The organism is Pedococcus sp. P2_D9 (assembly GCF_056404275.1).
The window spans coordinates 1-450,258 of sequence record NZ_JBFUEI010000003.1 but is presented as its reverse complement, the minus strand read 5'-3'; the positions used below and the strand labels follow the sequence as shown (position 1 = coordinate 450,258).

414 protein-coding genes, 10 tRNA genes, 1 other RNA gene and 1 riboswitch (1 of these 426 only partly in view) are annotated in these 450,258 nt (G+C 70.7%); of the genes, 193 read left to right on the top strand and 232 right to left on the bottom strand.

Annotation, left to right across the window (positions count from 1 at the left end; translation table 11 throughout):
• Both AC1DXJ_RS07115 and AC1DXJ_RS07110 read right to left on the bottom strand, forming a co-directional pair.
• A protein-coding gene (locus AC1DXJ_RS07115) for an aspartate-semialdehyde dehydrogenase (RefSeq protein WP_477614530.1) crosses the window boundary here: on the bottom strand, positions 1 to 154 show its 5' portion. 938 nt of this gene lie to the left of the window's left edge; only the first 154 of its 1,092 coding nucleotides appear in the window; the start codon lies at positions 152 to 154; the stop codon falls past the left edge of the window.
• Positions 151 to 1,422: an aspartate kinase gene (locus tag AC1DXJ_RS07110; protein WP_477636673.1), complete on the bottom strand. Its 1,272-nt coding sequence runs from the start codon at positions 1,420 to 1,422 to the stop codon at positions 151 to 153. Before AC1DXJ_RS07110 ends, AC1DXJ_RS07115 begins: the two co-directional genes overlap by 4 nt.
• Before the next feature lie 154 nt (positions 1,423 to 1,576).
• Between AC1DXJ_RS07110 and AC1DXJ_RS07105 the strand changes: the two genes are divergently transcribed.
• Positions 1,577 to 2,491: an ABC transporter ATP-binding protein gene (locus AC1DXJ_RS07105; protein WP_477636672.1), complete on the top strand. Its 915-nt coding sequence runs from the start codon at positions 1,577 to 1,579 to the stop codon at positions 2,489 to 2,491.
• Positions 2,488 to 3,639 (top strand): ABC transporter permease, encoded by a 1,152-nt coding sequence (locus AC1DXJ_RS07100; protein ID WP_477636671.1) that lies wholly within the window; start codon positions 2,488 to 2,490, stop codon positions 3,637 to 3,639. Before AC1DXJ_RS07105 ends, AC1DXJ_RS07100 begins: the two co-directional genes overlap by 4 nt.
• A 56-nt stretch (positions 3,640 to 3,695) precedes the next feature.
• On the opposite strand, the gene AC1DXJ_RS07095 is transcribed toward AC1DXJ_RS07100, so the two are convergent.
• The 5 genes from AC1DXJ_RS07095 to AC1DXJ_RS07075 all read right to left on the bottom strand — a co-directional run bounded on the left by AC1DXJ_RS07095 (position 3,696) and on the right by AC1DXJ_RS07075 (position 8,223).
• Positions 3,696 to 4,082: a VOC family protein gene (locus AC1DXJ_RS07095; protein ID WP_477614526.1), complete on the bottom strand. Its 387-nt coding sequence runs from the start codon at positions 4,080 to 4,082 to the stop codon at positions 3,696 to 3,698.
• A gap of 114 nt (positions 4,083 to 4,196) precedes the next feature.
• On the bottom strand, positions 4,197 to 4,748 hold the full coding sequence (locus AC1DXJ_RS07090) for a DUF5063 domain-containing protein (RefSeq protein WP_477614525.1): 552 nt from the start codon (positions 4,746 to 4,748) through the stop codon (positions 4,197 to 4,199).
• Positions 4,741 to 5,340, bottom strand: a complete 600-nt coding sequence (gene recR / locus AC1DXJ_RS07085) for a recombination mediator RecR (RefSeq protein WP_477614524.1) — start codon at positions 5,338 to 5,340, stop codon at positions 4,741 to 4,743. Before recR ends, AC1DXJ_RS07090 begins: the two co-directional genes overlap by 8 nt.
• A gap of 10 nt (positions 5,341 to 5,350) precedes the next feature.
• Positions 5,351 to 5,914, bottom strand: coding sequence for a hypothetical protein (locus AC1DXJ_RS07080; RefSeq protein WP_477636670.1), 564 nt, complete (start codon positions 5,912 to 5,914; stop codon positions 5,351 to 5,353).
• Between the two features lie 8 nt (positions 5,915 to 5,922).
• Positions 5,923 to 8,223, bottom strand: a complete 2,301-nt coding sequence (locus tag AC1DXJ_RS07075) for a DNA polymerase III subunit gamma and tau (RefSeq protein ID WP_477636669.1) — start codon at positions 8,221 to 8,223, stop codon at positions 5,923 to 5,925.
• A 96-nt stretch (positions 8,224 to 8,319) separates the two neighbouring features.
• On the opposite strand from AC1DXJ_RS07075, the gene AC1DXJ_RS07070 reads away from it, so the two are divergent.
• The gene (locus AC1DXJ_RS07070) at positions 8,320 to 9,015 is read left to right on the top strand and encodes an ABC transporter ATP-binding protein (RefSeq protein WP_477636668.1); all 696 of its coding nucleotides are present in this window, start codon (positions 8,320 to 8,322) and stop codon (positions 9,013 to 9,015) included.
• Entirely contained in the window at positions 9,012 to 10,415 is a 1,404-nt protein-coding gene (locus tag AC1DXJ_RS07065) for a hypothetical protein (protein WP_477636667.1), read from the top strand. The genes AC1DXJ_RS07070 and AC1DXJ_RS07065 overlap by 4 nt, the downstream gene beginning before the upstream one ends.
• 49 nt (positions 10,416 to 10,464) lie before the next feature.
• On the opposite strand, the gene ffs is transcribed toward AC1DXJ_RS07065, so the two are convergent.
• An RNA gene (gene ffs, locus AC1DXJ_RS07060) (signal recognition particle sRNA small type) lies at positions 10,465 to 10,563 on the bottom strand.
• Positions 10,564 to 10,695: 132 nt separating this feature from the next.
• Here ffs and AC1DXJ_RS07055 point away from each other — a divergent pair.
• The 4 genes from AC1DXJ_RS07055 to AC1DXJ_RS07040 all read left to right on the top strand — a co-directional run bounded on the left by AC1DXJ_RS07055 (position 10,696) and on the right by AC1DXJ_RS07040 (position 14,481).
• Positions 10,696 to 10,783, top strand: a tRNA-Ser gene (locus tag AC1DXJ_RS07055).
• A 166-nt stretch (positions 10,784 to 10,949) separates the two neighbouring features.
• The gene (locus AC1DXJ_RS07050) at positions 10,950 to 11,507 is read left to right on the top strand and encodes a hypothetical protein (protein WP_477636666.1); all 558 of its coding nucleotides are present in this window, start codon (positions 10,950 to 10,952) and stop codon (positions 11,505 to 11,507) included.
• Positions 11,508 to 11,598: 91 nt separating this feature from the next.
• Positions 11,599 to 13,551 (top strand): propionyl-CoA synthetase, encoded by a 1,953-nt coding sequence (locus AC1DXJ_RS07045; RefSeq protein WP_477636732.1) that lies wholly within the window; start codon positions 11,599 to 11,601, stop codon positions 13,549 to 13,551.
• A 9-nt stretch (positions 13,552 to 13,560) separates the two neighbouring features.
• Positions 13,561 to 14,481, top strand: coding sequence for an AEC family transporter (locus AC1DXJ_RS07040; protein WP_477614515.1), 921 nt, complete (start codon positions 13,561 to 13,563; stop codon positions 14,479 to 14,481).
• 5 nt (positions 14,482 to 14,486) lie between these two features.
• Here the strand turns inward: AC1DXJ_RS07040 and AC1DXJ_RS07035 are convergent, their stop codons facing one another.
• A complete protein-coding gene (locus AC1DXJ_RS07035) occupies positions 14,487 to 16,079 on the bottom strand; it encodes a helicase HerA-like domain-containing protein (protein WP_477614514.1) in 1,593 nt (530 codons plus the stop codon).
• A gap of 90 nt (positions 16,080 to 16,169) precedes the next feature.
• Here AC1DXJ_RS07035 and AC1DXJ_RS07030 point away from each other — a divergent pair, with 90 nt between their 5' ends.
• The 6 genes from AC1DXJ_RS07030 (at position 16,170) to AC1DXJ_RS07005 (ending at position 20,916) form a co-directional block, all read left to right on the top strand.
• Positions 16,170 to 16,466 (top strand): type II toxin-antitoxin system VapB family antitoxin, encoded by a 297-nt coding sequence (locus tag AC1DXJ_RS07030; protein ID WP_179421136.1) that lies wholly within the window; start codon positions 16,170 to 16,172, stop codon positions 16,464 to 16,466.
• A 63-nt stretch (positions 16,467 to 16,529) separates the two neighbouring features.
• A complete protein-coding gene (locus tag AC1DXJ_RS07025; protein ID WP_477614513.1) occupies positions 16,530 to 17,057 on the top strand; it encodes a LytR C-terminal domain-containing protein in 528 nt (175 codons plus the stop codon).
• Positions 17,058 to 17,205: 148 nt separating this feature from the next.
• A complete protein-coding gene (locus AC1DXJ_RS07020; protein ID WP_477624864.1) occupies positions 17,206 to 18,405 on the top strand; it encodes a GAF domain-containing protein in 1,200 nt (399 codons plus the stop codon).
• Between the two features lie 125 nt (positions 18,406 to 18,530).
• Complete coding sequence (exaC, locus tag AC1DXJ_RS07015) at positions 18,531 to 20,054, top strand: acetaldehyde dehydrogenase ExaC (protein ID WP_477614512.1); 1,524 nt, start codon at positions 18,531 to 18,533, stop codon at positions 20,052 to 20,054.
• Between the two features lie 6 nt (positions 20,055 to 20,060).
• Complete coding sequence (locus tag AC1DXJ_RS07010) at positions 20,061 to 20,450, top strand: DUF779 domain-containing protein (protein ID WP_477636665.1); 390 nt, start codon at positions 20,061 to 20,063, stop codon at positions 20,448 to 20,450.
• A 73-nt stretch (positions 20,451 to 20,523) separates the two neighbouring features.
• Positions 20,524 to 20,916, top strand: a complete 393-nt coding sequence (locus AC1DXJ_RS07005; protein WP_477614510.1) for a hypothetical protein — start codon at positions 20,524 to 20,526, stop codon at positions 20,914 to 20,916.
• A 7-nt stretch (positions 20,917 to 20,923) separates the two neighbouring features.
• Here AC1DXJ_RS07005 and AC1DXJ_RS07000 read toward each other — a convergent pair whose 3' ends face one another.
• From AC1DXJ_RS07000 to AC1DXJ_RS06985, 4 genes are all read right to left on the bottom strand, one after another.
• On the bottom strand, positions 20,924 to 21,283 hold the full coding sequence (locus AC1DXJ_RS07000; RefSeq protein WP_477636664.1) for an SPW repeat protein: 360 nt from the start codon (positions 21,281 to 21,283) through the stop codon (positions 20,924 to 20,926).
• 106 nt (positions 21,284 to 21,389) lie between these two features.
• Positions 21,390 to 21,686, bottom strand: coding sequence for an SHOCT domain-containing protein (locus AC1DXJ_RS06995; protein WP_477624759.1), 297 nt, complete (start codon positions 21,684 to 21,686; stop codon positions 21,390 to 21,392).
• A 134-nt stretch (positions 21,687 to 21,820) separates the two neighbouring features.
• Positions 21,821 to 22,492, bottom strand: a complete 672-nt coding sequence (locus AC1DXJ_RS06990) for a response regulator (RefSeq protein ID WP_477636663.1) — start codon at positions 22,490 to 22,492, stop codon at positions 21,821 to 21,823.
• On the bottom strand, positions 22,489 to 23,682 hold the full coding sequence (locus AC1DXJ_RS06985; RefSeq protein WP_477636662.1) for a sensor histidine kinase: 1,194 nt from the start codon (positions 23,680 to 23,682) through the stop codon (positions 22,489 to 22,491). The genes AC1DXJ_RS06990 and AC1DXJ_RS06985 overlap by 4 nt, the downstream gene beginning before the upstream one ends.
• 180 nt (positions 23,683 to 23,862) lie before the next feature.
• On the opposite strand from AC1DXJ_RS06985, the gene AC1DXJ_RS06980 reads away from it, so the two are divergent.
• Positions 23,863 to 25,812 carry a glycoside hydrolase family 15 protein gene (locus tag AC1DXJ_RS06980; protein ID WP_477636661.1) on the top strand — a complete coding sequence of 650 codons (1,950 nt, stop codon included), beginning with the start codon at positions 23,863 to 23,865 and terminating at the stop codon, positions 25,810 to 25,812.
• 141 nt (positions 25,813 to 25,953) lie between these two features.
• Here the strand turns inward: AC1DXJ_RS06980 and AC1DXJ_RS06975 are convergent, their stop codons facing one another.
• From AC1DXJ_RS06975 to AC1DXJ_RS06950, 6 genes are all read right to left on the bottom strand, one after another.
• Complete coding sequence (locus AC1DXJ_RS06975) at positions 25,954 to 26,403, bottom strand: Rieske (2Fe-2S) protein (protein WP_477636660.1); 450 nt, start codon at positions 26,401 to 26,403, stop codon at positions 25,954 to 25,956.
• Between the two features lie 12 nt (positions 26,404 to 26,415).
• The gene (locus tag AC1DXJ_RS06970) at positions 26,416 to 26,985 is read right to left on the bottom strand and encodes a DUF6529 family protein (protein ID WP_477636659.1); all 570 of its coding nucleotides are present in this window, start codon (positions 26,983 to 26,985) and stop codon (positions 26,416 to 26,418) included.
• A gap of 96 nt (positions 26,986 to 27,081) precedes the next feature.
• Positions 27,082 to 28,644, bottom strand: coding sequence for a DEAD/DEAH box helicase (locus AC1DXJ_RS06965; RefSeq protein ID WP_477636658.1), 1,563 nt, complete (start codon positions 28,642 to 28,644; stop codon positions 27,082 to 27,084).
• A 216-nt stretch (positions 28,645 to 28,860) separates the two neighbouring features.
• Positions 28,861 to 31,254, bottom strand: a complete 2,394-nt coding sequence (ppsA, locus tag AC1DXJ_RS06960) for a phosphoenolpyruvate synthase (protein WP_477636657.1) — start codon at positions 31,252 to 31,254, stop codon at positions 28,861 to 28,863.
• Between the two features lie 39 nt (positions 31,255 to 31,293).
• Positions 31,294 to 32,133 (bottom strand): pyruvate, water dikinase regulatory protein, encoded by an 840-nt coding sequence (locus tag AC1DXJ_RS06955; RefSeq protein WP_477614500.1) that lies wholly within the window; start codon positions 32,131 to 32,133, stop codon positions 31,294 to 31,296.
• Positions 32,134 to 32,392: 259 nt separating this feature from the next.
• A tRNA-Ser gene (locus AC1DXJ_RS06950) sits at positions 32,393 to 32,482 on the bottom strand.
• A gap of 142 nt (positions 32,483 to 32,624) precedes the next feature.
• Here AC1DXJ_RS06950 and AC1DXJ_RS06945 point away from each other — a divergent pair.
• Positions 32,625 to 34,061, top strand: coding sequence for an MDR family MFS transporter (locus AC1DXJ_RS06945; protein WP_477636656.1), 1,437 nt, complete (start codon positions 32,625 to 32,627; stop codon positions 34,059 to 34,061).
• Between the two features lie 244 nt (positions 34,062 to 34,305).
• On the opposite strand, the gene AC1DXJ_RS06940 is transcribed toward AC1DXJ_RS06945, so the two are convergent.
• Positions 34,306 to 34,935, bottom strand: coding sequence for a DedA family protein (locus AC1DXJ_RS06940; protein ID WP_477633713.1), 630 nt, complete (start codon positions 34,933 to 34,935; stop codon positions 34,306 to 34,308).
• A complete protein-coding gene (locus AC1DXJ_RS06935) occupies positions 34,932 to 35,435 on the bottom strand; it encodes a nucleoside deaminase (RefSeq protein ID WP_477614624.1) in 504 nt (167 codons plus the stop codon). Before AC1DXJ_RS06935 ends, AC1DXJ_RS06940 begins: the two co-directional genes overlap by 4 nt.
• Positions 35,436 to 35,499: 64 nt before the next feature.
• Here AC1DXJ_RS06935 and upp point away from each other — a divergent pair, with 64 nt between their 5' ends.
• The 5 genes from upp (at position 35,500) to AC1DXJ_RS06910 (ending at position 39,729) form a co-directional block, all read left to right on the top strand.
• Complete coding sequence (gene upp / locus AC1DXJ_RS06930) at positions 35,500 to 36,138, top strand: uracil phosphoribosyltransferase (protein WP_477614495.1); 639 nt, start codon at positions 35,500 to 35,502, stop codon at positions 36,136 to 36,138.
• A 149-nt stretch (positions 36,139 to 36,287) separates the two neighbouring features.
• Entirely contained in the window at positions 36,288 to 36,455 is a 168-nt protein-coding gene (locus AC1DXJ_RS06925) for a hypothetical protein (protein WP_477614494.1), read from the top strand.
• Positions 36,456 to 36,461: 6 nt separating this feature from the next.
• Positions 36,462 to 37,250 carry a PH domain-containing protein gene (locus tag AC1DXJ_RS06920; protein WP_477614493.1) on the top strand — a complete coding sequence of 263 codons (789 nt, stop codon included), beginning with the start codon at positions 36,462 to 36,464 and terminating at the stop codon, positions 37,248 to 37,250.
• A gap of 106 nt (positions 37,251 to 37,356) precedes the next feature.
• Positions 37,357 to 38,844 (top strand): amino acid permease, encoded by a 1,488-nt coding sequence (locus AC1DXJ_RS06915; protein ID WP_477614492.1) that lies wholly within the window; start codon positions 37,357 to 37,359, stop codon positions 38,842 to 38,844.
• Between the two features lie 399 nt (positions 38,845 to 39,243).
• A complete protein-coding gene (locus AC1DXJ_RS06910; RefSeq protein ID WP_477636655.1) occupies positions 39,244 to 39,729 on the top strand; it encodes a hypothetical protein in 486 nt (161 codons plus the stop codon).
• Positions 39,730 to 39,791: 62 nt separating this feature from the next.
• Here the strand turns inward: AC1DXJ_RS06910 and AC1DXJ_RS06905 are convergent, their stop codons facing one another.
• Complete coding sequence (locus AC1DXJ_RS06905) at positions 39,792 to 40,148, bottom strand: YciI family protein (RefSeq protein ID WP_477624772.1); 357 nt, start codon at positions 40,146 to 40,148, stop codon at positions 39,792 to 39,794.
• A 274-nt stretch (positions 40,149 to 40,422) separates the two neighbouring features.
• Positions 40,423 to 40,764: a hypothetical protein gene (locus AC1DXJ_RS06900; protein ID WP_477636654.1), complete on the bottom strand. Its 342-nt coding sequence runs from the start codon at positions 40,762 to 40,764 to the stop codon at positions 40,423 to 40,425.
• A gap of 308 nt (positions 40,765 to 41,072) precedes the next feature.
• On the opposite strand from AC1DXJ_RS06900, the gene AC1DXJ_RS06895 reads away from it, so the two are divergent.
• Positions 41,073 to 41,462: a VOC family protein gene (locus AC1DXJ_RS06895; protein WP_477614488.1), complete on the top strand. Its 390-nt coding sequence runs from the start codon at positions 41,073 to 41,075 to the stop codon at positions 41,460 to 41,462.
• A gap of 76 nt (positions 41,463 to 41,538) precedes the next feature.
• On the opposite strand, the gene pntB is transcribed toward AC1DXJ_RS06895, so the two are convergent.
• The 3 genes from pntB to AC1DXJ_RS06880 form a co-directional block, all read right to left on the bottom strand.
• Positions 41,539 to 42,936: a Re/Si-specific NAD(P)(+) transhydrogenase subunit beta gene (pntB, locus tag AC1DXJ_RS06890; protein WP_477636653.1), complete on the bottom strand. Its 1,398-nt coding sequence runs from the start codon at positions 42,934 to 42,936 to the stop codon at positions 41,539 to 41,541.
• Positions 42,937 to 42,942: 6 nt separating this feature from the next.
• A complete protein-coding gene (locus AC1DXJ_RS06885; protein WP_477636652.1) occupies positions 42,943 to 44,520 on the bottom strand; it encodes a Re/Si-specific NAD(P)(+) transhydrogenase subunit alpha in 1,578 nt (525 codons plus the stop codon).
• 179 nt (positions 44,521 to 44,699) lie between these two features.
• Positions 44,700 to 44,906 carry a hypothetical protein gene (locus AC1DXJ_RS06880; RefSeq protein ID WP_477636651.1) on the bottom strand — a complete coding sequence of 69 codons (207 nt, stop codon included), beginning with the start codon at positions 44,904 to 44,906 and terminating at the stop codon, positions 44,700 to 44,702.
• A 121-nt stretch (positions 44,907 to 45,027) separates the two neighbouring features.
• On the opposite strand from AC1DXJ_RS06880, the gene AC1DXJ_RS06875 reads away from it, so the two are divergent.
• Complete coding sequence (locus AC1DXJ_RS06875) at positions 45,028 to 46,422, top strand: MFS transporter (protein ID WP_477636650.1); 1,395 nt, start codon at positions 45,028 to 45,030, stop codon at positions 46,420 to 46,422.
• Positions 46,423 to 46,497: 75 nt separating this feature from the next.
• Here the strand turns inward: AC1DXJ_RS06875 and AC1DXJ_RS06870 are convergent, their stop codons facing one another.
• From AC1DXJ_RS06870 to AC1DXJ_RS06860, 3 genes are all read right to left on the bottom strand, one after another.
• On the bottom strand, positions 46,498 to 47,475 hold the full coding sequence (locus AC1DXJ_RS06870) for a pirin family protein (RefSeq protein ID WP_477614483.1): 978 nt from the start codon (positions 47,473 to 47,475) through the stop codon (positions 46,498 to 46,500).
• Positions 47,476 to 47,605: 130 nt separating this feature from the next.
• The gene (locus tag AC1DXJ_RS06865; RefSeq protein WP_477636649.1) at positions 47,606 to 48,142 is read right to left on the bottom strand and encodes a hypothetical protein; all 537 of its coding nucleotides are present in this window, start codon (positions 48,140 to 48,142) and stop codon (positions 47,606 to 47,608) included.
• Between the two features lie 118 nt (positions 48,143 to 48,260).
• Positions 48,261 to 49,889, bottom strand: a complete 1,629-nt coding sequence (locus AC1DXJ_RS06860; RefSeq protein WP_477636731.1) for an AMP-binding protein — start codon at positions 49,887 to 49,889, stop codon at positions 48,261 to 48,263.
• A 105-nt stretch (positions 49,890 to 49,994) separates the two neighbouring features.
• Here AC1DXJ_RS06860 and AC1DXJ_RS06855 point away from each other — a divergent pair, with 105 nt between their 5' ends.
• Positions 49,995 to 51,632: an ABC-F family ATP-binding cassette domain-containing protein gene (locus AC1DXJ_RS06855; RefSeq protein WP_477636648.1), complete on the top strand. Its 1,638-nt coding sequence runs from the start codon at positions 49,995 to 49,997 to the stop codon at positions 51,630 to 51,632.
• A gap of 60 nt (positions 51,633 to 51,692) precedes the next feature.
• Here AC1DXJ_RS06855 and AC1DXJ_RS06850 read toward each other — a convergent pair whose 3' ends face one another.
• From AC1DXJ_RS06850 to AC1DXJ_RS06835, 4 genes are all read right to left on the bottom strand, one after another.
• Positions 51,693 to 52,520, bottom strand: a complete 828-nt coding sequence (locus AC1DXJ_RS06850; protein ID WP_477614478.1) for an SDR family oxidoreductase — start codon at positions 52,518 to 52,520, stop codon at positions 51,693 to 51,695.
• An 82-nt stretch (positions 52,521 to 52,602) separates the two neighbouring features.
• Entirely contained in the window at positions 52,603 to 53,436 is an 834-nt protein-coding gene (locus AC1DXJ_RS06845; RefSeq protein WP_477636647.1) for an ABC transporter permease, read from the bottom strand.
• A gap of 37 nt (positions 53,437 to 53,473) precedes the next feature.
• Entirely contained in the window at positions 53,474 to 54,508 is a 1,035-nt protein-coding gene (locus AC1DXJ_RS06840; protein WP_477636646.1) for an ABC transporter ATP-binding protein, read from the bottom strand.
• Positions 54,505 to 55,650 (bottom strand): LolA family protein, encoded by a 1,146-nt coding sequence (locus AC1DXJ_RS06835; RefSeq protein ID WP_477636645.1) that lies wholly within the window; start codon positions 55,648 to 55,650, stop codon positions 54,505 to 54,507. The genes AC1DXJ_RS06840 and AC1DXJ_RS06835 overlap by 4 nt, the downstream gene beginning before the upstream one ends.
• A gap of 95 nt (positions 55,651 to 55,745) precedes the next feature.
• Here AC1DXJ_RS06835 and AC1DXJ_RS06830 point away from each other — a divergent pair, with 95 nt between their 5' ends.
• A complete protein-coding gene (locus AC1DXJ_RS06830; protein ID WP_477624784.1) occupies positions 55,746 to 56,402 on the top strand; it encodes a response regulator transcription factor in 657 nt (218 codons plus the stop codon).
• A complete protein-coding gene (locus AC1DXJ_RS06825; protein ID WP_477636644.1) occupies positions 56,399 to 57,781 on the top strand; it encodes a sensor histidine kinase in 1,383 nt (460 codons plus the stop codon). Before AC1DXJ_RS06830 ends, AC1DXJ_RS06825 begins: the two co-directional genes overlap by 4 nt.
• 136 nt (positions 57,782 to 57,917) lie before the next feature.
• On the opposite strand, the gene AC1DXJ_RS06820 is transcribed toward AC1DXJ_RS06825, so the two are convergent.
• Positions 57,918 to 58,364, bottom strand: coding sequence for a MarR family winged helix-turn-helix transcriptional regulator (locus AC1DXJ_RS06820; protein ID WP_477614472.1), 447 nt, complete (start codon positions 58,362 to 58,364; stop codon positions 57,918 to 57,920).
• Between the two features lie 114 nt (positions 58,365 to 58,478).
• Between AC1DXJ_RS06820 and AC1DXJ_RS06815 the strand changes: the two genes are divergently transcribed.
• Genes AC1DXJ_RS06815 through AC1DXJ_RS06790 form a run of 6 tightly spaced genes read left to right on the top strand, consistent with a single transcriptional unit; the run spans position 58,479 to position 63,128 of the window.
• On the top strand, positions 58,479 to 59,045 hold the full coding sequence (locus AC1DXJ_RS06815; protein ID WP_477624786.1) for a PadR family transcriptional regulator: 567 nt from the start codon (positions 58,479 to 58,481) through the stop codon (positions 59,043 to 59,045).
• On the top strand, positions 59,024 to 60,499 hold the full coding sequence (locus tag AC1DXJ_RS06810) for a DHA2 family efflux MFS transporter permease subunit (protein WP_477636643.1): 1,476 nt from the start codon (positions 59,024 to 59,026) through the stop codon (positions 60,497 to 60,499). Before AC1DXJ_RS06815 ends, AC1DXJ_RS06810 begins: the two co-directional genes overlap by 22 nt.
• A gap of 2 nt (positions 60,500 to 60,501) precedes the next feature.
• Complete coding sequence (locus AC1DXJ_RS06805) at positions 60,502 to 61,125, top strand: hypothetical protein (RefSeq protein ID WP_477636642.1); 624 nt, start codon at positions 60,502 to 60,504, stop codon at positions 61,123 to 61,125.
• A gap of 4 nt (positions 61,126 to 61,129) precedes the next feature.
• Complete coding sequence (locus AC1DXJ_RS06800) at positions 61,130 to 62,359, top strand: pyridoxal phosphate-dependent aminotransferase (protein ID WP_477636641.1); 1,230 nt, start codon at positions 61,130 to 61,132, stop codon at positions 62,357 to 62,359.
• 5 nt (positions 62,360 to 62,364) lie between these two features.
• A complete protein-coding gene (locus tag AC1DXJ_RS06795; RefSeq protein ID WP_477636640.1) occupies positions 62,365 to 62,769 on the top strand; it encodes a fluoride efflux transporter FluC in 405 nt (134 codons plus the stop codon).
• Positions 62,766 to 63,128: a fluoride efflux transporter FluC gene (locus AC1DXJ_RS06790; RefSeq protein WP_477636639.1), complete on the top strand. Its 363-nt coding sequence runs from the start codon at positions 62,766 to 62,768 to the stop codon at positions 63,126 to 63,128. Before AC1DXJ_RS06795 ends, AC1DXJ_RS06790 begins: the two co-directional genes overlap by 4 nt.
• Before the next feature lie 121 nt (positions 63,129 to 63,249).
• On the opposite strand, the gene AC1DXJ_RS06785 is transcribed toward AC1DXJ_RS06790, so the two are convergent.
• Positions 63,250 to 64,800: an MFS transporter gene (locus AC1DXJ_RS06785; protein WP_477636638.1), complete on the bottom strand. Its 1,551-nt coding sequence runs from the start codon at positions 64,798 to 64,800 to the stop codon at positions 63,250 to 63,252.
• Between the two features lie 99 nt (positions 64,801 to 64,899).
• Between AC1DXJ_RS06785 and AC1DXJ_RS06780 the strand changes: the two genes are divergently transcribed.
• The 4 genes from AC1DXJ_RS06780 to AC1DXJ_RS06765 all read left to right on the top strand — a co-directional run bounded on the left by AC1DXJ_RS06780 (position 64,900) and on the right by AC1DXJ_RS06765 (position 67,670).
• Positions 64,900 to 65,913: a helix-turn-helix transcriptional regulator gene (locus AC1DXJ_RS06780; protein WP_477636637.1), complete on the top strand. Its 1,014-nt coding sequence runs from the start codon at positions 64,900 to 64,902 to the stop codon at positions 65,911 to 65,913.
• A complete protein-coding gene (locus AC1DXJ_RS06775; protein WP_477624794.1) occupies positions 65,910 to 66,365 on the top strand; it encodes a VOC family protein in 456 nt (151 codons plus the stop codon). Before AC1DXJ_RS06780 ends, AC1DXJ_RS06775 begins: the two co-directional genes overlap by 4 nt.
• 82 nt (positions 66,366 to 66,447) lie before the next feature.
• Positions 66,448 to 67,452 (top strand): hypothetical protein, encoded by a 1,005-nt coding sequence (locus AC1DXJ_RS06770; protein WP_477636636.1) that lies wholly within the window; start codon positions 66,448 to 66,450, stop codon positions 67,450 to 67,452.
• Between the two features lie 32 nt (positions 67,453 to 67,484).
• A complete protein-coding gene (locus AC1DXJ_RS06765; RefSeq protein ID WP_477636635.1) occupies positions 67,485 to 67,670 on the top strand; it encodes a hypothetical protein in 186 nt (61 codons plus the stop codon).
• 127 nt (positions 67,671 to 67,797) lie between these two features.
• Here the strand turns inward: AC1DXJ_RS06765 and AC1DXJ_RS06760 are convergent, their stop codons facing one another.
• Together AC1DXJ_RS06760 and AC1DXJ_RS06755 are read right to left on the bottom strand one after the other, a co-directional pair.
• Positions 67,798 to 68,496, bottom strand: a complete 699-nt coding sequence (locus tag AC1DXJ_RS06760) for a hypothetical protein (RefSeq protein ID WP_477636634.1) — start codon at positions 68,494 to 68,496, stop codon at positions 67,798 to 67,800.
• 1 nt (position 68,497) lies between these two features.
• On the bottom strand, positions 68,498 to 68,908 hold the full coding sequence (locus AC1DXJ_RS06755; RefSeq protein ID WP_477636633.1) for an SgcJ/EcaC family oxidoreductase: 411 nt from the start codon (positions 68,906 to 68,908) through the stop codon (positions 68,498 to 68,500).
• Positions 68,909 to 69,000: 92 nt separating this feature from the next.
• Here AC1DXJ_RS06755 and AC1DXJ_RS06750 point away from each other — a divergent pair, with 92 nt between their 5' ends.
• Positions 69,001 to 69,651: a TetR/AcrR family transcriptional regulator gene (locus AC1DXJ_RS06750; RefSeq protein ID WP_477636632.1), complete on the top strand. Its 651-nt coding sequence runs from the start codon at positions 69,001 to 69,003 to the stop codon at positions 69,649 to 69,651.
• 173 nt (positions 69,652 to 69,824) lie between these two features.
• On the opposite strand, the gene AC1DXJ_RS06745 is transcribed toward AC1DXJ_RS06750, so the two are convergent.
• A tRNA-Arg gene (locus AC1DXJ_RS06745) sits at positions 69,825 to 69,897 on the bottom strand.
• Between the two features lie 480 nt (positions 69,898 to 70,377).
• Between AC1DXJ_RS06745 and AC1DXJ_RS06740 the strand changes: the two genes are divergently transcribed.
• Positions 70,378 to 72,222: a phosphoenolpyruvate carboxykinase (GTP) gene (locus AC1DXJ_RS06740; RefSeq protein WP_477636631.1), complete on the top strand. Its 1,845-nt coding sequence runs from the start codon at positions 70,378 to 70,380 to the stop codon at positions 72,220 to 72,222.
• 116 nt (positions 72,223 to 72,338) lie between these two features.
• On the opposite strand, the gene AC1DXJ_RS06735 is transcribed toward AC1DXJ_RS06740, so the two are convergent.
• Both AC1DXJ_RS06735 and AC1DXJ_RS06730 read right to left on the bottom strand, forming a co-directional pair.
• Positions 72,339 to 73,145, bottom strand: coding sequence for a DinB family protein (locus tag AC1DXJ_RS06735; RefSeq protein WP_477614451.1), 807 nt, complete (start codon positions 73,143 to 73,145; stop codon positions 72,339 to 72,341).
• The gene (locus AC1DXJ_RS06730) at positions 73,142 to 73,741 is read right to left on the bottom strand and encodes a mycothiol transferase (RefSeq protein ID WP_477636630.1); all 600 of its coding nucleotides are present in this window, start codon (positions 73,739 to 73,741) and stop codon (positions 73,142 to 73,144) included. The genes AC1DXJ_RS06735 and AC1DXJ_RS06730 overlap by 4 nt, the downstream gene beginning before the upstream one ends.
• A gap of 61 nt (positions 73,742 to 73,802) precedes the next feature.
• On the opposite strand from AC1DXJ_RS06730, the gene AC1DXJ_RS06725 reads away from it, so the two are divergent.
• Both AC1DXJ_RS06725 and AC1DXJ_RS06720 read left to right on the top strand, forming a co-directional pair.
• A complete protein-coding gene (locus AC1DXJ_RS06725; RefSeq protein WP_477636629.1) occupies positions 73,803 to 74,762 on the top strand; it encodes a helix-turn-helix transcriptional regulator in 960 nt (319 codons plus the stop codon).
• Between the two features lie 53 nt (positions 74,763 to 74,815).
• Positions 74,816 to 76,315, top strand: coding sequence for a hypothetical protein (locus AC1DXJ_RS06720; RefSeq protein ID WP_477614448.1), 1,500 nt, complete (start codon positions 74,816 to 74,818; stop codon positions 76,313 to 76,315).
• 16 nt (positions 76,316 to 76,331) lie between these two features.
• Here AC1DXJ_RS06720 and AC1DXJ_RS06715 read toward each other — a convergent pair whose 3' ends face one another.
• On the bottom strand, positions 76,332 to 76,751 hold the full coding sequence (locus AC1DXJ_RS06715) for a hypothetical protein (protein WP_477636628.1): 420 nt from the start codon (positions 76,749 to 76,751) through the stop codon (positions 76,332 to 76,334).
• 171 nt (positions 76,752 to 76,922) lie between these two features.
• Here AC1DXJ_RS06715 and AC1DXJ_RS06710 point away from each other — a divergent pair, with 171 nt between their 5' ends.
• From AC1DXJ_RS06710 to AC1DXJ_RS06695, 4 genes are all read left to right on the top strand, one after another.
• Positions 76,923 to 77,657 (top strand): response regulator transcription factor, encoded by a 735-nt coding sequence (locus AC1DXJ_RS06710; RefSeq protein ID WP_477636627.1) that lies wholly within the window; start codon positions 76,923 to 76,925, stop codon positions 77,655 to 77,657.
• The gene (locus AC1DXJ_RS06705) at positions 77,654 to 79,120 is read left to right on the top strand and encodes a sensor histidine kinase (protein ID WP_477636626.1); all 1,467 of its coding nucleotides are present in this window, start codon (positions 77,654 to 77,656) and stop codon (positions 79,118 to 79,120) included. The genes AC1DXJ_RS06710 and AC1DXJ_RS06705 overlap by 4 nt, the downstream gene beginning before the upstream one ends.
• Before the next feature lie 249 nt (positions 79,121 to 79,369).
• Entirely contained in the window at positions 79,370 to 81,481 is a 2,112-nt protein-coding gene (locus tag AC1DXJ_RS06700) for an ArnT family glycosyltransferase (protein ID WP_477636625.1), read from the top strand.
• Positions 81,482 to 81,492: 11 nt separating this feature from the next.
• Entirely contained in the window at positions 81,493 to 82,800 is a 1,308-nt protein-coding gene (locus tag AC1DXJ_RS06695; RefSeq protein ID WP_477636624.1) for a bifunctional glycosyltransferase family 2/GtrA family protein, read from the top strand.
• On the opposite strand, the gene AC1DXJ_RS06690 is transcribed toward AC1DXJ_RS06695, so the two are convergent.
• A complete protein-coding gene (locus tag AC1DXJ_RS06690) occupies positions 82,695 to 83,195 on the bottom strand; it encodes a hypothetical protein (RefSeq protein ID WP_477636623.1) in 501 nt (166 codons plus the stop codon). The genes AC1DXJ_RS06695 and AC1DXJ_RS06690 overlap by 106 nt on opposite strands.
• A 223-nt stretch (positions 83,196 to 83,418) precedes the next feature.
• On the opposite strand from AC1DXJ_RS06690, the gene AC1DXJ_RS06685 reads away from it, so the two are divergent.
• Positions 83,419 to 83,511: transfer RNA gene (locus AC1DXJ_RS06685), tRNA-Ser, on the top strand.
• 62 nt (positions 83,512 to 83,573) lie between these two features.
• Here AC1DXJ_RS06685 and AC1DXJ_RS06680 read toward each other — a convergent pair.
• A complete protein-coding gene (locus AC1DXJ_RS06680; RefSeq protein WP_477636622.1) occupies positions 83,574 to 85,163 on the bottom strand; it encodes an LCP family protein in 1,590 nt (529 codons plus the stop codon).
• Positions 85,164 to 85,353: 190 nt separating this feature from the next.
• On the opposite strand from AC1DXJ_RS06680, the gene AC1DXJ_RS06675 reads away from it, so the two are divergent.
• Entirely contained in the window at positions 85,354 to 87,276 is a 1,923-nt protein-coding gene (locus AC1DXJ_RS06675) for a penicillin-binding transpeptidase domain-containing protein (protein WP_477636621.1), read from the top strand.
• 99 nt (positions 87,277 to 87,375) lie between these two features.
• On the opposite strand, the gene AC1DXJ_RS06670 is transcribed toward AC1DXJ_RS06675, so the two are convergent.
• The 3 genes from AC1DXJ_RS06670 to folP form a co-directional block, all read right to left on the bottom strand.
• Entirely contained in the window at positions 87,376 to 87,579 is a 204-nt protein-coding gene (locus AC1DXJ_RS06670; RefSeq protein WP_056915917.1) for a cold-shock protein, read from the bottom strand.
• Between the two features lie 362 nt (positions 87,580 to 87,941).
• Positions 87,942 to 94,826, bottom strand: coding sequence for an OmpL47-type beta-barrel domain-containing protein (locus AC1DXJ_RS06665; protein ID WP_477636620.1), 6,885 nt, complete (start codon positions 94,824 to 94,826; stop codon positions 87,942 to 87,944).
• Between the two features lie 369 nt (positions 94,827 to 95,195).
• The gene (gene folP / locus AC1DXJ_RS06660; protein WP_477636619.1) at positions 95,196 to 96,113 is read right to left on the bottom strand and encodes a dihydropteroate synthase; all 918 of its coding nucleotides are present in this window, start codon (positions 96,111 to 96,113) and stop codon (positions 95,196 to 95,198) included.
• A 119-nt stretch (positions 96,114 to 96,232) separates the two neighbouring features.
• Between folP and AC1DXJ_RS06655 the strand changes: the two genes are divergently transcribed.
• Positions 96,233 to 96,988: a ribbon-helix-helix domain-containing protein gene (locus AC1DXJ_RS06655; protein WP_477636618.1), complete on the top strand. Its 756-nt coding sequence runs from the start codon at positions 96,233 to 96,235 to the stop codon at positions 96,986 to 96,988.
• Here the strand turns inward: AC1DXJ_RS06655 and AC1DXJ_RS06650 are convergent.
• Genes AC1DXJ_RS06650 through AC1DXJ_RS06640 form a run of 3 tightly spaced genes read right to left on the bottom strand, consistent with a single transcriptional unit; the run spans position 96,985 to position 101,218 of the window.
• Positions 96,985 to 98,352: an NAD(P)/FAD-dependent oxidoreductase gene (locus AC1DXJ_RS06650; RefSeq protein ID WP_477636617.1), complete on the bottom strand. Its 1,368-nt coding sequence runs from the start codon at positions 98,350 to 98,352 to the stop codon at positions 96,985 to 96,987. The two genes, AC1DXJ_RS06655 and AC1DXJ_RS06650, sit on opposite strands and share 4 nt — an antisense overlap.
• 5 nt (positions 98,353 to 98,357) lie before the next feature.
• Positions 98,358 to 99,728 (bottom strand): aminotransferase class III-fold pyridoxal phosphate-dependent enzyme, encoded by a 1,371-nt coding sequence (locus AC1DXJ_RS06645; protein ID WP_477636616.1) that lies wholly within the window; start codon positions 99,726 to 99,728, stop codon positions 98,358 to 98,360.
• Positions 99,728 to 101,218 (bottom strand): CoA-acylating methylmalonate-semialdehyde dehydrogenase, encoded by a 1,491-nt coding sequence (locus AC1DXJ_RS06640; RefSeq protein ID WP_477636615.1) that lies wholly within the window; start codon positions 101,216 to 101,218, stop codon positions 99,728 to 99,730. Before AC1DXJ_RS06640 ends, AC1DXJ_RS06645 begins: the two co-directional genes overlap by 1 nt.
• A 59-nt stretch (positions 101,219 to 101,277) precedes the next feature.
• Between AC1DXJ_RS06640 and AC1DXJ_RS06635 the strand changes: the two genes are divergently transcribed.
• Positions 101,278 to 102,651, top strand: a complete 1,374-nt coding sequence (locus AC1DXJ_RS06635; protein WP_477636614.1) for an aminotransferase-like domain-containing protein — start codon at positions 101,278 to 101,280, stop codon at positions 102,649 to 102,651.
• A 268-nt stretch (positions 102,652 to 102,919) separates the two neighbouring features.
• On the opposite strand, the gene AC1DXJ_RS06630 is transcribed toward AC1DXJ_RS06635, so the two are convergent.
• Positions 102,920 to 110,491 carry an Ig-like domain-containing protein gene (locus AC1DXJ_RS06630; protein ID WP_477636613.1) on the bottom strand — a complete coding sequence of 2,524 codons (7,572 nt, stop codon included), beginning with the start codon at positions 110,489 to 110,491 and terminating at the stop codon, positions 102,920 to 102,922.
• A 236-nt stretch (positions 110,492 to 110,727) separates the two neighbouring features.
• A tRNA-Ser gene (locus tag AC1DXJ_RS06625) sits at positions 110,728 to 110,814 on the bottom strand.
• Between the two features lie 120 nt (positions 110,815 to 110,934).
• On the opposite strand from AC1DXJ_RS06625, the gene AC1DXJ_RS06620 reads away from it, so the two are divergent.
• The 6 genes from AC1DXJ_RS06620 to AC1DXJ_RS06595 all read left to right on the top strand — a co-directional run bounded on the left by AC1DXJ_RS06620 (position 110,935) and on the right by AC1DXJ_RS06595 (position 118,262).
• Entirely contained in the window at positions 110,935 to 111,942 is a 1,008-nt protein-coding gene (locus AC1DXJ_RS06620) for a phosphotransferase enzyme family protein (protein WP_477636612.1), read from the top strand.
• Positions 111,943 to 112,001: 59 nt separating this feature from the next.
• A complete protein-coding gene (locus tag AC1DXJ_RS06615; protein WP_477614430.1) occupies positions 112,002 to 112,334 on the top strand; it encodes a hypothetical protein in 333 nt (110 codons plus the stop codon).
• A gap of 522 nt (positions 112,335 to 112,856) precedes the next feature.
• Entirely contained in the window at positions 112,857 to 114,581 is a 1,725-nt protein-coding gene (locus AC1DXJ_RS06610; RefSeq protein ID WP_477636611.1) for a S8 family serine peptidase, read from the top strand.
• The gene (locus tag AC1DXJ_RS06605; protein ID WP_477614428.1) at positions 114,581 to 115,174 is read left to right on the top strand and encodes an RNA polymerase sigma factor; all 594 of its coding nucleotides are present in this window, start codon (positions 114,581 to 114,583) and stop codon (positions 115,172 to 115,174) included. Before AC1DXJ_RS06610 ends, AC1DXJ_RS06605 begins: the two co-directional genes overlap by 1 nt.
• On the top strand, positions 115,171 to 115,695 hold the full coding sequence (locus AC1DXJ_RS06600; RefSeq protein WP_477633543.1) for a hypothetical protein: 525 nt from the start codon (positions 115,171 to 115,173) through the stop codon (positions 115,693 to 115,695). Before AC1DXJ_RS06605 ends, AC1DXJ_RS06600 begins: the two co-directional genes overlap by 4 nt.
• Before the next feature lie 41 nt (positions 115,696 to 115,736).
• On the top strand, positions 115,737 to 118,262 hold the full coding sequence (locus AC1DXJ_RS06595) for a CHAT domain-containing protein (protein ID WP_477636610.1): 2,526 nt from the start codon (positions 115,737 to 115,739) through the stop codon (positions 118,260 to 118,262).
• On the opposite strand, the gene cysE is transcribed toward AC1DXJ_RS06595, so the two are convergent.
• Positions 118,223 to 118,822, bottom strand: a complete 600-nt coding sequence (gene cysE / locus AC1DXJ_RS06590; RefSeq protein ID WP_477614425.1) for a serine O-acetyltransferase — start codon at positions 118,820 to 118,822, stop codon at positions 118,223 to 118,225. The two genes, AC1DXJ_RS06595 and cysE, sit on opposite strands and share 40 nt — an antisense overlap.
• 29 nt (positions 118,823 to 118,851) lie before the next feature.
• The gene (cysK, locus tag AC1DXJ_RS06585) at positions 118,852 to 119,778 is read right to left on the bottom strand and encodes a cysteine synthase A (protein ID WP_477614424.1); all 927 of its coding nucleotides are present in this window, start codon (positions 119,776 to 119,778) and stop codon (positions 118,852 to 118,854) included.
• Between the two features lie 227 nt (positions 119,779 to 120,005).
• Here cysK and AC1DXJ_RS06580 point away from each other — a divergent pair, with 227 nt between their 5' ends.
• Positions 120,006 to 122,351 (top strand): (Fe-S)-binding protein, encoded by a 2,346-nt coding sequence (locus tag AC1DXJ_RS06580; protein ID WP_477636609.1) that lies wholly within the window; start codon positions 120,006 to 120,008, stop codon positions 122,349 to 122,351.
• 41 nt (positions 122,352 to 122,392) lie between these two features.
• Here AC1DXJ_RS06580 and AC1DXJ_RS06575 read toward each other — a convergent pair whose 3' ends face one another.
• From AC1DXJ_RS06575 to AC1DXJ_RS06550, 6 genes are all read right to left on the bottom strand, one after another.
• Positions 122,393 to 123,154 carry a lysophospholipid acyltransferase family protein gene (locus tag AC1DXJ_RS06575; protein ID WP_477636608.1) on the bottom strand — a complete coding sequence of 254 codons (762 nt, stop codon included), beginning with the start codon at positions 123,152 to 123,154 and terminating at the stop codon, positions 122,393 to 122,395.
• A gap of 35 nt (positions 123,155 to 123,189) precedes the next feature.
• Entirely contained in the window at positions 123,190 to 125,622 is a 2,433-nt protein-coding gene (locus AC1DXJ_RS06570; protein WP_477636607.1) for a LuxR C-terminal-related transcriptional regulator, read from the bottom strand.
• 254 nt (positions 125,623 to 125,876) lie between these two features.
• Positions 125,877 to 126,806, bottom strand: a complete 930-nt coding sequence (locus AC1DXJ_RS06565) for an ABC transporter substrate-binding protein (protein WP_477614420.1) — start codon at positions 126,804 to 126,806, stop codon at positions 125,877 to 125,879.
• 20 nt (positions 126,807 to 126,826) lie between these two features.
• Positions 126,827 to 127,642, bottom strand: a complete 816-nt coding sequence (locus tag AC1DXJ_RS06560) for an ABC transporter permease (protein ID WP_477636606.1) — start codon at positions 127,640 to 127,642, stop codon at positions 126,827 to 126,829.
• Positions 127,639 to 128,286, bottom strand: a complete 648-nt coding sequence (locus AC1DXJ_RS06555) for an ABC transporter permease (protein ID WP_477614418.1) — start codon at positions 128,284 to 128,286, stop codon at positions 127,639 to 127,641. Before AC1DXJ_RS06555 ends, AC1DXJ_RS06560 begins: the two co-directional genes overlap by 4 nt.
• The gene (locus tag AC1DXJ_RS06550; protein ID WP_477614417.1) at positions 128,283 to 129,401 is read right to left on the bottom strand and encodes an ABC transporter ATP-binding protein; all 1,119 of its coding nucleotides are present in this window, start codon (positions 129,399 to 129,401) and stop codon (positions 128,283 to 128,285) included. Before AC1DXJ_RS06550 ends, AC1DXJ_RS06555 begins: the two co-directional genes overlap by 4 nt.
• A gap of 58 nt (positions 129,402 to 129,459) precedes the next feature.
• Here AC1DXJ_RS06550 and AC1DXJ_RS06545 point away from each other — a divergent pair, with 58 nt between their 5' ends.
• Positions 129,460 to 130,917, top strand: coding sequence for an aromatic amino acid ammonia-lyase (locus AC1DXJ_RS06545; protein ID WP_477636605.1), 1,458 nt, complete (start codon positions 129,460 to 129,462; stop codon positions 130,915 to 130,917).
• Here the strand turns inward: AC1DXJ_RS06545 and AC1DXJ_RS06540 are convergent.
• The 3 genes from AC1DXJ_RS06540 to dcd all read right to left on the bottom strand — a co-directional run bounded on the left by AC1DXJ_RS06540 (position 130,914) and on the right by dcd (position 133,280).
• A complete protein-coding gene (locus AC1DXJ_RS06540) occupies positions 130,914 to 131,582 on the bottom strand; it encodes an alpha/beta hydrolase (protein WP_477636604.1) in 669 nt (222 codons plus the stop codon). The two genes, AC1DXJ_RS06545 and AC1DXJ_RS06540, sit on opposite strands and share 4 nt — an antisense overlap.
• A gap of 86 nt (positions 131,583 to 131,668) precedes the next feature.
• The gene (locus tag AC1DXJ_RS06535) at positions 131,669 to 132,619 is read right to left on the bottom strand and encodes an aldo/keto reductase (protein WP_477636603.1); all 951 of its coding nucleotides are present in this window, start codon (positions 132,617 to 132,619) and stop codon (positions 131,669 to 131,671) included.
• Between the two features lie 85 nt (positions 132,620 to 132,704).
• Complete coding sequence (gene dcd / locus AC1DXJ_RS06530; RefSeq protein WP_477614412.1) at positions 132,705 to 133,280, bottom strand: dCTP deaminase; 576 nt, start codon at positions 133,278 to 133,280, stop codon at positions 132,705 to 132,707.
• Positions 133,281 to 133,396: 116 nt separating this feature from the next.
• On the opposite strand from dcd, the gene AC1DXJ_RS06525 reads away from it, so the two are divergent.
• Both AC1DXJ_RS06525 and AC1DXJ_RS06520 read left to right on the top strand, forming a co-directional pair.
• A tRNA-Gly gene (locus tag AC1DXJ_RS06525) sits at positions 133,397 to 133,470 on the top strand.
• A 166-nt stretch (positions 133,471 to 133,636) separates the two neighbouring features.
• On the top strand, positions 133,637 to 134,014 hold the full coding sequence (locus AC1DXJ_RS06520; RefSeq protein WP_477624823.1) for a VOC family protein: 378 nt from the start codon (positions 133,637 to 133,639) through the stop codon (positions 134,012 to 134,014).
• An 87-nt stretch (positions 134,015 to 134,101) separates the two neighbouring features.
• On the opposite strand, the gene AC1DXJ_RS06515 is transcribed toward AC1DXJ_RS06520, so the two are convergent.
• The 3 genes from AC1DXJ_RS06515 to AC1DXJ_RS06505 all read right to left on the bottom strand — a co-directional run bounded on the left by AC1DXJ_RS06515 (position 134,102) and on the right by AC1DXJ_RS06505 (position 134,990).
• Positions 134,102 to 134,338 carry a hypothetical protein gene (locus AC1DXJ_RS06515; RefSeq protein WP_477614386.1) on the bottom strand — a complete coding sequence of 79 codons (237 nt, stop codon included), beginning with the start codon at positions 134,336 to 134,338 and terminating at the stop codon, positions 134,102 to 134,104.
• A 110-nt stretch (positions 134,339 to 134,448) separates the two neighbouring features.
• Positions 134,449 to 134,739, bottom strand: coding sequence for an MMPL family transporter (locus AC1DXJ_RS06510; protein WP_477636602.1), 291 nt, complete (start codon positions 134,737 to 134,739; stop codon positions 134,449 to 134,451).
• A complete protein-coding gene (locus tag AC1DXJ_RS06505) occupies positions 134,736 to 134,990 on the bottom strand; it encodes a DUF3303 domain-containing protein (RefSeq protein WP_477614384.1) in 255 nt (84 codons plus the stop codon). The genes AC1DXJ_RS06510 and AC1DXJ_RS06505 overlap by 4 nt, the downstream gene beginning before the upstream one ends.
• 572 nt (positions 134,991 to 135,562) lie before the next feature.
• On the opposite strand from AC1DXJ_RS06505, the gene AC1DXJ_RS06500 reads away from it, so the two are divergent.
• On the top strand, positions 135,563 to 135,898 hold the full coding sequence (locus AC1DXJ_RS06500) for a hypothetical protein (protein WP_477614382.1): 336 nt from the start codon (positions 135,563 to 135,565) through the stop codon (positions 135,896 to 135,898).
• Between the two features lie 20 nt (positions 135,899 to 135,918).
• Positions 135,919 to 138,672 carry an nSTAND1 domain-containing NTPase gene (locus tag AC1DXJ_RS06495; RefSeq protein WP_477636601.1) on the top strand — a complete coding sequence of 918 codons (2,754 nt, stop codon included), beginning with the start codon at positions 135,919 to 135,921 and terminating at the stop codon, positions 138,670 to 138,672.
• On the opposite strand, the gene AC1DXJ_RS06490 is transcribed toward AC1DXJ_RS06495, so the two are convergent.
• The gene (locus AC1DXJ_RS06490; protein ID WP_477636600.1) at positions 138,659 to 139,519 is read right to left on the bottom strand and encodes an SGNH/GDSL hydrolase family protein; all 861 of its coding nucleotides are present in this window, start codon (positions 139,517 to 139,519) and stop codon (positions 138,659 to 138,661) included. The two genes, AC1DXJ_RS06495 and AC1DXJ_RS06490, sit on opposite strands and share 14 nt — an antisense overlap.
• Positions 139,520 to 139,901: 382 nt before the next feature.
• Positions 139,902 to 142,136, bottom strand: coding sequence for an MMPL family transporter (locus AC1DXJ_RS06485; RefSeq protein WP_477636599.1), 2,235 nt, complete (start codon positions 142,134 to 142,136; stop codon positions 139,902 to 139,904).
• A 209-nt stretch (positions 142,137 to 142,345) separates the two neighbouring features.
• Here AC1DXJ_RS06485 and AC1DXJ_RS06480 point away from each other — a divergent pair, with 209 nt between their 5' ends.
• Entirely contained in the window at positions 142,346 to 143,725 is a 1,380-nt protein-coding gene (locus AC1DXJ_RS06480) for a pyridine nucleotide-disulfide oxidoreductase (protein WP_477636598.1), read from the top strand.
• 21 nt (positions 143,726 to 143,746) lie between these two features.
• Here AC1DXJ_RS06480 and AC1DXJ_RS06475 read toward each other — a convergent pair whose 3' ends face one another.
• Both AC1DXJ_RS06475 and AC1DXJ_RS06470 read right to left on the bottom strand, forming a co-directional pair.
• Positions 143,747 to 144,370, bottom strand: a complete 624-nt coding sequence (locus AC1DXJ_RS06475) for an FMN-binding negative transcriptional regulator (protein WP_477636597.1) — start codon at positions 144,368 to 144,370, stop codon at positions 143,747 to 143,749.
• Between the two features lie 5 nt (positions 144,371 to 144,375).
• Positions 144,376 to 145,305: a DMT family transporter gene (locus tag AC1DXJ_RS06470; RefSeq protein ID WP_477636596.1), complete on the bottom strand. Its 930-nt coding sequence runs from the start codon at positions 145,303 to 145,305 to the stop codon at positions 144,376 to 144,378.
• Here AC1DXJ_RS06470 and AC1DXJ_RS06465 point away from each other — a divergent pair.
• Positions 145,304 to 146,716, top strand: a complete 1,413-nt coding sequence (locus AC1DXJ_RS06465) for an aminotransferase-like domain-containing protein (RefSeq protein WP_477636595.1) — start codon at positions 145,304 to 145,306, stop codon at positions 146,714 to 146,716. The two genes, AC1DXJ_RS06470 and AC1DXJ_RS06465, sit on opposite strands and share 2 nt — an antisense overlap.
• Before the next feature lie 119 nt (positions 146,717 to 146,835).
• On the opposite strand, the gene AC1DXJ_RS06460 is transcribed toward AC1DXJ_RS06465, so the two are convergent.
• From AC1DXJ_RS06460 to AC1DXJ_RS06450, 3 genes are read right to left on the bottom strand one after another with little or no spacing between them, the layout of a single operon-like run.
• Entirely contained in the window at positions 146,836 to 147,327 is a 492-nt protein-coding gene (locus AC1DXJ_RS06460; protein ID WP_477614375.1) for an SRPBCC family protein, read from the bottom strand.
• Between the two features lie 55 nt (positions 147,328 to 147,382).
• Positions 147,383 to 147,574: a hypothetical protein gene (locus tag AC1DXJ_RS06455; RefSeq protein ID WP_477617286.1), complete on the bottom strand. Its 192-nt coding sequence runs from the start codon at positions 147,572 to 147,574 to the stop codon at positions 147,383 to 147,385.
• Positions 147,575 to 147,622: 48 nt separating this feature from the next.
• The gene (locus AC1DXJ_RS06450) at positions 147,623 to 148,177 is read right to left on the bottom strand and encodes a DUF6584 family protein (protein ID WP_477636594.1); all 555 of its coding nucleotides are present in this window, start codon (positions 148,175 to 148,177) and stop codon (positions 147,623 to 147,625) included.
• Between the two features lie 184 nt (positions 148,178 to 148,361).
• Here AC1DXJ_RS06450 and AC1DXJ_RS06445 point away from each other — a divergent pair, with 184 nt between their 5' ends.
• Entirely contained in the window at positions 148,362 to 150,239 is a 1,878-nt protein-coding gene (locus tag AC1DXJ_RS06445; protein WP_477636593.1) for an acyl-CoA dehydrogenase, read from the top strand.
• A 112-nt stretch (positions 150,240 to 150,351) separates the two neighbouring features.
• On the opposite strand, the gene AC1DXJ_RS06440 is transcribed toward AC1DXJ_RS06445, so the two are convergent.
• Complete coding sequence (locus tag AC1DXJ_RS06440) at positions 150,352 to 150,609, bottom strand: DUF6458 family protein (RefSeq protein WP_477624833.1); 258 nt, start codon at positions 150,607 to 150,609, stop codon at positions 150,352 to 150,354.
• A 241-nt stretch (positions 150,610 to 150,850) separates the two neighbouring features.
• Between AC1DXJ_RS06440 and AC1DXJ_RS06435 the strand changes: the two genes are divergently transcribed.
• Entirely contained in the window at positions 150,851 to 152,173 is a 1,323-nt protein-coding gene (locus AC1DXJ_RS06435; RefSeq protein ID WP_477636592.1) for an HNH endonuclease signature motif containing protein, read from the top strand.
• An 83-nt stretch (positions 152,174 to 152,256) separates the two neighbouring features.
• Here the strand turns inward: AC1DXJ_RS06435 and AC1DXJ_RS06430 are convergent, their stop codons facing one another.
• Genes AC1DXJ_RS06430 through AC1DXJ_RS06415 form a run of 4 tightly spaced genes read right to left on the bottom strand, consistent with a single transcriptional unit; the run spans position 152,257 to position 157,336 of the window.
• Positions 152,257 to 152,508 (bottom strand): hypothetical protein, encoded by a 252-nt coding sequence (locus tag AC1DXJ_RS06430; protein WP_477636591.1) that lies wholly within the window; start codon positions 152,506 to 152,508, stop codon positions 152,257 to 152,259.
• 36 nt (positions 152,509 to 152,544) lie between these two features.
• Positions 152,545 to 154,425: an NHL domain-containing thioredoxin family protein gene (locus AC1DXJ_RS06425; RefSeq protein ID WP_477636590.1), complete on the bottom strand. Its 1,881-nt coding sequence runs from the start codon at positions 154,423 to 154,425 to the stop codon at positions 152,545 to 152,547.
• Positions 154,426 to 154,436: 11 nt separating this feature from the next.
• Positions 154,437 to 155,285, bottom strand: coding sequence for a carbon-nitrogen family hydrolase (locus AC1DXJ_RS06420; RefSeq protein ID WP_477636730.1), 849 nt, complete (start codon positions 155,283 to 155,285; stop codon positions 154,437 to 154,439).
• 2 nt (positions 155,286 to 155,287) lie between these two features.
• Positions 155,288 to 157,336, bottom strand: coding sequence for a bifunctional copper resistance protein CopD/cytochrome c oxidase assembly protein (locus AC1DXJ_RS06415; RefSeq protein WP_477636589.1), 2,049 nt, complete (start codon positions 157,334 to 157,336; stop codon positions 155,288 to 155,290).
• Between the two features lie 26 nt (positions 157,337 to 157,362).
• Here AC1DXJ_RS06415 and AC1DXJ_RS06410 point away from each other — a divergent pair, with 26 nt between their 5' ends.
• The 7 genes from AC1DXJ_RS06410 (at position 157,363) to AC1DXJ_RS06380 (ending at position 164,250) form a co-directional block, all read left to right on the top strand.
• Positions 157,363 to 158,217 carry a maleylpyruvate isomerase family mycothiol-dependent enzyme gene (locus AC1DXJ_RS06410; RefSeq protein ID WP_477614367.1) on the top strand — a complete coding sequence of 285 codons (855 nt, stop codon included), beginning with the start codon at positions 157,363 to 157,365 and terminating at the stop codon, positions 158,215 to 158,217.
• 109 nt (positions 158,218 to 158,326) lie between these two features.
• Positions 158,327 to 158,890, top strand: a complete 564-nt coding sequence (locus tag AC1DXJ_RS06405; RefSeq protein WP_477636588.1) for a MarR family winged helix-turn-helix transcriptional regulator — start codon at positions 158,327 to 158,329, stop codon at positions 158,888 to 158,890.
• Position 158,891: 1 nt separating this feature from the next.
• Positions 158,892 to 160,637, top strand: a complete 1,746-nt coding sequence (locus AC1DXJ_RS06400; protein ID WP_477636587.1) for an MDR family MFS transporter — start codon at positions 158,892 to 158,894, stop codon at positions 160,635 to 160,637.
• 104 nt (positions 160,638 to 160,741) lie between these two features.
• The gene (locus AC1DXJ_RS06395) at positions 160,742 to 161,728 is read left to right on the top strand and encodes an ABC transporter ATP-binding protein (RefSeq protein WP_477636586.1); all 987 of its coding nucleotides are present in this window, start codon (positions 160,742 to 160,744) and stop codon (positions 161,726 to 161,728) included.
• Positions 161,721 to 162,629, top strand: a complete 909-nt coding sequence (locus AC1DXJ_RS06390; RefSeq protein ID WP_477614363.1) for a hypothetical protein — start codon at positions 161,721 to 161,723, stop codon at positions 162,627 to 162,629. Before AC1DXJ_RS06395 ends, AC1DXJ_RS06390 begins: the two co-directional genes overlap by 8 nt.
• Positions 162,626 to 163,540: an ABC transporter ATP-binding protein gene (locus AC1DXJ_RS06385; protein ID WP_477636585.1), complete on the top strand. Its 915-nt coding sequence runs from the start codon at positions 162,626 to 162,628 to the stop codon at positions 163,538 to 163,540. The genes AC1DXJ_RS06390 and AC1DXJ_RS06385 overlap by 4 nt, the downstream gene beginning before the upstream one ends.
• Before the next feature lie 2 nt (positions 163,541 to 163,542).
• Positions 163,543 to 164,250: an ABC transporter permease gene (locus tag AC1DXJ_RS06380; protein ID WP_477614361.1), complete on the top strand. Its 708-nt coding sequence runs from the start codon at positions 163,543 to 163,545 to the stop codon at positions 164,248 to 164,250.
• Positions 164,251 to 164,315: 65 nt separating this feature from the next.
• Here AC1DXJ_RS06380 and AC1DXJ_RS06375 read toward each other — a convergent pair whose 3' ends face one another.
• From AC1DXJ_RS06375 to paaN, 8 genes are all read right to left on the bottom strand, one after another.
• Positions 164,316 to 165,833, bottom strand: coding sequence for a dihydrolipoamide acetyltransferase family protein (locus AC1DXJ_RS06375; RefSeq protein WP_477636584.1), 1,518 nt, complete (start codon positions 165,831 to 165,833; stop codon positions 164,316 to 164,318).
• 17 nt (positions 165,834 to 165,850) lie between these two features.
• Positions 165,851 to 166,825, bottom strand: coding sequence for an alpha-ketoacid dehydrogenase subunit beta (locus AC1DXJ_RS06370; RefSeq protein ID WP_477636583.1), 975 nt, complete (start codon positions 166,823 to 166,825; stop codon positions 165,851 to 165,853).
• Positions 166,825 to 168,048, bottom strand: coding sequence for a pyruvate dehydrogenase (acetyl-transferring) E1 component subunit alpha (gene pdhA / locus AC1DXJ_RS06365; protein ID WP_477636582.1), 1,224 nt, complete (start codon positions 168,046 to 168,048; stop codon positions 166,825 to 166,827). The genes AC1DXJ_RS06370 and pdhA overlap by 1 nt, the downstream gene beginning before the upstream one ends.
• A 345-nt stretch (positions 168,049 to 168,393) precedes the next feature.
• The gene (gene mgrA / locus AC1DXJ_RS06360) at positions 168,394 to 169,440 is read right to left on the bottom strand and encodes an L-glyceraldehyde 3-phosphate reductase (RefSeq protein WP_477636581.1); all 1,047 of its coding nucleotides are present in this window, start codon (positions 169,438 to 169,440) and stop codon (positions 168,394 to 168,396) included.
• A gap of 70 nt (positions 169,441 to 169,510) precedes the next feature.
• The gene (locus AC1DXJ_RS06355; protein ID WP_477636580.1) at positions 169,511 to 170,896 is read right to left on the bottom strand and encodes an FAD-binding oxidoreductase; all 1,386 of its coding nucleotides are present in this window, start codon (positions 170,894 to 170,896) and stop codon (positions 169,511 to 169,513) included.
• A gap of 111 nt (positions 170,897 to 171,007) precedes the next feature.
• Positions 171,008 to 172,105, bottom strand: a complete 1,098-nt coding sequence (gene hisC / locus AC1DXJ_RS06350; RefSeq protein ID WP_477636579.1) for a histidinol-phosphate transaminase — start codon at positions 172,103 to 172,105, stop codon at positions 171,008 to 171,010.
• Between the two features lies 1 nt (position 172,106).
• Positions 172,107 to 172,490 carry a phage holin family protein gene (locus AC1DXJ_RS06345; protein WP_477636578.1) on the bottom strand — a complete coding sequence of 128 codons (384 nt, stop codon included), beginning with the start codon at positions 172,488 to 172,490 and terminating at the stop codon, positions 172,107 to 172,109.
• A 36-nt stretch (positions 172,491 to 172,526) separates the two neighbouring features.
• Positions 172,527 to 174,251: a phenylacetic acid degradation protein PaaN gene (paaN, locus tag AC1DXJ_RS06340; protein ID WP_477636577.1), complete on the bottom strand. Its 1,725-nt coding sequence runs from the start codon at positions 174,249 to 174,251 to the stop codon at positions 172,527 to 172,529.
• Between the two features lie 62 nt (positions 174,252 to 174,313).
• On the opposite strand from paaN, the gene AC1DXJ_RS06335 reads away from it, so the two are divergent.
• Together AC1DXJ_RS06335 and AC1DXJ_RS06330 are read left to right on the top strand one after the other, a co-directional pair.
• Positions 174,314 to 174,643, top strand: coding sequence for an ArsR/SmtB family transcription factor (locus AC1DXJ_RS06335; RefSeq protein ID WP_477636576.1), 330 nt, complete (start codon positions 174,314 to 174,316; stop codon positions 174,641 to 174,643).
• Positions 174,640 to 175,407 (top strand): SRPBCC domain-containing protein, encoded by a 768-nt coding sequence (locus AC1DXJ_RS06330; RefSeq protein ID WP_477636575.1) that lies wholly within the window; start codon positions 174,640 to 174,642, stop codon positions 175,405 to 175,407. Before AC1DXJ_RS06335 ends, AC1DXJ_RS06330 begins: the two co-directional genes overlap by 4 nt.
• Before the next feature lie 87 nt (positions 175,408 to 175,494).
• On the opposite strand, the gene AC1DXJ_RS06325 is transcribed toward AC1DXJ_RS06330, so the two are convergent.
• A complete protein-coding gene (locus tag AC1DXJ_RS06325) occupies positions 175,495 to 176,262 on the bottom strand; it encodes a hypothetical protein (protein ID WP_477636574.1) in 768 nt (255 codons plus the stop codon).
• 156 nt (positions 176,263 to 176,418) lie between these two features.
• On the opposite strand from AC1DXJ_RS06325, the gene paaI reads away from it, so the two are divergent.
• Entirely contained in the window at positions 176,419 to 176,853 is a 435-nt protein-coding gene (gene paaI, locus AC1DXJ_RS06320) for a hydroxyphenylacetyl-CoA thioesterase PaaI (RefSeq protein WP_477636573.1), read from the top strand.
• 73 nt (positions 176,854 to 176,926) lie between these two features.
• Entirely contained in the window at positions 176,927 to 177,943 is a 1,017-nt protein-coding gene (galE, locus tag AC1DXJ_RS06315) for a UDP-glucose 4-epimerase GalE (RefSeq protein WP_477636572.1), read from the top strand.
• Here galE and AC1DXJ_RS06310 read toward each other — a convergent pair.
• From AC1DXJ_RS06310 to AC1DXJ_RS06290, 5 genes are read right to left on the bottom strand one after another with little or no spacing between them, the layout of a single operon-like run.
• The gene (locus tag AC1DXJ_RS06310) at positions 177,931 to 178,332 is read right to left on the bottom strand and encodes a RidA family protein (protein WP_477636571.1); all 402 of its coding nucleotides are present in this window, start codon (positions 178,330 to 178,332) and stop codon (positions 177,931 to 177,933) included. The two genes, galE and AC1DXJ_RS06310, sit on opposite strands and share 13 nt — an antisense overlap.
• 25 nt (positions 178,333 to 178,357) lie before the next feature.
• Entirely contained in the window at positions 178,358 to 179,122 is a 765-nt protein-coding gene (locus tag AC1DXJ_RS06305; protein ID WP_477636570.1) for an amino acid ABC transporter ATP-binding protein, read from the bottom strand.
• Entirely contained in the window at positions 179,119 to 180,039 is a 921-nt protein-coding gene (locus AC1DXJ_RS06300) for an amino acid ABC transporter permease (protein WP_477614344.1), read from the bottom strand. The genes AC1DXJ_RS06305 and AC1DXJ_RS06300 overlap by 4 nt, the downstream gene beginning before the upstream one ends.
• A gap of 8 nt (positions 180,040 to 180,047) precedes the next feature.
• Positions 180,048 to 181,010, bottom strand: coding sequence for an ABC transporter substrate-binding protein (locus tag AC1DXJ_RS06295; protein WP_477636569.1), 963 nt, complete (start codon positions 181,008 to 181,010; stop codon positions 180,048 to 180,050).
• Positions 181,007 to 182,326 carry an alpha-hydroxy acid oxidase gene (locus AC1DXJ_RS06290; protein ID WP_477614342.1) on the bottom strand — a complete coding sequence of 440 codons (1,320 nt, stop codon included), beginning with the start codon at positions 182,324 to 182,326 and terminating at the stop codon, positions 181,007 to 181,009. Before AC1DXJ_RS06290 ends, AC1DXJ_RS06295 begins: the two co-directional genes overlap by 4 nt.
• Positions 182,327 to 182,440: 114 nt before the next feature.
• Here AC1DXJ_RS06290 and AC1DXJ_RS06285 point away from each other — a divergent pair, with 114 nt between their 5' ends.
• From AC1DXJ_RS06285 to AC1DXJ_RS06265, 5 genes are all read left to right on the top strand, one after another.
• Positions 182,441 to 184,150, top strand: coding sequence for a PucR family transcriptional regulator (locus tag AC1DXJ_RS06285; protein WP_477636568.1), 1,710 nt, complete (start codon positions 182,441 to 182,443; stop codon positions 184,148 to 184,150).
• A gap of 303 nt (positions 184,151 to 184,453) precedes the next feature.
• Positions 184,454 to 185,143: an RNA polymerase sigma factor gene (locus AC1DXJ_RS06280; RefSeq protein ID WP_477636567.1), complete on the top strand. Its 690-nt coding sequence runs from the start codon at positions 184,454 to 184,456 to the stop codon at positions 185,141 to 185,143.
• A gap of 68 nt (positions 185,144 to 185,211) precedes the next feature.
• Positions 185,212 to 185,745, top strand: coding sequence for a low molecular weight protein-tyrosine-phosphatase (locus tag AC1DXJ_RS06275; RefSeq protein WP_477636566.1), 534 nt, complete (start codon positions 185,212 to 185,214; stop codon positions 185,743 to 185,745).
• Between the two features lie 48 nt (positions 185,746 to 185,793).
• Entirely contained in the window at positions 185,794 to 186,177 is a 384-nt protein-coding gene (locus tag AC1DXJ_RS06270; RefSeq protein WP_477632934.1) for a tetratricopeptide repeat protein, read from the top strand.
• An 8-nt stretch (positions 186,178 to 186,185) separates the two neighbouring features.
• Positions 186,186 to 187,616 carry an LLM class flavin-dependent oxidoreductase gene (locus AC1DXJ_RS06265; RefSeq protein WP_477636565.1) on the top strand — a complete coding sequence of 477 codons (1,431 nt, stop codon included), beginning with the start codon at positions 186,186 to 186,188 and terminating at the stop codon, positions 187,614 to 187,616.
• A 36-nt stretch (positions 187,617 to 187,652) separates the two neighbouring features.
• Here the strand turns inward: AC1DXJ_RS06265 and AC1DXJ_RS06260 are convergent, their stop codons facing one another.
• Positions 187,653 to 188,681 carry an aldo/keto reductase gene (locus AC1DXJ_RS06260; RefSeq protein WP_477636564.1) on the bottom strand — a complete coding sequence of 343 codons (1,029 nt, stop codon included), beginning with the start codon at positions 188,679 to 188,681 and terminating at the stop codon, positions 187,653 to 187,655.
• A 123-nt stretch (positions 188,682 to 188,804) separates the two neighbouring features.
• On the opposite strand from AC1DXJ_RS06260, the gene purB reads away from it, so the two are divergent.
• From purB to AC1DXJ_RS06240, 4 genes are all read left to right on the top strand, one after another.
• Positions 188,805 to 190,214: an adenylosuccinate lyase gene (purB, locus tag AC1DXJ_RS06255; protein WP_477636563.1), complete on the top strand. Its 1,410-nt coding sequence runs from the start codon at positions 188,805 to 188,807 to the stop codon at positions 190,212 to 190,214.
• Positions 190,215 to 190,307: 93 nt separating this feature from the next.
• On the top strand, positions 190,308 to 190,673 hold the full coding sequence (locus AC1DXJ_RS06250) for a DUF2568 domain-containing protein (protein ID WP_477636562.1): 366 nt from the start codon (positions 190,308 to 190,310) through the stop codon (positions 190,671 to 190,673).
• 10 nt (positions 190,674 to 190,683) lie between these two features.
• Positions 190,684 to 191,085 (top strand): MmcQ/YjbR family DNA-binding protein, encoded by a 402-nt coding sequence (locus tag AC1DXJ_RS06245; protein ID WP_477636561.1) that lies wholly within the window; start codon positions 190,684 to 190,686, stop codon positions 191,083 to 191,085.
• Between the two features lie 89 nt (positions 191,086 to 191,174).
• Positions 191,175 to 192,653, top strand: a complete 1,479-nt coding sequence (locus AC1DXJ_RS06240; RefSeq protein ID WP_477636560.1) for an HNH endonuclease signature motif containing protein — start codon at positions 191,175 to 191,177, stop codon at positions 192,651 to 192,653.
• Here AC1DXJ_RS06240 and AC1DXJ_RS06235 read toward each other — a convergent pair.
• From AC1DXJ_RS06235 to AC1DXJ_RS06220, 4 genes are all read right to left on the bottom strand, one after another.
• Positions 192,650 to 194,032, bottom strand: a complete 1,383-nt coding sequence (locus tag AC1DXJ_RS06235) for an adenylate/guanylate cyclase domain-containing protein (RefSeq protein WP_477636559.1) — start codon at positions 194,030 to 194,032, stop codon at positions 192,650 to 192,652. The two genes, AC1DXJ_RS06240 and AC1DXJ_RS06235, sit on opposite strands and share 4 nt — an antisense overlap.
• A complete protein-coding gene (locus AC1DXJ_RS06230) occupies positions 194,029 to 195,774 on the bottom strand; it encodes an NAD(P)/FAD-dependent oxidoreductase (RefSeq protein ID WP_477636558.1) in 1,746 nt (581 codons plus the stop codon). Before AC1DXJ_RS06230 ends, AC1DXJ_RS06235 begins: the two co-directional genes overlap by 4 nt.
• 115 nt (positions 195,775 to 195,889) lie before the next feature.
• A complete protein-coding gene (locus tag AC1DXJ_RS06225) occupies positions 195,890 to 196,525 on the bottom strand; it encodes a VOC family protein (protein WP_477614329.1) in 636 nt (211 codons plus the stop codon).
• Between the two features lie 48 nt (positions 196,526 to 196,573).
• Positions 196,574 to 197,401 (bottom strand): TrmH family RNA methyltransferase, encoded by an 828-nt coding sequence (locus AC1DXJ_RS06220; RefSeq protein WP_477636557.1) that lies wholly within the window; start codon positions 197,399 to 197,401, stop codon positions 196,574 to 196,576.
• Between the two features lie 74 nt (positions 197,402 to 197,475).
• Between AC1DXJ_RS06220 and AC1DXJ_RS06215 the strand changes: the two genes are divergently transcribed.
• The gene (locus AC1DXJ_RS06215; RefSeq protein WP_477624857.1) at positions 197,476 to 198,084 is read left to right on the top strand and encodes an LURP-one-related family protein; all 609 of its coding nucleotides are present in this window, start codon (positions 197,476 to 197,478) and stop codon (positions 198,082 to 198,084) included.
• Between the two features lie 22 nt (positions 198,085 to 198,106).
• On the opposite strand, the gene AC1DXJ_RS06210 is transcribed toward AC1DXJ_RS06215, so the two are convergent.
• The 3 genes from AC1DXJ_RS06210 to serS are packed head-to-tail and all read right to left on the bottom strand — an operon-like array spanning position 198,107 to position 201,427.
• Positions 198,107 to 198,919, bottom strand: a complete 813-nt coding sequence (locus AC1DXJ_RS06210; RefSeq protein WP_477636556.1) for an HAD family hydrolase — start codon at positions 198,917 to 198,919, stop codon at positions 198,107 to 198,109.
• Positions 198,920 to 198,928: 9 nt separating this feature from the next.
• Positions 198,929 to 200,140, bottom strand: coding sequence for an alpha-hydroxy acid oxidase (locus tag AC1DXJ_RS06205; RefSeq protein WP_477636555.1), 1,212 nt, complete (start codon positions 200,138 to 200,140; stop codon positions 198,929 to 198,931).
• A 24-nt stretch (positions 200,141 to 200,164) separates the two neighbouring features.
• Positions 200,165 to 201,427: a serine--tRNA ligase gene (gene serS, locus AC1DXJ_RS06200; protein WP_477636554.1), complete on the bottom strand. Its 1,263-nt coding sequence runs from the start codon at positions 201,425 to 201,427 to the stop codon at positions 200,165 to 200,167.
• A 151-nt stretch (positions 201,428 to 201,578) separates the two neighbouring features.
• On the opposite strand from serS, the gene AC1DXJ_RS06195 reads away from it, so the two are divergent.
• Positions 201,579 to 202,538: a serine hydrolase gene (locus AC1DXJ_RS06195; RefSeq protein WP_477636553.1), complete on the top strand. Its 960-nt coding sequence runs from the start codon at positions 201,579 to 201,581 to the stop codon at positions 202,536 to 202,538.
• A gap of 74 nt (positions 202,539 to 202,612) precedes the next feature.
• Positions 202,613 to 203,251 carry a LysE family translocator gene (locus AC1DXJ_RS06190; RefSeq protein ID WP_477636552.1) on the top strand — a complete coding sequence of 213 codons (639 nt, stop codon included), beginning with the start codon at positions 202,613 to 202,615 and terminating at the stop codon, positions 203,249 to 203,251.
• Positions 203,252 to 203,320: 69 nt separating this feature from the next.
• On the opposite strand, the gene AC1DXJ_RS06185 is transcribed toward AC1DXJ_RS06190, so the two are convergent.
• Entirely contained in the window at positions 203,321 to 203,866 is a 546-nt protein-coding gene (locus AC1DXJ_RS06185; RefSeq protein WP_477614321.1) for a DinB family protein, read from the bottom strand.
• Positions 203,867 to 203,969: 103 nt separating this feature from the next.
• On the opposite strand from AC1DXJ_RS06185, the gene AC1DXJ_RS06180 reads away from it, so the two are divergent.
• From AC1DXJ_RS06180 to AC1DXJ_RS06170, 3 genes are read left to right on the top strand one after another with little or no spacing between them, the layout of a single operon-like run.
• On the top strand, positions 203,970 to 205,082 hold the full coding sequence (locus AC1DXJ_RS06180; RefSeq protein WP_477614320.1) for a diacylglycerol/lipid kinase family protein: 1,113 nt from the start codon (positions 203,970 to 203,972) through the stop codon (positions 205,080 to 205,082).
• The gene (locus AC1DXJ_RS06175) at positions 205,082 to 205,780 is read left to right on the top strand and encodes a phosphatase PAP2 family protein (RefSeq protein ID WP_477614319.1); all 699 of its coding nucleotides are present in this window, start codon (positions 205,082 to 205,084) and stop codon (positions 205,778 to 205,780) included. The genes AC1DXJ_RS06180 and AC1DXJ_RS06175 overlap by 1 nt, the downstream gene beginning before the upstream one ends.
• A complete protein-coding gene (locus tag AC1DXJ_RS06170) occupies positions 205,717 to 206,427 on the top strand; it encodes a phosphatase PAP2 family protein (RefSeq protein ID WP_477636551.1) in 711 nt (236 codons plus the stop codon). The genes AC1DXJ_RS06175 and AC1DXJ_RS06170 overlap by 64 nt, the downstream gene beginning before the upstream one ends.
• A 70-nt stretch (positions 206,428 to 206,497) precedes the next feature.
• Here the strand turns inward: AC1DXJ_RS06170 and AC1DXJ_RS06165 are convergent, their stop codons facing one another.
• The 6 genes from AC1DXJ_RS06165 to AC1DXJ_RS06140 all read right to left on the bottom strand — a co-directional run bounded on the left by AC1DXJ_RS06165 (position 206,498) and on the right by AC1DXJ_RS06140 (position 210,975).
• The gene (locus AC1DXJ_RS06165) at positions 206,498 to 206,713 is read right to left on the bottom strand and encodes a hypothetical protein (RefSeq protein WP_477624619.1); all 216 of its coding nucleotides are present in this window, start codon (positions 206,711 to 206,713) and stop codon (positions 206,498 to 206,500) included.
• 10 nt (positions 206,714 to 206,723) lie between these two features.
• Positions 206,724 to 207,524, bottom strand: coding sequence for a hypothetical protein (locus tag AC1DXJ_RS06160; protein WP_477636550.1), 801 nt, complete (start codon positions 207,522 to 207,524; stop codon positions 206,724 to 206,726).
• A 171-nt stretch (positions 207,525 to 207,695) separates the two neighbouring features.
• Positions 207,696 to 208,976, bottom strand: coding sequence for an iron uptake transporter deferrochelatase/peroxidase subunit (gene efeB / locus AC1DXJ_RS06155; RefSeq protein WP_477636549.1), 1,281 nt, complete (start codon positions 208,974 to 208,976; stop codon positions 207,696 to 207,698).
• Positions 208,973 to 210,112, bottom strand: a complete 1,140-nt coding sequence (gene efeO, locus AC1DXJ_RS06150) for an iron uptake system protein EfeO (protein ID WP_477636548.1) — start codon at positions 210,110 to 210,112, stop codon at positions 208,973 to 208,975. Before efeO ends, efeB begins: the two co-directional genes overlap by 4 nt.
• A gap of 7 nt (positions 210,113 to 210,119) precedes the next feature.
• Positions 210,120 to 210,704, bottom strand: a complete 585-nt coding sequence (locus tag AC1DXJ_RS06145) for an FTR1 family iron permease (protein WP_477636547.1) — start codon at positions 210,702 to 210,704, stop codon at positions 210,120 to 210,122.
• Positions 210,592 to 210,975, bottom strand: coding sequence for an FTR1 family protein (locus AC1DXJ_RS06140; protein WP_477636546.1), 384 nt, complete (start codon positions 210,973 to 210,975; stop codon positions 210,592 to 210,594). Before AC1DXJ_RS06140 ends, AC1DXJ_RS06145 begins: the two co-directional genes overlap by 113 nt.
• Positions 210,976 to 211,099: 124 nt before the next feature.
• Here AC1DXJ_RS06140 and zwf point away from each other — a divergent pair, with 124 nt between their 5' ends.
• On the top strand, positions 211,100 to 212,605 hold the full coding sequence (gene zwf, locus AC1DXJ_RS06135) for a glucose-6-phosphate dehydrogenase (protein WP_477636545.1): 1,506 nt from the start codon (positions 211,100 to 211,102) through the stop codon (positions 212,603 to 212,605).
• A gap of 14 nt (positions 212,606 to 212,619) precedes the next feature.
• Here the strand turns inward: zwf and pheA are convergent, their stop codons facing one another.
• Both pheA and AC1DXJ_RS06125 read right to left on the bottom strand, forming a co-directional pair.
• The gene (gene pheA / locus AC1DXJ_RS06130) at positions 212,620 to 213,585 is read right to left on the bottom strand and encodes a prephenate dehydratase (protein WP_477636729.1); all 966 of its coding nucleotides are present in this window, start codon (positions 213,583 to 213,585) and stop codon (positions 212,620 to 212,622) included.
• Positions 213,582 to 213,944, bottom strand: coding sequence for a DUF4446 family protein (locus tag AC1DXJ_RS06125; RefSeq protein WP_477614616.1), 363 nt, complete (start codon positions 213,942 to 213,944; stop codon positions 213,582 to 213,584). Before AC1DXJ_RS06125 ends, pheA begins: the two co-directional genes overlap by 4 nt.
• 96 nt (positions 213,945 to 214,040) lie before the next feature.
• Here AC1DXJ_RS06125 and AC1DXJ_RS06120 point away from each other — a divergent pair, with 96 nt between their 5' ends.
• Positions 214,041 to 214,661 carry a TMEM165/GDT1 family protein gene (locus tag AC1DXJ_RS06120; RefSeq protein WP_477636544.1) on the top strand — a complete coding sequence of 207 codons (621 nt, stop codon included), beginning with the start codon at positions 214,041 to 214,043 and terminating at the stop codon, positions 214,659 to 214,661.
• 34 nt (positions 214,662 to 214,695) lie between these two features.
• On the opposite strand, the gene AC1DXJ_RS06115 is transcribed toward AC1DXJ_RS06120, so the two are convergent.
• The 4 genes from AC1DXJ_RS06115 to AC1DXJ_RS06100 form a co-directional block, all read right to left on the bottom strand.
• On the bottom strand, positions 214,696 to 216,090 hold the full coding sequence (locus tag AC1DXJ_RS06115; protein WP_477636543.1) for an ATP-binding protein: 1,395 nt from the start codon (positions 216,088 to 216,090) through the stop codon (positions 214,696 to 214,698).
• A gap of 36 nt (positions 216,091 to 216,126) precedes the next feature.
• Positions 216,127 to 217,785, bottom strand: coding sequence for an FAD-dependent oxidoreductase (locus tag AC1DXJ_RS06110; RefSeq protein WP_477636542.1), 1,659 nt, complete (start codon positions 217,783 to 217,785; stop codon positions 216,127 to 216,129).
• A 177-nt stretch (positions 217,786 to 217,962) separates the two neighbouring features.
• The gene (locus AC1DXJ_RS06105; protein ID WP_477636541.1) at positions 217,963 to 218,913 is read right to left on the bottom strand and encodes a D-2-hydroxyacid dehydrogenase family protein; all 951 of its coding nucleotides are present in this window, start codon (positions 218,911 to 218,913) and stop codon (positions 217,963 to 217,965) included.
• Positions 218,910 to 220,235 (bottom strand): glycosyltransferase 87 family protein, encoded by a 1,326-nt coding sequence (locus AC1DXJ_RS06100; RefSeq protein ID WP_477636540.1) that lies wholly within the window; start codon positions 220,233 to 220,235, stop codon positions 218,910 to 218,912. The genes AC1DXJ_RS06105 and AC1DXJ_RS06100 overlap by 4 nt, the downstream gene beginning before the upstream one ends.
• A gap of 41 nt (positions 220,236 to 220,276) precedes the next feature.
• Between AC1DXJ_RS06100 and AC1DXJ_RS06095 the strand changes: the two genes are divergently transcribed.
• The gene (locus tag AC1DXJ_RS06095) at positions 220,277 to 222,484 is read left to right on the top strand and encodes a hypothetical protein (protein WP_477636539.1); all 2,208 of its coding nucleotides are present in this window, start codon (positions 220,277 to 220,279) and stop codon (positions 222,482 to 222,484) included.
• Here AC1DXJ_RS06095 and AC1DXJ_RS06090 read toward each other — a convergent pair.
• The 5 genes from AC1DXJ_RS06090 to AC1DXJ_RS06070 form a co-directional block, all read right to left on the bottom strand.
• Positions 222,423 to 223,931 (bottom strand): MptA/MptB family glycosyltransferase, encoded by a 1,509-nt coding sequence (locus AC1DXJ_RS06090; RefSeq protein WP_477636538.1) that lies wholly within the window; start codon positions 223,929 to 223,931, stop codon positions 222,423 to 222,425. The genes AC1DXJ_RS06095 and AC1DXJ_RS06090 overlap by 62 nt on opposite strands.
• 11 nt (positions 223,932 to 223,942) lie before the next feature.
• A complete protein-coding gene (locus AC1DXJ_RS06085) occupies positions 223,943 to 224,695 on the bottom strand; it encodes a glycosyltransferase (protein ID WP_477614307.1) in 753 nt (250 codons plus the stop codon).
• A gap of 57 nt (positions 224,696 to 224,752) precedes the next feature.
• Entirely contained in the window at positions 224,753 to 225,643 is an 891-nt protein-coding gene (locus AC1DXJ_RS06080; protein ID WP_477636537.1) for a DUF5926 family protein, read from the bottom strand.
• Positions 225,644 to 225,708: 65 nt separating this feature from the next.
• A complete protein-coding gene (locus AC1DXJ_RS06075; protein ID WP_477614305.1) occupies positions 225,709 to 226,182 on the bottom strand; it encodes an ATP-binding protein in 474 nt (157 codons plus the stop codon).
• A 41-nt stretch (positions 226,183 to 226,223) separates the two neighbouring features.
• The gene (locus AC1DXJ_RS06070; protein WP_477614304.1) at positions 226,224 to 227,003 is read right to left on the bottom strand and encodes a glycerophosphodiester phosphodiesterase; all 780 of its coding nucleotides are present in this window, start codon (positions 227,001 to 227,003) and stop codon (positions 226,224 to 226,226) included.
• Between the two features lie 241 nt (positions 227,004 to 227,244).
• Between AC1DXJ_RS06070 and AC1DXJ_RS06065 the strand changes: the two genes are divergently transcribed.
• The 3 genes from AC1DXJ_RS06065 (at position 227,245) to AC1DXJ_RS06055 (ending at position 228,878) form a co-directional block, all read left to right on the top strand.
• Positions 227,245 to 227,733 (top strand): RNA polymerase sigma factor, encoded by a 489-nt coding sequence (locus AC1DXJ_RS06065; RefSeq protein ID WP_477636536.1) that lies wholly within the window; start codon positions 227,245 to 227,247, stop codon positions 227,731 to 227,733.
• Positions 227,730 to 228,320 carry a methylated-DNA--[protein]-cysteine S-methyltransferase gene (locus AC1DXJ_RS06060; protein WP_477624604.1) on the top strand — a complete coding sequence of 197 codons (591 nt, stop codon included), beginning with the start codon at positions 227,730 to 227,732 and terminating at the stop codon, positions 228,318 to 228,320. Before AC1DXJ_RS06065 ends, AC1DXJ_RS06060 begins: the two co-directional genes overlap by 4 nt.
• 66 nt (positions 228,321 to 228,386) lie before the next feature.
• Positions 228,387 to 228,878 carry a nucleoside deaminase gene (locus tag AC1DXJ_RS06055; RefSeq protein WP_477624603.1) on the top strand — a complete coding sequence of 164 codons (492 nt, stop codon included), beginning with the start codon at positions 228,387 to 228,389 and terminating at the stop codon, positions 228,876 to 228,878.
• Here the strand turns inward: AC1DXJ_RS06055 and AC1DXJ_RS06050 are convergent, their stop codons facing one another.
• The 5 genes from AC1DXJ_RS06050 to AC1DXJ_RS06030 form a co-directional block, all read right to left on the bottom strand.
• The gene (locus AC1DXJ_RS06050; protein WP_477636535.1) at positions 228,879 to 229,484 is read right to left on the bottom strand and encodes a DUF421 domain-containing protein; all 606 of its coding nucleotides are present in this window, start codon (positions 229,482 to 229,484) and stop codon (positions 228,879 to 228,881) included.
• A 72-nt stretch (positions 229,485 to 229,556) separates the two neighbouring features.
• On the bottom strand, positions 229,557 to 230,621 hold the full coding sequence (locus tag AC1DXJ_RS06045; protein WP_477636534.1) for an aldo/keto reductase: 1,065 nt from the start codon (positions 230,619 to 230,621) through the stop codon (positions 229,557 to 229,559).
• Positions 230,622 to 230,643: 22 nt separating this feature from the next.
• On the bottom strand, positions 230,644 to 231,972 hold the full coding sequence (locus AC1DXJ_RS06040; protein ID WP_477636533.1) for a PP2C family protein-serine/threonine phosphatase: 1,329 nt from the start codon (positions 231,970 to 231,972) through the stop codon (positions 230,644 to 230,646).
• A gap of 40 nt (positions 231,973 to 232,012) precedes the next feature.
• Complete coding sequence (locus tag AC1DXJ_RS06035) at positions 232,013 to 233,053, bottom strand: ANTAR domain-containing protein (protein WP_477614298.1); 1,041 nt, start codon at positions 233,051 to 233,053, stop codon at positions 232,013 to 232,015.
• 83 nt (positions 233,054 to 233,136) lie between these two features.
• Positions 233,137 to 233,898 (bottom strand): MBL fold metallo-hydrolase, encoded by a 762-nt coding sequence (locus AC1DXJ_RS06030; protein ID WP_477614297.1) that lies wholly within the window; start codon positions 233,896 to 233,898, stop codon positions 233,137 to 233,139.
• A gap of 104 nt (positions 233,899 to 234,002) precedes the next feature.
• Between AC1DXJ_RS06030 and AC1DXJ_RS06025 the strand changes: the two genes are divergently transcribed.
• On the top strand, positions 234,003 to 234,443 hold the full coding sequence (locus AC1DXJ_RS06025) for a VOC family protein (RefSeq protein ID WP_477632897.1): 441 nt from the start codon (positions 234,003 to 234,005) through the stop codon (positions 234,441 to 234,443).
• Positions 234,444 to 234,500: 57 nt separating this feature from the next.
• Here the strand turns inward: AC1DXJ_RS06025 and AC1DXJ_RS06020 are convergent, their stop codons facing one another.
• The gene (locus AC1DXJ_RS06020) at positions 234,501 to 237,122 is read right to left on the bottom strand and encodes a glucosidase family protein (protein ID WP_477636532.1); all 2,622 of its coding nucleotides are present in this window, start codon (positions 237,120 to 237,122) and stop codon (positions 234,501 to 234,503) included.
• Between the two features lie 145 nt (positions 237,123 to 237,267).
• The gene (locus AC1DXJ_RS06015) at positions 237,268 to 237,903 is read right to left on the bottom strand and encodes a TetR/AcrR family transcriptional regulator (RefSeq protein WP_477636531.1); all 636 of its coding nucleotides are present in this window, start codon (positions 237,901 to 237,903) and stop codon (positions 237,268 to 237,270) included.
• Positions 237,904 to 238,020: 117 nt separating this feature from the next.
• Between AC1DXJ_RS06015 and AC1DXJ_RS06010 the strand changes: the two genes are divergently transcribed.
• On the top strand, positions 238,021 to 238,521 hold the full coding sequence (locus AC1DXJ_RS06010; protein ID WP_477632894.1) for a cupin domain-containing protein: 501 nt from the start codon (positions 238,021 to 238,023) through the stop codon (positions 238,519 to 238,521).
• 10 nt (positions 238,522 to 238,531) lie between these two features.
• Here the strand turns inward: AC1DXJ_RS06010 and AC1DXJ_RS06005 are convergent, their stop codons facing one another.
• Both AC1DXJ_RS06005 and AC1DXJ_RS06000 read right to left on the bottom strand, forming a co-directional pair.
• Positions 238,532 to 239,500 carry a carbon-nitrogen hydrolase family protein gene (locus AC1DXJ_RS06005; protein ID WP_477632893.1) on the bottom strand — a complete coding sequence of 323 codons (969 nt, stop codon included), beginning with the start codon at positions 239,498 to 239,500 and terminating at the stop codon, positions 238,532 to 238,534.
• 93 nt (positions 239,501 to 239,593) lie between these two features.
• Positions 239,594 to 240,805 carry an ATP-binding protein gene (locus AC1DXJ_RS06000; protein ID WP_477624595.1) on the bottom strand — a complete coding sequence of 404 codons (1,212 nt, stop codon included), beginning with the start codon at positions 240,803 to 240,805 and terminating at the stop codon, positions 239,594 to 239,596.
• 210 nt (positions 240,806 to 241,015) lie between these two features.
• Here AC1DXJ_RS06000 and AC1DXJ_RS05995 point away from each other — a divergent pair, with 210 nt between their 5' ends.
• Complete coding sequence (locus tag AC1DXJ_RS05995) at positions 241,016 to 241,504, top strand: hypothetical protein (protein WP_477624594.1); 489 nt, start codon at positions 241,016 to 241,018, stop codon at positions 241,502 to 241,504.
• 52 nt (positions 241,505 to 241,556) lie between these two features.
• Here the strand turns inward: AC1DXJ_RS05995 and AC1DXJ_RS05990 are convergent, their stop codons facing one another.
• Entirely contained in the window at positions 241,557 to 242,072 is a 516-nt protein-coding gene (locus AC1DXJ_RS05990) for a DUF3806 domain-containing protein (RefSeq protein ID WP_477624593.1), read from the bottom strand.
• Positions 242,073 to 242,081: 9 nt separating this feature from the next.
• Positions 242,082 to 242,408 carry a rhodanese-like domain-containing protein gene (locus tag AC1DXJ_RS05985; protein ID WP_477624592.1) on the bottom strand — a complete coding sequence of 109 codons (327 nt, stop codon included), beginning with the start codon at positions 242,406 to 242,408 and terminating at the stop codon, positions 242,082 to 242,084.
• 78 nt (positions 242,409 to 242,486) lie between these two features.
• On the opposite strand from AC1DXJ_RS05985, the gene AC1DXJ_RS05980 reads away from it, so the two are divergent.
• Positions 242,487 to 243,431, top strand: a complete 945-nt coding sequence (locus tag AC1DXJ_RS05980; RefSeq protein WP_477636530.1) for an aminoglycoside phosphotransferase family protein — start codon at positions 242,487 to 242,489, stop codon at positions 243,429 to 243,431.
• Between the two features lie 37 nt (positions 243,432 to 243,468).
• On the opposite strand, the gene AC1DXJ_RS05975 is transcribed toward AC1DXJ_RS05980, so the two are convergent.
• A complete protein-coding gene (locus AC1DXJ_RS05975; protein ID WP_477614287.1) occupies positions 243,469 to 243,669 on the bottom strand; it encodes a hypothetical protein in 201 nt (66 codons plus the stop codon).
• A 112-nt stretch (positions 243,670 to 243,781) separates the two neighbouring features.
• Here AC1DXJ_RS05975 and AC1DXJ_RS05970 point away from each other — a divergent pair, with 112 nt between their 5' ends.
• Positions 243,782 to 246,727 (top strand): helix-turn-helix transcriptional regulator, encoded by a 2,946-nt coding sequence (locus tag AC1DXJ_RS05970; RefSeq protein WP_477636529.1) that lies wholly within the window; start codon positions 243,782 to 243,784, stop codon positions 246,725 to 246,727.
• On the opposite strand, the gene AC1DXJ_RS05965 is transcribed toward AC1DXJ_RS05970, so the two are convergent.
• Positions 246,720 to 247,580 (bottom strand): Fpg/Nei family DNA glycosylase, encoded by an 861-nt coding sequence (locus AC1DXJ_RS05965; protein ID WP_477614285.1) that lies wholly within the window; start codon positions 247,578 to 247,580, stop codon positions 246,720 to 246,722. The genes AC1DXJ_RS05970 and AC1DXJ_RS05965 overlap by 8 nt on opposite strands.
• 87 nt (positions 247,581 to 247,667) lie before the next feature.
• Between AC1DXJ_RS05965 and AC1DXJ_RS05960 the strand changes: the two genes are divergently transcribed.
• Entirely contained in the window at positions 247,668 to 249,110 is a 1,443-nt protein-coding gene (locus AC1DXJ_RS05960) for an MFS transporter (protein WP_477636528.1), read from the top strand.
• A gap of 16 nt (positions 249,111 to 249,126) precedes the next feature.
• Here the strand turns inward: AC1DXJ_RS05960 and AC1DXJ_RS05955 are convergent, their stop codons facing one another.
• From AC1DXJ_RS05955 to AC1DXJ_RS05945, 3 genes are all read right to left on the bottom strand, one after another.
• On the bottom strand, positions 249,127 to 250,188 hold the full coding sequence (locus AC1DXJ_RS05955) for an App1 family protein (RefSeq protein ID WP_477614282.1): 1,062 nt from the start codon (positions 250,186 to 250,188) through the stop codon (positions 249,127 to 249,129).
• A gap of 9 nt (positions 250,189 to 250,197) precedes the next feature.
• Positions 250,198 to 250,866, bottom strand: coding sequence for a DsbA family protein (locus AC1DXJ_RS05950; protein WP_477614281.1), 669 nt, complete (start codon positions 250,864 to 250,866; stop codon positions 250,198 to 250,200).
• Between the two features lie 118 nt (positions 250,867 to 250,984).
• Positions 250,985 to 251,866 (bottom strand): GAF and ANTAR domain-containing protein, encoded by an 882-nt coding sequence (locus AC1DXJ_RS05945; RefSeq protein ID WP_477636527.1) that lies wholly within the window; start codon positions 251,864 to 251,866, stop codon positions 250,985 to 250,987.
• A gap of 172 nt (positions 251,867 to 252,038) precedes the next feature.
• On the opposite strand from AC1DXJ_RS05945, the gene AC1DXJ_RS05940 reads away from it, so the two are divergent.
• Entirely contained in the window at positions 252,039 to 252,821 is a 783-nt protein-coding gene (locus tag AC1DXJ_RS05940; protein ID WP_477636526.1) for a fructosamine kinase family protein, read from the top strand.
• 9 nt (positions 252,822 to 252,830) lie between these two features.
• Here the strand turns inward: AC1DXJ_RS05940 and AC1DXJ_RS05935 are convergent, their stop codons facing one another.
• Genes AC1DXJ_RS05935 through AC1DXJ_RS05925 form a run of 3 tightly spaced genes read right to left on the bottom strand, consistent with a single transcriptional unit; the run spans position 252,831 to position 255,155 of the window.
• On the bottom strand, positions 252,831 to 253,337 hold the full coding sequence (locus AC1DXJ_RS05935) for a mycothiol transferase (RefSeq protein ID WP_477636525.1): 507 nt from the start codon (positions 253,335 to 253,337) through the stop codon (positions 252,831 to 252,833).
• 22 nt (positions 253,338 to 253,359) lie between these two features.
• The gene (locus AC1DXJ_RS05930) at positions 253,360 to 254,466 is read right to left on the bottom strand and encodes an S-adenosylmethionine:tRNA ribosyltransferase-isomerase (protein ID WP_477636524.1); all 1,107 of its coding nucleotides are present in this window, start codon (positions 254,464 to 254,466) and stop codon (positions 253,360 to 253,362) included.
• The gene (locus tag AC1DXJ_RS05925) at positions 254,463 to 255,155 is read right to left on the bottom strand and encodes an SDR family NAD(P)-dependent oxidoreductase (protein ID WP_477636523.1); all 693 of its coding nucleotides are present in this window, start codon (positions 255,153 to 255,155) and stop codon (positions 254,463 to 254,465) included. The genes AC1DXJ_RS05930 and AC1DXJ_RS05925 overlap by 4 nt, the downstream gene beginning before the upstream one ends.
• Before the next feature lie 93 nt (positions 255,156 to 255,248).
• Between AC1DXJ_RS05925 and soxR the strand changes: the two genes are divergently transcribed.
• The 4 genes from soxR to AC1DXJ_RS05905 all read left to right on the top strand — a co-directional run bounded on the left by soxR (position 255,249) and on the right by AC1DXJ_RS05905 (position 259,618).
• Positions 255,249 to 255,716 (top strand): redox-sensitive transcriptional activator SoxR, encoded by a 468-nt coding sequence (soxR, locus tag AC1DXJ_RS05920; protein ID WP_477636522.1) that lies wholly within the window; start codon positions 255,249 to 255,251, stop codon positions 255,714 to 255,716.
• Positions 255,717 to 255,732: 16 nt separating this feature from the next.
• On the top strand, positions 255,733 to 256,455 hold the full coding sequence (locus AC1DXJ_RS05915) for an endonuclease/exonuclease/phosphatase family protein (protein ID WP_477636521.1): 723 nt from the start codon (positions 255,733 to 255,735) through the stop codon (positions 256,453 to 256,455).
• A 108-nt stretch (positions 256,456 to 256,563) separates the two neighbouring features.
• Positions 256,564 to 258,858 (top strand): MMPL family transporter, encoded by a 2,295-nt coding sequence (locus tag AC1DXJ_RS05910; protein WP_477636520.1) that lies wholly within the window; start codon positions 256,564 to 256,566, stop codon positions 258,856 to 258,858.
• 40 nt (positions 258,859 to 258,898) lie between these two features.
• The gene (locus tag AC1DXJ_RS05905) at positions 258,899 to 259,618 is read left to right on the top strand and encodes a hemerythrin domain-containing protein (protein ID WP_477636519.1); all 720 of its coding nucleotides are present in this window, start codon (positions 258,899 to 258,901) and stop codon (positions 259,616 to 259,618) included.
• 12 nt (positions 259,619 to 259,630) lie between these two features.
• Here AC1DXJ_RS05905 and AC1DXJ_RS05900 read toward each other — a convergent pair whose 3' ends face one another.
• The 3 genes from AC1DXJ_RS05900 to AC1DXJ_RS05890 all read right to left on the bottom strand — a co-directional run bounded on the left by AC1DXJ_RS05900 (position 259,631) and on the right by AC1DXJ_RS05890 (position 265,377).
• Positions 259,631 to 263,011, bottom strand: coding sequence for a BTAD domain-containing putative transcriptional regulator (locus AC1DXJ_RS05900; RefSeq protein WP_477636518.1), 3,381 nt, complete (start codon positions 263,009 to 263,011; stop codon positions 259,631 to 259,633).
• Positions 263,012 to 263,181: 170 nt separating this feature from the next.
• On the bottom strand, positions 263,182 to 264,597 hold the full coding sequence (locus tag AC1DXJ_RS05895) for an FAD-binding oxidoreductase (protein WP_477636517.1): 1,416 nt from the start codon (positions 264,595 to 264,597) through the stop codon (positions 263,182 to 263,184).
• A gap of 105 nt (positions 264,598 to 264,702) precedes the next feature.
• On the bottom strand, positions 264,703 to 265,377 hold the full coding sequence (locus AC1DXJ_RS05890) for a hypothetical protein (RefSeq protein ID WP_477614269.1): 675 nt from the start codon (positions 265,375 to 265,377) through the stop codon (positions 264,703 to 264,705).
• A 318-nt stretch (positions 265,378 to 265,695) separates the two neighbouring features.
• Between AC1DXJ_RS05890 and AC1DXJ_RS05885 the strand changes: the two genes are divergently transcribed.
• Entirely contained in the window at positions 265,696 to 266,202 is a 507-nt protein-coding gene (locus AC1DXJ_RS05885; RefSeq protein ID WP_477636516.1) for a hypothetical protein, read from the top strand.
• Here AC1DXJ_RS05885 and AC1DXJ_RS05880 read toward each other — a convergent pair.
• The 5 genes from AC1DXJ_RS05880 to AC1DXJ_RS05860 all read right to left on the bottom strand — a co-directional run bounded on the left by AC1DXJ_RS05880 (position 266,186) and on the right by AC1DXJ_RS05860 (position 271,417).
• Positions 266,186 to 266,545 carry an MmcQ/YjbR family DNA-binding protein gene (locus AC1DXJ_RS05880; RefSeq protein WP_477624586.1) on the bottom strand — a complete coding sequence of 120 codons (360 nt, stop codon included), beginning with the start codon at positions 266,543 to 266,545 and terminating at the stop codon, positions 266,186 to 266,188. The genes AC1DXJ_RS05885 and AC1DXJ_RS05880 overlap by 17 nt on opposite strands.
• Before the next feature lie 57 nt (positions 266,546 to 266,602).
• Positions 266,603 to 268,708: an NAD(+) synthase gene (locus tag AC1DXJ_RS05875; RefSeq protein ID WP_477632881.1), complete on the bottom strand. Its 2,106-nt coding sequence runs from the start codon at positions 268,706 to 268,708 to the stop codon at positions 266,603 to 266,605.
• Between the two features lie 80 nt (positions 268,709 to 268,788).
• Positions 268,789 to 269,928: an RNA polymerase sigma factor gene (locus AC1DXJ_RS05870; protein WP_477614265.1), complete on the bottom strand. Its 1,140-nt coding sequence runs from the start codon at positions 269,926 to 269,928 to the stop codon at positions 268,789 to 268,791.
• A gap of 7 nt (positions 269,929 to 269,935) precedes the next feature.
• The gene (locus AC1DXJ_RS05865) at positions 269,936 to 270,349 is read right to left on the bottom strand and encodes a YciI family protein (protein WP_477614264.1); all 414 of its coding nucleotides are present in this window, start codon (positions 270,347 to 270,349) and stop codon (positions 269,936 to 269,938) included.
• Between the two features lie 132 nt (positions 270,350 to 270,481).
• The gene (locus tag AC1DXJ_RS05860) at positions 270,482 to 271,417 is read right to left on the bottom strand and encodes a lysophospholipase (protein WP_477632880.1); all 936 of its coding nucleotides are present in this window, start codon (positions 271,415 to 271,417) and stop codon (positions 270,482 to 270,484) included.
• A gap of 165 nt (positions 271,418 to 271,582) precedes the next feature.
• Here AC1DXJ_RS05860 and AC1DXJ_RS05855 point away from each other — a divergent pair, with 165 nt between their 5' ends.
• Positions 271,583 to 272,134 (top strand): dihydrofolate reductase family protein, encoded by a 552-nt coding sequence (locus AC1DXJ_RS05855; protein ID WP_477614262.1) that lies wholly within the window; start codon positions 271,583 to 271,585, stop codon positions 272,132 to 272,134.
• On the opposite strand, the gene AC1DXJ_RS05850 is transcribed toward AC1DXJ_RS05855, so the two are convergent.
• Positions 272,082 to 273,668, bottom strand: a complete 1,587-nt coding sequence (locus tag AC1DXJ_RS05850; protein ID WP_477624581.1) for a LuxR C-terminal-related transcriptional regulator — start codon at positions 273,666 to 273,668, stop codon at positions 272,082 to 272,084. The genes AC1DXJ_RS05855 and AC1DXJ_RS05850 overlap by 53 nt on opposite strands.
• Positions 273,669 to 274,140: 472 nt before the next feature.
• Here AC1DXJ_RS05850 and AC1DXJ_RS05845 point away from each other — a divergent pair, with 472 nt between their 5' ends.
• The gene (locus tag AC1DXJ_RS05845; protein WP_477636515.1) at positions 274,141 to 274,785 is read left to right on the top strand and encodes an RNA polymerase sigma factor; all 645 of its coding nucleotides are present in this window, start codon (positions 274,141 to 274,143) and stop codon (positions 274,783 to 274,785) included.
• A 40-nt stretch (positions 274,786 to 274,825) separates the two neighbouring features.
• Here the strand turns inward: AC1DXJ_RS05845 and AC1DXJ_RS05840 are convergent, their stop codons facing one another.
• Both AC1DXJ_RS05840 and AC1DXJ_RS05835 read right to left on the bottom strand, forming a co-directional pair.
• Positions 274,826 to 275,503, bottom strand: a complete 678-nt coding sequence (locus AC1DXJ_RS05840) for an NADPH-dependent F420 reductase (protein ID WP_477614259.1) — start codon at positions 275,501 to 275,503, stop codon at positions 274,826 to 274,828.
• A 101-nt stretch (positions 275,504 to 275,604) separates the two neighbouring features.
• Positions 275,605 to 275,687: transfer RNA gene (locus AC1DXJ_RS05835), tRNA-Leu, on the bottom strand.
• A gap of 197 nt (positions 275,688 to 275,884) precedes the next feature.
• Here AC1DXJ_RS05835 and AC1DXJ_RS05830 point away from each other — a divergent pair.
• From AC1DXJ_RS05830 to pknB, 7 genes are read left to right on the top strand one after another with little or no spacing between them, the layout of a single operon-like run.
• Positions 275,885 to 276,751, top strand: a complete 867-nt coding sequence (locus tag AC1DXJ_RS05830; RefSeq protein ID WP_477614258.1) for an FhaA domain-containing protein — start codon at positions 275,885 to 275,887, stop codon at positions 276,749 to 276,751.
• Between the two features lie 9 nt (positions 276,752 to 276,760).
• Entirely contained in the window at positions 276,761 to 277,276 is a 516-nt protein-coding gene (locus AC1DXJ_RS05825; RefSeq protein WP_477614257.1) for an FHA domain-containing protein FhaB/FipA, read from the top strand.
• Positions 277,277 to 277,288: 12 nt separating this feature from the next.
• Positions 277,289 to 278,638 carry a PP2C family protein-serine/threonine phosphatase gene (locus AC1DXJ_RS05820; protein WP_477624579.1) on the top strand — a complete coding sequence of 450 codons (1,350 nt, stop codon included), beginning with the start codon at positions 277,289 to 277,291 and terminating at the stop codon, positions 278,636 to 278,638.
• Positions 278,635 to 280,011 (top strand): FtsW/RodA/SpoVE family cell cycle protein, encoded by a 1,377-nt coding sequence (locus AC1DXJ_RS05815; protein WP_477614255.1) that lies wholly within the window; start codon positions 278,635 to 278,637, stop codon positions 280,009 to 280,011. Before AC1DXJ_RS05820 ends, AC1DXJ_RS05815 begins: the two co-directional genes overlap by 4 nt.
• Entirely contained in the window at positions 280,008 to 281,465 is a 1,458-nt protein-coding gene (locus AC1DXJ_RS05810) for a peptidoglycan D,D-transpeptidase FtsI family protein (RefSeq protein ID WP_477614254.1), read from the top strand. Before AC1DXJ_RS05815 ends, AC1DXJ_RS05810 begins: the two co-directional genes overlap by 4 nt.
• Positions 281,462 to 282,730 (top strand): serine/threonine-protein kinase, encoded by a 1,269-nt coding sequence (locus AC1DXJ_RS05805; protein WP_477636514.1) that lies wholly within the window; start codon positions 281,462 to 281,464, stop codon positions 282,728 to 282,730. The genes AC1DXJ_RS05810 and AC1DXJ_RS05805 overlap by 4 nt, the downstream gene beginning before the upstream one ends.
• Positions 282,727 to 284,568 carry a Stk1 family PASTA domain-containing Ser/Thr kinase gene (gene pknB / locus AC1DXJ_RS05800; protein ID WP_477614252.1) on the top strand — a complete coding sequence of 614 codons (1,842 nt, stop codon included), beginning with the start codon at positions 282,727 to 282,729 and terminating at the stop codon, positions 284,566 to 284,568. Before AC1DXJ_RS05805 ends, pknB begins: the two co-directional genes overlap by 4 nt.
• A 51-nt stretch (positions 284,569 to 284,619) precedes the next feature.
• Here the strand turns inward: pknB and AC1DXJ_RS05795 are convergent, their stop codons facing one another.
• From AC1DXJ_RS05795 to AC1DXJ_RS05780, 4 genes are read right to left on the bottom strand one after another with little or no spacing between them, the layout of a single operon-like run.
• On the bottom strand, positions 284,620 to 285,276 hold the full coding sequence (locus AC1DXJ_RS05795) for an aminodeoxychorismate/anthranilate synthase component II (RefSeq protein ID WP_477624578.1): 657 nt from the start codon (positions 285,274 to 285,276) through the stop codon (positions 284,620 to 284,622).
• Positions 285,273 to 285,506, bottom strand: coding sequence for a hypothetical protein (locus tag AC1DXJ_RS05790; protein ID WP_477624577.1), 234 nt, complete (start codon positions 285,504 to 285,506; stop codon positions 285,273 to 285,275). Before AC1DXJ_RS05790 ends, AC1DXJ_RS05795 begins: the two co-directional genes overlap by 4 nt.
• 3 nt (positions 285,507 to 285,509) lie before the next feature.
• Positions 285,510 to 286,193, bottom strand: coding sequence for a class E sortase (locus AC1DXJ_RS05785; RefSeq protein WP_477614249.1), 684 nt, complete (start codon positions 286,191 to 286,193; stop codon positions 285,510 to 285,512).
• Positions 286,190 to 286,942 (bottom strand): DUF881 domain-containing protein, encoded by a 753-nt coding sequence (locus tag AC1DXJ_RS05780; protein ID WP_477614248.1) that lies wholly within the window; start codon positions 286,940 to 286,942, stop codon positions 286,190 to 286,192. Before AC1DXJ_RS05780 ends, AC1DXJ_RS05785 begins: the two co-directional genes overlap by 4 nt.
• A 65-nt stretch (positions 286,943 to 287,007) precedes the next feature.
• Between AC1DXJ_RS05780 and AC1DXJ_RS05775 the strand changes: the two genes are divergently transcribed.
• Positions 287,008 to 287,256 (top strand): cell division protein CrgA, encoded by a 249-nt coding sequence (locus tag AC1DXJ_RS05775; RefSeq protein WP_477614247.1) that lies wholly within the window; start codon positions 287,008 to 287,010, stop codon positions 287,254 to 287,256.
• 100 nt (positions 287,257 to 287,356) lie between these two features.
• On the opposite strand, the gene AC1DXJ_RS05770 is transcribed toward AC1DXJ_RS05775, so the two are convergent.
• The gene (locus AC1DXJ_RS05770) at positions 287,357 to 288,238 is read right to left on the bottom strand and encodes a rhomboid family intramembrane serine protease (RefSeq protein ID WP_477614246.1); all 882 of its coding nucleotides are present in this window, start codon (positions 288,236 to 288,238) and stop codon (positions 287,357 to 287,359) included.
• Between the two features lie 60 nt (positions 288,239 to 288,298).
• Positions 288,299 to 288,817: a peptidylprolyl isomerase gene (locus AC1DXJ_RS05765; protein ID WP_477632879.1), complete on the bottom strand. Its 519-nt coding sequence runs from the start codon at positions 288,815 to 288,817 to the stop codon at positions 288,299 to 288,301.
• 186 nt (positions 288,818 to 289,003) lie between these two features.
• Between AC1DXJ_RS05765 and AC1DXJ_RS05760 the strand changes: the two genes are divergently transcribed.
• The 6 genes from AC1DXJ_RS05760 to AC1DXJ_RS05735 all read left to right on the top strand — a co-directional run bounded on the left by AC1DXJ_RS05760 (position 289,004) and on the right by AC1DXJ_RS05735 (position 294,061).
• Positions 289,004 to 289,846: a hypothetical protein gene (locus AC1DXJ_RS05760; protein WP_477636513.1), complete on the top strand. Its 843-nt coding sequence runs from the start codon at positions 289,004 to 289,006 to the stop codon at positions 289,844 to 289,846.
• A 157-nt stretch (positions 289,847 to 290,003) separates the two neighbouring features.
• Positions 290,004 to 290,534 (top strand): MauE/DoxX family redox-associated membrane protein, encoded by a 531-nt coding sequence (locus AC1DXJ_RS05755; protein WP_477636512.1) that lies wholly within the window; start codon positions 290,004 to 290,006, stop codon positions 290,532 to 290,534.
• 18 nt (positions 290,535 to 290,552) lie between these two features.
• A complete protein-coding gene (locus AC1DXJ_RS05750) occupies positions 290,553 to 291,404 on the top strand; it encodes a hypothetical protein (protein WP_477624573.1) in 852 nt (283 codons plus the stop codon).
• A gap of 91 nt (positions 291,405 to 291,495) precedes the next feature.
• Positions 291,496 to 292,095: a hypothetical protein gene (locus AC1DXJ_RS05745; protein ID WP_477624572.1), complete on the top strand. Its 600-nt coding sequence runs from the start codon at positions 291,496 to 291,498 to the stop codon at positions 292,093 to 292,095.
• A gap of 20 nt (positions 292,096 to 292,115) precedes the next feature.
• On the top strand, positions 292,116 to 292,664 hold the full coding sequence (locus tag AC1DXJ_RS05740) for a hypothetical protein (RefSeq protein WP_477614241.1): 549 nt from the start codon (positions 292,116 to 292,118) through the stop codon (positions 292,662 to 292,664).
• Positions 292,661 to 294,061: a hypothetical protein gene (locus AC1DXJ_RS05735; RefSeq protein WP_477624571.1), complete on the top strand. Its 1,401-nt coding sequence runs from the start codon at positions 292,661 to 292,663 to the stop codon at positions 294,059 to 294,061. The genes AC1DXJ_RS05740 and AC1DXJ_RS05735 overlap by 4 nt, the downstream gene beginning before the upstream one ends.
• Here the strand turns inward: AC1DXJ_RS05735 and AC1DXJ_RS05730 are convergent.
• From AC1DXJ_RS05730 to AC1DXJ_RS05720, 3 genes are all read right to left on the bottom strand, one after another.
• Complete coding sequence (locus tag AC1DXJ_RS05730; RefSeq protein ID WP_477624570.1) at positions 294,051 to 295,463, bottom strand: SelB domain-containing protein; 1,413 nt, start codon at positions 295,461 to 295,463, stop codon at positions 294,051 to 294,053. The two genes, AC1DXJ_RS05735 and AC1DXJ_RS05730, sit on opposite strands and share 11 nt — an antisense overlap.
• 9 nt (positions 295,464 to 295,472) lie before the next feature.
• Positions 295,473 to 296,795 carry an L-seryl-tRNA(Sec) selenium transferase gene (selA, locus tag AC1DXJ_RS05725; protein ID WP_477624569.1) on the bottom strand — a complete coding sequence of 441 codons (1,323 nt, stop codon included), beginning with the start codon at positions 296,793 to 296,795 and terminating at the stop codon, positions 295,473 to 295,475.
• Between the two features lie 16 nt (positions 296,796 to 296,811).
• Positions 296,812 to 296,907 (bottom strand) — tRNA-Sec (locus tag AC1DXJ_RS05720).
• 72 nt (positions 296,908 to 296,979) lie between these two features.
• Here AC1DXJ_RS05720 and selD point away from each other — a divergent pair.
• The 5 genes from selD to AC1DXJ_RS05695 all read left to right on the top strand — a co-directional run bounded on the left by selD (position 296,980) and on the right by AC1DXJ_RS05695 (position 299,766).
• Positions 296,980 to 297,948, top strand: a complete 969-nt coding sequence (gene selD, locus AC1DXJ_RS05715) for a selenide, water dikinase SelD (RefSeq protein WP_477624625.1) — start codon at positions 296,980 to 296,982, stop codon at positions 297,946 to 297,948.
• 40 nt (positions 297,949 to 297,988) lie between these two features.
• On the top strand, positions 297,989 to 298,309 hold the full coding sequence (locus AC1DXJ_RS05710; RefSeq protein ID WP_477624568.1) for a hypothetical protein: 321 nt from the start codon (positions 297,989 to 297,991) through the stop codon (positions 298,307 to 298,309).
• Positions 298,310 to 298,379: 70 nt separating this feature from the next.
• Positions 298,380 to 298,814, top strand: coding sequence for an SRPBCC family protein (locus AC1DXJ_RS05705; RefSeq protein ID WP_477614236.1), 435 nt, complete (start codon positions 298,380 to 298,382; stop codon positions 298,812 to 298,814).
• Positions 298,815 to 298,926: 112 nt separating this feature from the next.
• Positions 298,927 to 299,109 carry a YegP family protein gene (locus AC1DXJ_RS05700; RefSeq protein ID WP_477614235.1) on the top strand — a complete coding sequence of 61 codons (183 nt, stop codon included), beginning with the start codon at positions 298,927 to 298,929 and terminating at the stop codon, positions 299,107 to 299,109.
• 156 nt (positions 299,110 to 299,265) lie between these two features.
• The gene (locus tag AC1DXJ_RS05695) at positions 299,266 to 299,766 is read left to right on the top strand and encodes a hypothetical protein (RefSeq protein WP_477624567.1); all 501 of its coding nucleotides are present in this window, start codon (positions 299,266 to 299,268) and stop codon (positions 299,764 to 299,766) included.
• An 83-nt stretch (positions 299,767 to 299,849) separates the two neighbouring features.
• On the opposite strand, the gene AC1DXJ_RS05690 is transcribed toward AC1DXJ_RS05695, so the two are convergent.
• Entirely contained in the window at positions 299,850 to 300,281 is a 432-nt protein-coding gene (locus tag AC1DXJ_RS05690) for a hypothetical protein (protein ID WP_477614233.1), read from the bottom strand.
• A 66-nt stretch (positions 300,282 to 300,347) separates the two neighbouring features.
• On the opposite strand from AC1DXJ_RS05690, the gene AC1DXJ_RS05685 reads away from it, so the two are divergent.
• Positions 300,348 to 300,959, top strand: a complete 612-nt coding sequence (locus AC1DXJ_RS05685) for a TetR/AcrR family transcriptional regulator (RefSeq protein ID WP_477624566.1) — start codon at positions 300,348 to 300,350, stop codon at positions 300,957 to 300,959.
• A 15-nt stretch (positions 300,960 to 300,974) separates the two neighbouring features.
• Here AC1DXJ_RS05685 and AC1DXJ_RS05680 read toward each other — a convergent pair whose 3' ends face one another.
• Together AC1DXJ_RS05680 and AC1DXJ_RS05675 are read right to left on the bottom strand one after the other, a co-directional pair.
• On the bottom strand, positions 300,975 to 301,190 hold the full coding sequence (locus tag AC1DXJ_RS05680) for a PF20097 family protein (RefSeq protein WP_477614231.1): 216 nt from the start codon (positions 301,188 to 301,190) through the stop codon (positions 300,975 to 300,977).
• Between the two features lie 80 nt (positions 301,191 to 301,270).
• Positions 301,271 to 301,672 carry a hypothetical protein gene (locus tag AC1DXJ_RS05675; RefSeq protein WP_477614230.1) on the bottom strand — a complete coding sequence of 134 codons (402 nt, stop codon included), beginning with the start codon at positions 301,670 to 301,672 and terminating at the stop codon, positions 301,271 to 301,273.
• Positions 301,673 to 301,810: 138 nt separating this feature from the next.
• Here AC1DXJ_RS05675 and AC1DXJ_RS05670 point away from each other — a divergent pair, with 138 nt between their 5' ends.
• Positions 301,811 to 302,734 (top strand): SMP-30/gluconolactonase/LRE family protein, encoded by a 924-nt coding sequence (locus AC1DXJ_RS05670; RefSeq protein WP_477624565.1) that lies wholly within the window; start codon positions 301,811 to 301,813, stop codon positions 302,732 to 302,734.
• A gap of 99 nt (positions 302,735 to 302,833) precedes the next feature.
• On the opposite strand, the gene AC1DXJ_RS05665 is transcribed toward AC1DXJ_RS05670, so the two are convergent.
• From AC1DXJ_RS05665 to dnaA, 13 genes are all read right to left on the bottom strand, one after another.
• A tRNA-Ala gene (locus tag AC1DXJ_RS05665) sits at positions 302,834 to 302,909 on the bottom strand.
• Between the two features lie 62 nt (positions 302,910 to 302,971).
• Complete coding sequence (locus AC1DXJ_RS05660) at positions 302,972 to 303,091, bottom strand: DLW-39 family protein (protein ID WP_477614228.1); 120 nt, start codon at positions 303,089 to 303,091, stop codon at positions 302,972 to 302,974.
• A 43-nt stretch (positions 303,092 to 303,134) separates the two neighbouring features.
• Positions 303,135 to 303,211, bottom strand: a tRNA-Ile gene (locus tag AC1DXJ_RS05655).
• Between the two features lie 152 nt (positions 303,212 to 303,363).
• Entirely contained in the window at positions 303,364 to 303,825 is a 462-nt protein-coding gene (locus AC1DXJ_RS05650) for a DUF3566 domain-containing protein (protein WP_477624564.1), read from the bottom strand.
• Positions 303,826 to 303,881: 56 nt separating this feature from the next.
• A complete protein-coding gene (gyrA, locus tag AC1DXJ_RS05645; RefSeq protein ID WP_477636511.1) occupies positions 303,882 to 306,548 on the bottom strand; it encodes a DNA gyrase subunit A in 2,667 nt (888 codons plus the stop codon).
• 90 nt (positions 306,549 to 306,638) lie between these two features.
• Positions 306,639 to 308,750: a DNA topoisomerase (ATP-hydrolyzing) subunit B gene (gene gyrB, locus AC1DXJ_RS05640; protein WP_477636510.1), complete on the bottom strand. Its 2,112-nt coding sequence runs from the start codon at positions 308,748 to 308,750 to the stop codon at positions 306,639 to 306,641.
• A 345-nt stretch (positions 308,751 to 309,095) separates the two neighbouring features.
• Positions 309,096 to 310,199: an alcohol dehydrogenase catalytic domain-containing protein gene (locus tag AC1DXJ_RS05635; protein ID WP_477636509.1), complete on the bottom strand. Its 1,104-nt coding sequence runs from the start codon at positions 310,197 to 310,199 to the stop codon at positions 309,096 to 309,098.
• Between the two features lie 13 nt (positions 310,200 to 310,212).
• Entirely contained in the window at positions 310,213 to 310,659 is a 447-nt protein-coding gene (locus AC1DXJ_RS05630; protein ID WP_477632868.1) for an acyl-CoA thioesterase, read from the bottom strand.
• Between the two features lie 25 nt (positions 310,660 to 310,684).
• Positions 310,685 to 311,290 (bottom strand): DciA family protein, encoded by a 606-nt coding sequence (locus AC1DXJ_RS05625; RefSeq protein ID WP_477636508.1) that lies wholly within the window; start codon positions 311,288 to 311,290, stop codon positions 310,685 to 310,687.
• Entirely contained in the window at positions 311,283 to 312,485 is a 1,203-nt protein-coding gene (recF, locus tag AC1DXJ_RS05620) for a DNA replication/repair protein RecF (RefSeq protein ID WP_477636507.1), read from the bottom strand. The genes AC1DXJ_RS05625 and recF overlap by 8 nt, the downstream gene beginning before the upstream one ends.
• A 32-nt stretch (positions 312,486 to 312,517) precedes the next feature.
• The gene (gene gnd / locus AC1DXJ_RS05615) at positions 312,518 to 313,621 is read right to left on the bottom strand and encodes a phosphogluconate dehydrogenase (NAD(+)-dependent, decarboxylating) (protein WP_477614219.1); all 1,104 of its coding nucleotides are present in this window, start codon (positions 313,619 to 313,621) and stop codon (positions 312,518 to 312,520) included.
• Between the two features lie 97 nt (positions 313,622 to 313,718).
• Positions 313,719 to 314,852 carry a DNA polymerase III subunit beta gene (dnaN, locus tag AC1DXJ_RS05610; RefSeq protein ID WP_477614218.1) on the bottom strand — a complete coding sequence of 378 codons (1,134 nt, stop codon included), beginning with the start codon at positions 314,850 to 314,852 and terminating at the stop codon, positions 313,719 to 313,721.
• Positions 314,853 to 315,557: 705 nt separating this feature from the next.
• Positions 315,558 to 317,051 carry a chromosomal replication initiator protein DnaA gene (gene dnaA, locus AC1DXJ_RS05605; protein ID WP_477636506.1) on the bottom strand — a complete coding sequence of 498 codons (1,494 nt, stop codon included), beginning with the start codon at positions 317,049 to 317,051 and terminating at the stop codon, positions 315,558 to 315,560.
• Positions 317,052 to 317,547: 496 nt separating this feature from the next.
• Between dnaA and rpmH the strand changes: the two genes are divergently transcribed.
• The 8 genes from rpmH to AC1DXJ_RS05565 all read left to right on the top strand — a co-directional run bounded on the left by rpmH (position 317,548) and on the right by AC1DXJ_RS05565 (position 323,680).
• Positions 317,548 to 317,685: a 50S ribosomal protein L34 gene (gene rpmH, locus AC1DXJ_RS05600; protein WP_140739978.1), complete on the top strand. Its 138-nt coding sequence runs from the start codon at positions 317,548 to 317,550 to the stop codon at positions 317,683 to 317,685.
• Positions 317,624 to 318,064 (top strand): ribonuclease P protein component, encoded by a 441-nt coding sequence (rnpA, locus tag AC1DXJ_RS05595; protein ID WP_477636505.1) that lies wholly within the window; start codon positions 317,624 to 317,626, stop codon positions 318,062 to 318,064. Before rpmH ends, rnpA begins: the two co-directional genes overlap by 62 nt.
• The gene (gene yidD / locus AC1DXJ_RS05590; protein WP_477636504.1) at positions 318,061 to 318,321 is read left to right on the top strand and encodes a membrane protein insertion efficiency factor YidD; all 261 of its coding nucleotides are present in this window, start codon (positions 318,061 to 318,063) and stop codon (positions 318,319 to 318,321) included. Before rnpA ends, yidD begins: the two co-directional genes overlap by 4 nt.
• Before the next feature lie 102 nt (positions 318,322 to 318,423).
• On the top strand, positions 318,424 to 319,443 hold the full coding sequence (gene yidC, locus AC1DXJ_RS05585; RefSeq protein WP_477614214.1) for a membrane protein insertase YidC: 1,020 nt from the start codon (positions 318,424 to 318,426) through the stop codon (positions 319,441 to 319,443).
• A gap of 11 nt (positions 319,444 to 319,454) precedes the next feature.
• Positions 319,455 to 320,159, top strand: a complete 705-nt coding sequence (locus AC1DXJ_RS05580) for a Jag family protein (protein WP_477636503.1) — start codon at positions 319,455 to 319,457, stop codon at positions 320,157 to 320,159.
• Positions 320,160 to 320,376: 217 nt separating this feature from the next.
• Positions 320,377 to 321,018, top strand: a complete 642-nt coding sequence (gene rsmG, locus AC1DXJ_RS05575; RefSeq protein WP_477636502.1) for a 16S rRNA (guanine(527)-N(7))-methyltransferase RsmG — start codon at positions 320,377 to 320,379, stop codon at positions 321,016 to 321,018.
• An 89-nt stretch (positions 321,019 to 321,107) separates the two neighbouring features.
• A complete protein-coding gene (locus tag AC1DXJ_RS05570) occupies positions 321,108 to 322,448 on the top strand; it encodes a ParA family protein (RefSeq protein WP_477636501.1) in 1,341 nt (446 codons plus the stop codon).
• A gap of 11 nt (positions 322,449 to 322,459) precedes the next feature.
• Entirely contained in the window at positions 322,460 to 323,680 is a 1,221-nt protein-coding gene (locus AC1DXJ_RS05565) for a ParB/RepB/Spo0J family partition protein (RefSeq protein WP_477636500.1), read from the top strand.
• Positions 323,681 to 323,767: 87 nt separating this feature from the next.
• On the opposite strand, the gene AC1DXJ_RS05560 is transcribed toward AC1DXJ_RS05565, so the two are convergent.
• The 9 genes from AC1DXJ_RS05560 to AC1DXJ_RS05520 form a co-directional block, all read right to left on the bottom strand.
• The gene (locus AC1DXJ_RS05560) at positions 323,768 to 324,979 is read right to left on the bottom strand and encodes an N-acetylmuramoyl-L-alanine amidase (protein ID WP_477636499.1); all 1,212 of its coding nucleotides are present in this window, start codon (positions 324,977 to 324,979) and stop codon (positions 323,768 to 323,770) included.
• Between the two features lie 308 nt (positions 324,980 to 325,287).
• A complete protein-coding gene (gene trxA / locus AC1DXJ_RS05555) occupies positions 325,288 to 325,614 on the bottom strand; it encodes a thioredoxin (protein WP_477614208.1) in 327 nt (108 codons plus the stop codon).
• Between the two features lie 123 nt (positions 325,615 to 325,737).
• Positions 325,738 to 326,787, bottom strand: coding sequence for a thioredoxin-disulfide reductase (gene trxB, locus AC1DXJ_RS05550; RefSeq protein ID WP_477636498.1), 1,050 nt, complete (start codon positions 326,785 to 326,787; stop codon positions 325,738 to 325,740).
• 91 nt (positions 326,788 to 326,878) lie between these two features.
• Positions 326,879 to 327,655, bottom strand: a complete 777-nt coding sequence (locus AC1DXJ_RS05545; protein ID WP_477636497.1) for a hypothetical protein — start codon at positions 327,653 to 327,655, stop codon at positions 326,879 to 326,881.
• Between the two features lie 85 nt (positions 327,656 to 327,740).
• A complete protein-coding gene (gene sigM, locus AC1DXJ_RS05540) occupies positions 327,741 to 328,289 on the bottom strand; it encodes an RNA polymerase sigma factor SigM (protein ID WP_477636496.1) in 549 nt (182 codons plus the stop codon).
• A 28-nt stretch (positions 328,290 to 328,317) separates the two neighbouring features.
• Complete coding sequence (locus AC1DXJ_RS05535) at positions 328,318 to 330,483, bottom strand: hypothetical protein (protein WP_477636495.1); 2,166 nt, start codon at positions 330,481 to 330,483, stop codon at positions 328,318 to 328,320.
• A gap of 78 nt (positions 330,484 to 330,561) precedes the next feature.
• Entirely contained in the window at positions 330,562 to 332,205 is a 1,644-nt protein-coding gene (murJ, locus tag AC1DXJ_RS05530) for a murein biosynthesis integral membrane protein MurJ (RefSeq protein WP_477632857.1), read from the bottom strand.
• Positions 332,202 to 334,244 (bottom strand): DUF6049 family protein, encoded by a 2,043-nt coding sequence (locus AC1DXJ_RS05525; RefSeq protein WP_477636494.1) that lies wholly within the window; start codon positions 334,242 to 334,244, stop codon positions 332,202 to 332,204. The genes murJ and AC1DXJ_RS05525 overlap by 4 nt, the downstream gene beginning before the upstream one ends.
• Complete coding sequence (locus AC1DXJ_RS05520; protein WP_477614201.1) at positions 334,244 to 334,738, bottom strand: NUDIX hydrolase; 495 nt, start codon at positions 334,736 to 334,738, stop codon at positions 334,244 to 334,246. Before AC1DXJ_RS05520 ends, AC1DXJ_RS05525 begins: the two co-directional genes overlap by 1 nt.
• Before the next feature lie 110 nt (positions 334,739 to 334,848).
• On the opposite strand from AC1DXJ_RS05520, the gene AC1DXJ_RS05515 reads away from it, so the two are divergent.
• Positions 334,849 to 336,312 carry a CCA tRNA nucleotidyltransferase gene (locus AC1DXJ_RS05515; RefSeq protein WP_477636728.1) on the top strand — a complete coding sequence of 488 codons (1,464 nt, stop codon included), beginning with the start codon at positions 334,849 to 334,851 and terminating at the stop codon, positions 336,310 to 336,312.
• 161 nt (positions 336,313 to 336,473) lie between these two features.
• On the opposite strand, the gene AC1DXJ_RS05510 is transcribed toward AC1DXJ_RS05515, so the two are convergent.
• A complete protein-coding gene (locus tag AC1DXJ_RS05510) occupies positions 336,474 to 337,565 on the bottom strand; it encodes an inositol-3-phosphate synthase (RefSeq protein WP_477614200.1) in 1,092 nt (363 codons plus the stop codon).
• 13 nt (positions 337,566 to 337,578) lie between these two features.
• On the bottom strand, positions 337,579 to 338,193 hold the full coding sequence (locus tag AC1DXJ_RS05505) for a PadR family transcriptional regulator (RefSeq protein ID WP_477636493.1): 615 nt from the start codon (positions 338,191 to 338,193) through the stop codon (positions 337,579 to 337,581).
• Positions 338,194 to 338,460: 267 nt separating this feature from the next.
• Between AC1DXJ_RS05505 and AC1DXJ_RS05500 the strand changes: the two genes are divergently transcribed.
• From AC1DXJ_RS05500 to AC1DXJ_RS05470, 7 genes are all read left to right on the top strand, one after another.
• Positions 338,461 to 340,656 carry a transglycosylase domain-containing protein gene (locus AC1DXJ_RS05500; RefSeq protein WP_477636492.1) on the top strand — a complete coding sequence of 732 codons (2,196 nt, stop codon included), beginning with the start codon at positions 338,461 to 338,463 and terminating at the stop codon, positions 340,654 to 340,656.
• The gene (locus AC1DXJ_RS05495) at positions 340,653 to 342,107 is read left to right on the top strand and encodes a glycosyltransferase 87 family protein (protein WP_477636491.1); all 1,455 of its coding nucleotides are present in this window, start codon (positions 340,653 to 340,655) and stop codon (positions 342,105 to 342,107) included. Before AC1DXJ_RS05500 ends, AC1DXJ_RS05495 begins: the two co-directional genes overlap by 4 nt.
• 182 nt (positions 342,108 to 342,289) lie before the next feature.
• The gene (gene rpsF / locus AC1DXJ_RS05490; RefSeq protein WP_056921396.1) at positions 342,290 to 342,577 is read left to right on the top strand and encodes a 30S ribosomal protein S6; all 288 of its coding nucleotides are present in this window, start codon (positions 342,290 to 342,292) and stop codon (positions 342,575 to 342,577) included.
• An 88-nt stretch (positions 342,578 to 342,665) separates the two neighbouring features.
• Positions 342,666 to 343,223 (top strand): single-stranded DNA-binding protein, encoded by a 558-nt coding sequence (locus AC1DXJ_RS05485; RefSeq protein WP_477636490.1) that lies wholly within the window; start codon positions 342,666 to 342,668, stop codon positions 343,221 to 343,223.
• A 169-nt stretch (positions 343,224 to 343,392) separates the two neighbouring features.
• Positions 343,393 to 343,629: a 30S ribosomal protein S18 gene (rpsR, locus tag AC1DXJ_RS05480; protein WP_056884210.1), complete on the top strand. Its 237-nt coding sequence runs from the start codon at positions 343,393 to 343,395 to the stop codon at positions 343,627 to 343,629.
• A 26-nt stretch (positions 343,630 to 343,655) separates the two neighbouring features.
• Positions 343,656 to 344,102, top strand: a complete 447-nt coding sequence (gene rplI, locus AC1DXJ_RS05475) for a 50S ribosomal protein L9 (RefSeq protein ID WP_477614195.1) — start codon at positions 343,656 to 343,658, stop codon at positions 344,100 to 344,102.
• 136 nt (positions 344,103 to 344,238) lie between these two features.
• Entirely contained in the window at positions 344,239 to 345,762 is a 1,524-nt protein-coding gene (locus AC1DXJ_RS05470) for a gamma-glutamyltransferase (RefSeq protein ID WP_477636489.1), read from the top strand.
• A gap of 289 nt (positions 345,763 to 346,051) precedes the next feature.
• On the opposite strand, the gene AC1DXJ_RS05465 is transcribed toward AC1DXJ_RS05470, so the two are convergent.
• From AC1DXJ_RS05465 to AC1DXJ_RS05455, 3 genes are read right to left on the bottom strand one after another with little or no spacing between them, the layout of a single operon-like run.
• The gene (locus AC1DXJ_RS05465) at positions 346,052 to 347,407 is read right to left on the bottom strand and encodes an MATE family efflux transporter (protein ID WP_477636488.1); all 1,356 of its coding nucleotides are present in this window, start codon (positions 347,405 to 347,407) and stop codon (positions 346,052 to 346,054) included.
• Positions 347,408 to 347,416: 9 nt separating this feature from the next.
• Positions 347,417 to 348,082: a TetR/AcrR family transcriptional regulator gene (locus AC1DXJ_RS05460; RefSeq protein ID WP_477636487.1), complete on the bottom strand. Its 666-nt coding sequence runs from the start codon at positions 348,080 to 348,082 to the stop codon at positions 347,417 to 347,419.
• A 40-nt stretch (positions 348,083 to 348,122) separates the two neighbouring features.
• The gene (locus AC1DXJ_RS05455; protein WP_477636486.1) at positions 348,123 to 350,588 is read right to left on the bottom strand and encodes a glycoside hydrolase family 3 protein; all 2,466 of its coding nucleotides are present in this window, start codon (positions 350,586 to 350,588) and stop codon (positions 348,123 to 348,125) included.
• Positions 350,589 to 350,688: 100 nt separating this feature from the next.
• Here AC1DXJ_RS05455 and AC1DXJ_RS05450 point away from each other — a divergent pair, with 100 nt between their 5' ends.
• Both AC1DXJ_RS05450 and AC1DXJ_RS05445 read left to right on the top strand, forming a co-directional pair.
• A complete protein-coding gene (locus AC1DXJ_RS05450; protein WP_477636485.1) occupies positions 350,689 to 351,501 on the top strand; it encodes a PIG-L deacetylase family protein in 813 nt (270 codons plus the stop codon).
• Positions 351,494 to 352,693, top strand: a complete 1,200-nt coding sequence (locus tag AC1DXJ_RS05445) for an MFS transporter (protein ID WP_477636484.1) — start codon at positions 351,494 to 351,496, stop codon at positions 352,691 to 352,693. The genes AC1DXJ_RS05450 and AC1DXJ_RS05445 overlap by 8 nt, the downstream gene beginning before the upstream one ends.
• On the opposite strand, the gene AC1DXJ_RS05440 is transcribed toward AC1DXJ_RS05445, so the two are convergent.
• The 4 genes from AC1DXJ_RS05440 to AC1DXJ_RS05425 form a co-directional block, all read right to left on the bottom strand.
• Positions 352,680 to 353,369 (bottom strand): DNA alkylation repair protein, encoded by a 690-nt coding sequence (locus AC1DXJ_RS05440; protein ID WP_477636483.1) that lies wholly within the window; start codon positions 353,367 to 353,369, stop codon positions 352,680 to 352,682. The genes AC1DXJ_RS05445 and AC1DXJ_RS05440 overlap by 14 nt on opposite strands.
• Positions 353,370 to 353,465: 96 nt before the next feature.
• Complete coding sequence (locus AC1DXJ_RS05435; protein ID WP_477636482.1) at positions 353,466 to 353,828, bottom strand: hypothetical protein; 363 nt, start codon at positions 353,826 to 353,828, stop codon at positions 353,466 to 353,468.
• Complete coding sequence (locus tag AC1DXJ_RS05430) at positions 353,792 to 354,310, bottom strand: hypothetical protein (protein WP_477636481.1); 519 nt, start codon at positions 354,308 to 354,310, stop codon at positions 353,792 to 353,794. Before AC1DXJ_RS05430 ends, AC1DXJ_RS05435 begins: the two co-directional genes overlap by 37 nt.
• Before the next feature lie 91 nt (positions 354,311 to 354,401).
• Positions 354,402 to 354,674 carry a DUF2277 domain-containing protein gene (locus AC1DXJ_RS05425; RefSeq protein WP_477614186.1) on the bottom strand — a complete coding sequence of 91 codons (273 nt, stop codon included), beginning with the start codon at positions 354,672 to 354,674 and terminating at the stop codon, positions 354,402 to 354,404.
• A gap of 457 nt (positions 354,675 to 355,131) precedes the next feature.
• On the opposite strand from AC1DXJ_RS05425, the gene dnaB reads away from it, so the two are divergent.
• The gene (dnaB, locus tag AC1DXJ_RS05420; RefSeq protein WP_477614185.1) at positions 355,132 to 356,499 is read left to right on the top strand and encodes a replicative DNA helicase; all 1,368 of its coding nucleotides are present in this window, start codon (positions 355,132 to 355,134) and stop codon (positions 356,497 to 356,499) included.
• A gap of 22 nt (positions 356,500 to 356,521) precedes the next feature.
• Here dnaB and AC1DXJ_RS05415 read toward each other — a convergent pair whose 3' ends face one another.
• Positions 356,522 to 357,493 (bottom strand): DUF429 domain-containing protein, encoded by a 972-nt coding sequence (locus AC1DXJ_RS05415; protein ID WP_477636480.1) that lies wholly within the window; start codon positions 357,491 to 357,493, stop codon positions 356,522 to 356,524.
• A gap of 124 nt (positions 357,494 to 357,617) precedes the next feature.
• Between AC1DXJ_RS05415 and AC1DXJ_RS05410 the strand changes: the two genes are divergently transcribed.
• Together AC1DXJ_RS05410 and AC1DXJ_RS05405 are read left to right on the top strand one after the other, a co-directional pair.
• Positions 357,618 to 358,865 (top strand): cysteine desulfurase-like protein, encoded by a 1,248-nt coding sequence (locus tag AC1DXJ_RS05410; RefSeq protein WP_477636479.1) that lies wholly within the window; start codon positions 357,618 to 357,620, stop codon positions 358,863 to 358,865.
• A gap of 131 nt (positions 358,866 to 358,996) precedes the next feature.
• Positions 358,997 to 360,034: a fatty acid desaturase family protein gene (locus AC1DXJ_RS05405; RefSeq protein ID WP_477636478.1), complete on the top strand. Its 1,038-nt coding sequence runs from the start codon at positions 358,997 to 358,999 to the stop codon at positions 360,032 to 360,034.
• A 37-nt stretch (positions 360,035 to 360,071) separates the two neighbouring features.
• On the opposite strand, the gene AC1DXJ_RS05400 is transcribed toward AC1DXJ_RS05405, so the two are convergent.
• Together AC1DXJ_RS05400 and AC1DXJ_RS05395 are read right to left on the bottom strand one after the other, a co-directional pair.
• Positions 360,072 to 361,178 (bottom strand): DNA glycosylase AlkZ-like family protein, encoded by a 1,107-nt coding sequence (locus AC1DXJ_RS05400; RefSeq protein ID WP_477636477.1) that lies wholly within the window; start codon positions 361,176 to 361,178, stop codon positions 360,072 to 360,074.
• A complete protein-coding gene (locus AC1DXJ_RS05395) occupies positions 361,178 to 361,921 on the bottom strand; it encodes a serine hydrolase (RefSeq protein WP_477636476.1) in 744 nt (247 codons plus the stop codon). Before AC1DXJ_RS05395 ends, AC1DXJ_RS05400 begins: the two co-directional genes overlap by 1 nt.
• Between AC1DXJ_RS05395 and AC1DXJ_RS05390 the strand changes: the two genes are divergently transcribed.
• Complete coding sequence (locus AC1DXJ_RS05390; RefSeq protein WP_477636475.1) at positions 361,899 to 362,840, top strand: DinB family protein; 942 nt, start codon at positions 361,899 to 361,901, stop codon at positions 362,838 to 362,840. The genes AC1DXJ_RS05395 and AC1DXJ_RS05390 overlap by 23 nt on opposite strands.
• Before the next feature lie 57 nt (positions 362,841 to 362,897).
• Entirely contained in the window at positions 362,898 to 363,914 is a 1,017-nt protein-coding gene (locus tag AC1DXJ_RS05385) for a GTP pyrophosphokinase (RefSeq protein WP_477614177.1), read from the top strand.
• 18 nt (positions 363,915 to 363,932) lie between these two features.
• Here AC1DXJ_RS05385 and AC1DXJ_RS05380 read toward each other — a convergent pair whose 3' ends face one another.
• Complete coding sequence (locus tag AC1DXJ_RS05380; RefSeq protein WP_477636474.1) at positions 363,933 to 365,195, bottom strand: hypothetical protein; 1,263 nt, start codon at positions 365,193 to 365,195, stop codon at positions 363,933 to 363,935.
• 251 nt (positions 365,196 to 365,446) lie between these two features.
• Between AC1DXJ_RS05380 and AC1DXJ_RS05375 the strand changes: the two genes are divergently transcribed.
• Entirely contained in the window at positions 365,447 to 365,866 is a 420-nt protein-coding gene (locus AC1DXJ_RS05375) for a VOC family protein (RefSeq protein ID WP_477614175.1), read from the top strand.
• 63 nt (positions 365,867 to 365,929) lie between these two features.
• Here the strand turns inward: AC1DXJ_RS05375 and AC1DXJ_RS05370 are convergent, their stop codons facing one another.
• The 3 genes from AC1DXJ_RS05370 to AC1DXJ_RS05360 all read right to left on the bottom strand — a co-directional run bounded on the left by AC1DXJ_RS05370 (position 365,930) and on the right by AC1DXJ_RS05360 (position 369,841).
• Complete coding sequence (locus tag AC1DXJ_RS05370) at positions 365,930 to 367,531, bottom strand: glycoside hydrolase family 13 protein (protein WP_477624624.1); 1,602 nt, start codon at positions 367,529 to 367,531, stop codon at positions 365,930 to 365,932.
• A 164-nt stretch (positions 367,532 to 367,695) separates the two neighbouring features.
• On the bottom strand, positions 367,696 to 369,183 hold the full coding sequence (locus AC1DXJ_RS05365; protein WP_477614174.1) for a DHA2 family efflux MFS transporter permease subunit: 1,488 nt from the start codon (positions 369,181 to 369,183) through the stop codon (positions 367,696 to 367,698).
• Positions 369,184 to 369,370: 187 nt separating this feature from the next.
• Positions 369,371 to 369,841, bottom strand: coding sequence for a VOC family protein (locus AC1DXJ_RS05360; RefSeq protein ID WP_477624550.1), 471 nt, complete (start codon positions 369,839 to 369,841; stop codon positions 369,371 to 369,373).
• 102 nt (positions 369,842 to 369,943) lie between these two features.
• Here AC1DXJ_RS05360 and AC1DXJ_RS05355 point away from each other — a divergent pair, with 102 nt between their 5' ends.
• Both AC1DXJ_RS05355 and AC1DXJ_RS05350 read left to right on the top strand, forming a co-directional pair.
• Positions 369,944 to 370,864: an amidohydrolase family protein gene (locus AC1DXJ_RS05355; RefSeq protein ID WP_477624549.1), complete on the top strand. Its 921-nt coding sequence runs from the start codon at positions 369,944 to 369,946 to the stop codon at positions 370,862 to 370,864.
• A gap of 10 nt (positions 370,865 to 370,874) precedes the next feature.
• On the top strand, positions 370,875 to 371,798 hold the full coding sequence (locus tag AC1DXJ_RS05350; protein WP_477624548.1) for a hypothetical protein: 924 nt from the start codon (positions 370,875 to 370,877) through the stop codon (positions 371,796 to 371,798).
• 37 nt (positions 371,799 to 371,835) lie between these two features.
• Here the strand turns inward: AC1DXJ_RS05350 and AC1DXJ_RS05345 are convergent, their stop codons facing one another.
• Positions 371,836 to 372,342 (bottom strand): DUF427 domain-containing protein, encoded by a 507-nt coding sequence (locus AC1DXJ_RS05345; RefSeq protein ID WP_477624547.1) that lies wholly within the window; start codon positions 372,340 to 372,342, stop codon positions 371,836 to 371,838.
• A gap of 88 nt (positions 372,343 to 372,430) precedes the next feature.
• On the opposite strand from AC1DXJ_RS05345, the gene AC1DXJ_RS05340 reads away from it, so the two are divergent.
• Together AC1DXJ_RS05340 and AC1DXJ_RS05335 are read left to right on the top strand one after the other, a co-directional pair.
• Positions 372,431 to 372,781 (top strand): UBP-type zinc finger domain-containing protein, encoded by a 351-nt coding sequence (locus tag AC1DXJ_RS05340; RefSeq protein ID WP_477624546.1) that lies wholly within the window; start codon positions 372,431 to 372,433, stop codon positions 372,779 to 372,781.
• A gap of 139 nt (positions 372,782 to 372,920) precedes the next feature.
• Positions 372,921 to 374,033, top strand: a complete 1,113-nt coding sequence (locus tag AC1DXJ_RS05335; protein WP_477636473.1) for a lysylphosphatidylglycerol synthase transmembrane domain-containing protein — start codon at positions 372,921 to 372,923, stop codon at positions 374,031 to 374,033.
• A 121-nt stretch (positions 374,034 to 374,154) separates the two neighbouring features.
• On the opposite strand, the gene AC1DXJ_RS05330 is transcribed toward AC1DXJ_RS05335, so the two are convergent.
• From AC1DXJ_RS05330 to AC1DXJ_RS05310, 5 genes are all read right to left on the bottom strand, one after another.
• Positions 374,155 to 374,520 (bottom strand): hypothetical protein, encoded by a 366-nt coding sequence (locus tag AC1DXJ_RS05330; RefSeq protein WP_477624545.1) that lies wholly within the window; start codon positions 374,518 to 374,520, stop codon positions 374,155 to 374,157.
• A gap of 124 nt (positions 374,521 to 374,644) precedes the next feature.
• Positions 374,645 to 376,843 carry a heavy metal translocating P-type ATPase gene (locus tag AC1DXJ_RS05325; RefSeq protein WP_477632968.1) on the bottom strand — a complete coding sequence of 733 codons (2,199 nt, stop codon included), beginning with the start codon at positions 376,841 to 376,843 and terminating at the stop codon, positions 374,645 to 374,647.
• Between the two features lie 35 nt (positions 376,844 to 376,878).
• Positions 376,879 to 377,097 carry a heavy-metal-associated domain-containing protein gene (locus AC1DXJ_RS05320; protein WP_477624544.1) on the bottom strand — a complete coding sequence of 73 codons (219 nt, stop codon included), beginning with the start codon at positions 377,095 to 377,097 and terminating at the stop codon, positions 376,879 to 376,881.
• Between the two features lie 88 nt (positions 377,098 to 377,185).
• Positions 377,186 to 377,485 carry a metal-sensitive transcriptional regulator gene (locus tag AC1DXJ_RS05315; RefSeq protein ID WP_477632841.1) on the bottom strand — a complete coding sequence of 100 codons (300 nt, stop codon included), beginning with the start codon at positions 377,483 to 377,485 and terminating at the stop codon, positions 377,186 to 377,188.
• A 158-nt stretch (positions 377,486 to 377,643) separates the two neighbouring features.
• Positions 377,644 to 378,912, bottom strand: a complete 1,269-nt coding sequence (locus tag AC1DXJ_RS05310; protein WP_477624543.1) for an NAD(P)/FAD-dependent oxidoreductase — start codon at positions 378,910 to 378,912, stop codon at positions 377,644 to 377,646.
• 102 nt (positions 378,913 to 379,014) lie between these two features.
• On the opposite strand from AC1DXJ_RS05310, the gene AC1DXJ_RS05305 reads away from it, so the two are divergent.
• Positions 379,015 to 380,604, top strand: coding sequence for a PucR family transcriptional regulator (locus AC1DXJ_RS05305; protein ID WP_477636472.1), 1,590 nt, complete (start codon positions 379,015 to 379,017; stop codon positions 380,602 to 380,604).
• A gap of 3 nt (positions 380,605 to 380,607) precedes the next feature.
• On the opposite strand, the gene AC1DXJ_RS05300 is transcribed toward AC1DXJ_RS05305, so the two are convergent.
• The 7 genes from AC1DXJ_RS05300 to AC1DXJ_RS05270 form a co-directional block, all read right to left on the bottom strand.
• On the bottom strand, positions 380,608 to 381,096 hold the full coding sequence (locus AC1DXJ_RS05300; protein WP_477614162.1) for a cupin domain-containing protein: 489 nt from the start codon (positions 381,094 to 381,096) through the stop codon (positions 380,608 to 380,610).
• Positions 381,097 to 381,173: 77 nt separating this feature from the next.
• A complete protein-coding gene (locus AC1DXJ_RS05295; protein WP_477636471.1) occupies positions 381,174 to 382,586 on the bottom strand; it encodes a xylulokinase in 1,413 nt (470 codons plus the stop codon).
• An 83-nt stretch (positions 382,587 to 382,669) separates the two neighbouring features.
• Positions 382,670 to 383,692 carry an NAD(P)-dependent alcohol dehydrogenase gene (locus AC1DXJ_RS05290; protein ID WP_477624540.1) on the bottom strand — a complete coding sequence of 341 codons (1,023 nt, stop codon included), beginning with the start codon at positions 383,690 to 383,692 and terminating at the stop codon, positions 382,670 to 382,672.
• 4 nt (positions 383,693 to 383,696) lie between these two features.
• Positions 383,697 to 385,232, bottom strand: a complete 1,536-nt coding sequence (locus AC1DXJ_RS05285) for a mannitol dehydrogenase family protein (RefSeq protein ID WP_477624539.1) — start codon at positions 385,230 to 385,232, stop codon at positions 383,697 to 383,699.
• Entirely contained in the window at positions 385,229 to 386,074 is an 846-nt protein-coding gene (locus AC1DXJ_RS05280) for a carbohydrate ABC transporter permease (RefSeq protein ID WP_477614158.1), read from the bottom strand. Before AC1DXJ_RS05280 ends, AC1DXJ_RS05285 begins: the two co-directional genes overlap by 4 nt.
• Entirely contained in the window at positions 386,071 to 387,012 is a 942-nt protein-coding gene (locus tag AC1DXJ_RS05275; protein ID WP_477624538.1) for a carbohydrate ABC transporter permease, read from the bottom strand. Before AC1DXJ_RS05275 ends, AC1DXJ_RS05280 begins: the two co-directional genes overlap by 4 nt.
• Positions 387,012 to 388,376 carry an ABC transporter substrate-binding protein gene (locus AC1DXJ_RS05270; protein ID WP_477614156.1) on the bottom strand — a complete coding sequence of 455 codons (1,365 nt, stop codon included), beginning with the start codon at positions 388,374 to 388,376 and terminating at the stop codon, positions 387,012 to 387,014. The genes AC1DXJ_RS05275 and AC1DXJ_RS05270 overlap by 1 nt, the downstream gene beginning before the upstream one ends.
• Before the next feature lie 125 nt (positions 388,377 to 388,501).
• Here AC1DXJ_RS05270 and AC1DXJ_RS05265 point away from each other — a divergent pair, with 125 nt between their 5' ends.
• The 11 genes from AC1DXJ_RS05265 (at position 388,502) to AC1DXJ_RS05215 (ending at position 402,152) form a co-directional block, all read left to right on the top strand.
• Positions 388,502 to 389,443 (top strand): sugar-binding transcriptional regulator, encoded by a 942-nt coding sequence (locus AC1DXJ_RS05265; RefSeq protein WP_477614155.1) that lies wholly within the window; start codon positions 388,502 to 388,504, stop codon positions 389,441 to 389,443.
• 144 nt (positions 389,444 to 389,587) lie between these two features.
• Complete coding sequence (locus AC1DXJ_RS05260) at positions 389,588 to 390,616, top strand: LacI family DNA-binding transcriptional regulator (protein WP_477614154.1); 1,029 nt, start codon at positions 389,588 to 389,590, stop codon at positions 390,614 to 390,616.
• A gap of 80 nt (positions 390,617 to 390,696) precedes the next feature.
• Positions 390,697 to 391,974 carry a sugar ABC transporter substrate-binding protein gene (locus tag AC1DXJ_RS05255; protein ID WP_477614153.1) on the top strand — a complete coding sequence of 426 codons (1,278 nt, stop codon included), beginning with the start codon at positions 390,697 to 390,699 and terminating at the stop codon, positions 391,972 to 391,974.
• Between the two features lie 2 nt (positions 391,975 to 391,976).
• Positions 391,977 to 392,933 carry a carbohydrate ABC transporter permease gene (locus AC1DXJ_RS05250; RefSeq protein ID WP_477614152.1) on the top strand — a complete coding sequence of 319 codons (957 nt, stop codon included), beginning with the start codon at positions 391,977 to 391,979 and terminating at the stop codon, positions 392,931 to 392,933.
• A 16-nt stretch (positions 392,934 to 392,949) separates the two neighbouring features.
• The gene (locus tag AC1DXJ_RS05245; RefSeq protein ID WP_477614609.1) at positions 392,950 to 393,768 is read left to right on the top strand and encodes a carbohydrate ABC transporter permease; all 819 of its coding nucleotides are present in this window, start codon (positions 392,950 to 392,952) and stop codon (positions 393,766 to 393,768) included.
• 91 nt (positions 393,769 to 393,859) lie between these two features.
• Complete coding sequence (locus AC1DXJ_RS05240; protein ID WP_477624537.1) at positions 393,860 to 395,473, top strand: glucoamylase family protein; 1,614 nt, start codon at positions 393,860 to 393,862, stop codon at positions 395,471 to 395,473.
• A gap of 105 nt (positions 395,474 to 395,578) precedes the next feature.
• Positions 395,579 to 397,429 carry a glycoside hydrolase family 3 protein gene (locus tag AC1DXJ_RS05235; protein WP_477624536.1) on the top strand — a complete coding sequence of 617 codons (1,851 nt, stop codon included), beginning with the start codon at positions 395,579 to 395,581 and terminating at the stop codon, positions 397,427 to 397,429.
• 25 nt (positions 397,430 to 397,454) lie between these two features.
• On the top strand, positions 397,455 to 398,651 hold the full coding sequence (locus AC1DXJ_RS05230) for an ROK family transcriptional regulator (RefSeq protein WP_477624535.1): 1,197 nt from the start codon (positions 397,455 to 397,457) through the stop codon (positions 398,649 to 398,651).
• Positions 398,652 to 398,770: 119 nt separating this feature from the next.
• A complete protein-coding gene (locus AC1DXJ_RS05225) occupies positions 398,771 to 399,862 on the top strand; it encodes an ABC transporter substrate-binding protein (protein ID WP_477624534.1) in 1,092 nt (363 codons plus the stop codon).
• A 143-nt stretch (positions 399,863 to 400,005) separates the two neighbouring features.
• Entirely contained in the window at positions 400,006 to 400,878 is an 873-nt protein-coding gene (locus AC1DXJ_RS05220; protein WP_477614147.1) for an ATP-binding cassette domain-containing protein, read from the top strand.
• Positions 400,875 to 402,152: a sugar ABC transporter permease gene (locus AC1DXJ_RS05215; RefSeq protein ID WP_477624533.1), complete on the top strand. Its 1,278-nt coding sequence runs from the start codon at positions 400,875 to 400,877 to the stop codon at positions 402,150 to 402,152. The genes AC1DXJ_RS05220 and AC1DXJ_RS05215 overlap by 4 nt, the downstream gene beginning before the upstream one ends.
• A gap of 167 nt (positions 402,153 to 402,319) precedes the next feature.
• Here AC1DXJ_RS05215 and AC1DXJ_RS05210 read toward each other — a convergent pair whose 3' ends face one another.
• Both AC1DXJ_RS05210 and AC1DXJ_RS05205 read right to left on the bottom strand, forming a co-directional pair.
• Entirely contained in the window at positions 402,320 to 403,372 is a 1,053-nt protein-coding gene (locus AC1DXJ_RS05210) for an SGNH/GDSL hydrolase family protein (protein ID WP_477636470.1), read from the bottom strand.
• Positions 403,373 to 403,514: 142 nt separating this feature from the next.
• Positions 403,515 to 403,862, bottom strand: coding sequence for a glyoxalase superfamily protein (locus AC1DXJ_RS05205; RefSeq protein ID WP_477624531.1), 348 nt, complete (start codon positions 403,860 to 403,862; stop codon positions 403,515 to 403,517).
• Between the two features lie 221 nt (positions 403,863 to 404,083).
• Here AC1DXJ_RS05205 and AC1DXJ_RS05200 point away from each other — a divergent pair, with 221 nt between their 5' ends.
• The 3 genes from AC1DXJ_RS05200 to AC1DXJ_RS05190 are packed head-to-tail and all read left to right on the top strand — an operon-like array spanning position 404,084 to position 406,599.
• On the top strand, positions 404,084 to 404,431 hold the full coding sequence (locus AC1DXJ_RS05200) for a hypothetical protein (protein ID WP_477624530.1): 348 nt from the start codon (positions 404,084 to 404,086) through the stop codon (positions 404,429 to 404,431).
• Positions 404,432 to 404,458: 27 nt separating this feature from the next.
• Positions 404,459 to 405,700 carry a cupin domain-containing protein gene (locus tag AC1DXJ_RS05195; RefSeq protein ID WP_477624529.1) on the top strand — a complete coding sequence of 414 codons (1,242 nt, stop codon included), beginning with the start codon at positions 404,459 to 404,461 and terminating at the stop codon, positions 405,698 to 405,700.
• Entirely contained in the window at positions 405,697 to 406,599 is a 903-nt protein-coding gene (locus tag AC1DXJ_RS05190; protein ID WP_477636469.1) for a sucrase ferredoxin, read from the top strand. Before AC1DXJ_RS05195 ends, AC1DXJ_RS05190 begins: the two co-directional genes overlap by 4 nt.
• A gap of 80 nt (positions 406,600 to 406,679) precedes the next feature.
• Here the strand turns inward: AC1DXJ_RS05190 and AC1DXJ_RS05185 are convergent, their stop codons facing one another.
• Positions 406,680 to 408,341 (bottom strand): metallophosphoesterase family protein, encoded by a 1,662-nt coding sequence (locus AC1DXJ_RS05185; RefSeq protein ID WP_477614140.1) that lies wholly within the window; start codon positions 408,339 to 408,341, stop codon positions 406,680 to 406,682.
• A gap of 102 nt (positions 408,342 to 408,443) precedes the next feature.
• Between AC1DXJ_RS05185 and AC1DXJ_RS05180 the strand changes: the two genes are divergently transcribed.
• From AC1DXJ_RS05180 to AC1DXJ_RS05170, 3 genes are all read left to right on the top strand, one after another.
• On the top strand, positions 408,444 to 409,145 hold the full coding sequence (locus AC1DXJ_RS05180) for an HAD-IA family hydrolase (protein ID WP_477636468.1): 702 nt from the start codon (positions 408,444 to 408,446) through the stop codon (positions 409,143 to 409,145).
• Positions 409,146 to 409,198: 53 nt separating this feature from the next.
• The gene (locus AC1DXJ_RS05175) at positions 409,199 to 410,854 is read left to right on the top strand and encodes an FAD-binding dehydrogenase (protein ID WP_477624525.1); all 1,656 of its coding nucleotides are present in this window, start codon (positions 409,199 to 409,201) and stop codon (positions 410,852 to 410,854) included.
• Between the two features lie 111 nt (positions 410,855 to 410,965).
• Positions 410,966 to 412,411, top strand: coding sequence for an LVIVD repeat-containing protein (locus AC1DXJ_RS05170; protein ID WP_477624524.1), 1,446 nt, complete (start codon positions 410,966 to 410,968; stop codon positions 412,409 to 412,411).
• A gap of 10 nt (positions 412,412 to 412,421) precedes the next feature.
• On the opposite strand, the gene AC1DXJ_RS05165 is transcribed toward AC1DXJ_RS05170, so the two are convergent.
• The 8 genes from AC1DXJ_RS05165 to mobA form a co-directional block, all read right to left on the bottom strand.
• Entirely contained in the window at positions 412,422 to 414,077 is a 1,656-nt protein-coding gene (locus AC1DXJ_RS05165; RefSeq protein ID WP_477624523.1) for a DUF885 domain-containing protein, read from the bottom strand.
• 28 nt (positions 414,078 to 414,105) lie between these two features.
• Positions 414,106 to 414,699, bottom strand: coding sequence for a bacterial proteasome activator family protein (locus AC1DXJ_RS05160; protein WP_477624522.1), 594 nt, complete (start codon positions 414,697 to 414,699; stop codon positions 414,106 to 414,108).
• A gap of 64 nt (positions 414,700 to 414,763) precedes the next feature.
• On the bottom strand, positions 414,764 to 417,628 hold the full coding sequence (locus tag AC1DXJ_RS05155) for an ABC transporter permease (protein WP_477624521.1): 2,865 nt from the start codon (positions 417,626 to 417,628) through the stop codon (positions 414,764 to 414,766).
• Positions 417,629 to 417,636: 8 nt separating this feature from the next.
• Positions 417,637 to 418,386, bottom strand: coding sequence for an ABC transporter ATP-binding protein (locus AC1DXJ_RS05150; RefSeq protein WP_477614133.1), 750 nt, complete (start codon positions 418,384 to 418,386; stop codon positions 417,637 to 417,639).
• Between the two features lie 69 nt (positions 418,387 to 418,455).
• A complete protein-coding gene (locus AC1DXJ_RS05145) occupies positions 418,456 to 419,100 on the bottom strand; it encodes a PadR family transcriptional regulator (RefSeq protein WP_477636467.1) in 645 nt (214 codons plus the stop codon).
• A 121-nt stretch (positions 419,101 to 419,221) separates the two neighbouring features.
• The gene (locus AC1DXJ_RS05140; protein ID WP_477624519.1) at positions 419,222 to 419,584 is read right to left on the bottom strand and encodes a DUF1304 domain-containing protein; all 363 of its coding nucleotides are present in this window, start codon (positions 419,582 to 419,584) and stop codon (positions 419,222 to 419,224) included.
• Positions 419,585 to 419,654: 70 nt separating this feature from the next.
• Positions 419,655 to 420,632: an NAD(P)H-quinone oxidoreductase gene (locus tag AC1DXJ_RS05135; protein ID WP_477624518.1), complete on the bottom strand. Its 978-nt coding sequence runs from the start codon at positions 420,630 to 420,632 to the stop codon at positions 419,655 to 419,657.
• A complete protein-coding gene (gene mobA, locus AC1DXJ_RS05130; RefSeq protein ID WP_477624517.1) occupies positions 420,629 to 421,225 on the bottom strand; it encodes a molybdenum cofactor guanylyltransferase in 597 nt (198 codons plus the stop codon). Before mobA ends, AC1DXJ_RS05135 begins: the two co-directional genes overlap by 4 nt.
• A 101-nt stretch (positions 421,226 to 421,326) precedes the next feature.
• On the opposite strand from mobA, the gene AC1DXJ_RS05125 reads away from it, so the two are divergent.
• Positions 421,327 to 422,793 (top strand): PhoX family protein, encoded by a 1,467-nt coding sequence (locus AC1DXJ_RS05125; protein WP_477624516.1) that lies wholly within the window; start codon positions 421,327 to 421,329, stop codon positions 422,791 to 422,793.
• Positions 422,794 to 422,804: 11 nt separating this feature from the next.
• Here AC1DXJ_RS05125 and AC1DXJ_RS05120 read toward each other — a convergent pair whose 3' ends face one another.
• The 7 genes from AC1DXJ_RS05120 to AC1DXJ_RS05090 form a co-directional block, all read right to left on the bottom strand.
• Positions 422,805 to 423,485 (bottom strand): D-alanyl-D-alanine carboxypeptidase family protein, encoded by a 681-nt coding sequence (locus AC1DXJ_RS05120; RefSeq protein ID WP_477624515.1) that lies wholly within the window; start codon positions 423,483 to 423,485, stop codon positions 422,805 to 422,807.
• A gap of 54 nt (positions 423,486 to 423,539) precedes the next feature.
• Positions 423,540 to 424,301 carry an IclR family transcriptional regulator gene (locus AC1DXJ_RS05115; RefSeq protein WP_477624514.1) on the bottom strand — a complete coding sequence of 254 codons (762 nt, stop codon included), beginning with the start codon at positions 424,299 to 424,301 and terminating at the stop codon, positions 423,540 to 423,542.
• Between the two features lie 124 nt (positions 424,302 to 424,425).
• Positions 424,426 to 424,899: a ribonuclease E activity regulator RraA gene (rraA, locus tag AC1DXJ_RS05110; protein ID WP_477636466.1), complete on the bottom strand. Its 474-nt coding sequence runs from the start codon at positions 424,897 to 424,899 to the stop codon at positions 424,426 to 424,428.
• Complete coding sequence (locus AC1DXJ_RS05105; RefSeq protein ID WP_477624512.1) at positions 424,899 to 425,297, bottom strand: universal stress protein; 399 nt, start codon at positions 425,295 to 425,297, stop codon at positions 424,899 to 424,901. Before AC1DXJ_RS05105 ends, rraA begins: the two co-directional genes overlap by 1 nt.
• Positions 425,298 to 425,299: 2 nt before the next feature.
• Positions 425,300 to 426,853: a tripartite tricarboxylate transporter permease gene (locus AC1DXJ_RS05100; RefSeq protein WP_477624511.1), complete on the bottom strand. Its 1,554-nt coding sequence runs from the start codon at positions 426,851 to 426,853 to the stop codon at positions 425,300 to 425,302.
• The gene (locus tag AC1DXJ_RS05095) at positions 426,853 to 427,359 is read right to left on the bottom strand and encodes a tripartite tricarboxylate transporter TctB family protein (protein ID WP_477614122.1); all 507 of its coding nucleotides are present in this window, start codon (positions 427,357 to 427,359) and stop codon (positions 426,853 to 426,855) included. Before AC1DXJ_RS05095 ends, AC1DXJ_RS05100 begins: the two co-directional genes overlap by 1 nt.
• Complete coding sequence (locus tag AC1DXJ_RS05090; RefSeq protein ID WP_477624510.1) at positions 427,359 to 428,363, bottom strand: Bug family tripartite tricarboxylate transporter substrate binding protein; 1,005 nt, start codon at positions 428,361 to 428,363, stop codon at positions 427,359 to 427,361. The genes AC1DXJ_RS05095 and AC1DXJ_RS05090 overlap by 1 nt, the downstream gene beginning before the upstream one ends.
• Positions 428,364 to 428,507: 144 nt before the next feature.
• Between AC1DXJ_RS05090 and AC1DXJ_RS05085 the strand changes: the two genes are divergently transcribed.
• Both AC1DXJ_RS05085 and AC1DXJ_RS05080 read left to right on the top strand, forming a co-directional pair.
• Complete coding sequence (locus tag AC1DXJ_RS05085; RefSeq protein ID WP_477624509.1) at positions 428,508 to 430,145, top strand: sensor histidine kinase; 1,638 nt, start codon at positions 428,508 to 428,510, stop codon at positions 430,143 to 430,145.
• The gene (locus tag AC1DXJ_RS05080) at positions 430,142 to 430,816 is read left to right on the top strand and encodes a response regulator (RefSeq protein WP_477624508.1); all 675 of its coding nucleotides are present in this window, start codon (positions 430,142 to 430,144) and stop codon (positions 430,814 to 430,816) included. Before AC1DXJ_RS05085 ends, AC1DXJ_RS05080 begins: the two co-directional genes overlap by 4 nt.
• Positions 430,817 to 430,840: 24 nt before the next feature.
• Here AC1DXJ_RS05080 and AC1DXJ_RS05075 read toward each other — a convergent pair whose 3' ends face one another.
• Positions 430,841 to 431,506, bottom strand: coding sequence for a GntR family transcriptional regulator (locus tag AC1DXJ_RS05075; RefSeq protein WP_477624507.1), 666 nt, complete (start codon positions 431,504 to 431,506; stop codon positions 430,841 to 430,843).
• Between the two features lie 82 nt (positions 431,507 to 431,588).
• Between AC1DXJ_RS05075 and AC1DXJ_RS05070 the strand changes: the two genes are divergently transcribed.
• The 7 genes from AC1DXJ_RS05070 (at position 431,589) to hutU (ending at position 439,273) form a co-directional block, all read left to right on the top strand.
• Positions 431,589 to 432,716: an Ldh family oxidoreductase gene (locus tag AC1DXJ_RS05070; protein WP_477624506.1), complete on the top strand. Its 1,128-nt coding sequence runs from the start codon at positions 431,589 to 431,591 to the stop codon at positions 432,714 to 432,716.
• Positions 432,713 to 433,027 (top strand): putative quinol monooxygenase, encoded by a 315-nt coding sequence (locus AC1DXJ_RS05065; protein WP_477636465.1) that lies wholly within the window; start codon positions 432,713 to 432,715, stop codon positions 433,025 to 433,027. The genes AC1DXJ_RS05070 and AC1DXJ_RS05065 overlap by 4 nt, the downstream gene beginning before the upstream one ends.
• Positions 433,024 to 434,100: an isocitrate/isopropylmalate dehydrogenase family protein gene (locus tag AC1DXJ_RS05060; protein WP_477636464.1), complete on the top strand. Its 1,077-nt coding sequence runs from the start codon at positions 433,024 to 433,026 to the stop codon at positions 434,098 to 434,100. The genes AC1DXJ_RS05065 and AC1DXJ_RS05060 overlap by 4 nt, the downstream gene beginning before the upstream one ends.
• The gene (locus AC1DXJ_RS05055) at positions 434,093 to 434,527 is read left to right on the top strand and encodes a cupin domain-containing protein (RefSeq protein WP_477636463.1); all 435 of its coding nucleotides are present in this window, start codon (positions 434,093 to 434,095) and stop codon (positions 434,525 to 434,527) included. The genes AC1DXJ_RS05060 and AC1DXJ_RS05055 overlap by 8 nt, the downstream gene beginning before the upstream one ends.
• On the top strand, positions 434,524 to 435,915 hold the full coding sequence (locus AC1DXJ_RS05050) for an aldehyde dehydrogenase family protein (RefSeq protein WP_477636462.1): 1,392 nt from the start codon (positions 434,524 to 434,526) through the stop codon (positions 435,913 to 435,915). The genes AC1DXJ_RS05055 and AC1DXJ_RS05050 overlap by 4 nt, the downstream gene beginning before the upstream one ends.
• Positions 435,916 to 435,991: 76 nt before the next feature.
• Complete coding sequence (gene hutH, locus AC1DXJ_RS05045; RefSeq protein WP_477636461.1) at positions 435,992 to 437,557, top strand: histidine ammonia-lyase; 1,566 nt, start codon at positions 435,992 to 435,994, stop codon at positions 437,555 to 437,557.
• Positions 437,558 to 437,617: 60 nt separating this feature from the next.
• Positions 437,618 to 439,273, top strand: a complete 1,656-nt coding sequence (gene hutU / locus AC1DXJ_RS05040) for a urocanate hydratase (protein ID WP_477614111.1) — start codon at positions 437,618 to 437,620, stop codon at positions 439,271 to 439,273.
• Between the two features lie 83 nt (positions 439,274 to 439,356).
• On the opposite strand, the gene AC1DXJ_RS05035 is transcribed toward hutU, so the two are convergent.
• On the bottom strand, positions 439,357 to 439,830 hold the full coding sequence (locus tag AC1DXJ_RS05035) for an aminoacyl-tRNA deacylase (RefSeq protein ID WP_477632810.1): 474 nt from the start codon (positions 439,828 to 439,830) through the stop codon (positions 439,357 to 439,359).
• Positions 439,831 to 440,011: 181 nt separating this feature from the next.
• Between AC1DXJ_RS05035 and AC1DXJ_RS05030 the strand changes: the two genes are divergently transcribed.
• From AC1DXJ_RS05030 to hutI, 3 genes are read left to right on the top strand one after another with little or no spacing between them, the layout of a single operon-like run.
• Entirely contained in the window at positions 440,012 to 441,220 is a 1,209-nt protein-coding gene (locus AC1DXJ_RS05030) for an allantoate amidohydrolase (RefSeq protein ID WP_477632809.1), read from the top strand.
• Positions 441,217 to 442,551 carry a formimidoylglutamate deiminase gene (locus tag AC1DXJ_RS05025; protein ID WP_477632808.1) on the top strand — a complete coding sequence of 445 codons (1,335 nt, stop codon included), beginning with the start codon at positions 441,217 to 441,219 and terminating at the stop codon, positions 442,549 to 442,551. The genes AC1DXJ_RS05030 and AC1DXJ_RS05025 overlap by 4 nt, the downstream gene beginning before the upstream one ends.
• Entirely contained in the window at positions 442,548 to 443,720 is a 1,173-nt protein-coding gene (hutI, locus tag AC1DXJ_RS05020; RefSeq protein WP_477632807.1) for an imidazolonepropionase, read from the top strand. Before AC1DXJ_RS05025 ends, hutI begins: the two co-directional genes overlap by 4 nt.
• Before the next feature lie 28 nt (positions 443,721 to 443,748).
• On the opposite strand, the gene AC1DXJ_RS05015 is transcribed toward hutI, so the two are convergent.
• Entirely contained in the window at positions 443,749 to 444,027 is a 279-nt protein-coding gene (locus AC1DXJ_RS05015; protein WP_477624497.1) for a DUF4235 domain-containing protein, read from the bottom strand.
• Between the two features lie 129 nt (positions 444,028 to 444,156).
• Positions 444,157 to 444,259: riboswitch (TPP riboswitch) on the top strand.
• A gap of 89 nt (positions 444,260 to 444,348) precedes the next feature.
• On the opposite strand from AC1DXJ_RS05015, the gene AC1DXJ_RS05010 reads away from it, so the two are divergent.
• Genes AC1DXJ_RS05010 through AC1DXJ_RS05000 form a run of 3 tightly spaced genes read left to right on the top strand, consistent with a single transcriptional unit; the run spans position 444,349 to position 449,496 of the window.
• Positions 444,349 to 445,089 (top strand): ECF transporter S component, encoded by a 741-nt coding sequence (locus AC1DXJ_RS05010; RefSeq protein ID WP_477632806.1) that lies wholly within the window; start codon positions 444,349 to 444,351, stop codon positions 445,087 to 445,089.
• A complete protein-coding gene (locus tag AC1DXJ_RS05005) occupies positions 445,055 to 447,349 on the top strand; it encodes an ATP-binding cassette domain-containing protein (protein ID WP_477632967.1) in 2,295 nt (764 codons plus the stop codon). The genes AC1DXJ_RS05010 and AC1DXJ_RS05005 overlap by 35 nt, the downstream gene beginning before the upstream one ends.
• Before the next feature lie 53 nt (positions 447,350 to 447,402).
• Positions 447,403 to 449,496, top strand: a complete 2,094-nt coding sequence (locus tag AC1DXJ_RS05000; RefSeq protein ID WP_477636460.1) for an elongation factor G-like protein EF-G2 — start codon at positions 447,403 to 447,405, stop codon at positions 449,494 to 449,496.
• Here the strand turns inward: AC1DXJ_RS05000 and AC1DXJ_RS04995 are convergent.
• Entirely contained in the window at positions 449,483 to 450,175 is a 693-nt protein-coding gene (locus tag AC1DXJ_RS04995; RefSeq protein WP_477632804.1) for a DNA-3-methyladenine glycosylase family protein, read from the bottom strand. The genes AC1DXJ_RS05000 and AC1DXJ_RS04995 overlap by 14 nt on opposite strands.
• Positions 450,176 to 450,258 lie beyond the last annotated feature (83 nt).

Genomic DNA, 450,258 nt, shown 5'->3' with positions numbered 1-450,258 from the left:
CGGTCCCGGCATCCTCGGCGCAGGCGGCGGCCCGGATCTCGCCCCAGATGTCGGCCCGCATCGCGAGCACCTGCTGGGTCACCGCCCCCACGGCTCCGGTGGCTCCGACCAGTGCGAGGGTCGGGCGCGGGGCCCTCGAGGCGAGTGAGGTCACCGGCCGGTGCCCCCGTAGACCACGGCTTCGCCCTCGGTGGAGTCGAGCCCGAAGGCCGAGTGGACCGCTCGCACGGCGTCGTCGAGGACCTCGGCCCGCGTCACCACCGAGATGCGGATCTCGGACGTCGAGATCATCTCGATGTTGACGCCGGTGTCGGCCAGCGCCTTGAAGAACGTCGCGGAGACTCCCGGGTGCGACCGCATCCCGGCGCCCACCAGCGACAGCTTGCCGATCTGGTCGTCGTACTGGATCGAGGCGAAGCCCACCGACTCCTGCACCTTCCTCAGCGCATGCACCCCGGTCTGGCCGTCCGTCTTGGGACAGGTGAACGAGATGTCCGTGAGGCCGGTCTCGGTCGCGGACACGTTCTGCACGATCATGTCGATGTTGATCTCGGCGTCGGCGCAGGTCTGGAAGATCGCCGCCGCCTTGCCGGGATGGTCCGGGACGCCCACGACGGTGATCTTGGCCTCGCTGCGGTCGTGGGCGACACCGGCGATGATGGGGGCTTCCACGGTGTCTCCTTCAACTGGTTTGTCCGTGACGATGGTGCCCTCCTTCGCTGAGAAGGAGCTGCGAACGTGGATGGGGATGTCGAAACGGCGGGCGTACTCGACGCTGCGCAGGTGCAGGACCTTCGACCCCGAGGCCGCCAGCTCGAGCATCTCCTCGTTGGAGATGCGGTGGATCTTCCTGGCAGCCGGGACGATTCGCGGGTCGGCCGTGAAGACACCGTCGACATCCGTGTAGATCTCGCACACCTCTGCGTTGAGGGCGGCCGCCAGCGCGACGGCCGTCGTGTCGGTCCCGCCGCGGCCGAGCGTCGTGATCTCCTTGGTGTCCTGGCTGACGCCCTGGAACCCGGCGACGATGACGATGTGGCCCTTGTCGAGGGCGTCGGTGACCCGACCCGGGGTCACGTCGATGATGCGGGCCCTGCCGTGCGACGAGTCGGTGATGACGCCCGCCTGGCTGCCCGTGAACGAGCGCACGGTGTAGCCCAGGTCGGCGATCGCCATGGCCACGAGCGCCATCGAGATGCGCTCCCCCGCAGTCAGCAGCATGTCCAGCTCGCGGGGCGGGGGCTGCGGGCTCACCTGGTTGGCGAGGTCGAGCAGCTCGTCGGTGCTGTCGCCCATGGCGGACACGGCGACGCACACGTCGTTCCCGGCCTTCTTGGCCTCGGCGATCCGGCGGGCGACACGCTTGATGCTGGCTGCATCGGCCAGCGATGAGCCGCCATATTTCTGGACGACGATCGGCACGGTTGGAACTCCTGTGGACCCGAGACGGCGGTGCGGCGGTGCGGAGTCGCCAGCATAACTGCCGTCCTCATCGTGGGACGTGGGTGCCGCATTCCGGACGCGGGTGAGTAGGAAAGCCCATGGCAGGCGGGTCCTGCACCGCTAGCCTTCGCGCATGAGCATCGAGGTACAGGGGGTGCGGCGGGCGTTCGGGGACGTGCTCGCCGTCGACAGCATCAGCCTCACGGCCCAGCCGGGCGAGGTCACGGCGTTGATCGGTCCCAACGGTTCGGGCAAGACGACGCTGCTGCTGATGATGGCGACGTTGCTCGTGCCGGACCAGGGGCAGATCCGCATCGACGGGCTCGACCCCGTCAGCCAGCCGACCGAGGTCCGGGCCAAGATCGGGTGGATGCCCGACGGCTTCGGCACCTGGGACGCGCTCACGGTGCGCGAGGTGCTGCACACCATCGCCGCGGCATACCGGATGCCGGCGGAGCGGGCACGGGCCCGCACCGACGAGCTGTTGCACACGGTGCACCTCGACGACCTCGCGGACCGTCGCGCGCGGGTGCTCTCGCGAGGGCAGAAGCAGCGGCTCGGCCTGGCCCGCGCCCTCATCAACGACCCCAGCGTGCTCCTACTCGACGAGCCGGCTTCCGGACTCGACCCGCGCAGTCGCATCGAGCTGCGTGATGTGTTGAGATCCCTTGCGGCACAAGGCAAGACCGTGCTCGTTTCCAGTCACATCCTCACCGAGCTCCAGGAGGTCGCCGACCGCGCCGTCATCGTGGCGCGCGGGCGGAGCCTCGAGACCCAGAGCCTCGACGCGGACTTCGTCGCGACGGCGATGGCCTCCTGGCGCATCGACTCGCTCGACCCAGAGGACCTCACCAGCTGGCTCGAGGAACACCACGTCCCCGCGATCCGGGTCGGAGGCGGCCTCACCGAGGTCGAGGTGGCCGGCGAGGAGAACGCCGCGCGGCTGCTCGCCGACCTGGTCCGCGACGGCATCCGGGTCATCGCCTTCGCCCCCAGTCAGGGCGCCCTCGAGTCCGCCTACCTCGCAGCGACGGAGGACCGGCGATGAGCTGGCACGGCATCAGGACGATCGCAGCCCTCGAGCTGCGTCAACGTGTCCGCACCTCGCGCTGGCCGATCGTGCTGGCAGTCTGGGTCATCCTCATCGCGGGGGTCACCTTCCTCGCCTACTGGGCGACGAACGACCCCGACCTCAGATCGGGATCGGCGATGTACGACATCGTCGTCTTCTTCGTGCTGGGCCTGTCCATGCTCATCGTCCCCTCGCTCACCGCGACCTCGGTCAACGGCGACCGCGAGCACGGGGTCCTGGCGACCCTGCAGACGACGCTGCTCTCACCCTGGGACATCGCGCTCGGCAAGCTGCTCTCGGCGTGGGCGATCTCGCTGGCCTTCCTCACCAGCGCGCTGCCGTTCCTGGCCTGGGCGTGGTTCGAGGGAGGCATCTCGGCGGGGGGCATCGTGATGTCCCTGGTGGTGCTCGTCCTCGTGCTGGCGGTGGTCTGCACGATCGGCCTGATGTTCTCCACGCTGACGGCGCGACCTGTCGCCTCGGCCGTGCTGACGTACCTGACGATGGGAGCCCTGGTCTTCGGCACCACCATCGGGTTCGGGCTCAGCGCCTTCCTCGTGACCCAGGAGGAGACCCAGCAGGTCTACGGCATCCCCGAGTCGTGGTACCAGACCCACCAGGCCCCCGCCTTCGACCCCAACGACCCCAACCTCACCCCCGAACAGCTCGAGCAGATCCAGAAGAGCCAGGTCGAGCCGACGCGCGCGGACTGCACCACGTTCACGCGTCGCGCGACCGTGGCGCACACGGAGCGCATCTGGTGGATGCTGCCGCTCAACCCGTTCGTCGTGGTCGCCGACGCCGCACCCTCCCAGCCCCGCAAGACCAACGGGATGTACTCCAGCGGCTTCACTCCCATGCGCTGGATCAGCGCCGGCTCACGGATGGCGCGCAACGGGCCGGACGCCGTCGCGCAGGAGTGCGCCAACTTCGTGGGCCAAGGTCAGGGGGACTTCACGGACGAGAGCTATGTGGACCCGCTGGACGAGGCCCTCGAAACCGCTCCGGTCTGGCCGTTCGGTCTCGGGTTCCTGCTGATCGCCGGCGTCGGCGCCGGGGTGGTGGCGGGTAAGCGACTGCGGACGCCGATCCGCCGACTGCCCAACGGGACCCGCATCGCCTGACCGCTCGCGCCGCCGGAGATGCGTCAGACTTCCGGCGAGACGGGTATGCCGTACCTCTAGTACGTCGAGCCCCTGCGCCAGGCCATCTCCTGCAGCTCGAAGCTGTTGCCGTCAGGATCGGAGAAGTTCGCTCCCTTGACACCGCCGCCGAAGTCGTGGATCTCGCTGACCTCCACCCCTCTGCGGACGAGCTCGGCACGGGCCTCGGTGATGTCCTCCACGACCAGGTGCAGGCCCCTGGCACTCCCCGGCTCACCCGCGTACACCTCCAGCCCCGTCCCGAAACCGATCGAACAACCCGAGCCCTCTGGCGTCAGCTGGACGATGCGGACACCCTCGGCGGGCCGCACGTCAACGTCCTTGGTGAAGCCGAGCTTGTCGCCGTAGAAGGCGATGGCCCGGTCAACGTCCGCCACCGGGAGCGGAATCAGTTCCAGCTTCATCTGCATCGCAGTCGAACCCCCTCGGTCTGCTCTCGTTTCACGTGCTCTTGCAGCACGTCTCAGTGATCTTGCAGCACGTCCGCACGTCCGCGCGCCCGCACCGCCGCGCGGGTGTCAGGGGTGCAGGGCGTCGAACTCGGCCTCGGAGACCCGCTCCTCGTCGGCGTCGAGCCGGATGTGGCCGAGCAGGGACTGCAGGACCCGCAGGGCGGAGGCCGCCCGCTCGCCCCAGTCGGAGAGATAGCTGAACTGCCACCACCAGAGCGCCTCGGACATCCGCCCGGCGTCGTAGTGCCGCAGCCCGTGGGCGAGTGCGGAGGCGACGACCGTCACGTCGTTGGACAGGGATCCCGTGGCGAGCTCGGTGGAGGTGACGGGGTCGACGAGGTCGGCGTACTCGTCGAGTCCCTCGAACAGGTTCGCGACGCCCGTGCGCAGCGGGTCGAGCTCGGCCTCGACCGTGTCGGCCTCGAACCGCTCCGCCGGGAGGATGTCCTCGATGGCGCCGAGCCGGGCACCCATGACGAGCGCCTGGGACAACGCGAGGAGCGTCATCGGGATCGCCGCGTCCGGCGCCGTCCCCGAGGCCACCTCGGTGACCGTCGAGAGATAGGCGCGGGCGTCGGCGGCCGACTCGTCGGCCAGCACCCGCAGGTCGTCAGACATCGAGAAGCCTCCTGCCTTCGAACGCCCGGCCGAGGGTGACCTCGTCGGCATACTCCAGATCGCCACCCACGGGCAGACCCGACGCGAGCCGGGTCACCCGCAACCCCATGGGCCGCAGGAAACGGGCCAGGTAGCTGGCCGTCGCCTCGCCCTCGAGGTTGGGGTCGGTCGCGATGATGATCTCGGTGACCTCGGCCGACGCGAGCCGGGTCATCAGCTCCTTGATGCGCAGGTCGTCCGGCCCGACACCGTCGATCGGGCTGATCGCCCCACCCAGCACGTGGTAGCGCCCGCGGAACTCACGGGTGCGCTCGATGGCGACCACGTCCTTCGGCTCCTCCACGACGCAGATGGCGGTGCCGTCACGGCGCGGGTCGGCGCAGATCCGGCACTGCTCGGACTCCGCCACGTTGCCGCAGGTCTCGCAGAACCGCACCTTGGCCTTGACCTCGGTGAGCACCTCGACGAGGCGCTTCACGTCGACCGCGTCAGCCTGCAGCAGGTGGAAGGCGATCCGCTGGGCGCTCTTGGGACCGACTCCGGGCAGTCGCCCGAGCTCGTCGATCAGGTCCTGGACCACGCCTTCGTACACACCAGTGAGCCTATGCCCTCGCGGTGTCGCTGGTGGGCTGGACCCGCTCGCGAAGCCCGGCCGCCAGGCCCATGACGGTGAGCTGGTCGAACAACCCGCCCAGGTGCTCCGCCACGAACCGGTGCCTGACCGGCGCCAACCGCAACCGCAGCTGCACCCGGGTGCGTCGGCCACCGACCGGTGTCAGCCGCAGGCACCAGGTCAGGTGGGTGCGGCCGCGGGTCGAGCCGTAGAGCAGGTGCCGGGCCGGTGCGAGCTCTACGACGGTGAACGTCGCGTCCGCTCCACCCCAGTCCGGGATGACGTCGCCGACCGAGAGTGCCTGGTGGCGGTCATCGAGCCTCCGCAGCCCTCGACGGGCGGGCGGCACGAACCGCTCGACCGCCGCGGGGAGGTACCACCCGGCTCGCCGCTTCCCCAGCTGGACGATCCACGGCCACACGGCGTCGGGGGGAACCTGCAGGGTGAAGGCACGGTCCATCACGACGTCCGAGGGGGCCACGACGTCGTCGCCGGGCAGCCACGACGCCCGCTCGGCTGCGGTCGGACGCGTGAGGAGCTCGGCGACCTGCATCGCAGCGGTCAGGGCCCTTCGTCGATGACCTTGCCGCCGAGCAGTCGCTCGATGACCGGCCTGCCGACCTCGCCCAGCTCGGCGATGTCCTCGTCGTCGGCACTGGCGGCGCTGTCATCGGCGACATAGGTGTCAGGCGTGCGCGCTGGCTCCTCCGCCGCCACGGCAGCCTTCGCCGCGGCCAGCCTCGAACCGGTGCCCGGCTCGGCGGCGGGCGCGGACGCCGGCTCGGGGGGTGGGGTCGACGCAGCCCCCGCCACGTCGTCGCTGGCCCAGCTCGGGCCGTTCGACGGGCCGGACGAGGCGGTCGCCCAGCCGCCACCTGTCTCCGGGGGCGGGCTCGAGGCAGCGAGGCCCGCGTATGCCGCCGGGCCGCCAGAGCTTCCCGCCGCACCGCCGTCCGTCCCGCCCCGGGCGCGCGACGGCGCGGGGTTGTCGCCCTTGACTGCCGGGTCGTCGGACGGGAACCGGTTGGCGGGAGCGACGGTGGGGTGGGCCTCGCCGCTCGGTGCGGAGACGGCGGCATCGGGGGTGGGGATCCCCTCGACGCGTGCGTCCACGCCGAGCACGTCGATGAGCGCCTGACGGACCAGGTCGGCGTGCGGGCCGTGCCGGAAGGTGTTGGCGATGCCGACGGTCGAGATGCCCAGGACCACCTTGGAGCCGTCGTAGTCGTAGACGGTCGCATGCTCGGAGAGCAGGGTCCACGTCGTGCGCTTGTGCTTGAAGATCCAGCCGAGGATGTCCGGCCACGCCCGGCGGATGGCCGCGACGTCGATGCCGCCGGTGGGGGTGCTGGTGCGCGGCGCCTCTGCGGCAGCGGCCGGCTCGGTCGCCACTGGCTCGGTCGCTGGGGGCTCGGTCGCCACCGGCTCGGTCGCTGCGGGCTCGGTCGCCAGAGTGTCGCGAGCAGGCTCGGCAGCCACAGGCTCGGTGGCCACACGCTCGGGCGACCCTGACTGGGGCGACGCCTCCGTCGACACGTCGTGCGGCTCGATCGCCCGCGCCGGTGCGGGGGTCGGGACGGGCTCGGGCGGGGACTCGGACGCAGGCACGGCTACCGCCTGCGGGGTGGCCGGCGCCGCGGGGGCCGAGGGCGACGTGGGGGGGACGGGTGCTGCCGCTGCACGGGCCACTGACGGGACGCCCTCGACGTCGAGGCGACGTTCGAGGCGGTCCAGGCGCGCGGCATACCCGGACTCACCGGAGGCGGCGGGGAGCAGCACGCGCGCGCAGATGAGCTCGAGCTGGAGTCGCGGCGCGGTGGCGCCGGTCATCTCGGTGAGGCCCGCGTTGACGATGTCGGCGGCGCGCGACAGGGCCCCACCGCCGAAGGCGGCCGACTGCTGACGCATGCGTTCGAGCTGGTCCTCGGGCACGCCGCGCAACACCGAGGACGCGCCATCGGGAACCGCCGCCACGACGATGAGGTCGCGCAACCTCTCCAGCAGGTCCTCGACGAACCGACGCGGGTCGAGGCCGGTCTCGATGACGCGGTCGACCTGGTGAAAGACCCCTGCGGCGTCGGCCGCGGCGAAGGCGTCGATGATCGCGTCGAGGAGCTCGGCGTCGGTGAAGCCCAGCAGGGCGGCCGCACCCTCATAGGTCAGCCCCTCGTCGCTCGACCCGGCGATGAGCTGGTCGAGCACCGACAGCGAGTCACGCACCGAACCGCCGCCCGCGCGCGTGACGAAGGAGAGCACGCCGGGGGCCACCGCGACGCCCTCCTGTTCGCACAGGCTGCCCATGTAGTCGGAGAGCTGGCCGGGCGGGACCAGCCGGAACGGGTAGTGGTGGGTGCGGCTGCGGATCGTGCCGATGACCTTCTCGGGCTCGGTCGTCGCGAAGACGAACTTCACGTGCTCGGGCGGCTCCTCGACGATCTTGAGCAGCGCGTTGAAGCCCTGCGGCGTGACCATGTGGGCCTCGTCGATGATGTAGATCTTGTAGCGGCTCTGCGCCGGACCATAGGACGCGCGTTCGCGCAGGTCACGGGCGTCGTCGACACCACCGTGGCTGGCGGCGTCGATCTCGATGACGTCGACGCTGCCGGCGCCACTGCGGGCGAGCGCGACGCACGAGTCGCACGTGCCGCACGGGGTCGGCGTCGGCCCCTGCTCGCAGTTGAGGCAGCGGGCCAGGATGCGGGCGCTGGTCGTCTTGCCGCACCCGCGAGGCCCCGAGAACAGGTAGGCGTGGTTGACCCGGCCCGTGCGCAGCGCCTGCATCAGGGGCTCGGTGACGTGCTCCTGGCCGATGACGTCGGCGAAGGTCTCGGGCCGGTAGCGGCGGTACAACGCGGTGCTCACCTCGGGAACCCTAGTCGCCCCCGACGACATCCGCGGCGTCCGCGCGCGTCGGGCGTTCAGACCCGGGTGGCACACTGACGGCGACGAAGGAGGCAGATGTTCGCACGGCGCAGACAGCCCACCGCCGAGCCGGATCCGGGCGCGGAAGGGACGACCCAACCGCTCACCCTGACGGCCACCGGAGTCGCCAAGGAGATCGACGGCAACGTGCTCCTGCGGCCCGTCGACCTGGCCGTCACCTCCGGGCAGTGCGTCGTCCTGCGCGGGGAGAACGGCAGCGGCAAGACCACCCTGCTGCGGATCCTCGCCGGCACCCTCGACGCCTCGTCGGGCACTGCCGGCCTCGACGGGCAGCCGCTCGACGAGCGCGACCCGGCCACGCGCGCCCGGGTGGCCGCGCTCATCGGCTCGCCCACGGCATACCGCGACCTGACCCTCATCGACCACCTCGTCCTCATCGACTCGACGTGGGGCGGGGCCATCGGCACCGCGGACGAGCGGGCCGACGCGATGCTGGCCGAGCTGGAGGTGGACCACCTCTCCGAACGGTTCCCCCACGAGCTGTCGTCCGGGCAGCAACACCTCTTCCACCTCGCGATGGTGCTGTTCCGCCCGGCCCGGGTGCTGCTGCTCGACGAACCTGAGCAGCGGCTCGACACCCACAAGCGCGCGCTGCTCACCGACATCCTGCTGGCCCGCAAGGCCACCGGCGCCGCGCTCGTCGTCGCCTGCCACGACCCCGGCATGACGGCCGCCCTGGGTGACGCGGTGGTCGACATCGTCGGCCCATGAGCGACCCCTCCGTCGAGGTCGCCGGACCGGCGACCGACCGCGAACGCCTCGCCCAGGCGCGCGAGGTCATCCGAGGCGGCCTGCCCGACAAGGGCAACGGCAATGCCGTGTATGCCGCCTACGTCGCCGTGATCGCGTCCCTCGTCTACGGGGTGCCGGCGTCGCGGGCCTTCTTCGAGTTCGTCGACCCGGCGTGGCTCTCACGTCACCTGACCGGCGTCCAGGGTGTCTTCGTCGTCGGTGCCGTCGTCGTGGCACTCCTGCTGCTCGCGCACCGGCTGGGCTCGGTCCGGGGCCCGGTGGTGCCCGACCTGCCCTACCTCGACCACGTCGTGGTCAGCGGCCTCGACCGCGCCGTCGTGCTGCGCCGCTCATGGCGACTCAGCCTCCTCGGCTGCCTGGTCGGCGGGCTGCTCACCGGTGCGGTGATCGGCACCGGCATGGTGGTCGCCGCAGTGGCGTCGCCGCTGGCCCTCGTCCCGACCACTCTCGGGGGCCTGGCGGTCGGGCTCGGCTTCGCCGGCGCGTGGCTGTGGGGGCAGGTACGGTCCTGGCCCACCGGCACGAGAGGTCCCGGGACGGTCCTGCGCGAGGTCCGTTCGCTGCGCGCCCTGCACCACGTCGGCCTGCGGACCCAGGCCGCGCGCGCCGTGACGATCGGGGGTGCCGTGCTCGCGGGTGACCTGCGCGCTGCCCGGCTCGACGTCGCCTCCCCCACGACGCGGCTCCGTCGTCGGCGGCTGCGCGCCCGCGGGCCGGTGGCCGTGGTCGCCGCGCGTGACTGGCTGGGGCTGCGACGATCCCCCGGAGCGCTCATCGTCGGCGCGATCCTTGCCGGGGGCGGGTGCTGGGCGCTCGCGCACGCGGCGACCCCCGGGGTCCCGAACATCGTCGCCTTCGTCGGCATCGTCGCCTGTTACCTCGGCTACGGCGCCTGGGCCGAGGGGATGCGACTGCAGGGGGACAACGCCGGGACGACGCCCCTCATCGGGCTGGCGTACGGGCAGGAGGCGCTGGCCCACCTGGTCGCCCCCTCCCTGTTGTATGCCGTCGTGGCGCTGCTCGCGGGCGGCGCGGTCGCGTTGACGTCGACAGGCGGCGTCGCCGTGGCGGTCTGGCCCCTTGCCATGGTCGCCCTCGTGGCGGGCGCGCACCTCATGGCCGCCTTCCGCGGCCTGCCGCCGGTGTCCTTGTTCTCGCCGGGCTCGGCCGTGATGTCGGTTGCCTTCTGGTACGCCCGCCCGCTGCTGCTCACGGTCATCGGCGGGGTCGCCGCCTCCGCGCTGCTCACCCGGTCCGGCGCGTCGAACGCGCTCATGGTCCTGGTGCTCGCGTCCTACGCGGCCGTCACCCTCGGCCGGCGCCGCGTCCGGCTGCTCGACGAGGGCCACCGGACCTGAGCCGGCCGCGCCAGGCATTCGGGCGAGTGGCCGAAAGTACGGGCGGGCACACAAGGGGACACCCCGCGTACCTGGAAGAGCTCTCCTACCCTTGCTGCATTCCTGCCCTGGGGGAGTTCGGAGAGGTACCACCACACGGGGTGCCTGCCGCCAGTGTAGACGTGGGGCCAGCGGGTCGGCGAATCCGCTGGCCCGGCCGGCACGCCGGACCTGGCCGGCCATGGCCGCGCCATCTGAGGCGATTTCAGGGCAGGCCGTTCGCTCAGGTAGCCTCCTCGGCGGAGGATTCGCATAGTGGCCTAGTGCGCACGCTTGGAAAGCGTGTTGAGTGAAAGCTCTCAGGGGTTCGAATCCCCTATCCTCCGCCAACCAGACAAGGCCCCCCACGCAGGTGCAGGGGGCCTTCGTCATGGATGAGGCGACCGGAGGGCTTTAGAAACTCCGGCGCCCACCCGACAACCAGGCGCGAGACTGGCTCAGCGCAGGGTTCCGAGACAGGATGTCAACACATCGCTCGGAGGGAGCACCAACCAGATGGCTCGACAGATCTCGTGGCGCGGAGTGCTCAGCCCGGACGGCCCCGGTGACGGGCGGCCCGAGGCCCAGCGGTTGTGGCGGCCGGGCAGCCCGGTGGTCCCACCGCGCTCGATCGTCGACAGCGTCCGGCTCATGCAGTTCGGCGCCGCGCTCGAGGTCGCGGAGATCGTTCGTGGCTTCATCACTCGGGGCCAGCTGCACGACGCCATCGCCCGCGAGGCCGCCGCCAGCCACCTCGTCGCGACCGAAGCGGACATCGACGGCGTGCTGCGAGTAAGCCTCACCGTCACCACGGTGACCGCGGCGCTGGCCTGCGCCCTCTGGCTCTACCTCGCCCGCGTGACGGCACGCGGGTCCCGATGGGGACGCATCGTCGCCAGCGTGTTGTTCGCGCTCGCGGTCGGGAGCTTCTTCGGCGGACTGCTGCCCACCGCCGGCCTCTTTGCCCAGGCCTTCGCCCTGGCCCTCCTTGCGGTCGGTGCCTGGACCCTGGTCCGCTTGTGGCACCGGGACTCGAGCGCCTACATCAAGTACCAGACCCGCCCTCAGGAATGACCGCCGCCGCCTGAAGGGGCGGCTTCGCACCCGCACCGCTCTGGCGGGTCCCCCCGTGGTGCCGCACGATGGCGGGATGGACGATCGCGGGATGGACGATGGCGGCAACGGCGGTGCCGGCCTCAAGGGTGGCGCACTGGGCAACGGCGCGTACCGCGCGGCATACGAGCGGAGCCTCCGGGACCCGGACGGCTTCTGGGGCGACGCGGCGAAGGCGATCGACTGGATCACTCCCCCGCAGCGGGTGTTGGACGACGACCGGCCGCCGTTCTACCGGTGGTTCACCGGCGGCACCCTCAACACCTGCTTCAACGCCCTCGACCGGCACGTCGCCGCCGGGCGCGGCGACCAGGCTGCGCTGCACTACGACAGCCCCGTCACCGACACCCACGAGACGATCACGTATGCCGCGTTGCTCGACCGTGTCGCGACGTTCGCCGGCGCCCTGGCCTCGCTCGGGGTCGAGAAGGGTGACCGGGTCGTCATCTACATGCCGATGGTGCCGGAGGCCGTCGTCGCGATGCTGGCGTGCGCGCGCCTCGGCGCCGTCCACTCGGTCGTCTTCGGGGGCTTCGCCGCCGCAGAGCTCGCGGCACGCATCGAGGACGCGAAGCCCACTGTCGTCGTCGCGGCGAGCTGTGGCGTGGAGCCGACCCGCGTGGTCGAGTACAAGCCGTTGCTCGACGCGGCCCTCGACCGCAGCTCGCACAAGCCGGAGTCGGTGATCGTCCTGCAGCGCGAACAGGCCCGCGCGGCAGTCGGCGAGCGCGACACCGACTGGGAGGAGCTCGACTGGGACGAGCTGGTCGCCGATGCCGAGCCCGCCGACTGCGTCGAGGTCGCCGCGACCGACCCGCTCTACATCCTCTACACCTCCGGCACGACCGGGCGGCCGAAGGGGATCGTCCGCGACAATGGCGGCCACGCCGTCGCGCTGCGGTGGTCCATGGGCAACGTCTACGGCATCGACCCGGGCGACACCTGGTTCACGGCCAGCGACGTCGGCTGGGTCGTCGGCCACTCCTACATCGTCTACGCCCCACTCCTGACGGGCGCGACTTCCGTTCTCTACGAAGGGAAACCGGTCGGCACACCGGACGCGGGCGCCTTCTGGAGGGTGATCGCCGAGCACGGGGTGAAGGCCATGTTCACGGCCCCCACGGCCTACCGGGCCATCAAGCGCGACGACCCTGACGGCGCCTTGATGAAGGGGCACGACCTCTCCTGCCTCCAGACGGTCTTCCTCGCCGGGGAGCGCCTTGATCCCGACACCTACGAGTGGGCGAGCGAGCGGCTCGGGGTGCCCGTGGTCGACAACTGGTGGCAGACCGAGACTGGCTGGCCGATCGCGGCCAACCTGCGCGGCCTGGAGCCGATGCCGATCAAGCCGGGCTCCCCCACGGTGCCCGCACCGGGTTACGACGTGCGGATCCTCGGCGAGAACGGGCAGCAGCTGCCCGCCGGCGAGGAGGGCGCCATCTGCATCAGGCTCCCGCTCCCCCCAGGCACCTTGCCCACCCTGTGGGGCGACGACGACCGGTACGTCGCCGGCTACCTTTCCGCCTTCGACGGTTACTACCTCACCGGTGACGGCGGCCTGGTCGACGAGGACGGTTACCTCTACGTCATGGGCCGCACGGACGACGTGCTCAACGTCGCTGGGCACCGGTTGTCGACGGGCTCGATCGAGGCTGCTCTCGCCGGCCACCCCGCCGTGGCGGAGTGCGCGGTGATCGGGGTCAACGACCAGCTCAAGGGACAGGTCCCCCGCGCGCTGGTCGTGCTCAAGGCCGGGGTCGACGGTGCGGCCGACGGTGAGCGGATCCGCGCCGAGCTCCACCAGCGGGTCCGCGACGAGGTGGGTGCGATCGCGTCCCTCAAGCAGGTCGACATCGTCACGGCGCTGCCCAAGACCCGCTCCGGCAAGATCCTGCGCAAGACGATGCGCGAGATCGCCGACGGCAAGACCCCCAACGTGCCGGGCACCATCGAGGACGCCTCGGTCCTTGAGACCCTTGCGCCGGTCCTGCGCCCGCCCACCTAGCCTGTCGGTGTGCAGGGCGTACTCAACGGGTTCACGACGATCGCCGTCGTCATCGCCGTCGGCGCCCTGCTCGCCCACCTGAGGATCGTCGACCTCGGTGCACAGCAGGTGCTTTCACGCATCGCCTTCTTCGTCGCCAGCCCTGCCCTGATGGTGATCACGCTGTCCCGGGCCGACGTCCACCAGGTGCTGTCGGCCAACCTCATCGCATCGGTCGCCGGCGTTGCAGCGGCAGCCGGCATCTACATCGCGCTGGCACGGCTGGTCTGGCACCGCTCGCTCGGTGACACCACGATCGGCGCCCTGTCCGCGGCATACGTCAATGCCGGGAACCTCGGCATCCCGGTGGCGAGCTATGTGCTGGGCGACGCGGCATTCGTCGCGCCCACCCTGCTGCTGCAGCTCCTCGTCCTGCAACCACTCGCGCTGGGTTTCCTCGACGCCGATGCGCACGGGCGGTCACGGTGGTGGCAGCTGCTGACCCGTCCGTTCCGCAACCCGCTGACCGTCGGTTCACTGGTCGGGCTCGGCCTGTCGATCACGGGCTGGACGCTGCCCACGATGGTCGCCGCGCCCCTGGGGCTGCTCGGCGACATGGCCGTGCCGTGCATGTTGGTCGCCTACGGGATCGCGCTGCGGCTGGGCCCGGGGCTGGGCCGGGCCGGCTCGGTGGCCGAGCTCGCGTCGACGTCGGCCCTCAAGCTCTTCGTGCAGCCAGCGGTGGCCTGGTTCGTGGCAAGCGTCCTGCTGGGTGTCGACGGGCACGCGCTGCTCGCGATCGTGGTCACCTCGGCGCTGCCGACGGCGCAGAACATCTTCGTGCACGCGACCCGCTACAACCGCGCCACGGTGCTGGCCCGCGACACCATCCTCATCACGACGGTGGGCGCCGTGCCTGTCATCCTGCTGGTCGCCGCCCTCCTCGGCTGAGCCGCTCAGCGGGAGCGGCGGGCGGTGCCGAAGATCGAGCGGGTGATCTCGCGGCCGAGCACCGTGCCGGCCGAACGCAGTGCCGACTTGAAGGCGCTCGACCGCACGACCTGCTCGACGATGCCCGGCTCCTCCTTCGGTGCCCGCGGAGCGCGCTCCGGTGCCGGGGCCTTCGGAGCCGGAGCCTTGGGAGCCGGGGCCTCCTCGGGAGTGGGCGCCTGCTGCAGTCGCGCCTGGAGCTTCTCGTAGGCGGACTCGCGGTCGACCATCTCGGCATACTTCGACGACAGGGGCGACGCCGCGATGATCTGCTTCACGGTGGCCTCGTCGGACGGGGCCATCAGCGACTGCGGCGCGATCATCCGGGTCCACGCGACAGGTGTCGGGGCGCCCCGCTCGGACAGGACGGTGACCACGGCCTCGCCCGTGCCGAGCGAGGTCAGCAGCTCGGCGAGGTCGTAGCCGCTGTGCGGATAGGTCGACACCGCCGCCTTGAGGGCCTTGGCGTCGTCGGGCGTGAAGGCCCGCAGCGCGTGCTGCACCCGGTTGCCCAGCTGGGCCAGGACGTCGCCGGGCACGTCCTTGGGTGACTGCGTCACGAAGAAGACGCCGACGCCCTTGGAGCGGATCAGTCGCACGGTCTGCTCGATCGCGTCCTGGAACGCCTTGCTCGCGTCGCTGAACAGCAGGTGGGCCTCGTCGAAGAAGAACACCAGCTTGGGCTTGTCGACGTCCCCCACCTCGGGCAGGTCGTGGAAGAGGTCGGCCAGCAGCCACATGAGGAACGTGGAGAACAGCGCGGGCCGGTCCTGGACCGCGGGCAGCTCGAGGCACGTGACGAGGCCCTTGCCGTCAGCAGCAGTCCGCAGCAGGTCCTGGGTGTCGAACTCCGGCTCACCGAAGAAGGCATCGGCGCCCTGGTCCGAGAACGAGATCAGCTCACGAAGGATCACCCCGGCCGTCGCCGACGAAAGCCCGCCGAGGGACTTCAGGTCAGCCTTGCCCTCGTCGGAGTTGAGGAAGGCGATGACCTCGCGGAGGTCCTTGATGTCCAGGAGCGCGAGGCCGTTCTTGTCCGCGTAGTGGAAGACCAGGCCGAGGCTGGACTCCTGGGTCTCGTTGAGCCCCAACACCTTTGAGAGCAGCGTGGGTCCGAACGACGTGATCGTGGCGCGAATGGGGATGCCGTTGCCGAGTCCACCGAGGGACAGGAACTCGGTCGGGTATGCCGTGCCGACCCATTGCTGCCCGACGTCCGTCGCGCGGGCGGTGATCCGGTCGTTGGCCGTCCCCGCGGTGGCCATGCCGGACAGGTCACCCTTGATGTCGGCGAGGAAGACCGGCACGCCCTGGCCGGACAGCTGCTCGGCCATGAGCTGAAGGGTCTTGGTCTTGCCGGTGCCTGTCGCGCCGGCCACGAGGCCGTGCCGGTTGAGCGTCGACAGCGGGATGCGCACCGGTGCATCAGGATGGGCCACGCCGTCGACGACAGCGGCCCCGAAGTGGAGCGCGCCACCCGCGAAGGAGTAGCCCGCGCGGATCTCGTCGAGCTGGGGAGTGGACGTGGCCGGCTGCTCCGGCGTCGCGTTCTCGGTCACCTTCGGCACTCTAGTGCGGCCCACACACGCTGGGGCAGGTGGAACGAGCCGTGAAGGGCCGACCACGCGGCATACGCCTATGGTGGCTGGGTGATCTTCAAGAAGGTGGGCGAGGGCAGGCCGTACCCCGACCACGGAAAACAGACGCCCCGCGACTGGGCCGACGTGCCACCGCGCCTCGTGCGCCTCGAACAGCTCGTCACCACCAAGCGCACCCTCGACCTCGGCCACCTGCTCGCCGAGGACTCCACGTTCTACGGGGACCTCTTCGCCCACGTGGTCGAGTGGGAGGGCACGCTCTACCTCGAGGACGGCCTGCACCGCGCCCTGCGTGCCGCCCTTCAACAGCGTCCTACCCTCCACGCGCGCGTCCTCGTGCTTGACTGACCCCACGCAGCGGGGGGCCGCACGGGCCCCACGCACGCAGGACCCGCGGGTGGAGGTGGGCGAATGAGCTACGTCGTGGAGGCCGGTGCCTCGCGCACCCGCCGTGCCCGCCGACGCCGCGCACTCATCACGCTCGGGATCGTCACGCTCATGCTGTTCTTCGCCTTCTGGTACGCGTACTCGTACTTCCAGGACAGCAACAAGCCTCGCGCGGCACCGACCTCGACCTGCACGGCGACCTCCACCGTGAGGGTCCCGTCGCAGGTCACGGTGAACGTCTACAACGCGACGGACCGCACGGGACTGGCCGCCAAGACCGCTTCCGACGTGCGCAAGCGTGGCTTCAAGGTTGCGGCCGTGAGCAACGACCCGCTCCAGAAGAAGGTCGCCGTCGCGGCGGAGGTGCGTTACGGCGCCACGGGGACCACGTCGGCCAAGCTCGTGCTGGCCCTGGTCAAGGGATCCAAGGGCATCAAGGACAGTCGCACGGACTCCTCCGTCGACCTCGTGCTGGGCGCAAAGTTCACCGCCCTGACGGCACCTCCCAAGGCGGCGGCGACCACGACGGCACCCAGCTCGTCCGGCTGCTGAGCCGCGCCGCGTCTCGCCGCGTCTCGCCGGGCCGCGCCGAACACGCTCACGTCGACCGCCTGTCGGGTCGAACCGCCCGCTCGCCTCACCTGTCGGGACGGCCGGTGACAGGCGTGGCGGCGCCCCGCACACTGACGAGGTGGAACCGATGACGGCCGTCCGCGCCCAGGTGGCGGACTCCTGGGTGAGGTCTGCTGCCGCCGGCGTGGAGGCCGACCGGATGGAGGCGCCGATCACGCTGCCCGCGGACGCCCTGCGCGACCACCGCGAGGCCCATCCGCTGGCCCAGGTCTTCCCACTGCTCGACGACGTGCTCGGCCGGGCAGCGCGCGACTGCGACGCGATCATGGCCGTCTCGGACGCCGCCGGTCAGCTGCTCTGGGTGTGCGGCACCCCGAGCGTGCTGCGCCGGGCCGAGAGCATCGGCTTCGTCGAGGGCAGCAACTGGGACGAACGCCTCGCCGGGACCAACGCGCCGGGCATGGCGCTGGCCCTCGACCAGCCCGTCAACATCATCGGGGCTGAGCACTTCCGCCGGTCGGTGCAGCGGTGGAGCTGCGCTGCGACCCCCATCCACGACCCCACCACCGCCACGCTGCTGGGCGTCCTCGACATCACCGGCGGCGAGCAGATCGTCGTGCCGCAGACGATGGCGATGGTGCGGGCCGCCGCGCGGATGGCGGAGGCGGAGCTCGCTCGGGAGCTGATGACCCGCGCCAAGGACTCGTCGCGACCCAGCCATGCGGGAATCGTCCTGTCGCTGCACGGACTCGGCCGCAACGACGCGCTGCTCACGGTCGACGACGGTCGCGGTGCGAGCAGGACGCTGCGGCTCAGCCCTCGGCACAGCGAGATCGTGCTCCTGCTGGCTGCCGCACCACGAGGTCTCTCGGGCGACGAGCTCGCCGTACTCCTCTACGAGGACGACGTGACCACCTCGACGCTGCGGGCCGAGCTCAACCGGCTCCGCACACTGCTGGGCGAGGACGTGCTCCCTTCGCGCCCGTACCGCTTGGCCGCCGAGGTCACCGCCGACTGGCTCGCGGTCGAGGCGCACCTGGCCGCGGGGTCGGTCGACGTCGCCCTGCGGTCCTACCGCGGCCCACTGCTGCCCCACTCGAGCGCACCCGGCGTCAGGCGCCTGCGCAGCAACGTCGAGGGGCAGCTGCGACGGGCTGTGCTCGCCAGCCGCGAACCCGACCTCATGTCCACCTGGACCCGGTCGGCCTGGGGCGCGGACGACTACGAGATGTGGACGGCGCAGATGGCGTGCCTGACCGCGTCGTCGCCCCTGCGCCCCCTCGTCGCCGGACAGCTCGCCCGCCTCGACCGCGAGCACGGCCTCTGACGCCTGCGCGCCGCGCGGCATACCTGCCTGTCGCTCTCAGCGTGCAACGTCGTCGCAACGTTGCGCTGCCTAACGTCAGCCCAACCCCACAGCGGGGCACCACCAAAGACGTTGGGAGAACAGCGATGACGGTCTACGCACCCCCCGGAACCGAGGGCTCGAAGGTCACGGTCGAGCCGCGCTACGGGCACTTCATCGGCGGCAACTGGGTCGAGCCCAAGAAGGGCGAGTACTTCGAGAACATCTCACCCGTCACCGGACGGGCCTTCACCGAGGTGGGCCGCGGGACCGCCGAGGACATCGAGGCGGCCCTGGACGCCGCCCACGCCGCGGCGCCCGCGTGGGGGAAGACCTCGCTGGGCGAGCGGTCGCTGGTCCTCAACCGGATCGCCGACCGGCTCGAGGAGAACCTCGAGATGCTCGCCATCGCCGAGACCTGGGACAACGGCAAGCCCGTCCGCGAGACCCTGGCCGCCGACCTGCCGCTCACCATCGACCACTTCCGCTACTTCGCCGGGGTGCTGCGCGGCCAGGAGGGCTCGAGCAGCGAGATCGACGAGAACACCGTCGCCTACCACTTCCACGAGCCCCTGGGCGTGGTCGCACAGATCATCCCCTGGAACTTCCCGATCCTCATGGCCACCTGGAAGCTCGCCCCCGCTCTGGCCGCTGGCAACGCCGTGGTGCTCAAGCCGGCCGAGCAGACGCCCTGGTCGATCCTCAAGGTGCTGGAGCTGATCGGGGACCTCATCCCGGCCGGGGTCCTCAACGTGGTCAACGGGTTCGGCGTCGAGGCGGGCAAGCCCCTCGCGTCATCCCCCCGGGTCGCCAAGGTCGCCTTCACCGGCGAGACGACGACGGGCCGGCTGATCATGCAGTACGCCTCGCAGAACATCATCCCGGTGACGCTGGAGCTCGGCGGCAAGAGCCCGAACGTCTTCTTCGACGACGTCGCCGAGAGCAGCGACGCGTTCTACGACAAGGCGCTCGAGGGCTTCTCGATGTTCGCCCTCAACCAGGGCGAGGTCTGCACCTGCCCGTCGAGGGCGCTCGTGCAGCAGTCGATCTACAGCGACTTCGTCGGCGATGCCATCGAGCGCGTGGAGAAGATCACCCAGGGCAACCCGCTCGACACGACCACCATGATCGGCGCCCAGGCAAGCAACGACCAGCTCGAGAAGATCCTGTCCTACCTCGACATCGGCCGGCAGGAGGGCGCCAAGGTCCTCACCGGCGGTGAGCGCAACATCCTCGACGGCGACCTGGCCGAGGGCTACTACGTGACCCCGACCGTGTTCGAGGGCAGCAACTCGATGCGGGTCTTCCAGGAGGAGATCTTCGGACCCGTCGTCTCGCTGACCAGCTTCACCGACGAGGCCCAGGCGCTGGAGATCGCCAACGACACCCTCTACGGACTCGGGGCCGGCGTCTGGACCCGCGACGGCTCACGGGCCTACCGGATGGGGCGCGGCATCAAGGCCGGGCGCGTGTGGACCAACTGCTACCACCAGTACCCCGCCCACGCGGCGTTCGGCGGCTACAAGCAGTCCGGCATCGGCCGGGAGAACCACAAGATGATGCTCGACCACTACCAGCAGACCAAGAACCTCCTCGTCTCCTACTCGCCCGACGCGCTCGGGTTCTTCTAGGCCGGCGTGGACACGACCCAGCACAGCCGGGTCGACTTCACGGGTGAGGCGGCGGACCTGCTCCGCCGCCTCACCGCGAAGCACGGCCCCCTGATGTTCCACCAGTCCGGCGGGTGCTGCGACGGCAGCTCCCCGATGTGTTACCCCGCAGGGGAGTTCATGACCGGCGACGCCGACGTGCTGCTCGCCGAGCTCGCCGTGGGCGGAATCTTCGACCCGGTCGAGTTCTGGATGTCCCTGTCGCAGTATGCCTACTGGAAGCACACCCACCTCACGGTCGACGTGGTCAAGGGACGGGGCAGCGGCTTCTCCGTCGAAGCCCCCGAGGGCGTTCGCTTCCTCATCCGCTCGCGGCTGATGTCCGAGGACGAGCTGCGCGCCTTCGACCTCCTGTGAGGTCACCACGGACGGAGGTATGCCGCGTGCGCGCCCGGCCGCGCGGCGTACCTCTGCGTCGTAGGCTCGGCCCATGATCACGGTCGAGCTGTCACGCAGCCTCAGCCAGGGCGGGGTGCTCTGGGAACCCATGCCGGGCGACCGGTTCACGATCGACCAGCCCAACATCGTGGGTGAGGTGTTCTGGATCAGCCACCTGACCATCGACGTGCACACGTTCAAGGGACAGCCGCTGCTCGGCTTCAACGGCACCACCGAGTGGGCCCTGGACTCCGTCACCCTCGACACCGCTCTGTGGATGCCGCGGGAGGACCAGCTGCGGGTCCTGCTCGGCGACCGGTTCGTGGGGCTGCACCGCGACGGCAACGACTGGATCGTGCAGGTGGACAGCGAAGGGGGCCGGGGCACCTTCAGTGACCCCGACCCCGAGTGCGCCTATGCGCTGGCGTTGTTGAGCGTCGTGTGACGGCCCCCTAGTGCGAGGTCGCCATGGTGCCCCTGTGGTGCGATCTGGTGACCTGCAGGTCGGCGGCGCCGACGACGAGGACGATGGCACCGACGATCCACGCGGTCCACGAGATCGGCCGGGTGCCGCTGAACCCCAGCACCCAGGGGGCGGCGATCATGCAGGCGCCCATGAGGGCCGTGAGCCCCTCGACGGACATCATGTCCGGCCTGAACAGCTCGGCGAGGGCGAGGAGGGCGGTGATGGCACCGAGCACGACCATGGTTGTGGTCGCCCGCGTCGTCGTGGTGGTCCACAACGGCGATAGGGCTGCGTAGGCGCCAGCGATCAGAGCAACGAGATCCTGTGGATGGGTCCATCGCTTCATGGTTGTCACAACCAGCTTTCCTTGAAGTTGGTCCGTCGATCCGAGGCGGGCCGAACACTTCGATTGTCTTCCCTCCCAACGGGGTTGGCAATGATTCGTCACCCCGTCAGTCCGTCGCGCCCATTCGCCGTAGCGTGGCGAGCCGGCGCTCGTACTCCTGCTCGTCGATCTCGCCGGCGGCGTAGCGCTCGGCGAGCTTGGCCTCCCCGGCGCGCGTCCCGGCGTGGCCCTGGAACTGCCTCCAGCGACGCATCCCGAAGAAGCGGAACGCGGCGAAGATGCCGACGATGAACAACAGCCACACGAGGGGGAAGAGGGGCCACCAGGGGCCCGGGCCGTTCCAGTGGTCGTCATTCGCGGCGAGGGTGGCCGCGGTCGCGGCGCTGGCGATGAGGGTCGTCATGGTGACTCCTTGGTCGGATTGGGCTGACGACCCAATCCTTCGACGGGACAGCCCTTCTCGAATCCCACGCGGGGCGACACCTGGACTGCTCCCGCTGGTGTAGCCGGTGGTTGCCCTGCTACTCCAGCGCGCAGCTACTCCGACCAGCCCGGGCGGACGAGACCGGACTCGTAGGCCAGCACCACGAGCTGGGCGCGGTCACGGACCTGCAGCTTGACCATCGACCGGCTGACGTGGGTCTTGGCGGTCGCCGGGCTGAGGAACAGCCGTCGGGCGATCTCGTCGTTGGTCAGGCCCTCCCCGACGAGCGCGACGACCTCACGCTCCCGGTCGGTCAGCTCGCCGAGGCGGTCGGCAGCCGGCGACGCGTGGGGTCGGCTGCGGGTGGCGAACTCCCCGATGAGCCGCCGCGTGACGCCAGGGCTCAGCAGGGCGTCACCGGCGGCGACGGCACGGATCCCGCGCAGCAGCTCGGCGGGTTCGGTGTCCTTGACGAGGAAGCCGCTGGCCCCGATCCGGACCGCCTCGAAGACGTACTCGTCGAGGTCGAACGTCGTCAGCATGACCACCCGCGTGCCCGAGAGTCGCTCGTCGGCAGCGATCTGGCGAGTGGCCTCCAGTCCATCGGTGCCGGGCATCCGGATGTCCATGAGCACCACGTCGGGCTCGGTCGCACGGACGACCGCGACCGCCTCGGCGCCGTCGGCCGCCTCGCCCACCACGTCGATGTCGTCCTCGGCGTCGAGCAGCGCGCGGATCCCTGCCCGGAGCAGCGCCTGGTCGTCGGCCAGCACGACCCGGATCACCGCGGGCCACCCGTCGGGAGGTCCGCCTCGACGCGCAGGCCACCACCCGGCGCGGCAGCAACGCGGAGCTCGCCAGCCAGGGCACGAGCGCGTTCCTGCATGCCGCTGATCCCGTTGCCCTGCACCAGGTTCGACAACCCTGCGCCTCCGTGGCCGTCGTCCTCGATCGTGACCGAGAGCATGTCCTCACCGTAGTCGAGGGACACCGTGGCCCGCGTCGCCTGCGCGTGCCGGACGATGTTGGTGATCGCCTCCTGCACGATCCGGTATGCCGCGAGCTCCACTGCGGCGGACAGTGGCCTCGGCTGCCCGGTCACCGTCTTGGTGACCCGGAGCCCCGCATGGCCGCTCCGCTCCACGATGTCGTCGAGGCCGGCGAGGTTGGCCACCGGAAAGCGCGGCGCGGGCGCACCGTCGAGGCGCAGGACGTCGATGAGGGCCCTGAGCTCGCCCAGTGCTTCCTTGCTCGCGTCGCGGATGGCGACGAGGGCGGGCTCGACCTGCTCGGGCCGTCGGTCGGCCAGGTGCAGGGCAACCCCGGCCTGGACGTTGATGAGGGACATGTGGTGCGCCACGACGTCGTGCAGGTCCTGCGCGATCCGCAGTCGCTCTTCACCGGCTTGCCGAAGCCTCGTCTCACGCGCCACCTGCCGGAAGGTCGCCGCTCGCTCACGCCAGCTGTGCACCACCTCGCCGGCCGCGAGCACCACCAGGGTCCAGGCGAGCAGTGCGCCCTGCGCGGGCCACGACCACGTGGCCGTGTCGAACGCGAGGCGGCCCACGGCGTCACCGGCGAGCACGGCGGCAGCGCCCAGCCAGGCGACGATCCGGTGACCGCGGACGACGGTGGCCACGAGCCCGATCGCGAGGCCGAGGAAGACCGGCCCGTAGGCGTAGCCGCGAGCAAGGTAGAGGGCCGATGCCAGGGCAATGGCGGCCATGCTCTGGACGGGGAACCGGCGGAGCACCGTGATCGCCACGGGGGCGACGAGGAGCAGGACGACAGCCAGTGCGTCGAGCGACCTCCGGGCAGGCTGGGCGTGCGAGGCGCCCGCGCTGCCGCCGAGCTGGACGACACCGACCACGAAGGCCAGGACGTACCGCCCCACTCGCGGCGCGCTCCGATGGGCCCACTCTTCCCGCCCACGAATCCACGGGGGATCCCAGGGCAGTTCGGCGGGCTCACGCATACCGCCAGCGTAGGGAACCCCGCGCACGGGAGGCGTCCCCCACAGGGGGCACCGCGGCATACCTCCTCGGGTGTATCCGCCAGCTGGTCACCCTGGGTCACGAACGAGCCATGGCGCGGACCACGAAACTGCGGGATCCTGCGACTGAGGGCGCCCCTTCGCCCACTAGGAGGTGCGGCAATGACTGCGACCGTCTCTCCCGCTGGCTCACCCGCCGACGCCGGAGGCGAGCAGCGCCGACGGGCTGCAGGCGAGCAGCGGATCGTGCGCTCGCCCTTCCCCCGCATAGGTGACTACGCGTTCATCTCCGACTGCCAGGTCACGGCGCTCATCGCCCCCAGCGGCAACGTCGAGTGGATGTGCCTGCCGCGCATGGACTCTCCGAGCGTGTTCGGCTCGATCCTGGACCGGGACGCCGGCGGCTTCCGGCTCGGGCCGGCCGACATGCTGGTCCCGACCGCACGCCGCTACCTCCCCGGGACGATCATCCTGGAGACCTCGTGGGGGACTCCCAGCGGTTGGATCATCGTGCGCGACGCCCTGCTGATGGGGCCGTGGCACCACGAGACCGAGCGCGCGCACCGCTACCGGAGGGCGCCCACCGACTACGACGCCGAGCACGTGCTGCTGCGGACGATCCGGTGCGTCAACGGCGAGGTCCAGCTGGCGCTCAACTGTTCGCCCGTCTTCGACTACGGCCGGCAGCAGGCGATCTGGTCGTTCTACGGCGACGACTACCACTCGGCCGTCGCCGAGGGCGACGGCGGCGAGCTCAAGGTCCGCCTCACCACGGACATGCGCCTGGGCATCGAGGGACCGCAGGCCACGGTGCGGACACTCATGAAGGAGGGTGACACGCACTACGCCGCCCTCTCGTGGACCCAGCACGACCCCCCGCAGACATTCGAGGACGCCTACCGCCGGCAGGTGTGGACGGCCCACCACTGGCAGCACTGGCTGGCCCGCGGCAAGTTCCCCGACCACCCCTGGCGGACCCACCTGGAGCGCAGCGCCCTCACCCTCAAGGGTCTGTCCTACGCGCCCACGGGTGCCTTGATCGCCGCGCCCACGACGTCCCTGCCCGAGACGCCGAAGGGGGAACGCAACTGGGACTACCGCTACACGTGGATCCGCGACTCGACCCTGGCTCTCTGGGCCCTGGACACCCTGGGGTTCGACTGGGAGGCCAGCGACTTCTTCTGGTTCATCGCCGACCTCGCCGAAGCGTCCGACGGACTGCAGATCATGTACGGCATCGACGGTGAGAAGGACCTGTCCGAGAGCACCCTCGACCACCTCACGGGCTACGACGGTGCGCGACCGGTCAGGATCGGCAACGGTGCGTTCGACCAGAAGCAGCACGACGTCTGGGGCGCCATCCTCGACTCGGTGTGGATCCACACGAAGTCGCGCGACACCCTGGACGAGCGGCTGTGGCCCATCCTCTCCGGTTTCGTCGAGGCAGCGATCGAGCACTGGCGTGAGCCGGACCGCGGCATCTGGGAGGTGCGCGGCGACCCCAAGCACTTCACCTCCTCGAAGGTCATGTGCTGGGTGGCGGCCGACCGTGGCGCCAAGCTCGCCCACGTGCGCGAGAACTTCGAGCTCGCGCAGCGCTGGCAGGAGGCCGCGGACGAGATGCACGCCGACATCTGCACCAATGGAGTCGACGAGCGGGGCGTCTTCACCCAGCACTACGACACCGACGCCCTCGATGCCTCGAACCTGCTCATGCCCCTCGTCGGCTTCCTCCCGCCTGACGACCCGCGGCTGCACGACACCGTGGTCGCCATCGCGGACGAGCTCACCGACGACGGGCTGGTGCTGCGCTACCGGGTGGAGGAGACCGACGACGGGCTGTCGGGTGAGGAGGGCACGTTCACCATCTGCTCGTTCTGGCTGGTGTCGTGCCTGGCGATCGTGGGCGAGAAGCCGCGTGCGCGTCGCCTGTGCGAGCGCCTGCTCAACCTCGCGACGCCGCTGGGCCTGTATGCCGAGGAGATCGACGCAGCGAGCGGGCGTCACCTGGGGAACTTCCCCCAGGCGTTCACCCACCTGGGCCTGATCAACGCGGTGCTCAAGGTGATCGCCGCCGAGGAGTGGGAGGACGAGGAGCCGCTCTCGCCCTAGGTGGGAGCGGCGGGCTCAGGAGAGGGCGGATCAGGAGAGGGCGGATCAGGAGAGGGCAATGAGGGCGCCGATCGCGAAGCCGGCGGCGGCGAGCCACAGCAGCGTCGGGAGCACGGACCAGAGACGCGACATGGCCTCTCCTCAGGTGGTCGAGTAGACGACGCCGTCGCGCACGACCACGGCGACGGGCGGCAGGGGACGGGTGGCGGGGCCGGTGAGCACCGCGCCCGTGGTGGCGTCGAAGCGACTGCCGTGGCACGGGCACACGATCGCCCCTGCTGCGACCGATGACACCGGACACCCTTGATGGGTGCAGATCGCCGAGAACCCGTGGACGACGTCGTCCGTCCCCCGGGTGAGCACGACCTTGTCGCCCTCCACGACCACCCCTCCGCTCCTCGGCACCTCATCGAGCCGAGCCAGCTCACGCTCCTCGTCGGGCGCGCCCGGGCCGTAGGCGTTGGCCGCCGTCCCGGGTCCTGGTGCACCGGCACGACCGGCGCGAGCCACCGCGAAGCCGACCACGGCGGCGACGCCCGCCACCGCTGCGCCTCGCAGCGCGGATCGACGCGAGAGCGGCTGGATCGCCACGGAGGACTCCTCTCAGAACAGCGGCAGGCCGGAACGGGTGAAGAACCAGAGGGCCGCACTCAGCCACGTGACCACGAGTGAGCCGAGCACGGTGCCGCCGAGCACGGGCAGTGCCCAGCCGGGCGCTCCCCGGAGGCGCAGACCGAGCATCTTCGCGGCATACGCCCCGTAGAACAGGCACCCGGCGACGCCGTGGAGGACCGCCCGTGGGCTGGCGACCCCGAAGCCCAGGGCCCACAGGCAGTGGAAGGCGACGGGGAGCGTGACCACGAACGCGACGCTCCCGCTCCACCGGTGGGTGGGCGCAACCCAGTCGGGTGCCGCACCGGCTCGCGGCAGGCGACCCCACATCCACAGGGCGGTGAGGAGCTGCACGACCAGGAGGACGACGGCGAGGGTGCCGAGCCAGACCTTCATCTGGAGCATGCCCGAGAAACCCAGGGTGACCAGCGGTCGCGAGCTCGGCGGGTGCACCTTGGCGTAGGCACCCAGTGCGACGCTGACGCCTGCGCCCAGGAGCAGCGCGGCGCTCAGCCCACCCCGAGCCAGGACGCCTGGGTCTCGAACGTCGTGCGACGCCATGGCGACCATCGTCCCACTGGCGGACGGAGCATCGCTCCGCCAAACAGCGGGGACACCTCGCCGCTGCACGTATGCCGCGTGCTCACCCCTTCGGGATCAGCGGCTGCCGCGACCGGCGGAGAAGGCAGCGATGCCGCCGCCCGAGCGCGAGGTGCCCTGCGAGCCGCCGCCCTGCCGCGAGCCCGAGCTGCGCTGCGAGGAGCCGCCCGACGAGCGGGAGCCCTGCGACCTGGGGGTCTCGGTGCGGTAGGACTCGGTGCCCGAGGACTGCGAGCCTCCGCGACGGCCACGAGCCCCGCCTGCCGAGCCGCGACCGGCGCTGCCTGCGGACGCGCGGCCGGAGCCACCGGCGGACGAGCGGCCTGCGGACGAGCGGCCGGAGCCGCCCTGGCGGGGGGCGCCGGAGCCGCCACGGCCACGCTGCGAGCGGCCACCGTTGCCGTTGCCCGACTGCTCACCCACGGGCGCAGGGGTGACGAGCTCGGCCAACGGGCCGGTGAGGTCACCGATGGCGGGGTGGCCGGGCGCGACGTCGACGGCGGTCGGCTTGATGCCGGCCTGACGCATGAGGGTGCGGGTGTCGCCGCGCTCCTCGGGGGTGCTGACGGTGACGACGACGCCCTCGGCACCGGCCCGGGCGGTCCGGCCCGAACGGTGCAGGTAGGCCTTGTGCTCGGCCGGCGGGTCGACGTGCACGACGAGGGTGACGTCGTCGACGTGGATGCCTCTGGCCGCGATGTCGGTGGCCACCAGCACCCGGCTCGAGCCCTCACTGAAGGCGGCGAGGTTGCGCTGACGGGCGCTCTGGGACAGGTTGCCGTGCAGGTCGACCGCCGGGATGCCCGACGCGGTGAGCTGCTTGGCCAGCTTCTTGGCAGCGTGCTTGGTGCGGGTGAAGGCGAGGGTTCGGCCTTGTCCTGCAACGAGTTCCCGCACGACGGCCGGCTTGTTGTCGCGCGACACGTTGAACAGGTGGTGGGTCATCGCCGGCACCGGCGAGGCGGCGCTGTCGACACTGTGCGTGACCGGGTTGTGCAGGTAGCGCTTGACCAGCTGGTCGATCGCGTTGTCGAGCGTCGCGGAGAAGAGCAGACGCTGAGCGTCGCGCGGGGTGGCGTCGAGCAGGCGCTTCACTGCGGGGAGGAAGCCCAGGTCGGCCATGTGGTCCGCTTCGTCGAGGACGGTCACCTCGATCTCGCCCAGGCGCACGTGTCCCTGACCGATGAGGTCCTCGAGCCGTCCGGGGGTCGCGATGACGATGTCGACGCCGCGACGCAGCGCGGAGACCTGCGGGTTCTGGCCCACGCCGCCGAAGATCGTCATGGTGCGCAGCTCCATGGCCGCCGCGAGGGGCGTCATGGTCTCGGCGACCTGGATGGCCAGCTCACGAGTGGGGACCAGGACGAGCGCACGCGGGGTGTGCGGTGCGCGGCGGCGACCGGACTTGGCGAGGGTCGCGATGGTCGGCAGCGCGAACGCGACCGTCTTGCCGCTGCCAGTGCGGCCACGGCCGAGGACGTCGCGGCCGGCGAGGGAGTCGGGCAGCGTCGCGGCCTGGATCGGGAACGGGGTGTCGATGCCGCGCTCACGAAGGGCTGCGACGATGCGAGCCGGGATGCCGAGGTCGGCAAAGGGCACTGGGGCGGGGGCACGGTTCAAGGACACAGTGTGCGTAGACAAAGGAAAGCCTCATCAGAAGTAGGGAGTGGCCGAAGATGCTGAACCACTCACGAACCTGTGAGCTGACGGCGCCAACCAGTAGTTGGGGCGCGGAGCAGACGACCTTGGGTGCACGACGGTGCGCACGCAGTGGTTGCAACCCTATCGGGCCGGGCGTTCATTCCCGAATCGCCCGAACGGACAGGACGCCCGACGTCAGTTCTCCACGAGAGCCTCAGGAGCCTCACGCCTGGCGAGTCGCAACCATGTCTCGACGACGGTGTCGGGGTTGAGGGACATCGACTCGATGCCCTGGTCCATCAGCCAGTCGGCGAGCTCGGGGTGGTCCGAGGGTCCTTGGCCGCAGATCCCGACGTACTTGCCCCGGGCCCGGCAGGCCTCGATCGCCATGGTGAGCATCTTCTTCACGGCGGGGTCGCGCTCGTCGAAGCCGCCAGCCACCAGGGCCGAGTCGCGGTCCAGGCCCAGGGTCAGCTGGGTGAGGTCGTTGGACCCGATGGAGAACCCGTCGAAGTGGTCGAGGAAGGCGTCGGCGTTGACGGCGTTGGAGGGCACCTCGCACATCATCACGACCTGGAGGTCGTTCTCGCCGCGGCGCAGTCCGTTCTGGCCGAGCAGGTCGATGACGCCCTCTGCCTCCTTCAACGTGCGGACGAAGGGGATCATCACCTTGACGTTGGTCAGGCCCATCTCGTCGCGCACGAGTCGCAGCGCCTCGCACTCCATGGCGAAGCAGTCGGCGAACTCCGGTGACAGGTAACGTGCTGCGCCGCGGTAGCCGATCATCGGGTTCTCCTCGTTCGGCTCGTACCGCTCGCCGCCGAGCATGTGGGCGTACTCGTTGGACTTGAAGTCGCTCATCCGCACGATCACCGGCTCGGGCGCGAACGCGGCCGCGAGCATGGAGACGCCCTCGGCGACGCGCTTGACGAAGTAGTCGCGCGGGCCGTCGTAGGCCGCGATGAGCGCCTCGATCTCGGCCCTGATCGCGGGCTCCTGGTCCTCGAGCTCGAGCAACGCCTTGGGGTGGATGCCGATCTGGCGGTTGATGATGAACTCGAGCCGGGCGAGCCCAATTCCCTTGTGCGGCAGGCGAGAGAACTCGAACGCCTGGTCCGGCGTGCCCACGTTCATCATGATCTTGACCGCCACGTCCGGCATGTCGTCCAAGGCCGTCTCGGTGACCGAGAACGCGCGGAGGCCGTCGTAGACGAAGCCGGTGTCCCCCTCCGCTGCGGACACCGTCACCTCCTGGCCGTCCTTGAGCGCGGTCGTGGCCGAACCGGTGCCGACCACCGCGGGGATGCCGAGCTCGCGGGCGATGATCGCCGCGTGGCAGGTGCGGCCGCCACGGTTGGTGACAATGGCGCTGGCGCGCTTCATGACCGGCTCCCAGTCGGGGTCGGTCATGTCGGCGACGAGCACCTCGCCGGGCTGGAACTCGTGCATCGACTCGGCACTGGTCAGCACCCGCACCGCGCCCGCGCCGACCTTCTGCCCGATCGCCCGACCCTCGGCGATGACCGGACCCCGCTCGTCCATGCGGAACCGTTGCAGGGTCGACCCGGACTGCCGCGACTTCACTGTCTCGGGTCGGGCCTGCAGGATGTACAGCTGCCCGTCGACGCCGTCCTTGCCCCACTCGATGTCCATCGGGCGGCCGTAGTGCTCCTCGATCTTGAGGGCGTGAACGGCGAGCTCGGTGACCTCGTCGTCGGTCAGGCTCAGCCGGCCCCGGTCGGCCTCGTCGACCGGCACGAAGTCGATCGAGCGACCCACCTCGGAGTCCTGCGTGTAGACCATCTTGGTGGCCTTGCTGCCCACACCACGCTTGAGGATCGCCGGTCGCCCGGCCCTCAGCGCCGGCTTGTAGACATAGAACTCGTCCGGGTTCACCGCACCCTGCACGACCGCCTCACCCAGGCCGTAGCTGCTGGTGATGAACACCGCATCCGGGAAGCCGGACTCGGTGTCGATGGTGAACATCACACCGGAGGACCCGATGTCGGACCGCACCATCCGCTGCACACCCGCCGACAGCGCGACGACGTCGTGGTCATAGCTGCTGTGCACGCGGTAGGCGATCGCGCGGTCGTTGTAGAGCGAGGCGAAGACCTTCTTGATCGCCAGCAGGATGTTGTCGATCCCCAGCACGTTGAGGAACGTCTCCTGCTGTCCCGCGAACGACGCGTCCGGCATGTCCTCGGCCGTGGCGCTGGAGCGCACGGCCCAGCTCACCTCGCCGGGAGCGCCGGCCACGAGCTGCTCGTAGGCCGCGCGGATGTCGCTCTCGAGGTCCTCCGGGAACGGCTGCTCCTCGACGAGGTCACGGATCTGCGCGCCGGCCTCGGCCAGCGATCGGGTGTCCTCGACATCGAGGTCGGCCAGCGTCGCGCTGATCCGATCGGCGAGCCCCTCGTGGGCCAGGAAGCGGCGGTAGGCGTCGGCCGTGGTGGCGAAGCCGTCAGGGACCCGCACTCCTGCCTTCGACAGGTGCTGGACCATCTCGCCGAGCGAGGCGTTCTTGCCGCCCACGGACTCGACGTCCCCCAACCCGAGGTCTTTGAACCAGGAGATGTTGCCGGTCACGGCGATCCTTTCGACGGGCGGCGGGGGCCGCGAGGGTTCCTAGGCAAGATTGTCGAGGCGACTGTTCTGCATGATGACGGCTGCCATCTCCTCGACCGACATCGAGGCCGAGTTGATGGCGGGGATCCGGTGCGCACGATAGAGCGCCTCGGCCCGGCGCAGCTCGAAGCTGCACTGGGCGAGACTGGCATACGTCGAGCCCGGCCGCCGCTCGCCCCTCACCTGGCTGAGCCGCGCCGGGGTGGAGAGCAGCCCGAAGCACCGGTCCACGAGCCCGCGGATCGGACGGGGTATGCCGCCCGCATCGAAGTCCTCGTCGACCAACGGGTAGTTCGCGACCTTGAGGCCGTGCTGGAGGGCGAGGTACATCGAGGTGGGCGTCTTGCCGCACCGCGAGGGCGCCACGAGGATCAGGTCCGCCTGCTCGAGGTTGCGCAGGCTCGCCCCGTCGTCGTGTTCCATGGCGAACTCGATGGCCTTCATCCGGGCGTCGTAGCGACCCTTGTCCCCGACGCCGTGCAGGGCACCGACTCCGTGCGTTGCGTTGACGTGCAGCACCCGCTCGACGGTGTCGAGATGGGAGCCGAAGAGGTCGATGAAGGCGCACTGCGTCGTCTGCAGCTCGGCCCGGATGTCCTCGTCCGAGACCGTCGAGAACACCAGGGGCACCACCGAGTCCGTGACCGCGGCGTCCAGCTCGAGGACGACCTGCTGCGCCTGCTCCACCGTGGTGATGAACGGGATCTTGCGCCGGGTGAAGGTGACCGAGGGAAACTGCTGCAACATCATGTTTCCCAGCGTCTCGGCCGAGATCCCGGTGCCGCCGGCGAGGAAGAACACCGGAGTGGGGGCTGCTGGCTCGACTGACTCCGGGATCACGCCCCCACCGTTCCACGTGGCGCACCATTTGCACCAGTCACAGTGCCGGGCCACCCGTTCCTGCACTAGTCCGGTTGCGGTATGCAACCAGACCGGCCCTGCGGGTAGCGTTCGCGCAACGCCACACGCACGGCGCCAGCTGCCCACGTCGGAACCCCTGTCCGACGTGGGCAGCGACCCCTAAGGGATCAACCCCAGACAGCAAGAAACCCCGAACCCTGAGGGTTCGGGGTCTTGCCGATGTCCTGAGACATCACCATGGCGGTGGCGGTGGGATTTGAACCCACGGTGGAGTTTCCCCCACACACGCTTTCGAGGCGTGCTCCTTAGGCCGCTCGGACACGCCACCGCGGAGCAGGTTACTAGAGCGGCCGACGGCGACGAAATCGCCCCGAGACCGCCTGCCAGGCGCCCTCGGAAGGCGCGCAGCCGGCATACCGGAGGATTGTCGGGGGAATGCGCGGCGCCCCCGGGCACTTGTCACCGGAGAGATGACCTCCACGACCACGAGCACCGCTGGAGTGGGCCTGCGCTCGGACCGCGGGCCCATCCTGCTGGCCCTGATGGTCTCGACCGGGCTCATCGCCATGGACGCGACCATCCTCGCCACGGCCGTGCCGTCAGTCGTGCGCGACCTCGGCGGCTTCTCGCAGTTCCCCTGGCTGTTCTCGGTCTACCTGCTGGCGCAGGCCGTGTCGGTCCCCATCTATGCCAAGCTCGCCGACATCGTCGGGCGCAAGCCGCTGATGTTGTTCGGGATCGGCCTGTTCCTCGCCGGGTCGGTGCTGTGCGGCTTCGCCTGGAGCATGACCTCGCTCATCGTCTTCCGCGCGGTCCAGGGACTCGGCGCCGGCGCCGTGCAGCCGATGGCCATCACGATCGCGGGCGACATCTACACGGTCGCGGAGCGCGCGAAGGCCCAGGGCTACATCGCCAGCGTCTGGGCGGTGTCGTCAGTCGTCGGCCCCACCCTCGGCGGGATCTTCTCCCAGCTCGGCATCTGGCGCTGGATCTTCTTCGTCAACGTGCCGCTGTGCCTGCTGGCAGGCACCCTCATCGTCCGCGACTTCCACGAGCGCGTCGAGCGCAAGGCGCACCGCATCGACTTTGCGGGCGCCGCACTGCTCACCGTCGCCATGTCGCTGCTCATCCTCGGCATCCTGGAGGGTGGCCAAGCCTGGTCGTGGTCGTCGCCCACCAGCTTCGGCGTCCTGGGCGGCGGGTCGTTGTTCTTGCTCGCGTTCCTCCTCGCCGAACGCCGGGCGGCGGAGCCCGTCCTGCCCCTGTGGGTGCTGAGCCGTCGCCTGCTCGCCACGACGACGATGCTGGCGCTGGGCGTCGGCGTCATCCTGATCGGCCTGACGTCGTTCGTCCCGACCTACCTCGAGAACTCCCTGGGCATCGATCCCCTCGTCGGCGGCCTCGCCCTCGCGGCCCTGACCATCGGCTGGCCGATCGCCGCCACGTTCTCAGGACGCCTGCTCTACCTGCGGTTCGGGTTCCGGCCGGCGATCCTGGTCGGCATGGCGCTCGTCGTCGTGGGCACCGGCACGCTCGCCCTCTTGTCGCAGCACCCTTCGGTGGCCGTGGTCGCGGCGACCTGTTTCGTCACCGGACTCGGCCTGGGACTGGTCGCGAGCCCGTCGCTCATCGCGGCGCAGGCCAGCGTGGAGTGGCACGAACGCGGGGTCGCGACGGGCACCAACCTGTTCGCTCGCTCCATCGGCAGCGCCCTGGGCGCGGCGGTCCTGGGCGCCGTCGCGAACGGCGTCATCGCCCGCTCCGGACGTCCTGAGACCGACCCCGGCACCGCTGCCGACGCCGGCACCGCGGTGTTCGTCGGCGTCCTCGTGGCGGCGCTGATCACGATCGTGGCCGCGCTCCTGATGCCGAAGGTGACGGCGGACACCTCGCCCTCCTCTGCCTGACCCCACTTGTTGCCGACCAGCCGTCACGAGACCCCCGATCCGGGCCCTCCGTGACGCACAGGTGGCAACAAGTCCCGCGGGCCCGCCACTTGTTGCCGACCAGCCGTCACCGGACCCCTGATTTGGGCAGTCCCTGACGCACAGGTGGCAACAAGTCCCGCGGGCCGCCACTTGGTGCCGACCAGCCGTCACGAGACCCCCGATCCGGGTCATCCGTGACGCACAGGTGGGAACAAGTGGGAGATCAAGCGGAGGTGGACTCCTGCGACCGGTGGCGGCGGATCGCCCACACGGCGATCGCCACCACCACGATGAGCCCGACGACGCCGGCAGCGCCGCGACCGAGCCACTTCTCGACCCGGTGGTAGGACTCACCCGCGAGGTACCCCGCCGTGACTGCCGTGGCGCCCCAGGCGATCCCGCCGATCGCGTTCCACGGCAGGAAGACGCGGTACTTCATGCCGGAGAGTCCCGCGAGCGCCGGCATGACGGCCCGGAAGAACGCGGTCCACCGGCCCAGGAACACGGCCGACCCACCCCGGCGACGCAGGAAGTCCTGCGCCGACTCCAGCCGCTCCTGCCGCCTCTCCAGGATCTTCAGACCCATGACGCGGGGCCCGAACAGCCGGCCGATCTCATAACCCACCGAGTCGCCGATGACCGCCGCGAGGATGACCACCACCAACACCCAGGCCAGCGACGTGTGCCCCAGGCTGGCGGTGACGCCGCCGATGATGGCCAGCGTCTCCCCGGGCAGCACGAACCCCACGAACAGCGCGTCCTCGGCGAACACCACCAGCGCCACGATGAGGTAGACCAGCCACGGGGGCGCCCCGAGCACCTGGTTGACGAGGTCGTTGATGAGCCCGCTCACGCCCCTGCTTCCTGTTCGCCCTCATGTGCCGACCTGATGGTCGCCGGCGCGACCGCGATCCGGCCGGCCGCCCGCTGTTCCTCAAAGAATGACAACAGCACCTGAGAGCACTCTGACTCCCGCACTCCGCCGATCACCTCGACGCGATGGGTCGCCCGGCGGTCGCGGACCAGGTCCCAGACCGATCCGGTGGCCCCGAGCTTGGGATCCCAGGCGCCGAGCACCAGTCGCGAGATGCGCGACAGCATCAGCGCCCCCGCACACATCGGGCACGGCTCGAGCGTGACCACGAGCGTGCAGTCCTCCAGCCGCCACTCCCCCAGCGAGCGCGCCGCTGCGCGCAGCGCGACCACCTCGGCGTGCGCCGTCGGGTCGCCCTCGACCTCGCGCAGGTTCCGGCCCTCACCGACCACCTCGCCCGCAGGCGAGACCACGACGGCCCCCACGGGCACGTCCCCGTCCCGAGCCGCAGCGGCGGCGAGGTCGAGCGCCAGACCCATCCACGCGGCATACCGCTCGTCGACTGCTGGTCCACCGCTCGGAGTCACGCGCTAAGTTTCGCGTATGCGCGTCCACGTTGCCGACCACCCGCTCATCACGCACAAGCTGACGTACCTGCGCGACAAGCGCACGGACAGCCCGACGTTCCGGCGGCTGGCCGAGGAGCTGGTGACGCTGCTGGCCTACGAGGCGACCCGCGACGTGCGCGTGGAACCGTTCGAGATCGAGACGCCGGTCGCCCCGACCACGGGCATCAAGCTGTCCAACCCCAAGCCGCTCATCGTGCCGATCCTGCGCGCCGGCCTGGGCATGCTCGAGGGCATGGTGCGCCTGCTGCCGAGCGCCGAGGTGGGCTTCCTGGGCATGCAGCGCAACGAGGAGACGCTCGAGGCGATCACCTACGCCAACCGGCTGCCCGACGACCTCAGTGGTCGGCAGTGCTACGTAATCGACCCGATGTTGGCCACCGGCGGCACCCTCGTCGACGCCATCCGCTACCTCGCCGACCGCGGCGCCGACGACATCACTGCGGTCACGCTGCTGGCCGCGCCCGAGGGCGTCAAGCACGTGGAAGAGGCTCTGGCCGACCTCACCATCCCGATCACCATCGTCACGGGTGCGATGGACGAGCGGCTCAACGACAAGGGCTACATCGTGCCCGGCCTCGGCGACGCGGGCGACCGCCTCTACGGCGTCGTCTGACCTCTCCGACCGGGTATGCCGCGTGGCCGGCTCACGCGGCGCGCCTCACCCGTTCGGCTGATGCCATCGGTCAGGATGGTCCCAGCGGCGCGCTTGACAGGCGTGCCCATCCACCGATCCGGACCGACCGACCTCCCGAGGAGCTGAGCATGCAGCGCGTGAAGAAGATCCTGCTGTGGGTCCTCGTCGCGTTCGCTGCCTACGCCATCTTCACGTCACCCGACCAAGCCGCCGACATCGTCAAGACGTCGGGCAGCATCCTCGCCGACGGGGTGCGCAACATCGGCAGCTTCTTCGACGCCCTGCTCGGCAGGTAGTTCCTCATGGGCCGGTCGCCCAGCCGCGGCGAGATCGACCGCTACCTGGTCGACGGCGAGCGCATCGTCTTCGCGGTGCACCAGCACTGGGGCAGGGTCGCCGAGCCGGTCGGCTCAGCCGTGGCCGGACTGATCTTCGCGTTCTGGGTGGACGCCCGCATCGACCCGAATCTGAGCACCCTCGGCACCCTCGTCTGGTGGGGCTGGTTCGCCCTATTGGCGCGGGCGGGCTGGAAGGTCGTCAACTGGCGGCACGACTGGTTCATCGCCACCGACAAGCGGCTGCTGTTGTTCCACGGCTTCATCACCCGGCGGGTGCCGATGATGCCGCTGACCAAGGTGACCGACATGGCATACGAGCGGTCGGTGCCGGGGCGGATCTTCGGCTACGGCCGGTTCGTGCTCGAGTCGGCCGGCCAGGACCAGGCGCTTCACAAGGTCTCCTTCGTCCCCGACCCCGACCACCACTACCGAGTCATGTGCGCCGAGATCTTCGGGGTCGGCGACCGAAGCAACGTGTTCGACGACCCCTACGACCAGCCGTTGGACGGACAGGACGACCGCTGGGACGATCCGACGTCCGGCGGCGGTTCGTCGCGAGGAGGGCGCAGGGGTGGCGGCCTTCCCGATCCGTATGCCGGATGGGACGACCCGCGGCACTCGCCCCGGCAACCCTCCCCGGCCTCTGAGGATCCGACGGACTCGCTGTATCGCAGCCCCGACCTGAGGGCTCGGGACCGCTCCGCGGAGACCGGTCCGATCCCGATCCGACCGCGGCGCGACTGGGACGACTGACGTCTCACCCTCGCCTCCTCCAAGGAGCGAGGTCGGGAAGGCGCCGCTAGCGTGTCCCGGACCGGGCCGCGAGAGCGGCGAACCGTCCGAGCCGGGAGGCGATGCGATGTCCGTCATGAGGACCAAGTCGATCGAGCAGTCGATCCGCGAGACCGACGAGCCGGAGTACCAGCTCAAGAAGAAGCTGACTGCCCTCGACCTCACCGTCTTCGGGATCGGCGTCATCATCGGCGCCGGCATCTTCACGCTGACGGGTCGGGCGGCAGCTGACTACGCCGGACCGTCCATCGCGATCTCGTTCGTCATCGCCGCGATCTGCTGCGCCCTGGCGGCGCTCTGCTATGCCGAGTTCGCCTCCACGGTGCCCGTGTCCGGATCGGCCTACACGTTCTCCTACGCCTCCCTCGGCGAGCTGGTCGCGTGGATCATCGGCTGGGACCTGCTCCTGGAGCTCATGCTCGGCGCCAGCGTCGTGGCCCAGGGCTGGTCGCAGTACGCCACCCTGCTCCTCGACAAGCTCGGCCTCACCGTGCCGGCGGGCCTGGCACCGGGGTCGCACTTCGACCTGCTGGCCTTCATCCTCGTCGTCGCGCTCACGGCGCTGATCTCCATCGGCATCAAGGAGTCGCTGCGCGTCAACCTCGTCCTGGTGGGCGTCAAGCTGTTCATCGTCCTTTTCGTGATCATCGCCGGGATCGGCTACATCAAGTCGGCCAACTACTCGCCGTTCATCCCGCCGTCGGTGTCCGGCAAGACCTCTGAGGGCATCCACGCGCCGCTCATCCAAGTGCTCTTCGGGGTCACTCCGTCGACCTACGGCATCGCGGGCATCGTCGCCGGCGCCTCGATCGTGTTCTTCGCCTACATCGGCTTCGACGTCGTGGCGACCACCGCGGAGGAAGCCAAGAACCCCCAGCGTGACCTCCCGATCGGCATCATCGCCTCGCTGGTCATCTGCACGGTCCTCTACGTCGCCACGACCCTCGTCATCACAGGCATGGTCAAGTACACCGAGATCGATCCCAAAGCGGCGCTCGCCTCGGCGTTCGAGTCGGTCGGCAAGCCCGGGTTCGCCACGATGATCGCGGCCGGAGCGGTGGCCGGCCTGATGACCGTCGTCATGACGCTGATCATCGGTGCCACCAGGGTCACTTTTGCGATGTCGCGCGACTGGCTGCTGCCGCCGGTATTGGGTCGCACGAACCGCAAGACGGGTACCCCTGTCCGGTTGACCGTGATGATCGGCGCGGCGATCGCCCTCATCGCGAGCCTGACCCCCATCGGCAAGCTCGAGGAGATGGTCAACATCGGGACGCTCTCGGCGTTCGCCCTGGTGTCGGTCGCGGTGCCTGTCCTGCGCAACAGGCGACCCGACCTCAAGAGGTCCTTCACGGTGCCCTTCTCACCGGTGCTCCCGATCGTGGCCGCGTTGATCAGCGTCTACCTGATGCTCAACCTGTCCGTCGAGACGTGGCTTCGTTTCATCGTCTGGATGGCCCTGGGCTTCCTCATCTACTTCACCTACGGCGTGCGCAACAGCCGGCTGTCGGGCAAGGCCAAGGAGGGGCAGCTCCCGAGCATGACGAGCACCTGAGTCGCGTCCGGAACCTGCAGTGGACCCCTGCCCGCCAGGGGCCAGGCCCCTCGCCAAAACTTGATGCTCACGCCGCGTCACTATCGCGGATGACCGACGTCTTCTTGGTTGACCGACCATTGTGACGATGCCGGTCAGGAACGGCGGGCGGCACCCGCAAACCCGCCCGCCGTTCCCCTTACGCTCCCCGAACATCTCGCACCACGTCACTTTTCCGTGCCCTGCGGCGTCTCCATGGATGACAAACCATTGGGGGGAATGGTCGGTCACCAGAAACGGCGGGCGGCACCGCACCCCCGCAACCCCGCCGCCCGCCGTTTCGCCGGACCACCGCGCAACCAGGGACGCGCTCCCACGACACGGGCTTGGAGACGGAGCGTGGTGCAGGGAGGAGCATGGTTGGCGACGGCCGCTGGCAACCGCGACTGGGTGCATGCCAGGAGGTATGCCGCCGCCCTGCAGTCATCCAAGCCCCTCCCGGTCCTCGACGGGTTGCCCGTGCGCCTGGCCCCCCACGAGACGGCCACCCTGCGCACGATCGCGACGTACGAACGCCTGTACCCGGCCCTGCCCACCTCACAGTGGGGAGACCGGCACAGCGCCTCGATCGTGGCCACGACCGACCGGCTGCTGGCCAACCACCGCCTCCGCGGCTGGATCTCCTTCTGGTTCACCGATCTGGCCCTCTACGAGCTCACGCTGGACGACAGCCCTTGGCGGATCGACATCATCTGGCGCAACGCTGACGAACCTCTCCGGCTGAGCGGGACAACGGGACCGCTGCTCGCCGTCCACGTCGCGGCGCACACCGGCGGGGCGCGGTGGCCGCAGCTCCCAGAGCTCCGACCGCTCCTGGACCCCAAGCAGCAGTGGGGCCAGCGGTAACAGCAGCCTCTCGTCGCTGAACGCGGCAGCTGAGTGCTCTTCCGTGGGCCCCGAAGCCGGTGTCACTCGGGCTGAGGCTGGGCCCCGAACCGGCGCACCTCCTGGGGCCATCCACATCCCTCCGCGAGCCGTCCGGCCCACAACGTGGCAGCCTCGTCGTCGGCAACGTCCACCACGGCGAAACCACCCAGGAACTCCTTGCTCTCGACGTAGGGACCGTCGGTGATCATCGCCGTGCCACTGGAGGGGTCGGCGCTGTACACCGGGCCGTCTTCCTCCAGCCCGCCGGCGAAGACGTACACGCCTGCAGCCTTCATCTCATCCACGACCGCCATGGCGAGCGGTCCCCGCCCGCGGAACCACTCCTCCGTGTGGTCGCCCACCCACTGCTGGTTGAAGTAGATGAGGTACTCGGCCATCACTGCTCCTTCTGCTCTTGCGGACCCCGTGGACCGCGTTCACCTGTGCCACGAACGGCGACAACCAAATACGACACCGTTGTACCGGAAGATCGACGCCGACCTGGGCGTCGCAACGAAGAGCACTCGCCCGCACATCGGGACGACCCCGCGGACCGCGGCATGTGCGGACATTGACTCCTAGCAGGACTCCTCGACAACCAGCAGGTGACGACGCTCCTCGTCGCGAAACTCCGCCACGCAGAAGTCCGCTGGCACTCGGGTCGAGAAGTCTCTATCCACCCCCGCCACCGATCGCCAACAAGCCGAGTGCGCTGAGGATGACGGCCGGAACGCTCAGGATGCACGCCAGCACGGCGAAAGTGCGCTCACGGAGGCCGGCCGCACTGTAATCACTGAGCGTTCGAGTCGATCTGACGAGGGCCCAGGCTCCAAAGCCCAACGTGAAGGGGAGGCTCAGGAAATAGATTGAGCTGAACTCGTTGGTGACCTCCTCGTGCCCGATCCAGCCCGCCACGTTGGCCAAGGCAAGCGCGTTGGGCACCAACGCGAGCAGGGCGAGCGCAACGGTCCACTCCTGCTCGGTGCGATACGTCCTGTGACGCGTTGTCGACACATGAGGAGCGTAGCCCCGGCGTCTGGCGGAAATTCGGCGTAGCGGTCGTGCCAAGCGAACTCAGTCAGTTCCAGCACATCGAGAGCCGCGTCAGCGGCTGGACCCAACTCTGCCCGCGACCGAGCCTCCAGTCCCCACCCCTGCCTGCCCTCCCTATCGCCATGGCCGACCCCTGCCACCAGCGCTGCGCGAACATCCGCACATTGGCAGATCTGGTCAACCACCATTCCTGCCGAGCCCCGCTCCAAGCACACACGATGCGAGGGTGAGCATGCGGCTCCGCGGTGGCCACGCGGCATACTCGCGCTATGAGGCTTTCGGTCGTCCTCGACGGACGTGACCTGTCCCTGTTGGTGCCGTTCTGGACGGCGGCGCTCGGCTACGACGCGGTGTTCTCGCTGCCGGAGTTCGAGGTGCTGCGGCCGCGCGAGGGTGAGCCGCCGGGGCCGGTGTTCATCCTGCAGCGCGTGCCGGAGGAAAAGGCCGGCAAGAACCGCATGCACGTCGACGTCCACCCGCCACTCGAGCTCGGGGTGCCCGCGCTGGTCGAGCGGCTGGAGGCGTTGGGGGGCAGGCGGATCGGCGATCCCGTCACCGACCTGCTCGAGGCGATCGACTCCTGGTGGCAGGTGATGGCCGACCCCGAGGGCAACGAGTTCTGCGTCGTCGCCGACCAGGGCCACCCACCGCCCGCTTGATCGTGGAGCCCGCGAGTCTGAAGGATCTGCCGGGTCTGGACCCGCCAGATCCTTCAAACTCGCCGGGGCACCGACCTCACAAGGCCTTGATGATGTCCTCGACGCGTTCCTTGGCGTCCCCGAAGAGCATCTGGCTGTTCTCCTTGAAGAACAGCGGGTTCTGCACTCCTGCATAGCCGGTCGCCATCGAGCGCTTGAACACGACGACGTTGCGCGCCTTCCAGACCTCGAGCACCGGCATGCCCGCGATCGGGCTGGTGGGGTCCTCGGCGGCGGACGGGTTCACCGTGTCGTTGGCCCCGATGACGAGGACGACGTCGGTGTCGGACAGGTCGCCGTTGATCTCGTCCATCTCCAGGACGATGTCGTAGGGCACCTTGGCCTCGGCGAGCAGCACGTTCATGTGCCCGGGCAGGCGACCCGCAACGGGGTGGATGCCGAACCGGACGTTGACGCCCTTCTTGCGCAGCTGTGAGGTCAGCTCCGCGACCGGGTACTGCGCCTGGGCGACGGCCATGCCGTAGCCGGGCGTGATGACGACGGTCGAGGCGTCGCGCAGCAGCTCCGCGACGTCGGCCGCGATCGTCTCGTGGTGCTCGCCGTAGTCCTTGTCGTCGCCGACGGACACCTCCTGGCCGAATCCGCCTGCGATCACTGAGAAGAAGGAGCGGTTCATGGCCCTGCACATGATGTAGGAGAGGATCGCACCGGAGGAGCCGACGAGGGCGCCCGTCACGATGAGCAGGTCGTTGCCGAGCATGAAGCCCGCCGCGGCCGCGGCCCACCCGGAGTAGCTGTTGAGCATCGACACGACGACGGGCATGTCCCCGCCGCCGATCGAGGCGACGAGGTGCCAGCCGAACGCCAGCGAGATGACCGTCATGAGCAGCAGTGGGACGACCGAGTGGGACTGGACGAACCAGAAGAGCAGGGCGGCCGACACGACGAGGGCCGCAAGGTTGAGCCAGTGCCGCGCCGGCAGCATCAGCGGTGAGGACTTGATCCGTGCGCTGAGCTTGAGGAACGCCACGATCGACCCGGTGAAGGTCACCGCACCGATGAACACGCCGAGGAAGACCTCGACGAGGTGCAGCCTGTCGTCGGTGCCCGCGTCGCGGGACTCGAGGAAGGAGCTGTAGCCCACGAGCACCGCCGCCAGACCGACGAAGCTGTGCAACATCGCGACCAGCTCGGGCATCTGGGTCATCTCGACGACCCGCGCACGCCACAGCCCGATCGCCGCGCCCACGGCCATCGCGCCCACGATGAGGCCGAGGGTGAGCACGGGGTGGGCCGCACGGTCGACCGAGAGCCAGATGGTCGCGACGAGCGCGAGGACCATGCCCGCCACGCCGAAAGCGTTGCCCTCCTTGGCCTTCTCGTGCTTCGAGAGCCCCGCGAGGGAGAGCACGAAGAGGACAGCCGCGACGATGTATGCCGCCTGCACCAGGTTGCTGGTGACGTTGCCGCTCATACCGGTTCAGTCCTTCCTGAACATCTGGAGCATCCGGCCGGTCACGGCGAACCCTCCGAAGATGTTGATGCTGGCCACGAGCGTGGCGAGGAACGCGAGGACCTGGATCAGGGCGTTGGAGCTGCCCAGCTGGAGCACGCCGCCGACGAGGATGATGCCGCTGATCGCGTTGGTCTCGGCCATCAACGGGGTGTGCAGGGCGTGGGCGACGTTCGAGATGACGTAGAAGCCGRCGATGACCGCGAGCGCGAATACGGTGAAGTGGCCGAGGAAGACTGCCGGGGAGTTCGCTGCGACGAGGCCGAAGAGCACCGCGCCGAGGGCCATCACCGCGTACTTGCGCCGCGGGTCCGGCGGGGGTTTCGGGGCCTTGGGCTCGGGTGCGGCCTTGGCCGCGGCGGCCGGTGCCGCACTGACCTGCACGGGCGGGGGCGGCCAGAGCGTCTGGCCGTCACGACACACGGTCATGCCGCGCTGGACCACGTCGTCGAGGTCGAGGACGACGCGCCCGTCCTTGCCCGGCGTGAGCAGCTTGAGCAGGTTGACGAGGTTGGTGCCGAACAGCTGGCTCGCCTGCGTGGGCAGCCGCCCGGGCAGGTCGGTGTAGCCGATCAGCTTGACGCCGTTGGCGCTCGTGACGACCTGGTCGGCCACGGTGCCGGCGACGTTGCCGCCGTTGGAGGCCGCCATGTCGACGACGACCGACCCGGGCTTCATCGACGCCACCATCTCCTCGGTGATGAGGCGCGGGGCCGGCTTGCCGGGGATGAGGGCGGTGGTGATGACGATGTCGACGTCCTTGGCCTGCTCGGCRTAGAGCTCGGCSGCCTTGCGGTTGAAGTCCTCGCCCATCTCCTTGGCGTAGCCGGTGGCCGAGGGGCCCTCGTCGTCGACCGCGATCCGCAGGAACTCGGCACCCATCGACTCGACCTGCTCGCCGACCTCGGACCTCGCGTCGAAGGCCCGGACGATCGCACCCAGGCTGCTGGCCGTGCCGATCGCGGCGAGACCGGCCACCCCGGCACCGACGACCAGCACCTTGGCGGGCGGGACCTTGCCGGCCGCGGTCACCTGGCCGGTGAACAGCGACCCGAACTCGTGCGCGGCCTCGATGACCGCGCGGTACCCGCCGATGTTGGCCATCGACGACAGCACGTCGAGGGACTGCGCACGCGAGATGCGGGGCACCGCGTCCATCGCGAGCGCCGTCACGCCCGAAGCGGTCAGCTTGTCGACCAACTCAGGGTTGAGGGCAGGCGAGATGAGCGAGGCGAACAGCGAGCCGGGACGCAACCGCCCGATCTCCTCGTCGGTGGGCCCGTTGACCTTCAGCACGACATCGCTCGTCCACGCGTCTGAGTCATAGCCCGCCGAGCCAATGCCCGCCGAGCCATTGACCACCGAGCCGTCGACCACGGAAGCTCCCGCCGCGGCATACGCGTCGTCGGAGAAGGACGACCGCGCGCCGGCGCCCGCCTCGACCACCACGTCGTACCCGAGGCCGACCAGCTGGCCCACGGTCTTGGGCGTGGCGGCGACCCGGGTCTCGCCCGGCTTGGACTCTGCTGGAACACCGATCCGCACTACTGCTCCCGTCGCTGGAAGGCCGTGGAACGCCGCATGACGCAGCTGACGCCGCGCAAACGTCGCGCGACGCCGCCAAACCTATTGGCTGCACCGCAGCAATGGCGCCGCAACGTGACGACAGTCGCGCCCGCCGTCCATTGGCTGGACGACGGGCGCGAGGCGGTGCGGGGGACGGCTCAGACGAGGCCGATCACGATCAGGGTCATCAGGGCGATGAGCGTGATCGCACCGAGGAAGAGGCCGCCGCCAATGTCGGACTGGGTCTCGGCGTAGGTGCGGTCGCTGTGCAGGTAGTCGTGGGGGTACTTGCCGGCGTGGCCGCGCGAGTGGCGGCCTGCGCGCTCGGTGGCGCGAGTACGGGTTCGGGTGGTGGAACGGGTCATGTCACTCACTCCTTTCAATACGATACGTACCGTATCGTATCCCGTCCGACGAGGCAAACCACACCACGCGATGAGTTCGCCGACCGGTCCGGGTCGATACTGGTGACCCCGAGGAGGACCTGTGACGGACCGAACGCACCCCGAAGCGAACCACGCCCGGCTGCGGTGGAGCGATCCCTTCATGCCGACGTTCGTGCAGCTGCTCGCGAACGTGCTGCTGGTCTCGGTCATCAACTTCACGGTCTGGTTCGCCATCACGTTCTTCGTCTACCTCGAGACGCGCTCGGTCTTCGCGACGGGCATGATCGCCGGCATCTTCCTCGTGGCCACGATGCTCACCGGGATCTGGTTCGGCAGCCTCGTCGACCACCACTCCAAGAAGGCCGTCATGCAGGGGTCGGCCCTCGCCTCACTGGTCCTCTATGCCGCCTCGTTCGGGCTCTATCTCGTCACGCCGCGCGAAGAGTTCACCGAGCCGACGAGTCTGCGCCTGTGGGTCTTCGTGGTCCTCCTCATGACCGGCATGATCGCGGGCAACCTGCGCACCATCGCGCTGCCGACCGTGGTGACCGCGCTCGTCCCAGAGCACCAGCGCGACCGCGCCAACGGGCTCGTCGGCACCACGTCGGGGGTGTCGTTCCTCGTCACGTCGGTGATCAGCGGCCTGCTCGTCGGCGCCAACGGCATGATGGGCGTGCTGGTCCTGGCCCTCGTGGTCGTCGGGCTCGCACTGGTGCACCTCCCCTTCGTGAAGCTCCCCTCCGACGTCGACTCGGCGGCCGACGGCGGCGGCGACCGCAAGGTCGACCTGGCGGGCACGGTGAAGGTCGTGCGCGGCATACCGGGCATGCCTGCGCTCATCGTGTTCTCGACGATCAACAACTTCCTCGGCGGCGTGTTCATGGCTCTGATGGACGCCTACGGCCTGTCGATGGTGTCGGTCCAGACGTGGGGGTTCCTGTGGGGCGCCCTGTCCGGCGTCCTGATCATCGCGGGGCTGCTCATCACCCGCACCGGCCTGTCCTCCAACCCGGTGCGGCTGATCCTGCTCATCAACCTGGCACTGTGGACGACGACCGTGGTCTTCCCGATGCGCAACTCGATCATCTGGCTGGCGGTCGGGATGGTCGTCTACATGGCGCTCATCCCGTACGTCGAGGCCTCCGAGCAGACGGTGCTGCAGAAGGTCGTGCCCTACGAGCGGCAGGGGCGGGTCTTCGGGTTCGCCCAGAGCGTGGAGCAGTCGGCCTCGCCACTGACCGCGTTCCTGATCAGCCCGCTGGCCCAGTTCGCCTTCATCCCGTTCATGACCGACGGACTCGGCGCGAAGTGGATCGGCTCGTGGTTCGGCACGGGGCCGACGCGAGGGATCGCCCTGGTGTTCGTCCTGGCCGGGCTGCTTGGACTGGCCCTGACGGCCTACGCGCTCACCAGCCGCTTCTACCGCCAGCTGCGCGACCGGTATGCCGCGGCGCCGGCAGCCGTGCCGCAGCAGGCTCCGGCGCCCCGAGTCTGAAGGATCTGCCGGGCCAGGGTCCCCACGATCCTTCAGACTCGCGCGGACGGGCGGCGCCGCCGCCCAGGTGCGCGGTCAGGCGCTGGCGCCGCCGACGTCGCCGTGGGGGACGGGCTGGCCGAGCCGGCCGGCCTGGTAGTCCTCGAAGGCCTTGCGGACCTCTGCCTCGGTGTTCATCACGAACGGGCCGGCCCAGGCGACTGGTTCGCGGATGGGTAGGCCGCCGAGCACGACGACGTCGAGCCCCGCGGCATACCGCTCCTGCTGGGTGCGGGCCGAGGAGAGCTGGATGGCGTCGCCGGGTCCGAAGACGGCGAGCTGGCCGGGGCCGACCGGCGTCTGGTCGGGGCCGACGAAGCCGTCGCCGCTCATGACGTAGACGAGGGCGTTGAAGTCGCGACGCCACGGGAGGGACAGCTCGCCACCGGGAGCCACGGTCGCGTGCACCATCGCCATGGGGGTGTGGGTCGAGCCCGGACCCTGCACTCCCCCGACCTCGCCGGCGATGACGCGCAGCAAGGAGCCGCCGTCGGCGGAGGTCAGCAGCCCGACCTCGCTCGACCTCAGGTCCTGGTATGCCGGTGCCTTCAGCTTGTCGACCTTCGGCAGGTTCACCCAGAGCTGGAAACCGTGGAACAGCCCACCGCTGACGACGAGGTGCTCCGGCGGGGCCTCGATGTGCAGGATCCCCGAACCGGCCGTCATCCACTGGGTGTCGCCGTCGGTGATCGTGCCGCCGCCACCGAAGGAGTCCTGGTGGTCGAAGATGCCGTCGATGATGTAGGTGACCGTCTCGAAGCCGCGGTGCGGGTGCCAGGGCGTGCCCTTGGGCTCGCCCGGCGCATACTCGACGGCGCCCATCTCGTCCATGTGGATGAACGGGTCGAGGTCGCGCAGGTCGACACCGGCGAAGGCGCGCTTGACCGGGAACCCCTCCCCCTCGAGGCCACTCGGGGCGCTGGTCACGGAGCGGACGCGGCGCTGCTCGGCGATGGCGCCCGGCGCGGGGACGCGCGGCAGAACCGTGAGGTCGGCGACGGAGACAGCAGGCATGGGCACTCCCGATCTAGTTCGAATTTCAACTATCCCGTAGAACCAGCGCGCCCGTCAACCCATTCCCCCACCGCTCGCCGACGACGAAGCCCGGCCGCAGGCATGCCTGCTGACCGGGCCTCGGGTGCCGTCAGACCTGCGGGCGACGGTCCCCGCGGTCGGCGGCCTCGCGGTCGGCGGCCTCGCGGTCAGCGTCCACGGTCTCGGCCTCGCGGTCGCCGGCTCGGTCAGCGTCCACGGTCCCGGCCTCGCGGTCGCCGGCTCGGTCAGCGTCCACGGTCTCGGCCTGGTTCTCGGCCTCGGTCGCGGACACGTTCTCGGACACGTCGACGTCGGGGTCGCGCTCGTCAGCCGCACGCAGGTGCTCGTCGCGGTTCTCGCGCGCCCTCTCGGCGTCCTCGGCCCGTCGCTGGGCCTCCGACTCGAGCTGGACAGCCCGGGCCTGCTGCTCCTGCGCCTCGGCCCTGGCCTTCTCGGCCTGCGCCTGGGCCTCGGCTGCTGCAGCGTCCCGCTCGCGGTGGTCGCGGTCGTGCTGCTCAGCCTCGGACCGCAGGTCGGCGGCCTCCTCGCGACGGGTTTCCAGCTGGCGGCTCCTGTTCATCATGACGAGCCAGGCGACGACAGCCACGGCGACGATGATGACGATGATCCAGACGATGGGTTTCATGAGCCCTCCTGGGTTGGGCCGGAACGGGGTCCCCGGCACTGGCAACCTAGGGCAGCCCAGCGCAAACGTCCACCGCCCAGGTCGCCGTTTGCGCAGGTCAGAGGGGGTGGCGGGTGAGTCAGGTGGCCAGGCCCAGCTCAGCCACTGACTTCTCACGCATCTCGACCTTGCGGACCTTGCCGGTGACGGTCATCGGGAACTCGTCGACGATCGTGACGTAGCGCGGGATCTTGTAGTGCGCGAGCTTGCCCGTCGCGAACGCCCGCACGGCCTCGGCATCGAGCGGCTTTGCGCCCTCCCGCATGCGGATCCAGGCGCACAGCTCCTCGCCGTACTTCTGGTCGGGCACCCCGATCACCTGGGCGTCGAGGATGTCGGGGTGGGTGTAGAGGAACTCCTCGATCTCGCGCGGGTAGACGTTCTCCCCACCTCGGATGACCATGTCCTTGATCCGGCCGGTGATCTGGACGTAGCCGTCATCGTCCATGACCGCGATGTCGCCGGTGTGCATCCAGCCGTCGACCAGCACCTCGTCGGTCTTGTCCTGCTGCTCCCAGTAGCCCAGCATCACCGAGTAACCCTTGGTGCAGAACTCGCCGGCCTCACCGCGCGGCAGCGTCTCTCCCGTCACCGGGTCGACGACCTTGATCTCGAGGTGGGGGCCCACCCGGCCGACCGTGCCGACCTTCTGCTCGAAGGTGTCGTCGGTGCGGTTCTGCGTGGAGACCGGTGACGTCTCGGTCATCCCGTAGCAGATCGTCATCTCGGTGATCCCGGCGTCGATGAGCTTGGTCATCATCGTTGCAGGACAAGGCGATCCGGCCATGATCCCGGTCCTCACCGAGGACAAGTCGTATGCCGCGAAGTCCGGGAGCGACCACTCCGCGATGAACATCGTGGGGACGCCGTAGAGCGAGGTGCATTTCTCGTCGGCCGTCGCCCTGAGCGTCGCAGCCGGATCGAAACCGGGCGCGGGTATCACCATCGCGGCGCCGTGGGTGGTGCAGGCGAGGTTGCCCATGACCATCCCGAAGCAGTGGTAGAAGGGCACCGGGATGCACACCCGGTCGGCCTCGGTGTAGCGGCACAGCTCGCCCACGAAGAACCCGTTGTTGAGGATGTTGCGGTGCGACAGGGTGGCGCCCTTGGGGAAGCCGGTGGTGCCCGACGTGTACTGGATGTTGATCGCGTCGTGGGGATCGAGGGTCGCCTGGACCTTCGCGACCTGCTCCGACGTGACCTCGTCGGACCGCGACAGCAGGGCATCCCACGAGGCTTGCCCGAGGACGTAGGAGTCGCGGACACCGGGGCAGCTCGCCCGCACCTCCTCGAGCATCGCCACGTAGTCGCTGGTCTTGAAGGACTCGGCGAGGAAGACGGCGCAGATGCCGGCCTGCTTCAGCACGAACTCCAGCTCGTGCGTCCGGTAGCTCGGGTTGATGTTGACCAGGATCGCGCCGATCTTGGCGGTGGCGTACTGAACCACGGTCCACTGCGCGCAGTTCGGCGCCCAGATGCCGACCCTCTCGCCCTTGGTCACCCCGCTGGCGAGCAGCGCACGGGCTAGCCGGTCCACCTCGGCCGCGAACTCGGCATACGTCCAGCGGATCCCCTGGGTCACGTCCACCAGCGCGTCGCGGTCCGCGAACCGGGCCACGGTCGCATCCAGGTTGTCGGGGATCGTCTGCTCCAGGAGCGGGACGTCGGTCTCACCCGCGGTGTGCGACAGCGTTGTCATGCCTGTCATCCCACCGCTCACGCGGGCATCCCACAACCCCGGTGCTCCCGACCGTCGGCGCACACCAAACCCGGTGTCGGCGGGCGGTGGGCTACGGGTACCGTCCGTCGGGACATGAGCACCACACTTCAGGCCACCAACCTCGCCGCCGGGCACGGCGCGCGAGCACTCTTCGCCGGACTCGACCTGATCGTCGGTCCCGGCGACGTCGTCGGGCTCGTCGGAGCGAACGGCGCGGGCAAGTCGACGCTGCTGAGGCTCCTCGCCGGCGAGCTCGAGCCGGAGGAGGGCGCGGTCACGCTGACCCCGGCGAGCGCGACCGTTGGGCACCTGCCCCAGGAACCGGAGCGCCGACCCGGCGAGACCGTGGCCGGGTTCATCGCGCGCCGCACCGGCGTGAGCCACGCCGAGGACGCGATGAACGCCGCCGCCGACGCCCTCGCCGATCCGACGCCGGGGGCCGATGACCGGTATGCCGCGGCGCTGGAGACGTGGCTCGCGCTCGGTGGCGCGGACCTCGAGCAGCGCGCGGCCACCACGGTCGCCTCGCTCGGGCTCGGGGTCGATCTGGACATGCCGATGACCGCCCTCTCCGGTGGACAGGCGGCCCGGGCAGGCCTGGCTGCCCTGCTGCTCTCGCGGTACGACGTGCTCCTCCTCGACGAGCCGACCAACGACCTCGACCTCGACGGCCTCGAACGGCTGGAGCAGTTCGTCGCAGGGCTGCGCAGCCCGGCGGTCATCATCAGCCACGACCGGGAGTTCCTGGCCCGCACGGTCACCCGCGTCGTCGAGCTGGACCTGGCGCAGCAGCAGGTGGGGGTCTACGAGGGCGGGTACGACAGCTACCTCGCCGAGCGCGAGGTCGCGCGGCGGCACGCGCGCGAGGAGTACGAGGAGTACGCCGACACCCGGGGCCGGCTCCAGCAGCGTGCGGTGACCCAGCGCAACTGGATGGCGGTGGGCGTCCGCAACGCGCGTCGCAAGGCCACGGACAACGACAAGTTCATCCCGGCCTTCCGCGCGGAGTCGGCCGAGAAGCAGGCCGCCAAGGCCCGACAGACCGAGCGCATGATCGAACGCCTCGAGGTGGTCGAGGAGCCGCGCAAGGAATGGGACCTGCGCATGACCATCGCGGCTGCTCCGCGCTCCGGCTCGGTCGTGGCCTCGGCTGCGGGAGCGGTCGTGCGGAGGGGGGACTTCTCCCTCGGGCCGATCGACGTGCAGGTGGACTGGGCCGACCGGATCGTCGTCACCGGCGCCAACGGCTCGGGCAAGACGACCCTGCTCGGCGTCCTGCTCGGCACGATCCCCGTCGACGCAGGGACAGCCGGCCTCGGGTCGTCGGTCCGGGTCGGCGAGGTGGACCAGGCTCGTGGGCTCTTCGTCGGGCACCAGCCGTTGGCCCGGGCGTTCGGGGATGCCCTCCCGACGTGGCCGGACGCCGACGTGCGCACCCTGCTCGCCAAGTTCGGGCTCGGCGCCGAGCACGTGCACCGGCCGGCCGACTCACTGTCACCCGGCGAGCGCACCCGCGCGGCCCTGGCGCTGCTGCAGGCGCGCGAGGTCAACCTGTTGGTCCTCGACGAACCCACCAACCACCTCGACCTGCCCGCCATCGAGCAGCTGGAACAGGCGCTCGACTCGTTCGGCGGGACCGTCCTGCTCGTCACCCACGACCGTCGGATGTTGGCCGACCTCAACGCAACCCGTCGCTGGCACGTCGAGGACGGCCACCTCCGCGAGCTCTAGTCGAGCGACGCGCAGGGCGAGCGCCGCGCCGCGCCAGCGCCGCGGCATAAGGTCGATCGGTCAGCTGAGGAAGAGGTCGGGCGCCAGGCCCTCGTCCCTGCCCGTCATGGAGTAGGCCGCGAAGTCGGCGACGCCGCGTGCGCGCAGCAGGTCCTCGTCGATCACGGTCTGGCCGTTGAGGCCCTGGCCCTCGGTGGTGAGGATCTCCCAGGCGGCGTCCGCCACGATGTCGGGCTTGCGGCTCACCTTGACCATCTGGTCGCCGCCGGGCAGGTTGCCGATCGCGTCCGTCGCGACGAGGGTCGCCGGCCACAGACAGGTGGACGAGACGCCCTTCTGGCCCAGCTCGTGGGCGAAACCCAGCGCCGCGAGGGTCATCCCATACTTCGCCATCGTGTATGCCGGGTGGCCGGCGAACCAGCGCGGGTCCAGGTTGATGGGCGGCGACAGGGTCAGGACCTTGGGGTCCGGCGAGGCCAGCAGGTGCGGGAGGGCCGCCTTGGTCAGCATGAAGGTGCCGCGGACGTTGACGTCCTGCATGAGGTCGTAGCGCTTGGGGTCGAGCGTCGCAGTGGGGCTGAGGTTGAGCACGCTCGCGTTGTTGACGACGATGTCGATCCCGCCGAAGGCGTCCGCCGTCTGCTGGACCGCATCTGCGAGGGTCTGGTCGTCGCGCACGTCGCCAACCACCGCGAGCGCCTTGCCGCCGGCCGCCTCGATCGCCTCGGCCGCGGTGTGGATCGTGCCGACGAGTCGCGGGTCTGCCTTGTCGGTCTTGGCGATGAGGGTGATGTTCGCGCCGTCGCGGGCGGCCCGCACGGCAATCGCCAGGCCGATGCCACGGCTGCCGCCGGACATGATGATGGTCTTGCCGGAGAGCGTCGTCATGGCCGAGAGCCTAGTTACCGATCGGTAGCCCCGGTACCGCCAAGCCCCGTGGCCCTCGTCACGCCAACCCGACTCGGCTGCGTCAGCTGGTGATGTCCTTGCCCGCGAACCGCGCCCACGCGGCCAGCCAGAACACCACGGCATACCCGGCTGCAGTGAACAGGCCACGTCCGATCTCGCCACCGGCCATCGGGTCGCGCAGCAGGTCGCCGAACGCCAGCCAGTGGTCGACGAGCAGCCACGGGTGCAGCCAGCCCAGCTGGGGCACCGCGTCGAGGATCCACGACACGATCGTGAACACCATCAGGGCGATCGCGGCGGCGATCGGCACCTCGGTGAGGGTCGAGATGAACAGGCCCACGGCGGCGAGGCCGGCGAGCCCGGCCGCGAGGTAGAGCATGACCAGCACCACGCGCCACACCGCTGCGCCGAAACCGAGCTGGGTGCCCGACAGCGTGGTCAGCGGACCCGTGCCGAACAGCGCGATGCCGATCACGGCACCCGGGACGGCCACCGCTGCAATGCCCCACACCGCCCCGATGCACAGCGACGCGTACTTCACCAGGAGCAAGCGGGTGCGGTTCACGGGGACGGTGAGGAGGTAGCGCAGGGTGCCGAGGTTGGCCTCGCAGGCGATGGCGTCGCCCGACAGCATCGACATCGCCAGGGGCAGGAACATCCCCATCTCGACACCGAGGGCGGCCAGCGGGACGAACAGGCCGTTGGAGGTGATCGACGAGAGGAAGTCAGGTCCTTCTCCTGTCTGCGGCGCCGACACCTTGACGGCGATCGCCATGATGATCGGCACCGCGGCGAGGACGAGGAGGCCGGCCTGGTTGCGTCGACGCCCGGCGATGATGCGCAGCTCGGAGCGCAGCAGCCGGGTCGAGAGTCGGCGGCCCCTCGGACGGGTCACCACGCCTGGGGAGCCCCCGGAGCCCGTTACGTGCACCTCAGCCGCTGACATCGAAACCCTCCCCCGTGAGCGAGACGAACAGGTCCTCGAGGCTCGGCGAGCTCGCGGTGAACGACCGCACCCCGACCCCCGCGCGGACCAGCGCCGCGACGATGGCCTCCGGCTCGAGCTCGCCCGGTATGCCGCGCACCTCACCTGCGTGCGCGGTGACCGACTGCACGCCGAGCCCGGACAGCACCGCAGCAGCCTCCGCCGGCTGGGCGGTCACGAGGTGCAGCGTCACGATGCCGCCGCCGCGCACCTCCGACGTGGTGCCCTGTGCCACTAGGCGCCCATCCCGCATCACGCCCAGGTGGCTGCAGATCTGCTCCACCTCGGCGAGCAGGTGGCTGGAGACGAAGACCGTCGTGCCGTCGGAGGCGAGCGACCCGATGAGGGAGCGCACCTCGCGCGTGCCCTGCGGGTCGAGCCCGTTGGTCGGTTCGTCGAGCACGAGGAGGTCGCGAGGCGCGAGGAGGGCGGCGGCGATGGCCAGCCGTTGGCGCATGCCGAGCGAGTAGGCGCGGTAGCGCTTGCCGGCTGCGGCGGTCAGGCCGACCCGGTCTAGGGCGGTGCCGATGCGGGCTCGGGTGGTCCCGGGATCGGCGAGGACGTCCGCGGAGTCGAGCCGCACGAGGTTCGCCCACCCCGACAGGTACGGGTGGAACGCCGGACCCTCGACGAGCGAGCCGACCCGGTGCAGGGCGATCGTGGCTTGCTGCGGGATGGCCATCCCGAGCAGGCTCCGGCTGCCCGCGGTGGGTTCGACCAGCCCGAGCAGCATCCGGATGGTCGTGGTCTTGCCGGAGCCGTTCGGCCCGAGGAAGCCGTAGACCGCGCCGTGGGGAACACGCAGGTCCACGTCGTCGACGGCGACCTGGGAGCCGAACCGCTTGGTCAGGCCCCTGGTCGAGATCGCGAGGCCCGTCTCGGGTGATGCTCCCGGACCTGGGTCGGACCTCGCGGACTGGCGCGCGGGGGTCGCCCGCCCGCTCGGCGCAGCCTGCTCACCCGCCGTGGTGAGCTGGGTCATTTCGCCGCCAGCGCGGCATACACCCGCTCTGGGGCGACGGCGCCCACGGCGACCCGGCCGTCATCGGTGACGACCACGGTGAACAGGGTGCCCTGGAGCACGTGACCGGTGCCCCAGGAGCCGGACGCCTTGGGCAACAGGCTCAGGACGCGCTGCAGCTGGCCCGCGAGGTCCCCCTGGCTCGCCTGGGACCCGGCAGTCGAGGCGTCGGGCAGCCGGGAGACCACGACGGTGGTCCAGCCGGTGCCCACTAACTTGGGCTTGGCGCCTGCGGGAGCGGAGCCCGGTGCGGAGGGCTTGGTCGCCGCCGCCTTGCCGGCATCGCTGCCCAGGGTCGACGGGGTGACCTTGGTGCCGGGCGGCGGGTTGAAGGCGAACTGGCGAGCGGCCGGCTTGGCGAAGTCGACGTGGGTGAACCCGACCTCGAACGCCGGGTTGGCCGTCTTGGTGGAGAACACCTGCACCCGCAGAGGCACGTGGTGGACGGCGTCCAGCGAGATCCGCACGGACGCGACCAGGCTGGCGGTGTCCTTGGGCTTGAGGACCAGGTCGTAGGCCTGCTGCCCCGCGACCACGGACGCACCCGAGGTGGCGACGCTCGTGGTGGGTTCGATCGCGGACAGGGCCAGCTGGGCTGCCTCCTGCGGTGTCTTGGGCAGGTGGTCGGGCGTCGGGGCCGGCTTGGCGCCAGCCGGCGACTTGGCGCCCTCGGCCGGCAGGGTCGTGTGGGTTGCCGTCTTGTCCTTGCTGGACCACACCCACAGGTCGCGTCCGTTGCGGATCACGTCGGACTCGCCGAGGCTGCCGACCAGGGCGAGCCGCTGCTGCTGCGGCCCCGCGAGCCAGACCCTCCAGGTGTGGGTGCCCGAGACCAGCGAGGTCAGTGACGACGACCCGCCCTGGGTCGACCCCCCGAGGTTGATGTCGGGCAGGCCGAGGTTGGAGGTCTGCACGACGGTGCCGGACAGGCCCTTGAGGTTGGCCTGCTGCACGTCGACGAGCAGCTGCGCGGCGGAACGCGGCGGCAGGCTCGGGTCGGCGCTGGCGACGTGGTTGGCCGTGAGGGCGACGGCACCGATCACGGCGAGTGCGCCGGCGGGTGCTGCCCAGCGGGCGGCAGGGTGCTCCGTGAACAGGCTCATGGGTCCATCCTGCCGCGCGGGACCTGTGAACTTTCTAAGGGTTTCAGACCGGGAATGTGGGCTGAGGGCTGGGACTCTCGTGCCACAGTGGCGGGGTGCGGGTGCTGGTGGTCGAGGACGAGCCCCGGATGGCCGCTGCCCTTGCGAAGGGCCTTGTGGCAGAAGGGTTCGTGGTCGACACGGCGGTCGACGGACCGAGTGGGCTGGAGGCTGCGCGGTTCGGCGGGTACGACGCGGTCCTGCTCGACGTCATGCTGCCGAGGATGTCCGGCTACACGGTGGTCCGGACGCTCCGGGCAGAGGAGAACTGGGTGCCGGTCATGCTCCTGTCGGCCAAGGACGGCGAGTACGACCAGGCCGACGGGCTCGACTACGGCGCCGACGACTACCTCACCAAGCCGTTCTCCTTCGTCGTCCTGCTCGCCAGGCTGCGGGCCCTGGTCCGTCGCGACCCGGCGCCCCGCGCCACGACGCTGGCAGCCGGAGGCATCCGGCTCGACCCCGCCTCGCGCCGGGTCGAGGTGGCCGGCGCGGTGGTGGCCCTGTCCCGCACCGAGTACCTCGTCCTCGAGCACCTGCTGCGCGCGCACCCGGCGGTCTCGACCAAGGAGTCGCTCCTGGACAACGTGTGGGGCTCCGCCGAGACGGTCGACCCCAACGTGGTCGAGGTCTACATCGGCTACCTGCGGCGCAAGCTGGGTCGCGACCGCATCGAGACGGTGCGTGGCGTCGGGTACCGGTTGCGGGCATGACCGGGTGGTTCGGTCGGCGCAGCCTCCGATCGCGGCTCATGGTCGTCGGACTGGCTGGCGTCGCGGGAGCGCTGCTCGTGGGCGGCATCGTCCTGTATGCCGCGATGGGCGCGGCACTGGACCGGGCCACCACCGCGGAGGCCAGGGCCAGTGCGCACGACGTCGCGATCCTCGTGGACGACGGGCGCCTGCCCGAGCCGGTGCCCGCAAGCGGTGCCCAACTGGTCCAGGTGCTCGACCCGCAGAACCGCGTCGTCGGCGCCTCCGTGACCGCCGACCGGTTGACCCCGCTCGTCGACCCGGCCGAGCGTCGACTCGTCGCCCGCGGCTCGGGACTTCGGGTGCCCGGCGCTCGCGCCGGGCTGTCGGGTGAGCTCCAGGTGGCGGGACTCGAGGCCGGACCGGAGACGGCACGGGTGCTCGTCGTGGCGGCAGTGCCGACGGCTGACCTCGACAACAGCCGTCGGGTGCTGCGGACGCTCATGCTGGTGCTCCTCCCCCTCTTCCTCGCGCTGCTCGGTGTCGTCGCCTGGCGCGTCATCGGATCGGCCCTTCGTCCGGTGGAGTCGCTGCGACAAGGTGCCCAGCGGATCGGTGCGGCCGCCGACCCGACGGAACGGCTCCCGGTGCCCGACACCCGGGACGAGGTCAGCGCCCTGGCGACCACGCTCAACGACATGCTCGCCCGCCTCGCGTCCGCTGGTGCACAGCAGCGCAGCTTCGTCGCCGACGCGGCGCACGAGCTCCGAAGTCCGCTGGCGAGCATGCGCACCCAGCTGGAAGTCGCCGCCCGCGTCGGCGAGGGGGGCGCCCTGCCGGGCGAGCTGCTGCCGGAGGTGGATCGCCTGTCCGCCCTCGTCGAAGACCTCTTGGTGCTGGCGCGCTCGGGCGCCGAGGGCTCGCTCTCCGAGGCGACGGAGTTGTCGGTCGCCCAGGTGGTGGCTGACACCGAGCGGCGCTACACCTCGGCTCGCGTGCCGGTGAGGGCCCAGACCTCCGGTGGTCTCGGGGAGGCGACCGTCGTGGCGCGACCTGACGACCTGACCCGGGCCGTCGGCAACCTGGTCGACAACGCCGTTCGCCACGCGGCCACCCGCGTGACCCTGTCCTGGGAGCGTCACGGCAACTCCGTGTGGCTCGTCGTGACCGACGACGGACACGGCATACCCGAACCCGACCGCGAGCGGGTCTTCGACCGCTTCGCCCGGCTCGACGAGGCTCGCGACCGCGACAGCGGCGGCAGTGGCCTCGGCCTGCCCATCACGCGAGAGCTGTTGCGGCGCAATGGCGCTCGGGTGTGGCTCGAGGACGCCGCACCCGGCGTGCGGGCTGTCGTGGCGTTCGACCGGGCCAAACCGAGCGATTCCACCCGCGGTTGAGGGGAGGCATCAGCGTCTGACCGGAGTCGAGTGGCCGCAGCGGTGGCTCAACCCCGAAAGGGTGCGCTTCACCCCGGAACCGTTTCGGGGTGAAGGCCACCTTTGTCCCTACAACCGATAAAGGTGAGGCGGGGGGCTAGGGGGCGGTGTCGTTGAGCAGTCGCAGGAGGCGGGCGAGGTCGGCGACGTCCTGCGCCTCCCAGCTCGCCAAGCGCGCACGCAGCCGCTCACGCCGACCCGACACCGAGCGCTCCAGGGCCTCAGCACCGGCCGAGGTGAGCCGCACCTGACGGGCTCTGGCGTCGTCCGGGTCGGGGATGCGCTCGATCAGGCCGAGGTCCTCGAGCGTGGTGAGGTTCCGGCTGGTCGTCGACTTGTGCAGCCCGAGCAGGTCGGAGATGTCGCCGCCCCGCGCGCCGCCGCCGGTGGCGGCCAGGTCACGGATGGCGACCAGCACGGCATACCCCGCGGAGTCCAGGTCGGGGTGCACGTCCAGGGCGGTGCGCTGCTGCGCACTGCGGGCACGGCGCAGCAGCCTGCTGAGCTCGATCTCGAGTGCCCCGAGGTCCGACGTGGGAGCCATGCAGGGGAGCCTAGGGCAGCGCGCGCACTGCACGGGGAGTTGACCATCTCGGGAGGCCACGTCTATATTCCGCGTGGAATATTTCGCACGGAACGATCGGACGCCTGGACACCGATGCCCCTCTCCCCGCTGGCCATCTCGGCGCTGGCACTGCTCAACGAGCGCGCCATGCACCCCTACGAGATGTACCAACTGCTGCTCGAGCGCCACGAGGACCGCATCGTCCGCGTCACCCCGGGCTCGCTCTACCGCACGGTCGAACGCCTCACCCAGGACGGCCTGGCCGAGGCAACCGGCACCGCCCGCGCCGGCAACCGGCCGGAGCGCACCACCTATGCCATCACCGAGCTCGGCCGCACGTCGCTGGTGGAGCGGATCCGGCAGATCCTGCGCGAGCCCGTCAACGAGTTCCCCAGCTTTGCCCTGGCCCTCGCCGAGGCACACAACGCCCCGGCCAGTGCCGTCTGCGCCGACCTGCGCGACCACCTCAAGGTCATCGAGGGCGAGCTGTCCGACATCGACTGCCTCGTCGACAAGGCCAGGGCGCGTGAGATCGCCGAGGCCTACTGGGTCACCGCCGACTACATCCGTCACATGACCGTGGCCCAGCAGGACTGGATCAACGGTTTCCTCACCCGACTCGAGAAAGGCGACCTGTCATGGCCGCACCCGCAACCCTGAGCACCGACCTGCCCGCCGACTACCGCCCGTGGCCGGCCCTGTGGGCCATGGTGATCGGGTTCTTCATGATCCTGGTCGACTCGACCATCGTGTCCGTCGCGACGCCGGCGATCATGAAGGGCCTGGGCGCCGACGTGAACTCGGTCATCTGGGTCACCTCCGCCTACCTGCTCGCGTATGCCGTGCCGCTGCTCATCACCGGCCGCCTCGGCGACCGCATCGGGCCGAAGTACGTCTACCTGAGCGGGCTGGCGCTGTTCACCCTCGCCTCCCTCTGGTGCGGCCTCACCGGTTCCATCGAGATGCTGATCATCGCCCGCATCGTCCAGGGCGTCGGGGCCTCGCTCATGACGCCGCAGACCATGGCCGTCATCACCCGCACCTTCCCCGCGGCCTCCCGCGGCCAGGCGATGTCCCTGTGGGGCGCCACCGCCGGCGTCGCCATCCTCGTCGGACCGCTGGTCGGCGGCCTGCTCGTCGACGGCCCCGGCTGGGAGTGGATCTTCTTCATCAACGTCCCCGTCGGCATCGCCGCCTTCGTGCTCGCGGCCCGCCTGGTGCCCACGCTGCAGACGCACAGCCACTCGTTCGACTGGATCGGTGTGGCGCTCTCCGCGGTCGGCATGTTCCTCATCGTCTTCGGCATCCAGGAGGGCGAGACCTACGACTGGGGCACGATCACCGGGATCATCTCCGTGCCTCTGCTCATCGCCGCGGGCATCGTGGTTTTCGGCCTGTTCGTCTACTGGCAGAGCCGGATCCGGACCGAACCCCTCGTGCCGCTCGGGCTGTTCCGCGACCGCAACTTCTCGCTGTCCAACATCGCCATCGCCGCAGTCGGGTTCGCCATCACGGCGATGGCCTTCCCGTTCATGCTCTATGCCCAGGTCGTCCGCGGCCTGACCCCGACCCAGTCGGCCCTGCTGCTCGTGCCCATGGCGGTGCTGGCCGGCGCGCTGTCCCCGGTCGCGGGCCGGCTCATCGACCGCATGCACCCGCGGGCCATCACGGCGTTCGGGTTGGCCCTGTGCTCGGTCGCGCTGTTCTTGCTCAGTCTGGTGACGACCACGGACAGCCCGACGTGGCTGCTGCTCGTGCCCATGGCGCTGATGGGTGTCGCGAACGCCTTCATGTGGGCCCCGCTCGCCGCCACCGCCACGCGCAACCTGCCGATGTCCTCGGCAGGCGCCGGATCCGGCATCTACAACACGACCCGGCAGATCGGCGCAGTCCTCGGCAGCGCGGCCATCGCGGCCCTCATCGAGGCGCGGCTGACGGCCAACCTGCCCGGGGTGCCCCAGGACATGTCGCAGCGCACCTCAGGCGTGAAGCTGCCTCCGCAGATCGCCGACGGCTTCGCCAGCGCGATGTCGCAGGCGCTGCTGCTGCCGGCAGCTGTGCTGCTCCTCGGGGTGGTTGCCGCCCTCGCCTTCACCAAGCCGACCCACTCCTGACCGTGGTGGCGTCCGTGCAGCGGCTGCGCTTCACGGGCGCCATCGCCGGGGTCGGCTCCACCAGCGGCGTGCGGTTCGTCGTGGGACGGTGGGTCGAGTCTCCCCTCGGGCCGTTCGCCGACGTGATGGTCGAGGACGCCGCGGGCCACCGGACCCTTCTGGCGCCGAGCGACGGGGTGGCCGAGTTCGTCCAGCAGACCTACGAGTTCGACGAGGTCTGCCAGACGCCGGTGTCCGTGGCGGTTACCGAAGCGGGTTGGGACGTTCGCGCGGGCGACCACCTCGCGGCATACCTCTCCGTGGGGAGGCGGATGCCGCTCGGCTGGCTGCTGCGCGCGGTGCCGCCGCGGATCGGGACCAGTCCCGCGTGGGCCACCGTCGTCGACCCCGTGGCCCGGGTCGCGCTGCGTGGGGTACGGACGCGCGGAGTTGCGATGGAGGGTCGACGTGAGTGGTACGGCGCCACCGACCTGCACGAAGTGACGGCGCTGTCCGGGACCTGGCGCGGCATGGCCCTGGGCGGCCTGGCCGACGTCGACCCGCCCTGCCGGTTCGGGTTCAGCTCCACGCCGACGCGCCCGGGGGTGACCACCGTCGTGTCCACGGTCGAAGTGCTGGGACACTGAGCGCGTGCGCCGAATCACGCAGTCCCGCAAGCTCCACCAGGTCCGCTACGACGTGCGTGGGCCGATCCTCGAGGAGGCCCAGAAGCTCGAGGCCGAGGGGCACAAGATCCTCAAGCTCAACATCGGCAACCCCGCGCCGTTCGGCTTCGAGGCGCCCGAGGCGATCCTGCAGGACATGGTCCACCACCTGCCGAACTCCCAGGGCTACAGCGACTCGCGCGGCATCTACTCCGCCCGCACCGCCGTCGCGCACTACTACCAGTCCCGTGGCCTGACGGACACGCACGTCGACGACGTCTACATCGGCAACGGCGTCTCGGAGCTCATCTCGATGGTGCTCACGGCCTTCGTCGACGAGGGCAACGAGATCCTCGTGCCGGCGCCGGACTACCCGCTCTGGACCGGCGCCGTGACGCTGGCCGGCGGCACCCCGGTCCACTATCGGTGCGACGAGCCCAACGGCTGGAACCCGGATCTCGCCGACATCGAGTCCAAGATCACCGAGAACACCCACGCCCTGGTCGTCATCAACCCCAACAACCCGACCGGCGCCGTCTACAGCGACGAGATCGTGCGCGGCATGGCCGACATCGCCCGCCGCCACAACCTGGTCCTGATGTCCGACGAGATCTACGAGAAGATCCTCTTCGCCGACGAGGTGAACCAGCCGGTCCACCACCACACCGCGACCTTCGCCGGCGACGACGTGCTGTGCCTGACCTTCAGCGGGCTGTCCAAGGCCTACCGCGTCTGCGGCTACCGCGCGGGCTGGGTGATGGTGTCGGGGCCCAAGGAGCTCGCGGCCGACTTCCTCGAGGGCCTGACCCTGTTGGCCAACATGCGCATGTGCGCCAACGTCCCGGGCCAGCACGCGATCCAGACGGCACTCGGCGGCTACCAGTCGATCGAGGAGTACATCCACCCCGGCGGCCGGTTCTACGAGCAGAGCAAGACGGCCTGGCGACTGCTCAACGAGATCCCGGGCGTCAGCTGTGTCGAACCGCACGGCGCGCTCTACTGCTTCCCGCGGCTGGATCCCGACGTCTACCCCATCAAGGACGACCAGGCGTTCGTCATCGACCTGTTGCGCAGCAAGAAGATCCTGGTCACGCACGGCACCGGCTTCAACTGGTTCGAGCCCGACCACTTCCGCCTGGTGACGCTGCCCGATGTCGAGGTCCTCACCGAGGCCATCGGGCGGATCGCGGACTTCCTGGAGACCCAGCGCGCCTGATGCGCATGGTCCGGGCGGGTGACGCTGGGCTGCTCGGGGCTGTCGCCGCGGGCGGTGTGCTGGGTTCCCTCAGCCGGTATGCCGTCGGGCTGGCGCTGCCGCACGTGTCCGGCGCCTTCGCGTGGTCGACGTTCCTAGTCAACGTCACGGGGTCGCTCGCGATGGGCGTGCTGGTCGTCTGGGTGCTCTCGATGACCCAGCCGCACCCGTGGCTGCGGCCCTTCCTCGGGGTGGGCGTGCTCGGGGGCTGGACCACCTTCTCGTCCTACGCCCTGGACATCCACGCAATGGTGCAGGCGGGGCGCGGACTGGTCGCCGCGGCATACCTCGTGGGGTCGTTGGTCGCGGGCCTGGTGGCGGTGGGCTTCGGGATCACGCTCGGCGAGCGGGTTTTCGGGCGGCGACCGTGACCGGGTCGGGCGCGCTGCTGGTGCTGGTGGGCGCCGCCATCGGTGCGCCGCTGCGGTTCGTCGTCGACCGGTGGGCGCGGGAGCACACCAGGGCCGGGACCATCCTCGGGACGCTCGTCGTGAACGTGGTGGGGTCTTTCGTCCTCGGGCTCGTGGCAGGGGTGCCGCATCCAGCCGTGTGGCTCATGCCGTTGGTGGGCATAGGTTTCTGCGGGGCGCTGACGACGTTCTCCACGTTGGCGTTCGAGACGTGGGTGTTCTTCGAGGAGCGCGCCTGGCGGCCGTTCGTCGCCAACCTCGCCCTCACCCTCGGCCTCGGCCTGCCTGCGGTCTCGCTCGGCTACCTGATCACGTCCTGACCCGAGGGCGACCGACCGCACGGCGACCGACCCGCAGGCGGACGCCGAGTGAGCGCCAACCCACTCTCGAACCTGGTCGATGAGTGGGTTGGCGCTCACTGAGAGAGTCGCCGCCGGGCGTTCAGTCCTGCGCGGGCAGGCTCGGCATCGCGGGCAGCTGCCGCGCGACCACTGCCGCCACGAGCATGAGCCCGACGAGCACCGCGAGCGCCACCTCCATCGCGGGTCGGAACGTCTCCACCGGAGACGCAGACCCGTGGGCGTCGACGACGGAGAAGAAGAGCGAGCCCAGCACTGCCACGCCGGCCGCGCCCGAGAGCTGACCCGTCGTGCTGAACAGCCCCGATGCCGACCCAGCCTTGTCGACCGGCACGTCCGCGAGCGTGAAGACGCCGATCGGCGAGACCATCAACCCGAACCCGGCACCGCCCACCACGAACCCCGGAAGGAACGTCCAGACCGAGGTCGAGGCGTCGGCGCCGTGGACCGTGACGGCGAGGACCACGGCACCGGCCGCCCAAGTCAGGGCACCGATCTGCAGCACCCGTCGACCGATCTTGGGTGCGAGCACGGCCACCCCGACGCCGGCGAACACGGTCGTCGTCAGCGCGAACGGCACCCCCGCGAGCCCTGCCTTGAGCACCGACCAGCCGAGACCCGCCTGGAGATAGATCGTCTGGCACAGGAAGTAGGAGGCCATCGCCATGAACAGCAATGAGTTCATCGCCGAACCGGCGGCGAAACCCCGGCCCCGGTAGAGGCTGAGCGCCACCAGCGGCTCGCGAGCGGCGCGCTCGGCCCGGACCTGTGACCGCGCGAAGAACCCGAGCACGACCGCGCCGGCGGCCATCGCGGCATACACCCAAGCCGGCCAGCCCAGCTCGCGACCCATGGTGAGGGGGTAGAGCACGGCGAGCAGACCCACAGCGAGCACCGTGACTCCACGCAGGTCGATGCGCGGGCGTTGCGTGGCAACGGATTCCGGCACCCACCGCAAGGCGGCCACGATGGCCAGAACGCCGAACGGAACGTTGACGAGGAAGATTGAGCGCCACCCCAGACCGCCGAGGTCCGCCTCGGTCAGGAGGGCGCCGATGACCGGCCCGAGCACTGCCGACAGTCCGGCCAGCCCGGTGAAGAGCCCCATCGCCTTGGCCCGCTCGTGCGGCGCGTACATCACCTGCAGGCTCGACAGCACTTGCGGAATCATCGCCGCGGCTGCGAGTCCCTGCAGCGCGCGGAAGCCGACCAGCGCCTCGGCGTTCGGGGCGAAGCCGCACGCCGCCGACATGAGGGTGAAGCCGACGAGCCCGCCGAGGAAGACCCGCTTGCGCCCCCACAGGTCGCCGAGCCGGGATCCGGTGATCAGGCCGACGGCGAACGCCAGCGGGTAGGCCGCCACCATCCACTGCAGCTGGGCGGCGCTGGCCTGGAGCCCGGCCTCGATGGTCGGCAGGGCGACGTTGACGATCGTGGTGTCGAGGAGCTCCATCGTCGAGGCGAGGAACAGGCTGAGCAGCGCGATGGTCCGTGCCCGTCCCAGCGGCAGCGCGCCCCGCGCCACCGCCGGGGTCCCGGGCTGCGTGGCGTCGCCACTCGTGGCCTCGTGGCTGTCGACCGGCGGGTATGCCGTGTGCTCACCCTCGCGAGGCACCTCCAGCGTGGTGGTCATGTCCTTCTCCTGACGTGGTGGTCTGCGGATTTCTGTCATCACCGACGCTAGGGAGAGATCCGGCCACTTTCTGACCGCTATCTCAGGCATCCTGAAGTCATGGCCAACACCAGCTCCCGCACCCTGCGACTGCTCTCCCTGCTCCAGACCCACCGGTTCTGGGCCGGGCCCGAGCTGGCCGAACGGCTGGAGGTGTCCGAGCGCACCCTGCGTCGCGACGTCGAGCGGCTGCGCGAGCTCGGCTATCCCGTCGACTCGGTGCGCGGCGTCGAGGGCGGCTACCAGCTCGGAGCCGGCGCCACGATGCCGCCCCTGACCGTCGACGAGGACGAGGCGATCGCCATGGTGGTGGCGCTCAACGGAGCAGCGCAGCTGACGTCGGGTGCGCTGTCGGAGGCGTCGGTCAGCGCCCTGTCCAAGGTCGTGCAGGTGCTGCCGCCCAAGCTTCGTCGGCGAGCAGAGGCGCTGCGGGCGGTGACCGACGACGCGCCCTTCTCCGAGGCACCGGCAGTGCAGGCCGAGGTCCTCGCAGCCGTCGCCCAGGCCACGCGTGACACCGAGCGCATCCGGTTCACCTACCGCGCGCGGGGCGGCCAGGTGGCGGGTGAGGACGTCCGGCGCCACGTCGAGCCGCACCGCCTGGTCACGGTGGGTCGGCGCTGGTACCTGCTCGGCTACGACCTCGACCGGCAGGACTGGCGTTCGTTCCGGCTCGATCGCCTGACCGAACCATTCGGGACCCGCTCACGATTCCGGGCCCGCGAGATCCCGGGAGGCGACGCCGCGGCCTACGTGCGAAAGGGACTGTCCCGCAACGAAACCCGTGTTGTCGTGCGCGCCACGGTGAGGGCATCGGCAGAGCAGGTGGAGAAGCGCACCGGGCGCTGGGCGCGCGTCACCCCCATCGACGACACCTCCTGCCGACTGGAGATGGACGCCGTGCACCCGGGGTGGGCGGCGTTCGGGCTGGGTGTGGTCGACGCACCCGTTCACCCTCGAGGAAGCCACTCCGGAGGTGCTCGAGCTGCTGCGCCTGTGGTCGTCGCGCTTCACCGAGGCAGCCGGCACAGTCCAGAGCGGCTGACGGACCTCGGTGCGAAACTGCCGACATGACCGCGAACTGGCACCTCACCGTCGACTGCGCCGACACCTCCCGACTCGTGACCTTCTGGTGCGCGGCGCTCGGCTACGTCCCCGAGCCGGCCCCTGCCGGCTGGGACTCGTGGCTCGACTACTGGCGAGCGGGCGGCATACCCGAGGAGGAGCTCGTCGGTGCCGAGAACGGCAGCGGGGCGATCGTCGACCCCGAGGGGGTGCGACCGCGCATCTGGTTCCAGGAGGTGCCCGAGCCCAAGTCGGTCAAGAACCGGCTGCACATCGACGTCCGGCACACCCCGGGACGCGAGGCGATGCCGTACGCCGCGCGGCGGGCGAGCGTGGACGCCGAAGTCGAGCGGCTGGTCGCCCTGGGCGGGAGCATCGCCTACGTCAATGCCCCCGACGGCGCCGACTACTACGCCGTGACGCTGCGCGACCCCGAGGGCAACGAGTTCTGCGTGGTGTGACAACTGTGTGGCGTGACGGCTGCGTGGTTTGACGGCAGCGTGGTGCGACCGAACCGGTCCGGCCACCTGAGAGGCTGGCCCGGTGCTGACGACCAACGACATCGCCAAGTGCGAGAACTGGTTCGAGGACCACGGCCTGCCCTACTTCGTCGAGTCCGGCCACGAGGCGATCCAAAGGGCGCTGGCCCCCCGCATCGTGGGCCTCTGGGCACTGGCTGCCGTCGTCCCGGCCGTGGTCGTCACCGTCGTCGCGCTCAACCTGGCCCTCTCGGGCGGCGCGGCTGTGGCTGCGGGCCTGCTCGTCGCGGCGGCCGTCGCGCTGGGTCGGGCCATCCGCGTCTTCCGCGTCGGGCGGATCGGCCGGTGGGCGCTGGCCCACGCCTGGGAGAACCGTTCGCTCATCGGACCCCTCGCGACGAGGGCGCTGCCGTTCCTGCTGCTGTTCATCACCTTCCTGTTCATCAACACGGAGGTGTGGCAAGTCTCCTCGGCCCTGCCGCGGCCGCTGCTGTGGGTCTGCGTCGGCATCTTCGCGCTGCTCGCGGTGGCGTTCCTCGCACCGTCGTTCGCGAGCGAGATCGAGCGGGTCGGCGTCGAGGTCGAGGGTGAGCGGCTGGCGTCGACCTGCCAGGGGACACCGGTGGCTTCGGCTGCGCGGGAGATCTTGTCCGAGCCGCACCTCGCCACCGAGGTCGCCGGCATCCGGCTGCCGAAGCTCCAGCGTCGCAACCTGATGCTGATGCTCTTCATCGCCCAGGCGATCCAGATGCTGTCGCTGGTCGTGATCGTGTTCGGGTTCTTCGTGGTCTTCGGCTCGATCGCGATCCGGCCCAGCGTCATCCAGGCTTGGGTGGGCGAGAAGCCGCACTACACGGGYCCGTTCCACCTCATCAGTGACGAGCTGTTCTCGGTGGCGGTCTTCCTGTCGGCGTTCGCGGGTCTCTACTTCACGGTCCAGGCCGTCATCGACCAGAACTACCGTCGCGAGTTCTTCACCCGGATCCAGGACGACCTGCAACGCGCAATCGGCGTCCGCAAGGTCTACGTGGCCTTGCGTGCACACCTCACCACACCGCGGACCAACTGACCGCGCGAGCACCACGACGTAGGCTCCAGGCTGTGAACCGTCGCCTCTCGCTCGTCATCGGTGTCGCGCTCGTCCTCATCGGAATCGTCTGGACCCTGCAGGGCCTCGACATCCTCGGCGGGAGCGGCATGAGCGGGGTGGGCATCTGGGCGGTCATCGGGCCCTTCGTCGCCCTGATCGGGGTCGTCGTCGCCCTCGGCGCCCGCCGCCAACGCTGACGCATCCGGTATGCCGGCCCGGCGCCGACCTCGCGCCGGTTCAGCAGCCGGTCCCTCCGTCAGCCCGGTGCCCGGGCATGCAGCGCAGGCCCGCCGGGGTTCGGCGGCCCTGCCCTGAGCGGTCGCCTCAACGGCGCAGGAGACGTATCCCGGTCCCGAGCAACCAGAGCGCCAGTCCGGCCTGGAATGGGAAGAGCACCGTGTAGGCCACGTTGCCCGTCGTGACGAGAAGGGGCGCGGACGCGGCATACCCGAGGCCGCCGATGACGGCGACGACGGCGAGGACCCAGGCCGGCCGAGTGCGCGCGGCACGAGCCACGAGCACGGCGACCACGGCGCCCGAGATCCCGACCAACGGTGCCGAGGCGACCTGCAGCAGGACGTGGAGGTCGAGCACCGGTGTGGCCTCGTGGTGCTCCAGCGCATGCGCTTCGCCTGCGGCCAGGAGGTGTGGGAGGACCTCGAGCGCGCCGAAGACCCAGGCGACCGACGCCGCAGGAAGCCACCGTTGGACAGAAGGACCGAAGGTGTGGCGCCGCCAGGCCACCACGAGGCCTGCTGCGGCGAGGACGCTTCCGACGAGGAGGACCCAGTGCGCCGGCGCCCACGCGGGGCTCTCGAACATCGACAGCAGGTGTGCGTCGACGGTGTCTCCATGGCCATGCGGGTGGAGCTGACCGCCCAGCGCAATCCCCAGACCGCCAGTGGCGAACAGGATCGCGACGAGGCGACGACTGGCGCGCGGGGCCTGGGGGCCGGCGCCGGTCGCTGCCGAGTGGCTCGACCGTGCTTCGTTCGCGGACGGGGCCACGACCGGGGTGCCCATCTCAGGCCGCCATGAGGGTGTTGTGGGTGGAGACGATGCGCCACGCCCCGTCGGCCTGCCGGACGATGACGCTGGTGGACATGGCCTGGTGGACGCCTGCGAGCGGGCCAGTGGGGCTGTCGAGCGTGTTGGCCGAGAGGGCGAGGACGACGTCGGCAGCGAGGGCCTCTGCGCGCACCAGCTCCATCCGGTTGACGCTGCCGGCATAGATGGTCGCGAAGATCCCGGCGTGGCCGGCACCGATGGCCTCGGCCCCGAGGAGGCGGTCGCCGCGGATCGTGACGAACGAGGCGTCAGCGGTGTAGACGGCGCCGAAGGCCGCTCCGTCCGCGGCGTTCCAGGCGGACTCGAGGCGGGCGAGCGCCTCGGTCGCCACGGTCTGAGCCTCGGTGGTCAGGGTGGATGCGTTCATGGTCGTGCTTCCTTTCGCTGAGTTGGTATCTATTCATTAGTGATGCACTCAGTGAATATAGAACAACTCAGCGAACCTGTACAGTGGTTGCCGTGACGACTTCTCGCACCTACCGATCCGAGCTCCGGGAGCAGCAGGCAGAGCGCACCCGCGAGCTCATCGCCGCGGCGGCGCGCACGCGGTTCCTCGAGGGTGGCTGGGCCGGGACGAGCGTCCGGTCGGTGGCGCAGCTGGCAGGAGTGTCGGAGGCGACGGTCTACAACGCCTACGGGAGCAAGGCCGGGCTGGCGAGCTCGCTGATCGACGCCGCCGAGCAGAGCGCGGACGTCCGCCGAGTCGTCGCCGAGCTGGAGGAGCACGAGGGCAACCCGGTCGAGCAGCTGCGGGCGTTCGTGGCCTTCGACCGACGGCTCTTCGAGCTGGGTGGCGACGTGCTGCGGCTCCTGGCTGAAGCCCGACGCCAGCACCCCGAGCTCGGTGTGGCCTACGAAGAGGGCAGGCGCCGGGGCGAGACCGAGCGCGCCAAGCTGTTCGGCTCCTGGCCCAAGTCCTTGTGGCACAAGGGGATCAGCCTCAGCGTCGCCCTCGATATCTACGCCGTGGTGGTGTCGGTGGAGAGCTTCGTCATCGCGACGGAGGAACGCGGGTGGACCGGCGACCAGGTCGAGCAGTGGTGGCAGACCACCCTGGTCCAGCTCCTGTTCAACCCGGACCGGGGCCTCCGCGCGCGGGCCGGCGCCTGACGTCGCGCGAGTGAGCGCCAACTCACTCTCGAAGGCGTGCGAAGAGTGAGTTGGCGCTCACTCACCGCTGCGAAACATCCGCGGCGACGAGTAAGGCCCCCGCTAGCGTTTCCGCGAGCGGGGGCCCCATCGTCTGTCTCAACTCAGAACAGTCGGTCGCCATGGCAACCGCGTGCGCCCGAAGGGATTCGAACCCCTAACCTTCTGATCCGTAGTCAGATGCTCTATCCGTTGAGCTACGGGCGCGAATGTCGCCCTGAGATTCCTTGTGGGATCGCCCAGAGCAACGACGGGAAAGACTACCGGCTCGACCCCGCGCCGACGAAATCGGTATGCCGCCCGCCTGGGGCGAGCACGCGGCATACCTCGCGTCGGTGGCCGGACCGGTGGACCGGGACGGCGCTCGGTCGCCCTGAACGCGGCCCGACGGCCACGGGCGGCCACGGGCGACCGCATCTCGAAAGGCAAGAAACGCAACGGTTTTCGCAGCCTTCTTGCAGCGGTTGCAAGAAGGCTGCAAACTCACCCGACCTACTCGCGGGTTGTGAGGCTTTTCACGAGCGATCTACGACCCTCGCGGTATCTACTGGCGCGTAGGGGGGCGTACCTTGGCCAAATCAGGAGCGTTCACCATGTGGACACGCGGTCGGATGACCCGTGTCGGCGTGGACGCATCACCTCATGATCCGGGCGGCACACACCCGGGCGAAAGGGACGGCCGATCACATGACGACCGAGGCGACGCAGACTGACCAGCGCGCAGGCGGCACCACGCACGCCGGCCTGCAGGCATGGGTCGACGAGGTGGCAGCGATGACCACCCCCGACCACATCGAGTGGGTCACCGGCTCCGCCGCCGAGTGGACCCGACTGACCGACAAGCTCGTCGAGGCCGGCACCTTCGTGCGCCTCAACGAGGAGAAGAAGCCCAACAGCTTCTATGCAGCCTCCGACCCGACCGACGTCGCCCGGGTCGAGGACCGCACCTACATCTGCTCCGTGGACGAGAAGGACTCCGGGCCCACCAACAACTGGATGGACCCGAACGAGATGAAGGACCTCATGCGCGGGCTCTACGCCGGCTGCATGAAGGGCCGCACGATGTACGTCATCCCGTTCGTGATGGGTCACGTCGAGGCGGAGAACCCGATGTTCGGCGTCGAGATCACCGACTCCGAGTACGTCGTGGTCTCCATGCGCGTGATGGCCCGCACCGGCGTCAACGTGCTGCGGCGCATCGAGGAGCTCGGCGAGAACGCCAAGTACGTGCCCGCCCTGCACTCGGTCGGGGCCCCGCTCGAGCCGGGCCAGCAAGACGTGAAGTGGCCCTGCAACCCCGAGAAGTACATCGTCCAGTTCCCCGAGGAGCGGATGATCTGGTCGTTCGGCTCCGGCTACGGCGGCAACGCCCTGCTGGGCAAGAAGTGCTACTCGCTGCGGATCGCCTCGGCGATGGCCCGCGACGAGGGCTGGCTGGCCGAGCACATGCTCATCCTCAAGCTCGTCTCCCCCGAGCAGCAGGTCTACTACATCGCCGCCGCGTTCCCGAGCGCCTGCGGCAAGACCAACCTCGCCATGCTGGCCCCGACCATCCCCGGTTGGAAGGTCGAGACCCTCGGCGACGACATCGCCTGGATGCGCTTCGGCGAGGACGGTCGCCTGTATGCCGTGAACCCCGAGTTCGGCTTCTTCGGCGTCGCGCCCGGCACCAACGAGCACACCAACCCCAACGCGATGAAGACGATCAACAAGGGCAACTCCGTCTTCACGAACGTCGCCCTCACCGACGACAACGACATCTGGTGGGAGGGGCTGGAGAACACCCCCGCCCACGCCACCAGCTGGAAGGGCCAGGACTGGACGCCCGACATCGGGGAGGCAGGCGAGCTGTCCAGCCACGCCAACAGCCGCTACTGCACCCCCATCGAGCAGTGCGACATCCTCGCGGACGAGTACTACGACCCCAAGGGTGTGCCGATCTCGGCGATCTTCTTCGGTGGCCGTCGCAAGACGACCGTGCCGCTGGTGACCGAGTCCCGCGACTGGATCCACGGCACCTTCATGGGCGCCACGCTCTCCTCGGAGACGACCGCCGCCGCGACCGGTGCCGTGGGCGTCGTCCGTCGCGACCCGATGGCGATGCTGCCGTTCATCGGCTACAACGCCGGCGACTACTTCCAGCACTGGGTCAACCTCGGCAAGGACGCCGACGCCTCCAAGCTGCCGAAGATCTTCTACGTCAACTGGTTCCGTCGTGACGAGGACGGTGGCTTCCTGTGGCCGGGCTTCGGCGAGAACAGCCGCGTCCTGAAGTGGGCCATCGAGCGCATCGAGGGCAAGGCTGCCGCCGTCGAGACCCCGATCGGCCACGTGCCGACCCCGGAGTCCCTCGACACCTCCGGCCTCGACATGAGCGACGCCGACATCGCGGCCGCCCTCAAGGTCGACCCCGAGGAGTGGAAGGCCGAGATCCCGCAGATCGAGGAGTGGTTCGCCAAGTTCGGCGACACCCTCCCCACCGCGCTCCAGGTCGAGCTCGACGGCCTCAAGGCCCGCCTCGGCGTCGAGTGACCACGCACTAGCAGGTATGCCGCCCACGCGGCATAGCGACGAAAGGCCCGGAACCCCTGTGGTTCCGGGCCTTTCGCGCGCTGGCTCGCAGACGAGCGTGCACGACACGCTGGGCGTCAGGGGGCCGCGTCAGCGTGTCGTGCACTCTCGAGGGTGGTGAGGTCGCGGGTCGCGTACTGGTGGTGGTACCACTCCTCGTTGACGATGCAGCCCACCACGTCGGCGACCAGGAAGTCCGACGGCTCGGGGTAGCCCGGCTCGGTGACCGGGGTCGTCCGCCCCACGAGCTTCTCCTCCGTCAGCCCGTCCACGACGGCGCGCATGCTGGCCATCCGGTCGCGCCGCAGCTCGAGCACCTCGTCGAGCGAGGGTCGCGCCGACCGGTCGCGAGGCACCTCGGGGATGTCGCCCATGTCGTCGTGCGGCAGGTCGAGCGGACTCCAGGGGGCCGGGTCGCCCAGCAGCGCGCGACGGATCCAGGCATCCGTGGCGAAGACGAGGTGGCGCAGCGTCTCGATGAAGGACCATTCGTCGTCGACCCGCTCGTGCAACAGCTCGGGGTCGAGCTGCTGGGCCCGCTCGACCGTCTCGGCCCACCGGCGCTCGAGGATGTCCCACGCCTCGCGGAACTCCGCCGGCGTGTGGGGCCGCATCTTCGCGCGGTCGGGCTCACGGCGGTCCAGCTCGGCCTCGACGAACTCGGTCACGTCGACACCGTTGACCGTGAGCCGCTCCACCTCACCGGAGATCTCGACGTCGACCAGTTGTGACCCGCTGATCTTCGCCCCCTTGAGGGCGACGTTCCTGAACCGCGCGTTGACCAGGTAGGTGTCGTCGAAGACCGCGTCGGTGAAGTCGAACCGCCGGAACGTCGTCCCGCGGTGGGCACTGTCGAAACCTGGGTGCTCGTCGTGGTCGGTCATCGCGTCTCCCAGGTCCACTCGCCCGACACCGGCTGCCAGCCGGGCGGGGGGTCCTCGCCGACGCGGCCGTCGACGGCTTCGCGCAGCAGGTCGGCGTGACCGGTGTGGCGGCCGTACTCCTCGACCAGGTCGAGCAGCAGGCGACGCAGGTTGGCGTGGTTCCCCTCGTCGTCGTGTGCCTCGACCGCCCGGTCCAGCCCGCCGTCGGCCAGCGCCTCGCCCACCCTCGCCCTGGCCCGCGACACCGCACCGTCGTAGCGCGCGTAGAGGACCTCGGGTGGGTCGGTGGCCGCCGACTCGAACTCCCAGTCGTCGTTGCCGTCCCAGCCGTTGTCGTCCCAGGCCGGGTCCATCGGCGCACCGGTCAGCTGCACCGTGAACTTGTAGTCCTCGTTGGAGGCGAGGTGTTTGAGCAGCCCGCCGAGGGTGAGGCTGGAGGCGCCGACGCGGGCGTTCAGCCCGGCGGAGTCGAGCCCGTCGGCCTTGTAGCGGAAGGTGGCCCGCAGCCGCTCGAGGGCGCCCAGCAGGGCCCCCTCCTCGGTGCCGGCCAGCGGTGGCTCCCACGGGGTCTCGGTCACGGTGTCTGTCGTAGCCATGACTGCACGGTAGAACCGGTTCCGGACGTTCGGCTACCGCATCAACCCCTACCCTGTTGTCATGTCGTCCTCCGACACCAGCCCGACCGCGCGGGCCCTGCTCGCCCTCGAGCTGGTCCAGGGCAACCCAGGCATCACCGCCGGGCGCCTCGCCGACCGTCTGGGAGTGACCGAACGCGCGGCCCGCCGCTATGTCGCGATCCTGCGGGAGGCCGGCATACCCCTGGAGTCCGAACGTGGCCCCTATGGGGGCTACCGCGTCGGCCGCGGCCTGCGGCTGCCCCCGCTGATGTTCGAGGCGAGCGAGGCCCTGGCCCTGGTCATGGCGGTGCTGGACGGCCACCACCAGGCCGCGGACCCGTCCGACCCTGCGGGGAGTGCGCTCGGCAAGATCGTCCGGGCCCTCCCTGAGGCCGTTGCCGCCCAGGCGGAGGCGGTCCGCCGGGCCACCGCGCCCGCGCCGGACCGGTCCGCCGCGAGGCCGAACCCCCAGACGACGACCGCCCTCGTGCAGGCCAGCATCGACCGGGTCCGGGTACGGATCGGCTACCGGACCGAAGCGGGACGCGAGTGGTCGCAGGAGGTCGACCCGTGGGCCGTCGTGGTCCGCCACGGGCGCTGGTACCTCCTGTGCTGGAGCCACGCGGCGACGGCCGTGCGCGCGTTCCGGATCGACCGGGTCACCGCAGTCGCCACGCTGGTCGAGGCGTTCGTGCCGCCCGCGGACCTCGACCCGGTCGCTGAGCTCGAGGCCCACATGGCGGCCGGGTGGGAGTACGCCACCGACGTCCTCGTGGATGCCCCACTCGAGACCGTGAGCGGCATCCTCCCCCGCGGGCTCGGCCGGCTCGAGGAGGTCCCCGAGGGCGGCACGCGGCTGGTGGGGAGCACGAGCAACCCCACCTGGTATGCCGAGCAGCTGGCCGTCCTGCCCGTCCCCTTCCGCATCGTGGGCGGCCCCGAGCTGCGCGCTGCCGCGCAGCAGCTCGCCCAGCGGATGGCAGCCGCCGCCCACGACTGACTGGGTGGGTCTGAGCCGTCCGCCCGTCGCCCGCAACACGGCATACTCGCCGCATGGCGCAGAGTGGTTCACCACGCAGTGACTCCCACCAACCGCACGGGGTCGTCTTTCCCGAGGTGGACGGCAAGCGAAGCACGTCAGCGCTCGGGCGGGCCGTCGTCGCGGACGCCTTGCGAGGGGTGGACCCGGTCGGGGCACAGGCCGCGGAGCGAGAGACCAACTGGCGCCAGGGCTACCTGACCCACTTCAAGCGCTTGGTCGAGGCCGGCCTGCTGCGCGACGGCGAGGCGGCGGTCGACGTCGCGCGCGCCGGGCTGGACTCCCTCCACTCGCGCATGCGGGCCACGACGCCCAACGGGGAGGTGCCCCTCGATCAGGCCTTCGCGACGGGACGGGATGCGGCCCTCGGCACGGCGACGGTGCGGGGCACCGGCGAGCGCGCGACCGAGCTCAGCCTCCCGATGCACGGCGAGCGGCTGCGCGGTGATGCCCTGCACAGGCAGCTCGACGACTGGACGACTCGCGGCATCATCGAGCCCTCCGCGGCCGAGGCAGTCCGCACCGTGATGGCCAACCCGGAGTGGCTCGACCTGAGCGACCAACGCGTCGTCGTGCTCGGAGCCGGTGCCGAGATGGGACCCCTGCGCTCGATCCTGTCGTGGGGAGGGGAGGTGGTCGGCGTCGACCTGCCCCGTCCCGAGATCTGGAAGCGCGTCCTGAACGTCGCGGCGTCGTCGGCCGGGACCCTGCACCTGCCGGTGCCCGCCGAGGCGCGCTGGTCGGTCGGCGACCTCGCCACCCACGCCGGAGCGGACCTGCTCCACGGCCTCCCGGCCATCGCCGACTGGCTCACCGACGTGGAAGGGCCCATGGTGCTCGGCAACTACGTCTATGCCGACGGCGCCACGAACGTCCGGGTCTCCACCGCCGTCGACGCGCTCAGCACCGAGCTGATGACCCGACGGGCCGATGTCGCCCTCGCCTTCCTGGCCACGCCGACCGATGTCTTCGCCGTGCCGGGCGAGGCCGTCGAGCACTCCACCCGGAGCTACCGCGGACCGTCCACCCCGATGCGGCTGGTCCGGCCGGCGCTCCGGACGCTGAGCGGCGGCCGGCTGTTGCGCCGCAACTACGCGCCCGGCACCAACCCGGGACTCAACGACAGCCTGGTCCCGCAACAGGGGCCGAACTACGCTCTCGCCAAACGACTTCAGCGGTGGCGGGCCACCGTGGCCCGCCGCGACGGCCGCACCGTGTCGCTCAACGTCGCGCCTCCCACCCGGACCCGCTCGGTCGTGAAGAACCGTGCCCTGGCCAGCGCCTACGCCGGTGCGCACCGGTTCGGGATCGAGGTGTTCGAACCGGCCACGAGCAACACGTTCATGGCCGCCCTCCTCGTCCACGACCTGCGGACCGAGCCCCACAGCCCGACCACCCCTTGGCGCGAGGAAGCGGCGGGTGCCGTGCACGGCGGGCTGTGGCGGACCGCCTACGACCCGCGCAGCGCCCTCGGGATCGCTGTCGTGCTCGGTCTGGGCTCAGCCAGGACCTGAAGTCACTGGCGGCGGGTCAGGTCGTGCCGGCGTTCGGGTCGGCCGGAGCCTGCTGGAGCTGGCTCCCGGGGAGCTGCGACGAGCCGCCCGGCGCCTGCTGCAGGGTCCCGGGGGCCTGCTGCCCGAACCCGCGGCCACCCTGACCCGGCTGGCCGAAGCTGGGTCGCTGGCCGCCACCCGGGCCGAAGCCGCCCTGCTGGACCTGACCGCCGCCCAGCGAGGTGCCCGGCGGCACGGCGGCGGCAGCGGCCGCCGCACCCATCGACGAGATGCCGATGGCGAGGGCTGCGGCGATCGCCGTCTTGCGGCCGGTCCAGGTGGGCGGGTTGAGCGCCGGCGCCGTGTCCGGCGCGGGAGCCGGCCGCGCGGCATACGGGATGGTCTGGGTCTGGGCCCACGGGAGCTCGGTGGTGTCGTCCGTGCGCGGGGTCGTCATCGGGGTCTCCGAACGTCGAGGAGTGAGTGGTCGACTCCGAGACTTCGCCGGTCGGCTGTGGCGATCCTGTGGGTCGCATGTCGAAGGACTGAGCATCCGCCACAGAGGGCTCACAGGATTCGCACAGGAATTACGAGGGCACCGCACATGGTTCCGGTGTTTCCTGATGGCATGAACACGAAGCAGTCCGCCTCAGCCAAGCTCCAGCGTCTCGACGGCTCCCCCGTCCGCGTGCTCGTCGTCGACGACGAGAACAACCTGACCGAGCTGCTGAGCATGGCGCTGCGCTACGAGGGCTGGGAGGTCCGCACTGCGGCCACCGGCGTCGCGGCCGTGCGGGCTGCTCGTGAGTTCCAGCCCGACGCGGTGGCCCTCGACATGATGCTGCCGGACTTCGACGGTCTCGAGGTGCTGCGCCGGATGCGCGGCGACAACCCCAACGTGCCGGTGCTCTTCCTGACCGCGAAGGACGCGGTCGAGGACAGGGTGGCAGGGCTGACCGCCGGCGGCGACGACTACGTGACCAAGCCGTTCAGCCTCGAAGAGGTCGTCGCCCGCCTGCGCGCCCTCATGCGGCGCACCGCCGTCGTGACCGACGACTCCGCCTCGGTGCTGGCCGTCGGCGACCTCACCATGGACGAGGACAGCCACGAGGTGATGCGGGCGGGAGAGCAGATCAACCTCACCGCAACGGAGTTCGAGCTGCTGCGATACCTCATGCGCAACCCCAAGCGGGTGCTGTCCAAGGCCCAGATCCTCGACCGGGTCTGGAACTACGACTTCGGCGGCCAGGCCAACGTCGTCGAGCTCTACATCTCCTACCTGCGCAAGAAGGTCGACGCCGGTCGAGAGCCGATGATCCACACGATGCGCGGCGTCGGATACGTCCTCAAGCCCGCGACATGAGCCCCGCCGCTGCCGTCGGTGCGGCCCGGTCACACCTCAACCCGGCCACCTGGACGCTCAGCCGCAAGCTGATCGCCACGGTCGTCGGGCTGTTCCTCGCCATCACTGTGGTCACGTCCTCCCTGACGGTGCTGCTGCTGCACGACTTCCTCGTCGGGCGCCTCGACCAGGACCTCCAGTCGACCCTCATCCGGGCCGGCGGACCCCGGTCCAACGACGACCACGGGCCGGGCCCCGGAGGCGCGGGCGGTCCCATCCCCGGCGGGGGTGGCCAGTCCCTCATCCTCGTGATCCGCAACGGCGCTGTCACCGTCAACCGGGTCGAGCACGACGAGACCACCGGCACGCTCACCGACGCGCAGGTCAGCTCGCTGCAGGCAGCCGGGATCGGCACCACCCCCAAGACCGTCGAGATCGAGGGGCTGGGCGCCTATCGCGTGGCCTCCGCTCGTGAGGCCGACGGCGACACGGTCATCTCGGGCCTGCCCACGGGTGGTGTCACCGAGACCATCAACAAGGTGGTCACCCTGATGGTGGGTGGCACGATCGTCGGCTTCGTCCTCGTGACGGCCGGCGGCCTGTGGCTCGTGCGCCGCAACCTCGCGCCTTTGCAACGGGTGGCACACACCGCGACCCAGGTGTCCAACCTCAAGCTCGACTCCGGTGCTGTCGCCCTGGCCGAGCGCATCCCCGCAGCCGACACCGACCGCCACACCGAGGTGGGACAGGTGGGGCTCGCCCTCAACAACATGCTCGACAACGTCGAGGGGGCCCTCCGGTCCCGCCACGAGAGCGAGCAGCGCGTGCGGCAGTTCGTCGCCGACGCCTCGCACGAGCTGCGGACGCCGCTGGCGTCCATCCGGGGGTATGCCGAGCTGTCCCGTCGCGAGCGCGAGCCGGTGCCCGCGTCGGTCACCCACGCGTTGTCGCGGGTCGAGTCCGAGGCCCTGCGCATGCAGGGGCTGGTCGAGGACCTGCTGCTGCTGGCCCGGCTCGACGCGGGTCGGCCGCTCGACCGCGAACCGGTCGACCTGTCACTGCTCGCGATGGACGCGGTCAGCGATGCGCACGCGGCCTCACCGGACCACCGCTGGGAGCTGGACCTGCCCGACCAACCCGTCGAGGTGACCGGCGACCACGCGCGGCTCCACCAGGTCGTCGCCAACCTGCTGGCCAACGCCCGCACCCACACGCCAGCCGGCACGCGGGTCGTGACGTCGATCAAGCCGGATGGTCCGTGGATTCGGGTGAGCGTCTCGGACGACGGCCCCGGCGTGCCGAAGTCGTTGCAGGGCAATGTCTTCAACCGGTTCACCCGAGGTGACGACTCCCGCAACCGAGCCGCGGGTTCCACCGGGCTCGGCCTGTCGATCGTCGATGCCGTCGCGAAGTCGCACGGAGGCAACGTGGAGCTCTCCTCCTCTCCGGGCGACACGACCTTCACGGTCCTGCTCCCCGCCTGACCCTCCCGCCTGACCCTTCCGGCGGGCTCGTCCACTCTGGGGCCCGACCACGCGGCATACCCTCGCGCGCCGGAAACCCGGGCGAGTGGCCGAAAGTTCGGCGCCCTCTCCCCTGGTGCGCGGCGGAAACCCGGGCGAGTGGCCGAAAGTTCGTCGCCCACCCCAACGTCCACGCGCCGTCGCGATGCTCATCACCCGGGCTCAGGAGTGGCACAGGAACCGCACAGCGCGCCCCCCGACGGTAGGGACATGGACACGATGACCCTCCACCCCGACACGGTCGATGCGACCGGCGCGGCCGGCACCACCCGCGTGCCGCGCACCACGACTCCGGTGCAGGCGGATCCCGCCGCGCCCACGACGCCCAGCCGGATCCAGCGCCTCTGGCGTGGTCCGGAGGGCGACCCGACCTGGGCGCGGCCCGCACTGCTCGGCCTGCTGCTCGCCACGGCCGTCTTCTACTTCTACAACCTGACCTCGAGCGGCTACGCGAACTCCTTCTACTCCGCCGCGGTCCAGGCCGGCAGCGACAGCTGGAAGGCCTTCTTCTTCGGCTCCTCCGACGCCGGCAACTCGATCACCGTGGACAAGCCGCCCGCATCACTGTGGGCGATGGCCCTGTCGGTGCGGCTGTTCGGGCTGAGCTCGTTCAGCATCCTCATGCCCGAGGTGCTGATGGGCGTCGCGACCGTGGGTGTGGTCCACGCGACCGTCAAGCGTCACTTCGGAGCAGCAGCCGGTCTGATCGGCGGGGCCGTGATGGCGCTGACGCCGGTGGCCGTCCTGATGTTCCGGTTCAACAACCCCGACGCACTGCTCGTGCTGCTCATGGCCCTCGGCGCCTGGGCGACGATGAAGTCGATCGAGCAGGGCTCGGCCAGATGGTTCGCGTTCGTGGGGGTCTTGATCGGCCTCGGTTTCCTCACCAAGGCGCTCCAGGTGCTGCTGGTCGTGCCTGCCTTCGGCCTCGCCTACGTCCTGTTCGCCGACACGACCCTGCGCAGGAGGATCACCGGCGCGCTCGTCGGCACCGCCGCCATGGTGCTGTCCGCCGGCTGGTGGGTCGCGATCGTCGAGCTGGTCCCGGCCAGCTTGCGCCCCTACATCGGCGGCTCGCAGGACAACTCGTTCCTCTCCGTCACCTTCGGCTACAACGGACTCGGCCGGATCAGCGGCAACGAGACCGGCTCCGTCGGTGGCGGGAACGGTTGGGGCGCAACGGGTCTCGGACGCATGTTCAGCTCGAGCATCGGTGGCCAGATCTCCTGGCTGATCCCCTCGGCCCTGATCCTCCTCGCCGTGGGTCTCTTCCTGCGGGGCCGTGCGCCGCGCACGGACGCCCGCCGCGCGGCATACGTGGTCTGGGGTGGCTGGCTGCTCGTCACCATGGTGACGTTCTCGCTGATGGCCGGCATCTTCCACGAGTACTACACAGTCGCCCTCGCGCCCGCCATCGCCGCCCTGGTGGGCATGGGCGCGGCCGAGGCCTGGGAGCACCGCGCCAAGGCCATCGGCTCGATCACGCTCTCGGCTGCCACGGCGGCCGCGGCCACTTGGTCGTTCGTCCTCCTCTCGCGGACCGACTGGCAGAACTGGCTGCGCATCGGCGTCCTCGTCCTCGGTCTGGCCAGCGCCCTCCTGCTCCTGGCGATCACCCAGCTGCACCGGCGCTTCGTGCCCGCCGTCGTCGCCGGCGCCCTCGTGGCTGCGCTGGCAGGGCCCGCTGCCTACAGCGTCCAGACCGTCAGCACGGCCCACTCCGGCTCGATCGTGACCGCGGGACCTGCCACGGCAGGTGGTGGTCCCGGCGGTGGCGGTATGCCGGGTGGTGCCCGCGGCACCATGGGCGCCCCTCCCCAGCAGGGCACCACTGGCGGCACAGCGGGTGGCGTCACGGGCGCCCCGGGGGGCACGCGAACCGGCGGGGGGATCGGCGGTCTGCTCAACGCCTCCACCCCGAACACGGAGGTGGTGTCGGCTCTGTCGGCCGATGCGTCGAGCTACCGCTGGGTGGCCGCCGCGATCGGGTCGCAGAACGCCGCCGGGCTGCAGCTCGGGACAGGACTGCCCGTCATGGCCATCGGTGGCTTCAACGGCAGCGACCCCAGCCCGACCCTTGCGCAGTTCCAGCAGTACGTCGCCGACGGTGACATCCACTACTTCGTTGCAGGCGGGAACGGCGGCGGCGCTGGCGGACCCGGCGGCGGGATGGGCGGCTCGGGGACCGGCTCGCAGATCTCGGAGTGGGTCGCGGCCACCTTCACGCAGGTCACGATCAGCGGGTCGACGTTCTACGACCTCACGCAGCCGCTGTCGTCCTCCACCGGCACCTCGGGCTCCACCACGACCCAGACCACCTGAGGAGCGCCGCGATGAGCACCCCCGTCCTCGACGTCGTCATCCCCGTCCACAACGAACAGCACACGGTCGCAGCCAGCGTCCGGCGGCTGCACCAGCACCTGGTCGAGACCTTTCCCTATCCGTTCCGGATCACGGTGGCCGACAACGCCAGCACCGACGCGACGGCCGCCGTCGCGTCGGGGTTGGTGGCCGAGCTGGCCGGCGTGGCGATGGTGCGGCTGCCCGAGAAGGGCCGGGGCAGGGCGCTGAAGCAGGTCTGGTCAGCCTCGGACGCGCCGATCCTCGCCTACATGGACGTCGACCTCTCCACCGATCTCGACGCCTTGTGGCCGCTCGTGGCGCCGCTCATGTCGGGCCACTCGGACGTCGCCATCGGTTCGCGACTGGCCCGCGGCGCCCGGGTCGTCCGTGGGGCCAGGCGCGAGGTCATCTCGCGCTGCTACAACCTGGTCCTGCGGGGCGCCCTGGGTGCCCGGTTCACCGACGCGCAGTGCGGCTTCAAGGCGATCCGGGCCGACGTCGCCGCCGAGCTGCTGCCGATGGTCGAGGACCACACCTGGTTCTTCGACACCGAGCTGCTCGTCCTGGCCCAGCGTTGCGGCCTGAGGATCCACGAGGTGCCGGTCGACTGGTTCGACGACCCGGACTCGCGGGTCGACGTGGTCGCCACCGCGCTGGACGACCTGCGCGGAGTCGTGCGGGTCCGCCGCGCGCTGGCCTCTGGTCGGCTCCCCGTCGACGACGTCGCCGCCCGCATCGGGCGGCGAGCTCCGGGGCTGGTGGGCACGTGGCACCAGCTGACGCGGTTCGCCACCGTCGGGGTCGCGTCCACGGTCGTGCACCTCGGTCTGTTCGCGGCGCTGGTGCCGGCCGTGGGATCTACCCAAGCGGCCAACCTGGTGGCGCTGCTCGTTGCGACCGTCGCCAACACGGCGCTGAACCGCCGCTGGACCTTTGGGGTGCAGGGCGCCGGCGTGGTGAGGAACCAGCTGCAGGGTCTGTCGATCTTCGCGCTCACCTGGCTGCTGACCGCGGGGGCCCTGGCGATGCTGCACGCCGTCGTCGCCGCGCCCAGCACCACCGCGGCGACCGTCGTCGTCGCGAGCGCCACGGCAGCCTCGACTGCACTGCGTTTCGTGGCCATGCGCACCTGGATGTTTCCGCACGGGTCATCCCGCGGAGCCCAGCACAACCAGTCCCGCTCCGGAGTCCCTCAGTACTCCGCCACGATGAACGAGCCGGCGTCGTCCTCGAACACGACCACACCCGTCCAGTCCCAGCCGTCCACCGAACCGTGGCAGACGGTGACCAGTCCCTGACCCACCTGGGAGCGGACGGGGCACTCCAGCTCGTCGACGGATCCTCCGTCATCCTCGATGACGCGCCCGAGCGCCTCCTGGAGGGCGACGTCGGTCACCGCCTTGTCGATCGGCGTCACCTGGCCGGACAGCACCCAGGTCCCCGACCCGCCGGGTCCGAAGAACAGGAACGCGGCCATGGCCAGGACGCTCAGCAACGCCAGCCCACTGAGCACGATGGCGGTGATGGCCAGGCCGTTGCGCTGTCGCGGGGCGGGGGTGAACGCCTGGGGCGCCCACGCCTGGCCGTGCGCGGCATACGCGTCCTGCGGCGCGGCCTGACCCGGAGCGGGCGCCGCGAACGGTCCCTGCCAGGTGGGCGGCTGTGGCCCCGGCGGGGCGAACGGGTTGGACATCCACGCTCCTTGATAGCGGTCGGCCCACAGGATCGCGCACGCGCGGGTCTCCCGTACGGCAAACGGCCCACCGCCGCCCGAACTGTGGGCCACGGCATACCTCCCCACGACCGCCGGTCATCGGATCAGCTGGGGTATGCCGCGTGGGCGGGCGAGCCACTTTGCTCCGGTCCGAGCCGTGCGGATACTCTGTGCGGGCTCGGCTGCGACAGCCGTCGGGCGTGGAGGCGTCGCCTAGTCCGGTCTATGGCGCCGCACTGCTAATGCGGTTTGGGTTTATCGCCCATCGAGGGTTCAAATCCCTCCGCCTCCGCCACGACGAAGAAGGACCCGACCAGCTTTCGGTCGGGTCCTTCTCGCGTGACTGGAGGCAGCGGGTCAGGTGCAGATGTCCTGGGCCGCGGTGCGGGCCTTCACGGTCTCGGTGGAGGTTGGCGGGGTCGCGGTGACGGTCTCCTTCGGCAGGGGCTTGGTGCCCAGCCGGTTCGGGACCTCCACCGCCTTCGGCGAGCCGGTGCCCATGCTCAGCTCGATGGTCGAACCCAGCAGGGCGTCCTCGCGGAGCTCGGCGCCGGGGTAGACCGCCGCGACCGTGCGGGCCGCCTCCTTCATGTTCGGGCCGTAGCGGACCACGACACCCTCCGTGGGGGCCCCGGTGCCGCTGAGGTACGACGCGACGGTGAAGCCCTGCACCTCGAGCTCGGTGGCTGCCTGCTTGGCCAGGCCGGCCACCCCCGAGTTGTTGGTGACCCGCACCTTGATGTCGCCGGGGCTCACGGTCAGGGCCGGCTCGGTGGTCGGCGACGCGGTCGCTGTGGAGGTGGACGACGGCACCTTCGTGCCCGGGAGCGGCTCGTCCTTGCGGATCGCCTTCCAGATGGTCTCGGCCCCGGGGGACCACTGGACGCGGTTGGGGTCGGGCGCATACGCCTCGGTGGGGAGCTTCACGAACCGGATCTGGTCAGTGCCGATCCTGGAGACGCTTCCGGCGATGTCCTTCATCTCCCCGACATCGAGGCCCTGGTCGGTGGTCATCGCGGAGGTCGTGGCATTGAGGAAGCGGAACAGCTTGTCCGGGCGCAGCAGCAGCGAGGACTTGGTGGCTTCCTGGATCACCGACGACAGGAAGGCCTGCTGGCGGTCGATCCGGCCGAGGTCGGATCCGTCGCCGATGTTGTGACGCAACCGGACGTAGGCGAGGGCGTTCTTGCCGTTGACCCTGCTCCTGCCTGCCGGGAGGTTGAGGTGGCTCTGGCGGTCATTGACGGCTTCGGGCAGGCAGACGGTGACCCCGCCGAGGGCGTTGACCATGTCCTGGAACCCGCGGAAGTCGATCTCCACGAAGTGGTCGACGAAGATGCCGGTCAGCCCCTCGAACGTGCGGATGGTGCAGGCAGGGCCACCCAGGGTGAAGTTCTGGTTCCACTGCCGGACGACGCCGTCCTGCACCTTGTCGGCCTTGTTCTTGCAGTCGCGCGGTGCCTTCGTCATCGAGTCGCGGGGGATCGACACGACGATCGCCGACTTCCGGTCCGCGGACAGGTGGACGACGAGGTTGGTGTCGGAGCGGCTCCCCTCCATGCCGTACTCCGTCTGCCCCTTGCCGAGGTCGGTGCCCTCCCGGCTGTCGGAACCCATCACGAAGATGTTGAGCGGCGCCAGGTTGGTCTGGGCGTCCGTCGTGGCCTCCTGCTTCGGACGATCGCCCAGCGCGCTGCTGATGTCGAGCCGCGTGATGTTGCCGTTGAGCTTGACGTAGGCCGCGATGCCGAGGACCAGGGCCACCACGAGCACCCCCGCCACGCCGTAGGTGGCGCGTCGTACCCAAGGGTGGCGGTGGGTCTTGCCGGCGTGGCGGTCGGACCGACGCTGGGACGACCTGCTGTGCTCCTGCGTGCCGTCCCCCGTGGCACCCGTGCCCTGGCCGGACGCGTCGTCCGGCGCAGAGCCGTTGGTGGGCTCGCTCACGTGTACCTCTCTGTTTCCGAAAAGCCACGCCGTGCAGGTGGCTCGGGCGACGAATCGCCTCCGTGAGTGTAAGGGCGCATCCTGAGTGTTCGGTCAGGTCCGCCTCCTCCTCCCGACGCCGCAGGCAGCCTGCTGGTTGGCTGCGGACGACAAATGGGACGAACCTTCCGACGTGGGGTTGGATGGGCGCATGACGAGAAGAGCAGTGGTGGGGGGAGTCGTCGCCGCCGTCCTGGTCGCCGGAGCAGCCGGCGCGGGGTTGTGGTGGCGGCACGCTGAGCAGGAGAAGGCACTCGATGAGGCTGCCCGGGCGGAGGTGGCGGCGTTCGCCACGTCGTGGGCAGGACGCTCGTTCACCAAGCCCGGGACCCTGTTCACCGGCACCACCAGCGACGTCGTCCAGGCGGACTTCGCCAAGGCCACGGCGGGGCTGGGCCCCGGTCCGGTGAAGGTCACCGCGGACGCGGTGCGCCGCACGGGTGACCGGGCCACGGCCACCGCGCACGTCGCCTGGACCCTGCCCGGGGGCGTGGCCTGGTCGTACGACGTGCCCGTGACCGCCCAGCGCGCCGAGACGAACGGGAGCCGCTGGGCGATCGCCCTCCCCAAGGACCACTCGCAGTGGCACCCCGACCTCAAGCCGGGCGCCACCCTGACAGCCACCCGCACCTGGGGCGACCGGGGCACCCTGCTCGACCGTGACGGCGGCGCCCTCACGCCGATCGGCAAGGTCTACCCGGTGCAGATCGACCCCTCCCGGGCCACCGCTGCCACGGTCAGCCAGCTGGAGAAGGTGGTGGACGAACCTGCCGGCTCGCTCGTGGCCAAGCTCGCCGCAGCCACCAAGGCCGGGAGCAAGGCGCCCATCCCGGTCATCACCTACCGGCAGGCCGACTTCGACGAGCGCAAGGCGGCGCTCGATGCCATCAAGGGCGTGATCTACCCGGCCCGCGAACAACCGCTGGCCAAGTCGCGCACGTTCGCCCAGCCGCTGCTCGGGTCCTTCGGCGCCGTCAGCGCCGAGCTCATCGCCAAGAGCAAGGGCAGGTATGCCGCGGGCGACTACGCCGGGGTGAGTGGACTCCAGGGGCAGTACGACAGGGTGCTCGGGGGCACGGCCGGGGTCCAGGTCACCTCCAGTGCGGCGCCGGACACCCCGTTGTTCGCCAAGGACGCGGTCGCCGGGAAGGACGTGTCCACGACGCTGTCGCCCCGCGTCCAGGATGCCGCCGAGACCGCGCTGAAGGCCACGGGTGCCGTGCCGTCCGCCCTCGTGGCGGTCGACGTCAAGACCGGTGACGTGCTTGCTTCGGCGAACTCACCCGCCCTCGGCTTCGACCGCGCGATGACCGGCCACTACCCGCCCGGGTCGGCCTTCAAGATCGCGACGACCTACGCGCTGCTCAGCTCGGGCACGGTCACACCGACCACGGCCGTCACCTGCCCGAAGAACGTCGTCGTCGACGGGCGGACCTACAAGAACTTCGAGGGCGAGTCGCTCGGCACCCCGGACTTCACCACGGACTTCGCCCACTCGTGCAACACGGCGTTCGTCCAGCTCTCGACCAAGCTCGGCGACGACGACCTCTCCAAGGCGGCGGCCGCGCTGGGGCTGACCGGCTGGGCCAAGGACCTCGGGGTGACGAACGCCTTCGACGCCAGCGTCCCCGTCAACAACGGCAAGACCGACAAGGCTGCAGCCGCGATCGGGCAGGGCCGCAACGTCACCTCACCCCTCGCCCTGGCCGTGCTCGCGGCCAACGTCGCGCGCGGCTCGGTCATTGCTCCTGCACTGGTGACCCAGCCTGCGGTACAAGGCGCTGACCGCACGCCGAAGGCGTTGGACACCAAGGTCGTCGACCAGCTGAGGACCCTCATGGGTGAGGTGGTCAGCCAGGGCACCGCCACGGTGCTGAAGGGCACGCCGGGCGGCACGGTGCGGGGCAAGACCGGCACGGCCGAGTTCGGCCCGAAGAACCCGCCCGAGACGCACGCGTGGTTCGTCGGCTACCAGGGCGACGTCGCCTTCGCGGTGCTGGTCGAGAAGGGCAGGAGCGGCGGCAGCGTCGCCGCCCCGATCGCCAAGGACTTCCTCACGGCGCTCGCCCGCTGAGCCGCGCGAGACGAGCACACGGCATACCGGGACGCGACGAGGCCCCCACCGCCTGCGGTGAGGGCCTCGTCGGAAGACTGTTGGTCGAGCAGTCCTCGGTCAGATCGGGCGAACGGCGTCAGCCTGGGGACCCTTGGGTCCCTGGGTGACCTCGAACTCCACGCGCTGCGCCTCGTCCAGCGAGCGGTAGCCCGAGGAGTCGATCGCCGAATAGTGGACGAACACGTCCGGGCCGCCGCCGTCCTGGGCGATGAAGCCGAAGCCCTTTTCAGCGTTGAACCACTTAACGGTTCCCTGTGCCATGGGGTAACTCTTTCTTTTGTAGCCATTGGGAATCCGCACTTTGCGAAACCCCAGGCTGCCGTACACACACCCCCACCGACGAGACATGCTCGTCCTCGGATGAGCTGCCTTCGTCGGAAAGCCTGCTTTCGTCAGAAAACAAATGCCCGCTCTGATGGTGCTAGGGCGGGCACTTCATCGAACTTGCGAGGAACTGCTTGTTGCAACCGTGAGAAACGCTAGCACGCACGATGCGGATCGTGGAGGTCGAGACCGGTCAAAATTCCGGTATGCCGTGGGCTCCGGCCCCCGCGGGTCTGACCCCGCGAGGGCCGGATTCGGGGCGGCCCCGCTGCAGCCGCCCCGAGCCCCCACGCAACCCCTCAGCGCAGGGCGATGTTGACGTAGTACGTCTGCCCGTCGTCGAGGCTCACCCCGACCCTCCAGTACCAGCCCGCCTGCGACTTCTCCGTCTTCCAGTTGTACTGGTACTGCGAGGGGCTCCACGAGTACGTGCCGCCCACGCTCGGGGTGTCGGTGTAGGCCGACTCGTTGACCGCGGCGTTGGTCGCGGACCCCTTGACGGGGGTCAGCCACTTCGGCGCAGAACCGGTCTGGACGACCTGGCCGCTGGAGTTCTTGAGCTGGAACTTCATGGGGATGGTCTGCCCGGCGTTGAAGACGCTGGTCGCCACTCCGGTCTGGTGCGCCGTGTCGTTGACCGGCTGCAGGAACAGCGTGGTGCCGAACCCGTAGACCACCTGGTAGCTGACCGTCGCCGTGCCCACGTTGCCCGCCTTGTCGGTGGCTGTCGCGGTGTAGGTGAACGTGCCCACTCCGTTCGTCGTGCCGCCGGTGCGCGCCCCGCTGGCCGAGCCGTCGAGCTTGCTCGTGGCGTCGGTCGCCGAAGCCGTCGGCGTGGGCACCGCGCCCAGGGTGTAGATCGCACCGTCAGCGACCCCACCGATCGTCACCACAGGTGCCACCGTGTCGATGTTGATGCCGCTCAAGGTCGCCGACGCCGTGTTGCCCGCGTTGTCCACGGCCGTGCCCGTGACGCTGTTGGCGCCCTGGGCCGCCACCGGGGCGTCGGCCTGGCAGCTGGCGATCCCGCTCACCCCGTCGGCGCACGTGAAGTGCACGGTGACGGGAGTCCGGTACCAGCCGTTGCCGTTCGGGCTCGTCGTGGCAGCGCCGCTGATGCTCGGAGCACCCTTGTCGATGAGCACCGTGACCGTCTGGGCGGCCTCGGTGTTGCCGGCCTCGTCGACGCTCCAGTAGGCCACCTGGTGGGTGCCCTCGGTGGAGACGGTGATCTCCTTGCCGGCGTGCGATGGGCCACCGTCCAGCGCGTAGTACGTGCTGGCGACGCCCGACAGGTTGTCCGTGGCCGTGAGCTTCACCGTCACGTCCGAGTTACGCCAGCCGCTCGGAGCGGTTGCCGCGGTGGAGGGGTCGTGGCGGTCGATCTTGATCCCGCCGACGGTGACGGCCTTGGTGTTGCCGGCCTTGTCGCTGACCGACGTGCCGGTCGAGAGGTTGGCGCCCTCACCGGTGACGGTGCTGTTCGCCGGAGCGTCACCGTCGAGCCCGGAGAGCGCGTCCCCGGCAGTCCACCCCACCGTGACGTCGCCCCGGTACCAACCACTGGTGTTGGGCGCCGTCGTGGCTGCCCCGCTCAGCGTGGGGTCGGTCTTGTCGACGTTGACGCCCGTGATGGTGAACGCGCCGCTGACGTTGTCGGCACCGTCCGTGGCCGTGCCCCCGGCGCTCTGGTCCTTGCCTTCACCGAAGGTCCTGGCCGCCGGGCAGGACAGGACACCGGACAGACCCGCCTGGTCGGCGCAGGTGAACGTCGCAGTGACGTCCGACCTGTACCAGCCCTTGGCGTTGGCAGCGGCCGAGAGGCCGCCGGTGACAGTGGGCCTGGTCCTGTCGATGCTGACCGCGGCAATGTCGCTGGCCGTGTTGCCGGCGTTGTCCGTCGCCGTGCCGACGACCTCCTGGTTGAGGCCCTCCGTACCGATCCCTTGCGGGGCCGTGCAGGAGTGGAGGCCGGAGCCGCTGTCGCTGCAGTGGAAGGTCACCGTGACGACGCCGTTGTTCCAGCCGCGCAGGTTGGCCGCCGGCGCCTGCGTGTGGGTGATCCCCGGAGCGGTCTTGTCGATCTTCACCTCGAGGTTCTTCTGCGCCTCGACGTTGCCGGCGAAGTCGACACTCCACACCTGGAGCGTGTGCACGCCCTCGGTGTCGATCGTGACGCTGGTGCCGTGCGCCGCGGCGTCGCTGTCGAGCTGGTAGTACGTCTGCGCCACCCCGGAGAGGCTGTCGTCCGCCTCCAGGGAGACCGTCACGGCCGAGCTGCTCCAGTCCGAGACGTCGGACACCGTGGTGACCGGTGCGGTCTGGTCGATCTTGACCGGGTCGGTCTCCGCCGAGGTCTCGTTGCCAGCCAGGTCGCGCACTGACGCACTGGCCGTCAGTGTCCTCCCCTCGCCACTGATCGTGGCGTCGGCGGGCGCAGAGCCGTCGAGGCCGGAGAGGGCGTCGGCGGCGGTCCACTTCACCGTCACGTCGCCCCGGTACCAGCCAGCCCCGTTCGGGCCAGTGGTCGGCGCGCCGCTCAGCGTCGGAGCCGTCTTGTCGACGTTGATCGGTGCCACGGTGACGTCGTCGCTGTTTCCGGCGGTGTCGGTGGCCGTGCCCTTGGCAGACTGCGCCTTGCCTTCGCCCAGCGTGACGGGCGGGCTGCAGGCCGCGACCCCGGAGAGCGCGTCGTCGCAGCTGAAGCTGACGGTGACGTTCCCGGCATACCAGTGGTTGGTGTTGGGGTCGCGGTCAGGCGCACCCGTGATCGTCGGCTTCACCATGTCGATGCTGACCCTGGCGTTGTCCGTCGCGGTGTTGCCGGCGTTGTCGACCGCCGTCCCGGGCACCGCCTGGTCCTCGCCGTCGAGGCTGACCGGTGCGTCCACGGGGCAGCTGGCGACGCCTGACAGGGCGTCGTCACACTGGTAGGCGACGGTGACCGGGGTCTTGTTCCATCCCTTGCCATTGGGCGCCGGGGTGACGGTGTGACCGATGGTGGGCTTGGTCAGGTCGATCTTGACCGTGGTGCTGTGCTGCGCCTCGGTGTTGCCGGCCTGGTCCACGCTCCAGTAGCGCAGCGTGTGAGCGCCCTCGGTGGCGATGGTGAGGGTGGTGCCTTCGTGCTGTGCGCCGCCGTCGACGGTGTAGTAGGTGGCGTCCACGCCGGACAGACCGTCGTTCGGATCAAGGCTGACGGTCACGGCGGTGTTGTTCCACCCACCCGGTGCGTCGGCTCCGGTCGTCGGAGCCGTCCGGTCGATCTTGACCGTCGCACTGTCGGCCGTGGTGCTGTTGCCGGCCTTGTCGAAGACCGTCGCGGTCTCCTTCAGGACCTCACCTTCGCCGGTGATCGGGCTGTCGGCCGGCGTGGCCACGACGCCTGAGCGGTTGTCGTCGGCAGTCCAGCGGATGCTGACGTCGCCGTGGTACCAGCCGTTGGCGTTGGGGGCGGTGGTCGCCGTGCCCGTCAGGGTGGGGGCGATCTCGTCGACATTGATCCCGCCGACCGTCGTGCTGTCGGAGTTGCCCGCCAGGTCCACGGCCGTCCCGGTCAGCGACTGGGCGGTGCCCTCGCCGAAGGTCTGGTCCGCCGTGACGTCAGCGATCCCCGACCCACCGACGTTGTCGGTCGCGTCGAAGTGCACCGTCACGTCGCTGTTGTTCCAGCCGTGGCTGTTGGCCGCCGGGGTGCGGTTGCCGCTGATGGTCGGGGCTGTCTTGTCCAGGTTCACCGTCGCGTGGTCCGTGGCGGTGTTCCCGGCGTTGTCCGTGGCCGTCCCGTTCACGACACGGCCGGTGACCTCCTCGGTGACGTCGACGGGCGACGTGCAGGACTTCACTCCGGACAGCCCAGGCTGGTCCGCGCAGGTGAAGGTCACGGTGACGTCCGAGTTGTTCCAGCTGTTGGCGTTGGGGACCGGTGAGAGCGTGTGCGTGATGGTCGGCGCGCTCTTGTCGATCTTCACGACGAAGTTCTTCATCGCGCCGACGTTCCCTGCACGGTCGACGGAGTAGTAGGTGACGTCGTGCGTCCCCTCCGCGCTCAGTGGCACGGTGGTACCCGTCTGGTCGTCGCCACCGTCGACGCTGAAGTGCGTCACGTCGACACCCGACAGGACGTCGTGGGACACGAGGACGACGTCCACGGAGCCGTTGACCCATCCCTGCGGGACGGTGGCGTCGCTGGTCGGCGGCGTGCTGTCGATGTTGACCGGGGCGCTGGTCGCAGAGGTCACGTTGCCTGCCTTGTCGGAGATGCTGGCAGCGGCAGTCCGGCCGATCCCCTCCGTCGAGATCACCGATGGTGCAGGGACCGGACCCGCGAGTCCGGACAGTGCGTCGTCGGCCGCCCAGGTCTGGGTGACGGGTGCGTTGTACCAGCCGTAGTCGTTGGGCGCGGCCGTCGGTGCCGCACTCAGGCTGGGCGCGGTCTTGTCCACGTTGATGCCACTCACCGTCATGGACGCGGAGTTGCCGGCGTTGTCGAGGGCGTTGCCGTCTGCGTGCTGGTCGGCACCTTCACCGAGGTGCTGCGGCCCGGTCACCGTGTCGATCCCGGAGAGAGAGTCGCTGCCGGAGAAGGAGACCGTGACGTCGTCGTCGTACCAGCCCGCGGCATTCGCGGTGCGGTCGGCCGAACCGGTGATCGTCGGAGCGGCCTTGTCGATGTTGACGGTGGCGGAGCCGGTGACGCTGTTGCCGGCGTTGTCCGTCGCCGTGCCGGTGACCAGCTGGGCCAGGCCGTCCGACGTCACCGTCTTCGGCGCCGTGCAGTCCTTGAGGCCGGACAGCTCGGTCTGGTCCTCGCAGGCGAAGCTCACGACCACGTCGGTGTTGTTCCAGCCGTTGCCGTTCCGGGCCGGGGACTGGCTGGGGGTGATGCTCGGCGAGGACAGGTCGATCCTGAGCGTGAAGCTCTGGGCGTCCTCGGTGTTGCCGGCGTTGTCGACCGACCAGTACCTCACGGTGTGGACGCCTTCGGCTCCGACAGTCACCGTGCTGCCCTGGGTGCCGGTCACAGCACCGTCGACGGCGTAGTAGGTGCTGTCGATGTCCGACAGGTTGTCAGTCGCGTGCAGGCCGACCGTGACGGGGGCGTTGACCCAGCCGCCGGGGACTCCGGTGGCCGAGGTCGAGGGCTTGCTCCGGTCGATCTTGATGCCATCCACCGTCGCCGTTGCCGTGTGGCCGGCCTTGTCGGTGACGCTGGCGCTGGCCGACCGGTCGGAACCCTCCCCGGTGACCACCGAGTCCGCCGGACACGCCACGACTCCCGACAGGTTGTCGTCGCAGGTCCAGTGGACCGTGACGTCGCCGCTGAACCAGCCGTTGCCGTTGGGAGCGCTGATGACGGTGCCGGTGATGGTGGGCGCGGTCTTGTCGACGTTGATCGTCGGCGTGGTCACCGAGGCACTGTTGCCCGCCGCATCGGTGGCCGTGGCCGTGTCGGACTGGTTGGCGCCCTCACCGAAGGTGTGCGCCGTGTCCTGGGTCTTGACGCCCGACAGCGCGTCTCCAGCGGTGTAGGTCGCGGTGACGTCGTCGCCGTACCAGCCGTTCGCATTCGGTGCCGGCAGCGGGTCGACCGCGATGACCGGCTTGGTCTTGTCGATGCTCACCGTTGCCGGGTCACTGGCGGTGTTGCCCGCGTTGTCGCGCACCGTGCCGGTCACCGACTGGGCCAGGCCCTCGGTGCTCACCGTCTGCGGGCCCGTGCAGGTCGCCACGCCGGACAACGCGTCCGAGCAGCTGAAGGTCACGGTGACGCTGGTCTTGTTCCAGCCGTCCGCGTTGGCGGCGGGCGACTGGGTGTGCCCGATGGTGGGCGACGTCTTGTCGATGCCGAACGACACGCTGTGCGGTGCTTCGACGTTGCCGGCCAGGTCGGTGCTCCAGAACGTCAGGGTGTGGTTGCCCTCCGCGGTGACCGGAACGCTGGTGCCGACGGTCTGGATGCCACCGTCGAGCTGGTAGAAGGTCTTGTCGACACCCGACAGCCCGTCGTTGGGAACCAGCGTGAGGGTGACGTCGTTCTTGTTCCACGCCGGTGGGGCAGTCACGGTCGTGTTGGGAGCTGTGCGGTCGATCTTGACCGCGGGCGCGCTCTGCACCGAGCCGCTCGTGTTCCCCGCCCTGTCGGTGACGCTGGCCGTCGCGGTCAGCCCCGTGCCCTCCCCGCCGATGGTGCTGTTGGCAGGGGCAGTCGTACCGGACAGGGCGTCGGAGGCGGACCAGGCGACGGTGACGTCGCTCCGGTACCAGCCCGCGCCGTTGGCGCTGGTCGTCGGTCCACCTGACAGCGTCGGCGCCACCTTGTCGATGTTCACACCGTTGACCGTCGCGCTCGACGAGTTGTCGGCATTGTCGACGGCGGTGCCGGTGACCGACTGGTTCGCCGCACTGGTCGTCAGGGTGGTCGGGCCGCTCGTCGACTTGATGCCCGAGGTCGCGTCGCTGCCCGTGAACGACACGGTGACGTCGGTGTTGTTCCAACCATTGGCGTTGGCAGCGGGCGTGCGCGCGCCGACGATCGTCGGAGCCGTCTTGTCGAGCCTGATGGTGACCGGCGCACTGGTGGCGCTGTTGCCGACGTTGTCGGTCACGGTCGTCGTCCGGGTGACGGTGCCGTCAGTGGAGACGGTGTCGCTCGACGGCACCAGCGAGGCGACGCCTGACCCTCCCGCATCGGCGGCGGTCCAGGTGAGGCTCACGTTGGTCTTGTTCCACCCGGCACCGTTGGGCAGAGGGGTCAGCGTGGCGGTGGCAGTCGGAGCGGTGTTGTCGAGGGTGTAGCTGGCGGCCTGGATGCCGAAGGTCTCCCCGCCGTTGGCAGTGCACTTCCCGTTGCCGTTGACGCCCTTCCACGCCTTGGTCGTGAAGGAGACCACGCCGGAACCGCTGCCGGCTGTCAGCCAGGTGTACGTGGGGCCGCTGAACACCCACAGGGTCTTCGGGTTCTTGTCCGAGGACTGGGTCGCGATGGTGGTGCCCGAGGCGTTGATGACATCGACGCACTCGGTGTTCGCGTCGGTGTTCACCGTGAGCGTCAGGGCAGCGCCCTGCTTGGCATAGACCGTGCCACCCGAGGTGTACGTGCCGGTCCCTCCGGTGAAGACCGCAGTCGTCACGGAGGCCGCCCACGCGACGGGCGAGACGCCCGCCAGCACCAGTGCTGTCACCCCCGCGACAGCCACTACACGACCACGACGCCCCGTCGCGCGGAATCGCACAGAGAATTGACCAACCATCACGCACACCCCTGAGAACGCAGAACAAACCCCTTGGCGAAGAACTCGCAGGTCACGGACGGTATGGCCGCTACCAACGGGTACGGGGCCGATTGGGCGAAAGATCCTAAAGTCCTAGGGACTTGCTGACCGTTCGGCTGATGCACAAAACGGGCACGTGACAGCAGTGATGGGCCCTGACTGCGTTCGGGGGTGCTGAACACGGCCCGTCGCTGGCATCAGAATGTCCGCTTCGCTCAGCGTCGCGTTGCCTGTGACGTCGTCCACAGTCCTCTCGATGAGGACCGGAGACCGTGGTTGCTACAGCCCGCGGACGGCGCGGACCGGAGGGCGGTCCCCGCGGATGGTGGCGACCATGTCGACGACCCGCCGGGTGGCGCGCACGTCGTGGGCGCGGAACACCGTGGCACCCAGCCAGGCCGCGATCGCCGTCGAGGCGAGCGTCCCCTCGAGCCGGTCGTCGGCCTCGAGTCCGAGGGACTCACCCACGAAGTCCTTGCGCGACAGCGCCTGCAGGATGGGGAAGCCGAGCGCCGCCACGTCGGCGGTGTGCCGCAGCACCTCCAGCGAGTGGACAGTGGTCTTGCCGAAGTCCAGCGTCGGGTCGATGAGGATGCGGTCCTCGGGTATGCCGGCCTGCCGAGCCGCGCGCGCACCGTCGGCCAGCGTGCGCAGCACGTCGCGGACGACGTCGAGGGGGTCGGGTCCGTAGGTCACCTTGACCGGATCGGTGCGCGGCGGGAGACCACCGGTGTGGGAGCAGACGACTCCTGCGTCGATGCGGGCGGCGACGTGGACGAGCTCGGGGTCGTGGCCGGCCCAGGTGTCGTTGACCAGGTCCAGGCCGTGGCGTCCGGCCTCCGCCGCCACCTCAGAGCGCCAGGTGTCGAGGCTGAGGGCGAGGTCGGGATAGGTCGCGCGGGCGTGCGCGAGGAAGGGGATGACCCGCTCCATCTCCTCCTCGGGGCCGACGACCTCCCCCTCCTGCCCGGCGCGGACACCACCGACGTCGACGATGTCGGCGCCCGCGGAGACCGCGGCCTCGAGGGCCCGCTTCGCCGACTCGAGGTCGGCGTGCCGGTTGCCGGCGAAGAAGGAGTCGTTGGTGCGGTTGATGATTCCCATCACCGCAGGGGTGGACGCGTCGAAGGTCCGACCGCGCAGCCGCAGGGGCGGGGTGCGTGGCAGATCGAGGGGATGCGGCTCCGGGAGGCTCACCGCGCCATCCTGTCACCCCCCAACCAACGGTGGTTGCCGGCCGGGAACCATCCGTGCGGACCATGCGACCTGGGTCAAAGTACTCAGGCGCCTGCGCCCCAGTCGGGTCAGGATGGACCATGACCACCCCCAGCACCGCACCGGTCCGCCGGTGGATCGTCCGCATCACGATCGGCTCCTTCTCCGTCGCCGCCCTGATGGGCATCGCGGCCCTGCTCGGAGGCGGCGACTTCGGCGAGACCGAGGGGCAGGTCCTGATGACCACATTGCTCGTCGGGGTCGTCAGCATCGCGGTGCTCTGCTACCTCGCGACGGCCGGGCGTGGATCCCAGCCCGTCGGCATCGCCGGCGGCGTCACAGTCCTCGTCCCCCTCGTCAGCGGCCTCGTCCTCATCTGGGGGAACGTCGACAGCGGCGGGGACGAGACGGTGCTCAGGACGTTCGGCGTCGGGGCCGTCGTGGCGGCGACCCTGGCCCAGGCAAGCCTGCTGCTCACCCTGGGGGACAAGGCGAAACTCCGCGCACGCCGCCTCCTGCTGGGCACGATCGTGCTCGCGGGGCTGCTGGCCGTCATGACGAGCGTCCTGGTGCTCGGCTACAACCCCTCAGGCGACGGCTACTACCGGGCCCTCGGCGTGATCGCGATCCTCGACGTCCTCGGCACGGTCGTCGGTGCCGCCCTCATGAAGTTCGGGTCCGGTGCCTCAGGTGAGCGAGTCGGGGACTCGGCGGGAGTCGTCCTGCCACCAGACCTGGCCGAGGCCCTGTCCGAGCACGCGGCCAGGACCGGCCGGTCCCGCGACGAGCTGGCGGTAGCTGCTCTGCGCGACTACCTCGAGCAGGCAGGCCGGCCCGCCAGCTCGCGACAGTTCTAGCTGTCGAAGCCGAGCCCGGCCCGGTCGAGGCCCTGGAGCCAGAGGTTGCGGCGCCCAGCCCGCTGGTCGGCCCGCGCCAGCGACCACCGGGTCAGCTGGATCCCGGTGTAGGCCAACGGTTCCGGCGGGAACGGCAGCGGCTTCTCGCGCACCATCTGGAGTCGGGTGCGTTCGGTGTCGCGGCCGTCGAGCAGGTCGAGCATGACCCGCGCGCCGAAGCGAGTGGCCCCCACGCCCAGCCCGGTGAACCCGACGGCATAGGCGACCCGCCCACGGTGGGAGGTGCCGTAGAAGGCGCAGAACCGCGTGCAGGTGTCGATCGCGCCGCCCCACTGGTGGCTGAACCGCAGGCCCTCGAGCTGGGGGAACGTGTCGAAGAAGTGGCCGGCCAGCCGGTCGAACGTGGCAGGGCGCTGGTCGAGGCTGGGCGCGAGCCGTCGCCCGTAGTGGTAGATGGCGTCGTAGCCGCCCCACAGGATCCGGTTGTCCGCGGACAGCCGGTAGTAGTGGAACTGGTTGGCCAGGTCGCCCACGCCAGCACGACTGGCCCAGCCCAGGGAGTCGAGCTGGGCCTCGGTCAGCGGCTCGGTCATCAGGGCGTAGTCGTAGACGGGGACGGTGTGCAACCTCGTGCGACGGACGAGGGAGGGAAAGGCGTTGGTGCCCAAGGCAACTCGGCCGGCACGGATGACGGCACCATCGGCCGTGGCGACCTCGACGCCCGAGCCTGCTGTGGACAAACCAGTCACTCGCACGCCCTCGGCGATGCGCACGCCGAGCGACTCGGCGGCTCGCGCGAGCCCCCAGGCCAGCCGAGCGGGGTCGACCATGGCCGTCTCGTCGGGCTCGTAGACACCAGCCAGGTAGGTGGGCGAGGCCAGGTGGGCCCGCACCGCGTCGCGGTCGAGGAACTCCCCCGGCTCCTCCGCCAGCCAGTCCACCTGGTGCGGCTGGGTCGCCACGGTCAGCGAGCCGGATCGCCTGAAGTCACAGTCGATCCCGTATCGCCGCACCGTCGCCTCGATCTCGTCGAGGTTCTCGCGCCCGAGGCGGCGCAACGCGGCATACTCCTGCGGCCAGCGCGCCATCCCGTTGGGTTCGCCGTGGGTCAGGCTCGCCGCGCAGAACCCGCCGTTGCGTCCCGACGCGGCCCACCCGACCGAACCCGCCTCGAGCACGAGGACGTCACGCGAGGGGTCGGCCTCCTTGGCGAGCAGCGCGGTCCAGAGGCCGGAGTAGCCCGCGCCGACCACCACGAGGTCGGCCGACCGCACGCCCTCCAGCCCCGGCCGACCGGCAGGTCGGTCGGGTTGGTCCAGCCAGAAGACGGCCGGCGCGGCGTCGGCGAGCGCGGGATGGCCCACCGGCGTCAGGCGTCGGTGCCGGTGTAGAACCCGTCGGCGACGGTGAGCGCCTCGTCGAGGATCGCCAGCCCCTCGCGCACCTCGTCGGCCGAGGTGGTGCAGGGCGGCACGACGTGGGTGCGGTTGAAGTGGATGAACGGCCAGAGCCCGCGCTCCTTGCAGGCCGCGGCGAAGTCGTTCATCGGCTTGGCGTCCGCGCCACCGGCGTTGAACGGCACCAACGGCTCGCGGGTATGCCGGTCGCGCACCAGCTCGAGCGCCCAGAAGACTCCCAGCCCACGCACCTCCCCGATGCTGGGGTGCCGCTCGGCCAGCTCGCGCAGGCCGGGCCCGATGACGTCCTCGCCGAGGTCGCGGGCGTGCTCGACGATGCCCTCTTCCTTGAAGATGTTGATCGAGGCGACGGCCGACGCGCAGGCGAGCGGGTGGCCGGAGTAGGTCAGGCCGCCGGGGAACGGCCGCTGGTCGAACGTCGCCGCGATGCGCTCGGAGATGATCACGCCGCCCAGGGGGACGTAGCCGCTGTTGACGCCCTTGGCAAAGGTGATGAGGTCGGGCGCCACGCCCCAGTGGTCCACCGCGAACCACTCGCCGCACCGGGCGAACCCGGCCATCACCTCGTCGGCGATCATGACGATGCCGAACTCGTCACAGAGGTCGCGGACGCCCTGGAGGTAGCCCGGCGGCGGGACGAGGATCCCGTTGGTGCCGACCACGGTCTCGAGGATGATCGCGGCGATGGTCGCGGGTCCCTCGACGATGATGAGGTCGCGGAGGTGCTGCAGCGCGCGGACCCCCTCTTCCTGCTCGTTCTCCGCGTGGAAGGCCGAGCGGTAGGGGTACGGACCCCAGTAGCGCACGATGCCCGGCATACCCGGCTCTGATGGCCACCGGCGCGGGTCACCGGTCAGGGCAATGGCTCCCGCGGTCGCGCCGTGGTAGCTGCGGTAGGCCGCCATCACCTTGTGGCGCCCCGTGTGCAGACGCGCCATGCGCAGGGCGTTCTCGGTCGCCTCGGCGCCGCCGTTGGTGAAGAACACCTTGGTGAGGTCGCCGGGAGCCAGCTCGGTGATGAGCCGCGCCGCCTCGGAACGAGCGTCGTTGGCGAAGGCCGGGCTGATGGTCGTGAGCCGGGCAGCCTGCTCCTGGATCGCGGCGACCAGCTTGGGGTGCTGGTAGCCGATGTTGACGTTGACCAGCTGGCTGGAGAAGTCGAGGTAGCGCTTGCCCGAGTAGTCGGTGAAGTACGAACCGAGCGCGTCAGCGATCGGCAGCGGGTCGATGAGGCCCTGCGCCGACCAGGAGTGGAAGACGTGGGCGCGGTCGTCGCGCCGCACCTGCTCCTCGGAGGCAGCGGTCACGTCGTCGAGCGCCATCAGCGGGTCCTGGGGAAGCCGAGGTCGACCGACGAGGTGGCCGGGTCGGGCCAGCGCTGGGTGACCACCTTGCCGCGGGTGTAGAAGTTCACGCCCTCGGGGCCGTACATGTGGGTGTCACCGAAGAGCGAGTCCTTCCAGCCGCCGAAGGAGTAGTAGGCGACGGGGACGGGGATGGGGACGTTGATCCCCACCATGCCCACCTCGACGTCGTACTGGAACTGGCGGGCCACGCCACCGTCGCGGGTGAAGATCGCGGTGCCGTTCGCGTACTGGTTGGCGTTGATCAGGGCGATGCCCGCCTCGTAGGTGTCGACCCGGACGACCGACAGGACCGGTCCGAAGATCTCGTCGGTGTAGACGGTCATCTCCGGGGTCACGTGGTCGAGCAGTGTGGTGCCGAGGAAGAAGCCCTCGCTCGGCAGCTCACCGGTCCGGCCGTCGACGACGACCGCGGCGCCCGCGGCCTCACCCGCGTCGACGTAGCCCGCGACCTTGTCACGGTGCTCGGCGGTGATCAGCGGACCCATGTCGGTGTCGGGGTCTGCACCGTTGCCGACCRTGAGCTTGGGCAGCCGGGCGGCGATGGCGTCGACGAGGGGCTGGGCCACCTCACCGACGGCGACCGCGACCGACAGGGCCATGCAGCGCTCGCCGGCCGCACCGTAGGCGGCGGAGACCACGGCGTCGGCAGCCATGTCGATGTCGGCGTCGGGGAGGACGAGGGCGTGGTTCTTGGCGCCACCGAGGGCCTGGACGCGCTTGCCGTTGGCCGTGCCGCGCTCGTAGATGTACTTCGCGATCGGCGTCGAGCCCACGAAGCTGACCGCGGCGATGTCCGGGTGGTCGAGGATCGCGTCGACGGCCACCTTGTCACCGTGCACGACGGTGAAGACGCCGTCGGGCAGGCCCGCTTCCTTCCACAGCTGCGCGAGGAACAGCGCCGCGGAGGGGTCCTTCTCGCTCGGCTTGAGGATGAAGGCGTTGCCGCAGGCGATGGCGTTGGCGCACATCCACAGCGGCACCATCGCCGGGAAGTTGAACGGCGTGATGCCTGCGACGACCCCGAGGGGCTGGCGGATGTTGTAGACGTCCACGCCCGTCGAGACCTGCTCGCTGAAGCCACCCTTGAGCAGGTTGGGGACGCCCGTGGCGAACTCGACGTTCTCGAGGCCCCGCGCGATCTCGCCGGCGGCGTCGGAGAGCACCTTGCCGTGCTCTGCCGTGATGATCGCGGCGAGCTCGGGAGACCGGGTGTGCAGCAGCTCTCGGAAGGCGAAGAGCACTCCCGCTCGTTGCGACAGCGACGAGTGCCTCCACTCCCGGGCGGCCGCGGTCGCGCTGGCCACCGCGGCCTGGAGCTCCTCGACCGAGGCCAGGTCGACCTCGCCCGTCACCTGACCGGTGGCGGGGTTGTGGACGGGGGCAGAGCGTCCGGAGGTGCCCTCGCGGGGGCGGCCGTCGATCCAGTGGGAGATGCGCGTCGTCATGCCCACACCATACGATCCACCCACTAGTAACACAATATGAGTATTGCTATGGTACAAACATGTCCGCCACCCTCTCCGCCCTGGAGCAGCGCCTCGACCAGCCCACCGCGAAGGGGCTGGCCCACGCGGTCTCCGCGGCGATCCGCGACGGCGTCCTCGTCGCGGGCGACCGCCTGCCCCCCATCCGCACCGTCGCGGCGCAGCTCGCGCTGTCCCCCACGACGGTCAGCGCGGCCTGGGGGCTGCTTGCCCGCTCCGGGGCGGTCAGCACGGACGGCCGGCGTGGCACCACTGTCCGCGACCAGCGGGGGCCGACGGGCGGCCGCTACCGGCAGGCGCTGCGCCACGAGTCGGACTTCGCCCTCGACCTGTCCACCGGGGTGCCGGACCCCCGCCTTCTCCCCTCGCTGGGCCACGTCCTGGCCCAGCTGACCTCCGCACCGACCACAGGCAGCTATCTCGACGACCCGGTCCTGCCCGCCCTCGCCGACGTGCTCCGCGCCGACTGGCCGTATGCCGCGGGAGACCTCGCCGTCGTCGACGGCGCCATGGACGCGATGGACCTCATCGTGCGCACCTCGCTGCGGTTCGGCGACCGCGTCGTGGTCGAGGACCCGGGCTTCCCACCACTCGTCGACCTCCTCGAGTCCGTGGGCGTCCAGCTCGTGGGGGTGCCGGTGGACGCGGAGGGACTTGACCTCACCGCACTGGAGTCCGCCCTGGCTGATCCGGTCGCCGCCATCTTCCTGCAGCCCAGAGCCCAGAACCCCATCGGCGTCACCATGACCGCGAGTCGCGCTCAAGCCATCGCCGAACTCCTCGAGGGCTCCGAAACCCTTGTCGTGGAGGATGATTCGGCTGCTGGCCTGTCCTCAGCCACCCTCGCGAGCATCGGTCGGTGGCGGCCCGGCCACACGGCATACATCAGGTCGTTCTCGAAGTCGCACGGGCCCGACCTGCGGCTCGCCGCGCTCAGCGCGCCCCCGGACCCGCACCGGGCGATCACCGCCCGCCGCGAGCTCGGTCAGGGATGGTCCAGCCGGCTGCTCCAACAGGTGCTCCTGGGCCTGCTCACCAACGACGCCGCCCGGGCCCAGGTCGCCAGGGCGACCGTGACGTATGCCGCGCGGCGGGCGCACGTGGTCGACGCCCTCGCGGGGCGGGGCATCACCGTGCCGGGGACCGAGGGCATCAACATCTGGGTGCCGGTGCACGACGAGACGGCCGCGGTCGTGCGGTTGGCCAGCCAGGGGATCGGTGTCGCGCCGGGTGCTCCGTTCCGGCTTGGCCCTCCGGACGGTGCGCCGGAAGGCGGTGGACACCTCCGGGTGACGGTGGGTGCCGCGGGAGACGACCCCGACGGCCTCGACGGCCTGGCGCAGGCCCTCGCCGAGGCGGCTCTCGCGGGTGGGCGACCGGCCCGGGCCCGCTGACGCCTTCCGGGACCGGGCTGCGGGAACCGGCGGCGAACGGCACGAAGGCCGGGCTGCAGGGTTGCCCGGCCTCCGGCCCGCCGCCCGAAGGCGGACGCCTCATACCCCCGACCACACACGCTAACGGCCGGTTCCACTCCTCAGGATCGTTCAATTCGCGTATGAATGCACTCGTAATGATGAGGTCGCGATGGTAATTTTCCAACTTTTCAAGGCATTTCGCATCGGGTACCCCGGTCCTACCTCGCCGGTTTCGGGCGTGTCGCCCTCAGACGGCCACCCGACGTGACCGACGACCGGCCACCACAGACGTTCCGGCGGTCGGTCCCGTCGCCGCGAGAGCCGTGCCACCCTGGTCCTCCGGGCACGCCACCGGTCGGATGGTCAGCTGCACCGTGTCGGAGACGGCCGCGTTCACGCCGTCGGACACGGTGAGGGTGGCCCAGGCGGTTCCCGCCGCCGAACACGCGACCTTGGTGGTCGGGCCGGTCGTCGCAGCCCGGAAGGTGCACCCCATCGCGCCGTCCGACCGCAGGGTCCAGGCGTAGGTCAGGGGGTCACCGTCCGCGTCACTGACCCTGGCCTGAAGTCGGACCACGGTCCCGGCCGCGGCCGTCAGGTCGCCGCCGGCGTCGACCACGGGAGCCCGGTTGGCCCTGACCGGCCGCACGGTGACGCAGACCGAGTCCTTGCCCGTGGCTCCGTCGTCGTCAGTGGCCCTGACGGTCAGGTTCCGCTCGGCGGCCGTGGAGTAGGTGTGGCTCCCGGTGCACCGGCCACCGCTGACGGTCCCAGCCGTGGTGGTGCCGTCGCCCCAGCCGATCGAGCAGGTCAGCACGTCGTTGCTGCCGCGGTCGGAGACCCTGGCCGAGACCTGGACCGCCTGGCCCACCCGCAACCTCGAGTCGGAGTCCGGCGCGATGATCCGCACGGTCGGGGTGGCGTTCGCCAGCGTCACGACCGCGGAGTCGGTGACCGGTGGGTTGGTCCCGTCACTGACGGCGAGCGTGACGGTGAAGGTGCCGTCGTCGGTGCAGCTGAACGTGGTCCTCACCGCAGTGGGCGTGCCCAGGGCGCAGGTGGCGCCTGCGTCGACGTTCGGGCCGGCGGCATACGTCCAGCGGTAGGACAGCGGGGCCGCCTCGGGGTCCTTGCCCGAGCCCGTGAGGGTGAGCTTCGAGCCCTCGGTGCCGGACCTGTCGGCGCCGGCGTTGGCCTTCGGCGGCAGGTTGACGCTGCTCGTCGAGACCACGATCGCGACCGTGTCGAAGCCCGTGCCCGAGTCGTCGTCGGTCGCCGTCACCGTGATGGTCCGTGCGCCGTCCGTGGCGTAGACGTGGCTGCCCGTGCACACCCCGCCGGCCAGGCTGCCGGGCGACGTCGTGCCGTCACCCCATGCGATCGAGCAGGCGCGCGTGTCGTTGCTGCCCGCGTCGCCCGTGGTCGCCGCGACGGAAACCGTTGCACCAGTGGGGAACTCGGCCCCCGTCGCCGGACTCGTCACCCGGACCGTGGGGTCCGCATTGGTGACGACGAGAGCAGCCGAGTCGGACACTGGCGGGTTGGTCCCGTCGTCGACGGTGAGGGTGAGGGTGAACGTGCCGTCGTCGGTGCAGGTGACATCGGTCGCCGCCGAGTGTGCAGCGCTGAACGTGCAGGTCGCACCCGCGTCGGTCCCGGAGACCGGGGCGGACGTCCAGAGGTAGGTCAGCGACGCACCTTCGGGGTCGGATCCCGATCCGGACAGGTGTGCCGGGGAGCCCTCGGTGGAGGTGGCGTCGTCGCCCGCGTTGGCCGTCGGCGGCTGGTTCACCGGGGCGGCAGCCACGACGATGCCCACGCTGTCGCTGCCGGTGTCGCCGTCGTCGTCGACCACCGTGACGGTGATGGTTCGGGATCCCGACCCGCTGTAGGAGTGGGACGCGGAGCAGGTGCCGGCGGTCACCGTGCCGGTGCCGGTGCTGCCGTCACCCCAGGCGATGGAGCACGTGTGGGTGTCGTTGGCGCCCGCGTCGGACACGGCGGCCGAGACCGAGACCGTCGCGCCGATGGCGAACTCAGAGCCCGCGGTGGGGGCGCTGATCGAGGTGGTGGGCGCGGCGTTCGCCAGGGTCACCGTCGCCGAGTCGGTCACGGGGCTGTGCACGCCGTCATCCACGCTCAGCCTGACGGTGTAGGTCCCGTCGTCGGTGCAGCGGAAGGTCGTCGCGGCCGAGCCGGCAGACCCGAACGTGCAGTCCGCACCGCTGTCCACGCCCGCGCCCGCCGCGAAGGACCAGTGGTAGGTCAGCGGGTTGCCGTCAGCCTGCGACCCAGAACCGCTGAGGTTGACCGCGGAACCCTCGGTGCCCGTCCGGTCTGCTCCGGCGTCGGCCGTCGGAGGCTGGGTCACCACGGCGCTGACCGTGACGGCGACCGAGTCGCTGCCGCTGCCCGCGTCGTCGTCGGTGACGGTCACGGTGATGGTGCGCGGGCCGGCCGCCGCGTAGGCGTGCTGACCGGTGCAGGTCCCGGCGGCGAGCGTGCCGGCCGTCGAGGTGCTGTCGCCCCAGTCGATGGAGCAGGACTGGGTGTCGTTCGCGCCCGCGTCACCGGTCGTCGCCGAGACCGAGACGGTGTCACCGACGGTGTATGCCGCGCCGCCGGCCGGCGCGGTGACGTGCACGGTCGGGTTGGCGTTGCCGATGGCGACCGTGGCGGTGTCCGTCGCGGGCGGGTTGGCTCCGTCGCTCACGGCCAGGGTTGCGGTGTAGCTGCCGTCGTCCGTGCAGGTGAACGTCGTGCTGGCGGCCGTCGGGGAGCCGAAGGAGCACGTCGCGCCGGCGTCCACACCTGCGCCAGCGGCATAGGTCCAGGCGTAGGTGAGGGGCGCCTGCTCGGCGTCGGACCCGGAACCCGTGAGGGTGACGGCTGAGCCCTCGGTGCCGGACCGGTCCGCGCCCGCGTCGGCGGTCGGCGGCTGGTTCGGCTGGTCGGTGATCGTGATGCCGACGGTCGCGAGCGCCGAGCCCCCGTCGTCGTCGGTGATGGTGAGGGTGATGGTCTTGGCGCCGGACGTCGCGTAGGGGTGCGTCCCGGTGCACTGTCCAGCGCTCATCACGCCGGCACCGGTCGTCCCGTCACCCCAGGCGATGGAGCAGGTCAGCACGTCGTGCGAACCGGGGTCGGCACCCGCGCCGGTGAGGGACACGCCCTGGCCGGTCGTGAAGACCGCGCCGTCGGCCGGTGCGGTGATCGAGGCCGACGGGTCCCGGTTCGCCAGCACGACGGAGGCCGTGTCGCTCGTCGTGTTGACGCCGTCACTGACGGCGAGGGTCACGACGTAGGTGCCGTCGTCGTCGCAGCTGAACTGGGTCGTGGCGGCGGACGGCGCGCTGAAGCCGCACTGTGCGCCGGCATCGACCCCGGCACCCGCGGCATACGTCCAGGTGTAGGTCACGGACACGCCTTCGGGGTCCGACCCGGAACCGGTCAGGGACACCAGGGCCCCCTCGGAGCCGGTGCGGTCCGCGCCCGCGTCCGCCGTGGGAGCGGCGTTCGTCACGGTGAGGTCGCGGGTGGCCGTGCCGATGCCGCCGTCATCGTCGGTCACGGTGACCGTGATGGTGCGCGCCCCTGCCACCGCGTAGGTGTGGCTGCTGTCGCAGGCCCCGCCGGTCACGGTCCCGGTCGTGGTGACCGCGTCACCCCAGGCGATCGAGCAGGTGTGGGTGTCGTGCGAACCGGCGTCGCCGAGCACCGCGTGCAGCGGCACGGACGTGCCGATGGGGGCACTGGTGCCCACGTCAGGCGTCGTGATCGCCACGGTGGGATCGGCATTGGCCAGCGAGACCGTCGCCGAGTCGGTCGTGGTGTTCACCCCGTCGCTCACGCTCAGCGTGACGGTGAAGCTGCCGTCGTCGGTGCAGCTGAAGGAGGACGAGGCCGACGTCGCCGAGCCGAACGAGCAGCTCGTGCCGGGGTCGACACCCGCGCCAGCGAGGTAGGACCAGGCGTAGGTCGGGGTCAGCCCTTCCGGGTCGGAGCCCGAGCCCAGCAGGGTCAGCGAGGTGCCCTCGGAGCCGGTGCGATCTGCGCCGGCGTCCGCCGTCGGGGCCAGGTTGGGCTGCGGCGTGATGGTGGTGCCGCGCGAGGCAGAGCCACTGCCGCCGTCGTCGTCGGTGACGGTCACCGTGATGGTGGGGGTGCCCGTCGCGGTGTAGCTGTGCGTGCCGTCGCAGGTCCCGCCGACGACCGTCCCGGGCGTCGTGGTGCCGTCACCCCAGTCGATGGAGCAGGTCTGCGTGTCGTGGGACCCCTGGTCCCCGAAGGTGGCGTGGGCCGTGACCGGCGCTCCGACCTGGTAGGACGCGCCCACGTTCGGGCTGGTGAGGGCGACGGAGGGGTTGGCGTTGGCCAGGGTCACCGTCGCCGTGTCCGTGACAGCCGGGTTCACGCCGTCGCTCACCGACAGGGTGAAGGTGAAGGTGCCGTCGTCGGTGCAGCTGACCGTCGTCGAGGCCGAGGTCGGTGAGGTGATGGAGCAGGACGTGCCGGCATCGACCCCTGCGCCCACGACATACGACCAGGCGTAGGTGAGCGGTGCGCTCTCCGGGTCGGTGCCCGAGCCGGTGAGGGAGACCAGTGCGCCCTCCGAGCCCGTGCGGTCCGCGCCGGCGTTGGCCGTCGGCGGCAGGTTGACCTGGGCCTTCTGGGTGATCGTCACACTGGCGCTGGCCGTGCCCGCGTCGTCGTCGTTGACGGACACGGTGATGGTCTTGTCGCCGGCCGTGGCGTAGGTGTGGCTGCCCGTGCAGGCCCCGGCGACGATGGCGCCCGCCGTGGTGGTGGCGTCGCCCCAGGCGATGTTGCAGCCGAAGGTGTCGTTGGCGGCCGGGTCGGTGATGGGTGCCGTGACCTGGACGGCCACGCCGAAGTCGACCTGGGCGCCGGCCAGCGGCGCCGTGATCGAGACACTCGGGTTGGCGTTGGCGATGGTCAGCACGGCCGAGTCGCTCGTGCTCGAGCCGCCGTCGCTGGCCGTCAACGTCGCCGTGAAGGTGCCGTTGTCGGTGCACGTCACCGAGGTGTTCAGGGACGTCGAGGCGCTGAACGAGCAGCCTGCCCCAGCGTCGACGCCGGGCCCTGGGGTGGCGGACCACTGGTAGGTCAGGGCCTGGCCGTCCGGGTCGCTCGCGGTGCCGGTCAAGGAGATCGGCGAGCCCTCGGTCCCGGTCTTGTCCGCGCCCGCGTTCACCAGCGGCGGCTGCCCGGTGACGGTGATCGTCACGGTGGCGGCCGCGGAGGTCGCCAGGTCGTCGCTCGCCTTGTAGGTGAACGAGTCGTCGCCGACGAAGGCCGCCGCCGGGGTGTAGGTGCACTGGGTGAAGGACGAGCTGACCAGCGTGCACCCGCTGAGCGAGCCGTGACTCGGACCGGACTGCACCGCATACGTCATCGCGTCACCGTCGGCGTCGGTCGCCGCAAGCGTGACGACGACCGCGGTGTTGGACGGCGTGGTCGCCGTGCGGTCCTGGGCCACGGGCGTGTGGTTGGCCTCAACGGTGATCGCCACAGTCGCGGTGTTGGAGTCGGCGAAACCGTCGTTGAGTCGCCACGTGAAGGAGTCGGCACCCGTGTAGCCGGTGGTCGGCGAGTAGGTGCAGTACGAGGAGCTCACGTCGCAGCTGACGGACCCGTGGGCCGGCGCCGACAGCACCGTGATGGAGGTGGGGTTGCCACTGAGGGAGGACCAACTGAGCGGCACAGCAGTGGTGCGGTCCTGCCGGACGGTCGCGGTGGTGTTGATCGCCACCGGGGTCGAGATCGGCACCACGAACAGCGAGTAGGTCGCCACACCCGACTCGTCCAGTCCGTCGCTGACCTTCCAGGTGAAGGAGTCCGGACCGCGGTAGTCCAGCGTAGGCGTGTAGACGCAGCCGCCACCCCCGGTCGAGCAGTCCGTCAGGGTGCCGTGGGACGGCTGGCTGACGACGGTGAAGGTGGGGGTGTCGTAGTAGAAGTCGTCGGTCCAGCTCAGCCCGATCGACGTCGCGGTGTCCTCGTTGATCTCGGCGTACTGGCCGAAGACCCGCGGGGCGTTGTTGGGGTTCACGTGGATCGTCATGGTGGCGGTGCGCGAGGTGCCGCCGCCCGCGCTCAGCCGCCAGGTGAACGAGTCCAGCCCGACGAAGCTGCCCGTCGGGGTGTAGGTGCACTGCCCGGTGGCGCACGACGTCAGGGAGCCATGGCTCGGAGGCGTGAGGACGGCGAAGGTGCTGGTCGCGCTCTCGGGGTCGTAGCCGGGCAGCGTGAGCGGCGCGGACGTGCGCTCGCGGATCTCGACAGAGGTGTCGCTCGCGACGGGTACGGCGTTGGGCAGGACGTCGATCGAGATGGTGGCCGGGTTGGAGCTCGACGTGCCATCACTGACCCGCCAGGTGAAGCTGTCCGGACCCGAGTAGGCCGCACCCGGGGTGTAGGTGCACCCGTTCAGGGGGATGGCGCAGTCTGTCAGGGTGCCGTGGGTCGGCTGGGTGAGGATCGTGACCGCGAAGGTCCCGCTGTCGGTGTCCGTGAACGGGAAGCCCAGCGCGAGCGCATTGCCCTGGTAGGTGTTCGTCGCGTAGTTGTCCGCGACCGGGGTGCCGTCGTTGCCCACGCGAAGGGTGGTCGTGGCGACCCGCGACGAGGCGAGGTCGTCGCTCGACTGCCAGGTGAACGAGTCGAGCCCCGAGTAGCCGCCGGTCGGGGTGTAGGTGCAGTAGGAGTAGTCGAAGAAGGTGGTGGTGCAGTCGAGAGTTCCGTGCGACGGGGTGCTCACGACAGCCAGGGTGAGCTGGTCGAGGTCGGGGTCCGTGGAGTTCAGGTAGAAGTTGGTCACGCCCTGCGCGACGACCGTGCGGTCCAGGGCCGCTGGGGCGGCATTCGGGCGAACGGTGAGGCTCACGGTCGCGACCCCCGAGTCGAGGAGACCGTCGTTGGACTGCCAGGTGAAGCTGTCGGGTCCTGTGTAGCCGGGGAATCCTTCGTAGAAGCAGACGCCGTAGTAGGTGTTGCAGCTGACGGTGCCGTGCTGGGGGTTGTCGACCACCGAGAACGTCAGGGTCTCGCCCGGCTGCTGCGCGTAGTCGACCAGGACCTGCTCCTGCTTGGACTCGCGCACGGAGTCGCTGGAGTCGGTGGCGACCGGGGCGACGTTGTCGAAGACGGACAGCGTCTGGGTGGCGACGCCCGAGGTGGCCAGGTCGTCACTGACCCGCCACGTGAAGCTGTCTGACCCGACGTACCCGGCGTCCGGCGTGTAGGTGCAGTAGGAGCTCTCGCAACCGCTGAGGGTGCCGTGGGTCGGTTGGGTCAGGACCTCGAAGGTCAACGTGGTGTAGTCGACGTCGCTCCAGTCGAGGTAGAAGAACGCCGGGGTGTTCTGTCGCACGGGCTGGTTCCGGTTCAGCGCCAAGGGCGTGACGTTCTTGGTCACCGTGACGGTGGCCGTGGCGACGTTCGAGGTCGAGGAGGCGTCGCTCGCCGTCCAGGTGAAGGAGTCGACGCCGACGAAGCCGGGGGTCGGGGTGTAGAGGCAGTAGCCCGGGCTGCACGAGTCCACCGACCCGTGGCTCGGCGGGCTGACGACGGCGTAGGTGAGCGGGTCGGTCTCGGGGTCCACGGCGTGCAGGAACACGTACGACGCCACCCCCTCGCGGGTGGTGATGGTGGACGTCCGAGCGGTCGGTGGGGAGGCGTATGCCGAGGGCGCGGCCTGGAGGGTGAAGCCGGCGACGAGGGCCATTCCGAGCAGGATCCGTCGGGCCCGGCTGAACGAAGAGTGGTCCCGGTGCTTGCCAGCTGCCCCTGCGAACATGTCGCACCTCCTGTGCCCGGCCACCACTGCGAAGGCCGTTGGTCGCGAACCTAGCGACGGACAGGGGCAGGACAGATCACCCCAAGCGCGCACCGCTCCTACGCCATATACACCGGCTGACCTGCACTTTTGTGGCTAGTCAGGCCACCCAAGTCGACGGAACCGGGCGCACCTGCGGGCAGCGGAGCACGTGGCTCTCGCGCTGCGAGACTTGACGGCCCCCCGGATCGTTCGCGCGGAGGGCGTGGGATTCGAACCCACGATGGGTGTAACCCCATAGCGGTTTTCAAGACCGCCGCACTAGGCCACTATGCGAGCCCTCCTCGGCCACGCGGCATACCCGCACGACCAGGGACACGGTATCGCCCGTCCCGGCCGGGCATCGCTTGACCACTCCGCGGACCCCTCGGGCCGGTCCTCCCCCAGCAGTCGCCTCCTCGTCGATGGCGTGCTCGAATGGCCGGATGGATGCGCGGGCGCTGGCGCAACGCTTCGCTCTGGGTGGCGCAGCGAAACTCTCCGACGGCCCCGTCGCGCGCGGCAAGCAGGGCGTCGTGTGGCGGCTCGAGACGGCCGACGGCAGCTGGGCGGTAAAGGTGCCCTTCCGCCAGTCCACCGAGGACGACGTGCGTCTGGCGACGACGTTCCAGGAAGCGGCCCATGCCGAAGGCGTGCCGACTCCGCAGGTGCGCCGCACCACGGACGGAACAGTGTTCGCCACCATTCGCGGGGGTCAGGCACGGGTGTACGAGTGGGTCGACCTGGGTGCACCCGACACCCACCTCGATCCCGAGCGGGTCGGCGAGGTCGTGGCCGCCATGCACAAGGTCTCACTCGGTGACACCACCCTCTCGGTCGCCAACCCGGACCGGATCGACCCGTGGTACCGCGAGCCGGTGGGGGCCGACCGCTGGCACCGGCTCGTCGAACAGCTCCAGGACGCAGGAGCGCCGTTCGCTCGCCGACTGTCTGATCTGCGTGACGAGCTCGTCGCCCTGGAGTCCTGGATCGAGCCACCGCAGACGTTCGCGACCTGCCACCGCGACCTCTGGGCCGACAACGTCCTGCCGACTTCTGACGGCGACGTGTGTGTCATCGACTGGGAGAACAGCGGGCCGGCCGATCCGAGCCATGAGCTCGGGTGCGTGCTCTTCGAGTTTGCCTGCTCCGACCCCGGTCGGACGCGAGCGCTGGTCAACGCCTACCGGGAGGCCGGCGGGCCGGCCAAGGTGAGCCGACGCGGCCACTTCTCGATGCTGATCGCGCAGCTCGGACACATCACCGAGATGGCTGCCACCGACTGGCTGCAACCCAACCCCCGCTCGCCGCACCGCGCGGACTCGGTGGCGTGGATAGGGGAGGTGCTGGACGAGCCGCACACGCGCGACCTGCTCGAATCGTTGTTGGGGGCAGCTGATGATCCTGCTGACGTCCACCGGGCAGGCCGCTGACCAGCACGTTCGTAGGGACGTGGGTTAAGGTCGAAGGAACCGACCAAAGGATGCGAACCATGGCAAAGCTCACCTTCCTCGCCGGTCTCGCTGCGGGCTACGTGCTCGGGGCCAAGGCCGGTCAGAAGCGCTACCAGCAGATCAAGGCCCAGACCGACCGCGTCTGGGGCAGTGCCCCCGTGCAGTCCCGTGTCGACACGGTCAAGCAGGTCGTCAAGGACCAGGCGCCCGTCGTGGCGGCCAAGATCGGTGACGTCGCGAAGACCGCCGGCGCGAGCGCCAAGGAGCGCCTCACCGGTGAGGACCTCCCGGAGACCCTGCACCGCGGGACCGATGGGCGGCTGCACGCCGACACCACCGGCTTCGGACCGGGGCCGGGCAAGCTGCCCTGACCGCGGGCGCACCGCAACCGGCACACCAAAGGAAGCGGCACGGCATACGGAGTTCCGGTATGCCGTGCCGCTTCTGTGTTGCTGGACTCAACGGCGTCGCCGAGGAGGTCCGGCTGGGCGCGTGCTGGGAACCCCTGACCAGCACCTTCCACAACCTGACCCACCCGGCGACGCGCCCCGAAGGGCGGGTCGGCCGCACGCCCCCACGAACTGCCGACCAGCCCGCTGGCACCCCTGTGACCAGCGGTCCTTCGTCGCCGGGACCCGTCGCCCCCTGCGACAGGTCCTGCACGACATTGGCGTCCTCTCCGTTGTGTCCTCCTCGGTCCCCCGACCAGGTCTGACACTGGACAAGAGTCGGCAACACGGGCCCTGATACATCGCCGGCCAAGAATTTTTTGCGGAGAGTTTTCGGTGGCTGCCCGGTATCAAACGGGCCCGTCTGGTTCTCCTGTCAGATGACGCATTCCCTCACTACGCTGAACAACGCACGCGTGGTCGGCACGACCCTCAGGAGATCCGATGGCCGCATCAGCCCCCCCGCCGCCCCCTGGGCCGGGACCCACACCCTGGGTCGCGATCCCTCGCTCGGCGGCGCGGCGCCTGGACGTGCGGGTGCTCGACCCCGCCAAGGCGGTGCGGCTCGATGGCGACGACGCCCTCGCACCCACCTTGTATGCCGGTAACCGCCTGCTCGTTCGCGGCCTCGCCACCCAGTCGGCGCGGGGTCCGATCAGCGCGCTGAAGGGGATCGCGGAGCGGCTCGGCTACTCGGCCGACGCCCAGCGGGACGAGCGGTTCGAGGCGTTGCTGCGGCAGAACGAGCTGGAGGACCAGGTCGACGCGGCCATCTCCACGACGGTGGTGTTCACGCCGTTGCCGGACCGTCCCGTCGTGGCCCCGGACGCCTGGCTGATCCTGCAGACGCTGCGTGCCGAAGACCCGGAGTCGGCGAAGTCGGTGAGCCTCAGCCACATCGTGACGGCGTCGGGCTACGGCTCCGGCGTGGGGTACGGGTCCGGCGTCGGCTACGGCTCGGGTGTCGGCTACGGCTCCGGGGTGGGGTACGGCTCGGGCGTCGGCTACGGGTCAGGGGTCGGGTACGGCTCCGGGGTCGGCGAGGGGGACGTGCAGATGCCTGGCGGCGGGCCCTCGCCGCGGTGCCCGGTGGTCTGGGGTGGTCCGGCGCCGGCGCCAGGGGGCTACACCGCAGACGGCTCGGAGAACGGGGCGGAGTGCGATGACGCGGGCGCCCCGGAAGGACCGGTCGTCGCGCTGCTCGACACGGGACTCGGGCAGCACCCCTGGTTCGGCTACGGCGTCATCCGGGACGTGACCGTCGACGGGATCCCCATCGGTGAGCGCTTCAGCACCGAAGGCGACCCCGAGGGTTCCGGCTGCACCCTCGACCGGGTCAACGGCCTGCTCGACCCGTTGGCCGGGCACGGCACGTTCATCGCCGGGGTCGTGCGGCAACGCTGCCCCGAGGCCACGCTGATGGTCATTCCCGTCATGCACGGCGACGGCGTCACCGACGAGGCCTTCCTCGTCGAGACCCTCGGGCTCCTCTTCGTCCGCCAGCTGCTCGCCCACTCCGACGTCGACAAGGGACCGGCGATCGACGTCCTGTCGCTGTCGCTGGGGTACTACCACGAGACACCTGGGGCGTTCGACGACGAGCCGGCGTTCTGCGGGATCCTCCGGGCGCTGTCGAGCACCGGCGTCGCGGTGGTGGCCGCGGCCGGGAACGGCGGCACGAACCACGAGTTCTACCCCGCGGCCTTTGCGGTCGCGGGCGGTTTCGACGTGCCCCTGACGAGTGTCGGCGCGTTCAACCCGGACGGTTGCACGGTGTCGGTCTACTCCAACACCGGCCACTGGGTCCGCGCCTACCGGCGCGGGACCGCGGTCGTGAGCACCATGCCGACCACGTTCAACGGCAGCCTGCAGCCGGCCCTCGTCCAGCCTGCCGCGGCTGACCCCGCGGCAGGGCGCCCGCTGCGCGGGTCGTGCGACCCCGACGACTACTCGAGCGGGTTCGCCCTCTGGAGCGGCACGTCGTTCGCAGCGCCTGCGTATGCCGGCGACCTCGCTGCCTGGCTCGTCCGCGAGGGCTGGGCAGGGTTCGACTCATCGAGGGCTCAGGGCGAGGCCACCGACCCGACGGCTCGGGCCGAGGCGCTCTCGAAGGCGCGGGTCGAGGGGCTGGCCAAGGCCATTGCGACGCTCGAGGGAGGCGAACGGTGATGCACGCCGAGGGCGGCACCCGGAGCCTGGCCGAGCTGGCGGCGCGCGCGTTCGCCGACTACCGGGACGGGCGCCCGGAGGCGATGTCGCAGCTGGTGGACAGCACCACCACGCTGCTCTGGCACACCGCCCGGGCGCAGGGGCTCAGCGGCCCGCAGGCCGAGGACGTCGTGCAGAACACGTGGTTGTCGCTGGTCCAGCACGCGTCGGGGATCACCGACCCCCAGGGCGTGCTGAAGTGGTTGCTCACCACCACCCGGCGCGAGGCCTGGGCCGTGTCCAAGCGGGCCCGGCGCGAGGACGTCCGAGAGGACATGGGGGATGCGATGCCTGAGGTAGCCACGACCAGGGACGAGCCGGCCGAAGTCGTCGTCCGCAGCCAGGAGCAGGGCCTGCTCTGGCGCCACTTCAAGGACCTGCCGGAGCGGTGCCAGCAGCTGCTGCGGGTCATCGCCCTCGCCGACCGACCCGACTACGCGCAGGTCGCCGACGCGCTCGGCATGCCCGTCGGCAGCATCGGACCCACCCGCGGTCGATGCCTGGCCAAGCTCCGAGGGGCGCTGCTCGGCGACCCGGGATGGGCGACGTCATGAGCGGCGACAGCGTGAGCGGCGGGGCCATGGGCGAGGGCTGGGAGGCCGACGCGCTCGGTGAGATCGACGACCAGGACCTCAGGGCCCTCGCGACGCTCCGGACCATCCTGCAGGCGAGTGACCCGGTGCCCAGCGGCCTGGCCGAGCGGGCCAAGTTCGCGATGTCCGTGGCCGCCCTCGAGGCCGAGATCGCCGAGATCACGACGACGACCGCCGAGCTCGCCGGGGTGCGCTCCACCCAGTACGACCGCGCCGGCACCATCACGTTCTCCAGCGACCAGCTCAGCGCGATGATCACCATCGAGATGGTGGACGGCGGGAGCGCGCGGCTGAGCGGGTGGGTCACCACGGGACCCACGCACGTCGAGCTGCGCGAGCGGTCGCGCACCCAGGAGACCACGACCGACGACGCCGGCCGGTTCACTTTCGCCTCCGTCGAGCGCGGACTCGTCCACCTCGTCATGCGCCGGCTGGACGATCCTGGGAGTCGTCCGGTCATCACCCCCGCCATCGAGATCTGAGGTACGACATCGAGGTTGCTGACCACCAGGTCGCCGAGCTCTTGGCCCGAGCTCGGAACCTCAACGAGATCGGCCGGTTCCGCGACGCCGAGCGCAGCCTGCGGCGCGCCCTCGTGCTGGCGGACCGCCTGGACGGCGAGGAGCGGGTGTCGACGCGAGCGCGGCTGCTCATCACCCTGGCCTGGCCGACCCTGGCGCTGCACGGACTGGACCAGGCCCTGGCGATGCTGGCGGAGTCCCGCGAGCAGAGCGACTCCGCCCGCCTGCGCGCCCTGAGCTGGATCCAGGAGGCCGTCGTCCACGTCTCCTGCCAGGACTGGCGGTCGGCCCTCAGCGCCCTCGGCAGGCTCGGCGACACGGACGGGCTCCTCGCCCCGGGTGAAGAGGTCGCGGCCCGGATCAACAGTGGCCTGGCCCACCTCTCCCTGCTCGAGCTCGGGCCCGCTCGTGCCGATCTGATGACCGCGCTCGAGGTCAGCGTGGAGCACGGCCTGGTGGAGCAGGAGTTCAAGGTCCGCCACAACCTCGGCTGCCTCGAGTACTACGCGGGCCGGCTCCCGGAGGCCATCCGCCTGATGCGCGAGGCCGACGAGATGGACGTGCAGGTCGGCCGGGTGAGGGCTCAGCACGACCTGGCGCTGGTCCTGCTCGAGGTCGGGCTGCTCGACCAGGCGCGAGAGACCCTGACCCGCGCGCTCGACGAGGCCAGGCGCGACGGCCACCGCCTCGAGGAGGCCGACCTTCGGCTCGACCTCGCGACGACCGCACTGCTGCGCGACGAGCTCGCGACCGCGCGCGAGCACCTCGACGCCGCCGTGGTCGCCTTTCGCGCCAGGGGAGCGATCGAGCGCCAGCGGAGCGCCGCGCTGCTGCGCGCCTGGGTCGCCGTGACGGAGGGGGTCGTGCCCCGCGGTCTCGACCGCACCCTCGCGCCCTGGTCTGGCGTCGACCGGCCGGTCATGCCCGACGAGCGCCTCGCGGCGCGGGTGCACGTCGAGGCGCTGCTGCTGCGAGGCCACGTCGACCAGGCCGGGTATGCCGTGCAGCGGCTGAGGGGGCGTGTGCGCCAGGGCTTCGCCGCCGACATGCACGACCGCCTGCTCATCGCGAAAGTGGCTGCGGCACAAGGCGACACAGCCACTTCCCGGAGAGTGGTCCGCTCGGCCATGCACCAGCTGACCGGGCGCCAGGCACCGAGCCAGAGCGTCGAGATCCGGTCGGCCCTGGCCCTGCACGGTCACCGGATCGCGGACTTCGACGTCAACGACGCCCTCGCGAGCGGATCGCCCGTGCGGGTCTTCGACGCGGTGGAGCGCTGGCGCGCGGTGTCCCACCGCCTGCCCCTGCTGTCCACACCGGAGGACGGGCGCTCCGCCGAGCTGGTCGCCGAGCTGCGCCAGGCCCGTCGTGAGGGAGCCGCCCCCGGCGAGGAGGGCGCCCGCCAGCGCGCCCGCGCCGCCGAGCTGGAGTGGGAGGTCAGCCGCCTGGACTGGTCACGGGCCGAGGCCGGCGGGGTGGCCGCTGCGGTGGCCCCGGTCGGACATGCCGTCACTCGCGACCTGCTCGGGTCCCGTGGCGAACAGGCCCTGGTCTGGGTCGCGCAGGACGGGCAGGAGTACGTCCTGGTGGTGACGCCCAGGGGGACCCGGCTGCACCACGTGGGACCGGCCGCCGAGGTCGCCGCCCTGGCGGACCGACTCACGCGGGACCTGCACGCGCACGCGTTCGCCGCCACCAACCCAGCGCTGGAGGCGGCCGTCGGCCGAGCGGTGGCGGGCTCCCTGGCCGCGCTCGACGAGCAGCTCTTCGGCGACGTCGAGCTGGCCGAGGGGCCTGTCGTCGTGGTGCCGGGGCGGACCCTGATGGCGGTGCCCTGGGGCATGCTGCCCAGCCTCGCGGGCCGTCCGGTCACGATCGCCCCGTCGGTGACCCGCTGGTCCACCCCGCTCCTCGCGGCGGACGCGGTCCCGGCGGAGCGGCTCCGGGTCACGACGCTGACGGGGCCGAGGCTCGACCGCGCCGCCGCCGAGGCGGCCGCGGTGACCACGGCTTGGGAGAGGGTCGGTGCCCTGGTGACCCGTCACGAGGGAGCGACGGCGCAGACCGTCCGTGACGCCTTGTCCGGCGCTGGCCTGGTGCACGTGGCGGCGCACGGCACCCACGAGCGTCAGAGCCCGTGGTTCTCCTCGTTGCACATGGCCGACGGCCCCGTCTTCGCGCACGAGCTCCCGCGACGGGCGACCGCACACCACGTCGTGCTGTCGGCGTGTGATGTGGGACGGCTCGACCCACGCCCCGGGGACGAGCCCCTGGGGCTCACGGCCGCGCTGATGGCGCTGGGCGTTCGCAGTGTCGTCGCCCCCGTCGCACCGGTGTCAGACGTTGCGGCTGCCGACGCCATGGGCAGCTACCACCGCCACCTGGCCGACGGCGACTCCGCGTCCGAAGCCCTGGCCGCGACGCTCACCGAGCACCCGGGCGCTGGGGCGTTCTGCCTCTACGGCACCGACTGGCGGCCGGAACCCGCTCAGATCCAGAGGGCCGGATCCTTGAACATCGCCTCATAGGGATCTTCGTGACCCTGCGGGAACCGGATGACCGCGGGGATCCCCGTGGCAATCGCGCCAGCCGGAACGTCTTTGACCACAACGGAGTTCGCGCCGACCTGCACGTCGTCGCCAATGTAGACGGGACCCAGGATGCGGGCTCCGGCCCCGATCGTGACCCGCGACCCGACGGTGGGATGCCGCTTGACACGCTGCAACGAACGACCGCCCAGCGTGACGCCGTGATAGAGCATCACGTCGTCTCCCACCTCGGCCGTCTCGCCGATCACGACACCCATCCCGTGGTCGATGAAGAACCGGTGACCGATCACCGCACCCGGGTGGATCTCGACCCCCGTCACCGAGCGCACCACCGTCATGACGACGCGGGCCACCGGCTTCGCCCAGCCGCCGCGCAACCACAGGCGGTGGGCGAACCGGTAGGACCAGATGGCATGCAGCCCAGGCGAGTTCAGCGCGACGTCGACGCGCGACGTCGCGGCGGGGTCGCGGGCGATCGCGGCGTCGAGGTCGTCGACGATGCGGCTGCGCGCGCGCCGGGCATACAGGGCGAGGGTCACGGAAGAAGCGCCACCTTGGGTCGGGTCGGTCAGTCGAGCAGGTCGGAGAAGAGGATCGTCGAGAGGTAGCGCTCACCGAACGACGGGATGATGACGACGATCGTCTTGCCCGCGTTCTCGGGGCGCCTGGCGACCTGGTCGGCTGCCGCGAGAGCCGCGCCCGAGGAGATCCCGACGAGCAGGCCCTCCTCCTTTGCGGCGCGCTTGGCCCACTCGACCGCCGTCTCGGCGTTGATGTCGATGACCTCGTCGTAGACCGTGCGGTCGAGGATCTCGGGCACGAAGTTGGCGCCGATCCCCTGGATCTTGTGGGGACCGGGCTCGCCGCCGTTGAGGATCGGCGACTCAGCAGGCTCCACGGCGACGATCTGCACTCCCGGCTTGCGAGCCTTGAGGACCTGTCCGACCCCGGTGATGGTGCCGCCCGTGCCGATGCCCGCCACGACGATGTCGACCTGGCCGTCGGTGTCCTTCCAGATCTCCTCGGCCGTGGTCTTGCGGTGGATCTCGGGGTTGGCCTCGTTGGCGAACTGGCGAGCGAGGATCCCGCCGCGCTCGGCCGCGATCTCCTCGGACTTCGCCACGGCGCCCTTCATGCCCAGCGCACCTTCCGTGAGGACGAGCTCGGCACCATAGGCGCGCAGCAGCGCGCGGCGCTCCTTGCTCATCGTCTCGGGCATCGTGAGCACGACGTTGTAGCCGCGGGCCGCACCCACCATGGCCAGCGCGATCCCCGTGTTGCCCGAGGTGGCCTCGACGATGGTGCCGCCCGGCTTGAGCTCACCGGCCGCCTCGGCCGCGTCGATGATCGAGACGCCGATCCGGTCCTTGACCGACGAGGCCGGGTTGTAGAACTCCAGCTTCGCGGCGACGGTGGCCTCACTGTCGATCAACCTGTTGATCCGCACCAGGGGCGTGTTGCCGATGAGCTGGGTGACGTCGTCATAGATGGGCATGCGCGCTTCCTTGCGTTCGTATGCCGCGTGCCTGCCGTGCGCGCGGACGTGGACGTTCGTCCTGTTCAGCGAACCAGACGTTATGCGTATTCCAACAGATCGTTATGCAATCTGGCAACGCACTCTCACCCTGCGGGCGTCGCGAACGACGCGCACGGCATACGACTCGCCTTTGAGCCCGCTCACAATCCGGTAAGCAGTCGCTTACCGGCCAGTAGAGTGACGCCATGTCTGCGCTCGAGATCGTCGCGCTCGTCGTCTGTGGAGTGGTTGCCCTCGTGGGGATCGCCCTGTTCGCACGGGTCATCCGTCAGTTCTTGTCCGTCTTCCGGCTGGGTCAGCCGGACGGCACCCGCACGAGTGACAAGGGCGCGAGGACGGTGACGCTGCTGCGTGAGTTCCTGGGGCACACCCGGATGTCGCGACTGCCGGTGGTGGCGGTGGCGCACTGGTTCACGATGATCAGCTTCGGGGTGCTGTTCTTCACCCTGCTCAACGCGTTCGGCCAGCTGGTCAAGGCTGACTTCACGCTCCCGCTGATCGGGCACTTCTTCCTGTACGAGTGGGTCACCGAGTTCTTCGCGTGGACCGGGCTGGTCGGCATCGTCACGCTGATGGTGATCCGGCAGAAGAACCACCCGCGGTCGGCCGCCGGTGAGGGTGGGCGTCGCTCGCGCTTCTTCGGGTCGACCTGGTGGCAGGCGTACTACGTCGAGCTGACCATCCTCGGCGTGACGATCTGCATCATCACCCTGCGAGCGCTGGAGTACGCGCTGGAGAAGCTCGGCGGGACGACCGGCACGACCGCGGTGGGCCACGCGAACGGACTGCACTACCCACTGACGGGCTGGCTGGGCGGGTTCTTCGACGGCGCCTCGGTGAGCACGCTGGAGAAGGTCGTCGTCGTGGTGGCGGCGGTGAAGATCCTCATCTCGTTCGCGTGGATGATCACCATCTCCCTCCAGCCGACGATGGGCGTCGCCTGGCACCGGTTCCTGGCCTTCTTCAACATCTTCCTCAAGCGGCACGCCGACGGCCGCACCTCCCTGGGTGAGCTGCAGCCGATGATGGTCAAGGGCGAGCCGGTGGACTTCGAGAACATCGAGGACCTCGACGAGGACGCCGCGCTCGGGGTCGGCAAGGTCGAGGACTTCACCTGGAAGGGCCTGCTCGACTTCACCACCTGCACCGAGTGCGGCCGCTGCCAGTCCCAGTGCCCGGCCTGGAACACCGACAAGCCGCTGTCACCCAAGATGCTCGTGATGGCGATGCGGGACCACGCGCACGCCAAGGCCCCGTGGCTGCTGGCCACCGAGTCCGAGCGCGAGGGCCTGGGCGAGGACGCGGCCAAGCTTGCTGAGGTGCCGCTGGTGGGCGACACCGGCTACGACATCCGGAACCCCCTCGCCGCCTACAACCCGCACGGTCCCGATGCGGTGATCGACCAGGACGTGCTGTGGTCCTGCACCACCTGTGGTGCCTGCGTCGAGCAGTGCCCGGTCGACATCGAGCACGTCGATGCGATCGTCGACATGCGCCGCTACCAGGTGCTGATCGAGTCGGCGTTCCCGAACGAGCTCGGAGGCCTGTTCAAGAACCTCGAGAACAAGGGCAACCCGTGGGGCATGGCGGCCCGGGCGCGGCTGGACTGGGCCAAGGACCTGCCCTTCCCGGTCAAGATCCTCGGCCAGGACGTCGAGTCCGCGGACGACGTGGACTACCTGTTCTGGGTCGGCTGCGCCGGCGCCTACGAGGACCGTGCCAAGAAGACGACCCGCGCGGTGGCCGAGCTGCTCGACCAGGCCGGGGTCACCTTCGCGATCCTCGGCGACGGCGAGTCCTGCACCGGGGACTCCGCCCGACGGGCCGGCAACGAGTTCCTCTTCCAGATGCTCGCCCAGCAGAACGTCGAGACCCTCAACGAGGCCGGCGCGACCAAGATCGTCGTCACCTGCGCGCACTGCTTCAACACCATCAAGAACGAGTACCCGCAGCTCGGCGGCAAGTACGAAGTCGTCCACCACACCCAGCTGCTCAACCGGCTGGTCCGCGAGAAGAAGCTCGTCCCCGTCGCCCGTCCCGCCGACGTGCCGGGCAAGTCGTCGAACAAGGACGTCGCCTCCACCGCCGAGACCGTGACCTACCACGACCCGTGCTACCTCGGCCGGCACAACGGCGTCTACGCCCCGCCACGTGAGCTGATCGGCGCCCTGCCCGGTGTCGAGCTGCGCGAGATGGAGCGCACCAAGGAAAAGTCCTTCTGCTGCGGCGCCGGCGGTGCCCGCATGTGGATGGAGGAGAAGCTCGGCACGCGGATCAACACCAACCGCACCGAGGAGGCCATCGGCACCGGCGCGGAGCGGATCGCCATCGGCTGCCCCTTCTGCCGCGTCATGATGTCCGACGGCCTCACCGCCGCCCAGTCCGAGGGCAAGGGCGAGGACGTCGAGGTCGTCGATGTGGCCCAGATGCTGCTCGCCGCGGTCAAGCGGCGCGACGACCCCCAGTCGGCCGCGCCCGAAGCCATCGAGCCCGAGCCCACACCGGACCCCGAGCCGCAGCCCGTCGCCTGAGGTGACGTGTGCCGCGGGGCCAGCCCCGCGGCATACGCGCGTCAGCGGGGTGTGTCGGCCCTGCGCACAGCGGCTTCGTCGAGCTCCCGCGCGACATCGACGGTCGGCGCCCCGCCACCTCGTGAGGCGGGCCACCACCAGGCGCCGGCCAGATCGCTCGGCGGCTGGGGGTAGCGCGCCACGAGCTCGTCGACCATGGTGGCCAGCCGTTCGTGCAACCTGCGGGTGAGAGCCTCCGCGGTCTCCCCCACCAGCGGCACGAGCGGCTCGCCGACCAGCACGTCCACGGCCTTGCCGCGACGCAGTGAGTAGCGGCCGTCGACGGTGAAGATGCGGTGGACCCCCCAGTGCGCCACCGGGACGAGCGGCGCTCCGGTCGCCAGGGCGAGGTAGGCCGCCCCCCGCCGGAAGTCGGCTCGGTCCTTGACGACGAACGCCCGCCCGATCGTCGCCTCGGGATAGACCCCCACGACCTCACCGGCCCGCAAGGCACCGAGCGCCTGTCGGGCCGCGAGCTCCCCGTGCGCGCGATCGACCGGGAGGTGCCGCATCCCGCGCATCAGCGGACCGGACAGCCGCGACCGGAACACCGACTCCTTGGCCATGAACCGCACGAGCCTGCCCCGCCGCGCCCCGGCCAGTCCGACGAACATGAAGTCGAGGAAGCTGCTGTGGTTCGCGGCGACGACCACCGGCCCCGTGCCCGGCAGCCGATCGGCCCCGGACACCGTGATCCGCAGGTCGAGCGCGCGGAACAACCCGCGGCAGAGCCCGATGACGAGGCGATAGGTGAGGTCCGGCACGGCAGGCATTCGGAGCCGCGACCGCAGGTGGATGCTCAGGCGATCTCGACCATCAGGGCCGCGAGCTTGGCGCGCGAGGCGATCTCGAGCTTGCGGAAGATGTGCGACAGGTGGGCATCGACCGTGCGTGGTGACACGAACAGCTGCTCGGCGATCTGCCGGCTGGTGAGCCCCTCGGCCACGAGCTCGGCGACGCCGCGTTCGGCCTTGGTCAACACGTGCAGCGGCGAGTTCGACGCCTCGGGCGCGACCTGACCGGCGCACAGGGCCGTCACCGCGGCGACACCCTGTGCGGTGAACTGACCGCGCTCGAGCCAGCCGGTGGGACAGTCGCGAATCGCCCCGGCGGCATACACGACGCCCGGGCGGTCGCGGCCCACGGCGCGGCGACTGACGCGCAGCGCTGCCGCGGCCCCCGCAACCGGCCGGTATGCCGCCGTGCCCGTCTCCGCGGCGATCGCCGCCAGGCCGTCGAGCGCGTCCGCAGCCCGCAACGGCATCGGGACCTCGGTAGCCCGCCGCAGCACGGACAGGTAGGAGGCCTGCGCCTGCCCGGGTTCGCCGAGGGACATCAGGGCGTCGGCCACGAGCAGCCTCGCCTCGATCGCGTCGCGTCCCAGCTTGCTGCTGTCCGCGAGCACGACGATGTCGGCGGCCTTTCCCGCGGCCCGGCTGACGTCGCCGGCCGCCAACAGTTCGCGGGCGTCCTGGAGCTGGACGACCAGGCGCACGGCCCAGGGCAGCGTCTCGGCGTCCACCGGCAGGCCCGGCTCACCCGAGACCATGCGGTGCATGGTGTCGGCGAGCAGCGCGATGCGGTCCTCGCGGATCTCCTCGGCCTGGGTGCGGGCGAACAGGGCCAACGAGGCCGCCTCGACCAGGCGCCCCTGCTCCCAGGCGATCTTTGCCTGCATCGTGCGCGCGGACAGCGCGATCCACACCTCGTCGGGGGGAGGCGAGTCCACGATGACGGTCGCCAGCTTCTCGGCCTCCGCGAAGTCGCCTGCCGAGACGAAGACGTCCATGAGGGTGCGTCGCACCTGACGGATGACGTAGGGGTCGTCGCCGCCCAGGGCGAGGGTTCGCTCGGCATCGGCGCGCGCCGCCGCAAGGTCGCCGGCGTCGAGGTGCATCTCGGCGCGGATGGCCGCGGTGCGGGCCAGTTCGACGTCGCGCATCGGTCCGTCCAGGGCACTCGCGTGCTCCTCGGAGCGGTGCAGCAGGCGGAGCCCTTCGTAGGTGCCGCGCACCTCTGACGCGCAGATGCCGGCTCGGCGGGCCAGCTGCGAGCCGATGATCGGCGGCCCGTCGCCGCTGGAGAGTGCGGCGTCCATCATGTCCAGGGCTTCACGGGCCCGCATGGCGGCCGAGAGGGACGGAAAGGCCCGGTTGGCGATGGCGTAGCCGCGCGGCCGGGTGGTGTCGACGGCGCACGCCTGTCGAACGGCGGTGTCCACGAGGGCCAGCTGGTTGAGGAACGGCGCATCGGCGGACCCCTCGTTGACGGCTTGCGGAATGACCCGGTCGGCCCAGGCGAGCAGGCCGGCCAGCGACTCCTGGGCATCGTCCGTGGCCTCGGCGAGGGCGCGACCGACCTCCCGCATCGGTGGCAGGAGGTCGAAGCTCCCGTCGGGGTTCACCTCGACGAGGCTGCGCCGAGCCAGGGCCGACGCGAGCTGGACGGCCTGGGGCCGACTGACGCCACACACGTCCGCGAGGACATCGAGCCCGAGCGGGCGGCCGATGATGGCGAGTCGCCGGAAGCACTGCTGCTGCTCGACGTCGAGCAGGTCGTAGGACCGTCTCACGGCCTCGGCGAGGGTCCCGACGGGCGGGACGTCGCTGACCCCGATGAGCGCGATCTGGACGGCCAGCTGCTCCACCAGCGAGGGCAGACCTCCACTGGCCCGCAACAACCGCCGCAGGATGGCGTCGTGCTTGTCGAGGTCGACGGAGTGCCCCCCAGCGGCGGCCACTCGGGCCAGCAACAGCTCGAGCGCCGGACCTTCCAACGCCCCCCGAGCGGAGGGCACGGGCAGCGGTGTCAGCTTCATCACCTGCTCATGGGGCCGCCCCGCCACGGTCGTCGCGGTGCACAGGAGCTTCCAGTCCTCGGCGTCCTCGACGAGGTCGTTGAGCACCTCGCCGAGCCCCTCGATCGCGTCCACGCCATCGAGCACCAACAACGTGTCGCGACCGTCCAGGGCTCGCTTGAGCGCCAACGTCGGCGAGTCACCGGGAGCCACCTCGGCATCGAGGGCATCGAGACACGCGGTGACGAGCGACTTCGTCGTCGAGTGTCGGTGGGCGGGGACCCAGGCCACGGCCGGCGCGCTGCTCGCAGTGTGCCTGGCCACGAGGGTCTTCCCACACCCGGGCGCGCCCGTCAGCGTCACCCACCGACTGCCGCCGAGCAGAAGTCGGAGGCGATCGAGATCCTCGTCGCGACCCACGCACGGAGTCAGCATCCGGACAGGCTATCGAAAACCTGCTGGCCAATATCGGTGGTTTCACTGATGCCGACCTCGACCCTCCCCGGGCACTCTCGTGGACAACGGAGATCACTGGATCCGACGTTACGGGAGGCGCGGAGGGGCACCTCCCGAAGCGGCGGATCTGGGATTGGCGGACCGGGGGGTCACGCCGAAAGGCCGGGTGTGGCTTCCGGGGGGAAACCACACCCGGCCTTCATCCTGTCCGGGGTCCTACGGCTGACGAGTGATCAGCTCAGGCTGTTCTTCGTCAGGAACTCCTTGGCCACCGTGTCGGCGTCCTTCTTGTCGACCACGACCTCCTTGAGGAGGGCGGCCAGGGTGGGCGTGTCCAGCTTGGCCGACACGGCGTTGAGGGCTCCCTCGATGGTCGCGTTGCTCTTGCTCTTGGTGATGAGCGGCACGACGTTCTGGGCGGCATACATGCTCTTGGGGTCCTCGAGCGCCACGAGGTCGTTGGCCGCGATGCTCGGGTCGGTGGTGAACAGGTCACCAGCGTCGATCTGGCCGTTCTTCAGGGCGGCCAGGGTCAGCGGGCCACCGGCGTCGAGCGGACGGAAGGTCTTGAACTCCAGGCCGTAGATCGACTTGAAGCCGGGCAGACCCGTCAAGCGGGTCTTCCACTCGGGCGGGCCACCCACCGTGAGCTTGTCGGACTTGCCTGCGAGGTCCGCGATCGACTTGACCCCGAGCTCGTCGGCCTTGGACTTCTTCATCACCAAGGCGTCCTTGTCCTCGGCGGCGGACTTGTCGAGCACCGTGAGGGTGGCCGGCAGCGCAGCCTTGAGCTCGGTGTAGACGCCCTCGCTGTCCGTGGCCTTCGCGTTCTTGTTGAAGTACTGGCTCAGCACACCGGTGTACTCGGGGATGAGGTCGATCGACCCGTCCTGGAGAGCCGGGATGTAGGCCTCGCGGGCACCGATGTTGAGCTTCTTCTCGACCTTGACGCCCTTGGCCTCGAGGGCCCCGGCGTAGATCTCGGCCAACAGGGCACTCTCGGGGAAGTCGGCCGAGCCGACCTTGATGGTGCCCGAGGCTGCGCTGGAGCTGCCGCTGCTCGTCTTGGTGGCGAGCGGGTCGCCACCGGAGTTGCCGCACGCGGCGGTGGCCATCAGAGCGGCCGCCGTGGCGATCGTCAGGGTCATCTTGCTGAACTTCACGAAACCGCTCCTACCGTTGGTCAACTGGACTGGGAATCCACCGTACGCCGCGGCGCCTGAATCTCTACATCGAGGGGGGTATTTGATCGCTGGCTGGACACCGCCGACCCTCCTGTGGACCGTCGGCCCGGCCGCCCGCCGGCCCGGCCCGTGAGCCCGGGCGACACGGCATACCGCTGCACCACCGCGAGCAGGAGGTCGACGACGAGGGCGAGGACGGCCACCAGCAGTGCGCCGCCGGCCATCTGTGGGAAGTCCCTGACCTTCTGCCCGTCGATCAGGAACCGGCCGAGGCCCCCGGTGCCGGCCACGGCCGCGAGGGTGGCGGTGGCGATCACCTGGAGGGTGGCCGAGCGGAAGCCCGAGAAGATCAAGGGCAGCGCGTTGGGCACCTCGACCCTCGCCAGCACCTGGCTGCCCGTCATGCCCATGCCCTTGGCCGCATCGCGGGCGGCAGGGTCGACGCCCTCGACACCGGCATAGGCGCCCGCCATCAGCGGCGGGATCGCCAGGACGACGAGCACGATCAGGCTGGGGACGAGGAAGGCAGAGTCGCCGGCGAGCTTGGGGAAGAGCCACAGCACCATGAGGTAGAGCAGACCCAGACTGGGGATCGCCCGGGCAGCACCGGCGAGGTTGACGACGAAGAACCGGCCGCGCCCGGTGTGGCCGATGACCAGTCCGAGCGGGATCGCGATGAGGGCCGCGACCAACAGCGCCACGCCGGAGTACCAGAGGTGCTCGACGATCCGCGCTGGGATGCCCTCGGACCCGGACCAGTTGATCGAGTCGGTGAGCCACGAGAAGGTCTGGTTGATGACGCTCGACGTGATCATGCCCGGCCCCCCGTCGCCCGCAGCCAGGGCGTGAGCACCTTGGTCAGCACGATGATGATGGCGTCGAAGGCCAGGGCGAGCACGATGCAGGCGGCGATGCCGACGAACAGCGGGTCGTAGAAGTCACGGTTGAACCCGTCGCTGAAGAACAGGCCGAGCTGGTTGATGCCCAGGACCGTCCCCACGCTGACGATGCTGACGTTGCTCACCGCGGCCACGCGCATGCCCGCCGAGATGACCGGCACCGCGAGCGGCAGCTCGATCGCGAAGAACCTCTTGACGCGGGTGTAGCCCATCGCCGTCGCGGCCTGTTGGACGTGGTCGGGCACGGCGCCGAGACCGTCGGCGACGGTGCGCACGAGCAGGGCGACGGTGTAGAGGGTCATCGCGATGAGCACGTTGCCCGAGTCGAGGATCGGCAGGCCGGTGATGGCCGGCAGCAGGACGAAGAAGGCCAGGCTCGGGATCGTGTAGAGCAGCCCGAATCCGGCGGTGAAGGGCGCGTAGAGAACCTTGTAGCGCCTGGCCAACCACCCCAGTGGCAGGGCGATGAGGAGCCCGAGGAGCAGGGGCACGCCGGAGAGGTAGGCGTGCTGCACCCCGCGGCTCAGCACCTCGTCGAGGTGGTCGAAGAACCAGGTCATGCCGCCGGCGCCCCCGGCTTGCCGGGGTCTTGCAGCTCCGGCCGGTCGGTCTGCTCGATGGCGGTCAGCACCTCGTGGGCCCGGACGGTGCCGACCAGGGCGCCGGAGTCGTCGACGATCACGCCGCGACGGCTCGGGCTGGACAGGGCGGAGTCGAGGGCCGAGCGCAGCGGTCCGCTCGCTCGCGCGACGGTGCCACCGCGGTGCAGCAGCTCCGTGCGGACCTCGCCCTTGACGCGCCCCGGCTCGACCCAGCCGAGCGGGTGGTTCTGGTCGTCGACCACGAGCACCCAGTCGGCGTCAATGGTGTCGACGCGCTCGCCCATGCCGACGGTGCGCTCCGCTGCCAGCGGCAGCCGCGGCGTCGCCTGGAAGGACAGCGCGCGGTAGCCGCGGTCGCGTCCCACGAAGTCCGCCACGAAGTCGTCGACCGGGTGGGAGAGGAGGTATGCCGGGGCGGCGATCTGGGCGAGGTGTCCCCCGACCTTGAGCACGGCCACCTGGTCGCCGAGCTTGATGGCCTCGTCGATGTCGTGGGTGACGAAGATGATCGTCTTGCCGAGGTCGCCCTGGAGCCGCAGGAACTCGTCCTGGAGCTGCTCGCGCACCACCGGGTCGACGGCGCTGAACGGCTCGTCCATGAGCATGACGGGCGGGTCGGCCGCGAGGGCACGGGCGACGCCGACGCGCTGCTGCTGGCCGCCGGACAGCTGCGCGGGGTAGCGCTTGGCGAACGCCGGGTCGAGGCCGACGCGCTCGAGGAGCTCCATGGAGCGCTTCCTGGTCTCGGTCTTGTCCATGCCGAGCAGGCGCGGCACGGTCGAGACGTTGTCGAGCACGGTGCGGTGCGGGAACAGGCCGGCGTGCTGGATGACGTAGCCGATGCCGCGTCGCAGCTCGGACTCCTTCATCCGCCCGGTGTCCTTGCCGTCCAGCGTGATCGTGCCCGACGTGGGCTGGATCATCCGGTTGATCATGCGCAGGGACGTCGTCTTGCCACAGCCGGAGGGGCCGACCAGCACGGTGATCTTGCCGCTGGGCGCCTCGAAACTCAGGTGGTCGACGGCGACAGTGCCGTCGGGAAACTTCTTCGTGACACCGTCGAAGGCGATCATGCGGATCAACCTAACCCAGCACACCGACAATCGACACCGACCAGCGATACTTGGCGGCGTGACGCAACCCGTGCACCTCGACGGCCACAGCCTCGATCTCGACGCGCTGGTGCGCGCCGCCCAGGGTGCCCCCGCGTCGATCGAACCGGCGGCCATGGAGACGGCAGAGCGCTCGCACAGCCATGCGGCAGAAGTCAGTTCACGTCGGTCGGTCTACGGGCGCACCACCGGGGTCGGTGCCGCGCGTGACGAGAGCACCGACTCCAAGGTCGACCACGGGCTGCGGCTGCTGCGCTCGCACGCGGCTGGCTGGGGGGAGGAGATGCCGTCGTCGGTGGTCCGGGCGGCGTTGGCAGTGCGCGCCAATCAGCTGCTCGCGGGCGGGTCCGGCGCCAACCCCGCGCTGGCGCAGGCGCTGGCCGATCTCGTGGGCGCGCCAGCAGCGGACCTGCCGGTGGTGCACCGCTACGGCTCGCTCGGCACGGGGGACCTCACCGCCCTCGCCGAGGTGGGCCTCGCCCTCATCGGTGAGCGCGAGCGCTCCGGCGGCGGGCACCGCACCGACCTGGAGCTCACCTCCGCCGATGCCCTGCCGCTGATGTCGTCCAATGCGTTCGCCATCGCCGAGACGGGCCTGCACGCCGCGTCCCTGCACGCCTTGGCGCGCGCAGCAGACACGGTGTGTGCACTGAGTTTCGTTGCCCTACAAGGAAATCCTGAGGCCATCAGCGAGACGGCCGCAGCGGCGACCCCGTTCCGGGGGGCACGCGAGGTCATCCGCGTGCTTCGCGAGCTGTTGGCCGACCAGCCCGGGGAGCCCGCTCACCTCCAGGACTTCTTCGGCCTGCGCACCTGGCCCCAGGTGCATGGGCCAGTCCTGGACACGATCCTGGACCTCAAGGCAGTCGTGGAGACGGCCGCCAACACCGCCTCCGAGAACCCCCTCTTCACTGGTGCGGGGGACGTCGCCGAGGTGACGCACCACGGCGGCTTCCACGCGGCATACCTGGTGCTGGCGGTGGACACGACCCTGCTGGCGCTGACGCGCTCGGCGCAGGCAGTGCAGTCGCGGATCAGCCACACGCTCACCGACTCCGACAGCGGGCTGCCGCTGTTCCTGTCGGACTCCACGATGGGGTCCTCAGGGGTGCTGATCGCGGAATACGTTGCGGCGTCGGCGTTGTCGACGATTCGCGGGGTGGCATCGACGCCGTCGAGCGTGCAGACCGCCGGGGTGTCGGCCGGCATCGAGGACGACGCGAGCTTCGCGGGACAAGCGGCCCTGCGGCTGGGCGACGCGACTGCTGCCTACCGACGGATGCTCGCCGTGGAGCTCGTGTGCACGGTGCGGGCGCTGCGGATGCGCGGCGTGGCGCCGGTGGGCGAGCTGGGCGAGGCGTTCGCGCGGTGCGAGAGCCTGCCCGCGGGCATCGAGGACCGTGACCTCTCGCCCGAGCTCGCGGCGGCCGAGCGCATCGTGGAGCGGTATGCCGTGTCGACGCCGGAGCATCGCTAGACCTCGGCGGGGCCGCTCGGACAGGGCTGGTTCTCCTCGAGGCCATCGCGGGCCAGCAGGTGGGTGGCGAGGAAGCTCGCGGACTCACGGTGCCACCGGGCGGCCTGTCGCAGCATGGCGTGGCTCTCGCCCTCGACCGCGTCGTAGGTGACGTCGGCGCCCAGCGCTCCCATCGCCGTCGCCAGCGCGCGCGACGCTCGGGGCGAGGTCATCCGGTCGAGGGTCCCGTGCATGAACAACACGTGCAGCCCTCTGTGCCAGCGGGCACGGTCCTTGGCTTCGACCCAGGGAGCCAGGGCGACGATCGCGGTGACGCGCTCGTCGTCAGCGAGGTGCAGGGCGACGCGGCCACCCATCGAGTGACCCAGCAGGCCGATCGGCACGCCGGGGTACTTCGCGGCGATCTGTTCGAGGGCGAGGCGGGTGTCCGCGAGCGGACTGGCCTGGTCTCCGTTCCAGCCGCGCACGGCATACCGGATCGAGGCCACCGCGATGGCTCCCTCGCCGGCCTCGCCGACGGCACGCGCGAACGGCGCCATCCGCAGCACGGCCCCCTGCCACGGGCGCACCGGGCGGCGGCTGCGCGACTTGCCGCCGTGCAGGACGAGCACGACGGCGCGCGGCTGGTCGACCTCGATGGGCCAGAGCAGTCGGGGGGCGCGCACGGGTTCTCCTCACGGATCGGACGGTCGCAGTATTTCGTAGCCGACGGCGCTCCGGATTTCGGGCCCTGCTCGCCTGGTTGCCGAGCTCACCAGGCGTCGTCGAGGGCCGCGCGCTGGTCGTCGGCCAGGGTGAGGCGAGCCGCATCAAGTGCCTCGCTGAGCTGGGTGGCGCGGCTGGTGGCCACGATCGGGCGGATGGCGGGGTCGCCGCCGACCATCCACGCGAGCACCACGGCACTGCGGGACACCCCGAGGTCACCGGCCACCTCAGCCAGGGCCGCCTTGCGACGGTCGCTGCCGAGGTGGTCGAACGCCTCCTCCGGCTCGCGGTCGTCACGGTCGTAGGAGCCCTGCATCAACGGGCTGTAGGCCCAGGCCTCCCACTGCGGGTTGGCCTCGAGGTAGTCGATCGTCTCATCGGTGATCCACCCCATCCGGTGGTCGTGGATGCGGTTGCGGACCATCGGGCGCGGCTGAAGGTAGGAGTAGCGCAGCTGCAAGGTGTCGGCGCCGGGCAGCCCCTGGCTCTCGGCGTGGGCGCGAGCCCGTTCGGCCCGCCAGACCGGCCAGTTCGACAGCCCGACCCGCCCGATCCGGCCCTCCGCCGCGTGCCGGCCCAGGGTCTCGGCGAACTCCTCGACGCTGACCTCGCGGTCGTCGCGGTGGGCGAAGAAGAGGTCGACGCTGTCGAGGCCGAGTCGCCGCAGCGACGCCTCGAACTGGCGGTCGATCGCCACCTTGGACAGGCCTGTCGTGGGACCGGGGAAGACGCCGGCCTCGACGGGTTCGCAGCCCGCCTTGGTCGCGATCTTGACGCGGTCGCGCATGCCGGGACGCGCGACGAGCCAGCGGCCGATGAGCGCCTCACTGTCCCCGCCGGCGCCCTTGTCGCTGAGCCAGAACGCGTAGCAGTCGGCCGTGTCGATCCACACCCCACCGCCGTCCACGAACTGGTCGAGCAGGGCGAACGAGGTGGCTTCGTCGATGCGGGTGCCGAACTCCATGGCGCCCAGGGCAATTCTCAGGTCAGCGGTCATGCGTCCACTCTGGTCCGTCGACCGCACCACACGTCAAGGCGAGGTAGGCCGCGGCGGCGAGCACGCGGCATACCCGAGGGTTGGCTCAGACGTCGGTGACGTGGAAGTTCTTGAACGAACGGCTCGCGGTGGGGCCACGCTGGCCCTGGTAGTGGGAGCCGTACTTCGCTGAGCCGTAAGGGTTTTCGACCGGGCTCGAAAGGCGGAAGAAGCAGAGCTGGCCGATCTTCATGCCCGGCCAGAGCTTGATCGGAAGCGTGGCGACATTGCTCAGCTCGAGCGTGACGTGACCGGTGAACCCCGGGTCGACGAAACCGGCCGTCGCGTGCGTCAGCAACCCGAGCCGGCCGAGGCTGGACTTGCCCTCGACGCGGGCGGCCACGTCGTCGGGGAGGGTGACCGTCTCGTAGATGGAACCGAGGACGAACTCGCCCGGGTGCAGGATGAACGGCTCGCCAGCGTCGACCTCGACCAGGCGGGTGAGGTCGGGCTGGTCCTCGGCCGGGTCGATGAACGGGTACTTGTGGTTGTCGAACAACCGGAAGTAACGGTCCAGCCGCACGTCGACGCTCGACGGCTGGACCATGTCGGGGTCCCAGGGCTCGAGGACGACTCGTCCGTTGTCGATCTCGGCCTTGATGTCGCGGTCGCTGAGCAGCACGGAGAGAGACTAACGCGAGGGGTATGCCGCCGGCCGTCAGTCTCGCGCGCGCGTTCGGTTAGACTTCCTGCCGCACCGCCCGCGGGCGGTGTTCACGTCGCTCCCGATGGACGTGTGCCGGTGTAGCTCAATGGTAGAGCGCCAGCTTCCCAAGCTGGACACGCGGGTTCGATTCCCGTCACCGGCTCCACAGACGAACGAGGCACGACCTCCAAGCCGTCCGGGCGCTCGCAGGTCACCCGAATGGCGCAGGTGGGGGCAAGGCTTCGGAGGTAGCGTTTCAGAGGGTCGTCGCCCCGATCCCGGCCCGGCCCGCCAAGAGGCGCACTTGCGCGGAAGCTGGGGAGGTTGTGGAAATGTTCGAACCACTGAGGGCAGTACCGACCATCGCGGTGTCAGACATCGAGAGGGCGAAGCAGTTCTACGGTGAGACGCTGGGCCTGAAGACCATCGACTCGAGGGCCGACGGCGTCAGGTATGACGGGGGCGGAGGGACGTTCGTGCTCGTCTATCCCTCTGGGTTCGCCGGCACGGCCGCGAGCACCTACATGGGCTTCACCGTGGACGACGTGGAAAAGGCCGTCGCTGAGCTCCGGGACCGCGGCGTCGTCTTCGAGGAGTACGACATGCCGGGGCTGAAGACCGTCGACGGCATTGCCGAGATCGAAGGCGTCAAGGGCGCCTGGTTCAAGGACCCCGACGGCAACATCTTGTCGATCAACCAGGAGCTCTGACTCCGGACCGGTCCAGGGGCGGCTCGATGGAGCCGCCCCCGTCCCGGGGTCGAACTTCAGGACACGCGTGATGCTGACCGGCTGTACTCAGAAATCGCCGCCACCGTCGCCTGAGCCGAAGTCCTGGAAGAACCCCATCGACAGACCCGGCATGCCCCTGCCGGCGTCGCCATCGAGGCTTGCCTCTCCCATCGAGTACTCGCTGGCCGGAAGCTCGGAGACGGTCCCGCAGCGCTGGCAGGTGGACACCACCCACTCGTCGACCTCTCGGTGCTCCCACACGTGGTTGCGGATCGCGCAGCCGACCCTATTTCTCAGGTTCATGGTTCGAGTGTGAGGATCTCCGAGCTGCCAGTCTGTGCTGCGCGTTACACAGCGGGCGTCACTCTCGCGATGCCAGCTGCACCAGCCAAGGGCCGGTGCACCCCGCCTGGCTAGCGACTCGCTTCGACAGACCGCACTTCCCGGTCCGCGGCCTCTTGAGCGACCGCCGCACCCTTGAGCTTGCGCGGCCAGGCACTGAAGTCGCCCAGCAGCGTGAGGAGCGCCGGCACCAGGATCGTCCGCACGACCAGGGCGTCGATGAGCACGCCCAGCCCCATGACGAACGCCAGCTCTCGGAACTGCCGCAGCGGGATCAACGCAAGCATCCCGAAGGTCGCCGCCAAGGTGACCCCAGCCGCGGTGATCGCCCTTCGGGGGACCCTCGTGAAAGTGTCGGTCACTCCTTGGGAACTGGGACCTCGCTGACCGGTGTGATCGTGCTAGTGCAGCGCTTGAAGCCAGGCCAGAGGAACTTGTGGACAGCATTGACGTCCTCGGCCTCGACGACCAGGAAGAGCGTGTGCTGGGCATTCGCGCCGTAGCGACCGATCAGCGTGACCCCCTCGACACTGGCGTCATACAGCGAGTTGGAGCCGCCCTCGTCTCTGGGGCAAAGCTCAGGACTGTGAACCTGCGTGATGTGGAACAGCACTGATCCTCCTCATGCACCCGCTCCAGTTGGAGACTCCATGGTGGACCGGGTTGGCGCCGATGTCACTGGAGACGATGACTGGCGCGGCGCCCCGCACTGGGCGGTCACCGGCTCCTGCACCATGCGGTCAGCAATCGCCTCCACCGCCACCCCCACAGTCGCCGGATCCGAAGTCCTGGATGAACCCGATCCAGGCGCCAGGTATGCCCCGACCGGGGTCGCCACCCGTGGTCCGCTTTCCCTCCGTGTACGCGCTGGCCGGAAGGTCAAAGACGGTTCCGCAGCGCTGGCAGGTGGACACGATCCAGTCGTCGAGCTCTCGGTACTCCCACAGGTGACCATGAATCGCGCATCCGACCTTCTGTCTCAGCCTCATGGTCCGAGTGTCAGGGCCCTCGGGGCGCCCGTCTGTTCCGCGCGCGACACAGCAGCACGCGATTCTCGCTGCCGCCGAAGGTGCAGGGCAGGGACCCCAGGCTCAACCCATCCATCGATCCGTAGCCCGCGAGGCCGCTGACCCTTGGGGCGGATGAGGATGTTGTCGCGCGGGGCCGCCGGTCAGACAATGGGCCATGACCCGGCGCAGGCTCACGGACATCCTTGCGGTTTCGCTTGGAGGTCTGTACATCGTCGCGGGGATCGCGGAGACGACTCGCGCCGTGGTCACCGGTGACGGAGGGATCCCCTTCTGGTTTGGATCCCTGGTCGGTGGTGGCGCACTGATCCTGCTCGGAACGCTGGCTCCGCTTGGGCGACCGAGGTTGGCCCGCGGCCTCGTCACGGCGGGATGCCTCGCCGGGATTCTCGCGACCATGTGGACGCTGGTGATCCCTCTGTTCGCGCTGGCTGTCGTGGTCCTCGTGCACCTGAACGGCGAGGATGCCCTGCCCCGACAGTCGGCCTCCTGATGATCGCGATTCTCGGATCCATGAGAGTTGCCGACGGAACTGAACTACAACCTCGCGATCGCGTCGTCCTCGGCATCCTGGCCGTCCAGAGAGGTGCGCCAGTCTCCACCGACGAACTCGAAGACGCCCTGTGGCGCGGGCTGCCGCCGACGTCCTCACGCAAGGTGATCCAGGGATCGGTGATGCGGCTGCGGCGGTCGCTCGGGGCGGACGCCATCGCGACCGTCGAGGGTGGTTATCGCCTGGACCTGGCCGACTCCGACGTCGACGCGGTGGTTTTCGAGCTACAGGTGGAACGCGCTCGCGCCGAACTCTCCGACGGCCATGCTGCGCGGGCCGCCTCGCGCCTTGCCGAGGCGCTGGACCTGTGGCGAGGCGCCCCCCTGCCCGAGCTCTCCGAGTGGCCGCCGGCCATCGCCGCCGTTCAGCACCTGCACTCCGTCCGGGAGGCCGCCGAGGACCTCCGGCTGGAGGCGATGCTCCTCGCCGGCCGTTCCACGGAGGTCCTGGCGGACGCCGAGCGCCTGGCCGGCCACACGCCATACCGGGAGCCGCGCTGGGCCCTGTGGGCTCGACTCCTCTACTCCGCCGATCGTCAGGCTGATGCACTGGCCGTGCTGGCCCGCCTGCGCCGGGTGCTGGCCGACGAGCTGGGCATCGACCCGAATGCCGAGGTGGCTGCGCTCGAGGTGGCCATCCTCAACCAGGACGCGAGCCTGCGGGTTCCTCCTGCCGTGGGCCCGCTGGACAGCTGCCCGTGGCCGGGACTGCGACCGTACGAGCCGGCGGATGCCGAGCGCTTCTTCGGGCGGGACGCAGAGATCGAGGGTTGCCTGGAGCGGCTCGCGAACTCATCGACGCTCGTGCTCCTGGGTGGCTCGGGCACCGGCAAGTCATCCCTCGTGCGGGCCGGGCTCGCGCCACGTCTGGGGCAGTACTCGATCATCACCCCCGGTTCCGATCCGGTCAGCGCCATGGCAGGGCTCGACCGGACGCGCACTCTGGTCGTGGACCAGGTGGAGGAGGTGGTCACCCAGTGCGACCGGGAGGAGGACCGGCGAGCCTTCTTCGCGGCGCTCGGTGACTATCCGAGCCCGGTGGTCCTCGTCGCCCGCGCCGACAGACTGGACCAGCTCTCGGCGTATCCGCCGTTCGCGATCTGCCTCGCCCGAGGACTCTTCGTCCTCCCGGCACTCGACGAGGCCGGACTCCGCACCGTCATCGAGGACTCGGCCGCCCGAGCCGACCTCCGCCTCGAACCCGGCCTGGTCGAGGTACTGCTCGCGGACTGCTCCCTCGCCCCGGCATCCCTGCCCCTGCTATCGCACGCCCTGTCCGAGACCTGGCGCCGAGCGGAGGGCAACGTGCTGACGGTCGCGGGCTACCAGATGTCTGGGGGAATCCGCGGCGCCGTGGCCACGACCGCGGACCGGGTGTATGCCGCCCTGCCGCCCGAGGAGCAGCAGAGGATGCGTCGGCTCTTCCTGCGGATGGTCTCCGACGAGGGCGAGTCGTTCCGCCTGCGGGTGCCGCGCGGTTGGTTGCCGGACGAGTGGCTCGTCGAGCTCTTGCTCGCGGCGCGGTTGGTGAGCGTCGTCGGCAACGACGAGCTCCAGCTCGCCCACGAAGCGCTCGCTCGGCACTGGCCGCGGTTGCGCGACTGGTTGAGCGAGGATCGGGAGGGCCAGCGGCTGGTCCGACACCTCTCGGCGGAGAGCCGCGACTGGTCGAACCAGGGGAAGCCGACGTCCAGCCTGTATCGGGGGGTGAGGCTCGAGGCCGCCCACGCCTGGGTCGCCAGGAATCCGGGGTCGCTGACGGCGATTGAGGCGGAGTTCCTCGAGGCGTCGGCGGAGGAGGTGGACCGCGAGATCCGCAGGACCCAGCGCGCCAACCGCAGGCTCCGCGCCTCTTTGGCCGCTGCCATCGTGCTCCTGGTCGCGGCGGCGACGGGTGGCGCCCTGGCGGTCCGCCAGGAACGGGCCGCCGAGCGTGCCCGGGACTCTGCGGAGCGAGCCAACAACGCCACCGACGCACTACGTCTGGGCACGATCGCGGAGACCCGCCAGTCGCCCACCCTCGCTCTTGGGCTGGCCGCGCAGGCCATCGCGACCGACGACTCGCGAGCGGCACGTCTACGCGTGCTGGAGACGTTCGCCAGGTTCCCGGCGCTGCTGTCGACCGACGGCGACCCAATGCCGCCGGCGTGGGCGCCGTCGGCCGCCAAGGCAACCTCAGGACGCACCAGCGCTTCGGCCGACGGCGTGGTGCGGGTTCGTGTGGACGGGGCCCACGTGGTCGTCTCCCGAACCGACGGGTCAGCCGGCCCGAGCACGATCCCCACCCCGGCGGAGGTGAACGCGTTGGCTCTCGACCCCTCCGCGCGACTTCTCGCCGCCGGCATCAGCGAGGTGGGCTTCGCGGACACGGGCACCACCATCGTCTGGGACCTCCGCACGGGAGCCGAGCTGCAGCGCTTCAAGAACGGGGATGGGGAGCTCTGGGCACACCACTTCGCGCCCAACGGCTCGACCGTCACGTCCTACGGTGCCGACGGTCTGCACACCTGGGACCTGACCGGGTCCCGGTCTGTCGTGCGGCTCAGCAACGGTGACCCCGCGACCTACCGTGCGGGGAACACCGTGCTGTCACTCACGGACCCGACAGCCGGGGCGTGGATCGATCTGGCTTGCCGCTTGGCTGGGCGGCAGCTGACGGAGGCTGAATGGCGCGAGCACGTCGGCGACCGCCCCTACCGACCTACCTGCGGCTGAGCGCGGACAGGTCCACAGCCTTCAGCAACTCAACGTAGAACGCGTCACCCTTGGCGTTCGGGTGTCCACCGTCGTCAGAAAGGTCGCCCACCACACGGCTGCCGTCCGGTCCGTTGATCGCGTGGTACAGATCCACGACCTGGAACCCGGCCGCCGTGGCCCGGCTCTCGAGCATGGTGTTCCAGCGCTCGTACGCCGCGAGATTCCATCGGATCACCTCAGGTCGCACCGTTGTCGGCATCATGCCGACCAGGCCGTCCGGGCGGGTCGGGTCGTTGTTGCCGTCGACCGAGGTCATGGCCACGAACACGGCGGGTTTGCCCGCACGTGCCCCCTTGAGCCCTGTGAAGATCTGGTCGTACAGGCCGGCATAGGTGTTGATGCCCTCGGCCAGGCAAGTCGGCTCGGTGCTCCGGATCCAGCGAAGGATCGTGCTCGCAGTGTCCCCGGCGGAGGTCCCCGGACAGCCGATGCCGGTCTCCGGGTCCGGGAGGACGTTGTTGAACCCGGTCTGCACGATCAGGATCTCGGCGCCCCGGACCGTGGGGTTGTACTTCACGAGCGATGCACCGTCGGCGACTCCCATCGCCCGCAGCACCGTGACGTCGACGTGCTTGCCCAGCACCTTGGCCACGTGCTCGCCATACTGTTTCGGCCAGTTGGTGCGGGCCAGCGAGTCACCGATCACCACGACCTGGACGCCCGGCGCATCGCTGGTGGCGCTGGCCTTGGCCGGCGCGAGGCTCGAGTCGGCGGACCTCTGCGCACCCGACCCGCAGCCGACGACGAGCAGCGAGAGCGACGCCACCAGCGCCGTCACGGCAACGGTCCGCTTGGTAGTCACCATCGTCGGTCTCCTTTTCTTCGGAGGGAGGGGACGCCATGGAGCCACCGCGCGGTAATGCGATGGTAATTCCACGTCTGCAGTTCACGCCGAACCGGCTGGAGAACTTGAGGGGTCAGGCGCCACGACCACGTTGACCTCCCGGAAGCGCTCTCGGCCAGTTCAGCAAGGTCGCGATGGAGAACTACCGCTGCAACGTCGCCGCCGGGGCCGCGTACGGCTCGCCCGCTGGTGCAATGGACACTCGGCACAGCCCCTGCGGTGCGCGATGACCACGCTGTCGGTCTTCCGACCACGGTCAGCCGACGCGGCATGCCCAGCGCCGGCCAGCGCGGCATACCCGTCGCTGTCGTGTCCTTCTCGACGGCCGAGGGCAGAGGCCTCGCTAGCGGCTCGCTTCGACGGCCCGCTGCTCGTCGTCTGCGGCCTCTTGAGCGACCGCCGCACCCTTGAGCTTGCGCGGCCAGGCACTGAAGTCGCCCAGCAGCGTGAGGAGCGCCGGCACCAGGATCGTCCGCACGACCAGGGCGTCGATGAGCACGCCCAGCCCCATGACGAACGCCAGCTCTCGGAACTGCCGCAGCGGGATCAACGCAAGCATCCCGAAGCTCGCCGCGAGAGTGATGCCGGCTGCCGTGATGGCGCCAGACGTCTCCGGGATCCGCTCCGCGATCGCCTTGCGCAGCGTCGTGTGGTTGGCCCGGGTCCAGACGTGGCCGACCCCGTAGATGTTGTAGTCGGACCCGAGCGACAGCAGCAGCACCGAGGCGGCGAACGGCACGTAGAAGGCCACGCCCTCATGGCCCAGCCGGTCCTGGAAGACCAGCGTCAGACAACCCAGCGATGCCGCCAAGGCAAGCACGCTGCAGCCGAGGAGGAGGACCGGTGCCACGATGGCACGCAGGAACACCATGAGCAGGACCAGGTTGACGAGCAGCACCGCGATCGCGATCCGCTGGAGGTCGGCGTTGGTCGCCGCCACGAGCTCGCTGGCCACGGCCGTGTCCCCTGCCACGCCGTAGCGGGCTCCCTCCAGCCCCGCCCGCTGCAGCATGCCGGGCATGGCCGCCGACAGGCGGTTCAGGTCGTGGATCGCCGTCGGGCCAAGCGGGTCGTGGTCGAGGATCACGAGGAGGCGAGCGGCATCGCCACTCTTGGTCACCAGCGCACCACGCACGACTTCGTCGGGCAGCGCGTTGGGACTGAGCACACCGGCGACTCCCGGCTGTCGCTCTAACTCCTGACCGAGGCGGGTGAGCTTGTCTCGGTCACTGCCGATGCCGCTCCCTTGAAGCAGGAGCTCGGTCGGCGCGACGATCCCGGGCGCGAAGCCCGAGGACGCGGCCTGCGCGGCGGCATGCGGCTCGCTGTCCGTGGGGAGCGAGGCGACGAAGGAGACGCCCAGGTGGAGGCGCCCAACGTCGGCGGAGAGGGCCGCGAGCCCGAGCACACAGGCTCCTCCGAGGACGAGCGCCACCACCCTGACAGTCAGCACCCGGGCAGCGGCGCGCGCCACGGGGAGAGTGCGGCTCCGCTTGGGTCGGGTCGGCCAGAACAGGGCGTGACCGAAGATCGCCATGAGTGCCGGCAACAGGGTCAGCGAGACGACCACGGCGGACAGCACCGACAGCGAGAGCACGGGTCCGAAGGCGCGGAAGAAGCCAGACTTCGCCACCAGCATCGCGGCACTGCCCGCCGCCACCGCGATCCCCGCCACCAGGACGATCCGGCCGGTCTGCGCGGCCGAGGCCTTGGCCGCCGTCAGCTTGTCGAGGCCGTCTTCGAGGCCGGTGCGCATGCTGGAGAGGTAGAAGATGGCGTAGTCCGTCACGATGCCCAGCACCAGGGCGAGCACCAGTGGTTTGAGCTCCTCGGGCGCCCCGCCCTCCACGAACCCGCCGGCGTAGTTGGTGATGCGCACGGCCAGGAAGTACGACGCGGCTGCCGTCACCAGCGCGACGAGCGGGGCGACGACCGAGCGGAACTTGAGGGCGACGATCCCGATGACCGCCACGAGGGTGGCGCCCTCGAGCAGCAGCAGGTGGTCGTAGAGGATCTTCGACTGGGCCAACTGGGCGGGGACGGTGCCCGTCACCCCGACGAGGTGGTCATCGGGCTGGTTGACGTGCTCTCGACCGAACGCGCCGGCAGCGGCGACCTCCGCTCCGAAGGTCGTGCCCGGCTTGGTGAAGACGTAGCTCAGCGCCGTGGTGCCCTGCTCCGACGACGACGGGAAGGCGCCCTGCGTGTTGGCGATGGGCACGACGGCCACGATGGGGCCGACATCACCGATCGTTCGCTGGGCTACGCCGACCGCGCGCTCCAGTGCCCGCTGCTGCGCGGCCTTGGTCAGGCCGTGCTCGTCGCGTTGCACCAGCATCGTGCGCGACAGGATGGGGAACCCGAAGGCCTTGGCCGACGTGGTCTCCGTCGCGATGGCTCGGCTGTTGGGCGGTGCGAACCCGCCCAGATCCGCGTTGGGGGTGGTTGCCGGGAGCCAGACGGCGGCCGCGATCGCGCCGGCCGCCCACCCCAGCACGACGAACCAGCGGAGCCTGACCACCAGCCAGGCGTAGATCCTGGCGAACGAGCCGGCCTCGGACTTGCGCCATGACCTCATTGATCAGCCTTCCGTGTATGGAGAAAGGACTATCCCATTTCAGGGCCCGACACATCCCGAGGCCTGCGTCGGGATGGGTCGGGCCCACGCTCGGGCCAATTCTGGGTATGCCGCGTCGCGACGGTGCACGTCGCGACGGCGCGCCTCACGCGGCATACCCCCCAAGCGGTCCATAGACGCGCCGACCGGGAGCGTGGCAGCGTGGATTCATGATGCGCACTATCGACGCTGACTATCTCGTCGTGGGGGCTGGTGCCATGGGGATGGCATTCACGGACGCGCTCATCGACCATGCCGACGTCCGCGTGGCCCTGGTCGACCGTCGCCATGGGGTCAGTGGGCACTGGCTCGAGGCGTACCCCTTCGTGCGCCTGCACCAGTCCTCTGCCTTCTACGGCGTCGCGTCGACCCTGCTCGGGGGAGGCCAGCTGCAGCAGCGTGGTCCGGAGGAGGGTCTTCAGGAGCGAGCGTCCCAGTCGGAGATCTGCGCCTACTACGCGCGGATGCTCGACCGGATGGTGGAGTCCGGCAAGGTCGAGTTCTTCCCCAACTGCGAGTACCTGGCTGACCGGGGGGTCGTCTCGCGCATCTCGGGTGAGCGGTTCGAGGTGTCCGAGGGGTGCCGCATCGTCAACGCCGCCTACCTCGCCCCCAGTATCCCTGCGGAGAAGCCGGCGCCCTTTGAAGTCGCCGACGACGCCAGGGTGCTGCCGGTCAACAACCTCGCCCGGCTGGAGGAGGCACCGAGCCAGTACGTCGTCGCCGGGTCGGGCAAGACCGCGACCGACGCCTGCATCTGGCTGCTGTCGCGCGGCGTCGACCCCGACGCGATCTGCTGGGTGCGGCCCCGCGACCCGTGGATGATCAACCGGGCCGTGGTCCAGCCGAACCCCACGATCTTCCTCGGCATGGCCGCCGACACGATGCGGGCAGCGTCCCAGGCGACTTCGCTCGACGACCTGTTCCTCCGCCTCGAGGAGGCCGGCATCATGCTGCGGGTCGACCGGACGGTCCTGCCGACGATGGCCAAGGCCCCGACCCTGGCCACGTGGGAGCTCGAGCAGCTGCGCACGCTCGAGAACGTCGTGCGACGGGGGCACCTCAAGACCGTCGACCGGGGGAAGCTCTCCTTCGCCGACGGATCGGTCGCCGTCGCGGAGGACGCCCTCGTCGTGCACTGTGCGGCGGACGGGCTGAAGTACCCCCCGCTCGTCCCCGTCTGGCGTCCCGAAGGGATCACCCTGCAGGCGATCCGGGCCGGCTTCCCGTGCTTCGGTGCAGCCCTGGTCGGGTACGTCGAGGCGACCCGGCAGGACGACGAGGAGAAGAACCGGCTCTGCCCGCCGACGCCGTACGGCAACTCGATGGCGGAGTGGGCGAAGATGAACGTCCTGGGCACGCGGGCCGCCATGTCCTTCCTGGCCGAGCCCGACATCAAGGAGTGGTCCAACCAGGTCGCGCTCAACCCGGCGCGCATCCCGCCCGGACACCCCGAGTCGGCAGCACTGGATGACGCGCGTGAACGCCTGGCCACCCACACCGGTCCCGGGCTGGCAGGGTTCGCCGCCCTGATGGGAGCCAACGGCTGAGGTGAGGTGAGGTCAGGCAGGCTAGGACCCCAACGCCCGCATCTGGCCGGCCACGGCATCAGCCTCGCGAGAGTCTTCGTGCAGCAACCCGTCCACCACTCCTGCCCGGTCCGCTGCCGAACGGTTCTGGCTGAGCTTGGCCTTCGCCTCGACCCGCTCGACCGAGATCTCCACTCCGACGATCGCGCGCAGCTGCCCCTGGATGTACTTCTCCGGCCCATCGGCACTGCGCCACGGCGCCGCACGATGGCCCTCGTGCCGCTCGACCAGCTCGTCCACCGCCCCGCGGACCCACTCGGTGTCGTCGTGCACCCTCGCCCGCCCGCTGAGCTGCACGACCGAGTAGTTCCACGTGGGCACGACCCTGCCGTGCTCGGCCTTGCTGGCGTACCAGGAAGGAGAGACGTAGGCCTGCGGACCGGTCACGACCAGTAGGACGGGTTCGCCTGCGCCGATGGACCTCCAGTGCGGGTTCGCCCGCGCCAGGTGGGCGATGACGGTGTCACCGCGCCACACGATCGGGAGCAGGGTCGCCAGCGGGTAGCCGTCCGGACCAATCGAGACCAGCTGCGCCGAGCCGATCTCCTCGACCATCCGGCGGATGGCCACGACGTCGTCCAGGGCGTTGAAGTGCGGCACGTACATGGGCGTCAGTCTCCCTCCGCGCCGAGCCGCACCCGGACGGCAGCACCCGCGCACAGGACGACGACCAGCCCGCCGACGATCGTGACCCAGGTCAGGTCCTCCCCCAGCAGCAGTCCCGCCCAGGCGATCGAGAGCACCGGCTGGACGAGCTGGACTTGGCTCACCTGGGCCATCGGGCCGATGGCCAGGCCGTGGTACCAGGCGAAGAAGCCGAGGAACATGCTGACCACACCGAGGTAGGCGAACGCCGCCCACTGCGTCGCAGTCGCGGACGGAGGCTGGTGCGACGCGGACAGCCCTGCCAGGAACACCATCAGCGGCGAGCACAGCACGAGCGCCCACGAGACCGTCTGCCACGCACCGAGCTCCCGCGCCAGCAGGCCACCTTCGGCATAGCCGACTGCCGCAGCCACCACCGCGCCGAAGAAGAGCAGGTCCGACCACCGCAGGTGCCCGAGGCCGCCCCACTGGGCCGACGCGAAACCCATCGCCGCGACCGCCCCCACCAGGGCGATGACCCAGAAGGCGACCGGCGGGCGTTCGTGACCGCGAAGCACGGCCATCGTCGCGGTGGCAGCCGGCAGCAGCGCGATGACGACGGCTCCGTGGCTCGCGGGCGCGGTCGTCAGGGCGAAGGACGTCAGCAGCGGGAAGCCGACGACCACCCCGCCGCCGACCACCGCGAGCCGCGCCCACTGGCGACCACGCGGCATACGTTGGCGGGTCAGGGCCAAGGCGGCGCCGGCCAGCACCGCGGCGACCACGGCGCGACCCGATCCGATGAACAACGGCGACAGGCCGCCGACGGCCACCCGCGTGAACGGCACGGTGAACGAGAAGGCTGCTACCCCGACCAGCCCCCACAGCATCCCGGCCAGTGGCGTCGCGGATACCGCCGAGCCACGAATCAGAGTAGCGCTACTATGTTGCGTCATGGACAACGATAGCAGTTCCCGGATCGCGGCAACACTGCGCGACTGGATCGCGAGCGCTCCACCCGGGGCGCGCCTGCCCTCGACGCGGCTCCTGGTCACCCAGCACCAAGCCAGCCCGGTCACCGTCCAGAAGGCCCTGCGCGAGCTCACGACCCAGGGACTCGTCGAGACCCGCCCCGGCGTAGGCACCTTCGTACGAGCGGTCCGCACGGCCCGCCCGTCGGACTACGGCTGGCAGACGGCGGCCCTGCGAGCACCCCAGTCACGCGGCCAGGCCGTCTCCACCGCGATGCGGAGCGCGCCCAACGACGTCATTGCCCTGCACTCCGGCTACCCCGAGCGCGAGCTGCTGCCCGAGCGGCTCGTGCGATCGGCACTCACCAGGGCGGTGCGTGGGGACACGGCGACCTCGCGCCCACCGGCGGCCGGGCTCCCCGACCTGCAGTCGTGGTTCGCGCATGAGCTGGGCGCCGCAAGCCCCGTGGGGGTCACGCCACCCGCCGCGAGCGATGTCGTCGTGCTGCCGGGGAGCCAGAGCGGACTCAGCTCGGTGTTCCGCGCCCTGGTGGCCGGCGGACAGCCGGTGCTCATGGAGTCGCCCACCTACTGGGGTGCCATCAGCGCCGCCGCCCAGGCCGGGGTGCGCGTCGTCCCGGTGCCGTCAGGCCCCGACGGCCCCGACCCCGACGAGCTCGCGCGGGCCTTCGAGGAGAGCGGCGCCCGGGTGTTCTACGCGCAGCCCAACTACGCGAACCCCACCGGCGCCCAGTGGTCGACCGAACGCGCGGAGCAGGTGCTCGACGTCGTCCGCGACCACGGCGCGTTCCTGGTCGAAGACGACTGGGCCCACGACTTCGGCATCACCACGACGCCCAGACCCGTTGCGGCGCATGATGATTCGGGCCACGTGATCTACTTGCGCTCGCTCACCAAGAGCGTGTCGCCGGCGCTGCGCATCGCCGCCGTCATCGCTCGCGGACCGGCGCGGGAACGCATCCTGGCGGACCGCGGAGCCGACTCGATGTACGTCAGCGGCCTCCTCCAGGCGGCAGCTCTCGATGTCGTGACCCAGCCCGCGTGGCAGACGCACCTGCGCAGCGTCCGCGAACAGCTCCGAGCCCGACGCGACCTCCTCCTCGACAGCCTGCACGAGCACGTTCGGCAGGCCCACGTAGAGCACGTGCCGACGGGTGGCCTGAACCTCTGGGTACGCCTCCCCGACGGGACGGACCTCGAGCGGCTCGCGGTGGACTGCCAGCGCGACGGCGTCCTCGTCGCCCCGGGGACAGAGTGGTTCCCCGCCGAGCCGGCGGGGGCCTACCTGCGACTGAACTACACCGGGCCCAATCCCGGAGCCTTCCCCGAGGGCGCGCGGATCCTGGGCGCGGCCCTCGAGCGGCTCCGCGCCTAGTGGAAACCAGGTGAACGCGGCATACCGATCCTGCTGGCCATGGCGCGCGACGGGCGCTATCGCAACCAGTTCGAGACCGGCACCAGCAACGGTGGCCTCACGGCGCACCAAGGCGGCGATCAGGCCGGGGCCTGCCGCTCGACGAGGGACTTCAGGTTTGCCAGCTCCTTGCGAGCCTCAGTAGGGCTCAGGATCGCCAGCTCAATGACCTTGCCGACAGGACCGAGGCGGCGGCGCCACTGTGTGGAAACGTGGAGCTGCAGGTCGGTGCCACCCGATCGCCCGCTGAGGCGTGAGGTCACCTCGAGCTGCAGGCCGAAGTAGGCGTCAGTCCTCGTGACCAGTTCGTGGGGTGCGTCGGCGCGCAGCACCGTCGTGCGCGCGGACAGCGGGCCACGCCTCGAGACGTACGTGGAGCCGGGCTCGCCATGGCCACCCTGCAGCTCCCCGATGGACGGCTTTCCAGTCTGCCACTGCGGAATGCGGGTGGGGTCGACATAGGTGTGCCACACCTGCTCAGGTGTTGACTTGATCCAGACGGAGTGCTCCAGCTCGCCCACGCGATCCACCTCCGCGCCGACGACGACGCCGACACCCACAAGCGTACGCATCCGGCGCCCGCGCAGCCTAGGACCGCGTCCCCCCATCTGGCGGGCCTCGCGCGGGTCAGGCGGAACGGCGCAGGGCGGCGACGGCAGGCAGGTCGTCGAGCGCCGAGAAGACCGCCGTGTCGCAGACCGTGCAGCAGAAGCCGCCCGGCAGGTCGTCGATCACCGGCACGAGGATCCGCTCGCCCTGGCACTCGTCACACCAGGCCTGGACCGCGTGCAACAGCAGCACATCCGATGTGTTGTCCATGCGTCGAGAGTGACAGGAGGCACCGACAGCCGGGTGGACCCACGCCGTTCAGCCGGGGACCATCCAGCCGAGAAGGGTCACGAGGCCGATGACGGCGCACACCACGAACAACCCTGCCAGTGCCACCGCGATGATCGTCGCAGCATCCGGGCCACCCTCTCCGGCGCTCGAGCCGGGCGGCGCGTCCGCACCCGGGGGCCGCGGCGGCCTGGTCGCGGTGGTTGGCGTCTTGGCCTGCTCGGCCCGTCGCCGCAGCGCGTCGACCCGCTTGTTGCCCTCCCGCTCCCGTACCGACCGCGGCAGGCTGCTCCACATCTGGCCGAAGTGGTCGCCGTGCCGTTCCCGCCACGCCTCGACCGCCTCGTCCACGTCCTTGCCGCGTCGGGCCGTGCCGAACCAGGCAGCCCCCGCCGCCGGCAGGTCGCGCATCGCGTAGTTGACCTCGCCCAGCAGCTCCAGCGCCTCGGCGTCGAACTCCCCCGCCAGGTGTCCGACGAGGCGCTCCCGCGCCTTCCACTCCCGCCCGGCGTCGAGGTCGGCCCGAGCACGCTGGACCGCGTTGCTCGGCTGGCTCGAAGGCTGCGTCTGGGGTTCCTCGGTCACACCACGTGAGTATGCCGTGCCCTCCCCCGCGCGCCCACGTCATCGGAGGCACGCGGCATACGTCATCCGTTTGGTGGGGAATCCCACAGAGGGGTTGCAATTGTTACCCACCGGTAGAATCATGGAAGTTACCGGCCGGTACGGGCCGGTCGACCACAAGTCACCACTCGGAGGGTTCCCCGACATGGGCCACTACAAGAGCAACCTGCGCGACCTGGAGTTCAACCTCTTCGAGGTCTTCGGCCGCGGCGACGTCCTGGGCACCGGCCCCTATGCCGATGTCGATGCAGACACCGCCAAGGAGATGCTGAAGGAGGTCGCGCGGCTGGCCGAGAACGAGCTGGCCGAGTCGTTCGCCGACGCCGACCGCAACCCTCCGGTCTACGACCCCAAGACCTACTCGGTGACCATGCCCGAGTCGTTCAAGAAGAGCTACCAGGCCTACGTCGACTCCGGCTTCTGGAACATCGACGTCCCGCGCGAGCTCGACGGCACCGTCGCCCCGCCGAGCCTGAAGTGGGCCATGAACGAGATGGTCCTCGGCGCCAACCCGGCGATCGCGATGTTCGCCGCCTCCTACTCGTTCGCCAACCTGCTCTACATCCTCGGCAACGACGAGCAGAAGAAGCTCGCCCACTGGATCGTCGACAAGGGCTGGCACTGCACGATGGTGCTGACCGAGCCTGACGCCGGTTCCGACGTCGGCGCCGGCCGCACCAAGGCCAGCGAGAACGCCGACGGCACCTGGAACGTCACCGGCGTCAAGCGGTTCATCACCTCCGGTGAGTCCGACATGACCGACAACGTCATCCACTTCGTGCTGGCCCGTCCCGAGGGCGCAGGCGAGGGCACCAAGGGACTGTCGCTGTTCATCGTCCCGAAGTTCCACATCGACCTCGAGACCGGTGAGCTCGGCGAGCGCAACGGCGCCAACGTCACCAACCTCGAGCACAAGATGGGCCTCAAGGTCTCCACGACCTGCGAGATCACCTTCGGTGACAAGGAGCCGGCCGTCGGCACCCTGCTCGGCGACACCCACGACGGCATCGCGCAGATGTTCCGCGTCATCGAGCACGCGCGAATGCTGGTGGGCACCAAGGCGATCTCGACGTTGTCGACCGCCTACCTCAACGCTCGTGACTACGCCAAGGAGCGCGTCCAGGGCGCCGACCTCACCCAGATGAACGACAAGGCCGCGCCCCGCGTGACCATCACGCACCACCCCGACGTGCGCCGCTCGCTGATGACGCAGAAGGCGTATGCCGAGGGGCTGCGCGCGCTCGTGATGTACACCGCGACCCAGCAGGACATCGTGCACCAGGCGTTCCTCGAGAGTGGCTCCGAGGAGCTCGCCGAGGGCTCCGCCGCCGAGATCGCCAACCGGGTCAACGACCTGCTGCTCCCGATCGTCAAGGGCGTCGGCTCCGAGCGCGCGTGGGTCCTCCTCGGGACCGAGTCGCTGCAGACCCTCGGTGGATCCGGCTTCCTGCAGGAGTACCCGATCGAGCAGTACATCCGCGACGCGAAGATCGACACGCTCTACGAAGGCACCACGGCCATCCAGGGCCTCGACTTCTTCTTCCGCAAGATCATCAAGGACAAGGCCCAGGCCCTGTCGCACGTGGCCCTGCACATCCAGGAGTTCGCCAAGGACCTCGGCGCCAGTGGCGGACGGCTCGACGCCGAGCGCGAGCTGCTCGGGACGGGCCTCGAGGACGTCCAGGGCATCATCGGCTACATGGTCGGCGAGCTGATGAAGTCCGACCCGCGCCAGGAGGGTGGCGAGCTGGCCAACCTCTACAAGGTCGGCCAGAACACCTCACGCCTGCTGCTGTCCGCCGGCGACCTCGTCATCGGCTGGCTCCTGCTTCGCCAGGCAGCGGTTGCGGCCAAGGCCCTTGAAGCAGAAGGGGTTTCGGCCAAGGACCGCGACTTCTACGAGGGCAAGATCGCTGCCGCGTCGTTCTTCGCACGCAACGTCCTGCCCAAGATCGCCGCCGAGCGTGCGATCGCCGAGGCGACCGACAACGCCCTGATGGACCTCCCCGAGTCCGCGTTCTGACCCGTTCCCGTTTCCCAAGCACCGGTATGCCGGGTGGTCCCGGCACGACGAAGCGGCACCGGATCAGTCCGGTGCCGCTTCGTCGTCGGTCAGGTGATGCCTCTGGGGTTGGTCAGGCGCGCGGGTCCACGTCGACCTCGTCGACACGGGTGCCGGTGGCCGGGTCGGTGTGGCTCACGCGGCGCGACGAGTAGCCGGCGCCCGTGGTGGTGCGGCGGGTGACGATCAGCGACAGCAGGATGGCCAGCACGCCTGCAGCCATGCAGATCCAGCCGATCATGCCGAGGTTGACCACGTCGGTGGACGCGTTGAGCGCGAAGGTCAGAATCGCGCCGACGACGATCAGGAAGATGCCGACTCCGATGTACATGCTCACTCCTGGGGATTGCGGGCACTGGTCACCCGTTCCCTCAACTCTAATGGCCAAAAGCTCCTGACCTGCGGTGACGCGGCGCATTCTTCTCATACCGCCACGTCGCGACAGGGGCCGGAGAGCGGCACCGACCCGCCACCCCTTCCGGCAGCCCGTCGCGAGACCTGACCACCTTTCTGGCCAGTCCCTCGGTGGACTGTGCTTGTGTTCGAACAGATGTTCGACTATGGTTGCCTACATGTCACCAGCCGCCAGCCTTCTCACCGCCCCACTCGGGACGGTCGAAGTGCTGCGCGAGATCGACGAGCTGCTGGATCGGGTCCACACCGGCGACGTGAGCGGCGGCACTGCCGCGGCGGCGGCCCTGGGCGACGTCGACCGGGTGATCACACGGCTGCAGGCCGTTCGGCTCTCACTCGTCGCCGAGGCTGACCGTTCTGAGGTCGCCGCCGACTCCGGGCTCACCGACACGTCAGCATGGTTGGCGGCCAGCACGCGGCGCGAGGGCGGTCAGGCGGCCCGTGACGTGCGGCTCGCGATGGCCCTCGACAACGGCCTTGACGCCACCCGTGAGGCACTGGCCGCCGGCGACGTCTCCACCGAGCACGCCCAGGTGATCGCGACGGCCACCGCCCAGCTGCCCCACGGCGTGAGCACGCAGGAGCGGACGGCCATCGAGGCAGATCTCGTGCGCCGAGCCAAACTGGTTGACCCGGGCACCCTGCGCAAGGAGGGCAGGCGGATCCTGTCGGTCGCGCAGCGTTCGCAGGCCGAGGTCGACGCCCACGAGGACCAGGTGCTGCGCAGCGAGGAAGACGCGGCGTTGGCCAAGGCGCGGCTGACGTGGCACCACAACGGCGACGGCACCACGACCGGTCACTTCACGCTGCCGACTCTTGCGGCTTCGATCCTGGCCAAGACCGTCCAACAGATCGCATCGCCCCGTCGGTTCGCCCAGCAGGCTGCCAAGGCGGCCAAGGCTGCGGGTGCCACCACGGCTGCCGATGTCACAGCGGCCACCTGGGAGGCCTTTCAGGCAGAGGGTGACTGGGCCCACCGCTACGGCACGGCATTCGTCGAGCTGCTCGAGCACCTCCCCACCGACACACTCAGCGGCAAGGTCGCAGCCACGGTGGTCGTCACGATCGACCACGACCAGCTCAAGGCAGCTGTCGGAGCCGCCCACCTTGACACCGGCCACGACATCTCCGCCAGGGAGGCCCGCCGACTGGCCTGTAATGCCGGCATCCTTCCGGCGGTTCTGGGTGGACGATCGGTTCCGCTGGACCTCGGGCGGCAGGAGCGGTTCTTCACCGAGGCGCAGCGGGTCGCCCTCGCCACGACCTACGACACCTGTGCGGCGACAGGGTGCGATCGGCCCTATGCCTGGTCCGAGCTCCATCACGAGGATCCGTGGGCAAGCGGTGGTCGGACCGATCTGGCGCTGGCAGTCCCGGTGTGCGGATACCACCATCGCAGGGTCCACGACCCGCGCTACTCACACCGGATCGACACGGACGGCCAAGGGAAGAAGTCCGTCATCTTCGCTCTCCGGACATGAGGCGAGGACTGTTGGGCGGGGCGGCGCGGCGGCGCGGGGTGTGGGGTGTGGCAGGCCCTGCGGGAGTTTGGCGCGGCCGCGACTCAGCCGGCGAAGCCGCCTGAGTTGCCGCCGCCTGCGCCGGGAATCTTGAAGGATTCGGGCGGGCGTCCCGCGTCCCCTCGGTCGTCTTGTCCGTCGAACGTCGCCCCACGCCGCTGGAGTACCCAGGCAAGGACGCCGATCGCGACCAGCACTGCAAGCAGCCACCACATGTCGCCCACCTTCGCAGCGGCCCGCGCGGGAGCGGACCGATGACCCGAGCGTAGGCGCTGCGGCAGGATCTTGGGGGCCAACCGGGAACGCTACGCGCGCGCCCGCTGAATCGTGGGTCAGACGCCTCGCAGGTCGAGGGTCAGTTCGGTGGTGGCGCCGTCGACCAGCACGACGGGGATACCCCAGTCCTGTTGGTAGAGGTGGCAGGCGGCGTGCTCGGGCACCTCGCCGGTCTCGGGGTCGCCGTCGCACGAGGCGGCCTGCACCGAGATGTGCAGCACTCCGTCGCCGGCCGCCGGGTCGAGGGTCAGCGTGCGCGTCAGGCCTTCGGCGCTGCCAGCACCTTCGCGCAGCAGGCCCTCGGGGGTCGCCGACACCATCAACCGAGTCGGGTCGCCCCAGCGGAAGTCGAGCTTCTGCCCCGTGGGCGGGGAGAAGCTGACCGTCAGGGTCAGGGGACCTGGCGCGACCTCGGTGCGGGGTCGCTGGGTGCGCTGGGCGAGGCCGTCGACGCGCTGGGCCTTGTCGGGCAACGGGATCCGCACGAGCTGGTGGGCCGCCGACTCGACCACCACCAGGCGCGCTCGAGGCGCGACACTCGAACGGTTCGGGGACTGGCTGTCGCCGACCTCGGCCAGCTCGACGACGGCATCGGAGGGCTCGCGCAGGCCGGTGGCCAGGGTGCTGACCTCGCGGGTGACCGGATCGAACCGGCGGATCGCGCCGTTGTAGGTGTCGCTGATGGCCACCGAGCCATCCGGCAGGACGGTCACGCCGAGGGGGTGCTGGAGCAGCGCGTCGTCAGCCGTGCCGTCCCGGTGGCCGAAGTCGAACAGGCCCTGACCCACGTGGGTGGTGACGACGAAGCCTTCGTCGGTGACGTCGAGCGATCGCAGCGCGGAGGTCTCGGAGTCCGCGACCCACAGGCGCGACCCGTCCTCGGACACCGCGAGCCCCGACGGCTGGGCAAACCACGCCTCGTCCGCCGCTCCGTCGCGAATGCCCTCCGCGGACGTGCCCCCGAGCACCGCAACCGTGTTGTCAGCCGGGTCGGTGGCCAGGTGCAGGGCCCACAGCTGATGGGTCCCGGCCATCGCGATGACGACCCTGCCGATGAACCAGGCCAGGTCCCAGGGCGTCGAGAGGTCCTGCTTGAGGGCCGGGCCGCTGCCAGACCGTTCGCGCAGCTGGCGGCCCGTCCCGGCGAGCACCGTCCAGGTCCCGTCGGCGAGCCGCAGCCCGAGGATCCGGTGGTTGACGGAGTCCGCGACGACCACGTCGTAGCCGACTCGCTCAACCGTGTCCGCCGGGAGGACCAGCACCCCCTGCGGCTCGTTCAGCGGGCCAGACTCGATCGTGCCGGCGAAGCGTCGGCGTTCGGTCTCCAGGTCGGGTTCGAGCAAGACGAGCTCGTGGTGCGCGGTGTCGGAGACGAGGAACGAGCCGTCCGGCAGGGCAGCTGCCTTGCCCGGGAACCGCAGCGCGGTCTGGGCGGGCGCCGGCGCGGCATACGGCGAGTTGCCTTGGCGCAGGGTGCCCTTCGCGCGGTGCGAGGCGATCAGCTCCTCGATGAGGACCGACAGGCCGTGGCCGTGTCCTTCGCCGGACATCGAGGCGACGATGTAGCCCTCGGGGTCGATGACGACCAACGTCGGCCACGCGCGGGCGGTGTAGGCCTGCCACGTGACGAGGTCGGGGTCGTCGAGCACCGGGTGGTGCACGGCGTAGCGCTCGACCGCAGCGGCGAGGGCGTCGGGGTCGGCCTCGTGCTCGAACTTCGGGGAGTGGACCCCGATCAGGACCAGGGAGTCCGCGTACGTCTCTTCGAGCGGACGGAGCTCGTCGAGGACGTGCAGGCAGTTGACGCAGCAGAACGTCCAGAAGTCGAGCACGACGATGCGCCCGCGCAGGTCGGCCAACGTCACCGGCTCGCCGCCGGTGTTGAGCCAGCCCCGCCCGACCAGCTCGGGCGCGCGCAGGCGAGCTTCTCTCTTCACGGCAGCACTCTTCACAGGGGGTCTTTCAGTCGCCGGTCCTGGAGGACGGGGAACTGCTCGCGCCAGGTGGTCACCGCAGCCAGGTCGACGTCGACGCTGAGCACTTCCTCGCCGCTGCCGGCCATGGCCAGCGCTTCGCCCGTCGCCGAGATCACCTGCGAGTGGCCGCCCATCGCGGTGCCCGCGTGGGTGCCCGCGGTGTTGCAGGCGATGACGACGCACTGGTTCTCGATGGCACGCGCGTGGGCGAGCAGGGTCCAGTGCCGCACGCGCGCCGCGGGCCACGCGGCCGGGATGACGAAGACGGTGGCGCCGGCGTCGAGCTGGCGCCGATAGAGCTCGGGGAACCGCAGGTCGTAGCACGTCGACAGCGCCGCGCGGTGTGGAGCGTTGTCCTGCCTGGGTCCAGTGCTCGGCAGGTCCACGAGAACGATGTCCTCGCCGGCGTCCATCAGCTTCGGTTCGCCCGAGCCGAAGCCGAACCGGTGGATCTTGCGGTATGCCGCGACGAGACTTCCGTCCGCGGCATAGACGAGCGAGGTGTTCCAGAGTCCGTGGCCGTCCGAGCTCTTCTCTTTCCAGCTGGTGTCTCCCGCGGCGGGGCGCTCGACGATCGACCCGGCGTGGAGCATGACCCCGGCGTCACGGGCGGCGGCGGACATCGCGGCACCGATCGGGCCGTCGACGGGCTGGGCGCGCGCAGCCCACTCGCGGTAGGAGAAGCCGCCCGGCGCCCAGAGCTCGGGCAGCACCACGAGGTCGTGACCGGCCTGGGCGCGCACCAGGTCGGCGACGCGCGTGACACGCTCCGCCATGGGTTCGTCGTCGCCGTATCCGATCTGCAGCACCGCAACCCGCATGGTCACTGCCGCTCCTCGCTTCGCTGGTCGTGTCGTTGCTGATCGTGTCGTTGGTCGTCTCGACGTCTCAGCTCCTTCAAGTGTGCGTTGTAGGCGGCCAGCTCTGCATCCCCGTCGCGGTCGGCCTGCCGGTCCTTGCGCTTGGTCTCGGCGCGGTCGGTCCGGACCCAGGCCATCGCGACGAGGAGCGTGAGAATCACGGTCGGCGCCTCGCCGATGCCCCACGCGATGGCGCCGGCTTCGCGCTGGTTGCCGAGGACGTCGCTCATCCACGGCAGCTTGAGCGCCTCGAAGAAGTCGGGGGCCAGCACCGTCGTGCTGCCGGTCATGACCACGCCGAAGAACGCGTGGAACGACATGGTCGCGAACAGCACGACGAGCAGCATGATCGGCGGCCACTTCTTCGGGCCGGGGTCGATGCCGATGAGCACCCAGGTGAACAGGTAGCCCGTGAGAAGGAAGTGCACGACCATCAGGACGTGCCCCGTGTGGGTGCGCAGCGCCAGCTCGAACAGCGGTGAGTAGTAGAAGATCGCGAGGCTGAAGAAGAAGAGGGCCGCCGCGACGACCGGGTTGGCTACCACTTTGAGCACCCGCGACTGCACCACCTGGAGGACTACCTCGCGGGGCCCCCAGGTCTTGTCGGTGCGGGCCGGCAGGGCGCGCAGGGCGAGGAGGATCGGCGCTGCCGGCACGAGCAACAGGGGCACGAGCATCGCGATGACCATGTGCATGACCATGTGCATCGAGAACAGCACGCGACCGTAGACCCCCGGCGCGCCCGAGGTCGCGTAGGCGAAGACCGCCCAGCCCAGGACCCACACGACCGTCCGGTGCACCGGCCACGCGTCGCCACGGCGGCGCAGCCGCAGCACGCCGGCGACGTAGGTCCCCACAGCCACGACCGCGAGGCTCAGCCACAGCCAGTCGGTCGTCCACGTCGTCAGCCACGAGGACCCCGAGAGCGGCCCGGGGTCGGGATAGCCGGTCAGGGCGAAGGTGCGGGAGGCGTCCGCGACGGGCACGTCAGGCACCGGTGGCGCACTGCGCGACAGGGCAACCGCCGTTCCCAGCGCCACTCCCATGACGACGAGCTCGGCCGCGACGAGGCGCAGGAAGGCGGTGGTGCTGCCCCGCTCGAGGCCCGCCAGGAGCGAGCGGCGGTGGCGCCACCCGGCATACCCGAGCAGGAGGAGCGCCACGGTCTTGACGACGAGGAGCACGCCGTAACGCGTGCCCAGGTCGCTCCACGTGCCCACCCGGATCAGGGCACTCTGCAGGCCCGACAGGGCCACTGCCGCGAAGCACCAGCCGGCCAGGGTCGAGAATCGCGCCGCCGTGGGGGCGAGGTCGCGGCCCAGGATCGGCTTCAGCACCGCGAGGGCGAGCAGGCCACCGACCCAGACGGTGACCGCGACGAGGTGGACCGCGAGCGCGTTGACGGCGGTGCTGTGGTCGGTCGCCCCGGCCGCGTGGCCGGCGAGCGCGAGGGGCAGCAGGCCGAGCACCGAGATCACCGAGAGCCAGGCCATCGCGGCCCGGCTGGTGACGACGAGGGCTACGACGGAGACGAGGGCTGCGACGCCCGCCGTGATCAACGTGACTCGGGTCGGCTCGATCCGCCAGGCGAAGGTCGTGAACTGCTGCGCGAACGACGGGTCGGAGAGTGGGACCCCGATCAGGTCGGCCATGCCGAGCACGGCCCCGGCGGCGCCGGCGAGCGCCCACAGCCCGGCGGCGATGCCCGCGAGCCTGGTGGCGGTCAGCCGGCGGCTCGTGCGCGTCGTCTCAGGCACGAGGTATGCCGCGTGGACGAGCAGCCCCACCGTCACCGCGGCGGCGAGGTCGTGGACCACCCTGGCGTAGAGCAATCCCCACCGGACGAAGCCTCCGGGGTCGCCGATGACCGGGGCCGTGGCGGCCTCGCCGATGAYGGCCGCCAGCGGGAGCGCCACCAGGGCCGCGAGCACGAGCGCCAGGAGCGCCAGCCGCCCCAAGGGAGCCGAGGGCGCCGCGGGGGCGTTCACGGTCTTGGCGACGGGAGAGGTCATGGCGACAGCCTAAGTATGGTGGAGCCATGTCCTTGCACCCGGCAGCACCCGAAGACCTGGCCGGACTCGTCACGGCCTACCAGCAGACGACCCAGGCAGTCATCGACCTGGGTCGGTCCTGCTCGGATGCCGACTTCGACCTCCCGACGGCCTGCCCCGGCTGGACGGTGAAGGACCAGATCTCGCACGTGGTGGGCCTGGAGTCGTGGCTGCACACCGGTGACGTCCCGCGCGTGGACCTGCCTGACTACGACCACGTGCGCCACGAAGCCGGCAAGTTCATCGAGCGCTCGGTGGAGCTGCGGCGGGGGATGCTGGGGGCCAAGGTCGTCAGCGAGCTGGAAACCATTGTGGCGCAACGGGTGGAGCAGTTCAGCGCACCGGACATGACGCTCGAGACCATCGTTCGGGGAGCGTGGGGGCCGGCGCCGGCGGGCGAGAACCTCCGCACCCGGATCCTCGACATCTGGACCCATGAGCAGGACATCCGCCAGGCGTTGCGACGGCCCGGCAACCTCGACTCCGGTGGCGCGACCGTGTTCATGGAGCAGCTCTTCGCCTCGCTGCCGAGGATGGTGGCACGCGACGCGGGCATCGAGCCCGGCAACGTCGTGATCATCGACAGCACCGGACCGGTGACCGGGCGAGCAGGCGTGTGGGTGGAGGCCAGCGACGACGGCAAGCCGCGCGGCATACCCCTGTTCTCGGGCATCGCCCACGACGGGGACCCCGACGACGTCTTCACGACGATCACCCTCTCGACCGACGCCCTCACCCGACGGGCTGCCGGGCGCGGTGGGCTCGAGGACATCCACTTCACGGTGCAGGGCGACGAGGACGTGGCCCGTCGGGTGCTGGAGAACCTCGTCCTCGTTCCCTGACCCGCCTGTCCGCTCGTCGGCCGTCGGCCGGATCGTTGCTTGCACCACACAACCATCTCGTGATACTTGTATGTCGCAAGCAACTTTCTGCACAGATCCCAGGTCGCCCATGTCCACGCACCACCTCGACCGGCAGACGGCTGAACGCGTCAGCGTCGGCCTGATCCGGCTGATGAAGCTCCTGCAGGCCCTGCGCCAGCACGCGCCCCGCATCCACCCCGCGGTGGACGCCACCGCCTACCCGATCCTGTTCAACCTGGCCGCCGAGCCCCGGCGGGTCTCGGTGCTCGCCGAGTGCGTCCACTCCGACGTCTCGACGGTCAGCCGACAGGTGAGCACCCTCGAAGCCCACGGTCTCGTCGACAAGGTCAGCGACCCCGACGACGGCCGCGCCCAGGTCGTCCGTCTCAGCGACGAGGGCCAGACCCTGCTCGCCGGCATCCAGCAGCAACGGACCGAGTGGTTCGGTGAGCTGATGGCCGACTGGACCGCCGAGGAGGCCAGCGACTTCGCCGGTCACCTGGAGCGGTTCGGCGCCGACCTCGAGGGCTTCCGCGAGCAGATGGTCGCCCGCCGCCCCGGCTCCACGTCCACGCCTGCGGGTCCCGCACCGTCCAGCCCCGCTCTTTCCAGCACCCCTCTTTCCAGCCCCCCTCTTTCCACGGAGAACTGACATGGCAGCCGCCGCCCCCGCCCGTCCAGACGGACCCCTCACACACCGCCAGATCATCACGATCCTGACCGGCCTGATGATGGGGATGTTCCTCGCCGCCCTCGACCAGACCATCGTGGCCACGTCGATCCGCACGATCGCCGACGACCTCAAGGGTCTCGACGAGCAGGCGTGGGCGACCACGGCCTACCTGATCACCTCGACCATCGTGACGCCGCTCTACGGCAAGCTGAGCGACATCTACGGTCGCAAGAAGTTCTTCTCGGCCGCGATCACGATCTTCGTCGTCGGCTCGGTGCTCTGCACGCTGTCCCAGTCGATGCTGCAGCTGGCGTTCTACCGCGCCGTCCAGGGCCTCGGCGCCGGCGGTCTCTTCTCGCTCGCCCTCGCAATCATCGGCGACATCGTGCCGCCCCGCGAGCGCGCCAAGTACCAGGGCTACTTCCTCGCCGTGTTCGGCACCTCGAGCGTCCTCGGTCCGGTCATCGGGGGGTTCCTCGCGGGCCAGTCGAGCATCCTCGGTGTCGACGGCTGGCGCTGGGTCTTCCTCGTGAACGTGCCGATCGGCATCGTCGCGCTGCTCGTCGTCTCACGCACGCTGCACCTGCAGCACACCCGCCTCGACCACCGGATCGACTGGTGGGGTGCGGCCACGCTGACCCTCGGGCTCGTCCCGCTGCTGCTCGTCGCCGAACAGGGCCGCGACTGGGGCTGGGGCTCCGGGCGGTCGATCGCCTGCTACGTCGTCGGGATCATCGGCGTCATCGCCTTCCTGCTCGTCGAGCGCGCCATGAAGGACGAGGCCCTGCTGCCTCTCACGCTGTTCCAGGAGCGGACCGTCGCGGTCGCGTCCGGTGCGTCGGTGCTCATCGGCATGGCCATGTTCGGTGGCCTCGCCTCGCTGCCGCTCTACCTGCAGATCGTCAAGGGAGCGTCGCCGACCAAGGCCGGTCTGCTGCTGCTCCCGCTGACCCTCGGCATCATGGTCGGCTCGATCGTCTCGGGCCAGATCATCAGCCGCACAGGGCGCTACCGCCGGTTCCCGATCATCGGCTCGGCACTGCTGGCGCTCGCGCTGTTCGTCTTCCACTTCATCAAGGCGGACACCCCGCTGTGGCAGACCAGCATCGTGATGGTGGCCTTCGGGCTCGGGCTCGGCTTCAACTTCCAGCCGCTCACCCTCGCCGTGCAGAACGCCGTCTCACCGCGGCTGATCGGCGTCGCGACCTCGTCGGCGACCTTCACCCGTCAGATCGGCGGCACGCTCGGCACCGCGGTGTTCCTGTCAATCCTGTTCTCGACGGTGCCCGACAAGATCGCCACCGCGCTCAAGGCATCGGCCGGCACCAAGGACTTCCAGGCGGCGCTGGCCGACCCGGCCAACGCCGAGTTCGCCAAGGGCCTGTCGTCGGCGGCCGGTCAGGCCGGCGGCACCGCGGGAGGGGTCCTCAAGGACAGCTCGTTCCTCAACGACCTCGACCCGCGGCTGGCCAAGCCGTTCCTCCAGGGGTTCTCGAACTCGATGGACCTGGTCTTCCTCGTGGGTGCCGGGGTGATGGTGGTCGGCTTCCTCGTGATGCTGCTGCTGCCGCACGTCGAGCTGCGTGGTGGCTCGGCCTACTCGGAGCGCGGCGCTGCCGACAAGGCCGACTCCGACAAGGCCGACTCCGACAAGGCTGACTCCGACAAGGCCGACGCTGAAGCCGCAGACGCCGCTGTCACCGCACCTCCCGCCATCGGTCACTGACGTAGGGGTCTTCCCTGACCCTGCCCTGAATCTGCACCGAACCTCCCCTGAATCTCCACGTAGCCGCGCCGGTCGACCCGACCTGCGCGGCTACTGTGGCTCGCGTGGAACCAGTTCACGCGGGGGTCGTGGTGCAGACCCAGCGCCTCACCAAGGACTACGGTCCGGTGCTCGCGCTGGACTCGCTCGACCTCGAGATCGGCCCGGGGATCACGGGACTGGTGGGAGCCAACGGGGCCGGCAAGTCGACGTTGCTCAAGATCCTGCTCGGCCTGGTCCCCGCGACCGGCGGCAGGGCGCACGTGCTCGGCCACGACATCGCGGTCCAGGGGTCGGCCATCCGCGCGGCCGTCGGCTACCTCCCGGAGCACGACTGCCTGCCCCCCGACGTGAGCGCGAGTGACTTCGTCGTGCACCTGGCGATGATGTCGGGGCTGCCCAAGGTCGCGGCCCGTGAGCGAGCGGCCGAGGTGCTGCGCCACGTCGGGCTGGCCGAGGAGCGCTACCGGCCGATGGGCGGCTACTCCACCGGCATGAAGCAGAAGGCCAAGCTCGCCCAGGCCCTGGCCCACGACCCCCGGCTGGTGCTGCTCGACGAGCCGACCAACGGCCTCGACCCCGCTGCGCGCGAGGAGATGCTCGGCCTGGTCCAGCGGATCGGGCACGACTTCGGGATCGCGGTCATCGTGACCTCGCACCTGCTCGGCGAGCTCGAGCGGGTGAGCGACAATGTCGTCGTGCTCGACGGCGGCCACCTCCTGCGGGCCTCGCGCACCGACGAGTTCCTCGACGCCACGGGCGTCCTGCTGGTCGAGGTCCTCGGTGACGACGCGACCGCTCGCATGGCGCGGGCGCTGGCCAAGGCCGGTGTGGCCACGACTCCGCGGGGCGCCCTCCTGACCGTCGACGCCACGGCTGGGCAGCCCGACGGGCACGAGGTGCACGACCTGATCCGCGACACCGCGAGCGACCTTGGGGTCGGCCTGGTGCGGCTCCAGGTCGACCACCGTCGCATCGAGGATGTGTTCGTTGATGGGCCTGGACCTGTCGGAGGGCATGGCGCTGTCGAGGGGCCTGGCTCTGATGAGTGAGCTCTCCACCGACCCGTCGTCAGCCACCCCCGAGGGCCGCAGCGTCATCCACGACCTCGGGTACCGCCCGTACACCGGTCCACGGCTCGGACCCACGGCCATTGCCCGGGCGTTGCTGGTCACCGGGTTCCGCAACGCGTTCGGGCTCGGCCGCTCCGGCCGGTCGAAGGTGCTGCCCTTCATCCTGCTCGGCCTCAACGTCCTGCCGGCCGTCATCATCGGTGGCGTGATGGTGCTGGTCGGCCTCAAGGAGCTGCCGGTCGGCTACGCGCAGTACGCCTCGACGACGCAGGTGCTGCTCGGCATCTTCGTGGCCTCGCAGGCGCCGGTGCTCTTCTCGCGCGACCTGCGGCACGGCACCATCTCGCTCTACCTCGCGCGCCCGCTGCCGTCTGCCACCTACGCCGTCGCCCGCTGGGGCTCCCTCCTCGGCGCGACCCTGGTCTTCCTGCTGCTCCCCGTCCTGATCCTGTATGCCGTGGCGCTGCTGGGGGAGCTCGACGTGTCCGACCAGTCCCGCGAAGCCGCCGTGGGCGCCGGGTTGGCAGTGCTGCTCGCGCTGTCCCTTGCCGGGGTGGCGGGCCTGATCGCCTCGTGGTCGACCCGGCGTGGGTTCGCCGTGGTCGCCACCATCGCGCTCCTGTTGCTGGGCAACGGGATCGTGACGGCGATCCAGGGCATCGCCGGCGAGGAGCACCACCCACGGGTCGGTGAGGTCGCCGGGCTCTTCTCGCCCTACTCGCTCTACCGCGGGCTGATGGCGATGTGGGCCGACGGCGAGATCGCGACGCCGCCGACGGGCGTGCCGATGCAAACCGCCTACGTCGTCGTGTTCGTCGGCCTGTCCGCCGCCTGCCTGGGCGGCCTGGTGTGGCGCTACCGACGGGTCGCGACGGCATGAGCGTCATCACGATCGACCAGGCCTCCCGTTGGTACGGCAACGTCGTGGCCGTCAACGGCATCTCGATGACGGTGCGACCGGGGGTGACCGGCCTGCTCGGACCGAACGGTGCGGGCAAGACCACGCTCATCGCCCTGATGAGCGGCTTCCTGGCCCCGTCGGCCGGCTCGGTGACCCTCGACGGCACACCGATCTGGCGGCACACCGACGCCTACCGCGCGATCGGCCTGGTGCCCGAGCGCGAGCTGAGCTTCGGTTACCTGACCGGTCGTGAGTTCGTGCAGGCGAACGCCGAGCTGCACGGGCTGGCCGACCCCGGTGCCGCGACCGAACGCGCCCTCGACGTGGTCGAGATGGGCGAGCCCGCAGCCCGCCGGATCGGGACCTACTCCAAGGGCATGCGGCAGCGCGTGAAGCTCGCGTCCGCGCTCGTGCACGACCCCGCCGTCCTCCTGCTCGACGAGCCGTTCAACGGCGTCGACCCCCGCCAGCGCCTGCACCTGATGACGCTGCTCCGCCGGATGGGGTCGGAGGGTCGCACCGTGCTCTTCAGCTCGCACATCCTCGAGGAGGTCGAGCAGGTGGCCCGGCAGATCGAGGTCGTCGTGTCCGGGCGGCATGCGGCGTCGGGCGACTTCGGCCAGATCCGCAGGCTGATGACCGACCGCCCGGTGCAGTACGTCGTGGTGGGCGACGACGACCGTGGCCTGGCCAGCGCGCTGATCGCCGAGCCGTCCGTGGTCGCGGTGTCGCTGCGCCCGAAGGGCGGCGTGGACGTGTCCGTCTCCGACTTCGGCGCCTTCGCGGTCCGGCTGCCGCAGGTGGCCCGACAGCACGGCATACGGATCCTCGAGCTGACGCCGACCGACGAGTCGCTCGAGAGCGTCTTCGCCTACCTGGTGGGGGGCTGACCGTGAACCAGACGATCCTGCGCCTTTCGCGCCAGGCCCTCCTCGGCCGTCGCCGCGGCCTGGTGCTGGTCATCATCCCCGCCGTGCTGCTGGCCCTCGCCGTCATCGTCGCGGCGCTGACCGACGACGCCGTCGGCTACGACGCCGTGCTCCATCTGGGCTTCACGCTCGCGCTGCCCCTTGTCGCGCTCCTCGCCGCCACCGCGGTGCTCGGTCCCGAGGTCGACGACGGGTCGATCGTCTACCTGATCTCCAAACCGGTGAGCCGACACGTCATCGCCCTCAGCAAGTTCGCGGTCGCGTGGGCTGCCACGGTCGCGCTCGGGGGTCTGCCCCTCCTGGTCGCAGGTCTCGTCCTCGACAGCGCGGACGCGCGCCAAGCCGTCGCCTGGGGGGTCGCCGGGGTGTTGGCGGGCACGGCGTACACGGCGTTGTTCCTCGCACTGGCCGCCTTCACCCGGCACGCCGTCGTCATCGGGCTGCTCTTCGCCCTGCTGTGGGAGGGGCTGCTCGGCTCGCTCCTCGGCGGGATCAAGTGGGTCTCCATCGGGGCGTGGGGGCGCGGGGTCGCCCAGGAGATCAGCCCGCAGGTGAGCGGTCCCGGCACCGGGCTGGCCTACGCCCTGGTCGCCGCCACGGTCCTCACCCTCGCGTCGCTCTGGTTCACCGGTGACCGGCTGCGGTCGTTCACCCTGCGCGGCGACGAGTAGCCCATGCGCGAAGGCCCGCACCTTCTCGGGTGCGGGCCTTCGCGGGCTTCTTCAGGGCGGTCTTCTCAGCCCCAGACGAGGCCTCGCGCCGGGTCGGCCAGGATCGCGCCGACGTCGGCGATGAACTTGCTGCCGAGCTCGCCGTCCACGAGGCGGTGGTCGAACGACAGGGCCAGCTGGGTGACCCAGCGAGGCTCGATCGTCTCGGTGCCGTCCGCGGCCGTGACGACCCACGGCTGACGTCGGATCGCACCGAACGCCAGGATCGCCGACTCGCCCGGGTTGATGATCGGGGTGCCGGTGTCGACGCCGAAGACGCCGACGTTGGTGATCGTGATGGTGCCGCCGGACATCTCGGCGGGCTGGGTGCGGCCTTCCCGCGCGGTCGCCGTCAGCGCGCCGATGGCCTCGGCCAACTGGCGCATCGACAGCTGGTCGGCGTCCTTGATGTTCGGGACGATCAGGCCCCGCGGGGTGGCGGCGGCGATGCCGAGGTTGACGTAGTTCTTGACCACGATCTCCTGGGCGGCCTCGTCCCACGTGGCATTGATCTCGGGGTGGCGGCGGATCGCGACGGTCATCGCCTTGGCCAGCACCAGCAGCGGCGTGACCTTGACGTCCTTGAACTCGCGGTCCTTCTTCAACCGCTCGACGAGCTCCATGGTGGCCGTCGCGTCGATGGTGACCCACTCGGTGACGTGCGGAGCCGTGAACGCGCTGCCGACCATGGCCTGCGCGGTCATCTTGCGGACCCCCTTGATCGGGATGCGTGTCTCGCGCTCGCCACCACGGGTGAAGACCGGTGCCACGTATGCCGGCTGGCCGGCTCCCGCCGTGCCTGTCGCTGCCGCCGTGGCCGGCTGGGAGGTCCCTGCCGCGTGGGCGTCGATGTCGGCGCGGCTGATGATGCCGCCCTCACCGGAACCCGCGACCGCGGCCAGGTCGATGCCGAGGTCCTTGGCGTACTTGCGGACCGGCGGCTTGGCCAGCGCGCGGGCGCCACCCTCACGGGCGACGGGCACGGCAGGCACGGTCGCGACCGGCTGGTCCTCGGCCGGGCTGCTGGCCGGCTGGACGGCCGGTGCCACCGGGGCTGCCGAGGCGGCGGAGTCGCCCTTGCGGGGGCGGCGCTTGGCCTCGGTCTGCTTGACGCCGTAGCCGACGAGGACGGCAGTGCGACCGGTCGACGTGGTGCCGCCGATCTTGCCCTCCTCGATCTCCTCGTCATCCGAGGCGGCTGCCGCTGCGGCCGCCATCTTGGGAGCGGGCGAGCCCTCGATGCCGGGCTCGACGGCGCCGGCTGCTGGGGCGTCCTGCACCGGGGCAGCCTGGACCGGTCCACCTGCGGTGTCGACGGAGATGATCGGCGTGCCGACCTCCACCGTGTCGCCCTCGGAGACGTGCAGGGCCGTCACGGTGCCGGCGAACGGCACCGGCAGCTCGACGAGCGACTTGGCGGTCTCGATCTCGACGATGATGTCGTTGACCTTGACGGTGTCGCCGACCTTGACGTTCCAGGTGACGATCTCGGCCTCGGTCAGGCCCTCACCGGGGTCTGGAAGCTTGAACTCTTTGACAGCCATGCGTTTTCGCGCCTCTCTCAGAAGGCCAGTGAGCGGTCGACGGCGTCGAGCACCCGGTCGAGGTCGGGGAGGAACTCCTCCTCGAGCTTGCTCGGCGGGTAGGGCAGGTTGTAGCCGCCGACCCGGAGCACGGGAGCCTCGAGGTGGTAGAAGCACCGCTGCTGCAGGGCTGCCGCGATCTCGGCACCCATGCCGAGGAAGGTCGACGCCTCGTGCACGATGACGGCCCGGCCGGTCTTCTCGACGGACGCCGCGATGGTGTCGAGGTCGAGCGGGCTGAGCGTCCGCAGGTCGATGACCTCGAGGTTCTTGCCCTCTGCGGCGGCGGCCTCGGCCGCCTGGAGGCAGGTCTTGACCATGGGGCCGTAGGCGACGAGCGTCGCGTCGGTGCCCTCGCGGCATACCTGCGCCTTGAGCAGGTCGCGGGGGGCGGCGGACTCGTCCACGTCGCCCTTGTCCCAGTAGCGGCGCTTGGGTTCGTAGAACAGCACCGGGTCGTCGGACTCGATGGCCTGCTGGATCATCCAGTAGGCGTCCTCGGCGTTGGAGCAGCAGACGACCTTGAGGCCCGCGGTGTGCGCGAAGTAGGCCTCGTTGGACTCGGAGTGGTGCTCGACCGCTCCGATGCCACCGCCGACGGGGATGCGGATGACCATCGGCAGCTTGACCTTGCCGAGCGAGCGGGCCCGCATCTTGGCGACCTGGCTGACGATGTGGTCGAACGCGGGGTAGATGAACCCGTCGAACTGGATCTCGACGACGGGGCGGTAGCCGCGCAGCGCCATGCCGATCGCGGTGCCGACGATGCCGGCCTCCGCGAGCGGGGTGTCGATGACGCGGTCCTCGCCGAAGTCCTTCTGGAGGCCGTCGGTGACGCGGAAGACGCCACCGAGCTTGCCGATGTCCTCACCCATGAGGACGACCTTGGGGTCGCGCTCCATGGCGGCGCGCAGGCCGTTGTTGATGCCCTTGGCGATCGTCATGCTGGTCATCAGTGGCTCCCCTCGCCCTCGAAGCCGGCGTGGTAGGCGGCGAACTCCTTGCGCTCTGCCTCGACGACGGGGTGCTCCTCGACGTAGATGTGGTCGAACATCGAGTCCGGGGTCGGGTCGGGCATCGACAGGCAGCCCTCGCGGACCGCGATGGCCAGCTCGTCGGCCTCGGCCTCGATCGCGTCGAAGAAGGCCTGGTCAGCCTTCTGGGTGTGTACCAGGTAGGACTTCAGCCGCTCGATGGGGTCGCGGTGCTTCCACACCTCGACCTCGGCGGAGACGCGGTACTTGGTCGGGTCGTCCGAGGTGGTGTGCGCGCCCATGCGGTAGGTGTAGGCCTCGATGAAGGTCGGGCCGTTGCCGGAACGGGCCGCGTTGAGCGCCTGCTGGGTCACGGCATACACGGCCAGCACGTCGTTGCCGTCGACCCGCACGCCGGGGAAGCCGAAGCCGCGCGCCCGCTGGTAGAGCGGGATGCGCGTCTGGCGCTCGTTGGGCTCGGAGATGGCCCACTGGTTGTTCTGGCAGAAGAAGACGACCGGGGCGTTGTTGACCGCGGCGTAGACGAACGACTCGTTGACGTCACCCTGGGCGGTCGCGCCGTCGCCGAAGTAGGCGATCACGGCGGCGTCGCGCTCGTCGTCGCCGGTGCCGACGTCGCCGTCGCGCTGGATGCCCATGGCATAGCCGGTCGCGTGCAGCGTCTGCGCGCCGATGACGATCGTGTAGAGGTGGAAGTTCTTCTCGTTCGGGTCCCAGCCACCGTGGTTGACGCCACGGAAGAGGCCGAGCAGGTTGAGCGGGTTGACCCCGCGGCACCAGGCGACGCCGTGCTCGCGGTAGGTCGGGAAGGCGTAGTCCTGCGGGCGCATGGCACGACCGGAGCCGACCTGGGCGGCCTCCTGGCCGAGCAGGCTGGCCCAGATGCCGAGCTCGCCCTGGCGCTGCAGCGCGGTGGCCTCGGCGTCGACGCGGCGGATGAGGACGAGGTCGCGGTAGAAGCCGCGCAGGTCCTCGTCGGTCAGGTCCTTGACGTACTCGTCGTACTCGGTGTTCTCGACGCGCTGGCCCTCGGGGGTGAGCAGCTGGATCATCTCGGGTCCACCGTCACCGACCTCCGGGACCGGGGCGGTGAGCTCGGCCAGCACCTCGTCCTCGGCGGGACTGGTGGCCGAGGTCGCGGCGTCGTTGCTGCCGGACTTGGCGACTGCGTTGTCGCTCACAGGCACTCCTTCTTCCGTCGAGCCGCGGGTGGCGGATCGTCGGCTCGGGCCGCGGTAACCCTGGCGGGGTCTCCGCTGCTGGATCTGCGGCAGGCTTGGGGCGCCGGTTTGTGGCGGCGCCCACGTGTGGGCCTTGCTGAGGCCCAAGATATCGGCAGCACCGGGAAATCTCAGAATCCGGACTCCTCCGTGCTCACCACCTGCACCTTTGTATGCCGCGCGGCTGGCTCGCCGCGGCATACCCCACCGTTATCGGGTGACCCGATAAAGGTGGCCTTGACCCGGGAACGGTTCCGGGGGGAAGCCGCCCTTTGTCCCTAAACCCGATAAAGGTGGGGTCACACCTCAGGTGAGGCGGGACTGCGAGCGCCAGAGGTCGATCCCGGCGTCGACGGCGTCGCGGTCGATCTCCTCGAGCTCGGCGTCGCTGAACCGCAGGTTGCTGACCGCGGCCGCAGAGTCCTCGAGCTGGCCGACCGAGGACGCCCCGATCAGGACCGAGGTGACCCGCTCGTCGCGCAGGGCCCACGCCAGCGCCAGCTGGGCGAGGGACTGGCCGCGCTCGGTGGCGAGGTCGTCGAGCTTGCGGATGTGGGTCAGCGACTCGTCGGTCAGCAGGTCGGGCGACAGCGACTTGCCCTGGCTGGCGCGTGACCCCTCGGGTATGCCGCCGAGGTACTTGTTCGTCAGCATCCCCTGGGCCAGGGGGCTGAACGCGATGCAGCCGATGCCCCGCTCACCCAGGGTGTCGAGCAGGCCGCCCTCGATCCAGCGGTTCACCATCGAGTACGACGGCTGGTGGATGAGCAGCGGGACGCCCATCTGCTCGAGCACCTCGGCCGCCCGCTCGGTGCGCTCGGGCGAGTAGCTGGAGATACCGGCATACAACGCCTTGCCCTGCTGGACCGCGGTGGCGAGGGCCCCCATCGTCTCCTCGAGCGGAGTGTCCTCGTCGGGGCAGTGGCTGTAGAAGATGTCGACGTAGTCCAGGCCCATCCGGGTCAGGCTCTGGTCCAGGCTCGCCAGGAGGTACTTGCGGGAGCCGCCGATGCCATAGGGGCCGGGCCACATGTCGTAGCCGGCCTTGGAGCTGATGACGAGCTCGTCGCGGTAGGGCCGGAAGTCGGCGGCGAAGTGGCGCCCGAAGTTGGCCTCGGCCGCGCCGTAGGGCGGTCCGTAGTTGTTGGCCAGGTCGAAGTGCGTGATGCCGATGTCGAACGCACGGCGCAGGATCGCGCGCTGGACGTCGAGCGGCTTGTCGTCGCCGAAGTTGTGCCACAGGCCGAGGCTGACCGCCGGGAGTCGCAGTCCGCTCTGGCCAACCTTGCGGTAGGGCATCGGGCCGTAGCGGTCCGGGCGGGCGAGGTACGGGGGGAGCCAGGTGTCGACCATGTCCCCAGTCTGTCGCGCCGGGAGGCGCTCGACTACCTGGGGCTGCTCGGCCCCGGGATGGGCGCGGCGCTCAACCCGCAGGTGCGATGTTCTGGTTGTGCCGGAACACGTTGTCCGGGTCCCACTGCGCCTTGATCGCCCGCAGCCGGGCCAGCTTGGCCTCGCCGAAGGAGCTCTCGATCCGTTCGCGGCCCTCATCGCCGATGAAGTTGAGGTAGACCGCGCCGGTCGTCCACGGCTTCAGGGCGCCTGCCAGGGTGCGGGTGTGCGCGATGTTCGCCTCGGTGTCGGCCGGGTCGGGCCACATCGACAGGTAGTGGATGTTGAACGCGGCCTGCCGCTCGCCGAACGCCGTGGCGTCCTCCGGCACGCGCGCGACGGCACCGCCACCCGGCACGATGATGACCTGGCTGAGCGGCGACACCGGCGCGCTCGCCAGGGACGCGAGGGTCTCCACCGCCTCGTCCGGCAGCGCGTCGAAGAAGTCGGCGGTCCAGTAGTTCTGCATGCCGTGCGGGTTGGCGTCGTCGAGCATCTGCTGGAGGGCCAGGTAGGGCATCGGACCCACCTGCGCGAAGGCCGGCGGGCCGAACGTCAGCAGCGGCGCCAGCACCGTCTCGGCGTCCTCGAGCGGGCCCGTGTAGCTCACGATCACACCGACGGCTGGCTTGCCACGAGCCGGCTCGGGCACCATCTCGATCRGCGGGGCGGTGATGAAGGCGACGCCGCCGCCCACCTCGTCGGGGGCGCTGGCGATGAAGTCACGGAAGTTGCGCAGCACCGCGGCACCCATCGGCGCCGGGTACATGAGCATGCCGCCGAAGACCAGCGGGCCGATCGGGTGCAGCCGCAGGGTGAAGCGGGTGACGACGCCGAAGTTGCCGCCACCGCCGCGCAGGGCCCAGAACAGGTCGGGGTGCTCGGTCTCCGACGCGGTGACGACGCTGCCGTCCGCGGTGACGACCTGTGCCTCCAGGAGGTTGTCGCAGGTGAACCCGAGCCTGCGCTCCAGCCACCCGCTGCCGCTGCCCAGCGCCAGGCCGCCGACGCCGGTAGACGAGACCCGCCCGCCGGTCACGGCGAGCCCGTGCTCCTGGGTGGCGGCGTCGAGCTCTCCCCAGGTGCACCCGCCGCCCACCTGCGCCGTCGATGTCGCCGGGTCGACCTCGATGTCGCGCAGGCCGCGCAGGTCGACGCACAGGCCGCCGTCGACCACGGCCGAGCCCTGGACCGAGTGACCGCCGCCGTAGACGGAGATCGGCAGGCCGGACGCCCGCGCGTAGCTGATCGCGGCCGCCACGTCGGAAGCGCTGCGACAGGTCGCGATCAGGCTCGGCGACCGGTCGACCATGCCGTTGAAGACGCTGCGGGACTGGTCGTACCCGTCGTCGCCCGGCGCCAGCTGCCGGCCCGAGAACTCCGGGATGGTGGGGCGGACATCAGTCAGATCGGTCATGGCAGAACCCTCCGGGAGTGTTCAGCCGACTGTCCTCCCGCCATCACGCCCTGCGCCTCCCCCAAAGGGACGACGGGCCCGGGCCAGGCCCGACCTACCCCGCGAGGGCGGTCAGGCCGGCTCGGCGGGGTGCTCTGCGAGGAACTCGCCGGCCACCCGGATCAGCACGTCGTTGGCCTCGGTCTCGCCGATGGTCGCGCGGACGCCGTCGTTGCCGTACTGGCGCAGCATCAGGCCCGCCTCCTGGGCAGCGGCCGTGAAGTCGCCGGACCGGTCTCCCAGCCCGAACCACACGAAGTTGGCCTGCGTCTCGGGGATGAACCAGCCCTGGCCGCGCAGCATCTCGACCACCCGAGTGCGTTCTGCGACAAGGGCGTCCACGCGCTCCTTCAGCTCGTCGAACGCCTTGAGCGAGGCCACCGCCGCGGCCTGCGCGATCGAGTTCACGCCGAACGGCGTCGCCGTCTTGCGCAGGGCAGACGCGACCGGGGGGTGCGCCACGGCATACCCGATGCGCAGGCCGGCCAGGCCGTAGGCCTTGGAGAAGGTGCGCAGCACCATCACGTTGGGGCGGTCGCGGTAGAGCGCCAGGCTGCGCGGCGCCTCCTCGTCCGTCACGAACTCGACGTAGGCCTCGTCGATGACGACCAGCACACGGGTCGGGACGGCGTCGAGGAACCGCTCGAGCTCGGTGTGGGTCACCATCGGGCCGGTCGGGTTGTTGGGGGTGCAGACGATGACGACCTTGGTGCGGTCGGTGATCGCGGCCTGCATCGCGTCGAGCCGGTGGCGGGCGTGGTCGTCGAGACCCACCTGGACCGAGCTCGCCCCCGCGAGGGCCGTGACGATCGGGTAGGCCTCGAACGACCGCCACGCATAGACGACCTCGTCGCCGGGGTCGCAGGTGGCGGCGATGACCTGGCCGAGGACGCCGACCGAACCCGTGCCCGTCGCGATGTGCTCGGCCGGGACACCGAGGGTGTCGGCGAGTGCCTGGGTGAGCTCCGTGACGGCCATGTCGGGGTAGCGGTTGATCGCACCGGCCGCCTCGCGCACCACGTCGAGGACCGACGGCAGCGGCGGATACGGGTTCTCGTTGGACGAGATCTTGTATGCCGTGACGCCCGCGGGCGCGGCCGCGGGCTTGCCGGGGACGTAGGCGGGCACCTGGTCGAGGGCCGCGCGCAGGCCGACTTCACTCTCCGCCATGTCAGTCTTCGTCGCCGTCCGGGATGACCCAGCCCAGGACCATCGAGACGATCGTGATGATGATGGCGCCGAGCACCGCGTCCCAGAAGAAGTGGTCGATCGTGAAGCTGAGCCCCAGCGGTTCGGCGATCCACTCGGTCAGCTGGAGCATGAAGGCGTTGACGATGAAGGTGAACAACCCGAGCGTCAGGATGATGAACGGGAAGCTGAGCAGCTTGGCGATCGGCTTGACGACGGCGTTGACCAGCCCGAAGACCAGGGCGACCAGCAGCACGGTCGCGAACTTCGAGCCGAACTTGCCCTCCCCGAAGCTGATTCCCGACACGAGCCACGCGGCCACCCACAGTGCCACCGCGTTGACTGCGACCTTGATGACGAAGTTCATGGACCCGATCGTGCCAGATGCGCGGGCCTTGACGAGCTAGACGTGGCGGCGGGAGGTGACGACCCGGAACCGGTTGGCCACGAACGCGGCGTCGACGTAGGCCGCGTTGGCCGCCGGGTTGGCGCCGGTGCCGTGGAAGTCGCTGAACGCCGCGGTCTGGTTGACGAACACGGGACCCGTGAGGTTCTCCGACAGCGCGACTCCCGCGTCCGCCGCGGCATCGCGGGCGGCGTCGAGGACGTCCTCGCTCGTGGAGTAGACCGCCGCCGTCATCGCCCCGTGCTCGCGCACCGTGTCGCGGAACTGTGCCAGCGACTGGTCGGTCCCGGACGTCGCGATGAGGAAGGTCACGGGCCCGAAGCACTCCTGGGTGTAGACGTCCTCGCGGCTCGCGTCCATGCTCACGAGGCCGGGGGCGCGGACCACCGCGTCGGGGTATGCCGGGTGGCTGACCACGCGCGAGTCCAGGACCACCGTGCCACCCGCCTCCTCGGCGAGCGCGGCGAGACCCGCGGCGTTGGCACGGACCCCGTCGTTGACCGTCGCACCGAGCAGCTCGACGGCGCGGGCGTCGTCACCGGTGAGCTTGCCCACCGCCCCGGCGAGCTTCGCCCCGAAGTCCTCGAAGGAGACGTGTCCCTCGTCGGTCTCGATGCCGTCGCGCGGGACGTAGATGTTCTGCGGGGTCGTGCACATCTGACCCGAGTAGAGCGCGAGCGAGAACGCCAGGTTGCCCAGCACCCCGCGCAGGTTGTCGGTCGAGTCGGCGACGATCGTGTTGACGCCGGCCTTCTCGGTGTAGACCAGCTGGCCACGACCGGCGCCGTTCTCCTCGAGCCAGCCGCCAAAGCCCGGGCCGCCGGTGTAGTCGATGATCCGGACCTCGTCGCGCTCGGCGAGCACCTTGGCCAGGCCCTCACCCTCGGACTCGGGCGCGAGCTGGACCAGGTCGGGACTGAAGCCGGCAGCGGAGAGAACCTCACGGCACACGGCGACGGAGATGGCGAGGGGGAGCACGGCCCGCGGGTGCGGCTTCACGATGACGGGGTTGCCGGTGACCAGCGAGGCGAACAGCCCCGGGTAGCCGTTCCACGTCGGGAAGGTGTTGCAGCCGATGACGAGGGCGACACCGCGCGGCACGACGCGGTAGTCCTTCTGCATCCGCAGCGGTGCGGGGTTGCCCTCCTTGTCGCGGCCGGGCTTCTCCCAGACGACGGACGCGGGCACGCGCTCCTGCTCGACGAGGCCGGCGACGATCGACTCGAGCGCCCGGTCCTGCGCGTGCGGCCCGGCGGCCTGGAACGCCATCACGAACGGCTGCCCCGTCGTGTGCATCACCGAGTGGGCGATCTCGAACGACCGAGCGTTGATCTGTTCGACGATCTCGACGCAGACCGCCGCACGGGTGCGGGCACCGGCGTTACGCCACGCGGGCGTTGCGTCGGCGGCAGCCGCCAGGGCCGCGTCGAGGTCGAGGTGCGGGTAGGTGATGCCGAGCGCGGGACCGTACGGCGAGACCTCCTCGCCGACCCAACCACCATCGGTGCGCACCTCGCCCAGACCACCAAAAGCACTGTCCCGCAAGGCTTCGTATGCCGCCTGGCCGGCTTCGGCGGAGCCCTCGCCGTAGACGCGGGGGGACGGCGACTCCGGGAACCGGCTGAAGTAGGACCGCTCCGCCAGCGCCGTCGACGCCTGGGCCAGAAGCTCCGCGTGCTTGTCGACGAGGGGGTGGGTGCTGGGCGCCGTTGCCGTGGTCATGCCCTTCATCGTAAGGGGGTCTGGACATGACCTTAACCGTCGCTCTAGAGTAACCGTTGCCCATGAGTAACCAATCAGCCCTTGCCCTCGACGCCCTCGGCGACCCCAGTCGGCGCCAGATCCTCAAGCTCCTCGCCGAGCGCCCCCGTGCCGTCGGCGAGATCGCCGCGGCCATGCCGATCGGCCGGCCCGCGGTCAGCAAGCACCTCAAGGTGCTCCAGGGCGCCGGCCTGGTGGACCACGAGAGCCGGGGCACGCGGAACCTCTACGCGCTCGCCCCCGACGGGCTCGTCGACCTCCAGCAGTGGCTGGTCGCGACCTGGGACACCGCGCTCACCTCGTTCGCCACGTATGTAGAGCAACACCGCGTCGATGAACAGGAGTCGTCATGAGTGAAGCCCCGACCCTCACACCCGTGTGTCGCGAGATCCGGGTGCGCTGCGACGTCGACACCGCGTTCGAGCTGTTCACCGCCCACCTCGGCTCGTGGTGGCCGCTCGGAACGCACAGCGTCTTCGGCGCGCAGGCCAGCGTCGCCTTCGAGGACGGGTCCCTCGTCGAGCGCCATGGCGCTGAGAAGGCGGTCTGGGGCACGGTGCTGCGTTGGGAGCGACCGGGCGGTTTCGCGATGACCTGGCATCCAGGGCACGGACCCGAGCAGGCGACCGAGGTCGCCGTGGCGTTCGCACCCGACGGCGACAGCACGCTGGTGACGCTGACCCACACCGGCTGGGAGCGGCTGGCCGAGCCCGAGGCCGCGCGGGCGGAGTACGACCGCGGCTGGCCGCTGGTGCTCGCCCGGCTCGCGCAGCGGGTCGAGGCGGCGTCCGCGGGGACGGGCGCGCAGCCCGAGCCCGCCGGGGAGTGGTTCGCGCTGCACCACCGACCCGGGGCCACCCTCCCCGAGGGCGCGTCGATCTTCGCCCACCCGGGCTTCTCCGAACACGTCGCGTTCCTGCACCGACTTCAGGAGCGCGGCTGGCTGGTCGCGGCCGGTCCCGTCGACGCCGCCCGGGGTGAGGGGATGGCGGTCGTGCGCGTCCCGCCCGGGGAGGCCGACGAGCTGGTCCGCCTCGCCCACGAGGACGACGGCTCGGTCACCCGTGGAGTGCTCACGGTCGACGTGCAGCCCTGGGACGTGCGCTTCACGGGATGAGCAGAAAGGCTCCGCCCCGTGGACGCGAGGGTATGCCGCGGGCTCGCCCCCCGCGGCATACCTCGCGGGTCCGTCGACCCGCGCCGGCTAACTGGGCGCGTTGGTGAACTCCTGCCACCCCGAGCCGAGCGCTGTCAGCCACCCGACCCTCACCCGGGCGGGCGGCGCGGAGCCCGACAGGGCGTCTGCGCCGTTGTCGATGCGTTCCCTGAGAGCCGGCGGCGCGACGTCCCCGGGTGCCTGGTGGTCCTGGATGACCCAGTCCCCGGGGGTGCCGGCCCACTGTGCCTTCCGGGCAACGGCGTAACAGGCGGTGAGGTGGTCGGCGACGTGTCGGGAGCAGGTCAGCAGCTCGACCGTGGCCGTGCGACCGGGCTGGCAGGCGACGACCCTGAACCCGCCCCACTCCGGATGGGTCGTCATGTCCAGCTGGGAGACGCGGTCCCGGGTGACCCGTTGGATGGAGGCGTCGGTCGCGGCCCGGCGGACGATGCCGAGGTAGTACTTCGCGGTGGGAGTGTCCTTGCCGTGGACCTGCTCGATCGTCAGCCGCCACTGCTCGTCGGTGACTCCCTTCACCTGGCCCAACACAGGGAGCAGCTGCTCGGCCGAGGCGATGGCCGCGACGGCGCCCGTGCAGGTCGCGGGGAACGCGACGGGGGTGAAGCCGTTCGCGGCGACTGCGGTGGCGCCTTCGCCTGGACGGACGGTGATGCGCGCAGCTCCGGATGGTGGCGTCAGCCGGGTCGCGGACTCAGACTCGGGACTGTCCGTGTCACGACCGAGGGTGAACGCGGCGACGGCGACAGCTGCGATGGCCACGGCGGTGCCCGCCGCGAGGAGGCGCCGGTTCACTGGAGTTCCTTTCCGTGAGTCGACCACGCCGGGGGAAGGGCCCCGGGCATCTGCGGAAGAAGTCACTGCTGAGGGGACGGGGCGAGGGCGAAAGGGTGACGCGCCCGGCCGTTCCTTCTCTGCCAGACTCCGGACCATGGGCGAGGAGGCAGCACGGTGACCACGGACCTCACGCACGTCCTCCAGATGTGGGAGGACGACGAGGCTTCCCGGGCCCTCGGCATGGAGGCGACCGTCATCGAGGTCGACCACGCAGTGGTGCGGATGACGGTCACCGCCGAGATGGTCAACGGTCACGACATCGCCCACGGTGGCTACCTGTTCACGCTCGCCGACTCGACGTTCGCCCTGGCGTGCAACAGCCGCGGTGCGTTGACCGTGGCGGCAGGTGCGGACATCACGTTCGTCACCTCCGTCCGCCTGGGCGAGGTCCTCGTCGCGGAGGGCCGGGTGCGGACGGCCTACGGGCGCAGCGGGATCACCGATGTCACCGTGACGCGCGAGTCCGACGGTGCGGTCGTCGCCGAGTTCCGCGGACGCTCGCGCTCGCTGCGGTCCGCGCTCCCGCCCGGGGAAGGACGACAGGCCTAGGGCACCCGCCGGCATGCCGCCCACGTGGTGGCCGCGCGCGCTGGGAGCCCGCCCGGCGGCATACGGTAGGCGCATGCGCGTCCTCGTCACCGGCGGTGCCGGCTACATCGGGTCCCACACCGTCGTCCAGCTCGTGGCGGCAGGCCACGAGGTGGTCGTCGTCGACAACTTCTCCAACGCCAAGCCGACGGTGGTCGGGCGGCTGGAGTCGTTGACGGGGGCGCACCTGGAGGTGCACGCCTTCGACCTGACCGACCGGGACAAGATCGAGTCGCTGTTCGCCGCGCGGCAGTTCGACGCGGTGATCCACTTCGCCGGGCTCAAGGCGGTGGGCGAGAGCGTGGACGTACCGCTCGAGTACTACCAGAACAACCTCGACTCGACCTTCGCCCTGGTCCGCGCCATGCACCGCCACGGCTGCCACCGCCTGGTGTTCTCCTCCTCGGCCACCGTCTACGGCGACAACGCCCCGGTGCCGATGAAGGAGGAGTACCCGACCTCCGCGACCAACCCCTATGGCTGGACCAAGGTGATGATCGAGCAGGTGCTGCGCGACGTCGCCGTGACGGACGAGCGGTGGCGGATCGCCCTGCTGCGCTACTTCAACCCGGTCGGCGCCCATGTATCGGGGACCATCGGCGAGGACCCGCAGGGCATCCCCAACAACCTGATGCCGTTCATCGCGCAGGTCGCGGTCGGCAAGCTGGAGAAGCTCAACGTCTTCGGCGGCGACTACGACACCCCGGACGGGACGGCCCTGCGTGACTACATCCACGTCGAGGACCTTGCCGCCGGTCACCTCGCGGCACTGACCAGGCTCGGCAGCACCGACGAGCGCGTCTCGACCTGGAACCTCGGCACCGGTCACGGGACGTCGGTCCTCGAGGTGCTGCACGCCTTCGAGAAGGCCTGCGGCCACGAGCTCCCCCACGAGATCGTCGAACGGCGGGCCGGCGACATCGCCGCCTCGTATGCCGACCCGTCCCGCGCCGAACGCGAGCTCGGCTGGAAGGCCACCCGCACCATCGAGGACATGTGCGCCGACCAGTGGCGCTGGCAGCGCGGCAACCCCTTGGGCTACCCCGACTGACAGGGAAGGGCCGCGACGACGTCGATCTCGACGAGGAAGTCGCCGAGGAACGAGCCGACGGTCGTGCGAGCCGGGTAGGGCGGCGTGACGAAGCGCTCGTAGGCAGCGTTGAAGCCGGCGAAGTCCCTGCCGGGGTGGTGCAGGTGGGCCGTCGCCTTGACCACGTTGTCGAAGTCCAGCCCATGGGCCTCGAGGACGGCGAGGACGTTGGTCAGGGCATGCGTGGTCTGCTCCTCGATCCCGTCGCCGACGACTGCTCCGCTCACGGCGTCGTGCGGGGTCTGGCCGGCGGTGAAGAGGAAGCCGTTCGCGACGACGGCCTGCGAGTAGGGGCCAGCAGGGCCGGGGGCGGCTTCGGTGGTGACCTGGACGAGCTGGGTGGGGGACATGCAAGGGCTCCGTTCGGGCGGGGGGCTAGAGGACCTTCGAGAGGAAGGCTCGGGTGCGGTCGTGGCTGGGGGCACCCAGGACGACCTGGGGCGGCCCGCTCTCGACCACGACGCCCTGGTCCATGAACACGACCTGGTCGCCGACCTGTCGGGCGAAACCGAGCTCGTGGGTCACGACGACCATCGTCATCCCGGCCTCGGCCAACGACTTCATGACGTCGAGCACCTCGCCGACCAGCTCGGGATCGAGGGCGGACGTGGGCTCGTCGAAGAGCATCAGCTTCGGCCTCATCGCCAGCGCCCGGGCGATGGCGACCCGCTGCTGCTGACCACCGGAGAGCTGCTGCGGGTAGGCGCTGCCGCGATCGCCCAGGCCCACCCGCGCGAGCAGCTCGAGCGCCTCGGCGGCGACCTCGTCCCGCGGGCGTCGAAGGACGTTCACCGGGGCCGCCACGATGTTCTCCAGCGCGGTCAGGTGCGGGAACAGGTTGAAGCGCTGGAACACCATGCCGGCATCGAGGCGGGATCGTGCGGTCTGGCGCTCCTTCATCTCATGGAGGCGGCCGTTCCGCTCGGCGTAACCCACCAGCTGCCCGTCCACGGAGAGCCGACCGGCGTCGACCTTCTCGAGATGGTTGATGCAGCGCAGGAAGGTCGTCTTCCCTGAGCCGGAGGGCCCGATCAGGCAGGTCACGGATCCACGCTCGACAGTGAGGTCGATGCCCTTGAGGATCTGCGTGTCGCCGAAGGCCTTGCGGACCCCGACCGCTTCCACCATGGGGTTGCTCATCGTGCGAATCCCTTCCAGGCGCGGCGAGCCCGTGAGGACGAGGTGTCGAACCCTCGGCCGTAGCGCCGTTCGAGCCTGGTCTGGAAGAAGGTCAGGACGGTGGTCATGGCGAGGTACCACAGGCTGGCGACGATGAGCAGTGCGATCGTCTGGTAGTTCTCCGAGTAGATGATCTGGGCCTGGTAGAGCAGGTCGGCGATCGCGATGACGCTGACGAGCGAGGTGCTCTTGAGCATCGAGATGACCTGGTTGCCGGTGGGCGGCAGCACCACCCGCATGGCCTGCGGCAGGATGACGAGCCGCATCCGCTGCTGGCCGTTCATCCCCAGCGCCCGGCCGGCGTCGTACTGACCAGAGTCCACCGACTGGATCCCGCCGCGGATGATCTCGGCCATGTATGCCGCCTCGTTCAGCGAGAGGCCCACGACGGCGGCAACCAGCGGCGTGATCAGGGAGTTCGCGGAGGCGATCTCCCACGACGGGCCGGACGGGATGCCGATGGAGATGGTCGGGTAGAGGGCGGCGGTGTTGTACCAGAAGACCAGCTGCACCAGCAGTGGCGTTCCCCGGAAGAACCAGATGTAGCCCCGGCTCACCGTGCTGACGATCGGGTTGGCCGAGAGGCGCATGATGGCCAGCCCCGTGCCGAGGACGATCCCCACGGCCTCGGCGACCACGGTGAGCACGACGGTGAGACCGGCACCCTCGAGGATCGGGCGCGCGAAGAGGTACGACAGCACGACGTCCCAGTGGTAACCGGGGTTCTCGGCGATGTCCCACCCCACTCCCACAGCCGACACCAGCAGGAGCAGGCCGATCGCGGTGCGCACCGGGTGCCGCAGGGGTACCACTGTCGGCACCTCCTGCGTCGGGCCAGACACGCTGTCGACAACGCCTCCGGCGACTTGTTCGCGCATGACTCCTCCTACTGCGCGAAGTTGACGCGGGCGTCGTGGAGGGCGGCGGACTCGAGCCCGTAGGTGCCCAGGGCCTGCTGGAACGCCGGGGTCGTGATCACGGAGCTCAGGGCTGCCGCCACGGCCTTGACGAGTCCGGAGGACTTCGGCATGCCCACGCCCACCGGCGCGAGCTCGAATGTGGACGCGACGGCGATCGCGGGGCTCTGCTTGGCGGCGTAGCTGAGGATCGGCGAGTCCGCGAGCACGGCCTCCTGCCGTCCGCTGGTGAGGGCCGAGACCGCCTGACGCGTGTCCTGGTACTGGGCCGTCCTGATCGCAGGCTTACCGGCTGCCGAGCAGGCCTTGTCGAGGGTCGGCACGTCGACCGTCAGCTGGTAGGAACCGGTGAGCACTCCGACTGCCTTGCCGCACAACGAGTTCTGGTCGAGCTTCAGGGGGTTGCCCTTCGGGACTGCCACCGAGGTGCCGATCTGCATGTAGTCGACGAAGTCGAGCACCTTCATCCGCTCAGCGGTGGGGGTCATCGACGAGACCGTCAGGTCGTACCGCCCTGCGGCGATCCCGGGGATGATCTGGTCGAAGTTCACGACCTTGATCTCCACCGTGACCCCGAGGGCCTGCCCGAGCAGGCGCGCCAGGTCCGGGTTGATCCCGGTCATCTCCTTGGTGCCGGCGCGGTAGAACTGGACCGGCGGCTCGTTGGTCGGGATCGCGACGCGGAGCGTCTTGCTCGCCTTGATGGAGGACGGCAGGAGCCCTGCGGCCGAGGCGTCGACTGCAAGGGTGGGGCCCGCGGTGGCGGGGTGTGCGTCCGCCGTGGCGGGGTGTGCGTCCGCCGTGGCGGTGCCGCCCGGACCACAGGCGGTCAGCAGCAGCGCGCTCAGGGCGGCCGCGATCGAGCCTATGGAGCTCATCGAGCCGATCGACCTGCGGCGCCGGGCCGAGCCGGGCAGGGTCGACGTGTTCATGCGGTGCTCCTCTCGCCCGCGGAGCCGGTACGGACCCGTGGGGTGTCGACGAGTGGACGGTCCACTCGCGCTGGGGTGGGGGTGACGACGTCGCCGCGGTGCCTGAGCAGCTCAGGACCTCTCGCGCGGAGCTCGTCGATCGTCGTGACGCCGAGCAGCGCCATGGTGCGAGTCATCTCCTCGCGGAAGAGGCGCAGGACGTGGGCCACGCCCGCCTCTCCGGCCACGGACAAGCCATAGAGGTACGGCCGGCCGATCGAGCAGGCGGTGGCACCGAGCGCGATCGCCTTGACCACGTCGGAGCCGCGCCGGATTCCTCCGTCGACGATGAGCTCGACCCGACCGGCGGTCGCCCGGACGATCTCCGGGAGGACGTCGAGGGGGGAAGCCATGTGGTCGAGCTGGCGCCCGCCGTGGTTGCTGACCTGGATCGCGTCGATGCCGAGGTCGGCGGCCCTGACGGCGTCGGCCGCGTTCACACACCCCTTGAGGACGATGGGACCGGCCCAGCGGTCCCTGAGCTCGGCGAGGTCGGTCCAGTCCGTGGGTTCGTAGCTGCCCGCGAGGAGGGTGCGCCACATGGCCGGTGAACTGGCCAGTGGACCCTCGGGAATCGTGGCGTCGAGGTTCGGGAAGGCGATCGCGTCCTGTCTCAGGAAGCCCACGCTCCACGCGGGGTGCAGGGCACCCTCCACCAGGGTCCGCGGCTTGATCGATGGGGGTGCGGTGAAACCGTTGCGGTAGTCGCGTTCACGGTGCCCGATGGCCCGACAGTCGACATTGACGAGCAGGGCCTCGTAGCCGGCCCGCGAAACCCGGTCCAGAACGGCCTGGAGGGCGACCTTGTCCCTCGTGGGCTCGAGGTTGAACCACCGCCGCAGGCCGGGGGTCCCCGCACTGACCGACTCCATGGTGGTGGTGCTGAGGTGTGCCAGGCCGTAGGGGATCCCCGCGTCACGGGCAGCGCGGGCGGCCCCGATCTCGCCGTCAGGGTGGAAGAGCCGCGTGCCGCCGGTCGGGGAGAGCGTGAGCGGCAGGGCGACCGGGCCACCCAGGAGCCGTGAGCCCAGGTCGAGGTCAGCCACCGAGCCCCAGCGGGGCACGAACGTCCAGTCGTCGAAGGAGGTGCGGTTGCGCCGCAGGGACACCTCGTCCTCGGCGCCACCCTCGAGGTAGTCGAAGACGCTGCGGGGCAGTCGACGGCCGGCAGCGCGCCCCATGTCCTCGACGCTGAAGTACTTGCGGGACAGGCGTTCCGACCGCGTGGTCGGGGGGCCCTGCACCGTGACCAGTGCCCTGATGTCGCTGAGTCTCACACTGCCTCCGTCCTCGCCGATCCGGGTTGGGTCCAGATCGTGTCCCAGACGAGCGACTCAGGTCATGGAGGAAAGAACAGAAGAACGGAGGCGCGCTGGTGATAACGTCCAAGCGTGGACGAGGCCACTGAGCCGACACGTGCCGACGCACCCGATGCAGCCGCTGCAATCGATGCAGCCGCAACAGGTGCGCCCGACGCGCAGGTCGTCCGCCTTGCCGACTTCATCGAGCTCACGCATGCCGAGCTCCTGCATGCCAATCCCACGACCGACACCCTCGAGCACCGGGTCTCCGACGTCCTCATGTACGACCCGCTGGACGACTGGACCAACAGCGACGACCGCATCATCCTCGCGGTGGGCATCGCGGTCGGCACGCCGGACTTCGACCAGCTGCTGCACCGGGCGGCCAACAGCAACGCAGCGGCCGTCGTCGTGAAAGCCCACGGCGCCTCGGTCGAGCAGCTCCGCGAGGCAGGTGTCCGCCACAGCCTCGCCGTGCTCGTCGCCCCCGACTCGGCCGACTGGTCGCGCCTGGCGACTGTCGCCAGGGCCTCGGTGACCGGGGCTGCCGCGGACTCCGTCTCCGGTGCCCGGCTCGGCGACCTGTATGCCTTCGCCAACACCATCGCGTCGATCACGGACGGTGCCGTCAGCATCGTCGACCCGCGTGGGCAGATCCTGGGCTACTCCACGCTCCCTGGGCAGGAGATCGACGAGCTGCGCAGGGCGACCACGCTGGCCCTCCAGGAGACCACCCCTCCGGCGTTCGACGACGACTACAAGGTGGTCTACGCCTCCCCGCGAGCGGTCCACATCCCGCTGCACGAGGGTGGTTCCGACCGGCTCGCCCTGGCGGTCCGAGCCGGTGGTGAGCTGCTGGGGTCCGTGTGGGTCATCGACCCGGGAGGGGACGAGCGGGCGGCAGCGCTCGACGCCCTCGACCGGATCGCTCCGCTGATCGGGCTGCACATGCTCCACGCGCGCTCGGCGGCCGACTTCGGCGAGCGACGCAACGCCGACCTCCTGAGAACCCTCATGGAGGATCCCGCGCACGCCGCCTTCGCAGCGGCCCAGCTGGGCCTGCGCCCGGGAGGCGGCCTTGCGGTCGCGGCGTTCTCGGTCGTGCGGCCCGATCCGGCGCGGCTGGACCTGGCGCGGGAGACGCACCGGCTCCTCCACCTGGTCTCCACGGTGTGCGACGTCTACGTCACCCAGAGCACCACGGCGCTCATCGAGTCGACCGTGTATGCCGTCCTCACCGGATCCGGGGAGGGCGCCCGTGCCAGACACCGTCGCGTCGTGCAGGAGGTGGCGTCCCACGCCCACACCATCAGCTCGTTCCCCATGGTCGCGGCGGTGGGGAGCACCGCGACGTCGGTCGACGCCCTCCCGAAGTCCAGGAGGGAGGCGATGGACACGCTCGCGTACCTGTGGAACCGGACGTCGGCACCCTCAGGCACCCCGGCGCTCGGGTCAGTGGCGCTCTTCGAGGACCACCGCATACCCCTCAACATCCTCAAGGTCCACGAGTTCATCACCGACCACGAGCTCGGCGAGGGTGACGCGGTCGAGACGATCAGCGCGCACGACCGCCGGCACCAGACGGACTACCTCCAGACCCTGCGCGCGTACTGCTCGACGAACGGCAACATCTCTGCCATGGCGGACGCCCTCCACGTGCACAAGAACACCGTCCGCTACCGCTTGACCCGACTCGTCGACGAGTTCCACGTGGACCTCGACGACCCCCACGTGCGGCTCTGGCTCTCCCTCCGCGTAGCCACCGCCGATCTGGCGGACGAGGTCGACAGCCCGGCCTGACCCCCCATCGACCGCACCCTGGCCCCGACGTCGGCGCGAGCGGCGAAATGTCGCGGATATGCGGAAAGACCCCTGACTCCTTGGTCCAGGGACCAACCACCGCGCGCCATTTCCGTACGAGCGCCCAAGGTGTGGCGTCGGCCGCGATGTCATCCTCGTCGTGCGCCGATCGACGGCAGCAGGCAACAGGTGGCTCGACCACTGAGTGCTGTTGACCAGTCACTCCCGGCCCGGCTCAGCCAGGGTCCGCGAGCACCGCCCCACTTGACCGACCACCTGAGCAGCACCTGGAGCCATACCGCCATGCCCGCCTACGCACACCCCTGGGCCGATGCCCTCTCTCGGCACGATGCACCTTCTCGGCACGATGCGGCTGCTCACCCGTCGAGCCGGCCCCTGCCCTCCGACGCGCCGCTGCCCTCCGACGCGCCGCTGCTGGCCGCCGCCCGCCACGGTGACACGGGAGCCGTTGCCGAGCTGTACTCCCGTCACCACGCGGCCCTGATCCGGATGGCGCGGCGCCGCGCCTTCGCCGACTACTCCGCCCAGGACCTGGTCTCCGAAGCCTTCGCCAAGATGCTCCACGCGCTGGCGACCGGGCACGGACCCGACGACAACGCGCTGGCCTACCTGGCCGTGACCGTCCGCAACCTGTCCGTCGCGCACATCCGGCGGCGCAGCCATCGCTACGCGCCGTCGGTCGCCGCGGACGAGACGCTGCTCGCAGTTCCCGACCCGCGTCCGGGAGTGGACCACGATGTCCTCACCCGGGAGCGGCACGACGAGATGCGCGCCGCCCTCAACAGCCTGCCTCCGCGCTGGCGGGACGTGCTGCTGCTCACGGAGGTCCAGGAGCTCAGCGTCGCCGAGGCCGCACACCTGCTCGGCACGACGCCCACGGGCTTGAGGGCCTTGTCCTACCGCGCACGTCGAGCACTGCGTACCGCCTATGCGGCCCAGACGCAGAGCCAGCTGCCCGCCGACGTGGGCTGACGCACGTCAGGCGGGTCGCCACCGGACCAGGCCGAGGTCGTTGGACAGCAATGTCGTTGAATGGACGCATGGCAGAACAGCTGGCACCCCACCGTCCCTATCGGGTCACCGTCGTCTGCACCGGCAACATCTGCCGCTCCCCGATGGGCGAGTTCGTGCTGCGCGAGCGTTTCGAGCGGGCCGGCCTCGGGGACGCCGTCGTCGTCGACTCGGCCGGCACACACTCGTGGGAGGTCGGCAGCCCGGCCGACCCGCGCACCCTGGCGGTGCTCGCCCGCAACGGCCACGACGACTTCGGGGGACGTGACCACGTTGCCCGACGGTTCGAGGCATCCTGGTTGCCGCACGTCGACCTCGTCCTGGCCGCAGACGCGGGGCACCTGCGTGAGCTGACCAGGCTCGCCCGCACCGAGGAGCAGCGAGCCAAGCTCAGGCTGTTCCGCTCGTTCGACCCGGATGCGAAGCGATCGGGGGCACTCGACATGGACGACCCCTGGTACGGCGACGACTCGGCGTTCGACCAGACGTACGCCGAGGTGGTCGCGGCCGCCGACGGCGTCGTGGAGCACGTCCGCCGCCAGCTCGTCGCGCGGAATAGTTGAATATCGAACTAGTGTTGTGCGGGCATGACCATGACCAGCAGGACCAGCATGACCAGCACTCCCTTCATCCTCCGGCTCGAGTGGGCTCGCGGCCTGGTCGACGCCGGTGACTACGGCGCCGCGGCCATCGCGTTGAAGGAGCTGGTCGACGAGTCCGACGCGACCGAGACCGTGCACGGCACGGCCGAGCTCCGAACCCTGCTGGCTCGTGCCTACTTCGGCTCCGCCCAGCTGGGGCGTGCCGAGGCGGTGGTGCGGGGACTCGTCGAGGACGCCCCCGACGACGGCTACCTCCACCTCCTGCTCGGACGCACCCTGCAGCGTCAGTCGCAGCACGAACAGGCCCGGCGGCACCTCGCGCTGGCCCAGGTCCTGGGCGACTACGAGCGCCCTGCCGCCTACGGTGAGTCCACCACCATGCCGACCAGCTGAGGGATGCCATGACCGACTACGGGCAGGACCTGCAGTTCGGGATCTTCCCGAGCCCTGACGCCACCGCTGCCGACCTGACCCTCGAGCTCAGCGAGGCCGCCGACGTCGGCGGCCTGGACCTCGTCACGATCCAGGACCACCCGTACCAGGCCAGGCACCTCGACGCCTGGACCCTGCTGACGGTCATCGCCGCCCGTACCACCTCGGTCCGCGTCGCCCTGAACGTCGCCAACCTGCCGTTGCGGCCACCGGTCGTGCTGGCCCGCAGCGTCGCGACCCTCGACCGGCTCAGCGGCGGACGCGTCGAGCTGGGCCTCGGCGCGGGTGCCTTCTGGGACGCCATCGTCGCCGCCGGCGGCACCCGCCTGTCCCCGGGTGAGTCGGTCGAGGCGCTGGCCGAGGCGATCGCGGTGATCCGGGAGGTGTGGGCCGGGGCAGGGGCACCGTCCGTGCGGGTGGAGGGGGACCACCACCGCGTCGTGGGCCTGCATCCCGGCCCGGCTCCCGCGCACCCGGTCGAGATCTGGCTGGGTGCCCTCAAGCCGCGGATGCTCCGCCTCACCGGCACCGTGGCCGATGGCTGGCTCCCGAACATGGGGTATGCCGCGCCGTCGGCTCTGCGGGGCATGAACCAGACCATCGACGACGCGGCCCGCAAGGCCGGTCGCGACCCGGCCGAGATCCGCCGGCTCTACAACATCGGCCCGCGGACCGGCGCCGAACAGCTGGCCGACCTCACGCTGGAGGAGGGGATGAGCACGTTCATCGCGCCGGTGTCCTCCCTGGCGGACGTCCAGCGCTTCGCGACCGAGGTGGCACCTGCCACGCGGGAGCTCGTCGAGGCCGAACGGGCACGGCGGGCCGCCGTGCCCGCGGACTCCGACCCACCGATCGAGGTGCGGTACGAGGGCGCGGTGACCGCCCGGCATACCCGGGGCGCAGCGACGCCAGCTGCCTCAGGGGCCGGCGCCCACCTCGTCGAGGTGCACGACGGCTTGCGGGCCGAGCTCAGCCGGTTGCGCGACATCGTCGAGCAGGTGGTGGCCGGCGAGGAGCAGGCGCACCGCGCACGCACCGCGATCAACGAGCTGACCATGCGGCAGAACAACTGGACGCTCGGGGCCTACTGCGCGCAGTACTGCCGTTTCGTCACGGGACACCACACCCTCGAGGACCGCTCGGTCTTTCCCCACCTGCGACGAAGCGACCCGGCCCTCGCCCCGGTGCTCGACCGCCTGGAGGCCGAGCACCTCGTCATCCACGACGTGCTCGAACAGCTGGACGACGCCCTCGTCGGCCTGGTGTCGGGAGCCTCAGGGGGCTCGGCGACCGTAGAGCTGCAGCGCGTCGTCGACCGCCTGTCGACGACCCTGCTCGACCACCTGTCCTCCGAGGAGGAGGACCTGGTGCCTGCCCTGGACCGCTACGGGTTCGCCTGACCGGACAGCCCGCCGCAAGGAGCGGTCCGGGCGGCGTCAGCCGGTCAGGCCGCGGTGCCTCTGGTCCACGCCTGCGGCGCCGTACGGGTAGTCGTCCACCTGCGGGGCGCTGACCGCGGACAGCCGCTCGACGTGTTCGCGGCTCAGCTCGAGGTCGGCCGCCGCGAGGTTGTCGCCCAGCTGCTCGACCGTCCGGGCACCGAGGATGACCGAGGTGACGCCCGGCTGCGCCCCGACCCACGCGAGGGCGACCTGTGCGGAGCTCACGTCCAGCTCGGCCGCGACCTGACCGACTGCGTCGATGACGGCCCAGGTGCGCTCTTGGGCGTTGCGCGGTCCCCACGCCTCCATGCCCCGGGTCGGGTCGTCGCCGAGCCGGGACTCCCCGGTCGGGGTCGCGTCGCGCTGGTACTTGCCGGTCAACCACCCACCCGCGAGCGGCGACCACGGGAGCAGCCCCAACCCTGCGTCAAGGCAGGCGGGGACGACCTCGTGCTCGATGTCGCGAACCAGCAGGTTGTACTGCGGCTGCAAGGTCACAGGGGCGGTCCACCCGTGCTCGCGGGCCGTGAACACGGCCTTGGTGACCTGCCAGCCGAGGTAGTTCGAGAACCCGTAGTAGGAGATCTTGCCGGCACCGACCGCGTCGTCGAGGAACCGCAGGGTCTCCTCGACCGGGGTCAGCGCGTCCCAGGCGTGCATCTGGTAGAGGTCGACGTGATCGACGCCGAGCCGGCGCAGCGAGTCGTCGAGGGCGCGCCGCAGGTGGCGGCGCGAGAGCCCGAGGTCGTTGGGGCCGTCGCCCATGCCGAAGCGGCCCTTGGTGGCGATCACGACGTTCTTCGCATCCTCGGGGTGGGCCTTGAGCCAGCGGCCGATGATCGCCTCGGACTCACCGTCCTCGGCGTAGACGTCGGCGGTGTCCACGAAGTTGCCACCCGCCTTGACGAACGCCTCGAGGATCGCGCCGGACGTCGCCTCGGAGGCCTCGGCGCCGAAGGTCATGGTGCCGAGGCACTGGGTGGAGACGACGGTGCCGCTGCGGCCGAGGGTGGTGTATCGCATGGTGTTCACCGTATGCCGCCGCTCCCCGGACCGCGCGCCGCGGCAAGACACGTGGCCGGCGACAGCCACCGACCGCGCCGGACCGCGTCCACAGCGCTCTCGCCACTCTGGGAGACTGTCGCCATGGCTTCGCTTGCTGACGCGACCCCTCCCATCGCGCTGGGCGCCCTCGACGGCCGCTACCGCGGTGTGGTGGCTGCCCTCGTCGACCACCTCTCCGAACCGGCGCTCAACCGGGAGCGGGTGCGGGTCGAGGTGGAGTGGCTGATCTTCCTCACCACGCACCAGGTCCTCCCCGGCGTCCGGGCCCTGACCGACTCGGAACAGCAGCGGCTGCGCCAGGTCGTCGAGGACTTCGGTGCCGACGAGATCGCCGAGCTGGCACAGATCGAGAGCGAGACCCAGCACGACGTCAAGGCCGTCGAGTACTTCCTCAAGCGTCGCCTCACCGCGATCGCCCCGGGTGACGAGGACCGCGGCCTCGCCGAGCTGATCCACTTCTGCTGCACGAGCGAGGACATCAACAACCTGTCCTACGCGCTCATGGTCAAGGGGGCCGTGACCGAGGTCTGGCTGCCGCGCGCCACCCAGCTCGTCGAGTCGGTGGCGACGATGGCGTCCGACCTGCGCGACGTGCCCCTCCTCGCGCACACCCACGGCCAGCCCGCCACGCCGACCACCATGGGCAAGGAGCTGGCAGTGCTGGCCCACCGGCTCGGCCGCCAGCTGCGACGCATCGGTGCAGCGGAGTTCCTCGGCAAGCTCAACGGCGCGACCGGCACCTACGGCGCGCACCTCGCCGCCGTCCCTGATGCCGACTGGCCGACCCTGAGCCGTGAGTTCGTCGAGTCCCTGGGTCTGCAGTGGAACCCGCTCACGACCCAGATCGAGTCGCACGACTGGCAGGCCGAGCTCTACGCGGACATCGCGCGCTTCAACCGGATCCTGCACAACCTGTGCACCGACGTCTGGACCTACATCTCGCTCGGCTACTTCGCCCAGGTCCGCGGCCAGGGCACCGTCGGGTCGAGCACGATGCCCCACAAGGTCAACCCGATCCGCTTCGAGAACGCCGAGGCCAACCTCGAGGTCAGCAACGCACTCCTCGACGTGCTCTCCTCGACCCTCGTCAACAGCCGGCTCCAGCGCGACCTCACCGACTCCTCGATGCAGCGCAACATCGGAGTCGCCTTCGGCCACTCACTGCTCGCCATCGACAACGCCGCGCGGGGACTGGCCGGGCTCGACGCGGTCCCCGCCGCGATGGCCGCCGACCTCGACGCCAACTGGGAGGTCCTCGGCGAACCGATCCAGTCGGCCATGCGGGCGCTGGGCGCCCAGGGCGTCGCGGGCATGGAGAACCCCTACGAACGCCTCAAGGAGCTCACCCGTGGCCGCCGCATCACCGGCGACGACCTGCGTGAGTTCGTCGCCGGCCTGGGGCTTCCCGACGACGTCGCGAAGCGCCTCGCCGAGCTGACCCCCCAGAGCTACATCGGCGCGGCTCCCGCGCTGGTCGACTACCTCGACTGAACCACCTCGACTGACCCGTATGCCGCGGGGTCACCGCTGGGTGAGCGCGCGGCATACCCCATCGCCTGCAAGGGCGGACCACGCGGAGGTGACGTGAAGGCTCTCGGTTGGCTCGTGCTGGCACTGGTGTTCGTCGACGAGCTGCTCGCTGCCGCGGCGGCTGCCGTCTGGGGCAGCCACGTCGGCGGGGCGCTGCTCGCGACCGCGATGCCCCTCGTCGTGGTCGCGGTGTGGTGGACGTTCGCGTCACCCAAGGCGCCCCGGGGTGGCTCTGTCGTGCGGCCGGTGACCAAGGTGCTCGTGTTCGGGCTGGCTGGTGCCGGGCTGTGGGCGGCGGGACACCACGGCTGGGCGGTGGGGTTCCTGGTCTTCTCGGTCCTGGTGAACGGGCTCGCCCTCCTGCCGTCGATCCAGGCGCTGGTCTCCGAGGCCGACGCGCGGGGCGGACAGTCGGCGTAGCGTCGCCGTCATGGCCGCACGCAAGGCGAAGCTGTCGGACCTCGCTGAGATCGCCCTGTCCCTGCCCGAGGCGGAGGAGGGGAAGTCGTGGGGCAACCCGGCCTACACGGTGCGGAAGAAGTCGTTCCTGCACTTCCGGGAGCCGCGCCCGGATGCCGTCGACCCCGAGACCGGTGAGCGGATGCAGGACGTGATCATGTTCGTCGTCGCCGACCAGAGCGACAAGGAGGCCTTGGTCGAGGGCGACGGCCCGTGGTTCACGACGCCGCACTTCGACGGCTACAACGCAGTGCTGCTGCGCCAGCGCGACCTCGGCCGGCTGACCCGCGCCGAGCTCGCCGAGGTCATCACGGATGCGTGGGCGGCGAAGGCGCCGAAGAGGCTGGTGGAGTCGTACTTCGGTGAGGCCTGACGTTCCGCTCTCGGCGAAATCCGTTGTGCGGCAATGGTTTCCCTGTGGATTGCTGGACTCAGTTGTTCGAACAGGTGTACGATTGAGGTATGTCAGTCAGCCCCGTGGCTGCCCAGCGCGATGAGGTCCAGCGCGATCTCTGGGCGCGCACGGCCGAGGTCGCGGGGCGACTCAACCGAGCGCAGGGCGAGCTCGTCGACCTGGCCGCGGAGGTCGTCGACGGCAACCACTGGGGTGACGGCGGGTTCCGCTCGCCGGAGCACTACTTCGTCGTGCGTGCCGGTCTGTCGCCCTCGCACGCGCGTGACGTCGTGACAGTCGCGAAGCGCCGGCACGAGCTGACCGCGGCCTCGGAGGCACTACGCGAGGGGCGCCTGTCGCTCGACCAGACCGCCGTCGTGGCCCACCACGCGCCGGCGAGCCACCAGCAGTCCGCCGCCGACTTCGCCCAGCACGCCACCGTGCCCCAGCTGCGTCGCGCCCTGAGCCGGCACGCGTTCGCCCCCGCGCCGGTGGCCGAGACCGAGGGGCCCGGTGACGACACCCCGACCGACTCACCCGGACTCGGCCCAGCTGCCGGGCTGCCCGGGCAGGAGGACTCGGAGCGGCGGGCCTGCGCTCGCCCTGACCTGTCGATGCACTACGACGTGGACGGCCGGTTCCAGCTGCGCTACAGCGCACCGGCGCCGATCGGCGCGCTCGTCGAGCAGGCCCTCAAGGAGGCCAAGGACGCGCTCTTCCTCGCGGCATCCGGTGCGAGCGAGGGCGAAGCAGCTGGCCTCGACCGGAGCGGCCGGCACGGCATCGCGGCGACAGACCGCCCGACCTACGCGGACGCGCTCGAGGAGCTGGCTCAGCGATCGCTCTCGTCCGTGAACTCGACGGGTCGGGCCAGCCACTACCGGATCTACCTGCACCTCTCGACCGATGGCGCCTGGGTCAACGGAGGTGGGGCCATCCCGCGGCGACTGCTCGACCGCTTCGTCTCGGACGGCGTGGTCCAGCCTGTATGGGAGACCGAGGGCCGACCCGTCAGCGTGGGACGCGCGATGCGGATCCTGCCGGAGCGGTCTCGTCGACTCATCGAGGACCGCGACCGGGGTTGCCGGTTCCCCGGCTGCACGGCCACTCGATTCGTCGAGGTCCACCACCTCCACGAGTGGGCCGACGGCGGGTCGACCGACGTCGACAACCAGGTCAGCCTCTGCCCGTTCCACCACGACGCGATCGGCCGGGGCGACTTCAGCATCGCGGGTGACCCGACCAGGCTCGACGGCCTGGAGGTCACCAACCGCCACGGCCTGCACGTGCGACCGCCCACCGCCGCCGAGCTCGCGCCACCACTCGGCGGCGACCCGCCGTCGAGGTGGCAGACCGGGCGCGGCGAACCTCCGGCATACCAACCACCCACTGGCGAACGCGCTCGATGGTCCGACATCGAGATCCTCCCCGACGCTGCGACGCGATGGAGACGGGAGCTTCACCTCGTCAACCCGCGTGAGGCCGCAGATGCGGTCGCCGCCGAGCTCGCGGAGGGTCCGGGAGGCAGCGAGGACACTGCGCCCTAGAGCGAGAGCAGCACGAAGGCTTCGATGGCCTCGGCCTTGCCCTTGAGCTCCAGGGACCCGAGCGGCTCGGTCCGAGCACCCGGCAGCAGGTCACGGGTCGCGGCGCTGACGGCGACGCCTCCGACCGGTGCCTTGCCCTCGAGTCGGGAGGCGGTGTTGACCGCGTCGCCGATGACGGTGTGGGTCCGCCCGCCGCCAGCGCCCAACAGGCTGACCGAGACCTCTCCAGTGTTGACCCCCGCGCGGAAGCGGGGCCAGCCCGGGTGCTCGGCCGCCACCCGGGCGGTGGCTTCCTGCATGTCCAGTGCTGCCGCCGCCGCACGGCGGGCGTGGTCGGGCTGGTCGCCGCGGCGGTTGAAGGTGGCCATGATCGCGTCGCCGATGATCCGGTCGATGTCGCCGCCGTGGGCCCTGACGACCGGCGGGATGGCCACCTCGAAGTAGGTGTTCAGCATCGCCGTGACCTCTTGCGGCTCGTGCGTCTCGGAGAACGTCGTGAACCCCTGGAGGTCGGCGAACAGGATGCTCATGACCCGTCTCCCCGAGGTGGTCTGGTCGAGGTAGAGACCGGCGAACCGCTCCTCGTGCCACTGCCGCTGCGCCCCCCACGCGACGAGGGCGAAGGCGCCCAGCATCAGCACGTGCCACTCCCACCAGCTCAGCCGCCAGTTGGGCGCGAACACCAGCGCCACCATCGCCTCGGCGAGCAGCACGACCGCCGCCGCCACCGCCAGCGGCATCGTCCCCCGTCGCCGACGCCACAGTGCCAGGTAGTGCAGCGCGGTCCAGGCGTACAGGCCGATCGACACCACGGCGAGGGCGACGAGCGGCCCCGACGCGCGCTCCGGAGCGGTGTGGGCGTCGAGCGGCGGCAGGCTGGCCAGCGACGCGAGAGCCCACAGCACCATGACGCCGACCAACACCACGCGCAGGAGGGTGACCCGCACGATCACCCGGACCCCTGGCGGTCCGTCGAGAGGTGCCGTGGACCAGGCGGCGAACACCGAGGCGATGCCGAGGCCGACGGGCGTGGCCACCATGAACCCGGCGTTGGGGTGCGCCACCAGGACCCCTGGTGTGGCGAGCGCGTGCAGCCCGAGGAAGCCTGCGGCAGCGAGGAAGCTCAGGGACACGAGCAGGACCCGCGCGTCGCCGCGACGCGTGGCGGCGACGCCGGTGCCGTAGGCGACGATGGCGCTGAGCACGCCCGCCCCGAGCACGAGCCAGAAGTGTGACGGGTGGTGTTCCCAGGTCAGGTCGAGCGAGGGACGGCGCCGCAGCAGCACCAACCCACCGAGCGGTGCGCACGCTGCCAGCACCCCCAGCAGGACCGTCGTCCCCGGGGTGGGCGGGCGATCCCGGCCCGGCGTCGCAGTCACGGTCCGGCACCGGGAGGGGCTGCGCCAGTTGCGCCACCGGCGGCAGCGCCGGCGCCGCGCACCTGGGCGAGGTACTGGTGCAGCTGGGACACCACGACCGACCCCTCGCCGACTGCCGACGCCACCCGCTTGACCGAGCCGTCGCGGACGTCACCCACGGCGAAGAAGCCCGGCAGGGTCGTCTCGTACGGCATGGGCGGGCGTTCCAGCGGCCACCCCACGGACCCCATCGCGTCGGTGCCGCACACCACGAACCCCTTGTTGCGGTGCACGCGCTCCGGCAGCCAGTCCGTGCGGGGCTCCGCGCCGATCATCACGAAGAGCCCGTCGGCCTCGAGGCGCTGCTCATCGCCGGTCGAGCGGTTGCGGACGACGACGTGGTCGAGCCAGCCGTCGCCCCCGCCGCCGGACACCTCGCTCTCGGTGTGGACAGTGATCGTCGGGTTCTGCTCGATCTCCCCCACGAGGTACTGCGACATCCCCTCGCCCAGGGAGCCGGACCACACGACGAGGCGCACGTGCGCGGCATACCTGGCGAGGTGGAGCACCGCCTGCCCGGCCGAGTTGCCCCCTCCCAGGACCACCACGCGCAGTCCGGTGAGCCCTTGGGCCTCGGAGACGCTGGCGCCGTAGTAGACCCCCGCCCCGCTGAGCGCCTCGAGCGGCTCGATGCCCAGCCTGCGGTAGGACACCCCACTGGCCAGGACCACCGTGCTGGCATGCACGGCACCGACTCCGCTGATCTCGACGTCGAAACCCCCCGGCACCGCGCGCACCTGGACCACCTCGCGCGTCAGCAGGAAGTGGGCGCCGAACACCCAGGCCTGCTGGTAGCCGCGCTGGGCCAATTCGGCCCCGCTGAGCCCTCGGGAGAAGCCGAGGTAGTTGCGGATGAGCGAGCTCGAGCCGGCCTGCCCGCCCAGCGAGTCGCGCTCGACGACCAGGACACGCAGTCCTTCGGAGGAGGCGTAGACCGAGGCGGCCAGGCCGGCCGGGCCGGCGCCGACCACGACGACGTCGAAGTCGCGGTTCTCGTCGTCCAGCGTGGTGCGGATCCCCCAGGCCTCGCACAGCTCGGCATCCGTCGGGTCGAGCAGGACCACACCACCGATCGCCGGCATCCACACGACCACGGGTCCGGTGAGGTCCTCCGGATCGCGGACCCCGACCTGGCGCAGCGCCGTGATCGCGCCCGGTGAGCCCCGCTCGAGGTAGGTGTGGGGGATGCCGTTGCGGGTGAGCAGGCTGCGTATGCCGTGCCCCCGGGGGGCGCGCCGTTCGGCGACGACGACGACCTCGCGGTCCGGGGAGATGACCGTGCGGGACCACTCGTGGACGAACTCGCCGATGGTGCGGCTGAAGAGCTCGTCGTGGTCGGACCAGGGCTTGAGCACGTAGTAGTTGATGTCGCCGACCGCCATCGCCCGCAGGATCGCGTCCGCCGTCGGGCGGTCCGACCAGGCGCCCCAGCGCACCAGCAGCGCCCGCCGTGCATCGGGGTGCATGGTGCGCACCCGCCCGAGGAGCTCGGCGCCGGACGTCCCGCCGAGCCACTGGTCCGCGAGGACGGCGACCACGGGTTCACCGCGGTCGCGCGCTGCCTCCAGCTGGACCAAGGCCTCCGCCGATCCCAGCTCGCCACGCACGCGGTACTCGGCCCCGAACCGTCGTTGCAGGTGAGCCTCGATCCGGGACAGCGACTCGGGGTCGGCATCGACGGCAAGCAGGAGGGGACGTGCCATGGCAACTTCCAGCGGTCGGGGCCAGACGTCCCTCCACGCTAGGCGCGCCCCCGCTCCCCGGACTCGTGTCGATGACGTAGAAGCCATCGACGAGTGCGGTCATTCGGTGGTGCGGTCAGACGGTGACCTTGCCGCTCGGGGTGTCGAACGTGACTGCCAGCAGGCCCGGGGTGCCGTGCGGCGCGACGAACGTGAAGTCGATGACCGAGGAGGTCTGGTCCACGGGGAGGTCGAGCCACTCCCGGACCCGGGCGGGGTCGCCGGCGATCTGCAGTCCGTCGATGGTGACGTGCGTGTGCGCTGCCGTGGAGGGGTGCAGGGACGGGTCGTCCCACTGGATGAAGAAGGGCAGCTGCGGATCGGAGATCAGGCCCTTGACGCCGAGCTGGCGCCAGCGGAGCTCGACCCCGTCGGGGCGGTGCCGGTTGCCGACCACGGCCTCGCGGCCGATGCGCGCCTCATAGGGTGCGAGGTCGTCCACCGCGACGACCCACCCGAGCCAGCCCCCGCCGGCTTCGGAACGGGCGCGGACGGCCTGCCCGAAGGGCGCCTTGTCCGATGCCGGGTGGTCCAGGACTTCGACGATCTCGACGTAACGCTCATGCGCCAGCGGGAGGATCACGTTGCGCGTACCGAACCGCGGGTGGATTCCCCCATCGACCGGGTCGACCCCGATCAGCTTGGCGAGGCGTTCCGCGGTCGCCTGCAGTCCGTCGTGCTCTGCTGCATACGAAACGTGGTCAACTCGCATACCCGACATCGTGACATACGTCAGGGGGTGCTCCTGACACGGGTGTGCTCAGTGGGCTGGGGCGGGGCCGGAGGTGCCGCGCTGCCGCACCGCCTCGTAGATCACGATGGCGGCGGAGGTCGCGACGTTGAGCGAGTTCGCCTTGCCCACCATCGGGATTCGGACCTTGTATGCCGCGTGGTCGAGCACCTCGTCGGTCAGTCCGTACTTCTCGGCACCGACCGCGATGGCCACCGGACCGGTGTAGTCGACCTCGGTGTGCAGCACGTCCGTGTCGGGCGTGGTGGCGACGAGGGCGATGCCGTGGGCGTCGAGCCACGCCAGGGTGTCCTCGGTGGAGTCGCTGGCCACCGGGACGCTGAAGACGGTGCCCTTGGAGGCGCGCACGAGGTTGGGGTTGCCCCAGTCGGTCACGGGGTCGGCCGCCACGACGGCCTCCGCCCCGGCAGCGTCGGCCGTCCGCAGGATCGCGCCCAGGTTGCCCGGCTTCTCGACCCCCTGGCACAGGACGGTCAGGGCAGCGGGACCCACGACCAGCTCCGCGCACCGGCGCACGACCGACGGCACGACCGCGATGAAGCCGTCAGGCCCCTCGCGGTAGGCCGCCCGCTCGAACGCCGTGCGCGACACCTGGACCGTCTCGACCCCGTCGCGCCGCACCTGGTCGACGACTCGCGTCTGGCTGGTCGGGTCGAGCATCAGCTCGGGGCAGTAGTAGAGGGCCTCGGGCCGCACACCCGCGCCGAGGGCGAGGGTCAGCTCCTCGTACCCCTCGATGAGCGTCTGGCCCGTCTCCTCGCGCGTCCGGCGACGCCGGAGTCCGGTGAGCGACTTCAGGCGCGGGTTCGACGGCGAGGTGATGATCAGGTCAGCCATGGCGGGCCCAGTCTGTCAGTCCGAACAGGTGCGCCGCCGATCATGTCCGTCGCCGATCGTGCAGACTGTCGGCCATGAGCCAGCCCGCGGTCACCGAGCACTTCTCCCTCCGCCAGAAGATCACGATGATGGTCAACCGCTACGAGATCCGGTCGGTGGACGCCGCCGGGGTCGAGGGGCCGGTCATCGCGGTCGCCCAGCAGAAGCGGATGGCGTTCAAGGAGCAGGTCACGTTCTACGCCGACGAGGCCCGCACCCAGCCGGTGTTCTCGTTCAAGGCCAGGACCCGGATGGACCTCGGCGCGACCTACGACGTGTTCGACGCCTCAGGTGCCGCGATCGGCTGGTTCCGCAAGGACTTCGGCAAGTCGTTGCTGCGCTCGTCGTGGCACCTCGGCACGCCCGACGGACTCCAGGCGTTCGGCACCGAGCGCAACCAGAACATCGCGATCCTGCGCCGCGTGTGGGACCTCCTGCCGGTCGTCGGCGAGATCCCCCTGCCCTTCATCTTCCACTTCGACTTCACCGCGCCGGACGGCAGCGTCGTCCTGTCCTCGGAGCGCAAGCGCTCGCTGCGTGACCGCTACGACATCCGCATGCCGCAGGCCAGCAACGGCTGGCAGCTCGACTGGCGGGTGGGCCTGGGCATGGCCGTCGCGCTCGACGCACTCCAGGGCCGCTGACGGCTGGGTCGAGGCCCGGCGGCTAGAGCAGGGAGCGCAGGACGGGCACCAGCCCGTCCTGGTCGACGTCGAGGGTGACCTCGTCGGCGACCTCCTTGACCGAGTCGGGGGCGTTGCCCATCGCCACTCCACGGGCGGCCCAGTGCAGCATCTCGATGTCGTTGCGCTGGTCACCGATGGCGACGGTATGCCGCGGCTCGACTTCCAGCCGCCGGCGCAGGATCTCGAGGGCGGAACCCTTCGAGACCCCTTCGGGGTTGAGATCCAGCCAGGCGCTGAAGCCGACGGCGTAGTTGACGCCGTGCAGGCCGATGCGTTCGGTGAGGGCCAGGAAGTCCTCAGCGGTGCCGCCGGGCGCCCGGAAGGTCACGCGGGTCACGGGTTCGGCGACCAGCTCCTCCCACTCGACGACTCGCAGCTCACCCTGGAGCTCACCGTCCGGGAACGGCGCGCTCAGCTTGAACCCGACCCCGAGCTCTTCGACCGCGACGACCGCCCCCGGCCACTCGTGGCGCAGCAGGTTGAGCGCCGGGGCGGGGTCGAAGGTGACCGCCTCGATGATGCGGAAACCGTTGTCCTCCAACGGATCCAACTCGATGGTGACCGCGCCGTTGGAACACACGGCATACCCGCTCACGATCCCGAGCTCGGCGAGGATCGTCGTCGTCGCCACGATGGAACGCCCGGTGGCGACGATGACGTGGTGACCGGCAGCCACTACGGCGTGCACGGCCTCGCGCACGTCGGGTGACAGCTCGCCGGCGTGGTTGATCGTCGTGCCGTCGACGTCGAGGGCGATGAGGTGGGGGACGCTCACCTGCGGGGCATCGGTCATGCGGGCAGCCTACGGAAGGCGGACGTGCTGGGGCCCGAGGTCCGCGATCCGGCGGGCGCCCAGCAACGCCATCGTGCGCCTCACCTCGGTGGCAAGGATCTGCGCGGCGCGCTCGACGCCGGACTCTCCCCCTGCCATGAGTCCGTAGAGGTAGGCGCGCCCGACGAGCACCGAGCTCGCCCCGAGCGCCATCGCTGCGACGACGTCCGCGCCGGACATGACGCCGGTGTCGACCATGACCTCGGGCCCGTCGCCCAGCGCCTCGCGCACGTCCGGGAGCAGTCGCACGGGCACCGGCGCCTTGTCGAGCTGTCGGCCGCCGTGGTTGGAGAGCACGATCGCGTCGGCACCGGCGTCGAACATTCGGCGGGCGTCGTCGACGGTCTGGATCCCCTTGACGATGAGCGGGCCGTCCCACGTCGACCGCACCCAGTCGAGGTCCTTGATCGTCATCGTGGGGTCGAAGAGCGCGTTCATCATCTCGGCGACGGTGCCGTCCCAGCGGTCCAGGCTGGCGAACCGCAGCGGCTCGGTGGTGAGGAAGTTGACCCACCAGCTCGGGTGCATGGCGCCGTCGAGGACGGTCCGGGCGGACAGGGCCGGCGGGATGTTGAAGCCATTGCGCACGTCGCGCAGCCGCACTCCCGCGACCGGGACGTCGACGGTGAGGATCAGCGCCTCGAACCCGGCGGCCCTCGCCCGGGCCATCAGGTCCTCCGCCGGGCCGTGGTCGCGCCAGACGTACAGCTGGAACCACTTGCGCGCGCCCGGCGACGCCTGCGCCACGCCCTCGACGTCGGTCGTGCCCAGCGTCGACAGGCCGTAGGGGATGCCGAACCGTTCGGCCACGCGGACCACGGCGCGCTCGCCCTCGTGCTGCATCATGCGGGTGAACCCGGTCGGGCCGAAGCCGAACGGCAGCGCCGAGGGCGTGCCCAGGACGGTGGTCGTCGTGTCGATCTCGCCGACATCGCGCAGCACCGACGGCTGGAAGGTCAGGTCGCGGAACGTCGCCCGCGCCCGCTGCAGGCTGAGCTCGCCCTCGGCGGCGCCGTCGGTGTAGTCGAACACCGAGCGCGGTGTGCGCCGTCTCGCCACCTCGCGCAGGTCCGCGATCGTCAGGGCGGACGCGAGCCGCCGCTTCTTGGCGTTGAGCTCGACCGGCTTGGGCCGCAACAGGGGTTTGAGCTCGGACCACTTGGGCAGCTGGCGATCGCTCACCTCGCCGACGCTACCCGCGAACTGCTAGACCGGCTTGAGGACCTCGAGGCCGAGGAAGGGCTGGAGGGCCTTGGGCACGACCACCGAGCCGTCGGCCTGCTGGTGGTTCTCGAGGATCGCGACCATCCACCGCGTGGTGGCAAGGGTGCCGTTGAGCGTGGCCACGGCCCGGGTGCCCTGGCCGTTCGGGTCGCGCTCCCGGGTGTTGAGCCGGCGGGCCTGGTAGGTCGTGCAGTTCGAGGTGGACGTCAGCTCGCGGTAGCGACCCTGGGTCGGCACCCACGCCTCGCAGTCGAACTTGCGGGCCGCCGGGCCACCGAGGTCGCCGGCCGCGGTGTCGATGATGCGGTAGGGCACCTCGATCTTGGCGAGCATCTCCTTCTCCCAGCCGAGCAGCCGCTGATGCTCGGCCGCCGCGTCCTCGACGCGGCAGTAGGTGAACATCTCGACCTTGTGGAACTGGTGGACGCGGATGATCCCGCGGGTGTCCTTGCCGTGCGACCCGGCCTCGCGGCGATAGCAGGCCGACCACCCGGCATACCGCTTGGGGCCGTCGGAGAGGTCGAGGATCTCGTCGGCGTGGTAGCCGGCGAGCGCCACCTCGGACGTCCCCGTGAGGTAGAGGTCGTCCGCCTCGAGCCGGTAGACCTCGTCACCGTGCTTGTCGATGAAGCCGGCACCGGCCATCACGTCGGCCTTGACCAGCGTGGGCGTGATCATGGGCGTGAAGCCGTGCTCGACGGCTTGGGCGATGCCCATGGTGAGCAGCGCGAGCTCGAGCCGGGCGCCCACGCCGGTGAGGAAGTAGAAGCGCGACCCGCTGACCTTGGCGCCCCGCTCCATGTCGATGGCGGCGAGCGACTCGCCGAGCGCGAGGTGGTCCTGAGGCTCGAAGTCGAACTCCGGCACGGTCCCGACGGTCTCGAGCACGGTGTAGTCGTCCTCGCCGCCCACCGGCACACCGTCCTCGACGATGTTGCCGACCTGGCGGATCAGCACGTCCAGCTCGGCCTGCGCGGCGTCGGCGTCGGTCTGCAGCTGCTTGACCCGCGCCGAGAGCTCCTTGGTCTGGGCGAGCAGCGCCTGCTTGTCGTCCCCCTGCGCCTGCGCGACCTGCTTGCCCATCGACTTCTGCGTGGCACGCAGCTGCTCGAACTCGGTGAGGGACGACCGGTGGGCCTGCTCGGCAGCGAGGATCGAGTCGACGATCCCCTCGTCCTCACCGCGGGCGCGCTGGCTGGCGCGGACGCGGTCCGGGTCCTCACGCAGGAGCTTGATGTCGATCACCGGGCAAGACTACCGAGCGGCGTGCGACCTCTCGGAGGCGCTGCCCCACCGCACTCCTCGAGGGATCCAACGGGCGAGGCGCCCGCTGGATCGCCCGAGGACCCGGAGGTGAAAGGGGCGCGCGCTGCCCGTTGCAGGTCACAATGCGTGCATGCTCACGCGGCGGCACGTCCTGCTCCTGGCGCCGCTCGGCGTCGCGGCAGCCTGTGGCCGCGAGCGCGCGCAAGGGACGCCGTCCCCCACGACCGGTCTCGCGGACGGGACGTCGAGCCCGCCGACGCCTTCGACGACCACCACCATGCCGACCACCCTGCCCGCCACCGACACCGCGTCCACGACCAGCCGGGTCCCCGCTCCGATGAAGGCATCCGCCCGACCCGCCCCCACGCTGGCGGCACTGCGCGACGAGCTGTCCGCCCTCTCCCGCCGCCATGGCGTCGACCTGGGGGTGGCGGCCACCGAGGCACGGTCGAAGCGGTCCTTCGCCTGGGGCGCCGACACGACCATCGAGACGGCCTCGATCGCGAAGGCCGACATCCTGGCGGCTCTGCTGCTCCAGCTGCAGGACCGTGGCTCCCGCATCTCGGCCCGCCAGCTGGCCGTCGCCTCCCAGATGATCCGGGTCAGCGACCACGAGTCGGCCTGGACGCTGTTCCGCGAGATCGGGCTCGCGGACGGGATGGAGGACGCGAACCAGCGCTTCGGGATGAGGGCGACCCAGTGCTTCGACTACAGCTGGGGCCTGACCCGGACGACCGCTCGCGACCAGCTGCGGTTCGTCGAGGCGGTCAGCGCGGCGGGGACGAAGGGCTCACCACTCAACGCCCGGTCGGGGGCGGTGCTCCTCGACCTGATGGAGGACGTCATCGCCGAGCAGAAGTGGGGCGTGAGCGCCGCTGCCCACCGGGGCGACAGCGTCAGCCTCAAGAACGGCTGGCTGCCCCGCTCGACGCTCGGCAAGCGGTGGATCGTCAACAGCATCGGACGCATCACCGGCCCGTCGCTGGACCTGCGGCTGGCTGTCCTCAGCCAGAAGGCGACGTCCCTGGCCCAGGGCATCGAGATCGTCGAGCAGGCAGCGACCCTGACCCGCAAGCATCTCGGGGTCTGACAAACCATCTCGGGGTCTGAGCAGACGCCGAATCCCGTTGCCCTCGGGGCCGACCGGGCGCGATCCTTGCGGGTATGCCGTCCACGCCCACCCTCGCGTCGTTCGCCCTCGCCGCGACCGCGCTCATCCTGCTGCCCGGTCCAGCGATGCTGTTCCTCATCTCCCGGGGGATCGGGCAGGGCAGCCGCCGGCTCGCGGTCGCCTCGATGGCCGGCATCGAGACGGCGACAGCGGTGATGGTGGTGGCCACGGCGTTCGGGCTCTCCGCGGTGATCAGCTCCTCGGTCCTGGCCTTCTCCGTCGTGAAGTACGCCGGAGCGGCATACCTGGTGTGGCTCGCCATCCGCGAGTTCCGCAGCAAGGGGCACTTCTCCCTCGACCGCGCCCCGGTCACCAACTCCCGCCGTGCGTTCGGCGACGCGTTCCTCGTGGGCATCTCGAACCCCAAGACGGCAGTCTTCTTCGTGGCCTTCTTCCCGCAGTTCCTGCACCGTGAGTCCGGCACGATCTGGTCGCAGGTGCTGGTCCTCGGCGCGATCTTCGTCGTGATCGGGGCCGTCTTCGACAGTGTGTACGCGCTCACCGCCGGCTCGCTGGGCCTGTGGCTGGCCCGCCACCCGCGGGCGGTGGAGCGGCAGAAGTACGTGTCAGGCGGCATCTTCCTGGCGATGGGCGGGGCTGCCGCCCTCACGGGCCACCCCCAGAAGGCCTGACCAGCCCCCGCGTCGCCCGTGCGCCGCCGCGCGGCGGACCCTCGTGCCCGGGTATGCCGCGCGGTGGGCTCAGGCGCCGACGTCGACGAGGTGGTGGGCGAGGTCGTGCAGGAAGTACTGCCCCAGGGTGTGCACCGTGAACCCGGACCCGTCGCTGCGCAGGCCGGTCCGCTCCCATGCGTCGTCGGGCACCGCCGCGAACACCGCCGCGACGGCGGAAGCAGCCTGCTGGACCTCACCACTGACCACGGCGGGGTCCTGCTCGCCGTAGCGGTCGGCCACCGCGGTCTCGTCCTGGTCCCAGTTGGCGAACTGCGGCCCCTCCTGCTCCAGCATCAGCTCGACCCTGCCCTTGAAGACCCTGCACACGTCCCTAACGTGGCACGCGTACTCCAGTGGCGACCACACGGTGGGAGCCGGCCGTTCCCTGGCGGAGGCGCGCTCGAGCACGGCGGTCCACGGCGCGGTCGACGCCAGGGTCAACGGTGCGATGTCGGCCCGCGCGACCGATCCCGCGTCGAATCCGCAGTCAGGACAAGGCCGGTCCAGGGTCCAGGTCCAGTCCTTGGTGTCGGGGACGATCTGGTCGTTCGCGGCGGCGTCGAGGTCACCCATGCCGACCACGGTAGCCGCCGACCGCGGCACGCCACCGCGGAGAGGGCGTCACGGGGCTCTGACCTGTGGCGATGGCACGCCGCCCGTGGGGTAGCGTCGGCCCGTGCTTCGCGAACACTCCGGCTGGATCGCCCTCGGGGCGATCGTCCTCGTCATCCTGCTCGCCCTCGGCGTCGCCGGGTGGGCCGGGATGCGCGGGCTCGGTGCCGGCGGAGCCCACCGTGGCCGTCGGTGGGGGCGTCGTCCGCACCGCAACGACTTCCGCCCTGAGGGCTCCGTGCCCGACTCGCCCGTCCGCCGCGCAGCGATCATCGTCAACCCGACCAAGTTCGACGACGTGGCGGCGGTGCGCAGGAAGATCACCGAGCAGTCGGTCAACCACGGCTGGGCCGAGCCGCTGTTCATCCTCACCACGGAACGCGACCCCGGCACGGGCCAGGCCCAGCAGGCCCTGGCCAAAGGCGTGGACCTGATCTGCCCCCTCGGCGGTGACGGCACCGTGCGCGCCGTGGCCGAGGCGATGGTCGGGAGCGAGACCCCCATGGGTCTGCTGCCCGGGGGCACCGGCAACCTGCTGGCCCGCAACCTCGACCTGCCCGTCGACGACCTCGGCGACGCGCTGCGGATCGCCCTGACCGGCCAGAACAAGCGGGTCGACGTCGGGCGCCTCACGATGGACACCTCCGGCGAGGACGACCGGCCGGCCAGCCACATCTTCCTCGTCATGGCCGGTCTCGGCTTCGACGCCGCGATCATGGCCGATGCCCCGGAGGGGCTCAAGGCCAAGGTGGGCCCCGCGGCATACGTCGTCTCGGGCACCCGCAACCTGCGCGGCCCGCAGTTCAAGGTGCGCGTCAAGGTGGAGGACCAGGAGGAGTTCACCCGGCGGGCCCGCACCGTCGTCATCGGCAACTGCGGCAAGCTGCTGGGCGGACTCGTGCTGATGCCCGAGGCCGAGGTCGACGACGGCCAGCTGGACATGGTCATCCTGTCGCCCAAGGGGGTCGTGGGGTGGGCCGCCGTGGCCGCGCGGCTCGCGTCCAAGAAGCGCAAGGGCCACCAGATCGTCGACCACTACACGAGCCCGTCGGTCCGGGTGCGCAGCGATCGTCCGCAGGAGGTCCAGATCGACGGTGACACGCTCGGCAAGGCTCGCGCGATCGCCGCGGAGGTCGTCCCCGGCGCCCTCGTCGTTCGCGTCGGATCGCTGGACTGATGGCCACCACCACGTCACCAGCCCGCACGTCGCGCACCGCGCGGCTGCTTCGCGGGGCCGCGGCCATGGTGCTGTTCGCGGTGCCGTTCGCCATGCTCGGGTTCGCGGTGCGGCAGAAGTTCGACCCCCTCGTCCACCTGGACAACGCCATCGCCGACCGGGCCACCGACCTCACGCGGTCGGTCGGAGCGGGCAGCGCCCTCATTGCGCTTCAGGCGGTGAGCCAGCCATGGGTCGTGTACATCGTGGCGACGTTGGTCTGCCTGTGGGCCTGGCTCGCCAAAGGGCTGCTCAACCGGGCGCTGTGGGCGTTCGTCACGATGATGATCGGCTGGAACCTGGCCCTGGACGCAAAACTGCTCGTGCAGCGGACCCGGCCGGTCGTCGACGACCCGATCTCGCACGCCCCGGGATACTCGTTCCCCTCAGGTCACGCCTCGAACGCCGCGATCGTCGCGACCACCCTCGTCTTCCTGCTGTGGCCGCTGCTCTCGCCGGTGGCCAGGCGCGTGGCCACGACCGTCGCTGTGGTCTTCGCCCTGGCCGTGGGTCTGGACCGCATCTTCCTCGGTGTGCACTTCGCCAGCGACGTGCTGGCTGGGTGGATTCTCGGAGTTGGCATTACGTTCTCCTCATGGCTCGGATTCATTGGCAAGACGGCCGCGACCTCCTCACCCGGACCGTCGCACCCGGCGTAGTCCTCTTCGGGGTGCTGGCCGGCCTCGGCCTGCTCATCACCGGACCGCTGTCGGCGATCGACAAGGCCGAGGACCGGACGGCGAGGGCGCTCAGCCGTGACCGGACCGACTTCTGGAACCCGATCAGCTGGGTCTTCTCGAGGCTGGGCAACACCGAGATCGTCATCGGCGTGTGCCTCATCGCGGTCGCCCTCATCTGGTGGCGCACCCGCGAGTGGCGGTGGTCAGTGGTTCCGCTCATCTCGATCTCGCTGCAGGCGACGATCTTCCTGTTCCTGACGTTGGCGGTCGGACGGGCGCGCCCGCCGGCCAACCCCATGGACACCTCGCCGCCCACGACCAGCTATCCCAGCGGTCACACCGGTGCGTCCACCGCGTTGTACTTCTCGCTGCTCCTCATGGCAGCAACCCGCATCGAGCGCCCCTGGCTCCGCCGCCTGTCGATGGCCGTGTGTGCGGTCCTCCCGTTCCTCGTCGGGATGGCCCGGCTCTACCGAGGCGCCCACCACATCTCCGACGTGGTCGCCGGTTTGGTCAACGGGGTCGTCTGCGCGGTGCTCGTCTTCCAGTGGTATCGGCACCGCGCCCGCGCCGAGCGATCCGGTGAAGTGCGCGGGTCGGCAGCGCCTCAGCTGGAACCGGCCTGACCCCACGCTGTTCATGCAGCCGGGGGTGGTCGSGGTCTCCCGCGACCACCCCCGTCTGCCGTCGGTCGTCTCAGTGGTGCGTCGTCAACCGTCCGTCGGGTGCCGCGTCGTAGTCACGTTGGCGTCGCGTCAGCCGGTCCGCCACGCGCCGGCGGCCGAAGCGGTGATACAGCCACGTCAGCGCGAAGCAGACGGCCACCGCGACGAGCCAGCTCTCCGTCCACCAGAGGCACAGCGCTCCGGCGGTCCAGGCCGTGAGTACGGCGAGGAAATCGACAGTCCTCATGGCGCCCACCTCATCCAGTGCAGTTTCGCAAGGCTACTTGGTACCACCCGGTGGAGGGGCCGACGATCCGCCTCTGGTAGCACGTGGAGTTCGAGGTGCTTCCTCCAGTGCGCCAGAGGGAGACGATCGAGTTGAGGATGGCTCGGATCGTGGGAACGCCGACCACCGTGCACAAGAGCTGCACGACGCGACCAACGAGGACCGGGAACTTCGACAGCCCCGAACAGGCCACCACGGCTCCCGCCCCACCCATGGCGATCACCGCGCTGCCGATCGCCTTGGCCTCAGCTCCGGTGACGTTCAGGTAGATCCCCCACCCGTAGGTCAGTCGGGGGTCGGCCGCGATCGGGTAGGTCGCTCCCGACGTGTCGACGTGCTGGGTCAGGAGCCGGCGGGACGAGTCGAGCACGTACCAGGTCGACAGTGACCTGCCGCTGGCATCCTTGGCCCAGGGTGGGGCGATGCCGGCAGTCATCCGCACTCCCGGCGACACCTCCCTGCTCAGGACGACCGAGCCGTCCGCCTGGAGCTCCCCCGCCGCCGACAAGCCGAACGCCGCGGTCGTCTGTCCCTCCTCCAGCGCCGCGATCACGGCGTCCTGCGTCGCGTAGGCCCTGCGATCCCGCGGGGCGGTGATGGTGACACCCGCCAGGTCCACCGCACCGGTGACCTCTCGGACCTCCCGGTCCAGACCCACTGAGTGCTGCACCACTCCGTCCGTGGTGTGGTCGGCTGCCTGCGCCCCTGACGCCTGACCGATGAGCAGTACCGCAGCCGCAACGGTCACCAGGACCGCTTTCCAACGTCGCATGTGTTTCCCCCCTGTGCTTCCGCGCCGGCCAGCCCGGACACGAAATGGATATGGACATACACCCAAGCATTCGGATGCATACCCAAACAAACCACAGAAGAAGTGCCTATGCAACTCTAGGTTTCTGGTCAGTCGCGCTCCGCTGACCGTGGGCCTGGCCCACGGGCGACCTCAGCCGAACAGCGCTTGACCCCAGTGTTCGTCCGGGCCGAGGCCGGGCGGGCAGGCGAAGACTGCCGAGCCGGTGTGCTCGATGTACTCGTTGAGCCCGTCCTTTGCTGCCAGTGACCGCTGCATGGGCACGAACTGCGCGTGCGTGTCGCGCATGAACCCGATGAAGAACAGGCCCGCGTCGAGGTGTCCCAGCCCGTCCGACCCGTCGGTGAAGTTGTAGCCACGGCGCAGGATGCGTATGCCGTTCAGCCGGCTCTCGTGGGCGAGCGCCACGTGGGCGTCGACCGGGATGGCGGGGTTTCCGTCGGCACCCTTCTTCGTGAAGTCCACGGCGTCGAACTCGGCCTTCTGGCCCAGGGGAGCGCCCTCGCCCTTGTCCCGACCGATGATCTCCTGCTGCTCCTGCAACGTCGTGCGGTCCCAGATCTCGATGTGCATCCGGATGCGACGGGCCACGAGGTAGGAGCCGCCGGCCATCCAGGCACTCGCGCCCGGGACGTCGTCCGGCTGCACCCACACGTGCTTCGCCAGGGCGGCGGTGTCCTCGGCCTTGAGGTTGTTGGTGCCGTCCTTGAACCCGAACATGTTGCGAGGGGTCACCTGGCTGCGAGTGGTCGAGGAGGTCCGCCCGAAGCCGAGCTGGCTCCAGCGCACGGACACCACCCCGAAGCCGATCCTGACCAGGTTGCGCACGGCGTGCACGGCGACCTGGGGGTCGTTGGCGCAGGCCTGGATGCAGAGGTCTCCCCCACTGCGGGCCGGGTCGAGGTCGTCGCCCACGAAGCCGGGGAGGTCCTTGAGCGCGGCTGGGCGGCGATCGGCGAGCCCGAACCGGTCGTCGAAGAGGGACGGCCCGTAGCCGATGGTGATCGTCAGGTCCGACGCGTCCAGGTCGTAGGCCTCGCCGGTGTCCTCGGGTGCGCGGTAGGGGCCGCCCCCGACGACACCGCCCGGCGCCGCCTCGGCCCCGGCGGTCATCCGCTCGGCGGCCCGCGTCCACGCCTTCAGCATCTCGGCGACCTCTGCCCGGTCCTTGGTGACCACGTCGAGGGCGACGAAGTGCAGCCGGTCCTGGGCGGGGGTGATGATCCCCGGCTGGTGCTCACCCCGGAACGCCACCTCGGAGTCCCCGGCCCCAGCCGAACCCACCACAGCGGAACCGTCGCCCACGCCGGAAGCTGCCCGCGCGGCATACGCTCCACCGACGCCCGCGACCGCGCCGGCGACGGCGGCGCCCGCGCTGACGCCCAGCAGCCGCCGACGGGAGAGGTCGGTCACTGGGCGACCACTCCGGCGACCTTCGAGATGTCCTCGCCCAGCGCGTCGACGGCGACGGACAGCGCCTTGACCTGGTCCTTGGTCAGGGCGGTGTAGAGCTGGAAGCCGGCGTCGGTGCGGTACTCGTCGAGCTCGGTGTCGAGGGCCGCGAACCCGGCGTCGATCCTCGCGAGCAGGGCCGCGTCACGGGTCTTCAGCACGGGGCGCAGGGCGTCGAGCGCGGCCTTGGACCCCTTGACGTTCTCGTCGAAGTCGTAGAGGTCGGTGTGGCTGTAGCGGTCCTCCTCGCCGGTGATCTTGCCCACGGCGACCTCGTCGAGCAGCCCCTTGGCGCCGTTGGCCAGCTGCAGCGGGTTGAGCGTGACGGCCTTGGCCTTTGCGACGATCTTCGTGACGTCGACCAGCAGCTTGTCGGCGATCGCACCGGAGTCGGCCTGCAGACCGGTGACCCACAGGTCCTTCTCGAGGCGGTGGAAGCCGGTGAACTCGATGCCCTCCTCGACGACGTCCTCGCGGCCGTCGATCATCGGGTCGAGGTCGCCGAACGACTCCGCGACCGGCTCGATCCGCTCCCACGGTCCTCGGGCGACCGGGAACGCAGCCTTCGCCTCCTCGACCTTGCCGGCCTTGACCAGGCCCACGAACTCGGTGGTCCGGGTGAGCAGCTCGTCGGACTGCGCCGACACGAAGGCCTGGTAGGCCTTCACCGCGGCGCCCATGGCGGCATCGGGCGCCGCGCTGCTCGTGCTGCTGGGGCTGCCCGTGACGGTGAAGTCGGCCCGGATCCCCTTGGCCTTCATGCCCGGCTTGCACGCGGTCTGGTAGGTGCCGGGGCTCGCGACCTCGACGTGGAACGTGCGGGTCAGGCCGGGGGTGAGGTTCTCGACCTCACCGATGATCTGGTCACCGTCGCCGTAGAGGTAGAACTCGTTGACCTTGGAGCCGGTGTTCCTGACCGTGAACTCGACGGTCCCGGTCGCGGCCTCGCTGCGGGCGACCTTGCACGAGGTGTCCGTCGCCTCGACCGCGATCGGACTCTTCCCACCGGCGGCGCCGGCCTCGTCGGAGCTGCCACACGCGGAGGTCGCCAGCAGGACGGCCACCCCGAGGGCGGCGGGGACGGGGAGGATGCGCATGGTGCTCCTAGGTGAGTGGTGAGGTGGCGTGCGATGGGTATGACGGCTGGACCTGTCGGGCTGGGGCCGGCCGCAGGAAGAGGGTCATGACGACGGCGAGGTAGGTGGTCCACGCGATCGCCTGGAGCCAGGTGGTGTTGGGCGTGAAGTTGACGGTGCCCTTGAGCACCGTGCCGTACCAGGAGTCGGGCGGCACGGCGTTGCTCACGTCGAAGGCGAGCGAGCCCAGCCCGGGCAGGAAGGCGGCTTCCTGCAGGTCGTGGACGCCGTAGGACAGGATTCCGGCAGCGACCACGATGAGCGCAATCCCGGTGCAGCGGAAGAACATCGAGAGGTTGATGTGCACGGCGCCGCGGTAGATGAGCACCCCGAGGACGATCGCGACGGCGATGCCGAGGAGGAAGCCCACCAGGGGCTGGACCGTGCCACTTCCTGCCGTCTGGACGCTGGCGTAGAAGAACAGGGACGTCTCGAGTCCCTCACGACCCACGCCGAGGAAGCCGACCAGGGCCACGGCCCAGCCACCGACCGACAGCGCCTGGTCGAGCTTGCCCTTGAGCTCGCCCGAGATGGTCCGGGCCGCGGTCCGCATCCAGAAGACCATGGCCGTGACGAACGCGACCGCGAGCACGGAGGCGCTGCCGCCGATTCAGCTCCTGGGTCTCGAAGGACAGCTGCCGGGTGCCGAAGCTGAGCAGCGCTCCGAGGCCGACCGAGAGGACAACGGCCAGCGCGACGCCGGTCCAGACGGCCTTCAGCGCCCAGCGGCGGTCGGTCCTGATGAGGAAGGCGACGAGGATGACGACGACGAGCGCGGCCTCCAGTCCTTCACGGAGTGCGATGAGCGCATTGCTGACGAGCACGTTGACCTGATTTCCGGCATGTCGATGGTGCGTAATAGGACCAAGGTAAGCCTTACCTAACCCCAGGCGTCAAATCGCTGGACAACCGGGTGCGCGGGCCCGGCTGCGGTGGAAGTATCGGAAGGTGCCCGAGCAGACCGCGCCCAGCGCCCAGACGATCTCGTATCCCGCCGCTGACGCACGCAGCTCGCGAGGCGCCATCGAGAAGGCCGATCCGCACGTCATCGTGCTGTTCGGCGCCACCGGCGACTTGGCGCGTCGCAAGCTGCTGCCCGGCATGGCCCACCTGGCGACGTCCGAGCTGGCACCCGCCATCCGGGTCGTGGGCACCTCGCTCGAGGAGATGACCGACGAGCAGTTCCGTGAGTTCGCGCGCACGGCCGTCGACGAGTTCGCGACGCATCCCCTCACGCCGGAACAGTGGGAGCGGTTCGACGACAACCTCGTCTACATCCCCCAGTCGGCCGGCCCCGAGCCTCTGGCAGAGGCCGTCAAGCGCGCCGAGGAGTCGCTCGGGCCCGATGCGCTGCGGCTGCACTACCTGTCGGTCCCGCCCAAGGCAGCGGTCGCGGTCATCACCATGCTGCGGGACGCCGACCTCGTGGCCCGCTCACGGGTCGTGATGGAGAAGCCGTTCGGCACGGACCTCGCGAGCGCGATCGCCCTCAACAACACCGTGCACGAGACGTTCGACGAGAGCCAGGTCTTCCGGATCGACCACTTCCTCGGCAAGGAGGCGGCGCAGAACATCCTCGCCTTCCGCTTCGCCAACGGGCTGTTCGAGCCGATCTGGAACCGCAACTTCATCGACCACGTGCAGATCGACATCCCCGAGACCTTGGGGCTGGACGAGCGGGCCAACTTCTACGAGGCCACCGGCGCCTACAAGGACATGGTGGTCACCCACCTGTTCCAGGTGCTCGCGTTCGTCGCCATGGAACCCCCGACCGCCTTGGAGCCCCGGGCCATCTCCGAGGAGAAGAACAAGGTCTTCCGGTCGCTGCTGCCGATCGACCCCTCTGACGTGGTCCGGGGTCAGTTCGCCGGCTACACCGGGCTGAACGGCGTCGCCCCCGACTCCGACACCGAGACGTTCATCGCGCTCAAGGTCGGGCTGGACAACTGGCGCTGGGCCGGTGTGCCGTTCTACCTGCGCACCGGCAAGAAGATGGCCGACGGTGCACGCATCATCTCGATCGCCTTCAAGGAGGCGCCACGGTCGATGTTCCCGACCCACTCCGGGGTCGGCAACGCGGGCCCGGACCACCTGACCTTCGACCTCGCCGACGAGTCGAAGGTGTCGCTGTCGTTCTACGGCAAGCGACCTGGCCCCGGCATGCRCCTGGAGAAGCTGTCGATGCAGTTCTCCACCCGGGAGACCGAGCGGGTCGGCGACGTCCTCGAGGCCTACGAGCGGCTCATCCTCGACGCCATGCGCGGCGACCACACGCTCTTCACGACGGCCGAGGGCATCGAGTCGCTGTGGGAGCGTTCGCAGCCGCTGCTCGACAACCCGCCGGAGGCCAAGCCCTACCCCGTCGGCAGCTGGGGTCCGAACGCGATCCACCAGCTGATCGCCCCCCACGCCTGGCGACTGCCCTTCGAGCGCGTCTGGCGCGAGAAGAAGTAGCCAACAGGGCGTCGTCAGGTGCCGCGCAGGGAGCGCAGCCAGGCGCGGGCCTCGCCGAAGGCCGCGTCGCTGGTGTGGGGCGTGACGTGCACCGCGGCACCGTGGGCGGCGGGATAGCTGCCGAGGAACCGCACGTCCGCGCAGACCCGCTTGAGCCCGAGCAGGGCCTCGCCGACGCGCTCGTCGAGGACGTGCCCCTCGATGTCGATCGAGAAGCAGTAGTCGCCCATCGAGGACTTCGTCGGGCGAGACTCCAGTCGCGACATGTTGATGCCGCGCACCGCGAACTGCTCCAGCAGCTCCAACAGCCCACCGGCGTGGTCGTCGCGCTGGAACAGCACCAGCGTGGTCTTGTCGGCGCCGGTGCGTTCGGGCAGCTGCCCCGGCCGGGCGACGGAGACGAACCGCGTCACCGCCGACGCGTTGTCGCCGATGTCCTCCGCGAGCACGTCGAGGCCGTGGTTCGCCGCGGCGATCGGAGCGCACACCGCCGCCTGGTATGCCGCGTTCGCCGGCTGTCCATCAAACGCAGGGCTGCCGACCAGGCCGGCTGCGGCGGCCGCCGTCGACAACGTCGGGACGTAGACCGCGTCCGGAAGGTGGGCGCCCATCCAGCCGCGGACCTGTGCCCAGGCGTGGCTGTGGGTGCCGACGGCGCGGACCTCTTCGAGCGGCATACCGGGAGGGGCGGCGAGCACGAACGTGATGGGGACGAGGACCTCGCCCACGACCACCAGCGGCTCACCGCTGGCCAGCGCGTCGAGGGTGGCGCTCACGCCGCCCTCGACCGAGTTCTCGATCGGCACCATGGCCGCGTCGATGTCGCCGGCGCGCAGGGCACCCAGGGCGGCCTCGACCGACGCGATGGCGACGTGTTCCTGGCCTTCGGCCGGACCCCACGCGTTCAGCGCCATCTGGGTGAAGGTGCCCGCGGGCCCGAAGTAGCCGTGTCTGGTCACTGGTGTGGTCACGGAGGTCAGGCTCCTTGGGATCCGGTGCGGGCGGCAGCGAGGGCCTGCTGCTCCTCGGGGGTGAGGGTCGCGTCGGAGCCACCGCCGACGATGCCCTTCGCGTAGGTGCGGGACTCGCCGCGGGCGTGGATCGAGGAGAAGACCAGTCCGTCACCCTGGTCGTCGATCACGGCAGCACTGAAGGACAGCCGGCCACCCATGTCACCGAACGCGTCGTAGCGGACGACGGCGACGTGGCGTAGCGCCTGGGCGATGTCGGCCCGAAGAGCGGCGAGGTCGCCGGTGCCGACGGGGCGCTGGCCCTCGATCACGCGCAGCCTGGCCGTGACCCGCGCGATCCTGACGACGGCGACGAGAGCGACCACCATCGAGACCACGGCGACAACGAGCGCTGCCGCGGCGAGGGTTTGGGGGTCGGACACCCCGTCAGCGTATTGGGGCGCCGCGGATACAGTCGACGCGATATGGATTTCGACCTCGCCACCATGGCCATCGTGTTCGGCTCGATCTTTCTCGTCGAGCTGCCCGACAAGACCTTCATCGCGACCCTCGTGCTGGCGACTCGCTTCCGGCCGCTGTACGTCTGGATCGGGGTGTCCCTGGCGTTCCTGGTGCAGACCGCCGTCGCAGTCACCGTCGGAGGGCTCCTGTCGCAGCTGCCCAAGCGACCGGTGGAGATCTTCGCGGCGGTGATGTTCCTCGTGGGTGGGTTCATCCTGCTCCACGGCGCTGCCAAGGCTGACGAGGAGGAGGCCGAGACCGAGGAGGAGTTCGCCCACAAGGGGGCGGCGACCGCGGTCGGCCTCAAGGCGGTCGGGGTGTCGTTCGGCGTGCTCTTCCTCGCCGAGTGGGGCGACCTGTCACAGCTGCTGACGGCTTCGATGGTGTTGCAGTTCAAGGAACCCGTGTCGGTCTTCATCGGGGCGTTCCTCGCGCTGGCAGCCGTGTCCGGCCTCGCAGCCGTCCTCGGACGAGCCCTGCTCGCCAGGGTGAAGCTCGCCACGATCCGGCGCATCGGTGGTGCCGTCTGCCTCCTGTTGGCTGCGCTGACCGTCCTGCAGATCTTCGAGGTCATCACCATCTGAGGCAGGGCGCGGACGGCGCAGTGGGGTCAGGCGTTCAGCCCTCGGCCGGGCGCAGCGGCAGCCGCACCACCACGACCGCGCCGCCGCCGTCCCCGGGCTCCAGGGAGATGTCGCCCCCATGGCGCTCGACGACGATCCGACGGGAGATGTCGAGGCCGAGGCCGGTGCCCTTTCCGACCTCCTTGGTGGTGAAGAAGGGTTCGAACGCGTGGGCCGCCACGTCGTCGGGGAACCCGGGACCGTCGTCGGCGATCTCCACGACGACGCCGTCCTCGATGCCCCGCACCGTGATCCGTAGGTTGCCCGTGCCCTCCATGGCATCCACCGCGTTGTCGATCACGTTGGTCCAGACCTGGTTGAGCTCGCCGGGGATCGCCTCGACGAGGGGGAGGTCGGGGGCGTAGTCGCGGACCACGGTGACCCCGCCGCGGAGCTTGTGGCCGAGCATGACCAGCGTGCTCTCCAGGCCCTCGGTGACATCGGTTCGCTGCACGAGCGCCCGGTCCAGCTGGGAGTAGGAGCGGACCGCGGCCACCAGCTCCGAGACCCGGTGGGTCGCCTCCCGGATCTCGCCCAGCAGCCCCACCACGGTGAGTGAGCTGGCGATCCACTCCAGGCCGGGCTCGAGCTGGCCCGGGCGCAGGTCGGCAGCGGCCCGTTCGAAGAGGTCGACACCGGTTCCGGCCGCGGCGAACGGCGGGGCGATGACCCAGTCGCGCTCGACGTCGTGAGCGGCGAGCCACTCGGCCAGCTCCTCCTCGCGATCGGCGGTGGCGAGGGCGTCGAGGTCCTGACCGGCTGGGGAGATGCCTCGACGCAGGGTGTCCAACGCGACGAACTGCTCTGCGGTCATGGAGTTCTCGCCGAGCCGCCGCAGCGAGGCCAGCAGCGCCTCCGTGGCCTGGTCCAGGGCGTCGACGGCGCGGGTCGCCGCCGAGGCCGGGTTGTTGATCTCGTGTGCGAGCCCTGCCGCGAGGGTGCCGAGCGCGACCAGCGACTCGCGCTGGCGGGCCTTGGCCTCGATGCTCCGAACCGTGTTGACCAGCCCCGAGATGAGGTGGACGCCGAACGGAAACCACTCCCGCGCGACGTCGCCGAGTGCTTCGGCCGGGACGCGGAGCAGCCGCCCGGGGACCACGCCGCGGGCCGTGGCCATGTAGACGCCGTGCGCGTCCCAGGCCTGGAAGCCACCARCCCACTGCCCCGGCGAGCTCATCACCCCGAGCTCGGTCTCCTGCTGCCCCACCCGACGCGCCAGGCTGAGCGACCCCTCGAGGAGCACCCACCAGAAGTCGGCCGGCTTCCCCTCGCGGAAGGGCACGTCGCCGGTCTCGAAGGGCCACTCCGTGCCCGCGGTCCAGAGCCGGTCGAGCTGCTCGTCGGCGAGTCCGTCGAACAGCGTGAGGTCCCTCAGCTCACCGGCGCCCATCGAGCCTCCCCATCACGTCGTCCCCACGTCGGCGCCTCACGTCGTCGCCAGGAAGCGGTGGACGAGGTAGACCGCCATGCCGCCCTCGCCCACGGCCGAAGCCACGCGCTTCATCGAGTCGAGGCGCACGTCCCCCGCCGCGAAGACGCCGGGGATGCTCGTCTCCAGGGCATAGGGCGGACGGTCCGCCGTCCAGGCCGGACGGCCGGGACCAACCAGCAGGTCCTGGCCCGTCACGATGAAGCCGTGGTCGTCGCGAACCACCTCGTCCCCCAACCAGTCGGTGCGTGGCATCGCCCCGATGAAGATGAACAAGGACGAGGTCTCGACCTCCTCGGTCGCGCCGGTCGCCCGGTCGCGCAAGGTCAGGGACTCGAGGTGCCCGTCGCCGCGCGYAGCCACGACCTCGCACCCCACTCGCACCTCGATGCTGGTGCACGCCCGGATCCGCGCGACGAGGTACTGCGACATGGTGAGCTCGAGGCCGGCGCCGCGGACCAGCATCACCACCTTCTTGGCGAACCGGGCGAGGTTCAGCGCCGCTTGGCCCGCAGAGTTCGCKGCTCCGACGACGTAGACCTCCTCACCCTCGCACTGGGCCGCCTCGCTGGCCGAGGCACCGTAGTGGACCCCCCGCGCCCCCAGCTCGTCCAGGCCGTCCGCCTCGAGCCGGCGGTAGGACACTCCCGTCGCGACGACCACGGCCCGTGCCTCCAGCTCGTCGGCACCGTCGATCACCACCGAGCGGACCGGACCCCTCGTCCGCAGGCCGACCGCCTCACGCGCGACCACCATCTCGGCGCCGAACCTGGCCACCTGCGCCACGGCCCGGTGGGTGAGGTCGGCCCCTGACAGCCCCTTGGGAAAGCCGAGGTAGTTCTCGATGGACGCGCTCTGTCCCGCTTGCCCGCCAGGCGCGTCGCGCTCGACGACGACGGTCCGCAGTCCCTCCGACGACGCATAGACGGCGGCGGCCAGTCCCGCCGGGCCACCACCCACGATGCACAGGTCGTAGAGCGGGGCGTCGGCCAGCGTGTGCAGGCCGAGCGCGTCGGCGAGCGCGCGGTTGCTCGGGCTGCGCAGCGGCTCGGCGTCCCGGACGAGGACCAGGGGCAGGTCGGAGGCCTTGGCCCCTGCGAGCTCGGCCAGCTCACGGGCGCCCTCGTCCCGCTCGACGTCCAGCCACCGGTACGGCACGTGGTTGTGCGCGAGGAAGGTCTTGACCTCCTGGCTGCGGTCGGACCAGCGGTGGCCCACCACCCGCAGCTGACTGGCGTCGTCGCGGTGGGTGTCGCGCCAGTCCCCGAGCAGGTCCTCGACCACGGGGAAGAACTTGTCCTGCGGCGGGTCCCAGGGCTTGAGCATGTAGTAGTCGAGCCCGATGTCGTTGATGGCCCGGATGGCGACGTCCGTGTCGGCATAGGCGGTCAGGAGCAGCAGCTTGGTGTCCGGGCTCAGGCCGCGCACCTGTTCGAGCAGCTCGATCCCGGTCATCCGCGGCATCCGCTGGTCGGACACCACGAGCGCGATGGAACGCCCCCGCAGCGTGAACTCGGTCAGCAGCTCCAGCGCACCCGCCCCCGACGTGGCCCCGACCACGCGGTAGTCGGCGCCGAAGCGGTCCCGCAGGTCGCGGGTGATGGCCTTGGACACGACGGGGTCGTCGTCGACGGCCAGGATCGTCGGCTTGGCCACGGGTCACTCCGTTCCCCGGTCGCCGGGCCCGGCGCTGCACCCGGGGCGGCGGTCCGCTGCTCGGAGGCTACCTGCACCCGCCGAAGCAGCGCCATGGTCCAGCACCCGCGGAGGAAGCCTTGCGGCGAAGTCTTGGGATAAGGACGTCGGGCGCGGACGGGGAAGGCCTGAACGGAGTCAGCCCACGACGTTGACGGGCGCACCCGCCTCGAAGGCCAGCACCTGGTCGACCGCCGCGTCGTAGAGCCGCTCGAGGACGTCCCACTCGACGTACCCGAGGTGAGGAGTGGCAGTCAGGTTCGGCAGGGCCAGCAGCGGGTCGGCGGCGTCGAGCACGGGTTCGACCTCGAACACGTCGACGGCGGCCCGTCCGGGGCGCCCGGCCTCCAAGGCCGACGCCAGCGCTCCGGGGGCGACGATCGAGGCACGCGAGGTGTTCACGAACAGCGCGTCGGGCCTCATCAGGGCAAGATCGGCCGCCGTGACGATCCCGGTCGTCTCCGAGACCAGAGGCAGGTGCACGCTCAGCACGTCGCACTCGGCGAAGAAGGCGGCGCGACTGGCGGCCGCGGCATACCCGGCCTCTGTCGCTCGGGCGAGCGAACCCTCGCGTCCCCACACGAGGACGCGCATCCCGAAGGCCCGCCCCACCTCGGCCACGAGGCTGCCGATGCGACCGAAGCCATAGACACCAAGGGTTTTCGCGTGCAAGCCCGTGCCCACCGAAGCCTGCCACTGCCCGGCGCGCAGTCGCTGCACCTCGGCCGGCACGTGGCGGAGGGCAGCGAGGATCAGTGCCCAGGTCAGCTCGGCGGTGGCCTGTGGACCTCCCGCGCCTCCCGCGGAGACGGTGATCCCGCGCTCGACGCAGGCGGCGACGTCGAGATGGCTGGTGTTGCGCCCCGTCTGGCTCAGCAGGCGCACCGTGGTGAGCCGCTCGACCACGTCACGAGGGACGGGGGTCCGCTGCTGGAGCAGGATCACCGCGTCGAAACCGTCGAGCCGCTCGGCCAGCGCCTCCCCGCGCACTGAGTCGGTGAACGCCACCACGTCGTGGCCCTCGAGCCGCCGCGCCGCGGGGAGCCGCGCGAACGCCCCGGCGTAGTCGTCCAGGACCGCGACCCTCATGGCGTCGCCTCGGCGCGCTCCCCAACCTCCGAGTCCCGGGTATGCCGCGTGGCCGGCTTGCTGTGCAACGCCCACCACAGCAGGGCGAGGGCGAGCAGGGAGCCGAAGGTGTCGGAGTTCTGCAGGACCCGGCCGAACCAGCGTGGCCAGTCCGGGTGGCTCAGCCACGTGATGCCCCACCACGGCAGCCGGCACAGGAAGAAGCCCGTCACGACCGCTGCGGCGGCAAGGCGACGGCGGTCCCGCATGGGGTCTGCACCCAGGACGGCGAAGATGACCACGACCATCCAGTGCAGGTGGTGGATCCAGGCCACCGGCGACAGCAGCACCGCCATCAGCCCGATGGCCGCGACCTCGCTGATCGAGTCGCCCGCGAGGTAGGCGCGTCGTGCGAGCTGGTAGCCGACGAAGCCCACCACGGCGACCAGCAACAGCCAGAGGGCATCACCGGGCAGTCCGTGGGGGCCCAGCCTCAACAGGAAGCCGCGGATGCTCTGGTTGGAGGTGCCGGCGTTGGGACCGAGTCGGGCGGGGTCCTGGAGCGCGCCGCCCCAGAAGGCGAACGACGCCTCCGGCAGCAGCACCCACGACCCCAGGGTGACGGCGACCGCGGTCACCACGGCGGTGATGGCTTCCTTCCACCGCCGGTTGACCAGGTAGTGCACGACGAAGACACCGGGCGTCAGCTTGATCGACATCGCCAGGCCGACGAGGACACCTGCGGGGACGCGGCGCAGCAGCCCCGGACGCGGGGTGCGCAGGTCCATCAGGCAGGCGAGCACCATGAACGCGTTGACCTGGCCGAACCGGATCCCGTCCGACACCGGGTGCAGCCACAGCATCGGCACCGTGAGGAGCGCCAGGGTGATCGGCGCGAGGGTGCCGGTGCGGTGGATCAGGCGCCACCCGGCATACCAGACGATGGCGGCGGTCGCCGCGATCTGGGCCAGGGTCCACAGCCAGCCGATGGCACCAAAAGGCAACAACGCCAAGGGAACCGCGAGCACGGCTGCAAAGGGTGGATAGGTGAAGGGCAGCAGCTGGGGGGCTTCGGTCATGGCCGAGTAGATGGGTCGCCCGGTGAGGATCGAGACGCCTGCCTCGCGGTAGACCTCGACGTCGACCTGCCACTGGTCCAGCGGCCAGAAGACGAGGTAGCGCAGCACCGGTATGGACGCGCCGGCGAGGACGACCACGACCGCGAGGCTCCACCGCGCTGCCGGCGACCAGCCGGCCACTCGGGAGCCGGCTGAGCGACCCAGGGTGCGGAACCGGTGTCCTCGACCTCGGGCCACGGCGGCGGTGGGGGTCGCGGTGGTCACGCCCCCATTCTGTCCTGCGCCGCGACCCGTAGCCTGTACGGGTGACCCGCCGCGCCCGACTCTCCCTCGCCGGCCTGTTCTCCCTCCTCCTCGTGACCCTGCTCTCCGTGCTGCTGCCAGGCGCCACGGCCACCGCGGACCAGCCCACCTCGGTCGCCGCCACCCCAGCCACCGCGACCAACCCGATCATCCTGATCGGCACGGGCGGCCTCACGTGGAGCGACGTGAACGCGAAGGGCACCCCCGCTCTCTGGTCGTTCCTGCGCGACGGGTCGACTGCGGCACTGTCCGTGCGTTCGGTCTTCCCCAACACGTGCCCTGTCGACGGTTGGCTGAGCCTGTCGGCCGGCAACCGCGCGGCAGCGCCGGGCGCTGGCAAGAACGGCGCCCGCAGCACCACCGACCCGTGCCCGCCCGTGCCCGAGGTCAGCAGCGGCGTCGTGCCCGACTGGAACACCTACGTCAAGGCTGCCGACGCCCTCAAGTTCGACTCCACGCTCGGCACCCTCGGCGAGCAGCTCGCCTCCAACAGGCAGTGCGTGCAGGCCGTCGGGCCGGGTGCCGGGGTCGGCGCGGCCTACCTCTCCGGCGCCGTGCCGAGGTATGCCGCGTTGCAGCCCAGCGAGCTCACCGGCCTGCTCTCGCGGTGCCGGGTCACGCTCGTCGACGTGGGTTCCCTGCGCGACCCGAACGACCTGCCCGACCGCGAGGTCACCAGCGAGCCGGACACCCGGCAGGCGCAGGCCACCGCCATCGACCGGCGGATCGCCGAGGTCCTGGCGGCCGCCCCCAGCGGGTCCGACCTGGTCGTCGCCAGCCTGTCCGATGCGGGCATGAGCGAGCGGCTGCGCCTGGTGGCGGCCAAGGGTCCGAGCTATGGCTCCGGCACGCTCTACTCCCCCTCCACCCGCCAGGACGGCGTGGTCCAGTCGGCCGACCTGACCGTGACCGCCCTGAGCGCGGCCGGGGTGCCGGTCCCCGACGCCCTGGGTGGGTTCGCGCTGCGGAGGGGACAGGAGGGGCCCAACTCCGAGGCCGCGGCCCGCGACCGGCTGCGGCACCTCCTGGACTTCGACCAGGCCAGCCACGAGGTCCACCCGCTGGTGCCACCGTTCTTCAACGCCGTCGTGATCGCCCAGATCGCGATCTACCTGCTGGCGGCTGTCGTCTGGCGCCGGGACTTCGGGTCGATCGACCTACGACTGCGACTGCTGCGCATCACCCGACGAGTGGCGGTGGTCGCCGCCACCATCCCGGCGGCGACGTTCCTGGCCAACCTCCTGCCGTGGTGGCGCTTCCCCATCCCGATGGTGGCGGCTGTCCTCAGCGTCGGGCTGTTCGTGGCCCTCATCTCGGCGATCGCGCTGTTGGGACCGTGGGCCCGTCGCATCACCGGACCCCTGGTCGTGGTCGCCCTGGCCACCCTGCTCGTCCTCGGTGGCGACGTGATGTTCGGGTCGCACCTCCAGATCTCCTCGCTGATGGGGCTGCAACCCGTTGTCGGCGGCCGCTTCTACGGCATGGGCAACGTGACGTTCGCGCTGTTCGCCACGGCTGCCCTGTTGCTCTGCATCGCGGTGTCCAGCCACTTCGTCCGCCGTGGGAGGCCGCGCGTGGCGGCTGCGGCGGCGTTGGCCATCGGGCTGGCGGCCGTGGTCGTGGACGGCTACCCCGGATGGGGTGCCGACGGCGGTGGTCCCCCGGCGTTGCTGCCGGGCCTGGTCTACCTCGTGCTCGCCATCCTCGGCATCCGGATGACCTGGCGCCGCGGCGCCCTCCTCGCCGGAGGGACCATCGCCCTGTTCCTCCTCGTGGGCTTCCTCGACTCCCTGCGAGGCACCGAGAACCAGTCGCACCTCGGGCGGTTCTTCCGGTCGATCTTCACCGGTAAGGCGGGCGACATCATCGTGCGCAAGCTCCAGCAGAACATCGACATCCTCTTCGGCAACTACCCCCTCGCGCTGCTCGTCCCCATCGCTCTGGTGTTCGTCATCGTGATCCTGGCCCGACCGACCTCCTGGGGGTCGCGGTCGCTGCAACGCTCCTACGAGGCGATCCCGACCCTGCGGCCCGGCCTGATCGCCCTGCTGATCACCATGACCATCGGCTTCGCCATCAACGACTCGGGCGTGGCGATCCCGGCCAACGGCGCGATCATCGCGGTCCCGCTCATCATCGCCGTCAGCGTCAGGGTGCTGGAGGACGAGGCTCGGGGTTCTGCGACGACACGCGCCTCGCGGCGAAGGTGAGCCACCCCCACACCAGCATCGCGGCATACGGCACCGGGGTGCGGCGCACCCACAGGGTGACGCGTTGGACCGCCGGTGTCATGCCGACCACACGACCCGGCACGTAGGCGACGGCCATGGCGACCAGTCGCACCAACAGGATCAGGTCGAGCACACTGGCCGCGAGGACCGGCAGCGTCGCCCAGGTCAGCAGGTCGTACCACGGCAACGAGTAGGGCGCACCGACGGTGTAGGCCGTGCTGAGCACGAGCACCCACCGCACCGCGGTCCCGGTCGAGGTGGCCGGCGCGAGGTGTCTGGTGAGCCTGGCGAGGACCACGACGAAGACCAGGACCGACAGCGTGGCCAGCCAGGTCACCACGGTGCGGGCGTGGCCCGAGGTGAGCGGGCCGCTCAGGGCTTCGTAGAGCAGCCGCCACGGCGTCGCGAGCGAGATCGACCGGCGAGCGCGGTCCAGCTGGTCGAACACGTGCGGTCCCGCCCACAGGTGCAGGGGCACCACGAGGACGAGGGCGGCGAGCGCGAACCGGCCCGCCCGGCTGAGGAACCCGGACCGCTCGTGGGCCCACCAGCCGAGCAGCACCGCGAGCGCCACCACGCCGTAGGTGACCTTGCAGGACACTGCCAGCCCCGCGAAGGCACCGGCCGCCCAGGGATGTCGCGCCGCCAGCACCAGGGCAGCAACTGCCAGCGCGGCAGCGACGAGGTCGACATGGGCACCGAGCACCCCGACCCCGAAGACCACGGGGTTGAACGTCCACAGCGTGTCCACGCGTCGCGGCGTCGCACCCGCCCGCAGGAGGAGGAACCGCACCGCCAGCCAGGCCAGCGCGACGAGGACCTGCCAGCACCACACGGTCTCGCGGACATTGGCCCCCGCCACGTGCGAGGTCAGCGCCTGGAGGAGCGTGGCGAAGGGTCCGTAGACGCTGACGGTGTGGGTCCACGGGGGTTCGACCGCCGAGGTCACCGGGTCCAGGGCGGACCAAGCGCTCGGCGGGGTGAGATAGGGGTCCCCGCCGAGGGCGGCGATCCGGCCGTAGGCCGCGTAGTTCGTGTGGTCAGCGGAGCCGAACGGCCCGGTGACCAGCGCCAGCACCGCGAGGCCCACGGGAAGAGCCCAGCCACCCGGGACGAGTCGGCGTCGGGCCTTGGTGGCGACGGCACCGAGCATCGACGCCCCGGACACCACGGAGGGCTCTGCGCGAAGTCGCGCCACGACGCCCAGGGCGCCGACGAGGTATGCCGTCCACAGCAGCCCGGTCACGAGCGCCGGGCCGGGTGACCAGGCCAGGTCTCCCGGCGCCCAGCCGCGCGGACCCAGCGGGGGTTTGGCCGCGCTGGGGCCGGCCAGTCCCACCAGCACGAGGAGCGCGAACGACAGGGTCAGGGCGGGCGTCGCGAGCCTGCCCCGCAGGGACGTCGAGGCCCCACCCGCCGTCGTCATCGTCGCGCCGGTCAGCGCAGCCCGCGCCGGGCCCGGCGGCGCGCCAGGGCGAGGGCGACGTCGCGGTACTGCTTGGCCCGGTGCACCTGGCCGCGCCAGTCGGAGCCGCTGACGCGGTGGTGCAGCTCGCAGGGCACCTCCTCGACGCGCAGGCCCGCCATCAGCACGTCGACGGTCAGCCCGACCTCCACACCCCAGCCTCGGGCCAGCGGACTGGCCGCGTCGAAGGCCTGCCGCGAGATGCACCGCATCCCCGACAGCGGCTGGTGGGCCACGAAGCCGGTGAGGTCCTCGATCCCCTTGCGGGCCAGCCTGACCACGAACCCGTGCCCGCCGCCGGCCGTCTTCTGCGGCGGCAGGGTCGCGATGGTCATGTCGGCGCGCCCCTCGAGGACCGGCGGCACGAGCACGGCGACGTTGGCAGCAGTGTCCTCGAGGTCGCCGTCGACGAAGAGCAGGGGTCGCCGGCCGCCGGAGTCCCCGACGCGGCCCTCGACCCCTTCGTGGCGGGCGACGTAGCCCGCCCCCGTCGTCATCGCCGCGGCCTTGCCCCTGTTGCGCGCGTGCCGCACGACCTCGGCGCCGGCTTCGCGAGCGATCTCGGCCGTGTCGTCGGAGCTGCCATCGTCGACGACCACGACAAGGTCCACCCCCGGTATGCCGCGGACGGCACGAACCGTCGCAGCGATCCGGTCCGCCTCGTCCTTGGCCGGGATCACGGCGGCCACGGTCGGGGTCGTGGGCTGGGTGGTGGGTGGGGTCATGTCAGCTCGGCCATGTCAGCGGAGTCCCGTGGGCTCGGTCATGTCAACCCCAGCCCGTCAGCGCAGGGTCACCTGGCGGCTGAGCAGTCCGGACCGGGCCCGACGCTCCTCCGCGGTGAGGGGCGAGTCGGCGGCCGAGGCCGCGGCATACCTGGTCATGAACTCCGCGAGCGGGGCCTCGTAGTCCTCGGAGGTCTTGTCGGGCTCGAGGTCCCAGACGGGCACGAGCAGGCCGCCCGCGCGGAACGCGCCGAGCAGGCGGGTCGGCTCGCCGAGCCCGCTGTCGCCGCTCGCGTGCAGGCGGGCCAGGGCGTCGGTGGCGACATCCTCGTCCTCGGGCAGCACGAGCCGGATGTGGGTGCGCTCACCGATGCGGCACCAGTACGCCGACGGCGCCGCGGCCATCTTGACGGTCGGGATGACCGACTCGTTGGCGCGATCGAGCGAGGCCTTCGCCTCGTCGTCGAGCTCGGTGTCACCGACCCAGAAGTCGAAGCCCTCGTGCACCGTCACCTCGAACGGCGCGGAGGTGTCGAGGAGGTCCTGCAGCCGCGGAGTCTGCGCCGTCGAGGCTGGGGTGCTGGTGATGGGCACCCCCTGCTCTGCCGAGGCGGCCGCCAACAGCGAGGTCGCGAGGTCGCGCGACGCGTCCCCGGAGATGGACCCCGACTGGGTGCCGACGAAGACCGCACCGTCGGCGCGGTGCAGGCCCGGCCACGCGAGGGGCAGCACCGTGGCGATGGTCACCTCGGTGGGCGCCCCCTCGGGGGCCTGGCCCTTCGCGAAGGTGACGGTGGCCGTGGCGGCCGGGAGGATCTCGCGCATCGCGACCCAGTCGGTCTCGCCGGGCAGACCCTCGAAGGGCCGCGCGACGAACGGTGCGGGGTCGACCCGCGTCGTGGCGGTGCCGTGGTCTGCGCCCTTGCGGCGCCGTGATGCCTTGCCCATGGCGCAAACCCTAGTGGGAGGGGTGCGGGGGCGAGGGGTGGGGAAGGCGGAGGTGGAGGTCGCGCTCAGTGGCTGCGGCGCCGGGAGGGGCCGCCCAGGGAGGCCCACACCGTCGACCCGTTGCGGTCCTCGGTGACGCCCCACTCGTGGGCGAGGCTGCGGACGATGCGCAGGCCTCGACCCGAAGGCGCCCAGATCGTGCGGGGAGCCGGACGGGGTGTGCTCTCGCTGCCACCGTCGGTCACCTCGACCTCGACGACGCCGCCCTTGACCTTCCAGTGCACCCGCAGGTTGCCGTCGGCGAGGGCGCGGGCGTGCCGGACCGCGTTGGAGACGAGTTCCGACACCACGATCTCGGCCTCGTCGATGACGGCCGCGGGCACGTCACGACCCTCGAGGTCGTCGACCAGCGCCTTGCGGATCTGGGCCACCGAGGTCGCACGCCACGGGACCCGGACAGTCCGGGACGCGTCTCGGCCGCGCCCCGCCGACGACGGTTGCGAGCGGTGGGGGCGTTCCCCCAGTGGTGCTGCTGCCATGCCCAGTGCCCATGTCCGATCGTTGCGAGTTCGCACGGAGACTATCTACTGACCTCCACAGCGTCGAGGACCGCGCGCGGACGGTTGCTGATGATCGCGTCGACGCCGAGCTCCAGGCAGAGCTCGATGTCGGCCGGTTCGTCGACGGTCCAGGCATAGACCTCGTGACCGTGGCGGTGCTGCCGAGCCACCGTCTGGGGGTAGCGCCGAAGGATCTTGATGTCCATCCCGACCGTGTGGATGCCCTTGGGCAGCGACCCGTCGCGGAACCGCAGCGGCACCGACTCCTCGATGAGGTAGACCGCCGGCACGCCCGGACACAGCTGGCGCATCCGCTGCACGGCCAGCTGGGAGAACGACATGACCCGCACCCAGTGCTGGTCGGGACGGCGGGGACCGTCGAGGTCGAACTCGGCCAGTACCCGGGCGAGCTGACGCTCGACCAGCCCGGCATAGCGGGTGGGGTGCTTGGTCTCGATGGCCAGGCCGATAGGGCGTTCGGACTCCAGGACCGTGGTGAGCAGGGCGCGCAGCGTGAGCAGGCGGTTGCGGTCGCGATCGGGGAGCTCGAGGTCACCAGCGTGGTCCTTCTTCCACGAACCCCAGTCCAGGCCCTCGAGCTCCGCCAGCTCGAGGGTGGACACGATGCCGCGCCCATTGGAGGTGCGGTTGACCCGGCGGTCGTGCACGCAGACGAGATGCGAGTCGGCGGTCAGCCGCACGTCGCACTCCAGGGCGTCCGCACCCTCCTCGATGGCCCGCATGTAGGCCCGCAGCGTGTGCTCCGGCTCGGCGAGGCTGGAACCTCGGTGGGCGATCACGAGTGGGGTGTGTCGCGCAGCGCCCCGGAAGGGCGCAGGGACGACGTCGTCGAGCACCAGACCATGTTTCCACACGAGGCCGATTCCCACCCGCTGCTCGGGACTTCGGGCCGAGATGCGGCACGATGGCTGCCCCGGCACACGCGGCATGCGGTGGCGGTTGGCTCTCTGGCTCGGGCCCACGCGGGCCCGCCAGTCACGGGACTCACACGACTCACACGATGGGGAGGTGCGGCGTTCCATGGGTGTGAAGCTGCCCGCCTTCCAGACCCTCGTCGACGCGCACTGGCGTGACGTCGCGCGCCTCGCCCACGCCCTCGCCGGCCCGGTGGACGGGGACGACGTCGCCCAGCAGGCGTGGACGCAGGCGCTCGCGGCCTACCCGACGCTGGGCTCGGCACGGAACCTGCGGGGCTGGCTGCTCACGATCACGCACCGGTGCGCCATGGACGTGCACCGACAACGGGCCCGCCGTGCGGTGCCCGACGACGACCCCGCGTCGTTGTCGACAGCCAGGGAGGCCGCTCCGGCCGCTGACGCCGAGCTGCCCGACGGACCCCTCTGGGCCTCGGTGGCGGCGCTGCCAGCCCGGCAGCGCGAAGCCGTCGTCCTCAAGTACGTCGCCGACCTCGACCACCCCACCATCGCCATCGTGCTGGGCACCTCGCCCGCCATGAGCCGGCGCCTCGTGAGCGACGCGCTCGCGACCCTGCGTAAGGACGTGTCATGACCGACCCCGCTGCCCGCCTCGCCGGCTTCCAGCCGAGTCCTGCCCACCTGCACCCTCCGGTGCTCGCTCCGAGCGATGTCTCCTACGTCGTGGAGGAGACTCCGATCGGCCGAATGCTGTTGGCCCGCAACGACACTGGCGCGCTCGTCGCCTCGGCGTTCGTCCCGACCGCCGAGGACGAGGACCATGTCCTGACGCGTCTCAGTGAACGCGTGTCACCGCGGGTGTTGCGTCAACCACGCGAGCTGGACGACGCCCGCAGCGAGCTCGAGGACTTCCTCGCCGGACGGACGCGGGAGTTCACGCTCCGCACCGACCTGGCGCTCGCGTCCGACTTCCAGCGGACCGTGCTGCCCCGCCTCGCGGCGACAGTCGGCTACGGAGACCGGGCGACCTACGGCGAGCTGGCTGCCCGCGTGGACCGGCCCACGGCCGCGCGAGCCGTCGGCGCCGCCCTCGGGGCGAACCCGTTGTGCGTGGTGCTCCCGTGCCACCGCATCGTCGCCTCCAGCGGGGCCCTGACCGGGTATGCCGGTGGGCTGGCCGCCAAGCGCTACCTCCTCGAGCTGGAGGCCGGCCACCGCTGAGGTCGCAACAGGCTGAGGTCCGCACCGGCGGTGGTTGGGTGCGGCGTGGTCTGCGAGCATCGAGGTGTGTCCCTCTCCGACGTCGACCTCACCCACCTGCGCCAGTGCGTGGACCTCGCCCGTGAAGGGCTCGAGGCGGGCGACGAGCCCTTCGGCTCGGTGCTCGTCGACGGAGCCGGGGCGGTGCGGTTCGCCGACCGCAACCGGGTCCGGGACGGCGACCAGACCCGTCACCCGGAGTTCGAGGCGGCCAAGTGGGCGGCCCAGCACCTCGCCGCCGACGAGCGCGCGGCCTGCACCGTCTACACCTCCGGCGAGCACTGCGCGATGTGCTCGGCCGCGCACGCATGGGTCGGCCTCGGTCGCATCGTGTATGCCGTGTCCACCCGGCAGCTCGTCGGCTGGCTCCGCGAGTGGGGTGTGCCGCCAGGCCCCGTGCTGCCGCTGGCGATCCAGGCCGTTGCGCCGGGGCTCCAGGTGGACGGTCCGGCTCCCGAGCTCGAGCAGGAGGTGCGGGAGCTGCACCGGCGACTGCACGGCATACCCGAAGGTCGGTGATCAGGCGGGAGGGGTTGCGCCTCCCTGCGCGTCGAGGCGGGCGGTGAGCGCGTCGACCGCGCGTCGCAGGTCGCCGATGGTGGCGCTGCGCGCGTCGGGCCGCAGCTCGACGGTGATGGAACCTCCCGGTTCGAGCGCGGCGTGCTGCACCTCGCTCAGCGAGTCGGCCCCGTGGGTCTGGATCGCGTTCGTGAGCTCCTCGGGACTCATGCCCACGTGGGCGAGGGCCCGGTCGTCGACCACGCCGTCCCTGACCACAACCGTGGGCCGGCCGTCGAGCAGCCAGGCGACTCGGGCGCTGTGCAGTGACCAGCGGTCCAGTCCCGCGTTGACGAGGACGAGGACGGCGGCGCCCAGGAGGCCGCCGACGAGCGAGTTGTCCTGACCGATGATGGCGTTCTGGACGACGTTGGACAGCAACAGGACGACGACGAGATCCTGCGAGTTCATCTGTGCCATCAGGCGTTTGCCCGCGACGCGGATGATCAGCAGGATCCCGAGGTAGATCGCGACGGTTCGGATGACCTTCTCCGCCGGAGGCATGTCCAGGTGGAGGAGGTCGTCGATGACTCCCTGCGGCGCTGCGGCGACGAGCTGTTCGAACACGGTGGCTCCTCAGGCTGGATGGCTCTGGCCGCCAACCTAACCCGGGCTACAGCCTCTGCACTGGTGACGCGGCTACTCGCGCCCGGACGAGATCCAGGCCGGGTCCGTGCTGAGGTTGCGTCCACCCTCGGCGAGGTCGGCAGCGGCCTCCAGCCGCCCCAGCTGGTCGGCGTCGAGGTGGATCGTGATGGCTCCGAGGTTCTCGTCCACGCGCTCGGGGCGACGGGTGCCGGGGATCGGCACGACCGGCATACCGAGGCGCTCGCCCTGGGCGAACAGCCACGCCAGCGCGACCTGGGCGGGAGTTGCGCCCAGCTCGGAGGCGACGGCCGTGACGACCCCGACGACCCGCTGGTTGGCCTCGAAGCCGGCGTCGAACCGCGGGTGACCCCTGAGCATCGAGGCGGCTACGGCCTCCTTCGTCATCGCCCCGGTGAGGAACCCGCGCCCGAGCGGCGAGTACGGCACGAAGCCGGCCCCCACCTCGCGCGCAGCCGGGACGACGTGGTCCTCGACGTCCCGCGACCAGATGCTCCACTCGCTCTGCACCGCGGTGATGGGGTGGACCGCGGCGGCCGCACGCAGCTCGTCAGCGGTGACCTCGGACAGCCCGAGGTGGCGCACCGTGCCCGCTGCGACGAGCTCGGCCATCGCGCCGACGGTCTCCTCGATGGGGACGGTCACGTCGCGACGGTGCAGGTAGTAGAGGTCGATGACGTCCGTCCCGAGACGTCGCAGGCTCGCCTCCGCAGCACTGCGCACGTATGCCGCGTCGCCGCGGACCGCGGTCGCGCCAGGCCCGTCGTTCGGGATGCCGGTGATGCCGAACTTGGTCGCGAGCTGCACCTCGTCGCGACGGGTGCGCAGCAGCTCGCCCACGAGCTCCTCGTTGGTGCCTGCCGGTCCGGACTCGCCCTCACGTGGACGGCCGTAGACGTCTGCGGTGTCGATGAAGGTGACACCTGCGTCGACGGCGTGGTGGAGCGTGCGCAGCCCTTCGGCGGGGTCGGTCTCACCGTAGACGTGCGTGATCGCCATGCCGCCGAAGCCGAGTCGGCTGACCTCGAGGCCGTGGCCCAGGTCGACCCTGGTCGTGGCGTGGGGGCTCTGTCCGGCGTGGTCGGTCGTCTCGCTCATGGGGTGGAGCTCCTCCTCGAGGTCACAGCGGCTCACTGACTGGTGCAGGGCGCAGCTTCTGAGAGCCTGCGGTGGTTTCCCGGTCGCGCCCGTGGCAGCCGTGCCAGTCCAGGACGAGGAGGGTGGCGTCGTCGGCAAGGGCCTGACCGGAGACCTGCAGGACCAGGTCGGTGAGCTGGCGGGTGGCCTCGCGCGGGTGCAGGTCCCGGGTCCGGGTGATCTCGGCGATCAGGTCCATGGTGGCGGCATCGCGCTCGAGCATGCCGTCGGTGACCATGACGAGCCGGTCTCCCGGCTCCAGGTCCAAGTGGGTGCTGCGATAGGCGGTGCTGGCGAACAACCCCAGGGGCACGTTCACCGGGAGGGGGACAGCCCGCGTGGTGCCTGCGCGGCAGAGGTACGGAGCGACGTGTCCGGCGTTGACCAGGGCGAGGATTCCGGTGCGAAGGTCGAGGCGGCCGAGCATGCCGGTGGAGAAGCTCTCCGAGCCCGTGGCGGTGGCGTGCTCGAACAGGGCCAGGTTCGCGTCCCGCGCCTGGGCGAGCAGTGAGGAGCCCTGACGGCGGCTGTTGCGCAGGCTCCCCACGCACAAGGTGGCGGTGAGTGCGCTTGCCACTCCGTGCCCCATCGCGTCCGTCAGCGAAAGGTGCAGCGCGTCGCGGCCCAGGCAGTAGTCGAACGTGTCGCCGCCGACGGACGCGGCCGGCTCCAGCCACGCCGAGAGAGTGAACGCTCCCGCCTCGCACGTGAAGGCCGCGGGCAGCAGCCGCCGCTGGATCTCGGCGGGCAGGGTGAACGCCGTGCTGCGCTGGCCCCACTCGAAGAGGTCGGTGTGTCGCCGGTTCGCAATCACCACGAACGACAGCACGTGGCCGATGCGGGAGATCTGGCCCAGGGTGGCAGCGTCTGGAGCGGTGGGCAGCGACAGCTGGAGGAGCCCGAGGACCTCGCCCCGCTCGGTCACCGGCGCCAGGACGACCCATCGGGCCGGGCTCCGGCCCCCGCCCGAGTCCGCGGCGGGTGGGATGACCTGCACACTCTGGGTGCGCAACGCCGTCTCGACCGGCCCACCGTCGAACGGCACCACGACGGCCTGTTCGTTGTCCTCCGCCCGAAGGAACCCTTCTTGGCCGCCGAGGCCCAGCTGCGCCAGCTCCTCGGAGGAGGCCCCGTGCGAGAGGCGGACCAGTCCGCGCCCGGAGATATCGGCAATGAGGAAGAACGCCGCAGACGAGCCGAGGGCTTGCGCGAGGGCTTCGGTGACCGCCTCCACCGCCTGCAACGGAGAGGCGTTCTCCGCGGCGTCCAGCACTCCGCCGAGGAGCTCCGTGGACCGTTCGGAGGTCGCCATGGCGGGAACAGTACGCCCCCGACGCCGCACGGGGCCGTGCCTACGACTCGGGTTCGACGAGGCGCAGCGCCAGGGTGTGCAGCTTTTCGTTGAGCCGGTTGGATGAGCGACGCAGGACGTCGAAGGCCTCCTCCGGGCTGAGGTTGAGCCGCTCCATCAGGATCCCCTTGGCCTGGCCGATGACATCTCGGGACAACAGGGCCTCGTTGAGGTTCTTTGCCAGATCCTGCAGGGCGTCGCGTTCACGGACCGCCCCGGCAGCCACCGACGCGTGTGCGGCCAGGATGAGTCCGATCTGCTGAGCCTCGTCGCTGAACGCATCGGCCTCCGTGCCGTAGGTGTTCAGCGATCCTCCGGTGCCCGCGGTCGCAGGACCCGCCGCCGCCAGGCGGTAGGAAGCGGCTGAGTGCGCACCCAGGTCGGCCGGACGGGACGCGAGCGTGGGCCAGCGGGTGTCCGGGAACGACTGCGCATAGACGACCGGGGTGTCGACCGCGTCCAGGATGGGCCCCTCGTGCGCGTCGTACTGCGCCTGGTCGACCACCGACGCGGCCAGGTCCGTGGTCGCGGCCGTCTGATACGACCCTCGCCCACTGAGCGTGACGCTCGCCATCTCGCAGCCCGCAACCGTGCTCACCGCGGTCTGGGCGATCCGCAGAAGGACATCATCGAAGGAGTCGGCTGCGTAGAGATGCTCCGCAATGGCGGCGAACGCCGACGCCAGCCGCGTGGTCGGAGTGGCCTCCGTTCGCAGCTGTGTCGCCTCGTCGCGAGCACCAGCGGCAGCATCGCGCTCGCCCGCCAGCTCGTCACGGTCCTGCCGCGCCTGCTCCCGAGCAGCGCGGGCATCGACGTGCTGCGCTCCCGCCTCGGCACCGTCAGGCGGGGCACCGAGCTCGGCCGCGCGGACGTCCACGCGCAACTCCCGCTCGTCCAGCGCCGCCTCCCGCGTGGCGGCTGTCCGGTCCCTCGCATCGCCAGTTCGGTCGCGCCGCGCCGCCAGCTCGTCACGCCGGTCCGCAACGAAGTCGCGCTTCTCAGCAGCCCACTCTCGCTCCTCATCAGGCAGTTGGACGGCCATCAGATCTGCTCCTCCGCCGAGCGACACGTGGCTTGATCCTATGCCTTGGTCCCACCACGTCGACCGTCCCGAGCACGCCGGGTTCAGCCGGCTGGGTCTCGGACCTGTTGCACGTTGGACTGGTGCGGGACGGAGAGCCAGTCGTGCTGCTGCAGACGCGCGTCGGCCGGTTCCTCTCCTCGCCGGAGTGCGTCGAGGTAGGCACGATCGGCCTCGAAGCGGACCGCGACCTCGACCCCCCGCGCCACCGCGCCGTGGCCCGGGACCACGACCTCGACCTGCCGGGCAGCCTCACCCAGCCGGTCGAGTGCCGACTCATAGGCGTCCAGCTGACCAGGACGGCGGGCGTCGAGGAGCGGGATCAGGACGTCCGAGAGCATGTCACCCGCGATCAGGACGCCACGGTCCGCCAGGAGGATCGCCCCGTGGCCGGGGGCGTGCGCCTGGTGCTCGATGATCTCGCCCGGCACGAGTGCCCCGTCCGAGGGCAGCGGGGTGAGCAGCGCCACCAGCTCGAGCGGGATGCCCGTCGCGCTCTCCGCCGCCATCGCCTGCGCCCGCTCCCGGGCCTCGGTGGCAACCTGGGCGCCGGCAGCGGTGGCGTAGCGCGGGACGTCTCCGAACCGCGAGTGCCAGAGCAGGTGGTCCCAGTGGGGATGGGTGCAGAACCCCGCGACCACCGGGATGCCGAGCCCGTCCACGTCATCGGCGAGCTGGTCGAGGTCGGAGCCGTCGATGCCGGGATCGACGACGGTCAACCCGGCCTCTCCGCGAACCACGATGGCGTTGCTCCAGACCCACTCGCTCTGCCGCACCCAGACACCGTCGGCCACCTCGTTCAGCATCGAGTCACTGTGTCAGGTGTCGGAGCCCGACGCGAGGTGCCCTACCGTTGCGAAGGCGCTTTCGGGTTGCGGATGCGCAATCGGCACGACGGGAGGACGGGCCCATGTCGCACGTACGACGCTTCGACCACATCGGCATCACGGTCGCGGATCTCGACCTCGTGACCGACTTCTTCGTGGCGCTGGGCCTGGAGGTCGAGGGCAGGACCTTCGTCGAGGGCGAGTTCCTCGACACGGTCTGCGGCATTCCCGGCTCCCGCACCGAGATCGTCATGTTGAAGCCACCCGGCGATGGCACCCGCCTGGAGCTCGCGAGGTTCGTGCGACCCGACTCCGTGCCCGGCTCCCCGGCCGCCATGGCCAACGAGCTGGGGTTGCGCAACGTGTCCTTCGAGGTCGATGACCTGCAGGCAGCTGTGGACTGGGCTGCGACACAGGGCTACGGACTGGTCGGGGGCGTCGGCGAGTACGAGGGCTCCTGGCGGATGGCGTACGTCCGGGGGCCGGAAGGGCTCGTGGTCTCACTCGCCCAGCGCCTCGGCTGACGCCTCGCACCAACCGTGGCAACGCCATTGCGCAGAACGGCGTTGCCACGGCATGGTTCAGGAGGCCGTCACCACCAGGGTGTGCGAGCCGGCCTTGGTCGGGACGGTCACCTCGAGGCCACGGTTGGTCGTACGGCTGGTCCAGTCGGACAGCACCCGCCCGTCGAGCACGACCTGGGTCACCGTGCTGCCGCGCGGGACGGTGTGCCCGATCCAGACCTTGTCGGCCCCGACGGCGCTGTCGACGGCAAGGGTCGTCGTGTAGCGCGAACCAAGGACGGAGGCCGTCACGCCGGCGAACCCGCCGCCCAGCCGGATGTGCTCACCGGAGGCCGATGGCTGACCGGCCGGTACCTGCGGCACCACGACCAACTCGCCGTTGCCGAGGTCGGGCTGGAGGCCGAGCCACTGGTGGACGACCGCCCACGCGGTGCCGTAGTTGCCCCACGCCTGCATGAACATCGAGCGGCAGGTCCAGCAGCGGTCGATGTTGGCGCCCTGGTCCGGCGAGGGGAAGATCTCGGGCATCGCGCCCGGCTGCTCGTCAGGTGTCCCGCCCGTGGCGGGCTCGGCGAACATCGGGTCGGCCAGGGCGTGCGTGTAGCGCTGCTGCTGTCCGGCACCGAGCCGGCCGTAGTTGCCCTCACCGATCGACTGGATCGACGTGGTCAGGCCGAAGACGACCTTCTCGCCCTGGCCGTTCTGGCCACCGCCGCACCCCGTGTGGAACAGGCCGGTAGACAGGGGAGCCGTCCCGCTGTAGCAGGGGTCCTCGCGGCCGGCGAGCGCGGTGTTCCCGTGGGCGAACGGCGCGAGGCCGGGCACGGTGCGCCCGTTGACCTGCAGCTCGGCCTCCATCGGCGTCTGGCCGATCCAGTGCTTCTGGAACGACTGAACGTTGCCGGGATCGGTGAGCGAGTCGGCGTACTGGGACGCCGCGGCATACCACCACGCCCCGTCGAAGCGGTCGCTGATCTGGCGGGCGAGGGTGTTGGCCCACGAGAAGGTGGGGCCGTCGTGCTTTGCCTTCGCCATGGTGGCCAGGTCGTAGAGCCCGCGGATGTAGTAGACGGTGTTGTCGAGCTTCTCCGTGCCCATGCCGCCGCGCTCGACGTTGCCGAGGCCCTCGGGGAAGCCGTCGTGGTCGGCGTCGAGGGTGCGGGTGACGTACTTGAGGTTGCGCACCGAGAAGTCGTACATCTCGTCGCGGAACCCGTTGTCACCGGTCCAGCGCCACAGGAGCGCCACGGTGCTGGGGAACTTCACCGTCTCATCGGTGTTGAAGTTGTATGCCGTGGTGCCGTCCGGGTTGGTGCTGCGGGAGTCCTGGCCGTACCAGATCGACCCGTCCGACACGACCTCGTGCGTCACGACGCCCGAGCGGTTGTTGAGGATGTCGGACACCTCGCGCAACGCCCGTAGGTGGTCCTTGATCGCCTCGAACTGCCCGACCGGTACCGATGCGAACGCGGTGTACTCGGCGTCCGTGCCGAAGATCCACGGGTAGTCGGGGAAGCCTGCCCCGATCCAGGTCGCCTTGGCGACGGTCCCGGAGGGTGCGGGGAACTGCTTGCCCTGGTTGGTCCAGCGGATCTGCAGGTCGGTCGCCGTCTGGGTGAGGTCGGCAATGTTCTGCTTGCCCCACTGCACTGCGTCCTGCACCAGCGGGTCGCCGGGCAGGGAGAGCTGCGTCATCTGCGACAGCGCCAGGCGTGAGGCCTTCTTGGCGGCCAGGGCCGCACCGGGGTCGGCCAGCGCCTTGGCGAGCTCGCCACGGGCCGAGGTCAGTCCCTGGTCGGAGCCGGCGACGGCCAGCCAGATCGTCGTCGAGCCGCCGGCCGGCAGGTCGAGGCTGTAGGTCAGCCGGCCGCCGGTGCCCTTTCCGAAGGGTCCGTCGTCGCAGGCGGAGGGCTTGGGGTCTGCCGGGGCGCCCGTCTCGTTGCCGGTGCAGCGGTGGCCGGGCTRGGCTCCGTAGAACTGGCTGCCGATCTGCCCGGTGCTCGGGGTGGCTGCGGTGCCGACGACCGCGGCGTAGTGGTGGACAGGGGCCCCGGGCAGCGCACCGTCGTCGGTGAAGACGAGGTTCTTGCCGTCGTAGGCACCGATGTCCTGGAGGTTGTCGCTCGCGTTCGGGGTCACGCCGCCGAAGCCCCACGGGTACTGGCCCATCAGCTCGGAGTGCGCGTCGACCGAGAGCTTGGCCGTCCGGGCCGCACCCGGGTTGGTCACGGTCAGGCCGAAGAGCGCACCACGCACGCCGTCAGGCACGAAGTCCGTGCGCGCGACCCTGAGGCCTGCGGTGTCGGGCAGGTCGTAGCGGCTGTAGCCCCATCCGCTGGTGAACTTCGTCGCGGGCCCCACCCACTGGTCGTCGAGGCCGAACCACACGCCGTCGACCATCTTCATCGGAGGTGTCCAGACGCCGCCCATCTCACCGGTGATGTGCCAGCCGTTCGCGTAGAACCGGCCGTCCTCGAACCCGACGGAGTAGGCGCGGGTGCCGGCCGAGACCTCCCGCCGGTCGGCCAGGCGCGTGCTCACCGACAGTTCGTCGCCGGCCGCGGCGATCGCCGCTGCGGTCCCCCCTCCCCTCGGCGTGGCAGTGGCGGGCACCTGTGCCGCCATGACGGCCACTCCCAGCAGCAGCGCTGTTGCACCGGCAACGTGAGATCGAGACATCGTCGTCCTCCGACCCAGAAGGGGAGCGGCGCCGGGCGGCGTCGCCTGGGTGGTCTGGACGGTTCGCCCGAGGTTTTCGGACTACTTTGTCCGGACCTTGGGACGCTACACCCGGCCCTGCGGACCGGCAACGCAAGATCTCGTGCTAGCCAGCCGACGTCCCGACCGCCGCACTGGGGCTAGCGATCGCCCTCGTCAGCAGCGCCTGGGCCGACTCGCACATCAGGTCCGCAGCCTCGTCCCGCGACAGTCCCGCCATGTCGGTGAGCCAGACCAGCGCTTCGATCCCGGCGGCACTGCGGATCGCCAGAACGAGCCGGTGCAGCGCCTGGTCGCCGAGCTGTCCGCGCAGCGGTTCGAGGGCCTCGGTGATCCAGGCGATCGCCCGACCCTGCCGCAAGGGCAGCGGCGAGCCGTCTGCGTCACGGGGCTCGAGGGACAGCCGCAGCATGGTGCGCTGCTGGGCCTCGGTCTGCACGATCAGCGTCGTGAAGGCGCGGATGACGATGTCGAGCCGCGCGGCAGGCTCCGCGGGAGGGTCGTCGCCGAGCAAGGAACGCGCGCCGGTCTCGGGATGGGCGGCAGCCAGGAGGGACCCGTGGTTGGGGAAATAGCGGTATGCCGTGGCGCGCGACACCGAGGCCGCGACGGCGGCCTGGTCGACGGTCGGGATCTCACCCCTGGCCACCATGGCGCGCGCGGCGTCGACGAGCGCCCTGCGGGTGCGGCTCTTCTGACCGGTCCGGCCGTGGGTCTCGTAGGGCATTGACACACCGTTCATGATACGTCAGTCTCATCATGAGACTCCAGTCTCACGGACGGTGTGTCCGACCGGCGTGGCCACACGGCGACTCCGGTCGACTCCGATCCCCACGCAAGTCCGACGAAAGTGGGCGTCATGTCCAGCACGACCACGGTTCCCGCAGCCATCATCAGGGCCGAGGGCGAAGGAGAGCGTCGCTGGTTCTTCGGCGGCGGCGTCCACACCTGGAAGGTGCGCGCCCACGAGAGCAACGGCGCCTTCCTGCTGTTCGAGGACTCGATGTCCGGCGGGAAGGCGACCCCGCTGCATACCCATCCGGACTCCGACGAGACCGCGCTGGTGCTTGAGGGCGAGATCCTTATGCACGTCGACCGAGTCGACCACCACGTCGGTGCCGGCGGTGTCGCGGTCGCACCACGGGGAGTGCCGCACGCCTTCCGGGTGCTGTCGGCGAGCGCGAAGATCCTGTTCCTGCACACGCCGGGGTGCTGCGAGGCGTTCTACTGGGATGCGAGTGAACCGCTGGCCGAGGACGGGGTCGACGGCGCAGACGGTGTCGTCGACTTCGACCGGGTCCGCGCCTCCGCGCAGGCGAATGGCGGGATCGTGCTGCTCGGCCCGCCGCCGTTCGGGTGAGGCCCCAGGGTCACCCTCCCTGCGAAGCGGTCTCCTCGGACAGGACGGTGACGGCGCGCTGACGTCGTGTGTCGACGGTCAGCTGGAAGACGTCGGGGCGGTGGTAGTGGCCGACGGGGTCGAACATCCGTCGTCCGGAGGCCACCGCGGTGAGGTCGACCTCCGCGGCGAGGATGCCCTCCTCGTGACGCAGCGGACCGGCGACGATCTCGCCGTTGGGGTTGCAGATCACGCTGTTGCCCGGCTCGACCCACTCGGCCTCGGCACCCTCCTGCGCCCGCCACACGCGGTCGCGGTCCGGGAAGTCGACAGGGATCTGGTCCACGCGCAGGCAGGGGTTCACACCGAGCACCCACACCCGACCCTCCCGGGCGATGTGCCGCATCGTCGCGATCCAGCCGTCACCCTGGGCCAGGGTGGGCGCGACCCAGATCTCGACCCCCTGGGCGTACTGGTGGAAGCGCGCCAGCGGCATGTAGTTCTCCCAGCAGATGAGGCCACCCACCCGGCCCAGGTCGGTGGGCACCACGTCGAGCATCGAGCCGTCACCCATCCCCCACACCGTCCGCTCGGATCCCGTGGGCATCAGCTTGCGGTGCTTGTTGAGCAGTCGTCCATCCGGCCCGAAGTACAGGAGCGTGTTGTAGATCGTGGTCCCGTGCGGCTCCCGCTCGTCGACCCCGACCACCACGTATGCCGCCGCCTCCCGGGCGGCGGCGCCGATCCGTTCCGTGGTCGGCCCTGGTACGACGACCGCCTGGTCGACGAGGCGGGCGAACCAGGCCTCGTCGCCGTCCCAGATGGGGACCGAGTCGATCCAGATCGGCGTGCCGGGCACGAAGACCTCGGGGAACACGATCAGCTCGGCGCCCCGAGCGGCGGCCTCCGCGATGAGCTGCACGACCTTGTCGGTCGTCGCCTCGCGATCCATGAGCACGTAGGACGCCTGCACCGCAGCCGCCGTGAAGACTCTGCTCATCGAGGCACCTCCACCCGACGTCGCTCAGGTCAGGCCCAGGACGGGCGAGCCCTGCTCCTCACGGTAGACCGGTCGCCCTCGTGATGACCTACCTCAGCTGGCGGAGCGCAGGTAGCGGCCGAAGTGGGGGACGGTGAACGCGATCCGGCCTCGCTCGCCCGAGTAGATCAGACCCTTCTTGAGGAGCGCATCCCTTGCCGGAGAGAGGGATTGGGGTTTGCGGTCGAGGACCTGTGCCACCGACGCGGTGGGCACCGACTCGGTCTCGTCGACCTCCTCGCCGGCTTCGGCCAGCGTCAGCGCAGCGTCCGCCATGGCTCGCAGGTACTCCCGCTCGGCAGGTGTGGCCCGTTCGAACCGGGACCCGAAGAACCCCACCGCCAGCTCCGCCTCTGCCTCGGGTGCGGCCACCGTGATGTCCTCGGCCGTGATCGGCGAGCGCGGGGCGACGTCCCACGCGACCTTGCCGTAGGCCTGGACGAAGTACGGGTAGCCGGCGGTGGCGGCATACATCGCGTCCAACGCCTCGGGCGTGAACTCGGCCTCCTCGTCGGCGGCCGGCGCGACGAGGGCGAGGTCGGCCGCGGCGCGGTCGAGGCGGTCGATGCGTTGGTAGCGGAACAGGCGCTCGGAGTAGGACTTCGACGCGGACAGCACCGCCGGGAGGTGCGGGAGCCCGGCACCCACGACGATGACCGGCAGGCCTGACTGGGAGATCTCGTGGCAGGCCGCACAGATCGCCGAGACGTCGTCAGCCGAGAGGTCCTGCATCTCGTCGATGAAGATCGCGACGCCCCGGCCCACGTCGGCCGCCAGCCCACCCACGTCGGTGAGGAGCTCGACCAGGTCGATCTCGATGTCGCCGGAGTCCGCGCGGCCGGTGGCCACGGGAACGTCGATGCCGGGGTTCCACTTCTCCCGCAGCTTGGCGCCCGGAGCGGCGTCCCGCTGGGCAAAGGCCTTGATCACCCCGAGGACGTGGTCCACCTCGTCACCCGCGGGATGCCCGAGCTCCCGGACCGCCACGTGCAACGCCGCGGACAACGGCCGGCGCAGGCCCTGGTCGGGACGCGCCTCGAGCTTGCCGGTCCCCCAGCGGGCGCGGACGGCGGCCGAGCGCAGGGCGTTCAGCAGCACCGTCTTGCCGACCCCACGCAAGCCGGTGAGGACGATCGACCGCTCGGGTCGACCGCGCGCGATGCGTTCGATCACCACGTCGAAGGCGTGCAGCTGCTCGTCACGACCGGCGAGCTCGGGCGGGCGCTGGCCGGCTCCGGGCGCGTACGGGTTCCGTATCGGGTCCACGATCGCAGGCTATGGGGGTTTCTAGCGTTTCCCTGAGATTTCGGGATACGCACCGATCGTGTCGCCCTCGACGGGTTCGGGGCGGGGGCAGGTCGAGCTCAAGTCCGGCTTCAAGTCGAGCCCAAGTGCCGCCCAAGAGGCGCTGGCCACAGTGGTCCCACCAACAGCGCCGGACCGCCCGGCCAGACCAAGGATCACTGGAGTCATCCCATGAATGTCCGCACCATCACCGCCGTCGCCAGCGCCACCTTTGCGCTCGTGCCACTCGTCCCTGCAAGCGCTCACGCCGCCACCGTCGAGCGCCTCGACCGCAGCCTCTTCGACGGCACCCCGAGCGTGTCCGCCTCGAGCTGGCACTTCGACGGGCCGACCGCAGGGCCACTCGGAGGCGCGCTCGACCTGGTCGTCACCGCCTCCGACGGCACCTTCCCGACCGTCCCGGGTACCTGCGAGCCGGTCGACGTCCACGCGGTCCTGCAGGTCAGCCCCGGCGAAGAGCTCACCATCAGCACCACCGGTGAGGCCTGCGCCCACATCATCGACGCCAGCCTCAGCGTGAACGCCTACTTCGACAAGGCCGACCTCGCGTACGCCGGCGCCGAGCACAAGAAGGCCAAGGTCGTCGGGGACGGCCTCATCGCGGCAGCGCACAGCTGGCTCGGGGGACAGGCCAGCGTCTCGACGTCCGTCCGCTGGTGAGACCTGGGGGTGGGTCGCGCGGGTCTGCGCGGCCCACCCTCCTCGCTGCGCGTCAGTCGCGGGTGCGGCGGCGGACGATGTGCCCCACCACGGCAGGGATCCAGCCGGTCTCGCCGCGCATCCAGCGTCCCGCCACCAGGTTGTGCGGGACGACGACGAACGAACCCTTGAAACCCTCGGTCAGCGACAGGTCGGTCCCGAAGACATCGGTGACCACCTGCCAGTCGAGGTCGGTGTGGCGGTCGAGGTGCTCGCCGATCCCCACCGCGTAGCGCTCCACGACGGCGGCGTGGTCGGGGCGGTCGTCCTCCGGCGCGGCCGACCACGCGGCATACGCCCGGTCGAGGCCGGCACTGAGCGAGTCGAGGTCGTCGACGTCGACTCCTTCGGCGGTCAGCGACTCCAGGGCGGCGGTGATCCGGCCTCGCTCACCGTCACCGAGCGGGTCCACCAGTGGGCGCAGCGAAGCGCCGGGGTCGAGCGTGTCACCGGCATCGGGGAGCGTGCGCTCCTCCGTCTCGGGCACGTCAGCAGCGGAGTCGTCGCGGCCCCGACCGAACCACGCCATGGCCGTGACCTACTTGACCGTGGCGGAGCCCGAGTCGGCGACGAGCTGCTTGCCCGCGCCCTGCCACGCCTTCATGCCGCCGTCGAGGTTGGCGACGTCGAAACCCTGTTGCGACAGCCACGCCACGGCCCTGGACGAACGGCCACCACCGCGGCAGGCCACGGCGAGCGTGCCCGCATCGGTGTCCGGCAGCTCGTCGAGCCTGGACGGCAGCTCGCCGAGCGGGATGTGCAGGGCACCGGGCGCGTGGCCCGCGTCCCATTCGTCCTGCTCGCGCACGTCGAGCAGTACGGCGTGGTCGTGGACGTCCGTGACAGGAACCTGGGGGATGGTCATGCCCCCAATGAAACACCCCCGCCAGACCGCGCGGAAATCCAGTGGGCAGACCGTCCCCGCGGGCGGCACAGTGTGGCCATGACGAGCAGCGCGGCGGCGATCGCCCGGGTGGTGGCCACGGCTCGCGCCCAGGTGGGCGACCATCCCGCTCTCGTGCCGGTGCTCGACGGCCTGCCCGAGCTGCTCGCGGACCTGGTCGAGCGCTGGTCGCTCACCCTCGGCGAGGTGTACGCCGAAGGCCTGGGCGTCCCCGTGGTCGCCGTCGACGCCGACGGGACGCCTGCGGTCCTCAAGATCGAGCAGGTGGGCCCCGGCTTCACGGCCCAGGTCGCCACTCTCGAGGCAGGACACGGGCGCGGGTATGCCGCGGTGCTGGCGTCCGACGCCCCTAGCGGCGCCGTGCTGCTGGAACGCCTCGGGCCCAGCCTCGCCTCCTCTCGGCTGCCTGCGGTGACCCAGGTCGACCACCTGGCCGCCACGCTGCGGTTGGCGTGGGAGGTGCCGGTGTCCCTGGCTCCCGAGGTCGCTGCCGGGGAGGACAAGGCCGCGGTGCTGGCGGGGATCGTGCGCCGGTTCCGTCAGGGCGACGACGAGGAGCGTTGGGGCGCAGCACTGGACCGCGCCCACGAGCTGGCCCGTCACCTGTCGGCGACCCGCGATCCCGCGCGCGACGTCCTCTGCCACGGCGACCCCCACCCCGGCAATGCGTTGCAGGCCAACGGGATCCCGCGCTACAAGCTCGTCGACCCCGACGGGTTCCGGTGCGAGCCCGAGTACGACGTCGGCGTGACCCTGCGTGACTTCAGCAGGGAGGTCCTGGCCAGCCGGGACCATTCCCTGGCCCGCGAGCGGCACGAGGCCCTGTGTGCGCACGCGGCCGAGCTCACCGGCACCGACCCGGAGCGGGTGGGGCAGTGGGCCTTCGTCGAACGGGTCACCACCGGCCTCTACCTGAGGTGGTTCGACGACGAGGAGGCAGCCGAGTCCTTCCTCGACGCAGCCACGGTGCTGCTCCGGGACTGACCCCGACGAGACGTGGGCCAGCGGTGGACCACGAGCCTCAGTCCTTGGCGTCGCCCCGCGCGCGACCGTGCCTCGCGTGACGATAGGTGAACGCTCCGACCGCGATCGCGACCAGTCCGACCACGGTCAGGCTGGTCGAGTCGAGGGGCTTGTCGATGGCCGTGACCGGGACCACGAGGACCACACAGAGGAAGAGGGAAGCGCCCAGAGCCCGGAGGACTGCCCGTGCAGGCCTCACAGTCCCCCTCAGACGTCTCGTCGCCGTTCTCTCACCCTCTAGAGTCCGTGGACGCTGCTCGGTGACGGACGAGCGGACGACGGGACGCCGGCCACGGGTGGATGATCGGGAGATGGACCCCCCACGGCCACTGGTGGGACGCGCTGCCGAACAGGCGCGGCTACTCCGCGCGCTGGACGAAGCCGTGGCTGGGAAGCCGGGGGCGACGCTGCTCCACGGCGAGCCCGGCATCGGCAAGACCAGCCTCGTCCGCGACCTGGTCGAGCGCGCACAGGCGCGAGGGTTCCACGTCCTGTTCGGCCAGTGCCTCCGGTTCGGGGCCGAGGTCACCACGCACCTGCCGTTCACCCAGGCATTCGACCGCTGGGGGCGAGGCGTCGGCGCCGAGACCCTCGACCGGGTGTTTCCGGGTGCGGTTTCCCACGGCAACGTGCTGGGACCCCGCGGCGGCGTTGCCGACCCCGGGCCGCAGGGACTGCTCTTCCAGCTTGCTGGTGCCGTGGACCGGCTGGCCGACGACGCACCCACCCTCGTGGTCGTGGACGACCTCCAGTGGGCTGACCCGAGCTCCCTCGATGTCCTCTCCTTCATCGTCGCCGGACTGCACCCGGGTCAGCACCTCACGCTCGCCCTCACCTACCGGGACACCGAGCTGGGTGATGGGCACCGGCTGTACGGCTGGTTGGCCGACGTGCGACGCCTCACCGCCGTCCACCACCTCCGCCTCTCGCGCCTCAGCGCCGGCGAGACGGAGCAGCTCGTGCTGCGGCTGCCAGGCGTGCAGGCCGATATGGCGCTGGCAGAGAGGGTTTTTGCCCGTTCCGAGGGAAACCCCTACCTCGCGGAGCTCGTGGCGCAGGAGGTCGGCGATACCGACGGTGCCGGCGGCCGACTCGCCCAGGCGCTGCTCGCTTCGTGGCACCGACTCGGTCCCACGGCCAGGTCGGTCACCCAGCTGGTGGCCGTCGCCGGGCGTCCCGTGGCGTTCCGCGTGCTCGAGGACCTCGCCCGACGGCGTGGAATGGCGGCCGACGAGGTGACGGCCGCCGTGAGCGAGGCGGTCGGCGAGGGCATCACCGTCGTTCAGGACCGTGAGGACGTCTGGTTCCGCCACCCCCTGCTGGCCGAGGTGGTGGTCACGACGCTGCCCCCGTGGGAGCTCCCCGAGGTCCATCGCGCCTTCGCCGCCGGCTGGGAGGCCGCCGAAGGCGTCACGGACGCCGAGCGCGCGACCCACCTCGCCCTGCACTACGCCGCCGCCGAGGACGTGGAACCGGCCTTCAGATGGGCTCTGCGCGCCGCGGACGAATCCCTCAGGCTCCACGCGATCAGCGAGGAGGCGACACACCTCGCCACGGCCGGCGACCTGCTCGAGCTGGTTCCGGCTGAGTCGAGGCCGTCCAGGACCGAGCTGCTCACGAGGGCCGGGCGGTGCCTGATCGCCGCCGGCAGACCGGCCCTGGCCGTGGAGTTCTACGAGCGGGCGCTCTCGGCCGTCGATCCACAGGAGGAGCCGCTGGCCGCCTGCCGCGTCCTGATGGCGCTGAACTTCGCCAAGGGGACCAACATCACCGGCAGCGCTTCGGCCGTGGTCGCCGACTTCGAGCGAGCCGTCGCCCTGACCGACCCCTTCCCGGACTCGAAGGAACGGGTGCTCGCGCTCGCGCACCTGGCCAACTTCGAGGTCTTCGAGGGGATCGCCGCCGGTGCGGGACACGCAGCGGAGGCCGTCCACCTTGCCGAGGCACTGGGTGCCGACGACGCCCTCGCCTGGGCTCTGGTGGTGCGCGCGCAGACGTCGTGGGGCACCCATGACGGCGTCGTCGATGCGGAGCGGGCGTGGGCTCTGGCCCGTGGGGTCGACGAGACCGAGCTGCTCATCAGGGTGTCGGTCAACGTCTGCAACAGCTTCGAGTCCGTGGGACAGCTCGCAGCGTCGGCGTCGCTCTCGCGCGAGGTCTTTGCGCTCATGCGGGAGCGCGGCAGCGCCCAGGGCATCTCCTGCACCGGTGCGCGCGCAGCGCTGACGCTGGTCCAGCTCGGCCAGTGGGACGTTGCGCGCTCCATCATCCGCGAAACGCTGGCCCTGCGGCTGAACACCCGCTGGGGAGCGGCCGCCCGGTGCGGCGCGGCCGTGCTCAGCGCCCTGGAGGGCGACGTAGCCGCAGCCGACGCGCACCTGTCCCGCGCCAGGGAGCTGATGCCCGTCAGCGGCCTGGGGGACGAGTTCATCCTGAGCGAGATGCTGGTCGCCCTCGAGCTCGGACGACCTCGACGCACCCTCGAGCTGGTCGAGACCTGGATGACCCAGGCCGTCGCCCTCGACCACTCCGTGGCCGACGAACTCCTCCGGCTGGCGGCGCGCGCCGCAGCCGACCTGGCGGACGCCGGTGCGGGCGCGTCCGACGAACCGAGGACCTCCGCGATCTCCTGGCTGGAGCGCATCGAGTCCCTGCGTGGTGGCTCGCCGCCGCCGTTCCTGCCCTCCGGGCTGGAGGACGCCGTCCACCCGGCGTGGGGCGCTCTCTACGCCGCAGACCGGGCCAGGTGCCACGGCGAGGACCCGACGTCGCTGCCCTTGTGGCAGGCGGCGGCTGAGGCGACCGACCGGGCCGGACTCCGGTTCGACCACGCCAGGTCGCTGTACTTCCTCGGCCGGACGCTCCTGGCAGAGCCGAAGGGTCGCGAGAGGGCGGCCGACGCGCTGGGCCGAGCGGCTGCCATCGGCGACGAGCTCCGGGCGGCCCCGCTGGTTGCCCTCGTCGAACAGCTGGCCCTGCAGGCGCACCTCTCCCTGGTCGACCCCGGCGAGCACCACCCCGCAGCCGAGCCGGTCACCGAGCTGGTGGGCGTGGCCCTGACCCCGCGCGAGGCCGAGATCCTGGACCACATCGTCGCCGGGGAGACCTATGCGCAGGTGGCGCGCCACCTGTTCATCAGTGAGAAGACGGTGAGCGTCCACGTCTCCAACCTGCTCCACAAGACCGGTACGTCGAGCCGAATCCAGCTCGCCGCCCTGGCCGTGCGATCGCACGGGGTCCGGGACACCGCTACTTGAGGAGGCGGGACATCCGACGGTCGGCCAGCGGCTTGCCACCGGTCTGGCAGGTCGCGCAGTACTGCAACGACGAGTCGGCGAACGACACCTCGCGCACCACGTCGCCGCAGACCGGGCAGGTCTCCCCGGTGCGGCCGTGCACCCTCATCCCCGCGCGCTTGGCGTCCTTGAGCTCCTTGGCCGGCTTGCCCGAGGCGGTCGCGACGGCCGCGGACAGCGTTCCCCGCAACGCGGCATACAGGCGATCCACGGCCTCGTCGTCGAGGCTGGCGGCCATCGCGAAGGGCGACATCCTGGCGACGTGGAGGATCTCGTCGGAGTAGGCGTTGCCGATCCCGGCGATGAACCCCTGGTCGCGCAGCAGCCCCTTGATCTGTGAGCGTCGCCCGGAGAACAACGCCCCGAACGCCTCACGGGTGAACTCGTCAGCCATCGGATCGGGTCCGAGGGAGGCAATCCCGGGGACGTCGTGCGGGTCACGGACGAGATAGGCGGCGAGACGCTTCTTGGTGCCCGCTTCGGTGAGGTCGAAGCCGGACGCATCGGAGAACCGGGTGCGCAGGGCGATCGGTGACTTGCCCGGACGCAGCACCGTGTTGGGCATCGCGTCGGACCACCGCAACCAGCCGGCGCGGGCGAGGTGGAAGACGAGATGCACTCCGTCGCAGTCGATGTCGACGAACTTGCCGTGCCGGGACACAGCGTCGACGGGAGCTCCGCTGAGCGCCTGCGGTGGCGGGTCGAAGGTCTTCAGCACCGAGAAGGACCCGAGCTCGACCCCTGTCACGGCGAGCCCGACGGTCCGCTCGGCGAGGAAGTCGACGAGCGCCTGGACCTCGGGCAGCTCCGGCACAAGGCCGAGTTTGTCAGAGATCCGCAGCGGATCCGCGGGAATCCCAGCACCGACAGCCCCCTTGCGCGGCGGTGCGACGATGGAGCCATGACGACGACGGCCGCCCCCCACGAGCTGCTGCGGCTCAAGTCACACACCGGACGGCTGGCCCTCACCACCACGGTGCTGGGGAGCGGGATCGCCCTGCTCGACAGCACCATCGTCAACGTCGCGCTCCCGACGATCGGACGCGACCTCGAGGCCGACCTCGCCGGGCTCCAGTGGGTCGTCAACGCCTACGCGCTGACGCTGGCCGCCTTCATCCTGCTCGGCGGCTCACTGGGCGACCGGTTCGGGCGACGGGCGATGTATGCCGTGGGCGTGGGCGGGTTCGGTGTCGCCTCGGTGCTCTGCGCCCTATCGCCGACGGTCGAGGTGCTCATCGCGGCACGTGCCTTCCAGGGTCTGTGCGCTGCACTGCTGGTTCCCGGCAGCCTCGCGATCCTCCAGGCGTCCTTCCACCGGGACGACCGGATGGCTGCCATCGGCGCCTGGACCGGCCTGCTGGGCGTCGCCACGGCTTCGGGACCTGTCATCGGCGGCTGGCTCGTCGAGCGTGACTGGAGGTGGGCCTTCTGGCTCAACGTGCCACTGGCGGTGGTGGTCGTGGTGCTGAGCCTCAAGTTCGTGCCCGAGTCGCGAAATCCGTTGGCCAGCAAGCACGTCGACGCAACCGGGGTCGCCCTGGCCGTGGTCGGACTGGCCGGCCTCACCTATGGCCTGACGTCCCTGTCCGACGGGCTCAGCGCCTCGGCCCTGACCATCGGTGCGATCGGCGTGATCGCGCTGGGCGGGTTCGTCCGGGCTGAGCTGCACACCCACGACCCGATGGTTCCGCCCTCGCTGTTCGCCAACCGGGTGTTCACCACCATCAACCTCGTCACGCTCCTCGTCTACGCGGGACTGTCCGCCGCGCTGCTGTTCCTCGTGCTCTTCCTCCAGACCGTGGCTGGCTGGTCCGCGCTCGAGGCTGGTGCCGCGACCCTGCCCCTCAGTGTTGTCATGCTTCTTCTCGCCGGCCGCTTCGGCAGACTGGCCGCCAGGTCCAGCCCACGCCCCTACATGATCGGCGGAACCCTCGTCGCCGCAGCGGGATTCGTGCTGTTGGCCATGTCGCCGAGAGAGGCCTCCTACGTCACCAACGTCTTTCCCGGCATCACGCTGGTGGGGCTCGGCCTCGCCATGACGGTCGCCCCCCWGACCGGCACCGTGCTCGCCGCCGCGCCGGACGAGCTGGCCGGCACCGCGAGTGGCGTCAACAACGCGGTGGCGCGCACGGCCGGCCTGCTCGCCGTGGCAGCCCTTCCCCCGCTGGTCGGGTTGGGCGGCGCCGACTACGCGTCGGCCGACGCGCTCGCGCCCTCCTACCGACTCGCCATGCTGGTCTGCGCCGGGCTGCTGGTCGGCGGTGCAGCCCTGACTGCCTTCGGCCTGGCCCAGCGCGAGACGCCGTGCGCGGACGCACCCCACCTCGACGTCACGGCTCGCTAGCTGCGCGGGCCGTGCCCTACAGGTCGAGGGCGATGCGCAGCAGCCGCACCAGCCCGTAGCCGTCGCCCGCGCGGCATACCGGCACCTCGCGCTCGTGGCGGCCACGCGGTGCGGCGAACTCCTCCAACGACACGGGTATGCCGTGGGACAGCACCTGCTCGCCCGGCGTCAGCTCGCGGATGGCGATGGCTGCGACCGTGTGCGGCCGTTGCTCGGCGAAGTCGCCGTAGATCTTGGGGTCGTGCTGGCCGTCGTCACCGACGAGGACCCAGCGGATGTGGGGGAACTCGTTGGCGAGCCGGTGCAGGCAGGCCTGCTTGTGCTCCTGCCCCGACCGGAACCACCCGGTGTTGGTCGGACCCCAGTCGGTGAGGAGCAGGGGGCCCGGCGGGTAGCCGTGACGTCGAAGGAACCGGGTCAGGGTCGGCGCGGTGTTCCACGCGCCGGTGGAGACGTAGACCATCGGTGCGTTCGGGTGTCGTTCGAGCAGCTCGCGGTACATCGTCGCCATGCCGGGCACGACGTGTCGGGCGTTCTCGCTCTTCACGAAGGTGTTCCAGGCCGCGATCATCGGGCGAGGCAGGGACGTCGAGATGACCGTGTCGTCGATGTCGCTGATCAGGCCGAAGGTCTCGTCGTCGCCCACGATCATGACGGCCGCCACCACGTCCTCGGCGTCGGCCGCGCTCACCCTGACCTCGTGCCAGCCGGGCTCGAGTCCGTGGCCCTTGACCTTGGTGTCGATGTAGCCGCTGCGGTCGCTGCGGGTGTGCACAGTCTTGGCGCCGACGGTGATCGTCACGGGGACGTTCATCGCCGGTGCGGTGACGAACGCGCGCCAGCCACGGCGCTCGTCCTCGGCGGACCGGAGCTCCGCTGCGGAGGCGCCGGCGTCGGCGCGCTCACCGGGCTCGGGTCGCCGGGTCAGCAGCACCCTGCCGAGCACCCGGGCGAACTCCTGCGAGCCGTAGCCGGTGTGGGCCACGATCCGGGTCTGCCAGCCGCGGCGTCTCAGCGCCGAGTCGACCCGACGGTGCCAGGCGTCCTCGACGATGGAAGCGCGATGCGGTCTGGCCATGGACAGACCCTATGGCCTCGTGAGCACCGTCCTGAACTGGTCGACGAGTCGATCACCGGTGGCGCCGGGGCCGTCGAACTCGAAGATCTGCTCGCCACGGCTGGCGATGAGCAGTGGCCCTCCGCCGAGGTCGAAGTCCTGGGCGAGCTCGAAGTCCTCGGCGGCCAGCTCACGGGCCCGCTGGCTGGCCGCGAACAGCTCGACAGCGGGACCGTCGAGACCGAGACCCGCGCAGATCGACTCGAGGACACCCGGTGCGTCGAGCGGGCGCGACTCGACGAAGTACGCGTGCTGCACGGCACCCAGGACCGTCGAGACGGGCAGCTCGCCCGCAGCGAGGAGGGCGATGAGGCACGCGGCCGGTGCGTTGGCGGCATACCGGCCGGACTGCACGACCTCCACGTCGACGAGCGAGCAGGCGGCACTGAGCACCGCGCTGACCGAGGGCAGGTAGGCCCACGAGTCGGGATCGTAGATGTCCATGACGTAGACGAGCAGGGTCGACGGGTCGGCCGTCGACGGCAGTCCGTGTCCTGTCCATCCGGTGGTGGAGCGGCCCGGAACGCCGAGTCCGGGGAGTCGCGGCTCGTGTCCGCAGCGCAGGCCCAGCCTCGTCGACGGGCGGGGGGTGCCACAGCCGGTGAAGCCGCCGCGGCAGGTGCGGGGAGCACCCTTCATCTCGCAAACCTCCTGGGGCAAGACCGCTGCCCGTGGATGCACAGTCCCGGTAAAGCAAAAAGCAACCGGGATGGCCGTGTGGCCAAACCCGGTTGCTTCAGGTGAAGCCGAGACTAGCTCACAGCGCCTCGGAACGCGAGGATCGAGCTTCGGCGACGATCTGGGAAGCCAGCACGCGCAGCTTGAGGTTCTGCTCCTGGGACTGGCGCCGGAGCAGCTCGAAGGCCACGATCTCGCTGATCGAGTGCCGGCCCATGAGCACGCCCTTGGCCTGTTCGATGACGGCGCGACTGGCCATCGCCTGCTCCATCTGCGCCGCCACCTGACGGGCGCCGGCGACCTGCACGGCAGCTGCCAGGGCATCGGCCGCGCGAGCGGCAGCCATCCGCACGAGCACCAGGTCGCTGTGGTCGAACGCGTGCCGCTCGTAGCCGTAGAGGTTCAGGGCCCCGAACCGCCGCCCCCCGGACTCCAGGGGCAGCGCGAGCAGGGACTGCACCTCGCCGGCCTCGCAGCCTGCCATGAAGGCGGGCCAGCGCTCCTCGCCCCCGGCGAAGTCGACGAGGTTCTCGCGCCCGTTGCGGAACGCGTCCAGACAGGGCCCGTCGCCGACGGCGTACTGCACGGCGTCGATCTCGAGCGTCCCGGCCGTGGTGTATGCCGCGGTGCGCGGTCGGTCCTCCATGACCACCGTGACCCCCACCGCGTCGCAGCCGTCGATGTTGGCGTTGACCGCGGCCACCAGCCGGTCGAGGTAGGGGGCGAGGTCGTCGAGACCTTCGAGTGAGCCCGCGAGCTCGGACATCAGGCGCTGGGCCGCGGCCAGGCTGCGGTCGCCGGCGTCCTGGTGGAGCGCCTCGGCCTCACGCGCGTCCTGCTCGGTGATCCGCGTGGCGGGTGTGGTGCTCGAGAGGTCCCCGGCAGTCGCATCGTCCGCACGGCTCGGGATGCTCGGGGGGTTGTCCGGAGTGAGGTCCGGGACGGAGGCCAGCTCGGCCATGGGCGCTCCTAGGCGACGTGGTGTTCACGCTCACCGTACCCGCCAGTCGGCGTTCCGGGACCACAAACTTCCGGTATGCCCGGGTGGCCGCCCGAGCGCGGACGTGCGGTGGCGTGGACTCGCGGTTAGATGTCGGGATGGCACACGCGCGGCTCCGACCCGGGGCCCCCCGGTGAGCGAGCAGCCCTCGTCGGTCTTCCGCAAGGGCAGCCGGTCGGCGCCGGACGGTTACTTCCGGTGGGAGGCGGCCGGGCTGGCCTGGCTCGCGAGCGCGCCGGGCGGGGCCGAGGTGGTCACCGTGCTCGACGTGGCCTCCGACCACCTGGACCTGCGGAAGCTGACCTTCGCCAACCCGGACCCGGCGATGGCCGAGGCGTTCGGCGCCGCCCTGGCCCGGACCCACGATGCCGGCGCCGCGGCATACGGGAGCCCTCCGGATGGCTGGGAGGGCGACGGCTTCCTCGGCCCGGCCACCGAGCTGCTGCCCCTGCCGCTGCGGCCGGCCGAGACGTGGGGCGAGTTCTACGCCGAGCAGCGACTGCTCCCGATGCTGTCGATGGGGGTCGATAGGGGTATCTACCAACATTCCGATATTGCGCTCTTCGAGCGGTTGGCGCGCCGGGTGAGCCACGGGGAGTTCGACGACGGGGCGACACCGGCCCGCATCCACGGCGACCTGTGGTCGGGCAACATCGCGTGGACCCCGAGCGGGGGAGTCCTCATCGACCCGGCGGCGCACGGTGGCCACCGCGAGACCGACCTGGCGATGCTCGCGCTGTTCGGGTGCCCGCACTGGGACTTCGTGATCGGCGGCTACCTCGAGCAGCACCGCCTCGACGCGCAGTGGCCGCAGCGGGTGGCGCTGCACCAGCTGCACCCGCTGATGGTCCACGCGGTGCTCTTCGGATCCGACTACCCGAGCCGGGCGGTCGAGCTCGCCCGCCGCTATCGCTAGGGGTCGCGCTCAGCCGTCCAGCAGTCCGCGGAGGAAGGCGGCCTGACCGACGTGCTGCTGGTCGTCGTTGACCACGCTGACCAGCCGGACCCCCAGCGTGACCGGCGGGTCCCAGCGCTCGTCGACCACCCGGCCGAGGTCGTCCGGGGTGAGCGGCCGGACGTAGTCGACCGTGACGGCGTGCACCGCGTCGAGGTAGCCGACCAGCTGGTCGGGGTCGAGGCCGCGCACCCGGGCGACTTGGTCGGGGGTGTGGCCGTAGCCGGTGTCGGCCGCCACGAAGGGCAGCCCGAACCGCTCGTGCCAGCCCGCGCTCGTCCACACCTGCTCGTGGTCGGCGACCTCCGCGATGTGGTCGTCCTGGATGCGGGTCAGGTGCCAGACCAGCCACGCGATCGAGTTGGAGTTCGGCGTCGGACGCTGCGCGAGCTGTTCCGGCGACAGTCCCCTGACGGCATCCTCGGCACCCTGGCGGATCCGGGTGAAGGCGTCGACGAGCAGGTCACCGAGGGTCATGTCCGGATCCTAGGCAGATCGCTCAGGACGCGCCTCCCGGCCGGCTCGGGAGCAGCAGGGCCGAGTCGCCGAACTCGTGCCACAGGTAGCCGCCCCGCGCCGCCTCGTCGTAGGCGCGCTGGGTCAGGTCCTGCCCGGCCACGGCCTCGACGAGCAGCAGGTGCGAGGCCTGCGGGTCGTGCCACCCAGTGACCAGCCCGTTCACCACCCGGGGCGGGTCGTCGCGGGTGACCACCCGGGTCGTCCACCCAGACCTCGCAGCCACCTCGCCGCCGCCGCCGCTGTCGGCCCCGTCAAGGACCGCGGACTCGAGAGCGCGGGTCACCGTCGTCCCGACCGCCACGACGCGGCCACCGGCGGCTCGAGTGGCATTGACCAGCCGGGCCACCGTCGCGGGCACCTCGAACCACTCGGGCTGTGGCGCCTCGCCCGCCTCCTGCGACGAGACCCCCGTGTGCAGCGTGACCGCCGCGACGCCGATGCCGGTCGCGACCAGCCTGGTGACCAGTTCGGGGCTGAACGGCCTTGCGGCACTTGGCATCTCGGCGCTGCCCGGACGCGTGGCGAAGACCGTCTGGTAGGCCGCCAGCGGGTAGCTCCGGTCGAGATAGCCGTAGGCGATCGGCCTTCCGTACCTCACGAGGTGCTGCTCGAGCGCGCGCGGGCCGCTCACCGCTGCCCGCCAGAGCCGGTTGCCGCTGCCGGTGGGGGAGGAGTCGGCCCGCGGGTAGGGCGCCAGCAGGGTGAGTCGCCCGCCGGCCGGGAGCTCGAGCTCCTCGCCGACCTGCGCGTCCAGGATGGCGCGGGACGCATCCGGCGGGGTGCGCAGCTCGACCACCCAGGTGCCGTCGTCCAGCCTGGTCGCGGCGTGGACGACGACCGGGCCGCGACCGCCGGCCAGGGCGTCGAACTCCGCCGCGAGGGTGGCCGAGTTGTTGACCACGACCAGGTCACCGGGCGCGAGGTATGCCGGCAGGTCCCGGAAGCGCGCGTGCGCGACGCCCTGGTCGGTGGCCACGAGCATCCGCACCTCGTCCCGGGCGACGCCACGCTCCTCGGGTGGCCCGGGAGCAGTGGTGTCGTCGGGGCTGTCGACGCGGGTCAGCGGGGCGACGGACAGGCGGGTCACGCCGACGCCTCCTGGGCGAAGTCGGCGGCCCGGTACCGGCCGCTGGCCGGGCGCTCGCGAATCAGCGCTCGAATGGCCGGCACGACCGTTTCCGGGAGCGGTCGGTCGCTGATGTCCTCGCCGGGGAAGGCGGCCTGGTGCATCGCCGTCCGCATGTCCCCCGGGTCGATCGCATAGGCGGCGACCTGCGGGTTCTCGACGCCCAGCGTCAGGGTGACGTGGTCCAGGGCGGCCTTCGACGCGGCATACGCACCCCATCCCTCGTAGTGCTCCACCGCGGCGTCCGAGGAGATGCCCACCAGCACCCCGCCCGAGGCGCGCAGCGCCGGGAGGACGAGCTGGGTGAGGGCCAGCGGGGCTGCGACGTTGGTGTGCCAGACGTCGTCGAGCCCGTCGGGGTCGACCTCGGCCAGTGGCGGCAGTGGGGTGGGTCCGAGGGTGCTGGCGTTGTGCACCAACAGGTCCAGCCGGCCGCTCGTCGCCACCGCGGCAGCGAGCGCAGCGCGGTGCGCCGGGTCAGTCACGTCCCCGGCGACCTGGGTGATGGTTCCGGGCAGTGAGCCGACGGCCTCCTGGAGCCGGGTGGCGTCCCGGCCGTCGACGACCACGTGCCACCCGTCTGCCGCGAGGTCCCGGGTGAGGGCCAGGCCGAGCCCGGCCGAGCCACCCGTGATGAGGGCGGTGTGCATGGTGCCTCCAGTTGCGCTGTTCGGCTGATGGAGACATCATCAAAGTTAAAGTGAACTTGAAGTCAAGCCCCGATCCGAGGAGGAGTGGAGGGCGTGGACACGACCGACGTGCTGACCGTCTCCGAGGTTGCCGAGCGCAGTGGGTTCGCGGCCTCGGCGCTGCGCTACTACGAGCGCGAGGGGCTGATCGAGGCGTCCCGCACGTCGGGCGGCCAGCGACGGTATGCCCGCAGCGTGCTGCGCCGGCTGGCCTTCATCCGGGCTGCGGGCAACGTCGGGCTGACCCTCGACGAGATCCGACGCGAGCTGTCGAACCTGCCCGCCAACCGCACGCCCACGAAGTCCGACTGGCACCGCATCTCGGCCCACTGGAGGACGAGGCTCGACGAGCAGGTCACGGCCCTGGAGGCGTTGCGCGACAAGCTCGACTCGTGCATCGGGTGCGGCTGCCTCTCGCTGCGGCAGTGCGGCATCTCGAACCCCTCCGACTACGCCGCCTCCACCCCCGACGCTCCCGGGGCTGCCTACCTGCCGCCGCTCCTGCGGCGACCCCCGCGCTGACGGCGGAGAGGCGTTCATGACCCTCACCCTGCTCAGCTACAACATCCACAGCGGGGTCGGACTCGACGGCGTGCTGGACCTGCGCCGGGTCGCCGACGTCATCGCGGCCACCGACGCCGACCTCGTGGGGCTTCAGGAGGTGGACCGGCACCGCCGGGCACAGAGCCGGTTCGAGGACCAGCCGGGTCTGCTCGCCCAGCTCCTGGGCTGGCACCTCGCGTATGCCGCGAACCTCGACGCCGAGCCCGCCCACCCCGGCGCACCGCGAGCCCAGTACGGCACTGCCCTGCTGAGTCGCCTGCCGCTGGAGTCCGTCACCAACACCCTGCTGCCGTGCTTCCCCGACAGTGAGCAGCGCGGCCTGCTCGAGGCCACCGTCCTCGTGGACGGCACGGCCCTGCGGGTGCTCGGCACCCACCTGCAGTGGGACAGCGAGACCGAGCGGACCCGGCAGGCGGAAGCGATCGTCGCCACCCTCGACGAACGCCCGACCGTCCTCCTCGGCGACCTCAACACGACACCCGGCTCCCCGGCACACACCTGCCTCGCCGGGCGGCTCGAGGATGCCTGGACCGTCGCGGGTGACGGCGACGGGCACACCTTCGAGGCCGAACCTCCGCCACGTCGCATCGACTACGTCTGGGTGGGCGGGGGTGTGCGCCCCCTGTCGGCGCAGGTGGTGCGCTCGGATGCCTCGGACCACCACGCCCTTCGCGTCGAGGTCGCCCTGCCCGGCTGAGGGTCGCTGCCCGGCTGAGCACCCCAAGTCAGTCCCAAGTGGCGCACAAGCAGGTGAGCCGACGCTGGTCCCGACCAGTTCACCTCTGCCTTCGAAGGACGACCCACCATGACCCGCTTGCTCTACCGACTCGGCCGCGGCGCCGCTGCCCACCCGTGGCGGACGCTCTCCGCCTGGGTGCTCATCGCCCTCGTCGTCGCCGGTCTCGCCGCGACCCTCGGCGGCACACCCCAGGACGACTACGACGTCCCGGGCGCACGCTCCCAGGTCGGCATCGACCAGCTGCGCGCCCACCTTCCCGGCGCCGGCGGCACCGCCGCCCGCGTGGTGGTGCACGACCGCTCCGGCGACCGGCCCACCGACGCGACCCTGTCCGGCCTCTCGAGCCGGCTGGAGCAGATGCCGCACGTCGTGCAGGTGTTCCCCGCACAGCGTTCGGCCGACGGCGACACGGCAGTCGTCAACGTCAGCTACGACGCCCCTGTCACCGACCCCGACCTCATGGGCCACCTCGAGCCGCTGGACGCCGCCGTCGCACCACTGCGCGCCGCGGGTCTGCAGGTCGAGCTCGGGGGAGAGCTGCCCGAGAGCGCGGCCGCCCCGATGGAGGGTCGTGGCGAGATCATCGGCATCGTCGCAGCGCTCGTCATCCTCGTCTTCGCCTTCGGGTCCGTGGTCAGTGCCGGCCTGCCGATCGCCACCGCACTCGTCGGACTCGGTGTCGGCACCGCTGGCGTCACCCTGCTCGCCGCCGTCATGGACGTCAGCACGGCCGCCCCGATGGTCGCGACCATGGTCGGACTCGGCGTCGGCATCGACTACGCGTTGCTACTCGTCACGCGCCACGCCGAGTACCTCGCGCAGGGCTTCAGCGTGACCGAGTCCGCCGGACGAGCCGCCGCCACGGCTGGTCGGTCGGTGGTCTTCGCGGCCAGCACGGTGCTCGTCTCGCTGATGGGCCTGCGGCTCGCCGGGCTGCCCGTCTACAGCTCCTTCGGCTTCGCGACCGCCATCGCCGTGCTGTGCGTGATGGCCGCCTCGCTCACCCTCGTGCCGGTGCTGTGCCGCTTCGCCGGCCGTCGGCTGCTGCCCCGCACGGTCCGGCGCGGAGGCGCCACCCGGCGTGGCCGCGCGGCACGGGCCAAGGGCGGCCCAGCCCGTATGCCGTTCACGGCACGGTGGGCGGTCAAGGTCGCCAGGCGTCCGCTGCTGTGGGCGATGGCCGCCGCGATCGTCATGCTCACCCTGGCCGTTCCGGCCCTCGAGATGCGGACCTGGCCGCAGGACCCGAGCAGCCAGTCCACGGAGCTCACGACCCGTCGGGCCTACGACCTCGTCAGTGCCGAGTTCGGGCCCGGGAGCAACTGGCCGCTCACCGTCGTGGTCGACCGCTCCAGGCTCGGGGACGCCGCTGTGGCTTCGCTGGCCCGAGCCCTCGAGGAGCGCTCCGACATCGTCGACGTGACGCCCGCGGTCACGTCACCCGACTCGGCCATCAGCGTGTTCGACGCGATCCCCGCCTATGGGCCGACCGACGAGCGCACTGGTGCCCTCGTGCGCAGTGTGCGCGCCCAGCTGCCTGCCGGCGCTGAGTTGACGGGTGGCACGGCGTTCTTCGCCGACATCGCCCAGATGCTCGCCGGACGCCTGTGGCTCGTCATCGCCTTCGTGGTCGCCGTCTCGGTCCTCCTGCTGGCGCTGGTCTTCCGCTCGGTCGTGATCCCGCTCAAGGCGGCAGTCATGAACCTGCTGAGCATCGGTGCCGCCTATGGCGTCCTGACGGCCGTGTTCCAGTGGGGCTGGGCCACCGACCTGCTCGGCCTCGACCACCCCATGGCCGTGTCGAGCTGGGTGCCGATCCTGATGTTCGCCATCCTCTTCGGCCTCTCCATGGACTACGAGGTGTTCCTGCTCTCCCGGATCCGCGAGGACTGGGCACGCACAGGTGACTCGCACGGCAGCGTCGTGCGGGGGCTGTCCGCCACCGGACGGGTGATCTCGAGTGCGGCGGCCATCATGGTCGCGGTCTTCCTCGGCTTCGCCAGCGAGGTGGACGTCGTGGTCAAGCAGCTCGGCATCGGCATGGCGGCCGCGATCCTGCTGGACGCGACTGTCGTCCGGATGGTCCTGGTCCCGGCCACCATGTCGCTCCTGGGCGACTGGAACTGGTGGGTCCCCCGGTGGCTCGACCGCCTCCTGCCGCACGTGCGAGCAGAGGTCACGGACGAGGACCTCGACCTCGAGCCGGCCCCTCTGACCACGGCGCCCTCGGTGACCCGCGGCGGCGCGCCGGGCGACCCGGCATACCTGCCCGTGGCTGTGGGGGTGAGCGACACCGAGGACGTGGGCCTCTCGGACGAGGACCTCTGGGACGACGAGCTCGCAACCGTCACCAGCCGCTGACCGCCTGACCGAGAACCGTTGACCTGAGAGGAAACCTGTCATGACCACCACCACTGCACCCGCCTGGCCGGAACAGCTCACCTTCCCCGGACAGACGGCCGCCCACCCGGGACCGGTCGACATGACGATGATGTACGTCATGCACCACGGGTTCCGCCGGGACCTGGCGGCGTTCGCCACGGCGGCCGCAGCCACCCCGACGGAGGCGCGGTCGACCTGGCGAGCGCTGGCGGCGCGCTGGGAGCTGTTCGCCGAGGTGCTCCACCACCACCACGCGGGTGAGGACGCCGGTCTCTGGCCGGCCCTCCTCGAGCGCGCCGACGAGGCGGACCGCCAGGTCCTGGAGGCCATGGAGGCGGAGCACGCGGAGATCGACCCGATCCTGACAGCGTGCGCCGCCGGCTTCGAACGGCTCGCCCACCAGGCCGACGAGGACGCCCGGGCGGCCCTGGCCGTGCGGCTGTGCGCGGCCAGGGAGAGCCTCGGACGACACCTGCGGCACGAGGAGACCGAGGCCATCGCGATCATCCAGCGGGTGCTCACCCACGAGGACTGGGAGCAGCTCGAGGAGGAGCACTTCAGGGCCGGGGTCACGTTCGCCCAGGTGCTCGCCCTGGTGCCGTGGGCCGCCCACGACGTGCCGGGACCGTTGCGGCGTCAGGTGTTCGCGAAGACCGGTCGGCCCAACCACATCCTGTGGCTGCTCACCCGCCGGGCCTTCGAGCGGCGCGAGGCCATCGCCTTCCGCTATGTCGACTAAGCAGTCTGGGCGTCAGAAGGAGTAGCGCTCCCGCTGGCCGCGCAGCCACTGCGCGGCCAGCGGGATCTGCCATTCCTCGCACAGCTCGAGCGCGCGATCGGCGTGGCTGGCGGCCAGGTCCGCCTCGCCGACCGCGGCAGCCGCCTGGGCGAGGTAGGCGTCCACCGGGCCCATCGCGTTGCCCGAGCCGGCGCAGCACGAGTAGCCGGCAAACGCCGCCAGCCGGTCGTAGGCAGCCGACGCCATCGCGTGGTCGTCCAGGCCGAGGGACGCCTCGGCCGCGGCACACCAGTTGAGCATCGAGAACCAGTCGTCGTCGTCGACGCGCACGGCGTGGGTCGCGGCAAACTCCCTGGCCCGGTCGAGCTCACCGGCGCGCAGCCAGAACACCAGCATCGTCGAGGTCACCGGCAGCACACTGTGCTCCACGAACTGCTCGAGCACCGGGGCCACCTCGAGGGATCGGCCCTGCCACAGCCGCAGCGACATGAGGGCGCCGGCCGTGGCGTCCTCGGTCTGCGACAGCGTCATCTCCTGGTCCAGCCGGACGATGTCGTCCATCCTCTCGACGCACTCGTCGAACCGCCCCGCCATCGCCAGCCACGGCAGCTCCAGGCTGTCCAGCACGATGAGCCCGTACGGCAGCCGCAGCCGCTGGGCCCAGTCGCGCGCCACCACCGCGTGCTCCCACATCTCCTCGACCAGCCCGAGCTCCCCAGCCACCACGGCCCGCAGCGTCGTGGTGACGACGTACGCGCGTTCGTTGCCGAGCCGGTGGGCCAGCTCCATCCCCTCGGTGACGAGGTCTCGGCGCAGCGGTGCGGTGGACGTCCGCCAGACGGCGACGTAGGAGAGCTGGCAGGCGTCGAGCAGCAGGTCGTCGTCGCCGATCCGCCGGGCCATGGCCAGACCCTCCTCGACGAGCGCCATCCGCTCCTCGAAGGTCGAGCCGTAGTAGATCTCGAGGGCAAGGCCGAGCATCACCCGGCAGCGCAGCCCGCCATCGGCGGGAGGCAGCCCCGCCAGCGCACGACGCAGCGCCTCGACGACCACCGCGTTGACGGTGCCGTGGGGTCCCGACTGCCACAGCGCCCCCACGGAGGTCACGGTGGCGGCCCGACCGAGGAGCTCGACGTCCGCCAGCTCGTCCGCGACGGCGATGGCCGCCTCCGCTGTCGCCACCAGCGCCTCCCAGTCGCCCGACCAGCGCTGGGCGTCCGCGAGGTCCATCAGCACGTCGTACCGCTCGCGTGCGGTGGAGTCAGGGTCCTGCGGCAGGGTGTCGAGGGCCGACCGGAGCAGGTCTGCGGACTCCTCGTAGGCGTGCAACCGCCGCGCCAGGGCCGCTGCGCCGACGGCTGCGAGCCAGGCACGCGACGCGTGGGCCGGCCCGGCTGCCAGCCAGTGTCGCGCGACCTCGGTCTCTCGCCCGGGCCCGCCGGCCAGCGACTCCGCGACCCGGGCGTGGGCTCTCGCGCGACGGGCAGCGGGAATGGCTGCGTAGATCGTGTCGCGCACCAGCGCGTGACCGAACAGGTAGCGGTCGATGCCGTCCTCACGGAGGAGCCCCGCCTCGAGTGCGGGGTCGAGCTGGTCGAGCAGGTCCTCCTCGTCGAGGCGCGAGACCGCGGAAAGGGTGGCGAGGTCGAACTGCCGGCCGACCAGCGCTGCCCACCGCAGCGCCGACACGCTCTCCTCGGGCAGCCGCTTGAGCCGCCGGGCGAGCACGTCGTGCACCGCGGCCGGGGGGTGGGCTTCGGCCAGCAGGGCGGACAGGTCGCCGCCCTCGCGCGCCAGCCGGGCGTACTCCACGAGGAAGAACGGGTTGCCGTCGGTCCGCTTCCTCAGCGACGCGGCCTCGTCAGGGGAAGGCGTCGACTCGCTCACGGCCTCGACGACGCGCGAGGCCTCACCCGCCGTGAGCCCGTGCAGGTCGATCCGCACCGCGTGCCGACGGGCGAACATCTCCACCGCGTCGAGGAGCGCGTCGGCGGGTTCGGGGTGGCTGCGCCACGTGCCCACCACGAGCAGCCGGCCGTCCTGCACTGTCTCTCCGAGCAACCGCAGCACGCGCAGCGACGCGACGTCGGCCCAGTGCAGGTCGTCGAGCAGCACGACGACCGTGCGACCGGTCGCGGCCTCGGCCACCGCGCCCGCGATGGCCTCCCACGTGCGGAACCTGCCCCCACCGTCCTCGTCCTGGTCGGTCATCTCGGGCAGCTCACGCCCGAGCCCGCGCAGCACCTGCTGCCAGGGCCACAGCGGGGGCGCCCCGTCGTCCTGCGAGCACCGTCCGAGCAACACGGTCGCACCGCGTTCGTTGGCCACGCGGGCCAGCTCGCCCGCAAGGCGGCTCTTGCCGATGCCCGGCTCCCCGACCAGCGCGGCGAGGGCCACCGTGCCCGACTGGGCCTGGTCCAGCGCGCCGACGAGCTCGGCCAGCTGGGGCGACCGCCCGACGAGCGGCCAGGGCGGAAGCGTCGGGACGAACGACTGGATCCGGGTCGGCCCGCCGCCGCCCACGGACTCGGTGCCGCCGGTCGCCACGTCGGGTGTCCAGGACGCCGGCTGCCCCGCAGGCGACGCCGGTTGCCAGTCCAGGGCGGGGTCCTGCCGCAGCACCGCCGCCTGTAGGTCGCGCAGCTCCTGCCCCGGTTCGAGGCCGAGCTCCTCGGCGAGGACCTCGCGGACCTCGCGCAAGGCGTCCAGGGCCTCGGCCTGACGGCCCGCCCGGGTCAGGGCCAGCGCGCGCAGCCCCCAGAGTCGTTCGCGCAGTGGGTATGCCGTCGTGAGCGCCTCGAGCTCGCCGGCGACAGTAGCGTGTTGCCCGAGCTCCAGGGCGGCGACTGCCCGGTCCTCGAGGGCGACGACGCGCAGCTCCTCGAGCCGGGCGCGCTCGGCCACCGCGAAGGGTGCGTCCTCGAGCTCGAGGTAGGGCGTGCCGCGCCAGAGGGCGAGCGCCCGGTCGAGCTCGGCGACGATCGAGCTCAGCTCCTCGGTGGTGAGCCCACTGGCATCGTGCAGGCGCGCCAGCTGGCCGATCCGACGGTGGGCGCGGCTCACGGCGCGGTCGAACCAGGCGGCGTCGAGGTCGTCCTCGCCCACCCGCAGCGCATAGCCCGGCGCCACCGTCACCAGGACCGTCGACGGTGCCCGGGCCGCGCGCCCCGGCTCGAGCGTCCGGCGCAGGCCGGCGATGTAGGCCTGCAGGGTGCCAGTCACTCCGGGTGGCGCACCGTCCGCCCACAGCATGTCGACGAGGGCGTCCACCGACACCGGGCGCCCGTGGTTCATGGCGAGCGCGGCCACCAGGGCGCGCTGCTTGCGCGTGCCGAGATCGACCGGCGCGTCGCCGAGATGGGCCTGCACGGCGCCGAGGACACCCACTCTCATTCGCCCGAGAGTACGCGCGGGGCGCGCCGTGACGCTCGTGCTTTCAGGCGATATCGGCGACGCCGACCCATCACGCCGAGAGGCCGGTATGCCGCGTGGTGACCACGCGGCATACCGGCCCCCCTCTGTCCCCCGTCCCCCGTCCCCGTCAGGACTCTCTCTGCCCGCCCTCAGTCGGTGACGCGACCGTTCTCGACCAGCCGCGGGATGCGGTGGTTGCCCACGAACAGGCCGTGGGGGTCGACGGCCGAACGAATCCCCTTGAGCTGCAACCAAGTCCGCTCCGTGTAGGCAGTGCGAGGGTCGACGTCGGTCTCGGCGAAGTTGAGGTAGCTGCGGCCGTTGGACCAGGGCGACAGCACCTTGGTCAGCCGGTGGGCGTCCTGCTGACCCTGGGCCGCCATCTCCGGTGTCATCGCCATGGCACCCGCGAAGGTGACGAACTGCGCGTCGAGCCTGGACAGCGCACCGCCGCCTTCGTGGGTCCGGCCGAGCGCTCCTCCGAGCTGACGCAGCTCGGCCATCAGGAGCGAGGACGACGTGCCCGGCCCCACCTCGGACAGGAAGGCGTCGATCGCCTCGTCCGGGAAGGAACCCAGCATCGCCGAGTCGGACACCACGGGCGTCGGCCCCTCGGGATCCATGTGCAAGCGCACCAGCGACTTCGCCGGCACCCGCCCGAACGTGTCGATCTCGGGGGAGAGGGCTCGCAGGTCGGCGATCGCAGCCTGGCCGGCCTCGTCCGAGCCGAGCACGGCACCGTCGATGACGACGACCGAGCGGCCGCGCAGCATCTCGGGGATGTCCGGGATGGGCGGGAGGTTGAGGACGCGGAAGGACGTGGTGACGTCGTCGGGCGCGCCCGGAGCCCACTGGGCCCACCGGCGCAGCACGGGGTCCGCGAGCTCCCGGTCCCAGATGAGCATCCCCGCATAGGCGCTCTCGATGGCGTAGAGCCGGAACTCGAGGGCGGTGACGACGCCGAAGCTGCCGCCTCCGCCACGCAGTGCCCAGAAGAGCTCGGCGTTGCGGTGCACATCGGCCCGGACGTGCTCACCGTCGGCCGTCACCAGCTCGACGGCGGTCAGGCTGTTGGTGGCCAGGCCCAGACGTCGGGCGTACCAACCGATGCCCCCGCCCAGGGAGTAGCCGGCGATGCCGACGTCGGGGGAGCTGCCGTGCAGGGCAGCCAGGCCGTGGTCGCCGGCGGGCTCGGTGGCGTGCATCCAGAGGGCGCCGCCCTCGACGCGGGCGATCCGGCGCACCGGATCGATGCTCACGCCGGTCATCGCCGACGTGCGCAGGACGACGACGTCGTCCAGGCCCTGGGCGACGAGGGGGCCCGCGTTGTGTCCGGTGCTCTGCGGGGCGACCCGCAGGTCGGCGGCGGCGGCCGCGCGGACCACCTCTTGCACCTGGGCGACCGTGGTCGGTTGCGCCACGGCCGCCGGCCGCTGGTCGAGGGCCGCGTTCCACGGCAGGCGTGCCGCGTCGTACCCGGGGTCGCCGGGCAGGTGAACCGCACCGTCGCACAGGCCGCGCAGTGCCTCGGCGCGGCGGGTTGAGGTGGTGAGGTCGATGGTCATGGGTGACTCCTTGTTCCGCAGGTCAGAAGGTGTGCGGAACACGGTGCCCCCACCGACTTGGGCGGCACTTGGAGCCGGCTTGGGGTCGCCCGCCGGCTCGACAGATCAGCCGGTCATGACCCTCGCGCGTGCGGCCGGCTCCGGGGTGCTGGTGCGCTCGACCCGCGAGGCGACATCGGCCACGGTGTCCTGGAGCAACCCGACCAGCCGGTCGGCGACGTCGTCGACGCAGGCAACCGCGAGGCCCTCGACGGCATACGCGACCGTGTGTGGCGCGGTCTGGCGTCGATAGGTCCGCTCGCTGACCAGGGCGACACGCGCGTAGCGCTCCGCCCAGGCGTGGGCGTCGGGAGCCGACGCGAACGCGGTGGCGCACCAGCCGTCCACGTCGCCCCGCACGGCGGGGCGGGTCGCGGCCAGCCGCTGGGCCGTCAGCAGGCCCACGGCGAGCACGTTCTGGCGGGTCGACGGAGCCACGGGAAGCGCCGCGGCGGCGGCGCGGGTCGCGATGACCAGGTCGAGATCGAGGTCGGTCCCGGTGAGGCCGACCACGTCGGGGATGAGGGTGACCAGCCTGGGACGGTCGACGTCCCCGAGCGAGTCGTTGACCATCCGGGCGAGCGCGGCCAGCAACGGGTGGGTGCACGCGGGGTGGTCGCTCCAGCGCTCGCCGGCGAGGAAGGAGGCCATCTCCATGAAGCAGGCGCCCTTGCGAGGGTTGCGGTGCCGTCCCGCGGACAGGACAGGGACCAGGTCCGGCAGGGTCGTCTCGCGGCTCATCGCATCTCCCAGCGCACGGTCGTGGTCACCCGCCACGCCGCCATTTCCACTATGCGCCGGGGACGCTCGGGGCGCCACCCCTACTCGGTGCGATGACGGTCCGGTGGCGGTCGGCGCCGCTGAGGGGTCGTCCGGAGCCAAACCGCCGCATCCGCAAGGATCGCCTCGTCCTCCTGATGGAGAAGGCGCGCCCCTCCCTGCCGGATGTGTCGTAGTACTCCTGGCCCGACGATGGTGACTGCCGGGGGGACATCACCTGATCCGCAGCCCCGTCACCCATTCCTCGCCAGCATCTGGCTCTTGTGCAGGGAGTCCCGAATGACGGTCATCGAGCGCCTCTTCGACAACGCGTGGTACGTCGCCAACGCCTCGCCGACAGCCCGCGACCAGCTCGCCGCCGACGTGACGCGGGCGTGGATGGCCCGGGAGTCGGCGATCAGCGACGCCGCCAGCGCGTGCAGCGTGGCCGGCGTCTCCCCGGCTCGATCGGCCCTGGCCCTGTCGCTGAACAACGCCACCCAGGCGGCGTACGACCGGGCACGGTCCCGGGCCGCCGAAGCCGCACGCTGCACCGACATCATCGGCGGCCACGCCTTCTGCGTGCGCCGGGAGGTGCACCCGAACGGCGCCATGTCCGTCGAGGTGACCTCGTGCACGCTCATCCGGCGGGCGTCCCTGTCGGTGAATGGTCGCGGGCACGAGTGGAACGCCACCTTCCACGACCCGCAGGGCCGGCTGCGCGAGTCGTTCTCGACCGTGCTCGGCACCGATCCGTGGGCAGCCCTCCACACGGCGTGTGAGTGGATCGTCAGCGGTCAGCTCTGAGGCTCGCGAACCAGGGGGCCGAGACCGACTTGGGCACGACCATCTCCCAGGCGTCCAGCACGATCTCGGGAAGCCGCTCCAGCTCGATCGCCGCCGTCCACGCCTCGACCCACTGGTAGCGCAGGTCGACCTGTCCGGGCATGAAGAACACGTCGGGCTCCGACTCGACCAGGGCCGCCCGCTCCTCGCGAGGAAAGGCGAAGCCCATCTCGGTCTCGTCGCGGGAGAAGGCCAGCCACACGATGCTGCCGACCCGCCACTTCACCCGGTCGCGGACCAGTACCTCGTAGGCGCGCGGCAGTGGCGCCGCGATGCGGCGCACGTCCTCGACGGTGACGGCCACCCCACCACTGTCGCACCCGTCACTGACAGCACAGTCATGCAGGAGTGCGAGAAGACGTCAGCTCTCCGGGACGCTGGTCCGCAGCTCCTCCAGCCACGCGCGGGCGGTGACGTCGGACGGCATACGCCAGTCGCCACGGGGCGAGAGTGAGCCACCCGCAACGACTTTGGGGCCGTTGGGGAGCGCGGAGCGCTTGAACTGGTTGCTGAAGAACCGATGCACGAAGACCTCCATCCAGCGCCGGATCGTCGCGAGGTCGTATGCCGTGCGGCGGCCCTCGGGGTATCCCGCGGGCCACTCGCCGGACTCCGGGTCGGACCACGCGTGGAGCGCCAGGAACGCGATCTTGCTGGGGCGGTAACCGCGACGCAGCACGTGGTACAGCGTGAAGTCCTGCAACGCGTAGGGCCCGACGGAGTCCTCCGTGGACTGGAGCTTCTCGCCCGCCCTGGTCGGGACGAGCTCGGGGCTGATCTCCTGGTCGAGGATCTCGGTGAGGGTGCCGTTGACAGGGCCCTCGAACTGGCCGCTGCCGACCACCCACCGGATCAGGTGCTGCATCAACGTCTTGGGCACGCCGCTGTTCACCCCATAGTGCGACATCTGGTCGCCGACGCCGTACGTGCACCACCCGAGCGCCAGCTCGGACAGGTCGCCCGTGCCGAGGACGATCCCACCGCGCTGGTTGGCGGCGCGGAAGAGGTAGTCGGTGCGCAGGCCTGCCTGGACGTTCTCGAAGGTTACGTCGTAGACCTCCTCGCCGCGCCCGAAGGGGTGAGCCAGGTCCTTGAGCATCTGGGTCGCGGCCGGCCTGATGTCGAGCTCCTCCCACGTGATCCCGAGGGAGTCCATGAGGTGGATCGCGTTGGTCTTGGTGCCGTCGCTCGTGGCGAAGCCCGGCATCGTGAAGCCGATGATGTCGGTGCGCGGCCTGCCGAGTCGGTCCATGGCCTTGGCCGCGACGATGAGCGCGTGCGTGGAGTCGAGCCCGCCGCTGACGCCGATGACGATCTTGGGCTGCCAGGTGTCGGTGGCGATGGCCCGCAGCCGCTGCTCGAGCCCGGACACCTGGATGTTGTAGGCCTCGTAGCAGTCGAGCGCCAAGCGGGCCTCGTCGTCGGGCACGAAGGGGAACCGGTCGACCTTGCGGCGCAGCCCGATGTCACCCGACGGTGGCTTCAGGGCGAAGCCGAGGGTGCGGAAGTCCGCGCCGTCGCTGGCGTCGATCCGCTCGGCGCGGCGGTTGTCGTCGAAGGAACCCTGTCGGATGCGTTCCTGCCGCAACCGGTCGAGGTCGACGTCGACGACGGTGGCGCGGGCACCGTCCGGGAAGCGCTCGCTCTCCCCGAGCAGGTCGCCCATCTCGTAGACCATCGTCATGCCGTCCCAGGACAGGTCGGTCGTGGACTCACCGGCCGACGCCGCGGCATACAGGTAGGCCGCGTTGCACCGCGAGCTCGCCGAGCGGGCGAGCAGGTGGCGGTCCTCGGCGCGGCCCACGGTGATGGGCGACGCGGAGAGGTTGAGCAGCACGGTGGCTCCCGCCAGCGCGGCCTTGGCGCTCGGGGGGACCGGCACCCACATGTCCTCGCAGATCTCGACGTGGACGGCGAGGCCGGGGACGTCGTCGGCCTCGAAGATGAGGTCCGGGCCGAACGGGAGGTCGCCCTCCTCGTCGGCACCCGGCCAGTGCGGCGCGTGGAACCAGTCGCTGCGGGTGTCGTCGCCGGAGGCGAAGTGTCGCTTCTCGTAGAACTCGCGGTAGTTGGGCAGGTTGGACTTCGGCACGACGCCGAGGACCTCGCCGCGGTGGATGACGACGGCACAGTTGAACAGCCGGTTGCCGTGCCGCAACGGGGCGCCCACGACGACGACGGGAAGCAGGGTCCTGGTCGCCACGGCGAGGGTGACCACTGCGCGGTCGACCTCGTCGAGGAGGACGTCCTGGAGGAGGAGGTCGTCGATGGCGTACCCGGACAGGCTCAGCTCGGGGAAGAGGGCCACCGCAGCACCCTCCGCGTGCCGCAGCCGCACCTGCTCGACGACCGCCTCGGCATTGCGGGCGGGGTCGCCCGCGTGGACGGGGAGGGTGCAGGCCGCGACGCGGGCGAAGCCGTGGCGGTAGGCAGACGCGAAGTCCGACGATGAAGCCCCGTGGTCCATGGCCCGAGTCTGTCAGAGGGTCCGGTGCGAGGACCGGCGAAGGGTTCGCGTCGAGCCCCGCCGCCCGCCGTTCGTCCCGTTCAGCCGCGCAGTCGGGCCGCCTGACGGGTGAGGTGGTCACGCTCCGCCGCGCTGGTCGCCGCCCTGGCCGCCGCGGCATACAACGTGTGTGCCTGGTCGAGGTCCCCGGCCTTCTCGTGCAGGTATGCCGCGACGGCGACGTGGCGGGGGACGGTTGCGTCCACCGCGGCCAGGGCTCGGAGGCCTGCGAGCGGGCCGTCGACCTCGCCGACGGCGACGGCGCGGTTCAGCGCGACGACGGGGCTGTCGGTGAGCCGGGTGAGCTCGTCGTACCACTCCAGGATCTGCGTCCAGTCGGTCTCGGCCGCGGACCGGGCGTCGGCGTGCAGCGCCGCGATGGCGGCCTGGGCCTGGAACTCACCGAGCTGGTCGCGGGCCAGGGCGTCCTGCAGGATCCGCACCCCGTCGGCGATCGCGGTCGTGTCCCACCGGGAACGGTCCTGGTCGGCCAGCGTCACGAGCTCGCCGGCCTCCGTGCGGCGCGACGCCCGCCGGGCGTGGTGCAGCATCATCAGTGCCAGCAGCCCCGCCACCTCGGGTTCGTCGGATGCCGCAGCCAGCTGACGGGTCAGCCGGATCGCCTCCGCTGCCAGGTCGACCTCGCCCGTGTAGCCCTCGTTGAACACGAGGTAGAGGACGCGCAGCACGACCGCGAGGTCGCCAGGATGGGTCAGCCGCTCGCCCGAGATGGTGCGCTTGGCGCGGCTGATCCGCTGCGCCATGGTCGCCTCGGGGACGAGGTAGGCCTCCGCGATCTGGCGCGTGGTCAGCCCGCCGACGGCGCGCAGGGTCAGCGCCACCGCGGAGGTCGGCGAGAGCGCAGGGTGGCAGGAGAGGAACAGCAGCAGGAGCGTGTCGTCGGCCTGTTCGGTGGCGCCTGGCCCCGGCTCCTCGTGGAACCGCTCCTCCCGCCTGCGTCGCGCGGCCTCCGATCGCACCGCGTCGACGTACCTGCGCGACGCCACCGTGACGAGCCACGCCTTGGGTTCGTCGGGCTGCGCGGACGGCCAGCGACGGAACGCCTCGACGAGGGCCTCCTGCACGGCGTCCTCGGCCGCCGCGAAGTCTGCTCCGCGGCGGACGAGGATGCCGAGCACCTGAGGTCCGAGGTGCTTGAGCAGCTCGTCGAGCTCGCTCATCGCCTGGTCACTCCGTGATGACGGGCGGCTCGGACATGAACGCCCGGACCTCGATCCACTCGTTGAGGGGGACGCCACCCGGGCCGGGGGCCGACGAGAGGAACGCCGCCGCCTCGTGGGCGCGCTCCACCGAGTCGACGTCGATCACCATCCAGCCGGCGATCAGGTCCTTGGTCTCGGCGAACGGGCCGTCGGTCACCGGCGGCTTGCCCTCGCCGTCGTACCGCACGAAGGCGCCCTCGGGTGAGAGCCCATCGGCGTCGACGAACTCACCCCGCTCGCGGAGCGTGTCGGCGACGTGGTGCATGAACCCGATGTGGTCCGAGATCTCCTGCGGAGTCCACTGGTCCATGGGGATGCAGCCCTGGGGGCTGCGCTCCGGACCGCCTCGGTAGTGCTTCAGCAGCAGGTACTTGGCCATCGTCATCTCCTTCGTCCGTGCCGGCCATTCTGGCCGCCATCACCCCCAGGACGGAGCCGTCGGTCGGTTCTCGACATGGTCGGCGACACAACTTTCGGCCCACGGGGGGGAACTTCGGGTATGCCGCGTGGCTCAGCCCCGCACGGGGAGGTGGGCGTCGAGCCAGCCCACCACCTCGTCCATCACCTCGTCGCGGTTGGTCTCGTTCAGGACCTCGTGGCGCGCCTCGGGCCACAGCTTCACGCTGACGTCCTGCACGCCGAGACGGCGGTACTGGTCGGCGACCTGCTGGACGCCCTTGCCCTTGGCGCCGACGGGATCGAGTGACCCGGCGATGAGGTGGATGGGCAGCTCCTTGGGCACGCGGGCCACCTCCGAGTCGGCGTTGATGGCAGCGAGGCCGCCCAGCAGGTCGACGAAGAAGCCGCTCGTGAACACGTTGCCGCAGCGCTCGTCGGCGACGTACTTGTCGACCTCGGCCTCGTCACGGGAGAGCCAGTCGAACTTGGTGCGGTTCGGCTTGAAGGCCGCGCCGTACTGGCCGAAGGTGAGCTGGTCCATCAGGGCGCTGGGGTGGCGACGGCCGCGCAGCCGGGCCTGGGCGGAGGCGAGCGCGAGGCCCACCTTGCCCAGCGCGCCCGGGTCGCCGGCCGTGCCGGACAGCACCAGCCCGTCGAGCTCCCCGCCGAACCGCGTGACGAAGGAGCGGCTGAGGAACGAGCCCATGCTGTGGCCGAAGAGGAAGAACGGCAGACCCGGGTGCTCGGACAGCGCGTGCTCGGTCACGAGGTGCAGGTCGTCCACCACGGTGTCCCACCCGTGGTCGTCGGCGAAGTAGCCCGCGTCCTGGGCGGCGCGCGCCGTGGAGCCGTGGCCGCGGTGGTCGCTCGCGTACACGGCATACCCCGCGGCGGTCAGCCGTTCACCGAACCGGGCGTAGCGGTCAGAGTGCTCGGCCATGCCGTGCGCGACCTGGACCACGGCCTTGGGTGGGCCCTCGGGCAACCACCTGTTGACGTGCAGCTGGGTTCCGTCGGGAGTGGTCAGGGTGCTCGTGCTCGACTGCATTGCGCCTCATTCGCTCGGAAAGGTGTCGCCAGGGCCGCTGCGCTGACAATAGCCACGCGCGGGAGCCGTGACGGACCGTTGCCCGGCATTTGGTGGGGCGATGAGTTCTGCCGGGTGGCATGGTCTGTATCGACGAATCCCACCCTCGTGCGAAAGGCTCCGACCATGGCCAGAAAAGTCTCGGCCCACCTGTTCAACTCCGTCAACGGCGTCGTGGAGGCCCCCGACCAGTGGCAGTTCGACCGCTTCGGGCCGGAGGAGATGGAGATGATGGGCAAGGCCATCGGCGGCGTCACCGACGTGGTCATCGGCCGCAAGCTGTGGGACGAGTGGTCGCAGTACTGGCAGTCCGCGGGTGCCGACGACCCGTTCGGCCAGTTCATCAACCCGGTGCGCAAGCATGTGGTGTCCTCGACGCGATCGGGTGACCTCGGCTGGAACAGCACCGTCATCGACGGCGACCCGGCCGCCCACGTCCGGGAGCTCAAGGAGTCCGAGGGTGGGGACATCTCGGTCGTGGGCGGCATCGACACCATCCGGTCACTGTTCCTGGCCGGTGTCATCGACGAGCTGACGCTGACCACCCACCCGGTGGCTGGCGTCGGTCGTCGGCTCTTCGACGAGTCCGTGCCGGTCACCCGGCTCGACCTCGTCGACAGCCAGGTCACGTCGGTCGGGAACGCCGTCCTGACCTACCGGTTGCGGCCGCAGGACTGAGCCGAGCCACCACCTCCGGCCGGGTGAGGACCAGGCCCACCAGCTGGGTCCGACTGGTCAGCCCGAGCTTGTCGCGGATGCCGTCGAGGTGTCCCTCCACCGTGCGGACGGTGATCACCAGGGCGTCCGCGATCTCACGGTTCGACAAGCCCTGCGCGACGAGGGTCGCGATCTCCTTCTGGCGTTCGGTCAGGGCGGTGGCGGCGCGGTTGACGTCCCGGTCCCTCGGAGCCTCCCGCCGCGGCCCGCGGGTGACCTCGGCGAGGAACTCACCGGGGGACCCGGAGGCGATCTCGACCACGTCGACGGTCCCTATCGAGATGTTCGGCGTCACCGAACCGGCCGAGGGGAGGGTTGCCACCTCCCTGCGCAGGGCCAGGGCCAGCCGCTGCGCCGCACCGGCTGCCGTGGCACTGACCAGCACCGCGAAGTGTCCGAAACCCAGGGCAGCGACGAAGCGGTCGGCCCCGCGCAGCCGGTCGGCGAGTCCGACCATGACCGTGTCGGCGGCGTCGATGCCGTCCGCGTGCACGATCCCGCCGACGTTGGTCACCTCGATGATCGCCATGACCACCTGCGCTCCGGGAGCCTGACCTGGGTGTCGTTCCAGGCTTCGCTGGACGCGGTACTCCAGCTCGACGCGGGTGGGCAGCCCCGTCATCGGGTCACGCGAGAAGAAGGGGTCGACGACGTGGGGGGCCGGCACCGTGGAGTCGGGCAGCACCCAGTGACTGCCCACGATGGAGACCACGCGGTGCGCGTCGTCGTGAAGGCCCCGCGCGGTGATCCGTACGAGGGCACTGCCGTCGGGGCCGGGCACGAGCACCGCCAGGCTCAACGTCCGGGTCAGCCCCTCGGCAACGGCGGCGATGCCGTCGCCCAGCGGCGAGCGCTGGTCCTCCGGGAAGCCGTCGAGCCACTGGTCGATGGACCAGCTGCTCGCGTCAGCCATGCCGTGGTGTCGGAGGATGGAGGGGGACAACCTCAGCAGGTCGTTCGCCGGGTCGTAGTCCCACGACCCCATCGGCGCCCGGACCGCGGCGCCCTGGTCGACACGCTGGGTCGCCATCGCCACGCCCAACGAGTCGTGGATGGCGTCGCGGGCTGACAGCAGCAGCCGTCGATCGGCCTGGCTGAAGTCGCGAGGCGAGTCGTCCAGGACACAGATGGTCCCGAAGACGTCACCGTCGGGCCAGTAGACGGGGAAGCCGAGATAGGCCAGCAGCCCGCGCCGGGCATCGGGGTTCTCCACCCACTCCGCCTCGCTGCGGCTGTCAGCCACGACGAGCTCGGCCTGGTTGGTGATGACGTACTCACACAGCAGGCCCGGCTCGAGAGCCAGCCGCTCTCCCGGGTCGTAGTAGTCCTGCTCAAGGCTGGGTGCGGTCATCTCGATCGCACCGTCTTCCGTGTGCCGGGTCACGAGCCCCAGCTTCACGTTCATCGACCGTGCGAGGACGGTCATCACCAAGCGCCACGAGGCCACCGTCTCCTGCGACGGCGCCCTCGTGGTCATCGACTCCTGGTCCGGCATCTCCTGATCCCCCTGCATCGAGTTGTCTCCCCACCCGACGAGGTACCCAGGACGGCCCGCACCGTCGTGGCACCAAGACAGGTAGTTCCCCCCGTGTGTGCGGAGTCCTCGGCAGCCAGTCTGGAGTTGTCCTTCAGCACCCAGGCTGGTCCACAACTCGACAGAGACTGCACAGCACGTCGACCGGCCGCAGCCGGTATCCCCAGACGGCCCGGGTCGACATCCCGGAGGCGGGTGCGGTGACACTCGCCACCTTGAGCTGGTTGCCTCACCCGTCCTCCCCTTCCGGGTGCATGGGTCGGTATGCCGTCGGCCTGCTCACCGACCCGCGACCCCTGCAAAACGTTCGACAACCCCGCCCGAAAGTAGCACCACCCCTCGCGTCGACGTCAACACGCGGGATCGCTGGAGCAGTCGAACCATGACAACGCACATCGAGGTCCGGACCGGACCTCTCGACGAGGAGGTACCGATGTCAGCGCTACCCGTCGGTTCGGACGCGCCACACCCTCGGCGCGGCACCGACGCCGATGAGCAGCACGACTCCGGTGTCGGGCAGCACCACGCTCCCGGCGAGGAGGTTGACTCGGCCCTGATCGAGGCCGTCCGGGCGGGCGACGAGTCCGCGACGGCGACGTTGTACACGCGCTACCACGCGTCGGCGCTGAGGGCGGCGAGGGGCATCGCGGGGCACGGGGTTGCCGAGGACCTCGTCTCCGAGGCCTTCACCAAGGTGCTCGTGGCGATCCTCCACGGGGCCGGTCCGAAGATCGCGTTCCGCCCCTACCTGGTCGCGACGATCCGCAACCTCTACGTCGACGGAATCCGCCGGAGCGCCCGGGAGTTCCTGGTCGATGATCCTGACGTCCTCGACAACGCCGAGCCCGATGCGGCAGAGGCGTTCGTGGAGCACACCGTGATGATGGATGCCCTGGCCACGCTCCCACCCCGGTGGCGGGAGATCCTGTGGCGGACCGCGGTGGTGGGCGAGCCCCTGGGTGTCGCGGCCGCCAAGATGGGCCTGAACCCCAACGCGGCTGCCGCCCTGAACTTCCGTACGCGGGGTGGCCTGCTCAAGGCCTACCGCGAGGCCCAGGACCAGGAGACCGGCTGGTAGCAGCGGCCCGCGTGCTCGGTGCCCGGTCAGGGGAGTGCCGTCAGCGGACCACCTTGAAGTTGAACTGGCCGGTGCCCAGCGTACCCATCAGGCGAAGCCACAGGGGCAGCAGCATCTCGGCACCCCGAGCGGTCTCCAGGGCGCCGAGGTCGATGACGTCGTCGTGCCCGAAGGCCTGCAACAGCGCGACGACCTCGGCCTTGGCGTCCGCGTCGTCACCCGACACGAACACGGTGCTGGACTGACCGAGGGACTGCGGGTCGACCATCAGGGAGGCGGTCAGGGTGTTGAGGGCCTTGACGACCTTCGCCCCGGGGTAGGCCCGCTGCACCTGCTCGGCCAGGGAGTCGCTGTCCTTGACGAAGAGCGTGGGCGGGAAGCCGGCGGTGAAGTCGAGCGGGTTGGAGATGTCGAGCAGCACCTTGCCGTTGAGGTTGTCCGCTCCGGCCAGACCCAGGACGCTGAGGGCGACCATGCCGGAGGAGGCGTTGACGACCAGGGTGGCACCGGCTGCGGCGTCGGCGAAGCTGGTCAGCTCGACCCCGGGGTGGGCGGCGTGCCAGGTCGTGAACGGCGGGTTGCCCATCTGGTCGGGGTCGACCCGGGCCGCGGTCGCCTCGGGGTCACGGGTGCCGATGGCCACTGAGTGGCCCAGCTCGTCGAGCTTGCCGGCGATGGTCTGGCCGACGATGCCGGTGCCGAGCACTGCGATTCTCATGAGGCGATAGTAGGCACCGTCCCTGGACGCGTTGGGGCGCGCCAGCGGAGGGGATCGAGCGAAGGCCCCCAACCGTGGTGGTTGGGGGCCTTCAGCTCACGTGCGCGAGGGGGGATTTGAACCCCCACGCCCTTTCGGACACTGCGACCTGAACGCAGCGCGTCTGCCGTTCCGCCACTCGCGCGTGGGAACGGCCAATTGTGGCGTACGCGCCCTGCGTTCGCCAAACTGGCCCATCGCGCCTCCGACGGACACGCGGCCACGAGGACCGTCTGCCCCCTTCGGCGCGGCGCGCGTGACCAGTCTGCCCAGACCAGCCCGTTACGATCGGGTCCAGACGTGACCAGACATCGCAGGGCAACAGGTGAGGAGGTGCCAGCAGTGGGACTGTTCGACCGGGTCGAGCAACGCCTCGAACGCGCCGTCAACGGTGCCTTCGCCCGTGCCTTCAAGTCCGAGGTCCAGCCGGTGGAGATCGCGTCCGCGATCCGCCGGGCGATGGACGACCGCGCCGCCGTTCTCGGCCAGGGCCGGACCATCGTCCCCAACCTGTTCACCGTCGAGCTGTCCGACACCGACTACGAGCGGCTCGGTGGCTACGACGAGGAGCTCGAGAACGAGCTGATCGCCGCGGCGCAGGAACATGCCGAGTCCCAGCGCTACCAGCCCGGCGGTCCCCTCCAGGTGAACTTCGCGAGCGCCAACGACCTCGAGACGGGCGTCTTCCGCCTCCGCACCTCCACTGCCCGGCGCCCCGGAGCCGCCCCCAAGCGGGGCGAGGAGGGGTATGCCGCGACGCCGGCTCCCAGCCCCGCCGCACCGGCCGCGCCAACCCCCGCCGCGCCGACGCCGGCCGCCCCACGCCCACGGCATACCGAGGACGACGGGTTGGAGGCGACGCAGATGCAGGCACCGGTCGCACCGGCAGCCCCGCCACGCCGGGTCAACCCGGCCGACCGCCCGTGGCTGGACGTCGACGGCGAGCGCTACCCGCTGATGGGCGCCATGACCGTGCTCGGCCGCGACGACAGCGCCGACATCATCCTCGACGACCCGGGAATCTCCAGGCAGCACAGCGAGATCCGCGTGACCAACGACGGGCCGCACCTCGTCGCGAGCATCCGCGACATGGGGTCGACGAACGGCACGTTCGTCAACAGCGAACGCATCACCAGTCAGCGCCTGTCCGACGGGGACCGGATCACGGTGGGGCGCACCTCCGTCATCTACCGCGCCGGTCGGCGGTGAACGCCACGCATGAGTGAACTCACCCTCACGATCATCCGCCTCGGGTTGCTCGTCCTCCTGTGGATCTTCGTCTTCAGCGTCGTCGGCGTGCTCCGGGGAGACATCTACGGCACCCGCGTCGTCAGCCGCACGCCCCGCAAGCCCGCGCCAGCCGCACGTCAGCCCGACTCGCGCTCGGCCGCCCCAGCGCCGGCCACACCCGCGAAGCGCCCCAAGCGGCAACCACATTCGTCCGTGCCGCACTCCCTCGTCGTCACGCAGGGGCCGCTCACCGGCACGAGCCTTCCGCTGCGCCAGGCCGGTACCATCATCGGCCGCAACCCCGAGTGTGCGCTGATCCTCGACGACGACTTCGCCTCCGGCCGGCATGCCCGCATCTTCCAGCGCGACAACGCGTGGTTCGTCGAGGACCTCGGCTCCACCAACGGCACCTTCGTCGGCACGGAACGACTGACCGGCCCCGTCCGGGTCGAGGCAGGCAGCACGCTGCGGATCGGCAAGACCGTCATCGAGCTGCGGCGATAGGTAGCCACGACGATGCCCTTCGCCTTCCACTACGCCGCGCGCTCCGACGTCGGCATGGTCCGTTCGGAGAACCAGGACTCCGGGTACGCCGGGCCTCGCCTGTTGGCGATGGCCGACGGCATGGGTGGTCACGCCGGCGGTGACATCGCGTCGTCCACCGTGATCGGTGCGCTCGTCGACCTCGATGGAGAGGCCCTGGGCAGCGCCGAGGCGAGTTCGGCTCTGCTGCAACGGATCACAGCGGCCAACAACCAGCTCGCTGACATCGCGAAGGCCGAACCGGCCCTGCAGGGCATGGGCACGACGCTGATCGCGATCCTGCGGTCCCACAACAAGCTCGTCCTCGCCCACATCGGTGACTCCAGGGCCTATCTCGCCCGCGACGGCAAGCTCACCCAGATCACGAAGGACCACTCGTTCGTCCAGAGCCTGGTCGACGAGGGGCGGATCACCGAGGACGAGGCCATCGGTCACCCGCAGCGGTCGCTGGTGACCCGGGTACTCACCGGACAGGACGACGACGAGCCCGACGTCACCGTCCGTGAGGCCCGCATCGGCGACCGCTACCTCATCGCGTCCGACGGCCTCACCGACTACGTCGCCGGCGACACGATCGCCGAGCTGGTCCTCGCCGGACAGGCTCCCGGCCCCACGGCCGACCGCCTCGTCGACCTCGCCCTCAAGGCGGGAGCCCCCGACAACGTCACGATCGTCATCGGTGACGTCGTGGACATCACCAAGGTGACCGCGCCGCCGACCCAGCCCCAGATCGTCGGGGCCGCCGCCACCCGCACCAAGGGCGGCACCCGCCCGATCCCGGTGACCCCTGCCGCGAAGGCCGCCGCCCTGTCCCGTGAGGCCTCGGGCCAGGACGACGAGAGCCAGGACGTCACACTCGCCGAGGAGGGCCCCGCCTCCGGGCCGGGCCGCTGGCTGCGTCGCGTCGCCCTGCTCGGCCTGGTGCTCATCGTGCTCGGCGGTGGCGCGTATGCCGCGTACACCTGGTCCCAGCGCCAGTACTTCGTGGGCGCCCACCAGGGCAATGTCGCCATCTACCAAGGGGTTTCGCAGGACCTCGGGCCGGTCAAGCTGTCCCACGTCGAGTCCGGGTCCGACGTCATGGTGGCCGACCTCCCCGATTTCGAGCGCCAACAGGTGCAGCAGACCATCGCCAAGGACTCGCTGGCCGACGCGCAGGCGCTGGTCAACCGCCTGCGCACCGACGCGCTGCGGTGCGCGGCGAGCCGGGCCACCGGCGGGGCCTGTGAGGACGCCGGCACCCCGTCGCCCTCCACCACCACCTCGACCACCACGACCACCACCACGGCGCCGACCACCGCTGCGACCACGACGACGAGATGACCACCGTTTCGAGCTTCGCCCCCCGAACCCGCCGCAACGTCGAGCTGGTGCTGCTCCTGCTGGCCGTGAGCATCGTGGTCCTGGCCTACGTCAACGTCGGGCTGTCCGTCTCCGGCGCGTTCCCCCCGGGTCTGGTCACGCACGGCGCCGGCCTGCTCGTCATCTCGCTGGCGTTCCACCTGCTGCTGCGGTGGAAGGCGGCGTACGCCGACCCCCTCCTGCTCCCGATCGTCACCCTGCTCAACGGGTTGGGGCTGGTGATGATCCACCGCCTCGACATCGCCAAGGGACGCGACATCAGCTCGGGCCTGGCCCTCAAGCAGCTCACGTGGAGTGCCCTCGCCGTGGCGATCGCCGCGGTGGTGCTGTGGTTCCTGCGTGACCACCGGATGCTGCGGCGCTACACCTTCACGGCGGCCGTCGTCGGTTTCGGGCTGCTGATCCTGCCCCTCATCCCCGGTATCGGTCGCACCGTCAACGGGTCGCGGATCTGGATCGGGCTCGGACCCTTCACCTTCCAGCCCGGTGAGGTCGCCAAGATCGTGCTGGCCGTGTTCTTCGCCGGCTACCTCGTGCAGACTCGCGACGCGCTGTCCCTCGCAGGTCGCAAGGTGCTCGGGTTCACGTTCCCCCGGGGCAGGGACCTGGGGCCGATCATCGTCGCCTGGGTGCTCAGCCTGCTCGTCCTCGTCTTCGAGAAGGACCTCGGCTCGTCGCTGCTGCTGTTCGGGCTGTTCGTGTCCATGCTCTATGTCGCCACCGAACGCACCTCGTGGATCGCGATCGGCATGACGCTGTTCTGCGGTGGGGCCTATCTCGCGTTCCTCGTGTTCGGGCACGTCCAGCAGCGCGTGCACCTGTGGCTCGACCCGTTCGCGCCCGACCAGTCGGACCAGGTGGCCAAGGGCCTGATGGGCATGGCCGCCGGTGGCCTGCTCGGCACGGGTCTGGGTCGTGGCCGTCCCGACCTCACCTACTTCGCCGAGTCCGACTTCATCATCCCGAGCTTCGGCGAGGAGCTCGGCCTCATCGGGCTGTTCGCGCTCCTGGTGCTCTACGTGCTCCTGGTCGAGCGCGGACTGCGCACCGCGCTCGGAGTCCGCGACGGTTTCGGCAAGCTCCTCGCCGCAGGGCTCGCGTTCTCGGTGGCCCTCCAGTGCTTCGTCGTCGTCGGCGGTGTCACCCGGGTCATCCCGCTGACCGGTCTGACGATGCCGTTCCTGTCCTACGGAGGCTCCTCCCTGCTCGCCAACTGGACCCTCGTCGCCCTGCTGCTGCGCATCAGCGACGTCGCCCGGCGCCCGGTCGCCGAGATCCAGCCCGGTCCCACGCCGTCCGGCCAGGCCAGGACCGAAGTGGTGGCGATCCGGTGAACGCCCCCATCCGCCGGCTCTCGACCGTCGTCGCGCTGTTGTTCACGGCGCTGCTGATCTCCTCGACCTACATCTCGTTCGTCCAGGCCAAGGCCCTCCAGGACCGCCCCGAGAACCGCCGCACCCTGCTGGCCAACTACGCCCGCGAACGCGGCCAGATCCTCGTCGGTGGCACCCCGGTCGCGAAGTCCACCGCCACCAAGGACGAGCTCAAGTGGCTGCGGACCTATCCGCAGGGCGACCTCTACTCGCACATCACCGGCTACTACTCGTTCACCTACGGCGCGGGCGGTGGCATCGAGGGGGCCGAGAACAGCCTGCTCGCCGGGTCCTCCGACAAGCTCTTCTACCGCCGCGTCTCCGACATCCTCACCGGCAAGGAGCAGACGGGCGCGAGCCTCGAGCTCACCATCAACGCCAAGGCGCAGGCCGCCGCCGACAAGGCGCTGGGCGACCAGCGCGGAGCCGTCGTCGCCCTCGACCCCACGACCGGTGAGATCCTCGCCCTCGTCAGCCACCCGGCATACGACCCCTCCGTGCTGAGCAGCCACGACACCGACAAGGTCGTCGCAGCCTGGAAGCAGCTCAACTCCGCCCCCACCCAGCCGATGGTGGACCGCGCCATCGCCGGAAACCTCTACCCTCCGGGGTCGACGTTCAAGATCGTCACCGCCGCGGCGGCGCTCGAGTCCGGCAAGTTCACCGAGGAGAGCCAGATCCCCGGCCCGGCCGTGCTCGACCTGCCGCAGACCAGCTCCGACCTGCCCAACGACTTCCGGGGCAACTGCGGTCCCAACGACAAGACCACCCTCACGCACGCCCTCGAGATCTCGTGCAACACCGCGTTCGGGTGGCTGGGCATGCAGGTGGGGGCCGACGGCTTCCGTGCCCAGGCGGCGAAGTTCGGCATCGGTGACCGCCTGTCGGTGCCGATGTCGGTCACGCCGAGCTCGGTGCCGGCGGAGCTCAACCAGCCCCAGCTCGCGCAGTCCGCGATCGGTCAGTACGACGTTCGCGTGACGCCGCTACAGGTGGCGATGATCTCGGCGGCCATCGCCAACAACGGGATCGTGATGCGACCTCACCTCGTCAAGAAGGTCACCTCCTCGGACCTCGAGGTGATCGACGAGACGCAGCCCGAACAGCTCTCGCAGGCCGTCTCGGCCGACACCGCGGCAGCACTGACCCGGATGATGGAAGCCGTCGTGAAGAGCGGCACGGGCCGCGCCGCCCAGATCAGCGGTATCGACGTCGCGGGCAAGACCGGCACCGCGCAGCACGCCGCAGGCAAGGCGCCGCACGCCTGGTTCACCGGGTTCGCGCCGTCGAGCGACCCCAAGGTCGCCGTCGCGGTCGTCGTCGAGGACGGCGGCAATGCCGGCAACGAGGCCGCGGGCGGCCGGGTCGCGGCACCGATCGCCAAGGCAGTGATGGAAGCGGTGCTGGGCAAGTGAGCCACGAGACCGGCCAGGTGCTGGCCGACCGCTACCGCCTCGTCGAGCGCATCGCCCTCGGCGGGATGGGCGAGGTCTGGCGGGCCCACGACGAGACGCTCGATCGCGAGGTCGCCGTCAAGGTCCTCCTGCCCGGCAGCGCACAGGACGAAGGCTTCCTCGAGCGCTTCCGCGCCGAGGCACGACACAGCGGCGGACTGTCCCACCCCAACATCGGCACCGTCCACGACTTCGGCGAGGAGGACGGCAGCGCCTTCCTCGTCATGGAGCTCCTGCAGGGCGAACCCCTGTCGACGCTGATCCGCGAGCGCGCACCGATGCCCCAGGCCGAGGTCACGGAGATCCTCTACCAGGCGGCCCTGGCCCTTCAGGCCGCCCACGAGGCGGACGTGGTCCACCGAGACGTCAAGCCGGCCAACATCGTCGTCGACGCCAACGGGTACGCCAAGCTCACCGACTTCGGCATCGCCCGCGCCCTCAACGAGGCGCCGCTGACCCAGACCGGAGAGGTGCTGGGGACACCCCACTACCTGGCTCCCGAGCAGGCCAAGGGGGAGGTGGCGGGTCCACTGAGCGACGTCTACGCCCTGGCCGTCGTCGGCTACGAGATGATCACCGGCCAGCGACCGTTCTCCGGCGACACCTTGGTGACCACCGCCCTGGCGCACATCAGCCAGCCGGCCCCACCGCTCTCCGACGACGTCGAGGAACCGCTGCGCACCACCGTCATGGCGGCGCTGGCCAAGGACCCGACCCTGCGACCCCAGAGCGCGGCCGCCTTCGCCGAGGCGCTCAGGCTGACGCCCGGACAGGCCCCCGCACACCTGGTCGCCGGCGCGGCCGCGGCCGTCGCACCCTTCATCGTCGGCGTCCCGGCCGACCTCGGGCCCGAGGGCACCCTGCCGACCTCGGTCATGCCCACGCCGGCAGCCTCCGGTGCCGACATCACCACGGACTCCGACCGCGCCGACACGGCGGTGCACGACACTCGGYGGCCGGGATGGCTGATCCCGGCCGCGGCCGCGGTCGTCGTCCTCGTCGTCATCGTGGTGGCCATCGCCCTCGGCGGTCGAGGAGCCGGAGCGCGGCAGGGCAACCCCGGTGCCACCACACCCAGCACGGCCACCACGACACCAACGACACCATCCAGCGCGACCACGACGGCGACGACGGCGAGCCGGACCACAGCGCCCGCCACCACTGCCGCGCCGAAGGCGCCCGCCAACGCGGGCAACGGCAAGGGCAAAGGGGGAAAGAAGAAGTGACAGCACCACGCCTGCTCGGGGGACGCTACGAGATCGGTGAGCTCCTCGGCCGCGGTGGCATGGCCGAGGTCCACCTGGGGCACGACACCCGCCTGTCGCGACCCGTGGCGATCAAGATGCTGCGCTCCGACCTGGCGCGGGACCCCGCGTTCCTCGCCCGGTTCCGCCGGGAGGCGCAGTCCGCCGCAGGCCTCAACCACGCATCGATCGTGGCCGTCTACGACTCGGGCGAGGACTACGCCACCGAGGCCGGAGGCGCCAGCGTTCCCGTGCCCTTCATCGTCATGGAGCACGTCGAGGGTCAGACCCTGCGCGAGCTGCTCAACAACAGCTCACCACTCGCGCCGGCCGAGGCGGCCCGGATCACCGAGGGTGTCCTCGACGCCCTCGCCTACAGCCACCGCATGGGCATCGTGCACCGCGACATCAAGCCGGCCAACGTCATGATCGGCCCCCAGGGCCAGATCAAGGTGATGGACTTCGGCATCGCCCGCGCCGTCGCCGATGCCAACGCGACGATGACCCAGACCCAGGCCGTCATCGGCACGGCGCAGTACCTCTCCCCTGAGCAGGCCCAGGGTCACCACGTCGACGCCCGCTCGGACCTCTACTCCACCGGCTGCCTGCTCTTCGAGCTGCTCACGGGACGGCCGCCGTTCCAGGCCGACTCCCCGGTGGCCATCGCCTACCAGCACGTCGGGCAGCCCCCGCCGCGCCCGTCGACCCTCACCCCCGGCATCGACCACGCCCTCGACGCCGTGGTGCTGCACGCGTTGGCCAAGGACCGTGAGTCCCGCTACCAGGACGCCACCGCCTTCCGTGCCGACCTGCAGGCGGCGCGCCTCGGCCGCCCGATCAGCGCAGCTGCTCGTGGCACGGCAGGCGCCGCGGCCGGCACCGCCGACGCGACGGTGGCCCTCGCGCCGGCCAGCGCGACCGCAGCCACCACGGTGATCCCGGCCGGGGGGAAGTATGCCGCGCCGGCGGGGTCCAACACGGCGACCCTTCCCGCCATCGGGCACGACCCCGACGACGAGCCCCGCAAGCGACGGGGCCTGGCGTACTTCCTGCTGGTCCTCGCCGTGCTCGGTGCCCTCACCCTGATCGCCGTGGCCGGGAAGGCCCTGCTGGACCGGCCGGGACAGAACCAGCCGAAGGTCGCGGTCCCCTCGGTGATCGACCTGCCCGTCGACACGGCCGAGGCCAAGATCCGCGCCCTCGGACTGGTGCCCGAGCCCACCGATGTCAACAGCGCCAAGGAGGTCGGCACCGTCGTCGACCAGAACCCCAGCGCCAGCGAGATGGTCACGAGCGGCAGCAAGGTGGGCATCAGCGTGTCGATCGGGCCGAACACCGTCGACCTGCCCGACCTCAAGGGCTTCAGCAAGGACGAGGCCGCCGCCCAGCTGGCTGACCTCAACCTGAAGGTGGGCAGCATCAAGGAGGTCGATGACACCGGACTGGACAAGGGCAAGGTCTCGACGACCTCGCCGGCGGCGGGCGAGGCCGTCGCGGTGGGCTCGGCCGTCGACCTGAACGTGTCGTCCGGCAAGGTGACGGTGCCGGATGTCGTGGGCAAGACCCGCAACGAGGCGGCCGACCTGCTCGGCGAGCTCGGGCTGAGCGTCAAGACGACCTACGTCGACAGCACCCAGCCGGAGAACACGGTGCTCAAGCAGAGCATCAAGGCCAAGACGAAGGTGAACGACGGCTCGACCATCACCTTGACCATCGCGCAGCCACCACCCCCGGTGCAGACACCCACCACCCCACCCACGACGGCGACGACCACGGCGCCCCCCACTCTGCCGACGGGAACGGCGACCACGCTGCCGTAGCCAGGCGGCCCCAGACGAGGCCCCGTGGCGCGGCCCGGCGAAGCGGTGGAGTCAGCCGGCGGCGACGGCTCGCGCCACGCCCTCGGCGTCGCGCACCAACGGGCTGAGTCCTGCCGAGCGGGCGACCGCGTCCTCGAGGCCGCACAGGGTCAGCCAGTTGGCGAGGATCCGGTGGCCGCCCTCGGTGAGCACGCTCTCGGGGTGGAACTGCACGCCGTGCAGTGGCAGGTCGCGGTGGCGCGCGGCCATGATGATGCCGGACTCGGTGTGACCGTTGGCGACCAGCGTCTCGGGAACGGTCGCGGGGTCGATCGTCAGCGAGTGGTAGCGCGTCGCGGTGAACGGCGACGGCAGCCCCGCGAGCACCCCCGTGTCGTCGTGGAGCACCCTGGAGGTCTTGCCGTGCAGCAGCTCCGGGGCGCGGCCGACCGTTGCCCCGGTCACGACTCCGAGAGCCTGGTGACCGAGGCACACGCCGAGCATCGGCTGGGCACGCTCCCCGCAGCCCTCGATCATCGCCATCGAGACGCCGGCCTCCTCCGGGGTCCCTGGTCCGGGTGAGACCAGGACGCCGTCGAACTCCGCGCCGTCGGCGGGACGCAGGGCGTCGTTGCGCACGACCTCGCACTCGGCACCGAGCTGCTGGAGGTAGCCGACGATGGTGAAGACGAAGCTGTCGTAGTTGTCGACGACGAGGATGCGGGTCATCGGTGGTCCTCCGTCATCGGTAATCCTGTTTCTTGGGCCCGGACCAGGTGGTTCGGCGCACGCAGTGCGGTGGGGTCGACCGTGTTCTCGTTGAACGGCATGAGGGGGGCGATGCGCGGGAAGAGCCACAGGAAGCAGAAGGCGACCACGAGCAGCACGAGCACGGCGGCGAGCAGGACCCGCACCACGAGGGGACCGGGCAGCGCGCGCCAGATCGCGGCATACAGCATCGGTCAGGCTCCCTTCGGGGCGGCGAGGGTCCCGGCAGGCAGGCCCTCGGCATGGGGGTAGGTCTTCACCAGCTGGGCGAACACGACGTAGCGCTGGGCGGCGCTGTACTTGGGGTGGCACGCGGTCATCGTCAGCCAGCGCTCGGTGGGCTTCGCGCCAGGCTTGTCGGGCACGGGCGCGATCACCCTGACGTCGCTGGGCGCCACGATCTCGTGACGCCGCACGGCATAGACGTTGTATGCCGCCTTGGTCTCCACCACGACCAGGTCACCGCTGCGCAGCTTGTCGATGTCGTGGAAAGGACGCCCGTAGGTCGTGCGGTGCCCGGCGATCGCGAAGTTGCCGACCGCCCCGGGCCCCGCGGTGCCGTCGTAGTGGCCGATGCCGTCCTGGAGGATGTCGCGGCCGGTGCCCTCGAGGAGCGGGCGCGCGTAGTGCGCCCCGAGGCGCGGGATCCGCACGATCGCGAACGCCGCCCCGAACGGGGCAGCCGTCGGCTGCCCGGCGGGGCTGGTCGGCGCCGCGGCCGCGAAGTCGCGGGTCAGCGTGGAGACCGTCGCGTCCTGCGTGCGGTTGGCGGTGACGTCGGTCCACCAGAGCTGCCAGCCGACGAAGAGGAGAAGCAGCAGCCCCGCCGTGACCATCAGGTCGCCGGCGACACCCAGGACCCAGCGGGCCACCCTCATCGGCCGGCCCGGGCGCGCTGCAGGTTGATCGAGCCCGCATAGGCGGGGAAGGTCTGCTGCACGTTCGTCCTCACGTCGTATCCCACGCCGACCTCGCCCACCCACTGCCGGTAGATGGACACCGACGGGCTGCGCTCCAGCGCTGTCTTGAGGTTGGACTGGTCACCCATGGCGGAGATGACGTAGGGAGGGGAGTACACCCGTCCCTGGAGGATGAGGGTGTTGCCGACGCAGCGGACCGCGCTGGTGGAGATGATCCGCTGGTCCATCAGCATCATCGCCTCGGCTCCGCCCTCCCAGAGCGCGTTGACGACGGCCTGGACGTCCTGCTGGTGCACGACGTAGTCGTCGACCGAGAAGCCGTCGGGCAGCACGGCGGGGACGTTCTTGGCATCGGTGAGCGACACCTGCACCGTGGGGCCGGCCACGGCCTGGGTGCCGGCCGCCAGGGTCAGCTTGTCGGCCTCCGTGGTCAGCTGGGTGACGCGCAGGTCGCCGGGGGCCTGCTGGGCCGAGAGCCGGTCCACCTCGGCACGCAGCTGCGCGAGCCGGCTTGCGAGGACGGTGTTCTGGCGGGTCTGGTTGCGGATCAGGCCCGGCAGGTCACCGCCCGACGAACGCAGGTCGGTGCCCCGGGCCGTGGCCGCGCTCAGGGCGAACAACAGTCCGGCGACCAGGGCGACCAGCGGGACCACGGCCGACCAGAGAGTGGGGCGGCGCGTCAGCCACGTGAGCCGCTGGTCCGCCATGGCACTACGCTATGCCACACGTCGAGACGGTTGACGCTGCCGTCCGAGTTTCGAGGAGTGTTTCCGTGCCTGAGTCCAAGGGTCGCGCCAAGCGCGCTTACACCCCGCCGAGCAAGCCCGCGAAGGCCAAGGTCGGCAACCCGCCCTGGTTCGTGCCGGCGATGCTGACGCTCATGGTCGTCGGCCTCCTGTGGATCGTCGTCTTCTACATCACCAGCCAGCGCTTCCCGCTGGAGTCGCTCGGTCGCTGGAACCTCGGCGTCGGCTTCGGCCTGATGCTCACGGGTTTCGCGATGACGACCCGCTGGCGCTGACCGCACCGTCCCGCCTGACCGCCTGACCCGCACGTTATCCACAGGGTTGTGCACAGCTGGGGACAAATGACAGGCGTGTAATACGGGCCCGACGCCCGGGTCAGCCGAGGAGCGAGGCCGGCGACGCGGCATACTTGCCGATCGCGACCGCGACCACGACGAGCAGCACCAGTGCCACGCCGGGCCACTGCCAGCGGCGGCGTTCGCGGGCGGAGGTCGCCGCGATCACCCCCGCCACGGCAGCGCCGGTGAGCAGACCACCGAGGTGGGCCTGCCACGCGATCCCCGGCACGACGAAGCCGATCACGGCGTTGATGCCGATCGTCGCGTACATGCCGGCCGAGGAACGGCCCAGGTGCCGGTTGAGCACGAGCAGCGCGCCGAACAGGCCGAAGACCGCTCCCGACGCACCGACCGCGCCGATGTACCAGGAGCTGGGGTCGAGCTCGTCGAAGGGCACCGCCGGTGACAGCAGCAGGTAGCAGGACGATCCGCCGATGGCGCTCACCAGGTAGACCGCGGCGTACCGCGCTCCGCCCAGCAGCCGCTCGAGGTACTGCGCCCCCACCATCCACAGCGCCAGCATGTTGAACAGGATGTGCGTGATCGTCGCGTGGGCGAACGCCGACGTGAGGAAGCGCCAGGGCTCGTGCGCGCCCAGGTAGGGCACGAAGGAGATGTCGCCGCTCAGGCTCGGTTCGGCCGTCTGCAGCACGAAGACCAGGACGCAGATCGCGATGATCGCGTAGGACACCAACGGGGTGTCACTGACGCTGCCGCCGAAGACGGTCCGCGTGCTGCGGACCGTCTTGGCCTGTTCCTTCACGCAGTCGACGCACTGGACGCCGACCGCGGCCGGTCGCTGGCACTCGGGACAGACCGGCCGCGCGCACCGCTGGCAGCGCACGTAGGAGACCCGGTCGGGGTGCCGCGGGCAGACGGGGGTCGTCTGCTGTTGCGGGTATGCCGTGGGCTCACTCATGTGCGGACCTTGCCTTAGGGGCCGCCGTGGGCGGCCTTCGAGGGGTGGTGCGGGTCGACGTCAGTCGTTGACCACGACCGACTCGATGACAACGTCCTCGACCGGCTTGTCGTTCGCACCGGTGCGAACGGCGGCGATCTTGTCGACGACCTCGCGACTGGGGCCGTCGGCCACCTCACCGAAGATGGTGTGCTTGCCCTGCAGCCACGTGGTGTTCCCCACGGTGATGAAGAACTGCGACCCGTTGGTCCCCTTGCCCATCCGCTTGCCGGCGTTGGCCATGGCGAGCATGTAAGGCTTGGTGAAGTCCTTGTCGGGGCTGATCTCGTCGTCGAAGGTGTAGCCCGGGCCACCGAAGCCCTGCCCGAGGGGGCATCCACCCTGGATCATGAACCCGGGGATGATGCGGTGGAACACCAGGCCGTCGAAGAACGGCGTGGGGTTGGATCGGCCGGCGTCATCGCGGTACTCCTGCTCACCCTTGGCCAGTCCCACGAAGTTCTTGACGGTCTTCGGGGCGTGGTCGGGGAACAGCGTGACGTTGATGTCGCCGTGGTTGGTCTTGAGGGTGACGTCCATGTCGGCCATCCTTCCATGCGCGGTCTCGTGAGATGGCCCTCAGTACCCCCACGGGCTTGCTCACCAGCGGAAACAAGGCAGGATGGGTCGAGAGAAGTCGTCCGTCCGGTCGTCGTGCAGAGCCCTTCGCGGCACTGGTTCGCCGATCGTCCGGACTCCATCCCACGCCAAGTCACAGGAGGCACGGTGTTCCGCACCAAGACCAAGACTGAGCAGGCCAGCGACGCTGTCAGCAGCTCCGCGCAGAGCGCGGTCGACTATGCAGCAGCCCTCAAGGAGCGCGTCGGCCCGGCCGCCGAGGTGGCCAAGGAACGCGCCGCCCAGGCCAAGGACTGGAGCAAGCCCCACGTCGAGCACGGCCTCGAGGCCGCCCGCGAGTGGGCCAAGCCGCGGGTCGACCACGGCATCGAGGTGGCTGCCCCCAAGCTGCAGGGCGCCGTCGAGGGGCTGGCCCCCAAGGTCGACACCGCCCGCGACACCATCGTCGACACGCTGCTGCCCAGGGTCGCCGAGGCGATCGCGGCCGTCGCCGCAGCCTCCGCCGCCGCCAAGTCGGCCGCTGCCGACACGGCTGACCGGTCCTCCGACGCCTACTCCGTGCTCAAGGGCGACGCCGTGGCCAAGCCCCGCAGGCGCAAGGGCAAGATCCTGCTGTTCCTCGGCCTGGCCGCCGCAGCAGCAGCCGCTCTCGCGGCCTTCAAGAAGTCTTCACCGCGCGAGGACCCGTGGGCCACGCCCCTCGACGACCCCTACACCGCACCGACGGCCGGCCGCGACTCCAGCGTCAGCGCGACCAGCAAGGTCGCCAGCCTGACCGACGCCGCCAAGGAGAAGGCCACCAGCGCCGCCGAGACGGTCAAGGACAAGGCCGCCGACGCCAAGGACAAGGCCACCGAGGCTGCGTCCGACGCCAAGGACAAGGTCACGAGCAAGGGCAAGCACGTCGCCACCGACGCCGCCGACGGGGTCTCGGACGCTGCCGACGAGGTGTCCGACGCCGCGCAGGACGCCAAGGACAAGGTCGACTGACCCGATCTGATCCGGCGCCCCGCCCCGGCACCCGCCCTGGCAAAACGGCGGTTGCGTCGCGAAACCGGCAGTTACAAGCCCCGTTTCGCGACGCAACCGCCGTTTTGCGTTGGGGGGAGGGCGGGAGCGGACGGTAACGTGGGTGCGGATGTGGGACGTGGTTGCGGGACCGTTCCTCGCTGCGGCGGGGCTCCTCGTGCTGGCCGGGGTCCCCAAGGTCCGCGATCCGCTTCCGCTGGTTCGGGCGCTGCGCGCAGCAGGTATGCCGGCCGGCCGCCATCTGGTGCGCGCCTTCGCCGTCGTCGAGATCGCCGTCGGCGGCTGGGCCCTGGTCGCGCCCGGCCGGGCGAGCGCGGCCCTGGTGGCCGCGGCATACCTCGTCTTCACGGCGTTCGTCGCCCGCGTGCTCGCGAAGGGTGGCGTGCTCGGGTCGTGCGGGTGCTTCGGCAAGCCCGACACCCCCGCGACGCGCACCCACGCAACCCTGACCGCCCTCGCGGCCCTCACCGCCCTGGCGGTCACCCTCGACCCTCCTGTGGGTGCCTGGTCAGCCGTGGACGCGACCAGCCTCACCATCGTGGGGCTCGCCGGCGTGATCGGGTTCCTGGCCTGGCAGGTGATGGCCGTGCTGCCGACGACGTCTCCCGCAGCCATCCGCAGCACCGTCCCCCCGACCTCCCGCGTCTGACCAGGAGAAGCCGACCTGATGCTCGCCGCCGTCATCGCCGAAGCCGTGGCCATCGTGCTGCTCGGTGTGCTCGTCCTCGGGCTGCTGCGCAGCCACGCCCTCATCCTCAAGGCCCTGCACGAGCTCGGTGCCGGGCTCGAGCTGGAACGCGAGGCGGGCACCGGCGTCACCACCGCCACCACCGGTGGCAAGCCCGGTCCCGTGCCGGTCGAGCTCGAGACGGGCGTGGTGCAGGCGACCCGCAAGGACTCCGCGACGGCCCACGACATCATCGGCACCGACCTGGACCGGGTCGAGCAGCGCGTCACCGTGACCACGGCCGGGTCGAGGACGCTGTTGGCCTTCCTCACCAGCGGGTGCAGCGTGTGCCAGACGTTCTGGGACGAGTTCCAGGGATCGGTGGACGTGCCCGGCGACGGCGACCTGCGCATCGTCGCCAAGGGCGCGGCAGAGGAGTCGATCTCGACCCTGCGCGCCCTGGCCGGCGACCGTGACGTCATCCAGTCCTCGGGTGCGTGGGTGGACTACGACATCCCCGGATCGCCCTACTTCGTGTACGTCGAGGGCGGAGTCGTGACCGGCGAGGGGTCGGCGACCACGTGGGCGCAGGTCCGCGACCTGATGGCCCAAGGGGTCGCCGACAACGCCGAGGCGCGCGCCGCAGCCGGGCGCACCGGTCCCGGGCTGCTCGTGGGCGCCCACGTCGACAGTGACATCGGACGGGGCGAGCGCGACAGCCTGCCCCGGATGGACGCCGAGCTGCTGGCCGCCGGCATCGGACCGGGCGACCCGAGCCTGCACCGCTCGCCGGACGCCGAACCGGTATCCGACGACGGTCACGACCACTCGCATCACGAGCACGGTCACTGACATGTCCGTGACCGTGCTCGCCCTGGCCCTGGGTCTGCCGATGGCCGCGGTCGCCGCCGTCCGGGCGACCTGGTCTCCTTGAGGCGAGTCGATGCTCTCGAGCATCAGCCCGCTCGGCGAGCGGGCCCGCAACTCCCGCTGGTGGCTGACCACCACGGCATACCTCCTCGGGTCGCTGGCCGGGGGACTGGCGATGGGTGGCCTCGCCGGCGCCCTCGGCTCGGCCCTGCCCGACGCGGCGCGCACCTCGGTCTGGACCCTGGTCCTCGTCGCGGTCCTGCTGCTGGTCGGGCTCGCCTCCGACCTGCGCGGCGCCCAGTCGTTGCCCTCCTGGCGCCGCCAGGTCGACGTGGCCTGGCTGACGCGCTACCGCGGCTGGGTCTACGGCGTGGGCTTCGGTGCGCAGCTCGGTTTCGGCCTCGTCACCATCATCACCAGCGCGACGACGTATGCCGCGGTGCTGCTGGCCGCCCTCGCCGGTCACCTCGGTGCCGGGCTGGCCGTGGGAGCGACGTTCGGGGTCGTGCGGGCGCTGCCCTCGCTGCTCATGGCGCGGGTTGCGGACCGCGACGACCTGCACCGGGTCTTCATCCGCGTCGAGCAATGGACAAATCCGGCAGCGGTCCTCGCTAAGGTGGCCCTGGGAGGAGCGGCCGCGATCCTGCTGGCCGCCGCCGCATTTGCGAGTTGAGGGCAGTGGAGTTGAGGGCAATGGCTGACAACTACGGCTTGAGGGCCGACGCGCCCCACGGTTGGCAGGTGTCGGTGACCCGACGGGCCGGCGCCGAGCCGGGCCCAGCGACTTCGCCGGCTGCTCCGGGGGCCCGGAGCGCGGCGCCGGGGACCACCCCGGCACCCCAGGCGGACGTGACCCGGGCCGTGCTGCACGCGTGCACACGGACGATGCCCGCCGACCGTGGCGACTTCGGCAGCAACGTCGTCGACCTGCTGGGACCGGACGACGTCTTCGTGGCCCTGGTCGACTACGGCGCCGAGGTCGCGGACCGCGGGCTCTTCGAGAACCAGGGCATGCCGCGCCTGGCGCCCTCCCAGTTCGGTCCCAACCGGCTGCAACGCCCGCTGCCGGGGATGAGCGCCTCGCAGCACTTCTTCAGCTCGGGCGGACGCGCGTTCTGCCTGTTCACCGTCGTGGGGAGCCACGCGCGACGGATGGCCTCGGTGCCCCGCGCCGCGGCCATGGTCGCCACGATCCGGATCACCGACCGGGCCACGCTCACCCGGCAAGGAGGACGACCATGAGCACGCTGGACGACCTCAACGCCGGTCCCGGCGGCATGGCCGGCTTCGTGGGGACCCTGGCGCGACGGCTGCGTCCAGTGTCACGCCGCGACGTGCTCGTCGGCGCGACCGTCGCGGCCACCGCGCTCGCCACGAAACCCAAGGAGTACGCCCTCACTCCCGTCGCGGCATACGCCACCATCTGCGGCCCTGGCAACACGGCGGGCAGCGGCTGGACGGTCTTCTGCGCGACCATCAACAAGGGCGTCAACACCTGCCCGCCGGGCAGCTTCGCCGCGGGGTGGTGGAAGGCCGCCGACTCCTCGTGGTGCGGGGGTGGCTACCGCTACATCGTCGACTGCAACGCGAGCTGCTCCAAGTGCACGACCGGGTGCAGCGACAACATGTGCGACTCGAGGTGCTGGAGCTGTTCGTGCGGCACCGGGTCGTCGGCGACCTGCGACCAGCGACGCGTCTGCTGCAACGCCTTCCGCTACGGCCAGTGCAACACCCAGGTCAAGTGCAGCGGTGGCGTGCACTGCCGCGTCGTCAGCTGTCGGCCGCCCTACCAGTGGACCAGCTGCACCACGACCTCCCTCAGCGACAACCGCACCGGCGAGCACAGCGCACCGAGCCTGCCGAAGTGGAGCGCGATCACGGCCAAGTACCACACCATGGGCGACCAGGGATCCTTCCTCAAGGCCTCGACCGGTCCACAGCGCGCAGTCGGCGACGGCCGCGGGCAGTACGTCACCTTTCAGGGCGGCCGCATCTGGTGGAGCTCGAAGACCGGGGCGAGGGCGATGTCGTCGTTCGTGGACTCGCTCTTCGTCGCCGACGGAGGAGTCAGGGGCCACCTGGGCTACCCGACCTCCGACAAGGTCACCGGCCTCACGGGCGGCGGCTGGATCCAGCTGTTCGAGAAGGGCGCCATCACGGACAGCGCCTCGACCACCACCCAGCTCGTGTGGGGCATCCGCTGGCCCGTGTGGCAGAGCGCAGGACGGGAGTCGGGCGTCCTCGGCTATCCCGTGGCGGCCAAGCAGGACCTGGGCAGCGGCGCGTGGATCCAGCGGTTCCAGAAGGGCGCCATCACCGACTCGGTGGCCACCTCGACCCAGGTGGTGGCGGGAGCCATCTACGCAGCCTGGTACCTCGTCGACCGGTACATCGGACCGCTGAAGTACCCCACGTCGTCGGCTGTGGCGACCAACCGCGGCTCGTACCAGGTGTTCCAGGGCGGCGAGATCTGGGGGCTGAGCGGGGCTCCGGCCTACGAGGTCTACGGCAACGTCCTCACCGAGTGGAAGTCCGCCGGTGGGGCGACCGGCAATTACGGCTATCCGGTGAGCCGCACGCAGGCCGCCGGTAACGGCCAGCTGACCTGCGCCTTCGAGGGCGGCACGATCACGGCCTGACCCGCAGCTCCCTGCGTCCGTCGGCCAGGCGTCGCGTCACCATCGCGGTGTCGAGGCGCTCCAACAGGGGCACCGCCACGCGTCGGGACGTCCCCAGTGCCCGGCTGGCGTCGCCCACGGCGAACGGCTGCGGCAACCGGCGCACGACCTGCTCGGCGACCCCGACGGCGTCACCGGCGAGCACCACCCCACCGAGACGGACGATCTCGCCACGATCGGCTGCGTCGGCGAGATCGCGTGCGGTGAGCGCCCACTCGTCGAGCTGGTCACGGGACGGCGCCTGCAACGGGTGCGTCGCCAACCAGGCGACGAGCGCTTGTATGCCGTCCGGTGCGGGGGAGGCGTCTCCCGACGGGTGCTGGTGCCGACGGTCGCGGCGAATGGGGGGATCCACCGCGACCACCTCGACGCCGGCGAGCACCTCGCGAAGACCGGGGTCACGCAGCACCGCCCGGTCTCCCGGGACCAGGGGGACGGGCCGCGGCAACCGCAACCGGACCGTCCCGTCGGTGAGCCGCTGGGTGCGGACGGGCAGGGCAGCCGTCCCGACGTGCAGGGTCAGCGTCCTCGGGAGCCGCGCCCCGCCGTCAGGCCCGGTCACGTCGACGACGGTCGTCGGGGAGGGCCACGACAGGCCCAGCAGCGCGTCGCCGCGGGAGACCTCGGCGGCAGCCACACCCCTCAGGTTGACGGCCACCCGAGCCGGGCCGGTCACCGCCTCCACCTCCTCGCCGCAGGACTGCAGACCGCGCGCGCTGACCTGTCGATCGCGCAGGACGAAGACGTCACCCATCCGGATCGTCCCGGCCTCGAGCGTGCCCGTGACCACGGTGCCGGCACCCCGGATCGTGAAGGACCGGTCCACCCACAGGCGGACGGGCGCCCCGACCTCGGCGGGTCCCGCCGGCGTAGCCGCGGCCAGGCGCCCCAGGGCTGCTCGCAGTTCCGTCAGGCCCTCGCCGGTGGCACCGGACACGAGGACGGTCTCCGTCACCGGGACTCCCGCGGAGGCGAGACGTGTGGCCGCCTCCCGGGCGGCTGCCTGACCCGGTGCCAGATCGCACCTGGTCACGACCAGCAGCACCCGTGTGATGCCGAGAGCAGCGATCGCCAGGGCGTGTTCCTGCGACTGGCGGCTCCACCCGTCGTCCGCCGCGACGACGAACATCACCGCGGTCACGGGCCCGAGCCCCGCGAGCATGTTGCCCATGAAGTGCTCGTGACCGGGCACGTCGACGAGGCTGACCCGGCGCCCGCCGATCTCGGTCCAGGCGTAGCCGAGGTCGATCGTCAGCCCACGTCGGCGTTCCTCCGCCCAGCGGTCCGGTTCCTGACCCGTGAGGAGCCGGACCAGGGTCGACTTCCCGTGGTCGACGTGACCAGCCGTCGCGACAACCGCCATCAAACCCCGCTAACCGACGAGGTCGCGGATTGCCTGCGCCACCCACGGATCTGCGGACTCGGGGATGCAGCGCAGGTCGACCAGGCACTGCCCCTTCTCCACCCGCGCCAGGACCGGACGGGCCTGGAGACGCAACGCCGCGGCATACGCCTCGGGGAGGGCAACCGCCCACCCGGGCAGGGTGTGGCCCGGAGCGCCGCCACCCCCGACGACCCCCTCGGCGGGGACCACGGTGGCGAGCCCGGGGGGCAACGCCGCGACGACGGCGTCGCAGCGAGCCCGGAGGCGATCGGGGTCGGCCTCGAGGGCGTCCCAGACCGGGGGGCGTGGACCGCGCAGCGTGGCCTCGAGTGCGGCGAGGGTGGTCTTGTCGGCCCGGACCGCCCTGGCCAATGGGTGCCGGCGCAGCCGCGACACGGTGTCGACACGACCGAGCACCAGCCCGGCCTGGGGGCCGCCGAGCAGCTTGTCGCCACTGCAGGTCACGACCGCCGCGCCGTCGGCCAGCGAACGTGCCGCGTCGGGCTCGTCGGGCAGCAGGCGGTGCGGGCGCAGCAGTCCGCTGCCGATGTCGTGCACGACGGGCGGCCCCAGCACGGCGAGGGCGGCGACGGGGACGGCGGAGGTGAACCCCTCGACGCGGAAGTTGCTGGGGTGCACCTTGAGGATGCAGCCGGTGTCCGCACCGATGGCGGCCTCGTAGTCGGCCAGGGTGGTGCGGTTGGTCGTGCCGACCTCGCGCAACCGGGCACCTGCGCTCGCGATCAGGTCCGGCAGCCGGAAGCCGTCGCCGATCTCCACCATCTCACCGCGGCTGACGACGACCTCCCGTCCGGCAGCCAGGGCCGTGGTGGCCAGGACCAGTGCCGCCGCCCCGTTGTTGACCACGAGGGCAGCCTCCGCCTCCGGCAGCACCGCGAGGATCGCCGCGATGGTGCCGCGCCCGCGGGTCGAGCGCCGACCGGTCGCCAGGTCCAGCTCGACGTCGACAGCGCCCGCGGCCGCGGCCATCGCCTCGACGGCGGCCGCTGACAGCGGTGCCCGACCCAGGTTGGTGTGGATGACGACGCCGGTGGCGTTGAGGACGGGACGCAGCGTCGTGGACAGGGCCGGCAGGGCCGCGAGCGCCGTCGCCGCCACCTGGTTGGGGGCGATGGCACCGAGCCTCGCCTCGTCCTGGGCCGCCTGGACAGCGGCCCGCACAGTGTCGCGGCCGTAACGCGAGATCGCCTGTGCCACAGCCGGTTCGGCGAGGACGGTGTCCGTGCGAGGCACGAGGCGGCGGGCGTCCGGTTCGCGACTGGACTCGCGACTGGACTGCGGCTGCGGCATACGACCTCCTGTCCCTTGGCGGAGGCGGACGGGAATCGAACCCGCCCAGCCGAGGTGCTCGGCTGCACCGGTTTTGAAGACCGGGAGGGCCACCAGGCGCCTGTACGCCTCCGCTGGCGAGGCTAGCGTAGGAACCGTGACCCAACCGAGCGTGCACCCGCTGCTCACCGACCCGCGCCAGCCCGTGCGACTGACGCAGTATGCCGCGGGCGGCGGCTGCGCCTGCAAGATCCCGCCGGGCGAGCTCGAGGAGGTGGTGCGCGGGCTCGGGGGGCAGACCGGCGACGACCTCCTCGTCGGCCTCGACGACGGGGACGACGGTGCGGTCGTCCGGGTCGCCGACGGCACGGCCGTGATCAGCACGGCGGACTTCTTCACGCCGGTGGTCGACGACGCGTATGACTTCGGTCGGATCGTCGCGGCCAACGCGCTCTCGGACGTCTACGCCATGGGTGGCCGCCCCGTGGTGGCGATCAACCTGGTCGGCTGGCCGCGGTCGGTGCTTCCGCTCGAGCTGCTCCGTGAGGTGCTGCGCGGTGGCCTCGACGTGGCGGGGCAGGCGGGGTGCCCCGTGGCCGGAGGGCACAGCATCGACGACCCAGAGCCCAAGTACGGCATGGCCGTCACCGGCCTCGCCGAGCCGGATCGCTTGCTGCGCAACGACTCCGCGCGCGCCGGTCTCCCCATCTCGCTCACCAAGCCGATCGGGGTGGGCGTGCTCAACAACCAGCACAAGGCCACCGGGGAGGTCTTCCCACAGGCCATTGCCTCGATGGTCGAGCTCAACGACACCGCGAGCGCTGCGGCCCTGGCAGCGGGGGTCGAGGCGGCGACCGATGTCACGGGGTTCGGACTGCTGGGACACCTGTTCAAGCTGCTGCGTGCCTCGGGAGTCGGGGCGGTGCTGGACCCAGCGGCCGTGCCGGTGCTCGACGGCGCATGGGAGGGGCTGCGCGCCGGCTTCGTCAGCGGGGGCACGCGACGCAACCTCGAGTGGGTGCGTCCACACCTCGACGGCGGAGCCTCGGAGGACGTGCTGCTCATGCTGGCGGACGCCCAGACCAGCGGAGGCCTGCTCGTCGTCGGCGAGGTGCCGGGAGCGGCGGTCATCGGCCACACCGTGGCCGGCCCGCCGCGGATCCGGATTCGCTGAACGTCTTGTGAGTGAGTGGAGTTCGGCGCACGCTGGGGGCATGGCCAGGTACGAGCTCATCGCGCACAACCTTGCCGGTCAGCCGCACGGCCGTCCGGTGTTCGTCACCGCGGACAGTCCGGGTGAGGCGGTCATGATCGGCGCCCCGACGCTGCGCCGCGCCATCGAGCGCGACCACCTCCACGCCGACCTGTATGCCGTGTACCGCCACCGCCGCGTCCGTGGGCGCCGCCTCGTGGGGGCGTTCTCACCGGACGGTCCGGAGTCCGGGACGGCAGGGGTCCGTGAACCCCGACGGCCGCTCCCCGCCCCACCGAGCCTGCGCGCGGAGGCCGAGCTGCCGGCCTACCCGGACAGCTGACGCCGGGCACTCCTCGGGTGGGGCCCGCAGGCAGTAGCGTGTGCCCACTTCACTTCCCCCGGAGGCCACCATGCCGCAGTTCGCCCACACGCTGTCCGTCAGCGCCCCGCCGTCGGCCATCTTCGCCATCGTCGACGACTTCACCAAGACCCCCCAGTGGCTGTCCCGCTGCACCGGGATCGACAAGCTCGACGAGGGCGCGAACGACGTCGGCACGCGGCTCAAGTACCACTACAACGACGGTCGCCGCAGCGGCACGATGGACGGCCAGATCATCGCGCACGAGCCCGACCGTCACTTCGCGATGAAGTTCACCGACAAGATGATGGACGTGACGGTCGACTTCGTCGCCGCGTCCGACGGGGTGGGTTCCACGCTGACCCACTCGATCGACATTGCCACCAAGGGATTCGGCAAACTCTTCACACCCATGATCAAGCGAAGCCTGCCCAAGCAGACGATGGACGCGATGGCCAAGCTCAAGGCGATGGCGGAGGCCTCCTGAGGCTGCGCCCCGCGGAGTCCTGGGGGCTTCGCTCGAAAGGGTTCACGCGGCATACCTGCGGCTCTAGGCTGCAAGCGTTCGCTGGTGTTGGACCACTCACGGAGGTGCACTGATGGCGGGGAAGTTCGAGCTCTACCAGGACAAGGCTGGCAAGTACCGCTTTCGGCTCAAGTCCAGCAACGGCCAGGTGATCGCCGTGGGCGAGGCCTACGAGTCGAAGTCGGCGGCGGAGAGCGGCATCGCCTCCGTGCAGAAGAACGCGCCCGGTGCCGACATCGTCGAGGTCGACAGCTAGTCGACCAGGTCGACGGGCCGCGGCCCGTCTGCCTCGACCCGGCCCCGCGAGGCACCCCATCGGGTATGCCGCGCGGGGCCTCGTCGTGTGGACGGGCGGTGGGCTCATGCGTTGGCTGGAGTTGCGGACTGCCCCGATGCCGCGAGGATTGGCCCGGTGACCGGGGAGCAGTGGAGGGCGTGGACGGCTCGCGTCGCCGTCGTGGTGGCCGGCGTCCTGGTCTACGTCGCGCTGTCGCGGCTGTGGAGCTTTGCCAACACCGACGACCCGGACCTGATCGAGAACGGCAGCATCGCGCGGGCGGCGGCGAGCGCCTGCGCGCAGATGCGCGACTCGGCAGCGGCTGCGGCGGTGGCGACCACCGCGCCCATCTCGCAGCGGGTCGGCGCGATCAACGCGCAGAACGACGCCGTCGTCGAGCTCGTCACCACGATGAACCAGCTCGGACGGACACGGCTGGACGCGGACCAGCCCGCCGCGCAGTGGCTCGAGGACTGGCACCGGCTGGTCCTGGCGCGTGATGCCTATGCGCGCTCGCTCGCTGCCGGGAAGCCGAGGGTGATGGCGCTGCCGACGATCGACGGCAGGGGACTGGTCGACCGGCTCAACAACGTCGGCCTCAACTGCCGCGTCCCCCTGGTCCTGCTGGCGCCCTGACCCAACCCTCTTCCCGACTTGTTGCCGCCTGCTGGTCACCCATCTCCGATCTGCGCCTCCGGTGACCACCAGCGCGCAACAAGTCAGCCTTGGGTGAGCTCCGCGATCTGGGTGCGGGCGGCGGCCACGAGCTCGGCGTTCGTGTGGGCGTGACCCCACAGGCCCCAGCCACCCTCGGCCGCCTCGGTCAGCATTACCCAGGTCCGTTGCGCGAGGGATTCGTCCCCGCCGGCGGTGGCGACGATGGCCGTCAGCCGCTCGACGACAGCGATCTGCTTGTCGCGGTCGAGGGCCCCGGCGTTCGTGAGCACCTGCACCCGGACGTAGGTGGAGTCGCCGTCGACGTTGGCGAGCGCGTCTGCCGGCAGGTCGTGCACGAAGGCGGCCGTGTTCTGGCGGAACATCGGGATGTCCGGCACCTGCTCGACCTCCTTCACGGCGCTGGCGAGGTCGACCGCGAGCTGATGCTTGTCCGCGAAGGTGCCGGTGGCGGCATACACGTCGATCATGGGCATGGTCACTCCCGGTGACATAGTAGGACGGTCGTCATAGTCCTCTATGATGGCCGTCATAGTCAAGGGATGGGGTGGACGCAGGTGGCAGGGTCAGCGGACACGGAGCGGCCGGGGGACTCCGCGCGATCAGCGCGGGAGCGGATGGTGGACAGCGCCATCGTGCTGCTGGCGCAGGGCGGCTACCAGGCCACGTCGTTCTCGTCGGTGCTGGAGGTGTCGCAGGCGCCGCGCGGCTCGATCTACCACCACTTCCCGGACGGGAAGGACCAGCTCATCGCCGCGGCGGTGGAGCTGGCGGGCGCGCGAGCCGTCGCGGTGCTCGACAGCCTGGACGGGTTGCCTGCGCCGGAGGTCGTCGAGGGTTTCATGGTGCTGTGGCGGACGGTGCTCGAGCGCTCGAACTTCGGGGCCGGCTGCTCGGTCCTGGCCGTCACGGTCTCGAGCGGGTCGGACGAGCTGCTCGACGCAGCCGCGGACGTGTTCCGTTCGTGGGGCGCGCGGTTGGCCGCGCTGCTGGAGCGCGGGGGGCTCGGGCGCCAGGACGCCGCGACGTTCGCGACGATGGTGATGGCCGCGTCGGAAGGGGCCGTCGTGCTGGCTCGCGCACGACGCAGTTTCGGGCCATTCGACCAGGTCGCAACCCAGCTGCGCGAGGACGCCGAGCGCCGAATGCGCTGAGCGCCTCGGCGTGCCTCAGTTCGCCCGGGGGATGACCACCGTTCCACACTGGTCGCAGCGGAAGGCGGGGGCGCTGTGGTTGAAGAAGCCCCTCGTCAGCAGGATGCCGGTCAGGTCACCGGCCAGTCCGCGCGCCTGCTTGAACTTCACGCCGGGCGAGCGACCCACCACGAGGCCCTTGCTCATGCCTGGCGTCGAGCAGGTCGGACAGCCTGTTGGGGTACCGGTCACCTGTCAGATGATGCACGACTCGATCAGCAGGGGTACGAGGTTCAGTCGATGACGGCAATCCGCAGGGCGGGTCGAGGGGGTTAGGCGTGGGCCAGGATCTGGGTGACGGCCCGGTTGATGACGTCGAGTCCTTCACGGGTGACCGTCGGGCCGCCGCTGGTGGGGGTGGCCCGGTTGTGACAGGCGGCGCCCCACGGGAGTCCGGCCTGCTTGGCCAGCGCGCGGCCCATCGCCGGCACGGTCCCGACCTTCACGCCACAGCGCACGGCGGCCTTTTCGAAGACGTCCAAGGGAAGCTGGATTCCCTCGCCGACGACCTGCGAGGGGACACCCAGCTGGCGGCAGAGGCGGTCGACCTGCTCCTGCTCGGAGACCCCGCCGCGGGTGCCGCTGCCGTTCAGGCCGGGGAATGCGCGATCGTCATCACCGAGACAGGAAGAGCACCATGCAGGGTTCATTCCGTGTCTACAGTCATCGCTCATGTGCTAACTGTACGGCCCCCAGCGGCCGGCGGATCCCGCGACGAAGACCGACGGCAGGTTTTCGCCCGACTCGTACGCCTTTCGTGGGATGACCTCGGGTCCGGCCGGAGTGATGCTGGGCGGGACATGGAGGTCGACATGGGTGCATTCACGATCAGGGGAAGCCTGGCCGCCGTCCTGGCAGCACTCGGCGCGATGGTGGTCGCAGGGTCAGCGGCCCAGGCCGACCATGCGGAGTACCGCTTCCCGCTGCCGGGCGCGACGTCCACGGAGGGCATCGCGAGCGGTGCCGGCACGACGTTCTACGCCAGTGACCTCTTCGCGGGGGACATCTTCCGTGGAGACATCCGCACGCGCCGGGTCGAGAAGTTCATCGACAACCCGCCGGGTCGCAATGCGCTGGGGCTTCGGGTGGACCTTGCCCATCGCCTGCTCTTCGCCGCGGGCGGGTTCGACGGACGCGGATTTGTCTACGACCTCGACAGCGGGGCGACCCTCGCGACCTACCAGTTCTCGACAGCTGCCTCGGTGATCAACGACGTCGCCGTGACGGCGAACGGTGCCTGGTTCACCAACTCGTCCCAGCCCGAGCTGTACTTCGTCCCGGTGGTGGGCGGGCGGCCTGGTGCCTTCAGCACCCTGCACCTCAGTGGTCCGGCCGCCGACACCAGTGGCGCCTTCAACAACAACGGCATCCAGGCCACGCCTGACGGTTCAACACTCGTCGTGGCACACAGTACCCAGGGGGCGCTGAACACTGTCGACCCGGTCACGGGCGCCAGCCACGCCATCCAGGGAGTGAGTGTCCCGAACGTCGACGGCATCCTGCTCGAGGGTCGGACCGTGGATGCCGTGGAGAACTTCAGCAACGCGATCGCCGAGGTCCAGCTCAGTGGCGACCTGTCCTCAGGGTCCGTGCAGAAGGTGGTGACCAGCGGCCTGTTCCAGACACCGACGACGGTGGCCCGGTTCGGCGACCGGCTGGCAACGGTGAACGCGAAGTTCGACACTGGATTCCCACCCGCCGCGACCAGCTTCGAGGTCGTGGTCGTCGACCGCTGATCGTGCGTGGTCTGGGCACTGCTGGCCCGACATGCCTCGAGCCACCCCCCGGCTGGGGGGCTTCACCGCCAACAGGTGGCCCGATGTGCGACAAAACTGTGGTGGAGCCAAGGGGACTCGAACCCCTAACCCCCTGCTTGCAAAGCAGGTGCGCTACCAATTGCGCCATGGCCCCGTCGGATCACGGCCCGGCACGAGTCCGGCCCGGTCACCTGGGTGTTGCCCGGTTTTAGTTGCCTAGTTCGGGGAGTCCGTCGCCTCGGCCCAGAGGTCCTTCTCGGCCTTCTGGGCCTTGAGCTTCCGCTGGATTGCCGTGGCGCCGATGGCCGTCACGATGAGGAGCAGGAGCTTCTTCATGGGCCGTCGCCTTCCCTCGCAGAGCAACCGCGGGGATCGGGATTGGTGGGCCTAACAGGACTTGAACCTGTGGCCTCTTCCTTATCAGGGAAGCGCTCTAACCGTCTGAGCTATAGGCCCGTGAGCCCAATCTCCGCTGCGCCACGGGAGGTGGCGCGAGGCACGAGGTTACAGCACCGGCATCCGCACAACCAAAACGGTTACCGCCCACCGACCTGTGCAGGTCAGCGGGCGGTTTCCGGTATGCCGTGAGGCCGGGTTTCGGGGCCGGCTCAGTCGTCGGTGAGGGTGAGCTGGAGGCCGCCGACCAGGGCCGAGCAGATGTTGTAGAGGAAGGCGCCGAGCGTCGACAGGGCGGTCAGCAGGATGACGTCGATGACCCCGATGACGATCGACAGGGACAGCACCCGGCCGAAGCCGAGGAAGTCCATGATGTCGAACGGGTTCTGCGAGTCGCTGATGATTGTGCCGACCAGGCGGTTGACCTCGCTGAAGACCCCCATGCCGGACAGGATCATCCACAGCACCGCCACCATCACGACGCCGGCGATGCCCAGGGCCACCGAGATGAGGAACGACATCTTCATCGCCGACCACGGGTCGACGCGCGAGACCGTGAGCTTGACGCGTCGGGCGCGGGCGGCCGCGGCGGCGGACTGGGAGCCCGTCGGGCGACCCTGCGCGCCGGCAGGGCGTGCGGCGCCCGGGGTCGGGCCCGCCTGACCCTGGCTCACAGTGGGGGCGGAACCTCCCTGGGGGAGGGCCGACCTGCTGGTCTGGCCTGCCGTGCTCACTCGCTACCTCCACTGGGGTCGCTCTCAGGTGCGTCGGACGCCTGCTCGGCACCACCGGCAACCTGCTCGTCTCCCGACGACGTTACGGCATCTTCGGCCGAGGAGGCGCCTTCAGTCGTCGCGTCGGACACACCAACTGCGTCAACTGCGCCGACGACTCCGCCCTCGACAGCCTCGGCGTCGACGACCTCGCCCTCGTCCACGGCGCGTTCGGGATTTCTCGCCAGCGCGACGACCGAGTCACCGGTGCCGGGGTTGGCGAACTTCATGCCCTGGGTGTTGCGGCCACGCCGCGTGACCGGGCTCACCGGCATACGCACGATGTTGCCCTTGCCCATGATGACCAGGACCTCGTCGTCCTCGCCAACCGTGAGGGCGCCGACCAGGTCACCGTTGCGCTCGGTGATCTTGGCGACCGCGACACCGAGGCCTCCGCGGCCCTTCGCGTTCCACTCCGAGGCCGGCGAGCGCTTGGCCATGCCGTTCTCGAAGACCACGAACACGTCGGGGTCCTCGCCCTCGTGGATGACGCTCAGCGACAGCAGCGAGTCGTCGCCGCGGAACCGCATGCCCGTCACCCCGCTCGTCGCGCGACCCATCGGCCGGAGCTGGGCGTCGGTCGCGTGGAAGCGGACCGACTGCGCCTTGCGCGAGACCAGCAGGAGGTCGTCGGTCGGCGACGCGAGGTCTGCGGCCACGAGCTCGTCGCCCTCCTTGAGGTTGACAGCGATGAGGCCGCCGCTGCGGGGGGAGTCGTAGTCAGCCAGTCGCGTCTTCTTGACCAGGCCGTTCTTGGTGGCGAGCACGAGGTAGGGCTGCTGGGCGTAGTCGCGCACGTCGAGGACCTGGGCGATCTTCTCGTCGGGCTGGAACGCCAGCAGGTTGGCCACGTGCTGGCCCTTGGCATCGCGCCCGGAGTCCGGCAGCTCGTAGGCCTTGGCGCGATAGACCCGGCCGAGGTTGGTGAAGAAGAGCAGCCAGTGGTGCGACGTCGTGGTGAAGAAGTGGTCCACCATGTCGTCGCCGCGCAGCTGGGCACCGCGGACGCCCTTGCCGCCCCGGCCCTGCGAGCGGTAGGCGTCGACTCGCGTGCGCTTGGCGTAGCCACCACGGGTGATGGTGACGACCACGTCCTCCTCGGGGATGAGGTCCTCCATCGACATGTCGCCGTCGAAGAACTCGATCCGGGTGCGCCGGTCGTCGCCGAACTTGTCGACGATGTCGCCGAGCTCGGTGGACACGATGGTCCGCTGCCGCTCCGGCTTGGCCAGGATGTCCTCGAAGTCCAGGATCATCGCCTCGAGCTCGTTGTGCTCGTCGATGATCTTCTGGCGCTCGAGGGCGGCGAGGCGGCGCAGCTGCATCTCGAGGATGGCGCGGGCCTGGAGCTCGTCGATGCCGAGGAGCTCGATCAGGCCGTCGCGGGCCGACTCGACGGTGGGCGAGCGCCGGATGAGGGCGATGACCTCGTCGAGGGCGTCGAGCGCCTTGAGCAGGCCACGCAGCACGTGGATCTGGGCCTCGGCCTTGCGCAGCCGGAACGTCGTCCGCCGCTGAATGACCTCGATCTGGTGGTCGACCCAGTGCCGGATGAACGCGTCGATCGGCAGGGTGCGCGGCACCCCGTCGACGAGGGCGAGCATGTTGGCGCCGAAGTTGTTCTGCAGCTGGGTGTGCTTGTAGAGGTTGTTGAGCACGACCTTGGCGACCGCATCGCGCTTGAGCACGATGACCAGGCGCTGGCCGGTGCGACCAGAGGTCTCGTCGCGGATGTCGGCGATGCCCGAGAGGCGGCCGTCCTTGATGAGCTCGGCGATCTTCTGGGCGAGGGTGTCGGGGTTGACCTGGTAGGGCAGCTCGGTGACCACGAGGCACTGTCGGCCCTGGATCTCCTCGACCTCGACGACCGCGCGCATGATGACCGAGCCACGGCCGGTGCGGTAGGCGTCCTCGATGCCCTTGCGACCCAGGATCAGCGCGCCGGTCGGGAAGTCGGGGCCGGTGATCCGTGCGAAGACGGCGTCGAAGGTCTCCTCGCGCGTCGCGTCGGGGTGCGCGAGCAGCCACTGGGCCGCGTCGGCGACCTCACGCAGGTTGTGCGGCGGGATGTTGGTGGCCATGCCGACCGCGATGCCGGAGCTGCCGTTGACGAGCAGGTTGGGGAACCGGCTCGGCAGGACGACGGGCTCCTGCGTCTTGCCGTCGTAGTTGTCGCGGAAGTCGACCGTGTCCTGGTCGATGTCGCGGACCATCTCCATGGCCAGCGGCGCCATCCGGCACTCGGTGTACCGCGGGGCGGCGGCCGGGTCGTCGCCCGGGCTGCCGAAGTTGCCCTGGCCGTCGACCAGTGGGTAGCGCAGCGACCAGTCCTGCACGAGCCGGACGAGGGCGTCGTAGATCGAGGAGTCACCGTGCGGGTGGTACTGACCCATCACCTCACCGACGACGCGGCTGCACTTGTTGTAGCCGCGGTCGGGCCGGTAGCCACCGTCGAACATCGCGTAGACGACGCGCCGGTGCACCGGCTTGAGGCCGTCCCGCACGTCGGGCAGCGCGCGGCTCACGATCACCGTCATCGCGTAGTCGATGTAGCTGCGCTGCATCTCGGTGTTGAGGTCGACCGCTTCGGTGCGGTCGTACTCGATCGGCGGTATCTCAGTCATGAATTCCCTTGTCCGTCATGCCATTCAACAAAGCAGTGGGTATTCCGGGTGGCGGGTTCCACGTGAAACGTGGCCACCGGCATACCGAGGTCAGATGTCCAGGAACCGCACGTCGCGGGCGTTGCGCTGGATGAAGCCGCGCCGGGACTCGACGTCCTCGCCCATCAGGATCGCGAAGATCTCGTCGGCGGCCGCCGCGTCGTCGAGGGTGACCTGGAGCAGCACCCGGTGGTCGGGGTCCATCGTGGTCTCCCACAGCTCCTGGTAGTCCATCTCACCGAGACCCTTATAGCGCTGGATGCCGGCGTCCTTGGGCAGTCGCCAGCCCTGGCCGAGTCCCGCCTGGACCATGGCGTCGCGCTCACGGTCGGAGTAGGCGAACTCGTGGGGGTGGTTGCTCCACTTGAGCCGGTAGAGCGGGGGCTGCGCGAGGTAGACGTAGCCCTCCTCGATCAGCGGGCGCATGAACCGGAACAGCAGCGTCAGCAGGAGGGTGCGGATGTGCAGGCCGTCGACGTCGGCATCGGCCATCAGCACGATCTTGTGGTAGCGCGCCTTGGTCTTGTCGAAGTCCTCGCCGATGCCGGTGCCGAACGCCGAGATCAGCGCCTGCACCTCGTTGTTGGCGAGCACCTTGTCGATGCGGGCCTTCTCGACGTTGAGGATCTTGCCGCGGATCGGCAGGATCGCCTGGTTGTGCGGGTTGCGACCGCGAACCGCCGAGCCGCCGGCCGAGTCACCCTCGACGATGAAGACCTCGGAGATCGCGGGGTCCTTGCTCTGGCAGTCGCGCAGCTTGCCCGGCAGACCACCCGACTCGAGCAGGCCCTTGCGTCGCGTCGCCTCGCGCGCCTTGCGGGCGGCCATGCGAGCGGCCGCGGCCTGGACCGACTTGCGGACGATGTCCTTGCCCTCGACCGGGTGGGCCTCGAGCCAGTGGCCGAACTCGTCGGTCATCGCGCGCTGGACGAAGCCCTTGACCTCGGAGTTGCCGAGCTTGGTCTTGGTCTGGCCCTCGAACTGCGGCTCGCCGAGCTTGACCGACACGACGGCGGTCAGGCCCTCGCGGATGTCGTCGCCGGTGAGGTTGTCGTCCTTCTCCTTGAGGAGGTTCTGCTTGCGCGCGAAGTCGTTGATGAGCTTGGTCATCGCCGCGCGGAAGCCCTCCTCGTGGGTGCCGCCCTCGTGGGTGTTGATCGTGTTGGCATAGGTGTGCACCGACTCGGAGTACGCGGTGGTCCACTGCATGGCCAGCTCCAGCGACAACTGGCGCTCGGTGTCCTCGGACTCGATCGAGATGATCTCGGCGTGCACCGGCTCGGACTTCTTCGAGGTGACGAGGTGGGTGACGTAGTCGACCAGACCGTTGTCGTACTTGTAGGAGACCTTGCGCTGCTTCTTCTCGCTGACGTCTACCGTGTCGGCGTCCTCGGCGCGCTCCGGCTCGCGCTCGTCGGTGAGGTTGATGCGCAGCCCCTTGTTGAGGAACGCCATCTGCTGCATCCGGGCGCGGATCGTCTCGAAGTCGTAGGTGGTCGTCTCGAAGATGCCACCGTCGGCCCAGTAGGTGATGGTGGTGCCGGTGCGGTCGGACGCCTCCATCTTCTCCAGGGGGGCGACCGCCTCACCGCGGTCGAAGGTGACCCGGAAGACGTGGCCCTTCTGGAAGACCTCGACGTCGAGCCGGGTCGACAGGGCGTTGACCACGGAGGAGCCGACGCCGTGCAGCCCACCGGACACCTTGTAGCCGCCGCCGCCGAACTTGCCACCGGCGTGCAGCTGGGTGAGCACGAGCTCGACCGCCGACTTGCCCTCGGCCGGGTGGATGTCGGTGGGGATGCCGCGGCCGTTGTCGGCGACGCGCACGCCGCCGTCGGCCAGCAGGGTCACGTCGATGGTGTCGGCGAAGCCGGCCAGCGCCTCGTCGACCGAGTTGTCGACGATCTCCCAGACGAGGTGGTGCAGCCCKCGCTCACCCGTGGACCCGATGTACATGCCGGGACGCTTGCGCACTGCCTCGAGACCCTCGAGGACCGTGATCTGGCTGGCGTCGTAGTCCGACCCGGGAGCGGCGCCGGCGAGGTCGGCCTCGACCACCTCGCGGGCGGCCTCTGCCTGGGCGGCGGTGAGGTTCTCGGTGGTGGGGGGTGTGGTGCTGTCTGCGGGGGCGTTCTGGTCTGGCGTGTGGTCAGCCTCGGACACGGTGCTCCTTCTCCGGTGGCGCAGCGAACAGGGGGTTTCCCCCGTGGTCGCTGAACCCGCTCATGGCACGCGACCAGACTGGGAACCAGCTGGTCGCGAATTCACTCCAGAGTCTACCTGTCGGGACTGTCAGATCTCACGTCAGGAGGCCCGGGAACGCGGATTTGGGACAAAAAAGTGCCCTCTCACGGGTGGGGATACGCGGGCCGCCCCCTGAGCGCCCGATTCAGGCGTTTCTGGTCCGCCGTCGACGCGAGTCGCCGAGGGTGAGCTGGAGCCGGGTCCTCGGGAGTCGGAGTGACCCCGAGGCTGCGCACCTCCTGACGAGGCGCCCGTGGTCTCGGGTCAGAAGATGATGACCTGACGGACCGCTCTGCCCGCGGCGAGCCCGTCCATCGCGGAGTTCACGTCGTCGAGCCCGATCCGCGCCGACACCAGCGCCTCGACGGGGAGCCGACCCTCGCGCCACCACCGGGCGAAGACCGGGATGTCGCGCGCCGGCACCGCGGAGCCGAGGTAGCTGCCGGTCACGGTCTTCGCCTGGGCCACCAGGGCCAGTGGCGAGATGCTCGCCCGCGCGTCGGGGTGGGGGAGCCCGACAGTCACCGTCCTGCCACCCGGTGCGGTCGCGTCCAGCGCTGTCTCGAAGGCGGGCACCGTGCCGGCTGCCTCGACCACGACGTCGGCGGTGGCCCCCGTGCCGGCCAGCTCGTCGGGACTGAGGGCCCGCGTGGCACCGAGCTCGAGCGCCCGCTCGCGCTTGGACCTCATCGTGTCGACGGCGACGACGTCACCGGTGCCGAGCGCGATCGCCGTGAGCAGGGCCGCCATCCCGACCCCGCCGAGGCCCACCACCATCACCGTCTGCCCCGACTCGGGAGGTGCCGCGTTGAGCAGCGCCCCTCCACCCGTGAGCACGGCACACCCGAGCACTGCGGCCACGTCCGGCGGCACGTCGTCGTCGACGGCGACCACGGACCTGGTGTCCACCACTGCGTGGGTCGCGAACGCCGACACCCCCAGGTGGTGGTGCACGGGAGCTCCGTGGCGGGACAACCGTCGCCCGCCGCCGAGCAGCTCACCGGCGTTGTTGCTCGCGGAACCCGGACCACACGGCATACGCCCGCCGGTGGCGCAGCCGGCGCACTCGCCGCACCGGGGCAGGAAGGTCAGCACCACCCGCTGGCCCACGACGAGGTCGGTGACTCCCGGACCCAGCCGCTCGACGCGGCCCGACGCCTCGTGGCCTAGCAGCATCGGCACCGGACGGGCGCGGTTGCCGTCCACCACCGAGAGGTCGGAGTGGCAGACCCCGGCGGCCTCGATGCGCACGAGCACCTCGCCGGCCTCGGGAGGGTCGAGGTCCAGGGGGCCGACGGTGAGGGGTCGGCTGGCCGCGTAGGGAGCAGCGCGCCCGACCTCCTCGAGGACCGCGCCGGTGACCTGCATCAGCGCCCCTGCATCAGCGGGCCTGCACGGCCTGGTCGAGCAGGTGGCGCACGACCTCCGGGATGGGCACGGTGCCGCGTGAGTCGCGGTCGATGTAGACGTGCACCCAGTGGCCGAGCGCCGCCAGCTCGGCGTCCTGGGCGTCGAACAGGCCCAGGGCGTAGGTGATGCTGCTACGCCCCAGACGTTCCACGCGGACGCCGACGTCGAGCGGCCGCGGGTACTCCAGCTCGCGGAAGAAGCGGCAGCCCGACTCGGCCACGACCCCCAGCTCCGGCAGCGCCATGACGTCGGCGCCCGTCCCCGTGATCAGCCAGCCGTTGATCGCCGAGTCGAAGAGCTCGTAGTAGACGGCGTTATTGAGGTGGCCGTACATGTCGTTGTCCGACCAGCGCGTCGTGACCCGCACGACGTGGTCGAAGTGCGCGCGGGTGAGCGTTCGGTCAGCATCGGCCGTCATGCGTCGATCCTAGGCAGCGGTCGGCTCAGCCGTAGGTGTCGCGCGGGCCGGGCCCGGTCGACCGGCGAGGGCCCTTGGACCAGGACGGTGCGCTCGGGCCGACGATCTTCAGGGCGGTGACGGTGCCCTTGCCGACCTCCCCCTCGAGACGGGACATGATCGAGGACTCCAGGAGCTTGAGCTGCGTGGCCCAGGCGGTCGAGTCGGCCCGGACCGTGAGGATCCCGTACTCGAACGTCACCGGCGTGCAGTGCTGGGCAACCTCTTGACCGACGATGTCCGGCCACCGCCCCATCACGGACCCGACCGCCACGTCGACCTTCCACCCGCGGTCGGCCATCAACCGGTCCATCTGGTCACCGAGCAGCAGCGGGTCGCGCCGATCCGTCTTCGCCCCCGGCGACTGGACGCCGATCTGTCGGCGCCGCATCGGCTTGAGTCCCGGTCGAAGGCCCTTCTCGCGAGCGGCCGCCCGGGCGCGCGACAGCGCGGCCCCCGCGGCGTCGTCGACCAGGGCGGTGGGGTCCGGCTCGACGCCGGGGGCCGGTTCGCTGCCCGGCTCCACGTCCGGTTCGATGTCCGGTTCCGATCCCAACTCCGGTCCAGGCTCGGGCAGGGTCTCGTCACTCACGCCTGGTCACCTCCCCGAGGCTCACGGCAAAGGTCCGTCCCACCAGGCTCTTCGGCACGTCGGCATCGACCGCGGCCGTGATCAGCACCTGCTCGCAGTCGGCGACCATGGTCGCGAGCCGCTCGCGACGGCCGGTGTCGAGCTCGGCGAAGACGTCGTCGAGGATGAGGACCGGGTCCTCACCGAGGTCGTGCCGCAGCAGCTGGTATGCCGCGAGCTTGAGTCCCAGCGCGAACGACCAGCTCTCGCCGTGGCTGGCGTAGCCCTTGGCCGGCAGCTCACCGAGCGACAGCACGAGGTCGTCCCGGTGCGGTCCGGCGAGGGAGATGCCCCGCTCGACCTCCTTGTCGCGCGCCTCCTCGAGAGTGCCGAGGAGCTCGGCGCGCAGCGCATCGATCTCCGGGACCTCGCCGGCAGCCAGCGACGCGGCAGCCGCCTCGCGCAGGCTGCTCTTGTAGGAGACCCGCGCGTCGGACTGGCCGGCGCTCACCTCGTCGTAGGCCTTGGCCAGGTAGGGACCCAGGTCACGCAGCAGCCGCAGCCGGGCGTAGAGCAGCTGGGACCCGACCGTGGCGAGGTGGTCGTTCCAGATGTCGAGGGTGTGCAGGGCGGTCGCGCGGGCGTCGTCGACGGGCTCGTCGCTCGGTCGCGAGGGCGGTCGGCGCCGGGATCCCTTGCGCAGCAACGGTTGCGCAGACTTCAGGAGCGCGTTCCGCTGCTTGAGGATCTTGTCGTAGTCGCTGCGCACCCCGGCCCAGCGCGGCTGGCGGGCGACCAGCAGGTCGTCGAGGAAGCGACGGCGCTCCGACGGGTCGCCCTTGACGAGCGCGAGGTCCTCGGGCGCGAAGAGCACCGTGCGCAAGGTGCCCAGCACGTCGCGCGGCCGGGACACGGGGGACCGGCCCAGTCGCGCCCGGTTGGCCCGGCCCGGGTTGAGCTCCAGCTCGAGCATCGTCTCGCGACCACCCCGCATCACGGCTCCGCGGATCACCGCCTGCTCGGCACCGAACCGGACCAGCGGCTGGTCGGTCGACACCCGGTGGCTGGACAGGGTGGCGAGATAGCCGATGGCCTCGACGAGGTTGGTCTTGCCCTGGCCGTTCAGGCCGACCAGCGTGGTGACACCGGGCTCGAGGGGGAGGTCGGCGGCGGTGTAACTGCGGAAGTCGGCAACCGTGAGGTGCCGGACGTACACAGGCGGCTAGGGCTCGTCGCGGCGCAGCAGGCTCATCGCGCCGCGCGCTTGCTAGCCGACGCCGACCGCGCAGACCCCGACGGTGCAGACCCCCGCGTCGAGCCGGTGCCCGAGGAGGGACCGGCCGAGGCTGCCTTGCGACCCTTCGCAGCCGCCTTGGCGGGGCTCTTGGTCGGCTTCTCCTTCGTCGCGGCCTTCGCCGCGACCGCCTTCTCGTGCTTCGGGGCTCCCTCGGCGCGGAGCTTTTCGCCCTCGGCGACCGACATCACCTGGTGTCCACCGAACCCACCGCGCAGGGCCGCCACGGCCTGCATGGTCGGGGACTCCTGCTGGCGGGAGGCGAACCGGGAGAACAGCGACGCCGAGATGACCGGCATCGGGACCGAGTTGGCGATCGCCTCCTCGACGGTCCAGCGCCCCTCCCCCGAGTCGACGGTGTAGCCGGAGACGTCCTCGAGGTGCGGGTTCTTCTCCAGGGCGTCGACCAGCAGGTCGAGCAGCCAGGACCGGACGACTGTGCCGCGGGTCCAGGCCTTGAAGGCGCCCGGGACGTCGGTGACGATGTCCTTGGCCTCGAGCAGCTCGTAGCCCTCGGCATACGCAGCCATCAGGCCGTACTCGATGCCGTTGTGGACCATCTTGGTGTAGTGCCCGGCGCCGACCTTGCCGGCGTGGACGAAGCCCTCCTCGCGCGGACCCTCGGGCCGCAGGGCATCGAAGATCGGCATCGCCTTGCGCACGTTGGCAGCCGAACCGCCGACCATCAGGCCGTAGCCGTTGTCCAGGCCCCAGATGCCGCCGCTGACCCCGCAGTCGAGGTAGCCGATGCCCTTGGCCTTCAACAGCTTCTCGTTCTCGAAGTCATCGGTGAACCGGCTGTTGCCGCCGTCGATGACCATGTCGCCCTTGTCGAGCAGCTTGGCCAGCTGGGCCACGGTGTCGGTCGTCGGCGCGCCCGCGGGGACCATCACCCACACCGTGCGCGGGGCGTCGAGTGCCTTGACCAGGGCGGCCAGGGTCTTGACGTCCGCCACCGCAGGGTTGCGGTCGAAGCCGACCACTTCGTGCCCGGCGCGGCGGATCCGCTCGCGCATGTTGCCGCCCATTTTGCCGAGACCGATCAGACCGAGCTGCATGTGACGACTCCCGTTCGTGTGGGTGGTTCGGTATGCCGCCGCGCTGGCTTTGCGGCATACCTCGCGGTGCGCGTGCTCAGGCTACGCCCGGGGGCGGTCAGCTCGCGAAGCGAACGGGCATCAGGACGTAGCGGTAGGAGCTGTCGGCGTCGCCGTCTAGCTCGTCCTGGCCGGACAGCACCGCCGGGCGTGACGGCTGGGTGAAGGAGAACCGCGAGTAGTCGGTGCCGACCGCGCCGAGGCCGTCGAGCAGGAACTGCGGGTTGAACGCGATCTCGATCTCGGGACCGGTGAGGGTCGACTCGACGGCCTCGGAGGCCTGGGCGTCGTCACCGGTGCCGGCCTCGATGGCCACCTGGCCGTCGGAGAACTTCAGGCGCACCGGGGTGTTGCGCTCGGCCACGAGGGCGACCCGCTTCACGGCCTCGATGAGCTCGGAGGTCTTGAGGACGGCCTCGGTGTCGACCGTCGTGGGGAAGATCGAAGTGACCTTGGGGTACTCACCGTCGAGCAGGCGGGTGGTGGTGCGTCGCTGCCCGGCCTCGAAGCCGACCAGCCCGTCGCCACCGGCGGAAGACCCGAGGGCGACCTCGATCGACCCGGAGGCGCCCAGTGCCTTGGCCGTCTCGGACAGGGTGCGGGCCGGGACCAGGGCCAGGTGGCTGGCGTCGGTGGCCTCGGGGTTCCAGGTCAGCTCACGCATGGCCAACCGGTAGCGGTCGGTCGCGAGGAGCGTCATCTTGTCGCCGTCGATCTCGACGCGGACGCCCGTGAGAATCGGCAGGGTGTCACCGCGGTCGGCGGCGATCGCGACCTGGGCAACCGCCTGGGTGAAGACGTCGCCGGCGATGGTGCCGCTCGCCGTGGGGGAGATCGGCAGCGTGGGGTAGTCGTCGGCCGGCATCTGCATCAGGCTGAAGCGCGAGGACCCGCAGACCACGGAGACCTTGTTGCCCTCGGTGGCGATGTCGACCGGCTTGGTGGGGAGGTTGCGGGAGATGTCGGCGAGCAGTCGGCCCAGGACGAGCACCGTGCCGCCCTCGGCGACCTCGGCCGCGACGGTGATCTTGGCGGAGACCTCGTAGTCGAAGGCCGAGAGGGTCAGGGTGCCCTCGTCGTTCGCCTCGATGAGGACACCGGCGAGGACGGGCACCGGGGGACGGGCCGGGAGGCCACGGGCCACCCAGGTCACGGCGTCGGCGAGGACCTCACGTTCGACCCGAAACTTCACCGTGACTACCTGCCCTTTCGCACGCGGCCCCGCCGCCGAACTTCAAGAATGTGACTTCACAAATGTGATTGCGCACTGACCCTAGTGCTCACGATGCACTCGGCCAACCCGGATGGGGCAATCCGTCCCAGCTGTTTCCTCCGTGTCATTTCAGTGGGTAGCGGTGTGGTCTGGAGGTGGGCAGGGTCAGGATTGGTACTCGGGGCTGGATGGCTGATGGGAGATGGGTAGTCGTTGTCATAGGGGGTGTGGATCCTGTGGACGACCGACATCGGTGCAGGTCAGCGCGGCGCGCCCCCTGTGTATGCCGGGTGGACAAGCGGTGGCACAACCTGGGCCGGCTTGTGGAGGCGCCGGCTGCGCCCACACGGTCTCCACACGGCATACCCCGGTTGTCCCCAGCTGAAAGCTGGTCGTGCACGGGTTGTCCACCGGTTGTCCACAGGGGTGGATGTGCGGGGGAAACGGCTCCGGAACAGAAATCATCCGTTTGGTGGATAGGCGTAGGGCCGAACCACATACCCACAGAGTTGTCCACAGGTGTGGACCATGGGTCGAGTTCCTCAAATGTCCGAATCTGCTGCGGGATTCGTGCTCACCTGAGCACGAACTCGACTGAGGTGTCGGGGAGGTGAACAGGCCCCCACACCTGTGCACAAGGCTGTGGACAACCAGTTCCTCGTGCAGAGAAGTCGGAATCCGGCGTCAGCGAGACTGCTGCTTGATCCTGTTGGTCAGCTCGGTCACCTGGTTGTAGATCGCGCGCCGCTCGGCCATCAGCTGGCGGATCTTCTTGTCGGCGTGCATGACCGTGGTGTGGTCACGGCCACCGAACTGCTGCCCGATCTTGGGCAGGGACAGGTCGGTCAGCTCGCGGCACAGGTACATCGCGATCTGGCGAGCCGTGACCAGGACCCGCGAGCGCGACGTGCCGCAGAGGTCCTCGATGGTCAGCCCGAAGTAGGCCGCGGTCTGGGCCATGATCGTCGCGCTGGTGATCTGGGAGCCCTGCTCGTTGGGGATCAGGTCCTTGAGGACGATCTCGGCCAGGCCCATGTCGACGCTCTGCCGGTTGAGGCTGGCGAAGGCCGTGACGCGGATGAGGGCGCCCTCGAGCTCGCGGATGTTGGTCGAGATCCGGCTCGCGATGAACTCGAGCACGTCGTCGGGCGCGCTCATGCGTTCCTGGATGGCCTTCTTGCGCAGGATCGCGATGCGGGTCTCGAGGTCGGGCGGCTGGACGTCGGTCAGCAGGCCCCACTCGAACCGGCTGCGCATGCGTTCCTCGAAGCCGGACAGCAGCTTGGGGGGCAGGTCACTGGTGATCACGACCTGCTTGTTGGCGTTGTGGAGCGTGTTGAAGGTGTGGAAGAACTCTTCCTGCGTCTGCACCTTGCCCTGCAGGAACTGGATGTCGTCGATGAGGAGCACGTCGACGTCGCGGTAGCGGCGCTGGAAGTTGCTCGCCTTGTCGTCGCGGATGCTGTTGATGAAGTCGTTGGTGAACTCCTCGGAGTTCACGTACCGCACCTTCACGTGCGGGTAGAGGTTGCGCGCGTAGTGCCCGATGGCGTGCAGCAGGTGGGTCTTGCCCAGCCCGGACTCGCCGTAGACGAACAGCGGGTTGTACGCCTTGGCCGGCGCCTCGGCCACGGCGACCGCGGCCGCGTGGGCGAACCGGTTGCTCGCGCCGATGACGAAGGTGTCGAAGGTGTACTTGGGGTTGAGTCGAGTCGCCGACTCGTCGGTGACGCTCATGACCTCGTCGCGCGGGCGGCGTTGCGCCTCGGCGGGCGGCGTCAGCGGGTAGACGTTGTCCACCGTGAGGTGGGCAGGCGGCTGGCCGTGCGGCTGTCCATGCTGGGCGAGGGGAGGGATCGACAGGGGCTGCTCGTCGACGTAACCCGTGGTGTCCTCACCATGGTGGGCCTCGTCCAACGAGGTGTCGACGGTGACGGCCAACTGCACCTGCTCGCCGAGCTGAGAGGACAGTGCCTGGGTCACCGCGTCGCGCACCCGCTGCTCGACGACGTCCTTGGTGTACTCGTTCGGCACCTTGACCAGGGCGGTTCCGTCGAGGAGTCCGGCGAGGCGGGCCAGCGTGAGGAACGCGCGTTCGCGGGCCGGGAGTCCGTCGGCGTCGAGGGTGGCGATGGTGTTCTGCCAGATCTGCGTGTAGTCCAGATCTGTGTCACTCACCGGTCCCACATCCCTTTCGACGGTTTGGCTGCCCTGTCGCAGGGTCATGGTGTCTGTCCCCTGTGCCTCATCGACACTGTGCCTTATCCACATAGTTATCCACAACCTGTGGGCAAGGGATGGGACGAGGAGGGACGGTAACAACAGCGGCGCAGGGCGGCAACCGAAACGGCGGAAATTGGGTCTCGTTCGGGGAAATTGGTGCCCGACGCACGGCGTGTCTGGGTAGAAATGGCCAAGAGTGGGTGCTATTGGCGCCTCGCCAGCCCAGCTGCTCCACGCGGTATGCCGCGTGGCCGGCGCTGGTTTGACCCTGCGGTGGGCGCTCGCGTACCTTGGAACCGGCCTGTCGGCCGTTTTCGCATGCCCGTGACGCCCTGGATCCCTGGTGCCAGCCACCGAGGATCGGTTCTCGCGGGTCTCCGATTGCGGCCGACCACCCAGCCGCCCATGCACTCAGCAGGCCACCCGGGCCTGATCAGTAACGGAGATCCTCGTGAGCAAGCGTACTTTCCAGCCGAACAACCGTCGTCGGGCCAAGACCCACGGCTTCCGCCTGCGTATGCGGACCCGTGCGGGTCGCGCCATCCTGTCGGCCCGCCGCGCCAAGGGCCGCACCGAGCTCTCCGCCTGAGGCCGACCCCGTGCTGCCCGCGGGGCACCGGCTCCGTGCGAGTTCGGACTTCGCGGCCACCTTTCGGGGGCCCAGGGGAGCCCGAGCTGGCTCCACGCTGATCGTGGTCCACGCCAACCAGGCCGACGCGCGTGCGGGACAACCGCCGCGGGTCGGTTTTGTTGTCTCCAAAGCCGTCGGCGGAGCGGTGGTCCGCAACCGGACCAAGCGGCGCCTGCGGGCGCTGATGGCGGCTCGGGTCGGCGCACTCCCGCTTGGTACGGATCTCGTGATTCGTGCGAATCCTGTTGCGGCGCAAGCCAATTCGTCGTCTCTGGGCGTCGAGCTGGATGGTCTCCTCGCTCGGGTGACCGCACGACTCGGGGCGAGGCGCGCGTGAGCACCCTCAAGCGGGTGACCGCGGCACCCCTGATCGGGCTCCTGCTCTTCTACCAGCGCTTCATCTCACCGATGACGCCCCCGACCTGCCGGTACTACCCCTCCTGCTCGGCCTACGCGCTCACCGCGATCCGGCGCTTCGGTCCGGTCCAGGGAACCTGGCTGGCCGCCAAGCGGTTGGCTAGGTGCCATCCCTGGGCAGCCGGTGGGGTCGACCACGTTCCAGCACGACCCACGCATGCCGCCCACGCCGCCTAGCGGCAAGGCACCAGACCTGCCGGCCGCGCGGCATACCCACTGCGCGGCCGGAACCACCGGTGGACCGTCACCTCGACGGCCCACCACCAGATTGAGGACGACATGAGTTTCAGTGATCTGATCTTCCCGTTCGAGTGGATCGTCTCGTGGATTCTTTTCGGTTGGCACTGGGTGTTCACGAACCTGCTCGGCATCCCGTCCGACTCCGGCGTCGCGTGGACGTTGTCCATCGTCGGCCTCGTGGTGGTGATGCGGGCCGCGATGATCCCGCTGTTCGTCAAGCAGATCCACGCGTCGCGGCGGATGCAGCTCATCCAGCCCGAGATGCAGAAGATCCAGGCCAAGTACAAGGACAAGAAGGACCCGGACTCCCGTCAGGCGATGACGCAGGAGACGATGGACCTCTACAAGCGCACGGGGACCAACCCGTTCAGCTCGTGCCTGCCGATCCTGCTGCAGTCACCGTTCTTCTTCGGACTGTTCCGCGTGCTCAACGGGCTCAAGAAGATCGCCGACGGCACGAACGATCCGATCGGCCCGATCTCGGCCAAGCTCGCCGGTGAGGCGGAGTCGTCGACGTTCTTCGGTGCACAGCTGTCCGACAAGTTCGTCGGAGCGAACAGCCTCACCGTCCAGATCGTCACTGTCGTGCTCATCATCGCCATGTCTGCCAGCACGTTCACCACCCAGCGCCAGCTGATGATGAAGAACATGCCGGCCTCGGCGCTGGACAACCCGTTCGCCAAGCAGCAGAAGATGCTGCTCTACCTGATGCCGATCTTCTTCGCGATCTCCGGCGTCAACTTCCCGATCGGTGTCCTCCTGTACTGGCTCACCACCAACGTGTGGTCGATGTGCCAGCAGTTCTACGTGATCCGCAAGATGCCCGCCCCCGGCTCCCTCGCGGAGAAGGCGATGCAGGAGCGGCGGCGCAAGAAGGGCAAGCCGATCGAGGAGTTCACCGTCAAGGGGCTCGACAAGGTGGAGGACACCGAGGCGCCCAAGGCGGGCGGTCAGCGCGTCCAGCCTTCGCGGAACAAGAAGAAGAAGGGTGCCGCAGGGCCGGCCAAGAAGCCGGCGCCCAGCTCCACCACAGACACCAAGCCCCAGACCGACAACTGAGAGTGACCACCATGACCGAGCACAACAACACCGTCGTGGACGACACCCAGACCACTGAGACGTCCATCGACGAGGGCACCGACCAGGGCGCCGACCAGGGCATCGACCACGGGACCGACCAGGGCACCGACCAGGGCGCCGATCAGCTCACCGACCCGGGCGCCGGCGACTCCGACGACTCCGACGACACGGCAGCGGACGCGCCCTCTGACCACGAGCACGGGGCGCCGCGGCGTCGCCCGGCCAAGGTGGCCGACCTCGAGCGTGAGGGCGAGGTGGCAGCGGACTTCCTGGAGACCCTGCTCGACATTGCCGACCTCGACGGCGACATCGACGTGGACGTGGACGGCGACCGTGCCGCGGTGTCCATCGTCGACTCCGACGAGGGCCGGGTGCCCCGGCGCCTGGTCGGCCAGGACGGCAAGGTGCTCGACGCGCTCCAGGAGCTGACGCGGCTCGCCGTCCAGGCGGCCACCGGAGAGCGCAGCCGACTGATGCTGGACGTAGCCGGCCACCGGGCCGAGCGCCGTGCGTCCTTGGTCGAGGTCGCGCGCGGCGTCATCGAGCAGGTCAAGGCGACGGGCGAGCAGGCCTCTCTCGAGCCGATGACGGCTTTCGAGCGCAAGGTCGTTCATGACGAGGTCCTCGCTGCCGGTCTCACGTCCGAGTCCGACGGCGTGGAGCCCCGGCGCTTCGTCGTCGTCCTCCCGGCGTGATCGAGCCGCAGGCGAGCGTGTTTCACGTGAAACAGAGCGCATGACGGCGCACGAACGCACCGACGACGGGCGCGGGACCGGGGAGACCGGGACCGCGCCCGTCGCGTCGTCGACGGGTCCCGCCGCTCCTCCAGCCGTTTCAGACCCAACCGCTTCAGACCCGCCCGCGTCAGACCCAGCGGCTCCGGCTCCGGTGGCACCGCAGGCGGCTGAGGCAGTGTTCGGTACGCAGCTGGCCCTGGCCGAGCGGTTCGCCGCGATCCTGGCCGACACCGGGGTTTCGCACGGCCTGATCGGCCCCCGCGAGGTGCCGATTCTCTGGGACCGGCACATCCTCAACTGTGCGGTCGCGCACGATGCCTTCCCCGAGGGGGTGGCCGTGGTCGACGTGGGTTCCGGAGCCGGGTTGCCCGGTTTGGCCCTGGCCATCGTGCGGCCTGACCTGCACCTGCATCTGGTCGAGCCCATGTTGCGTCGCACCACGTGGCTCTCGACCACGATCGACGAGCTCGGCCTCTCCAACTGCACGGTCCATCGGGGCCGGGCCGAGGAGTTCAACGGGGTGCTGACGGCGCCCTATGCCACCGCGCGAGCGGTCGCCCGCATTGACAAGCTCGCCCGGTGGACTTTCCCGCTGCTGGCCGACGACGGCACCCTGGTGGCCCTCAAGGGCGAGTCCGCCGCCCAGGAACTGGCCGCCGAGGAGAAGGTGCTGCGCAGGCTCGGAATGACCTCAGCGCGGGTCGTGACCTTCGGCGCCGGCCTGCTCCCCGTGCCCACCACCACGCTGCAGCTCACGGTGGGCGCTCGTCCGGCAGCCAAGCGCGGTGCCGCGCGACGCGCCAGGAACCGGACCTGATCAATCCTGCTGACAGGGCGCTGCCTCCCGCGTTGTGACGCACGCGCGAACTAGGGTTGGATGATGCCCATGGCCAACGAGGAGACTGCGTGAGCACAGCAACGCTGCACCTGACCAGGGGGCTCGGATGGCCGCAACGGCCGGACCGCCCCAGCAGCGCACTCGGGTGGCCGGCAGGGGACCGGAGGTCGCAGAGCGACCCGGTTTCACGTGAAACGGAGCAGCTCTCCACCGCGACGACGGCCCAGGACGAGCGCGCGGGACAGGCCGAGCCCACGGCGAACGGTACGACCCTCACGACAGGTGACGCCTCCATGACCGGCACAGTCGACAGCGATACCGCCGCTGTTTCACGTGAAACCAACGGCGCCCGCGACCTCCATCCCGACGCCCACGCGGGCACCCACCCGGGCACCCGCCCCGTGGATGCGGCCGCGGCTGAGGAGGCGCTGGCGGCCGTTGTTTCACGTGAAACGGACGAGCGTGAGGAACTGGCCTCCTCCTTGCCGACCGCTGACCGGGACACCCCCTTGGCGCAAGCCGTCGCCGCTGATGCCCGCAAACGAATAGCCCTCACCGGGCGAGTCTTCCCCAAGCCGACGGCGACGCGCGTCCTGACCGTGGCCAACCAGAAGGGCGGGGTGGGCAAGACCACCACCACCGTGAACGTCGCGGCGGCGCTGGCCCAGGCGGGCTTGACCGTGCTGGTCATCGACATCGACCCGCAGGGCAATGCGAGTACGGCCCTCGGTATCGACCACCACGCCGAGGTGCCGAGCATCTACGACGTCCTCGTCGACGGCACACCGATGGCGGATGTTGTCCAGGAGTGCCCGGACATCCCCGGCCTGTGGTGTGCGCCGGCCACGATCGACCTCGCCGGCGCGGAGATCGAGCTCGTCTCGCTGGTTGCGCGCGAGACCCGCCTCCAGAAGGCGATCGCGGCGTACCTGGAAGCGGACGCCGATGCCGATCGCCCGGCGCCGGACTACGTCCTGATCGACTGCCCCCCGAGCCTGGGCCTGCTGACGGTCAACGCCTTCGTCGCCGCCCAGGAGGTCTTCATCCCGATCCAGTGCGAGTACTACGCGCTCGAGGGTCTGTCACAGCTGCTCAAGAACATCGAGCTGATCCGCAACCACCTCAACCCGTCATTGCACGTGTCGACCATCCTGCTGACCATGTACGACGGCCGAACCCGCCTGTCGGCCCAGGTCGCCGAGGAAGTGCGCAACCACTTCCCCGCGCAGGTCCTGCGCAACACCGTGCCTCGCTCGGTGCGCATCTCGGAGGCGCCGAGCCACGGCCAGACCGTGATGACCTACGACCCCAACTCCAGCGGCGCCCTGTCCTACCTGGGCGCGGCTGCTGAGCTCGCCGATCGCGGCGCCGCCACCGCCGACCACTCGACCGCGTCCACGCAGAACTGAGAGAAGACACCATGAGCGAGAAGCGCCGCGCACTCGGCAGGGGCCTGGGTGCCCTGATCCCGAACGCCCCGACCTCCCCCAACGGCCGTCCCGTGGACGTCTTCTTCCCTGACCAGCGTCCCGGCGCGACGGCGTATGCCGGTGGGACGCCGTCCGGGCGCGACGGCGCCGGCGAGGCCACGGCTGGGGCAGGGACGACCACGACGACGATGGAGCCGCCCAGCGACGCCGGTCACGGTCCGGACGGGGTGTCCGACGACGATCGCGCTGCCGGCAACGGGCAGAGCCGCACCGGTGAGGCGCCAGGCGGTGACGCGAACAGCACCGACGACGCAGATGGCGCGGTGGACGCGGCAGAGACGGACAACCCGCACGGGCTGGCGCCGGTCCCGGGAGTCTCCTACGGCGAGATCCCGGTCGAGCAGATCCGCCCCAACCCGCGTCAGCCCCGGTCGGTCTTCGACGAGGACGACATGGCCGAGCTGGTGCACTCCATCTCCGAGATCGGGGTGCTTCAGCCGATCGTCATCAGGCCCATTCCTGCAGGTCAGGGGCCTGACCAGCTCGACAACGCCCCCGAGGGCGTGCGCTACGAGCTCATCATGGGTGAGCGCCGCTGGCGCGCCTCGCAGGAGGCTGGGCGGGCCACCGTGCCGGCGATCGTCAAGGAGACCGAGGACGACGACCTCCTGCGGGACGCCCTCCTGGAGAACCTGCACCGCAGCGAGCTGAACGCTCTCGAGGAGGCGGCGGCCTACCAGCAGCTGCTCGAGGACTTCGGCTGCACCCACGACGAGCTCGCCGCTCGGATCGGCCGTTCCCGGCCCCAGATCTCCAACACGCTGCGGCTGCTGAAGCTGCCTCCGCTCGTCGCCCGCCGCGTGGCTGCGGGCGTGCTGTCGGCCGGCCACGCGCGGGCCTTGCTGTCGCTGCCCGACGGGGCCGCGATGGAGCGCGTCGCGCAGCGGATCGTGGCCGAGGGCCTGAGCGTCCGCAACGTCGAGGAGATCGTCGCCGTCGGCGGGCCGGACGACGTGGCCAAGCCGCGTCGCCCCCGCGCCGGCAACCGGCACCCCCAGCTCGACGACCTGGCGGCCCGGCTGTCCGACCGGTTCGACACGAGGGTCAACATCGCCCTGGGTCAGCGCAAGGGCAAGCTGACGGTCGAGTTCGCCTCGGTCGAGGACCTCAACCGGATCGTCGACATGCTCGGCCTCGACCGTCGCAGCTGAGACCACGGACCGACCGACTGCCCGCGACCGCGGGCTGCTCAGCGGTCGGCGAATCCCCTTGGGGGAGTAGCCGATTCGTGGCCGTTGTCAGCTGTGTGAGGCGAGGTAGGCGCGCAGGTCGCCGAGTCTCAGGACGCCCGTCGTGGCCGTGTCGTCATCTCCCAGGTAGAGCCGCTGCAGACTGACCAGCACGGCCTCGGCGATCGTGTCGCGGAACGCCGGGTCGGCCAGGCGTGCGGCGTCGCTGGGGTGGGACAGGTAGCCGGCCTCGATGCGCACGGCAGGCATCCGGGTCTGCTGCAGCAGGGCCCAGGAGCGGCCGTGCGAGCGGCAGTTCTCGAGACCGGTGCGCGCCACGACCTCGCGCAGCACCAGGTCGGCGAGGTGCTCCCCGACGGCCGACCACGACGTCTTGCGGTCGCGGCCGAAGAAGAAGGTGGCGACCCCGCTGGCCTCGGCGGCGTCGTGGGAGTCGCAGTGCAGTGAGAGCACGAGGTCGGCGCCGGCATCGTTGGCCAGGGCGGCCCGCTCGTCCTCGGTGGGGCAGGTGTGCTCGGTGCGGGTGTAGACGACCGAGACGCCGATGGCGGTCAGCCGACCCTCGATCCGGCGCGCGAGGTCCATGACCAGCTCGGCCTCGACCAGCCCGTGGGCCACGGCGCCGGAGTTGCTGCCACCGTGGCCCGGGTCGAGCACGACGGTGCGGCCACTCAGGCTGTGCCCGGAGCGGCGGACCAGCTCCTGCTCGCGCAGCACGTTGGCCGAGCCCCCGGACACGGAGCGACGCAGGTCCTTGAAGGCACGCAGCGTGTCGGGACCGACCGATCCGTCACCGGAGAGGCCGTAGGCGCGCTGGAAGCTGCGTACCGCACGCTCCGTCTCGGGCCCGAACCGGCCGTCGACGCGGCCGGCGGCGAAGCCGAGGGTGTTGAGCCGCTCCTGCAGGGTGACGACGTCCTCCCCGCGCAGCAGGTGACCCGGCGTGTGCATGAGGATCCGGTCGCCGAGGGCCCAGCGGGCACCGTCGATGGCCGTGAAGGTCTCGACCCCGACCACCCCGTCGACGATCAGCCCCTTGTGCTGCTGGAAGGCCCGCACCGCGCGCTCGAGGGAAGCGTCGAACAGGGCGGGGTCGAACGGGGTCTGGTCCCCCTCGCCAGCGCCCTCGACGTCAGGGCCGCCGAGGTGTGGCGGTTCGGGCAGCTGGTCGAGTGGCAGCGCCGCCAGCCTGGCTCGCACGTCCAGGACGGCGGGTCCGTGGCTGCCGAGGCCGAGCAGGCCGCTCTTGCTGTCGGACACTCGACCTCCTCGGGTGATCGCGCACCGAGCCAGGTTCTTGGCCGGTGTGCGGGTGGCTGGCTGTTGGGGTATTTGTGCAGGTCAGCGGTGGTGCGCCCGGGTTGCGGGGCATGGTGGCTGACGCCCGAGCCTAAGTCAGAACCGGGCTGCGGACCAACCGGACGACCCCTGGTCCGAAAGCCTGGTCCGAAGGCCTCGTCCGGTCGCCTGGTTCGTCCGTGGTCCTCACGTCCTGGCCCGAAGCCAGGGGACGACGATGCCGGCCGCACCCACCATCGGGCGCGGCCGGCACACGGTCACTGCGGTGCTCAGCCGAGGTAGTCGGCGAGCTCGCGCACCAGCTTGGGCTTGGGCATCGCACCCACGAGGGTCTTGACGACCTCGCCGCCGACGTAGACGTTGAGGGTCGGGATGCCGGTGATGCCGTAGCGGCTGCTCACCGCGAGGTTCTCGTCGGTGTTGAGCTTGACGATGTCGATCTTGTCGGCGTGCGCGATCGCCAGCTCCTCGAGGACCGGGGCGACGGCGCGGCACGGGCCGCACCAGGGCGCCCAGAAGTCCACCAGGACGGGCTTGTCGTTCTGGAGGACGTCGACCTCGAAGGTGGCGTCCGTGGTGTCCTTGATGGCTCCCACTCGGGGGCTCCTTTCGGTGGTGCTGCGGTTGGGGCTGGATGGGTGGTGAGGTGTGCCGGTTGTGGCGTGGGGCTCGGCCTGTCCGTCAGGATCCCAGCGGGGTCTGACAGGCAGACAGGGTGGTCAGTGGGTGAGGGCGGGCTCGTCGGTGAGGGCGGCGTCGCCTGCGGGTGCGCCCGCGTGCTCGCGGTCGGCGAGGTAGCGCTCGGCGTCGAGGGCCGCGGCGCACCCGGAACCGGCCGCGGTGATGGCCTGGCGGTAGGTGTGGTCGACGAGGTCGCCGGAGGCGAACACACCGGGCACGTTGGTGAGCGTCGTGCGGCCCTGGACCAGGACGTAGCCCTCGTCGTCGAGCTCGACGACGCCCTTGACCAGCTCGTTGCGGGGGTCGTGCCCGATCGCGACGAACAGGCCGGTGACGGGCAGCTCACGGGTCTCGCCGGTCACGGTGTCGCGCAGCGTGATCCCGGTCAGCTTGGCATCACCGTGGATCGCCTCGACGGCGGAGTTCCAGGCGAACCTGATCTTGTCGTTGGACAGGGCGCGCTCGGCCATGATCTTGGAGGCGCGCAGCTCGTCGCGACGGTGCACGATCGTCACCGAACGGGCGAACTTGGTGAGGAAGGTCGCCTCCTCGACGGCCGAGTCGCCACCGCCGACCACGGCGATGTCCTGGTCGCGGAAGAAGAAGCCGTCACACGTCGCACACCACGAGACGCCGTGGCCGGAGAGTCGCTTCTCGTCGGGCAGCCCGAGCTCACGGTAGGCCGACCCCATCGCCAGGATCACGGCGTGCGCACGGTAGGTGTTGCCCTCGGCGTCGACGACCGTCTTGACCTCGCCCTCGAGGTCGACCGACTCGACGTCGTCGGTGATGATCTCGGCGCCGAACCGCTCGGCCTGGGCCCGCATGTTCTCCATCAGGTCCGGGCCCATGATGCCGTCGCGGAAGCCGGGGAAGTTCTCGACGTCGGTGGTGTTCATCAGCGCGCCACCAGCGGTCACGGCGCCCTCGAACAGCAGGGGCTGGAGGTTGGCCCGGGCCGCGTAGACGGCGGCGGTGTAGCCCGCTGGACCGGAGCCGATGATGATCAGACTGCGGATGTCGGCAGGTGCGGTGGTGCTCACGCGGTTACAGCCCCTTGTGGTCGAGAAGGCGGTGCACCGCAACATACGGTGCCTGTGTCTGCAACCGATCGTAGGCCCTCGATGTTCCCCACCGCTGCGGTGCGTCACGACGCGCCGTGAGGCGGCCCCTGCAGGCTCAGGGGACCGCGAGCGGGCCGGCCAGCACGAGGGGGTGCGCGGCGTCGCAGGCCGGGGACACGGCATACACGGTCCGTCCGGTGTCGTTGCTGACCACGGCGACCACCGCTGGTGCGCCGTCGAGAGTCGCGACGTCAGCCGCGACCGGCATCCAGGCCTGCACGCCGATCGCGGTGAGGCAGGCGCGCAGGCCGGTCTCGCTGTCGGCGGGACCGCGGCTCGCCTTGGGTGCTGCTGCGCTGTCGCGGGCGGTGTAGTGGACGGCAGCAGCCTGCGTGGCGAGCGCTGCCGCGGTGTATGCCGTGCCGCTGGCCGCCAGCGACACCTGGCCCAAGGGCCCCCTGACCCGCAGGTCCGGGCCCGAGGACGACTGGGTGCGCGGCGCCACGCCCGACCCCGAGTTCGTGTCCGACCCGCTCTCGCTACTGGCCGCCGCCCCGCTGCCGCTGTCTGCGGCGGAGCCGCCGCTGAGGGAGGCCATCACGTCGCCGGGGCCGGTGCCGGTGAGCAGGGCGGGGAGGCCGAAGCCGAGGATGGCGGCTGCCGCGGCGGCGACTCCCACGTGCTGCCAGCCCCAGCGGCGCGGTCGCAGGGGCACGACCGTGCCGCCGCCCTCGCGGGCCGACTGCTCGGCGGCGATGGAGGCGTTGATCCGGGAGACGAGGTCCGCCGGCATGGGGCCGGGGTCCGGCAGGGCCGACAGCAGCTCGCGGATGCCGGTGGGGTCGTGCTCGGGGCCTCCCTTGTCCGCGGGGGGCACGGGTGGGGTGCTCACCACGAGAACCTCCAGACGTCGGGGACCAGCATTCGGGACGCGCGGATGCCGGTGGACACACGGCAGGGGCGACATGTGTACGACGTCACGGCTGCCCCGATGGTTCCCTGAGGAGCTCGGCCATGGCATCACGGCCCCGGCTGCAGCGCGACTTCACGGTGCCCTCCGCGACCTCGAGGACGGCGGCGGCCTCCGCCACCGAGAGGCCGTGCATGTCGACGAGGATGAGCGCCATCCGCTGGCCCTCGGGCAGCCGGTCGAGGGCCTCCCGCACGTCGAGCCTGGTGTCGACCGAGGCCTGCGCGTCGCGCTTGTCGGACAGCTCGTACTCGGGCAGCGGACTGGTCGGCTTGTCGCGCCGCAACCGGTCCAGGCACGCGTTGACGACGATGCGGTGGAGCCACGTGGTCACGGCCGCGTCGCCTCGGTAGGACTCGGCTCGCCGGAACGCCGAGATGAAGGCGTCCTGCACGCAGTCCGAGGCCAGCTCGCGGTTGCGCGTGGTCCGCAGCGCGACAGCCCACATCCGGTCGCGGTGACGACGGAACAGCTCCCCGAAGGCGTCCGGGTCGCCGGCGATGTGGGCGCGGAGCAGGTCGCGGTCGTCGCGCTCGCGCAGCGGGAGGGTGCTCATGGGTATGCCGCCCTGCCGACCTTCCCGGTCAGCTGACCGTGACCTCGGCCAGCGTGGCGCGGAAACGCCCGTCGCTGACCTGGGTCACGCTGGTGAACCAGACGAAGACGAACTGGCCCTTGACCGCTGCAGGGGCGGTCAGGGTGACGTCGCCGGACTTGCCCTTCGAGGAGCCGACCTCCTTGGCGCTGTCGAGGCTCTCTCGGTCGTCGCCGACGTAGACCGTCACGTCGGAGGCGTTGGGCAGGACCAGCTTGACGGTGGTCACGTCGCGGTTCTGGCCGAGGTCCAGCCGCACGCCGACGCCCTTCTTGAGGCCACCGAGGTTGGCCGACGCGTAGCCCTCCGAGCTCCAGAAGGTGTTGTCCTTGCCGTCGAAGACGCGGGCCGCCTCGCCGTTGCGCTCCGCACCGTCGCCCTCCGGGTCGAACCCGGTGGCGCTGAGGACGGCGAAGGACTGGCTCGAGGACTCGTCGGGCTGCGTCGGCGTGACGGTCACCGCTGGGGCGGTCACCTTGACGGTGCTCCTCGGCGTAGGGGGGGTGCCGAGCCCGAGGTCGGTGTTGGAACCGATCTTCGAGGCTCCGTAGAAACCGACCACGATGGCCAGGATGAGGAACGCCGCCACGACGGCCAGCACGAGCTTGGACTGGTCGCGCGTGGGTGCCTCGCCGGTGTCGGCGTGGAGCATGGGGAGCGGAGGGTCCAGTGGCTCCTGGCCCTCGACGAGGGCCTGGTCGAGGGAGATCCGGCGTTGCTCGGCCCGCTCCTCGGCCGCCTGGCGCTGCGCCCGCCGCTCGGCCGCCTTGTCCGCCGCCGCACGGGCGAAGCTTCCCACGCGGTGTGCAGCAGCCCCTGCTGCCTGACCGGCTGCCTGACCTGCCGTGCCGATCGCGGACCCGACCGCACTCGCCGCCGCAGCGGCCTGGGCGGCTGCCGCCGCGCCGGCGCCCGGCTCACCGGGCTCTGCGGATGGCTGGGTGGATAGCCCTGCGGCCGGCTCGGACAGCTCGGAGGGCTCGGAGGGCGGGCCGGGGAGGACCGGGTCGAACCGCGTCTGGGTCGGGCGCGTCGCGGGACTGCCCGTCGCGCTGCCGCCACCTGCGGGACGAGGGCCACCCGCGGCCGGGAGCAGCGCCGTGTCGACGTCCGCACCGGTCGCGTGGTGCTGAGACGCCGCATCCTGCTCGTCTGCCGCGTCCCACTCGTCCGCGGACACGGACGGTCCGTCRACCGGTCCGTCGACCGGTGCGTCCTGGCCGGTCGGCAGGGCGACGGTGCTCTCCGAGGCGGGGGAGGACGCGGGTGCCGGGGTTGCCTGGGTTGCTGGCGGGATGGGCACCGTGGCGAGCTCGGAGCGCAGCTGCTCCATGGCCAGCGGAATGGTCCGGGTCGTGCCGTCGTCCACCGGGGTCGTGCCGCCGAGACCGCTGACCTGCGCCATGGCCCACGGCGCGATCTGGGAGGCGAAGTCACCAGGGGTGAGCGGCCCCTGGTCCTCGTTGAGGGTGAGGCGGCACAGGGCGTCGAGGTCACCGGGGACACCCGCCGCGATCTCGGACGGCGCGGGGACGCCGCCGACGACGTGCGGCGCGGACTCCAGGCCGGGGACCGAACCAGGCAGTGGCCACCGGCTGGTCAACGCGGCATACGTGAGGGCCACGACGCCCACGGCGTCCAGCCGAGCCGCCTGCGTGGCGTCGAGGTCGTCCTCGTCGGCCATCGCGGCGAGGGTGGCCACCCCGCGGACCTTGATGGTGCCGTCGTGGGAGCGCAGGACCGAGTGCGGGGTGAGGCGCAGGTGGTGCAGGCCCCGGCCGCGGGCGGCCTCGAGGCCGGTGGCGGTCTCGCCGACGACGCGGCGGACCTCCTCGGCGGGCAGTCCGCCCTGTTCGAGGATCTGGGCGAGCGAGTGGGCGTCGTGGATGGCTTCCTCGACGAAGAACGCGATCCCCTCGGACCGGCCCACGTCGAGCACGCGCACGAGGCGGTGGTTGTCGAGTCCGGCGACGCGACGCGCGGCGTCGAGGGTGGCATCGGCGTGGGACTCGTCCTCGGAGAAGCACACGATGACGACGTCGCGCTCCAGCGTCGTGTCGTGGGCCGACCAGCGTTCGGCCCTCGGCAGCTGCTCGAGCCGACGCTGCACGGCATAGCGGCCGCCCAGCACCGTCGATGGGCCTACCCCGTGCACGCTGCCTCCTACGGTGTCGATGGACGCGTCGCCCCTATTGCACCAGCACGGTGCGGGCTCATCCTAGGGCGTGCCCGATCAGGACGGGCGGCGCCGCAGGCGGCGCAACACGGGCTCGAACAGCTGGCCGACCTCCTCGACGCGCAGCAGGTGGGCGGTCCCGAAGCACAGGACGAGGAACAGCACCCCACCCAGCACCATCTCGACGAGGGCGCCCGACCAGCGCTCGCCGTCGATGCCGAAACCCTCGAGACCAACGAGCATGAAGGCCGTGGCCGCGGCGGCCAGCAGCCCGGCCAGCGCGAGCCTGACGTAGGTGCGGATGCTCGATCCGAGCCGCAGCAGGCCCAGCCGCCGACGCAGCAGCATGAACCCCAGAAGGGCCGCGGCGAGGTTGCTCAGCGTCTGTCCGATGCCGACGACGATGCCGGCGCGCCCAGGGTCCACGGTGAGGGCCGTGATGTTCACCGCGGTGGCGACGACGGTCACCACCACCTGCAGCAGGAACGGTGTCCTGGCGTCCTCGTAGGCGTAGAACACGCGTTGCACGAGGTAGAGCCAGCCGAACGGCACCAGTCCCAGCATCATCGCCATCATCACGTGCGCGATCGCCAGGCTCTCGGCGTGGTCGTTGCCGGGGAAGGCGACCCGCACGGCCTGGGCGCCCAGCACCAGGGCGAGGAAGGTGCCGGGGACCAGGAGCACCGCGGGCATCCGGATGCCCCGGCCGAGGTCGGCGACCACCTCCACCGTGTCGTCGCGGTGCGCGGCCTGGGAGAGCCGGGTGAACAGGGCGGTGACGAGGGAGACCGTGATCAGGGAGTGGGGGAGCATGAACAGCAGGAAGGCGAGCCCGTAGGCAGTGACGCCCGCGCCGACCTGACCGCGCTCGTCGAGCAGGTCGCCCGCCCGGGTCATGACCTTCGACGTGACGATGAACCCGAGCTGGCTGACGGCCACCGCCGCGAACGTCCACAGCGCGACCTTGGAGGCGGACCGCAGCCCCACGCCGCGGAAGCCCCACACGGGTCGATACCGGAAACCGCTGCGGTGCAGCGGGAGCCACAGCGCGAGTGCCTGGGCTGCGACGCCGAGGGTCGCGGTGCCCGCCAGCAGCCAGATCATGGTGCCGGACCAGTTCTCGACCTTGATGTCCTTGCCGTAGGCCGCGCCGAACCAGAGCAGCCCGCCGATCGCGACCACGTTGGCCAGGGCCGGCGCCCACATGTATGCCGCGAACTGACCTCGCGCGTTGAGCACCTGGCCGAACAGGGTGTAGAGGCCGTAGAAGAAGACCTGCGGAAGGCAGATGAAGGCGAACGCGGTGGCCAGCCCCAGGGTCGTGGCGTCCCACCGGTTGGAGAACAGCCGGACGAGCAGTGGCGCGGCCGCCGTGACGACGATGGTGGCGCCCAGCAGCAGGGCGATCGAGAGGGTGAGCAGCCGGTTGACGAACTCGTGACCGCCGTCGTCATGGCTCGCGGCCTTGGTGATCTGGGGCACCAGGACGGCGTTGAGGACACCACCGGCGAGCAGCAGGTAGAACTGGTTGGGCAGGGTGTTGGCGACCTGGAACGTGTCGGCCGCCAGGGCGATGCCCACGGTGGCCGCGAGCATCGAGGCCCGCGCGAACCCGAGCAGCCGCGAGACGACCGTGCCGGCGGCCATGACGGCGCTCGACCGGGCAAGGCTGCGCTCGTTGCCGGTGGTGGCGTCGCTCATTCGGGGATGGCCTCTCGGGGGAGCCGGGCGCCGGGGCGACGTCGGACGGTGCGCACGATACCCAGCAGCAGGATGAGCCCGCCCACGGCGGCGAGCCCCCAGTAGACCCAGTTGCCCGTGGGCGTGACGCGGACCTGCACGTCGGCGCCCTGTCCGATGACGGTGCCGTCCGGCGTCGTCAGGGTGGTCCGCAGCGGCACAGAGCCCGCGGCGAGCGCCGTGACGCCCACGAACACGGTGGCCCTGCTCTTGGGGCCGATCCGCAGGACGGCGGGCTGGCTGTCGATCCGCAGGCGCGGGTTGGAGGCCTCCACCGTGAGCTTGACGTTCTCGACCGGCACGGCCAGGTCGTTCGTGACGGTGATCTGCAGCCGACCGGAGTCGGCGAGGAAGTTGATCGTGCTGGCCGACACCTTGACCGACGTGGTCGTCTGCCTGGCGGCCTGGGTGACCCGGCCGCTCAGGGTGTCCCACGCGGTCGGGGCGGCTCGCCAGCGGGTGGAGGCGAGCTGTTCGGCCGCCCGGGTCCAGGTGCGCAGGAACTCGTCGCCGTCGTCGCGGATCTGGGCGACACCGCGCACCGTGCGGACGGTCTGCTCCAGCTGGCTGATCCGGGCACTGGTGAGGACTGCCCGGCCGCCGCTGGGCGCGACCGTGGGCCGGGTGACCGGGGCGGCTGGAGTGCCCACGGCGCGCCTGGCCCTGGCCAGCACGTCGCCGGTCGTCGTCGGGGTGAGCCACGGGATGCTGGCGGTGGCGGAGAGGAAGGCCCGGGCAGCGGTCGGGTCGGGGTTGAACGAACGGGGCGCCGCCACGAGGACCGAGCGCCCCTGCGTGCCGGGGAGCTCGTTGAGCAGCGCGACCGAGTCCGCGACGAACTGCTGGGTACTCAGCACGCCTTCCGCCGCCGAGGTGGTCCGCCGCAGCAGCGCGCTCAAGGCGTCGTCGTAGGCCAGCAGCGGCAGCCCGGTGGTGCTGCGTTGCGCCGAACCCGGGGTCGCGGCCGACCCCGGCGTGCTGAGCACCGCGGCCGAGGTGACCTGCCCGGCGAGGGCAGGCACGCGGAAGAGCCGGCGCAGGGCCGTCTCGCGGCTCGTGGTGTAACCGCCGTCGGCCGGCCAGGCCACGTCCGCGCGGCCGCCCAGCTTCTCGGCCACCGCTTGCGAGCGCCCCACCAGGGTGCGCATCAGGGACTGGCCCGTGCTGGCCCCGGCGACCGCCGCGAGGTCGGCGTCGGTGTCCGGCAGCACCCACGGGGTATGCCGCGCGGCCGCGTCGGTGATGCGGGCCTGGGTCGCGGCGCGCATCGCCGTCTCCTGGTCGCCTTGGGTGGATTCACCGCCGAGGTCGACGCCCGCGGGCAGCAGGCCGGGCAGGAGGGTGGGGTCGATGGCCCAGGTCACCGGCGCGTCCTGGGTCGCGTCAAGGACCCGGTTGACCCGGGATCCCTCGGCGAGCGCCTCGCCCCAGGCGGTCTCGCGGCTCGCTCCCCGGCCACCGAACAGGTTGGGGTCGGGGTCGAGGGTGAGCGGCACGGCCCAGCTGATGGAGATCGGCTCGTACTGCTTGGTCCGCTGGTAGCCGGCGAAGGTCCGCACGCTGGACGTGCCGGTCTGGATGCTGAGCGGGATGGCGCCGTACGCCGCGCCCCCCAGCGAGGCGAGGCGGGGAACGGTGAGCGAGAACGACGCCGTCCCGCCCGCCGGCACGGCACCGGCGAGCCGGGTCTGGGCGATGACGGTTCCCTCGGCCGGGCCGGTCGCCGCCGCCCAGGCCTGGACGGCCTCGCGGGTCGACTTCAGGGCGGCGTCGGCGGTGGGCATGACCACGGACACGGTGGGCCGGTTCAGCGGGCCGGTGCCGTCGTTGTGCACCGTGCCGGTGACGACGAGGTCCTGGCCGCCCATCACGACGGCTGGGGTCACGGCGGACAGGGCGAGGTCGACGCCCGCTGCCGACGCAGGCCCGGACCCGGCCGCCCACGTGGGCAGCGCGAGCGCGGCCGCGGCGAGCACGCGGCATACGGATGCGCGGTGCATCACCCGTCTCCGGCCAGACGCGCCCAGGCCTGCCTCGCGATGCGTCGCTCGTTGGGAAAGGTGAGGTGCTCGTGCGCCTCGCGCAGGGGCAGCCAGGCGACGTCGATCGCCTCGTGGTCGGGGTCGTTCTCGATGGTGAGGTGACCGCCGGTGGCTTCGAGCAGGTAGTGGTGGACGAACTTGTGCACCCGGCGCTGGTCGGTGGCGAACCAGTAGTCGATGGTGCCGAGCTCGGTGAGGACGCGGCCCTCGATGCCGGTCTCCTCCTCGACCTCACGGGCGGCGGCCTGCTGGAGCGTCTCGTCGTTCTCGAGGTGCCCCTTGGGCAGGCACCACTCGATGCGGCCGGCCCGGTTGCGACGCGCGATCACGGCGATCCGGGCGACGCCCTCGTGCACGTCGACGACGATCCCGCCCGCCGACCGCTCCTCGACCGCGGGCAGCCGGGGCCGCTGGGGCACCAGCCTCTCGGGGTCGCGAGCGGGGGAGGTCACCGTGCCACTCTAACGAGCGCCTACCCTTGACCTCCGTGTCCACCGCCGATCCCCGCGAGCCGCAGACCGGCCCTCCCTCCCAGACCCGGGCAGTGCTCCTGCCCGAGCTGATGCGGCGGGCCGCTGCCCACCTCGCGCCGGTGGTGCCGCTGCTGACCGAGCTCGGCGACCTGTTCGTGGCGCAGGGTCACGAGCTGGCCCTGGTCGGGGGCCCGGTGCGCGATGCGTTCCTCGGCCGCCTCTCGCCGGACCTGGACTTCACGACCAGCGCGACTCCCGACCAGACGCTGGCGATCCTCAAGCCCTGGGCCGACGCCCACTGGGACATCGGACGCGAGTTCGGCACCATCGGCGCGCGTCGCGGCGAGCACACGGTCGAGGTGACGAGCTACCGGGCCGACGCCTACGACGGCCAGACCCGCAAGCCCGTCGTCGCCTTCGGAGACAACCTCGAGGACGACCTCGTGCGGCGCGACTTCACCGTCAACGCGATGGCGATGAGGCTCCCCTCCATGGAGTTCGTCGACCCGTATGCCGGGTTGGCCGACCTCGCGGCGCGGCGCCTGCGCACGCCGGGGCCACCGGAGGTGTCGTTCGGCGACGACCCGCTGCGGATGATGCGGGCCTGCCGGTTCGCGGCGCAGCTCGGCGTCGACGTCGCCCCCGAGGTGAGCGCGGCCATGACGGCGATGGCGGGATCGATCGGGATCGTGTCGGCCGAGCGGGTCCGCGACGAGCTGACCAAGCTGGTGCTGGCTCCGGCACCCCGCGCGGGACTGCGACTGCTCGTCGAGTCCGGGCTGGCCGACCACGTGCTGCCCGAGCTCCCGGCGCTCAAGCTCGAGATCGACGAGCACCACCGCCACAAGGACGTCTACGAGCACTCGCTGACCGTCCTCGACCAGGCGATCGCGCTCGAGGGACCCCCCGGCGGGCCGGAGTCCTCGGTGCCCGGCCCCGACCTGGTGCTGCGGCTCGCGGCGCTGCTGCACGACATCGGTAAGCCGGCGACCCGGAGGTTCGAGGCCGGCGGCGGCGTCTCGTTCCACCACCACGAGGTGGTCGGCGCCAAGCTCACCGGCAAGCGGCTCAAGGCCCTGCGCTACGACAAGGACACCGTGAAGGCGGTCTCGCGCCTCGTCGAGCTGCACCTGCGGTTCCACGGCTACGGCGACGGCGCCTGGACGGACTCCGCCGTGCGCCGCTACGTCACGGACGCCGGGCCGCTGCTCCAGCGCCTGCACCGGCTGACCCGCTCCGACTCCACCACCCGCAACGCCCGCAAGGCGGCACGCCTCTCGCAGACCTACGACGCCCTCGAGCTCCGGATCGAGGCGCTGATGGAGGCCGAGGAGCTGGCCAAGGTGCGGCCCGAGCTCGACGGCAACGAGATCGCGGAGGTGCTAGGCATCCGTCCCGGCCCCGTGCTCGGCCGGGCCTACGCCCACCTGCTCGAGGTGCGCCTCGACCGGGGGATGATCGGCCGCGACGCCGCCGAGCAGGAGCTGCGCGCCTGGTGGGCGCAGCAGCCGGAGTCGAGCCGGGCCGACTCGAGCCAACCCCCGTCGAGCTGACCCACCCCGACGTGTTGCGTCCCGGTGGTCACCGTGGCCCGGTTTCGGGGGTTCGGTGACGACCTGCGCGCAACAAGTCCGAGGCGGGACGCGAAAAGGGGCACCTCCCGCGTGATGCGGAAGGTGCCCCTCTCGTATGCCGTGTGGCTTGGGGCGCTGGGTCAGCGCTCCTCGGTGCCGGCGATGAAGGCCTCGAGCTTGGTGCGGCCCTCGGTGTCCTCGCGCTGCACGGGCGGGGACTTCATGAGGTAGGACGAGGCGCTGATGAGCGCGCCGCCGATGCCACGGTCCTTGGCGATCTTGGCCGCACGGATGGCGTCGATGATGATGCCGGCCGAGTTGGGGGAGTCCCAGACCTCGAGCTTGTACTCGAGGTTGAGCGGCACGTCACCGAAGGCGCGACCCTCGAGGCGCACGTAGGCCCACTTGCGGTCGTCGAGCCACGCGACGTAGTCGGACGGCCCGATGTGGACGTTGCGGCTGTCGGTCAGCCCCGCGAGGGCACCGGTCAGGTTGGACGTCACGGCCTGGGTCTTGGAGACCTTCTTGGACTCGAGGCGCTCGCGCTCCAGCATGTTCTTGAAGTCCATGTTGCCGCCGACGTTGAGCTGGTAGGTGCGGTCCAGCGTCACGCCGCGGTCCTCGAACAGCTTGGCCATCACGCGGTGGGTGATGGTGGCGCCGACCTGGCTCTTGATGTCGTCGCCGATCACCGGCACGCCGGCGGCCTCGAACTTCGCGGCCCACTCGGGGTCGGAGGCGATGAAGACCGGCAGGGCGTTGACGAAGGCCACGCCCGCGTCGATCGCGCACTGTGCGTAGAACTTGTCGGCGACCTCGGAGCCCACCGGGAGGTAGGAGACGAGCACGTCGGCCTTGGTGTCCTTGAGGACCTGGACGATGTCCACCGGCTCGGCGTCGGACTGCTCGATGGTCTGGGCGTAGTACTTGCCGATGCCGTCGTAGGTGTGACCGCGCTGCACGGTGACGCCGGTGGGCGGCACGTCGGCGATGCGGATGGTGTTGTTCTCGGAGTTGCCGATGGCCTCGGAGAGGTCGAAGCCGACCTTCTTGGCGTCCACGTCGAAGGCGGCGACGAACTCGACGTCCTTGACGTGGTAGTCACCGAAGGTGACGTGCATGAGCCCGGGGACGTTGCCAGCCGGGTCGGCGTCCTTGTAGTACTCGACACCCTGCACCAGCGAGCTGGCGCAGTTGCCTACGCCAACGATGGCGACGCGAACGGATCCCATGGGAATACTCCTTCTAGAGGGTTTTGGGGGTGGTGGATTTCGGGGTTCTGCTGGTGGTGCTCTTGGTGGTGACCGAAGCGGGGACGTTGCGCTCGGCGGTGATCAGCTCGTTGAGCCAGCGGACCTCGCGCTCGGCGGAGTCCAGGCCGTGCCGCTCGAGAGCGGTCGTGTAGGTGTCGAAGCGCTCGCGGTTCTTGGCCGCACTGGTGCGGATGTTGTCCAGCCGCTCCTCCAGCCGGCTGCGGCGCCCCTCGAGGATGCGCAGCCGGACCTCGGCCTCGGTGCGGGCGAAGAAGGCCAGGTGGACGTCGAAGGTGTCGTCCTCCCACGCGGTCGGCCCGGCTTCCTTGACCAGCTCCTGGAAGTGCTCCTTGCCGTCCGCGGTGAGCTCGTACACGATGCGGGCGCGCCTGGACCCGGAGGTGGCCGCGTGCTGAGTGCCAACCGCCTCGGCGATGAAGCCCTGGTCGAGCAGCCCGCGCAGGCAGGGGTAGAGCGTGCCGTAGGACAGGGCGCGGAAGACGCCGAGCGCCGCGTTGAGGCGCTTGCGCAGCTCGTAGCCGTGCATGGGGCTCTCGTGCAGGAGGCCCAGAACGGCGAACTCGAGGAGCTCGGAACGACGGCTCATGACTGGTCAGCACCTCCCTTCGCGATCGGCGGACGGAACTCGCCCGTGGGTGTCCTCGTGGCTTCGACGACTGGGTAAGCGTACACCAGATATATCGAGCCGATATATCTGGTGAACCCAGCCCGAACAGCCGGCCAGCCGGCATACCGGGGACACCGAATGCACGATTCAGAAGTCCGCCAGTCATACTGAGGGCCACTTGACTGCGCGCAAGGGCGGCCCGAGGGTCGGTGCCTGCGCCAGCTGTATGCCGATCGGGAAGGTCACATGAGTACCCCACGTCCGAAGACGCGAGCCCAGGCCAAGGCGGGGCAGACCCGCCGAGCCAAGGCAGCCAAGACGGCCCGGCCCAAGGGCGGCGCCGGCAGGCGGTGGGCGAAGTGGCTCGGCCTCACGGCGCTGGCAGGGTTCCTGCTCCTCGCGATCGGCTTCTTCGTCGCCTACTCGATGATCGACGCCCCCAAGCCGAACGACCTGGCCGCTGCGCAGGCATCGATCATCTACTACGCCGACGGCAAGACCGAGATCGACCGGATCAGTGAGGTCAACCGCGAGTCCGTGCCGCTGAAGCAGGTGCCCAAGGCCGTGCAGGAGGCCCACTTGGCTGCGGAGGATCGCAACTTCTACCAGAACTCCGGGATCAGCCCGACCGGCATCCTCCGGGGTGCCTGGACGACCCTGTCCGGCGGCACCGCCCAGAGCGGGTCGACGATCACGCAGCAGTACGTCAAGAACTACTTCCTGACCCAGGACCAGACGCTGTCGCGCAAGGGCCGGGAGATCATCATCTCCATCAAGATCGCCAAGCAGCAGTCCAAGGACACGATCCTCGAGAACTACCTCAACACGATCTACTACGGCCGCGGGGCGTTCGGCATCCAGACGGCGTCGAAGGCCTACTTCAACAAGGACGTGTCCAAGCTGACGCCGTCCGAGGGCGCCCTGCTGGCCTCGGTCGTCAAGGGGCCGTCGTTCTTCGACCCCGGTCTCGGGGAGTCCCAGAAGGCCAACGCCGAGGCGCGCTGGAAGTACGTCATGGATGGCATGGTCACCAAGGGCTGGCTGACGCCGCAGCAGCGCGCCGAGGCACAGTTCCCGACCAAGTCCCTGGTGAAGTACCAGCCGAACCGCAATGCCGCCGGACCGAACGGGTTCATCACCGACGCGGTCAAGCGCGAGCTGAAGGCCAAGCTCAAGCTCACCGACACCGACATCGACAAGGGCGGCTACCGGATCGTCACGACGATCGACCAGAAGGCCCAGAAGGCCGCCGTCGACGCCGTCAAGGCCCGGATGCCCAAGGGCAAGGGCACGTCGTCGTTGCGGGTCGGCCTGACCTCGATCAAGCCCGGGGACGGCTCCGTGGTCGCGATGTACGGCGGCTCCGACTACCAGAAGGAACAGTTCAACACCGCCACCCAGGCCACCATGCAGGCCGGGTCGACGTTCAAGATCTTCGCCCTGCTGGCGGCCTTGTCCCAGGACCAGCCGATCAGCACCAAGACCAAGTTCGAGGGCCGCAGCCCCCAGTACTTCAAGGAGTTCGAGGACTCCGCGGCGAAGACCGACTTCCTGCGCCGCGGCGGCGTCCGCAACTTCGGGCCCGGCTCGGGTGAGCAGTTCGGCAACATCGACCTGCGGACGGCCACCGGCCACTCGGTCAACACCGTCTACGCGCAGCTCAACATCAAGGTCGGGCCCAAGGCCACCCGCGACGCAGCGGTCGCTGCGGGTCTGCCGCAGAAGGGGCTCGGGACCAACTACGCCAACGTCCTCGGCACGTCGCACGTCACGGTGACGGACATGGCCAACGCCTACGCGACGATCGCGGCCCAGGGCACCAGGGTGACGCCGTACTACATCCGCTCCGTGAAGGGTGGACCCGGCGACCTCAACTACAAGGCCAAGCCGGTCAAGAAGGCGGCCTTCGACAAGGACGTCACGGCCGACACGGTCGATGCCATGGAGCAGGTGGTCAAGGACGGCACCGCCGTCTACGCCCAGAACCTCGGGCGGCCCGTCGCAGGCAAGACAGGCACCACGACCGACAACAAGGCGGCCTGGTTCGACGGGTTCACCCCGCAGCTGGCCACCGCCGTGGGCATCTACAGCAGCGGCCCCAAGGGTGAGGAGCTGTCGATGAACAACATCCCCGGCGTCGGGGAGCTCACCGGCGCGACCGTCCCGTTGCACATCTGGACCGACTTCATGACCGCGGCGCTCAAGGGCCAGAAGGTCGTCGACTTCCCCAAGCGCGCCGGCCTCGGTGACGACAAGGTCTACACCCCGCCGCCGACGACGACGTCCACCACGACGACCACGACGACCACCACCACGCCGACCACCACGACGACGACGCCCACCCCGACCAAGACCAAGGGCACGGGCAAGCCGACGGCCACGGTTCCACCGCCGACGACGATCACGCTCGGCGCCGGCGGACCACCCCCGACGACACAGTGACCCGGCCGCACGACCCGGCGCCGCACGTCTCCTCGACGTCGGACCTCCTGCCCGGTGGTGCGCTGGCGGTCGCCGGCGGGCCACTGGGCCGGCACGTCTCGGCTCGGGCGGTCTCGTGGGTCGCCACGGTCGTGCCGTTGCTCGTCGCGACGGCTGCGACCATGTCGCTGTCGGTCGCCGAGCGCGCCCACTGCATCCAGAAGGGCTGGACCGGCTCGGACCAGTTCTGGCACGCCTGCTTCTCTGACCTGCCGGCGCTCTACCAGCTGGGTAACCTCGACGACGGCCTGACGTCCTACCTCGCTGGTGACGGTGCGCAGGCCGACCACCCGGTGCTCACGGGCTCGGTGATGGCCTGGGTGGGAGGTCTGGTGCCGGACGGGTCGTTCCTCGACCAGACCCGGTGGTACTTCGCCCTGTGGGCCCTGCTCGGCACCGGCCTCGCCATCGCCATCGTCTACCTCACCGCCGCCTCGCGTCCGCGGCACTCCGCGAAGACCGCGCAGGTCGCGCTCAGCCCCGTGCTGCTGCTCACGGCCATGCTGTCGCCCGACCTGTTCGGGGTCGCTCTGGCCAGCGCCGGCATCTGGGCCTGGAGCCGGCGACGCCCCGCGCTGGCCGGTGCCCTCCTGGGCCTGGCAGTCGCCGCCCGGACCTACCCCGTCCTGATCCTGCTGGCCCTCGTGGTCCTCGGGCTGCGCACCGGCCGCCTCGAGGCGGTCGGGCGGACGCTGGCCGCCGCGGCCGGGGCCGTCGGGGTGGTCCTGCTGCCGTTCCTGGTCGCGAACCCGGGCGCCATCGTGGTGTCGTACGAGAAGTGGTGGGACAGCCCCGCCGGTCTGGGCTCCTTGTGGATGGTGCCCGACCTGGTCGGTCACCCCCTCCCCGCCGGAGTCAGCACCCTGCTCACGGTGGTGGGGCTGGTGCTGGCCGCGTTGACGGGCGCGATGTTCGCGCTGAGCACCCGACGTCGGCCCACCCTGGCCGAGGTCGCCCTCGTCCTGGTCGCCCTCGCCCTCCTGGCCGGCAAGACCTTCCCCGTGCAGTCCTCCCTCTGGCTGCTGCCGCTGGTGGCGCTGTGCGGGCTCCGCTGGCGGGACCACCTGCTGTGGGCAGGGGCAGAGGCTCTCCATTTCGTCGCCGTGTGGCTCTACGTCGCCGGCCTGTCCAAGCCCGACCGGGGCCTCCCGGCCGGTTGGTATGCCGTGACCCTCACCCTCCGTGTCCTCGCCGTCGGCTACCTCGTGTGGCGGGTCTGGTACACCGCCGCTCAGCGCGCCGAGGCCCCGGAGGTCTCTTCCGCCGAGGAGCTGCGGGGTCAGGACACGGGGGACCTTCCGAAGGACGACTTCCGGGACTTCGACCAGGCCGACGACTCCGACGCAGTGGTCGACGAGCTGGCCGGCGACTTCACGGACGCCCCCGACCAGCTGCTCGTCCGCCTCGCCTGAGGGGCGCCCGCCCGGAATCGGGGCCTGTGGACAACGATTCGGTCGATGTCCCTGTGTCCCGGTACTCTGTTCCAGGTTCCCCGGCGGCGCACCTCGACGGTGCTTCGCAGGGGATCGCACTGCAACCCTCCTGTCACGGAGAGACCGTGACCGCCATAGACCAAAGGAGGCGGGTTATCAGCATGCGTCAGTACGAACTCATGGTCATCCTCGACCCCGAGCTCGACGACCGGACCGTCGCGCCGTCGCTCGACAAGTTCCTCACCGTCGTGACCAAGGACAAGGGCACCGTCGACAACATCGACATCTGGGGCCGCCGTCGCTTGGCGTTCGAGATCAAGAAGAAGGCCGAGGGCATCTACGCCGTCGTCAACTTCACCGCAGAGCCGGCCACGGCCAAGGAGCTGGACCGCCAGCTCGGCCTCAACGAGTCGGTCATGCGCACCAAGCTCCTGCGCCCCGGCGCCTGAGCTGCACCCGATCTGTTTCTGAACACTGAGCCGGCTCTGAAGAGCTTGCTCGACCAGACCTGACCCAAACGAACAGGGGACCTGCTCCATGGCTGGCGACACCATCATCACCGTCATCGGCAACATCACCGGCGACCCTGAGCTGCGCTTCACCCCCTCGGGTGCTGCCGTCGCGAACTTCACCGTGGCCTCCACGCCGCGGCAGTTCGACCGGCAGTCCAACGAGTGGAAGGACGGCGAAACGCTGTTCATGCGCTGCTCGGTGTGGCGTGACGCGGCGGAGAACGTCGCCGAGTCGCTGCAGCGCGGCACTCGCGTGCTCGTCACCGGTCGCCTGAAGTCTCGCTCGTACGACACCAAAGAGGGCGAGAAGCGCACCGTCATGGAGCTCGAGGTCGACGAGGTCGGCCCGTCCCTGCGCTACGCCACTGCGAAGGTCAACAAGACCCAGCGCGGCGGAGCGGGTGGTGGCGGCTTCTCAGGTGGCGGCCAGGGTGGTGGCCAGGGTGGCTCGCAGGAGGACCCGTGGGCGACCGGCCCGTCCGGTGGCCAGCAGTCCGCTCCGCAGTCGGCACCCCAGGGTGGCGGCCAGCAGGGTGGCGGGTGGGGCGGCGGCGCGCCGTCCTACGACGAGCCCCCGTTCTGATCGGTCACAGACAGATCACTCGGTATGCCGGGTGGTGAGCTTCCGCAGGGAAGCCGGCCACGCGGCATACCCACCGTTTGAACAGCATCATCCAGAAAACGTGAAACACACCATCCCTGGGAGACCAGGGCTCATCCGCTGAGACTCTCAGCAGAAGGAGAGCACCACGATGGCCAAGCCCGTTGTGCGCAAGCCCAAGAAGAAGGCCAACCCGCTGAAGGCGGCGAAGGTCGAGAACATCGACTACAAGGACACTGCGCTGCTGCGCAAGTTCATCTCCGACCGCGGCAAGATCCGCGCGCGTCGGGTGACCGGTGTGTCCGTCCAGGAGCAGCGACTCATTGCCACCGCGGTCAAGAACGCCCGCGAGATGGCGCTGCTGCCCTACTCGAGCTCGTCCCGCTGAGCTCGGGCGCTAGGAGGATCTGAACCATGAAGGTGATTCTGACCCACGAGGTCTCCAGCCTCGGGACCGCCGGTGACGTCGTCGACGTCAAGGACGGCTACGCCCGCAACTTCCTGTTCCGCCGTGGCCTGGCCACCGCGTGGACCAAGGGCGGGCAGAAGCAGGTCGACTCGATCAACAAGGGCCGCGAGGTCCGGGCGATCAACTCCCTCGAGGAGGCCAAGTCGATCAAGGGCAACCTCGAGGCCAAGGCCGTCAAGGTCGTGGCCCACGCTGGTGGCTCCGGTCGCCTGTTCGGTGCCATCTCGACCGCCGACATCGCCGCCGCCGTGAAGGCGGCCGGTGGCCCGGAGCTCGACAAGCGCAAGATCGAGGTCACGACCCCGATCAAGTCCGTCGGCAGCCACGAGGCGCTCATCCGCCTGCACCCCGAGGTGCAGGCCAAGGTGACGCTCGACGTCGTCGCCGGCTGACCCAGCCGCTGCACGAAGGCCCGGTTCCCGCTGCACGGCGGGGCCGGGCCTTCGTCACGCCCGGCAGCCTTTCGGGGTCCGTTCGGGCGCGGGTGGCCCCGTGCGAGAGTTCGGGGCATGGGACAGAATCGGGCGCATGACACCACGCGTGGCGATCGCGGCGACCGGACCGGCGTCTGCTGAGGCCGGCCTCGCGGCGGCCGCTGCCGGCGGCAACGCCGTCGACGCCGCCATCGCGGCGATGGTCTCCGCGATGACCACCGAGCCGGGCATCGTGTCGGCCGCGGGCGGCGCCTTCGTCAGTGTCTGGCCCGCCGGCGGGGACCCCGAGGTGATCGACGGCAACGTCGAGATGCCCGGTCGTGGGCTGGACCCCTCGCAGTTCGGGACGGGGCTTCGCGAGGTCACCACCTCCTACGGCGGCGGCCTCACCCTGTATGCCGGTCACGGCTCGGTCGCGACCCCCGGCGCGTTCGCAGCCCTGGGCGTGGCGCACGACCGTCATGGTGCGGCGACGTGGCGGGACGTCCTGGATCCCAGCATCGTGGCGGCCCGGACCGGCTATGCCATCGGTGGCGCCGCGGCGAGCTACCTCGCCATCACCGGGGAGCTGGTCTTCGGGTGGGACGAGCACACCAGGCCCTTGGTGAGGGGCGACGACGGCGAGATCGTCATCGCCGGTCAGCAGGCGACCAACCCCGACCTCGCCGACACCCTCGAGCAGATCGCCACCGAGGGAGCCCGCTCCCTCTACACCGGCGACCTGGCCGCCCGCATCGCTGCGGACAGTGACGCGCGCGGTGGCCTCATCACCGCCGCTGACCTCGCGGCCTACCGGGCGGTGGTCCGCACGCCGTTGCGTCTCACCCTCGGGGAGTGGGACCTGGCCCTCAACCCGCCTCCCTCGGTGGGTGGGCCGATGCTCACCGTGATGCTGCGTGAGCTCGCGACCGGCGGCTGGGACTGGGCGCGCATCATCGACATCCAGCGAAGGGTGCTGTCCTACCGCCACCAGGTGCACGACCTGTCGACCGATCTCGAGGAGGACGGCTACGCCCTGCTGGAGTCGGTCGACCGCAACGGGCTGGCCAGCCTGCCGACCTCCTCCTCGACGGCCCACGTCTCGGCGGTCGACAGCGACGGCACGATCTGCGCGATCACCGCATCGAGCGGGTATGGTTCCGGCGCAACGGTTCCCGGCACCGGACTCATGCTCAACAACTGTCTGGGCGAGCCCGAGCTGAACAGGCTCGGGCTGCACGCGCTGGCTCCCGGCACCCGCCTCGCCTCCAACATGTCCCCGTCCGTGGCGCGTTCGCGGTCTGGCGGGGCGCTCGCGATCGGCAGCCCTGGCGCCGACCGGATCACGACAGCCCTGATGCAGGTGCTCGGTCGCTACTGCCTCGAGGGCCTCCCGATGCAGGAGGCGATCGACGCGACGCGGGTGCACGTGCGGATCCTGGAGGACGGGACGACGCGGGTCGATCACGAGGACGACGACGCCGTGTCTGCTGCGGTGGAGCGCCTGGGGTTGCCGTCGTTCTCGCACGGCCCGAGGTCGATGTTCTTCGGTGGTGTCGGTGCGGCCCGGCGACTGGCTGACGGCACCCTCGACGCCGCCGGCGACTCCCGCCGCGAGGCCGCGACCCGCGTCGCCTGACCCGGCCCGCCCGCCCGACCCGTCCGGCCCCATGCCGACTTGTTGCGCGCAGATCGTCACCGGACCCGCCGAACTGGCCTTCGGTGACCACCAGCCGGCAACAAGTCGGCGCGCTCTTGGACTTGTTGCGCGCAGATCGTCAGCGGACCCCCCGAACTGGCCTTCTGTGACCACCTGCCGGCAACAAGTCGCCGAGGCCGTGGACTTGTTGCGCGCAGATCGTCACCGGACCCCGAACTGGCCTTCGGTGACCACCAGCCGGCAACAAGTCGGCGCTCCGCGCGAGGGGTCAGCGGGCTGCGCCAGTCACGGCCCAGGCGTCGCCGCGGATCCGCCACCAGAAGAAGCACGCGCGGATCGCCATGAACGCCGTGAAGACGACCCAGAGGACGACGACCGCTCGCGGCGCACCGTTGGCCAGCAGCTCGTCACCGGTGGCGTGCACCCAGAGGGCGAGGGGCAGGTAAAGCACCAGCGTCGCCGCCATGGCCTTGGCGAGCCAGCGACCGTCACCCGCACCGATCAGCACCCCGTCCACCACGAAGACGTAGCCGGCCAGGGGCTGCCCGAGGGCCACCACGATGAGGGCGGCGGCCAACGCCGACCGCACGGCGGGGTCGGTGGTGAAGAGCGCGGGCAGCAACGAGTGCACCGCCAGGACGACCAGCCCCAGGAGTGCTCCTCCCCAGATGCCCCACCGGATCATCGTGGTGGTTGCGGCGCGTGCCGCAGCGACGTCACCGGCGCCGAGCGCCTTGCCCGTGATCGCCTGCGCAGCGATGGCGAGGGCGTCGAGGGCGAACGCCAGGAAGCTCCACACCGTCGCCGCCACCTGGTGCGAGGCCAGCGGCACGTCACCGAGGCCGGCGGCGACCCAGGTGGTGACCAACAGGATCGCGCGCAGCGCCAGCGTTCGCACGAGCAGAGGTATGCCGGTCAGCGCGGCGCGCAGGACGCGGCCCGGATGCGCGTGCAGAGTGGCGCCTGCCCGACGCGCGTGGCGCACCAGGACGGTCACGAGTCCGATCGCCATGCCGGTCTGCGCGATCACGGTGCCCCACGCGGATCCGGCTATGCCCCAACCGAATCCGTAGACGAAGAGGAGGTTGAGGACCACGTTGGAGGAGAATCCGGCGACCGAGGCCACCAGCGGGGTCCGGGTGTCCTGAAGCCCGCGAAGCACCCCCGTGGCGGCCAACGCCACGAGCATCGCGGGGATGCCGAGGGCCGAGATGCGAAGGTACGTCGCGGCATACCCGATGGCGTCCTCGGACGCGCCGAAGACCCGGCAGAGCGGTTCGGCGGCGAAGGCGACGGCGATGGAGGTCGCTGCCCCCAGCCCGACCGCGAGCCAGGTGCCGTCGATGCCTGCTTCCAGGGCGCCGCGCTCGCTGCCGGCGCCGATCTGGCGCGACACGATCGAGGTGGTGCCGTAGGCGAGGAAGACGAAGATGTTGGCCGCGGTGACGAGGGTGGCACTCGCGACTCCGAGGCCGGCGAGCTGGGCGGTGCCGAGGTGGCCGATGATCGCCGAGTCGGCCAGCAGGAACAGGGGTTCGGCGACGAGGGCGAGGAACGCGGGGACCGCGAGGCGCAGGATGTCGCGGCTCTGCGCCGACCTCGCGCCGACCTGCCCTCTGCTCACCGCGCCACGCTAACGGTTGGCCGGAGACCTGTTCGGTGGTGGTCGCCCAGCGGTCGCCCAGCGGTCGCGCAGCCCGGCGACGTAGGACTCGACGTCGGCAGCCATGTCCACCTGGTCGGGGGCGACCAGCCACTGCAGCTGCAACCCGTCCATGAGGGCGACGAACTGCCGGGCGATGGCCGGCGCGGGCAGCCCCGGCTCGGCCCTTCCGTCGGCCACGGCATCGGTCAGGGCGCGGGTGAGCGAGTCGACGGCACTCGCGTGGTGCCGCCGCAGCCAGTCGTGTCCCGGGTGGGCCGGGTCGACCGCTTCGCCGGCCAGGCTGGTGAAGAGTCGGACCATCGCCTCGCGACGGGCGTTGAGCCGCACCAGCTCCACCATGTCGTCGAGCACCTCCCAGCCGCGGGCGGGTGCCCCGCGTCGGGCGGACAGGCTCGCGAGGTCGCGCAGGTCGCGCTGCTCGAGCACCGCCGCGAGCAGGTCCTCCTTGGAGGCGAAGTGGTGCAGCAGGCCGGTCTGGCTCAGGCCCGACGCGGTGGCGATGGCGGTCATCGGCGTCGCGTGGAAACCGCGCTCGGCGAAGAGCTCGGTGGCTGCCTCGACGATTCGTTCGCGGGTGTCGCCGGTGCCGGCCGCACCCCTGGGCCGGCCGCGCCCCCGTCGTGCGGTGCTCACGACCGTGGTGCGGGACGGTGGTGCGGGAAGGTCACGACCGTCAGGCCAGGGGGAGCCGGGTGCGGATGTCGCCCAGACCGCGGGCGACCAGGAGCTCGCCTCCGGTGAGGGGGGTGCCCCACTCGCCGGCTGCCGTGTCCCATCGGCGCCACAGCCTCGCGTCCGTGGCGATCTCCACCTCGACGCGCTCACCCGCGGCCACCGTGGCCGAGCCCCACCCGACGAGCCGGACCGGCTGGTCGGGGTCGGCGGGCTGGAAGTACGCCTGCACGACCTCGCGAGACTGTCGTTCGCTGGTGTTTCGCACCGTGACACGCACTCCCGCCTCCGTGAGCTCGGCGGACTCGTAGTCCCACGACCCGTACCCGTCACCAGCGCCCAGCCAGTGTGCGGGGGCGTCCGCGTGACCGGCGTGGAAGCCGCGGTAGCCGACGAACAGCCCGTCCGTGTAGTCGAGCTGCAGGTCTGTGGGCTCGACGTCCCACGCCGGGGCCGCGCCGTCCGCTGCCGGCCAGGACGTCACCAGTCGGCCGGCGGGCTCCCGCAGCCCGAGGAGGGCATCGGCCACCGCGTGTCCACCCTCCTGCCCCGGCAGCCCGACCACGATGACGGCGTCGACGTCACCGGCCCACGGCATCAGCACGGGGGTGGCGGCGTTGACGACGACGACCGTGCGGGAGGCCGCGGCGGCCACCGCTGACACCAGCCGGTCCTGGTCGCCCGGCAGGGCGAGGGTGGACTTGTCGGTGCCCTCGGTCTCCTGCTCCGGGGTGAGCCCGACGACGACCACGGCCACCTCTGCGCTGCGCGCGGCCTCGACCGCCGCCTCGATGACGTCATCCGCCGGGGGCGGCACCGGGCCGGCCACGAGCGACTTGACGCCCATGCCCGAGGCCAGCACGTGCGACAGCGTGCTCAGCTTGCCGTCGGGGCCGGGTTGGGGTTCGGATCGCACGATGGTGAGGACGGCCTCGACCAGCGAGCCCCGTGCGGCGTCGACCTCGGTCGTCCACCGCGGTGGCTTGAACATGCCCTCACCCGGGTCGGCGCCACTGGCGGCGAGGTCTCCTCCGCCGAGCTCCACACCGTCGAGGCTGACCGTCCACCGACCCGTGCCGAGGACACCGAGGCGCACCGGGCCGCCCTCGACCAGCCGGGCGCGCAGCCGCAGCTGCTCGGTCGGGCGTGGCAGGGTCTCGTCCCAGCCCGTCGTCACGTCAGCGCCGCCCACGTGCTCGGAGAGCATGACCACACCGTCCGCGTCGACGTGCTCGACCTGCATGCCGGGGGCGCCGGTCTCGGGGTCGCTGATCACCGTGACCGAGGCGGGGAGTGGGCGCTCGCGGACCTCGACACCATCGACGACGGTCAGCCGGTCGCCGATCGCGGCACGCAGGCCGTCGGCGATGGACACCTGATAGGGCGGGTTCACCTGGGCCGAGCCGCCACCCATGCAGACGGTCTCCACGGCGTGCCGCCCGATGAGGGCAACTGTGCCGGAGCCCGAGCCGGCGAGCGGCAGGACCCCGCCGTCATTGCGCAGGACGACCATCCCGTCCGTGGCCAGTCGGCGCAGCTGCTCGCGGCGCGCGGGTGCGTCAGGTGCCGGCGAGTCCGTCGGCCACACCCGGTGACCCTCCGGACCACCCAGGGCGCCGACCCGCTCCGCGAGCCGGAGCAGCCGGCATACGTGCTCGTCGATGACGGACTCGGGCACGGCGCCCGACTCCACGTCGGCCACCAGCGCCTCACCCCATGGCCCGTCAGGGCCGGGCATGACGAGGTCGAGGCCACCGAGCGCCGCCGGGGCGGAGGTCTTGGTCGCGAACCAGTCGCTCATGAGCAGGCCGTCCCAGCCCCATTCGCCCTTGACGACCTCGTTGTTGACGTGGTCCTGCTCGGTGGCCGCGGCTCCGTTGACGTCGTTGTAGGCCGCCATGATCGACCAGGGCTGCGACTCCTCGACAGCGATCTCGAACGGCAGGAGGTAGACCTCGCGCAGCGCCTCCTCGCTCACGACCGAGTTCATGTAGTTGCGCAGCGTCTCGGACTCGTTGGCCACGAGGTGCTTGAGGCAGGCACCGATTCCCTTGCCCTGCAAGCCCTTGACGTATGCCGCGGCGAGACGACCGGTGAGGAGCGGGTCCTCGGAGTAGGCCTCGAAGAGCCGGCCCCCGAGGGGGGACCGGTGCAGGTTGATGGTCGGCCCCAGGACGACGTGGATCTGTTGGCGCTCGGCCTCCTCGGCCAGCATCTCTCCGACCTCGTGGGCGGTGTCCTCGTCCCAGGCACTCGCGAGGAGGGTGGCGTTGGGGAAGAGCGCCACGTGGTCACCGCCGGTGAACTTGAGGCCACGGACGCCGGTGGGGCCGTCGGAGAAGGCCATCGGAGCGAGCCCGATCGAGTCCTCGCCGTGGAGGGTGAAGGAGGTGGCGCCGGTGAGCAGGCGCACCTTGGTGTCAAGGTCGAGGGTGGCGACGAGGGCGCTGAAGTCGGTGGAGGTCACGGCTCCCAGTGCAGCGGAGCATGGGCAGGCAGTAAATAGTTACCGCTAACTATTTCGCGGACTGAGACACCGGGGCGGGGGCGGTTGGCATGATGGCGTCGTGTCCACGATCGTCTTCCTCCACGCCCACCCCGACGACGAGGCCTCCCAGACCGCCGGTGCGATGGCCCGCGCCGTCGCGGAGGGGCACCGCGTCGTCACCGTTTTCGCCACCAATGGCGACCATGGCGAGCTCCCGTCCGGCGGCCTCCCCGAGGGCGAGACCCTGGTCCACTGGCGTCGTCGCGAGGCCCAGGCCAGCGCGGATGCCCTGGGTGTCCAACGGATCGCGTGGCTGGGCTATCGGGACTCGGGGATGACCGGCTGGGCGCAGAACTCCGAGGAGGGCGCCTTCACCGGTGCCGATCTCGACGAGGCGGCGACAAGGCTCGCGGCGATCCTCGACGAGGAGGATGCCGACGTCCTGGTGGGCTACGACTGGCACGGCGGCTACGGCCACCCCGACCACGTCAAGGTCCACGCCGTGGTCCACCGCGCAGCCGAGCTGGCCGCCCGTCGCCCTCGACTGCTCGAGTCGACGATGAACCGGGACGCCGTGCGCGGGGTCTTCCAGGCGGCGGTGGCAGCCGGTGCCGGGGACAAGGCGTTCGACCCCGACAGCCCCATGGACGACGGCAACCCGCTCGGGACGCCCGAGGCCGAGATCACCTGGCAGGTCGACGTGGGCGACTACCTCGAGCAGCGTCGCGCCTCCCTCGAGGCGCACCGGAGCCAGGCGACTGACATCGAGGGGATGCTCTCGATGCCCCCGGACTTCTTCGCCATCTTCTTCGGGCGCGAGCACTACCTCGAGCCCGGCCTCGACCGTGCCCAGCACCCAGGGATGCAGGTGGGCTGGCCGTTCGGTGACTGACGCCGCCCCGGCAGCCGCGCCGCTCGGTCCGGTCGCCCTGCTCCGCCTGCCCCAGGTCGCGCGGCTGTTGTTCTCCGCCGTGGTCGGGCGACTGCCCAACGGCATGGTCCCGCTCGCCCTGGTGCTCTTCGCCCGCGACACCGGCAGCGGCTACGGCCGAGCCGGTCTGCTCACCGCGGCATACTCCCTCGGGTGTTGCCTGGGTGGGCCTGCCCTCTCGCGCGTGATGGACCTGCGTGGACAGCGCGCCGCGCTGGTGCTGGGTGGGCTGGTCTCGTCGTTCGCGCTCGCGGTGCTCCCGTGGGTGCCGTCCGGAGGCGCGCTGTTCGTGGCGCTGGTCGCCGGGCTGGCGACGCCACCGCTCGAGCCGGCCCTGCGCACCCTGTGGCCATCCGTGCTGTCGCCGCGCCAGGTGCCGTCGGCGTTTGCGCTCGACGCGGCGGCCCAGGAGCTGATCTTCGTGATCGGTCCGCTGGTCGTCCTGGTCGCCCAGCTGGGAGGCAGCGGTGGCGGGCTGGTGGCGGCCGCTGCCATCGGGTTGGCCGGCACTGCCTGGTTCGTCGCGTCGCGCGCCTCGGGTGCGTGGGTGCCGCCGGTGCACGAGGACAGGCACTGGCTCGGACCGCTGCGTTCGCGCCGGCTGTGCGTGCTGTACGCCGCGGTTGCGCTCGTGGGACTGACCATCGGGGTGCCGGCCGTCGCGCTGGTTGCCTATGCCGAGTCGACCGGCGACCGCGGGCTGGCACCCTGGCTCGTGGCCGCCAACGCCCTCGGAGCCCTCGTCGGCGGGGTTGCCTACAGCCCGCGCGCGCCCCACCGCGATCCGCGCCGTGACCTGCTGCTGGGGCTGGGACTGGTCGCGCTGACGTATGCCGCCCTGGCCTGGGTGCCGTCGAACGCCCTGATGATGGGTCTGCTCGCCGTCGCCAGCGGGGTCGGCCTGCCGGTGGTCCTCACGTGCGTCTTCCAGCTGGTCGACCGGCTGGCCCCGGTCGGCACGACCACCGAGGCGTTCGCGTGGCTGATCTCCGCGTTCCTGGTGGGTTCGTCGGCGGGTGCCGCCGCCGCAGGCTCGCTGTCGGACGCAGGGCGGATCGGCGCAGCCTTCCTCGTGGCCGCGGGGTCCGCGCTGGCCGCCCTGGCAGTGGCGCGGGTAGTCGTCCGTCCGGCCCACCCCGTCAGAGGTGCTTGAGGGCCTCGCGCCGGCTCAGTCCGCTCAACCTGTCGCCGTACTCCGCGACGGTCGCGCGCACCCAGTCCGGGTCGGTCCGCGCGTGCTGGCGCAGTGCCCATCCGATCGCCTTCCGGATCCAGAAGCTGGTGTCCGCGAGGTTGGGCTCGATGGCCTCACGCAGCAGCGCGAGGTCGGTCTGCTCCTTGAACGTCAGCTGGCTGATGATGGCGGTCCGGCGCAGCCACTGGTCGTCGTCCGTCGCCCACCCGCGCATCACGGGTGTCATGGTCGCCTTGTGGGACAACAGGATCGGCCCGATGCGGTTGCTCGCGACCTCGTCGACGTGGTCCCACCAGGCGCCAGTCACGACGAGGTGGCGGTAGAGCGGGACCACGTCCGGGTCCTGCCACTCGCGGTAGGCGCGGTGTCCCGTGAGGGCTGTCGCGGCATACCGCTCCTCGCGGTGGGTGGCACCGTCCCAGAGCTCGCGCACCGCGCCGTCCCATTCACCGCGCCCCTCGATCCGGTATGCCGGGTCGGCCAGGATCGGTCGCAGCAGCGCCTTGAGCTCGGGGGAGGTCAGGCCGCGGTAGGGCATCGACGACTTCATGTAGGCCTGCTGGCTCACGGCACGCTCGGGGTCGCCCGCCCCGGCGAGGGCGGTCCGGACGGCGTCGACGACGGGATGGGTCACGCAGGCAGCATCCCAGCCTGCTCCGACAAGCGGCAGGGACAGGGCCCAGGCGTCGCCCGGGCGTCGCGCGGGGATCGCGCGGGGATCGCGCGGCGATCACGTGCCGGTGGCAAGGGCCTCGTCGCGTCGCGCCACGAGCAGGGCCCGCGTGGACCCGAGCAGGGCCCCGGGCAGGCCGGTTGGCCGCAACCGCGGCGCGCCCGGTGGTGCCACGACCAGGTCGGCGCCCGGCGCCAGCCGATCGAGCAGGGCCGCCCCGCGCCCGGCAGCGGACGGTGCGACGCCCAGTCGCGGCCACAGGTCGCGCGCCAGCAGCTGACCCGTCGGCCCGATCAGTGCGTTGGCCTGGGCGGCTGCCCACACGAGTGCCCCCATCGCGGAGTCGTCACGGGTGCTGCGCAGCAGCATGCCGGGGTCGGCGGTCAGCGCTGCGGCCAGCAGGTGGCGCAGTGCGGCCACCAGCTCCTCGAGCCCGAACGCCTCGACAGCCAGCGGTCGCACTCGGCACTGATCCTGTGCGCCCTGACCAGCAGGTCGACGGGCAGTTCAGGCAGGTCGAGAGGTCGTGTGACCAGTGGGCGGTCGTCGAGGTCGAGCAAGGCCCGACGACCCCCGACGAGGCAGTCCAGCCAGCGCAGCTCGCGATCGAGGTGGTCGGTCGCCATCGTCAGCGCCGGGCGGCGACGCCGCGCCGAGGGCTCCCACCGGCCGTCGCTGCCGTCCTCCACCCAGTGGTCGGCGGGCAGCCCGTCGACGAGGACCAGGTGGGTGATACGGGCCCGACGACCCAGGGTCTGTGCGCGCGTGTCGCGGGCTGTGGCGGCTGCCTCGGCTTCCGCCTCGTCCGTCCACCGGGTCGACCAGTCCGAAGCGTCGTTCAGTGGTTCCCCGGCCACAGCGGGCTGTGTGCGGTGGCTCGGCGACTTCGGTGGCGACGTCATGTCCCCACGATGACAGCGACAGCGGGACCACCCGGCAGATATCCACAGCCCGCCCCGCGGGGCTCACGGCGCGAGGCTCAGTCAGCGCGGCTCAGGCGGCGCCGTAGCGCGCCTGTGCGCGGGCCCTGGCCTTGGCCGCCTCGGTCTCACGGTCCTTCGGCGGCGCCGTCGTGGTGAGGTGTTCGAGCAGGTGCTGGGTCGCGTGCGCGACCTCGGCGACGGCCTCGTCGAAGGCGGCCTGGTTGGCGGCGCTGGGCTTGGTGCTGCCGCTGACCTTGCGGACGTACTGGAGCGCCGCGGCGCGGACCTCGTCGGAGGTGGCGGCGGGCTCGAAGTTGTGCAGCTGGCGGATGTTTCGGCACATGCGGTCAGGCTACGTCGGGGCGGCCGAGTGTGTCGCGCGTCATGTGGATGAGCCACAGCGTGGACACGCCCGAAAATTTCCTGAGTCCACACCCGGTGGATCACGAACCTGCAGGTCAAGTCCCCTTTGCGGGACCGAGCGTCGCGAAATCCACAGGGTTATCCCCCGACTGTGCACAAGCAAGTCGGGCGTTGCGCACACCTTGTCCCCACCCTGTCCACAGGGCTGGTTTGAGGTGCGGGGCGGGCGGCCATACGTTGTGCCGGGTCACATGGTTCTGGTGTCGCAGACGCGAGATGTCGGTGGGCACTGGTGTACTCGAATCACACCGGTGGAAGTCGCCGCCAGTGGGCGTCGGATGTGGTGCCGTGGAGTGCGGTGACCTTTGAAATGCATGGCGGATGCGGTGCACGTCGAATGAAGTGACAGGGGAGTTGCGCGGGTGTCTCTTGCGGAGTTGAGCACGAGTGCGTTCGGCACCGGCGGTGACGGACCGCCGCCGAGCGACGAGCGCGTTCCCCCTCAGGACCTGCATGCCGAGCAGTCCGTCCTCGGCGGCATGCTGCTGTCCAAGGACGCGATCGCCGACTGCGTCGAGGGGCTGCGCGGCACCGACTTCTACCGACCCGCTCACGAGCTGATCTACGACGCGATCCTCGACCTCTACGGGCGGGGCGAACCGGCCGACGCGATCACCGTGTCGGACGAGCTGTCCAAGCGCGGTGACCTGCAGCGGATCGGCGGCCAGGCCTACCTGCACACCCTCATCCAGGCTGTCCCGACGGCCGCGAACGCGGGCTACTACGCCGAGATCGTCAGTGAGCGGGCGGTGCTGCGCCGCCTCGTCGAGGCCGGCACCCGCATCGTGCAGCTCGGCTACCAGCAGGGCAACGGCGACGTCGAGGACATCGTCAACGCCGCCCAGGCCGAGGTCTACGCGGTTGCCGACAAGCGCGGCGGTGAGGACTACCACGCGCTCGGTGACATCCTCGAGGAGACGCTCAACGAGATCGAGGTGGCCGCGGGGCGCGACGCCAGCGAGATGCTCGGCGTGCCGACCGGCTTCATCGAGCTCGACGAGCTCACCCACGGCCTGCACCCTGGCCAGATGATCGTCCTCGCTGCCCGGCCGGCCGTCGGAAAGTCGACGATGGGCCTGGACATCGCCCGGTCGGCTGCGATCAAGCACAAGATGGCGACTGCCGTCTTCTCGCTCGAGATGAGCCGGTCAGAGATCACCATGCGTGTGCTCTCGGCCGAGGCGCAGATCCAGCTGCAGGACCTGCGCAAGGGCACGATCGGTGATGCGGGCTGGAAGAAGCTCGCGCGCATCATGGGTCAGATCTCGGATTCGCCCTTGTTCATCGATGATTCGCCGAACATGTCACTGATGGAGATCCGGGCCAAGTGCCGCCGGCTCAAACAGCAGCACAACCTCAAGCTCGTCGTCATCGACTACCTCCAGCTGATGAGCTCGGGCAAGAAGGTCGAGTCGCGCCAGCAGGAGGTGTCGGAGTTCTCGCGTGCGCTCAAGCTGCTCGCCAAGGAGCTCGAGGTGCCGGTCATCGCGATCAGCCAGCTGAACCGTGGTCCCGAGCAGCGCACCGACAAGCGTCCGCAGATGTCCGACCTGCGTGAGTCGGGCTCGATCGAGCAGGACGCCGACATGGTGATCCTGCTCCACCGCGACAAGGCCGACCCGGGTCGCGAGGGTGAGGCCGACGTGATCGTGGCCAAGCACCGTAACGGCCCGACCAAGGACATCGTGCTGGCCTTCCAGGGCCACTACTCGCGCTTCGCCAACATGGCCCGCGACGGCTTCTGACCGGCCCACCCCGCCGGGGGCGTCAGACCCAGATCGCTGCGGGTATGCCGTCGGAGAAGGTCTCGGGCGGCTCCGGGAGCGAGCGGGCGAGTCCGGTCGTGCGACGGGCGGCCGTCCAGGCAGCCGCGCACGCGTCGAGGACGTCGTCCGCGGCATACCCGTCGCCTTTGAGCACTGACGGTGACGCGATGCCGGCCGCGGCGAGAGCCGCGAGCCGGGCCGTGCGTCCCTCGTCGGTCTTCTTCGCGGCGATCAGCGGTGCGCCGGCCATGATGGCGAAGCTCAGCTCGGGGTGCACCTCGAAGACGGCCACGGTCGGTCGGCTGCGCACCCAGGCGTCGACTTCGAGGATCTTGTCGCGCAGCCCGAAGGCGTGCGCGCCCACTCCCTGACCGGACCTGGTGCGGTTGACCGCATCGGCCGCCGGTCGCGACTCCTCCTCGTAGGCCGCCCGGGTCAGCGTGGTGAACACCGAGGAAGCCTTGCCCTTCAACGCTTTTCGCGCCAGAACATCCGCCTGACGGGTGCTGTCGTCGGGAAGGCCGATGGGGATGTCGATCGCCACCGCCTGGAGGTCGAGGGTCTGGCGCACCATCTCCACCAGCGCGGCGATGGTGGCCGCGACGGCGACGCGCGGCCGCGGCGCGCCGGGCTCGAGGATGGCGCCCACCCAGCCGGCCTTGCACGCGTCTACGCCGAGCACGGGCACGGTCACCTCCACGCGCGGCGCGGGCGTCGGCCCGCCGGGTGGCTTCGTCTCCGGATCGGTAGGCCGCGCGGCGAGGGCGTCGACGTCCACCCCGAGGGCGTCGCCGAGGCGTCGCAGCGTGGTCGCGATCGCCGCCACTGCCTCCGCCACCTCTCCGCTCGCGGCGGGCTCGGCTGCCGTGAACCCCGCCGCTGCGGCTGCAGGTGCATCGAGCCTCGCGGCCAGGGCGGCCGCCTGCTGGGACAGCTCGATGGACAGGTCGTGCGCGCTTGCCTCGCCCGCCATGTCTGCTCACCGCCGTTCGGTCGTGTCTGCCGTGCGCCGTGCGCCAGCGTGCCACGACTCGCGCCGAACCTTCGATCAGTGTGTGCCGGGGTCTGGCCGAGCGAGGGATGGCACAGTGCAAGGTATGCCGCCGACCGAGTCCCAGCCGAACTCCGCCCCGCTCGCTGCGGAGGCCTCGTTCGACGTCGAGGCCCTGCGCGGCCAGTTCCCCGCGTTGCGGGGAGGGGCGGCGCACTTCGACGGACCAGGTGGCTCGCAGACCCCGCAGGCGGTGGCCGATGCCATTGCCCGCCAGCTGACCTCCCCCATGTCGACCAGGGGCGCAGTCACCCACGCGGAGCGCAACTCCGACGCTGCGGTGCGCGATGCCCGGACCGCGGTGGGGGACCTGCTTGGCGCGGACCCGACTGCAGTGGTCTTCGGCCGCAGCATGACGGCGCTGACCTTCGAGATGGCGCGGACGCTGTCCCGCGGCTGGGGTCCGGGTGACGAGGTGGTCGTCAGTCGGCTCGACCACGACGCGAACATCCGCCCGTGGGTGCTGGCCGCCGCGGCGGTCGGTGCGACGGTGCGCTGGGCAGAGTTCGACCCACGTACCGGTGACCTCGATCCTGCGGCCGTCGCCGAGGTGGTCGGCGACCGGACCCGGCTCGTCGCCGTCACTGCCGCGTCCAACCTGATCGGGACCAGGCCCGACCTTCCGGAGATCGCCGACATCGCCCATGGCGCGGGAGCCCTGCTCTACGTCGACGCCGTGCACCTGGCCCCCCACGGGCTGATCGACCGGGCGGCCATGGGCGCCGACTTCGTGGCCTGCTCGCCCTACAAGTTCTTCGGGCCGCACTGCGGCGCCCTGGCGTCGACCCCGGAACTGCTGGAGACGCTTCATCCCGACAAGCTCCTGCCCTCCTCCGACGCCGTTCCCGAGCGGTTCGAGCTCGGGACGCTGCCCTACGAACTGTTGGCCGGAGTGACTGCGGCCGTCGACGTGCTGGCGGGGATCGTGCCCGGTGACGGCAGTCGGCGCGAGCGGCTCGCCAGCTCGATGGCAGCTGTGAGCCGGCACGAGCTGCGCCTGCGCGAACGCCTGGAGACCGAGCTGTCGGCGCTCCCCGGCGCGACCCTGCACTCGCGGGCTGACCACCGCACCCCGACCATCCTCGTGACGTTCGAGGACCAGGACAGCACGGCGCTGTCCCGCCACCTGGCCGATCGGGGAGTCAACGCCCCTGCCGGGAACTTCTACGCGGTCGAGGCGTCCCGAGTCCTGGGGCTCGGGGACGCCGGCGGTCTCCGCGTGGGCGTCGCGTCCTACACGACGGACGAGGACGTCGACCGGCTGGTGACGGGTCTGCAGGCGTACCCCTTCTGAGGAATGTGGCTCGCCGCCCACTGCTGCTTTGGCACCTGTCTGCGCCGCCGCTTCGCGCGTAGACTCGACGAGCAAGGCTGCCCCGGACCCGGTGGCGTACCACCACGGCGCATCACCACCGGGAGTCCGTCATGAGCACCCTTCCCAGTCCCGTGTCCTCGACGGCGGACGCCCCTCGACGGCTGTACGCGGACGTGAACGCTGCCGTGCGCGCCGCAGGACTGATGGATCGGCGGCTCGGGTCCTACGCCGGCCACTTCGCGTTCAACCTCCTCGGCCTCCTCACCGTGGTGGCCGCGATGGTCCTCTGGCGCAACTCGTGGTGGCTGATCGCGTGGGCGGCGGTGCTGGCGGTGGTGTCGGTGCAGATCGGGTTCCTCGGTCACGACATCGCGCACCGTCAGGTCTCGCGCAGGGCCAGGACGGCCACCCTGCTCGGTCTGCTCCACGCCAACCTGCTCAGTGGGCTCAGCTACGGGTGGTGGGTCGACAAGCACAACGCCCACCACGCGCACCCCAACGACCTCGACACCGACCCCGACGTGCGTGCTGGAGCCCTCGTGTTCGACGTCAGCCAGGCGGTCGGACGCCGGGGGCTGGCCGCGACGGTCACGAGGTACCAGGCGTGGCTCTTCTTCCCCATGCTCACCTTCGAGGCCGCGAACCTCTATGTCGCCGGCCTCCGCACGCTGGTCCGCCCGGGTTCCCGCCACCGGACGACCGAGATCCTGCTGATCGGCTGCCACACGCTGGCCTACGTCTCACTCGTGGCGGCCACCATGACCTGGGTGCAGGGTCTGGTCTTCGTCACCGTCCACCAAGGGCTTCGCGGTCTCTACCTCGGCGTGTCGTTCGCCCCCAACCACAAGGGAATGCCCGTGCTCTCCAGGGCCGACGAGGCGGACCCGTTCCTGCGCCAGGTGCTCACGTCCCGCAACATCCGCGGTGGCCCGGTGGTCGACTGGGCCCTGGGCGGGTTGAACTACCAGATCGAGCACCACCTCTTCCCGAGTATGCCGCGGGCGAACCTTCCCCGGGCGCAGGTGATCGTGCGCTCGTTCTGCGACCGCAACGGCGTTCCCTACGTCGAGGCCTCTGCGCCCTCCTCGTACGCGGACGTCGTTCGCCACCTGCATGCCGTCGGCGCCTCGTTGCGCGAGCGTGCCTGAGCTCCGGACTTCAGCGACCTCAGCGACTTCAGCGACCTCAGCGGGCGACGACCAGGCCGAGCCAGTCCGCCAGGTCCTCGATCTCGGCGTCGACCGCGGTCCGGAGCCCGGCAGGGAACGGCTCGTCCTCGTGGACCGCAGCGACCCGCAACACCCCTGCCGCCAGGTCGGCGGTGGCGTCGACCTTTCCGACCAGCCGGTCGGCGTGCAGGATCGGCAGCGCCCAGTAGCCCCACCGGCGTTTGCCAGCCGGCTTGTACATCTCGAGCTGGTACTCGAACTCGAAGAGCTCGGTCATCCGCTTGCGGTCGAACACCAGCCGGTCCAGTGGGGACAACAGCACAGTGCGTCCGGCGAACGGCTCGTCGAGGCGCTCCAGCTGCCGCGGGTCGACCCGCCAGGGCCCACGCAGGCCCTCCACGAAGACCACCTCGCCGACCTGGCCCACGTCGTTCGGCTCCCCGGAGGCCTCGACTGCCTTCTCGCGGGCCAGCCCGAGTGCGGCCAGTCGCCGCCGGGCGCGCTCCCCAAGGGCCTCGTCCACGGGCACGGCCCTGGTGTCGGGGAAGACCCGACTGGCCAGGTCCCACTGCCGTTCGCGCCCCTCGCGGCTGGCCACGGCCACCTCGCCCCGGGCCTCCATGAAGTCGAGGATGCGCTGGGTGTTCTTGTTGTTGGTCCAGCCGGTCGACCGCCACGGCACGACGCACGAGTCGGGCAGGTGTCGCGCCGCGAGGGGTGCCTCGGACGCGAGCTGCTCGAGGATGTCGAGGCGGCAGTCGTCGTTGGCCGACACCCACTCGGCGACGTCCATCTGCCAGTCGCGAAGCGGTTCGGGGCCAGGCCACTGGGCCATCTCCGCGCGGTAGAGGGAGATGTCCTCGGCTGGGCGCAGGAACCCCCTCAGCTCGACCACCGTCCGCTCCTGGAACAGCTCGTCGAGGTCGCCCACCGCGTAGCGACCGCCGAGGCGGCTCCAGCACACCAGGTCCGCGCTGGGCGCGACCGCCGCCGTCAGGTCGACCTGGACCGCCCCCAGGCGCCGCACCACGTCGAGCAGGTCCGTGGGCCGCGGTGCGTCGAGCAGCTGCGCCCGCACCGCGATGCGTCGCGCCTCGGCGCGGGACAGCACGATGTCGCCCATCAGCCTCGGCCGGACTCCAGCGCCAGCCGCCGCTTCAGGATCTTCGCGAGGTAGTTCATCTGCGCGACGTGGGCTGAGTCACCGTCGCTCTGGAGCACCGCCGGGCCCTGCGCGTCGGTGATGATCGCGACGGCATACCCGTCGACGATCCCCATCTGGCGGGTGACCGTGTTGCTCCGCAACCAGCCTCCCTTGAAAGGGCCGGCGCCGATGGTCCCCAGGCCCCACCGGTGCGCGGAGATCGGTCGCATCGACGACAGCAGGTAGGCGCTCGCAGCCCTGGACACCACTCGCCCCGCGCTGAGGGCGGCCATGAACCGGACCTGTTCGCGGATGGTCCACAGCATGCCGCCCTGGGAGGTGTCGGGGGCCACCGTCCGGGTGTCGCCGATCGACCGCAGGACCCTCGTGATGGCTGCGCCGGGGCTTCCCGGGATCGCGTCACGCAGGGCCACGACCGCGTTCGCGTCGGAGGCGGTGAGGGCGGCGGTCACCCAGCGCTTCTGCTGCGCGGTGGCCCTGGCCGGGTCGCCGTCGCACACGGTGTCGAGGAAGGCGGCGACCACCAGCACCTTGGACGTCGACCACGCCTTGTAGCTCGACACCGACCCCTCGACGGTGACCTTGCCCGGGTTGCTGAGCGGGGCGAACGCGAAGGCGTCGTTGGGGTCCCCCGCGAGGCTGGTCCGCAGCGCGCCCGACGGTGCAGGGGAGGACGGCTTGGTCGACCGGGGTGGCTTCACCGCGGGTGCCTTGGTCTTCGGAGCGGCCCGGGTCGCCGTGGTCGTCGTGGAGCTCGTGGTCGTGCTGCTCGTCGAGGGCAACGTCGTACTGGTGGACGTCGTGCTGGCGGAACTCGTGGTGGCCGCGCGCGGCGCCTCCTCGGTGCCAGCGCACGCGCCGAGCGCGAGGCAGGCCACTGCCAACCAGACCGTGTGCCGCATGGTCACCGAGGGTAACCCGGCCGCCTCCCAGCGCGAACCACCTGTGGGACCTGCATCGCGAACGCCGACGTGGCGGCGGCCGAGCCATCAATCGAGTTGGTGCGGCCTGACCGGGCCGGACATGATCGAGCCCATGACGTCGAAGGCGCAGAACTATCCGGACATGTGGGTCGACCCCGAGGACGACCCCCGCGAGGCGGCGGGCACGTCGGCCGGCACGTCGGCGGGGATTTCGGCGAGCGACGAACGCAGCGTCCTGGTCGACTACCTGCGGCACTTCCGGATGACCTTCGAGATGAAGTGCGACGGCCTCGACGCCGAGCAGATGGCCCGACGGTCGGTCGAGCCGTCCACCATGTCCCTGCTGGGGCTGCTCCGGCACCTGGCCGCGGTCGAGCACACCTGGTTCCGGATCACGATGGACGGCGAGGTCGTGCCGCGGCTGTGGGGCAAGGACGACGACCGCGACGCCGACTTCGACGGGGCCGTGGCCGACGACGAGGTGGTTGCCGAGGCCTGGCGGTCATGGCGCGAGGAGGTCGCCCACGCCGAGGCGTTCGTCGACGCAGCCGAGTCCCTCGAGCTGATGAGCACCCACCCCACCCGCGACCCGATCTCGTTGCGAGAGCTGCTCGTCCACCTGATCGAGGAGTACGCCCGGCACTGTGGTCACGCCGACCTCATCCGCGAGCGGATCGACGGCCGGACCGGCCAGTAGAGCGCCTGCGGCGCCTGCCAGGGCACGGCCACGCCGGGAACGCATAGCCTGTGCAGCGTGAGCACTGAGGCCGCACCGCCCGAACCGACGACCGTGCACGACGCGGTGCAGAGGTATGCCGCGATGCAGCCCGAGCTGCGCGTACCCACCGAGCAGTTCGTCTCGCTCGTCACCTCGCTGCTCGACGACGCCGGCATCAACTACGTCAGCGTCACGGGACGCACCAAGTCCGTGGCCTCCTTCGCCGCCAAGGCCTCGCGCACCGTCGACGGCGAACCCGAGTACGCCGATCCGCTGACCGAGATCACCGACCAGATCGGCGTGCGGGTCGTGACCTACCTGCACGGCGACGTCGACGCGGTGGCCGGGCTGCTGTCCGACGCGTTCAGCGTCCTCGACGACCGCGACATGGGGCGCGAGACGGCCCGGCAGGGCCGGTTCGGCTACTCCAGCCGCCACCTTCTCGTGGCGGCGGACCCCGTGAAGGGCGTGCCCGCGGCATACGAGGTGCTGAAGGGGCGCAGCGCCTCGGTGCAGGTGCGCACGATCCTCCAGCACGCGTGGGCGGAGTTCGAGCACGACGTGCGCTACAAGGGCACGATCCCCGCGGAGCACGTGCCCGACCTCGATCGCCGGTTCACGCTGGCCGCGGGGCTGCTGGAGCTCGCCGACCGGGAGTTCTCCGAGATCCGCGACACCCTTCAGGTGACGATGGGCGGCCAGCGGCTGACGGCGGACGAGGACGACCCGCGGATCAGCGCGTCGGACCTCGCGACCTTCCTCGCCGGCCAGTTCCAGGAGGCCGGCTGGTCGCGCACCGACCACTACGCCTGGATCTCGGGGCTGCTGCTCGAGCTCGGCATCACCTCGCTCGACGAGCTGTCCGGCCTGCTGTCGTCGATCGACCTGGAGGGCATCAACGCCCGGATGGGTTACCGCTACCCGGCCGGCGTGGTCCGCCGCCTCGACGACGCGCTGCTCGCGGTCTACGGCTCGCGCTACCTCGCCCTCCACGGCAACGCGCACCGCGAAGCCGCCCTGCGGACCAGGCTGGAGAAGCTCCGCGCCGTCTGAGCCGAGTCGGTTGTCCGCTCAGAGCCGGTCCAACAGCGCTCGGGCCTCGCCCAGGCGGTCGCGCTCACGTTCGAGCAGGGCACGCCGTTCGGCGCTCTTGTCGCCCTCCTCGGCCAACCGGCGGGCGGCCAGCACGTCGAGCTCGGCGCTCGTCCACTCGACGCAGGCCTGGAGGATCTCGGGCCCCTCGCGCCGCCACTGGCCGGCTCGGGCCTCGAGCTCGGACAGCCGACTTCGCGCCTCCTCGAGCTCACGGTGGTACTCGTGGGTCAACCGCTCGTGGGCCAGCGCCCCGACCGTGCCCTCCGTCCGGGCCGCGTCCAGCCGGCGCTGGTAGCCCTCGATCGCCTGTACCTGCGCCCGGGCCTCGCCGAGGTCGTGGACCAGCTCCGGCAGCAGCACCGAGGCGGCCACCCTCAGCTGCACGATCCGGGCCTCTTCCGCGGGCACCTGGCCGGCCAGGCTGCGCAGCTCGGCCATCTCCAGCTCGAGGAACAGCTCGAGCTGACCCACCTCGTGCGACAGCCGGGCCACCTGGCCGGGCAGCAGCCGGGCCTTGTCGCGCACCTCGAGGAACGGGTGCAACACCCATTCCCGCAGGTCACCGGAGCGATCGGTTGTGCGGTGCTGCACGTCCTTGAGGCGCCGTTGCAGCGTGCCCGAGAAGCCCGAGGGCGCGTCCGGCCGATCGGTCTCGGCGGACTCGGGCTCCACGGCACCCAGGTCGACCTGCAGGATGGCGTCGACGACCTGTCCGAGCTGTGCCACGCGGCCGAGCACGGCCTTCCACGCCGCGGTGCGCCACCGGATGTCGTCCAGGACCTTGAGGTCCTTGCGGACCCGCGTGGCGTCGATCACGCCCTCCCGGGTCTGCCGCTGCTTCTCCGCGAGGTCGCTGACGCGGTCCAGCTCGGCAAGGTAGCCCTGGAACTCGGTGGAGGCTGAGGTGACGAAGTCGGTCCAGGTGCTGAGCGGCACCCCGGTCTGCTGCTTGACGTACTGGCTGGCCAGTACCTTGACGGCACGCAGCGCCCCCGCGATCGGGAGGCCGATCAGGCCGAACCCGGCCAGGGACTGGCCGCCGCCCCCGCTGGGGCCGCCGCCATGGGTCACCACCCCCAGGGCAGCTTCCAGCGCCTCGAGCGTCTCGGCGACCTCCTTGCAGTCGGACTGCACGACGTCGACCGTTCGTCGCAGGGCCACGAAGCTCGTCTGGACCGCCACGGCGTCGCGCACGCTCAGCACGTTTCCGGTCACGGTTCCCGTCGTGTCCACCGTCATCGCCCCCTCAGCTGCTGCCCCGGCCGTGCGGGTGCCTGTGGTTGCCGCCCGATGGGGCGGACGACGGGCGGTCGGCTCCCCGTAGCCATGTTTCGGATTGTCCTCGCCCGCTCGATCCTGTCATCGGTCATTTGGACGAGGGGGGCGGCGGTCGAGCGGGCGTCGTCCAGCGCCTCCTGCCGACACCTGACGCTGTCACCTGCCGGGGCTAGTCTGCGAAGCATCCCTCCCTTCTCACGCAGGAGCGCGTCATGGCCTCGATCCTCAACCCCTACATCTCGTTCCAGGACAACGCCCGGCAGGCGTTGGAGTTCTACCAGGAGACCTTCGGCGGTGAGCTGACGGTGAGCACCTTCGGGGAGTACGGCGACCCCAGCCAGCCCGGTGCCGACGGCATCATGCACGGCAACCTCAAGACCCCCGCCGGCTTCACCATCATGGCCGCCGACACCCCGCCCGGCATGGACTACACCCCCGGCACCAGCATCTCGGTCAGCCTCTCCGGCGAGGGCGACGACGGCGACGAGTTGCGTGGCTACTGGGACAAGCTGTCGGCCGACGGCACGGTCTCGGTGCCGCTGGAGAAGCAGATGTGGGGCGACGAGTTCGGCATGTGCACCGACCAGTTCGGCATCGGCTGGATGGTCAACATCGCCGGGACGCCCGCCTAGGTCGTCGGCTCGACGGGGCCGGACGCCGACCGTGTCCCGACTAACAGTGGGCCAGAAGTGGGTCTAGGGGCGGAGCCAGGCCGTCGCGTCGGTGGGAAGCAGCCCGTCCTCGAGAGGGATGCTCGACAGCAGCACGCGGTCCACGGGCAGCTCGACCGGAATGCCTGAGAGGTTGGCGACGCAGCGCAGCGCCTCACCACGCTCGAAGTCGAGGACGTCAGGTGCCGACTCGCGCCACGCGAGCTCCTCGCCATCGAGCCCTCCGGTGTCGCGGCGCAGTCGCAAGGCTTGGCGGTAGAGCGCCAGCATCGATGCCGGGTCGCCATCCTGCGCCTCGACGGTGAGCTCTCTCCACGACTGCGGCTGCGGCAGCCATGGCGTGACGCCGTCGGGGGAGAATCCGAAGGGAGGCTCCTGCCCGCTCCATGGCAACGGCACCCTGCAGCCGTCTCGTCCGCGCATCTCGCCGCCGCTGCGCAGGAACATCGGATCCTGGAGCACCTCGTCGGGCAGGTCGTCGACGTTGGGCAGGCCGAGCTCCTCTCCCTGGTAGATGTAGGCACCACCCGGCAGCGCGAGCATCAGCATCGCGGCTGCCCGTGCACGCCGCGTCCCCAGCGCCAGGTCGGACACCTCGCCCTCACCGTCGCTGATGAAGTACGAGCTTGTCGTCGGCCGGCCGTAGCGGGTGACCGGACGGATCTCGTCGTGGCTGGTCAGCACCCACGTGGAAGGCACGCCCAGCGGCGCGAACGACGACAGCGTGTCGTCGATGACCTGGCGCAGCGGCCCGGCCTCCCACGGCCCCTTGAGGTAGGGGAAGTTGAAGGCGGTGTGCATCTCGTCGGGGCGCAGGTAGGCGGCCAGCCGCTCCGGCGTGCTGACGACGGCCTCGGCGACGAACGCGCGGTCACCGTCGTAGGTGTCGGCGATAGCCCGCCACCGCCGGAAGATGTCGTGCACCGTGTCGACGTCCCAGTGCGGGTTGTCGTCCCAGTCGACGGTGCGGAACTGCAGCACCCCGCCGTAGTCGGCGTCCGGCAGCCCTGCCTTCTTGGACATGGCGGGCGCAGCGTCGATGCGCAGTCCGTCGACCCCGCGGTCGAACCAGAACCGCAGCACGTCGTCGAAGTCGTCCAGCACTGCCTCGTTGCTCCAGTCGAGGTCGGGCTGTTCGGGGGCGAACAGGTGGAGGTACCACTGCCCCGGCGAACCGTCCGGCTCGACGATCCGCGTCCAGGCCGGCCCGCCGAACGCGCTGATCCAGTTGTTGGGGGGCTCGCCTCCATCGGCACCTCGGCCGTCGCGGAAGAAGTAGCGCGCGCGCTCCGGCGACCCCGACCCGGCCGCGAGGGCCGCGAGGAACCACGGGTGCTGGTCGGACGTGTGGTTGGGGACGAGGTCGATGATGACCCGCAGGCCGAGGGCGCGGGCCTCGCTCAGGACGGCGTCTGCGTCCTCGAGGGACCCGAACATCGGGTGTATGCCGCGGAAGTCGCTGACGTCGTAGCCTCCGTCAGCCATCGGCGAGGGAAACCACGGCGAGATCCAGAGCCCGTCGACCCCGAGGTCGGCGAGGTAGGGAAGCTTGGCCCGCAGGCCCTGCAGGTCGCCCTCCCCGTCGCCGTTCCCGTCGGCGAAGCTGCGCGGGTAGACCTGGTACATCACAGCGGAGCGCCACCACGGGGACGGCTCTGGGTCGACTGCCACAGGCTGAACCTACTGGCTCCGAGCAGCTTCCGACAGGGCACGCGCATCGGCGCCCGACCCGTGGGTCGGACGCCGATGTCGTGGAGGTCGCAGGCCCGCGACGAGGGCGTGGGGCCTCGTCAGTGGACCACCACAGGCGGCACTCCTTGTTCGTCGAGCAGGTGCGACTTCTCCTGCTTGCGCGGCAGGAAGTACGCCGGGATCAGCGTCAGGCTCACCAGGATCGCCGCCCACCAGTAGGTGTGGGCGAACGCGCTCGCAGCCGCGACCGGTGCCTGCGCTGGGCTGGACGGCGGGTTGTCCTTGAGGGCGTTGGTCAGGACCACCGAGAACAGGGCCACGCCGACGGAGCTGGCGATCTGCTGGGTGATGTTGAGCAGCGTCGACCCTCGCGCGACCTCGTGGTGGGTGAGCGTCTTGAGCGCAGTGGTGAAGATCGGCATCATCGTGCCGCCCATGCCCAGCCCCATGACGAACAGCACCGGGATGAGGAAGCCCCAGTGTGAGGAGTCCGCCTCGATCTGGGTCAGCGCGAACATGCCGCCGATGATGAGCACCAGTCCGAACGGCACGATCCGCCCGACCGGGAACTTGTCGACCAGGGTGCCGGCGATCGGCATGGTCAGCATGGCGCCGACGCCCTGCGGGGCGACCAGCCAGCCTGCGTTCAGCGGTGTCTCGCCCTGGACCTGCTGGAGGAACTGGGGCACGAGCAGCAGGCCGCCGAAGAACGACGCCGCGAAGATGAACATCGTGATGACCGAGACCGTGAGGTTGCGGTTCTTGAACAGTCGAAGGTCGAGCAGCGGGTGCTTGGGCCGGAAGCTGTAGAGCACGAACGCGACCATCAGGGCCAACCCGACGAAGCCCGGGACCAGCACCTTGGCGTGGCCGATGCCGCCCTCACCGGGGATGGACGAGACGCCGTAGAGGAAGAGTGCCAACCCGGGGCTCATCATCAGCATGCCGACGAAGTCGAACGACTCGGACGGCTGGGGGTTGTCCTTGGCCAGCGCGAGCCCTGCGTAGACCAGGGCAACGAGCCCGATCGGGGCATTGATCAGGAAGATGTAGTGCCAGCTGAAGTGGTCGATCAGCCAGCCACCGAGGATGGGGCCGAAGATCGGGCCGAGCAGCATCGGCACGCCGAGGATGGCCATCAGGCGGCCCATCCGGGCGGGGCCGGCGGCGCGGGTCATGATCGTCATGCCGAGCGGCATCAGCATCCCGCCGCCGAGGCCCTGGAGGACGCGGAAGCCGATCAACATGCCGATCGACGTCGCCGCAGCGCACAGGACCGAGCCGAGGGTGAACAGCAGGATCGCGAGCATGTAGAGGCGCTTGGTGCCGAAGCGGTCGGCCGCCCAGCCGGACAGCGGGATCACCGTCGCGAGCGCAAGGGTGTAGCCGGTCACCGTCCACGCGACGGTGGAGTACGCGAGTGGCTCGCCGCCGAAGGCCGTCTGGAAGGTGCGCAGCGCGACGTTGACGACGGTGATGTCGAGGATCGACATGATGGCCCCGAGGACGACGACGCCAGCGACCTTCAGGACGGCGGCGTCGATCTTCTCGGGGTAGACGACAGGTGTCGTGGCAGGTGCAGACACTGGGGGTCCTCTCGGGAACGGATGTGAGTCGTCGCGCTTCCCCCGCAACGGTGCGTGACGCAGGAAAAATCCTAGACCTGCGTACTGACAGCCCACACACCCTTTTTGCGGGCGCGGCATCGGTGCAGGTGGGAGGGTTGGCCGGTCGTTGTCGACCGACCCTCGGCCGGTCGTTGCCGACCGACCGTCAGGCGTTGCCGGCCGCTTCGAGGGCGGCGATGTCGAGCTTGTGCATCGTCATCATCGCGGCGAAGACCTTGGCGGCACGGTCGGGGTCGCCACTGGCGATCTCGTCCCAGTTCTCCGGCACGACCTGCCAGGACAGGCCGAACCGGTCCTTCAGCCAGCCGCAGGGACCTTCCTCGCCGCCGTCGGCGGTCAGGGCCTCCCAGTACTGGTCGATCTCGGCCTGGTCCTTGCAGTCGATCGTGATCGAGACCGCCTCGTCGAAGGTGAACTGTGGCCCGCCGTTCAGCGCCACGTAGGGCACCCCGTCGAGCTCGAAGCCCACCGTCAGCACCTCACCGGCGCGATCACCACTCCCCTCCGGATAGCGGGCGATCGTGCCGATGGTCGAGTTGGGGAACACCGACGTGTAGAACTCCGCGGCGTCCTGGGCCTGTCGGTCGAACCACAGGCAGACGTACTGGCGTGGCATGACGTGCTCCTTCCGTGTGCCGGCGCGGGTGCCCGCGTCCTGCAGGTGTTGACCGCCGCCGACGTCCGAACTCATCGGCGGGTATGCCGTAGCGTCGCCACCGTGGCCCCGTCACCTCCGTCGCTGCTCAGCGCACCGCGCGCCGACGCGGACGTCCCGGCCTACTGGCGGGCCCTCGACGTGCCGGGTCTGGCCGACATCCACGTGCACTTCCTGCCCGAGCCGATGCTCGCCAAGGTGTGGGCCTACTTCGACGAGGCCGAGCGGAACTACGGCCAACCGTGGCCGATCCACTACCGCGATGACGAGGCGACCCGCCTCGAGACCCTCCGGGCCCTCGGTGTCCGGGCCATCCCGGCGCTCGCCTACCCGCACAAGCCCGGCATGGCGGCCTGGCTCAACGACTGGTGCGCCGACTTCGCCGCGCGGGTCGACGGGGCCGTCCACTGCGCCACGTTGTTCCCCGAGCCGGGGGTCGGCGAGCAGGTGGAGCGGTCCTTGGACTCGGGAGCACGGCTGTTCAAGATGCACGTCCAGGTGGGTGGCTACAGCCCGGACGACCCCTTGCTCGACCCGGCCTGGGACGCGCTGGAGCGGGCTGGTGCTCCGGTCGTGCTGCACGCCGGGTCGGCCCCCAAGGAAGGCGCCTACACGGGACCCAAGGCGGTCGCCGCAGTCCTGGACCGGCACCCCGAGCTGACCCTGGTCATCGCACACCTCGGGATGGACGAGTACGACGCCTTCGCCGACCTGGCCGAGACCTTCCCCCGTGTGCACCTCGACACGACGATGGCCGGCACCGACTTCAGCAACCAGTTCGCGCCGCTGACCCCCGCCTACGTTGAGCGCCTCGCCGCCCTCGGTGACCGCGTGGTGCTGGGCACGGACTTCCCCAACATCCCCTATCCCTACGCCCACCAGATCGAGGCGCTGCACCGTCTCGGTCTGGGGGATGAGTGGATGCGAAAGGTGTTGTGGCACAACGGAGCACGCTTGCTCGGACTGGAGGACCAGGTTGCCTGACGAGACTCCCGTGACCGACCGGCTCGCCACCGCCATGCAGAGCCTGTATGCCGCCGCGCCCGATGAGTTCATGGCGGCCAGGTCCGCCCTCGTCGCTGCGGCGAAGGCGGACGGCGACGCCCCGGCCGCGACCGAGATCGGCAAGCTCCGCAAGCCCAGCCTCGCGGCCTGGGCAGTCAACCTCGCGGCGCGCACGGTGCCGGAAGTCGTGTCGGCGCTGACCGACCTCGGCGCGACGATGCGGGGGGCGCAGTCGCGGATGGACACGGGGTCCCTCACCGCCATGCGCGGCGACCGTGATGCCGCGGTGGACGCGTTCGTCCGCGCGGCGTCCGACGCGGTCAGTGCATCTGGCCGCAGCCTCAGCGCGGCAGCCCAACAGGACGTCCGGGCGACGGCGATCGCCGCGCTCGCCGACGAGCGCGCGTCCGCCGCCGTGACGTCCGGTCAGCTCACGCGGGCGTTGTCCTACAGCGGTTTCGGCGAGGTCGACCTGGCCGAGGCCGTGGCGCGCACCGCCGGGGGAGCGATCCTGACCATCCTCCCGGGCGGTCGTGGCCGGGGACCGGGCGGGGGACCGGGCAGGGGATCGGGCGTCCGTGACGCCGACTCCACCGACAGCGCGGGACAGGACGGGCAGGACGACGAAGGCAGTGACGGCGACGAGCCGCCGTCTGCCGAGGACCTCGAAGAGGCGCTGGCCGTGGCCGAGCGCCAGCTGGCCGAAGCCCAGGCCGCCGTCGACGCGGCACGCGAACGGGCGGAGGAGACGAGGGAGCGGCTGGCCGTCGTCGAGCGCCAGCTCACCAAGGCCAGGGAGGCCGACGAACGCGCGCTGGAAGCGGTCACCGACGCGGTCCGGGCGCGCAAGCAGGCCGAGGCCACGCGGCATACCGCGGAGCTGGCGCTGGACGACGCGCGCGGCCGCGACTGAAGCCCAGCCGGCGAGCAGGCCCCTGGCGCCGCTCGGGTCACCACCCGTGCGTGCCGGGTCCGCCCTTGAAGGGGCCGACGACGCGGTCGGTGATCCACCCGCCGTAGAAGCCTCCGGCCTGGGGGCGGACCACCTCACCGCCCACGACGCACCGGTCCACCTGCCCGGGCATCACCGCCACGGCATCCGTGAGCACCTCGAAGCCCGGCGTCGGTCGCGGGTAGGACCACCCCGCGCGTGGGGCGACCACGCCGCCCGCGACCAGGTCGAGGTAGGACGCCTGACCCTTCCACTCGCACCACGACGATCCCCCGGTGGGACGCAGGGCCCCGTCGACGAAGGCGTCGCGCGGCAGGTAGTAGGTCGGGGGGTGGCTCGTCTCCAGGACGCGCCACGACGCCGTGGTCCACGCGATGCGGAGGCCACCGAGCCACACCTCGACGGTCTCCGCGCTGGGTTCGACCCGGGGCGGCCGTGGGTAGTCCCAGACCGACTCCTGCCCGGGTGAGCCGGGCGAGGTGGGTTCAGGCGTGGGTCGTGGCATGACCTCACGCTAGGGCCCCGCGCCTGGGAGCGGCGCTCGGCGCCGGCGGGTACGTTGGGCGGACGGCGGTGGCACACGGAGGTGGCAGATGGCAGGGAAGCAGACGGGCATCGACCCCGAGGTCCCCCCGAGCGGGGACGGTTGCGTGGAATGCGTTGCAGCACAAGGGTGGTGGGTGCACCTTCGGAGGTGCGCCCAGTGCGGCCACATCGGCTGCTGCGACACCTCGCCGAGCCAGCACGCGTCGCACCACTACGAGGAGACGGGCCACCCGGTGATCCGTTCGTTCGAGCCCGGGGAGGACTGGTTCTGGCACTTCGGTGATGAACGCGCCTTCCGGGGTCCGGACCTGGCCGCCCCACTGCACCACCCGCTGGACCAGCCCACTCCCGGCCCTGCGGGCGCCGTGCCCGCCGACTGGCAGCAGCACGTCCACTAGGTGCGCCGACCGTCGTGGTGTCGTCCCGAGGGGGTCGATCGGCTCAGGGTTGACCCTGAGATGACTAGTCACGTTCAGGGGTTCATCTAGGTATGTTGCCGGATGTGGTGGGTGCCCCGTTCGCGGGACGGTTTCAGGTATGGCCCTCCACACCGAGCTGCTCCCGCCGACGGCGCTGACCGCACCACTGCGGCCGCTGACCGCGCGGGTTCGGGTCGCCCGCCGCCCGCCGGGGGGCGGTCGCGGCGGGAGGGGGGCCGCCAAGCTGCTCGTCTCCGGCGCCCTCGCCACCGGAATCGTGGCCCTCGCCCTGCCCAAGGTGGCGGGTGCCCAGTGGGTCGACATCGCCACCGTGCTCAAGAGCCTGTCGATCGGTCAGCTGGCCGTCCTCGCACTGGTGTGGCTCGCGGGGCTGTGGGTGCACACCCCGGCCCTGACCGCCGCGATGCCCGGGTTGTCGCACCGCCGGGCCCTCATGCTCAACCTCACCGGATCCTTCGTCTCCAACCTGCTCCCCCTGGGCGGCGCCGCCGGCACGGTGGCCAACTGGCGGATGGCTCGGTCGTGGGGCTTCGAGTCACCCGCCTTCGCCCGCTGGGCCGTGCTGACCGACCTCGTCGACACCCTGCTCAAGTTCATCCTGCCCGGTCTGGCGCTGTGCTGGCTCGGGGTGGCCGGCGTCGAGGTGTCCAGCAGCGTCAGCACTGCGGCCTACCTCGGCCTGGGTCTGCTCACCGGCAGCGTCGCCGCCGTGTGGCTGGTCGCGCGTGACGACCGGGCCGTGCGCTGGCTGGGCCGCCTCGCCGACCGCGTGGTCGCGCGGGTGCGGTTCCTCCCCGTCGCCGACGAGGGGTATGCCGAGCGTGCCGCGTCGTTCCGCCGCGAGAGTGCCGGGCTGGTGGCCGCCGGCTGGGGACGGATGGTCGGTGGCAAGCTCGCGTATGCCGCGCTGCAGGCCGTGCTCCTCTGGGCCTGTCTGCGCGTGGTCGGGGCCGACGTGCCCCCCGCCGTGGTCGGGGCAGCCTTCGCCGTCGAGCGCATCCTCACGATGGTGGCGATCACGCCCGGTGCGACCGGCATCGTCGAGCTCGGCATGACCGGGGTGCTGGTGGCCTTCCACGGCGAACCGGCCGTTGCCGCGGCGGGTGTGCTTCTCTACCGGGCGTTCATCTTCGGCATGGAGATCCCGGTGGGCGGGCTGTCGATGCTGGCCTGGTCGCTGCGCCGGCGCAGCCTGGCCCTCGCCGCCTGACTCACGCTCCGACCCCGCGAGTTTGAAGGATCCGACGGGTCCTGGTGCGTCGGATCCTTCAAACACTCGGCGCCAGGCCGCGGACCCCAGCGTCCGCCCCCTCGCCGCACGGTGTGGTTCGTCAGTCAGAGCGCTCGAGGAGGAAGGCGAGTACGGCGGCCTGGGTTCGCAGCCGCCCGGCATACTCCCCGAGCCCGCCAGCCTCCGACTCCTGGGCGGCGTGGACGCGCTCCTGGCGCTCGCCCTCGACGATCTCGCGCACCTCCTCGGGCGTCAGTTCGCGGCGAGGCGCCTCCGTGGCACCCACCCCGACCGCTGCTCCGGCGATCGGGCCCTCAGTGAGCGCAGAGGCGTCGTCGACGGGCACGGCTTCGGCATTCGCGATCGCGGCGAGCGCCGAGCGGACGACGTCGACGGTGTCCTTGTCGCCGACGCGCATCGCGGGCAGCAGCGAGGACTGCAAAAGGGCTCGCAGGTCGGCGCTCACGACTCGATCCTGCCACCTGCCCTCTCAAGCAAAGGTTGGTGCAGGGGGTTGCTCCGGGGGGTTGCTGCAGGGGCTGGCTGCAGGGCGGGGCGGGATGAGCACCGAGGTATGCCGCCTGGCCGGCTCAGGGTGCGGTGGCCTTGAAGCCGCGCAGGCGCAGGCTGTTGGTCACGACGAAAACCGAGGACAGTGCCATCGCGGCACCGGCGATCATCGGACTGAGCAGGCCCAGTGCGGCGAGCGGGATGGCGGCGACGTTGTAGGCGAAGGCCCAGAAGAGGTTGCCCTTGATGATGCCGAGCGTGCGCCGGGCCAACCGGATCGCGTCCGGGGCCGACCGGAGGTCCCCGCGGACCAGCGTGAGGTCGCTCGCCTCGATGGCCACGTCGCTCCCGGTGCCCATGGCCAGGCCGAGGTCGGCCTGGGCCAGAGCTGCCGCGTCGTTGACCCCGTCGCCGACCATCGCGACCGTCTTGCCTTGCGCCTGAAGGCGTTTCACGACGTCGACCTTCTCCTGGGGCAGCACGTCGGCGATGACGTCGTGGATGCCGACCTGGCCCGCGATCTCGCGTGCGGCGGCCGCGTTGTCACCGGTGAGGAGGATCGGGTGCAAGCCCAGCGCCTTCAGCTCGGCAACCGCCTCGGCCGAGCTCTCCTTGACGGTGTCGGCGACGACCAGCACCCCGCGGGCGACGCCGTCCCAGGCGACCACCACGGCAGTGGCGCCCCGCTGCTGGGCCGTGTTCACGGCATACGCGAGCTGGTCGGGGACGGGGACGGACCAGTCGGTGAGCAGGCGAGGCCGACCCACCACCACGGCGTGGCCGTCGACGGTGCCCCGGACCCCGAGGCCCTCGGCGCTCGCGAAGCCCTCCACGGCCGGGACCCTGCCGGCCTCGCGTGCGGCGGCTCCGATGGCGCGGGCGACGGGGTGCTCCGAGGCGTCTTCCAGCGCCCCCGCCAGGCGCAGCACCTCCACAGCGTCTTCGCCGTCGGCGGGCACGACCTCGGTCAGGGTCATCCGCCCCGTGGTGACGGTGCCGGTCTTGTCGAGCACGACCGTGTCGACGCGACGGGTCGACTCCAGGACCTCGGGGCCGCGGATGAGCAACCCGAGCTGGGCGCCGCGCCCGGTGCCGACCATGAGGGCCGTCGGGGTCGCGAGGCCCAGTGCGCACGGACAGGCGATGATCAGGACCGCGACAGCCGCGGTGAAGGCTGCGGTCCAGCCGCCGCCGGTGGCTACCCAGACGAGGAGGGTGCCGGCGGACAGGACGATGACGACGGGCACGAAGATCCCGGACACGCGGTCGGCCAGTCGCTGCACGTCGGCCTTGCCGTTCTGGGCGTCCTCGACGAGCCTGGCCATCTGGGCGAGCTGGGTGTCCCCGCCGACCCGGGTGGCTCGCACGACGAGTCGGCCGCCTGCGTTGACGGTGGCTCCGATGACGGCGTCGCCGGGCCCGACCTCTGCCGGCACCGACTCGCCGGTGACCATCGAGGCATCCACGGCCGAGGTGCCCTGCTCGATGGTGCCGTCGGTCGCGATCTTGTCCCCCGGCCGCACGACGAAGCGCATACCCACGGCCAGCTGGTCGACCGGAATGAGCTCCGCGCGGCTGGTGTCGCCTTCCTCGCGGAGGACGGCGACCTCCTTGGCGCCGAGCTCCAGCAACGCTCGCAGCGCTGCGCCCGAGGCTCGCTTTGCGCGCGCCTCGGCGTAGCGACCGGCCAGCAGGAAGGCGGTCACCCCTGCGGCGGCTTCGAGGTAGATGTTGTCGGCGCCGTCACCACGCTCGAGGGCGAACCGGAAGGCGTGGGTCATGCCGGGGGTGCCGGCAGTGCCGAAGAACAACGCGTAGACGGACCAGCCGAACGCGGCCAGGGTGCCGACCGAGATCAGGGTGTCCATGGTCGACTGGCCGTGCCGGAGGTTGGTCCAGGCCGCGCGGTGGAACTGCCAGCCACCCCAGAAGACGACCGGTGCCGCCAACGTGAGCGAAGCCCACTGCCAGTAGCGGAACTGCCACGCCGGGACCATCGCCATCAGCACGACCGGCAGGGCCAGGGCGACGGAGACGAACAGCCGGTGGCGCAGGGCCGCGGTCGGGTCTGGCTCCCTGCTCGCTGCCTGCTCGGGCTCGACGACGGGAAGGGTGGCGGTGTAGCCGGTCCGCTCGACGGTCTCCAGGAGGTCGTCGGTCGTGACGTTCTCGGGGAAGGTGACCTTGGCCTTCTCGGTGGCGTAGTTGACCGTCGCGGTCACGCCGTCGATCTTGTTGAGCTTCTTCTCGATCCGGGTCGCGCACGAGGCGCACGTCATGCCCCCGATGACGAGCTCGACGCTGCTGGGGGAGCTCACGGCACGAGGCTGTAGCTGCCCGCCTCGTCGAGGGCAGCCGCCACCTCGGCAGGGGTGAGCTCGCGCGTCGCGTCGACGGTGACGGCGGAGGTGCCGCCGGCCACGAGGTCGACCCGGACGTCGGTGACGCCGTCGAGCGCCGTGAGCTCCTCCGTCACGGCGCTCGCGCAGTGGCCGCAGGTCATGCCGTCGACGGCGAAGTTCTGGGTGCCCATGTGGTGCTCCTTGCTGATGTCGCGGTGGTGTCGCGGTGGTGGGGGTGCCGCCGAGATGGTCGTGCGGCGGGCTGTCGTGCCAGCGGGCTCAGGAACGGACCAGTCGGGCGATCGCGTCGGAGGCCTCGCGGACCTTCTCCTGCGCCTCGGGCCCACCCTTGCGGGCGGCGTCGACGACACAGTGTCCGAGGTGTTCCTCGAGCAGCTCGAGCGAGAAGGACTGCAGGGCCTTGGTCGCCGCGGACACCTGGGTGAGGATGTCGATGCAGTACTTGTCCTCCTCGACCATGCGCTGCAGCCCGCGAACCTGGCCCTCGATGCGGCGCAGTCGCTTGAGGTGGCTGTCCTTCTGGTCGTGGTACCCGGGCTGCGCTTCGCTCTCACTCATGCACACACCATACCCCCCTATGGTATCCAGTCAACCCCCCGCCCCCACCGCAGTAACCTTTGCCAGCAAAGGAAAATGAATGGCGGACAGGTTGCAACCTGTCCGCCATCACTCAACCTTTGTTAGCAAAGGTTGCTGCACGCTTCGGGGGAAGGGTGTCAGCGCATCGGGTCGAACGGCTTGAGCTGCTCGACCTGCTTGCCGGTGACCATGGTCTCGGCGAGGAGTCGACCGGTGACCGGGCCGAGGGTGATGCCCCACATGCCGTGACCACCCGCGGCGAAGACGCGCGGCGACTTGGTGGCGCCGATGAGCGGCAGGCCGTCGACGGTGCACGGGCGCGAGCCGACCCACTCGTCCTGGCGGTTGTCGAGGTCGGCGCCGCGCAGGAGCGGGCGGGCGGCCTCGGCGATGGCCTGGATGCGGCGCTGGTCGAGTGCGGCCTCGGGCTTGCGGAACTCCATCATCCCGGCGACGCGCAGCCGGTCACCGATCGGCGTGCAGGCGACGCGCTGGGCCGGGAAGTAGACCGGACCGTTGGGCACGTGGTCGATGGCGACGGAGAAGGAGTACCCGCGGCCGGCCTGCACGACGTTCTTCACGCCGAACTGACGAGCCAGCTTGCCGAGCCAGGCACCGGTCGCGAGGACCGCCGCGTCGAACTCCTCGACCGAACCCTCGGCCGTGGTGACAACGACGCCGGCGCCGGTGTCGCGGATGTCGGCGACCGTCGAGGCATCCATGATCTTGCCGCCGCGCGCCTTCACCGAGTCGGCCAGCGCGTGCACGTAGGTGCCGGGGTCGATGAACCGCTGGCCCTTGAGCAGGATGGCCGCGCCGATCTCGTCGGACAGGCTCGGCTCGATGGTGCGGGCCTGGTCACCCGTCAGGGCGTCGAACTCGATGTCCTGCCCGGCGGCGTGGATGTGCTCGATCTCCTCGAGCAGGGTCACGCGCTCGGCCTCGGTGCGGTAGGACGCGAGAAACGACTTGGCCTCACGGGTGTCGGCCTGGACACCACCGTCGCGCAGCAGGTCGAAGCTCTCGAGCGACAGGTCGTTGACCGGCACGAGCGAGCCCATGGCCTTCTTCCAGGCCTTCATCGTCGAGTTCTTGGTGAACCCGGTGACGAACTTGAGGAACTTGGGGTCGGCGCTCGGCGGCACGTAGACCGGCGAGGACGGCGACAGGACGGCGCGCAGGCCGTACTTGAGCACGGCCGGCTCCGGAAGCGGCGTCGCGATGCCCGGCGTGAGCCACCCGGCGTTGCCCCACGACGAACCCGCGGCGACACCCTCGCGGTCGAGGACGGTCACCTCGACACCGTGCTCCTGGAGGAACCAGGCGGTGGACAGACCGACCATGCCGGCGCCGACGACGGCGACGCGCTGGGGAACGGGAAGACCTGCTGCGGTGATGGGAGCCATGCATCGAGAGTGACAGGACGACGGGTATGCCGCCTTGTCCCAACAGCACGAATCAGATCCATTCGCTTGTGTTGAGGACACAACCCGCGCGATGCTGGGTGGGTGCTTGCCGTCACCGACCTCGTGGCCGCCCTCGGCGGCCTCCTTGCCCTGGGCGTCGAGCGTGACGGCGCCGAGGTCGACGACCTCACCATCGCCGAACCGGCTCAGGGCATCGTGGGCCAGCCGGGCGACCTGGTCCTGGGGGTGGGGGTGGAGTCGGCGGAGGCCGCTTCCGACCTCGTGCAACGCGCCGCGTCGGCCGGCGCCGGAGGGGTGGTGCTCCGGCGGAGCATAGCCCGGCGGCGCACGGTTCGCGACCGCGCCCGGCGCAGTGGGATCGTCCTGGTGGAGCTCGCGGAACAGGCGTCCTGGGCCCACCTCGTCTGGTTGCTGCGTGGCGTCATCGACAGGGCGGCGGTCGGACCGGGGCGGCGCGACGACGCACCGGTGCAGGACGACCTGTTCGCGCTCGCCGACGCGGCGGCCGCCCTGGTCGACGCCCCCGTCACGATCGAGGACGCCCAGTCGAGGGTGCTCGCCTACTCCTCACGCCAGGACCTCGCCGACCCCGCCCGCGTGTCGACGATCGTGGGTCGGCGCGTGCCCGACGAGGTGCTCGCGACCCTGCGCGCGCAAGGCGTGTTCCGACGGCTCGCCCGGTCGGCGGAGCCCGTCTACGTCCCGGCCTCGGGAGGCACCAAACCCCGGCTGGTCATCCCCGTGCGCGCCGGCGGTGAGTGGTTGGGCTCCATCTGGGCCGTGGTGGAGGAGCGCCCGCCCGCGGCCCTCGTCACCGAGCTGGTCCAGACCTCGTCCGTGGTTGCCCTTCACCTGCTGCGGTTGCGCGCCCAGGCCGACCTCTCACGCCGCGTCGCGGCCGACCGCCTGCGCGGTGTCCTGTCCGGCAACGTCGCGGGTGCGGAGGACTGGCTGCCCCCAGGTCCGTGGCGCGTCGTCGCGCTCGGCGGGGAGGGTGACCCCGTCCGCCTGCTCGACCTCTGGGAGTCAGTGTGCCGTCGGCACGCGTGGAACCAGCCGCTGCTCGCCGACCTCGACGGCCGCGGGTATGCCGTGGTGCGCGACTCCGAGGACGACTCACCGGGCACGTGGGGCTGGCTCAGCTCGGTGGTCGGCCAAGCGCGTGACGAGGCGGTGGCACTGACCGCGCGAGCCGGCCGTACGGCATACACGCCGGGGGAGCTGGAGCGCTCGCGAGGCGAGGCGCAGGAGACGGATCGCGTGGTGGGACAGGGCGGTTCGGTGGGACAGGGAAGTTCGGCGGGACAGGGAAGTTCGGCGGGACAGGGAAGTTCGGCGGGACAGGGACCCCCCGTCGTGTCGCACGAGGAGGTGTGGGCCGAGGTCACGGTCGCGCGGGCGGCCAGCACGCTGGTCGGCGACCCGCTCGGGCCCCTCGAGGTGCTGCTGGGCCACGACGCGGAGCACCACAGCGACTACCTGCTCACCCTCGCCGCCTGGCTGGACCACCCGGGGGCGCCCACCCGCGCTGCCCGGTCGATCCACGTGCACCCCAACACGATGCGCTACCGGATGGCCCGCATTGCCGACCTCGCCGGTCTCGACCTCGAGGACGCGACCGTGCGGCTCGCGGTCCGCCTCCAGATCGCGGCGGCCCAGTCCGGGCCCTAGTCGTCAGTCCACCCAGTAGTTGTCGTGGTAGCGCATGAACTCGTCACGCTCCTGCTCGGTCATCGTCTCGCCGGCGGCGACGCGGGCCAGTCCCTCGAAGTAGGCCTCCCGGGGTGCGCCAGGAGCAAAGTGCAGCAGCATCGAGGCGGCGCCCGACTCGTTCCGGAAGCCGTGCAGGCCGCCCGGCGGGACATGGGCGTAGTCACCCGCGCGGGTGACGTTCCAGCGGTTCCCGTCGAAGATGCTCACCTCGCCGGACAGGATGTAGAACGACTCGGCGATGGTCTTGTGGAAGTGCGAGTCCGGACCGCTGGGCGGGCCAGCGAACTCCCAGCGGTACAGGCCGAAGAGCCGGCCCGTCGAGTCGCCGGTCGACAGGTAGTGGACCCGGTTTCCGTTGGGGTAGATGACATCTGGCGCCGCGTCGCTGAGGCGGATGGTCGCGCTGACCTCGCCGGTGGTGCCGTCGTAGAGGGGCGGTGGATAGCTCATGCGAGCCATCCTGCCCGGGTCAGGCGGTGGCGCGTGCCGGAAGGCGCTGCGGCGTCGTCGACGAGTCCCCCTGCCGATCAGGGGTGGACCGTCCCGAGCAGTTCGGCGTAGCGCGTCAGCACTGTTGCGCCGCGCTCGTCTTCCGGTGGGTCGAGGGTCGCCTCGATCCGGACGTCCCACGACGGCGGCTCGTCGGCCGCACTGAGGACCCACGCGGCCTGCCGGGCGGCTCCCAGCCCGACGTACTCACCCGGCGCGGGGATGGCCACGGGCACGCCGAACAGGCTCGGAGCCACCGCGCGCACGGCTGYCGAGGCGGACGCACCACCGATGAGCAGCACCCGCTGGACCGGGATGCCGAGGTCGCGCAGGTCGTCCACCCCGGCGACGAGGTTGGCGAGCATCCCCTCGACCGCGGCGCGGGCGAGGTTCTCCGGTGTCGTGTTGGCGCGGGTCATCCCGCCGAGGGTGCCGGTGGCCTCGGGCAGGTTAGGCGTCCGCTCTCCGTCGAGGTAGGGCAGCAGGGTCAGGCCGCCGGCGCCGGGCTCGGCGCGCAGGGCCAACCGGTCCAGGCCGGGCAGGTCGGTGCCCAGCAGCTGGGCTGCCGCGGTCAGCACCCGGGCGGCGTTGAGCGTGCACATCAGGGGCAGGTGCCCGCCCGAGGCACTGGCGAACCCGGCCACGTCACCACGCAGGTCCTTGACCGGGGTGGGGCAGTCCGCGAACACGGCGCCACTCGTCCCCAGCGACACGACCACGTCTCCGGGCCGCAGCCCGAGACCCAGGGCCGCGCCGGCGTTGTCCCCGGTCCCCGGCCCGACGACCACCCCGGCATCGGTGGTGCCCGCTGCCTCGGACGGCCCGAGCACGCGCGGGGTGCCGAACTCGCGGCCGAAGGCGAGGAGCTGGAGGTCGGGCAGATAGCTCCCCTCCGCCGCCGAGAAGTACCCCGTGCCGGAGGCGTCGCCGCGATCGGTCACGTGAGAGTCGAAAGCGTTCCCCTGCTTGAGGATCTGGCCGGTCAGCCAGTCGTGGGGCAGGACGACCTGGGCGACGCGCGCGGCATTCTGTGGCTCGTGCTCGGCCAGCCACCGCACCTTCGTGACGGTGAAGCTCGGCACCGGCACCGAACCGGTGCGCTCCACCCAGGTCGCCGACCCCAGCTCCTCCACGAGGTCGCGCGAGGCCTGCGCGGAGCGGGTGTCGTTCCACAGCAGTGCGTCCCGGACCACCTCGCCGGACTCGTCCAACGCGCACATGCCGTGCTGCTGGCCTCCGACCGAGATCGCGGACACGCCCTCGAGGAGGTTGTCGGTCGTCGCCGCCCCGAAGGCCTCCCACCACCGGTCGGGGTGCACCTCCGTGCCGTCGGGGTGCGGTGCCCTGCCGGTCCGCACGATCTCGCCGGTCGCGGCGTCACAGACCACGACCTTGGTCGACTGCGTGGACGAGTCGACCCCTGCGACGAGGGTGCGTGGGGCGTCGGTCATGGATTCCTCCGGGTCGATGGTGCGGCGTCCGCTCGGCTGACCAGGGTCGAGGGGTTGAAGGTCGAGGCGTGAAGGGCGTGGGGTCAGCGCTGAGGGGTGATGACGGACTTGATCGCACCCGGGCTGTCCCGCGCCGCGGTCAGGGCAGCCGCCGTCTCGGCCAACGTGAACCTGCCGGTCACGAGCCGCTCCAGGTCGACCTGGCCCGAGGCCGCCAGGGCGATGGCGGTGGGCCAGGTGCCGGCATAGCGGAACGTGCCCGTGACGACGAGCTCTCGTTCCTGGACGACGGACAGGGGCAGGGGAAGCTCGTCGCCACCCATCCCGACCAGCACCGCCCGACCGGCCGGAGCAAGCGCGCGGATGCCGTCCCCGGTGGCGCCGGGGTGCCCCGAGCACTCGAGGAGCACGTCGGGAGCCCGCCGACCGGCATACCCGGCGGTGATGGTCTGGTCACCGGAGGCGATGGTGCGCGTCGCGCCGAGCTCGGTCGCCACGGCGAGCCGTTGTTCGTTGAGGTCGGCGACGACGATCTCGCTCGCGCCGCACGCCCGGGCCACCTGGACGCACACCAGGCCGATCGGTCCGGCGCCCGTGACCAGCACCCGCGACCCGGCGCCCACCCCACCCTTGCGGCAGGCCCAGACCCCGACCGAGAGGGGCTCGAGCAGCGCCGCGGCCTCGTCGCTCACGGAGTCGGGAACCGGATGGGCAAAGGCGTGGTGGATCGTCACGAGCTCGGCCAGCGACCCGTCGACCGGGGGTGTGGCGTGGAACCGCATGTCGGGACACAGGTTGTAGCGCCCGCCCAGGCACTGCTCGCACGCGCGGCACGGGACCCCCGGCTCGATCGACACGCGCTGGCCCACGCGGGCGCGGTCCACGTCGTCGCCCACCGCCTCGACGACTCCCGACGCCTCGTGGCCGAGGACCAGCGGCGACTCCACGACGAAGCGTCCGATCCGCCCGTGGTCGAAGTAGTGCGTGTCCGAGCCGCAGACTCCGACGGCGTGCACACGGACCAGGACCTCGTCGGCGGCAGGGGTGGGTGTGGGCCGCTCGACCACCTCGACGTCGCCGGGCCGGTTCAGCACTGCGACGCGCATCGGGTCACCCTTCTCCGGCGCCTGCCGTGGCGCTCCAGGCTTCCAGCGTCGCCCGTGCCCCCAGCGTGTGCAACCGGTCCAGGGCGTGGAGGTATGCCGCGGCGAAGCGCTCGTCGTCGGCCAGGTCCCCGAACAGGTCGCGGTCGCGAAGGAAGGCGAGCGGGTCGTCCTGGCGCCTGGCCGCCGCGGCCATCACCCGGTCCTTGAGCCGGTCGACCACCTCGATGGGCTTGCCCCGCTCGTCCACGCCCTCGGCGTAGCGGGCCCACGAGGCCACCACCAGCGCGGACAGCTCGATCTCGCCGCCACTGCGCAGGTTGGCGTTGATCACGGGGACCAGCCACTTGGGGATGCGGTCGCTGGACTCGGCGCACAACCGGGCGAGGGTGTCGCGCACCTCGGGGTTCGCGAACCGTTCGACGAGCTGGTGGCGGTAGGCGTCGAGGTCGACGCCCGGCACCTCCGGCAGGGTCGGGGTCCCTTCGCGCTCCATGTAGGACAACAGGAACGACGCGAAGAGCGGGTCCTGGCAGACCTCGTGCGCGTACCGGTAGCCCGCCAGGAAGCCGAGGTAGCACAGCGCCTGGTGACTGGCGTTGAGCAGCCGGAGCTTCATCAGCTCGTAGGGCACCACGTCGTCGACCATCTGGACGCCGGCCCGCTCGAACGGCGGACGCCCCTGCCCGAAGCGGTCCTCCAGCACCCACTGGGTGAACGGCTCGCACACCACGGGCCAGCCGTCGGCGACGCCGAAGTCCTCGGCCAGCCGCTCGGTGTCGTGCGCGGTCGTCACCGGTGTGATCCGGTCGACCATGCAGTTGGGGAAGGCCACCTCGGCCTCCATCCAGTCCGCGAGCCCGGGATCCTTGAGCCGCGCGAAGGCGCAGATCATCCGCTTCGCGACGTCGCCGTTGTCCGGCAGGTTGTCGCAGCTCATCACGGTAAACGGCGCACGTCCCTCGGTGCGCCGACGGTCCAGCCCCGCCGTGACGAACCCGAAAACCGTTGCGGGAGAGCCGCCTCCGGCGAAGTCAGCCGCGAGGTCGGCCCGGATCGACGGGTCCGACGCGTCGAACTCACCGGTCGTCTGGTTGACGAGGTAGCCGCCCTCGGTGATGGTCAACGAGACGATCCGCGTCTGGTCGTCGGCGAGCCGGTCGACGACGGCCTTGGGATTGTCGGGCGCGAACATCACCTCGATCACCGAACCGATCACCCGCGGTTCGCGGTGGCCGTCAGGGTGCTTGACGACGAGCGTGTAGAGCCCGTCCTGGGCCCGCAGGGTGTCGATGATCCTGCGGTCGTGCGGCAGCGCCCCGACGCCGCACAGCCCCCACTCCAGGGCCAGGCCCTCGTTCATCAGGGCGTCGAGGTACATCGCCTCGTGCGCGCGGTGGAAGCCGCCCACGCCGAAGTGCACGATGCTCGCGGTGACCTTCGAGCGGTCGTATGCCGGCCGGCGCACCTCCTGGCCCAGCTCACCGAGGGTGTTCTGGGACAAGGCGATCGGGGAGGGGGTGGCCGGAGACGTCTCCGTCACTTCACCGCGCCCATCGACAGGCCCTGCACCAGCTTGTCCTGGGCCGCGAACCCGGCGGCGAGGACTGGCAGCGACACCACGAAGGACGCGGCGCACACCTTGGCGAGGAACAGTCCCTGACTGGTCACGAACCCAGTCAAGAACACAGGAGCAGTTCCCGCCACCGTGCTGGTCAGCACCCGGGCCAGGAGCAGCTCGTTCCAGCTGAAGATGAAGCAGATCAGCGCTGCCGAGGCGATGCCCGGCATCACGACGGGCGCGACGATGTCCCTGAGGGTCCTGGTCAGGCTCGCGCCGTCGACCGAGGCGGCCTCGAGCATCTCGACCGGCACCTCCGCCAGGAACGAGCGGAGCATCCAGACAGCGATCGGGAGGTTCATCGAGGTGTACAGCAGGATCAGCCACCAGATGTTGTCGAGCAGGCCGACCTTCTGCGCGAACAGGTAGAGCGGCAGGATGCCGGCCACGATCGGCAGCATCTTGGTCGAGAGGAAGAAGAACAGGACGTCTGTCCACTTCTTCACGGGCCGGATCGACAGGGCGTAGGCGGCGGGGAAGGCCAGCAGCAGGACGAGGATGGTCGACAGGACGCTGGCGGTCAGCGAGTTGAGCAGTGGCGGCCAGGGTCCGGCGTCGAAGAAGGACCGGTACCCGTCGAGCGAGAGGGGCGCGAAGAAGTCTGGCGGGTTCTTGGCCGCGTCGTTCTCGTTGTGCAGGGAGGTCAGGACCATCCACAGCACGGGGAGGGCGAAGAGGATGCCCACGATCCACGCAGCGGCGGAGAGGAGCACGCCGCTGCGTGGAGGCTTCGCGTGGTTGATCTCCTGCGTCGTGATGGTCATGAGTCCTCCCGGAACAAGCTGAACGCGGTCCGCAACGCTGCGGTCGCGATGATGATCGTGCCGATGACCACGACGACGCCGGCAGCCGACGCCCGGCCGTAGTCCTGCGCCGTGTAGAAGGTCTGGTAGATGAAGTACGGCAGGTTGGCCGTGCCGAGACCGCCGGACGTGATCGTGAAGACGTGGTCGAAGTTCTGCACGACGTAGATCGCTCCGAGCAGACCCGACAGCTCGATGTACTGGCGCAGGTGCGGGAGCGTCATGGTGGTGAAGATCTGCCAGCTGCTGGCCCCGTCGATCCGTGCGGCCTCGACGACGTCCAGGGGTCGGCTCTGCAGCCCTGCCAGCAGGATCAGCATCATGAACGGCGTCCACTGCCAGACCAGCGCGGCGATGATGGCGGCCAGTGGGTTGTTGGTGATCCAGTCGGGCTGCGGCGCGTTGTCGCCGAAGAGAGTCTTGAGCAGTCCGTTGAAGAGGCCGTACTCAGGGTTGTAGAGCGCGTGCTTCCACAGCAGGGCCGCAGCCACGGGAACGATGAGGAACGGCGTGATCATCATCGTGCGCACCACGCCCTGCCCGCGGAACTTGCGGTCGAGCAGCAGCGCGATGCCCAAGCCCAGCACCAGGCAGATCAGGACGACCGAGACGGTCAGCAGGATCGTGACCCAGACGGCCTTGCGGGTGTTGGTGTCGGTGAAGACCCGGGCGAAGTTGTCGACGCCGGCGAAGCCGCGCTCGTCCGGGTAGTAGGCGTTCCAGTTCATGAACGAGATGACGATCGTGGCGACGAACGGAAGCTGCGTCATCAGGATCGTGAAGATGAGCGCAGGCAGCAGCGGCGCCCGCCGTGCCCAGTCGCCGGAGCGCTGGAGTGCCTTGCTCGGAACCGATGGCTCGGCAGCCGTCGTGCTTCTGCTGGCGGTCGTGGACGACATCACTGCCCCCTTGCCTGGTAGCGCTCGGCGACGTCCTCGGCGAGCTGCTGGCCCCGCTTCAACGCGTCGTCGACCGACGTCTTGCCGGCGATCGCCGAGCTGACGTCCTGACTGACCTGGGTCCCGAGATCGGGGAACTCGGGAATGTCGACGAACTGGATCCCGATGGCGGGCCGGGGTTGCACGCCGGGGTTCACCGGATCGGCGGCCTCGATGGCCGCCCTGGTCGGGTCGGCGAAGGCCGAGGCGACCTTGAGGTACTCGGGGTTCTCGTAGGTCGAGGCACGCTTGCCCGCGGGGACGCTGGTCCAGCCGATCTTGCTGCCCACGAGGTTCTCGTACTTCTTCCCGCTGGCCCAGGAGATGAACTTCCAGGCGTTGTCCTTCTTGGTGCTGGCCTGCTGGATGGACCAGGACCAGGCGTAGAGCCACCCGGAGGAGTCGGTCTTCACCACGGGAGCCGGGGCGTAGCCGAACTTGCCCTTGGTGGGGGAGTCGTCCGCCTCGAGGGATCCAGCGGCAGACGTGGCGTCGTACCACATGGCCACGTTGCCCTGAACGAGGTTGTTGAGGCACTCGGTGAAGCCCGCTTGCGGTGCGCCCTTCTCACCGTGGGCCCGCACGAGGTCGACGTAGAAGCTGACTGCCTCCTTGAACTCGGGGGAGTCGACACCGGGGGTCCAGTCCTTGGTGAACCAAGCCCCCCCGAACGTGTTGACCACGGTGGTCAGGGGGGCGAAGAGCTGACCCCAGCCGGGCTGGCCGCGCAGGCAGATCCCCCGCATGCCCGGCTCCGCGCCGTCGACCTTGGCCGCGATGTCTGCGACCTCCTGCCACGTGGGTTTGGCCGGCATCGTGATGCCCTTCGCCGCGAGGACGTCCTTGCGGTACATGAGGAAGGAGGACTCGCCGTAGAACGGCTCGCCGTAGACCTTGCCCTCGCTCGACAGCGAGGTGGTCATCGACTTGAGGATGTCTGCCTGGTCGAACTCGGTGTCCGACGCGAGGTAGGAGTCGAGCGGCGCGATCCACTTCGCCTTGGCGTAGATCGGGATCTCGAAGTTGCTCAACGACGCCACGTCGTACTGGCCGGCCTGGCTGGAGAACTCCTGGCTGATCTTGTCCCTGACGTCGTTCTCGGGCAGCACGGTGAAGTTGACCCGGATGCCGGTCTCCTTGGTGAAGTTGTCGGCCGTGAGCTTCTGGAGGTCGACCATCTGGGGGTTGTTGACCATGAGGACGTTGATGCTGTTCGCGCCACCGCCTCCCACGCCGCCTCCGCCCCACCCGGCACAGGCCGACAGGCTGAGCGCCAGGCCGGTCGCCCCCGCGACCAGCGTGGCCCTGGAGTTTCGACTTCGCACGCGTCCTCCTCCGTCGCCATTGACGGCGTCAGTTTGACTACTGCTCATATGAGCGCCATGATGCCCAAACGAGTAAGACGAGTAAATCCTCGCGACGCCAACCTGTCAACGGCAAGGATGTGCACGTGATCGACGACGGCCCCGCCGAGCTGGTGATGCTCGCTGCCGTCGCCCGCCGCCACTACCTGCAGAACCAGTCGAAGGTCGAGATCGCCGACGAGCTCGGCATCAGCCGGTTCAAGGTCGCCCGCATGCTGGAGGCGGCACGGGAGAGGGGGCTCGTCCGCATCGAGATCGTCCGGCAGGGGTCCCTCGACGTCGACGCCTCGGCGCGGCTCCAGGAGCGCTTCGGCCTGGCTCACGCCGTCGTGGTGGACACGGCCGACGCCGACACCGGCGCGGTCCGACACCTGCTGGGCCGCGCCGCCGCAGACCTGCTCTCGGAGGTCCTGGTGGACGGCGACGTCCTCGGGCTGCCGTGGTCGCGCAACGTGCATGCCGTGGTCGCCGCGCTGACGAGCCTCCCGCGGGTGGAGGTGGTCCAGCTGACCGGGGCGATCGCCCTGCCCGACTTCGACAGCAGTGCCGTGGACATCGTCCGGCGGGCCGCGCGGTTGTCCGGTGGCAAGGCACATGTCTTCTATGCCCCGTTTGTTCTCGACACCAAATCCAGCGCCGATGCGCTGCGTCGCCAACCCGCGGTGCTGGACGGCCTGGCGAGGGCGTCGCTCGTGACCAAGGCAGTCGTCGGCATCGGAGCCTGGGAGCGCGGACAGTCGACCATCCACGACCTCCTCGACGAGGCGGAGCAGCGGGACCTCGCCAGCCGGGGAGTCATCGGCGAGCTGGCCGGGATCTTCTTCGACAAGAACGGAAAAGCATTGCGGCCCAAGGTCGCTGCGCGTTTGATCACCGTGGATCCCGACGACCTCGCCGGGGTGCCCGAGGTGATCGCCGTGGTCGCCGGCGCCTCCAAGGCGAAGGCGGTCAGAGCCGCTCTCGACGGCGGTCTGGTCCAGGGCCTGGTCGTCGACGCCACCCTCGCGGACGTGCTGCTCGCGAGCTGAGCGTGAACCCGTCTGCGAGGGCTGGATCCGGTCAATTCGGGCCTGTGAGGACAAGCCTCGCGAGCCTCTCCTCTTGCGCTAATCGCCACGTGCTGGCATGGTCGAGAACAGATGTAAGCGCTTTCAACGATGAGAGGCAGACCTGTGGCGACCGGTTCGACACCGACCAGCGGGACGACGATCTACTCCGTCGCCGAGCGTGCCGGTGTCTCCATCGCCTCGGTCTCCCGGGTCCTCCAGGGGTCCACCGCCGTGTCCGAGAAGACCCGTCAGCGGGTCCTCGAGGCGGCCGACGAGCTCAAGTACGTGCCCCTCGCAGCCGCCCGCAGCCTCGCAGTGCGACACCACGAAGCCCACGGCCTGGTGCTCCCCGAACTCTCCGGCCCGTACTACTCCGAGCTCCTCATGGGCTTCGAGTCCCGCGCGGCCGAGCTCGGCCAGAGCGTCGTGCTCATGCTGGCCGAGGGCAAGGACGACCTCGTCCGCGCTGTCCGCAGGCTGGCAACCCGCGTCGACGGCCTGGCCATGCTGGGCTCGGCGGCCATTCCCGAGGACACCGTGACCGCGCTGCACGGCTCCAAGCCCGTCGTCCTCATCGCCGGAGACGCCCGCCCGGACATCGACAGCGTCACCTCGGAGAACACCGGGAGCGCCGCCGAGATCACCAGCCACGTGCTGGCCCACGGTCGCACCAGGATCCGCTTCATCGGTGACCCCGCCTCAGGTCCGGACGTCCGGGACCGCTATGCCGGCTTCGTGGCCGCCCACGAGTCGGCTGGCCTCGTCGCGGCAGAGCCGGTGCGCATCGCGCTGCGCGAGGTCGACGGCACCGCCCTCGCCGATCGGCTCCTGTCAGGAGACCTCTCGGCTGACGCGCTCGTCTGCGCGAACGACGAGCTCGCCCTGGCCGTGATGAAGCGACTGCGCGAAGGCGGCAAGGTCGTCCCTGACGACTTCGCGATCGTCGGCTGGGACGACGTCATGACGGCTCGCTACGTCCAGCCCGGCCTGACCACCGTGCGCCAGCCCGTCCGTGAGCTCGGCGCCCTGGCCGCCGACCGGCTCCACCAGCGCATCACCGGTGCGCCCGTCGGGGACGCCCCTCGGGTCATCCCGACCAGCGTGGTCATCCGATCCTCCTGCGGCTGCAAGCCCCGAGCCGCTCCCGGCTGACCCAGCCGGCTGGGCATACCCCATGCCTCCAGAAGCACAACTGCCGTTAGTCCTTTCCCCCGATGAAAGAGAGAAAACCGATGAGACGCACCTCCGCCATGGCGGTCGCGACGATTGCCGCCGCAGCGCTCACCCTGACGGCCTGCGGCCGTGGTGACGCAGGCTCGACCGCAAAAGAGACAGGCAAGGACGTCAGCTCAGGCAAGGCCACCGGCACCATCACCGTCTGGGCGATGGGTGCAGAGGGTGAGAAGCTCCCCGCCCTCGCCAAGGAGTTCGAAACCGCCAACCCCGGCGCCAAGGTGAACGTCACCGCGATCCCGTGGGACGCGGCGTACCAGAAGTTCACGACCGCGATCACGGCCGGCACCACCCCGGACGCGGCGATGGTCGGCACCACCTGGATGGGTGAGTTCGCCGGCAACGACGCGCTCGACCCCACTCCTCCGTCGATCGACAAGTCCGTGTTCTTCGACGGCGCCCAGAAGACGACCGAGGTCGGAGGCACGTCCTTCGGCGTCCCGTGGTACGTCGAGACCCGTCTCGTCTACTACCGCAAGGACCTCGCCAAGAAGGCCGGCTTCGACACCGCCCCCACGGACTGGGAGGGCCTGAAGTCGATGGCCAAGGCGATGCAGACCAAGGCCGGTGCAAAGTACGGCATGGGCTTCCAGGCCGGCGGTGTCGGCTCCTGGCAGTCGATCATGCCGTTCGGCTGGTCCAACGACGCCGACCTCACCAAGGACGGCGGCAAGGCCTACAACTTCGACAGCCCCGAGGTGCTCGAGGCCGTGAAGTACTACCAGAGCTACTTCACCGACGGGATCTCGGACAAGGCTGCTCCGGCCACCCCGACGACCGAGCCCGACTTCGCCAGCGGCAAGGTGCCGATGTTCATCTCGGGTCCGTGGATGATGTCCGCGGTCGAGAAGGTCGGCGGCGCCGGCTTCAAGGACAAGTACGACGTCATGCCGATCCCGGCCAAGACCAAGTCGTCGTCCTTCGTCGGTGGCTCGGACCTCGTGGTCTTCAAGAAGTCCAAGCAGCGCGACACTGCCTGGAAGTTCATCCAGTGGCTGAGCGACCCCAAGACCCAGGTCAAGTGGTACCAGTCCTCGACCGACCTCCCCGCGGTCAAGTCCGCTTGGCAGGACCCGGCCCTCACCGCTGACTCCAAGCTCGCCGTGTTCGGCAAGCAGCTCGAGACGGCCCAGGCTCCGCCGAGCTTCCCCACGTGGGAGCAGGTCGTCGCCAGCTTCGACACCGAGATGGAGAAGGTCACCAAGAAGGGCGCCGACCCCGCTGCAGCCCTCAAGACCGTGCAGCAGCAGGCTGACTCGATCGGCACCGGCCAGTAGTCATGGCCACCACCACCGAGGTGACCCCTCGCGGGGAGACGGGCGCGAGTCGCCCGTCCCCCCGCGGGGGTGGCGCCGCGAGGCGAGCTCTGCGTGAGGGGCCGGCAGCGTGGATACTGGCACTGCCGTTCTGCCTGCTCTTCCTCGTCTTCACCGCGTGGCCTGTCATCCAGTCGCTCTTCATGAGCTTCACCGACACCAAGTCACGCGACCTGCGCAGCCCGTTCTCGGTCAACGTCGTGGGCTTCGACAACTTCGCGAAGGCGTTCTCCGACCCCGTCTTCCGCAAGTCGGTCCTCAACACGGCCTACTTCGTCGTCATCGGGATGCCTCTGACCCTGGGCATCGCGCTCGCGGCGGCAGTCGCGCTCGACCGAGGGATCACCCGGTTCCGGTCGGCGTTCCGCCTGGGCTTCTACCTGCCGGTGATCACCTCGATCGTCGCTGTGGCCGTGGTCTGGCGGTTCCTCCTGCAGGAGGACTTCGGGCTCATCAACACCGCGCTGGGCTGGGTCGGCATCACCGGCCCGAACTGGCTCGGCGACCCGCACTGGTCGATGCCCGGCCTGATCCTGATGGCGGCGTGGCGCAACTTCGGCACCGCGATGATCATCTTCCTGGCCGGTCTGCAGGGCGTGCCGTGGGTGCTCCACGAGGCAGCCTCGATCGACGGAGCTAGTGCGTGGCAGCGGTTCCGCCACATCACCCTCCCGATGCTGCGGCCCACCCTGCTCTTCGTGTCCGTGGCCACCTCGATCGGCTACCTCCAGTTCTTCGAGGAGCCGTTCGTCATGACCAACGGTGGCCCGCTCAACAGCACCATCTCGATGTCCATGTACACCTACAAGCAGTTCGGCTTCGGCAACTACGGCTATGCCGCCGCGATGAGCTACATCATCTTCGTCGTCATCGCGATCGTGGCTGCCGTCCAGTTCCGCCTGCTGCGTGACAACACGTGAGGTCGTCATGACTGGAATGAGCTCGCGCGGCCGGTACGCGCTCTACGCACTCCTGTCCGTGCTCATGGTGATGGTCATCGCACCCTTCGTGTGGATGATCCTGGGCAGCTTCAAGACCCAGGGTGAGCTGCTCCAGAGCCCGCCGACCTGGTGGCCGCAGACGGCCACCCTGGACAACTACACGCAGCTCTTCTCCCGGCTGAACTTCAAGCAGTACTTCTTCAACTCCACGGTCGTGGCGGCCTGCGTCACGGCGGGCAACCTGCTGTTCTGCTCGATGCTCGGCTACGCCTTGGCGATGCTCGACTTCAAGGGCAAGAAGATCCTGTTCATGGTGGTGATGGGCACCCTGATGATCCCGGGCGTGGCGATGTTCGTCCCGCTGTTCGTCCTCGTGGCCAACCTCGGGCTCATCGACACCCTGCCCGGCCTGATCCTGCCGTTCCTGGCGACGCCGTTCGGTGTCTTCCTCATGCGGCAGTTCTTCCTCGGCCTCCCCCGCGACCTGCTCGACGCAGGCCGGGTGGACGGCGCGGGCGAGCTGCGGATCTTCCGGCAGATCTTCCTCCCGCTGGCCGGACCGGCCTTGGCAACCCTGGGCATCCTGACCTTCCTCGGCAGCTGGAACAACTTCCTCTGGCCGCTGGTCGTCGCCCAGCAGGAGAAGACCTACACGCTGCCGGTGGCGCTCGCGCTCTACTCCACCGGTCAGAACTCCACGCAGTACGGCCTGCTCCTGGCCGGAGCCACCGTCGTCGTCGTCCCGGTGCTGGCAGTCTTCCTGGTCTTCCAGCGACGCGTGATCGAAGGAATCGCCACCACCGGAATCAAGTAACCGCCGTCACCGGTGGGCCGCCCACCTGCACCAGCAGCACTCGACGGCACCTGGCAACACTAGGAACCAACCACTGATTGGAGCCTCACCCATGGCCAGCACCTCCTCCCTCATCCTGCCCAGGCCCTCACGGCGACAGCTGCTCGTCGGAGCCACCGCCGTCGCAGCCGCAGGTCTCACGGCCACGCGCGCCTCCGCGAGCGCCGCGGCGGCACCCGCGGCGCCGGCATACATCCCGTCCCGCACCTCGCTTGCCGCGGACCCCGTTCGCGTCCGGACGTGGGCGGCCGACACGTGGCACAGCCTCGTGGCGATGACCGACGAGAAGACCGGACTGCCAGCGGACAACATCCCGGAGTCGCTCGGTGCGAAGGACCGCTCGGGTTACACGTCGCCGACCAACATCGGTGGCTACCTCTGGTCCGCCGTGGTCGCGCGCGAGCTCGGCATCATCTCCAAGGCCGAGTGCACCAAGCGCCTCATCCAGACCCTGACCACGGTGCTGCGCCTGAAGCACCACACCCCGAGCGGCCAGTTCTACAACTGGTACGACGAGGCATCAGGCGACGTCATCACCACGTGGCCGACCAACGGGAACACTGTCTACCCGTTCTGCTCCTCGGTCGACAACGGCTGGCTGGGTGCCGCCCTCAAGGTCGTCATGTCAGCCGACAAGGGCGCCGCACCGCTGGCCCGACGCATCTTCGGGCGGATGCGCTGGGACATGTACTACGACACCAACGCCGCACGGAAGCCCGGGCTCATCTACGGCGGCTTCTACCCCGGCACGCCGCCCGACACCGACAACTTCGCCCTCGGCAACACCATCGGCGTCGGCCCGGACGTCTGGTACACGAAGAACCACCACTACGACACCACGGTGTCCGAGACGCGCATCACGAGCTACCTCGGCATCATGACCGGGCAGATCCCCCCATCGCAGTACTTCGCGATGTGGCGCACCTTCCCCGGTGACTGCGGCTGGAACTGGCAGGAGATGCAGCCTGTCGGGCAGACCCGCACCTACCTGGGTGTCGAGGTCTTCGAGGGCGCCTACACCTACCGTGGCATGCACGTCGTGCCCGGCTGGGGCGGCAGCATGTTCGAGGAGCTCATGCCGGACATGTTCGTGCCCGAGTCGAGCTGGGCGCCGCGGTCCTGGGGTCTCAACCACCCGCTCCACGTGCGGTCCCAGCGGGAGCACGGGCTCATCGAGGCGGACTACGGCTACTGGGGCTTCTCCCCGTCGAGCAACCCCGTCGGCGGCTACCGCGAGTACGGCGTGGACGTGCTCGGCCTCAAGCCCGACGGCTACTTCTCCGACCAGGAGAACACCGACGTCAAGCTCGCCTACGACGGCTGTCGCGACGCGCAGAACCCCAACCCGACGTTCGGTGACGGCGTCGTGACCCCCCACGCGTCGTTCCTCGCGATGATGCACGAGCCCGCCCAGGCCTACACGAACCTCGCGAAGATCCAGGACGAGCTCAAGGCCTACGGCGAGGGCGGCTTCTTCGACGCCGTCGCCGTGCGGTCGGGCACGATCGCTCGCCGCTACCTCGCCCTCGACCAGGCCATGGTCTTGGGTGCGATCGGAAATGTCTTGGCCGACAACGTGATTCGTCGGGCCTTCAGCACGGCCGACGTCGAGCGGGCAATCCGTCCGGTCATCGGCATGGAAGAGTTCGGCGCAGGCATCGTCTAGCCTCCCCGGTCCCGTCGTGTGCCCCTGGCATCCCCTGATAGGCCGGGGGCACACGGCGCCGGAGACGACCCCCACAGGCACGACAAACACGACTGAGAGGTCACCATGCACCCGGTCAGGAAGACCAGCCCCGAGGGCGTCGAGTACCGCGACCTCAACGGGAACGACCGCATGGATCCGTTCGAGGACCCACGTCTGACCGTGGAGGAGCGGGTCGAGGACCTGCTGCCCCGGCTCTCCCTCGAGGAGAAGGTCGGCCTGATGTTCCAGACCGTCATCGAGGCGGGCGCGGACGGCACGGTCAAGGAGGCGGCGGGTGCCATCAGCAAGTCGGGCACCTCGGACGTGGTGCTGCGCAAGCACCTCACCCACTTCAACGTGCACGCCCTCGACGACGCCCGCATGGCCGCCCGCTGGCACAACGCGCTCCAGGCCATCGCCGAGAAGGCGCCGCACGGCATACCTGTCACGATCTCCACGGATCCTCGGCACGCGTTCATCGAAAACGCCGGTGCCTCCTTCGCCGCCAAGGCGTTCTCGCAGTGGCCCGAGTCGCTCGGACTCGCGGCCCTGCGCGACGCGGCGCTGGTGCGCGAGTTCGGTGACATCGCGCGCCAGGAGTACTGCGCCGTCGGCATCCGCGCCGCACTGCACCCCACCCTCGACCTCGCCACCGAGCCGCGGTGGGCTCGCCAGTCGGGCACCTTCGGCCAGGACCCTGACCTGGTGACCGAGTTGGCCGTGGCCTATCTCCAGGGCTTCCAACAGGATTCGCTCGGACCTGGCAGCGTCGCGTGCACGAGCAAGCACTTCCCGGGCGGCGGTCCGCAGAAGGACGGCGAGGACGCGCACTTCCCCTACGGACGCGAGCAGGTCTACCCCGGCGACCGGTTCGCCGACCACCTCAAGCCGTTCCCGCCGATCATCGCGGCCGGGACCGCGGCGATCATGCCCTACTACGGGATGCCCATCGCGCTCGAGGTCCACGGCGAGAAGATCGAGGAGGTCGGCTTCGGCTTCAACAAGCAGATCGTCACCGGCCTCCTGCGCGGCACGCTCGGCTATGACGGAGTCGTCGTCACCGACTGGGAGCTCGTCAACGACAACCACGTCGGTGACCAGGTGCTGCCCGCGCGTGCCTGGGGGGTCGAGCACCTCGACCCGGCGGCCCGGATGGAGCTGATCATCGAGGCCGGGTCGGACCAGTTCGGCGGCGAGGAGTGCGTCGAGCTCCTGCTCGACCTGGTCGCCGAGGGTCGGGTGGCCGAGTCACGCATCGACGAGTCGGTGCGCCGGCTGCTGGCCGTGAAGTTCCGGCTCGGACTGTTCGACGACCCGTTCGTCGATGAGGACGCCGCGGCAGAAACGGTGGGGCGCAAGGACTTCCGCGATGCTGGGTATGCCGCGCAGGCACGGTCGGTGACCATCCTCCAGAACGGTACGGACCGGCATGCCCCTGTGCTGCCGCTGTCCCGGGGCCAGCGCGTCTATGCCGAGAACGTGTCGCCGGAGGCCGTCGCCGTGCTCGGCGAGCAGGTCGACCGGCCCGACGATGCCGACATCGCGCTGGTGCGGCTGATGGCGCCGTTCGACCCGAGGTCCGACCTCTTCCTGGAGTCGTGGTTCCACCAGGGCTCGCTCGACTTCCCGCCGGGGCTGGTCTCGCGCCTGGCCCGGATCGCAGCCCACTGCCCGTTGGTCGTCGACGTGGTGCTGGACCGACCCGCCGTCCTCACCCCGCTGCTGCCCCTGACCAGCGCACTCGTGGGCAGCTACGGCACGAGCGACGAGGCCCTGGTCGATGCGCTGACCGGCACGGTCGCGCCGGTGGGCCGCCTGCCCTTCGACCTGCCGCGCTCCATGGAGCAGGTCCGCCGGCACGGCGAGGACGTCCCCGGGTACGACGACCCGTTGTTCGCCTTCGGGCACGGTCTGGCGGTCATCCCTACCGTTTGACCGTCCCACCCTTTATGTTTAGGCCGTGAATCCATCCCAGGCGGCTCCCGGCTCGCAGGCGTCCCTGCGTGAAGCCAACCGGCTGCGTGTCCTCGAGGCGCTGCGGGACCAGGGCGCCATGACACAGGTGGAGATTGCCGGGTTCACCGGGCTCAGCCCGGCGACGGTCTCCAACATGGTCAAGGAGCTGGACACCTCCGGCGCGGTCGAGCTCGAGCCGAGCATCAGGAACGGCCGGCGGGCAGTCCTGGTGTCGCTGGCGACCGGCAGCGTACTCATCGCCGGCATCGCCTTCGGCGACCGCGACGTGCGGGTCGCGCTCGGCACCGGGCCGCGGAACATCATCGGGCGACAGCGGATGCCGCTACCCGCCGACCACGCAGCCGACGAGGGGATGGACCGGGCATCGCGCCTGCTGCTCGACCTGGTCGAGAAGGCCGGCAAGACGATGGCGGACGTCCGCGCGGTCGGTGTGGGCATCCCGGCACCCGTCGACTCCGTCTCTGGTCAGGTGGGGAGCGAGAGCATCCTGCCCGGCTGGCGCGGTGTGGCCGTCGCATCCGAGATGCAGGGGCGGATCCAGGCCCCCGTGACGGTTGACAACACGTCGAACCTGGCGGCGCTGGGGGAACTCAGATGCGGTGTGCTGCAAGGGGTTCAGCACGGTGTCTACATCAAGCTCTCGTACGGTGTCGGAGCCGGCCTGATCCTCGACGGTGACCTCTTCCGGGGCGCCGCCGGGACGGCCGGGGAGATTGGGCACCTCACGATCGACGAGAACGGCCCCGTCTGCCGCTGTGGCAACCGGGGATGCCTGGAGACCTACATCGGGGCGCGCGGGCTGCTCGACGCGTTGGCCTCCTCGCACGGTCCGTTGAGCCTGCGTGACGTGATCACGCGCGCGCTGGACGGAGACCCGGGCTGCAAGCGTGTGCTCGAGGATGCCGGTCGGCACCTCGGGGTCGCCGTCGCGGGCCTGGTCAACCTGCTCAACCCTGAGGTCATCGTGCTCGGGGGGCAGCTGTCCAGGGTCGGCTCGATCATCATCAGCCCGATGCGTGCGTCGCTCGAGCGCTGCGCCATCCCGAGTGCTGCCGCCTCGGTCGTGGTGCGCGAGAGCGAGCTCGACACGGATGCCGACGTGGTCGGCGCCCTGGTGTGCGCAGCGGCTCTGCTGCCGGCCAACGCAGGGGTCTTGGCGACCGCCGTACCCATTTCTTGAATTCAACCCTTGACCCCATTTCTTGAATTCAACTCTTGACGTCAACGGTCAGACAGCGCTTAACTCAGTGCACGCCCGCACCAACGTGGTTGTCGGCGCCTGACCAAGGGAGTTCAGCTATGCCCACCCGTTCCATTCGTCTCGCCGGGGCCGCGCTAGTGGCTGGCCTCGGCCTCGCGTCGCTCGCCGCGTGTGGCGGCAGCGGTGACTCCGGCTCCGGCACCAGCTCATCATCGTCCGGTGGCGGTGCAAAGAAGACCATCGCCCTCCTCCTGCCCGAGTCCAAGACCACGCGCTACGAGACCTTCGACCGCCCGCTGTTCGAGGCTGCCGTCAAGAAGGGCTGCGCAGACTGCAAGATCATCTACAGCAACGCCGACCAGGACCCGGCCAAGCAGCAGCAGCAGGCCGAGGCCGCGCTGACCCAGGGCGCCAACGTCCTCGTCCTCGACCCGGTCGACGGCAAGGCTGCTGCCGCGGTGGTCGCCAGTGCCAAGGGCCAGGGCGTTCCCGTCGTCGCCTACGACCGGTTCATCGCCGGCGCGGACTACTACGTCTCCTTCGACAACGAGACCGTCGGCAAGATCCAGGCCCAGACCCTGGTCGACACGATCAAGGCCGGGGGCAAGACCTCGGGTGACATCGTGATGATCAACGGCGCGCCGACCGACCCCAACGCCGCCAGCTTCAAGAAGGGCGCCCACAGCGTCCTCGACGGCAGCGGCTTCAAGATCGCGGCCGAGTACGACACCCCGGACTGGAGCCCCGACAAGGCACAGGCCTGGATGGAGGGCCAGATCTCGGCCGTCAAGGGCAACCTCGTCGGCGTGTATGCCGCGAACGACGGCACCGGCGGTGGCGCGATCGCAGCGCTCAAGGCCGGTGGCGTGAACCCGCTCCCGCCCGTCACGGGTCAGGACTCCGAGCTCGCCGCGATCCAGCGGATCCTCGCCGGTGACCAGGCCATGACCATCTACAAGCCGGTCCCGCCGGAGGCCGAGGCCGCCGCCAAGGCTGCCATCGCGCTGGCGAACAAGCAGAAGCCCGAATCGACCGGCGACACCGACGGTGTCCCCTCGACCATCCTCGACCCGATCGCGGTCACCAAGGACAAGGTCAAGGACACCATCATCAAGGACAACGTCTACAAGATCGCGGACCTCTGCTCCGGTGCTTTCGCGGCGGTCTGCGCCAAGGCAGGCTTGAGCTGACGCACCCGCACCAGCGGGTGGGGGCAGCGCCTCGGCGCCGTTCCCACCCGCCGGTGCACGCGGCATACCGACACGACGGACCCGTTCCGACGCAACGGCATTCGCACTCGCTCCGGCTCCACCGAACCACACGAAGGACTGACATGACCGCGACCCTCGCACCGCCGACGACAGCCGTCCTGGCGCTCACCGGCATCTCCAAGCACTTCGGCGCCGTCCAGGCACTCAAGGACATCGACTTCGACGTGAACTCGGGCGAGGTCGTGGCCCTGGTGGGCGACAACGGCGCGGGGAAGTCGACGCTCGTCAAGACGATCGCCGGCGTCTACGCCCCCGACGAGGGCCAGATGACGTTCGACGGCAAGGCCGCCAGCGTCGCCAGCCCGGCGGAGGCCCAACACCTCGGCATCGCGACGGTCTTCCAGGACCTGGCGCTCTGCGACAACCTGGACGTCGTCGCCAACCTCTTCCTCGGCCGGGAGCTCTATCGCGGCCGTGCCCTCGACGAGGTGACGATGGAGCAGGAGTCCTGGCGGCTGCTGCGCCAGCTCAGTGCCAAGATCCCCTCGGTGCGCATCCCGGTCGCCAGCCTCTCCGGTGGCCAGCGCCAGACCGTGGCCATCGCCCGGTCTCTGCTCGGGGCGCCCAAGGTGGTGATGCTCGACGAGCCGACCGCGGCTCTCGGCGTCGCCCAGACGGCCGAGGTGCTGAACCTCGTGGAACGCCTGCGGGAGAACGGACTCGGGGTCATCCTGATCAGCCACAACATGTCGGACGTGATGGCCGTCGCCGACCGCGTGAGCGTGCTGCGCCTCGGTCGCAACAACGGCACGTTCAACGTCAGCCAGACCACCAGCCAGGAGATCATCGCCGCGATCACGGGTGCGACGACGAACGCCGTCTCCCAGCGGGCCGCCCGCCGCGCGGTCACTCCCGAACCCGCAGACACGACCGGCACCGAGACCACAGGCCCAGCGGCCACCGGTCCCGCTGCGACCTCGGAGGAGCAGTCATGAGCACCCCCACGCCCACCCCCGAGGCGCAGGCCCTGGACGCCACGGCCGCGCTGCCCGCCGACCTGCAGGACGAGCGGCTGATCGCGTCGCAGGGCATCGGCGGCTTCCTGCGCGCGTTCCTGTCGCGGCTGCGCAGTGGTGACCTCGGGTCGCTGCCCGTCGTCGTCGGCCTCATCGTCATCTGGGGCGTCTTCGCCCTGCGCAACGACGCCTTCCTGTCCAGCCGCAACCTCGTGAACCTCACCCAGCAGAGCGTGCCCACGGGGATCATCGCGCTCGGGATCGTGCTGGTGCTCCTGCTGGGCGAGATCGACCTTTCGGTCGGCTCGATCAGCGGGTTGTCGGCCGCCATCCTGGCCGTTGGCTTCGTCGGTCACGGGTGGTCGCTGCCCCTCGCGATCATCGCCTCCCTCGTCGCGGGCGCGGTCATCGGCGGGGTCTACGGCGTGCTCTACACGCGGTTCGGCGTGCCCAGCTTCGTCATCACCCTGGCTGGACTCCTCGGCTTCCTGGGCCTGCAGCTCAAGGTCCTCGGGAAGGAGGGGTCGATCAACATCCCCTTCGACTCCGCGATCGTGAAGTTCTCCGCCCTGAAGTTCCTCCCCGATGCGGTGGCCTACCTGATCGTCGTCGCTGCGGTGCTCATCTACGCGGCCCTGCGCCTGCGTTCCAACCAGCGTCGCGCTGCCGCGGGTCTGTCCACGACACCGGTCGTCACGGTGGCGCTGCGTTCCGTGGCGCTCCTGCTGCTTCTGGGCATCCCGGTCTACGTGCTCAACCGGGACCGTGGCGTGTCCTACATGTTCGTGCTCTTCCTCGCGCTCGTGGTCATCTTCGACTTCGTCATCCGGCGCACGTCGTGGGGTCGATCGGTTCTGGCGATCGGCGGCAACGTCGAGGCCGCCCGTCGCGCGGGCATCAACGTCAAGCGCATCTACGTCACCGTCTTCGTGTTCTGCTCGACCCTCGCGGCCCTCGGTGGCCTCCTCGCAGCCGGTCGCCTGGCGGCCGCCAACCAGAGCAGCGGCGGCGGCGACGTCAACCTGAACGCGATCGCGGCCGCTGTCATCGGTGGTACGTCGCTGTTCGGCGGGCGTGGCTCGGCCTACTCCGCCCTGCTCGGCATCCTCGTGATCCAGTCGATCTCGAACGGCCTGAGCCTGGTCAACCTCGGCTCGCCCGAGCGCTACATGATCACCGGCGGCGTCCTGCTGCTCGCCGTCATCGTCGACTCCCTGAGCCGCCGCAGCCGCGCCGCCCACGGCCGCGCCTGAGCGGTTCCCGCACGACGACAGGAGGGGTATGCCGGGTGGTCACCACCCGGCATACCCCTCCTGCCGCCCGTCCCACCTTTATCGGGTGACCCGATAAAGGGCGGCTTCACCCGGAAACGGTTTCCGGGTGAAGCCGCCCTTAGTCCCTCAACCCGATAAAGGTGTGATCAGGGGGTGGCGAGGTGGTCTGCGGCCTGGCGCTGGGACCAGGCCCGGTCGGCGGCATCGATGCTGGCGCGCGAGTGGAGATCTACACCGGCGCGCTTGGCCGCCGCCCTGGCGGCAGCCGTCGTCAGGTCGGGCGCGCGGAACTGCTCAGGCGTGATCGAGGCGTCGACGCCTGCGTAGCGACGCTGTTGGCTGGCCAGGCGGTCGGCCGACAGCTCGGCCTTGCGCAGGCTGACAGCGCTGACCTTGAACGCGCTCCCCGTCAGGGGGGTGCTCACGAGCGGGGCGTAGCCGTCGCGGTGACCGGCGACGTTGGGGTGGTAGCTCTCACCGACCGGGTTCGACAACCCGTTGAGCCATTCGACGTCGTCGCACACGGCGTGGCCCACGAAGCGGCTGGTGGGGTTGGCGAAGCTGAAACCCTTGGCGCTCGCCTGGGTCGACGTCTTGCTGTTGAGCAGGTCGGCGGTCTGGTTGAGCCGGGACTCCTCGGCGGGGGAGAACCAGGTGAAGGCGTTGCAGTCCTCACCCTGGAAGATCCGGGGGTAGCCGACCACGACCACCCTGGCGTTCGGCGCCTTGGCCCTGATCGAGGCATAGAGGGTCGAGAGCCTCGCGGGGAGGGTGTTGTTGATGATGGACTGCGCGGCGTCGACTGCCCCGTTGCAGTCGCTCATCCAGCCCGGCTTGGCACACTCGGTGAGGACGGCCGCGAACCCTGCGTCGTTGCCACCGACCGAGATGGAGACCTGCGTGGTGGCGGCAGACAGTGCGCTCAGCTGGGTGTTGGTGACGTCGGCGACCTTGGCACCAGAGCAGGCCCGGAAGTTCAGGGTCAGCCCCTTGCTTGCCGAGATGAGCGACGGGTAGGCGTAGACCGAGCGCTGGCACGAGGTGCCGTCGTTGATGTACGTCCGGGTCCCGGTCCCGGATGAGTACGAGTCGCCCAGTGCCACATAGGAGTTCGCAGCCTGCGCCGGTGCTGCCGAGACAGTGAGGGCGGCCGCGGCACCCAGTGCCGCGATCACGCCGAATGCGCGGGTCATCGCCATTGACATCTCCCTGCGGTCCAGTGGATCGGTGAATGCACAGTAGGGCTGCCAGGACCGTGGTGAGCGCCCAGCGCGAAGTCGGGAGGAACCCTTGTCAACTTCATACCTGCCGCAGGGGGTTCGCGCTCACCTTCGTGGGGAGCTACCCGTCGGCCACTGAGCCTGTCGACGTGCCCACGCGAATCCGGTTGCCGTCGGGGTCGACCAGCTCGGTGTCGCGCGCCCAGGGGTTGTCCTCGACGACCGTGCCGAACTCGGCCGCCACGACGTCGACGTCGTCGACCCACAGGTAGGCCAACCCGCCCGGCCGGGCGTCGCCGAGGTGCTCGGACAGGTGGACGTGGACATCGCCACGACGGACGATCAGGTAGACCGGCATACCGGGCCCGAACCGGTGCGCGCTCACCTGCTCGAACCCGAGCCGCTCGTACCACGGCAGGGCCGCGAACGCGTCGGCCACTCGCAGGATCGGGCTGATGCTCTCGGTCAACGGGACCTCCTCGGACGGGCGCGGTGCTGGTGGGTGGCCGCCGAGATCATCCTCGCAGGGACTGCCCCCGACCGCCCGGTTCTCCGGTATGGCGAAAGGTGTGCGTGATCGGCCCCTGACCTGCGCAAACGCCAGGTTCTGAGTGGCGGCTCAGGGCTGCGTGGCATAGGAATGGGGAAGCGGCGTGACACGGCGTCGCTCGACGACAGGGAGAACCAGCCATGACCGAAACCCCCCTGAACGAAGCAAGCGACGACGAGGCCGGCATCGGACCGTCTGATGGTGGTGCGGCCGGTATGCCGGGCAGCGCCGACGACGGTGGCGCGGACGGTGGAGCCGACGGCGGCGCGGGCGAGGGCCCGGCCGATGGTGGCGCGGACGCCGGTGGCCACGACGGTGGCGCGGACGGTGGAGCCGACGGTGGCGCGGACGGCGGAGCCGACGGTGGCGCGGACGGCGGAGCCGACGGCGGCGCGGACGGCGGAGCCGGGGAAGGTCCCGCGGATGGCGGCGCGAACCCCGACGGGCACGACGGTGGTGCCGACGGCGGTGCAGACGCCCAGGCGTAGCGATCCCGACCTTCCGTCGGTGACTCGGTGACGACCACGTCGCCGCACCGGGTGCCTGCCACCAGCGGTGGGCACCCGGTGCTGTCACGACTGCTGGCCGTCGCCCCGGCCGAGTTCGCGCAGCGCTACTGGTCGCGCGAACCCCTGCTCAGCCGAGCGGCCGACCTGCCGAGGTCCTTCGACGACCTCTTCTCCGCCGATGCCGTCGACGAGCTCGTCTCCGGTCGTGGGCTACGAACACCGTTCCTGCGCATGGCGCGTGAGGGGACCACGCTCGAGGACCGCAGCTTCACCCGCGGCGGAGGGATCGGCGCCGCCATCGGTGACCAGGCCAGCGACGACGCGGTCCTGCACCACTTCTCCGAGGGTGCGACGTTGGTCCTTCAGGGACTGCACCGGACCTGGCGCCCGATCATCGACTTCTCCCAGGCCCTGGCGGCCGAGCTCGGTCACCCGGTGCAGGTGAACGCCTACGTCACCCCACCCGAGAACACCGGCTTCAGTGACCACTACGACGTGCACGACGTGTTCGTCCTGCAGGTCGCGGGCGAGAAGAGGTGGCGGATCCGCCCACCCGTGCACGAGCTGCCGCTGCGTGACGAGCCGTGGACGGACCGGCGAGCTGCCGTCGAGGAGGCTGCCCAGGACCGACCCCTCATCGAGGAGACCTTCGCCCCGGGTGACTGCCTCTACCTTCCCAGGGGATACCTCCACTCGGCCACGGCCCTGGGGGGTACGAGCATCCACCTCACCATCGGCGTCCATTCGTGGACCCGACGCCACGTGGCGGACGAGCTCGTTCGCGCCGCCGTGACCCGCGCCAGCCGATCCCTCGAGCTGAGGTCGGCCCTGCCGGTGGGCACGGACCTGGTCGCGGGCGGTCCGGCCGCCGGCGACGTCGAGGCCGTCCGTGCCGCCCTGATCGAGGCGCTTGCGGAGGTCGACGCCGCCGACCTCCGCAACGGCCTGGCCGGCGCGGCCCGAGCCGCCCAGCGCCCGGCACCGTTGGCACCGTTGGCCCAGGCCGAGGCGGCCCGTGCCCTCACCGAGTCGTCGCGGGTCGAGCTGCGCGCCCATGTGGCGGCCGCCCTCGTGCCGGCCGCCGGAGGCCGCACGGTGCTGCGCAGCCGAACCGGAGCGCTTCCCGTCGAGCGAGCCGACCTGGCTGCCGTGGAGCAGCTCCTGGCCTCTGGCTCCGCGACTGTGGGGGAGCTCGGGCTGGACCTCGCCCGGACCCTGATGCGCTCCGGCGTCGTCGTCCCCGGATGACGACTCCCCGGTGCTCGACGTCTGCCCGGCGTCGGGGCGACCCGCTGGTGGGCACCGCGGCTCCGGCCGTGCGGTGGCTCCTCGTCGAGCACCCTGGCGGGTGGGCTCCAGCAGCGCTCGACAGCCCCGGCATCGACGCGGCGGTCGCGGATCGCCTGCATCGGACCGCCCTGGACGTCGGTGGCAGGGTCGTGCTGATCCGCCGACCCGGCCGGCCCGTCGTGCCGCGACCTCCGGAGCAGCGCCGCTGGACCGTTCTCGACCTCGACGGCCGACAGCAGTGGGGCACCTGGGGGCGGTCGGAGGACCTGCTCGCCGCCGGCTCGGCCCTGCTGCACGGACCCGCCGGCAGGGTCGGCGGACACCCGCCCGACCCGCTCTTCCTGGTCTGCACGCATGGCAGGCACGACCTCTGCTGTGCGGTCAGGGGGCGCCCGGTCGCTCAGGCGCTCGCGGTCCGCTGGCCGCAGCAGACCTGGGAGTGCACCCACATAGGCGGCGACCGGTTCGCCGCCAACCTGCTCGTCGTCCCCGACGGCACCGTCTATGGCGGCCTCGACGCGGCGAGCGCCGTCGAGGTGGTGCAGGGCCACCTCTCAGGGTCCGTGGACGTGGAGCACCTGCGCGGGTTCTCGGCCCACCGACCCCCCGTGCAGGCCGCCCTCGCTGCGGTTCTGCGCGCCCACGGTCCGGCGGCGGCCGGTGACGTGCTGCCCGGCGAGGTGGTCACGGACGGCAAGGTGTGGCGCGTCGAGGTGCTGGGCCGGGGAGCCGTGCCGGCGCGGTCGGCGGTGACCGTCCGACGCACCAGCCAGGCCGCCGCCCGGCTCACCTGCCGGGCCGAGGCCGACGCCACGGCGTACACGTGGACTGCCGTGGTCGCCGGCCCCGCCGGCTAGGACCGGGCCGACCCGGCTGGCCAGGAGGGTCAGGCCGGCCAGGAGGGGTCAGGAGGGCCCGCCCGTCCCGGAGACGGGTTTCAGCGTGGCGTGGCGGTCACGCGTTCCCTGGTCTGCTCCACGGTGGGACCGCAGGTCCGGGTCGGCTTCGCGGCTCCGGGCGTCCCGGCGCCCTCGCCCTCGCCGGCCGGCGGTGCAGCTTCGGGTGCACGGTCCTCGATCCTCGACCCGTTGATCAGGGTCACGTCGTCGTAGGCGGGGCGTCCTTCGATGACGTTGCGGAACTGGTAGCGCGTGAGTGAGGCCAGTCGGCAGTCGGTGCCGAACGTCGCGATGTCGAACGCGGACGGCTGGCCGGTGAGCTCGCCGGCGTCGCCCTTGTCGCCGTTGCCGGCAGCACCTGTGTCCTCGCTCGCGATGAAGTGGCTGAACGGTCCACCGCCGGTGAAGGTGCCGACTCCGATCCGTGACCCCTCGAGCTGCGTGGCGTGCAGGTGGCCGTTGACCCGGATGCCTGCCCGGGCAACGTCCTTGGCCGCCGACGGCTCGTGGGAGACGACGATGTCCGGGGCGGCGAGGTCCGCCATGGCGGCGTTGAACCGCGCTGCCGCCGGCCTCTGCTTGGCGGCGTTGTTGGTGTTGTCGTCGCCGAACCACCGAGGGTCGTTGAACCCGGCGATCCGCAGGCCGTGGATGCTCTCGACCGTGTAGGTCTGAGCGTCGGGCTCGAGCAGCACGACGTTCCGGATGGAGGCGAGCCGGTCCAGCACCTCACGGTCGACGTCGGACCGTCCGTCGTGGTTGCCCTTGACGAAGAGGTACGGCACCCCCAGGGAGGCGATTCCCTTGAAGAGGTCGGCCGCATCCGCCTCCGTGGCGCTGCCGAAGTTCACCAGGTCACCGGAGTCGATGACCGCGTCGATCCGCTCCTGCTCGACGATGGTCTTCATGAGGGCGTACTGGTTGGCGCCGTGGATGTCCGACACGAGCAGGATCCGCGCGGCGACCGGCTGGCCGAGCACCTGCGGTGAGTACTTGTCCTGGAGCGCGGCCGAGAGCGCGAGCAGGTTCTTGAGGTAGGGCGTGACCTGCTCGGCCCTGGTCTCGACTCCCTCCAGCAGGTCGGCGTTGCGCTGGACCGTCCCGAGGATCCCTGTGGTGGTGAAGCTGTCGAGCCGTTCGGGCTGGTAGGTCACCCCGATCACCCCGAACGTCGCGACGCAGGAGGAGACCCACACGGAGGCGACCACCGCGCTCCACCGCACCCGCGGCGCGCGTCGCCGCCACGCGGCATACCCGCCGAGGCCGAGGAGGGCCACGACGAGGGCACCGGCGGCGAACCGCCAGCCCAGGGCGATCGCGCCACCGCGGGCGGCGCGCTCGAGCTCGAGGGGACCGGGCTGGAGGGACTGGACCGAGATGTTGGGACGCGCGAGGAGATCGGTGATGCGTTCCTTGACGTGCACCTGGGCGACCACGCCGGGTGCCGGCACCAGTCCCGCGAAGTCCATCCGGATGTCGCCGAAGATGGTCGGGCTCTGGATGGCGGAGACGTCGCCGGGGTTCAGCGACAGCCGCAGGTCGGCGCCGTAGTTGAGGGTGTCGGCACTGCTCGGGAAGAGCGTCGTCGCGGCCACGCCGCCGCTGTTGCAGGCGACGAAGAGGACGACCAGGGCGCCGAGCCGCAGCAGCCACCGGGACACACGCCGCCACCGACGTGGGCTCTCGGGGGGCGTGCTCACCTCTCCACCGTAACGGGCGACGCCGGTGGCCCCACGGTCACCAGCCCCCGCCTCCTCCCCACCTCCTCCATGCCGCCCCCCAGGGCCTCCTAGGCTTGGGGTATGCCGCGCAGCCTGGGAACGCTCGAGGGCCGCACCTTCGCGGCGGTGTTGTTCGACATGGACGGGACGCTGATCGACTCGATTCCCGTGGTGGTCCGGTCCTGGCTGCGCTGGGCGCAGGAGGAGGGTGTCGACCCCGGCCGGCTGAACGGCTTCCACGGTGTGCCGGCGCGGGGCATCATCACGGCGTTGCTGCCGCTGGAGCGCGTCGACGCCGCCTTCGCCCGGATCGAGGCGATCGAGATCGCAGACACCGAGGGCATCGCGATCCTTCCCGGCGCGCTCGACGCGCTCACCACCCTGCGCGCCGCCGGGGCCGACGGCCGCGACCTGGCGGCGATCGCCACCTCGTGCACGACCCCGCTGGCCACCGCGAGGATCGCCGCGACAGGGGTTCCTGCGCCCGCTGTCGTGGTGACCGCGAGCGACGTGGCCCGGGGCAAGCCGCACCCCGACCCCTTCCTGCTCGCAGCTGCAAAGCTGGGGGTCGACCCGGCCGACTGCCTCGTGGTGGAGGACGCGCCCGGCGGGCTCGAAGCAGCCCGGGCGGCTGGGTGTGCGACGCTCGCCGTCACGACGACGACGGCTCGCGCCGAGCTCGTCGCGGACGCGGTGGTCGACGACCTGGGCGACGTGCGGTTCGTCGTCGAGTCCGGTCRCGTTCGCCTCACGGACCGCCCCCGGGTGACCGACCCCGGGTGACCGATCCCTTGTGACCGAACCCGCGGTGACCGCCTGCGCCATAGGGTGCGGTCATGGACGCTGACGTCATCGTGGTCGGAGCCGGACTGTCCGGACTCGTTGCTGCTGCCGAGATCGCCGATGCCGGGCGCCGGGTCCTGGTCGTCGACCAGGAGAGTGCGGCGAACCTCGGCGGGCAGGCGCACTGGTCGTTCGGTGGGCTGTTCCTCGTGGACAGCCCCGAGCAGCGACGGATGGGCATCAAGGACACCGTCGACCTGGCCTGGCAGGACTGGAACGGCTCGGCGGGTTTCGACCGGCTCGACGACGAGGACAAGTGGGGCGCCCAGTGGGCCCGCGCCTACGTCGACTTCGCGGCCGGGGAGAAGCGGGCCTGGCTGCACGAGCAGGGCATGCGGTTCTTCCCCGTCGTCGGCTGGGCCGAGCGCGGCGACGGGTCCGCGTCGGGGCACGGCAACTCGGTGCCGCGGTTCCACATCGTCTGGGGGACCGGGCCCGGGGTGCTGGCGCCGTTCCTGAGGCGCGTCGCCGAGCACGTCGCAGCGGGTCGCGTCGAGCTGCGGCACCGGCATCAGGTCGACGAGCTGATCACCTCGGACGGCACCGTCACCGGGGTCCGGGGCACGCTCCTGGCTGCCGACGATGCCTCACGGGGCAGGCCGACCAACCGCGACGCCGTCGGCGAGTTCGAGCTGACCGCGCAGGCGGTCGTGGTCACCAGCGGCGGCATCGGCGCCAACCACGACCTCGTCCGCGCCAACTGGCCCGAACGGCTGGGCGGCGCGCCCGAGCACATGCTCACGGGGGTCCCGGCGCACGTCGACGGCCGGATGCTGGCCATCACCGAGGCCGCGGGTGGGCGCCTGGTCAACCGTGACCGGATGTGGCACTACGTCGAGGGCATCGAGAACTGGGACCCCATCTGGCCGTCCCACGCGATCCGCATCCTGCCCGGGCCGAGCTCCCTGTGGTTCGACGGGAACGGCGACCGGCTGCCGGCCCCGCTCTTTCCCGGCTTCGACACGCTCGGCACGTTGTCGCACCTGCGCCGGACCGGGCACGACCACAGCTGGTTCATCCTCACGAAGAAGATCATCGGCAAGGAGTTCGCGCTCTCCGGTTCGGAGCAGAACCCCGACCTCACCGGCAAGTCGGTCAGGGACGTGCTCGGGCGTGCCCGGGCCGACATGCCCGGACCGGTGCGCGCGTTCCTCGACAAGGGCGCCGACTTCGTCTCGGCCGACACCCTCGGCGAGCTCGTCGCCAAGATGAACGCGCTCACCCCCGACGCGCCCCTCGACCTGGCCCACCTCGAACGCCAGATCGTCGACCGTGACCGGCAGATCGACAACGACTTCTGCAAGGACGCCCAGGTGACCGCCGTGCGTGGGGCGCGGAACTACCGTGGTGACAAGCTGATCCGCACGGCGTCACCACACCGCATCCTCGACCCCAAGGCCGGCCCGCTCATCGCGGTGCGCCTCAACATCCTCACCCGCAAGACCCTCGGCGGCCTCGAGACCGACCTCTCTTCGCGCGTCCTGTCCGCATCGGGTGAGCCGGTGCCCGGCCTGTATGCCGCGGGCGAGGTTGCCGGGTTCGGCGGCGGTGGGGTGCACGGGTACCGCGCGCTCGAGGGCACCTTCCTCGGCGGCTGCATCTTCTCCGGGCGCACCGCAGGCAGGGCAGCCGCAGCCGCCGTCAGCTGACCGCGGGTCGCTGGTTCGTCGAGCGCGGCCCACCGGGCCGCCGCCGCTTTTCGTGACTTGTCCGGGCTGAGCCTCGTTGTCCGACCAAGAGCCGCACCTCTGGAGGATCACATGCACCGCATCAGCCCATCCGTTCGCGCCGTCCTGACCGGTATCGCGGGCGCCGCCATCCTGGTCCCGTCGACGGCCGGGTTCGCCTCCGCTCACGGAGACCACGGCAAGGACGCAGGGCGAGCGGCAGCAGCGCGTCAGGCCTACTCAGGCGGCACGAGCGTGCCCTTGGTGAACAGCCCCAACCTGCGCCTGGAGGCGAACTTCCCGGAAACGGCCGGCATCTCCGGCTGCTTCCTCAAGACCGCACCGCTGTTCGTCATGTCCTCGCTGGACTCGCTCAGCGTCTTCGACGTCAGTGACCCGGTCGCGCCCAAGCTGGTCGGCACGCTGCCCAACCTGGTCTTCGAGAACGAGGCGATCAACTGCGGCGAACGCAAGACCGCTGCCGGTACCGAACGCTTTGCGCTCATCGGTGTGGACACCTACGACGTGTCCGCAGACATCCAGCACACCGCCGCGGCGGCTGGTGGCAAGGAGCTCATCGTCGTCGATGTCACTGACCCGACCAAGCCCAGACTGCGCTCGAGCGCGACGGCCACGACGAGCACGCACACGGTGGCCTGCGTCGACGACCGCGACTGCCGCTACGCCTACTCCGCAGGTGGTCGCACGAACTTCTCGATGATCGACCTCGACAACCTCGACGCACCTCACGAGGTCGACGCGGACCCGGCGACGGTCGGGGTTCAGCCCTTCGCCTCGCCGAGCGGTGGGCACAAGTGGAACTTCGACAAGGCCGGATACGCGACGCACACCGGCTACAACGGCTCGTCGATCTTCGACGTGCGCGACCCGCTTCACCCGCGCGTGGTCACGACCACGGGACTCGCCGGCCGCGGGCTCGAGGCGGACGGCACCACCAAGAACGGGTACAACGACTTCATCCACCACAACTCGTTCCGGCCCAACGCCGAGGCCTTCGTCGCTGACGCAGCACCCAGCCTGGCCAACGGCAACATCCTCCTGGTCACCGAGGAGGACTACGAGCAGGTCGACTGCACCAAGTCCGGCTCGTTCCAGACCTGGTGGGTGAAGCGGCTCGACGGCACCCCGGACGCGATCGTCCCGCTCGACAAGGTCGAGCTGTCCGACCTGGGTTCGTTCCCGCTGCCCGTCGGCGCGTTCTGCTCGGCACACTGGTTCGACTTCCACCCGTCGGGAGTCGTCACCGTGGGCTTCTACGGCGGCGGGACCCAGCTGGTCGACGTCCGCGACCCCCGCGACATCAAGCCGTACGGCCATGCCGTCTGGGGCGCATCGGAGGTGTGGGACTCCTACTGGGTGCCGGACTACACCAAGCACGACGTCCGAACCGACCGCAAGACCAACGTCGTGTACTCGGTCGACCTGGTCCGGGGACTCGATGTCTACACCGCCGACCTGCCGGGTGCGCGGACCACGTCGGTGGCACCGTCGGCCGTTCCCAGCGGCCTCCTGCCCTAGGGCCAGGCCGTCAGGGGAGGCGGTGGCGGACGACGGTGTCGAGCACGGCCAGGGGCACGCTGCCGCCGTCGAGCACGGCGTTGTGGAACGCCTTGATGTCGAACCGGTCCGCTTGTCGCTCCTGTGCTTCCCGACGGATCCGCAGGACCTCGAGCCGCCCGATCATGTAGCCGCACGCCTGACCCGGCATCACGGCATACCTGTCGATCTCGGCCTTGACCCCACCGACGCTGAGTGGGCAGTTGGCGACCATGTAGTCGACGGCCTGCTGGCGGCTCCATCCCATCGCGTGCAGGCCGGTGTCGACGACGAGCCGGCAGGCGCGCATGGAGTCCATGGTGAGCATGCCGAGCCGCTCGAGGGGACTGGTGTAGAGGCCCATCTCGTCGGCGAGGCGTTCGGTGTAGAGCCCCCAGCCCTCGGCGTAGGCGTTGAAGATCGTGAACTTGCGGTACTTCGGCACCTCGGTGAGCTCGCCGGCGATGGCCAGCTGGAGGTGGTGGCCGGGGATGCCCTCGTGGTACGACAGCGCCTCCAGCTCGAACCGTCCCCAGTGCGCCGGGTCGGCCGTGTTGATGTAGAACGTCCCGCCGCGGCTGCCGTCGTCCGCGGGTGGGAAGTAGTAGGCCGCGGCACCCACGTCGGTGGACTTCACCACGCAGTCCGCGACCGGCAACCGGTCGAACCACTCGGGCATGACCCCGCGCGCCTTGGCGAACGCCGTCTCGCAGGCGGCGACGATCTCGGTCGAGCTGGAGTGCCGCAGCGCGGGGTCGTCCCGAAGGGCCCGGTAGATCGACGGGAGGTCGTCGGTGCCGACCACTTCCGGTGCGAGAGAGCGGTACTCGTCCTCGAGCGAGGCGATCTGCTGCAGCCCGATCTCGTGGATCTGCTGGGCGGTGAGGGAGGTCGTCGTGTCGCGGGCCAGCAGGTGGGCATAGGTCTGCTCCCCGTCCGGGAGCCAGGACAGGCCGCACTGCTCGTCGGGTCGCATGACCGGGGTGACCTCGTCGCGCAGCACGTCACGGAAGGCCTCGAGGGCGGGACGGACGTCGGCGGCGATGACGTCGGCGAGGCGGCCGCGCCAGGCCTCGACGTCATAACCGGCAGGCGGTTCGGTCGTGGACGTGAGGAGCACGTCCTCGTCGAGCGGAGTGGCCAGCCACTGCTCGACCTGCTCGATCGAGCGTTCCACGGCGAAGGCTGCGGGAGTGCGTCCCGAGGCCACCCCCTCGCGGTGCCGCTCGGCGAAGTCCTTGATGTTCTGGCCGATCCCGCGGTACTTGGACACCATGGCGTCGGCGACGTCCGCGGTCGGCAGCGACAACCCGGCGATGGTGACACCGAGGGCGACCTGGACCCCGAAGACCGGGTCGACGCCGAACTCGGCCAGGTGCGACTCGCCCACGTCGGCGGAGGTCGTCGCGTCGAAGGCCACGACGTCGCGGGTCACCCGGTCCGGGCCGTCGAGGCCCTCGTCGGGGATGGCTTCGGCGCGCGCGGCGAACTCGCGAAGGGACGCGACCTCGGCGTCCTCAGCAGCCCGCGACCCGTCCTCGTACCGGTCGGCGAAACGGTAGTCACCCAGCATGTGCGCCCAGGTGGGCGAGGTCCGCATGCGGTAGTCGTGGAAGTCGTCCGCCAGCTGCTGCACCGAGTCCGTCATGACCCAGAACGTAGCGGGTGGTTGCCTGTCAGAGGTACTGGCCCGTCGGGCCGCTCTCACCGGGGTGTGGAGGTATGCCGTGTGCGCCGGCCATGCCCTCGGCGCCGGGTCCGCCCTCGGGCGCGTGACCGGGCGGAAGGGCTCGCCGCATCTGCTGGAGCTGTTGCTGGGCCGCCATCTGCTGGGCGAACAGCGCCGTCTGGATGCCGTGGAACAGGCCCTCGAGCCAGCCCACGAGCTGGGCCTGGGCGATGCGGAGCTCGGCGTCCGTGGGTGGTTCGTTCTCGTTGAAGGGCAAGGCGATCCGCTCGAGCTCGTCGATCAGCTCGGGAGCCAGGCCGTCCTCGAGCTCCTTGATCGAACGGCGGTGGATCTCCGCCAGCCGGGCCCTGCCGGCCTCGTCGAGCGGGGCGTTGCGCACCTCTTCGAGCAGCTGCTTGATCATCGAGCCGATGCGCATGACCTTGGCCGGCTGCTCCACGAGGTCGGCGGGGTTCGTGGGTCCATCCTCACCGTCACGGTGCGGGGCGACGCCCATGCCGTCCTGGGTCACGACCACGACGCGCTGCTGGTCGCCGTTGCCGGTCGGGTCGGTCTCGTGCTGGTCTGGCGTCTGGCTCATGCCACCCATCCTGCCCCACCCCGTCCACGGGCATCAGGGGTGTGGACGCGGGACGGCGCCATACCTAGTCGGCCCGGCGCGTCATGGCGGGAGCTCGTCTGATCGCCAGGGCGGAGAGCAGTCCTGCGAGCAGCGGCACCCCGAGCACGACGAGCAGCAGCGGTGTCCAGGGGATCGACAGGAAGGGTCCGCTCCACTGCTCCACGCCGGTGGCCGGGTCCGAGTTGTACTGCGTGGTGAGGGGATAGGTGATCGCGATGCCGGGGACCAGGCCGACGGCGATTCCGAGGATGGCGCCGATGAACCCGACCACCATGGCCTGGGAGGCGGCGAAGGCGCGCCGGGTGCGACGGGTGGCGCCGACCGCCGCGAGGGTGCCGGAGTCGGCCTGCTGCTCGGCCATCGACAGCGCCGTGGAGATGAGGGTCACGATGAGCAGCAGGAGCGCGGCGACGCCCATCATGATCCGCATGACCGTCTCGTCGTAGCGCTGGAAACCCCGCTCCACATAGACGCCGCCGCCGTCGCCGACGAGCTCGTCCAGGGCCTTCTGGGTATCGGAGCTGATGGCGCCCTCGGCGTCGCGCAGCAGGACCGACTCCTGCTGCAGCGGCCATCCCAGCCTGGTCGCGGTCTCGGTGGAGACGATGGCGCCCGACTGACCCGGCATCGAGCCGTCCGTGAGTCGGTCGGCGGGCACGCCCACGACCGGGACCGAGGTGGTCGTGCGCTCGGTGACCTGGGTCGCGGCATACGTCTGGTTGTCGAGGACGAAGGTGCCGGAGACCACGGTCAGCGCCGGCTTGGCCCCCAGGTCCTTCAGGGCAACGACCATCGCACCCTTCTGCACTGCCGAGCGCTGCGTCTCCGTGAGCCCGAACCGACGGGCGATCTCGGAGGCCGGAAGGGCGCCGATCTGTCCCCGGTCGTAGGCCTGGCTACCGAGGCGGACGCAGTTCTGGTGCTCGCCCGTGCTGCTCGGGAGGGTCAACGTCGCCGTGCACCCCTCGGGCACCACGGACACGAACTCGACGGGCTTGCCCGGTGCCGCGGTGCCCGCGTTCATCATCGGGTCCTCCTTGGGGCGCGCCACCACGAAGGGCGTCTGGACCAGGGCGGGGAACTGCTTGAGTGCGGCCGCGGCGGACAACCGCATCTCCGGGTCCGCGGTGTAGACGACTCCTTCACCGCGCAACGCCTGGGGCTGGTAGGTCGCCATCTGCTGCTTGGTGTCGCTGGCCAGCCCGATGCTGAAGGCGGTCAGCGCGACGACACCGGCCAGGATCGCCGCGACGGTCGGGGTGGAGCGGCTGCGGTGTCGCGCGGCGTCGCGAATCGCGATCCGTGGTGCCACCGGGAGCCGTGCGGCGAGCCTGCCGAAGGCGACCAGGATCGCGGGGACAAGGAGCAGGGTGCCGAGCACCAGGCCGACGGCGCCGATGGCCACACGGAAGTCGCCACCGCCCCGGAGCTGCGCCGCGGACAGGACGACCGCGCCCCCGATGACGGCGAGAACCAGGCCGACGACGGGAACCACCTTGTTGAGCCTCGGCGACACGCTCTGGCCGCGCATCACGCCGATGATGTCGAGGCGACCCAGGCGCATCGAAGGCAGCAGCGCCGCGATGATCGCGCTGAGGACGGCGCACGGCACGAGGATCGCGAACGCTGCCCAGGGGAGGTCGAGGCGGATCGCTGCGAACGAGCTCTCGGGGTGCGCTCGGACCCACCACCACAGGCCGACGGTCACTGCGGCAATCCCCAGGAGGACGCCGCCCAGTGCCGAGATCACACCGAGGACCAGTGCCTGCGCGAGCACGGTGCGGCGCAGCTGTCGTGTCTCAGCGCCGTTGGTCGCCGCCAGGGCGAGGGTCCGGCGCTGTCGGGCGGCGCTCACCGCGAAGGCCGGGCCGACGAGGAGCGTGGTGAGGATGAAGAGCATCACCCCGCCGATCACGGCGATCATCCGACTGGTGTCCTGGGTGAAGTCGTTCTGGGAGCGCAGCTCGACGGGCAACGAGCTCTCCGGCGGGGGGTTCTCGAGCACCGCACGGCTGTACACGGTCAGGCCGTAGGCGTTGAGCCGCTGGATCTCCTCCCAGCTCACCGGTCCACCGCCCACCAGCACCCAGGACCCAGCTGCCCCCATTCCACTCGCGTCGGCGGCGGCACCGTCCGGCATYGAGGGCACCACGAAGTCGGGCATACCGCCCCACTCGAGCAGGGCCGTGGCGGTGCCGACGACCTTCACCGATCGTTCGGTTCCGCCGGCTGACAGCGTCACCGTGCCGGAGCGCGGCAGTCCCTTGCGCTCGCCGGCGGGGGTGATGACGATCTCGTCCGGATCGGCCCCCCACGAACCGGAGGCGAGCCGCGCCTTGTCGCCGAGGTCCGCCACCCGCGGGTCGGCGACGAGCCCCGTGACACGCACCCGGCGGTCTCCGACGACGAGTCGCATCTGCGTCTCCCCCACAGCGACTGCAGTCGCCCCACCCGCGAGCCGACCGATCGCGGCCGCGTTGTCGGTCGACGACCCGCTCGCCACGAAACCGGGGATCGTGGTGGCCGGGTTGTCGCCGCCCCATCCGCTGCCACCGCGGTTCGGGTCGGGGGTCTGCTGGATCTTCCCGATCTGGGGGCCTTGGACGAGCGCCTGGCCCGTACCCATCCGGGCCGTCACGAGATCGGCTCCGTCGGCCTGCTCCGTGGCGCCCAGGGTCGCGCCGCCGGCCAGCAACCCCACGGGGATGGCGACCATGAGGAAGACGAGGATCGACCGACCCTTGTGGCGACGCAGGTCGCGCCTGGCCATGCGCAGGGCGATCCGCCACGAGGCACGCCACCGGGCGGGGCGCGAGCCCGAGCGGTCGGCACGGCCGGAACCACCCGGCATACCCACGGGTGCCTCCTGCTCCAGGAGTGTCGTCATGGCCGGCCTCAGGCGGTGGGCTCGAGGAGCGTCTCGGCCGTCTCTGGCGATCCGGTGCTGTCGACGACCACGCCATCACGCAGGAACACCACCCGGTCGGCCCAGGCCGCGTGCCGCGCCTCGTGGGTGACGAGGAGCCCGGCAGCACCGGCGTCGCAGCGTTCGCGCAGGACCCGCAGCACGCCCTCCCCGGTGTGCGAGTCGAGGGCGCCGGTGGGTTCGTCGGCGAGAACCAGGCGACGGTCACCGACCAGTGCGCGGGCGATCGCCACCCGCTGCTGCTGGCCGCCGGACATCTTGTCCGGATAACGGTCCGCGAGCTCCTGCACCCCCACCATCGTCAGCGCGTCGACAGCCCTGCGGCGCGCCCTGCCGACGCGCTGGCCGTCGAGCTCGAGGGGGAGGGCGACGTTCTCGACCGCGGTCAGGGACGGGATCAGGTTGAAGTCCTGGAAGACGAACCCGACCCGTCGACGCCGCAGCCGTGCGAGGGCGTCGGCCTTGAGGCTCCCGATGCTCTGGCCCTCGATGATCACCTGTCCGCTGGTGGCCGCGTCGAGTCCGCCCGCGAGGTTGAGCAGCGTGGACTTGCCGGAGCCGCTCGGGCCCATGACGGCGACGAGCTCTCCGGCGCGGACGTCGAGGCTGACGCCGGCCAGGGCGCGGACCGCCGTGCTGTCGGTGCCGTGGACGCGGGTGACGTTGTCCAGGCGCAGGATCACGTCGGTGCTCGGTGACGAGCTGGGTGCGCTTCTCATCGTTGTTCCCCCCTGAGTGCTGAGCTGATGCTGTGACCGGCGGTGTCCGTGGTGCTGCTACCGGTGCTGCTAAGGGTGCTGCTGTCCGTGCTGGTGGCTGTGGTGTCGGTGCCGTGGTGACGCCCCTCCTCCACTGCTCCGGGTATGCCGCGCGGGCGTCCGAGGGCGGGTCGCCTCGCGCACCAGCCGGGCCTCGACGTGGTCGAGCCAGCGGACCTCGGCCTCGCCGGCGTAGATGAGGTTCTCCAGGACGAGGAGCCAGGCGAGGTCCACCTGGCCGTCGCCGTCCGCCGCCGACTCGTGGTGTGTGGTGGCCCGCTGCTTCAGGCGGGTCAGGTCCTGGAGGTGGCGCAGGGTGGCGGTCCGCTGGGTCTGCACCACCCGGTTGACGTCGACGCCGTCGACCGTGACGGCCAGGGCCAGCTTGATGACCAGCTCGTCGCGGGGGGTGGTCTCCCGGCTCACGGGGGACGTCCACCACCTGACGACCTCGGCCCGCCCGGTGCGGGTGAGGCGGTAGGAGATCCGCCCCTCGGCGTCCTCCCCGATCGCCTCGACGAGCCCGTCGCGCTCGAGCCGCGCCAGCGTCGTGTAGACCTGCCCGACGTTGAGCGGCCAGGTCCCCCCGGTCCTCGCCTCGAACTCGGCACGCAGCTGCGCGCCATACATCGGCTCGGTCGCCAGCAGGGCCAGGAGCCCTTGTTTGACCGACATCCGCCCCACCGTCCCCGTTCTGGTGTCCCCTACCTACCCAGTATCACGCTTGGTAGGGGAGATGTATACCGAGTATGTAGGGGGATCGTCAAGCATCCTGAGCCCGCCGCGGGGGCGTGCGTCAGTGGGCCAGCAGGACGGCGGCCAGGGCGAGGGCGCCGGGGACCGCCTGGACGAACAGGATCCTGCGACTGGCCGTGGCCGCGCCGTAGGCGCCGGCGACGATCACGCACAGCAGGAAGAAGACCTGGAACGCGAAGCGCAGGTGGTCGGGGCCGACGATGCCCCAGACCAGCCCAGCAGCCAGGAAGCCGTTGTAGAGCCCCTGGTTCCCGGCGAGGACCTTGGTCTGCTCGGCGAACTCCGGCGTCAGGCCGAAGGCGGCCCGGCCCCGAGGAGTCGTCCAGAGCGCCATCTCGAGCACGACGATGTAGACGTGGATCAGGGCGACGAGGGCGACCAGCACCGTGGCGACTGCGTTCATGGCCTCAGGGTGGCAGACGCGGGCGGGGCACGTGCCCGACTCGCTGGGTCACGTGGTTCGAGAGCTGGCCTCAGGCGGTCAGCAGGATCTTCCCGATGTGCCCGCTGGCCTCGAGCTCGCGATGCGCGTCCGCTGCCTCCGTCAGGGGGTAGCGGCTGTGGATGACGGGCTTGACGCGACCGGCCGCCACGAGCGGCCAGACGTGCTCGCGCACCGCCGCGACGATGGTGGCCTTCTCGTGGGCAGGGCGGGCCCGCAGGGAGGTGGCGATGACGGCGGCTCGCTTGCGCAGCAGCAGCCCGAGGTCGAGCTCCGCCTTCGCGCCACCCTGCAAGCCGATCACGACCAGGCGTCCGTTGGGGGCCAGCGCGTCGACGTTGCGGGCGAGGTACTTCGCTCCCATGTTGTCGAGGATGACGTCGGCCCCGGCCCCGGCGGTCGCGGCGCGCAGCTCTTCGACGAAGTCCTGCTCTCGGTAGTTGACGAGGATGTCGGCGCCCAGCTGGCGACACACCTCGAGCTTGTCCGCCGACCCGGCCGTGACGGCGACGCGCGCTCCCACCTCACGGGCCAGCTGGATCGCCATCGTCCCGATGCCCGACGATCCACCATGAACCAGAAAGGTCTGTCCCGGAAGGAGATTCGCCGTCATGAACACGTTGGACCACACCGTGCTGACCACCTCGGGCAGGGCGGCCGCGTCCACGAGCGAGACACCGGTCGGGACCGGCAGGAGCTGTTCGGCGGCCACGCACACCAGCTCGGCATAGCCACCACCCGACAGCAGCGCACAGACCTCGTCGCCGACGTGCCAGCCGTCGACCCCGTCGCCGACCTCGTCCACCGTGCCGCTGACCTCGAGCCCGGGATAGTCCGGCGCCCCGGGTGGGGGTGGGTAGAAGCCCATCCGCTGCATGACGTCGGCCCGGTTGACTCCGGCCGCCACCACGCGGACCCGGACCTCGCCGGGAGCGGGGTGCGGGTCGGGGACCTCGGTCTGCACGAGCGCCGAGGCGTCGCCGGGCTGCGGGATGGTGATCGCCTTCACGGGTCGAGCCTATGGCGCGCCGACTCGAGGTCAGCGGTGGTGTCGACGTCCAGTGCCGCACCCTCAGGAAGGGTCACCACGAGGGTGCGCAGCGCGTCGAGCAGCCGCATCAGCGGCGTGCCCGCCGGCGGGTCCGGCAGCGCGTCGCGCAGTGCAGCCGCCCGGTATGCCGCGAGCAGCGGCTGCAGTCGGCCGTCACCGTCCCTGCCGAGGACCGCTTCGACGTCGGGGGACGCCGCGAGGCGGGAGGCGAGGCTGGGAGCCGGGCCCGCGGCATACGGCATGTCACCGCCGAGGACGACGACGAGGGGCCGCTCGACGTGGGCCAGGCCAGCCGCGATCGCGGCGACCGGGCCACCCCCTGGAGGGGACTCGCGGCACCAGGCCGCCGGTCGTCGGGTGGGGCGCGGTTCGCCGACGCAGATGACCGCCCACTCGGACGGCAGGCCGTCGAGGACGTGGTCGAGCACCGGGCTCCCGGCCAGGTCGGCGCGGGTCTTGTCGCCCCCGAAGCGCCGCCCCTCGCCCCCGCAGAGCACGACCGCCGTCACGAGGGCACCCACCGGTGCGGTGGGGACGAAGGCCGAGGTCACAGGCCCATTGTGGGGGGTCCGGGAGGGCGCTGTGGGGGTTCCGATGCGCGCGGGTCCGGTCTAGGTTGGCGAGATTCGACGATCTCGAAGGGAAGAGGATCATGACGCTCGAAAGACGCACATTTCTGAAGGGGAGCGCTGCGGTCGCGGGAGGGGCGGCGTTGGCCGGCCCGTTCGCCGGTCTGATCGCGGGTCCCGCATCGGCCATCGGTGCGGCGCCTTTCCGTGGCCTGCGTGCCACGCCTGACCTGCGTGACGGCAAGGTGCGGTTGCACCTCCCGGAGGGGTTCAGCTACCGCTCCTTCCACGACACCCAAGCGGTGCCGCCGCCCCTCGTGGACGGCAAGCCCATGCCGGGACGCCACGACGGCATGGGTGCCTTCGAGGGCCCCGACGGCGCCGTCACCCTCATCCGCAACCACGAGGTCGCGGGCACCGGAACGCCTTTCGGCGCCGTGGGCTCGTGGACCTACGACACCGGCGCCCGAGGCGGGTGCATCCACGTCGACGTGACCGGCGAGGGTGAGGTCCTGGGGGAGTTCACCGCCATCAACGGGACCGCGAACAACTGCTCCGGTGGGCAGATGCCGTGGGGTGCCTGGGTGACCTGCGAGGAGACGGTCAACGGCCCCGACGTCGGGCCGGACTTCACCGGGGCGTCCAATGTCCCGTTCACCAAGAAGCACGGCTACGTCTTCGAGGTCCCCGTCACGGGCCGCTCGGCGGCGATGCCGATCACGAGGGCAGGTCGGTTCTCCCACGAGGCGGTGTCCTTCGATCCGCGCGAGGGACGGCTCTACCTCACCGAGGACAACTTCGCCTTCCCGTCCGGCTTCTACCGGTACACCCCGGGAACCAACCCGATGGAGAGCGGCCACCTCGACAACGACGGCCACCTGCAGATGCTCGCCGTCAAGGGTCAGCCGAACGCCCACCTCGAGGCACACCAGGACAAGGGAGCGGTCTACGACGTCGAGTGGGTGGACATCGCCGACCCCGACCCGACCTTCCCCTACACGCCGGGCCAGCCGGCGCCGACGAAGAACGACGACGCACTGGTCCACGTCAGCAACCAGGGTCGAGCGCTCGGCGCGGCAGGCTTCTCCCGGCTCGAGGGCCAGATCTACGACAACGGAGTCGTCTACTTCACCTCGACGCAGGGCGGTGGCGACGCCGAGACCGGGCCCGAGCTCATCGCCGGGTACGGCAACGGCTTCGGCCAGGTGTGGGCCTACGACACCCGCTCCGAGAAGCTGCGGCTCGTCTACCAGTCGCCCGGCAAGGAGACGTTCGACTTCCCGGACAACATCACCGTGAGCAACCGCGGCACGCTCGTCGTGTGCGAGGACCACGACGTGGACAACTACATCCGTGGACTGAACAAGGGCGGCCAGCTCTGGGACATCGCACTCAACCGAGCAGCCAACGCCAACGGCACGCCGAGGTTCGACGACGAGTTCGCGGGGTCGACGTTCAGCCCAGACAAGTCGACCTTGTTCGTCAACATCCAGGCCAGCGCCGGACTGAGCTTCGCGATCTGGGGGCCCTGGCACACGATCGGCGTCTGACCCGCCCCCCGTCAGCCGGCTGCGGTCGGCTGGCGGGGCGGGCATGTAGAGGTGGCGAGGTACTCGAAGTGCCACCACTCGTTGTCATAGGTGCGACAGATGCCGTATGCCGCGCCGTGCGTCTGGAGCCACGTCGCCGCCGCCTGCGGGTGCACGTCGACCGCATAACCCTTGACGTGCGCCGACTTGGCCGGGGCGAGTACCCACTTGGCAGCCTCCCCGCGTGAGCCGTACTTCGTCACGGCCCGGTCGAACAGGATCTGCTGCCACTCGGCGCTGCGCCAGGCCGACCTGATCTCGGGAGCCAGCCCGTCAGCGCGCGCGTCGGCGAAGGCACGGGTGAAGGCGGCTGCGGCTGCGGCCTGCATGTTCGTGGTGCCCGGGATCGGAGCGGACAGTGCCAGGCTCGTCGTCGGCGCGGGGATCCGGTCGGTGACGACTGGCGCAAAGCCTTTGCCAGCAGCGGTTTTCGGTTTCCCCGTCTTCGTCTTCGCCTTCGACGCGGCGAGCGCCGCCCCCCGGTCGGCCTCGCTGGTGGCTGACGCCTGCGGCCCCGCGGCAGCCGAGGAGTCGTCGTGCCACGCGGCATACCCGGCTGCTCCGCCGAGCCCGACCAGGACGGCGGTCACGACGAGGGTGCGGCGCAGCCGTTGGCGCCGTCGCCGACCAGCCGACACGTGCGTCGTCGTCATGGACTCACCCCCTCTGCTGCGGCCCTCTGGAGTCTGGCAGGCCGGGGGTGGATGTCAGCGGACGCCGCCGATTCGCGCGGACAGCGTGGCGGCGGCGCGGGACACGGCGGCGACCAGCCGACTGCGTTCCGTGTCGTCGACCCCGTCGCGGGGGAAGGTCAGCGCGACGCCGGCGACCGGGTGCCCGGTGTGGTCGAGGACCGCCTGCGCCACCGACGAGAGCCCCACGCTGACCGAGTCGTCCTCGAGCGCGTAGCCGCGGGTGCGGACCTCGGTCAGCTCACGCCGCAGCTCGCTGACCGTGGTGGGGCCGTGGCCGTCGCGCTGCACCAGGGTGTCGCGGTGTGGGAACAGGGCCCGCACCTGGGCCGCCGGCAGCTGGGCGAGCATCGCGAGGCCGCTGGCGGTGAGCGTCGCGGGCAGCCGCACCCCGACGTCGGTGACGAGAAGGGGACGGCCGGGGGCGCGTTCCTCGATGACATAGAGGACGTCGCGGCCGTGCAGCACCGCGAGGTGGGCGTTGTGCGTCGTGGTGTCGACGAGGCGGCCGAGCAACGGCCGGGCGATCCGCTGCAGGGGCGCCTGTCGCTGGTACGCAGAGCCCAGCTCGAACGCCGCGACACCCAGGCCGTAGCGCCGCTCCTCCTCCAGGTGGGTGACGAAACCGTGGTCTCGAAGCACTGCGAGCAGGTGGTACGTCGTCGAGCGCGGCAGCCCCAGCTCGCGCGCGATCGACCCCGCCGGAAGCGGTTCGGTGTGCCGTGCGAGGAGGGTCAGCAGCTGGAGCGTGTGCGCAGCGGCGGGTGCGTTGGCCACGCCACCAGTGTCTCAGGTGTCAGACATCCTCGGACGCGACGCGCGAACCACGACCGGGTGTGCCGCGAGCGCAGGGCGCGCACGCGGCATACCCGGTCGTGGTCGTGAGGGGTGAGACGCGCGGTCAGGCGCGGGTGGCCAGGACCCCGTCCTCGTCGGCGAAGAGTCGCTGGCCGGGGACGAAGTCGACCCCGCCGAAGCTGACGACCACGTCGYGTTCGCCGACCCCGTCCTTGGCGCTCTTGCGCGGGTTCGACCCCAGGGCGAGGACGCCGAGCGGGAGCTCGCGCAGCGCCACCACGTCGCGGACCGCGCCGTGGATGACCACGCCCGCCCAACCGTTGGCGACCGCGCTCGCAGCGATGAGGTCTCCCATCAGCGCCGACTCCAGCGAACCGCCACCGTCGACCACGAGCACCCGGCCGGAGCCGTCCTCGGTGAGCGTGGACTTCACGATCGCGTTGTCGCGGTGACATCGGATCGTCGTGATGACGCCCTCGAAGGAGGAGTGGGCACCGTAGTGACGGAACTGCACCGAGCAGGACTGGAGGTCGTCACCATGTTCGTCGTAGAGGTCGGCGGTGGACACCGAGGCCATCAGTCCCTGGCCGCCTTGACCGCCAGGACCGGGGCCTCCGCCTCGAGCAGCACGGTCTGGGCGGCACTGCCCATGATGAGCTTGCCGACCGGCGACCGGCGCCGAAGCCCGATGACGATGAGCTCGGCGTTCGTCTCCTCCGCGACACGCAGCAGCTGGTCGGCCGGGTCCCGGGCCTCTACGGACTGGGCAACCTCGTGCTCCACCCCGGACTCCTCGAGCTGGGCCTTCACGGCATCCCAGTCCGAGGACGACGCGAACCTCGAGTCGACCAGGGCGTCTCCCCGGCTGACGTTGAGGACGACCAGCCGGGCACCGCGCAGCCTGGCTTCCTCGATCGCTCGGTCGAGGGCTGCGTGACCCTCCGGACGGGGGACGAACCCCACGACGATGGCCATGACTACTGCCCTTCCTGGTTGGCGTGCTGGTGGCCGAGCGGGGACACGTCCTGGATGCCGCTGTCGCCGCCACCGCGGCGTGACCGCACGCGATCGATGACCACGGGGACCACGAGCAGGAGGACGACGATGACGTAGACGATCTTGGAGAAGGGCGTGTTGACCAGACCGGACAGCTCGCCGTCGCTGATCTGCAGTGCCCGTCGCAGCTGCTCCTCAGCCACCGGGCCGAGGATGATCGCGATGATGGCCGGGACGACCGGCAGGCCGAAGCGGCGCATGAAGAACCCGAGACCGCCGATGATGAGCAGCAGCCACAGGTCGAACGTCGAGGTGTTGGCGGCATAGGCTCCGATGCTGGCGAAGAAGAGGATGCCGGCGTAGAGGTAGGGGCGCGGGATGTTGAGCAGCCGCGCCCAGATGGTCGCGAGGGGCAGGTTCAGGGCCAGCAGGATCACGTTGCCGATGAACAGCGAGGCGATCAGGCCCCACACCAGCTCCGACTGGTCGTCGAGCAGGCGCGGTCCGGGCTGGATGCCATAGGACTGGAACGCACCGAGCATCACCGCCGCGGTCGCGGTGGTGGGGATGCCGAGGGTCAGCAGTGGCACCAGGCCACCGGCGGCCGAGGCGTTGTTGGTGGCCTCGGGCCCGGCCACACCCTCGATGGCCCCGTGACCGAACTCCTCGGGGTGCTTGGTGAGCTTCTTCTCCATCGCGTACGACAGGAAGGTCGGGATCTCCGCTCCACCCGCAGGGATGGCACCGAAGGGAAAACCGATCACGGTGCCGCGCAACCAGGGCTTCCACGAGCGCCGCCAGTCCTCGCGGTTCATCCGGGCGCCGTCGACGTGGATGATCTCGGCGGGGTTGCGGCGCAGGTGCGCGGCGATCCAGAGCGCCTCGCCGACCGCGAAGAGGCCGACGGCGACCACGACGACGTCGATGCCGTCGGCGAGCTGGGGGATGCCGAGGGTCAGCCGCTGCTGGCCGGAGGTCGGGTCGATGCCGACGGTCCCGATGAGCAGTCCGATGCCGAGTGAGGCGAGGCCACGGATCTTCGACGACCCCAGCACCGTGGTCACGGCGATGAAGGCCAACATCATGATGGCGAAGTAGTCGGGTGAACCGAGCTGGATCGCGAGCTTGACGATCTGGGGAGCGACGAGGGCGAGGGCCAGGGTGCCGATGGTGCCCGCGATGAAGGATCCGATCGCCGCCGTGGCCAGGGCAGCTGCGCCCCTGCCCTTCTTGGCCATCAGGTTGCCCTCGATCGCTGTGATGACCGACGCGCTCTCGCCTGGCGTGTTGAGCAGGATCGACGTCGTCGACCCGCCGTACATGCCGCCGTAGTAGATGCCCGCGAACATGATGAACGCCTGAGTGGGCTCGAGCGTGAACGTCAGCGGCAGAAGCAGGGCGATGGTCATCGCCGGGCCGATGCCGGGGAGCACGCCGATGGCGGTGCCGAGGACCACGCCGATGACGGCGTAGAGGAGGTTCGTCGGCGTCAGCGCGGTGCCGAAGCCGTCGATGAGGGCGTTGATTCCGTCCATCAGAGGATTCCCTTGAGCAGCCCGACCGGGAGCTTGATGCCCAGGCCGAGGAAGAACAGGTACCAGGACCCCACCGAGAGCACGATCGAGATCAGCGCCATGCGGACGTAGTGCCGCGCACCGAGGGCGTAGGTGGTCCCGAAGAACAGGATCGCCCCCGAGATCGGCCAGCCGAGCGGGTCGATGAGCAGCGCGTTGGCGGCGAACGAGCCCACGAGCAGGCCGATCGTGCGCCAGTCGCTGCCGTGGCTGAGGTCGACGTCCTCGCCACCCTCGGCCTCACCCCGCCCACCACGGACCAGGTCCACGGTGAGCAGGGCAGCCATCAGGATGAGCAGCAGCCCGACAGCGATCGGAACGGTGCGGGCATTGACGGGACCACGAGACGCGGTGTCGGTCACCCCGAGCGCGTCGACGATCGCCCAGGCGCCGAGGCCCAGCAGGAGGAGGGCCACTCCGTACTCGGAGCGGCCCCCCTTCTCTGCCGCAGTCGGACTGCTGGACATCAGGCCAGTCCCAGTTCCTTGAGAACGCCGGCGACGCTGTCGTTCTGCGCGGTCAGGAAGGTCTTGAACTCGTCACCGGTCTGGAAGGAGTCCGTCCAACCCTGGTCGGCCAAGGTCTTCTTCCACTGGTCGGTGCCGTGCATCTTGGTCAGCAGGTCGACGTACTCCTTGGTCTTGGCGTCGCTGAGCCCGGGGGGACCCACGATGCCGCGCCAGTTGGTGAACTCCATGTCGACACCGAGGCTCTTGAGGGTGGGAGCGTCCACGCCCTCCACGGGCTTGGCGCTGGTGACGGCAAGGATCTTCACGTCGCCGGACTTCGCCTGCTCGGCGACCTCGCCGATGCCGGTCGCCGCGAAGGCGACCTTCTTGCCGAGGACCCCGGTGAGCAGCTCGCCGCCACCGTCGTACGCCACGTAGTTGACGTCCTTCGGGGTGATGCCCACGGCCTTGGCGAGGAGCATCGGGGTCAGGTGGTCGGGGCCACCGGCGTTGGAGGCACCACCGACGGGGACCTTGCCCGGGTTGGCCTTCCACGCCGCGACGAGCTTGTCGAGGGTGTCGTAGGGGGAGCCCTTCGGCACGACGATCGCCTCGGACTCCTCGATCAGCTTGGCGATCGGGACGGTGTCGTTGAGCGTGGCCTTCGACTTGTTCGTGTAGACGGCGCCCACGACCCCGAGCCCCATCTGCATGAGGATGTCGTCGTGGCCCTTCTCGTTGACGAGGCGCTGCAGACCGACGGTGCCGCCGGCGCCTGCCGAGTTGAAGACCTCGATCGTCTCGCTGAGCTTGGCATCCTGCATGGCCTTGGCCGCGAGGCGGGCGGTGGTGTCGTAGCCGCTGCCGGGGGAGTTCGGCACGAGGATGCGCAGGCCCTTGACGGGGCCAGAGGAGCTGCTCGTCTCGGTTGACGAGTCGTCGCCGCTCACGCCACAGGCGCTCAGGGCGAGACCGGCGACCGTGGCGGCTGCCACGACCTTGAGGGGGGTCCGTACTTGCACGGGAGACTCCTTTGTCTGAGGGGGTTCGAAGCACACCGTGCCCGGCCTCGATCGCGGTGTCACGGTTAGGTGCGCAAACTCTGTTTTGTCCTTTGTGCTCACGCGGTGCTGGTCGGACGCAGGCAGCCCAGACACAATCGAGCCGTGGACGATCGATGGCGCGCGTGGCTGGCCCGACGGCGCTGGCCCTGGCGGCGGCGCTGGACGCTCGCCAGCCGCATGCTGGCGATGCAGCTGGCCATCGTGTGCGTCGTCCTCGTCGGAGTGGCCGCGGTCTCCCTGGCCCAGTCCGACGCCCGCGCCCGCGAGACCGAGGGAAGCCGGGCCCTTGCCGTCGCGGAACGCCTGGCTGTCACCGCTGGAGTGCGGGAGGCCGCGGCATCGGGCGGTGAGGACTTCCTGGGCCAGGCCCAGTCGGTGGTCGAGTCGGGGCGCACCTTCTCGAGCTCGACCACGGTGCTGCTCGCGCTCAGGGACCGGCGGGTCATTGCCTCCAGCGACGCGCTTCCGCGGAGGGCCATGTACCTGCAGCCGACCGACGCCTTCGAGGGGCGGTCGTGGGTCGGTGCGCAGGAGGGCACGGGAGCGGCACTCGCGATGGCCCCGATCATCAACGTCGACACCCGTGAGACCGACGGTGTGGTGGCGGTCGTCCGCGCCTATCCCTCGATCCTCGACAACTTCGAGACCGCCCTGCCCAACCTGCTGACCTACCTGGGGATCGCGAGCCTGCTCGGGGTGGTGGGTTCGCTGCTCCTCGCCGGGCGCGTGAAGCGCCAGACCCTGGGGCTCGAACCACGCGAGATCGCCGGACTGGTGGAGCAGCGCGAAGCCCTCCTGCACGGCATCAAGGAAGGCGTGCTCGCGGTCGACCTCGACCACCGCATCACCATGGTCAACGACGAAGCGGCGCACCTGCTCGGCATACCCCTCACGTCCGGGGGGCGGACCCTCGCGGAGGTGGACGGCACGGGGCGGGCCGACCAGATCTTCGACGACGGGACCGAGCTCACCGACCATGTCATGCCAGTCCGTGGCAGGGTGCTCACCGTGAACCGGATGCCGGTCACCAGCCGCGGCAGGCACATCGGCTGGGTGGCCACGATGCGCGACCGCACCGAGATGCTCGAGCTCCAGCGCGAGCTCGACCTGACCAAGAGCACCACCGACACGTTGCGGGCGCAGGCCCACGAGTTCAGCAACCGGATGCACGTCGTGAGTGGTCTGATCGCGCTGGAGGAGTTCGACGGGGTGCGCAGCTACATCCGGCAGATCACCGACGACTCGAGCACCCTGACGACCAATGTCGCTGCGCACGTGCAGGATCCGGCGGTTGCCGCCCTGCTCATCGCCAAGGCCAGCCAGGCGACGGAGCGCGGCGTCGAGCTGGTCGTCGACGCCACCAGCAACGTGCCCCCTCTCGACGACGCGCTGGCGGCGGACGTCAACACCGTGATGGGCAACCTCATCGACAACGCCTTCGACGCGGCCGCCGGTGGTGGCGCCGATCCCGTTGTGCAAGTGACTCTTTCGCACTCCGGCGACGCGATGACCGTGACCGTGCGCGACAGTGGCCCGGGCATCGACTCCACGATCGGTGAGCTGGTCTTCACCCGGGGGTTCAGCACGAAGTCCACGACGACGGCGCAGGAGCGTGGCATCGGACTGGCGATCGTGCGGCTCATCTGTCGCAATCGCGGCGGGGACATCATCGTCACCAACGACGAGGGCGCGGTCTTCGTCGCCACGCTGCCCGTGCTGGTGCACCAGGAGGCATCGTGATCAGGGTGCTGGTCGTCGACGACGACTTCATGGTGGCGCGGCTGCACTCCAGCGTCGTGGCGAGGCAGCCGGGCTTCGAGGTCGCGGGCATTGCCAGCACGGGCACCGACGCCCTCCGGGCGGTCGAGGTGACCCGGCCCGACCTGGTCCTGCTCGACATCTACCTCCCCGACATGACCGGGCTGGAGGTGCTGGCACGCCTGCGCGAGGGGAGCGGCGAGGACGTCGACGTCATCGTGATCAGTGCCGCGCGCGACCTCGACACCTTGCGAACCGCCTTGCGTGGCGGGGTTTTCCAGTACCTCGTCAAACCGTTCGAGATCGAGTCCCTCCAGCAACGACTCGGTGAGTATGCCGTGCACCGGGCTGAGCTCGCCGAGCTCACCGAGGCGGGTCAGGACGACGTCGACCGGGTGTTCCGGGCGAGCGGGGCCCGCTTGGTGGGAGGCTCACCCAAGGGCATCAGCCCGGAGACGACGGACCTGGTGCGCCAGGCCCTCGAGGCGGCCGACGAGGACGGGCTGTCGGCGACGGAGTGTGCCGAGTCGACGGGCCTGTCCCGCAGCAGCACCCGGCGCTACCTCGAGCACCTCGTGTCGGTCGGCACGGCCGAGATGCGTCCGAGGTACGGCGCGGCCGGGAGGCCCGAGCGTCGCTACCGGCTTCGCTGACGCCGTGGATCGGGCCGCCGGCGTTCAGCCGGACTGCTCGAGCCGGTCGGAGATGGCGCTGAGCGCGGTGTCGCGCGCCGCGAGCACGTGCGCCTCGGCAACGGCGTGGGCGCGGACGGGGTCTCGGGCCACCAGGGCCTCGAGGATGTCCTGGTGCTCGCGCAGGGCAGTGGTCCGGCGTTCCTGGGACTGGTTGGTGAACGCGCGGTAGCGCGCCATCTGCCCGTCGACCTGCCCGTGCAGGCGAGAGGCCCACTCGTGCCCTGCGATCGCGCCGATGGCCAGGTGGAAGTCGTGTCCCGCGTTCATCGCATCGCTGGGCAGGTCGACGAGCTTCTCGTTGCGGTCCACCAGTCGACGCAACGTGGTTGCGCCCTCGTCGTCGAGGCGGGTCGCGGCCTCGGCGGCCATCAGGCCCTCCAGCGCGGCGCGCACCGAGTAGAGCTCCTCGATCTCGCGCGCGCTCAACAGCCGGACCACCATGCCGCCGGTGGGCAGCTGGTCGAGCAGGTCCTCGGCGAGCAGCAACCGCAGCGCCTCGCGCAGGGGCGTGCGACTCACCTGCATCCGGCTGGCCAGCTCTGGCTCGTAGAGCCGCTCTCCGGGCCTGAGCTCGAGGTCGAGGATCTGGCGGCGCAGCTCGCTGTAGACGAGCTGTCCGCCGGACGCCCGGCGTGGACGATCCACCATCTGGTCTCTCCCATCTTGCACACTTGTATACAAGTATGCTTTCCTTCACCCAGTCTCGCACAGTCCCACCAAGGAGCACCACGTGACCCAGCCCGAGCCCGCCGGAGGCGCTGCCCCTCGAGGGGCCATCTTCGCGGCCACGGACCTCGCTGACTTCGCGACCCGCCTCCTGCACGCCGACGGAGTGCCCGACACCGACGCCGCGCTCCTGGCCGACTCCCTCGTCACCGCAGAGCTGTGGGGCCACGCCTCGCACGGGATGCTCCGACTGCCCTGGTACCTCACCCGGCTGCGCAGCGGAGCGATGGAGGCGGTCACCGCCCCGGACGTGGCGCGGGACAGTGGCGCCGTGGTCGTGCTCGACGGACGGCACGGCATCGGCCAGGTCATCACGCAGCGGGCGGTCGACCTGGGGATCGAGCTCGCCCGGGAGCACGGCATCAGCGGGGTCGCGGTCCGCAACTCCGGACACTTCGGCACGGCGGCGTACTTCACCCGACAGGCGGCCGAGGCCGGCTGTGTGGCCCTGCTGGTCACGAACGCCAGCCCCGCGATGGCGCCCTGGGGCGGGACCGCGAAGAGCATCGGCACGAACCCCTGGTCCATCGCCGCCCCCGCAGGTCGTCATGGCGTGGTCGTCATGGACCTGGCCAACACGGCTGTCGCCCGCGGCAAGGTCTACCTGGCTGCCGAGCGTGGCGAGGAGATTCCCCAGGGCTGGGCCGCCGACAGCGATGGCGCGCCCACGACCGACCCTGCGGCGGCGATCGCGGGCCTGATCCTGCCGATGGCCGGCCCCAAGGGCTACGTCATCTCGTTCATGATGGACGTGCTGGCGGGGGTGCTCACGGGCAGCGCGTTCGGCGACGGCGTCGCGGGTCCCTACGACCCGGAGCGGCGCAGCGGCGCCGGGCACCTCCTCATCACCATCGACGTGGCCGCGGTGTCCGACCCGGACGAGTTCTCGGCCCGCATCGAGGCGTTGGTCGACCAGACCCGCGGTGGCGCCCTCGCGACGTGGGCGGACGAGATCCTCGTCCCCGGTGAGCTCGAGGACCGCAGCCGGCGCCGGCTGTCCGCCGACGGCATACCCCTGGCCGATGCCACGACCGAAGCGCTCGCCGCGCTCGGGCGGGAGGCGGGCATCGCCCTCCCCGCCCCACTCGCCGCCAACCCGAGCGCCCCTGACGGACCGGAGGTCCCCGCATGATCGCCCTCGTCGTCTCTCTCGCCGTCGTCCCGGGGAGGCTCGACGAGTTCGTCGCCGCCATCGCCGCGAACGCCGAGCGCTCCTTCGCCGACGAGCCGGGGTGTCTCTACTTCGACGTGACCCAGGACGTCACCGACGACCACCACTTCGTGTTCTACGAGGTCTACGCCGACGACGACGCAGTGGCCGCCCACCGCGCGACTCCGCACTTCGCGGACTGGCGCACGGCCGCGAGCCGGTGCGTGGTGCCGGGCAGCCAGGTGAACACCCTCGCCACGCGACGGTTCCACCACGACGGGAGCGAGCGGTGAGGATCCTCGTCCTGCCGGGGGACGGCATCGGCCCCGAGATCACCCAGGCGACCGTCGAGGTCCTGCTCGCCCTCGATCGCCGGCTGGGTCTGGGGCTCGAGCTGGAGCACCGTGACATCGGACTGGCCTCGCTGGCGTCGGTCGGCACGACCCTGCCGGGCGACGTCCTGCAGCGGGTGACCGAGGTCGACGGCACCGTCCTCGGACCGGTCTCGCACTACGACTACCCGGGGCGGGAGCAGGGTGGCATCAACCCCAGCGCGGAGCTGCGGACCCGCTTCGCGCTGTACGCCAACATCCGTCCGTGCCGGTCGGTCGACGGCCTGAGCGTGCTCCGCACCCCGATGGACCTGGTCATCGTGCGGGAGAACACCGAGGGCTTCTACTCCGACCGCAGCATGTATGCCGGTAGCGGTGAGTTCATGCCCGACGAGGACTCCGCGTTCTCGATCCGCAAGATCACCGCCCCAGCCTCGCGACGCGTGGCTCGCGCAGCCTTCGAGCTGGCGCGCACCCGCCGGGGTCACGTGACCGCGGTGCACAAGGCGAACGTGCTCAAGCTGTCGGACGGGCTGTTCCTGCGCTGCGTGCGCGAGGTCGCCTCCGACTTCCCGGACGTGGAGCTGCGCGAGCTCATCGTCGACGCGGCCGCCGCCCGGCTGATCCGCGACCCCGGGTCGTTCGACGTCGTCGTGACCACCAACATGTTCGGCGACATCCTCAGCGACGAGGCCTCCGAGCTCTGCGGCAGTCTCGGCCTCGGTGGGTCGGTGAACGCCGGGGACAGGGTCTGCGTGGCGCAGGCCCAGCACGGGTCCGCGCCCGACATCGCCGGGCAGGGCATCGCCAACCCCACCTCGCTGATCCGTTCGGCCGGGATGCTGCTCGACTGGCACGGCGCACGATCCGGCAGGCCGGAGCTGCGCGAGGCAGGACGACTGCTCGACGCCGCGGTCACCGCCACCATCGCCGACCCGGCCACCCGCACCCGCGACCTCGGCGGCCCCCTCGGCACCGACGACTTCACCAGCGCCCTCATCGGCACCCTGACCCAGGAGCCCTCCCATGCCTGACCAGCCCCTCGCCCCGACCCTGCTCATCCGCCCCCACGAGGTGCGGCCCTTCGACCGTGGCAACGGCGTCGTGACCGTCCCGTACGTCGGGAAGTGGAACTGCGAGGCCAACAGGATCACCACCGGCCAGACCCAGTTCCAGCCCGGCACCGGCCTGCCGCTGCACAGCCACAACGTCGAGGAGTCCGTCCTGGTCCTCGAGGGCGAGGCCGTTGCCGAGATCGGTGACGAGCGGTTCGACCTCGTCGCCGGCGAAGCCACGTGGGTGCCGGCCGGCATCCCGCACCGCTTCTACAATCGCGGCGCCGGGCCGATGCGCATCTACTGGGTGTACGGCGGACGCGACGTGACCCGGACGATCACCGCCACCGGTGAGACGTTCGAGCACCTGTCGGAGAGCGACCGAGGCGGCCTGAGCACGCCATGAGCACGATCGCCACGGTCAACCCCGCTGACGGGAGCGTCCTCGCTAGCTATGACTCGATGAGGGCCGACGACATCGAGAAGGCGCTGGTCGCCGGCGCCGCCGCAGCCCGTGCCTGGGGCCAGGTGGCGGTGGCAGACCGCGCAGAGCTGCTCGTCCGGCTCGCGGCCCACCTCCGCGCCGATGCCGAGAGGTATGCCTCGCTCGTCACCTCCGAGATGGGCAAGCCGCTGGCCCAGGCCCGCAGCGAGGTCGGGAAGTCAGCGGTCACCGCCGACTACTACGCGAGTCAGGCGGCCTCGATCCTGGCGACCCGCCACGTCGAGATCGACTCGCCCGCAGGGGTTTCCGCCTTCGTATCACCAGAACCCCTGGGGCTGGTGCTGGCCGTGATGCCGTGGAACTTTCCCGTCTGGCAGGTGATGCGCTTCGCCATCCCTACCCTGGCTGCCGGCAACGGGGTCCTGCTCAAGCACTCGCCCAACGTCACCGGCTCCGCCCTCGCCCTCGCTGAGGCCTTCGTCCGGGCAGGGTTCCCCACCGACCTGTTCACCACCCTGGTCGTGGCCGAGGAGGACGTCCCCGCGACCGTGGGGCGGCTCATCGAGGACGAACGCATCGCCGCGGTCACCCTGACCGGCAGCAACCGAGCGGGTGAGATGGTGGGCGCGGCCGCGGGTCGCGCGTCCAAGAGGTCGGTCCTCGAGCTCGGTGGGTCGGACGCGTTCGTCGTCCTCGCCGACGCCGACGTGCCCGCAGCGGCGGCGGCTGCCGTCGGCGCCCGGTTCACCAACTCGGGCCAGAGCTGCGTCTGCGCGAAACGGTTCATCGTCGAGGCGCCGGTCGCCCAGGAGTTCACCCGGTTGTTCCTCGAGGGCGTCCGTGCGCTGGTCGTCGGCGACCCCACCGACCCCACCACGACGGTCGGGCCGCTGGCCCGCTCGGACCTGCGGGACGCCCTGCAGCGACAGGTCGACCTGTCGGTGACCGCAGGGGCGACCCTGGCCGCCGGCGGGCGCAGCGTCGACGGCGCGGGCTACTTCTACGCACCCACCGTGCTGCTCGACGCAGGTCCCGGGATGCCGGCGTTCGACGAGGAGACCTTTGGTCCGGTCGCGGCCGTCGCGGTGGCCTCCGACGAGGCCGACGCGATCCGGCTCGCCAACGCGACCCCTTACGGACTGGGCCTCAGCGTCTGGAGCCGCTCCCCCGAGCGGGCCGTCGCCGTCGCGCGACAGGTCACCTCGGGTGCGGCGTTCATCAACGCGGTGGTCGCCTCCGACCCCCGGGTCCCCTTCGGGGGCACCAAGCGCAGCGGCTACGGTCGTGAGCTGGCTGACGCGGGGATCCTCGAGTTCACCAACCAGCGCACCTACTGGGTGTCCGCCTGACCCATCGTCTCGCATCCGAGACGGTATGCCGCCTGCGCAGGGCGCGCACGCGGCATACCTCCGCTGCAATGGAGGCATGACCACCACTGTCACCTCAGCGCCGACCGTCACCGTCGGGACCGGGCCCGTCTCGTTCGACGACGTCGTCGCGGTCGCCCGGCACGACGCCAGGGTCGAGATCTCCCATGAGTCGCTGGCGGAGGTGCGCCGCACCCGCGAGGTGATCGAGGCGCTCGCCGACGACACGGTCGCGCACTACGGCGTCTCGACCGGGTTCGGTGCGCTGGCGACGCGGCACATCCCGGTCGAGCTGCGCGCCCAGCTCCAGCGCTCGCTGGTGCGCTCGCATGCCGCCGGCTCGGGCGCCGAGGTCGAGCGCGAGGTGGTTCGCGCACTGATGCTGCTGCGCATCTCCACGCTTGCGACCGGCCGCACGGGCATCCGCGAGGAGACCCTGCAGACCTACGTCGCGATGCTCAACGCCGGCATCACGCCCGTCGTCCACGAGTACGGCTCGCTGGGCTGCTCGGGCGACCTCGCGCCGCTGTCCCACTGTGCGCTCGCCCTCATGGGCGAGGGAGTCGTGCGCGACGCCGCGGGGGAGCGGATGCCGACCAGCGAGGCGTTCGCCGCGGCGGCCATCACCCCGGTCGAGCTGCGTGAGAAGGAGGGCTTGGCCCTCATCAACGGCACCGACGGCATGCTCGGCATGCTCGTGCTCGCCATCACCGACCTGCGCTCACTGCTCAAGACCGCCGACATCTCGGCCGCGATGAGCGTCGAGGGCCAGCTCGGGACCGACGACGTCTTCGCGGCGGACCTCCACGCGCTGCGCCCGCAGCCGGGCCAGGCCAGGTCCGCCGAGAACCTGCGAAAGCTGATGCAGGACAGCGGGATCCGCGACAGCCACCGCGACCCTGAGGCTTGCACGCGCGTCCAGGACGCCTACTCGCTGCGCTGTTCACCGCAGGTGGCGGGCGCGGTCCGCGACACCGTGGAGTATGCCGCGACGGTGGCGGGCTTCGAGCTCGCCTCCGCGGTCGACAACCCCGTCGTCACGCCCGACGGACGGGTCGAGTCGAACGGCAACTTCCACGGGGCGCCGGTCGCCTACGTCCTCGACTTCCTCGCGATCGTCGCCGCCGACCTGGCCTCGATCTCGGAGCGGAGGACCGACCGGTTCCTCGACGTGTCGCGCAACCACGGGCTCAACGCCTTCCTCGCGGACGACCCCGGCGTCGACAGCGGCCACATGATCGCGCAGTACACCCAGGCGGCGATCGTGTCCGAGATGAAGCGCCTGGCGGTGCCCGCCTCGGTCGACTCGATCCCGAGCTCGGCGATGCAGGAGGACCACGTGTCGATGGGGTGGTCGGCTGCCCGCAAGCTGCGTCGCTCGGTGGACGGGCTGACCCGCGTTCTCGGGGTCGAGCTGCTCACCGCCGCCCGCGCCATCGACCTGCGGGCCCCCCTGACCCCGGCACCGGCCACCGGGGCCGTGGTCAAGGCGCTCCGCGACGCGGGCGCCCCCGCACCGGGTACCGACCGCTTCCTGGCCCCTGAGATCGAGGTGGCCGTCCAGCTCGTCGCGAGCGGCGTGGCCGTCGCAGCGGCAGAGTCGGTCACCGGCCCCCTCAACTGACACCACGGCATACCCCGCTCGTCACTGAACCGTCTGACCAAGGCACTGAAGGAGAACGACATGGAAGGCGCCCGCCCCGTCCGCTCACCCCGCGGCTCGCAGCTCACAGCCCAGCACTGGGGGGCCGAGGCCCCGATGCGCATGCTGATGAACAACCTCGACCCCGAGAACGCCGAGCGTCCCGACGACCTCGTCGTCTACGGCGGCACCGGCCGCGCTGCGCGTGACTGGAAGTCGTTCGACGCCATGGTCCGCACCCTGACCACGCTCAAGCAGGACGAGACGATGCTCGTGCAGAGCGGTCGTCCGGTCGGCGTCATGCAGACCCACGAGTGGGCGCCGCGCGTGCTCATCGCCAACTCCAACCTCGTCGGCGACTGGGCGACCTGGCCGGAGTTCCGGCGGCTCGAGCACCTCGGGCTGACGATGTACGGGCAGATGACCGCCGGCTCGTGGATCTACATCGGGACCCAGGGCATCGTGCAGGGGACCTACGAGACGTTCGCCGCCATCGCTGAGAAGCGTTTCGGCGGAACGCTGGCCGGCACCCTCACGCTCACCGGCGGTTGTGGTGGCATGGGCGGCGCGCAGCCGCTCGCCGTCACGATGAACGAGGGCGCCTGCCTCATCGTCGACGTCGACGAGTCGCGGCTCCGGCGCCGGGTCGAGCACCGCTACCTCGACGAGGTCGCCTCGTCGCTGGACGAGGCGATCGACAAGGCCGTCGCCGCCAAGAACGAGCGGCGCGCCTGGTCGGTGGGTGTGGTCGGGAACGCCGCCGAGATCTTCCCCGAGCTGCTGCGTCGCGGGGTGCCGATCGACATCGTCACCGACCAGACGTCTGCGCACGACCCGCTGTCCTACCTCCCCGAGGGGATCGAGGTGGGCGACTGGCACGAGTACGCCGAGAAGAAGCCCGAGGAGTTCACCGACCGGGCGCGCGAGTCGATGGCCAAGCACGTCCAGGCGATGGTGGAGTTCCAGGACGCAGGGGCCGAGGTCTTCGACTACGGCAACTCGATCCGCGACGAGGCGCGCCAGGGCGGCTACGAGCGCGCCTTCGAGTTCCCCGGTTTCGTGCCGGCCTACATCAGGCCGCTGTTCTGCGAGGGCAAGGGCCCCTTCCGCTGGGTGGCGCTCTCGGGCGACCCGAAGGACATCGCGGCGACGGACAAGGCCGTCCTCGACCTGTTCCCCGACAACGACCGGCTGCACAAGTGGATCCGCGGCGCCCAGGACCGGATCGCCTTCCAGGGTCTGCCTGCCCGCATCTGCTGGCTCGGCCAGGGGGAGCGCGACAAGGCGGGTCTGGCGTTCAACGAGCTCGTCCGCACGGGAGCAGTGAGCGCCCCCATCGTCATCGGGCGCGACCACCTCGACACGGGTTCGGTGGCCAGCCCCTACCGCGAGACCGAGGCCATGCTCGACGGCTCCGACGCCATCGCGGACTGGCCGCTGCTCAACGCCCTCGTCAACACCTCTTCCGGCGCCTCGTGGGTCTCGATCCACCACGGTGGCGGCGTCGGCATCGGTCGCTCCCTGCACGCCGGCCAGGTCTCGCTCGCGGACGGCACGGAGCTCGCGGCGCAGAAGCTGGCCCGCGTCCTCACGAACGACCCGGCGATGGGCGTCATCCGCCACGTCGACGCCGGCTACGACATCGCCGAGCGCACTGCCCGGGAGCAGGGCGTGCGGATCCCCATGCGCGAGAGCTGATCTCGCACCAACGCGAGGTATGCCGGGTGGTCACCACCCGGCATACCTCGCGTTGGGGGCGGGTTCAGGCGGGGGCGGTGGGTTCAGGCCGGGTCGGTGACGTCGGCGACCTGGGCACCCAGGGCGGCGACCACGTCGTCGGCCTGCGCGGTCGCGGCGACGCCGTGGGCACCCGCCCCGATGGAGATGAGGCGTCCGGCCACGGAGGCGTCCGCCACGACGGGCCACGCCGTCAGCGAGCCGAACGGCGTGATGGTCCCGCGCTCGTAGCCGGTCACGTCCTTGGCGGTTGCGGCGTCGGGCATCGACATCCGGTTGACGCCCAGCAGGGCGCGCAGCTTGGGCCACGAGATCTCACGACCACCCGGCACGAGCACGAAGAGGTAGTCGTCCTCCGCCCGCCGCACCACCAGGGTCTTGATGATGTCGCCCGGTTGAACGCCCCGCGCGGCGGCCGCCTCCTCCAGCGAGCTGACCCGGCCGTGGCGCGTGATGGTGTGCTCGATGCCGCTGGCCGCAAGCGCTGCCGCCGCCCGTGCGGCGCCGTCGTCAGTCACGGTGGAAGCCTAGCCGCCACCCGGTCCGCCACCCTCTCGCCCGGCGCCTGTCTGTGATCCGAGACGGAATGGTGGAGGAGCCCGCACATCATCACGTCCGCTGGTGTGGAATGGTCTGGTCGTCGGTCTGCGTCCACCGCGGACCGGCCCCAGTCCTGCCGCCGCCGCCAGAGAGGGCACCGTGAGCTTCGAGTCGATGTGGGCTGACCTCCAGCCCGTCGGACGCAGCGCCCAGTCAGGTGGCTACCGGCGCTTTGCCTGGACCCGCGAGGACCACGACCTCCGCGAGTGGTTCACCGGCGAGTGCGGCGCGCGCGGGCTCGACCTCACCGAGGACCGGATGGGCAACCAGTGGGCCTGGTGGGGGGACCCCGATGCGGCGGCCGCCCGCGGGGACAAGGGAGTCGTCACGGGGTCGCACCTCGACAGCGTCCCCGACGGCGGTGCCTTCGACGGTCCGCTGGGGGTAGTCAGCGCGCTCGCGGCCATCGATGTGTTGCGGGACAAGGGGTTTGAGCCCTCCAGGCCGATCGGGGTGGTGAACTTCGTCGACGAGGAGGGCGCCAGGTTCGGCGTGGCCTGCGCCGGCTCCCGGGTCATCACCGGTGCCATGACCGCGCGTCGCGCACGCAGCCTGACGGACGCCGACGGCACCACCATGGCTGACGCGCTCAAAGCAGCTGGTCGCGACCCGCACCAGATCGGTCGGGACGACGACGCCATGCGCCGCATCGGGAGCTTCGTGGAGCTGCACGTCGAACAGGGACGCGGCCTCATCGACCTCGACCACCCCGTCGCGGTCGGCAGCGACATCTGGCCCCATGGCAGGTGGCGGCTGGACTTCACCGGCGAGGCCAACCACGCCGGGACCACCCGGCTCGAGGACCGCCACGACGCGATGCTCGGGTATGCCGGTGCGGTGCTCGCCGCGCGCGAGGCCGCCATCACGAACGGCTGCGTCGCGACCATCGGCAAGGTCGTGGTGACGCCGGGCGGTGTCAACGCCATCCCGAGCGCCGTGACGGGATGGCTCGACGCCCGTGGCGCCAGCCCTCGCGCCGTGCGCCGCGCGGTCGCCGACATCAGCGCGATGGTCGAGCAGTCCGGCGGGCGGATCACCGAGGAGTCGTGGACCCCGTCCACGCCCTTCGACGCCGGGCTGAGCGCGCGGCTGGGGACCCGGCTCGGCGGCATACCTGTCCTGGGCACGGGGGCCGGGCACGACGCCGGCATCCTCGCGAACGCCGGCATCCCCACCGCGATGCTCTTCGTCCGAAACCCCACGGGCGTCTCGCACTCACCCGAGGAGCATGCGGAGCTCTCCGACTGCCTCGAAGGGGTGGCGGCCCTGACGGCCGTCCTCGAGGACCTGACGGGGGCGCAGGCGTGACGGCTGGATCAACCCAGTACTGGGCGGAGCACGCGTGGCTCCCCACCGGACTGGCCACGGGTGTGCGGTTCGAGGTGGTCGACGGGGTCTTCGCAGGGGTGCACCGGGCCCGCCCCGAACCGGGTGACGAACGGCTGCACGGCGTGGTGCTGCCGGGATTCGCCAACGCCCACAGCCACGCCTTCCACCGCGCCCTGCGCGGGCGCACCCACGGAGACGGCGGCAACTTCTGGACGTGGCGACAGCAGATGTATGCCGTCACGCGGCACCTCACTCCGGACACCTACCTCGCCCTGGCCAGGGCGGTGTTTGCCGAGATGGTGCTCTCGGGGATCACCGTCGTCGGGGAGTTCCACTACCTCCACCACAGCGTGGGCGGCCGCCCCTACGCCGATCCCAACGCGATGGGGGAGGCGCTCATCGCGGCCGCGCGGGACGCCGGCCTGCGGCTGACCCTGCTCGACACCTGCTATCTCGCGGGTGGGCTGGCAGGGGACGGGCACGTGCCACTGGACGATGTCCAGCGGCGGTTCAGCGACGGCGATGTCGACGCGTGGGCAGCCCGGGTGGCCGCCCTGGCTCCGGACGCCACGACCCGGATCGGCGCCGCAGTGCACTCGGTGCGCGCCGTGCCGCGGGACGACCTGCGGGCGATGGCCGAGGTGACGCGTGGCCGCACGGTGCACGCCCACGTGAGCGAGCAGCCGGCCGAGAACCTCGCGACGCAGATGTTCTACAACGCCACGCCGACCGAGCTCCTCGACGAGGCCGGTCTGCTCGGCGGCCGGTTCAGTGCCGTGCACGCGACGCACCTGTCCGACCGGGACATCAGCCTGCTGGGCGAGTCGGGCACGACGGCCTGCTTCTGCCCGACGACCGAGCGCGACCTCGCCGACGGCATCGGTCCCGCGAGGGCGCTGACGGCTGCGGGCGCGCGCCTGTCGCTCGGCTCGGACCAGCACGCGGTCATCGACCCGTTCGAGGAGGTGCGGGGGCTCGAGATGCACGAACGGCTCGCCAGCAACGAGCGCGGCCGGTTCACCCCCGACGAGCTGCTGACGGCCGCCACCTCGGACGGCTACCGCAGCCTCGGCTGGCAGGACGCCGGTGTGATCGCGGAGGGGGCCGCGGCGGACTTCGTCGTCGTGCGCACCGACACCGTCAACACCGCTGGCGCCAAGGCGGGTCAGATCCTCTACTGCGCCACGCGATCCGACGTCGACCGGGTGGTGGTCGGCGGCAGCACGGTCGTGGAGGCGGGACGCCACCGGCTGGGCGACGTGGCGGCGCTGCTCGGCAAGGCGCTGGCCGACGTGAGGGAGCACCAGTGAGCAGCACCGTCGTCACCGGGATCGCCGAGCTCGTCACCTGCGACGGGTCGACCCCTGACCGGCTCGGCCTCGTGCGCGACGCCGCAGTGGTCATCGAGGGCGGGCACGTCGCGTGGATCGGTCCGGCGTCGGGCGCCCCGATGGCCGATGACCAGGTCGACGTGGGGGGTCGAGCAGTACTGCCGGGCTTCGTCGACTCGCACTCCCACCTCGTGTTTGCCGGGGACCGTGGTGACGAGTTCGCCGCGCGGATGGCCGGCACGCCCTATGACGGTGGTGGCATCGGGGTGTCGGTGGCCGCCACCCGGGCCGCCACCGACGACGAGCTGCGATCACTCGTCGCCCTGCGGGTCGCCGAGATGCGCGCCCAGGGCACGACGACCGTCGAGATCAAGAGCGGCTACGGCCTGACCATCGAGGACGAGGCGCGGGCCCTGCGCATCGCCCGCGAGTTCACCTCCGAGACGACCTTCCTCGGGGCCCACGTGGTGCCGCGCGAGTACGCCGAGGACCGGGCGACCTACCTCGAGCTCGTGACCGGCCCGATGCTCGAGGCGGCCACTCCGTACGCGAGGTGGGTGGACGTGTTCTGCGAACCACACTCGGCCCACGCGTTCACCGAGGACGAGGCGCGCACCGTGCTGCTCGCCGGACGTCGTGCGGGACTCGAGCTGCGGGTGCACGGCAACCAGCTGGGTCACGGGCCCGGGGTCCAGCTGGCCGTCGAGCTCGGAGCGGCCAGCGTCGACCACTGCACCTACCTCTCAGCCTCCGACGTCGACGCGCTGGCCTCCGCAGCGGACACCACGGTGGCGACCCTGCTGCCCGGGGTGGAGTTCTCCACGCGCTCGCCCTACCCCGATGCCGCTGCCCTGCTGGCGGCCGGCGTGTCGATCGCACTCGCCACGGACTGCAACCCGGGGACCTGCTACTCGTCGTCGATGCCGTTCGTCATCGCCCTGGCGGTGCGCGAGATGGGCCTGACGCCCGGCGAGGCGGTGCTCGCGGCCACGACGGGTTCGGCGAAGGCGCTGCGGCGCAATGACATCGGACGGATCGTCGTGGGGGCTCGAGCCGATCTCACCGTCCTCGACGCGCCGTCGCACGTCCACCTGTCCTACCGTGCGGGCGTACCGATCGCCAAGGCCCTCGACCTGGACGGGGCCTGACGCTCAGGCGTCGTGGAGGTCTGCGCCCTCAGGCGTCGCCGTGCTGCATCGCCTTGGGCAGGTGCCCGGCGGACTTCTCGTAGTACTCGGCGGCCTTGCGGGTCGCGATCACCCGGGCAGCACCAGCCGCCAGTCCGGTCAGCGCAGCGAACGCGATGGCGTCCTTCCACGGGGTGCGCGGGTCACGCGGGTCGACGACGGCGTCGCGGCCGGCCTTCTTCCACGCGGTGGTGACCAGCTTGTTGGCGACCACACCCGCGAGCACCGCCGATCCGGTCCCCAGCACTCGCCACACCAGTGGTCCCATGTCGCACACCTCTCCCGTACCTGTCGCGGACCCGTTGAGGATCCGTGTCCCCGCGTCGCGACCCGTCGCCACGCGAAATTGCCGCTGACCTGCGGCTCCACCCTGCCACACCCAGGAGTATGGTTCGACGGGTAACGACAGGGGAGCGCGCAAGCGCTGAGAGTGCGGGAGACCGCAGACCCTCACACCTGATCCGGTTCGCACCGGCGTAGGGAGTCGAGAATCTCAGACACCTGTCGGGTGAAGTGCGCCACCACAGGTGTCTTCTCCCGGCAAGGGGTCTCCCCGAGGCATCCACCGGATTCCACGGGAGAAGAACACATGAGCACCAAGAACACCCCGGCCACTTCGGCCGACACGGCACCATCCACCCCGGCCACCCAGGCCGACACCACCACCCCGGCCACCTCGGCCAGCGCGACCTCGTCCACCTCTTCCACCGGGACCCGCCGCGGCAGCATCCGCGCCAGCGGGAACCTCTGGGGTTGGCGCACTGTCGACCTCTTGACGGTCTCCTTCCTCGGCGCCGCGTTCGGTGTCGCCTACTGGGCCTGGGGTCTGGCCTACACCGCACCGGCGGCTGGGCTCGAGGCCCTCTTCCCACCGCTTCAGGGCATCACGGGAGCCCCCTGGTTGATGGCCGGGGTGGTGGGCGGCCTCGCCATTCGACGCCCGGGCTCGGCCTTGCTGTGTGAGGTGGTGGCGGCCCTCGTCTCGATGCTGCCCGGCACCAAGTGGGGTTTCACCACCCTCGTCTCGGGCATCGTGCAGGGTCTCGGCGCGGAGATCGCCTTCCTGATCCTCGGGTACGCGGCGTTCGGCCTCGGCGCCGCCCTGCTTGCCGGAGCCCTCTCGGCTCCGCTGGAAGCTCTCTACGAATGGCAGGTCTACTGGACCGACTGGGACATGGGCTACAAGCTCGCCTACGCCGGGATCCTCACCGTCGCGGGCGCGATAGTGGCCGGCGGTCTCGGGTGGCTGCTGACGCGCGGCCTGGCTCGAGCCGGCGCCCTGGGAGCGTTCCCGGCTGGGCAGGAAGCCCGGGAGTCACGCGCTGTCTGAGCACCCTCGTCCCGGCGCCCCCAAGGAGCGTCGGGGACATCTCGAGGTCCGGGGACTGACCTGGCGTCCGTACGGCCGCCGCGAACCGGTCATCCCCGGCCTCGACCTCGACATCCCCTCGGGACAGCGGGTCCTGCTCGTCGGTCCGAGCGGCTCCGGCAAGTCCACCCTCCTGCGTGGACTTGCCGGGGTGCTCGAGGTCGCCGACTCCGGGGAACGCACTGGCACCGTGCTGCTCGACGGCGCGGTTCCCGGGACGCGGGCCGGCGACGTCGGCCTCGTCCTCCAGGAGCCGGGCGCGGGCATCGTGTCGGCCACGGTCGGCCGCGACGTCGCGTTCGGCCTCGAGAACATCGGTATGCCGCGTGCGGACATGTCGGCGCGCGTCACCGCCGCGCTGGCCGCCGTCGGCCTCGACCTGCCCCAGGACACTCCCACCCATGCCCTGTCCGGCGGTGAGCAGCAGCGGCTTGCCCTGGCGGGGGCGCTCGCCCTCGAGCCCACGGTCCTGCTGCTCGACGAACCCACCGCGATGCTCGACCCCGCCAACGCCGACTCCGTCCGCAGGACCGTCGACGAGGTGACCCGGTCCCGCCGGCTGACGACGGTCGTCGTGGAGCACCGGCTCGGTCCGTGGCTCGACGTCGTCGACCGGCTCGTCGTCCTCGACCACAGCGGCCGGGTCGCAGCCGACGGCGAACCACTCGCCGTCCTCGCCCAGCACGGAGAATCCCTCGCGGCCCAGGGGATCTGGGTGCCCGGATTCCCCGACCCGCAACCACGCGGCATACCTGCGGGTGTCTTCGACACCTCGTCGACCGGAGCCAACCTGCTCACCCTCGACGCCGCCGACGTCACCATCACCCGGTCCGTGCAAGCGCTCGACGGCTCGACCCGCACCACGGTCGCGGTGCGGGACCAGTGGTTCCAGGCGCGCGCAGGGCAGGTGCACGCGCTGGTGGGCCCGAGCGGGGCGGGCAAGTCGACCTTGCTGCTGGCGCTGGCCGGGCTGCTGCGACGGCAGGCCGGTGAGGTGCGGCTGCGGCCCGACCTCGCCGTCGACGGGGAGCGCGACCCGCACGCGCTGGGCACCCTCGACCTGGCCCCGCGGGTTGCCTGGGTGCCCCAGTGGGCGAGCTCGACGATCGTCAGCCACACCGTGCTCGACGAGGTGATGACCACCTCGCGAGCGGTCGGGCTCGTCGAGTCCGAGGCGCTGGAGCGCGCCCGGGCCCTCCTGGACCACCTGGGCCTGGCCCACCTCGCGCAGGCTGACCCACGACACCTGTCCGGCGGAGAGCAGCGCCGGCTCGCCATGGCGTCCGCGGTGGTCCACCAGCCGGACCTCGTCTGCGCCGACGAAGCCACGGTCGGCCAGGACCGGCTCACCTGGGCCGCCGTCATGGGCATCGTCGAGGGCTTGCGGGACGCGGGTTCGGCGGTCGTCCTGACCACTCATGACGACGCAGTCATCACCAGGGCGGATGCGGTGACGATGATCGACCGGCCCGTGCAGCCACCCGTCGAACCGGCACGTCGACGCCCGCTGGTGGCGCGGGCCGGCCCCCTGTCGCTGATGGCGGGGGCGAGCCTCGCGATCCCGGCGGGCGTGGTCTCACCGCGCTGGTCCACGAGCCTCGTCGTGCTCGCGGTGCAGGTCGCGCTCGCGGGCCTGGCACTGCTGGCTCCTGGCGACGGGCCAGCGCCCACCGGTCGGCTGCGCGGGGTGCTCCTGCGGCTCGGCCCAGGACTCCTCGGCGCCCTGTCCGTGGCGTGGTCGACGTGGCTGCTGGGGGGCCACGACCTCGACACCGCCTTCACCGGGGGACTGCGGGTGCTCATCATCGTGCTGCCGTCGGCGGTGCTCATCCAGCACGTCGACGCGGATGCCCTCGGCGACCACCTCGGGCAACGGCTGCGGCTGCCCGCCCGTCCCGTGGTGGCCGTGGCGGCAGCACTGCAGCGGGTGCACACGTTCGGCGAGATCTGGTCGGAGATCGCGCGGGCCCGACGGGTGCGGGGGATCGGCGCCACGGCACGGTCGCCCCGGTCGGTGCTGGCCGAGCTCTGGGCCCTCACCATCGGGATCCTCGTGCGGTCGCTCCAGGCCGCGGCCACGCTCGCCGTGGCCATGGACGCCCGCGGGTTCGCCACGGCATACCGCCGCACGTGGGCTGCGCCGGCTCCGTGGCGGGGTGCGGACTGGCTGGTCGTCGCGGCGAGCATGCTGCCGGTGGTCGTGGCGGCCGGCTGGCGCTGACCGGGTGTCGTCCGGGTCTTGTGCGCCGTGGGTGACCGGAGCAAGGTGAACCCATGAACCGTGTCAGCGACGCCGCGGGTCCCTCATCGCCCGAGCAGATCCGCAACGTGGTCCTGGTGGGGTCGAGCGGGGCCGGCAAGACGGCCCTTTTCGACCAGTTCGTGGCGGCTCGGATCCCGGGCCGCCGCGCTCGTGAAGGGGACTCTTCGGCGACGTTGTCGCTCATGGCCGCGTCGGTCCCGACGGGTGGGCTGACTGTGAACCTGCTCGACACCCCGGGCCACCCGGACTTCATGGGCGAGGTGCGCGCCGGGCTGCGGGCGGCCGACGCGGCGGTGTTCGTCGTCTCCGCCGCCGACGGTGTCGACGAACCCACCCGGTTGCTGTGGCGCGAGTGCGACGTCCTCGGTATGCCGCGCGCGGTCGTGGTCACGCGCCTCGAGCAGGCGCGGGCGGACTTCGAGGCGACGGTCGACGCGTGCCAGCGGGCGTTCGGTGACGCCGAGCCGCTGGCCCTCCCGCTGGTCGTCGACGGTTCGGTCAAGGGCCTGCTCAACCTCCTGCGTCGCACCGTGACCGAACAGCAGCCAGGGGGCGGTGAGGCCGACAGGGAGCCGAGCGTCGACGAGGGTGAGCTGATCGACGCCCAGCGTGGTGAGCTGATCGAGTCCGTGATCGAGGAGTCCGAGGACGAAGGGCTCCTCGAGCGCTATCTGGAGGGCGAGGAGATCGACACCGAGGTGATCGCCGCCGACCTGCGCATGGCCGTGGCCACGGCTCGGTTCTTCCCGATCCTGCCGACGCATGCACCCACGGGCGTGGGCATCGAGGCGTTGATCGAGCTGTGCGAGAAGGGATTTCCCTCACCCGTCGGAGCGGCGATCCCCACCGTCTACACCTCGGCCGGTGGGGACTTCGGTGCCGTGACCTGCGACCCGACCGGCCCGCTCGTGGCCGAGGTGGTGCACACCACGACCGACCCGTTCGTAGGCCGGCAGTCGCTGGTCCGGGTGTTCTCGGGGACGCTGCGCCCCGACGAACCGGTGCACATCTCGGGGCACCTGCAGCACTTCGCGACCCACCTCGTCGACGAACACGCCGACCACGACACCGACGACGAGCGCATCGGGCCGCTGGCTGCCCCGCTCGGCGACGAGACCCGACCTGTCAGTGCGGGGATCGCCGGTGACATCGTCGTCGTCTCCAAGCTCGCGGGCGCGGAGACCTCCGACACGTTGTCGCGCAAGGACAGGGCCGCTCTGGTCGAGCCGTGGTTGTTGCCGAACCCGTTGCTGCCCGTGGCGATTCACGCTCGTTCCAAGGGGGACGAGGACAAGCTGGCCACGGCCCTGCAGAGACTGGTCGCCGAGGACGTCACGATGCGGCTCGAGCACAACTCCGAGACCCACCAGCTGGTGCTCTGGGCCATGGGGCCTGCCCACGTCGACCAGCTCATCGCGATGCTGGAGTCGCGCTACCACGTGCCGGTCGAGGTGGAGCCGGTGCGGACATCGCTGAGGGAGACCTTCGTGCGGCCCACCAAGGTCCAGGGTCGACTGGTGAAGCAGTCCGGCGGTCACGGGCAGTACGCCGTGTGCCACCTCGAGATCGAGCCCTTGGAGCGAGGGGCCGGCATCGAGTTCGTCGACAAGGTGGTCGGCGGGGCGGTGCCTCGCAACTACATCCCGTCGGTGGAGAAGGGCGCCCGAGTCCAGCTGGAGAAGGGCGTACTGGCGGGCTACCCGGTGGTGGACGTGCGGATCACCCTCGTCGACGGCAAGGCCCACTCGGTCGACTCCTCGGACATGGCCTTCCAGACCGCCGCGGGGATGGCTCTGCGCGAAGCCGCCAACGACTCGACCGTCGCGATGCTCGAACCCGTGGACGAGGTGCACATCGAGGTCAGCGACGACGCCGTCGGCGGGGTCCTGGCCGACCTCCGCGGACGCCGCGGGCAGGTGCACGGCACCGAGCCTGCACACGTCGGGGGGCGCACCCTGATCCATGCCGAGGTGCCCGCGCACGAGCTGGCTCGCTACCCGGTCGACCTGAGGTCGGTCTCCCACGGCACCGGCACGTTCACGCGCAGCTTCGTCCGCTACGACTACATGCCGCCTGCCCTCGCCAGGGAGATCACCGCCGGCTGACGCCTCCCGGGCCGTCGGGCCGAGCTCGCTCTCGTTCTCCGGCGAACAGGTCGCTGGGGGTCTCGGCCCGGCCGCGACGCACGAGGTAGCCGTGCCACAGCAGTCGGGCAGCCGTCGAACGGTGCGGCCGCCAGCGCTCGCCCAGGGCTTCGAGGGCAGCCTGGTCGGGAACGGTGTCGAGCCCCAGGGTCTCGGCAGCGGCCACCTGCAGGGCGCGGTCGCCGACGGGCCACAGGTCCGGACGGCCCAGGCAGGCCAGCAGGTAGACGTCGGCGGTCCACCGGCCGATGCCGGGCAGGGCCGTCAGCGCACGACGGACGGCGGCGTCGTCGAGGTCACCCAGCCCGTCGAGGTCAAGGGTGCCCGTCTCGACGGCCGTGGCCAGGGCGCGCAGGTAGCCGTCCTTCTGCCGGGACACCCCGTCGAGCCGCAGCTCCTCCGGGGTGCTGGCGAGCAGTGCGCTGGGAGCCATGTCCCCGATCCGCTCCACGACCTTGCGGTATGCCGCAGCGGCACTGGCGAGGGAGACCTGCTGCTCGAGGATGAACAGGACCAGGCTCGGGAACCCCGTGGGCCGCAACCACAGGGCAGGAACCCCGTGGGTCGAGACGAGCTCGGCGAGCTGGGGGTCGGCAGCCGTGAGCCCCGCCACCGTCCGTCCGAAGAGGTCGTCGTCCACGTCGCGACGCTACCCGAGAGCCGTCGCGGCTCCGAGCCACGTAGGGCGGACACAGAAGTGGCGTCCGGCGGAGGGGACACCAC

What these genes read in the sequence shown, in the direction of transcription:
- AC1DXJ_RS07105 (WP_477636672.1), top strand. Translation starts at nt 1,577, where the DNA reads ATGAGCATCGAGGTACAGGGGGTGCGGCGGGCGTTCGGGGACGTGCTC.
- AC1DXJ_RS07100 (WP_477636671.1), top strand. Translation starts at nt 2,488, where the DNA reads ATGAGCTGGCACGGCATCAGGACGATCGCAGCCCTCGAGCTGCGTCAA.
- AC1DXJ_RS07095 (WP_477614526.1), bottom strand. Translation starts at nt 4,082, where the DNA reads ATGAAGCTGGAACTGATTCCGCTCCCGGTGGCGGACGTTGACCGGGCC.
- AC1DXJ_RS07090 (WP_477614525.1), bottom strand. Translation starts at nt 4,748, where the DNA reads ATGTCTGACGACCTGCGGGTGCTGGCCGACGAGTCGGCCGCCGACGCC.
- AC1DXJ_RS07080 (WP_477636670.1), bottom strand. Translation starts at nt 5,914, where the DNA reads ATGCAGGTCGCCGAGCTCCTCACGCGTCCGACCGCAGCCGAGCGGGCG.
- AC1DXJ_RS07070 (WP_477636668.1), top strand. Translation starts at nt 8,320, where the DNA reads ATGTTCGCACGGCGCAGACAGCCCACCGCCGAGCCGGATCCGGGCGCG.
- AC1DXJ_RS07065 (WP_477636667.1), top strand. Translation starts at nt 9,012, where the DNA reads ATGAGCGACCCCTCCGTCGAGGTCGCCGGACCGGCGACCGACCGCGAA.
- AC1DXJ_RS07050 (WP_477636666.1), top strand. Translation starts at nt 10,950, where the DNA reads ATGGCTCGACAGATCTCGTGGCGCGGAGTGCTCAGCCCGGACGGCCCC.
- AC1DXJ_RS07045 (WP_477636732.1), top strand. Translation starts at nt 11,599, where the DNA reads ATGGACGATGGCGGCAACGGCGGTGCCGGCCTCAAGGGTGGCGCACTG.
- AC1DXJ_RS07025 (WP_477614513.1), top strand. Translation starts at nt 16,530, where the DNA reads ATGAGCTACGTCGTGGAGGCCGGTGCCTCGCGCACCCGCCGTGCCCGC.
- AC1DXJ_RS07020 (WP_477624864.1), top strand. Translation starts at nt 17,206, where the DNA reads ATGACGGCCGTCCGCGCCCAGGTGGCGGACTCCTGGGTGAGGTCTGCT.
- exaC (WP_477614512.1), top strand. Translation starts at nt 18,531, where the DNA reads ATGACGGTCTACGCACCCCCCGGAACCGAGGGCTCGAAGGTCACGGTC.
- AC1DXJ_RS07005 (WP_477614510.1), top strand. Translation starts at nt 20,524, where the DNA reads ATGATCACGGTCGAGCTGTCACGCAGCCTCAGCCAGGGCGGGGTGCTC.
- AC1DXJ_RS07000 (WP_477636664.1), bottom strand. Translation starts at nt 21,283, where the DNA reads ATGAAGCGATGGACCCATCCACAGGATCTCGTTGCTCTGATCGCTGGC.
- AC1DXJ_RS06995 (WP_477624759.1), bottom strand. Translation starts at nt 21,686, where the DNA reads ATGACGACCCTCATCGCCAGCGCCGCGACCGCGGCCACCCTCGCCGCG.
- AC1DXJ_RS06985 (WP_477636662.1), bottom strand. Translation starts at nt 23,682, where the DNA reads ATGCGTGAGCCCGCCGAACTGCCCTGGGATCCCCCGTGGATTCGTGGG.
- AC1DXJ_RS06980 (WP_477636661.1), top strand. Translation starts at nt 23,863, where the DNA reads ATGACTGCGACCGTCTCTCCCGCTGGCTCACCCGCCGACGCCGGAGGC.
- AC1DXJ_RS06970 (WP_477636659.1), bottom strand. Translation starts at nt 26,985, where the DNA reads ATGGCGTCGCACGACGTTCGAGACCCAGGCGTCCTGGCTCGGGGTGGG.
- AC1DXJ_RS06945 (WP_477636656.1), top strand. Translation starts at nt 32,625, where the DNA reads ATGACCTCCACGACCACGAGCACCGCTGGAGTGGGCCTGCGCTCGGAC.
- AC1DXJ_RS06935 (WP_477614624.1), bottom strand. Translation starts at nt 35,435, where the DNA reads ATGGGTCTGGCGCTCGACCTCGCCGCCGCTGCGGCTCGGGACGGGGAC.
- upp (WP_477614495.1), top strand. Translation starts at nt 35,500, where the DNA reads ATGCGCGTCCACGTTGCCGACCACCCGCTCATCACGCACAAGCTGACG.
- AC1DXJ_RS06925 (WP_477614494.1), top strand. Translation starts at nt 36,288, where the DNA reads ATGCAGCGCGTGAAGAAGATCCTGCTGTGGGTCCTCGTCGCGTTCGCT.
- AC1DXJ_RS06920 (WP_477614493.1), top strand. Translation starts at nt 36,462, where the DNA reads ATGGGCCGGTCGCCCAGCCGCGGCGAGATCGACCGCTACCTGGTCGAC.
- AC1DXJ_RS06915 (WP_477614492.1), top strand. Translation starts at nt 37,357, where the DNA reads ATGTCCGTCATGAGGACCAAGTCGATCGAGCAGTCGATCCGCGAGACC.
- AC1DXJ_RS06905 (WP_477624772.1), bottom strand. Translation starts at nt 40,148, where the DNA reads ATGGCCGAGTACCTCATCTACTTCAACCAGCAGTGGGTGGGCGACCAC.
- AC1DXJ_RS06895 (WP_477614488.1), top strand. Translation starts at nt 41,073, where the DNA reads ATGAGGCTTTCGGTCGTCCTCGACGGACGTGACCTGTCCCTGTTGGTG.
- pntB (WP_477636653.1), bottom strand. Translation starts at nt 42,936, where the DNA reads ATGAGCGGCAACGTCACCAGCAACCTGGTGCAGGCGGCATACATCGTC.
- AC1DXJ_RS06880 (WP_477636651.1), bottom strand. Translation starts at nt 44,906, where the DNA reads ATGACCCGTTCCACCACCCGAACCCGTACTCGCGCCACCGAGCGCGCA.
- AC1DXJ_RS06870 (WP_477614483.1), bottom strand. Translation starts at nt 47,475, where the DNA reads ATGCCTGCTGTCTCCGTCGCCGACCTCACGGTTCTGCCGCGCGTCCCC.
- AC1DXJ_RS06865 (WP_477636649.1), bottom strand. Translation starts at nt 48,142, where the DNA reads ATGAAACCCATCGTCTGGATCATCGTCATCATCGTCGCCGTGGCTGTC.
- AC1DXJ_RS06860 (WP_477636731.1), bottom strand. Translation starts at nt 49,889, where the DNA reads ATGACAGGCATGACAACGCTGTCGCACACCGCGGGTGAGACCGACGTC.
- AC1DXJ_RS06855 (WP_477636648.1), top strand. Translation starts at nt 49,995, where the DNA reads ATGAGCACCACACTTCAGGCCACCAACCTCGCCGCCGGGCACGGCGCG.
- AC1DXJ_RS06850 (WP_477614478.1), bottom strand. Translation starts at nt 52,520, where the DNA reads ATGACGACGCTCTCCGGCAAGACCATCATCATGTCCGGCGGCAGCCGT.
- AC1DXJ_RS06840 (WP_477636646.1), bottom strand. Translation starts at nt 54,508, where the DNA reads ATGACCCAGCTCACCACGGCGGGTGAGCAGGCTGCGCCGAGCGGGCGG.
- AC1DXJ_RS06835 (WP_477636645.1), bottom strand. Translation starts at nt 55,650, where the DNA reads ATGAGCCTGTTCACGGAGCACCCTGCCGCCCGCTGGGCAGCACCCGCC.
- AC1DXJ_RS06825 (WP_477636644.1), top strand. Translation starts at nt 56,399, where the DNA reads ATGACCGGGTGGTTCGGTCGGCGCAGCCTCCGATCGCGGCTCATGGTC.
- AC1DXJ_RS06820 (WP_477614472.1), bottom strand. Translation starts at nt 58,364, where the DNA reads ATGGCTCCCACGTCGGACCTCGGGGCACTCGAGATCGAGCTCAGCAGG.
- AC1DXJ_RS06815 (WP_477624786.1), top strand. Translation starts at nt 58,479, where the DNA reads ATGCCCCTCTCCCCGCTGGCCATCTCGGCGCTGGCACTGCTCAACGAG.
- AC1DXJ_RS06810 (WP_477636643.1), top strand. Translation starts at nt 59,024, where the DNA reads ATGGCCGCACCCGCAACCCTGAGCACCGACCTGCCCGCCGACTACCGC.
- AC1DXJ_RS06795 (WP_477636640.1), top strand. Translation starts at nt 62,365, where the DNA reads ATGGTCCGGGCGGGTGACGCTGGGCTGCTCGGGGCTGTCGCCGCGGGC.
- AC1DXJ_RS06785 (WP_477636638.1), bottom strand. Translation starts at nt 64,800, where the DNA reads ATGACCACCACGCTGGAGGTGCCTCGCGAGGGTGAGCACACGGCATAC.
- AC1DXJ_RS06780 (WP_477636637.1), top strand. Translation starts at nt 64,900, where the DNA reads ATGGCCAACACCAGCTCCCGCACCCTGCGACTGCTCTCCCTGCTCCAG.
- AC1DXJ_RS06775 (WP_477624794.1), top strand. Translation starts at nt 65,910, where the DNA reads ATGACCGCGAACTGGCACCTCACCGTCGACTGCGCCGACACCTCCCGA.
- AC1DXJ_RS06760 (WP_477636634.1), bottom strand. Translation starts at nt 68,496, where the DNA reads ATGGGCACCCCGGTCGTGGCCCCGTCCGCGAACGAAGCACGGTCGAGC.
- AC1DXJ_RS06755 (WP_477636633.1), bottom strand. Translation starts at nt 68,908, where the DNA reads ATGAACGCATCCACCCTGACCACCGAGGCTCAGACCGTGGCGACCGAG.
- AC1DXJ_RS06740 (WP_477636631.1), top strand. Translation starts at nt 70,378, where the DNA reads ATGACGACCGAGGCGACGCAGACTGACCAGCGCGCAGGCGGCACCACG.
- AC1DXJ_RS06735 (WP_477614451.1), bottom strand. Translation starts at nt 73,145, where the DNA reads ATGACCGACCACGACGAGCACCCAGGTTTCGACAGTGCCCACCGCGGG.
- AC1DXJ_RS06730 (WP_477636630.1), bottom strand. Translation starts at nt 73,741, where the DNA reads ATGGCTACGACAGACACCGTGACCGAGACCCCGTGGGAGCCACCGCTG.
- AC1DXJ_RS06725 (WP_477636629.1), top strand. Translation starts at nt 73,803, where the DNA reads ATGTCGTCCTCCGACACCAGCCCGACCGCGCGGGCCCTGCTCGCCCTC.
- AC1DXJ_RS06720 (WP_477614448.1), top strand. Translation starts at nt 74,816, where the DNA reads ATGGCGCAGAGTGGTTCACCACGCAGTGACTCCCACCAACCGCACGGG.
- AC1DXJ_RS06715 (WP_477636628.1), bottom strand. Translation starts at nt 76,751, where the DNA reads ATGACGACCCCGCGCACGGACGACACCACCGAGCTCCCGTGGGCCCAG.
- AC1DXJ_RS06710 (WP_477636627.1), top strand. Translation starts at nt 76,923, where the DNA reads ATGAACACGAAGCAGTCCGCCTCAGCCAAGCTCCAGCGTCTCGACGGC.
- AC1DXJ_RS06705 (WP_477636626.1), top strand. Translation starts at nt 77,654, where the DNA reads ATGAGCCCCGCCGCTGCCGTCGGTGCGGCCCGGTCACACCTCAACCCG.
- AC1DXJ_RS06700 (WP_477636625.1), top strand. Translation starts at nt 79,370, where the DNA reads ATGGACACGATGACCCTCCACCCCGACACGGTCGATGCGACCGGCGCG.
- AC1DXJ_RS06695 (WP_477636624.1), top strand. Translation starts at nt 81,493, where the DNA reads ATGAGCACCCCCGTCCTCGACGTCGTCATCCCCGTCCACAACGAACAG.
- AC1DXJ_RS06690 (WP_477636623.1), bottom strand. Translation starts at nt 83,195, where the DNA reads ATGTCCAACCCGTTCGCCCCGCCGGGGCCACAGCCGCCCACCTGGCAG.
- AC1DXJ_RS06675 (WP_477636621.1), top strand. Translation starts at nt 85,354, where the DNA reads ATGACGAGAAGAGCAGTGGTGGGGGGAGTCGTCGCCGCCGTCCTGGTC.
- AC1DXJ_RS06670 (WP_056915917.1), bottom strand. Translation starts at nt 87,579, where the DNA reads ATGGCACAGGGAACCGTTAAGTGGTTCAACGCTGAAAAGGGCTTCGGC.
- AC1DXJ_RS06655 (WP_477636618.1), top strand. Translation starts at nt 96,233, where the DNA reads ATGACCACCCCCAGCACCGCACCGGTCCGCCGGTGGATCGTCCGCATC.
- AC1DXJ_RS06645 (WP_477636616.1), bottom strand. Translation starts at nt 99,728, where the DNA reads ATGGCGCTCGACGACGTGACCGCTGCCTCCGAGGAGCAGGTGCGGCGC.
- AC1DXJ_RS06635 (WP_477636614.1), top strand. Translation starts at nt 101,278, where the DNA reads ATGTCCGCCACCCTCTCCGCCCTGGAGCAGCGCCTCGACCAGCCCACC.
- AC1DXJ_RS06630 (WP_477636613.1), bottom strand. Translation starts at nt 110,491, where the DNA reads ATGTTCGCAGGGGCAGCTGGCAAGCACCGGGACCACTCTTCGTTCAGC.
- AC1DXJ_RS06620 (WP_477636612.1), top strand. Translation starts at nt 110,935, where the DNA reads ATGGCGTGCTCGAATGGCCGGATGGATGCGCGGGCGCTGGCGCAACGC.
- AC1DXJ_RS06615 (WP_477614430.1), top strand. Translation starts at nt 112,002, where the DNA reads ATGGCAAAGCTCACCTTCCTCGCCGGTCTCGCTGCGGGCTACGTGCTC.
- AC1DXJ_RS06610 (WP_477636611.1), top strand. Translation starts at nt 112,857, where the DNA reads ATGGCCGCATCAGCCCCCCCGCCGCCCCCTGGGCCGGGACCCACACCC.
- AC1DXJ_RS06605 (WP_477614428.1), top strand. Translation starts at nt 114,581, where the DNA reads ATGCACGCCGAGGGCGGCACCCGGAGCCTGGCCGAGCTGGCGGCGCGC.
- AC1DXJ_RS06600 (WP_477633543.1), top strand. Translation starts at nt 115,171, where the DNA reads ATGAGCGGCGACAGCGTGAGCGGCGGGGCCATGGGCGAGGGCTGGGAG.
- cysK (WP_477614424.1), bottom strand. Translation starts at nt 119,778, where the DNA reads ATGCCCATCTATGACGACGTCACCCAGCTCATCGGCAACACGCCCCTG.
- AC1DXJ_RS06580 (WP_477636609.1), top strand. Translation starts at nt 120,006, where the DNA reads ATGTCTGCGCTCGAGATCGTCGCGCTCGTCGTCTGTGGAGTGGTTGCC.
- AC1DXJ_RS06570 (WP_477636607.1), bottom strand. Translation starts at nt 125,622, where the DNA reads ATGCTGACTCCGTGCGTGGGTCGCGACGAGGATCTCGATCGCCTCCGA.
- AC1DXJ_RS06560 (WP_477636606.1), bottom strand. Translation starts at nt 127,642, where the DNA reads ATGATCACGTCGAGCGTCATCAACCAGACCTTCTCGTGGCTCACCGAC.
- AC1DXJ_RS06555 (WP_477614418.1), bottom strand. Translation starts at nt 128,286, where the DNA reads ATGACCTGGTTCTTCGACCACCTCGACGAGGTGCTGAGCCGCGGGGTG.
- AC1DXJ_RS06550 (WP_477614417.1), bottom strand. Translation starts at nt 129,401, where the DNA reads ATGATCGCCTTCGACGGTGTCACGAAGAAGTTTCCCGACGGCACTGTC.
- AC1DXJ_RS06535 (WP_477636603.1), bottom strand. Translation starts at nt 132,619, where the DNA reads ATGACCGCTGACCTGAGAATTGCCCTGGGCGCCATGGAGTTCGGCACC.
- AC1DXJ_RS06520 (WP_477624823.1), top strand. Translation starts at nt 133,637, where the DNA reads ATGTTCGAACCACTGAGGGCAGTACCGACCATCGCGGTGTCAGACATC.
- AC1DXJ_RS06515 (WP_477614386.1), bottom strand. Translation starts at nt 134,338, where the DNA reads ATGAACCTGAGAAATAGGGTCGGCTGCGCGATCCGCAACCACGTGTGG.
- AC1DXJ_RS06500 (WP_477614382.1), top strand. Translation starts at nt 135,563, where the DNA reads ATGACCCGGCGCAGGCTCACGGACATCCTTGCGGTTTCGCTTGGAGGT.
- AC1DXJ_RS06495 (WP_477636601.1), top strand. Translation starts at nt 135,919, where the DNA reads ATGAGAGTTGCCGACGGAACTGAACTACAACCTCGCGATCGCGTCGTC.
- AC1DXJ_RS06490 (WP_477636600.1), bottom strand. Translation starts at nt 139,519, where the DNA reads ATGGTGACTACCAAGCGGACCGTTGCCGTGACGGCGCTGGTGGCGTCG.
- AC1DXJ_RS06485 (WP_477636599.1), bottom strand. Translation starts at nt 142,136, where the DNA reads ATGAGGTCATGGCGCAAGTCCGAGGCCGGCTCGTTCGCCAGGATCTAC.
- AC1DXJ_RS06480 (WP_477636598.1), top strand. Translation starts at nt 142,346, where the DNA reads ATGATGCGCACTATCGACGCTGACTATCTCGTCGTGGGGGCTGGTGCC.
- AC1DXJ_RS06475 (WP_477636597.1), bottom strand. Translation starts at nt 144,370, where the DNA reads ATGTACGTGCCGCACTTCAACGCCCTGGACGACGTCGTGGCCATCCGC.
- AC1DXJ_RS06465 (WP_477636595.1), top strand. Translation starts at nt 145,304, where the DNA reads ATGGACAACGATAGCAGTTCCCGGATCGCGGCAACACTGCGCGACTGG.
- AC1DXJ_RS06470 (WP_477636596.1), bottom strand. Translation starts at nt 145,305, where the DNA reads ATGACGCAACATAGTAGCGCTACTCTGATTCGTGGCTCGGCGGTATCC.
- AC1DXJ_RS06460 (WP_477614375.1), bottom strand. Translation starts at nt 147,327, where the DNA reads ATGCGTACGCTTGTGGGTGTCGGCGTCGTCGTCGGCGCGGAGGTGGAT.
- AC1DXJ_RS06455 (WP_477617286.1), bottom strand. Translation starts at nt 147,574, where the DNA reads ATGGACAACACATCGGATGTGCTGCTGTTGCACGCGGTCCAGGCCTGG.
- AC1DXJ_RS06445 (WP_477636593.1), top strand. Translation starts at nt 148,362, where the DNA reads ATGGGCCACTACAAGAGCAACCTGCGCGACCTGGAGTTCAACCTCTTC.
- AC1DXJ_RS06440 (WP_477624833.1), bottom strand. Translation starts at nt 150,609, where the DNA reads ATGTACATCGGAGTCGGCATCTTCCTGATCGTCGTCGGCGCGATTCTG.
- AC1DXJ_RS06435 (WP_477636592.1), top strand. Translation starts at nt 150,851, where the DNA reads ATGTCACCAGCCGCCAGCCTTCTCACCGCCCCACTCGGGACGGTCGAA.
- AC1DXJ_RS06420 (WP_477636730.1), bottom strand. Translation starts at nt 155,285, where the DNA reads ATGCGGGTTGCGGTGCTGCAGATCGGATACGGCGACGACGAACCCATG.
- AC1DXJ_RS06410 (WP_477614367.1), top strand. Translation starts at nt 157,363, where the DNA reads ATGTCCTTGCACCCGGCAGCACCCGAAGACCTGGCCGGACTCGTCACG.
- AC1DXJ_RS06405 (WP_477636588.1), top strand. Translation starts at nt 158,327, where the DNA reads ATGTCCACGCACCACCTCGACCGGCAGACGGCTGAACGCGTCAGCGTC.
- AC1DXJ_RS06400 (WP_477636587.1), top strand. Translation starts at nt 158,892, where the DNA reads ATGGCAGCCGCCGCCCCCGCCCGTCCAGACGGACCCCTCACACACCGC.
- AC1DXJ_RS06390 (WP_477614363.1), top strand. Translation starts at nt 161,721, where the DNA reads ATGAGTGAGCTCTCCACCGACCCGTCGTCAGCCACCCCCGAGGGCCGC.
- AC1DXJ_RS06385 (WP_477636585.1), top strand. Translation starts at nt 162,626, where the DNA reads ATGAGCGTCATCACGATCGACCAGGCCTCCCGTTGGTACGGCAACGTC.
- AC1DXJ_RS06375 (WP_477636584.1), bottom strand. Translation starts at nt 165,833, where the DNA reads ATGGCTGTCAAAGAGTTCAAGCTTCCAGACCCCGGTGAGGGCCTGACC.
- AC1DXJ_RS06370 (WP_477636583.1), bottom strand. Translation starts at nt 166,825, where the DNA reads ATGACCAGCATGACGATCGCCAAGGGCATCAACAACGGCCTGCGCGCC.
- mgrA (WP_477636581.1), bottom strand. Translation starts at nt 169,440, where the DNA reads ATGGTCGACACCTGGCTCCCCCCGTACCTCGCCCGCCCGGACCGCTAC.
- hisC (WP_477636579.1), bottom strand. Translation starts at nt 172,105, where the DNA reads ATGGCGGAGAGTGAAGTCGGCCTGCGCGCGGCCCTCGACCAGGTGCCC.
- AC1DXJ_RS06345 (WP_477636578.1), bottom strand. Translation starts at nt 172,490, where the DNA reads ATGAACTTCGTCATCAAGGTCGCAGTCAACGCGGTGGCACTGTGGGTG.
- paaN (WP_477636577.1), bottom strand. Translation starts at nt 174,251, where the DNA reads ATGACCACGGCAACGGCGCCCAGCACCCACCCCCTCGTCGACAAGCAC.
- AC1DXJ_RS06335 (WP_477636576.1), top strand. Translation starts at nt 174,314, where the DNA reads ATGAGTAACCAATCAGCCCTTGCCCTCGACGCCCTCGGCGACCCCAGT.
- AC1DXJ_RS06330 (WP_477636575.1), top strand. Translation starts at nt 174,640, where the DNA reads ATGAGTGAAGCCCCGACCCTCACACCCGTGTGTCGCGAGATCCGGGTG.
- galE (WP_477636572.1), top strand. Translation starts at nt 176,927, where the DNA reads ATGCGCGTCCTCGTCACCGGCGGTGCCGGCTACATCGGGTCCCACACC.
- AC1DXJ_RS06310 (WP_477636571.1), bottom strand. Translation starts at nt 178,332, where the DNA reads ATGTCCCCCACCCAGCTCGTCCAGGTCACCACCGAAGCCGCCCCCGGC.
- AC1DXJ_RS06305 (WP_477636570.1), bottom strand. Translation starts at nt 179,122, where the DNA reads ATGAGCAACCCCATGGTGGAAGCGGTCGGGGTCCGCAAGGCCTTCGGC.
- AC1DXJ_RS06300 (WP_477614344.1), bottom strand. Translation starts at nt 180,039, where the DNA reads ATGCGCGAACAAGTCGCCGGAGGCGTTGTCGACAGCGTGTCTGGCCCG.
- AC1DXJ_RS06295 (WP_477636569.1), bottom strand. Translation starts at nt 181,010, where the DNA reads ATGAACACGTCGACCCTGCCCGGCTCGGCCCGGCGCCGCAGGTCGATC.
- AC1DXJ_RS06280 (WP_477636567.1), top strand. Translation starts at nt 184,454, where the DNA reads ATGCCCGCCTACGCACACCCCTGGGCCGATGCCCTCTCTCGGCACGAT.
- AC1DXJ_RS06275 (WP_477636566.1), top strand. Translation starts at nt 185,212, where the DNA reads ATGGCAGAACAGCTGGCACCCCACCGTCCCTATCGGGTCACCGTCGTC.
- AC1DXJ_RS06270 (WP_477632934.1), top strand. Translation starts at nt 185,794, where the DNA reads ATGACCAGCACTCCCTTCATCCTCCGGCTCGAGTGGGCTCGCGGCCTG.
- AC1DXJ_RS06265 (WP_477636565.1), top strand. Translation starts at nt 186,186, where the DNA reads ATGACCGACTACGGGCAGGACCTGCAGTTCGGGATCTTCCCGAGCCCT.
- AC1DXJ_RS06260 (WP_477636564.1), bottom strand. Translation starts at nt 188,681, where the DNA reads ATGCGATACACCACCCTCGGCCGCAGCGGCACCGTCGTCTCCACCCAG.
- purB (WP_477636563.1), top strand. Translation starts at nt 188,805, where the DNA reads ATGGCTTCGCTTGCTGACGCGACCCCTCCCATCGCGCTGGGCGCCCTC.
- AC1DXJ_RS06245 (WP_477636561.1), top strand. Translation starts at nt 190,684, where the DNA reads ATGGCCGCACGCAAGGCGAAGCTGTCGGACCTCGCTGAGATCGCCCTG.
- AC1DXJ_RS06240 (WP_477636560.1), top strand. Translation starts at nt 191,175, where the DNA reads ATGTCAGTCAGCCCCGTGGCTGCCCAGCGCGATGAGGTCCAGCGCGAT.
- AC1DXJ_RS06230 (WP_477636558.1), bottom strand. Translation starts at nt 195,774, where the DNA reads ATGGCACGTCCCCTCCTGCTTGCCGTCGATGCCGACCCCGAGTCGCTG.
- AC1DXJ_RS06225 (WP_477614329.1), bottom strand. Translation starts at nt 196,525, where the DNA reads ATGCGAGTTGACCACGTTTCGTATGCAGCAGAGCACGACGGACTGCAG.
- AC1DXJ_RS06220 (WP_477636557.1), bottom strand. Translation starts at nt 197,401, where the DNA reads ATGGCTGACCTGATCATCACCTCGCCGTCGAACCCGCGCCTGAAGTCG.
- AC1DXJ_RS06215 (WP_477624857.1), top strand. Translation starts at nt 197,476, where the DNA reads ATGAGCCAGCCCGCGGTCACCGAGCACTTCTCCCTCCGCCAGAAGATC.
- AC1DXJ_RS06210 (WP_477636556.1), bottom strand. Translation starts at nt 198,919, where the DNA reads ATGACCGATGCCCCGCAGGTGAGCGTCCCCCACCTCATCGCCCTCGAC.
- AC1DXJ_RS06195 (WP_477636553.1), top strand. Translation starts at nt 201,579, where the DNA reads ATGCTCACGCGGCGGCACGTCCTGCTCCTGGCGCCGCTCGGCGTCGCG.
- AC1DXJ_RS06190 (WP_477636552.1), top strand. Translation starts at nt 202,613, where the DNA reads ATGCCGTCCACGCCCACCCTCGCGTCGTTCGCCCTCGCCGCGACCGCG.
- AC1DXJ_RS06185 (WP_477614321.1), bottom strand. Translation starts at nt 203,866, where the DNA reads ATGGGTGACCTCGACGCCGCCGCGAACGACCAGATCGTCCCCGACACC.
- AC1DXJ_RS06175 (WP_477614319.1), top strand. Translation starts at nt 205,082, where the DNA reads ATGGCCACCACCACGTCACCAGCCCGCACGTCGCGCACCGCGCGGCTG.
- AC1DXJ_RS06170 (WP_477636551.1), top strand. Translation starts at nt 205,717, where the DNA reads ATGGCTCGGATTCATTGGCAAGACGGCCGCGACCTCCTCACCCGGACC.
- AC1DXJ_RS06165 (WP_477624619.1), bottom strand. Translation starts at nt 206,713, where the DNA reads ATGAGGACTGTCGATTTCCTCGCCGTACTCACGGCCTGGACCGCCGGA.
- AC1DXJ_RS06160 (WP_477636550.1), bottom strand. Translation starts at nt 207,524, where the DNA reads ATGCGACGTTGGAAAGCGGTCCTGGTGACCGTTGCGGCTGCGGTACTG.
- efeO (WP_477636548.1), bottom strand. Translation starts at nt 210,112, where the DNA reads ATGCGCATCCTCCCCGTCCCCGCCGCCCTCGGGGTGGCCGTCCTGCTG.
- AC1DXJ_RS06145 (WP_477636547.1), bottom strand. Translation starts at nt 210,704, where the DNA reads ATGCGGACCGCGGCCCGGACCATCTCGGGCGAGCTCAAGGGCAAGCTC.
- AC1DXJ_RS06125 (WP_477614616.1), bottom strand. Translation starts at nt 213,944, where the DNA reads ATGGTGGTCGCTCTCGTCGCCGTCGTCAGGATCGCGCGGGTCACGGCC.
- AC1DXJ_RS06120 (WP_477636544.1), top strand. Translation starts at nt 214,041, where the DNA reads ATGGATTTCGACCTCGCCACCATGGCCATCGTGTTCGGCTCGATCTTT.
- AC1DXJ_RS06105 (WP_477636541.1), bottom strand. Translation starts at nt 218,913, where the DNA reads ATGAGGGTCGCGGTCCTGGACGACTACGCCGGGGCGTTCGCGCGGCTC.
- AC1DXJ_RS06090 (WP_477636538.1), bottom strand. Translation starts at nt 223,931, where the DNA reads ATGACGACGGCGGGTGGGGCCTCGACGTCCCTGCGGGGCAGGCTCGCG.
- AC1DXJ_RS06085 (WP_477614307.1), bottom strand. Translation starts at nt 224,695, where the DNA reads ATGACCCCACCCACCACCCAGCCCACGACCCCGACCGTGGCCGCCGTG.
- AC1DXJ_RS06080 (WP_477636537.1), bottom strand. Translation starts at nt 225,643, where the DNA reads ATGGGCAAGGCATCACGGCGCCGCAAGGGCGCAGACCACGGCACCGCC.
- AC1DXJ_RS06075 (WP_477614305.1), bottom strand. Translation starts at nt 226,182, where the DNA reads ATGGCAGCAGCACCACTGGGGGAACGCCCCCACCGCTCGCAACCGTCG.
- AC1DXJ_RS06065 (WP_477636536.1), top strand. Translation starts at nt 227,245, where the DNA reads ATGGGTGTGAAGCTGCCCGCCTTCCAGACCCTCGTCGACGCGCACTGG.
- AC1DXJ_RS06060 (WP_477624604.1), top strand. Translation starts at nt 227,730, where the DNA reads ATGACCGACCCCGCTGCCCGCCTCGCCGGCTTCCAGCCGAGTCCTGCC.
- AC1DXJ_RS06045 (WP_477636534.1), bottom strand. Translation starts at nt 230,621, where the DNA reads ATGAGCGAGACGACCGACCACGCCGGACAGAGCCCCCACGCCACGACC.
- AC1DXJ_RS06040 (WP_477636533.1), bottom strand. Translation starts at nt 231,972, where the DNA reads ATGGCGACCTCCGAACGGTCCACGGAGCTCCTCGGCGGAGTGCTGGAC.
- AC1DXJ_RS06035 (WP_477614298.1), bottom strand. Translation starts at nt 233,053, where the DNA reads ATGGCCGTCCAACTGCCTGATGAGGAGCGAGAGTGGGCTGCTGAGAAG.
- AC1DXJ_RS06030 (WP_477614297.1), bottom strand. Translation starts at nt 233,898, where the DNA reads ATGCTGAACGAGGTGGCCGACGGTGTCTGGGTGCGGCAGAGCGAGTGG.
- AC1DXJ_RS06025 (WP_477632897.1), top strand. Translation starts at nt 234,003, where the DNA reads ATGTCGCACGTACGACGCTTCGACCACATCGGCATCACGGTCGCGGAT.
- AC1DXJ_RS06015 (WP_477636531.1), bottom strand. Translation starts at nt 237,903, where the DNA reads ATGAACGGTGTGTCAATGCCCTACGAGACCCACGGCCGGACCGGTCAG.
- AC1DXJ_RS06010 (WP_477632894.1), top strand. Translation starts at nt 238,021, where the DNA reads ATGTCCAGCACGACCACGGTTCCCGCAGCCATCATCAGGGCCGAGGGC.
- AC1DXJ_RS06005 (WP_477632893.1), bottom strand. Translation starts at nt 239,500, where the DNA reads ATGAGCAGAGTCTTCACGGCGGCTGCGGTGCAGGCGTCCTACGTGCTC.
- AC1DXJ_RS05995 (WP_477624594.1), top strand. Translation starts at nt 241,016, where the DNA reads ATGAATGTCCGCACCATCACCGCCGTCGCCAGCGCCACCTTTGCGCTC.
- AC1DXJ_RS05990 (WP_477624593.1), bottom strand. Translation starts at nt 242,072, where the DNA reads ATGGCGTGGTTCGGTCGGGGCCGCGACGACTCCGCTGCTGACGTGCCC.
- AC1DXJ_RS05985 (WP_477624592.1), bottom strand. Translation starts at nt 242,408, where the DNA reads ATGACCATCCCCCAGGTTCCTGTCACGGACGTCCACGACCACGCCGTA.
- AC1DXJ_RS05980 (WP_477636530.1), top strand. Translation starts at nt 242,487, where the DNA reads ATGACGAGCAGCGCGGCGGCGATCGCCCGGGTGGTGGCCACGGCTCGC.
- AC1DXJ_RS05970 (WP_477636529.1), top strand. Translation starts at nt 243,782, where the DNA reads ATGGACCCCCCACGGCCACTGGTGGGACGCGCTGCCGAACAGGCGCGG.
- AC1DXJ_RS05955 (WP_477614282.1), bottom strand. Translation starts at nt 250,188, where the DNA reads ATGGCCAGACCGCATCGCGCTTCCATCGTCGAGGACGCCTGGCACCGT.
- AC1DXJ_RS05950 (WP_477614281.1), bottom strand. Translation starts at nt 250,866, where the DNA reads ATGAAGGGTGCTCCCCGCACCTGCCGCGGCGGCTTCACCGGCTGTGGC.
- AC1DXJ_RS05945 (WP_477636527.1), bottom strand. Translation starts at nt 251,866, where the DNA reads ATGGCCGAGCTGGCCTCCGTCCCGGACCTCACTCCGGACAACCCCCCG.
- AC1DXJ_RS05935 (WP_477636525.1), bottom strand. Translation starts at nt 253,337, where the DNA reads ATGACCCTCGGTGACCTGCTCGTCGACGCCTTCACCCGGATCCGCCAG.
- AC1DXJ_RS05925 (WP_477636523.1), bottom strand. Translation starts at nt 255,155, where the DNA reads ATGCACACCGCCCTCATCACGGGTGGCTCGGCCGGGCTCGGCCTGGCC.
- AC1DXJ_RS05915 (WP_477636521.1), top strand. Translation starts at nt 255,733, where the DNA reads ATGACCCTCACCCTGCTCAGCTACAACATCCACAGCGGGGTCGGACTC.
- AC1DXJ_RS05910 (WP_477636520.1), top strand. Translation starts at nt 256,564, where the DNA reads ATGACCCGCTTGCTCTACCGACTCGGCCGCGGCGCCGCTGCCCACCCG.
- AC1DXJ_RS05905 (WP_477636519.1), top strand. Translation starts at nt 258,899, where the DNA reads ATGACCACCACCACTGCACCCGCCTGGCCGGAACAGCTCACCTTCCCC.
- AC1DXJ_RS05900 (WP_477636518.1), bottom strand. Translation starts at nt 263,011, where the DNA reads ATGAGAGTGGGTGTCCTCGGCGCCGTGCAGGCCCATCTCGGCGACGCG.
- AC1DXJ_RS05895 (WP_477636517.1), bottom strand. Translation starts at nt 264,597, where the DNA reads ATGACCATCGACCTCACCACCTCAACCCGCCGCGCCGAGGCACTGCGC.
- AC1DXJ_RS05890 (WP_477614269.1), bottom strand. Translation starts at nt 265,377, where the DNA reads ATGAGCCGCGAGACGACCCTGCCGGACCTGGTCCCTGTCCTGTCCGCG.
- AC1DXJ_RS05885 (WP_477636516.1), top strand. Translation starts at nt 265,696, where the DNA reads ATGACGGTCATCGAGCGCCTCTTCGACAACGCGTGGTACGTCGCCAAC.
- AC1DXJ_RS05875 (WP_477632881.1), bottom strand. Translation starts at nt 268,708, where the DNA reads ATGGACCACGGGGCTTCATCGTCGGACTTCGCGTCTGCCTACCGCCAC.
- AC1DXJ_RS05870 (WP_477614265.1), bottom strand. Translation starts at nt 269,928, where the DNA reads ATGAGCGAGCTCGACGAGCTGCTCAAGCACCTCGGACCTCAGGTGCTC.
- AC1DXJ_RS05865 (WP_477614264.1), bottom strand. Translation starts at nt 270,349, where the DNA reads ATGGCCAAGTACCTGCTGCTGAAGCACTACCGAGGCGGTCCGGAGCGC.
- AC1DXJ_RS05860 (WP_477632880.1), bottom strand. Translation starts at nt 271,417, where the DNA reads ATGCAGTCGAGCACGAGCACCCTGACCACTCCCGACGGAACCCAGCTG.
- AC1DXJ_RS05855 (WP_477614262.1), top strand. Translation starts at nt 271,583, where the DNA reads ATGGCCAGAAAAGTCTCGGCCCACCTGTTCAACTCCGTCAACGGCGTC.
- AC1DXJ_RS05850 (WP_477624581.1), bottom strand. Translation starts at nt 273,668, where the DNA reads ATGCCGGACCAGGAGTCGATGACCACGAGGGCGCCGTCGCAGGAGACG.
- AC1DXJ_RS05845 (WP_477636515.1), top strand. Translation starts at nt 274,141, where the DNA reads ATGTCAGCGCTACCCGTCGGTTCGGACGCGCCACACCCTCGGCGCGGC.
- AC1DXJ_RS05840 (WP_477614259.1), bottom strand. Translation starts at nt 275,503, where the DNA reads ATGAGAATCGCAGTGCTCGGCACCGGCATCGTCGGCCAGACCATCGCC.
- AC1DXJ_RS05825 (WP_477614257.1), top strand. Translation starts at nt 276,761, where the DNA reads ATGAGTGAACTCACCCTCACGATCATCCGCCTCGGGTTGCTCGTCCTC.
- AC1DXJ_RS05820 (WP_477624579.1), top strand. Translation starts at nt 277,289, where the DNA reads ATGCCCTTCGCCTTCCACTACGCCGCGCGCTCCGACGTCGGCATGGTC.
- AC1DXJ_RS05815 (WP_477614255.1), top strand. Translation starts at nt 278,635, where the DNA reads ATGACCACCGTTTCGAGCTTCGCCCCCCGAACCCGCCGCAACGTCGAG.
- AC1DXJ_RS05795 (WP_477624578.1), bottom strand. Translation starts at nt 285,276, where the DNA reads ATGACCCGCATCCTCGTCGTCGACAACTACGACAGCTTCGTCTTCACC.
- AC1DXJ_RS05790 (WP_477624577.1), bottom strand. Translation starts at nt 285,506, where the DNA reads ATGCTGTATGCCGCGATCTGGCGCGCGCTGCCCGGTCCCCTCGTGGTG.
- AC1DXJ_RS05785 (WP_477614249.1), bottom strand. Translation starts at nt 286,193, where the DNA reads ATGAGGGTGGCCCGCTGGGTCCTGGGTGTCGCCGGCGACCTGATGGTC.
- AC1DXJ_RS05780 (WP_477614248.1), bottom strand. Translation starts at nt 286,942, where the DNA reads ATGGCGGACCAGCGGCTCACGTGGCTGACGCGCCGCCCCACTCTCTGG.
- AC1DXJ_RS05770 (WP_477614246.1), bottom strand. Translation starts at nt 288,238, where the DNA reads ATGAGTGAGCCCACGGCATACCCGCAACAGCAGACGACCCCCGTCTGC.
- AC1DXJ_RS05765 (WP_477632879.1), bottom strand. Translation starts at nt 288,817, where the DNA reads ATGGACGTCACCCTCAAGACCAACCACGGCGACATCAACGTCACGCTG.
- AC1DXJ_RS05750 (WP_477624573.1), top strand. Translation starts at nt 290,553, where the DNA reads ATGCTCGCCGCCGTCATCGCCGAAGCCGTGGCCATCGTGCTGCTCGGT.
- AC1DXJ_RS05745 (WP_477624572.1), top strand. Translation starts at nt 291,496, where the DNA reads ATGCTCTCGAGCATCAGCCCGCTCGGCGAGCGGGCCCGCAACTCCCGC.
- AC1DXJ_RS05740 (WP_477614241.1), top strand. Translation starts at nt 292,116, where the DNA reads ATGGCTGACAACTACGGCTTGAGGGCCGACGCGCCCCACGGTTGGCAG.
- AC1DXJ_RS05735 (WP_477624571.1), top strand. Translation starts at nt 292,661, where the DNA reads ATGAGCACGCTGGACGACCTCAACGCCGGTCCCGGCGGCATGGCCGGC.
- AC1DXJ_RS05730 (WP_477624570.1), bottom strand. Translation starts at nt 295,463, where the DNA reads ATGGCGGTTGTCGCGACGGCTGGTCACGTCGACCACGGGAAGTCGACC.
- selA (WP_477624569.1), bottom strand. Translation starts at nt 296,795, where the DNA reads ATGCCGCAGCCGCAGTCCAGTCGCGAGTCCAGTCGCGAACCGGACGCC.
- AC1DXJ_RS05710 (WP_477624568.1), top strand. Translation starts at nt 297,989, where the DNA reads ATGGCCAGGTACGAGCTCATCGCGCACAACCTTGCCGGTCAGCCGCAC.
- AC1DXJ_RS05705 (WP_477614236.1), top strand. Translation starts at nt 298,380, where the DNA reads ATGCCGCAGTTCGCCCACACGCTGTCCGTCAGCGCCCCGCCGTCGGCC.
- AC1DXJ_RS05700 (WP_477614235.1), top strand. Translation starts at nt 298,927, where the DNA reads ATGGCGGGGAAGTTCGAGCTCTACCAGGACAAGGCTGGCAAGTACCGC.
- AC1DXJ_RS05690 (WP_477614233.1), bottom strand. Translation starts at nt 300,281, where the DNA reads ATGCCCATGATCGACGTGTATGCCGCCACCGGCACCTTCGCGGACAAG.
- AC1DXJ_RS05685 (WP_477624566.1), top strand. Translation starts at nt 300,348, where the DNA reads ATGGGGTGGACGCAGGTGGCAGGGTCAGCGGACACGGAGCGGCCGGGG.
- AC1DXJ_RS05675 (WP_477614230.1), bottom strand. Translation starts at nt 301,672, where the DNA reads ATGAGCGATGACTGTAGACACGGAATGAACCCTGCATGGTGCTCTTCC.
- AC1DXJ_RS05670 (WP_477624565.1), top strand. Translation starts at nt 301,811, where the DNA reads ATGGGTGCATTCACGATCAGGGGAAGCCTGGCCGCCGTCCTGGCAGCA.
- AC1DXJ_RS05660 (WP_477614228.1), bottom strand. Translation starts at nt 303,091, where the DNA reads ATGAAGAAGCTCCTGCTCCTCATCGTGACGGCCATCGGCGCCACGGCA.
- gyrA (WP_477636511.1), bottom strand. Translation starts at nt 306,548, where the DNA reads ATGACTGAGATACCGCCGATCGAGTACGACCGCACCGAAGCGGTCGAC.
- AC1DXJ_RS05635 (WP_477636509.1), bottom strand. Translation starts at nt 310,199, where the DNA reads ATGCAGGTCACCGGCGCGGTCCTCGAGGAGGTCGGGCGCGCTGCTCCC.
- AC1DXJ_RS05630 (WP_477632868.1), bottom strand. Translation starts at nt 310,659, where the DNA reads ATGACGGCCGATGCTGACCGAACGCTCACCCGCGCGCACTTCGACCAC.
- gnd (WP_477614219.1), bottom strand. Translation starts at nt 313,621, where the DNA reads ATGCAGCTCGGTCTGATCGGTCTCGGCAAAATGGGCGGCAACATGCGC.
- yidC (WP_477614214.1), top strand. Translation starts at nt 318,424, where the DNA reads ATGAGTTTCAGTGATCTGATCTTCCCGTTCGAGTGGATCGTCTCGTGG.
- AC1DXJ_RS05580 (WP_477636503.1), top strand. Translation starts at nt 319,455, where the DNA reads ATGACCGAGCACAACAACACCGTCGTGGACGACACCCAGACCACTGAG.
- AC1DXJ_RS05565 (WP_477636500.1), top strand. Translation starts at nt 322,460, where the DNA reads ATGAGCGAGAAGCGCCGCGCACTCGGCAGGGGCCTGGGTGCCCTGATC.
- trxB (WP_477636498.1), bottom strand. Translation starts at nt 326,787, where the DNA reads ATGTTGCGGTGCACCGCCTTCTCGACCACAAGGGGCTGTAACCGCGTG.
- sigM (WP_477636496.1), bottom strand. Translation starts at nt 328,289, where the DNA reads ATGAGCACCCTCCCGCTGCGCGAGCGCGACGACCGCGACCTGCTCCGC.
- murJ (WP_477632857.1), bottom strand. Translation starts at nt 332,205, where the DNA reads ATGAGCGACGCCACCACCGGCAACGAGCGCAGCCTTGCCCGGTCGAGC.
- AC1DXJ_RS05525 (WP_477636494.1), bottom strand. Translation starts at nt 334,244, where the DNA reads ATGCACCGCGCATCCGTATGCCGCGTGCTCGCCGCGGCCGCGCTCGCG.
- AC1DXJ_RS05515 (WP_477636728.1), top strand. Translation starts at nt 334,849, where the DNA reads ATGCGGCGGGCCGCTGCCCACCTCGCGCCGGTGGTGCCGCTGCTGACC.
- AC1DXJ_RS05510 (WP_477614200.1), bottom strand. Translation starts at nt 337,565, where the DNA reads ATGGGATCCGTTCGCGTCGCCATCGTTGGCGTAGGCAACTGCGCCAGC.
- AC1DXJ_RS05505 (WP_477636493.1), bottom strand. Translation starts at nt 338,193, where the DNA reads ATGAGCCGTCGTTCCGAGCTCCTCGAGTTCGCCGTTCTGGGCCTCCTG.
- AC1DXJ_RS05500 (WP_477636492.1), top strand. Translation starts at nt 338,461, where the DNA reads ATGAGTACCCCACGTCCGAAGACGCGAGCCCAGGCCAAGGCGGGGCAG.
- rpsF (WP_056921396.1), top strand. Translation starts at nt 342,290, where the DNA reads ATGCGTCAGTACGAACTCATGGTCATCCTCGACCCCGAGCTCGACGAC.
- AC1DXJ_RS05485 (WP_477636490.1), top strand. Translation starts at nt 342,666, where the DNA reads ATGGCTGGCGACACCATCATCACCGTCATCGGCAACATCACCGGCGAC.
- rpsR (WP_056884210.1), top strand. Translation starts at nt 343,393, where the DNA reads ATGGCCAAGCCCGTTGTGCGCAAGCCCAAGAAGAAGGCCAACCCGCTG.
- rplI (WP_477614195.1), top strand. Translation starts at nt 343,656, where the DNA reads ATGAAGGTGATTCTGACCCACGAGGTCTCCAGCCTCGGGACCGCCGGT.
- AC1DXJ_RS05470 (WP_477636489.1), top strand. Translation starts at nt 344,239, where the DNA reads ATGACACCACGCGTGGCGATCGCGGCGACCGGACCGGCGTCTGCTGAG.
- AC1DXJ_RS05430 (WP_477636481.1), bottom strand. Translation starts at nt 354,310, where the DNA reads ATGACGTCGCCACCGAAGTCGCCGAGCCACCGCACACAGCCCGCTGTG.
- AC1DXJ_RS05425 (WP_477614186.1), bottom strand. Translation starts at nt 354,674, where the DNA reads ATGTGCCGAAACATCCGCCAGCTGCACAACTTCGAGCCCGCCGCCACC.
- AC1DXJ_RS05415 (WP_477636480.1), bottom strand. Translation starts at nt 357,493, where the DNA reads ATGGCGGGCGAGGCAAGCGCGCACGACCTGTCCATCGAGCTGTCCCAG.
- AC1DXJ_RS05410 (WP_477636479.1), top strand. Translation starts at nt 357,618, where the DNA reads ATGCCGCCGACCGAGTCCCAGCCGAACTCCGCCCCGCTCGCTGCGGAG.
- AC1DXJ_RS05405 (WP_477636478.1), top strand. Translation starts at nt 358,997, where the DNA reads ATGAGCACCCTTCCCAGTCCCGTGTCCTCGACGGCGGACGCCCCTCGA.
- AC1DXJ_RS05400 (WP_477636477.1), bottom strand. Translation starts at nt 361,178, where the DNA reads ATGGGCGACATCGTGCTGTCCCGCGCCGAGGCGCGACGCATCGCGGTG.
- AC1DXJ_RS05380 (WP_477636474.1), bottom strand. Translation starts at nt 365,195, where the DNA reads ATGACGGTGGACACGACGGGAACCGTGACCGGAAACGTGCTGAGCGTG.
- AC1DXJ_RS05375 (WP_477614175.1), top strand. Translation starts at nt 365,447, where the DNA reads ATGGCCTCGATCCTCAACCCCTACATCTCGTTCCAGGACAACGCCCGG.
- AC1DXJ_RS05370 (WP_477624624.1), bottom strand. Translation starts at nt 367,531, where the DNA reads ATGTACCAGGTCTACCCGCGCAGCTTCGCCGACGGGAACGGCGACGGG.
- AC1DXJ_RS05360 (WP_477624550.1), bottom strand. Translation starts at nt 369,841, where the DNA reads ATGCCACGCCAGTACGTCTGCCTGTGGTTCGACCGACAGGCCCAGGAC.
- AC1DXJ_RS05345 (WP_477624547.1), bottom strand. Translation starts at nt 372,342, where the DNA reads ATGCCACGACCCACGCCTGAACCCACCTCGCCCGGCTCACCCGGGCAG.
- AC1DXJ_RS05340 (WP_477624546.1), top strand. Translation starts at nt 372,431, where the DNA reads ATGGCAGGGAAGCAGACGGGCATCGACCCCGAGGTCCCCCCGAGCGGG.
- AC1DXJ_RS05335 (WP_477636473.1), top strand. Translation starts at nt 372,921, where the DNA reads ATGGCCCTCCACACCGAGCTGCTCCCGCCGACGGCGCTGACCGCACCA.
- AC1DXJ_RS05325 (WP_477632968.1), bottom strand. Translation starts at nt 376,843, where the DNA reads ATGACGTGCGCCTCGTGCGCGACCCGGATCGAGAAGAAGCTCAACAAG.
- AC1DXJ_RS05320 (WP_477624544.1), bottom strand. Translation starts at nt 377,097, where the DNA reads ATGGGCACCCAGAACTTCGCCGTCGACGGCATGACCTGCGGCCACTGC.
- AC1DXJ_RS05315 (WP_477632841.1), bottom strand. Translation starts at nt 377,485, where the DNA reads ATGAGTGAGAGCGAAGCGCAGCCCGGGTACCACGACCAGAAGGACAGC.
- AC1DXJ_RS05310 (WP_477624543.1), bottom strand. Translation starts at nt 378,912, where the DNA reads ATGGCTCCCATCACCGCAGCAGGTCTTCCCGTTCCCCAGCGCGTCGCC.
- AC1DXJ_RS05300 (WP_477614162.1), bottom strand. Translation starts at nt 381,096, where the DNA reads ATGAGCTATCCACCGCCCCTCTACGACGGCACCACCGGCGAGGTCAGC.
- AC1DXJ_RS05290 (WP_477624540.1), bottom strand. Translation starts at nt 383,692, where the DNA reads ATGCGCGTCGCAGTGCTGAACCGGCCCGGCGACGTCGAGGTGGTCGAG.
- AC1DXJ_RS05280 (WP_477614158.1), bottom strand. Translation starts at nt 386,074, where the DNA reads ATGACCATCACGACGCAGGAGATCAACCACGCGAAGCCTCCACGCAGC.
- AC1DXJ_RS05275 (WP_477624538.1), bottom strand. Translation starts at nt 387,012, where the DNA reads ATGTCGTCCACGACCGCCAGCAGAAGCACGACGGCTGCCGAGCCATCG.
- AC1DXJ_RS05255 (WP_477614153.1), top strand. Translation starts at nt 390,697, where the DNA reads ATGAGACGCACCTCCGCCATGGCGGTCGCGACGATTGCCGCCGCAGCG.
- AC1DXJ_RS05250 (WP_477614152.1), top strand. Translation starts at nt 391,977, where the DNA reads ATGGCCACCACCACCGAGGTGACCCCTCGCGGGGAGACGGGCGCGAGT.
- AC1DXJ_RS05245 (WP_477614609.1), top strand. Translation starts at nt 392,950, where the DNA reads ATGAGCTCGCGCGGCCGGTACGCGCTCTACGCACTCCTGTCCGTGCTC.
- AC1DXJ_RS05240 (WP_477624537.1), top strand. Translation starts at nt 393,860, where the DNA reads ATGGCCAGCACCTCCTCCCTCATCCTGCCCAGGCCCTCACGGCGACAG.
- AC1DXJ_RS05235 (WP_477624536.1), top strand. Translation starts at nt 395,579, where the DNA reads ATGCACCCGGTCAGGAAGACCAGCCCCGAGGGCGTCGAGTACCGCGAC.
- AC1DXJ_RS05225 (WP_477624534.1), top strand. Translation starts at nt 398,771, where the DNA reads ATGCCCACCCGTTCCATTCGTCTCGCCGGGGCCGCGCTAGTGGCTGGC.
- AC1DXJ_RS05220 (WP_477614147.1), top strand. Translation starts at nt 400,006, where the DNA reads ATGACCGCGACCCTCGCACCGCCGACGACAGCCGTCCTGGCGCTCACC.
- AC1DXJ_RS05215 (WP_477624533.1), top strand. Translation starts at nt 400,875, where the DNA reads ATGAGCACCCCCACGCCCACCCCCGAGGCGCAGGCCCTGGACGCCACG.
- AC1DXJ_RS05210 (WP_477636470.1), bottom strand. Translation starts at nt 403,372, where the DNA reads ATGGCGATGACCCGCGCATTCGGCGTGATCGCGGCACTGGGTGCCGCG.
- AC1DXJ_RS05200 (WP_477624530.1), top strand. Translation starts at nt 404,084, where the DNA reads ATGACCGAAACCCCCCTGAACGAAGCAAGCGACGACGAGGCCGGCATC.
- AC1DXJ_RS05190 (WP_477636469.1), top strand. Translation starts at nt 405,697, where the DNA reads ATGACGACTCCCCGGTGCTCGACGTCTGCCCGGCGTCGGGGCGACCCG.
- AC1DXJ_RS05175 (WP_477624525.1), top strand. Translation starts at nt 409,199, where the DNA reads ATGGACGCTGACGTCATCGTGGTCGGAGCCGGACTGTCCGGACTCGTT.
- AC1DXJ_RS05170 (WP_477624524.1), top strand. Translation starts at nt 410,966, where the DNA reads ATGCACCGCATCAGCCCATCCGTTCGCGCCGTCCTGACCGGTATCGCG.
- AC1DXJ_RS05165 (WP_477624523.1), bottom strand. Translation starts at nt 414,077, where the DNA reads ATGACGGACTCGGTGCAGCAGCTGGCGGACGACTTCCACGACTACCGC.
- AC1DXJ_RS05160 (WP_477624522.1), bottom strand. Translation starts at nt 414,699, where the DNA reads ATGAGCCAGACGCCAGACCAGCACGAGACCGACCCGACCGGCAACGGC.
- AC1DXJ_RS05150 (WP_477614133.1), bottom strand. Translation starts at nt 418,386, where the DNA reads ATGAGAAGCGCACCCAGCTCGTCACCGAGCACCGACGTGATCCTGCGC.
- AC1DXJ_RS05145 (WP_477636467.1), bottom strand. Translation starts at nt 419,100, where the DNA reads ATGTCGGTCAAACAAGGGCTCCTGGCCCTGCTGGCGACCGAGCCGATG.
- AC1DXJ_RS05140 (WP_477624519.1), bottom strand. Translation starts at nt 419,584, where the DNA reads ATGAACGCAGTCGCCACGGTGCTGGTCGCCCTCGTCGCCCTGATCCAC.
- AC1DXJ_RS05125 (WP_477624516.1), top strand. Translation starts at nt 421,327, where the DNA reads ATGACGCTCGAAAGACGCACATTTCTGAAGGGGAGCGCTGCGGTCGCG.
- AC1DXJ_RS05120 (WP_477624515.1), bottom strand. Translation starts at nt 423,485, where the DNA reads ATGACGACGACGCACGTGTCGGCTGGTCGGCGACGGCGCCAACGGCTG.
- AC1DXJ_RS05105 (WP_477624512.1), bottom strand. Translation starts at nt 425,297, where the DNA reads ATGGCCATCGTCGTGGGGTTCGTCCCCCGTCCGGAGGGTCACGCAGCC.
- AC1DXJ_RS05100 (WP_477624511.1), bottom strand. Translation starts at nt 426,853, where the DNA reads ATGGACGGAATCAACGCCCTCATCGACGGCTTCGGCACCGCGCTGACG.
- AC1DXJ_RS05095 (WP_477614122.1), bottom strand. Translation starts at nt 427,359, where the DNA reads ATGTCCAGCAGTCCGACTGCGGCAGAGAAGGGGGGCCGCTCCGAGTAC.
- AC1DXJ_RS05075 (WP_477624507.1), bottom strand. Translation starts at nt 431,506, where the DNA reads ATGGTGGATCGTCCACGCCGGGCGTCCGGCGGACAGCTCGTCTACAGC.
- AC1DXJ_RS05065 (WP_477636465.1), top strand. Translation starts at nt 432,713, where the DNA reads ATGATCGCCCTCGTCGTCTCTCTCGCCGTCGTCCCGGGGAGGCTCGAC.
- AC1DXJ_RS05055 (WP_477636463.1), top strand. Translation starts at nt 434,093, where the DNA reads ATGCCTGACCAGCCCCTCGCCCCGACCCTGCTCATCCGCCCCCACGAG.
- AC1DXJ_RS05050 (WP_477636462.1), top strand. Translation starts at nt 434,524, where the DNA reads ATGAGCACGATCGCCACGGTCAACCCCGCTGACGGGAGCGTCCTCGCT.
- hutH (WP_477636461.1), top strand. Translation starts at nt 435,992, where the DNA reads ATGACCACCACTGTCACCTCAGCGCCGACCGTCACCGTCGGGACCGGG.
- hutU (WP_477614111.1), top strand. Translation starts at nt 437,618, where the DNA reads ATGGAAGGCGCCCGCCCCGTCCGCTCACCCCGCGGCTCGCAGCTCACA.
- AC1DXJ_RS05015 (WP_477624497.1), bottom strand. Translation starts at nt 444,027, where the DNA reads ATGGGACCACTGGTGTGGCGAGTGCTGGGGACCGGATCGGCGGTGCTC.
- AC1DXJ_RS05010 (WP_477632806.1), top strand. Translation starts at nt 444,349, where the DNA reads ATGAGCACCAAGAACACCCCGGCCACTTCGGCCGACACGGCACCATCC.
- AC1DXJ_RS05000 (WP_477636460.1), top strand. Translation starts at nt 447,403, where the DNA reads ATGAACCGTGTCAGCGACGCCGCGGGTCCCTCATCGCCCGAGCAGATC.